Source organism: Gimesia algae (genome assembly GCF_007746795.1).
GTDB lineage: Bacteria > Planctomycetota > Planctomycetia > Planctomycetales > Planctomycetaceae > Gimesia > Gimesia algae.
In genome coordinates, this window is record NZ_CP036343.1 from 4,129,357 (window position 1) to 4,590,729 (window position 461,373).

Here is a 461,373-nt window from a genome sequence, read left to right on the forward strand (position 1 = left end):
CAAGAAATGCGAGTGGTGCGGCATGGCCTGAAATTTTAACAGCCATCCCAAGTACCGAAAAAATGCCACCACCAATCATTCCACCGATGCCCATCGCTAGTAGTTCGGGTAAGCCGAGCTTCTGAGTGTGGTTCCGGTTCGCAGTGTGCTGTACGTTATTTAAATGGTTGATCGTAATACATCCATTGGGTTAGCGTTGTTAATTGCAGTTACTCGATTATCACAGTTCGGTCTTAATGTTTGCTGAGTTCATAAACGTAGAGGGTCGGAATCACCAACAGGAAGAACCATCCTATGATGTCAAGCAGCACAGGAGGCGAGTCTCGCAGTATTCCGCGAGTCAACCCCGTTTTGGACAATACCTCTCTCTTCCAGATGATGACCAATCCTGGTATCGAAAACAAGATGGCAAACGCCGCTTCGAATAAACGATTGTCTGAAAAGTCTCCTACGACGGCACCTAGAATTCCATTCACTATCAGCACGACAACAGCTAATAATTTTTCTTTTGTCAGCGGCATATGTCGATCCTTTCAAATGTTTTCAAGTCGATAGTATTATGAACAATGCCTATCAGACAGGATAAGTTTCCATGTGGCATGTTAGGATTGGTCTTCATTGCCTTAACAGGATCCAATCAGTACTTATAACAAATCTCCCTCTTTCAAAGCCAACAAGTGTTGGATGAGATCGACGATTGTAATATCTGTGATGACTCGCTTATCTGAGTCGACAACCGGAATTTCTTTCACATTCGCTGCAAGCATTCGGCGTGTGACGACTCCGATTTCTTCTTCAGCGGTCGCACAGATTGGCTGCTTTCGCATGATGTCACCCGCGGTCTCTCGCGAAAGCAACCCGATCAAGGAACGCGCGTGAATCGTTGGTTCGTAATCTTGGTCGAAAACATGGCGGGTCAGCGCACTCAAAGAGACTGTACCTACGAGTTCCTTCCGATCATTTACGACGTTCAACATACGGCTGTGCCGGCAGTCCACGATGGCGGACATCACATCTTCGATTGACGCGTTCTCCGGGACCACTGTCAAATCGCGGGGGCCGAGCCCTTTAATGACTTCGCTAATACGAATCTTACTGGTCTTATTATCAAGTAAACTCATTGCTATTGACTTTCAAGATTGTGACTACTATCGGTGGCTTAGCCTACACGAAATTATTCTTCGCAAAATGTATTATTGAAACCACCCACGTCGGTAGAAATTCCATAACATTCCGACGGCAAGCAGTAACATCAGGCTCACTACCGCAGGGTAGGCATAGGGCCAACCTAGTTCAGGCATCTTCTGAAAATTCATGCCGTAAATACCGGTAATCAATGTCAATGGTAAAAAAATTGTTGAGGTCACAGTTAGCAGTCGTAACCGGTCGGTCGTCTTATCCTGCAGATTGAGTTGATATTGATGTTCGATCGCACTCAGGTGAGCGAGCTGCCGACCAATCACACGGGATGCATGTTCCAAATGCAAGAATGCATCGCGAAAGTATTCGTGCAATTCTGAAACGCTGAACGATTCGGAGTCGATCGTTTGCAACGAACTGACGCAGTACAGTTGATCTTCGAATGTAGCTGCTAGCCGTGTCAATTGGCGTTTCAACGGGAGAGTTTCTTCTGTCAACTTCTTGTCGAAATTGTCATCGAGTAACTGATCCAGCCGGTCGATGACATCACGCGTTTTTAACGTGAACATCATATCTTCGTCAATCACATGATCGAGAATCTGGTACAGAATTGCCGACGTGTTTTCGCCGTGAAAACGCATGCCGTCACTATAGCGTTCGATGATTTGCTGCAACGCGGGGATATCGGCCTCGTGTATTGTGATGATGATTCGAGGTAGGCAAATAATCCATAAAAATGTGCGTTCTTCAGTATCCCATGCCGTGTGGATTGGCAAGGCAATAAAGAGCGACTTTCCATATACGGCCAGTAAAGAAGCGGGAGTTGGATCCAAACACGCTTCAATTGCCAGCGGATGCACGCCGATCGATTCAAGCAACGATTGCAGTGACACTGTGTCACGATGGTTCTTGTTAATCCAACAAGGTGGCGCTGTCGCTTCTTGAGGATGTCGACTGTTGACATCAGTCAATTTGCACCGATTTAAGCAACGTTCCGGCGTGAGTTGAAATATCTGCTCGGTCTTCATGGATTCACCGCTAAAATAATCTAATTTCTATCGGTACCCACGTGTCATTGATGTCGGCTTCTTTGATGTCGAACCAGTCTTCACCTTGGCTTTTCAGACGTAGATTGGCCGACAGTTCATTAAGTTTGGAATATTCTTGTGGGTCCACTCCTTAGCTTTTATGGCAATATCTTAATTACCTGCTTTCGATAAGGTGATCACTGCTATGAGTTGATAAAAACAGGCATTCCGGTTGTTACAGGATTTGCCAGAATTTTGAATCTTGCGAAGGCAGGCAGGCAGGGAAGTTTAGTTTTTTTTCAGAACCCATTGGATCGCGTGACGGGCCAATGCAGTTGCGTTTTCCAGATTCAGTTTGTGTTTTATATTTTCCCGATAGGTTTCCACAGTCTTCGGACTCAAGTTCAGTTTTTGAGCGATTTGACGTGTGGTTTCGCCATCACCAATTTGTTCGAAGACCTCTAGTTCACGGTTAGAGAGACTATCAATCGGAGATTGGTCTGAGTAATTGTCTGAACCAATAGAACGACAGAGCATATGCTCTTCGACGGTGGAGCTGAGATATACTTTCCCTTCCAACACACGGTAAATGGCTTTAATCAATTGCTCTGAATTCGCTTTTTTGTTGACGTATCCCAGAGCGCCTGCACGAATTGATCGTTCGGCAAACAGAGTTTCGTCATGTCCTGAGACTGTCAGCATTTTGATCTGCTTGAATTGCGACTTAATATCCTTGATCAATTCCAGCCCACTACCATCTTTCAATGAGATGTCAATAATGATCAGATCAGGTGAATCATGCATGATTTGCTTGATGGCATTGGCCTTACAGTCTGCTTCAGCGCAAACTTGCAGATCCTGCTGTCTTTCAATCAGTCGTGAATATCCTTCTCTGGCGATGGGGTGACCATCCACAATCATGACTCGCATTTTATGCTGATTTGATTGATAGATCATTATTATTGCCCTTTCACATTTTTATTCATAAAGTGATCAAGTACCGGGTTTTGAAGAAGAGGTCGACTTTTGGCGATTCATAGCTTCATTTATAAATTCAGACTCTTTGCTAAACACAGAGATGTAGTCGGTGAAACCAGCTTTGCGTCGTCTGAAAAGAGGCAGCGACCTCCAGCAAAAAGAGGCCGCCGCACCAGGTAAGTCTCAGCATGATGCGATTGATTCGGATCTAGCCTTTGACCGTGATTTTCTTCATTTTGGATTCTTCGGATTTTGGCAGGCTAATTGTCAAAATTCCATCATGACACTCGGCAGTGACTTGATCCTCATTCACAGCACAAGGAAGCGCCACGGACCGGCTGAAGGAGCCTGTTCGGCGCTCAATGCGATGATAGGTCTTCCCTTTCTCTTCTTTTTCTTCTTTGTGTTCACCTTTAATGTGAAGTATGTCAGCTCTGACTTCGATGTCAATTTCTTCGGGCTTCACTCCGGGGGCTTCCATCTTGATCTCAATTTCACCATCGGTTTCAGCGAGATCAAGTGAAGGAACCCATGCTCCTGTCATCCAGCCGTCGCCATTTCCTTCTGACGAAAACCGGCCCAGCACATCATTCATTTCTTCACGTATCGTGGTGATTGGGTCACGTCCGAACCAGGAAGTTAACCCTTGTGAAGTTCGGGCAGGAAGTAATTTGGACATGTTCTTTCTCCTTTTGTTGATAGACATTAAAAAAATCATTATCTCACCAGCACATCGCTAGCGTTCGGTGAATTCCAATTCATATGCTTTACTTGGTCGCGGTTCCGATTCCTATGAGGTGGCTGTGATGTTCGACGATGAACGCAACATGGACAGTCGCTCGGTACTCCGTGATATTTCCGTTTTCCACAAGGGCGGTCTGATGGACCACATCGACCCCCGTGATTTCGTGTAATGACGAAGACGCTTCTTTGACTACCTGTTTCACAGCATCTTCCCAACCCTCATGAGAAGTCCCTACTAGTTCGATTACTTTTATTACGGCCATACAATTTTACTCCTCTGATTTTGCCTGTGAATATTCGGGAGCAGACCCACGATAATGCTTTCCGCTTACTTTTCTAAAACGGTCTTCGGAACCGAAGGCTCGTTGTGACTGTCCAATGTTTCCTGAATAGTCTCATCCTGCAAACGATGGATTTGGTCGTAAATTTCACTGCGATGAACCGGGATCTCTTTAGGGCAGTTAAAACCCAACCGCACCTTTTTACCTCCGATATCAAGCACAACCATTTCAATGTCATCGGCGATCCGAATTCTTTGCATAGTCTTTCTGGTCAGGATGAGCATTTTACTTATTCCTAAAACATGCGAGGATATCTGAAATAATATGAGCAAGCCCGCTACCGAAAATCACCTTCAAGTCGCATCTGATTCATTGATCAGTATCCTTGATTGCGACAGCAACGACGCGACAAATAGACTAACCGTTCAAGTGTTTTGCGATCGTAATATTCAAGGTGCTTTGAGATATCGTTGTAGAGCAATGGCATTTTTACAGCTCGAATCAAACGGATTAAATCCGCACATGTCATCCGGGAGATTTGAGTCGCTGACAGTTCAGCAATCAGGCTCTTATCGAATTCATACTCAGTAGAAAAATCTTTGGTAAACCTCTGGTGGTCCGTTACGTCTTGGATTTCCGGTCGGCTTGCATTTGTTCGCGTCAAGGTATTGCTCACGGGTATTCCTTTCTCATTGCAAAGTGAAATGACAATCCTGGGGTAGCGTTTCATACAGACAAATAATTGTCAGGGAATCACGGGATAATAGGTTGGCGTATACTCCTCCAATTCGTAATGAGCCTGTAGAAATGCCACCAAATTGATCAGCTGGTCTACTGTCATTGCTTCGTTGTAATTTTTCATTTTTGATTGACCATCGCTTTCAATCTCGGCAGACGGATAGCCTTTTGCCAACCGGTGCGACGGGTTGATAATTGAGGTCACCAGTTCACCGTATGTTTTGATTCGCGCGACTTTGCCTCCCAGCCCAATTGAGAGTTCTGATTCCACTTCCGGAAGTTTCACATCGGAAACCGTATGACATGCGTGACATTTCAATTCGACGAAAGTTTGTTCTCCTTGTGTGGCATCTCCCTCGGGCAGACTAAAGCCCTTCGCAGATTTCGGCCCCGTATCGCATCCGGAAATGAATATCAGTGACGAAATAATGATCAGTATGCTGGTATCAGAAAATTGCATTGTGTTCCTTTCATTGAGAATAAGGAAATTCTCAGTAACTGACGCATCATTGATCTGCTATGGATCTATCCAGGTAAAAAATCCATTGCAACAACTTCAACGTCATTGTGAAGTATTTCAGTACCCTGGTAATATATCGCTATGTTTTGTGCTGTTTGTGTTAGATAGTTCTGGGACACTGGCGTTGAGAGCGTCATCATCGATTCATGGACTCTCACTTTTATCCTGCGAATCTGAGAGAAACCACTGGTGGCTAATGCCCGATATATAATCTGAACCAAGCTGTTCCTTATTGACTCCTGCTTCAACACTGTTCTTGTCGTGACGACGAATGAACTCATCAATTGAAACCCTCCCGTTGGTACATAAAAAAAGCCCCTATCGCACGTCATCGTGCGGTAGGGGCTATCATTACCCAAGAATTAACCCTTCTTAGCGACACTGTCTCCAGAAAGGGATCAAATATCTTAGTCCACCTGTCATCAGTGAACTCGCTTCAACTATTAACGATAAGAATGTATCTACAAAACGTCAAGCTTCTAAATCATTAATTATCATAAAAAAGGATTTACCAGAGTCTGTCACTCTCGTGAATTTAAAGTTTGAATAAATCCTCAGCGTCAACAATCGTGTGGGCAATCTCCACTAACTTCTGGTTTTTTTGGCTCGAAAGGAGTTGCAGTCGGCGAAACGCGTCTTGCTCACTCAACTCAGCACGACTCATGATAATTCCTTTGGCTCGTTCGATGATTTTACGATCTTCGAGTGCCTGCTGGAGATCGATAGCCTGCTGCTCTAAAAGTTGAAATTCCTTGAATCGACGCATAGCCAAAGTAATCGAGGTCTTCAAACTCTGGTCGCTGAGAGGTTTGACCAGAAATGCCAGAACATTTTCTTTGAGTGCGCGTTCTACGAATTCTGAGTCATGGTAGGCAGACAGTATGATGATCGGGAGCGGACTCTCATCGCGAATCTGCTCTGCTGCCTCTAAACCATCCATTTCCGGCATCTTAATATCAGTGATGACCAAATCCGGTCGTGTTTCTCGGCAAAGCTGAACAAGCTCCCTGCCGTTGTTTGCCTTCGCTACGACCTGATGGCCAAACTCGTGCAGTGTTTCTTCGAGATCGACAAGCAGTTCATGTTCGTCTTCTGCAATCGCGATTCGTAATGATTTGCTCATGGTTGGCTCCTGGGTAAAGTGAGGACGATTTCAGCCCCATTATGATAATCGGAACCAAGTTTCACCTGGCCTCCATGTCGCTCAACTAGCCGTTTGGTGATCGATAAACCCAGACCGGTTCCATGCGTCTTGGTTGTGTAGAATGCGTCAAAGACTTTTTTCGCTTGGTCGGGTGTGAATCCCGGTCCATTATCTCGAATTGCAATCCGCAAAAATCGACGATTTGTATCCTGCACTTCGGAAAAATCAATGTCTATTTCCACAGGATCATCACAGGCAGCCAGCGAGTTTTCCAGAATGTTGCGAATCGCATTTCGTATATGAAATCTGTCGATCTCACATTCCAAATTGAGATCGGTATCAGGCTGTAGTAATCTTACATCCCGGCCCTTCCTGGTCAGAGTAAGCAGATCCCATGTTTCGTCGATGAGTTGTCCCACGTCGATCATCTGAAAGTGCAATTGAACTGGTGCCGCATACTGGCGAACTTCCTCAAACAGATGCCCCATGTCTTCCTGGGCTTTGAGGGCAGCCTCGATCAACTTCAATAGTTCCGGCTGATCTTATAGTCGCCGTGACACTCGTCGCAAATTTGCCTGGCTGCGGGCCAAGGCATTTCGGCTTTCATGAGTCAAGCCCGTCATGGCTTCGCCGATGGCAGAGAGCCTCCCGGCTTGAAGCAATTTTTCTTGAGTCAGATTTAATTCGGTGATGTCTGTTCCGACGGATATGATACCAATTACATTGTGGTCGTCATTTTTGAGGGTTGTTGACCTCCAATTTATTTTACGGTGATCTCCACTCTTGGTTACTATAGAATTCACATTCTCGCCAGTGGAGTTACCGTTGGAGGTGTCTTCGAATAGTTTGCGGATCCAGTCTCGTTGCTCAGCCGGGATAAAGGTCTCGCACCAGTCTCTGCCCTGAACTTCATTCTGGGTGTATTCCGTTAACTGTTCTAGAAATGAGTTGATCCGTAATATATGTCCGCCGGTATCCAGCACAACAATAATAGCTTGTGCCGTATCGATGATGCTTTCGCTAAGCGCGTGTGCACGCCGCAGCGATTCTTCTGCTGCTTTTCGATCGCTAATATTGTGAATGACACCTGTAAAGAGCCCCAGATGATCGACCGCAGCAACGGCCAGTTCCATGGGAAAGATTGTGCCATCCTTGCGGCGTCCGACCAACTCGCGGCCCACGCCAATAATCCTGGCCTCCCCGGTCTCCAGGTAGCGGGTGATGTAACCATCATGCTCGTCGCAATAGGGGGGCGGCATCAAGATACTGACATTAGTATTGATGAGTTCGTCTAGGGTGTAACCAAACAACAATTCAGCGGCTGAATTGGCCGCCACAATCAAGCCTTTTGAGTCAATGGTGACGATTGCATCGGCTGTACCATTCAAGATTGCACGAATCCGCTCCACACTCTCTTGCAGCAGACGTTCTTTTAGTTTCCTGTCGGTGGCATCGCGAAGGATGGTAACAAAATCCGTGTGGTTTCCCTCGGTATCAAACATCGGACTGATAAACAATTCAGCGTTGTACGGCGTACCATCTTTGCGGTGATTGACAATCTCACACAGGTGTGGACGTTTCTTCAACAAGTCATTCCGGAGCCGCTTAATGATAGCCTTGTTAGAATTTTCTCCTTGCAGGATGCGAGGGGGTTGGCCGATCAACTCCTCAGCCCTATAGCCCGTCATCTGGCACATCGCCTCATTGACATATTTGATCTGTGGTCCCGGCCAGTGCAAATTGCCACCGGTGATCATCACCCCTTCGGCCAGATTCGCCATTGCTTCGGCCAGTAATTTTACTTCGTGCGTTTGATCGGCAACGCGTTGCTCCAGCGTTTCGTTGAGCCTCTGAATTTTCCCTTCGGATTCTTTCTGTTCTGTAATGTCACGGATCAGTCCATCATACGATGCTAACTGGCCGACAGAGTCATACTGGGCAACCGACACATTCCACACCCAGCGAATTTGTCCGTCTTTGCGGCGGATACGGTGTTCAATCAATGGTGCCTCTTGTCGCGAAAGAATGATGGAGACTTGCTGGTTGACTATCGCACGATCATCCTCCGGTACCATGCTAATCCACAACATCGGATTGGTCGTGAATTCTTCTGCAGTATAACCTGTGACAGCGAAACAGTTCGATTCATGGATCGTTTCGGTTGCTTTACCGTTTTCCAAGCGGACGGTGAAGATGTAATCGGTGACCGCAGTGGTGAGCCGCCGAAAGCGCCGCTCGCTCTCTGAAAGTTTTAACTCTGCATGCTTTCGTTCGGTGATATCGTTGAGGGCCGTGCGGCAACGTTTAGCATGAGTGGTTGGGTCTTGAAATCTGATACTTTCCATTTGCACGAAGAGTTGTGTGCCGTCCAATTTATGCATGGCCAGTTCACAGGACTGTTTGGCCTCACTGGAGAAGACGGCCTGCTCATGCAGATAGAAGGTATCTTGAGAATCTTGGATGACAAAACGGGACAGCTTCACTCCAAGAAAATTCTGCCTCTCCACACCGAACAAGCTTGCGGCCGCCAGATTTGCTTCGAGAATTTCGCCGTCTTCGTCGAATGTCACGTAACCAACCGGGGCAAAGTCGTATAGATCAGCATAGCGGTCATGCGATTCCGCTAATTCATGCTGGCTCTGCCGAAGTTCCTCGTTCTGGATTTCCAGTTCCATTTGGTGAACCTGAAGCTCGTGGACCAGAGCCTGAATCTCTTCGGTTCCCATGTCGGCAACATCGTCTCGTGATTTTCTCAGCATCGCTTCCGCCCGCTCACGTAAAGTTTTGGGTGGATTTGATGCGTCATTCTGTTTCCTTGCCATGGCCCCAGGCCCCCTTTAAAGTCAATTCTCTGTGATGTCTTCCAACGCCAGTAGGATCATTTCAGGCAGGCCCATGGTGCGTCGGATTCGGCGGGCGTTTAAGAGAAAGACTTTGTGGCCGATCTTTCTAAACTCTGCGTTCACTTCATAATTATCGAATGTCGTGTTCTTCGGTAGAATATCTTCTAACAACTCGCGTAGGGAATCGATGTCCCACTCGGAGTTTCCAATCTCGTAGATTAACTCTCCTTCGACCTGCTTGGGCCGCAGACGAAATAATTGGTAAAAGGCGCAATTTGCCGATACCACGTGCAAACTGTCATCGAGAACCAAAAGTGGCGTATGTATGGTATTGACAATGCCTTCGAAATAATCGCGTGCCTCACGGCTTAACTGTTCAATCGCTTTCGTTCGATCAATATTCACAAATGTCAGTACCAGACCATCGATCACGTTATCAACAGTACGGTACGGAATGATCCGCATTAAATAAACTTCTCCATTCTTGTCGCGCACTTCGCATTCCTTGCTGACGAGCGTCTTGAGTACCTCGCTGCAATCTTTCTGAAGACCATCATACTCCAGATTTGAGGCTAACTCAGTGATGGGTCGGCCTACATCTGTCCGGCGGAGCCGGATCAAATCGGTAGACTGTTCTGTGAAACGCTTGATGTTCAATTCGCGATCGAGAAAAACCGTGGCGATGTCGGTACTGTTGAGCAGGTTCTGCATGTCGTCGTTGGCTTGCGAGAGGTCGTCTACTTTCGACTGCAACTCAGTATTGACTGTGGTCAGTTCTTCGTTGAGGGACTGCATTTCTTCTTTTGAGGTCTCCAGTTCTTCATTTGTGCTTTGTAATTCCTCGTTCGTGCTCTGCAATTCCTCGTTGCTGGACTTGAGTTCCTCATTCGAAGTTTCCAACTCTTCAAGCGTTCTCTGGTGAGATTCCCTTAAGAATTGAAATTCCCGTTCCCGTTTTTCAGCGTTGTCGTCGACCACTACTTTGTTTCGTTTTTTTGACGATATTGAGGGTGGCTTACTTTGTGCATGGGACATGGGTTGGAACGTCACGAGTAACAACCCTCTTACCGATTCGGGTGCGTTAATCTTCGTTACGCAAAGTGTAACGTGGACGAAGTCGCCGTTGGATTTGACACACACATTTTCACGAATGACATCATTATCGTGAGTGGTAGCCTGGCGCATGGCCGTTGCCAATTCAATTCGCAGGCCATCGCGAGCCATCTCCAACACATTGTGGCGTGGTTGGCCTTGAGAAGGTTCGAGGTATTCGCCGGTTCGTCCCTGGATATAAATAATTTCACCTCGGTCGTTTACCACGATGCTCGCCGGCACAAAACGATCTAATAACAACTGCTCAATAATCGTCGAGATACGAGTCTCTTTAGCGAGCGGGGCTGTCGGCACGGGAATGGCTTCATCTCCTTCGTGAGCAATCGATTGGATAGGAATCTCAGGCAGCACATGAATTGCCGATACACACTCCTTGCGGCGATAGATCTTCCAGCGTTTATCAATCGTTTCGAACAAATCAGTGTACGAACCGATGGTCTCGGAAGGACCTAAGAAGAGCAGACCACCAGGTTTTAGTGCGTAATGAAAGATCGGCAGCAGCCGCTTTTGCAAGTCGGCATTCATATAGATCAGCATGTTACGGCAGGAGATCAGGTCTAACTTCGTGAAAGGCGGATCTTTGATCACGTTTTGTGGTGCAAAGACTGACATCTCGCGGATCTCCCTGCGGACGCGATAGCTACTATCTTCACGCACGAAAAAACGTTCCAACCGATTCGGTGATACGTCCACTGCAATGCCATCCGGATACTGGCTGCTGCGCGCCAGCTCGATGGCTTCTACGTCGAGGTCGGTTCCAAAGAGATTCACTTCGCAACGCCGTTTCAGGTTATCCATGCATTCCCGTAACATGATCGCAATGCTGAAGACTTCTTCGCCACTGGAACAACCGGGGATCCATGCCCGAAAGTTGTAATTGTCTGGTCGTGTTTTGATCAATTCCTGGAGAGCCTCACCAAGTGCGACCCACGCTTCCGGGTCGCGAAAGAAACTGGTCACGCCGATTAACATTTCTTTAAACAGGTTGTCGATTTCGTGGGGATTTTCTTGCAAGTAACGGACGTATTGGTTGGGATCATCGAGTTGATGAACTTTCATCCTGCGTTCGATGCGTCGGCGGAGTGTACTGCTCTTATAAGATGAGAAATCGTGGCCGGTCCGATTGCGCAACAGAACGAAAATCTTCTGCATGGGCTCGGCGGAAACCGTTGGTGTTTCCGCGGCCACAGCTGCCCCCTTTAAATAAGACCCTTTGGCGTATGCAACAAGCTGTTGTGGCATGGCGGCTGGAGGCAGGACGTAATCGGCCAGATTGGTGGCAATTGCACTGGCGGGCATGCCCGCGTATTTGGCCGACTGCGGTTTTTCTACCATAGCCATCCCCGATGCGCCCTTGATCGCCTTCAGTCCGAGCGTGCCATCAGTACCCGTGCCCGATAAAACGATACAAATCGCCTTTTCCTGTTGGTCTTCGGCCAGCGACCGAAAGAAGTAATCAATGGGCAGCTTAGGCGATGCCGTTGCTCCGGTTTCCATTCGATGTAGCGTGGAATTCAAGATCGCCAAATACCCACCGGGCGGTCCGACGTAAACACGGTTCGGCTCGACCTTCAGACCATCGGTCGCCTCGATGACCGGCATTTCGGTTTCCTTACCCAGTAATTCGGGTAACAGACTGGTATGACTCGGATGTTGATGTGTTACAACTACAAAAGCCATACCGGTATTGCCGGGCATGTTGTCAAACAGTTCATTCATCGCTTCCAGCCCACCGGCTGATGCTCCGATTGCGACTACAGGAAAGGCATGAGCAGGTTGCACCGGTGAATCAGGTTGTTTCTTGGACGTGTGAGCTTTGCGAGCACCATTCTTTTTTATCAGCTTCTTTTTGGTTTGCTTTCCCTTACCCTGCGTTTTTCCGGCCTTCGCTGAACTGGTAGCTGAATTACGTTTGGTTTGCTTCTTCACAGTAGCACTCATCTCCGTCCATCGCGAATTCCCAAATCGAAACTTTTGTGTTTCTTGACCATAAGCCCAAAATCATCAAAATGATATTATCCTAATGGTTAATAAGTTACCAGCATCGATAATTTGGATTCTAACGACGAAAGCATAGTTAGCATTCAGATGATACTGCTGTATTCTACAATTAATAATTTACGCGCTTGACGGTCAGCATTAAATTTCGTAGTATATTTATCGAGCTGGTGGTTTACTGATGAAAGGTGAACTATCAGTCATAATACCTTTCTACAGACAGTGCCGCAAAGAAGGGTAATGTTTTGGGCGAAGATAGCCCCTATCGCACGTAATTGTGCGATAGGGGCTTTTTTTGTGTACCAACGATGAATTACCACGCCAACAAATAGACCACTGAATCCGAAATCAAAGGAGTTTACCAATGGTCGTCGTAAGAGAATTTCAGGAAAGTTCGCAGTTAAATAATTCGGCCCTCAATGATATGCGCCTGGAAGAACAGTTATGGGAAGCATTACACCGTATGGGTATTTTACCCAATGGAAGCATACAGATTACCGTTCAAGATTCTACTGTCACGTTGAGCGGTGAGGTCGCGAGTTATTATCTCAAGCAGCTTGCGCAAACTGTTGTCTTGCACAACAACAACGTCAATTTTCTCCGCAATGAAATTCGGGTCTCTAAATACATTGAAAGTTAGGAAGGAAAATCTCATGCCTTTACCAGATATATTTCGCGAACAGTTTTTAAAAACATCTAACGGACACCGAAATATTACCGATGCGATCAGCGAATTGAGAACATTTTGGATTGAAGTCACTGAAATTGGCTGTGGTCCTCAATTCGAAGAAATGGGAGCCCGCCTCTATCGTTTTCGCAATCAACTTGCTTCACATTTTGATGAAGAAGAGCAGGTGTTCTATGGTTTGGAGAAAGCAGCCGACACCACTTCACGTGAAAAGCTCCAGCAGCTACGTGACGAACATCACATCTTTTTGGATCGTTTAACAGACGCTGCTGAACATCTTAAATGTGATTGTGAGCATCTGACATTTGTTGACTGGGAAAAAATGGGGGATGAACTTGACGATATTATTGATCGCTTAGCCGATCACGAAGTCGCTGAGACAGAACTCATTAACAAAATGATGGTAAGCAAGGAGTTCTCCACCTGTTGAACAAGGACAGAGAAATGTCTGACTGACAGGTGATCTGGTTCTTCCGTACCAGACGCGATGTTAAGATATAGCATGAAGTATCCTGGAAACCGTTTCAAGCGCAGCCCAAATGAGAAATCCCGGGTAATGGGATGAAAAACTGATTGTCGCAGGTCGGGAGAACCACAGTGAATCCAACAAAGTCTGACTCAACAATGCAGCGTACGCAACCAGGAGGACTGGCAGGTTCTGAAAGCAATGTGATTCTTTCAGACACTCATTATCGTTTACCAGATCCGCAGCATACTCCAGGTAAAGCAACCGCTTTTGACAAATGGCTGATGCGGACTATGCTGCAGAAAGCGGGCAACCCGGAAATTGAAGTCGTTTTATGGGACAATTCCGTGATCTCGACTTCCGTGTCCTCTCCTCCCGTTCGTGTTTATATCAATCATCGTAACACGCTGTATAAGATGTTGATCGATCCCAGCTTGTATTTTGGCGACGGATATTCCCGAGGCACGATAGAAGTGGAAGGCGGTTTGATTGCCTTTAATGAAGCGATCAACCGGTGCACACATACCGTCGATACGAAGCACTTTTATCGAGATGGGATTCGCAAAGGCTTGAGCTGGTTACGGCGCAATACGATCGACGCGGCTCGGAGTAATGTCCACCACCATTATGATATCGGAAATGAGTTCTATAAGCTCTGGCTGGATCAGCAACTGGCTTATACGTGTGCCTATTTTTCTGATCCGGAAATGTCCCTGGAATCAGCCCAAATTGCAAAGATGGACCATGTCTGCCGTAAGATCGGGTTGAAACCGGGAGATACGGTCATCGAAGCGGGGTGTGGCTGGGGGGCTTTGGCTTTACATATGGCTAAAAATTACGGTGCCAAAGTGAAAGCCTTTAATATTTCGCACGAACAAATTGTCTATGCACGTGACCGTGCCAAGTCGGAAGGCTTGAGTGATCGTGTGGAATTTGTAGAAGATGACTGGCGGAACATGACTGGCAGCTACGACTCGTTCGTTTCTGTCGGGATGCTAGAACACATTGGCCTGAAAAATTATGAAAAACTGGGGGAAGTGATATCCCGTTGTCAAAGCCCCCGCGGTCGTGGATTAGTACATTCCATCGGCTGTAACTCGCCGCGCGTGTTAGACAGTTGGACGACAAAACAAATTTTTCCCGGTGCGCATGTTCCCAGTTTGAGCGAGATGATGCAGATTTTCGAACCTCCAAAATTTTCGATTCTTGATGTCGAAAATATACGCCTGCATTATGCTCTCACGTTGCAACACTGGTTGGAAAGGTATGAACAGCATATCGATCAGGTCAGAGAAATGTTCGATGAGAATTTCATCCGCACCTGGCGTCTCTATCTGTCGGCTTCGATTGCCGCATTTCGTGTCGGCTGCCTGCAATTGTTTCAGGTGGTCTTTACGAATGGCGGAAATAATGAAATTCCGTGGACACGGGCCGGTTTGTATCAGACTGAATCTTCTGGATCGATAAAAGAATAAAGCGGCTATGGAGGGTGATACGTGCGATATGCGACGTTCTGCATGTATCACGCAGCGGCTACTATTCCTGGCGTAGTCGGCTGTTCGTTGCTTGCTTCAAGTTGCGAGTATCCGGATTAGTCAGCCCCCTCATTGTGAATTTACGCGTCCGCATACCCCAGTCGGGCGCCAAGAAGTTGTAATGATGATGCATTTGTGACATATTTGGCGAAGGAATACTTTCACACCAGATTCTTCTTGCATGGGGAGTGAGTTCATGCTTTGGCTTCTAGGTTCAATTGCCGTATTTGTCGCCTTGTCCGGGTTGATGGCCGCTGTCGATGCAGCAGTCCTTAGCGTTTCTCAGCCGGAGGTCGATGAACTGATTCTACGCGGCAAATACGGTGCGCGACGGCTGCGGGAAGTGAAACAGGAACTGACTCATTCGCTGGCCGTCGTCGTGATTCTTACCAACCTGATCAATGTACTCGGGCCGATTCTCGTCAGCCAGCAGGCATTCGTACTTTACGGCCCAAGGGCCTTGGTTCCCATCACGATTGTGCTCATGCTCGGAACGATTGTCTTTTCGGAAGTGATTCCGAAGGCGCTGGGATCGCATTACGCGCCGCGATTGGCTCGCTGGTCAGCCCCAGTGATTCGCGTCTTGGGGTTCGCCATCTATCCGCTCAGCGTTGCGCTCGCCTGGCTTTCCGACACGTTGATGCGGGGACAAAGGAAAATCGGAACAGAAACGCAGATACGCGCGCTCGTCAGACTAGGTCGAAAGGGCGGCCACATCGAACCGGACGAGGGCCACATGATCTTCCGAACGTTTTGCCTCAACGATCGGATGGCTCAAGACATCATGACACCGCTGGAAAAGGTGGTCTCCATTCCTGCATCGGCCACGGTTAGAGAAGCAGCAGATATTATTCGCACTCAGGAGTTTTCACGCTACCCGATGTTCGGAAAATCTCCTGACGATGTTCGGGGTATGCTGATCGCCCGTGATGTATTGAGGATGCTTGCTGATGGTGAGAAAGAGACGTCAATCACCTCGATCCTGCACTCGCCATTTGTCGTCTGTGCCGATACTCGCGCCGACAAACTGTTGATGGAGTTCCGCACGCGTCACCAGCATCTGGCCGTCGTTCAGCAGATGGAACGAACAGTCGGCATTGTGACATTGGAAGACGTTCTGGAGGAAATCGTCGGCGAAATTGAGGATGAGAAGGACGTTGAGTCGAGATGGTGACGCTCATGTCTTCAATCGTTACCTCAATTGTTGCCGCCGCACGCGGCCAGCACGACATTGCGGTCAGCAGCAATCTGATGAAACAGATCCAAATATAAATTGCACGAGACATTCGTCGATTTTGTTCGCGAAACTCGTCATTTACGGTGCAGCAATCAAAAACGAACGATTGACTGCATCAGACGATACCTCTATTAAGATTTGTCTTGATTCATACACTACTTATAAGTAGCATTATTCTATACATGTACGAAATTCAACATTCCTTTTAAAGACTTAAGTTTAAGTCTCGGCACTCTGTTTTACAAAAAATCATTTACATGATTCTAGTGATAACACTAGTACCAGGAAGTATCTATGCAAATGCATCTCCTTGTATGTGTCTGCAGAGTGAGGATAGTTGTTTCTGTGAAACAGATCAATCAATTGTTGTAAAGCAAAAAAAGAGTTGTTGCGCAACTAAGACTGTCGAATCCAATCTTAAACAGCTAAATGTGCGAACAAAAAAAGGCGTTTGTTCTGATGCGCTTGATAGAAACAGGAACGCGCACTTCGTTTTCGTAACTTGAAACTGCCTTCCAAACGCTCCCACCATTCCTTTGGCATTGAATCGGAGCCAGCTTGTACCTGAACTAGTAAAAGAACTTCTTTCATTTAACACTTTCACACTCTCGACAGATACTGAGAGTGGGGAAAATCTCCATCTTCAGTCGGGTAGACACCTACTCGTCCAATCTCTACATAATTGTACTGCAGAAAATATGCAGTTTCTTCAATGCATCTGGTTGAGTCGATATGTCGGTAAATTCTGTCCTGAATTAAGCATACCTATAAGGAATCTACCTCATTCTACTCGTTATACTCATTGCAATCCAAGCTGTCAAATTTAGATTCAAGAGTGACCTGATACGAGAACCGCTATGTGTATCTCTTTCTCAAGAGATACTTCTATCTGGGATTGTGGACTTACCCTCTTCGAGAATTGTTATCAAATGACGCTCTACAGATTTTGCCAGAACCGGGATGTTGTAGCCTCCTTCGAGAGTGCTCACTAAACGGCCATCACAATATTGATTTGCGACATCCACAACTAAGGAGGTCAATGAAGCAAAGTCTTCAACTTCTAAACCAAGCGATCCAATAGGGTCTTCTCTATGTGCATCGAAGCCGGCGCTTAATAACACAAGATCCGGACGACAGCGATTCGCGGCTTGTTGTAGAATCTCTTGGAATTTCGTCAGAAGATCAGCCCGCGACACACCAAACGGGAGTGGTAAGTTAAAAATGGTTCCCAAACCTGGCCCTGCTCCTGTTTCATCGGACGCACCAGTCCATGGGAAAAATGGCGAACGGTGAATCGATACATAGAATACGTCGGCATCTCGATAAAATACTTCTTGTGTCCCATTCCCATGATGAACGTCCCAATCCACGATCAATATTCGTTTGGCACCACGCTTCCGAGCGTGAATCGCCGCAATAGCGACATTGTTGAAAAGGCAAAACCCCATGGCAGTTTCTGGAAGTGCGTGATGGCCCGGTGGTCGCACAAGGCATATTGCTTGGTGATGTGGACCTTCAAATACCCTATCGACGGCATCAATCACCGCCCCAACAGCGAGACTGGCGACTTCAAAAGATGCCTTGCTAACGACTGTATCCGGAGCAATCAGACCACCTCCGGAAGTTGTAAACTTCTCTACATGAGAAATGTATTCCGGATCATGGACTAAAAGAAGTTGCTGAAGGGGCGCTGGAGCAAACTTTGCTACTTGAAATTGATCGATGAGCTTTGTCGTTATCAAGTAGGTATATAAATAGTGGAGACGTTCGGGAGACTCAGGGTGAATCCCAGTTCGGTGTTCGAGAAAGCGTGGATCAACATATAACAGTGCCATGAAATGCCTTAATTCAATTTCTTAGAGGCATAGACAATGCCTAAATCCATGTCGTGACGAAGTTCAAAACCCTGCTTGCGAAACGTAGCCAACATCTGCTGGTTGTCTAAATCAGTTTCAGCAACCACCTTTTGGAGCCCCCATGATTTTGCGACTTCCATACAATACCGGGTTAATAGTGTTCCTAATCCTTTCCCCTGCCAGGGATTAACTACCAGGATGGCGTACTCAGCCGTCTCGTGGTTCGGCTCAGCAATTAATCTACCAACTCCGATAAGTTTCCGTTCTCCTTTCTCTTTGACTTCAGCTACAATTGCCATCTCTCGGTCATAGTCAATAAAACAATACCGTGTTGCCATCCCATGTGTGATGGATCTGAACAGAGAATGAAAGCGGGCATGGATGGATTCCGGGGTGCATGCAACGAGCAATGTGTGCCACATCGGTTCATCTTCCGGTCGGATAGGCCGCAACAACACGTCTTCTCCATTTTTTAACCGGTCCTGACGAACAAATCGTTCTGGATAGGGGCATATGGCAAGATGCGAATAAGGGCGAACAGCCCGATTCACAAGGGGCTTGTCAATAACCACTCGGGCATCAAGCGCTATGATGTCATTTGGGGTCACAAGTAACGGGTTGATATCAAATTCTTTAATTTCCGGAGAATCTGCCACAAGATAGGAAAATCTGATCAGCACCTCGATGAGTCGATCTAAATCGACTGCAGGCCGACCACGATATCCCTTGAGTAACGGCCAGGACTTCAAGGACTCAAGCATCCTTCGCGCCAATCGTTCGTTCAGAGGTGGAAGTTCCAGGATACGATCTTTGAAACACTCTGCCGTAATGCCACCCGTCCCGACAAGAATGATTGCACCAAATGTTGAATCTTTCTTGGCACCGACGATCAATTCCAAGCCCTGTTCCGACGCAATCATCTTCTGCACAGTCACACCCTCGATTTGGGCATCCGGTCGAACCTGCCGTATCTTCGCTGTGATTTGCTGGAATGCACTTCTTACATCTTCAGAGTGATTTAAGTGCAGCAACACTCCACCAACTTCTGTCTTGTGAGTAATCTGTGGTGAAAGTACCTTCAAAACTACGGGGTAACCGATTCGCTCAGCGACTTCAATGGCTTCATCGGCGGACCGAGCAGTGAATGTTCTCGTGATTGGAATCTCATAGGTTGCCAGCAATTCTTTAGAAACGTTCTCAGAAAGAATTTCCGGTCCCTCAAAGAGAACGCTTCCCAATTCTTTCTTTCTTCTCTGATTATCTAAAGTGAATTCCCAAGGAATATCTCGCGGCGTTTCATAGAGAATTTCACGGTTCCACCTATAGGATACAAGATACATGAATGCTCGAACGGCCTGTTCTGGTGTGGCATAAGTAGGAACATCGCATTTATTTAAGCAGTTGATTCCTTCTTCAACTGATCGCCCTCCCATCCAAGCGGTCAAAACTGGTTTGGAAGAGTGTTGCGCACTCTGACCGATTACTTTCGCGGAGGCCATCGAATCTGACATAGCCTGTGGTGTGAAAACAACAAGTACGGCATCAACGTCCGGATCTTTCAGGACAATTTGAGTGGCCTCCGCAAACCGTTTTGGAGACGCATCACCGAGAATGTCAACGGGATTTCCGTGTGACCAATAGGGCGGCAATGCATTATTGAGTTGTTGAATCGTTTCTTCAGAGAGCTGCGCCAGCGTTCCACCGCAAGCCATCAAGGCATCGGTGGCCATCACACCAGGGCCACCCGCATTGGTAACAACGGCCAGTCTCGCTCCTTTGGGAAGATCGTGACGCGAAAGCAATTCTGCACAGTTGAAGATTTCGTCAAAATCGTAGATCCGAACTATCCCCGCGCGTTGAAATGCTGCATCGTATACGGCATCTTCGCCAGCCATGGCCCCAGTATGAGAAGTAGCCGCTTTGGCTGATTCTGCGAAGCGTCCGGCTTTGTACGCGACGATTGGTTTGGTTTTCGTGAAGGCCCGAGCAGCCGACATGAACTGACGGGCTTCGGTGATCGACTCCACGTAGAGAATTATGGATTGGATTTTGCTTTGTTGGCCAAAATAATCAATCAGATCAGCATAGCTCACGTCAAGCATATTGCCTATCGACACAAAATGCGAAAATCCGATATCTTCTTGAACCGCCCAATCCAATACAGCTGTGCAAAGCGCCCCAGACTGGGAGACAAATGCCACATGTCCCGGCTTTGGAGTCATCGCTGCAAAGCTCGCATTGAGCTTCAGGCCGGGAACAATGATTCCCAGACAATTCGGGCCGATGATTCGCAGATCAGGGATTTTTCGCGATTCTTCTCTAATCTGTTCTTCCAGGGCTTGTCCTTCTTTTCCGGACTCGCGGAAACCTGCGGAGAGAATAACCATCCCCTTGATTCCTGCTTCACCACACTCCCGAACAATTCCAGGCACAGTATGAGCAGGAGTGCAAACAATGGCCAGATCGGTTTGCTTCGGAAGAGTTTTCACATTTTCATAGGCCGAAATCCCTTGTACTGCCTCATACTTCGGGTTGACCGGGTAGACAACACCACGGAATCCATTTCCGATGAGATTACTTAGAACATTAAACCCAACCTTGGTCGGATTGTTACTCGCACCGACTACTGCAATGCGTTGCGGCTTGAAAATTTTGTCAAGGTTTCGAACGCTCATCTAACTCACCGTGAATCGTTAGTTCTTACTGATAAACACATACCCTCTGGTCGAGAATCCTTGCATCTCACACAATGTAGTACTTTGACGTTTCATCGCAATAATTGATCTTCTTCAAACCACTGTAAATATCTTTATAGATGTCAAAAAATAGTGATACGTTATACTCACTTCAGTCAATTATATCCTGAATCACTGCTAGAATACTATGGCGTCCGGACTGGATAAAAGAAATCTTGTCTCTCGCAAGATTGCTAACTCTCAAAGGATTTTAAAGAACTTACTCTGTTTAATCTGATTCCCGACTTGACAACAAAGTTTGACCCACTCAAAGTTTTAATAGATTGGCAACAGTAGAAAGTAATTCAGGCCCTAATGGTAGAATCCTATGGAGACACTGACTTGGATACTCGGATCGGGACTCGTTATGAGTGCGATTGCACTTGTAGGTAGTCTGACGCTTGTGTTGCGTGAAAGTACTCTCAACAAAATCTTACTTCCACTCGTTGCCTTTGCCGCTGGATCGCTAATCGGTGGTGCTGTCTTTCATATGCTTCCCGCTTCGATAGAACATTTCGGAAATGAAATTTCCGTCTATGTCTGGCTCATGTCTGGCTTTGTTTTGTTCTTTTTTCTTGAGCAATTCATGCACTGGCACCATTCGCACCATCCAGCTGAACAACGCAAACAGCCATTAACATACTTGATCCTCATCGCAGATGGCTTGCATAATCTCATCGGTGGTCTCTCTGTTGGAGCTACCTTTATCATCGATATTCGATTGGGTATCGTAACGTGGCTGGCTGCAGCAGCACATGAAGTACCGCAAGAACTGGGAGATTTTGGGGTTTTAGTGCATGGAGGTTGGAAGAAATCCAACGCACTTATCTATAACTTCCTCTCCGCCTTGACTTTTCCCCTCGGCGGGTTAATCGCTTATACAGTCTCAGCGCAGATGGACGTTGCATTTCTTATTCCCTTCGCTGCAGGCAACTTCATTTACATCGGTGCCGCCGACCTCATTCCCGAGATCAAACAAGCTACAGACGTTCGCACAAACATTATTCACTTGCTCTCTTTTATATCAGGTTTGGTTCTACTATTCATCATTCGGCTCCTTATTCAAGATGCTATCTGAGATCTCCAACGACAGTGATCAGCCTCGTCCAAACCTGCCAGTGAAACTAAGAAGCTCACACCTTCCAAGATTTTAAACGTAAATACATCATTACTCACCCGTCTTCGCTGGTTGCGATTGCGAATAACATGGGTTAAGTGAAATCTGAACGAGCGTTTCCGGAGCAGGAGCCGATTGGGAACTTTGTAACAAGGAGTCTCTGTCGCGTGGAATCCGAACTGGCGCTGGCGATCCCGGATCGACGGAACGAATCACGACGAACAAGCTCGAACCGAGCATCAGTACGGCGGCGAACACCGGATGCAAATATCCACTCGCCGCCACGATCATGCCGATCGTGTTATAGACGAGTGCGAATCGCAAAGTGGTGCGCAGTCGATTGGTTGTCCGACGCGACATGTCGATCAACTGGGCAAAGACACGCAAGTCATTTCCGTACCAGACTGCATCTGCTGTTTCATGCAGCATGGTTGAACCATTGGAGACAGCGACCGCGATGTCGCTTTCTGCCATCGCCAGCGCATCGTTAATTCCATCCCCCACAAACAATACGTGCGCACCGTCTCGATTCAGCTTCCGGACATAGTCGGCTTTGTCCTCGGGAGTCATCGCTCCGACCGTCGTATCGGCAGGTAATTTGTGGACCCGGGACGAACTGTCGCCGGAAAGAACGAACGTTTGCACGCCAGTTTCTTTCAGTACTACCATTCCACTGGGCACGCTGTCAAACGCGGTCTCAGTGACTTGAAATCGTGCTGTGATCTCTCCATCAACTTGCATCATCAAAACGAAAACCACCGTTTCGTCGGCTGCGGCCAAGTTGCGAAACCACGAACTGTATTTACCATTGTCTTCGTCACTCTCGTTTTGCACTCGCCCTAGAAAGACATCATGCTGCGTTTCGTCACGCCTGACGACTGCCTGAACACCAACCGCTGGTACCAACATAAATGATTCGCAAGTGAATTGGTTCGTGCCATCACGGTGAAACGCGGCGGCGATCGGATGGCATGACCTCGATTCCACTGCGGCGGCGATCTCTAATATTTCCTCGCGAGACCATTCACAATCCATGCGAACATCGACGTATGAGAGTGTTGGTTGCACGACGGTCAGTGTGCCTGTTTTGTCGAAGGCAACCGTGTCGATCTCTGCCAACCGCTCAACGAGATCACCTCGTTGCGGTGCGATCGCTAGCTCAAACATTTTTGAGTTGGCTTGCCAGATGGCAATCGGTGTTGCAAAACCAAATGCACAGGGGCAAGCGACCAGTAACACCGCTAGTGCCGTGAACAAACCGGCTGAAACACTATCCAGAGTCATCCATACCACGAACGTGGTAAGGGCAACAGAGCAAACAAACGGCGTGAACCAACTGGCGATACGCTCGGCCAGCGATTGCCAACGACTTGGCGTCTGTTTGAGTTTTTCGATGACCCGTTGAATCGCGTCAATCTCGCGAACGTTGCCAGCACGACTTGCCTCCACCACCAGCGGTGCGTCCACGACGAGACTGGTTGCATAGAGGAAATCGCCTTTGATTTTGGGTTGAACATACGGCTCTCCCGTCATCCCGCTTTCCGAAACAAACGCTTCTCCTTGAACGATTATGCCATCGATGGGAACGATGTCTCCCGCAGCTAACCGAATACGATTCTTCGGTTGAACTTGTGTGATCGGTACGCGGAGACACTCTCCTGATTCCGTTTCAACAAGACAACTTGACAGACGGTCGAGTGGCGACTGGGTAGCGAGCGCGACGCGATACTGCGTTGTTTCTTTCACTAACGCACCAAAGCTGTAAATGACCAACAGAATATTCACGACCTCGAAATAGACCGATCCACTGCCAGTCAACACGGAGTTTAGCGAAATCCCTATTGCCCCCGCCATCCCCAGTAGAAACAATCCTTCGACGCCTAATCGACGACGTTGCCAAGCCGATTTCAGACCAGCAATGAACTGAGGAACAAGCAATGAAAAAACCAACACTACCGACAATAACAATCCAATCAAGAACCATTGACGTGTTGCTGGCTCCATGATAGACAGATTGAACGTCAGCGTAAACAGCATGCTATTTCCTGCAATAAACGCCGCAGAAACAAGACGCACCACACACCACATGAACTGCTTTTTCTCCGCATCTGCAGACAGTAAAGCCTGTGGTCTTTCGAGAGGTGGTTCCCTGGTGGAATGGCAACAACTCATTTCTCAACCTCACGGTCACGATCAGTTTTTCCAGAATCTTCTGTTGCTACGTCATTTTGGTCTACCATCACTCTTACAGGTAATTCAAGCGATTCTAACTCCTCAGCAGTCCATGCCCTGCGCGTTCCGATAGACGAACGAACCTCAGAGATAGTTGCTTCCGCAACAGGCGGAAACCGATTCTCCCATGACGCTCGCACATATGTGAGCACGGCAGCAATGTCGCGATCACTCAATTGCTTCCATCCCGGCATTTGCCCGTTGAATCTCTTGCCATTTACCTCAACCGGTCCAGAAAGACCGCTCAGCAGAATGCGGGCAAGAATACGATCATCACTGGCAACCCATTCTGATTGATTCAGTGGTGGATACTTTCCTGATAAGCCTTCACCGTTTGCTTGATGACAAGAAAGACAATTGTTATAAATCCTTTTTCCAAGCAGCATCGGGTCGATCACTTTCGGGGATTGCTTACCTGAACCCCCACTTCTCGACACAAACGCGTCTGGCCCATCATAATTGTGTGGATCAAGATTACCATCGTAGGCTGACAGATACCAACCTCCCAACATCGACATAGCGATGATCCCAAGCAACAGCAATAGCGGTGCACGTTTTTCCCTTTCCGAAGGCTCAAATTGCTCGCGAAGTACGGCGCGGTGAAGTTCGGGGACATCAGTGGATTCTCGATTCTCTTGTTCATAAGAGTCGAGCGAACGGGGTTCATGGCTATGCTCAGGCTCAATCATTTGACGTCTTCCAAATCATGTTTCTGGTGTAGCGTCAGCAAATATGCGACTAAATCCATCGCCTCTTTCTTGGGGATAATCCAAGTCGGCTGTCCTGCATATGCATTGGGTAGTTGAATAGCAAGGGTTCCCGGCGAAGTCGTTGGCTCGGATCCTAAATGTTTTTCAAAGAGAAACTTGAACGGTGGCATTGTGGAACCGATCGACGTGATTTGGGGATCATAGAGATGCAACAAATGCCATTGCTCCGTAGGTTGTCGCGCCCCAATATTGGCCAAGTCGGGACCTGTGCGCATCGTCCCGAGATACGGTGGGGACTGCAACACATAGTCACGCGGCACAGATCGCCTTTGGCCCCAGCCACGCTCGAAGTCCGCCCCAAACCCCTCAGGCCGCACTTGCTGCGAATGACAATAGATACATCCGAGGCTGCGATACATTTCCCGGCCGGGCGCTTCGCGCCATCTGTCCAAGGCAACCGGATAAACCGTCTGGCTTCCATCGGCTGAAACAATTTCAACTGGCTGCATCTCTTCAAACTGCCAGTTGGGAACGATAACAAGCCCTAATAAAGATGCGATTACAACTGCGAGTATTCCGAGAATGATGACGACAACACGGTTCATTGGTCCGCTCCCTGTAATCGCGACGCTGGTCGTGTATCTTCATTTTTCATTGATCGAAACAGTGTTGGCTCAACTAGCCAATCACCATCACGACGTAACATCTTGAACACGAGAATTGCAAAGGCAATGTGTCCAATCGTCAATAAAATACCGGCGATACTACGTGACCAAAGAAATGGTATGGTGTAGCGAACGATGTCGATAAACAGGATATTAGGATTATTCATCATCATGCCTTGAATCCAACCAGCCCACGTTAATCCGATCCAATACATGCTCATCCCGATCGCAGTACACCAAAAATGAGTCTTGATAAGGTGACTGCTGTACCATTCTCGCTCGATCAGTCGCGGCATGATGTAGTACATCGCACCGAATGCAACCATTGTATAAAACGCGTAGACACCAAGATGCGCATGTGCGATCGTGTAGTGCGTGAAGTGTCCTGTCTCGTTGACTGTCCGCAGTGCCGTCAGTGATCCTTGGATACTAACAATCGTGTAGGCCATTGCACCAAAAACCGTGAACCGCAATGTCGGGCTGGATTTCAGCTTCCTAAAGTGGCCAACCATTGTCATGTGATGATTCACGGCGACCGTAATTACGGGAACGAACATCATCAAGCTGCCAACTGTGCCGACTGTAATGACCCACGCTGGCAGCGGTCCACCGATTAAGTGGTGTGTGCCAGCCCAGTTGTAGAATAAGGCGAGTGTCCAGAAACCAAGGATCGAAAGCGAGTAACTGTAAATAGGACGTCCGATGACTTTGGGGATCATGTAGTAAGCAGACGCGAGCCCAATCGGCGTCAACCATAACCCCAAAACATTGTGAGCAAACCACCAGTTGGCTGTCCCTTTTGCAACACCAATGGCCGTGGGGGTGTGGATCAAGATTGTGGCCGCAATATAGAGAAACGGAAACCAGATCGTCGCGCCAAGTAGGTACCACTGGGATACGTAAAGATGTTTTTCCTGCCGCGTATTTAGCATCTTGACAGTCAACGCGATCACAAGAATAAAAACCGCTCCCAGTGCGATTGAAATCCACCAGGGAAACTCAAGCCATTCGATACTTGTACCGTTACCGGCAAGAATTTGCCAAACCCCAATCGCAACGACTATATTCCAATAGATGCCCGCAATGAGCAAAGCTTCTCTCCACGGAAGTCGAATTTTGCATAGTCGTGTCATGAGCCAGAGAAGCGTTCCCATGCCTGACATAGACGCCCAACCATAGGTCATCGAATTCAGATGAGCAGGTCTGACGCGTCCGAACGTCAGCCAGGCTGAATCGGCAAGAAATCCGGGTGTGTGCATCTTGATCGATGCAATCAGCGCCAAAAGTGAACCGAAGAGAAGCCAAAGAACAGCACTCGCATACCAAAAAACAACAACCTCACGGCAGGACCGATCCATTTCGTATCGCCGCTGCGCATCCGCTGTTTGGTTGCTGGTGGTCGACACATTACTGTCTGGGTTCATTCTTCATTTCCATCGTTTCTCAGATTTCTCTGAATGCTCTGATCCGATTGAAACATTGCCTCATCTCCCGGAAATGTGTCTGTCATCTCTCCTATCGGTTCGTCGTCATCAAAGATCGAGGTGGCTCCGGCTTGAAAGTCTCGCAATTGGTTTGTCGCGAACGCCCATACCAAAGCAGCAACTGCCGTCCCTCCCAGTAGTAACATGAATAACCAAATTGTTGCATGCGTGAGTGTCATCGTTTGTTTGATTCCTTCAATGTATTCCCAATCTCTTGTAGATTGGTTGGTATCTCAAGCACTTTTCCAGTCAACACAAGCTGCTGCAGTACTGTTAATCTGATAAAAAATTCAAGAGCCACCAAGGCTATGTTTGCATGATCCAGTCCATTCGACCGTCTTTACAGTTTTTAGGTAACAAACTGAATGATCACAATCAATTAGTCAACGAGTCTTCGTTCAATTTCTCTAAATTCATCTTTTGTCTTCCCGTTAAGTACTACTGATAAGCTATGTGTATCGGCCATGACATACATCTCAATTCTGGATGCGATTTCCAAACGACATTCTTGATCTCAAAACACTTTTCAATATAACCGTTGGTTATGAGTAAGTAAACACCGGAGAGATTTTTGAATAGCCAGTTGAGACCTAGGGGATTTCCCTATTGAAGATGGGGCTATTTTCCAGTTTTCGAAGGAGTACGGGTTCTGTAACGTGATGAATAACAAAGGGCGTATTGCAGAAGCGGTGACGTGAGTGTTTCTAGCACTGGATGGATGAGTTCTGCTTCATTGATTTTTAAAAACTATGATTTAATCATATTGTGGTCCAACAAATTTTGGGAGATTTTGAAATGAGTCGACTAGCACTTATACTTCTTTTCGGGCTTTTCGTTGCGATGATCGGTAGTCTCAAAAGTGCGATCGCCGGAGAGGCAAAAAACTCAGGCTTTGTTCAATATGGAAAGATACATGAGGTGATCGGCAAGCAAAAGCATCAAGGCCGTGTCAGGTTTACTGACCTGACCGCAAGGCTACATTTTTATGGAGTTGCAGCATTGGATTCTCTCGCTGGTGAAGCGACCGTTTTTGATGGAAAAGTCATTCTCACAAAGGTGAAGTCTGATGGTGCTCTCAGTTCAGAAACACTTTCCCAGAAAACGCAAGCCGCATTACTTGTTGGAGCTTATGTCGAGTCTTGGACTGAGCATTCCGTTACTAAGACCATTAAGTCTGACGATTTAGATTCACTGATTGAACAGACAGCGAAGAAAATAGGTCTCAATACTAATGAACCTTTTATGTTCGTCATTCAGGGTGATTTCCAAAATGTCCGTTTTCATGTGATCAACGGGGCTTGTCCGATACGAGCGCGAATGCGAAAAGAGGTTCTCCCTCAGGGAAAGCGACCTTACGAAGCGGATCTCATGAAAATCACAGGCAAGCTTGTTGGTGTCTTCGCCAAGGATTCTGTGGGTAATATTACACACCCCGCGACAACGACTCACGTACACCTACTCTATAAAGATGATCGGAGTGGTGAGATGCGGACTGGGCATGTTGAGCAAGTCACGTTACAATCGGGTACGACTCTGATGCTGCCCGAGGAAATAGCGAAATAGAAGGATTGATCGAAGCTCTGTAATGCCTAATCTGTTAGTACGCCGTGTTTGTAGACGTGAACTTTTAAAGGAAAGATGATAATGGCAAGCGAAGAACTCATTCAGGGGCTGAACCACGCACTCAACCGTGAGGTCTCCACATTCTTGCGGTATATGCTCCAAGGAGCGTCGATCAAAGGGGCCGAGTGGGAATCCGTACGGCAGATGTATCTGAGCGAAGTGACCGATGAAGTGGGCCACGCCCAGTATTTGGCTGGAAAGATCGTGATGCTCGGGGAGACGCCCAAGTTGACCCCGGATCTGACTCCTCCTCCCAGCGACGTGCGGACAATGCTCAAACAGGACATTGCCGAGGAACAAGTCGATGTAGCAGGTTACATGAAGCTGTCGAGTCTTGCGGAGCAGGAAGGCCTCGTTGACTTGAAGATGAAGATGGAAGAACAGGCGGTTGACGAAGCAGGTCACGCGGAAGAAATGAGGAGACTTCTCGGCTAAGGATTGATTAATCCTAACTCATCTGCTTTCCATATCGAACGACGACTCTCAATTGGATCAGCCCACATGATGAATGGAGTACTGGTTGCTGTGCTCATGGCCTTCGGCCGTGCATCTACTGAATCATACAGCAAACTAGTAGTACAACCCAATTGTAACGAAACAGTTCGTTCATGGAAATGGATTTGGAAAGTCAAGTACGACGTGATAATGAATACAAGCAGCGAACTGGGTATAATAGAATTGTGAATACCATGATGGGACGCAAGCAGCCGTAGAAATGATCAAGACTCTTACCCATCCAATCGTGTTTCTGAAAGGAGCCTGTAATGGCAAAGTTTCTGTTCATTCTCAATGATCCACCGTATGGCAGCGAGCACTCCTATAACGATCTGCGGCTTGCTGGTAGCCTTGCACGACACGAAGGTAACCAGGTTAAAGTCTTTCTAATCAGCGATGCTGCGGTGTGTGCAAAGCATGGCCAGAAAGTTCCCCAAGGCTATTACAACCTGGAGGTCATGCTACACCGGGTCCTGAGCCATCAAGGGGAAATCGGCGTTTGCGGTTCTTGTATGGAAGCACGAGGCATAGCCGATGACGAGCTCGTTGATGGGTGCCAGCGCAGCGACATGGATCAACTTACCGACTGGACTTTATGGTCCGATAAGGTGCTTGTCTTCTGAGTGATCAAGTTGAACTTCGTAACAATCTAACAGTCCCAGGTACGGATGCCTACTGTAAGTTTTTGGAAGGAGAATCTCAAATGCCATCCAAACAGGTCAAAGATATCTTAGACCACATTCGAGCCATACATTCCCAGCTTAACCAAGTGTGCAAACAACTCGGTGAACAAGAGCCCGATTCGCGTCTGCAACTACTCCTAAGATATCTAGGGCGACATGAGGAAAATTTTAGCAAGGCTCTGAATCGTTATGAAAAAGACGCGATAGGGAAAGGCGTGCTCGAAACTTGGCTTCAATTCTCCTCAGATGAAATCATAGACGAAGCGTTTCAAGAGGTGGATTTACACATGGGAATGACTCCAGAAGAGATTATTCGAAATGTATTGTTGCTGGACACAAAACTCGTGAAGTTGTACCGAGACCTTGCGATTTCCGCCCCAGTCCCGCGCGTACAGGAACTCTTCGCTGATTTGATACAGCTGGAAGAAGGTAAGGAACACCAATATGTTCGGATTCTGCAGGAATGGGAATAAAGGGCCTGGCCGGAACGAACGCTCATTGTGAATTGTTATCATCCTGTTTGATACGTTGTTCTACCATCAGGTTAACCCTTATGTTTTTTAAATCCTCTAAGGAAAAGTATTGAGGTCCCTCTTTCTGGTGAGACGATCTGAACTTTTAACGTCTCGTTTCTTTGCTCTTTTATATTTTAGAAGTGACAAAATTCAGTCTAACAGTATTATCAATGTGCAGGAAGATGATCGATGAAGATTGTGGCATTGTTTTTTCTGGTTGCACAAGGAAATGGCAAAGAATACTAAAAGGTCAACAAAACAATTCTGGAGGTATGCAGGATGACGGACGAAATAAAAAATTTGTCAGCTCCCTGGTTAATCGCTGCCTGGCCGGGAATGGGGAATGTCGGTTTGACAGCCGGTTATTACCTGATGGCAAAGTTGGGAATGGACCTGTTTGCAGAGTATTCTCCTCCGGAACTGTTTGATGTCGATTATGTAGAAGTTGAGCACGGCTTGATTCGAACGGGGATGCGACCACGCAGCCGTTTTTTTCTCTGGAGAGATCCTGAAGAACAACATGATCTCGTGGTCTTAATCGGAGAAGCACAACCTCAGCTTGGAAAGTATACATACTGTCAAAAGTTAATTGCTTATGCTCAAGATCTCGGAATTGAATGCGTTTATACATTTGCCGCGATGGCGACGGCCATGCATCCCGAGCATGAATCCCGCGTATTTGGAGCAGTGACCGATGAAACGAGTCTGAGAGAATTAAAGCAATTGGATTTGAACATTCTTGAAGAGGGGAACATCAGTGGTTTAAATGGGATTCTTCTAGGAGCGGCCGCTGAAAAGAATCTAAAAGGAACCTGTCTATTGGGAGAAATGCCTCATATCTTTTCTCAGTTACCGTTTCCCAAGGCATCTCTGGCGGTACTTGAAGCTTTCAAATCTATCTCCGGGATTGAGGTCGATACGACAAAACTCTCCGAACAGGGGAAAGAAATGGAGCAGAAGTTGGGAGAATTGTTGTCTCATGTGGAAAATTCAATGGGACGACAGCAGGAAACATACGAAGAAGCTTATCTGCCTGAGCCAATAGAAGAGCCAAAACTGACACCGGAAGAAGAACAAAACATTGAGGAATTATTTGAGCAAGCGATCCAGGATCGTTCAAAAGCATATGAGTTAAAACAGGAACTTGATCGCTTGAATTTGTTCAAAGAATATGAAGATCGATTTCTGGATTTGTTCAAAAATAACAAATGAAGCTCTGCTACAAAGCAGTCCACATATGTGTCCATAATTAAGAAGTGAGTGTTCTTATGCAAAACTTTCAGTTGGAACTTATGGGAAATGTGGCTACATCAGAGCGACGGACCGAATTTGTTGAACGAAAAGGAATTGGACATCCAGATACGATTTGTGACGGCATTGCGGAATCGGTTTCGATTGCCTTATGTGAGACCTATCTTGAGCGAGCCGGTCGTGTGCTGCATCATAATATTGATAAGGGACTACTTGTCGCCGGACAAACGACTCCCGCTCTCGGTGGAGGAGTTGTTCAAGTTCCCATGCGTCTTGTAATCGGTGACCGCGCTACAGCAGAATGGGACGGTTACCGAATTTCGACTGAAGATATTGCCATCAATAGTGCGCGGGAGTGGATTAAAGAGAATTTGCGTTTGATTGATCCCGACAGGCATCTAGTCTTTCAAAATGAGCTGAAGGCCGGTTCACCAGAGCTGACAGATATATTTTCTCGAAAAAAACTTACTGCCAATGACACCTCTGCAGCCGTCGGTTATGCGCCCCTTTCTGAAACGGAACAATTAATTCTAGCTACCGAGCGGCGGATCAATTCAGACGAATTCAAGAAGAAATTTTCGGAAGCGGGAGAAGATGTCAAAGTCATGGGAATTCGCCGTGATCGAAGTTTGCATTTGACAGTGGCAGTAGCAATGGTTGATCGCTATATCAAAGACGTCCAGCAATATTTCGACCGAAAGCAGGAAATGCGGCAGGAACTGATTCAATTTCTGGAACCTCAACTCAAGACTCTCGACAGAGTTCAGGTTGAGTTGAATACGCTCGATGATCCTGAACGGGGGTTGGGGGGCATGTATCTGACAGTCCTAGGAACCTCTGCGGAAGGTGCAGATGGAGGTCAGGTAGGACGCGGGAATCGAGTCAATGGGTTAATTACCTTGAATCGTCCGATGAGTACAGAAGCGGCGGCTGGCAAGAATCCGGTCAGTCACGTCGGAAAAATCTATAATGTTTTGAGTCACCATCTCGCGGATAAAATTCATGCATCTATTGAACCAGTGAAAGAAGTATGCGTCTGGTTATGTAGTCAGATCGGACGTGAGATCAACGATCCCTGGATGATGAGTATTGAAGTCGTTTTGAGTGATAATATCAGCCTTCAGGATGTAGAGACAGCTCTACATGCAATCGTCCAACAGGAACTGGCTGGAATTGATGATTTTGTCGTCCGATTGTCACGCGGAGAATTCAGCGTTTATTAGAGGTATCGTTACTAGAAGGCATCTCAAAACCTTTTTAATAGTGTAAATAAACATCCAAGAATTACAAAACTTTCGTAGAGGTAATCGTGGTATTCCCAGCGTGTGACAATCCGGCGGTAGTTATGCAGCCAGGCAATGCTGCGTTCTACGATCCAACGTCGTTTGAAACGTGGGAGCTTTCGACCGTCTTGCGTCTTCGGTTTGACTCTCGACTTTCGATGCGGGCAGATCAGATCGATCTTTTTTTCCATCAGCCGTTTGCGCAGTGGGTCCGAATCGGCGGCTTTGTCATAAACCAGTCGTTCGGGTTGTCGATTTTGCAATGTGTTTTTTGCAAGAAGTTGCTCGATCAGCTTGACTTCGCTGCGACTGGCCGATTCTGTGTCGATCGCCACAGGTGTCCCGTGACGATCGACGAAAATCATGACCTTTGTGCCTTTGCCACGACGAGTCGGGCCAACTCTTCTACCCCTTTTTTTGCCGAGGCAAACGTGCCATCTTTAAAGGTTTCTGAGAAATCAATCTGGCCGGCTTCATCCATTCGTTCCAGAATGATTTGCCAGGCAGACAAAAGTCGCCCTTCGATTGTCCATTGCTGGAACCGTCGATGGCAGGTGGCTTTAGAGGGATATTCTTTTGGTAAATCTTTCCATCGCGCTCCTGTCACCAGAATCCAGAGAATGCCTTCCAGGCAATCTCGTGGGTGGGCCTTGGGACGTCCTCCCTTTTTGGAGGGGGGAGTCCAGGGAAACAGTTTTGCAACTAAAGACCATTGGTTATCGGTCAAAATGACCGGGCGTTCCGTCCTGGACGCTGCTTTTGTGGAAACCCGTTTTCGTTTGGGCCACCAGACCAGCGTCATATACATGAGTAATTCTCCTTTCAGGAGAACTTCACATGCAAACGTCACGCCAAACAGTTCACTTTTTTTGACGTTATGAGACAGCTTCTAGTAATTCCGATCACACCCGGCACACTTTCTATCAGTTCTGTAGCGATATGTTTATGTTTACATGCCTTCACCGTACCAGTCAGCGTGATCCATCCGGACTTTGCTATAATATTGATGTCCGAAGATTCGACTTCGGGTGACCATATTAATACCGTATTCACATTTGAACGGAGCTCATTGTCAGGCACCAGTGTTGGATGAAATACCTGCAGCTCATTCTCTACTGCAACGACATCATCAATCATGCGTACGTCCGCCTCAGCAGAATAATAATCTGCATGAGTCGGAACCTCCCCGCTCAGATTGACGACACCATTATTAACCCGCATTTCCCAGATGACTTCCTACACTTTGGCACGTAATTTGCGCCACACCCCTACAAAACAAGGTTATTCTACCAATTCATGCCATGCTGACAGGGGTACTCGATGGGTGACAGCCAAAACCAGGATTTACGGGTCAGTTTTGACAGCCGATTGAAGCTGAAGTTCTGCGGCAGTCAGGTCACCACCGATGCGGGACTGTTGGCCTACCGGGAACTGGATGAAGCGCTCGGTCTGACGGAAATGGGCGGAGATGTGCTGAGCGATTCACGCCAGGGCCGCAACAAGCAGCACCAACTTGTGCCGCTGTTGCGTCAGTCGATCTACAGCCGACTGGCAGGCTACGAAGATGTCAATGACGCCGAGCGGTTGTGCGTGGACCCGGCACTATGTCACGTGGTTGGTGGAAGGGCGACATTGCCGGAGAAGCAAGCGGCTTCGAGCAGCGAGGTGGGCCGCTTCGAGACGCAGATGCTCAGCACGAAGCGCAATCTCACGGCGCTGATGAAGCTCTCCGGACGCTGGATCGATAACGTCCACCGGCGGCAACCGCTCAAAGAACTCATCCTGGATCTGGACAGCCCCGTCAGTGAGACCTACGGCCGGCAACAGGGCGCGGCCTACAACGGCCACTTTGCATGCTTCTGTTACCATCCGCTGTTTCTGTTCAACCAGTATGGTGATCTGGAGTACGCGATGCGGCGGCGTGGCAACAAGGCCAGCGCGAAATACTGGCGGAAGGTGCTGCTGCCGGTGATCGAACGGTATCGGCATTTGGACATTCCGAAGTTCTTCCGTGGCGATGCGGCGTTCGCCATTCCAGCGCTGTATCGTGTGCTGGAGAAAGCAGGCTATCGTTACGTCGTTCGCCTCAAAGCCAACGCCGTATTGGAGCGGGAAATCTCGCATTTGCTCACCCGTCCGGTCGGACGACCTTCCCACAAGCCCCAGGTCTTCTTCCATCGCTTCCAATATCAAGCAAAATCATGGCAGCGATCGCGTCGCGTGGTGGCCAAAGTTGAGTGGCACGCAGGCGAACTGTTCCCGCGCGTCGGCTTCATCGTGACCAACTTGAACCGACACTCGAAGAATGTCGTGAAGTTCTACAACGGTCGCGGTACGGCCGAGCAGTGGATTAAGGAAGGAAAGAACGCCGTCAGATGGACGAAGCTCTCCTGCCATACATTCAAAGACAATCAGGCGCGGCTGCAACTGTTCTCCTAAGCTTATAACCTCGGCAACTTCCTGCGGCAACTTCCTGCGGCGACTGGCGTTGTCCAAGCCTATACAGAACTGGTCGCTGACGATGCTGCGGGAGAACCCGATCAAGGTTGGGGCCAAGGTAACCCGGCATGCCAAGTACGTATTCTTTCAACTGGTCGAAGTGGCTGTGCCACGGAGATTGTTCGCCGCGATTCTTGATCGGATTGCACGACTGGCAATTCCGCCTCCGGTAACGCATGACGTGAAGCGGAAGTATATCAAATAGCGAAAAACGGGGTTCCTCACAGAGAATGTCTGCGCAGAAACCGTGTTGACTACTGAAAAATGATTCGCTCGGGCAGCAATTTCCGGATCTCAACAACAGAGGCACAACAAGAGTGGCGAAAAATCACTTTGTTTTAGACACGGGGGACCGCAGTGGTTACAATCAAAGAACGTCCATGCCTGGAGTGGTTTCAGGCTGATCTATATGGGAAATCTCGATTCGAGGAAGTCGAGGTGCTGTTTCTTCACATTACATCAGACCGCCTGGATCGACGTGCTCAGGCAGCAGTATGCCAGTCCTGACAAAGCCGCCGAAATGTATGGCCTGAGCGAATCGGCGGAAATTTCCGATTGGGATGAATTTGGCGAGGTGACCCGGTGGGGGCTTCCGAAGGACTCCCGCCAAGGGTTCGCAGACCAGTCGATAATGAACGCCGCCAGGATCGTCGAAGCCTATTTGAAGGCTCATTCGCGCCACAAAAAACAGCCCTACTACTAACCCTCGTTTCACTTTCGTAGACTACTGGGAAACAAAATTACTATCAGCAACGAGCCTGCCGCGTCTTGGGCGGCAGGCTACTGTTGTCGTCCACAACAACAAGCCTTCGGAGGCCCCGCATGATTCAACACTTTGCAACGTACTTTCCAACATGTTTCGTTCGGATCGGCGCGGTCGCACTCCTTGTTACGTTGGCCGCCAACACGACAAGGGCCCAGTCAACGCCGACGTCCGCTCTGAAGATCACACCGCCGAATCCGCCTAACACGGGCATGCTGTTTGTTAACCATTCCACAGCCAATCGCAGCGGACATCTGGGGCATGCGTTAGTGGAATACGACGACGGCAAACTTCTCGCCTTCTACCCCAACTGCTCCGGCGACAACGGCGGCCACTCGGCGGTCGGATGGATGGAGTTCAAACGATCGTTGGACGGTGGCCGGACGTGGAGCAAGCGGCTGCCGCTGCCGTTCTCGAAGCAACTCTTTAAGAAAGGCGAGGGCCGCACGGCGATGGCCGAAAAAGCGGTGCTGACAGATCAAGGCGACATCGTTTTGTTCTACCTGATCTGTGACATCTCGACGACCGCGCTGTGGCAACCTTACTGGACACCGCTGTCTTCCATTAGCTCGGACGGTGGGAAAACATGGAGCGAGCCCAAGCCGGTGTGCGAAACGCGCGGCCGAGTTTACGACGCCGTGTATCATGACGGAGAAATCCGCGCGCTGCATTTCGCCAACGACGCCACGGGAACGTGGTGGGGAACGACCGACGAGCACATCTTTGAACTCCACGTCAGCAGCGATGGCGGCAAGACCTTCACCCGACGAAGCGTGCTGCCCTTCAACACCAAAGACCGCGGCTATGGATCGCTGGGTCGTCTGGCGAACGGTGATCTGATCGCCTTTGTTTACAACCGCACCAACGAGCATGACCTCGACTACACAACCAGCGCCGACGGCGGCACGACGTGGTCCACCGTGAAAGCCTCGCACTTCCGCCGCAAGATCCGCAACCCTCAGTTCATCGGCTTCAACGGAACATTCTATATGCATGGCCGCAGCGGTGCGTATGGCGAAGGCAGCGGTCACATGATTCTGTACACTTCGTCCGACGGTACGAAGTGGGATGATGGCGTCTACCTGCGCATGCACGACACCGGAACCGGCGCGTATTCCAACAGCATCATCGTCGGTTCGAAAAACGACCAAACCCCGAATCGTCTGCTGATTCAGGCTTCACACGCCTACAAAGATAGTAAGACCAACGTGCTGCACTGGTGGCTGGACTGAACTGTGGCAGGCGTTGTTGTTTGCTCGACCCCCTTTCTCAAGACCGTCCCTGTAAATCAACGAATCCAAACAAAACGATGTCAGTCGAAGTCGCGCCGGCCCGACCGGTTTTCTGGAAGGCTACTCGGGATACCTGCATGCTGATGCGTTTACCGGCTACGACGCGATGTTTTCCGACATCGGATCGACCGTCATCGAAATTGCGTGCTGGGCACATACTCGAAGCCGGTTCTTCAAAGCCGTCGGCAGCTATCCACGTGAGTCGCACCAGGTGCTGGAATGGATCCGGCAACTGTATGACATTGAAGACCGTGCGCATGACAGCCCCGTCGACGCGCGTCGCGAGCTTCGTGTTCGTGAAGCGATCCCTGTGCTCGACAGGATTGAAACATACCTGGCCGAGCTGGCACCGCGTACGCTGCCAAAAAGCTCCCTGGGAAAAGCCGTTTTATATTCACCTTCTGACCTGATTCGATTCATGGAGTCTCCCTATGCCAGCTGGATGCAGCGTCTCCATGTGGAACATCCAGAATTAACAACCACTTTCACTTTAGATGCATCAACCCGTCCGTCCCAAAAAAGCTCATCAACAACCAGTCGTTTGATAATTTCGTCTGAAGTTGTATTGGTGGGTCTATCTTCGAAAGATGGTACTTGAACTAATTCACTCATCGGCACACCATTCACATAGATGATTATGTAACACAGAAATTCCGCTATTCCAACTTTCTTTTTAGCATTAGTTTAGAGACGCAATAGTACTTTTCAATCAGGTTATCAAACAGACTTCATATAGGATGATGTTCTCTCCCGTACCTGGGGGAATTCCCTATGCGCTGTGAATATTAAGATTTATTTTTAAAGGTGTTTACACAATTCTAGTCGATGACCGAGGTCATAAACGTACTGTCAATTGGATGCCCACTGCGAGTGAAAAAGCAGATATCGTTGCATACATGCTTTGCACATAGCCTCAATGATCGCAAAAAAAAGAGCCAACGCGTCTATTCGTCAATCCATTTGATAGCGGTTTCATTCTTTTGGCTCTTCACGAAACGCAGCTTCGTGTTGGAGCTTGTCGCGCTCGTCGTGCTCTGCGTCTGCAATAAACAGTGGAATGTAAGGAAATAGGATAACGACCGATAGGAGAAAGAGGACTGCTGCGACCATACCCATCATCGACCAATCTTCGACCATAGTTGCTGCCACGATGAAAGTCCCCAAAGCTAATAACAGCATCAAGGCCATGGCGGTATAAATGCCCGCGTATTGGACATCCATTTCAACTTCTTTTTGTGAAATGGTCGACTGATTTGTGCTGCGAAGCATTTTTGCTTTGGATTGCCGTTCCAGATAATTCACGAATACAAAACCAAGAAACAACACAGGGACTGGCAATGCAGCCAGATAGGCTGCCGGGCGAAAGAATACTAAGAGTACGCTCGTAGCAATCAGTGCGACGATCAGCAGGAAACGAAGTATAGTTTTTGCATGTCGCATCATCACGTGCGAGTCGGGCTCGCCAAGCTTGGGCTTTTCCATCATACCTGTCTCCTTTTGCTCGATCTCCGATAGCGGTCACTATTTGTGCTCAGCCATGGTGTTGATCCGAGAAGTATTAATAAATTCTCTAATACCGCCTTGGTTCCACAATCAGATGGGACACCAAAATGAAATAGAGGTTTCCGCTTCTAGTCTGACTTGTCGCCGACACTTCCGAGATGGCCTAAACTTGGAACTTTAATCCCGGTTTTCAATATTTTGGATCGAGGGTGACGTTCCACTAACGCTGGTGAGTCATGATGAATTGATCGCCAAATAGCACTATCAATCGGTTTTCCCGTATTAATTGTCTGACCAAAGACTTTCAACATTCGCCCCAGCAATTGTCGTCCCACAGGGACCCTGAGTGGATGTCCGTTGTTAGTGACTTTCGAACCATGTGACAGACCACGAGTCGAAGTCAACGCAATTCCACGGATTGTATGGTGATCTAACTGGGTGAGCACTTCAATGACAATTTCATGATGCTCTCCTGCATGTAGTTCGCTTTGTACGAGTGGCAATTGATGTGGAAAGCAGGCATCAATGACACTGCCCCGAACCGACAGAATGGTTCCCAAGTTGAGATCATTTGTCTGGATATTCTGCTGCATTTGCAATAGCACCCTTCCTGCAATAAACGCCCCGCTCTTGGCTCTTAACTTCATACTAGCAAATGGGAAACCGTCTGGCTACTTGCCTTCAACGGTGAAAATGATCGGATTTGTGACTGAACTCAAGCGATTGTAGATTCAAAAAAGACTCTTTTCCAGCATTTCACATACATACGGAAACAGACAACCCATCTGGCTAGTGGTTTCCCCCATGCCAGAACGGGGAATTACCTCTATTAAGATTCAGAGACTTCTTGGTGCTTAATACTTTGAAAAGTATAAGAATAGATCAAACGACAAAAATCTGTAGAACAAATCTGTAGAACAATTGTTTAAAGGTCTCGGTAATTTGGTATTGATGTGACTATCATTAAAAATAATAAAGACTGTGATATGTAGCTCATCATTTAGAAGGCAAGGAGTGAGACCATGATGACCAAGGAACCACTGATACTCTGGTTTGATCAGATTGATATCAGCGATGTACCTGCAGTAGGAGGTAAGAATGCGTCGCTCGGAGAAATGTTCTGTAACCTGAAGTCAAAGAATATTTCTGTCCCCAACGGCTTTGCGACGACAGCTGCCGCATATCGTCTTTTTCTGTCTGAAACGGGCCTCGATCAACAAATTCAAGAGATTCTCCACGATCTGGATACTTCGGATATTTCCAATCTTCAACAACATGGTCGTGAAGTCAGGCATGCGATTCTCTCTGCGGAGATCCCTCAATCCATCCAAGAGGAAATTAATGAGGCTTACGAAAAACTGAGTGACAATCTACTTGGGGGGATCGATGTCGCCGTCCGTAGTAGTGCCACAGCAGAAGATTTGCCCGATGCGAGTTTTGCTGGCCAGCAGGAATCCTATTTGAATGTTCGGGGGCAAACGACATTACTAGATACTTGTCGTCGCTGCTTTGCTTCTTTGTTTACAGACCGTGCGATTTCCTACCGGACAGAAAAGGGATTTGAACATTTTGAAATTGCCCTTTCCATCGGCATCCAGCGGATGGTGCGTTCGGATCTGTCATCTTCCGGTGTCATGTTTACGATCGATACCGAGACCGGGTTCAAGGATGCCGTATTGATTAATGCCGCCTATGGGTTGGGGGAAAACATTGTACAAGGGAGTGTGAACCCCGATGAATATTATGTCTTCAAGCCTACTCTCAAAACCGGACACCAACCCATTCTGAAAAAAGCATTAGGATCGAAGGAATTCAAACTGATTTACGATACCGGCGGGGAAAAAATGACCCGAAATGTTCCGGTTGACTCGGTAGATCGAAAGCAGTTTGCCATTAACGATGATGATATTCTTACATTAGCCCGTTGGGGATGTCTGATAGAAGATCATTATTCAAAAGCCCACGGACATCTCTGCCCAATGGATATTGAATGGGCAAAAGATGGCATTACACAGGAACTATTTATCGTACAGGCTCGACCGGAAACAGTTCACTCTCAGAAAAAGACTCAATTATTAAAGACCTATCATTTGAATCAGCGTGGAAGAGTTCTTGCTTCCGGGCACAGTGTGGGTGAACGAATCGGTCATGGGATCGCACGTGTCATTCAAAGTGCGGAAAACCTGGATGAAGTTCAACACGGTGATGTATTGATTACAGACAAGACCGATCCGGACTGGGAGCCCATTATGAAAAAAGCGGCTGCGATTGTGACCAATCGTGGAGGTCGCACTTGTCATGCAGCGATTGTGAGTCGTGAACTGGGATTGCCGGCGATCGTCGGAGCAGAAGAAGCAACCAATGCCATTCCTTCTGGATCAATGGTAACAGTCTCTTGTGTAGAAGGAGATATGGGCTATATATACGATGGCCAGCTTGATTATGAGGTTGAAGAGGTCGATCTAGCGCAAATTCCTCGTCCTAAAACGAGCGTGATGATGATCGTTGGAAATCCAAACGAAGCGTTTCGCCTTTCCATGTTACCCAGTGATGGAGTCGGTCTCGCGCGGATGGAGTTCATTATCAACTCATTCATACGCATTCATCCGATGGCACTTTTAGAGTATGACAATCTGAATGATTGGGCATTGAAAGCAAAAATAGATCATTTGACTCCAGCATACGATGATAAGCCATCGTTTTTCGTAGATACGTTGGCGCAAGGAGTGGCGATGATAGCCGCGGCCTTTTATCCACGTGAAGTCATTGTCCGGATGAGTGACTTCAAAACGAATGAATATGCCAACTTGATTGGCGGAAATCTCTATGAGCCTAAAGAAGAAAACCCCATGATCGGCTTCCGGGGTGCCTCCCGATATTATCACCCACACTATCGCGATGCTTTTGGTTTGGAATGCCAGGCAATGCGAAAAGTTCGTGAGACAATGGGGCTGAAGAATATGAAGCTGATGATTCCGTTTTGTCGTACGGTAGATGAAGGGAGAAAGGTTCTGGCGGAAATGGCGAAACATGGGCTGCGTCGTGGAGATGAAGGCCTTGAGATTTACATCATGTGCGAAATCCCCAGTAACGTTATTCAGGCAGAAGCATTTGCAGAAATCTTTGACGGTTTTTCGATTGGCTCGAATGACCTGACTCAGTTGACACTGGGAGTTGATCGAGATTCCGAAATTGTAGCTCACCTCTTTGATGAACGCGATCCTGCTGTCATGGATTCATTAGCGGCTGCCATCAGAAAGGTCAAAGCAACGGGAAGAAAAATCGGAATCTGTGGACAGGCTCCCAGTGATTATCCAGAAATAGCTGAGTTTCTTATAAAGCAAGGAATTGACAGTATCTCTCTGAATCCTGATTCCGTATTAAAAACGGTGACACGCATCGCAGAGGTCGAAGCAGAAATGGAATCCCATTTTTTCCATTTATGAAATGAAAAGTCGATTTGACCTTATGATCGATGATTTGAACTTGAACATAAAAGGAGTTGGTTATGAACCAAAAAACGAATTCTCATGAACATTTACAGTTTTTGCTGGATGAGCACGAAGAAATCTTTTCACACATGCAGGAACTGAAGGATTGGTGGGCACAACTTGATGAAAAAGGATTACCTAAATTTGGGGAGATGGGAACACGGGTGAAGGGCTTTCGTGATCTATTGGCGAAGCACTTTGACGATGAAGAACAGGAAGGATATTTTAAGCCAGTATTTGATGAGGCTCCTGGATTTTGTATCATGGTGCCGGACTTCAAAAAGACGCATGCAGAGATATTATTTCGTATTGATGATTTCATTACACGATTAAAAGAAACGGAGCCTCCTTTCCAGAACTGGAATAAAGCATTAAAGGAATTTGAGGAGATACTAGCCGATCTTCATGAGCACGAAGATCAGGAAGTCAAAATGGTTCAGGAAGCTTTTAACCAGTCAGCCTCAAAAAAGGCAGAAATCTAATATCAGCGTTTTTCTTTGAAACTGTAATGGCTGTTAACCGCTTTAAGTAGTTCCTTTCACGCGGTGGGTTGAAGATAGCCGATACCAAGTCAGCCATTTTGAACGGAATATATTGGTACGACTAGCATATTTAGCACGTTTTTGTTGTCAGAATCAGATATCACGCACAGTCAAATCACGGAAAGAATACCATGCTCGTTTTAACACGAAAAAATAAAGAACAGATTCGGATTGCTGATAATATCGCTAATAATATCATAGTGACTATCGTCAAGATTCGGGGAGGGAATGTGAAATTGGGAATCGAATGCCCCCGCAAAATACCGATTCATCGAAATGAGGTTCCAATAGAAACTTTAGATGAATCTGAAAGTTTCTTGACACTGCAATTTGGCAATCAGAAACATTTTATTCTTTAGGCAGGATCTTAAATTTATCGGGAGTTTCCTGAGGTTGACGGTAGGTTAATCCTGCACTGGTTCTTTCGGATTGTCTGATTGAAGCTCTGTTAGAAGCTAGTTACACTGCACCAAAACATAACGGAAATACTCAATAAATCTTATAAGAAATCGGACATGCGGACGGAAGCAATTGTTGTACGTTGTTTGAACAGCACGCGTACGATAACCTCGAAAGTTAATTCTATTTAAGGATGGGGATTACGATGGTCGTTACACCAACCGTTAGAGGGACAGTTACAAGACCAGATGAGTCATAAGCGAGGTCTGGTCTATTTGGAGGGGCGGGCGCCATTTTGGGTGCTTCGTAATGAGATGGATAATTAGCTGAGCCGTTTTTCTTGTGACGGGGGGCTAACACAAGCTTTTGACGTTGTACTCGATATGTCTGAAACTGACAATGAAATCGAAATACGAATGGATGTTCCTGGGATTCAATCTGAGGAAATTGAAGTCGAAGTCACCGGAAACACGTTGTTAATCACAGGAGAACGAAAAGATGAGAAAGAAGAAAAAGGGAGAACCTATCATCGTATTGAACGAACGAGTGGCAGTTTTTCCCGATCGATGACACTTTCCTGTGAAGTAGATAGCGATCAGGTTGAGGCGCAATGTGACAATGATGGTTTGATGGCTTTATTTCCAAATCCAATTTGAGTAAGGCACATAAAATTACTATAAAACACAAATTTTAAAAAACACCTGGAGATGATAATTATTAAGATGGTGTGCCATAGAGGTTCGTCTGACGCACACTTTTTTATCTCTGTTTTTGCACAAAAAATAAAAGACGAAGGAGAGAATGGTGGAACTGCAAAAAGAGACGAAAATCGTTTACCCCCCCCCCATCCAGAGAATCAACTCGTTGTACAGATCACGCGGGTTCTACGATCAACGGGGTATGCTGACTTGTCTCAAATTCGCGTTTCAGTAGAACAAGGAGACGTGCTCCTCGAAGGGCAGATTCCTACCTATTTCTTAAAGCAGGTTGCCCAGGCTCAGGTTCTGCCATTAGAAGAAGTCAAGTTCGTGAGTAACAATTTGGTTGTTGAGAACAGTTACAATCATCATTGATAGGGATCGCAATACTTGATTGTAGAAGCGTTTTCACCCGTAACATTGAGTGTGTGCCAGCATACTTTTAGTGAGCTGAACCCCAAAAAAAGATACAGGACCAGAGACATAAAATCGTTTATTCAATGAAAGAGAGAAACCCTTGTTCTTTCTCTGGTGAACTCGATTTGGAAGCACCATGTTTGATGGGGAGTTTTGCAGCGTACCAATCGATTTTGCCTGGCTCGTAATCGTAGACGCTGTGGTAACCCAGTTTCAGGAGCCACTGCATTGCTTGCTCTGAAATCTTACATTCAAAATTCAAACTGTAGACAATGATGGTTTGATTTTTATCGGGAATTTCTTTCCGGATTTGTTCTTCAAAACAATCACCCAGGGGAACATTGATGGCGCCCCGCAAATGAAACTCTCTATAAGAGGCTTCAGGTAGGAATGGCACTGCCTGTTGTGGTGAAAGAGTTTGCGTTCATATGATGGCCCTTCGTTGTTGATGGTAATGGTATCTCGGTTGCTTCAGCAAAGCCAGCGCTTTGGTTCGCCGTTTATTGGCTCTGGGTTCTGTTCTGCCGGTACGATGTCCCACACGTTCGCTGCTGGGGATCTGCTGTCCGAGTGTGGCTAATTCCTCAGTCGTCTTTGTAACCGCGCCCAGCAACCAATTCGCAGCCAGCATCTGTTGCGTGGTGGTAAACGAGAGTGAACGGGGATCACGACCTGTTGCCATGCCGCTCTGCAGCATCTTCAACCGAATCAGATTGTACGCCAGCAGGCATGACCAGAGTTCCGTGAGCACCATCCCCGGAGACTTCGCACGCAGAATATCCATGCCCAGAGAACACTTGATGCTGCGAATATCCAGTTCGACCAGCCAGCGGCTCTGATACAAGGCGGCGATCCAGCGCGCCGGGCATGCTTTCTGATCTGTGATGGTGGTGGCAATCGTAAATGTTTTGGCGCGATACCCCGGCTGACTGATCTGCACATCGACCAGCCGCAGAGTGAGTGTCAGCGGTTGTCGCCAGAATTCCTGACGGGTCATCCAGGCAGGACAGACAGAGGGACGTGACCACGTTACGAGTCGCTCCTGTTTGCTCAGTCGACGTGCGGTTTGTGGATGATTGTCACGCAGGTGATGGTTCTTCATCAGGATCTGAACGCCCCGGGCATGGCACGCACTCACCAGCCAGTACGTGCAGTAATACGAGTCAGCCACCAGAATATCACCCGGCCGGAGTGCATCGAGCATTTGCCAAAGCAGGGCCGTTTCGCCACTCCCTTTACCGCTGTAAGGCCCGCTCACCAGATCGACCAGCAGTCCGGTGGTCATCGAGATCAGAGAAACGCAGCGGAGAACGGGGAACCCGAGCCCCGGTTTCTGAGCCGGGTTCTGCGGATAGGCCCGCTGATTCTCAGGGGTATCGGCGGCCGTGATGGTGAAGCCGTCAACGAGCAGAATGCGACCGCCGGTACTCCGTGATTTCACATCGGCGACGCTGGAAGGACTGAGACGCGCCGCTGACTGCTCTCGGGACTGGACACAGTTCTGGTCACAGGCCGCTTCGGCATCCGCGGCAAGTTGCTGGACGAGATCGCGGATGACGGTAAAGGATAGTTTGAGTCGCGCGCGACAGTAAGCACCGGTATTCGTACTGCAGACCCGTCGCCCCAGTGCCGCCCATAAGCTGGCAACACGGATGACGGCTGCCTTACAGCTGCGTTGCTCGCCGGAAAAGAACACCTGAGAGATTAACGCCCAGAGAGTGATTGCCGGTGTGTAAATGACATCGGGATCACTGCCAAAGTCGATGTCGTGTTTGTTAAACACCTGCTGCCAGCGCTGATCGTTGATGACATCAGACAGCGGGAGCGAAGCATCTTGCAGCATTGATCGTTTAAAAAGAGAAAACGATGCTGCATTCACGCGGGAAGATGATATAAATGGCATAGGACCTTCCTTGGTCAAATGTCTTCACACACCATCCAAGAAAGGCCCTGCCAGAACGCAGCATAATGCCAGGAGACGTTTTGCCAAACACAATTTCCAGCGAACTGGCAAAAAATCAGAAAATTAAAAACGTGACAGCGTCACGCAGGCATCGTTGCGCAAACACAAATCAAAAAAACAGCGGCAGTGCCATTCGCTTCAGGTAGTACTTCGACGAGTTTTAGATTGGGGCACGACGTCAGGAGCCCTTGTAATTCGTTCCTACTGATAGTCACCATCGCCTCAACCTTGTGCAAAAATGGCAATCTGCTTTGGCTTCAATTCATTTTTTGTGCCGATTAAGGAATTACAGAATGCCGAGAAAACTGGTGCTATTTTAATTCAATCAACAAATAGAGCACTATCAGGTCAAAAGCTTAAAAGTTCTGGGGTAAAATTCTCAAGCTGCCATCGGGGAATATCCTAGTGGCAAAGAATTGTGATTAACGTTTGTCATCGTTGTGATTCTTAACTGCAATGCATTACTTGATCAGAAGGACTTTCGCCCCTTGTACCGGTGCTCGCTTGAGATCAGTCAAGGCTCGATTAGCCTCCTCCAGTTCATAAAGTTCAACTTTGGGTTTGATGGGGATCTCTGCTGCAATTGTAAGGAATTCCGCAATATCGTAATGCGTCACATTGGCTACGGTTTTAACTTCCCGCTCCATCCAGAGATGATCATGATAGCTTAGATTGAGTAGCGTTTCCTTGTCTGAGTCTTCTTTACGAATTGCATTGATCACCAATCGTCCTGCTGGACGGAGATTGTTTAAAGCCTCTAAAATCGGTTTCCAGGCAGGTGTGGTGTCAATTATCGCATCTAATTTATCTGGAGAGCGATCCGTGATATCACCGGCCCACGTTGCCCCCAGTTCCAATGCAAACTGCCGAGCCTCCTCGTCCCGGGCGAACACGTAAACGGCACTCTCCGGAAACAGATGACGAGCGAGTTGTATAACAATATGAGCTGAGCCTCCAAAACCCGTTAGCCCAAGCGATTGACCGTTCTTGAGATTGGTGAGTTTCAAAGCTCGATAACCGACAGCCCCCGCACATAAAAGCGGGGCGGCTTCTGCATCGCTGAATATTTCCGGTATGTGGTAGGCATAATCCTCTCCTACTGTCATGTATTCGGCATATCCGCCGTTGACGTCCCGACCTGTGGCCTTGAATTCAGGACTTATATTTTCATCAATTTCGCCCGTTGATGAGTGAATCCAACCGACACCGACTCGGTCACCAACTTTCATTTTACTGACATTCGCTCCACATTTCTCAACCCGTCCAATCACTTCATGGCCAGGGATTACTGGATATTTAGGGGGAACCGTTCGACCTTCGATTTCGTCTAATTCCGTATGACAGACTCCACAAACAGATACTTTTAACAAAACTTCCCCCTCTTTAGGCTGAGGGAGAGGAACATTGACGAACTCAAGTGGTTTATCAGTTTCACGTAAAGAGACAATCTTTGTCAGCAACATGGCCTTCATCGAACTAACTCCTTCGTGATTACGCATAATGATTCAGTGGTCCGTATAACAAACGATTGTAAGTGCGGATAAAACGAGCAGAATCATCAAAACCACATCTGGTTCAAGAATCCAAAAGCGTTTTTCGGCACGATACAACAACCCCTGGATAGAGACTGCTGTCACAATAATAACCATCGCGGCTGTGACCGCATAAGTAGGAGACACGGAAGCTAATAACGAACCGTCGTAAAATAAGTCGATTCCAACCAATAGCACCATATTAAATGCATTGCTGCCGAAAATATTACCGACCGCCAGATCCACGGACCCCATCCGCAATGCGCGTAAGGTCAATTTCTTTAGCCGCGTTTTAAGTTCATTGAGAATTTGGATACTGTTGGCGTGCCCGGTTTACGCCCGACTGCCGTTCCTCATTGGTCAAATAGAGGGGCTTTAGTTTCTTGTCTACCAGATTCCTGCCGAGGATCGTCCTATAACTCTTCCGGAAGATGTTTACGGATTTCATCCGGTTTCAGCTTGGTGTAATCCTTGTCAAGTTCCAGCGTGACCATCTGCGACAGAGACGACGTCAATGTCTTGCGCAGCGTCCCCAGAAACAGAGGGGCAGCAACCAGAACCAGCTGATCGAGTTGATTTTCTTGACGGGCTTTTTCCAAATAGCCGACCAGTTCTTTGGCGAAATGCTCTGCTGTCTGATGCTTGAAATCTTGTTCTGGATCACCGGAGTGTTGTGCAGATCTGGTCGTATCAAAGCGACCGGGACGATCCGTCTCGACGGCCTGTCGGGAAAGATGACTTTCAGGGTGAATAAAATCACCCTGTTCTGTAAGGGTTTTCGGTTCTTCCACGTCAGGTGCCAGATACCCGGCTCGCCCAGAAAAATCAACGTGTTGCCTGAGTGATTCTGCTCCGGCTTCTTCAGGGACCAAAATACGAGCCTGTGCACGATCAGCAACTAAAATCCAAGTTGTCATTAGAGTTCCCTTTTCAAAGGCTCAAGATATTTTTTCAGGATAATTGTCCTAATGGTACATTCAGTCTGTTTAAATAGACTTCTTGCCGCAGACAGAAGTTGATGGGAGTTAACTATTATGCAAATACAGCTTTGGCTGTACGGATCCTTCTGGCCCTCAATAAACTTAATGAGAGTACCAACAATCATATCTCTTATTGTAATCCTCTTCTAGCTAATGCACGACAAAACTCAGTTAATTACTTATTTGATTTTTTTCGCATTAGAAAAACGTATTGCGGCGAATATCAACTTAATCATTTTGATTGCCGATGAGCCGTTCTCCATTGCTTTACAGGACAGTCGGAGAAGAACAGCTTTATCTTAACAATTTGTAGTTTATTTAGTGGAATTCATTCCATATTGGAAATAAAATATGTTGAAGTTGAAAGATCAATTTTAATTGAAGACAGGCGTATTTAGAGGCGTGAAAGAACTCATTCACCTATAATGTTGTAATGTAAATTAAAATCATTAGATTGAATGCTGCAAAGGTGACTGTTATGCAGGAACTGGACTTCGGACGTCAGCGTGAAAAACTGGTTGAAAGCGAATTGCGAATACTAGGAATTCGTGATGAAGCAGTGCTTCATGCAATGCTCTCCGTGCCGCGTGAAGAGTTTGTCACCCCAGAGACGCGGGAATTTGCCTACCGAAACGTGCCATTGCCGATCGGTCTGGGGCAGACGATTTCTCAACCTCTTATTGTAGCGTTAATGGCGAATGCGCTGGAGTTGGAGCCGGACGAAAAAGTGCTCGAGATCGGAGCCGGATCAGGTTATGCGGCAGCGGTTCTTTCTCGGATTGCGAAGGAAGTCTACACCATCGAACGGCATAAAGAACTGGCGGAAGCGGCTCAGGATCGACTGCAAAATCTCGGTTTTAACAATGTGCATGTTCTCCATGCGGACGGAACGCGCGGTTGGCCTGAAAAAGCCCCCTTCGATGCGATCGTTGTGGCTGCGGGCAGCCCTGGAGTCCCCGCGCCTTTATTGGAGCAACTACGCATTGGCGGGCGTTTGGTGATTCCTGTTGGAGAAGAAAAAGACTCGCAGAACCTGATACGTGTCATTCGTCGAGACCATGACAACTTCGAATATGAGGAACTGGGTGATGTCCGGTTTGTACCGTTGATTGGTGAAGCGGGCTGGAGTGAGGAAGAGAAAATCGAATTTCCTAGTCTTCCTACCAAGGGTCCACCAAGAAAACCAGGGTTGCCTGAAATGATTCGGGACGTCGCAGAGCCGATATCCTCGTTCGACGACCTGAATATGGAACCGTTATTACAAAGGATCGGAGACGCTCGTCTAGTGCTGATCGGTGAGGCCTCGCATGGAACCTCAGAATTTTATCGCATGCGGGCCGAGATCACCAAATCCCTGATACAACAGAAGCAATTCGATTTTGTAGCGATCGAAGCCGATTGGCCAGATGCTTATCGAATACACGATTACGTCACTCATAAAGAACGTGATGAACCTCACGACTGGGAAGCGTTTTCTCGATTCCCGACGTGGATGTGGCGAAATCATGAAGTGCTCGATTTCATTCACTGGCTGCGTGAATACAATCTGAAAAAACAGTCACCTAAAGATCGTGTGGGTTTCTTCGGCCTGGATCTTTATAGCCTGTTCACCTCGATTGAGTGCGTGTTGAAATATCTTGATGCAAATGACCCAGAAGCAGCGGCTCTCGCAAGGAGTCGTTATGGCTGTCTTACCCCCTGGGAAGGAGATCCTGCTCTGTACGGTCAAGCGGCGATCACCGGAAAGTATCGTAGCTGTGAAGCCGATGTAACACGCATCCTCCAAGAAATGCTACAACGCCGTACTGAGGCCGCAGTCAAGGATGGTGAGGAACTCTTCAATGCCCAATTGAATGCTCAGCTCGTCGCAGATGCTGAGCATTACTACCGCATCATGTACTACGGCTCGGACGATTCTTGGAACCATCGAGACACGCATATGTTCAACACATTGCAACGACTCCTTGACCGCTCTGGACCGGACAGCAAAGCGATTGTATGGGAACACAATTCCCATTTGGGAAACGCGGCCGCCACTCAATTCGGGAAACATGGTCAGTTGAACGTCGGCCAACTTTGTCGCGAAACATATGGAGAGGCAGTCTACGCCATTGGGCAAGGAACCGATCATGGAACAGTTGCAGCAGCTTCGTCCTGGGAGGCTCCGATGGAGATCAAACAGGTCCGACCATCGCATCCGGATAGCTATGAACGGTTGATGCACCTCTCCGAAATAGACGCCTTCTTCCTGCCTCTGACAAAATCGAAGAACCCTCAGCTGACAACCGCTTTGGCCAACAGACGTTTGGAACGGGCGATTGGAGTGATTTATCGTCCTGAAACGGAACGTCACAGCCATTATTTTGATGCCTCTCTGCCGCATCAGTTTGACGAATGGATCTGGTTTGATGAGACCTCTGCGGTTCAGCCCTTGACGACTCAACAAAGCAAGGAACATGAACCACCGCACCCGTTTGCGATCATTGATCGCTGAGCATTCCGACTTGATTGGTCATTTTGATTATGTCGATCGCACTTACACAAGAATTGATGGATGAATTCGCGGTCGCAACCGGACTCACGGGAACCGCCTCGCCCCGACGTTATCTCTGGACTGATGCTTTTGCTCTCTGCAACTACTTCGGACTGTATCGCCGGACGAAGAATGAACACTATCTGAAGCTGGCTAGGGAACTCATCCAGCAGGTACACCACATTCTCGGTCGTCATCGTCCTGACAGTCCTCGTCAGGGCTGGATCAGTGGATTGAGGGATGAGGAGGGAGAGAAACATCCCACCCGGGGGGGATTGCGCATTGGTAAAAAACTGAATGAGCGCTCTCAACACGAGCCTTTGGATTCTCAGTTGGAATGGGATCGTGATGGTCAGTATTTTCATTACCTGACCAAGTGGATGCATGCTCTGAACCGCGCACATCAGGAAACTGGCGATAAACAATACCTAAACTGGGCCGTCGAACTGGCTGTCGTTGCTCATAAAACATTCAGTTACGAACGCACCCCCGGCAGTCCCAAACGGATGGTGTGGAAAATGAGCATTGATCTCAGTCGACCGCTTGTGGATTCGATGGGACATCACGATCCGTTGGATGGCCTCATCACCAGTCTCGAACTACAAGCAGAAGCGGGCTTGATTGGCGAACTGAGTGTGGCGCTGAATCAAACAATCCATGATTACGAAAAGATGTGTGCACAAGGAAATTGGGCCACAGAAGATCCTCTCGGAATCGGCGGATTACTTGATTCAGCAATTCGTCTCATGCACACAGGCGTTACGCACAAGCCAGAACTTCAAGAGTTACTGATTCAGTTGTTGAGAGAGACCCGTTTCAGCCTGCAAAGTTATAGCCGGTCAAATCAACTCGACCATTTGGCCGAAAACCGTCTGGCGTTTCGCGAACTCGGACTGTCTATCAGCCTGAGAGGCTTGGAGTTGCTGTCGTCCACTGAAACTCATGATTTAAACACATCTGGACTTATCGCGGACCTACTGGAATACCGGCCCCTTGTGGATCGTATTGAATCATTCTGGATAGAGCCGCTACACCGTCGTGCCAGTACGTGGATTGATCACGGAGATATCAACTGCGTAATGCTGGCGACGAGTCTTGCTCCTGAAAGCTATTACGGGATGTGATGGAGTGTTTTAGAAATACGCTTTCAGAACATACTGCTGGATCATACGTTGTGTGTTAAAAAAAGAACCATTTAGAGCAATCGCGTGGCGCATGATCTCGACGTAACAATCCTGATCGTTATAGAAGGTCGGAATGATGCTCTGTTCCAATTTGGCATAAAGAGAATCCGCATCGGTCTGGTGATTGTTCGATTGTCCGATTGATACACCATCCGAACCGATTGCCCAGCCAGTTATGTTCTCAATGCAACCTTCGATCCACCACCCGTCGAGAATGCTTAATGACGGAATCCCATTGAGTGCCGCTTTCATACCGCTAGTGCCGGATGCTTCTTGCGGAGGTTCCGGTGTGTTCAGCCACAAATCGACGCCAGCCGTTAATAATTGTGCGAGTTCCATGTCGTAATTTGGTAAAAATGCGACAGTCACATCAGGTGCCAATGACCGGCCAGTACGGATGATTTGCTGGATCATCTTTTTACCGTCGATATCTTTAGGATGTGCTTTCCCAGAAAAAATGATTTGAATTCGTCCAATATCTCGTGAAATGCGTCGTAACTGTTCAACATCGTTAAAGATCAGATCAGCTCGCTTATACATCGCAACTCGGCGAGCAAAACCGATTGTGAAAACGTTGGAGTCCAATCCCGCATTCATGTTCTGGTTGACTGACTTGAGAAGACGTCGTTTTGATTTTTGATGCGCATGAGCGACTTCATTTTTCGAAATACTTAAGGCGTACCTCAGACTAAAGTTGTCCTGCTTCCAGTCTGGGATGTAGCGGTCGAACAGCTCAGCGAATTCCTGAGAAACCCAAGTCGCGGCATGGACCCCATTCGTAATCGAGTCAATCTTGTAACGTGCGAACATGTGACGCGAGACTTCCCCATGACGCTTCGCAACTCCATTGATGTAATGGCTCATATTCATCGCGAGAAAGGTCATATTCAGTTTATCTTCGCAGCAGAATACCTCTTTCATCTCATAGACGTCACGTCTTCCCAAAACTCGATTGACGAGGTCCAGGGGAAATTGATCATGTCCCGCTGGTACTGGTGTATGAGTTGTAAACACGCACTTAGCATGCACCGCTTCGATGTCCTCAAGTGTTAGGGTTGGCCTGCCTGAACTTGTAGCCTGCTCATCGAGTAATTCAAGTGTTAAAAGTGCAGAGTGTCCTTCATTCATATGAAACTTATGGATTGCGTCATAGCCCAAGGCTCGCAACATTCGGATACCGCCAATTCCCAAGACAACTTCCTGGCAGAAGCGGTAATGTTCGTCGCCACCATACAGGCGGTTTGTCAGCTTGCGATCCCAATCGGAATTTTCCGGTAAATCGGTATCCAGTAGGAAGACCTGCACTACAAAGCCCCCCTCACCGACCACGTCATACTTCCAGGCGCGAAGCTTCACGGAACGGTTTTCAATGGATACATGAGTCCGCACACCAGTATCGGTGAGGAAATTTTTGCCGACCCAATGGACAGGTTCCTCTGTTTGCCAGTCGGTTGCATCCAGAGTCTGGTAGAAATATCCCTCACGATGGAGCAGTGTGATTGCTACCATGGGAACTTGCAGATCGGCTGCAGATCGAATCGTGTCGCCAGCCAGAATCCCCAGTCCACCGGCATAAGTGGGCATTTCTGGATGAATGGCAATTTCCATCGAGAAGTAGGACACTGATCTGTCTAAATTGTTTGAGTTCATACTGCCACTGGATCCTCTCACAAAATAATTTCACTTAGAATATCAATGGGCTCTCAAATCTGGCAACAGAATATAAACACCATGAGACAGAACGGGTCCCGAGAAATACCTTCTACGATGGGAAGTATAAGCATGCTATCAAACAAGTACATATTGCAAAATATGCATGGAATAGACTTTCAAAGCATCGATGAAATACTTACCTCTCAAGTGATTCATTTTAGAAACACACACTGTCATTTTTTATTATTAATAAAACTCGAGCTTTTTAGGAATATTCTTTATTCGTGCTTCTGCATCGATATGATAGAGATTATATCTATTACGCTCTGCATTAAAAAGAAGGACACGGATGATTGCTAATATTATTATGGGACGGAGTCTCTTTTCCGGTGATCGATGAATAGAGCAATGAAAGTCCGTCATCCGTAAAAATAACTACTGTCGGACTTTTTTCAACATATGAACAAGTTCGGCAACCACACAAGGCAACCACACAATTCGACGAATTGAAGAATTGAAGAATTGAAGAATTGAAGAATTGAAGAATTGAAGAATTGAAGAATTGAAGAATTGAAGAATTGAAGAATTGAAGAATTGAAAAGGAGCCGATAATCTCAACTCTCTTCTACATTGGTTCGGCTCCGGCAAAGAATTTCTTTTTCCGGTTTCTTACACTGTGTGCAGTTCTAGTCTGCGGCAGTCTGGTCCTCCAGGGTGCGCCACCTTCTCAAGATCTTCTGCCGAAAGTCGTGCAGATAAATCTGGAAAACCAGACAATCACCCCCGTGACGACTCGATACATCCAACGCGCCATCCGGCAGGCGGAAGAGGAACAGGCGCAATGCCTGCTCATCGTTCTGGACACGCCTGGCGGTCTAGTTGATTCGACCCGCAATATTGTACAAGCTATTCTTCAGAGTCGCGTTTGTGTCGTCGTGTACGTTGCCCCCAGCGGGGTTGCTCACGCCGCGTCAGCCGGTGGGTTTATCACCTTATCTGCGCATATCGCCGCCATGGCCCCCGGCACGCGCATCGGTGCCATGCACCCTGTGCAAATCGGTGGCTTGCCGATTTCTCCCGACCGTTCCCCTAAACTTCCGACGAATAATTATCCCAACAACGAAGAGAAGAAAGAAACTCAGAAAACGCCCTCAACTCCGATGACTGACAAAATGGTTAACGATACCGTGGCCTGGGCAAAGAGCTTGGCCGAGTTGCGTGGAAGAAACGCTGACTGGGCAGAGCGTGCCGTCAAAGAAAGCATCGTCGTCACCGAAAAAGAAGCCCTGAAGGAAGGAATCATTGACCTCGTAGCCGAAGACGTCCCCCAACTGCTTGAGAAGATTGATGGCCGGCAAGTGGTTCTTCCCCAGGGAACCATCACCCTGCATACCGCAGGAGTAACAGAAACTCAGACCATCGAAATGTGGTGGGGAGAGCGAGTGCTGGCCGCCATCTCCAATCCGAATGTGGCATTCATGCTGTTGATTTTTGGCTTTTACGGAATCATGTTCGAATTCTATTCGCCCGGTTGGGGGGTTGCTGGAACACTGGGAATCATCTGCCTGGTGATGGCATTCTTCGGTCTGGCAGTGCTGCCGATCAATTATGTGGGGCTGCTACTCATCGCTTTAGCCTTAGGACTGTTTACGGCAGAGGTCTTCGTGACCAGCTTTGGCGCTCTGGCATTAGGCGGGATTATCTGTTTGGTGTTGGGCGGCTTAATGCTGGTTGATTCTCCAGTCGGATTTACCAGGATTTCGTTCGTTGTGCTGATTCCCGTCGCGGCTGCAACAGGCGCGATCACCATCTTTTTAATTACACAAATCGTACAAGCTCACCGAAAAAAAACCTTCACCGGTTCGGAAGCCATGCTTGAAGCGATTGCCGTAGCGGCGGGTGACTTTTCCCAACAACAGGACCAGTATGCAGGAACGGTATGCATTCACGGTGAGTACTGGAACGCGATCAGCCGGAATCCAGTAAAAGACAATCAAAATGTCCGTATCCGTAACAGAGACGGTCTTACACTCAGCGTGGAACCCGAATCCGTCAATCATTCTACAGCTCCAGAGTCTTCTTGAAATACATTCTTCTCGAAAGGAACGATACCATGGTACCTCTTCAAATCCTCGGCATTTTCTTGGCAATCGTGGTTCTTTATTTCCTGAGCTGTATCCGGATTTTACTTGAATACCAACGCGGAGTGGTGTTTCGATTAGGACGTGTTCTGGAAACGCCTAAAGGTCCGGGATTTATCATGGTCTTCTGGCCCATCGATCGTATGATACGTGTCAGTCTCAGAACTCACGTACAGGATGTTCCCTCACAAGATGTGATTACTCGTGATAATGTTTCCGTCGAAGTGAATGCGGTCGTCTATTACCGGGTCATCGATCCGATGAAATCGATTCTGGATGTTGAAAACTATCAGTATGCCACCAGCCAGCTCTCTCAAACGACACTTCGAAGCATCGTCGGACAGGCGGAATTGGATGAACTGTTAGCTGAGCGGGAAAAAGTAAATAAGCAACTCCAGGAAGCGATCGACCAACAGTCAGACCCTTGGGGTATCAAAGTTTCTCTGGTGGAACTTAAGCATGTCGACCTGCCCGAGCACATGAAACGCGCCATGGCCAAGCAGGCTGAAAGTGAACGGGAACGCCGCGCTAAAATCATCCATGCCGAAGGCGAATTCCAGGCTTCCGCCCGCCTCCGCGACGCTGCAGATGTCATTCAGGAGCATCCCATGGCCATGCAGATGCGGTTTCTGCAGACACTCGTAGAGATCGGCGTGGAAAACAATACCACCGTCGTCTTTCCCATGCCCATTGATCTTGTCAGTTCGTTTATGAAAAACAAGGAATAATCGAAAGCGATCACCCCTCTGTGAAATAATGCTTTTCATAACATATTCCGTCAATTGTATTAATTTACATTAACCTTAAGCCACTGTCAGCTCAAATGATTTCATTAAGCTTGTGACGTACAAAACACTCTTCGTAACGACTCGTACGCGACTCGATTGCAGAAGTCGTGAATCAAAAGGAACTTACAAAAGTTTGAGTCACCGTAGAGGACTCGGAGGTAACTAACAGCTTTCGAACTTTTCTGAAATTGGTTAACAGCAGGCGCGACACTATTATATATCTATCTACGGCCCTGCAGTCGGCGAAGGTTCCACAGAGCACTGAAAGAGGTCGTCAATCGAATGTGAACTGTGGATCAGCGGGGTACAAATAAAGTGACATCTCCTTATTTTACATTATGTTACCACCGAAACTGATTTTACCACGATGATCAAACTTTTTCATCCCTTGCTGACACTGATTGCTACTGCTTCCGACAGCCTGTTAGCCAAATACGTCCTCTACTTGAAAAAAGAGAATCGGATTCTGCGGGACCGTACACTAGGAGAGATTCACACAAAACCTCACGAACGTGCGCAGCTCTTGAAATACGGCAAGCCACTCGGAAGAGCGATCAACGAACTGATCACGATCGTCACTCCCGGGACTTTTCATTGCTGGGTACGGGAAGAGAAACGAGGCCGGAAGAGAGAACCTGTCGGTCGACCAGGAAAGAGTGCCGTACTGCGAGAACTGATTCTCAAAATCGCCCGTGAAACGGGGTTCGGCTACACTCGCATCCTTGGTGAACTCCGAAAACTCGGCATCTCCCGTCTCTGCCGTCAGACTGTGAAAAACATCGTCAACGAAGCAGGGATCAAGCCGAGTCCGAAACGAAGTACCGGCACCTGGGACCAGTTTCTCAAAACTCATTAGGAAACACTCTGGGCCTGCGATTTCTTTACAAAACGAGCTGTGACACCGCGGGGGCTCGTCGATTTGTATGTGTTGGTTTTCATGCATCTTGAAACGCGTGAAGTCTTAACCACACCCTCAACTCGAAATCCGGATTCTGTATGGGTCACGAAACAGGCTAAAGCGTTCGTAAACCACTTTGCCGACCGGGATGAGAAGCCGACCTACCTGATTCATGATCAAGACACAAAGTTCTCTGCCGAGTTCAAGCAGTTTTTGAAGAACGAAGGCATCAAGACGAAGGTGCTGCCGATCCGATCTCCAAATCTGAATGCCCGGGTCGAAAGGTTTGTGCAAACGATTAAATACGAAGCCTTGAACCATTTCATCGCTTTCGGCAAGATGCATCTCGATTATCTTGTTTCGGAATTCGTTGATTATTACAACAAACATCGAGCGCACAGCTCACGAGAACATCTGCCGCCCTGCTCTGTCGAGCCGCCGCCGGAATTCGAGACGATCAAGCTCGATGAAATCCACTGCGAGGAACATCTCGGAGGGTTGATCAGGTCGTACGAGCGGATTGCGGCGTAGATCATATCGAAACACAAGTCATTTCTTCACGCTCACCGTACGCGCGTTCGCTCCTAAAATGTCACAACCAACAGTCCTTCACGGCATACGTGCCACGGCCCACGTCAGTTCTTTCGACAGATTTTGTTTTCAAAGATCAATTGGCTACGGGACTTAACGGGCGACGGTCTTTTTGTACCCGACGGAAGAACTTAGCGTTGTTAGAACTTGAGCGTGAGGTGAGGCGTAGAGGAAGTGGTTCGGACGGTTGGTCGTACGCAATTCACGATCTCCACCGACGATTTCACCCTGTGATCGCTGCCTCACCCTGTAAGAGCCATGTCGGGTGGCAATGATCTCTGTGTTTCATTGCCGAAAGGACTGGACTTTTCCCAAGTGCGAGAACTCGCGCAAAAATGTCGGGAATGTCGTGACAAACTGCACGGCTTTCAATTCCGGCTCGACAGCCTGTAACAGTGCAGGATGAAAAACTCCTGATGTTTCGCTGAAATGTTTGGCGGCATCCACAAAGGAAGTATCACGAATTTCATGCCCGCCAATCACAAGTTGATCCCAGTCTGCCAGATTCAACTTCTCAAAATAAGGATTTTCCGAAACGAGCCCACTGGTACCCGAGAGCCCTTTCTGAAGCGCTGTTAAACCGACGGCGACTGTCGTTGAGACACCGCCCCATGCTCCAATGATCCAAATTCCGATACGTTGTTTCGTCATGATGCTGTCTGAAAACTGATAAAACTAAAGTCAATTGTAATCGCTGATGATAGTGAGGTAGGTAGGAGCAGACAAAAATAAGACTGCTCGACTCGTGGCTGGGCAGATTCAATTACTGCTTTCATTCATATCGTCTGTTCTGTGAGGAAATGTGACGAATCCCATTGTCACAGAATTAAGTTAACCACGTTCATTATTGTAAGTATTGTAGGTTCATGCCGACTCTGCACAATCTAAAGATTCCTGATTGAGCCGATTTTTTATCCTGAATCGTTCCTGGTGAAAAAATTAACTGGTTTTCAGAGTTTGATCAATCCAGTCCATTAAAGACTCTTTAAAGCATTTAATGATTGACTGAGCCTCGCTTTTAGTTTTTGCGAGTTGAGCAGAATCCGTCACCACTGTCTGTGCAAAATAATAGAATTTAATCTTGGGCTCTGTACCTGAGGGACGCACACCAAGTTGTACAGTCAGAGGAGAACCTTCCCCCTCCGCTTCAAACATCAGCACATTTCCCTGAGGTTTAGAAAAGGTCTCGGAGGGGGTATTTTCCGGCAATGCCCGAAGTTCAAGGTTTTGATAGTCTCGCACCAAGGTAAAAGTAAGATTTCCCAGTTTTTGCGGGGGAGTGTTCCGGAGTGCTTTCATCAATTGTTTGATTTGTTCATTCCCCTGTGACCCTTTACAGGTTTTCGAAACTTGTCCTTCCAGATGATATCCATGTTCGAGATAGAGCTCATCGAGGCGGTTCAGTAACGTTTTTCCCTCACTTTTCAATTCCGCCGCCAGTTCACAGGCCCAAAGTGCCGCAATTGCTGCATCTTTGTCCCGGCAATATGTACCAGTCAGATATCCCAGGGACTCTTCAGTGCCAAAGACAAATTCATCCGGACCTTCTTCATCCATCGTTTCTGCAATGTATTTAAAACCGACCAGCAGGTTATTGATAATGCGAACGTTCGCTTTTCGTGATATCTCAGCGATGAGCGGGGTCGTCACAATCGTCTCAACGACATAATGCTTTGGTGTCAGCGTTCCGTTTTCCTGGCGTTTGCGGAGTACGTAATCGGCCAGCAAAGCGCCGACTTGATTGCCCGTAAGATGAATAAATTCACCAGCGTTGTTTTTGGCACAAACGCCCATCCGGTCGGCGTCAGGGTCACTGGCCAGAATAATTTCTGCACCTGACTTTTTGGCCAATTCGATGGCTGGTTGATAGACTTCCGTCCGTTCCGGATTGGGCAAGTGATCGGGAACGTTGGGAAAATTACCATCTTGTTCGCACTGGGGCTCAAAACGATTGACTTGCTTAAACCCCACCTGTTGTAACACATGATAAACAGAAGTCTCTCCCACACCGTGTAGAGGTGTAAATAACCCGTTCAGATCTCTACAGGTTGAATGGCTATGTGCTGCGACGGAACTGCGATATTCGCTGGCAACGTCTTCGTCGATGAATTTGATTAAGCCTTGTTCGACAGCTTGATCGAAATCAACGGTGGGGATTTCAGTAGCCTGATAGACTTCATCAATAATACCCTGATCATGTGGCGGCAGGACCTGGCCTCCGGTAGACCAATATGCTTTAAAGCCGTTGTCAGAAGGAGGATTATGCGAAGCCGTGATCATTGCCCCTACATCACAGCCAAGGTGCCTGACAGCAAAAGAAAGCTCCGGCGTGGATCGGGGTGTTTTGTAAAAGTAAACGGTCAACCCGTGGGCTGCCATCACGGTCGCAGCAATGCGGGCAAATCGTTCAGAGTTGATACGCGAATCACGGGCAATAGCTGCCTTGCCGGTCTGAGCACCAGCGGCTTTCTTAAAATAGACGGCCAGCCCATGCGCGGACTCGGCAATGGTTCTTTCATTAATTGTGGCTGACCCGAAATCGCTCATTAACCCACGGCGGCCTCCGGTCCCGAAGGGGATCACTTCCCAAAAATACGTGTCCAACGTTCCAAATTCTTTATCTTCAATCAGCTTGAGCATCGCTGGCTGGTAAGAGGCATACTGAGGTTCAGTAAGCCATTTCTGCAAATTGGTGAAGGCGGATTCAGAAAGCTGTTTTTCCGTAACAGCAGTGCGGGCGATTTCAATTGCCTGCTGGAAATCTGATGAAGGAGACTGTTGGTTCATCCTATGAGCTTTTCCGGGTTTGAGATCGGGTGGCTTGTTTTTCACATTGTTTTACACGCAATATGTCATTTTCCAAGTCCCCAGAAGCCCAACAGGGTAAGTATTTCCCTGTGTTTCGCATCGCCTCTGTAAGTGGGCGACCCTGAAATGAAACTCTGACAGTGAGCTAGATTGTAGAGTAAAATTACCTGAGAGCCAACCCTGACGCGAATTCCAGTTCTCCCAACCGCACAGCAGTGAAACAGAGAGAGCAACAATCCTGAATTTGAGTTGTTTAGTAATGTGTATTTTGAGGCTGAATCGTATATACCGGGATTTCCCATATGGGTTCCGTCTCTATACAGATACTCTTTTTCCACAGGCTGAGGCCCAAACTGGCAGTTGTACATCCCGCAGTACAATTTATGCAGCGAGTATCGCCGCCAGCCTAATGCTGCATCTATTCACCCGTTGGCTTCGGGACATTCCTGTTGATTTGGATACCACGTTTAATCTTCTGGCAGGAGAATACACAGTCTACTGACGATTAAACCAAACAGACATATTTCAAAAGTGCAAACTGAAATGACAATCGATAGCGGGCCACCAGAAGGGGTGGCCCGCTATCCCAATTTTTAGCTATCAGAGAATCGATTGAATAGTTTTCTAATTCAATGAATAGTTTCTGAAGCTATTTGTAGCAGCGTCTGTTCGACGAATGTCTGCAAAATCTTTTCTTGCTCAAGTCGAGCATTATTTTGCAGACAGTATTCAAAAGCTATTACTTCGCTCTCTGTCAAGTTGCAGGCATGGGATGCATTGTTCCATTCCTACTGACGATCTCAGTTTCATGGCTGAGCAGAGTCTTTTGATCCATCATGATGTTCTGTACCTGTGGGAAGAAATTCCGCAATTGAGACAAAACTAGAAACCCGTCCACGTCTATGCCCCCAAGCTATTCGCTGCGCGCTAAGGAGAGCCAAGTCCGCCTGAAGCCATTGATTCCCCCCTCAGCGACTCACCAATCGCCCCCACTTCGGTCACAATTCACACTCGCTAACTCAACAGCAACCGCCGTGCCGAATACTATTGACTGCGTCCTCTTTTGTTGTCCCCTGAGTTATTCGACTGCATGGATAGCCACTTCGGAACCTGACCTGTTTATATGGCTTTGCTCAACTCTTTTATCAGGCGGTTGATCTCAGCCATGGATTTTCGGTGATGTTCAGCCAGATGCTTGTGAGCTTCACGCGTTTTCTGGTGCAGGACATCAAATTCCTGATGCTCGGTGATTAGTGTCTTATGCTCAGAGTTTTCGCCGGTCGCCTCGTGTCGTGCGATCTCGTGCTCGTGATGTTGGACGTGCATCTCATGCCGATTGATTTCCAGGTAGTGATCTTCCAGGACGACATCGTGCTGAAGGATGTAAGCCTGCGCTTGCACAAGTACTGCGAGGGCCTTTTTATGCTCCGCTCTCCAAACGCCGATGTCGTCCAGCCAACTGGCATGTTCGCTCTGCGCCTGACGATGGTCCTGATGCATGGCGAGATGTTCTTGTTCGGTACTCATTACTTTTCTCCCTGGGATTGAAAGTATCGTTCACGGTACATAACACAAACCAGCCGTCACACTGTACGACGGCGTGTAACATTGAGAGTGATTGTGTTGCAGTTTCGTTAACCCTTGTTTTCTATCACTACGATAAGATCACCTCACGACAGAAACGAGTCGATTCCAGTGCGAATCACGCTGACACTGTTCTGCAATGTGGTCTGTTCTTGCTCGCTCAATTGTAACAGCAGCGCCGTGAAAATGCCATCACCGCCCAGCAGGTGCGGCAGCGACAGAGTGACGCCACCGAGGTGAGCATGTTCTGGACTCTGCGTACTTAACGGTCAGTATCACCCGATGGTCATTGACAATGGCTTTCACAATCCGTGCCAGTGCACAACCGATGTCGTAATAGGCGGTACCTTTGCCAGCGACCAGTCCGCTACCAACAATTCCGACCTTCATCACTCAACTCCCCGTTTCACATCCTGACCTCGATCAAAAGTCGGAGGTCGTACGTAGGCTTGGCGCCCTGCGTACCGGGCTGCATCACCCAAGTGCTCCTCGATCCGTAACAACTGGTTGTATTTCTCCACTCGTTCACCGCGAGCCGGCGCGCCGGACTTGAGGTGGCCAGCATCCATCGCAACCGTCAGGTCCGCGATGAAGCTGTCCACTGTTTCGCCGCTACGATGAGAAACGAAAGTCCCCCAGCCCTGATTCTGAGCCATTCGCACAGCGGTGATCGTCTCAGTCACGGTGCCGATTTGATTGAGCTTGATGAGCACTGCGTTGGCAATGTTCTCGTCAATGCCGCGCGCGATCAGCGTTGGATTGGTGCAGAAAATGTCATCTCCAACCAATTCGATTCGATCGCCCAATGCGGCATTGAGTTGTTTCCATCCTGGCCAATCGTCCTGCCCCATGCCGTCTTCCAGCAAGACGAGTGGGTAGGTTGTGGACAGTTTTTCGTAATAAGTCACCATCTCTTCCGGCTCCAGATGGCGTTGTTCGCGACGCGAGTGATGAGTCTCCTCGGAAGATAACAGGGGCACAATTGAACTCCTTCCCACTTTTATCCCTGAAAGCGGGCAGGTTCGTTTTTGTTGCCGTCAAGAAACCTATAAACAGCCTCCGGACCGAATACTTCGACCAGCCCCAAAGTTGACTCGCCGGGAATACTAGAATACCCAAGCTTTCAGAGCAAACAATTAAATTCATCCAATCAAGCCTGAATTCGAAAAAACGTATGAGTTCACGGATCGTGTACTCATACGTTTTATGGTTCGAAATACGGGACATCGCAAAGCTTACGTCTTCAGTCAGCGGATTCCTTAGGAAATAATTCGAGAAACTCATAACGTAATTCAAAAGACCGTAAAGTCGTGCGGGAAGCAGTTACTCGGTTAGCTCCTTTCGACTCAAATCCCTCCTACGGTTTCGAAGACCGGTGCTCTATTCAGTTAAGCTAACTCTGAAGCAGAACCTTGCATCCCTTCTCTGATAGCTAAAAATAGGGTTAGCGGGCCACCACTGCAGTGGTGGCCCGCTAGTCATTGTTATTTCTGTTTGCACTTCTTAAATATCTCTGTTAGTTTTATCTTCATTTTACGTAGGTTTCACCAGCAAGAAGATTGAGGGTCGTATCAAAGTCAACAGGAATATCTCGCAGCCAACGGGTAAATTGATGGATCATGATTCCGGCAGCGATACTCGCGGCATAGATTGTGCTTCGGGACGTACAGCTGCCAGTTTGGGCCTCAGCCTGTGGGAACAAAGTCTCTGAATACCGATAGAAGTCAGTTGAAGACGAAACCGCCAGGACACGAATAATCTCTCCCAACATTCTTCCGTCCAACCAGAATTCACATTTATTGCTGACCGACCGCCAGATTGCGGACCGCGTGGAAATGGAATCAACACAACAGAAGACAGCCTCTCCAACTGGTAAAGTTGCACGATAACGATCCGAAACCCTAGTCACCTGGATCGAATCATCAAGTCGATGAATGGCATTCGCTGTCGCTTCTACTTTAGACTGCCCTAGATCCTGTGCCCAATACCCTTGAGTCGTGATATTGGTCAATTCCACCGTGTCAAAGTCGATCAACTGAATCTGCGGTGTCCCAATGGCCGCCAGTTGCAGGGCGACCTGACGACCAATGGCTCCCACTCCGATAACAGTCGCAGTCATCTGTGAAAGCCGTTCTGCCGAGATCAGATCACTCTGTCTCTGGAAACGATCCATAGTCATATTTAATGTATTCAAATCTTTCCTCCTTTCAATTCGTTCTCAGCAAACAGCCAATCCTCTTCCCAGTCAAAATCTGCGGTCTGATCAAAAGCAGACTGGCGCAGGCGACGATTATGTTGCGGATGTACATGACTTAAATATTCATTCTCCCAACGCTCTGGATCACATCCGGCAAACGTTTGAGAGTAATCCCGTTTCACTGGGATCTCGAACTCAGCCTTGGGTCCCGCATTAAACCTTAGACGCGCATATGTTTGACCTGTCCGGGCCAGAATAAACATCACAGCCCAGTCGGATCGACCAAAGACACGATCAAACGTTTCTTCATCAGTTTGACTCGGCAAGGGGCAATCTCCCGGATGCGTATGAATCCAGATCCGACCAAACTGTTCAGGACGGAGACCTACATCCACCTGATCGTCAAAGAAATTCGCGACTGCCTCATCGTCGAAAGCCACATGAGCCAACGAGCAGGTCTGTTCCACAAGCTGCAGGTCCTGTACCAACAGCAGGTCGTCCTCTGAAGTAATCCCGAATCCACCGACTTCGGTTTCACCATAATCACGCAGGTACAACAGTTTCGCCCAGGCAGTCGGGCTGAACCGTAGTCGCGGTAACCGGGTTTGCTGCTGAGGCATGGGTTTCCGGTAATTCTTTCTCTGTTTCTTCGAGTTCTTCTGCATCACAATCAGAGCACCTTTCATTTTCAAGTAAACAACGTTGACAGCAGTCGGCATTACACTGCATGCATTGTTTCAGACAGGACGAACAGCAGTTGCTGTGACAGCTGTCACAGTGCGACAAACACTCATGGCAAAACGGACAATCGCAGTCCGAACAATCCCGGGCACACTCCGTGCAGAGTGCGATTTCACAGTTTTCACAGCGTGTCTGTTCGTTGGCTGCAATCACATCAGCGCACTCGGTACATTCGACACTATGCCAGTCAGATAATTCCACGTAAGGGCTGCCGGGGTTATAAGTTCGCAACAAGCTGACCACCATCGTGAAAAAATCAAACAGACGTCCCTGTTCCAGCGACCGGCGTATTGCCAGACGTCCGTCCCCTTCGCAGACGACTTCTGATTGAACGTGCGGATGCGTGACACAGTCATTGACGAACGCCGGATTTGGGTCCGTGGCGATCACCCGATAAGGGGATGAAACATCCATTTTTAGATTTCCATATTTGAGACAAATCTCAAATGGCCCTAGATAGACGGCCTCCAGTTCAATCGGCTCTGTGACAACAGAAATGGTCTGCGCACGTAGATCCAGCTTCAGTTCACCGAATTCTTCTTCTAAAGCCAGCAATTCTGCATAGAGTTCCCTGACGGAAGAAATCTGCTGCTGTGATGAATCAGACATCAATTCCGCATGTAGTGCTGTCAGTTGTTGAATTAACTGGGCAAGACCAGTTTTCAGATCTCGTTCCAGCTTTGATGCAGCCAAATCCCAATCCCTGTGTTGTGCCCGCTGACGTTTCCGAATCAAGCGATCACAGTGCCACCAGTCTTCGAAAGGCAGTTTTAATTGTGTCGCAGAGTCTTCTGATACCAGACGCTGATAAATTTGACTGGCAGTCCGCCAGAGTCGTTTTCGTGGAAGTTGCATTGTCTCCTCTTTCAAAAAATGGATTCCAGAACAGGCTGCCGGGTATTAAACCCCGACAGCCTGTGGAAATATAAAAGCCAGGGTCACGCCCCCTCGATTTTCGTGGGCGTTATGGAAATCCGGTCCCCATCCTGTAACCGCTGGTTTGGGGGACATGGCTGGCGATTCACGCGAATCAAGTAATCGCGTGCTTCTGCATCCCCCATCTTCTGTTCGAATAGTTGTGCCACCGTGGTTTCTGCGGAGACCTCGATATAATCAGCGAAACCACCGCCATCATTATTGATCAATAAAAGCTTCATAGAAGTCCTTCCAGTTTCTGTTTAAATTTCGTTAAAAACACACATTGTTTGTTTATGTGAGAGGCTGCCGTTTGCGACGTCGTTTCCTGCGGCGTGTATTACCTTTCACACCCCGTCGTCCCTTGATGCGACCAGCGTGCAACGTTTGCCGCAGGACTGACTGCGCATTCGATCGTGCACTGAGGTCCTCTGAGACAGTTCGACAGCATTCGCACGGTTGAAGATCAGGCCACCACCGGTTCATGGTGCGCCCCTTGTCGCTGGGAATTCAGTCGATTGGTTTCCAGTTCATCCCAATCGATCACATAGGGCCCCGATTCTTCTGCTACCGGATCAATGAGCTCATCGGGCTCCGCCAGTAAAAATCCCAGACGTTTCACTGTTGACATGCTTTCGCCGGTTGCCAGGGCAACGGCCCGATTTAAGTCTGCCTGTTTCATCAGTTGTCTCCTTCGATATGAAAATGTTTAAACAAAAAAAGCCCCGGCCCTGCAGAGACGATTCTGCAAGACCGGGGCGTACTGTTGTGAAATTCAATTATCAGGGGCTGTGGGAGAGCCAATGCTGCTCCAGCCAGTCCGTTTCTGATTTCAGGGCAGCACTCCGCTGTGTGAAAGGTCCCAGTTGCGGCCCATCCACGGGGGACAGATCCACGAGCCACTGACCTGCTACATTCGGTTCGACATAAGAGCCACGTGAAATGGTCAGTCGACCGATGGTTGCCAGATCAATGGCTTCCGAGTAAACGCAGTGCACTGTCCCCTGTGGCGAGATCAAAATTTTCATCTGGCATCCTTATTTTGGAGTTCGGATAATTTGTCGCCGCGGCCGGTCGATCAACAGACCATCCAGGGCTGCCTGGACCCCCGATAACTCAGATGCGACCTGCTGACGGAGTTCACCGCGCTTGCGCAATTCCTGGGGCTGGATGCCCTGCACGATCCCCTGACACTGCGCTACCAGAGTATCCAGCTGTTCGTTGGAACGCACATTCAGGGAGCGGAACCGTTCAAAGAACTCGTGCAGGTTACCGATGGCGGAATCACGGAAAACTTTGGGCCGGCCATCGGCCTGACCACTCAAACGGTCCGTCAGATGCGATACCAACTGTGACAGCTCTCCCAGAAAGGCGTCTTCGGCCAGCCTGACCGCTTCCTCAAACCGCGACTGCACGCGCTGGCATTCCTGCTCATACAGTTCCGGATTGAGCTGTCTTAAATAATCCGGCGGTTCGACGCTGGGAAAATCCCAGGAAACCTCGAACAGACCAGTCAGCGTCATGGGATAATCATCGTCGTTGAAGAGACTCCCCAGGCGCTCCCGGGCTGCTGACTTCAGGGACAAGTATTGTTCATCCAGTTGTGAAACCGCTTCGTTAAGCTCAACCGTAAACTGGTTCATCTGCTCCTGAAAAGCAGTCAAGGCATCCTGCCGCAATAACCGTATCCCGGGTTCTGGAAACGGCAGGCTGATTGAAGTCCAGTATGATCGCACCCGCTGCCGGACCGCATTTACGGCCCGGAACCGGGGATGCCCCGTATCCAGCAGTTTTTTTCCGGCACTCAGGAACGTCCCTTCCGCCCCAAACGATTCGGCAGCCTGAGTCTTCTGGTCGCGTGTCAAGGATTTGCGTGTGCCAAACCATTCAAAACTGATGCGTGTGGCGCACATCGTTGATCGTAGCCGATCGATGGGATCGGTGCGGGTATTTACTTCATCAATAGCAGTCATGGTCATATTAGCTCCTTAAATAGAGTGTGGTTTAGTTTCTGTGAGGATCGCGTGAGAGATTCCGGCGTGAACGGGAACCGGTACGCTCGTCATTGCTAAATACTCCTGGCTGTTCTGCTGACAGACAGCGTTTACTGGCCCAGCGTCGTAAACGGGCCACCGATTCGGCGGCGGTAATGGCCACGGGAACCACGTTTTCTGCAGCCTTGATTAAAGGAACGTCGAGCAGCGCTGCCAGTCGACAGCAAGCCCGGATTTCTGATCCGGTCCAGTGCCGGTCGTCCGGCAAGCGTTGATCTGGTGAAAGCCCAAACAGATCACGATACAAACTCCAGATGGCCTGCTTCTGGTCATCGCCCGGTAAATCCAGAAAGAACAAAGCGTCAAAGCGTTCGGCCCGTACAAACTCCGGCGGCAGTTTGGAAATGTCGTTCGCGGTACAGACTACGAACACATCAGAAGCATGATCGTTCAGCCAGCTGAGTAACGTTCCCAGCATGCGTGTGGAAACGCCGCTATCAGACTGACCGGAAGAAGCTGCACCACCCAAGCCTTTTTCGACTTCATCAATGAACAGGACGGCGGGCTGCATCGCATCGACGATGCGGAGTGCTCGTCGAGTTCGCTCTTCGGTTTGACCGACCAGCGCGCCCATTAAAGCTCCGACGTCGAGTGTCAGGGTGGGACGCCCGGTCTCCCTGCCAAGTGCTTTGGCAAACGCACTTTTCCCGGTTCCGGGAACTCCCAGCAGCAAGACGCCTCTGGGACGAACTGGTGTCTCATCCTGGGGGCGGAATCGAAGAGCTTGCAGGCAAAAAGCTTTGAGTGCTTCCAAGCCTCCCAGGCCAGCGAATGACTCCGATCCCTCGTGCAGCGATAGCAGACCGCTTTTCAGCAGTGTCTGGGATTTCAGTTCCAGTACGACCGAAGCTTCGATGCGCTGGTGTCGCACTAGCGACAGACTGAAGGCGCCTTCTGCTTCATAACGTGTCAGGCCCGAGGCAGCGTCCAGAACACGTTCGAGTTCTGGTTCCTCCGGCAATTCTCCCGTTTCCGTAGCGATACTGCGGGCAATCTCTAACAGTTGACTTCGATCGGGAAGATCATGTTCCAAACAGACAAACAGTTTTTCTAACTCCGTGGGGATCTGGACCAGGCTGGAAAGAATAACAATAAACGTCCGTGCCTGTTTCCCCAGATTAATCTGTTGTGTCAGAGCCTGAACGATTTCAGGGGAATTGATGAACCGATGGAAATTTTTGAGGACCAGCAGCGTGGGGCGGTCCGGATCGTCCTGACTACTCAGACTGTGGATGGCCGCCAGGGGATCGGGGGGTGAAGTGTCGTTGCCCTCAGCGAATTCCGTCCCCTGCATACCCCGGTCAATATCCCAGGAGAATAACCGCCAGTCTTCCGTGTGGCAGAGACGGGCCATCTCCAGCAACGCCTCATCGTGTTCATGACTCTGAATCCAGATCCCGGTAAAGCAGGCGCGTACGTTCTCCGCAAGACGTTCGGATAGTAACATAGATGTTTCCTTGATGGTTTGAAGAAATAGAAGGTGTGAAGTGTGCTTAAGTGGTTTTTGCCAGTTGGCCGATCGACTCCAGCCAGGAAATGATTTCCCCGTCCGGATCGCGTTCCTGCAGCAGAGGGACCGACATCTGTTCAACGGCGCTGGTATTGAGCCAGTGCTTGGCCCGAATAGCAAGCCGGATGCGTGGTCGACGATCGAGCAGTTCCCAACGATAGTCGTCATTTCCGACTGTCAAAGACCCGCTGTGCCACTTCCGACGCCACGCAATCATGGTCCCCGAAATCGGGACTAATATTGGCAAAGGCCTGAATGGCACGGGGATGCAAGTAGTTCTCCAGGCTCCGTTTCTGTGTTAGCACAGCACGGCATCGAATTCGTTGATTGATCTGAGCAACCATCTCTTCCCGCTGTTCCGACTCAGGCGACGTTTCCCCGTCATAGATATGAAATTCTGGCAATTGAAGCGGGGCCAGCCGCCTGACCCAGGCCCGGGGATGGCCGCCGATGGGCAGAAAGACGAGTTCCCCTTTGCGTTCCATCGCGGCCAGGTCAGGGAGTGCGGGCTGATCGGCATGGAGCAGCGTGGAAATGCGTCTCAGGAATTCGATGTCGTGTGTTCCTTCAACGACTACCAGCACACGCACTGGCTGGGGATCTTCGGGAATTGGGTCCGGTAAGACCTGAATATGTTGATTTGCGAAAACTAATTCTCCTGTGTCAGATGATTGGGTTGGTGTTGGACGGTTTGATGATATTCAGCCGTCAGTTGTTCGGATGCGGTCGCGCCCAGCGCAGTTTCCAAAAACCGGCTGGCGTGCTTGCACCGGGAGCCGGTAAAGCCGCGGGTTTCGATGCGGGACTGACCGTCGGCTGAAAAAATAATGTCTATTGTTTTCAATGGTCTGCTCCGATCTGAATGGTGAGTTTGATGGAACCGTCACTGAGCTGGTTTTCCAGGACGGAATGTCCCTTCCGGCGTGCTTCCATTCGGCATTTTTCCACGCCATAAAATTGTAGTAGTCGATTGAGCTGTGCCGGTTCACCCCAACGACCTTGAAAGTTGTCGTATCTGACCTGGCCCTGGTCGACATCGAAAACGACGGGGTATCGCCAGTCCGGTAGCCGAACACAGTAGCCAGTGGCTTCACCGCTAAACAGGGGGACGGTTTCGTGAACAGGCTCTCCCAGTTCGAGTCGGTGACAGGCCAGGCGCAGCGCCTCGGCATCGCGGACTTCCGTTGTTATTGTGACAATATGTGACATTTCAGTTTTCCCTTTCTGTAGATGGGTTGGCAGGAGATTGTGGTAAATCCGTCAATCGGCGTTTGTCTGGTTTTGGTGTGACAGGTGGCATCAGGCGTGGTTCCGATGAGACCAGATCATCCAGCAGTAATTCTGCGATCTCATTCTCGTCCACAGGTTCTACCTTCTGTTGCAGCAACAGCCAGCAGATCAGCAGGGGAAGCAGGCTGACGACCACCATGGTCACCCTGGTGATCGCAGCTACAACGATCGGATCTCGGTTTCGGCCGTCGGCAATTTCGCGACGTTCTGCTTCCAGCTGATCGCGCTGGTGTCCGATCTCGCTCCGTTCGGTCTGAATCGCACGCTGCAAGGCGACCATCTCCCGTCTGGCTTGGGCATCCGCCTCCACTAGTTCCCGTGAACCCGAGGCGACTTCCTGCTGGAGATCCGACATCCGGCGATTCTGGTCCGCCTGGCGTTCCAGTTGTTGCGTGGCCAGATCAGCCACGCGACTGTTTTCGTCTGAATTACAACTGGCTCCGGTCAGCAGGATCAGAATTAGTGTGATTCGAAGCGTCTGTTTTTCCATGTGCCCTCCAGCGATGAATCAGGTGTCTGAGAATGCCCTGTAGCGCCAGTCGCAGCCGTCGTTCTTTGACAAAAGCGATGACTGCCAGCAACAGCGCGACAGAGACAAACGTTAAAACAATAATTTCCAAGCAATGCTCCTTTCTGATGAGAGGTTAAGTGAAAAGCAAAACGCCCCGCATTCCTAAAAAATGCAAGGCGTTTTTAAATGACGACGGTCTTGAATCGGGGATTGATTTTGATACAGAATAGATAATCCGTGCCCTTATTTATTATGACACGTTTCGGGCTAAAATTCAGGTAATGGGACACGCTCGATGGTGATTGAAGAATCACAGCGAATGCCTGATACTTAATTTTCCAGCTTGTGATATTCCCTGGCTTCTATTCCTTCATGTATCATGACACGTTTTTCGCCAATATTTAGGTTTTACCGTAATCTCGTTTCGTGTCGTCTGGTTCGTACTTTTTGACTATTGATTTGGCAATCAGTTGCAGCAGTCGATGAATGGAGCTTCCCGGTAGGACTGGTCCAGGTTGATTAGCTTGACTCTTTTTTGATTTAGATTGTCTGGTCTTCAAAGCAGCTCCTTTCAGATGGCGCATTAAAAAAACCCGGCATATGCCGGGGTCAGAGATTGGGTTAGAGTGACATTTCATTTTCAGAGCGGAGGCCGCTGATAACCGGCCTTCACCTGGAACGAATACTTCTTATTCTTGTGCCTGCGAAGTTTTTTATAGTCGTCAGGCGGTTCTTTCAGAAACACATACGGACTCGAAAGCCCCTCTTCCTGCATCTGCCGATGCAGCTTCAGGGCGTAATAGACCGCTGTCTGGGTGGGTTTACATTCCAGCTGACGAGCGATTTCCCGTTGTTCCATACCGACAGTAGCCAGTCTGATGGCTTCTGGACGAATCAACTCGCGTTGAGGAGGTTCAAAGAGATCCAGGGTCAATTCCCGGGTCAGTAACTGCTGTAACTCTGGAGACGCCGCCGCATCGGGAATGCTCCCGGCTAGATTGAGGCGGATCTTAGCACGAGGCAGCAGATGACCGCCATCAATGAGGCGTACCTGGTAGACATAGATTTCAGGGACTAGCTCCCTGATTAAATCACCGAACTCATGCGAGTGAATATCAACATCTTCGAGGTGATGTTGCAATATTCCCTTGAGCTCTAATGTGGATTTCGGAAGATTAAGTTGCCGGGATCTCGCGTGCTCCAATGCCCTCCGATCAAGTAATAACTGTTTTTCTCGATTCTTTAAATCAGAGAGCATCTCAGAGAAAAAATCACTATTAAAGTCATCCGTCTCTCTGATCAATTTTTTGAGTTTATCACGTTCATGTGCAATTTCTTCCTCTTCCCGATTCAATTGATTTTCACGGGCAAGGAGCTTTTCAGGACCACCAGCTTGCGCTTGCTGCACAATTTCTCGAAACTGAGGATCAATTTCATCCAGAGTCGTAAGGCTGTCCAGAATCACCTCCAATAGTTTCTGTGCAGCTTTAGGCCCATTAAACCCAATGGAGTTCCAGCAGTGCCACTCGCGGGAATTGGAGCACATCAGGTTATCCGTCATGCCGTTGCCTCCCCACACGTAATGACAACCGCAATAGAAGCATGTCGCATGCTGACCAAAGGCCCGGGTTCGTTTCTTGGGAACTCGAGATCTTGAATCAACGCCGTTCTGGTTCTGCTTACGTTTAAAATGAGCATTTTTTTCAGCTATCGCTTCGAGAACGGGATCAATATCATCAGGAGAGAAGAAGGCCAGGTGAGGTTCTTCCCGATAACAGGGGCCATTCGGATTGGGGACCGAGATTCTCCTTCCAGTTTCATGATGTTTGATGGAATGCGTTTTTCCACGTTGGGGGAACCCCTTAAGGATCGGGTTACGGTAGAAACGTAATACCATTCGTCCGTCCCATTTATCCTTTTTGCAATTGGGGCCTGGTGAAAATCCATTTTCATTGAAGTATTCTGCAACGGCTGCGCCATTGAGTGTCCGTTTGAGGATTTGCAGACCTTCGTGTATGAATACAGCTGCATCTTCATCCTTGACCCAGTCTGAATATGACTTGGCGTTGTCAGGTTTGATATATCCAGCGGTAAGACCAGGAGTGGCACCTCCATACTTTTTAAACCGGTTCATCAGTTTATATTTCAATCGACGTGATGTATGCGTATTGTGTTTCAGATGTTCTTTACATGCATCAAGTACATCGTCTTCCCAATTTTCATTGTTAGTGTCAATAAAATCGTTGGGTGAAATCACTCTGGTTCCATGGTCGACTGCAATGCCACAAAGCCGGTGAGCTGCTGGACCACGTACCAGGCGACCAAGATCTTCGACGATTAATAAATCCAACTCATCTGATTTGAGCCAGTTTTTAATCTCAAGAAGTTCTGGACGGTCAAGTCGTTCTCCTTTTCCCTTGGTTGTGATCTTCCTGAACTCAATCTCTCCATCAAACATTTCACGGGCAACCTGTTTGCCATGGTCTACTTGATCGTCCAGGCTGATTTCTTTCTGGTTTGCACAACCGGAAATACGCCCAGGAATTCCAACGATCAAGGTATGACCGTTCCGCGGTACAAGTTCAATTTCTTCTCTATAACTCATTATTTATCACTCCGTTTTAAATGAATGTTTTTTGTTTTTAAATGTGTTTAAAGCAAGTCAGTATGTTTAGAGTCACACTTTGTTAGCACTGGCCCATTGCCTCGCAAAAGCAAGAGACTGGGGCCAAAGACGCAGTGCGCGTTCTATCTCACGTTTTTGTGTTGTGGCACGGGTGTGCGTATAAACGCCCGTCATGCCCAGGCTGCCGCCACGGGCGTCCTCGCTCGGTTTATGCCCCAGTGTGATCTGCCGTATGAGCGGATCAACGTTGGCATCCTGAAGTAGAGTGGCAAAAGAATGCCGCCAGCTTTTGGGGCAAGATGACTGTTTCAGGCCTGCTGCCTTGGCGGTACGGATAAATGAAGTCCGCACACGCTCAGATCGTACCACGCCTGCTTCACGCCAGACCGATCTGGCGAGTTTCTCATCCATAGTTTGAGATAGAGTGAGCACACTTCCTGAATCAGTATCCGAGATGCGTTGCTGAAGCAGTTCCTGGAGTGCCATTTGATCCAAGTTCCCCAAAGGGGAGCTGAAGGCGTCAAACTGGTGCCGGATAAAGACAGGACCTGATGTTCGGTTGCCAATCACCCTGCGTAAGACGGCGACTGCTTCCTTTACTAAGGGCACAGAACGTTCGCGCCTGGTTTTGACTTTCCAGTGCAACTCAGTCTTATTACGGACGCGAAGCCATCCGTTTTCCAGATCGACATCTTCTATCAACAGATGAATTAGTTCGCCTGACCTTAATCCTGCCTTGGCAAGAATAAAGTGGATGGGAAACGCCCAGTCGTCTGCATTCTGAAAGAAACGCAATTCATCCTCAACATCGAAGACAAAGATGGGCTTAGCGTCTTCAATTTTCATCCGTTCCAGATTGAGTTTAGAGAACGGGTTTTCAAAAGTGGGAGGAAGGAAGCGTTGTTGGGCGGCGTAGATATAGACCGACCGACAAACTTCCAGAATGAAACGTAGTCCTTTATCACGAAGTGTCCGCCTGGCCGTATTGGGATGGCCGTTGGGGGAAATCTTCTGCTTCCTCAACCAGGCCACAAAATGGTCTGACCGAATGGAATGGGCCAGATCAGATGGACGACATTCGTTGAAATAATTTTCAAGATGCTGAGTCGCTGATCGATAGCGCCTGATCGTGGCCGGAGAAGAGTTCACTACAGTTTCATGGTGATTGAGAAAGGCTTGCCGCAGTTTTGAGAAACTGACAGACCTGAATGAAAACAGGGTGGGACTGGATGAAGCCAGCTGCGCATTTACTTGTGCTGCAATCTGTGCGGCTTCCTCTTCAGTTTCAGCCACCTTGGGGCGTCGTTGTACCTTTACTCCACTTTGGTATTCAAGGTAATAAAGATACCAGGCACCGTGATGAAGATAGTACGAAACGCGCCCTACGCGCTTTCGCTGTGAAGACTTCTTGCGTCGTCTCATCAAAACCTCCCGTGCACAATGTGTGCACCAACTGTGCACCAGGAGGTTTATTATGTCGCGCAAAAAATAACGCTAAGTTATTGAATTCAATAACTTAGCGCGTTTGGTCAGTTTGATAAGCGGAGAGGGGGGGATTCGAACCCCCGGTACCTTTCAGCACGCCGGTTTTCAAGACCGGTGCAATCGGCCACTCTGCCACCTCTCCTGCAGCCCGAAATTCCTTGAAGGACTGGGCTTCGGTCGAAAGTATATAGACTCTCGGCAAGGTTGTAAAGTCTCATATTTGTTCTGTTTCTGCAGCATTCCAGCTGAAAACCCGCGGGTTTCCAGTTAAACCGAATTTACGGCATCTGATTGCATAATCCAGCCCGGAAAAGATCATTTCTCACTTCTCTGATACGTTTCTTATACTAAAACGGACTAAGATACAGTCTTAAACCTTTTATCATCTCACTGTCGGTCCACTGGTGTCACACCATGCGATCACAGCCTGTCAGAGGAAACAGCCGTGGCGGAACGTGGAACAGTTCATCTCAATATGATCGTCACCAAAACCGGGGACCAGGGTCAGACCTACCTCAATGATGGCTCGCGGATCGCGAAATCCAGCAATCGGATCAAAGCTTTGGCCTTTATCGAACAGGTGGCTGTCAAACTGGGCTACTTCATTCACGCCTGCGAAAACGAGATCCTGCAGATTCAACTGCCGGAAGAATGCAGTTGTCAGATCAACCTGACTCAGTTGGCCATTTCATTTCAACAGGAAATGTATGACATCGGCTCTGATATCAGCACGCCAATCGCCGACGGCGAAGCCCAGAAACGTTTTCCCCAGGAATCGGTAGAGGAACTGACCGAACTGATTGCCCGTCTCACGCCGGCGCTGGAACCCCTGGATTCCTTCATTCTCCCTCAGGGGAGTCTGCGTGTGCTCCTCTCTCATGATATCCGCACGCTGGTACGGCAGGCAGAGATTCATGTCTGGGACATTGAAGAAGCGGTTAATCCCGCGGTACCTCAGTTTCTCAATCGTCTATCTGATTTCTGGTTCGTACTCGGAAGAATTCTATTCGCAGAGGAGAATCAAACGGGAGGAGCTGAAAATCAAAAGTGGGAACCCCGGCAGAAACAGGACCGGGGCTTCCGGATCAATCCAGCATGATCCCTTCCTACCCGCTGATGATCAGTCCATGAGTACGGGACGCAACCAGCGTTCCATCTCTTCCAGGCTCATTTTTTTCCGTTCTGCCAGAGATTCCAGCTGATCCCGATCAATTTTTCCAGTGTGAAAATAACGTGATTCGGGGGCAGAAAAATACCAGCCGGAGACCGCGGCAGTCGGGTACATGGCGAAATGTTCTGTGAGATTCACTCCGATTTCTGCTTCCGCATTCAGCATCTTGAACAGCGTTGCCTTCTCCGTATGATCAGGACAGGCTGGATAGCCGGGAGCGGGACGAATCCCCTGATACTCTTCTTTGATCAAGGCATCATTGCTCAAAGTTTCATCTGCGTCATATCCCCAAAATTCTTTGCGGACGCGTGCATGCAGGTGTTCGGCAAAGGCTTCCGCCAGTCGATCCGCCAGTCCTTTGACCATAATACTGCTATAGTCGTCAAGTTCAGTTTCGAATGATTTAGCCAGTTCCTCCGCACCGATGCCAGCGGTGACAACGAAACCGCCAATGTAATCCTGTTGTCCGCTCTCCTTAGGCGCAATGAAATCCGCCAGCGACATCAGAGGCTTCTCCTCCTGTCCCCGTTTACGCACCTGCTGACGAATATGGTGCAGATCTGCGATAACTTCGCCCCGACTTTCATCTGCATATACCTCAATATCATCTCCCTGTACACGATTTGCAGGCCAGAAGCCAATCACAGCACGCGCCTTGAGCAACTTTTCGTCGATGATCTTCTTCAGCATCGCCTGCCCGCTTTCGAACAGATCACGGGCAGCTTCACCCACCAGTTCATCTTCCAGGATTCTTGGATATTTTCCGACCAGATTCCAACTGATGAAGAATGGAGTCCAGTCGATGTAGTCGACCAGTTTTTCCAGAGGATAATCATCAAGTACTTGAGTGCCGGTAAAGGAAGGCTTCGGTGGTGTATATTTCTCCCAGTCGATCTGCAATCCCTGTGTCACTGCTTCCGCATAAGGAACCGGAGTTCCCTGCGGCTTGCGATTAGCCACTCGTTCCCGAACATTCACATATTCCGCTTTGATTTTGGTGACATAGTCATCATGCTGTTCCTCTGAGATCAAAGCCGCCGCGACTCCCACGGCTCGCGATGCATCGGGAACATACACGACCTGATTTCGCGTGTATTGAGGCTCGATTTTGACCGCGGTATGCGCTTTGGAAGTCGTCGCTCCACCGATCATCAAAGGTAAATCCATCCTCTGGCGTTCCATTTCAGCGGCCACCGTGACCATCTCATCCAACGAAGGCGTGATCAGACCGGAAAGGCCAATCACATCGCATTGTTTTTCACGTGCAGTCTTTAAGATCGTCTCACAGGGAACCATCACTCCCAGATCGATGACTTCAAAATTATTACACTGCAGCACAACACCCACAATATTTTTGCCGATATCGTGTACGTCCCCTTTGACGGTCGCCATCAAAATACGGCCGTTGGGTTTACTTTCTTCCTGTTTTTCCATTTCGATATAAGGCTGCAGATGAGCCACTGCCAGTTTCATCACACGTGCGGACTTCACCACCTGTGGCAGAAACATTTTTCCGGCACTGAATAAATCACCGACCACGTTCATACCGTCCATCAGAGGACCTTCGATCACATCCAGCGGTCGATCCATTTCCAGTCGTGCCAGTTCGGCATCCTCAACGATGTACGTTGAAACGCCTTTCACCAATGCGTGTTCGATTCTCTTTGAGACCGGCAATTCCCGCCATGACAGGTCTTCCAACTTGCTGGAGCCGGCTTTGCCATCACCACGGTACTCCTCGGCAATCGACAGTAATGCCTCAGTGCCTTCCGGCGTGCGATTCAGAATGACATCTTCGACCCGATCCTTAAGTTTTGCAGGCAGATCATCATAAACCGCCAGCTGAGTGGCATTCACAATCCCCATATTCATGCCAGCCTGGATCGCGTAGTACAGGAAGACTGAGTGGATGGCTTCACGGACCGGGTTATTTCCGCGGAATGAAAAAGAGACATTCGAAACCCCGCCGGATACACTCGCATACGGTAGATTCTGACGAATCCAGCGTGTCGCTTCGATGAAATCAACGGCATAGTTGTTATGTTCGTCAATACCTGTTGCCACCGCGAAGATGTTAGGGTCAAAGATGATATCCTGTGGTGCAAAGTCTAACTGCTCGACCAGCAGCTTGTAAGATCGCGCGCAGATTTCTGTTTTCCGTTTGTGGGTATCCGCCTGCCCTTCTTCATCAAATGCCATGACGACCACAGCGGCTCCATACATCTGACAGAGCCGGGCTCGTTCCAGGAATTCTGCTTCCCCTTCCTTGAGACTGATCGAGTTGACAATCGGTTTGCCCTGAATACATTTCAAGCCCGCCACGATGACTTCCCACTTGGATGAGTCCACCATGACTGGCACACGGGCTATTTCCGGCTCGGTCGCGACCAGATTTAGAAACAAGGTCATGGCTTTGAGAGAATCCAACATGCCTTCATCCATGTTGACATCCATCACATGGGCACCGTTTTGAACCTGCTCTAATGCAACTTCCAGGGCCGTATCAAAATCATCTTCCTTAATCAGGCGCTTAAAACGAGCTGATCCGGTGACGTTACAACGCTCGCCGACATTCACAAACAGACTGTCTTTCGTAACATTAAACGGTTCAAGTCCTGAAAGACGCAACGCAGGTTCAATTTCCGGGATCTCGCGCGGATAATGTTTTTCCATTGCCTCCGCGATCGCCTTTATATGCGCCGGTGTCGTACCGCAGCAGCCCCCCAGAATATTCAGGAAACCACTACTGGCGAATTCATCGACGATCTCTGCCATCTCTGCTGCAGACTGGTCGTATTCACCAAATTCATTCGGCAAACCGGCATTGGGATGTGCCGAAACGTATGTGTCGGCGACTCGTGAGAGTTCTTTCACATACTGGCGCAGTTCCTGGGCTCCGAGCGCGCAGTTTAAACCAATTGAAAAAGGCTTCGCATGCGCGAGCGAATTCCAGAAGGCTTCCGTGGTCTGCCCTGACAGAGTACGCCCAGAGGCGTCTGTAATCGTCCCCGAAATCATGATCGGAAGTTCTACGTTTTCCCGTTGGAAATAGGTTTTTACTGCGAAAACGGCTGCCTTCGCATTCAGCGTATCGAAAATTGTCTCAATCAGAATCAGGTCGGCCCCTCCCTTGACCAGACCATCAATCGATTCCAGATAATTTTCGACCAGTTCATCGTAAGTTACATTACGGGCACCCGGGTCATTCACATCGGGAGATATCGAACAAGTCCGACTGGTGGGTCCCAGAATGCCGGCGACCCAACGTGGCTTGTCCGGATTTTCTGCGGTAATCTCATCGGCAACCTCCCGCGCCAGCCGGGCCGATTCCTGATTGAGCTCGTGAACCAGTGATTCCATCTGGTAATCACTTTGAGACAAGCGTGTTCCATTAAACGTGTTGGTCTCGATGATATCCGCGCCCGCTTCCAGGTATTCGCGATGGATATCCCGAATGATGTCCGGTTGTGTCAGGCTCAGCAGGTCGTTGTTCCCCGCGATGTCCATGTGATAGTCGGCAAAACGTGCGCCCCGATAATCAGCTTCTTTCAGCTTGTGATTCTGAATCATGGTTCCCATGGCTCCATCCAGAATCAGAATTCGTTTTTGAATGGCAGCGTAGAGAGCTTCAATGCGAGCAGCGCGATCGGACATACCTGGGGAACCTGTACTAACTGTCTAAAAGGGGACGGACTCGGGATGAATTATGACTTCACCACGTCGCTGGCTACCATAATGCTCGCGCCTGGTACAAATGGACAGATGCGGCGCGCAGTCAGACACAGATAAGACACCTGTTCCGACCACCAGGATACGGTGACAGCAGGTATTTTAGCAGATCATCTGAAAAGCGAAACCGCTCGTGCACTGCTTTATTCAGTAGACAGATTCAAATCTGCTCGTGGCTGCGCACCAATCATGCCTGACAGTTCTTCCAGGTATGCTGGGGAGGAAACATGAGCCAGTTGTTTCTCGACCCACTCACGCCGTTCTGGAATATGAAGTCGGGTCACTTCCCGATCATATCCCGGATGGACAGTGAAGGCATCCAGATACTCCAGATGACGACTCAACAAAGCGACCTCACGTTCCTGACGTGCCTGCAGACGTTTATGATACCACTCACTCTTCAGCAGTGACTCCCGGGTAAACAGGGACCGGACTTCCGGATCGTGAATCGAATGCCCCTGCCAGTTTCCATGTGCCATAATCGAGAGAATGGCCTGGAGTGGAGGACAGGCCTCTTCATAGGACCCATCTTCAAAGTACTGCAGAGCCACACGTTGTTGTGCTTCCGCAATATATTGAATACCGTCCACAAACGATTCCAGATCCTGTTTTTCCGGCTTGAGAATTGTTTCATCAAAGACCGAAGCGGGGTTATCGAACACGCGTCCAAAGAACCTCAGCAGGAATTTGTAGGTGATGCGATATCCCAGACGACTCGCGGGAATCTGTTGACCCCCATGATCGAAGTCTTCAATCGGTTCCAGCAGTCCCTCTTTGATCAGGAATTCAGGATCGCGTTCCTCAGGTGACATGCGGCACCAGATTTCAGGAATCAGCAGGCTGATATCATGGTCCACACGGACATTCGGTCCAATATGACCGGCGGCTGTTGAAAAACCGGCATAACCGGTCAGAATAAATCCGACCAGTGCACTGTTCAGATCTGCTGCCGGTCGTAATGCGTTGAACGGACCTTTGGTCAATGCGCCTTCACTACCTGCGCCGGTTGTAGAGGGGCTTTTACCGGTCAGAGAACAGATAAAGTCCATGAACAGCTCGGGCAGTTCCTGATAATGAATCGGAGAATAGACGGCCAGACTGCGGATTCCCTTTTCCTTATCGGGGGGATTGTTGCGGCGTCCCAGCATGACAGCGTTGACCGGATTATGGACCGGCTGATCCGCAGGGATCGCCCGGAATAAACGGGTGGCCGTCTTGGCGACGTAAGTATTGAATGGTTTCACCAGATCAGGGCGAATCTGCAGATAGCGTGGATTCTTGGTTGGTTTGCCATCGATCTGGCGTGGATTCGCTGAACAGACGACGTAGCTGCTATTCGATTCTTCCGCGGCTTTTAACATTTCCTGCATAGGGGCACTGAAGGCATCAAAGTCGACCACGTACTTGCTCATCTCACGTACCTGCTGATTTGTCAACGGTTCAAAGTTCGAGATGAAATTACCCGGACGAGACAGGTCCGCTTCGGTTTGCTTATCCAGACCGCGGACGATCGCATCATCGGGCCGTTGAAACAGACGATACTCGCTGTTGATCACAAACTTGCAACTTTCAAACTTTTCGCCCTCTGCCAGGTGGTTTAAGGCCCGCGCGGGAACAACGACAGAAGCACTGATATCATCCTCTGTCTGAATCTTCATCGAAGCGATGAAATCCTGACGTACTTTGAACGTACGCCAGCCAGACAGCGAAAACAGACCGACTCGCAGATACGTTCCCACCAGCTTGCGTTCGCGGTACTTCAATTCATGACCATAGGTGCCATTCACAATATCCACGCCGAAGTGGCTGTCCCAGTCCTGTCCCCAGTCTGACCAGTAAATCCGCTTGATAATGAAGACCAGAGCCCGGATATGATCAGGGATTGCATTCAGCCAGTCGTTGAATTCAGCGGTATAAGCCGCAGAAGGAGTCAACAGTTTGATCACACTTCCCAGCGAACGATTCTGATCGAGCACCTTGCGACTGGGGCGCAGATGAGGATGCCCTTCCGGCAGTGGCTCCAGCCAGCGGTCGGAATAATCCTTCTCAATAATCTCGCGGACATATTCCATGTCCTGTTCATAGTTGGAAACAAACACGGGACCATACAACATGTAGTCCATCAGTGACTTACTGATTTCACTCTTACCACCTCCGGACACAGTACACGGCTTGTGGCAGAAAATCCCCTCCCCCGTCGTACCGACAATTCTCCACGAGGGAGCAGCCGGATGCTTTTCCATCCGCAGGTGGTATCCGGAAGGTGCCATGTAGACATTTCCGGGGAGCAGAGGAATCGAATGCTGCTTGTCGTCACGAGTCCAACGGATACACTGCTCAGGCAGACTCGCATATGCGTCTTCCGGGATATAGATCAGTTCCGGATAATTCTGATCGATTCCGTATCCCTCTGCTTTGGCGTCAATGTGATCACCATAATCATTGATGACATCTTTTAACGTACGCCCGTTATAGCGGACGCTGTTCATCTGAAAACCTTCGCCCAGATTGTAACTGGGATAGGCCATCGTACCCCCGGCGTGCTCTTCTTCCGCATTTCCAAACAGGTTTGCAGAGTAACTGATCTGGGTTTTGACTTCTTTTTTGCAGTAGCCAAAATAGTTATCTGCAATCAATGTGACAATCACACCGGCATCGGTGCGACAGGTCATTTTGAATGCCATTCCGTCGTTGTAGAGTTCGTCTTCCGTTTTCCAGCACATGCTGTCCCGCTGCTGACGTCCTGTTGCATCATCCCAGTGAGGCAGCCCGACTTCTTTTTTCGTGAGTGTCGTCAGATGCGGGGCCAGGATCACGGCGCCGGTATGCCCGGTCCAGTGCATAATATCCAGACCCGAATCGTTGATTGGCACATAAGGATCGCCCGCATTTCCAAAAATGGATTCCACGAAATCCAGGTTACTCACCAGTGTTCCCGGAGCAAAGAAACGGACTTCCATCCGTTTTTCCGGAGTTACGCCTTTCACTTCAGGACAGACAATCGGACGCAATAGCAGGGAAGCCCAACCTGAAGCTGGTTCTTCCTGTCGAGAAGTAAACGGAAATAGTTTCAGATCTTCAGGTGGTGCCATTGCGCTCTGAAACATTTTAACAAATGTAGCCCGAGGAACCGCACGTTTATCACTAGCGATTGGCAAGCCGCCCTCCGTGACATGGAACGTTCCGATTGTCGTCCTTCGGTCATGCTTCGGGTTATGTAACACGCCGTTCTTGACCCGGTACGACTGTACCAGATCACTGAAAAACTCATCATGCTCAATGGGCAGTGACAATTCGCGTGCCAAACCAAACCGATCCAGGACCAGTGTACGACCAGGTAAGTTCAGATCACTACCGCCGGGTACATCACTGAAATGAGACTGTAAAAAATGTTCAATCCGCTGGTCCGCAGGACAGCGATGGTTCACCAGCAGACGGTTTTTCTGACGGTGATTTTCCAACAGACCTTTAGCGACTTCCGCGAAGGTGCGGTCTGCATCAGTTAATGCAGCCGGGTATCCGTTGGCAATCAACTGCAGATTCAGGTATCGCAGAATCTCATCACGATCTTCATTACAAGTCGAATTCCCGTTCGCATCCAGACCTAGTGCCCGGCGAAATGGTTCATTTGTTTTATCGGTGCCGATTTTCAGAGACCGCGGGGGAGAAATTCGTGGACCGTCGCTGTTTAACATAGTGGAAGACTTCTGGAAAAATGAAGAGCGGTTAAGATTTTGAGCGTTTAGACTGTGTCCAGTTTTACTGTAGCGTCTCCAGGGCCATTTGGACCGAGTATAATAGATTGTCAGACGCTATGGTTAAATGTGATGCGATTTCGAGCGCACTGAGGGCGGGTATCTGAATGAGATCCGGGCGCAAGATCACAACCTCAGTTTAGCCTGCAGTATATTCGATAATATTGTAGCGTCAACGGTTCACATTCACAGTTCCTGCCCCCGGATTGAAAAGCCGCAAAACGCTAACCAACTATTTTAAAGAGACTTAGAAATCGGATTTCGTCTCAGGACTGCCAGAGGAGAATCGATGTGTGAACGTTAAGAAGACCACAGAGAAGGCCCATTAGTATAGTTCACGAATCGGCTGTTTATCATCGTCAATCAGAAAGCGGGGACGACCGGAGAGATCGGTAATTTGAGCTGTGGCAATATCGATTCCCAGATTTTGATACAGTGAAGCGAAGATTTCCTGAACATGTACAGGCCGATCCAGAGGAACTCCGCCGACACGGTCGGTCTGCCCCACTATGCGACCGCCCTGTATTCCGCCACCGGCCACCAGTACGGACTGTGTTCCCGGCCAATGATCACGGCCCCCTTTGGCATTAATTCGTGGAGTTCTCCCAAACTCTCCCCAGACAATAACGGTCGTCTGCTCCAGGAGTCCCCGTTCCTCCAGATCTTGTAGAAAAACGGCAAGCGCGTGATCAAACACAGGTAAATATTTTCGCGACAGGTATTCAATCGAGCCCTCACGATTAGCATGCCAGTCCCAGGCACCAAACGCGACACTCACACAACGCACCCCTGACTCAACCAGTCGCCGCGCCAGTAATAAATGCTGCGGGCTTTGCGGGGCGCCTCCAAAACTGGGATCCGTCTTCTGCAGTTTACCGTAGCGATCGCGTATGGACTGGGGTTCCTGTTCCAGATCCATGGCGGCAGCGAAACGCCCTGAAGACAGCATCTGAAAAGCCTGTTCCTGAAAATTATCAATCCCGTCGGCAGTAAAACTCAACTGATTCTGTTTAACTGTATCCAGTAAAGCACGACGCTCATTGAAACGATTCAGGTCAATGCCATTCAAAATCAGATCTGATTTAACTTCTCCTTCCAGCGCAAAGGGAACATGCTTGTAGCCCGTAAAGCCAGGCCAGGATGGATTCCCCTGCAGATGGCTTCCATTATTATTGTAAGGGCTGTAACTCATTTTGGGGGCGGCATCGACGTAGGGAATCATGCCCTCTCTTCCGGGGCCCAGCAGTTGTGAAACGATTGATCCAAACGAAGGCCAGCCACCAGCGGGCTCGCCATCTTCGGTCCGTCCTCCGGCGCGTCCCGTATAACACTGAAATGATTCATGACGATTTTCCATCCCGACCAGAGTCCGCACGATCGAGAATTTATCCGCAATTGTCGACAACTCGGGTAGCAGTTCACAAAATTGAACTCCGGGCACACGCGACGGTATCGCTGCAAAAGAACCGCGAATCTCACCAGGAGCAGCCGGTTTGGGATCAAAGGTCTCAAACTGTGTTGGCCCCCCCGGCAGATAGATCATAACAACCGATTGCTGTTTCGAAACCTGCGGTATCCCTGCGGCAACTTCAGGTATCCTTCCCAGCGAAATTCCACCTGCGACTCCCAGAGAGCTAAGTTGCAAAAATTGACGCCGCGATAGCTCTGCTGTAGACAAGAAACATCTCATAAATGATCTCCTATATGTACCATAAACTACCAGACCAGTTACGACTTCTCAACCCCAGCTTTTGTATCGATCGTTTCAATTTGTTTACCGTTCCTGACTGGAATGGAAAATATCAATAAAGCCGGAAACAAATGACAGATAAACAGTTGTGAGATTTTAAATCTTTCTTAAAAAGAAAAGCATCGTATTGATTGCTGTTTTCATTTCAGAACTTGATTCATAAAATCACCGATACACCCAGAGTCACCCAGATCGCTCATATTGAATCTCAGGATAGATTTATAATGTTTCATGAAGAATATGTGGAACGTCTAGTTAACCTGCTGGACGCCGATGCTAACCTGATCTTTAACATGACGTATGAAGAAGCTACTGAACTTGTTGGCAGTGGTTCTGCAGAACAGGTACGTCAAATTGACGGACAGTTTGCGCTGGTACATAAGAACGGTACTTGTGTTCGTATGGCCCGCTCGATTGGCAGACCGATGCGGTTCTTTCTGGCGAAACGGGCGGAAGGCCCATGTCTGATCATTGCCGAACGGATTGATGAAATTTATGAGTTTCTCAAAAGCGAAGGGCTGGACGATCAGTTCCATCCTTCCTATACCCGGATGGTTCCGGCACACTACATTCTGGAACTGCAATTGATTGGCTGCCCCGATCCAAATCCGAAAACAACCCGCTTCTTTACACCCGCACGCAATCGGCTTCCTAATCGACTGGATGAGATTGGAAAACAGTATATCACTGCGGTTTCGCAGGAAATCCATAAGTGGCTCGACACGATTCCACCACAGCAGCCGATCGGTGTATTGTTCTCAGGGGGAGTCGACAGCGGTGCGATCTTTCTGCTCGTCTATCATGCCCTGCTGATGCGGAAGGAATCTCCGTCCCGCTTGAAAGCGTTCTCGTTGTCGATCGATGGCGAAGGGAGTGACTGCAGGCAGGCAAAACAGTTTCTGGAGCAAATGAATCTCAGCCTGTTCCTGGAAATAGTGGATGTCCCCCAGGAAAGTCTCAACTACCTGGAAACGATTCGAATTCTGGAGGACTACAAGCAGTTAGACGTTCAGGCTGCAACCATGACTTATGGCTTATGCAAAAAAATTCGAGAGCTCTATCCACGCTGGAAATATCTGATCGACGGCGATGGTGGTGATGAAAACCTCAAAGACTATCCGATTGAATCAAATCAGGAACTAACCATTCGCAGTGTCTTGAATAACCTGATGCTTTATCAGGAAGGCTGGGGAGTCGAAGCGGTTAAACATTCACTCACTTACTCAGGCGGCCAAAGTCGCGGACATGTCAGAACCTATGCCCCGGCGCGCAGCCTGGGATTTTGTGGATTCAGCCCTTATTCACTCCCGAATGTCATTGAAGTCGCTGAAGGGATTCCCTATATCGAGCTCACTGAATGGAATCATCAGAAACTGTATGCACTCAAAGGCGATATCGTTTCGCGCGGTGTAAAACAAATAACAGGACTTTCCATGCCCGTCTATCCCAAACGGCGTTTTCAGGAAGGGACCGTGAATGATGATTCTTTTAATTCGCTGTTTTCCGATTCAGAAAAAGTCTACCGCCAGTCTCTGCACGCGCTCTATGAATAATGATCACTGGCAACATTCATGAAAATGCGTTATCCCACTTTCAGTGACGAACAGATTCTTTCAGCCCGTCCTCCCAAACACCAAGTCACCCCGCAACGTCCGTATGCGTTCCTCAATGACACCGAGTATAGGGCAGCGGGACAGACGGCCCAAATCTCAACCATCTTTCTGACGAATCGAGAGTGCCCATTTCGCTGCCTGATGTGTGATCTCTGGAAAAACACGTTAGACGAGTCCCTGGAATCAGGGCAAATTATCGAACAGATCCGTTATGCGCTCAAGAACCTGCCCACCGCCAGTCAGATCAAATTGTATAACAGTGGAAACTTCTTCGATGCCAAAGCCATTCCCCCGGAAGATCTGCCTGGCATTGCTAGGCTTGTAAAAAACTACGACCGGGTGATTGTGGAAAATCATCCCCTGCTCTGCAATCAGTCCTGCCTTGATTTCCAGCAGCAAATCAGAGGACAACTGGAAATTGCGCTGGGGCTGGAAACTATCCACCCGGAGATTCTAAAGAGATTGAATAAAAGAATGACACTGGGTGATTTCACCCGCGCCAACGAATTTTTATTAAAGCATCAGATTCAAACCCGCGCATTTATTTTATTAAAACCTCCGTTTATGGCAGAACAGGAAGGAATAGACTGGGCAATTCGCTCAGTAGAATATGCCTTTTCACAAGGTGTCACCTGCTGTTCCCTGATCCCGACGCGTGCAGGGAACGGCATGCTGGAACTATTGGAGCAAAGTGGTCAGTACAGCCTGCCTGCTTTCACTTCGATTGAAACGACACTGAAATCCTGTCTGCAGCTCAACCAGGGACGGGTCTTCATGGACCTCTGGAACCTGGATCAACTCTATCAGAGTGAACCCGACCTGCAGCAGCGTCTGATGAGATTAGAGCAGATGAATCTCACTCAGACCATTGACTCTGACGCCTGATATGACACTGCTTATTCTGACTCACCCAGCAGTTCCAGAAATTCGGTTTCTGTTAAGATGGTTACGTTCAACTCTTCCGCTTTTGTGAGTTTACTGCCCGCCTTCTCACCTGCAACCAGATAGTCCGTTTTGGAAGAAACACTTCCGGAAGCTTTGCCGCCATGTTTGCGGATCAGTTCTTTTGCTTCATCCCGTGTGAATTGCGTCAAAGTGCCCGTCACAACCAGAGTTTTTCCATCAAGGATTCCTGAAGTCTCCGCCGTTTTTTCGACGGGACTCCCCATATTCAGTCCTTCCGACTTCAGGTCATTGATCAGCTTCGTACCGAAATCCGAGTGGAAAAAAGTATAAACCGATTCGGCTATCACGGGGCCGATTTCATCGACGGCCGCCAGTTCTTCAACGCTCTGTTGAGCAATTTCATCGATTGTGCCGAACTGTTTCTCCAGAATCCGGGCATTGCTCGAACCCACATGTCTGATATTCAGACCTGTCAGCAGTCGCCAGAGAGGTTGCGTTTTTGAATTTTCAATTCCCGCCAGCAGATTTTCGATGGACTTTTCACCTTGGCGTTCCAGCGACACCAGGTCGCCATAATGATCATGTAAACGATAGATGTCTGCCAGGCCATTCAGCAGCCTCTGCTCGATCAGTTGTTCCACCATCTTGATGCCCATACCTTCAATGTCCATTGCCTGACGGGAGGCATAATATCGCAGGGTTTCCCGCAGCATGGCAGGACAGTTGGGATTGGGACAGCGGATATACACGCCTCCTTCATCTTGGATCAGCAAGGTATCACATTCCGGACAATGCGTCGGAAACTCCAGTTCCTGCTGACTTCCATCGCGGCGATGTTCTTCCACCCGGACGACATGTGGGATAATTTTACCCGCTTTCTCTACAACCACCCAGTCGCCGATCTGAATTCCCAAGCGTTCCATTTCATCCCGATTATGCAGACTCGCCCGGGATACCGTGGTCCCCGCAATGGTCACCGGTTCCAGGTTAGCGACAGGAGTTACCGTTCCTGTTTTCCCCACCTGAAACACAATCGATTCGGCTCTGGTGACCGCTTCGTAGCGTTCCCATTTATAGGCCACCACCCAGCGCGGACTTTTGGAAGTATTTCCCAATTCTTCCCGCTGATCAAATCGATTGACCTTCAGAACAATGCCATCGACTTCAAAATCCAGTGTATGCAGGTCATCCATCATCGTCTGGACCTGTTCCAGCGTCGCATTCAGATTGGGAAACGCTTTCACATCCGGTGTCGCAGGAATTCCCATCTCCTGAATGGCAGCCAGGTAATTGACGTGTGTCTGATAGTTAACGCCAGCCATCGCCCCGATGCCGTGGGCAAAAAAACGAATCTTACGTTTGGCACACAACTTGGGATCCAGGAGCTTCAATCCCCCGGCGGTTGTATTCCGCGGGTTCGCGAACGGTTCCTTCCCTTGTGCCTGCATTTCAACATTCAACGCCTGAAAATCAGAATTGCTGATATATGCTTCTCCCCTGACCTCCAGCAGTTCCGGGGGATTCTCTGTCTCAAGCCGTAGCGGCACCCCCCAGATGGTCCGCACGTTGTGCGTGATGTCATCCCCCTGCTGGCCATCTCCTCGCGTCAGTCCTTGAAGCAGCCGCCCCTCTTCATAAATCAGAGAAACGGCAACTCCATCTATTTTGTACTCGGCGGTGAGTTCAACCTGTTCTTCCCCCAGCAGTTTGCAGATTCGGGTTTCAAATTCAGTCAGGCCTTCGAGCTCAAAAATATTATCGATGGACAACATCGGTAAGCGGTGGGCGACTGTCTGAAAGCCCTCAATTGGAGCGCCCCCTACTTTTTTGCTGGGACTCTCTGGAGAATCAAACTCGGGATGTTCTGTTTCGAGTTGTTCCAGCCGCTTCATTAACCGGTCGTATTCACGGTCGGTGATCTCCGGTTTCGCATCGAGATAATACAGCCGATTATGATGCTCGAGTTGCTTACGAAGATCTTCAATCTCGGTTCGAACTGACATGGTACTGATCCGTGCGGGAAGAGAAATAGATTGAATCGATTCAGTCGGTAGATTCGTTCAGAATTTTTTCCTGCCGAGTCCGTTTCAGATCAGCCTCGACCATCATTCGGGCCAGTTCCTCGAAAGAGACTTTCGGTTCCCAATTCAGTTTTTCACGTGCTTTAGTCGGATCGGCACACAGCAGTTCCACTTCCGCAGGACGGTAAAACTGTGGATCGATCTCCACATACTTCTTCCAGTCCAGTTCCACTGCTCCGAACGCTGCTTCCAGAAATTCCCGCACGGAATGCGTCTCTCCCGTTCCAATCACGAAATCATCCGGTTTTTCCTGCTGCAGGATCAGCCACATTGCTTCGACATAGTCGCCGGCAAAACCCCAGTCACGTTTGGCATCGATATTCCCCAGATACAGTTTGTCTTGTAAGCCCAGCTTAATTCGGGCCACTGCCTGAGTGATTTTTCTCGTCACAAATGCTTCACCCCGACGGGGAGATTCGTGGTTGAACAGAATCCCGTTGCAGGCAAACATCCCGTAGGATTCACGGTAGTTAATCGTCTGCCAGTAGGAAAAGACTTTGGCACATGCATACGGACTGCGCGGATGGAAGGGCGTCGTTTCACTTTGGGGTGTTTCAACCACTTTACCAAACATCTCGCTGGAAGAAGCCTGGTAGAAATGGACTTGTTTATCATTCTGCTGTTCAAAATAACGGATGGCATCCAGCAGCCGTAGTGTGCCCACACCAGTGACTTCAGCTGTGTAAACAGGTAGGTCGAACGAAAGTCTCACATGGCTTTGCGCTGCCAGATGATAAACTTCATCCGGTTTCACCTTGTCCATGATTTCGTTCAAATTCGAACCGTCTGCAAAATCACAGTAATAACAGTTCTCGGGAGGTTCACCGATACCGGGTTTGCTGCAGGAAGTAATCCCATGAACTTCATAGTCTTTGCCCTTCAGAAACCTGGATAAATAATATCCGTCCTGGCCATTAATTCCGGTAATTAATGCAACTCGTTTCACTGTAATCTATCCTCGAATTGAATTTGGTTCGATTTCTGAAAGCAGGTAAGCACCGGCATACCTGCAGTGTAGTCGGTTTTATCGAAATCGCAATACATGGTCTGCGTGCTGCGTGTCTTCCAGATCGCATTACATTTTACTCCCGGGCACATCACATTTTACTATAGCGCCCCGACCCACAATACTCGATCCAAACGGCCCTGGAGCCCCTACAGTAAAACTGGACACCGTCTAAATGGATCACTTCACTTCATTGCTTTGAGCAGATCGGTGACCTTTGATGTAATATTTTAATATCTCCCAGCGTCGAATCACCCCCAGCATCCGATGAGGCTGCTCGCGGGAGACAACCGGCAAACAGTCAAAAGAATCTTCACGGAATTTGCTCCAGACGCGTGCCAGGGAGTCATCAGGATAGACCACCGTTTCCAGATTATTCGCCAGGTCGGCCGCACGTACCAGTGACCCTATCTTCGGGTCAAACAGGGTATTACTCAAATCCTGATAGCGAATCACTCCCACTACTTCCTCCTGAGGACCTAAAACAGGAAATGTGTTATCGTGACTGTGTTCAATAAAAGAGATCACTTCATTAAATGTTGCTGTCTGCGAGATGCCTTTTACATTTTTGCGGTAAAGCTGTTCCACTAAAATCTGATCCGGGGGTTGATCTATTTCCGAAAGCAATCCAAAAGATACCAGAAAGCGCCGAATCATCGACTGGAATTCACTGATCGGATCACCGGCCGTATGATGGATGGCGTTAATCAACGGAACCTCACCCGCCCGCAGCACAGACTGGCGGATCATAATCGGACCGACAATCTCAAAGAACACAACGGAGCCTAAAATGATCGTCTGTAGATGCCCTCCCAGCACCGGGTCGCGACTGACGGCTATGCCTGAAAGAGCAATCGCGGCTCCCGCCTGGGCAAACAGAGTGGTTCCCAGCCACAGGGAGACTTCCGGTTCTTCCTTACGCATTCGGGCGGGTACAAATATTCCGATATATTTACCCAGTAGACGGAACACAATATAACTGGTCCCGATCAGCCCCGCATCGATGAACTGACTCGGTTTTAATTCTGCACCATGAATAATAAAAAACAGGACGCACAAAAACCCGGTCAGAGGATATAATTCGGCCTCGACTTTGGGAACCTCTTCCTCTGTCAATGAGTTGGCGACCGTGAATCCCATCGCCAGAAACGTCAGCATATAAGGCATCCCGGTCGTACGGCATAATCCCAATGCGATCGCAATCAATGCGATGAACATAATCATTCGGCGGCTACCTTTAATGATTGAACTGCCGTAGCTGATCATCAGACCGCCGAACACACCAATAAAGATCGAACCAAAAATGTCCAGCCCCAGATGTCCCAGTTGAGTAAATACCGAACTGCTCTGACTGTCTCCCTGAAAGAAATAGACGGCGACAAAGATAATCTCGAAAGCGACAATGGAGACTAAATTATTCAGCGCGACCAGGATGCCTGTATATTCTGAAATCGAACCTTCCGACTGCATTTCTTTCAGCACCAGAATCGTGGTGGCAGGCGCAGTGGCAATCGCCATTGCCCCCAATAGAATCGCAGCGCTCCCGGACTCACCTACCAGCAGTAAGCCGATAAAGACAATAAAAAATGTTGCCAGGATTTCACCTACCGAGAGTGGCAGAACGCGCCGAAACAATCGCCTCAGGCGCGAGAGTGTAAAATGGTTCCCCAGACCAAATAAGACCAGCGCCATCGCCAGATCAGTCAGTGGTCTCAATTCCTCAAGATGCTTATGGGGAATCAGGTCCAGCAGCGCAGGCCCTAGAATCACACCCATTAATAAATAGGCGGTCACCTTGGGAAGACGAAACAGCTCTCCCAGTGTTCCTGAGAGCAGACCGGCAGACAGAAATATTCCCAGTGTAAAGATAATGTGCCAAGAGCCCATTCGAACGTCCTGTTCTTAAGTAATCGATGACCAGATACGGGCCGATTATAGCAGATCACCAGTTTCGGTCGATCCTCAGACTCTAATCCGCGCCAGAAATATTTGATTCTAAACTACTATGTGACAGTAAGTTCGAACACTAGCATGAACGGCATTCCATACAAGAGATGACTTCCGGACCTGATAATTCAGTCCAGGTTCATCGTCACGGTTTTCAGCTCTGTGTAACTGGCCAGACCCGCAGCACCGAGTTCGCGTCCGATTCCGCTGCGTTTAAATCCACCAAAGGGAGCGGCTGCGTCAAACACATCATAACAGTTCACCCAGACAGTCCCCGCTTTGATCCGATCAGCCATCAGATGCGCCTTTTTCACATCACTGGTCCAGACAGCAGCAGCCAGACCAAAATGAGTGTTATTCGCACGAGCAACAACTTCTTCCATATTCTTGAAAGGCAGGATACTCAATACCGGACCGAAGATCTCATCGGTGGCAATCGACATTTCGTCGGTCACATGATCAAAAATCGTCGGTTCCACGAAATAACCTTTGGAGCCAAATCGAGATCCCCCTGTGACACACTTTGCCCCAGCATCGGTTCCCTTCTGAATATAGCTCAGAATTTTTTCCATCTGGGCCTGATCCACCTGGGGTCCTTGTGTCGTTTCCGGATTCAGCGGATTACCCAGTTTTCGGGCCGCTGCTTTCGCGGCAATTTTTGCAACGAATTCTTCATGCACCGATTCTTCCACAAACAGTCGGCTCCCGGCACAGCAGCATTGCCCCTGATTGAAGAACAGGCCGAATTCCGCGCCGGCAACAGCTGCATCCAGATCGCAGTCCGCAAACACGACATTAGGGCTCTTTCCGCCCAGTTCAAATGTCAATCGCTTCAAGGTTGCCGCGGCATCTGCCATGATGATTTTGGCGGTCGCGTCTTCGCCCGTAAACGCGATTTTATCGACATCCGGATGTTTCACCAGTGCAGCGCCTGCTGTAGGTCCGTAACCGGGAACAACATTAATGACGCCCGGAGGGATTCCCGCTTCCAGCGCGAGTTCCGCAAGTCGCAGACAGGATAACGGTGTCTGTTCTGCGGGTTTCATTACAATCGTACAACCCGCCGTCAAAGCAGGCGCCCATTTCCACGCGACCATTAACAGCGGAAAATTCCAGGGAATGATCTGGCCAGCGACACCCAGTGGTTCGCGCCGGGTGTAACAGAAATGGTTTCCACGAATAGGAATCGTGGTTCCTTCAATCTTGTCAGCCCAACCGGCGTAATAACGCAGACAGTCAATCACCAGTGGCAAGTCAGCAGCACGGCTGTCGCGGATCGGCTTCCCGTTATCCAGCGATTCCAGAGCCGCCAGCTCTTCGATGTTTTCCTCGATCAAATCCGCCAGACGATAGATCAGTCGACCACGATCTCGTGCATCCATTTTAGACCAGGGACCTGATTCAAAAGCTTTGCGGGCGGCTTTCACTGCCAGATCAATATCGGCAGCATCCCCTTCAGCGACTTCGGCGATGACCTCTTCCGTCGCGGGATTAATCGTTGCGAATGTTTTTCCGCTGATCGCATCCACCCATTTTCCATCAATCAGCAGTTGCGTCTGTCGGACCTGGGGGGTGTCGGCTACGGTATCAAGAATCTCTGTCGCCATGACTGAATCTCCTGAGAATATGTTGAGCGTTTAAATTCATCAGGACGGGATTAGTTGTCCTGCGAAGGTTGGATACTGCCTTCTAGATCGCATCACATTTAACCATAGCGTCTCCCGTACTATTATACTCGATCCATCTGGTTTTGGAGACGCTACAGTAAAACTGGACACAGTCTTGAACGTTCATTCTGATTAAATTGAATCAGGTTCTCAAGAGGGATAGGCTTATGCGCGTAAAAAAGCCTGAGAACAGATAGAAGAGATGCCACTGAAATCCAATGCAGCTTACACCTGAAAGATTGAAGAGTGTGGTCCAGGCATACTAACAGAACACCCGGGCTTTCAGGGCTGAGTAAACAGAACGAGAGACGCTATGGTTAAATGTGATGCGCTCTAGATGGCCCGCAGGATAGCAGCAGCAGTTTGACCAAACGAGGTGCGACTGACTGTCATGGCTGTCCGTTTTGACATGGGACGAACGTCGCCATGAATGACATCCAGATTACATAAAGGATCTGGAGTTTCATAATTCAAAGTCGCCGGTGTAGCACCATGGCGGAGTGAAAGAATGCTTGCAGCCAGTTCGACAGCACCTGAGCCAGCATCAAAATGACCAAAGTAGCTCTTGAGAGCGGTGATCGGAATCTTAATCGCATCATCGCCAAACAGACGATGGTAAGCTCTGGCTTCAACCTGGTCATCAATTTTCGTGCTCTTGCCGTGTGCATTAATGTGCCCCAATTGGTGAGGCATTAAATTAGCCTGACGCATCGCAGATTCAACGGCACGGATCAGACCAGTGTCACTTTCCTGATCACTGTTTGTGTCAGATCGCCCATCACAGCCAGCGCCCAGCCCAATGACTTCCGCATAAATTTCGGCACCGCGACGAACTGCGTGGTCATAATTTTCGACCACAAAAGCAGCAGCCCCTTCACCGAGAATCGTACCAGTGCGAAAACGGTCGAATGGACGACAGGCACGCTTGGGATCTTCATCCCGCGATAACAGATCGATCAGATTTTTGCGAGACAGGTCGACCGGATTAATATTGGATGTACAGGCTCCGACGACCATACAGTCGACAGCACCACGTCTGATCCAACGCATCGCTTCTGCTAATGCGAGCAGTGCCGATGAATCCTGGCTGGTAATGGTATTATTGGGTCCCTGTGCATTATGTTCGATCGAGATATGGCAGGCGGGCATATTGGGTAACTGCCGCAACATCCACAGGGGGGTAATCTGTCCCATGGTATCTTCACCCCAGCGGGTGACTTCGAAGGAGTTATCTTCGGCACAAAGTTTGACAGCTGCGACGAGTTCATCAGGAGTGGTAGGAATATGTCCTGCACCAAAGGATACGCCAAACCGTTCCGGATCAACCACCCCACGCTTGATGCCTGCATTTTTGACAGCATCAGAAGCAGCGGCTACACCCAGTTGAATATCTCGAGACATTACTTTCAGGAATTTTTTGTTGTAGAGATGCACCTCGGGATTGAAGTCTTTTACTTCTCCCGCGAGTTTTGAAGGCAAATTCTCAGTCGGAATCGACTCAAGTCGACTAATCCCCGTTTTGCCTGAGCATATGTTCTGCCAGAAAGTATCGATACCGATACCGATTGGAGAAACAATTCCAATTCCAGAAATAACTACGCGTGTCTGATTTGACCCAGCCATCTTAGCTTGACCCTCAATCTCCTATAGCGAAACAGTACAAATCCATTAACGGTACTATTTAAAACCATAGTTATAAGATCTTTGAAACTCTCAGCTTAACACAAGTGTGCTCAGTACTCTGGGAGTAACTTTTGCAGCTTCTATGAGTTCCTTCTCTTTATATATATCGGAAAAAGATAACCTCAAAGCTGAGAGCGATCTCAAACCCTTTGATTAATATCCATAAGCTCTAACAATTAAACAAGTTATTCAACAATAACCGTTTACAGGCCCAGTCGTTACCGGGGACAGAAGTCGCTCCGGATTGAGCCCGCAGAGCTTAAGGAAGGTGCTTTAAAAAGCAAGGGTATGTGAGAGCAAAACTCCCGTTTTCAGGTTGGAAATCCTTTTCGCAGGTTCGAGTGAAATCAGTTCAGATCTACTAATACAATTGAGGTCCCCTTCAACTATATCTAGTATCTGATTGATACCATTCGATGTGTATTACACACTTTGCCGATTAGTTTGTCAAGCGATTTTCCAGAAAAGCTGATTTCTCTGATACTTCCAGCTCAAAGTCGCTAAACTCCCTGATCGGCAGTCTCCCGATGGTTTCAGGCATCTTTGATCTCAAAAACCGCCTCAATCTCAACGGCAACACCTGTCGGCAATGCGGCGAAACCCAAGGCACTACGGGCATGATAGCCGTCGCCGGTTTTGCCATATAGATCATGAAACAGGTCCGAGGCACCGTTAATTACCAGATGCTGGTCTGTGAAATCGGGTGTCGAGTTCACGCAGCCCAGCAGCTTGACGACCTTCAAACCGTCCAGAGAGCCATGCTCATCACGTACTGAGCGCAGAATCTTGATCGCACAGTCGCGGGCAGCTGCCTGACCTTCTTCCACTGATACATTTTCCCCCAGTCGGCCTTTCTGATCGCTGACATGCCCCGATGTCATCAGCAGATTACCGCTACGGATGCAGAGATTTAGATATCCGGGTTCAATCGGTTCAAAAACCAGACCTAACTCAGCCGCTTTTTGCTCAACAGACATACTCGACTCCTTCAGATGCAAACAGTTTCTCAAACAACCAGTCAGTGACCGCATTCACCGTGTCAACAACGCCTGGATGCAGCCACTCAAGATCACAAACTCTTGACTGAAAGCGCATCTGCCAGCGTGGACAGAGCCAATGTAGAAGGATCGTCAGAAGATTACAATCCTGTGGGATTACGTAAAAAACTGAAACTCGCCAGAAGGAGCGAACGCGTTCTTAAAATGCCGTATTTCCGGTTGCGACTGGTCGGAACTCCACAAAATCGAGATAACATCAAACCGTGCCGGCTGCGACAACAACTGCTGCTTTTTTAGAAAAACACCTGCCAGACGGGTCAGTTGTTTCTGTTTCTGCAGGGTGACCGCCTCAAAGGGCTGGCCTTTCGCATCGCTCTTGCGGGTTTTGACTTCGATAAAAACGACCGTTTCGCCATCGAGTGCGATCACATCGATTTCACCATGATCCGTCCTGTATTGCCTCGCAATGATCGAATACCCCAACTGCTTCAAAAAGCGAACTGCTGCGCGTTCGCCTTTATCTCCCAGTAATCGACTGAGCCATTTTCCAGCCATGTTCGAATACCGTCAACAGGGGTGAAGTCGCCCCATCTCTAAAGCGCATCGGGCAACTGATTCAGGAGCACCGGAACAGGCCCAGTGCTCCTGCTGCATTTTCGATGTTACTCGGCGTCTTTGACTTTGGCACGACGTTCGGTCAGGCGAGTTGCTTTACCAACGCGGTCACGCAGGTAGTACAACTTGGCGCGACGGACACGACCATGTCGTTTGATTTCCAGCTTGGCGATTTTAGGTGAATTCACGGGAAAAATCCGCTCGACCCCTTCACCGGCAACGATGCGACGCACTGTGAAGTTTTCACGTGTTCCACCACCGCGGCTGGCGATAATCACGCCACTGAAAATCTGGATGCGCTCTTTGTCACCTTCCTGGATTCGTGTGTGCACATCAACGGTATCGCCGATTTCAAACTGAAGTGGCTCTTCGCGAAGGCTGGACGCTTCTACTTTTTTCAATAATTCCTGCATGACTCAAAGTCCTCTTGGTACATTCTCCGGAGCCCTGACAAGGACACCTCTAATGCACTGTTTACAATATCTGGTTTAAGTTGAATTTGATTCCGATTCAGTTAACAGATCACTGCGTCGTTCACGAGTTCGCAACAGGCTCTGCTCATGACGCCAGCGGGCTATCTCCTGATGGTTTCCACTTAACAACACTTCCGGAACTTCCATTCCACGAAAGTTTTGAGGCCGCGTGTACTGCGGATATTCCAGCAGCCCCGATTCGGAAAAGGAATCGTATTTGGCACTGCTTTCATCACCCAGTACTCCCGGTATTAACCGGATCACAGTCTCAATAATTAACATGGCCGGGACTTCCCCTCCATTGGTAATGAAGTCACCCGCCGATATTTCCATTGGCTCAAGACCAATGCGGATTCGTTCGTCGAACCCTTCGTATCTTCCACAAAGCAAAGTCAGTTGTCGTTCTTTCGATAATTCCTGTGCCAGGCTTTGATTTAATGTCCGCCCCTGGGGGGTTAACATGATCAGTTTACCCGGCTCAGGAATGACTTTCTGAACGTGTTCTACACATTGAAACACCGTGTCACAGCCAATCAGCATTCCCGGCCCGCCACCATAAGGGCGATCATCTACCGAGGCGTGTTTGTCTGTGGCCCAGTCTCGAAAATTCCAACGTTGAATCTCAACCAGTTGATTCTGGATGGCCCGCTTGAGCAGGCCCTGTTCCAGATAGCTGTCAAACAGTTCGGGAAACAAAGTCAGAATATCAAATCGCATAAAGCTCTCTCAGAGCGAAACTGTTTCAAAACGACTCAGAAAATTACTCTTCTGAGGGGGTTTCTTCTGCAGCAGCTTCTTCTGTTGCTTCTTCAGCTTCTGGTTCCGGCTCGGGAGCAGGCTCTTTAGGAGCAGTCAGAGGTGCCGGAGCAGCCGCTGTACCAAATTTATTTTTCTTGACCTTCTTGATGAGTGTAGCCACGTTTTCCGAAGGCTTTGCACCTACAGACATCCAGTAGTCTACGCGTTCCATGTTGATTTCGACGCGTTTTGACTTATCGGCTACTGAAGTATCATAAGTACCGATTTCTTCAATTGCTGCACCATCACGTTGTTTGCGTGAATCCATTACACAAATACGATAGAAGGGGCGATGCTTACGTCCCATTCTTTTCATACGAATACGAACTGCCACTAAATTCTCCTTTAGGTAACTAACTCTAATCTTATGGAAGATACAAAATGTTGTAAGAGACTCTGACTCGAACACAGCGCTTACCGTCAGTCCGACTAACGGTTTTTCTTTCGCTGCTTCTTCTTGTTTTTACGATCTTTTTTCTTTTTCTCTCGCAGCTTCATTGGGTCGCCACCCCGTTTGCTGCGTTCTTTTTTATTGCTCATGCCTCCCATCGGATCCATCATGGCTCCCGATGACAGTTCCCGCATGGCTTTCATCTTGTCACGCATACCCATGCCGGCCATTTTTTGCATCATGCCCGCCATGTTATTGAAATCTTTGATCAGTCGACTGATATCCGAAGGATCAGATCCACTTCCCAACGCAATGCGACGACGGCGGCTGTGATCGATCAGGCCGGGTTCTTCCCGTTCTGCCGGCGTCATCGAACTGATGATCGCGTCGATCCGCTTCATTTCTGAACCAGGATCCACATCCGGATTCGTATCCATCAGACCGCCCATGCCGGGAATCATTTTCATGATTTCCCGCATCGGTCCCATCTTACGAATGGTCGCCATTTGCTTCTGGAAGTCATTCAGGCTGAATTTTCCTGAAGCCATCCGGTTCTGCAGATCAGCGGCTTCTTCTTCATTAAACTGTTCTTGTGCCTTCTCCACCAGGGAGACAACATCGCCCATCCCCAGGATACGTCCCGCCATCCGGTCAGGGTGGAACGGCTCCAGACGGTCCAAAGCTTCGCCGACACCAATAAACTTGATTGGTACGCCGGTAACTTCTTTGACACTTAACGCAGCCCCGCCACGCGTGTCTCCGTCCAGCTTGGTCAGGATGACGCCATCCAGTTCCAGCGCCTCATTGAATGCTTTCGCACTGTTGACAGCGTCTTGCCCTGTCATCGCATCACAGGCGAAGATCACCTGATCAGGCTGAAGCTTGCGTTCAATCTGCTCCAGCTCTTTCATCAGGTCTTCGTCAATGTGGAGACGACCGGCGGTGTCCAGAATGACGGTGTCAATATTGCCCAGCTTTTTCGCCTGGGTCAACCCGTTCTGACAGACTTTGACCGCGTTATTGCCTTGCGGCGCTTCCGCATGTACGGGAACGTCGACCTGGCCGGCAATCACTTTCAACTGCTCAATCGCCGCAGGACGCTGCAGGTCGGCTGCGACCAGCATTGGCTTGCGCCCCTGTTCCTTCAGCAGGCGTGCCAGCTTTCCACAGGTGGTCGTTTTACCGCTCCCCTGCAGGCCGCACATCATGATAACTGTGATACCAGTCGGCCTGTATGTAAAACCAGGCTCGACGGGCCCCATCAGATTGATCAGTTCCTGATGAACAATACCGACGATCTGCTCATCGGGTCGAATGGACTTGAGAACTTTTTCACCAACCGACTGCTCGGTGACCCGTTCAATAAAGCTGGTGGCAATTTCGTAATTAACGTCTGCTTCCAGTAAAGCCTGTCGTACTTCGCGCAACCCGTCCCTGATATTGCCTTCGGTGAGTTTTCCACCACGGGCAAGACCGCTGAGTGCAGTTTTCAGATTGGACGTTAAACCTTCAAACACGTTAAAAAACCAGACCGTTAAGAACTAAATCGAATTTATTTTTCTACTGGGGATGCCAGACATATCTGCTTCACCACAGCTCATTCACAATGGAACCTGAGCGCAAAACCGGAACCTAAGCCGAACAACGACAGCAGGTTAAGGCATGTCGCCTGCTTCCCCGTCGTTGTCAGTGTTCTCAAAGTTATGATGAGGCAATAACTTGCATCAAGTCGTGGAGTTTAAAAGCTGACTGAACAATACACAACGGTTCCAGCACTCCTTTTTAAAATTCTTGTCCCATTTACTCAGCAAAATTCCTACAATGTAGTGGAGAAAGCAGACAATCTTGCAATAATGTCATCACTCAACCCCGGCAGAAGCACAGGATTCTTCGGTTTAACTGTGATTTCCACCACTCTGGCTGGAGTTTTTTGGATTTGCCACGCTCGGAAACCTTATATTTACTGTCTATTTTGTGTAAGGTTTCTGATCACGTTTTCTGACCTGTAAAACCATGTGACCATGAGTTCAGAAGACCCATGCACTTGCCAGCGTGTCATCTGGGACACGCCGGTTTCCGTCTGCTTACAAAGCCTGTTATCCCTCTGTCACTGCATATTTGAGTTGAACGAAACAAAGAAAAAGATGAGTAACACAAAAAATCTGTTTGATAAAGTCTGGGACTTACACTGCGTCAAAACTCTTGAATCCGGGCAGGATCAGTTGCTGATCGGCTTACACCTGATTCATGAAGTCACCAGCCCGCAGGCGTTTGAAATGCTGCGTGATCGAGGACTGAAAGTGCTGTTCCCCGAACGCACGATTGCTACGGTGGACCATATCGTACCGACTCAAAATCAGGCACGTCCCTTTGCCGATCTGCTGGCGGAAGAAATGATGTCCGCCATCGAAAAAAATTGCCGTGAGTTTGGCGTCACACTGCTGGATGTTGATGATATCCGTCAGGGAATCGTACACGTCGTCGGCCCTGAGCAGGGACTCACACAGCCCGGTATGACCATTGTCTGCGGTGACAGCCACACTAGTACACACGGTGCCTTCGGCTCGATTGCCTTGGGAATTGGAACCAGCCAGGTCGCACACGTGCTGGCTACTCAGACCATGGCTTTGGGACGCCCTAAAGTCCGTCAGGTTGTCGTTAATGGCGAACTGGGTCCTGGCGTGACTGCCAAAGACGTGACACTGCACATCATCCGCAAACTGGGTGTCCAGGGAGGCGTGGGTTACGCCTATGAATATGCAGGCGAAGTTTTCGATCGCATGTCGATGGAAGAACGCATGACAGTCTGCAACATGAGTATCGAAGGGGGGGCTCGCTGCGGATATATCAATCCCGACCAGACGACAGTCGATTATCTGAAAGGCCGTCCCAATTCCCCACAGGGAGCCGCCTTTGACAAAGCCGCCGAATGGTGGCTCGGCCTGGCTTCCGGGCCCGACGCCAAATTCGACGATGTCGTGGAATTTGATGCCGCTGACATCGAACCCACAGTCACCTGGGGCATCACTCCCGCTCAATCTGTCGGCGTCTCTGAAAACCTGGCCCCCATTTCCAGCTATCCCGCTGATGAGCAGACGCTGATCAAAGAAGCGTTCCGCTACATGGAACTGGAAGAAAACCAGCCCATCAAGGGGCAAAAGATCGATGTCGCCTTTATCGGTTCCTGTACCAATTCCCGAATTTCCGACCTGCGTGAAGCAGCGAAAGTCGTTGAAGGGCGCCATGTCGCCGAACATGTGCGGGCACTGGTTGTCCCCGGATCACAACTGGTACGCAAGCAGGCGATCGAAGAAGGTCTGGACAAAATCTTTTCCGATGCCGGCTTTGAATGGCGTGAAGCAGGCTGTTCAATGTGCCTGGCTATGAATCCGGACAAACTCGTTGGAAACGAACTGTGTGCCTCCTCCAGTAACCGTAACTTCAAAGGTCGCCAGGGAAGTCCCACCGGCCGTACCCTGTTAATGAGCCCGACCATGGTCGCTGCAGCAGCCATCAATGGCTGTGTCACCGACGTACGGGAACTCCTCAGCCCCGCAGCGGTCTAACTCGTTACATAATCTAACTGACAAAATAAATTCGATTGCATAGATCAAAAGAACAGACCCATGAATAAAGTAGAAAACATTACCGGAACGGGAATTCCGCTTTTACTGGACGATATCGACACCGACCGGATCATCCCGGCCCGCTTTTTACGTTGTGTCACATTCGAAGGTCTCGGCGAGCATGCGTTCGAAGACGACCGCATTCAGGATCCGGAGCATCCCTTCGACAAACCAGAATATCAGGATGCCTCCATCCTGGTTGGCGGCCGTAATTTTGGTTGTGGTTCCTCTCGCGAACACGCACCACAGTCGCTGATCCGCTGGGGCATTAAGGCGATTATTGCAGAATCCTACGCGGAAATCTTTTTTGGTAACTGTACTTCTCTCGGAGTACCCGCCGTCTGTGCCAGTCGCCAGGCCCTCGAAGCATTAGACAAAGCCATCAAGCAGAATCCAAAGCAGGAAATCACAGTTGATCTGCTGACTATGAAAATCAGCTGTGGCGATCAGCAGTTTGACTGCACCCTGCCTGACAATGCACGTTCGGCCTTGATCTCAGGTACATATGACTTTTTAGCGCAACTGCTGAAAAGCACCTCCGAAATCAAAGAACGGGCGGCTGACGTTCCTTACTTCACTTCATTTGCCTGAGCACCGGACACAGATGCTCCCCTGCTGTTAACAGAGGGGAGCGAGAACTGCTCGAATCAGGCAAACGTTGACTGTAAATTTAAATGTGCTCCCATGCCTGAGAACAAAACGAACAGCAATCGTCGCGATTTCCTGACAGGACGCATCCTGAAACAGGCGATTGAGAATACCGGCGATAATCTGGCCGATTATCTCAATCAGTCAACTGAAGAGTTCGCGGCCCCAACAGGTGGTTCCACCATCCGCTTGAGTACCCGGGCGATGGCAACGGAATTCGCGATGGTCATGAATCCGGGGCCCAGCCAGCAGGTCATGCGTGCCTCAGACGCGCTGGATCTGATTCATGAATACGAACAACTCATGACGGTCTACCGTAAAAGCAGCGAGATATCGCGCGTCAATGCCACAGCCGCAGAGGGACCTGTCACCATGGACCTTCGCCTGTTCGAGATTCTTGATCGCGCGCGTCAGATCTGCCTGGATACAGAGGGGGGGTTTGACCCTTCCTCGGGGCCCTTAATCGCATTGTGGCGTGATTGTCGCCTGGAGGGACGCCTTCCCACACAACCGGAAATTGACGCCTGCCTGCAGCATACCGGCATCGATCAGTTTCTGTTCGATCACGACGCGGGAACCATCCAATACAAATCACCAGAGAATGAACTGAATCTGGGAGGCATCGGCAAAGGTTATGCGCTGGATCTCGCCGGTCAGTTTCTGAAGTCAGAAGAGCAGGAACACTGGCTGTTTTATGGTGGATTCAGCAGTATTCTCGCCACAGGAATTCACAACGGGCTACCGGGCTGGCCTGTGGGGATCAAGAACCCGCTTTTCACCAGCCAGCGACTGGGCACCATCCTGCTGCAGGATTGTGCCATGTCAACCAGCGGTTCTTCGGTACAGCATTTTCGACATCAGGGGAAGCGTTATGGACATATCCTCGACCCGCGCACGGGCTGGCCGGTCTCGGAATTACTGTCTGTAACGGTTATTGCCCCTGATGCAGCCCTCGCGGACGCCCTTTCCACCGCTTTTTACGTAATCGGCATCGAAAAGGCACTGGAGTATTGCGAGAAGCATACCCAGGTGGGTACGATTTTAATTCCCCCCCCTGCCCAAGGCAGAAAACTGAGTCCGGTAATTCGTGGAATTCCGAATGAGTTTCTGTTCCTGGATCGCGACCAATTGTTGTCACAATGATTTGTCGTTATAAAGGATTCTCTGAAGAACAGGTTCGTAGATCGCACGTTTTCTGGTCACGATTGCTCGTTTCCGAGAGCGGTAAGACGGCTGGTTCTGGGTCATCTGACTCAGAATTCATGTTCTTTCAGGAGGCATAGACGCCAGGGTACGAACCATAGCCGTTCATTCTTTATTGGAATGAAACACGCCAGAATCGTCATATTGAATCAGATTACTGAAATATTGAATCAGATTACTGAATTAGAAATCCCCTGAAAAAAAGAGGGTTTACGAGTGCAAGATTTAAAGAGAATTACAGGTATTGCTATCCTGTTCATCGTCATTTTACGCCTCTGTATCGGCTGGCAACTGCTCTACGAAGGCCTCTGGAAAATTGATACGCTCAGTTCCAATCGCCCCTGGACTGCCGCTGGTTACCTTAATAATGCCAAAGGGCCATTTCGGGACCATTTCCGAAACATGACCGGCGACCCTAATGACTTGAACTGGCTTGACGCAGACAAGGTCAAAGCGAAATGGCTGGACTGGGAACAGCGTTTCCTGAACCACTACCCAAACCTGACTGACGCCCAGAAATCGCGGTTAGACCAGATGGTCAAAGGCAGCGATTCGTTTGCTGCAGTACTGAGCGCCTTACCCCCCAAGGTCGAATTCAATGGCAGCCTGGGAAAAGTCATTGAGTATGACCCCAAACGCAAACGATTAATTGTGAATGGTGAAACACATCTCACCCCTGCTGAAAAACAGCGTCTGCAGAAGATGGTGCCTGTCAAAAAAGGCCCGGATGGCAAATTAACCGGGGGCACTCCACTCGATCGCGAGTATTACGAAGCAGTTGAAAAAGTCTACGCCCGCTCTGCCCGACTCAGTTACATCGAAAAGATGCAGGCTTCACTGCGAGGCAATCCGGAATTGGCAGGACAGATCGACGTCGAACAGGAAGGTACAATCGACGGGAAACGCGTCGGAAAAATCGAGCAATACAAAATCGCCTTGGATCGCTATGAACAGCGACTTGCCAATGCTGACCAAGATTACAAAGTGGATCACCTCAATAAAATCTGGTCGGAAATTCAGAGCATGAAAGCCAGCCTGGTGAACCCCATTCGGGCCATGGAAGATGAAATGGAATCGGAAGCCAGCAAATTGCTCACTCCCGAACAACTGGCAGCAGGCCCGGTTCCTCTCGAAAACACGCAGATCCATCGCGTGAACATGATGACCATCTACAGTCTGACAATATTGGGGGTTCTACTCCTGATTGGCTTCGGTACCCGGATCGCAGCACTTGCTTCAGCAGGAATGCTACTCTCCTTCTATCTGGTCATGCCTCCCTGGCCGGGAGTACCTCCAGTCCCGGGACCTGAACATAGTTTTATCGTCAACAAGAACCTGATTGAAGTGTTGGCACTGCTGGCCATCGCCGCGTTGCCTACGGGAACCTGGTTCGGCATTGATGGACTGGTTTACCGTTTTTTCCATCGTCAAAAAAACAAGACAAACAAAACCAACTGATTCAGTACAATTGACGTAAGAAATAAAGGTACATCTAACAAAGACCTTGTTTCCCGCCTATAATTAACCCAATTATCACTCTCTACGGATCACAGCTACGCATTGCGTACCAGGAGAATAAGAAATGAATTTGACTCCCGAACAGGAACAGATCGGCAAAGATAACTTTAACGAAGCCGTTTCTTTTACGCGTCGTGATTTCCTCACGACAGCAGCAGCAGCGGGTACCGGATTAGGTGCTGCCTATTTTGGATACGAAGAACTCAAAGGGAAACCAGTCAAAGTTGGTTTCATCGGCACAGGAGATGAAGGCAGTGTTCTGATCACTCAGCATCCGCCTGAATACATGGAAATTGTCGCGATTGCCGACCTGCGTCCGTCGAACCGTAAGAAAGCGTTTCACGGTCACGGCAATGAACACCGCGTTGGCCTGATCAACAAATTAGGTCAGGAAAAAGCGTCGAAAATCAAACAGTTCGATGATCATAATAAACTGATCGCCGCAAAAAATGAGCTGGGTCTGGAAGCAGTTGTGATTGCAGTCCCTCTCAGCCAGCATGCTCCCATCGCCATGGCAGCGCTCGACGCCGGGCTGCATGTGCTCTCTGAAAAACTGATGGCTCACAACATCACTGAATGTAAACAGCTCATCAAGAAAGCAAAAGAGAAAAACCTGCTGCTCGCTGTAGGGCATCAACGCCACTACAGCGTGCTATATGACAATGCAAATCAACTTGTAAAAACCGGTTTGCTGGGCGACATCCGACACATTCGTGCTCAGTGGCACCGTAATAACAGCTTCCCCGGCAGAGACAGCTGGCGTAAAGATGTTCCCAAAGAAGACAAAGCGGCGCTCGCCCAGACAGTCAAAGAGTATGGCTACGACAACATGGATGAACTTATCAACTGGCGTCTGTATAATAAAACAGGCGGTGGTTTGATGGCCGAGCTGGGAAGTCACCAGTTGGATGCCTGCAGCATCTTCCTGGGCAAAGTTCACCCATTGGCAGTACAGGGATATGGCGGCAAAAACTTCTACGGAGTCAAAGGCATCGGTTCCAAGGATAAACAGGAAGACGATCGCGAGATCGACGACCATGTGTATGTCACCTTTGAATTCCCGGGGCCTCACTACGATCCAGAAACCAATCCCCGCGATATCTGCATTGTGACTTACTCCTCAATCAACACCAACCGCTGGGAACCTTACGGCGAAACAGTGCTCGGCAGTCGTGGGACCCTGATTATGAAGACAGAAAAAGAAGCGCTGCTCTTCAAGGAATCCAGCCCCTCTACCGGTGGGGGCGGGCCCGATCAGCGTCTGTGGGTCATCAAATCCAGCGATGGCAGTGGACCGGTTCTGGATGCCTATGAAACGACAGCTCCTTCTGCTGCTGCTTCAGACACAACCAAAGCCATGGGAGATGAAATCAGCCGAGGATACACCGAAGAAATGGAACATTTCTGCCACTGTATCCGAACGGACAACCACAGCGAGCCTAAAGATGGCGGCCTGAAATGTAATGGAACCGTCGCGATGGCCGATGCCATCATGGCATTGACATCCAACCTGGCCATGAAACATAAGGTTCGCATTGAATTCAAGCCCGAATGGTTTGATCCCGATAATCCGGCCACACCCGAAGCAGATTTTGCTGACAAACTGGCCTGATCGCAGTCTATTGAATTCAGACTCAATTTCGATCATGATTCCACAATGCCGAGGAATAAACTCCTCGGCATTGTTTCTTTATAAATAGTCATCGCAATAATATAGTCATCGCATCCACTGCAAAGGGGAACCACGTGTCGGAAGGACGCAAGGCAGGCCTGTTTCTCATCTTCGTAACGGTCTTCATCGATCTGCTCGGTTTTGGAATCGTATTACCGTTACTCCCTCGCTACGGCGAGCACTTTGAAGCAGGTGGTACCACACTCGGACTGTTGATGGCCTCTTTTTCTGCCATGCAGTTTCTGTTTGCTCCCGTCTGGGGTCGGGTTTCTGACCGCGTAGGACGCCGCCCGATTCTGATCCTGGGTTTGCTCGGATCAACATTTTTTTATGGTATGTTCGGATTCGCGACTTCTCTGGGCAAAACCGGTATGTTCCTGGGGATTGATGCCCTCTCCTGGTTATTCATCACGAGGATCGGTGCCGGAATCGCCGGCGCTACGATCCCCACCGCGCAGGCTTATATCGCAGACATCACCGGCCCGAAAGAGCGTGGAAAAGGGATGGCCTTGATTGGAGCCGCCTTTGGTATCGGCTTTACATTCGGCCCTCTGATTGGTGCCGCTTTCGTTTCGGCAGAAACAGGCGCCGCACCCAGCGCTGCACCTGGCTATGTCGCATGTGTACTGTCTGGAATGGCTGCTCTGCTCTCGATTTTCATTCTGCCTGAATCCCTGACAAAAAAATCGACCGATTCCCTTGCCAAACGTCATCACTGGTTCGATATCGCCAGTTTTCGTCATGCCTTGGCACAACCGCGTATCGGGCTGATCCTGCTGGCAATCTTTCTGACCACCTTCGCGTTTGCTCAATTTGAATCCACCCTTTCTCTGCTGACTCAAGAACTTGGATTCGCTGCCCGCAGCAACTTTTTCATTTTTGCTTACATCGGTTTCATCTTAACTCTCAGCCAGGGAATTCTGGTCAGACGACTGATTCCCAGACTGGGTGAATATCGCATGGGACTCATTGGAATCGTCCTGATGGTCGCTGGCTTGATGCTGATCGGCGTAGCTGGAACTTCCGGTTCCTACACAATGCTGTATGCCGTACTCCCCATTTCAGTGATTGGTTTTTCTGCCACCACACCTTCACTGCAGTCACTGCTCTCTCTGAATACTTCAGATGAAGAACAGGGGGGAATTCTCGGCGTCGGCCAGAGCATTTCTGCCTTGGCCCGGATTCTTGGGCCACTCGCGGGAATCATTCTGTTTAAGGGAACCAAGGGAGGGCTGATCACAGGCAGCATTACTGCACCCTATTGGGTGGGTGCCGGGATCATGTTACTCGGACTGATCCTGATGTCCGTCTTAAAATCAGGTTCGACTGACAATGAAACAGGGTCCGAAATCTCAACACCAGTTGAAACATAGCTTGTGCCCTGGTCTATTACAGCACGCTCGATCACCTGTGATAACCCGGTCTTGCTCTGTTTTTTTGTTTGTGTTAATGATATGCGATGTTTAAGTTGAAACCATATAATGCACACACAAACGGGCACAGATGCGATGCGCGCTAATATTTTCAAATCAAACTGGTCCCGCAGTATTCTGTTGGCTTTGGCTGTTACCCCCTTTATTACTGCCAGTTTCGCGCACTGGTCTGGCTCACGCGTGCAGCAATCACTGGCAGCAGAAGCAAAACCGGCGTTGGCGTTTGAAACTTACCTGGTTGATGCCCGTATGGTCAAAGAAACAGCCCGGGTTGTCGGGGCTCGTTTCCGGTTTAAAAACCTGAGTGAACATACCGTGACTGTCACAGAACTTGTCCCCAGTTGTGGTTGCCTCAAACCACGCTTGGAGAAAAAAGTCTACGCACCGAATGAATCCGGCGAATTTCAACTGAAAATGGAAACAGCCAGTGAATCACCGGGCCCTAAAGAATACTTCGTTGACTTCAAATATGAAGACACGCAGGAACGTTCCACTCGCCTGACATTTAAACTGGAATTGCCTGTTCGCAGGCTGGTCGTCAAACCGAAAGCACTGGTGATCTACCAGTTCACACCAGGTCGCACCATTCATCCACTGACCGTTTCCGACTATCGAGGTGGTAAGGATTTTGAAATCACCAGCGTCGAAAGTACTTCCAAATACGCCACAGTAAAACTGGCAGAACGGGAGCTCGATAAAGGGGTCACCTCCCAGAAACTGGAAGTCATTGTGGAGAACCTGGTGCCTCCGGGAAAACATAACGGGATGATCGTCATCAAAACCAATGACCCCGATTTCCCGGAACTCTATGTCCCGGTTATCATTCAGGGCCCTGATCAGAAAACAGCCCTGCAGAATCTGCCTGTTTCACCTAACGCCAATTAGGGTAACCGCTTCCAGCTCCGCGATGACTTGTGAATCAAAATTCTCTCTTTTTAGGATTTTTGACTCATTTTTTGTACGGGAAGTACCCTTCAGCCCCACTATTTAAGGGTAGAGAAACCGTACTTTGCGGATCTCCCCACAATCCTCTTTCCTACAATGGTGCTGTATGCGTTTAACACTGCGAACCCTGATTGCCTATCTCGATGATGTCCTCGAACCTTCTCAAATCAAAGAGATCGGCCAGAAACTGGAAGAAAGCAGCTATGCTTCCTCGCTGGTCGAACGTATCAAGGACGTATTACGCAGGCGTCGTCTGACGGCTCCTGAAGTTGAAGGTCCCGGTTCAAATCCTGATCCGAATACCGTAGCAGAATATCTGGACAATACACTCACGCCGGAAAGCGTCGCCGACGTAGAAAAAATCTGTCTGAATTCGGATGTCAATCTTGTAGAAGTGGCTGCCTCACATCAGATTTTAACACTGGTTTTAGGCGAGCCCGCCACTATCAACCCGGACACCAGAGATCGTATTTACGCTTTGGGACCGGCTCCTGCAGGCGCTCAGATAGAGGCTGACACAGCTGGTGCAACACCCTTGCCTCACGCATCCGCTCCTACCTCAGAGACGACAGTACAGCATCCTTCTGCAGCCCCTTTGCGGAACCCGACACCTGTCAAACAACAGCCGATGCCGGCAGAAGAACCCGAACCCTTCTCTTCGCGCATACCAGATTATCTCAAAACCAAACCGCTCTGGAAACGGGTGACACCCTACTTTCTGGTCCTACTGGCCGCCGTGGTTTGGGCAGGCCTGTTCTTCAGCGACAGTACCTACTTTCCGCCTATTTTTTCCGGCGGTGACAAATCAGACCAGATGGCCAACAATTCCGTAGAGAACCTGGAAGTAGATCTGGGACCGTCCCAAACAATCCATAAGCAGGAAATGACTCCCGAATCGAGTTCTCCCGCTGTTCCCACACCAAAAAAAGAGCCAGGTGAGAAGCCACCCGTTTCATCTCCGGAGAAAAATGAACCGGCAGGTGAAGCGGTAGCAATGAATACCAAACCTCCGGCATTTGATCCCCCACCACCGGCAGACGCTGCAACAGCAGCATCCACAACCGGGCCGGTTCCAGCAACGCCTCCGGTAACGGAACCTCTGCCGATTCCTGCCACTAACGAACCACAGCCACAATCGGCACAGGCAGAACCATCTGAACCCCTTACGACTGATGGTAAAACCGTTGCCATGAAAGCCAGCAACAGTAAGGCACCAGCGCCCGCTCCACCGAAAATCGAAATGGCTGATGTCGCGGAACAGGCACCAGCAGCGCAGATTGAGTCGGAGGACGGCTACTTTCTGGAACAGGTTGATAAAAAACATGAGCTGGCTGATAAAAACGACTGGGTAATACTATCCAAGGTCAGCCCGATTCAGGTTGGGACAACCATTGCCTCGCCCGAACCGTTTACAGCTAGAATTAATATCCCCGAAGCACTTTGCAAAGTCGTACTTCTTCCTGGAACGGCAGTCACGTATACTGGCAAAAATAAAGCCGCAGACATGGGTTTCCAGATCCAGGAAGGCCGCATCCGTATTGAAGCATCCCGTGGCTTGAATGATGCCAGAGACGCAGCCGGCCCGGTGCTGTCAATCAAAGTAAACAACGAACTCTGGCGCATCGACCTGGTCACCAGAGACAGTGTGTGTGGCATTGAAATTGTTCCAGTTCAACCCAATACACCAGGACAGATTCCCGACGCTGATAATTATTCAGGGATCCTGTATGTCTACTCGGGCATGATTCGCTTTTCTGACGGGAAAGGAAAAGTCCAGACGATCGACGCCGGACACTGGATGTCTCTGTCAGCCAGAGATCGAGCCAAGGGCCTGATCAATCCCTCTGGCTGGTCTAAACCACTGCGTGTGCCACACTGGGTAGAACCCGATTACAAAGACAACTCATATCTCTCACGCCGTCTAATCGCCGCTTTCGCCAAAGAACTGAAAGATGGCCAGCTCATTTCACTCACCATGCCGGCAATTTCCAAGGACCTGAAACCCAATGTGTCTGATCTGGCCACCAAATCACTGGCATTGACAAACCGTTATCAGGAACTGGTGAAAGTACTTAATGAAGTCGATCACCATGAATCACGTATTGCTGCCATCAATGGCATCCGCAACTGGCTGCTCCGTGACCCGGAAAATGGAAAACTGCTGACAGAATCCCTGCAAAGCCAGTTCTCCCCTCAGATGGCAGAAATAATTGAACGCCTGCTCTGGGGATTCCAGCAGGAAGATGCACAAGACCGGTTTATCTCAGGCCGACTAGTAGAATGGCTTGAGAGTAATAATGTCGCAGTTCGCGAACTGGCTTTCAATCATATCAATCAGTTAACAGGACGCTCAGTCGATTACTCAGCAATCGCGACACCAACTCAAAGACGGGCTACTGCACGGCGCTGGTCCACCCACATTGAAAAGCATGGCTCATTACTTGATCCTCAAGAAGTTTCCCCGGCTTCGCCAGATAAACCAGCCCTCCCGTAATGGTAACGAGAGATCCAGTGGTTATACAGCAGATTTTCCCTGTTGGGGATGTTCTATCTTCATCTTCAACAGGGACTTGTGTCTTGAGACATTTCTCAGTCTTCGCAGAATTTTTGAAGGGATATCGAAAAACTCCTCTTGCTGCAAATCTCACAGACTGCTATCTTCCTCGCACTTCTCTCCCAGTCATTTCCTGATCGACTTTTCAATACCATAAATCTACTTCCCCTATCCAAACTATTTTTCCGACAGCATGAAATTCAGAATAGGACTCTGAACCATGCTTACAAACGATGGAGCTGTGCACGATGCACTTGACCCGGATCAAATATTCATTTATCGGCAATCTGACCATTCTACTTTCACTGGGAATTGTCACACTTTCCGGCTGTAATTCGATGCATGGCGTTGCCAGTAATGAAATGGGAAATGGATATTATCAACGCGGTGAATATGCCAAAGCCCGCGAGTCATTCACGCGTGCAGTCGCCGACAATCCCAGCAACCCGGATTATGTCCATAATCTGGCAGTAGCCATGGAGAAAGAAGGAAATCTGGCAGGGGCCGAACAGACATATCAGAACGCGCTGCGAATAGACCCGACCCATCAGCCCTCACACCATGGCCTGGCTGAGTTGATGATCAGCCAGGGACGCCAGCAGGATGCTGTTCAGCATATTACTGCCTGGCGAGATACCCAACCTTACATCGCCGAATCACACCTGGAAATGGCCTGGCTGCTAGAACAGTCGGGAGACATCAATGGTGCAGAACAGTCACTCAAAGCAGCAGCAAATGTAGACCCGAACCATCCCAAAGTTTTAGCTCACCTGGGACAGGTCTATCAGCAGACGGGTCGCTCGGAAGAAGCGATTGCCATGTATGAGAAATCACTCTACTCAGAATGGTATCAGCCTCAGGTACAATCCCGTATTGCTTCCATAAAAAAACCATATGACACTGGCAACTCTCAGGATCGCATCGTAGCAAAAGGCTGGGAACACGGCCCGATGGGGAATGGAAGCCTGTTGCGATATCGAACTCGTACGGCACAGGCAAGTTATACACACCCGCTGCCGACATATACGACAGGCGGAACAACAAGTACTGTCGCCATGATGAATGCGGGGCAGATCAGTCAGGCAGGTGGCTACAGTAACCAGGTTGTTACCTCTCAGCCAATGCTGGTAGCTCCGGGAATGACGGGACAACCAATTCAAATGGGAACTCCGTACATGACCGCTTCTCCAGAACCGATCAATGTCGATCCAGCCCACTTCCCGACCGAACCAGCCACAGCAGGCACCCCGATCGTTCAACCATACTAGTGGAGTGTCATTTTTAAAATTTGGGTTGATAGATATCACGAGAGTGCGACAACGGAGCACGTAAACAATACCCCCAACCCTCAATTTGTAGCTTGACAAAGCACTAGAGCGATTCACATTTAACCATAGCGTCTCTCAATCGATTATGCTCGGTCTAAATGGCTCTGGAGACGCTACAGTAAAACTGGACACAGTCTAATGCACCATGGTTGAAAGACTGCGGGAATACTATGCTGTTCAAAATCTCTACTCACAGACATCCCGGATGCGTTGACCCATCCTGGACTCATGATAGAATAAACGTCCCGCGGGATGTGGCTCAGCCTGGTAGAGCGCTGCGTTCGGGACGCAGAGGTCGCAAGTTCAAATCTTGTCATCCCGACTTTTAAGTTTTTTTGTATTAACGACTTGCAAAAACGATTTTTGGTCCGTTATCCACCAGGTCACCCTGGTCCGTTAAGTGGTCCGTTATTCTGTAATTTTTCATGCAAAATTACAATGTGCTGAGCCGGCCAGAATGGCTGCTCCCGTGCCACTCCAACAAACGAGCAGAACAGCCATGAAAACAACAGAACACTGAGTCGTGTGACTGGTGTCATTCGTGGGGACACGTCACTGGTAGTCGAGACTGATAACCATTCTGACGACGTTCCACTTCCACCAACAGTCTTGAAGCTGGTTCCGGTTGACGGAAAATCCGCCCGACTCACTCTCCAGGCACCGCGGCTCGGCCTTGCTTATAAAGTTCTGGTGGATGAATACCAGCTGGGTCGTCACAACATCCCATGTTTCATCCCGGCAGAAGGCAATCAATTACTCTGCACGATCTTCCAGAGAGTCTTAAAAATTCGGGGCCTCATACAGTGGAAGTGATTAGCGTCAACCGCACGGGCCAGCAGTCGCAACCTGCCCAGGTAAAGGATGAACTCTTCAGAGTCGCACCAATCAGTATCTCGAAATTGCGTCCGCTGCCCGCTGCCACGCTACCCATTTCTGGTGTGGAGCGATTCCCGTTACTGACAAGTATGACCGGGAGGGTCGCGCCGTGAGCAACTTGCCCCCCAGATTATCGGACACATAATTCCCTGTACGATGGACAGCGTATTCACTTGAAGGCCTCCGCTGGTGAAGTGATCTGCTTTCAGGTGCTTCTGCGTGGTGACAATGAAGTTTCAGTCAATTGCTACCTCAATTCTCTTGACTGGCGTGTGGACTTGATCCAGCCAATTACCGGGCAGACGGGGAGCGTAATTCCTTCTCAGCGGAGTCGCGGAAAGAATTGTGCGAAAAACTTAAGTGGTCTTTCATTGTGGACAAAAGGTCATTCTTGAGGCAGCTGGCCTTGAAGCCTGAGCGATGCGCCATTGCGTCCCTCAGCATCTCATTTTTAGTATGTGTCCAGTGCTATAAAGACGTTTTACTGAATTATTCTCAATATTATTAAAGAATTTTCAAATTACACCGGGAAGACCAGCCGGGTTTATGCAGATAAGCTGGTAGGTTATTTATTAAATAAAATATGTTTATAAAAAACGTTAATCTTCGACCATGAAACAGATATTTACACATTTTTCAGCACCTGGTAACAGATTGGAAGACACACCGGAACAGCGGTCCGAGCGAGAACTCAATTATGAGTTCATTAAATATCTGACTCGAGATTATCAAAGGCTGTTTTCCTACATCGTCACATTCAGTCCGAATCGTCAAGATGCGGAAGATTTGATGCAGGAGACGGTGATTCAGATGTGGGGAAAATTTAGCACCTTTGATCAGGACCAGGAATTCTGTCGATGGGGCATCGGGTTTGCGCGTAATGTGGTGCGGCAGTACCACCGAAACCGCAAGCCCACTCATCTTGCAATGGATGATGAGTTGCTTTCCAAACTTTCATTTGAACGGCTGGCTGCGGAGGATTTGCTGGAGCTGCGTCGCGAAGCAATGCAGGAATGCATTGCAGGGCTTCCTCAGTCTCAAAAACACCTACTCAATTCCTGTTACGTGGAACACTCCTCTGTTTCTGGAGCTGCAAAGTCGCTGGGGCGAACAGTCACGGCGCTTTATAAAGCGCTGCATCGCATCCGTGCCAAGCTGATCAGTTGCATTGACATGCGGTTGAAACGCAGGACTCAGGATGGGGGCTGCTGATATGATTGCCGCTGATTTTGTTTCGCCGTCAGATTTTATACCGTTAATTGACAGGTTCATAGATGGAACCTCTACTCCGGAAGAGGCAGAGCAGCTTAAGGAACTGTTGCTAGCGCGGTCTGATGTGAGGGTTGAGTATTTCATTCGACTTGATCTGCATGCAACCATTCTTGCCAATCAGTCTCCCGTTTCAAGCGAGCATGATTTATTAGAATTCAGACAGTTTCCATCAGCGGTCCAGAGTGGATATTCCCATCGACGACCGGTCATGGCTGCTGCAGTGGTCGCAATGATACTTTTTTGCGGCATGCTCGTATATTGGTTTAATTTACCCCCCAAAGTGGCAGTGATCACTCAGATTGATGAGGATGTGCAATTTGTCGGTGAGTCGTTTGCCGTAAATCGTGAGCTGAAAGCAGGTCAGGAGGTAAAACTCGAGCGTGGGAATCTGGCTGTTCGATCCACTTCAGGGGCAGAAGTCATTATACAGGGACCCAGTGTTTTCAGATTGCTGACAGACAATTCTCTCTCTATCGATTACGGTCAATTGAATGCCTATGTCGGGACAGATAAAGCGTTCGGGTTTACAGTCGAAACGCCCGCAGCATTGCTCAAAGACTATGGAACGCGGTTTGTGCTTAACGTCAATCGAGATGGAAAAACACAGGCTGACATCAGCTCTGGCGAAGTCACACTGGCCTCCCGAGCAAAAAAAGGCTGGTTTGTCCCCCAGCGATTAGTCGCGAATCAGTCCATGATTGCGGAACGTGGTCAAGAGCTGCGTAAAATTCCCTACCAGATACCAAAGTCTCACTTTCCCACACATTGGACTGCTCATCAGAAGCAGAGTGCCCTGGAAATGTTAGATCAAGCCATTGTGAGTGATCAGGCCTATGTTTACTGGCGCGCCAATATGGATGATCAGAATAGTTTTTACAGTTTGACGGGTGACCAAATCAGATTACGGGTCAAAGAATTATCAGAACGTTACCCAAAGATCAATGATGCCCCTGGCTCACTGGATACTGATACCAGAAAAAAACTGCTCTCTTCCAGTTCACGAACCTATCTTCAATCGGGCCAGAAACTGGATTCACTACTGGAGGGTGATTTTACTATCGAACTGCTGGCATCGACCCCCACCACGAATCAGCAACAATCGATTATACATATGCATGCACTGAATGGAAATCTGAATACCAACATCGGTCTTGAATTCACGGATTGGGAATACAATCCTCCCAGACTAACCAGTAATTTTGCACTCAGGTGGTATTTGCGAATTCCCGCTGCAGACAATGGCGGGATTGAACTTCGTCCAAATATTCCCATCAAAGCGAATCAGATTTATCCCATTACGATCGTACAGCGAAATGGATTCTCATACATCTACATCAACGGCAAGCTGGTTGATCAAAGTGAAAACCGGGTATTACCAGATTCTGCCAATTCTAATTTTGTTCTGGGAATGCACGTACTTGGCGAACGTAACCCAGTGCGGGAGTTTATGGGTAATCTTTATTACCTGGCATTATATAAAAATGCACTAAGTGAAGAAGCTGTCCGCTCTCATGCTCAACTCGCGCTGTCGGCATTTCAAGAATAGGCGCGGTCATTATTTTTTGTGATTTAATTTGGAGGTGACTTATGAAAACAAAAGACATTCGACGACAAGGATTTACTCTGATTGAACTGCTGGTTGTAATTGCTATCATTGCCATCCTCATTGCCTTGCTATTGCCAGCAGTACAGCAGGCGCGTGAAGCAGCACGACGAAGTTCGTGTAAAAACAATATGAAACAGATCGGCCTGGCGCTGCACAACTATCATGATGCCTTCAGTACGTTTCCCATTGGCGCACGGGGGTTGAATGGACCAAACTGGCGAGCCGCTTTACTGCCGTATATTGATCAGGCACCTGCTTACAATCTGATCGATTTTGAAACAGGCAATTTCAAAGGGAATGATTATTCGAATCTCGATGTTCTCAGAACACTCAGAGTTGCTAATTATCGCTGTCCTTCAAGCACACACGAAATGGCGTCTTCGGGCACCGTCTCAGATGCTAATGACAACACGCTCCAGGGGATGAGAATCGATTACGCAGGTATTGCTGGTGCCCATCCGGCTCCCGGCGGCGCAACCGCCTGTGGCTCTTCCACCACCTATGGCTTGAATTATTATTGTGATAACGGATTGCTCGCACCACACAGTGTGTTTCGCATTCGAGATGTGACTGATGGATCGTCGAATACCATCATTACTGCCGAACAGTCAGGGCTGGTCAACAACACAGATATGCGAGCCAATTATCATGGCGGCTGGTACGGAATGGCCAGTAACCACACCAAGCCTTCCAAGGTGACAGGTTCGGATGGAAAATTTTATGGGGCGGGTACAACTTCGGTTAGATACCCTATTAACAGCAGCTGGAAATCGGGAGCTCCTTCAGGAGCGGACAACTCCTATGACGGTAATACGATTATCAATTCTTTTCACACCGGTGGTGTTCACGTCGCTCTCGCCGATGGCGCTGTCCGATTTATATCAGAGAATATCGACTTTACAACACTGACACAATTATGTGCCCGCAATGATGGTGAAGTCATTGGTGAGTTCTAAGAAAGTCTCCATAAATCATAATTCCATTCAAATATCTCTAAACAGAAGAAAAAGCGGAAAGAAATATTCTCGTGAATAAATTGATTCCAGGCGCGTTGATGATGAGTCTGATACTTGTCGGCTGTGGTGGAAAAACACCCGGCACTGACAAAAAAATGGGCTCTGTTAAATTCAGCGTTACCTATAGCGGCGATCCGGTTACTCAAGGCACGATTCAAATTCTCGCAGACGGGGGAAAGGCGGCGGGAGGAGAGTTAAACGATGCGGGTGAAGTTTATCTCTCGGATGTTGAAACAGGCAATTATACGGTCTGTCTCGCGCCACCGACTGCCAGACCCAACCCCGAAGGCGGACCGCCAATCATGCCGAAAAAAGCTGAAAATGTTCCCGATAAATATTATTCACCTGAAACCAGTCATCTGAAAGCGGAAGTGAAAGAAGGCGACAACGAATTTACCTTTGAATTGAAAGAGTAAATTCAGGTAGCGTCGCTGGAGTAATCTGCAATGCGAACCAACATGAGCCACAACAAGGGAGAAACTTTGAAAAACAACATTTATTTTTTGATCATAATCTCATTTTCACTGACACCATTAATGGCACTGGCCGATGAGCCTGTTTACAACTGGAAAAAAGTCACTTCCGATGCCGGCTGGCGACCACGAGATTCACAAGGCGAAGTTGTCTTCGATGACAAACTCTGGATCTTTGGTGGGTGGTTCAACTCGTTGTCTGCGCCTCCCCGTGATGTGTGGAACTCGGCAGACGGTAAGACTTGGACGCTGGTTGAGAAAAGTGCTCCCTGGATTCATAGCGATTTGCCCATGTCAATCACATTTAAGAACAAAATGTGGATGATGGGGGGCTGGTATAACGGTCGTCTGGACGGCCACTCTGCCAGCAATCAGGTCTGGAATTCGACCGATGGTGTCAAATGGGATCAAATCACCAAACAGGCGGGTTGGTCTCCTCGTGCCGCTGCAGCGATTGTCGAGTTCAAGGGCAAAATGTGGATTCTGGGGGGCACCGAAAACTATTACTTCGGTGATGATTCGAGCCTGAAAAATGACGTCTGGTACTCTGAAGATGGAAACACCTGGACTCAGGCAACAGCCGATGCGGGCTGGGCGCCGCGTGCCTATCATCAGGCAGCTGTACTGAATGGCAAAATGTATGTCTTTGGCGGCGGAAATTATGTGCCCCAATACAAAGATTTCAACGATGTCTGGAGTTCGGAAGATGGCGTCCACTGGAAACAGGAGACCGCTAACGCGCCCTGGCATGCGCGACTCTGGTTCTCATCGGTCGTTTATCGTGATCGGATGTGGGTCATCGGCGGCTGGTCGAACAATCCCTGGACTAACTGGAATGATGTGTGGTATTCGAAAGATGGAAAAGACTGGAAACAGCTGAAATCCGATATCGTCTGGAAAGAGCGCCATGAACACTCTGTGTTTCTCTTTAAAGACAAACTCTGGCTAACCGCAGGGCACGCCGCACCTTTAAGTAACGAAGTTTGGACTTTGGAACTCCCGAAAGACTGGCCTGGCGAATAAGTCATACATTCGCGGATCGTATCAAACTCCCTTACCGGTGCTGAATGATTCCAGCTGCGTTATCATATCCGCCGGTGAGGTCTCCCATTGAAGCATGTTCAAAGGGAGAAGGTACGGAGTCTGCTTTACCTGAAATTCCCGGGAAGCGAAATACTTACCCTGGATTGATATTACATTTATCGTACGTAGAGAAAGCCCACAATCATGGTTTCCATTTCAAATAGAAAAGCCCTATACCTGGCTGTCTTCTGTTTATCTTTCACGGTGTATTCTGGCAGTCAATTCCTGACGACCGTGATTGCGCAGAAACCGCTGGCGAATGAAGGAGATTTGTCCAAACGGATGAAACGGGTTCCCCCGACTGAGTCACAGGATACCGCGCAGAATTTTGAGGTGGAGCATGGCTTTCAGATGGAACTGGTTGCTGCAGAGCCGGCTGTAATGGATCCTGTTGACGCCTGCTTCGACGAAAACGGCCAGATGTATGTCGCCGAAATGCGGGGATACCCCTATCTCCCGGAACAGCGTCCCAAGTATCTGCCAGGTCCGGTACGGAAGAATGCCGGTGTAATTCGGTTACTGAAAGACACCAACGGCGACGGGAAAATGAATAAAAGCTATGTCTTTGCAGACAATATTACCTGGCCGACTTCCGTTTGCTGTTTTAAAGGTGGGGTTTATGTGATTGCACCGCCTTATATCTACTATTTCAAAGATACAGATGGAGACGACAAAGCGGATGTCAGGGAAATCGTGTTTTCCGGGCTTCCAACAAATAACGTACAGGGACTGGCCAATAATATGAAATGGAGTCTGGATAATCATATCTATTTTGCCGGCGGTTCTAATGGAGGATCCATTTTAAAAGATGGTAAAGAAGTCATCCCCAAGGGACGTCGTGATTTAAAGCTCAATCCCGAAACACGTGAACTGGAAGCACTTTCAGGAGGTTCCCAGTTCGGGCATTCGTTGGATGATTGGGGAAACCGCTTTGTCTGCAATAACAGTAACCACATTCAGCACGTCGTATTTCCCAGTCGTTATTTAAAACGCAACCCTTATTTGGCTGTCCCGAGTGTGCTGAGGACGGCTGCGCGCAGAGGGGCCGTTGCTCGTGTATTTCGGCGTAGTCCTGCAGAACCGTATCGCGTCGTGCGGACCGCCCGTCGCGTTGCTGATCCGGAATTCAGTAAACGGCTTTCAATCACAGAGAAATTTGCCACAGGTTATTTTACATCTGCGACTGGAGTCACCATTTATCGTGGTGGAGCGTATCCTGAACCATTTCAGGGTAATGCCTTTATTGGAGATGTTGGAGGGAATCTGATTCATCGCAAAACGATGGAATCGAAAGGGGCTACACACATCGCTTCACGAGCTGATAAACAGACCGAATTTGTCACGTCCACCGACAACTGGTTTCGTCCAGTAAATTTTGTCAATGCCCCGGATGGGACGCTCTGGGTGCTGGATATGTACCGCGAAACGATCGAGCATCCATTTTCGATCCCTGAAGATCTGAAACGTTATCTCGATCTGGAGAGTGGTCATGACCGCGGTCGAATTTACCGACTGTCTCACCCCGATGCAAAACAATTCAAGGTAGAGAAACTGGGAGACATGTCTATTGGCCAACTGGTCAGTCAATTGGAGTCACCAAACAGTTGGAACCGAGAGACAGCTCAACGTTTGATCTGGGAGCGTCAGGATAAGTCTGCTGTTGAACCTCTGCAAAATCTGTTTCACAGTTCAAAACTGCCACTGGCACGCCTGCATTCGTTGTGGGCGCTGGATGGCTTAAATGCATTGAATGCAGAGATCCTGAATTCCGCTTTGAAGGACTCTGTCCCTGGAATCAGAGAGCATGCAATTCGGCTGGCTGAATCACATGCTCGAATGCATCCTGAACTTGCTGAAAAGCTATTAGAACTGACTGACGATCCGGATTATCGAGTGCAACTGCAACTGGCTTTTTCTTTCGGAGAGCTCAACAGTGATGTTGCCGTTTCCGGTCTTACAAAACTGATAAATTCAGAAAATTTCGACAGTGATATGCAGGTGGCCGTGCTGACCTCTGCTGCCGGTATAGCGGGACCGCTGGCCGTCAATTTTCTTCGAGAAACATCCGCAGAACTACCAGACTCGAAACGATCGCTTGTAATGGAATTGCTGAAAATTGCCGGTGCCAACAAAAACGTGGGTGAGTCGCTAACAGTTTTGAAGACAATTTCGAGCGACCCCAGACCACTGGTACAGAAGCAGCTGATCCTGGCTGCGCTGGGAGAAGGACTGTCCAGAAGAGACACGTCTCTCAGTGCGCTGTTCAGTGACGAGCGCTTGGATGCTGAAGTGAAGCATCGTTTAGATAAAATGATTGACGAAGTGATTCAGATCACGGGTGATGAAGATCGATCTATTGCCGAAAGAATCGCGGCGATCAGACTGGCAGGGTATTTCGAATTCCGTGTCACGGGAGAAGTTTTAACCGATGTTTTAAATCCACGCTCTGCCCCCGAGATCCAACTGGCTACCATCGAAGCGTTAGCACGTATGGGGTCGGAGAACGTCAGTCAATCCCTGTTACAGAACTGGTCAGGATTCAGCCCAACTATACGAACTGAAGTGATAGATGCTCTGCTGGGATCATCGGGGCGCATTCAATATTTATTGGCTGCAATCAAAAATCAGCAAGTGAAACTGAATGAAATAACTCGTGATAAAAAAGAGCTATTAACAAATCATCCCCATCCGCCGATCAGAGACCAAGCTCGTAGTGTATTCGGAAACGAAGTCAATCCTGATCGGGCCAGAGTTGTACAGGCTTACGAATCAGCACTCAAATACCAGGGGGATGTGGAACGCGGTAAACTAGTCTATCGTAAAAACTGTGCTGCATGCCATAAAGTGGGGGATCAGGGATTTCAGGTAGGCCCTGACTTGACTTCCACAAAGAATAAGTCTGACAGAGACCTGTTGATTGCCATTCTTGATCCGAGCAGAGAAGCACAGGCAAATTTTAATACTTATACAATTGTCACAACTCAGGGTAAATTAATTACGGGAATGATCGCTGCAGAGACCGCGACGAGTTATACCATACGCAGAGCGGAAGGTAAGCAGGATATCATATTGCGTAACAACATCGATACTCTGCTTTCTAATGGTGTTTCATTGATGCCGAATGGACTCGAAAAAGAGATAAACCACCAACAGATGGCAGATGTCATAGCATATATCAAGTCCTTGAAAACCTCCGCAGATTAATGTATTTCGACGGATCTGAATGTAGAATGAAAATAGCATACGAGATATTTACTCACCAGAAAGTACAAAGGAGTATCATTCAGGTCCCCTGATATTTCCGCCATCTTCAAATGGCACTCCATGAATTTCAGAAGCTTTCTTGAGGAGTCGTCTTATTTTTCCACGACTATAATCTAAGATCGAAGCAATCTCTTTGTTCAGTTTTTCCTGCTGGTGGAGTTTCCAGGCTTGCCAGTTGAAGAGTCATTCAGTGATGAAATAATAAAATTGCCTGCTACATTAATTCATTGCTTTACAAAATATTTCACACCCAATGACCGGTGATACCGTTGTGTATCAATTCGGGTACAAGAGGGATCACGCTATCAGCACAACCATTAAACTCAAAGACATTACATCATAACTCTGCATGTTCGGGACGCAGAGGTCGCAAGTTCAAATCTTGTCATCCCGACTTGCACTAAGAGTCTATCTTTAAAATGCTTACGCGTTTTAAAAAACTATTGACAGGCTGCTTATCCATCACGGTAGGCAGCCTGTTTTCGTTACCCCTTCTCAGTTTTCACACACCGCCTTCCCTGCCTGTGTTTTAGAGCACATCACATGTATTCATAGCGTCTCTCAAACTATTATACTCGGCCCAAATAGCCCTGGAGACGCTACAGTAAACCTGGATACAGTCTATTCCTGAAAACTATGATTCACCCACTGAAGATATTCGACTTGACTCCCCCCGGCACTCAACCAGAATATGCGTCTGACTGAGTCGCGCGCGTGACCAGTTTACAGTGCACTGAAACACACGCCACTTGTTCCAGGTCTTCACTATAAAACAGTCAGTTTTTTCCAGATTTGCACTGCCTGAAACCACACTTGTGCGTGATGTATGCCTGCGGGTCGCCGCACTTCGCAGTCCTTCGTCCCGATACCGCCACTGCTCACTCCAGTATCGTGCCCGGATCAACATACATCGCCACATCATTCTGAAATCCCCCCTTGATCTCCTCATGCCCTTCCCGAAAATAATCCAACATGCAACAGAACCACTGACACCAGTCAACAGATTGAACAGCAGATTGAATCCCACAACCACAAACATCACTCCTTATCCTCTCACACCATGGGTCCCATCTGTCGGCTTGCCCGACAGTGCTGGTGTTAACGACCCTTACACGTTTCACAAAGTAGTATAAAAGAAACGCTCTGCCCCCCGCAGATGAACATCCCGAACCACAGGAAGCTTAAAATGCAGGAACAAAACGTGTCAGCGGTATGCCCCCAGGAACATCCCAGCTTAGCCCCGGGTTTACCATTCTGTTATTCCTGTGATTTCGAGTCGTCACCCGAAAACGCCTCAAGATATCCTAGCAACACCGAATAGTTGGGCTGCCGCATCTTCCATTGCGGCGTCTTTGAGGGCGATTGAGTGGTTGTTCTCAGCACACTTCGGTCATCAGGTACCACGACACCGAAGAAGTTAGAATGGAGCGTGGCTAATCCATTGTCGGCGTGACATTGTGAACATTGCTGCAACCCCCTTGGAAAATGTTGTTCGCCGAAGAATGGTTCGCCGAACTCTAATCTTCTTAATGATGCTGCCGCATCCGTATCGAGAAGATGCTGAACGGACATTTCGAATACTGCACTTCGAAGACGATGTTGCATACGAGTACGTTCGCTGATCGTGGGGGTCAAGTCATTAAATGCGATCGACAGGATGATGGGAGTCGTTTTAGGGATGCCGCTGGTCGAAATCACAAGCATGCGTTCCACAAGAATCGCGCGAAGCCCCTGCGGGAAACTCGGTAGCGGAGGAAGCGGCGTGTGCCGGGGTACAAACCGATAGAGAAACTCGCGTCGCCGTTCCGCTTCCACTGCCGCATGCTTATTGAATTCTGCGAGATAAGCCTTCGCTTGCTCCTGGCCCTTCGGGAATCGAACAAACAGGAGAAACTCTGACCTGCCGCCATGCGAAGATTCGTGCGTGAGTGCCACGCGATTGATCCCTTTGTGTGTGAGCTGAACCCATTCGCCGTCCGGTTCGAACAGGTCTGCGGGAAGCTCAAGATCATTGAGGGAATCACGGGGTAATTCATTTCCCAGCGGGCGAGTCGAGTAGTTTCCCTTAAGTTCGCCGATTTCCCGCTCTGTGAGTGCAGTCAGTGAAATGAGTTTCGCGAGTCGGTATCGCAGGGTGCGGTGGGCGGGTGCGGTGAATTTACCTTGCGCTACCAGCAGATCGAACGTACGCCACGCCTCGCGTTGCATCACAGCCCGCTGAATCGGTTGTCGAGCATTCGACTCAACCGGCGCGTTGAGCAAAGTGTCTATCGTGTCCGACGCTTTTCGCAGGAAGTCATCATCGTCCAACTCAGTAGGTCCGGTGTTGCTAAGCACCTGATAGCAAACGTTCCACGGATGTTTAGAGTCGCTATCGAAGAGCGTTACGTTCTGTGCCCAACAGGGGCCGCACACCATTCCGAGCGCCAACAGTGTGAGAATACAGAGTCGTGACATGCATGAACTTTCAGGAATACCGATTCATAGACATCAGAGACAGAATATGTTGCCGCCGACACTCATTAAGACATGTTCATATTTAAGCCTATCAAGTCTTCTGCCTATTGTCAATTTTCCACTAGTGGGCCGGTGTTCTCAATTAGAGCCATGCAGGGAAGACCGACATGACAGCGGATGTTGACCCTCTCCTCTCTATCAGGAACATGCAGCAATGTATTTAGCGTTAAAAGCACCAGGACCAGTGAATGAAGGAAATGAGTTTGAAAAACCGGGAACCGTGCCAACTCCGGTGGAACGATTTGTTGTTAAGTGCCAATGCCAGCAGGCCGTGAAATGAAGTGTTACAGATTGCGAAAGAGATCATCAAAAAGAATATTATCAATTGACGTCGCCGCGGTCACCGCGTCAGCTTTGTTGGGCAGTACCGTTTCGAGTTCGGAGCGGGTGGTGCGGAAGAATATATTGCGCGACTTCGTGTCCCCGTCGATTCTAATATGAAACGAGATGACAATTTGATTAATATCTACTTGTGAATCTGCTAACAATTGAAACAGGCGCATCGCATATTGACACACTTGGTCACGGACTTCCACAATTGTTGGATTCGTGGCTGTGACATTCGCATTGAACCATGCTTCCGCACCTTCGCGATCCGCTAGAATGTCAAGAGCAAGTTCACCGTCAAGGAAAGGTATTGGCGACTGTGCATCCAGTTCTCGGACACCGTGGTCCAAGAGGAACTGTCTCAAAGCCATCTTTTCGACAGAATAATCGATTGACGTGTCGTCGTCTGGTTTCGCGGCTGATGGTTCTTGTGCATAGTCATGCTCTTGGTTAGACAACTTGAAAAACTCTGGAATGAAGCTCGTAATGCGCAAGGCAACGTGGCACAGTACGAGTATCGAAGAGTAGAAAAATCCTTTCTGTGTGATAGTCCAGGAGCCACCGTCCGCAACCGAAATGATTACGGGATATCCTAGGAGTACAAGGAGAACGGATGACAGGCCGAATACTGGGGCGACCCCAAGATTTGAAATATACCGAAAATATCTGCGTACGCTCCCGAAGGATGGGGGTACGAATGCCGTGGACATCAGGGTATGGATATAGCCGAGTTGGCGAAAGTGGTCGAGGACTGCTTTCGCATACAGAATCACGAAAAGGTAATACAGAAACGTGAAGAAACGCGAGTAGAAGGGGAAGTGAATCATGGCAAACGGAAGCACCGTCAAATAGGCCAGCGAAATAAGCAGGCTGCGGCCAAAGTGTACGTAGACCTCCAGAAACATGCGTCGGCTAAACTTGAACGAGGCAAATCCACTCTGGATAACGAACAGTAGTGCGGCGAACGCGAGGCCGAACAGCACGCCTGCGGTGCTGAGTAGGTCACCATAATACGCACTGTAGTCGGTTGGTGCCGGCGGGTGAATAGCAGCCTTGATGAAGTCCACGAAACTCATGACTAGTTGCCCATAACGTCTGAGTTGACCAAGTGCCGTGATTCAACTCTGCTTCAATTTGCACGGAGCAACGGCACTTTGGTCCAACGATTTGTTGGACATTTCATCCAAATAATTAATTAATCGACAAGCCTTGCTCATGTATGTGACGAAACACCTGAGCACCATAATGCTGTCTTCTTTAGTCAAAGTGCTGCCAGTTGGATGACCAGCATCGTTTCGATTTACTCTTATGACATCAAACATCGAATCTAGCCAGATCGACATGTTATCTGCAAGATTGCCCGGAATTCTTTTCTTGGCCTTATCTAGTTCAGGACGCATTTTACTGAACAGTTCTCGAATCCCGATCCGTGGGTTGTCAACCGCTCTTGAGATTGTCTCATGACCTTCAATTAGGTCGCTCTTTGCCATAGCTTGGGCCATTCGAACAATTACAGACTCTGAAGACACCCCGATCATTACGTGGCAGGCCACATACATTTCATTGACAAACGCTTTAATTGCCTCTTGGGCGTATTGTTTCTCAATTTCGCTTATTCCGACTGCTTTCTTAAGTAAGCTGGCATACCAAAAGTTGTCATTGTATGGGTTTTCATCTTCCTCCTCAATGTACCGCTTGCCCTTTTCAGTGATCCGGAGATCCCAGTTCGATGGGGCCGGCTGACTGATATCGAAGTATGCCAACCCTCGAGAGATCCAATCCCATGCCATAGGCATTAGACTATCCCGAGTTACCCGATAATCTGATTGTTTTCCGTTGAATTCACGGGCAATAAAGTACAGACGTCGGTCACTCATTTTTTGGATAAATCGTAATAATTCAATCTCAAGTCCAGGTTTCATGTCGCATGTCCAACTATGTTGATAGACAGAATATGATTCTGTATACATTTATCAGGATTTCTGCCGATTATCAATTGACACTATAAATGGGATATGAGTTCACAGCGGAAGTTGATTCTCTGCACTCTATCAGGATCACGCAGCATGACTACTGCCGTTTATCGATTATCCAACTCCTTGACCAGATGCGAAATAAGTTGCGAGTGATGCACTATGCCTGCAAGACCGAGCAGGCTTACGTGATGTGGATCGAGAGATTCTTGCGTTTTCCTCGTGACCCCAATCGGTGGCGGTGCGGACGGTGTTTCGTTCGACGGAACACATCCAGCCGGCAATAAAAACAATACAGGTTATCTGCAAGGCAACCCGGGCACTGCGGTTGCCGCATTTCGCCTCTTTGCCGTCTTCGCTCATTTCACTTTCACCCGCGCGCAAAAAATATCTGGAGGTATTCGGGGTGGCCGTAATGACCACCAGGAACACCGCCAGATTTTCTGATTCAGAGAATCCTGATTATTTCCCAGGAAATAATCGCGTGCGGTTCAGTGTGTAAATCAGTTTAGTTTTTCGCGCTCATTCGTCAAGCGTGATTTTTAAAAGGAGCACTTTCTTTTATTTGATTACGATCAGTGTTTGTGAAGGCTGCTATAATATTTTGAATTGACTCAGAATTTCCATATCCAATGGTAGTAACGAGAGCGATCTGATGAGATTTAAGATTAGTCAATTCATTCTGGTAGTACTTGATATCTGCTGAATCAGACCTGCACGATTTCATAAAAAAACCGGCAAAAAAAACTGCAACTGAAACCAGTGTAAGTCGTGGAAGACTCTGAATGAGTAGAATGTTCAGATCTGTAACATAATTGGTAGCCGATGCAACAGAGATTGTGATCACTAATAACACAAACGAGATTATTCCTATCAATATTCTCATATTGAAACGGTGTCTTCTAGTTGATTCTTCACTCGCTGATTGGTATTGCTTCTGCTGATACTCAAAGATACCCAAAAGCGTGGAGTAATTCAGACTTTCCGACTTCTCAGTCGCTATGGTCTCAACTGATGGTTTGATGTAATCTGTGACTAATGGACGCGCCCCTTTTTCAGTTATGTCATCGACCACGACCACCTGCTGTTGTTCTGAACTCTGGGGAACACATACATCAGTCTCAGCAATTGCATAGAAACAGCTTGTCTGGAATGGTACACCCTGATACGTGGCCACATGAGAACCCAGTGTTTCGGAGATATTTACCATCTCCGACCTAACACCAGAACTCCACCCCGATGCATCCAGACTGCCATCGATAATCAGTTTATCGCCAGATTCTTCGACAGCGATGTCAGTGTAGTTTAATTCACAAATACTTCTTGGCTTCATCTGTTCAACACCTTCCGTGAAACATGGGAAAAGAAATGGCCTTCAAATTATCTCTCCCCGATGAAGGCCGAAAAAATAAAACGCACATCAGATTAGAAATCCTGTGCGTGCAGCTTCTATTGTATTTTTTGACCAACATATACCCGCTTAGCGGGGCTGATTGTGATATGTGAATTAAGGGACATTGATCTCAAGACATCGTCCAGCTCTTTATGCGGGAAGTCTTCGATAAAAACGTCAAGGGGGAGTGGTGGTAGGCTCATTGAGATTCATCCTGAATACATGTGGGTGAGCTAAGAACATCTGTTCTATTCCGCGGCTTAGCATACAAGATACTGTATATAGCCACCCGATCATATTACCATATTTTGTGCTTTTTGCAATGAAATTAATTCTTAGTGCTATACGTACAGTTCGCAAATCGTTTTCATAAAACGGCTTGTGGAATTAATCTTTTCCTAGGATTTCCATTTTCCAGGCTGAACAAGGCGGCATGGTTACCGCGTTTTTCGTTTACGGTAACCGCTGGGCCATCGTCCACAGATTTGATAAACCGGTGCATTCGTGGAACGTCCATATCGCCCCGCTCTCGGGCTTTTGGGTATAAGGCGGGGCCAGTCGGCTTTCACCGGCGGCCGGAATTTCAGCAGTGCTTTCAGCAGTTCCCGTGCGATGCGTTCCACCTGTTCGACGGTCTTTCTGAACTCGTCAAACTGAGCCACCACATCCGCGTGACTCGACTCGAAACTATCACAGATAATAATCGTGGTCACTGGGCTTGCTCCTAAAACAGTGATTTCTTAGCCAGGTGGTTTACAGCCTGTTCACACCACTGTTTCTCAATCTCAATCCCAATAAACAGCCGGCCATGATCTCTGCAGGCCTGGGCCAGCATCATTGAACCGCTGAAACAGTCCAGGACGGTGTCCCCCTCGCGGGTGCTGGTTAAAATGATATGTTCCAGCATTTTCAGCGGCTTCTGACAGGGGTGTTTGTGCTTGGATGGTTTGACGGTTGCAAAATCCCAGACATCGGTAAAAGGTCGACGTGGGGTAGCGTTGAAGGGGCGGCGTAACTGTTCGTATTCGGCCTTCCGTTTTTCATACTCTGATTTTAATTCCGAGTAGTGCCGTTCAAAGCAATGGGGGAATACCTCTTGCAGACGCTCGTAAAAAATGATCGTCGGAACGTTGAAACCCTTCTCCCAGTTGGAACAGGCCCCGCCGTGGTTCACCTTGCCATAGGCTCCCACCGCGGCGGTGAGATCTATCTTGGTCAGGCCGTGTTGTTCTCTCACCTGGGTGATGTATTTCCCGAACACCTCCCGCGCGGCTTCATCGCATTTTTGACGGTAGCCAGCCGGGGCGCTCGCGTCGGCCCGATCGTTGATTTGCTCGGCAAAGATGATGCATTCCGTTTGTGGAAAATAACCCCTCAGCGCGGCCTTGTCGGCCCCGTTATGTTTACCGGCAGCTTTCCGCCAGGTAATCCGATTGAGAACGTTAAATCGCTTTCTGATTTCCCCCTCGACTCCCCAGGACATCTGCGGCGTTCTTCGAATTGATCGGACACGAACTTGAGAAACGACGTGTTTGTATTCGGAAGACTCCACACTGTCCCGCAGCCGATTTGCGGAATCACAGAGGGACTCCTCAAACCCTTTCTCACTCTTTTGGGGGGCTGCTTTTTTCTTCGCTATAAAGGTTCCCTGGTGTTGGTTATTAATGGTGTTTGCAGATGTCTGTCGAGTGTTGTTTTCTGACTGTTGGTCAAGCCAACAGTGCCACCCGACGAACAGGATTGGGGCAAGACAACAGTACCACCCGGACTTTGAGATCACGGAAGGTTCGAATTTTGACTCCCGCGAAAGGCACACAAACATACGCGTTGCCGGGCGATCTGGCAGACGATATCTGCATGTTCATCAAGAATTCACATACTAACACCGTGATATCGTTTAACCTGTTGATTTCAGTCGTTAGACTGTGTCCCATTATACAATAGCGTCACCATGAGAGTTCGACCCGAGTAGCGTTGATTGCGAGGCGCTATGTTTCAATGTGATGCGATCTCGGGTAGAGTTGATAATCAGACCTGCCGGGGACCCACTGCCGGGAAATACGAAAACCGCTTTTTGTCCTGCCAACTTTAAAATCATAATCCCACCACCAAAGGAGTCCAGCAAATGGACCTGCGTCATATCAGAACACTGATTCTGCTCACAGTCTGTGGAATTGCAAATCTCACCAGTCCCCTGGAAGCCTCTCTGAAACCGATCTTGATCGATGCTGAGTCACATGAGATTAAAGGAAAAGTTACGTATAGTAAAACGTTTTCTGCCACTGTCAATCCGACCGAGTATGCCCTGCTCTTCGATCAGGATCTGCAAAAACAAAGTTCCGGCGGATACTGGAACGTGCACATCAATGGCAAACTGCTGGGACGACTGGAAGCACATACGCCCCAGCTCGGTGCAGACAAAAAACATGATGGGTTTCACCGTATCGGTTTAGCGGTGCCGGCAAAGATTCTCAAAGAGGGCGAAAACAGTCTGACGATCACAGGCCGGGGACAGCCTGCGGTCTTACGCAATTTTGTCCTGGAGCCCCACCCGCTGAAACAGGCACTCCAACTGGAGGCTGTGACCGTGCAGGTGAATACACCAGAGGGACAGCCCGTTCCTGCCCGCATCACCGTGGTGAACCAGCGTGGGCAACTCGCCAAACTTTACCATGCCCGTCAGCCGACCACCGCCGTCCGACCGGGAATCCTCTATACTCTGGGAACCGGTGATACATTCGAGTTGCCTCCGGGAAAGTATACCCTGTATGCAACACGCGGCATGGAATGGGGCGTAGCCAGGCAGCCGATCGTCGTCGAGAACAACCAGCCCCAGAATCAGACGCTGGTCATTGCACACGAAGTTGACACAACCGGCTTTCTCGCTTGCGACAGTCATATTCATACTTTACCTGGCAGCGGTCACGGAAATGCCACGTTCGAGGAACGTATGATTACGATCGCCGGCGAAGGCATTGAAGTCGCGGTTGCCACCGATCACAATCACATTTCTGATTACACGCCCTATCAAAAGGCTGCGGGGACTCAAACGCATTTCCATTCGATTTCCGGTGATGAAGTCACAACCCACAATGGTCATTTTACTGCATTCCCATTTGATCCTGCGCAGGCAGTTCCCGGCGGTGTGAAGGGGAGGAATCCACTGTTTCTGAAAAATGACAACTGGGACGAGTTGATCGCCGACATGCGGAAAAAAGGGGCAGAAGTAATCATCTTGAACCATCCCTATTGGCCTTCCATTCTGAAAGGCCCCTTCGGACGATTTCACTTCAATCGCAGCACCGGGAAGCGGAGCGAGGGACCTGCGTTTAATTTCAACGGCTATGAAGTGGTACAGCCGGCAAATGAAACCCCTGATTTTTTCTATGCTCTCGAAGACTGGATGTCACTGCTCAATCGCGGATTAAAACTCACCGCCGTTGGGGCCACTGATTCTCACACAGTCAACGATCCCGTCGGCCAGGCGCGCACCTATCTTCAGAGTCATACCGACGACGTCTCTCAAATCGATCGCAAAGACGTCTATCGTGCATTTACAGAAGGCCGGGCAACAGCGGCTGCAGGTATTTTTGCCAACCTGAAACTAAACGGACAATTTGGCATGGGAGACCTGGTTCCTGCGGAAGGACTCACGGACAAGAGTAAAAACCAACGCTCAAAGTTGACTGCCACCTTACGCGTCGCTGCGCCAGCATGGGTTCGTCCGCGCGAAGCGATGATCTATGTCAATGGAAGGCAGGTCGCACAGAAAACCATTCATTCCACGCTTAATCAGCCCACTGATCAGACGCTTGATTTTTTGATTGAATTACCTCCACATGATGCTTACATTGTTGCATTTGTACTAGGGGATGGTATTACACTGCCAGGTTGGACCACCTACGGGAAGGCTACTCAGGCAATCACAAACCCGATCTTCATGGATGTAGATGGCGATACCAAATATGATGCACCCCGTGCTACCGCAAAAAGGCTGATCGCCGATTATAGAAACAAGCATGAGAAGCTCACACCGGCTCTGCAAAAAACGCTGCTCGAATCCGAAACGATAAAAGCAGACCCAGCCGTCCTGCTGCATGTCAAAGATCTGCTCAAAGTACAGGCCGATCCACAACCATAATGACATTAGATTCAGTCTTATGAATGTCATCAACTGTGGGGGTACGTCAAGCCTGCCTACTGGAAAGACCAGTCCTTTACAACACTCCGCAACACAGCAGAAAGACAGATCAGAAACACATCGAAACTGTTTTACATGCTGATCGCTTCGGTTTACTCTTGAATGAATTCTGGAATCTGATCCTCAGCCAATGCAGCTCTATAATCGGCTTGTTCTCTGAAATATAACAGCTTTGCGTCCACTGCTTTTTCAGCAGATTCCACAGCATACTGTTCGCGTAATGTCACTTTTAACAGGTCTGACAAACCTTCTTCGAAGTTACGACGTTCCCTGCGTGCCAGATCTTCCGCATAGCCGACAGCCTGTTCAGCCTGCTGCGCCTGTTTATATGCACCGATCAGACCTGCATATGCGAATTCGACTTCGGCGACAATTTTTTCTTCTGTCAGTTTTCTCTTAGCGCTGAGCTGCGAGATTTTCCCGCTCACTTTCTGTATTTTTCCGCGTGCCTTGCGGCGTTCTAATGGAACTTCCATCAAAAGCAATGCATCCAGTTCAAAAGGCCCTTTATCGTTCTTAGGACTGGTACGGTACCCAACATCCTGAGAGGCCGCCATGACTAAATCGACTGACGGGAGACAGTCATTTTGTGCCTCAGAATGGTCAATGTCCAATTGACGCTGCAGGAGATTGATCGCATAAATCTCCGGTCGCTGCTCCAATGCAAGTTGTGCATCTAAGGCAACCCGTTCCGCGTCGATGGATTCCAACTCCGGGAATGGTGGTAGAAGTTCGGGCCCTGGAATCACCGGCGCGCCGTTGGCATCCCGAAAATACAGGGAAAGCTTCACTGCTGTCTGCTGCAGCTTTCGCTCCGCGAAAGCCCGTTTGCCGGAACGTTCTGCAACCAGTCGCAGGTTATCAGTCAACTCAGGTGGATCCAGAAAACCATTCTCAACCTGACTGCGAATCCGATCAGTACGATCTTCAGCCAGTTTGAGTATGCGATCTGCAATAACCAGCTTTGCTCCTGCTGCCACCCAATCCCAGTAGGCGTATGCGCCTTCCTGTACGAAGCTGATCAGCTGAGCCTGGATATCCGGCTCGACGGCCTGCACTCCAAAAGTGGAACGCCACAAAGCAGCCCGTCGCGCATCGATATCACGATTTCGTGAAAGGGGAACTGAAAACCCTGCTTTAAATTCCCCCCCTTCATTCGTCTGACGTTCCAGATACCAGGGTTGAAAACTCCCCCGTCCGACACGATAACCGGCAAAGACTTCTCCCCCTTGATATAGAGGCTGAATCACACCGATATGCTGACGATAGGTTTTGTAATAGCCCATCGGTCCATTCTCTGTACCGGCCTTCAATTTTCGGTCGAATTCACCCAGAGTCTCCAATCGTTCTCCGGACGCCACTTCACGTGAGTAGAGGGCTGCCTCCAACAGAGGATAACTCTGATAAACCGAATTGATCACATCTTCCAGTTCAATCCCCTGTTCATTGGGAGTGAAGTTCTCATCCGGCAAAGGTGGAATTTGTGGGATTGCAAATGTCTCAGCATTAATTGAATCCGTAGAAACCTGTTCTACCACAGATAGCGGGGCAGTGTTTTCCAGGACTCCGGGATTCCTCAATTCTTCCGACTCATGATAGGCTGTCGCAAGGAGCTGGGATTTTTCAGGTTCAACTACTGAGGAATCGGAGAGAGAAATTCGAGCAGTAGCATTCATCGGTTCCGGCGCATGTTGAGACAGGCTCTGCCTGTAATTGGCACAACCTACCAGGCTGAAAGCGATGATCACGATCAAAACTCGAAACATTATTTCACAACTCAATGGGCGGGTTATATATTGTCCGAATCAATGATGCTGCCACTACAATCGATACGACGGTTATTATTTACAAATTCGTCATAACACAAACAACTAATTGACCAGAAGTTGGGGCGCAGTCATTTTCTCTGAAGATCATCTCGAGTCTTTCGCAAGACACAACGAAGGCCGCAAACTCACCGCAGTCTCCCCCACCTCACTTTGGTAGTTTGGGAGGTTTGTTTTTGTTGTATTTCTGGCCTGGCTCCTGTACCGAAACCGCGGGTGGGAAACCATTCAGTTTTCGCCAAACCTCGTACCAGAGTGGAACCTGATTCAACAGTACCCAGGCATTCGCGCGTACACCCTGGCGTAGAAATCGATCCTGAGGCCAGGGTTTGTCTTTGGGGTCAGGTCGGATCAGGATTCGAAATTTTCCGAGCCCATTATCAATGGAATCCACAGAGACAACCTGTCCACCAAATGTTCCCACCGCGACGGAAGGCCAGCCTGAAAACTGCACAGCTGGCCAGCCCTCAAACTGCAAACGCACGTGTCGCCCCGGTTGAACCAGTGGAGCGTCATTTCCATCAAGCCAGATTTGCACAGAACGGTCTTTCGTAAATGGGACGATCGTACAAATCGGGTCTCCCTGCTTCAGGATGGCAGTACCCAGATTGGGAGTAATCTGCACGATGTAACCATTGAAGGGAGCCTTAATCACCTGACTTTCCTGACGTGAAACTTTGACCTGCATATCCAGCAGTTCCTTCTCGACTTTATTCAGCTCCTGTTGTGATTTGGCAATATCACTCTCTGCTTTGGAAACATCACCATTTGCTTTTCGTAACATGGCTTTGGTCTTGTCGATCTCAGCCTGTGCTTTCTCCACTTTGGCAGTTCGCTCACTTTGTTTGCCTGACAACTCATCTTTTGCCGCGCCATAATAGAACTCTGCGCCCCTGGCTTTGCTGGTTGCTTCTTTCAATTTTCGATTGACTTCCTGCAGCTTCTGCAATGAAATATTATTTTCTGCCTGCAGAGTTTTCATACGCTCATACTCCGCCTGCAGCTGCGGTAATGCTGCATTGTATTCTGCCAGCTTCTGCTGTTCTGCTTGAACTTTCTTGGCGGCCATTTCAATATAAGCATTCTGCGCACTAACCGTTTCACGCTTGACCGTTTCAAAAGCCTGAACCTGTGCCTGATAAGATTCCACAATCGTTTTTGCTGCTTCTAGTGCCCGCTGATTTGCTTCCAGATGTTGTTTGGCAGCAGACAACGCCTGTTGGGTATTCATGACCTGTAGATCCAGGCGTGCAGAGTAGGATTCATCGAGATCACGGATCTCGGCAATGACCTGTCCTTTTTTAACCAGGGCATTCTCAAAGATCTGATCCCCCCAGCGTGCAATGCGGCCTTTGATTGTCGCCTGGATGACCTGTTGTCTCTGGTCTGGAGAATAGGCTAAGACATTGCCCGTGCCCTTCACCGACTGCTGCCACGGTGCAAAAACCATGACAGTAATCGTTAAAGCAAGGATTGCGAACAATACTTTGGCAATCTTACGTGCCAGACGTGATGAGCGCGCCAGCCTTAAAGCAGGCATACTCGATTCACTGTATGCCACAGGGCTCAGTAACGACCACCGATTGTTTTTTGAATGCGATGCCGTGGAATCAAGTGCTTTCTTACCTGGCATGAGAACTCCCCTCTTGTGACACCAGCTGCATATCATCCAATTTATAGATCATGGATCCTGCTTCCGCCAGAGCTTGTCGCCCTGTGACCATAATCATCGTCCAGAGTCGCTCAGAATCAGACAACATAGCCATCATCTGTTCTGCTTCCCCATCAGGAAAACAATCAATTACACCATCCACCAGCAGCAAACGAGGGCGTCCGACAATTGCCCTCGCCAGCATCAGTTTACGAGCCTGATTTTTAGTCAGTGGGTATCCACTTTCTACAAGATGTGTATTCAGCCCCTGAGGCAGTCTGATGATTTCATCAATTAACCCGACCCATTCCAGAGCCTCGCGAACATCACTGGTCGAAACATAAGACCGTTCCAGATGAACATTTTCTTCCAGTGTTCCCGAGAAGATTTCGATATCGCGCACGAGCGCCACATGTTTTCTGAGCACATCCGGTCGCAAATCTCTGGGGTCGATGCCATTGATTGAAACATGACCTTCTTCGGGTTTTGATAATCCGAACAAAAGATCCAGGACCTCACTTTTTCCACTTCCGCTGGGTCCCATCAACATCACACTCTCACCGGATTTAATCTTCAGGTTGAGCGGTTCCGAATGATTCCCACTATGCCCCCTGGATTTAAGCACACTGTTGATCACGACTTCGGCAGGTTTATCATGCGGTAATACCAGCAATCCATCCTGGCGTTCCATCGGCAGATCAAATAAAACCCCAAGCTTATCTACTGATGTCAGCAGATCATAATAACTCTGCAAGTGCTTTCCCATTTTTGCAAATGAACCAACAATTACTGTCACAATCAGCTCCGCTGCTACGAGTTGCCCCAGGGTTAACTGCCCGGCGATAACCAGCCAACCTCCCAGTCCCAATAATACGGTACTGGCAATCGCCTGCAGCCCTAAGGCGAAGATGATCTGCCGCATCACGATGCGAAAATGTTTTTTGCGTGCGCTGAGATATTCATACGTTAAATGATCGGCCTGATCGAGAGCAAATTCAGCCGCCCCTCGATAGCGAAACGCAGTCGGACAGCCTATCAGATCTTCAAGCCAGGCTGCGACTTTGTACTTTGCTTTTGATTCCTTGATGCTGCTGTTGACGGCACCACGTCCGAGCACAAAGATGATAAACACGATCAGCCCCAGCAACACCACATCAAACCCCAGCAGCCAGGGATGATAAAATGCCAGAACGGTCATACCAATCAACGTACTCAATACCAGAGAAATCCCATCAAGCAAAAGTGTTGACGAGGCCTTTTGAACCGTAATGACATCGAAAAAACGGTTCACCAGTTCTCGGCCTGATTGTCCTTCAATGGTTGCCGGTACTATTCGCGGCAGCCGATAGGATAGATCTGCCGCAACTCGTGCGAATAATCGACGCTGAATAATTTCCACTACATAGGTCTGTAGCCCTAGTAGAGCAGCTGAAAATGAGAGAAAAGCCAGGAGCATTAAAGCCAGAACAATCAATGGTTGCAGCAGACGGCCAAAGGCAACGGTATTTACCAGCGTCTCGACAGCGAGTGGCGTTGCCAGAGCCAGCAATCCAGTCACTAATGCAAAAACGGTAATCGTCCAGATATCTGAGGATTCCGGTTTCATCAGAGCCAACACCCGGTCCAGCGGGAGTTGAGCATGCATCTCATGCCCGGGATCTGTGGAAGTCGTCAGTTCGGGTTTAATGATCAGGCAGCGAATCACTTCATCCCGATTTTTAATTTGCAGTAATCTGCGCATCCTGCGACTACTCATCCAGACCCGGTGCTGTTCCCGCCCCGGCTGCAATACCTGAAAACGTCGCCTTTTAGTTGCTACCAGAGCCACCCATTCTGGAGGACTTCCCACACGCGTGATGATCCGTCCTCCTTCTCTGGCGACATCAGTCAGCTCACGAAATGTGCAATCCATTACTTTATATTTCAGGCCCAGACTACGACTGGCCTCCACCAGCCAGTCCCACCATTCGACATCCGATTCTGATGAGTTTATTGAAATCGCTTCAATTAATGCGCGTCGAATCCGGGTTCGATCCGCTGAACGACCAGAATCGACGGCCAGTTGTTCAAATAACCAGGCCGCTGATTTGATATCAGACGGAATCATATTTGAATCTGGATCTGTAGAGGCATCCTGATTGCGTGGCGGGTCATTAGACATAAAACACTCGAAATACTTAAATAAAGTAACATAACAGCGCGGGAGAAGTTGCAGAAGCACGTGCTATGAAAATGATTTAGTGGAAATAGCGTTCATTTTCAATAGAATTAGTCAGTAATTCAGACATCGGAAAATCAACGTAATAATGTTCACAAATATCAGATTTCTTTGTTTCCGGTTAATACCATACTACAAACGAGCTGTCTTTGCCCACTTCAAACCACTGATCCACTGGAACGCACCACTATCATCAGGCTGTGATCTAAAGACAGGACTGGCAGCTTACATTACAGGCTTGTTCACACGATTCTCTACTTAAGTTTCGAGAACAACACTACAACTCGACTTGAATCAGATGCACAGCTTAGCCGACCATAAGCACGTGCTCTGGCTTATGAAACTGACCGGAAAGCTTTGACCTGAATTGGGTGAGACAATTTGAAAAATTGTTACCGCATAGTCTAAAAGAAATTTGACCAGTCTCATGCTTGATCATGAAGTGAAATCGTGAAAAGGACTCATGTACCTGTCGCTCACATAACTGTTTTTAGTTTTGATTTAACTCCTGACTTTGGTCTCTTATTACAGTAGTGTTTGTTTTGATTCCTTACTTCGTTCTAGTCAATATATCTGTTTTGACTATAGAAATTAAATCGCTCACGAAAGCTCTACTGAAACGCAGAATCCGGAAGTTGTGTACCGATACACGCTAGTGCTTTGTCAAGCTACAAATTGAGGGTTGGGGGTGTTGTTTACGTGCTCCGTTGTTGCACTCTCGTGATATCTATCAACCCAAATTTTTAAAAAAGACACTCCACTAGACTGTGTCCAGTTCTACTGTAGTGTCTCCAGAGCCATATGGACCGAGTATAATAGATTGATATACGCTATGCTCAAATGTGATGCGATCTAGTATTCTCTACCGTAATCAGATGCATCCATTCAGAAGTTTTGAGATCATAGAATATTTTGCAATGACTCGCTTGATTGAAGCTCGTTTGGCTGCCAGCACTACCTGTAACCGTTGTGATTTGTGCTTAAACTCCTCGCCAAAATGGAGATTCAAATGAGCAAATCATCAAAACCGATCGATAGAAAATACCAGCGAAATTCGCAATCCATTCCTCCCGCAGAAGAATGGGACGGACTCCAGCCCTGATTTAACAGCAGATTCGGGCAATCGCTGGACGTCCCCACGAGAAATGCACATGGGTATACATCATTCTGGTGTGAACCATCAATCGTTGTGCCACGAAGTCTTGTTAATGACTGGAATTACGGAACGAGCAGTTCAACGGATTATCCAATGTCTGGAAGAAGAACATTTTATTCATCATGAAAATATTGACCGACAAAACTGACCTTGCCCCCTTAACAGCATCCAGAACTTGATATACAAATCATGGTTCTGGATCTATTTACAACAACGGACATAGTAGCCACCCATTCTCGTGATAGACATCCAAAACCGCCATGCAACCATAGAGCGGCTGGACCTGGTTAACGAGGGAAGTTAGTTTTTCGTGAGTTAATCCTCGACACAGCCCATCGCTCAACTGTATCTTGAAAATGGGTTTTTAAGCGTTTCAAACACGTAAAAACTGGTTTTACATAGACAGTTCTGGAGTGTTGATATCCCTCGGGCCACCATTTCGAGGATCAAGTTTCAACCATCACTTCCGATTGTAGCTCTCGTTACCACCTATGAAGAGAATTGCTGGAGAAAACTCATGATAGAGCGGGATATTTGTGTGTCTGCTGCGTTAATGGCATTGTTGAGACGTGAGGAGACAGTACGTGGTATTGCAGCACGCTTTGGAGTTACCGAAGCGCAAGTATTGGAATGGCAGGATGTATTTATCGCTGCAGGAGTGCTGGCGGTCACCAATTATCGGAACGGTCGACGATTTGGTGCAAGCTCTTCCGCGTCGGCTGAGGAACTCGGAGAGTCTCTGGCAGGTGCAAGTTTCTTCGAACCGTTCTTGACTACAACCCCGATTACTCCAACAACTCCAATGCCACATTAGAGCACATCACATTTAACCATAGCGTCTCTTAATCTATGACACTCAATCCAAAAGACCCTGGAGACGCGACAGTAAAACTGGACACAGTCAAAGCATACCACAAAGAGATAAACCAAGTGAGTCGTTTACTCGGTTCTCAATATGTCGAGTGTCACATGAATCGGATGGAGAACAGGAATGGCATTACCGTCGCGGTTGCCTCTTCACATGGGCAGCCTGCTCACTTTCTTCGTGGCCACTGTTCTTTGTGAGGTCGTAAAGTAACGGGAACAAGCTGCAGTTACCGGTCCGAATACTCTCCAGGGTGAACTAAGTTGAGCAAACCACTTCTCACAATTGGCATGGCGACACTTGACGATTTCGACGGAGTTTATTTCACCGTAACGTCACTGATGCTGCACCATGCCAAAATCATGCGGGATTGCGAAATCGTTGTCGTGGACAACAACCCCTACTCGAAGCATGGAAAGCTTGTCAAAGACTGGATTCTCAAGCGTGTCCCGAACGGATCTTATTTTCCCTATGATGCTTCGACTGGTACAGCTCAGTCTCGAAACGAAGTCTTCCGCCATGCACGCGGAGAATCGGTTCTCTGCATTGACTGCCACGTCTTGCTGGTACCGGGAGCGATTCAAAAGTTAATTGACTATTTCCAAAAAAATCCGGAATGTCGCGACCTTTTATCTGGTCCGCTTCTCTCGGATTGCGGAGTTCTTGCGGCGACTCATCAGCGTCCCCAGTGGAGTAATGGAGCCTGGGGCGTCTGGTCTGTTGATGAGCGCGGCAGGGACCCGGAAGGGGAGCCGTTTGAGATCTGGCAACAGGGAATGGGACTATTTTCCTGTCGTAAGGATGCGTGGGTAGGCTTTCACCCGGAATTTCGGGGATTTGGTGGATGCGAGACCTATATTATGGAAAAATTCCGGAAAAACGGAAGCCGGGTTCTCTGCTGCCCATGGCTTCGTTGGACGCACCGTTTCCAGCGTCCCGAAGGAGTACCCTACCGTGTGAAATATGAGGACCGGATCCGCAATTACATCGTCGGGTTTCAGGATCTGGGACTCGATGCTGAGCCTGTTCTCAAACATTTCAAAGTACCACAAGACCGGTCGGTTGGGCTGACTTCTTCGAAACCAGCCTCAGAAAAAACAGAGAATTTCGCTGTCGTTGGCGATAGCGCTTTTGGCGGGGTTGAAATGCGTGGACGCGTGCTGTCGAATTATCTTTCGTGCAAACTAGTCACTCCGAAGCAGATTCAACGGATGGCAAGACGAAAAACAATCATCACGATTAAGGATGGTTTCTGCCCAACCACAATCCGCGAGAAATGCGACCGTTTGATTTATGACCCGCTTGACGTCTTCTGTTCCACAAGTACCGACGTCGCACCGGTTGATTACTGGCAGTCGCAATTTCAGAAGATTAAATTTGATGAATTGATAGCGACAAGCCCCGCCTGTCATGAAGTGATGCGAGAAGCGGTTCCTGATCATGTGTGCGTGCACCTTGTGCCACACCAGTGTGATTCCAGGATCGAGAAGAACTGGCATAATCCAGATGGTCCAATCGTGTACTCCGGCTTGAAATGTTTTATTGAGTCCGGATTGGATCGGATTCAAAATGCCTGTCGAATAATTGGTAAAAAATTCTTGATCGGAGATAGTTGTGACGTTCTGAAAGGTGCATCGTTAGCTCTGGCATTACGGCTTCCACCTTTCAACACAGCGTTAAACCGATACTGCAAGCCCCAAATCAAGCTCGCAAATGCAGCCGCGGCTGGTCTACCGGTGGTCTCTACAGAGTGTCCGGCGGCAACTTCTCTATATCCAGAATTACCTACCGTCCCAGTTAACTTTACAGTATCAGGACTTGCAGACGTTATGCAACGGGCGCTTGAGGGGCCAGGTTTAACAAATCCATATGGCAACGGTCACTATATAAAGGCGATGGACCGGATCATCCATCGGGAAACGGTAGTCGTCTACACTGCAATCTTCGGAGGATACGACTCTCTGAAAGAACCGCGGGATCAGATGCCTGGAGTAAAATTTGTTTGTTTTACTGACAATCCCAGGCTGAAGTCGAAAGTATGGAATATACACTATTGTCGCCCTACGGGAGATCCGTTGATGCAGGCAAAGTCGTTCAAGATCCTTGCCCACGAAGTACTTGACTGTGACATTTCACTTTGGATTGATGGCCGGGTTGAACTGCATAATCTGAATGGAGCAATCAATCAGCTCAGCACTGATCTCGCACTTCATCGCCATGAACAACGAAACTGCATTTATCAAGAAGCGAGTCACTGCATAACGGTGAAACGCGGAGATCCGCGGCAAATCGAAGATGCGATTGCCCGGTATAAGTCTGAGGGACATCCCCCACACTATGGATTATGGCGTGGGGGCGTAATATTGCGACGCCATTCCCCCTGCACAACCGCGTTTAATCGGGAGTGGTGGCGTGAAGTCAGCGTGGGCACCACCCGCGACCAGATCGTTCTCCCTGTCGTGCTTCGACGCCTGGGCATCCCTTTCGAGACTTTCACAAAGGATGTCCCACTACACCGAATTGGTAACCACCTGAAATGAGAATTAAAAATCTGCTCGTCATCTCAGCCTGCGATTCCAGAATGGGTTCATGGGGAAAGCTTTGGATTGACCAGATCCAGAAGTTCGATGTAGACTGGAAAATCTACGATCTGGGTGGATTCGGCCGTGGCGAACCATTCGAATTCAATGCCCATGAGTTAACGAATAAAGATGCAACCAGTCAATTCTCAACTTTCAAGCCGCATCTGATTCTGCAGGCGATTCGACGCTTCAAGCGGCCTGTTCTATGGCTTGATGCCGATGCATTTATCGTCCATCATCTGCACGATCTTCTTGCACGTGTCGATATTGCAGTCACCGTAAATCGGCCCGAGGAATGGAAACAACACGAGTGGAGCGGGCATAATAATCAGGGAGTTGTAGATGCAGGCGTTTTTTTCGTAAACCCCACGCCGGCGAGCGATCAGTTTATCGCGAGGTGGGCGGCACTCTCGCACGAAAGGAACGCACAGGCTGCACTCAATCATCTTTTCAAAGATTTAACTAACAGAAATACCGTTGGCAATTTTTCCGGTGCCAGTGTTCGACTCTTGAGTACAGAGATTTACAACAGCCATTATTTCACTGAGAAATCAGTGATGCAGAAATCTAAGATTATCCACTTCAAGGGAAATAAATCCAAAGTCCTTGACCCTGCAGTGTATGGCATCGGCAAGGGGGCAATTGCATCGGACGATGCATCAGACTGCAAATTGCGAGTTGGTCAGAGAGGCAAAGGGAAAAATGGTTGGCTACATCTTGACAGTCACCCGTCTGCGGATATCGTCGCGGAGATCCCACCACTTCCAGATTCCGTCACAAATCGAAAGTGGCAGACCATTGAAGGTATTCATGTTTGGGAGCATTTCCACAAATGGGAGGCGGAGAAACTGGCCAGGAGCTTCAACGATGTCCTCGCAACAAATGGCAAACTTATTCTCGAGTGTCCAAACCTGGAAATTGCATGTCGCTCGTTTCTTGGAGGATATAAGGATTCCGATCGATACCACATGCACGTAATTTATGGCGATCCACAACATGAGGATGCAGCATACGTTCACCGCTGGGGTTATACACCGGAATCCTTGAAACAACAGCTGATCGAATACGGAGGATTTCATGCTAACGATGTCAGTATAGAATCAGCGCAATTTCACGTTCGCGATCGTGATTTTCGCGTTGTTGCTAAAAAACGATGATTGCGTTTGGATTCGCTGTTGTATTGAAGAAAGGTAATGAAAATGACGGGTTATAATGCATTATACACCTCGATCAACGAGGCCCATGAGACACTCATGCATGGACCATCTCAATATAAGTGGTTCGCCTCGGCTAAAAGGTTCGTCCAACAAAGTCGCGAGTGTATAGGCTTAGCCGGTACTCGACATGGTGAAGTCGTGTACGACATTGGATGTGGTCCCGGGTATCTGCTCTGGATTTGCAGAGAAAGATTAGGGTGCAGCGTACAGGGATGTGACCCTTTACGCGGAGCCCCAATCTATAAAGAATTATATCAATCATTGGATCTCAGCCAGTGCATCAGCTCTCATATTTCGTCCATACAAAACCCCTTGCCACATTCTGAATTAAAATATGACGTCATTTTTGCCACCTGGATTACGTGGATTGGGTTTGGAAACTGGTCAGCGGATGAATTCTCTACTTACATACTCCAGTGCAAGAAGCATCTTTCGCACCGAGGCCGGATTCTGCTCAGATTTGAAGAATCGAGATTTGAAGAAAAACTCTATGAGTCTTGCCTGCAGCAACTCGGTTCTAAGGTCGCACCGCTATGCTACCTGATACGAGCGTAAACTCATTTTTGCAGCATCATGTTACATCTGATGGAAATGGTCAGAACCGACTCATCAGGGCATCGATCTGGCCAGGCGAAAGCCAATTGTGTAACTGCGATATGTCGGGAAGTTTGAGGCACGCGCGTCTGAACCGGTATAATTCGACTCATAGTCAAACGCTCCTCCTCGCAGCACGCGTTTTTCCGCTTTGGTAGCTCCTCGTGGATTGTTGACACTCCGCTCGCTTCCATATCTTTCAAACCAATCCTGGCACCATTCGTAAACATTACCATGTGAATCAAACACTCCCCAGCCATTCGGCAGTTTACTGCCGCATCTTGCTGTTGCGTTTACCTCGAAGGCGGCATAACGGGTCAGGAGCAGGTCATTGTCCCCCGATGCGAATCTGGTTTCCGTTCCCGCTCGACATGCATATTCCCATTCGGCCTCAAAAGGCAGGCGATAACCATTGGAGTCCGGGTCCAATTCTCCGCTCACCATGTAGGCAGGTTTTAAGCCTTCCTTCCGACTCAGCCAGTTACAGAACAGAATCGAGTCATTCCAGCTGACACCTTGAACGGGATTATCTGGAGTTGGACTGCGGGCAGGACTAGCGCCATTCCAATCCTGCGGCTTATTTGCGTCTGAATAATCGGGATCGTCCATGAAATTCTGGAATTGTTTTCGTGATACTTCACAGTCGCTGATCCAGAAAGGTTGTGTCAGATTGACTGTCTGAACCTGTTCAATTTTTGGCTGAGAAGCGTTGACAGTGTCAGTCTCGCTGACCTTGCGTTTGAAACTCCCGGGAGGAAGCTTCAATATCGTCAGGCCAATACTGTTTATATACCAGTTGCGACCCTCGACTGGTTTGTTAACCTTCAAAATCTCAGGGAGTGTCTGGTTCCATTGCTGCAAAGACCATTTCGCCGAACTGTGGGTGGAAGAATCAGGCTTCGTTGTGTACCAGTTCGAAAGAATCTGGCTCATTTCTCTTAGTTCATCCGATGCCAGTGCAACTGTCGGGATGCCACCTGTCCCCAGGCAGATCCCGGATCGAAAGTGAGCGTCTGACTCGGCCCGTTGCGAATTAATAAATTGAACGACATCATCATGCCATGTCGATATTGTATCGATCAAGATAGTCCGCTGAATGGGGTCAGGCCGAAGTTGGAACATGTCTTGCGCGATGGTTCCGTCTCCGAGATGGAGTGCGACAATCGCCAGGCGGGCCTTGTGCCGCCAGTCCTGCTTCAACTCTGCCGCCGACGCACGCTCTCGCAGTGATTCTATCGCAGATTTCCCATTTTTTTGGAGAGCATCTACGATATTCCCACATTCTTCCGGCTCAGATTCAGCAATACTGGTGACCAGAAAACTTTCATCCACCTGTCCGAATTCCGCGAGTGCCACGGCAGCGTGCAAGCGTTGTGTCCGTGCAGTTGCCGCGTTCCCAAATTGGTCCCGCAGAATCGGTAAGGCATGTTCGCGTACAGGTTCGAGGTTTTGTATAGCATAAGGCACTGCTTTGGCGGGTGCTGCTAATACTGCGTCGACAAGCAACTTGGCCTGCTTGCGAATGTTTTCTTTCTTGTGGGTATCCAGGATGGCATTTTGTGTGGAATTGTACGAAGAAGCCAGAATGCCTGCGGCGATGACGACAATAATTGTCATCACCCAGCGAAGACTGTGGACCTGTGCAGCGTTTGCCATCATCCGTCGTTCTGGTTCGGTCCAATATTTCCTGGCAGTAAAACAACGGATATTGATGTATTCCCAACCAGACGGCAGATACCGGTTCTCGGGGCGCGCATTCCAAAGAGCAACACGCTCCGACAATCTAATTTCGGCGCGTCCGCGAAAGGTTTCCTTTTGTTTGCGAGTCAGCCAGTTCCGCAGTGAATGGACCAGGTAGTCGTGTGTGAGTTGGTAGTACCTCTTGTCCACTTCGACATGTGAAATTGCATCGTCATCGGCTTTCACTCCTTCAGGTTCGGTCGGTGTGATCAGTCGGATCTCATCATCGAGAATTTTTATGAGGCCGTTGAAGTCTTTTGGATGGTTGGCATAACCGGAATCACTAAGTAACTCGCCGTATGATTTCATCTGTCCTTTAATGTCAGTGCCGGATTCAGGCAGCAGGGATTTGAGGACGACACGAGCAGATTTCTGATGATAACGGTGTTCTGGCGGTGCCGTGGATGAGCTGAACGTTTCTTCCAGGAACGTCACTCCCACTCCCGTCGTCCCACCGACTTGTTTCAGCGTGCCTGGTGTCCAGGTCTTCCCCTTCATCATCTGAGCAAACAATGCCAGGCGAACACAGACGACTTTGTTGTTTTCGGATAGACCTGCAACGGATTGTTTGAGGAAGTTCCTTTGTTCCTTCGAGATCTTACTGGCGTCATTGGGTAACACTCCAAAGGCTCGACCAAATGCCGCCAGCACTTTCTCGGCATGACTGCTGGGAAACAGATCGACCGCAACCGAGTTCTGTCCTTCAAGAAGCCATATTTCCAATTCGCGCATGAAGCGTGTCGCCGCCATCCAGAAATCATCCCGCACAATCACGATGCACTGGACCCTCCCACCATCGCACTGACGCAGCGCTTGCACCAGGTCGGCACCGGCTTTGTCACGCTTCGCGTGTAGCCACTGTTCGAACTGATCAAGCACGATCAGAACCTTCTGGCCGGTAGATATGCCTGTTCCTCGCCGCAATGTAGCCAGCGTCTCCTTCAAATCCATACTCTTATCCAAGGCAGGACACTGTTTATGCAGACGATTTAACAACCGGACTTCAGTCTCGTCTTGCGTCGCATCGAGATGAAGGGAGATAATATCATCTGAAAGCAGAGGCAGTAGTCCGGCTTTGACCAGTGACGATTTACCACAACCGGACGGCCCATAGATCAGCCCCACCGAGAAGGTTTTGTCAGAGTCGGTTTCCTCAATACGAGTTTTCCAGAAACGAACATTGTCAGGGATTCCTTCCCGATCTTTAGGGCCTGGAAGCAATTTCAGGAAAAAATCGGCATCATGTTCGTCAAACGAACGCAACCCTTTCGGAACGATTTGAACTGGTCGGATGCTGGAATCGACTGTGCCTGAGTCGGCAGACAACAGCTTGGAATCGGAGCCTGAATGTGAATCAGTAGCGAATTTTGAGTTCCCACTAAGATTGGAGGACAATGCGGCCAGGAATATCTTCAGATCTTCAGCCATGTCTAGAGCGGTCGTGTACCGTTCACTGGCACGCTTCGAGAGCGCTTTCAGACAGATCCGCTCAAGTTCTTTGGGGATCATGTCGTCAACCTGCCGTGGAGGCCTGGGTTCCTGTGTGATAATCTTTTTCAGGATATCAGTATCCTTCTCCCACGAAATTGTCTGCCTGCCCGTCAACAATTTGTAAAATACCGCTCCCAGGCTGTAGATGTCACTACGACCATCCACTCGATGGCCTTCGCCACGCGCCTGCTCAGGACTCATGTAGGCCGGGGTCCCAGCGTACTTTGCCCCCTTGCCGATATTCTTTTCACTTAGCGCCAGACCGAAATCTACGATGTAAGGCTTACCGTCCGTACCCACAAGAATGTTTCCGGGCTTGACGTCCCGGTGAACAAAGCCCTGTTTGTGAGCGTAGTGCAGCGCTTCAGCTATCGTCACAATCAGTTCGGCTGACTCGGAGAAAGTGAGACAGCGCTGCTTAATTTTAACGGAGAGTTCAGTTCCTTCAATATATTTTGAAACGATGTAACAGGGAAGTTCGACCGTACTGCCGACATCGTGAACTGGAACGATGTGAGGGTGATCTAAGTTGGCAACAGTGCGAGCCTCGGAAAGATACAGCTCTACGTTTTCGGGTTTGGCAATTAGCCTGGCGTGCGGCACTTTGATTGCAACGGGCCGATCCAGTTGTTCGTCGTACGCCAGGTAGACGAGACCGAATCCTCCTTTCCCCAAGATTTTTTCGATCCTGTAGCGGCCAATGCGTTCGGGGTGAAATAAAGAATCATCATTTGAATCATCATTTGAAAAATCATATGAGAAATCAGCATCCGAATCGTTCTGATCACCGGAATAGTTCTGAGTGGCTCCGTTCGGATCTTTGTCGGACATTGCTCGGTGTAACCCCTCCCCGCTGATTATGTTTGTTATACCAAGATAACGCGGTAAGCGTTGAAACAGGATCGAGCGTCCCTTACTTAAGACGGAATCGCCGACCCGAAGTAATGAACTCGCGAAAGTGACTCTGTCCGATAGGATTCCCTATAATAGCATATCTATCGGAGTAATGAATTTCAAAGACAATTTATTAAATGATACGGAGAAGGGACGCATAATACTATTCGCGTACCAGTTGCCGAATGGACATCGACATCTGTAGCCCGCTCCCCGTTGACCTTGTCTCCATTTTTGATCCAATGGGGGGCAAAGGTAGCCTGTTAGGTCCCCGGAAAACCGGCATGGATTCGGTTGTTGGAAGAGTTTACTAATAATTTTCGTGTGCCAATAGCCGATCGCAGTCGGCTTGACTGTTTGGCTCCTCTTTCCAGAAATTGACTAAGGAGTGTAGCCAGTACAGAATAAAATTAACGCGGAGATTCATGCAAGTAACTGTGTTATTCATCAAATTGATTGCTACTCAATACTCAACTTCAATGGCTATTTCCCAGATCGGTATTTCTGGGGAACTTCAGACATAGTTTAGCGATCACTCCATTCGCCCGGTGATATTTTTTTAATTTTGGAGTGGACCGTTTCTCATTCTGTATCCATAATAAACTATCGATTTGCTTCTATAGTCAGGATTATGGAGCTCAATACAGGATGAGGAGGGATTCAGTGTCTGATAAGGCTTTTAACACGCAGTTGTGGCTTGTTTGTCAGATAATCATGCTGACATTTTGCGTGCCTCAACTCTTCGCCCAGGACTCCTCAGAACCAGCAGGACCTCAGTGTGCAGTCCTCGAACTCTTTATTCGCAATGACTGCGCGGATTGTCCTGAAGTCCAGCAGCGACTCGAAGCCTATGCCAAAAAACGGGGACGCATCAGTCTGCATGTCCATAATCTGGACGAACCGGGAAAGCATGTGGATCGCTACCAGCAGATTCTGAAATACTTCCAACTTCAGGATGCCGAACTTCCCGTCGCCTATGGCTGTAATTCGCTCCTGCGAAAGCTTAAGCCTGATACTTCCACGGACGAACGCATCGACAAACTGTTGACGGTCGATATCTACGTCCGTTCGGGCTGCTCGCGCTGTGCCGCCGCCAAAGTCTTCCTCAAAGGCCTCAAGCAGCGGTACCCGGTGTTTGAATACACTCTGCACGACGTCGTTTCAGACAGCGCCGCCGGAACCAGGGTCCATGAACTCGCCGATCGCTACGGCAAACAGGCAGTCAGCGTCCCGGTATTTCACTTCTGTAACCAGCTTGTGGTTGGCTGGATCAGCGACCAGTACACGGGCTCGAAGATTGAAGAAGTCCTCAAATTCTGGACAACAACCTGCCCCAAACCAGAAAAATCCGATAACAAACAGAGCATCCTGCAGCAACCCGATCATTCTCAACTGCAGTTTGTTTCGTTCCAGAGTGAACCGGATTTAGACAGTCCGATTCCAAAAACGAATGACGATCCGGTTCCCCTTTCTCCTGTGCCTAAGAACAATTCGTCACTGGGACCGCCACCTGTCGGTGACAATGATTCACTCCCGCCGATACCGGGCGGCGATGCCAGTCTCCCCCCACCACCGGGAGACGTGCCACCTCCACTTGAAGGAGAGCCTTTGGCTCCTGTTCCTTCACAGGCGATGGATACAATAGAAGTTCCCTTTCTGGGAGAGTTGAGCAAAAGCCGGTTAGGAATGCCGGCTTTTACTTTTTTAATCGGCCTGGTAGACGGTTTTAATCCCTGCGCCATGTGGGTTCTGCTGTTTCTGCTTTCGTTGCTCGTCAACTTAAAAAACCGTGCCAAAGTACTGGCCGTCGCCGGGACGTTCGTGCTCATCAGTGGTATGGCTTATTATGCTTTCATGGCAGCCTGGCTCAACGTTTTTAAGCTCATCGGCTATCTGCCTATGGTTCAGTTTCTGCTGGGTCTGTTTGCAGTCCTCATTGGTCTGATCCATATCAAGGATTTCTTCGCCTTTAAAAAAGGTATCTCCCTGTCGATTCCTGACTGGGCCAAGCCCGGTCTCTATGCCCGCGCCCGTAAAATTGTCAATGCCGAAAACCTGGCGGGAGCCATCCTCGGTGCCTCCATTCTGGCCGTGCTGGTCAATTTTATCGAGCTGCTCTGCACCGCAGGCCTCCCGGCGCTCTATACCGAAGTATTAACCATGCAGAACTACCCTGACTGGAAAACTTACGCCTACCTGGGACTGTATATCCTCGCTTACATGCTTGATGATTCGATCATGGTGACCATCGTTGTCATCACTATGGGCCGCCACAAACTTCAGGAAAACCAGGGACGCTGGCTCAAACTCTTCAGCGGTGTCGTCATCCTCCTGCTCGGACTGGTCCTGATCTTTAAACCATCACTGCTCCATTAAACATCTCAGTGAAGAAACCCGTCTTGACAGCTACGCCACTTCATAAAGTAAGTTCTCCGTGTGAGAGATCTGCATATTGAATGCGGTAAACCATTCGAGGCTCTCATGACAGGTCCAAACCAATTTAAAACCAGAGGTTTTTCATAACCCCGTATTCTATCACAAACACAATTCTCCATTGAGCCCAAAGTGCCTCAGCAGGACTGAACCGTTCAGCGGGGAACGTGCGTTTCAAAATAAAACCTGTGCACGAAATTGAAAATCCCAGGCTGTAGCGCAACTCGCCTTGAAATCAGAGAGATCACAACGGTACCATTAATATCAGGCACACTTCAATTTTTTTGATTGACTGTATGCAGAGTAAAGGTTAGATAGAATGAGAATCAAACCGAAGAAAGTCATGCAGCTGTTACTGCTATTTTTAGTGCAGTTCTTCTACAGCAACAGAGACGCGTATTCGCAGGGTGAACCAGAAGAAGCGTTTCCCTCAATGAGTGTTACTGCCTTTTTCAATCTCCAGGCCGACCACCAACGGCAACGGCTTTATTCTGCAGTCATGCACCGCTTGCAGTTGTTCGACAATATCGCTTACTCGACGAACAATGTGGTCTTCAATCCCCATCAAAACTTAAGCATGTTTCCTGAAAAGGGTCCCTTTACAGTACCAGTTGCTACAGAGCCCCCGAAGCACATGAATAAGTATTATTCGGTAAAACGCCTCAATGATTCTTACCACAAACAGATCAGGCAGGTCTGGCCTTACATTCCGAAACTAGGTTCGAATCTGGTCGAACAGTCAGAATTCTCCTATGATGCACCGCAAGACATATATCAGAGAATGAAGCTGGTGCAGGAAGATAAACAGGCTTTGATTACGCCTTTTGCTGTGATTGCGCCTTATGAAGACTGGGTCAACCAGGAAGATCGCCTGGCATACTGGGGAAGCGGCACTACGAAAACCCGTGGTGTGTACTTCATCAGCGACTCAGCCCAAGCGCTGGAACGGCTGATCAGTTACTCAGAAAACAGTCAGACTCCTAACGAATTGATCAACCCGGGTAAGATCAATGATGTGGAAACGATCGCATTGACTTTCAGGTCAGAACTCCCTCGACAGACAGGCCGCAGAGGGACCTTGACCGTCCATTTTGACCCGCAGCGCCAGTTTTTGCCGGTTGCCTATCGTCTTGAACGCACGGAAAACAGAGCAGGAGTATTTGAAGTTCGCTGGTTTGAAGCGATGCTGTTACTGGATGCCGTTAAACAACAGGGACACTGGTTTCCATCCCGATTTCAGTGGCTGCAAAGTGGTGGAGTCCCGACTTCTGACAGACTTGTAACAGCCTACGATGTGAATGTAGAATCCATCGCATTTGACTCCGTTTCACAAGACGAGCTGGCTTTCAAATTCCCCGCTGGAATTGATGTAACAGACAATATCCGAGGCGTTTCTTTTACCGCAGACGGCAAAGGGGGCGCTCAGGGTGACATCCAGGGGATTCCGTATTGGAACCTGACCTATCTTCGTGTCTGCCTCCGACGCTATTTTCCGAAACTCGTCATCCCGGTCTCTATTGCAGGTCTGCTCTTCATCGGCTGGTGCATGAGACGCCATCGGCCTCTAACAGACATCGAGCACGCAGCATAATCTGCCCAGGCAGAGCGTAACCAGGCTGACACGCCCTGCCCGGCAGTGCGAAAAAACATCATCGCCCTGCAGAGCCAATTCCGAATCTGGACAGTCAACCAGCGTTTATAGTTGATTCTAACTGGTAAATGCGGGATAACTGTATGAGAAAAGAACTGTTCCCGTTACACAGAGACTTGTTCAACCAACTCACACCGATTATTGATTCATAAAGGAAGCGTACCTGTGATTCGAAAGCCCAGAGCTCTAATACTGTTTCTCATCCCCGCCTGCCTGTCACTGCTACTGACTAACACAGCGGTGACTTATGCCGACTCTGATAATTCCAATAATAAACTATCCAAAGCCGAAAAAAAGAGTGGCTGGAAACTGCTGTTTGATGGCAAGACCACTGATGGCTGGCGCAACTATCAAAAAGAGGGAATCAGTGACGGCTGGACAATCAAAGACGGCGTCCTCTCCCGCTCCGAGAAAGGGGCCGGTGATATCATCACCGACGACCAGTTCGGCTTCTTCGAACTCTCATTGGAATATCGCATTTCTCCTGAAGGGAACAGTGGTTTGATGTTTCATGTCACCGAAGAAGAAAAGACCCCCTGGATGACCGGACCGGAAGTACAGATTCAGGATAATGTCGATGGGCACGATCCTCAGAAAGCAGGCTGGCTCTACCAGCTCTACAAGCCGGCCACTCCCAAGTGGATGATTGAAGCCGAAAAGGCAGGTAAGAAAGTGACCCCGGCAGTCGTCGATGCCACGCGGCCCGCCGGCGAATGGAACCATCTGTTTCTCCGCGTAGGCCCTGATCGATCCCAGGTCATTATGAATGGCGTCAAATACTTTCAGTTTGATAAAGGCAGTGCCGACTGGAACAAACGCGTCGCCGATAGCAAATTTTCCAAGTATCCTAAATTCGGAAAACCAACCAAAGGACACATCTGCCTGCAGGACCATAACGACCTGGTTTCTTTCCGTAACATCAAGATCCGCGAAATCCCCGCTGATGGCTCTGTGCAGGATCCCAGCGACGGCGAGTTAGCCCTGAAAGGGGTACCCGCTTTTCCCGATCTGCAATGGGAAGGCTGGGAAGCCGTCAATGAAGAAACAGGTAAAGTCGTTCCACTGCGACCCATGGCTATCACACACGCCAACGATGGCAGCGGACGTATCTTCGTCACCACGCAGCGCGGCATGATTCAGATCATCGATAAAAAATCACCTGAGAAAACGAAATTGTTTCTCGACCTTCGCGACAAAGTCGCTCCCTGGAAAAAGAATAACGAAGAAGGTTTATTAGGGTTGGCTTTCCACCCCGATTTCAAACAGAATGGTCAGTTCTTCGTCTACTATTCCGCGGAAGGAACACCGCGAAAATCAAAGGTTTCCCGCTTTACTGTTTCGAAAGATGATCCCAGCAAAGCCGATCCCAACAGCGAAACCACCATCATGGAGATTGACCAGCCCTACGGTAATCATAACGGTGGCTGTATTGTATTCGGCCCGGACGGCTATCTCTATATCGGTCTCGGTGATGGCGGTTCCGGTAACGATCCCCTGGGTAACGGGCAGAACCTGGAAACCTTACTCGGTTCTATTTTACGGATTGATGTCGATAAAAAAGCAGAGGGAAAGAACTACGCGATCCCTGCAGACAACCCGTTTGTAGATCGTGCCAATGCAAAACCGGAAATCTTTGCTTACGGCGTGCGGAACATCTGGCGGTTGAGCTTCGATCCCAAAACCAAAACATTATATGCTGGCGATGTCGGTCAGGATCTCTGGGAAGAAGTCAACATCATCAAAAAGGGAGGCAATTACGGTTGGAGTGTTCGTGAAGGCACACACAACTTCGGCAATCGTGTTCAGACCGCGAAAGAAAAACCGATCGATCCCATCTGGGAATACGATCACGGCGTCGGTCGATCCATTACCGGCGGCATCGTCTACCGGGGTCAGCGACTGCCCGAACTCGATGGCCTGTATGTCTATGCCGACTACGTCTCCGGTAAAATCTGGGCACTCGAATATGATGAAGCGTCTGGTGAAGTGAAAAAGAATCTCCGCCTGGCTGCCAGCACTGTTCCCGTCATGTCATTCGGCACAGACGAAGATGGCGAACTGTACTACACCGTTCAGACCGTCAAAGGGGGCGAAGGCATCTTCCGCTTCGAGAAGAAGTAAACGTTTAAGAAAAGGGAATGATTGAAATGAGCCAGATCTCTTCAACACAAGAGATCTGGCTCTTTCTTTTTTAAACAATCTTGAGGCATCCCATGGAAACGAAAGAATTATTTTATCAACTGGGTGCCACATTCGCTCTCTTAGCAGTCTAAATCTTAAACATCAGCGTTTTCACTATGTAACATGGAAGGCTCTGGAAGTCTGTGAAAACGTTTGGTCTCGATGTTCCCAATTGGAGTACACAAAAAAGTTTGCGCACATTCTGGAGTAACCCGCCCCTGATCGATCCCAAATTAAAACATCGCCTCTACTTCCAGTGGAAACTGGGGATCATGTTGATTGTGCTGGGCTTTGTATCGTTCCTGATAAGTGAATTCAGTCAATAAGAAATCGCTTCGTAATAATGTATTTCAGGCTACCGATCCGTTCTCTCACATGCACTTCCTGCACTGGTAATACTACTCCCCCCCACCCGTCTTGATATTTCTCTGAATTTTCTGGAACTGATGAATTGTCGGCGATATGATAAATCTCAGGTAGACAGTCGAGCACTTATCTCACTCTACCAGTTTTCTCTCACAAACTTTCGCAAGCATTTCTATCGGAGTATGCGCGATGTCGGACAAAGATCAGGAATCAAACCCTACAGTTAATTCTTCAATCACTGATTCCCAGACCAGTAGGAAAAAACGATCACCCGTCGAACGTGCCGTTGTCTGGAGTCTGATCACTGTTGCGTTGATAATAGTCATCCTCGAGGCGAATGCCCGATATGGCTACAGTAAAACTCTGGAAAAAATGCAAAACCGCATCACTCTGGCTGAAAAAGAGAAAGGCAAAGAGTTCTTACTCATTGACGCCAGAGAAATGGTCAAAGGCTTTCCGTATGGTGACGAACGACTGACGGAAAACGGTAAGCAGATTCAATATCGCTGGTTCAGTCTGTTTCGCACGTTCGCGATTGAACTCTCGACGGGAATGGACGATGTCGTCCTCTCACTGGAAACCGATGTCGATGCCTTTGGCGAAGATAAACCTCCTGGCAAAAATACCGTAACGGCCCTTCCGCAACTTAAACTTCCAGAGAAGGGACTTACCTCGGAATATAAAAATCTGCCCGTCCTGGCAGCCAGTCAGTTCGACTCGAAGCCTGCTGATCTAAAGGGACTTCTCAGCAGGGAAATTGTGCGTCAGGCAGTTTTAATTAGTGCCAGAGAGGGTTTAGGGTTGCCGACACGCGACAACTCTATACGCGGTGAAGTCACTTTGATTGAGAACCCGCAAACCTATCCTCTACAACTCTACACCCGCATTGATGGCACGGGAAAAGTTGATTTCGAAATAGAGCGGCCTTTCAGAGACAAACCTGCCGCTTACTGGGAATCAGATACAATTGAACTGGCGCGTGACTCATTACTGGAATCACTTATTGAACAGAGTGAAGTGCTGTCTCGTACAGGCTTCGTCGAGGCGTTGAAAACAGCAGGGTACAACGGGAAGGCGCCAGAGTGGAAGACCGAGTCCAGTATCCCTGAAAAAACATTGCGACAATTGAACGAGTGGAATTTCATTTCTCAGTACACGGTGATTCAGGACGTGCATGCCGCCATCCGAACAGAGGGTGAATCACCTGAACGACTGGCGGTGCTGACGCGTGCCTATGCCAATCTGGGCCATTTGACAGAAATCCACTGGAGCCCGGCTCATAAAGTCTTTAAGGCTCGCTCACTGCTATACGCACAACGCCTGAAAGCCCGCACCGATAATTCAGCCTGGGCTCTGGCGCATCGTGCGTATGCCCGAACCTTTACAGGTCTGCACCTCGGTGCACTCGCTGATATTGAGACGATTAAATCAGCTCAAAAAACAAATGCTGAAAATCAACGTCCCCTGCCCCATTGGATTGATTTGATCGATGCCTACTGTTCGTACAAACCGAAAGTGTTAGAACAGGCTGTTGAACAGGAAGACCTGAAATCGCTGGCTGTCTATTTACGTTCATTGCAAATCGATCCTATTTCCAATGAAAAAGAAATGGTTTCACGCACGGAAGAACTGCTGAAATTGGAGCCGGCCTGCTGTCGTGCGTTAGATCAACTCTGTGAGACACAGTCTCTCGGCACTCTCAGAAATGTCACTGAAATTCGTCAGAATCAGATCTGGGAGCCAATGTATGAAAGATTACAGGCAGGCAATCTTCCTGCATCCGTCAAAGAGCCACTCAACCAACACATGGAGTGGTTATTCAAATTAAAAACCGGTCTACAGTTTCGAACTCAAATCATTGATTTACTGAAAAACGCCGGGGTAACACAACACGAACCTTCAGTGAATGGCCTGGGTCAGTTGATTCAGGAAGTGTACTTCACTCAGACGTGTCGCAAACTGGAATTCCAGACAGACTATCTCAGTGTCAGTGTAGATCACGTCGTCTCCGAGGCGCGACCTCTGCTCAAAGATCATCCCTATGAGGCCTTTATTGAAAGTTATTCCTCAGTTTCAAAAGATGCGACTGACGCATATCAAAGACTACTCTCCACTTTTAATCCACACGAACTGGAGCTGATTTCAGAACCACTAATTACAAATAGTTACTACAAACTGAATCGAGATGACTATTCCAGGTTTTTTCTGGCAGCTGAGTCTAACATGGACCCGGTTTTCCAGGATCATCTCAATTATCAGCGTTTTGTTGTCAAACAGAGAAATTACAGCAGAAATCTGATCGGGGAGATTGCTGAAAAACTTCTGAAAATCAGTCCCTATGTACCACAAACGGTGGCCATGAACCTCGACGCGAACAACAACTACGTCGAAAACCACCACGCAGAAGTTATGAAACGATATGGAGACGATCCAGAAATTTTGTCAGCTTTGGGAAAACGTTTTCTTAAGAACAATAACGATGAGAAAGCTGAAGAGATATTCAAACGCCGGTTAGATATTGCCCCCGACCATACGACTTACATCTCCCTGGCGGAACTTTATCAAAGACGTGGTGATACAGACAAATGGAAGGAGACACTACAAAAAGCATTGAGAGTTCCCACATCAGGACTGCAGAATTATCAGATCCATAACAAGCTGGCACACTACCACATGCAACGGGGTGACTTTGAACTGGCAAAGCCGCATGCGGTGAAAGCAGCCGAAAGTTATTCTGCCTGGGGTCTGGAATGTGGAGCGCAGTGTAGTGAAGGACTCGGTGACATGGACCAGGCAGAAGCCCTGATGAAAGCCCGCTCGATGCGGTATGCTGGCAACGCCGCCGACTGGTACTTCTGGTGTGTACGCACAGGATTTGGTGATCTCGAAATAGCTCGACAACTGGCTGAACGGACGATCCTGGAAAATCTGGATCCGAATCACTATACCCGTGCCATGGAAGCAGCCATAATCCATCTGATTCAGGGTTCAAAACCCGAGGCCTTCAACTTATTTTTGAACACATTCCAGAAACACCACGATGCCTACAGCGGCCTGCATGCGGCCGTCCTCGCCGATGAACTGGGATTCACGCGCCAGCGTGATGAACTGCTTAACGAAACTGCTGAACTATGGACTAAAGATTATGCAACGGCTGAAATTGCAAATTATTTTCAGCGGATGCTCCTGAATCAGGATTCTGTTGATTGGAATTCAAAATGGTTTGAGTCCCTGATCGTCCAGTTGCCAGACGGCAGCCCCACGAATTTTGATTATTTTGTCGGAAAATTTTTAGAAAAAAGAGGCCAGGATAAACTGGGGACAGAATATCTACAACTGGCAGCCACCTCCCCCAATACAAATAAATACAATTGCATCCTGGCTTCACAGGATTTGCGGTCCCATGACAAGGTAGTCAATTCCCGCCGGGTCAGAGAACTCGAAGATGGTTATGATGAAGTGAAAGTACTCGCGAATCAGGCAAGTCATCTGCTTCAGACTAAAAAACAGAAAGAAGCCATCATCAAATTCGGAAAGATATTAAAATTAAAACCGGAGCTGGTCAGCATATTGATCAACCGGGCGCAGGCATATGAAGCAATGCATAACTACACTGCAGCCATAGCAGATTACAAACAGGCAATCGAACTCGATCCGCAATACTGGTTACCTTATAACAATCTAGCCTTTCTGTACGCAGCCAGCGAGCAGGAAGAATTTCGTGATGGCAATAAGTCACTCCAAAATGCGCAACTGGCGTCTGAACGACTGCCGACACAATACTGGGTGAATTATGCTGCTTTCGCTGTTGCCTATGCTGAACTAAAGCAGTTCGACAAAGCCATCGAGATGCAGACCATCGCACTCGAACTTGCACCCAATGAAGCAAAAAAGATAGCGCAACGCAGATTAAGGTTATTCAATGAAGGAGAACCCTATCGACGAACAACAGAAAAAGAGTAGACTGAGTCCAGTTTTACTGTAGCGTCTCCAAGGCCATTTGGACCGAGTATACTAGATTGAGAGACGCTATGGTTGAATGTGATGCGATCTAGTTAACACACGCCATACAAGTTTTTATGCAGATGTATTATCGGTGTCCTCTTCCGCTGGATCATCGCGAGGATCAAGCGGTCCACCGTACCAGATATTGAGCCCCCATACCTGCCCCGGTAAACAGCAGCAACGCATAGCCGAAATTTTGAGCCGGGAACCCGTCGATCAGCCAGCCTGGAAAGCCGGCGATAATTAACGAGACCGAGACAGCAAACGCTAAGAACAGTGAAAACCTTCGATATCGAATGCGTTTGCGTCTGTTTTCTCCGTCTCCCGTTCATTCGCTTCTTCGACAGCCATTGTGAATTCAGACTTCGGTTGATACCAGAGCAGTGCCAGCACAACCGGGTAACCCACAATACAGAATAACAGTAACTGCCCCGTGTCCTCAGGTCCTTCTCCGGCAATGAGCGCATTTGACAACAGTACAAGCGCACTACCAAACAGCAGATGCACCTGGATTGCAGGCAGAGAGCGCAGAAATCGTCCCAACGATTGAGGGTCCATTTCGTCCATGTCTACTTAACCCGAACATGAAATGATAAATGCGAATTACCCTGGCAGATTACTTCAGACAGTACAATCAATTTGTCTCGCTTTATTCAATGTCCTCGATTTCCACATCCGAAATCACGGTTCCCTCGGGAAGATCTTTCACCTGCTCATGGATCTGGCCAAGAATGCTGATGTAGACACTGACTTCCGAAGTCTCATAATTTTCCAGTTCGTCGCTTCCGCCCAGCACGAGGGGTTGCTGATGACTGTAAACCTGGTTGGCTTCCAGTTCGATTCCCGCATCTCGCAGTTCCACTACCCGCGCCGGAAATAAATGGTCAGTCACAAATTCCGTATCAGAAAGCAGCTCTTCAAAAGTGGAACCATCCTCGGCAACGGGTCTGATGTCGCCTTCAATGACATCAATGAAATAGACGGCCCCCGATTCACCTTGCGCAAACAAATCACCCAGCGCGGTCAGCAGCACGGGACGCATCGGTTCCGGCATCGCCCAGGCCCAGTCGTTAAGTAGCTCATCAATATCAATTCCCTCAGGATTGATTGTCAGATCGTTCAGAGTTATTTCCATGGTAATCCTCACATCTCAAATCGTAGTAAACAAAGAGTGCCTGCAGGCAGAGAGTTGAATGATGCGGTCACGTTAACACGTAAAAACTCAGAGTGCAAATTACTTTGAGCGATCCATGCCATAGAATTTCGTCATTAGTTTCAAAATTGAATTAAAATAATTGATGTCATGTCAGAAAGAACCGCTCAGCCGTTTGAGTGGCACTTTCAGAAAATGAACTCCGTTCCGGTTCATGAAGACTGTGCCCACAGTTTCCTCATCTACCTGGATAGTACGAGCCGAGTAATAACGGGCCGCTACAGGCGTGTCAGGCAGCAGTACAACAGTTCGACGCGCGTCCCACGTCTGACCGTCATCGGTCGACAGATTGTAACTCAGCCCTAGATTCTTCTGTCCCCTGCCCCACGTTACCAGCACGCGTCCGTCTGAGAGTGTCGTCAGAAAACGGCCTTCCGCATTGTCTCGCTGATCCGGAATCGCTGGAAAACCTTTGACCGGTAACCAATGCTGTCCGGCATCAGTCGAACGCAGCAAGACCGGCCCCATTGCCAGTAGAGATCCGCCAGCAGTCTTCACAATCTGCTGGAACTCATGCTGCACTCCGCCTGGTCCCACCAGCGGATATTCTTCGAGCACGTCGGTCTCTGGATCATACAAACGCGGTACTCCCACACGCAGCGGTAACAGCCAGCGTCCCCCCATCCAGGGCAGCACATTATGCCGCACAGCACCCAGATGCTTGCCGTCGACCGGACCAATCAGTCGCTGTTCACTCCAGCTGCGTCCCTGATCGTCACTGAGGGAATAGAGCAATGCCCGTTCGTAATAGCCGTCTTTGGCTTTATCGTCGGCAATATAATTCCAGGTAACCAGAATGCGTTCGTCCGGTAGAATGTCGACAGTCCCGGGGTAAACTTCATACTTTTTTACTTCGCGAATGACAGCCGGACGTTTTGCCGAGGTTGCGATTGCTGTCGGTTTGGACCAGGTCTCTCCTTGGTCGTCCGACCGCGAACACACCAGGACATTCGCCCCTTTATAAACAACAATCAGCGTGCCATTCTGACCCCGACAGATTGAAGGATGAATGTGCCCCTGAATACGTTCCGCCAGAATCGGCACCGGCTTGTCCTCTGCAAATGCATGGGAACTAACCAGAAACATCATCAGGATTATGTATCGACTGAGAAACATTCCACCCCCTTTTTTAGAGCTCAATCCGTTTTGTTTTTGGTCGCTGCTTCCCGTAACAGTTTCAGAGCCGCTTCTACCAGCATTTCCCCACTACCCGGCTGCAGATTCGAATTCGTCACTTCGTAACTGCCACCTGCATAAGCGGCCCGGTGGGGAATGTAAATCGTTTCGACCGTATTGGATAATTCGATAATCATTGTGGTTTTAAAAGGAGACGCCTGTTTGATCGCCAGTCCCAGTTCGACGAATACTTCGCCGGGCAGACAGACGATGGCAACCTCGTCCCCAATCGTCATCACCGTTACATCCACGGGCAGTCTCTCACCCGCGCCAGCCAGTGAACGGCTCAACCCCCAGGTAATGTGCTCAAGCGTATTGGCGTGCGGTTTTTTGTGCCTGATCTGATCCAGAATCATTTTTTTATAAGCTGTCACATGCTCAAAGAAATCGACCTTGCCCCCCTTGTGGGCAATCTCCAGTATCTTGATCGAACGTGCAACCTCTTCGGGAGAGGCATCCTGCAGAGGCAGCTTCACAAGCTGGGATTCGACCGTTAAAGTCGTATTTTGAAGCGGTGTCAATTTCTCCAGTTGATCCGTGATGGAAGTTCCCAGCGATGTTCCAATATAATCGACATTATTCCGGACAGGCGACGCTGGATTCGCATGATTGATATCGCCACAGCAGCCGGTACCGAAAATCGAAACGACATCCGGTCCGAGTGCATCCCGCAAACTGCGTTCAATGAAAAACGGATAGTCCGCACTCCACTTCATTCCGCCAACCGTATCCAGATGCAATGCGAAATTACTGAGCACTCCCCGTTTTCTTCCACTCTCAGGATCAGTCATTGACAATAAAGCGATTTCAGTATCAATGGGTCCTGCAGCGCGAATCACTTCCGGGTTTTTCAACGACTGCCAGGTTTTCACGCTGCCATCACGCATTACAAAGCGACGGTTGAAGGCGACTGGCGTCTTTTGTGTCGCACTCCCCGTTGCCAGTACAGTCGGTTTCGCGTTCTCAAAAGCCTGTTCAATCGCCGCCACCGGACCGTTGATCAGTTTTTCAATATACTGTTTTCGCAGTTGCTCCTGCGATTCCTTACCCAGATACAGATACAGCTCTTTCATGTAATCGGGCGCGGTATGCGAATGTGTGGCAGCGATCACGATGTTCTGAGCGGGAATCCCCGTTTTCTCAGCAGCAATCCGTCGTACTTCTTTGGATAAATCCGTGGCGATGCCAATTAAATCGCAAACCACAAGGGCAGCCACTGTCTCCCCCTCGCGGAATACAACCGCTTTCGCTTTGAGTGGATCAATGGTCCCCTCCGCCAGTCGCTCGTGGTAATAACCCGCCATCGGAAAGCCGACCGGCGGCGTGATATCGATCTCCGCGACTCCCACCTGAATACCGGAACGCGCTGCTGTGGATTCAAGATGGTTTCGAACAGCCGTCAGCCACATCGCTGCGGCCCGTTTTTGCCCGATACTGGAAAAGTGGCGACGAGATTTTATGTCTCCCCGATTTTCACCTTGCAGGGTGTCGGTATCAGGTCCCGCAGAAAAACCACGTTTGGGGATCAGTTGCTCAATGGCCGTTCGAATCTGTAATTCCCCCGCAGGGTCATTGTATACGGTTGGATGGTGTGTCGATTTCGCCAGCAGCCATTCTGGATTGAAGCCCCATAAACGTTCTGCTGACTCCCGAATCATCTGGATATTCTTGATGTATTGATCTATCGGAGTTTTCGCGATGACATCCGATTCCCCCTGCTGCCAGAGCACTGCACGAAAACGTCCCACCTTTGTACCTGAAGCGATCAGTTGTGCATGCAGTTTCCCGCCTGGCAGCCATTGAGTGGATGAGGTCGCACCGACCGCCGCATTGACGAACGCGACCGGAACTCGGAATTCTTTCACCAGCGCATCACCCAGAGGCGGCCAGATTGACCCGCCATTACTGTTATCGTACACAGGCTGGGGATCATGCGCAGTTACCCACTCCTGCTTTTTCGGATCAAAGGCCACAACCCGTTGCTGGGAATCTGCTACTTTCAGTCTTTCATCATTGCAATTTGTCGCATAAGACTGACCGGCCACTACAAAGACTTCACCAACGCCTATCGGACTTACAGTCCCCACAGCTTCAGTTTTATCCTGCACTCGACATCGCACTTCCAGTCGATACCAGCCACCCGCTGCAATTCGTGCCGAATAAGAGAATCGTTTTTCGGTTATTTTTGGTGTAAAATTGATCCATAAATCAGATGATGGTGTTTGCACGGGCAACTGGACCAATCGATACTCCCAGGCCGTCTTAAGGGTTCCTTCTGGTATCATTCCAGAGATGAGTACATCAGCATATCCAGCCCCTGGTGCGACACCGGTTCGCTGAATCACCTGATGCGACTCCGGCGTCGTCAGTTGCAATGTGTCAGCTGCTTGCGTATCAAGGCTGATCAGCGCGAAAGTCAATAGAACGAGTACTCGAAAACAGTGCATCATCTGCTGTTGACCTTTAATAAATGTAAGGCAGGAAATCATAATACTGAGGGTTCTGCAGCGGCACTAATCGTCACGTAACGCTTTGAACTCCTGATAGCTCTTCCAGGCAATTCGCTGTAGATCAGCTCGATCTTTGGCAGAGAACATCGTGGTAATCGGATTTCCATCCCGGTCTTTGGTGCGATCTTTATTATCGAAATACCGAATATCAGTAATCGAATCCACGGGTAAGCCTTCCGGACTGCGATCAAACAAAGCTGCATACAGACAGCAGGCCGTCAGATACGCCATCGTCTGATTGAGATGAGCATCGTTGATGAACCGCAGCGTCAGATCAGGGCGTTCCGTCTGGCAATGGAAGCCTGCCAGCGACATCGGAGCGGCACTCGCATCGACCTGTTTTGCCAGCGTGGCAATTGCCCTCGCTTTCTCCATGACAGCAGCAGCAGCAACAGGGGGATTTTTTAAAGCCTTTGCGTTCTGAGTATTCGGCGTTGTTTCATACAGGATCACGCGCGCCCCCTGTTTTTTCGCCAGTTCCGCAAATTTAGGAGCATACTGAGCATACAGCGAGTCGGCCCCCTTCAGGTCATCACGGTATGACTGCAGAATGACGACATCCCACTTGGGATGTTCCTGATCCAATTCTTTCAGTAATTGACGATGCCGTTTCAAAGCCGCAGCAGCGTAACGATTCTTGGGGTCTTTCGCATCTTTCTCCAGACCGGCAATTGTCTGTTTCTCTTCCTCAGGCGTCAGTTGATGCAGTTTGACAAAATTTTGCGAACCCAGATTCCAGTGATCGACCAGTCGTCGGCCGCCATAAATCACTGTGGTCGGATTGAAAGTCAGATTCGGATTACCTGCTTCTACCATCTTCTTGACGACCTGTGCCAGATTGTGTCGAGCCGTATAACTGTTTCCAATGAAAAGCACATTCAGTGTCTCTTTTTTATCCCCTTCAGCCGCAACAGCGTCTGAATTTACGTGTACGGATATGAAACTGAGACACAGAAAGAAAGTCAGAATTCGCAGTTTGTTTTTCATGATTTGATCTCATACAGGCGCGGCAGGATAAGAAGGTAAACGTCCTATTCATTATGAGCAGACATCCGTACCGAGTCAAAGGACTTATAAAGATCACCCCATCGCTCACTTTTTCGCAGCAGGTCGCCACGCCGGATCGCCAGCATCCGCTGGTAGATCCCGGTTCCAGTCAAAAACAGCCTGTTTCAGTCGCGCGACGATCTCAGGATGATCGTCAGCCCGGTTTTGCGTCTCAGAAACATCCACATCCAGATCATACAGTTGAACTCCATTTCCATCATAATTCACATAGAATTTCCATTTCCCGGCGCGGACGGACAGATCCGGATTCGGCTGCTCTTTCGTACCCGGACGATCAGGTGGACGTCGCCAGAAAATGGGAGCGTGACGCCCCGACTCACTTTTCCCCAGTAACGTCTCCGCCAGATCTTCACCATCCAGCGTCACACCGGATGGCAGGTTCGTTCCGGTCAACGTATAAAGCGAACGATTTATATCGAGCGCAGAGAGAATCGATTTCGTATTCGTAGCACCTGCTGCGGCGGGATTCACCAGCCCTGGTCCCCAGACAATCAGAGGCGAACGGACGCCCCCTTCATACAACCAGGTCTTCGCTCCGCGTAACGGGTCGGCCAATCCTGCCCCTTCTTCCGGTCCATTATCTGATGCAATCAGAATCAGCGTATTGTTCTTCAGACGTTCATCATTGCGTACCCGGTCAAACAGCAGTCCCAACTGCTGATCCATGGCTTCAAGTACGGCATAATACAAGGCTCGTTTACTCTCATCGCTGGCATCTCGCAGCACTTCGGGCGGAAAGAATGGGGAATGCACATCGTCGGGCCAGAGATTCAGGAAGAATGGCTGACCGGTTGCCTCCGCGTGATCAATAAATTTCAACGCATCTTTCACAAAGGCAGCCGTCACGACAGAACGGTCTTCCCAGTATATCGGCCCTTTACCAAGATCAGCAGAACCCAGGTCATGTTTCTTGGGCGGCTTGCCATCATAGGCATTTTTTAAAGGAAGCACCCGCGGACCGAGCCCCTCAAAATTCGTCAGGCTGCGATCAAAACCATACTTCGTAATCAAGGGCGCATTCCCGACATCCCGCTGACCGCCCATATGCCATTTACCAAAGTGCCCCGTGGCATAACCGGCCTGATTCAATTGTCGCGCCAGCACCGGAGCTGCAGGATCGAGCCACTGTGCCAGTCCACGTTCCCGGTTGGCTTTGCGACGTGCCAGATAAGAAGTAATCTTCCAGCGCTGGGGATACTGCCCTGTTGTCAAAGCCACCCGCGACGGAGAACAGATGGGAGAGTTCACATAGAAATTCGTAAAACGGAGCCCTTCACTCGCCAGCGTGTCAATATTTTTCGTTTGTATCACCTTCCCTCCATAACAGGAGAGATCACTCCAGCCCATGTCATCAATGAACACGGTAATAATATTGGGTTTTGACGATTCAGCATGACCGAGCGCCGTCAGCAGTTGCAGAAACAGAAGCACTCGGAAAATATTTCGCATGGATTCGCTCCCAGGGGTTTCCAATCAGTCATACCAGATCATCAAGATTTCAGCGGTCGTTCATGTTAGCTCGCATCACATTGAACCGTAGCGTCCTCAATCTAAGATACTCGGTCAATGGCCTTGGAGACGCTACAGTGATGCTGGACACAGTCTAGATTTGCAAATGATGTGTCTAAGGGTTTATTCTAACAATTCACCCGCTGAGTTTATATCATCGGAATCAATTCTCACCCCCTCCGAGATTTAACTTCAATTACGAATTCAATGCATAACTCTGTTTTCTACAACTGTTTTCGATTCGATTGTAGTTTCCACCGAATCGCTCTGGTAGAATGTATTCCCGTCAGAACGTTCATCTCAATTAACACCAATGCGCGATTTCTATTCAGAGGGATATAATGCAACGATTCCTGATAATTTTACTTTGTATTACAACACTCAGTTCTGCTGAAACTTCAGCAGCCGACAGAGCCCCTAATGTCGTCTTGTTCCTTGTCGATGACATGGGCTGGATGGATAGTGAACCGTATGGTTCCCGCTATTACGAAACGCCCAACATGTCGAAACTCGCAAAGCAGTCGATGCGTTTCACCAATGCTTATGCGACGCCGCTCTGCTCTCCCACCCGTGCTTCGATCCTGACAGGTCAGTACACATCCCGGCATGGCATTACCAGCGCAACCGGACATCGTCCCCCGCAAGCTGAAGATTTCGAATACCTTCCCAAAATGGCGCCCCCGAACCAGAGGTTGCGCATGCCCGTCAGCAAAAACTATCTCGATCCCGATCAATACACCATTGCCGAAGCATTACACGACGCCGGCTATCGCACGGGCCACTTCGGTAAATGGCACCTGGGCCTGACGGCTCCGCATCGTCCTGACAAACAGGGATTCGAAACCGTCTGGCATTGTGCCCCCGATCCTGGTCCGCCGAGCTACTTTTCTCCGTATGGCGTTACTCCCACAGGCAAACCGACGGCGCAACACCGGGTAGGAAACATCACCGACGGACCAGATGGCGAACACATTACCGATCGACTAACGAGTGAAGCCATCGATTTTATGGAAACACATCGCAGCGAACCTTTCTTTCTGAATCTCTGGCATTACTCGGTACATGGTCCCTGGCAACATAAAGAAGAATACACGTCTGAATTTGCCAAAAAGCAGGACCCGCGTAAGGAGCAGCGTAATCCCGTGATGGCCTCCATGCTGCGTAATGTCGATGAAAGCCTGGGACGCATTCTCGATAAACTGGATGAACTGAAACTGGCTGACAATACCCTTTTCATTTTTTATTCCGACAATGGAGGCAATGCCCACAGTTGGAGTAGCGATGATCCGAAACTAAAGAAGATCACCGGCAAACATCCTCTGTACAAAACCATTCAGAGCTATCGCAAATGGGCAGGCGGAGAACCACCTACCAATAACGCCCCCCTGAAGGAAGGCAAAGGCCGGATCTATGAAGGAGGACAGCGTGTTCCACTCATCGTACGCTGGCCCGGTCACATCCAGCCAGGCACTACTTCTGATGCGATTGTGGGTCCCATTGATCTCTATCCGACAATCCTCGAAGTATTGAAACTAAATCGGCCGGCAAATCAAATCATTGATGGCGGATCGTTTTTACCAGTTCTGGAACAGACGGGACAACTCGAACGAACCGCTTACTTCACCTGGTTCCCACATCTGATCCCCGCTGTCTCAGTGCGACAGGGAGACTGGAAACTGATCCGTCGCTTCGAACCGCATCGCCTCTATCCCGAGATACGAGAACTTTATAATCTGAAAGCGGATATCTCTGAAACCAATAACCTGGCCAGTCAACGGCCAGACAAAGTCCGCGAACTCGATGCGCTAATCGACGAATTCGTTAAGAAGACCGGCGCGCTGTATCCACAACCCAACCCCGCCTATAAACCACGGCAAGCAAACACAGCCAACAAAGGGGGAGATCCAGAGCGGGGTCTGGTTCCTAAATTCTCTAAAATCACGTTGGTCGATGGTGCACTGCGAATGGAAGCCGATGGCCGGAAGCCATTCCTTGGTACGGCTCAGGTGAAACAGACAGGGCCGCTCACACTGACGATGCGATTACGTAGTACGAAAGGGGGTGCGGGAAACATAACCTGGAAAACAGCTGAGCAGACCGAATTCCCTAGACAGGGACAGACGGTGAAATTTGATCTCCCCGCGAAAGCCGACTGGCAGGAGATCAAACTCAATTTGCCCGTCACCGGTAAGACTGGCATAGTCAGACTGTATCTTCCAGTAGAGTCAGAACCACTCGACATTCAATCCATTCAATTTCAGACAGCCAAGACAAAGAAAAATATTCGTATCTGGGATTTCAGGGGGGCAAAACCATGATTCGATCCCGATTGATCTCATCCGCGCTGATGCTGTTACTCTCTCTGATGCTTTATCTGCCTCACAACTCTGTGTTGGCTGCGGAGACAAAACTGGTGGAAACGTTTCAGACGCCACTTTCCAAAGAGTGGTTCTGGGGACTGGGAACCTGGACCGCTCAAGGTGGCGTGCTGCGGGGTTATGAATCCGGTCCCCGTCGTCATGGCCCGGTCAAATTGCGTCGCTTTGAATTCGGTGATGGCGTAGTCGAATTTGATTTTCGTCTTGAACGCAGTGCTGACGCTGCAGGGATCATCTTCAATGGTTCGCAGGAACGGGGGCACCTTGTTCATGTGTTGTTGACACGAAAAGAAATCCGCATTTTGGCTCATGCTAAAAAAGGGGAATCGACCGATTTGCTAAGAGAGCAGATCACGCTTCCTGAACAGGACTGGCACCCGGTAAAGATTGTGTTTCAAGGGCCAAAGGTCAAAGTAAACTTTAACGGGAATACCTGGACCGTTAAACATCCCACCATCAGCGAATTGAAACAGAACTTTGGTTTCGGTGGCAACTCCGGAGGCCCTAAGGGGGAAAAAGCGGGCGCCATTGAGTTTAGAAACTTGAAAATTCAAACACTGATCATGAACCCAGAACCAGAATAAGTTCTTTAAAAATCATATCCGAAGTACCATACAGGCAAATACTATTTTTGTTCGCAGCATACCGCTTCCTTCGCCGATTCTTCTGGCATTTTCACAATATTCTGCTACAATAAATAAAGTATCTTTTTGAATTACCAGATAACGATTTATAGAGGGTACTTTTTCCTGCCTTAAATCTCGCCGGATACGTGGGTTAAACACTCGCGATATCACAAATTGACAAGCCTGATTCCACCACCAGCGTTCATTTATTTTGCGATCGCGCAGAACTTAATTGGTTTACTATGAACGGATTTCACAGATACATTTTAATCTGCCTGCTGCTGCTTGGCACTCTGATTCCAACCCCCGCCTGGTCTAATCCAGCCAATCGTCAAGCCTTCGTCCGTTACTTCGGCGAATACCTGCCCGCGAATCTGAATTCCTGCAGTGTCTGTCATGTCGGTGCGCATGCGGAAGGCGCGGAATCTCTTGAAGACTTTCCTCACAATCCCTTTGGGAACCAGTTACGACTGGAAGCCGACAAACTGCTCAAAGCAGAGCGCGATCCTGAAATTGATTTGCGACTCAAATTACTGTCCGAAGCAGACGCCGACAATGACGGGTTTTCCAATCTGCAGGAAATTCTGTTTGGTACTGCGCCCGGCGACAAAACCAAATTCCCGGATGCCAAGGCAGCAGAAAAACTAAAGCAGTTGACCGCTGATTTTACGGAATACAAAAACCGCTATGCCTGGAAACCGTTCAAACCAGTGACACGACCAGAAGTCCCGCTGATCAAAGACGCCGACTGGGCCCGTAATCCCATCGATCATTTCATCGCCGCCGGTCATGAACAGGAAGGTTTACAACGCGCGAAAGAAGCCAGTCCGGAAATCCTGCTGCGACGCGTCTATCTCGACCTTATCGGACTCAACCCGACACCTGCAGAAATTCAGGACTTCCTCAAAGAACAGAAAACAAATCCACAGGCTTACGAAGAAATTGTCACACGTCTGCTGAATCATCCCGCTTACGGCGAACGCTGGGGACGGCACTGGATGGACGTCTGGCGGTACAGTGACTGGGCCGGATACAAACAAGCCCTCAGAGAGAGCCAGCGTCATATCTGGCACTGGCGGGACTGGATCATCGAATCGCTCAATGCCGACAAAGGCTACGATCAGATGTTGGTCGAAATGCTGGCCGCCGATGAACTAAAACCAGACGATTGGGATACTCTCCGCGCCACCGGTTATCTGGCGCGGAATTACCACTCGAAACGGGATCAATGGATGGACGATGTCGTCAAGCATACATCGCAGGCATTCCTGGGAATCACCGTGGGGTGTGCGAAGTGTCACGATCACATGTATGACGAGATTGAGCAACGCGAATACTATGAAATGCGAGCCATTTTTGAAACGTACCATGTACGCACCGACCGTGTCGAAGGTGTGCTCGATACAGCCAAAAATGGCATCCCCCGTGCATATGATAAATCATTAACCGCCAAAACCTGGCTGTTCGAAAAAGGGGACGAACGCCGTCCCGTCAAAGAGGAAATCATTCCTCCCGGAGTTCCTACCTTCCTGGGAGGCGAATTTAAAGTCACCCCCGTTTCGTTACCCATGGTCGCCAGCCAGCCGGCACGTCGAGAATCGGTCAAAGAAGACCTGCTGACTCATGCCAGAAAAATGATGGAGCAGGCAAAAGCGAAAGAACAGCGTCTGGCTGCGGAAAGTGAACTGGCAGTGCTGGAGGCTCAGTTTGACATTGAGGAAATGGAAGCGAGCGGCGACAAAAAATCAGATGCATGGAAAGCAGCAGCGCTGAAGCTAGTCAAGCTGCAGAGACAGTCGGCTCTCGAAAATGCCAAATGGAAGCTGATGGCCGCCGAACAGGAGCAACAAGAAGCACAACAGGCTGTGGTAACAGCGGAGGCCAAAAAGAAAAAGTCCGTCATTACCAAAGCAAAACAACGGTTGAAAAAAGCAGAGCAGCAGCACAAAGCCGCACAGACCGCTCTTAAAAAAGCGGAAACGGATTCCAAAGCGAAACTGACCACCAAATACACTCCCCGCAAACAGCCCGTCTATCCTAAATCCAGTTCAGGCCGCCGACTCGCCTTTGCCCGCTGGCTGACAGACGGCAATAATCCTTTGACAGCGCGCGTCGCCATGAACCACATCTGGCTGCGTCACTTCGGACAACCAATTGTCCCCACAGTCAACGAATTTGGTGGGAATGGTCGCGGTCCGACACATCCTGCTCTCATCGACTGGCTGGCAGCAGAACTGGTCAAACAGGACTGGAGTATGAAAGAAATGCACCGTCTGATTGTCACCAGTTCCACTTATCGTATGGCGGGGACAGGGTCTGAGGAAAACAGCAAAATCGATCCCGACAATAAGTATCTCTGGAAAAAATCGTCCATGCGAATGGAAGGGGAAATCGTTCGCGATAACCTGTTATTCATTCCGGGTCGTCTCGATCCACAACTGGGTGGTCCGGATATCGACAATACCAAAGCCCAGGATTCCGTCCGAAAAAGTATTTATCTCAGACACGCTCATGAAAAGCTGGTTGAATTCGTACAGATCTTCGATGGGCCCAGTGTCTCGGAATGTTATATGCGCGACATGAGCGTGCAGCCTCATCAGGCACTCGCCATGGCAAACAGCAAACTGACCTTCCAGGCGACACAAGCATTGACTGAAAAACTGCTCAAGCAGACATCCGGTAATATCGACGACTTCATCCAGCAGGCTTTCCTCAGCATTTTATCCCGTTCACCAGATGCATCCGAACAGAAAATGTGCCATGAATTTCTGACTCATACGTCTGAATCCAGCAAGATAAAACCCTCTGAAGACCAGTTTCAGCTACTGGTCACCGTACTGTTCAACCATAATGATTTCGTTACGATCCGCTAACGATCGACGTTGACTGATAACAGAAAGACATTGAAATGTCACAACTGCCAAACACGAATCGCCGCCGATTTTTGACTGACACAGGTATGGGGATGACCGGCATGGCCATGACCTCGCTCCTGTTTCAGCAAGGCGAACTGCAGGCTGCCGCTCCCGGAGAAGGACGCCACCTGGCTCCGCGCGCTAAATCAGTCATCTGGATTTTTCTGATTGGCGGACTCAGCCACCTGGAAAGCTTTGATCCTAAGCCCGCCCTCAACAAGTACGCCGGTAAATCGATTGAAGAAACACCGTTTGCGGATACCGTGCTGAATAAAGACAAAATCAACAAAGTGCTGCTTGATCCTTCCAAACAGAAACGGAAGATTTACAAATCGCTGATGCCGCTGCAGACCGGCTTTAAACATTACGGCGAAAGTGGCCTGGAAATCAGTGACTGGTTCCCGCACATGGGTTCCTGTGCAGACGACCTCACACTGGTTCGCTCCATGTGGACCATCGATAACAACCACGGTGCCCAGCTCACCTATCACACAGGGCGTAAAATCACAGAAGGCGCTTTCCCGACCGTCGGCTCCTGGATCAGCTACGGCCTGGGAACAGCCAATCAGAACCTGCCCCATTATGTCGTATTGGGAAATCCCAGCGCCGACTGCTGCGGTGCTGCCTGGACTCACGGTTCTTCTTATCTTGGACCAGAACACGCGGGCGTTCGTCTGAAAGTCGATCCCAAAGCACCGCTTTCGTTTGTGCGTTCTGCAGATCAATCACTGACACCTTCCGAGCAACAGAAGATGTTTGGACTGCTCGGAAAACTCAATCGCCAGACAGGCATCCACTACCCCGATGATAAAAACCTGCAGGCCCGTATCAAGTCCTATGAACTGGCCTTCCAGATGCAGTCGGCTGTTCCTGAAGTCATGGATTTTCAGAAAGAAACCAAACATGTACAAGACCTGTATGGCCTTGGTGATTCCTCCACAAAAGCTTTTGGTGAAAAGTGCCTGGCAGCCCGTCGCTTGAGTGAACAGGGAGTTCGGTTCATTCAACTGTTCCACGGCTATCGTGGCAACGCCGGTGCCTGGGACTCGCATCGTGATATCAAACGCCTGCATTCAAAACTCGCAAAAGAAGTCGATCAGCCGATCGCCGGTCTCATTAAAGACCTGAAACTGCGTGGCCTGTTGGATGAAACCATGGTTGTCATTGGTTCCGAATTTGGACGTACTCCGGGTGCCGAGTACCGCGAAAGTAACAAGACCGTTGCTGGTTCAGGCCGCGATCACCATCCGCATGGTTTCAGCATCGCCATGGCGGGAGGCGGCATTAAAGGCGGTCATGTTCACGGTTCCACAGACGAACTCGGTTTTCATGCTGTAGAAAATCGACATTACGTGACCGACCTGCATGCGACGGTACTGCATCAGATGGGACTGGATACGACCCGCCTGAATTATCCCGGTCGACAACGACTCGAACGTGATTACGGGGAAGTCATCCACGAAATTATCAGCTGAGTGAGGATTGGGCATAACCAGAAGGAAGTTGCTTAAGCCTGCTTCTGTTTATTTTCTTCCGTCATGCGGTAGATCCGCACGGCGCTATCAGAATGTGCTACGATCAGATGCCGCGCATCGCTTAAGAGGTCCAGACCGCGGGCAGCAGTCGGCAGTTTCATCGTATGGAAAAACTCGTCTTCCCCCGGCTTTCTGAACCAGAGTTCTCCTTTACCACTCCGATTGGCGCCGGCGCCAATCAGAAAGCCTTCAGGATGATACCGCACGCCCCAGGCAATTCCCTCAAAGGTCTTGTCTGGTTTTAACCGTGTGTTCTCTTTACCGGTTTTCCAGTTAAACAGCATGATTATTGGATCCTGAACCCCCGCGAAAGAATTCACCACATTGGTAATCCCGGCTGTCGCCAGCTCACTCCCGTCAGGACTGAACTGTAGATCTCTCGCGCCTCCCATATCAGCAGCAAACTTTTTGTCGTAACCAGTCATCACGCTCGCATCGAGACTGCGTGCCTGCTTTCCGGTTTCCAGATCCCAGATATGGATTACGCCCATCAGATCCTGTGAGACCAGTTGTTTTCCAGACGGATGAAAATCGACTGCATACACGTGTCGTTCATGACCGGCGAAACTCTGCAGCAACTTACCGGTTTTCCGTTCCCAGACTTTCACCAGCAGGTCGTTTCCGCAGGTCGCGAGTTTTGTTTGATCAGGTGAGATTCGAACCCAGCGTGCCGACCCTTTGTGGGCGGGAATCGTCATTTTGCTTTTCGGTTCGGCCTCCCGTAAATCCCAGACATTAATATCCCCTCCCCAGCAGGCAGAATACAGCGTATTGCCATCAGCCGAGAAATCAAATGATCTGACCCAGCTTGTATGCCCGGTCAAGGTACGTTTTGCTTTTGTTTTATAGTCCCATATATGGACGTCCAGATCTTGTGCACCAGCGACAATAAAGCGGCTGGTCGGATCGACCCTGCAGGAAGTCAGCGGGACTGTATGCTTGAGTTCGGCAACTATGTGAGTTTTCACAGGATCGATGGCATCGTAATCGATGGCTGGTTTGCGCGCTTCGATCGCATCATCCAGAATCGGTTTTTTGGCTGCAATAGCCTGACTGTTGTTGAGAATCATGCTAACAACTCCTTGATGGACTGGGCGGCGGGATCACCTATGGGCACTGAGCGCCCCGCGATTTCGTGATCTTCCGTGGAGTCAATCCCCAGCGCCTGCAGGTAGGTGTGGAACAGATGCCCCGCATCGACTTCGCGATCTTCAACCGCCGTTCCCTTGTCATTGGTTTTTCCAATGATCGCACCGGATTGGATTCCACACCCTCCCAATGCCATGGACCAGGCGCTGCCCCAGTGATCGCGCCCATAACGCACATTGATTTTGGGCGTGCGTCCAAACTCCGAATAGACCATGACCAGCGTACTTTCCAGCATGCCTCGTTCGTGCAGATCATCCAGCAGCATGGAGAATGTTTTATCGAACTCGCCTAATTGTTCCAGATGGAAATTAAAGTTCTCCGCATGCGAATCGTATCCGTGATGAGTGACTTTCACACAGGTCGCGTTATTCTCCAGCAGTGTTCGGGCTAAAAGACAGTTTCGACCAAAATCATGCTTTCCATAACGTTCCAGGTCTTTGTCCGCAGGCGCTTTCTCAAAGAAAGTCTTACGTGCCATCAGTTTTTCTGCCTGCTGAAACGAAGCATCGAAGGTTTCCGTCATTGCTTTGGGACGCCCGGTTTCAAACTGCTTATTGAACTGCTGCCGCAGTTCCATTCGCCGTGTCGCCGCCGTTTGAGCCAGCCCTTTTGGTAGCGAGAGATTTTTCGGAGGATTGACTCCTATAAATTTTAGCTGAGCATGTCGGGCCCCCAGAAATGCTGATGTACTGTCAGACAATCCCCGCGTTGAAATATGAATATACCCAGGCAACTCCGCTTTCGCAGGTGCAAGGTATTTCGAAGCGATGGAACCCACGTAGGGATATTCGCCGGCCCGTCTCCCTTTTTCCATAAACAGGCGGCCTTGTTTATGATCGTTGGTTTTCAGATTGATGCTGCGAACAATGGAAAGGTGATGCATCCGCTGCGCTGTGTAAGGTAGCAGTTCTGAGATGTGCATGCCTGGTACGGAAGTCGGAATCGCTCGGAAGGGACCTCCATATTCCGTCCCCGGTTTGGGATCCCACGATTCCAGTTGGCTGACGCCCCCCTGCAAATAGACCTGCAGAATCCTTTTATGCTGCCCGTGGACCTGTTCTGCAACCACTGGTGATCCCGATAAACTGAAGGCCAGCGCGCCACCCGCAGCCCCCGCCAGAAACTGACGTCGCGCGACCTGGTGATCAAGCTGCTGACAGCCTTGATTTCGTTGCATCGTTGGTCTTTCTGTTTATCAAAGTAGACAAGGGATGTGCTGATCAATGATTGAACCGAAATTCATCAGACGCCAGCGCCGCCCAGACCAGTTCGGGAATCCCCTGATGAGTTTCCAGTTGACTCGCTTTTAAAAATTCGACGACCTGATTGGTTTCTGATTCCTCAGGGAAACGGGAAAAGACGGCAAGATACAATTCTTTGGCGACCTCTGTGTCAGACTCAAGTTTCTTAAGCCGCGCTGTCAGATTGTTTCCTCCCGGAACCAGCCAGGATTGAATTAACGGTCCGTTCAACAGAAATAACGCCTGATTGGCAGATGCATCAAACCGGGACGATTGCGCCCCGACAGAGCCAAACGTGACCGTAAAGGAATCGACGTTTCTCCACAAAGCATCGTGCACTGCTTCTTCCTGCCATAGGGGCTCTGCCGTGATTTTGGAGCCGTTCTTGGGATCGTCTTTCATTTTCTTTGATATCAGGCCGGCAAGTGTTCTCTCTCTCACGCCCGTCGCCTGCATCATCGACCAGGCCAGTTGCTCGGGGGATAATGCTTTCAACAGACCGACACGATAATCTGGTTCGTCAGTCGATTTCGGACCTTCTTTTCTGTGACTGCTGCGCTGATAAGTTTGCGTCAGCGCCAGTTCACGAATCAGGTACCGCAGATCGTAGTCCTGTTCCTGTAACCCGGCTGTGAGCAGTTTGAGGATTTCCGGGTGAGTCGGTGGATTATCAGAATGCCACATATCGAGTGGCTCTACCAGACCGCGGCCCATCATCTGCGCCCACAGACGATTGACGATATTATTCTGAAAGGCCTGGTTTTCGGTACTGGTTATCGCATCGGCTAACTGCAAGCGACGACTATATACCGGTATCGAACGCACATTCTTGGCCGGCTTGATCTTGTAAGGTTCTTCAGGAATCTCGGGATCGTGAATCTCAGGCAGATCCAGCACGCGCGGTGCCGTCTTGACTTCTTCTTTCGTGAAGACAGAGGTAAATGCTACCTGCCCTTCGGCTTTTTCACCGATCGAAGTTTTTTTCGTTTTTGGATCTCTGAACAAATAGCTGCGACTTAAAAACGCATTCAGTCCATGGTAGTGGCGTTGCAGATAATCATTCACATTAGGATGGTCATGACATTGGGCACACTGTAAATCACGTCCCAGAAACAGCCGCCCCAGGTCGCGTGTGACCTGTTCGGCTTTTAATTCCCGATCCAGTAGAAACTTGGCAGCTGGTCGTGTTTTCTCATCCGTGCCATCGACAGTCAGCATTTCCTGAACCAGATCGTCCCAATGCCGGTTGTCCCTAAACGAGTGTCGCAGATAATTCCGCCAGTCTTTCGCGGGTACATGTTTATCGGGATGACGTTCCATCAGCATCGTGTCAAACACATACTGCATCCTCCGGGCATATTCCGGCGATGCCAGCAGGCGATCAATTTCCTGAACGCGTTTGTCAGTGGATGAATCAGCAACGAACGCTCGCACTTTCTCCGCTGCAGGAATGGAACCGGTCAGGTCGAGTGTAATACGCCGCAAAAAAGTTGCATCATCGGCTGGAGCAGCCGCTTGTTTTTCGAACTGCGGGTCGTCGGAACTCAGAGCAGAATCAATCCGCTCATGCAATGGAGTTTCCGCAGACACCGGTGCCGCAAAAACAGCGATCAAGATCGCAGAAAACGCGAGCAACTTCAGGTTGGAACGTAAGCTCATAAGATCACGCGATTCAGGCAGGAAGTAATATGCAGGGACCGGTCGACACCATGCATCAACCAGCACTCATATGTTACCTCCGCCTTGTTGGGAAATCAATTATTTTCTGTACAACCTGACATTTTTCACGAAGTTCCACCACAGCGGAACTTTCTATTGACATCAGTACTTTGCTGAAAAACAGCCAAATTATCTGCCTTATCAACGCTTGCCATATACGGGAGGTTTCCAGCCCTTGGGGAGCCGTCCCTGTGGTCTCACGCCATAAGCGTCTGCTGGGATGGGATGATCTTCTGCAGTCTGTAGTGGCAGATCATCGGGCAGATGCTTGATTTTGAAATCTTTGTACTGAATTTTCATCTGTGGCCCCACATGAACCTGCACCGCGAGCACACCTTCCAGAGCACGGCCTTTCTCATCCAGGTCAATCAGATCTGCTGTCTTGTGTCCGTCAATCCAGTGTTGATGATGATTACCTTCTACCAGCACACGGAAATCATGCCATTCGTCGGGAGCAAACGTTTTGACTGGAATTTTACCCACTACCCAGGGTTGCCCTTCAGGATCAATGATGACTTTTTCCCCGGTGTGGGAGAGAATCCGGCGCCCTTTCTCTTCATAGAGCATGCCGTTGTAGTTTGGATTATTGGCAACCACATCACACTGATAACCGGTCACAATATCCAGGCCCAGATCAGGTCGCGAGGTACCCCGATATTGCAGTCCACTGTTCCCCCCTGCAGTCACTTTCACTTTGACCCGCAGGTCAACATTGCGAACCGTGGAATCTTTCCAGGTAATAAACCGGTTCATTTTCAGTGTGCCATCAGTCTTACCCGTTAAAGCACCTTCTTCTACCGACCAGTACTGGGGATCACCGCTCCAGTGACGCAGTGTCTTGCCATCAAAGACAGAGACAAATCCGTCGGCATCCGTTTTAGCTCCCACCGCTGCTGAGGCAACGGGATGGGGAACCGTGGAATCAGTAAACTTCCCTTTCAATGGATCGAGTGGACCGCCCAGTTCTTTCACACGCGCTGTGGTCCGTTCACGCATCTCTTTTAATGTGTCTGCATACTTTGGATGACCGGCCAGATTCACCAGCTCGTCCGGGTCCTGCTGCAGGTCATGCAGAAACTCGTGGTTGTCATGATCAAAATACCGCACGTATTTGTACCGCTCATTCCTCAGACCTTCAAAGGCAGGAATACGACTGCGGACCGCAAAGTGTTCGTGAAATGCTTCCTTCCTCCAGTTCTCGGGTTGTTTTCCGGCCACGATCGGCTGCAGGCTCTTCCCCTGATAACGTTTGGGAATCTTTACTCCCGCCCAGTCAAGAAATGTAGCAGGCAGATCCAGATTCAATGCAGCTGCCGTCGTCACCTGTCCCCGCTGCTCAGCAGGAACGCGAGGATCGGCAATAATCAACGGAACATTTAATGCGTCTTCATAGTGCGACCACTTCCCGGCAAAACCACGATTCCCCATATAGTAACCGTTGTCCGCTGAATAGACGATAATGGTATTCTTATCCAATCCTGCCTCTTTCAAAGCTGTCAGAAAGCGACCGATGGCACCGTCGATGCCGCTCACCATCCGGTAGTAGGCCCGCATATTGGTCTGATATTTTTCATCCGTATTCCACCGCCAGAAATAACGTTCCCGATTGATCGTTGTTTTGAGAAAATCGGGTTGGCCATCAAATATTTCCGGCGCATTTAAACGGGGCGGCGCAATCGTGACATCTTCATACATCCCATCCACGGCACGCGGCCAGGGAAAATGTCCTATCCCTGGTCGTCGGTCACTGTCTTCCGCATGACAGGCATTGAACCACAGGTTCAACGCAAACGGCTTCCCCTTCGGTTGTGTCTTCAAAAACTCAATACCCCGATCGACAATCAGTTCGGTCTCATGACGCAGGCTACCATCGGGCTGTTTTTTATAATACGGATTGCGACTGATGGCTTCGAATTCATCGAAGTGTTTCTCTCTCTGAAATCCTTTTGGCATCTTCGCATGCCATTTTCCAAAGTAGCCGACACGATATCCGTCTTCCCGCAACAGATCTGAATAGAGAGTCTCCACGGCATCAGGCCGCGCCATCTCGGCATTAGCAGGCGTTCCGTAACTGCGTCCCGTCAAGCCGGTCAGAATCGTCGTGCGGCTCACCCAGCAGATCGCCTGACTGACACAGGCATTCTCAAACCGGGTGCCCCGCGCTGCCAGCTCATCAATGTTAGGTGTCTTTATTTTCTGGTTGCCATAACAGCCCAGTGTGCTGGTGGTCTGATCGTCGGCAAAGAAAAAGACGATGTTTGGTTTATCGTCCGCATACAATGAACCGAAAGAAACAAAGAACAGTACAGTCAGATGCAGGATTGATTTCATGGCTGTAGTTTCACTGAATTGAGTTTTAAAAAGTCCGGCTCTACCGTTCATTCCGGCACACGGATACAAACCGCTTCTTCCTGATGCGGATGCATACTTTACACTGTAACTGACCAGAAAGGCAAAGGCGACTCTACTCGCTGAAAATTCAGACCTCTCCGAATCAAAGGCTTGTAACCGGGGGGAACAGACCAGTAGAATAGTAAATCTACTTTATTAAACCTGCCACTACTTCCGCGCAGGTTCATGTACCGTTTGAACCAGTATGTGTTGAGACGGTCATGAAGTGCAAACGGAACAACCACTGTGCTCCCAGATTGAAAGCTTGCCTGCAATATGACTGATCAGGGATATCGCACCTTTTTGACGACCATTCTGCTAACTCTGCTATTGGTATCTTCGCGCGCTTCTGCCGCTGATAAAATAATTGATTTCCAGCGCGACATCGCTCCGATTTTGCAAAGCCGCTGCCTGGGCTGTCATCAAGATCGTGTTCGTCAGGGTGGCCTCGCACTGCACTCGGCTATGGAAATGCAGAAAGGAGGAGAGAGCGGGCAGATCATTGATCCCGGCGATCCTGACGCCAGTTACCTCATGGATCTGATCACTCCGCATGAGGGAACCGCAGAGATGCCTCAAGAGGCGGCTCCACTGACACAATCCGAAGTGCAGGCGTTTCGACTCTGGATCAAACAGGGAGCCCCCTGGCCGGAAAATGTAGTATTAGAGCCCCCCGTATTATGGTCATTGAAAAAACTCCAGCGCCCGCCGGTTCCTCCTGTTTCTCAAACATCCTCTGAGTTCCTGATTCGCAATCCAATCGATGCGTTCATCGCTGCCCGACATCAGTCAGCCAAAGTTCAACCCGCACCACAAGCATCGAAACGAACACTCATTCGCCGTCTTTATCTGGATCTCACCGGTTTATTACCGTCACCAGAAGAAGTCGCTGTATTTATTGCAGACGAGGATCCCGCCGCCTACGAAAAGCTGGTCGACAAGCTGCTGGCTTCCCCGCATTTTGGAGAGCGTTGGGGTCGTTTCTGGCTCGATCTGGCTCGATATGCAGACAGTGACGGCTATCTCGGTGACAGCATACGCCCCCATGCCTGGGTCTATCGTGAGTGGGTGATCCAGGCCATCAACGAGGATGTACCCTTCGATCAGTTCTCCATCGAACAGCTGGCGGGAGATCTGCTGGAAAAATCAACCGATTCTCAGCTCATCGCGACCGGCTTTCATCGAAACACATTGAGCAACACCGAAGCTGGCGTGGATCTGGAATTATATCGCACAAAAGAACTGGTAGACCGTGTGAATACCACGGGTATGATCTGGCTCGGATTGACACTGGGTTGTGCCGAATGCCATGACCATAAGCATGATCCGATCTCTCAGAAAGAGTTCTACCAGTTTTATTCCTTCTTCAATAACGCCGACGATTCCACCGTGAAAGTCAGCCGTGACTGGGATAAAGCGGAATACCAGTCAAAACAGAAACAGTGGCAGCCAGCATTTGATCAAGTACTGGCTTCACTGCAAAAGTTTGAGAAAACAGAACTCACCGCAGAACAGAAAGTAGAAATCACCACAGTACTGGATAAATACAGGAAATCATCCGACCTCAAGAAGATTAACTCATACTATCAAACAAAACAGCAAGGCTGGGACAGACTCTATTCTCAGCTGGAAAAACTTTTGAAAACCCGCCCCTCACCGCCGGCAATCAGGGCGCCAACTTTTAAAGAACGCACGAAAGACCGCCGCGACACCTTCGTACATGTCCGGGGAATCTACAATCAGCACGGCGAACAAGTAAATCCAGGTACACCCGCCGTCCTCCCTGGTTTCAATTCGGGAGATTCCCTGACGAACCGTCTGGACCTGGCCCACTGGCTGTTTCAAGAGAATAATCCGCTCACCCCCCGCGTCGCCGTCAATCGTATCTGGCAGCATTTGTTCGCGCGCGGTCTGGTCGCGACTCCCAATGACTTCGGAACTAAAGGAGAACCGCCAACTCATCCGCTCCTGCTGGACTGGCTGGCTGCAGAATACAAATCACAAAACTGGAGTCGCAAAGCGATGATCCGCCTGATCGTCATGTCTTCGACGTACCGGATGTCGTCCGCTGCGAATGCCCGACAGATGGCGCATGATGTCAATAATCAGTTACTCTGGCGACAGAACAGTTATCGCGTCGAAGCCGAAATCGTACGAGACATTCACCTCACCGCCAGTGGACTGCTGGATCGCACGATAGGCAGACGTGGGATACGACCTCCTCTGCCGGCTTTCGTCACCGATGTCGGCCGCAGTGTGAAATGGCCCGCGACGGAAGGCAGCGAACGTTATCGCAGAGGCATGTACATCGTCTTTAAACGCACCGTCCCCTACCCGATGTTGATGACCTTTGATGCGCCTGACGCCACCGTTTCCTGCAGTCGTCGCGAACGCTCGAACACACCACTCCAGGCACTCACCCTGCTGAACGGTCCTATGTTTTTTGAAAGCGCTCAGGCACTTGGGACACTCATGTGGGATCAGCATCAGGATAATTTGCCTGCTGCGACAGAAGAGATGTTCCTCCGCTGCTTTTCTCGCCCCCCTGTACAGCGCGAGCAGGAATACCTCAATGCAGCATATGCCGATTTACTCTATCTGGCTGAAAACAATCAACAGAAAACAAATCCAACAGAGCCTGTGCAACTGACCGCCCTGATTCAACTGGCAAGAATTGTCATGAATCTGGATGAATTTATCACGCGAGACTGACCATGCAATTTCCACAACACAACAATCTAAATGCACTAAACCGGCGACGTTTTTTCGCCACCGGTGCCAGTGGTCTGGGTACACTCGCCCTGGCATCGCTGATGAAACAGGATGGATTGCTGGGGGCCGAACAGCAACTGGCCCATTTTGCTCCCCGGGCGAAACGCTGCATCTACCTGTTCATGGAAGGCGGCCCGAGTCAGATGGACCTGTTCGATCCCAAACCACGTCTGAATGAACTCGATGGGCAGCCGATGCCCGAGTCCCTGTTAAAAGACATCAAGTTCGCGTTCATCCAGAAAGAAGCAGCGCGGATTATGGGCAGCCCGCGCACATTTAAACGCTATGGCGAATGTGGCATGGAACTCTCCGATTTGCTGCCTCACTTGAGTACCTGCGTTGACGATATCGCTTTGATTCGTTCCATGCACTGCGAACAGTTCAATCATCTGCCCGGACAACTGATGATGCTTTCCGGTTCCGATCTACAGGGTCGCCCGACATTGGGCTCGTGGTTGAATTACGGTCTGGGAAGCGAATCAGAAAATCTGCCAGGCTACGTCGTACTGGCAACTTTGGGGCGCGGCTTACCAGGCGGGGCCTCCAGCTGGTCCAGTGGTTTTTTACCGTCTCAGTATGCGGGCACGCTCTTTCGCAACCAGGGCAGCCCGGTCCTCAATCTGGCAAACCCGCCAGAAATCTGCGCAGCAGCCCAGATGCGCAGCCTGCAGACCATTAATGAATTAAACGGTCTGCGCTATGAACAGATTGGGAATCCTGAGATTTCCAGCCGCATCAAAGCATATGAACTGGCCTTTCGCATGCAGCAGACAGCGCCGGAATTGCTGGATCTTTCTGGCGAAACCAAAACCACGTTAGAGCAATACGGCGTCACACGCGAAGAAGCCTCTAAAAGCAGTACCACCGGTTTCATGGGGTCGTATGCCCGCAACTGTCTGCTGGCCCGCCGCATGGTGGAACGGGGCGTGCGGTTTGTCTCCCTGTTTCTGTCAACCTGGGATCATCACAGTTCTCTCGACAGTGGACTGGAACGCTACACAAAGATTTCCGACCAGCCTATCGCCGCATTGCTGAAAGACCTGAAACAGCGCGGCCTGCTGGATGAAACACTGGTCGTCTGGGGCGGCGAATTCGGTCGCACACCACTGGGCGAGAATCGCGTTAATTTCAAAAAAGTCACTGGACGTGATCACCACCCCTACTCTTTCAGCATGTGGCTGGCCGGTGGAGGAATCAAAGGAGGACAGGTGATCGGCGAAACCGATGAAATTGGCTGGGGTGTCACCAAAGATCCTGTCCACGTTCACGATTTACACGCCACGATTCTCAAACTATTCGGCCTGGACCACGAAAAACTCACCTACCGTTTCCAGGGACGCGACTTCCGCCTGACGGATGTCTCAGGGAATATCGTCGAACAACTCCTGGCATAGTACCTGACAGCACAGAAAACGGCGTTCATGCGAGCATTGCTCTTAATCTTGATTCTCTTTACTAACTGTGTCTGCAGATTACAGGCCCAGTCTGAATACCGAATCCTGCCGCGCGATTTCAACGCCGATAAAACCCAACAGATGATGCGGGCTTTTCTGCGTCAACAGGTCCATACCGCCATGGATGCCCGGCGAAATGAACTCGAAACGGCGTTGAAATCTGATAAAGCACTCGCCGCCTATCAACAGAAACGACGCAAAGCATTGCTACAGTCACTGGGAAAACTACCCGAACGCACACCTCTTAATCCGAAAACGACGGGCACGATCCAGCAACCCGGTTTTACCATCGAAAAGATCTTATATGAAAGTCAGCCCGGATTTCATGTGACTGCCAACCTCTATCGCCCTGAGGGAACAGGTCCATTTCCCGCCATCCTGCATCCGGTCGGCCACAGTGAAAACGGTAAAGCCTACGAATCGTATCAACGGGTCAATCGCCTGCTGGCACAACACGGGTTTATCGTACTCTGCTTTGATCCTATTGGTCAGGGAGAACGTAAACAGATCCTCGATGAAACAGGAACGCCCCGTCACCGGGGAAGTCATGAACATCAGGAACTGGGCGTGGCCCCGATCCTGCTGGGCCGCAGCCTGGGAACCTATATGCTGTGGGATGGTGTTCGCGGGATCGATTATCTTTGTAGTCGCCCTGACGTGGATCCTTCGCGAATCGGCTGTACCGGAAATTCGGGGGGCGGCAACCTGACCAGTTACCTGATGGCGTTTGACGATCGCATCGTAGCGGCGGCCCCCGGCTGTTTTATGACGACACATCGCTTTAAAAACGAAAGTCCCGGTCCCGGCGACGCAGAACAGAACCTGTATGGGCAAATCGGAGCTGGCTTCGATCATCCCGATTACATTCTGACGCGTGCTCCCAGACCAACGCTGATCCTCGCTGCGACCAAAGACTTCGTCCCCATCGAGGGCACATGGGATGCGTATCGTCAAGCCAAACGCGTTTATACACAGCTCGGTTATCCGGAACGCGTTGATCTGATCGAAGCCAATGACAAGCATGGATTCAGCCAGCGTCTGCGTGAAGGTGCCGTCCGCTTCTTTGCCCGCTGGCTTCAGGGACGACAACTGGAAGTTTTCGAAACGGATGACACTCCCATGCTGACCGATCAGGAACTGCAGGTCACTCCGCAGGGGCAGGTGCTCAGTCTGAAGAACGAACGCAGTCTGTTTGACCTTTTCACCAACTACGAACAACAGCTGGCTGAGAATCGCCCCCCTCTCACACGCAAACTCATACGCCAGGTCACAGGTATTCGTCACCTCAAAGTTCTGCCAGACCCCGGTATCAGACTTCTGGATAGCAAAGAAGCGTCGATCTCTCCCCAGTGTCTCATCATCACTCCGGAACCTGGTATTTCACTTCCGGCCCTCTATTGGCCTGACGGAAAAGCGACGCCTGTTCTGATTGCTTCCTCTTCTGGAATGAATTCCAGCGTCAAATCAGCACAACAACTTAATGCCCAGGGGCATCCCGTACTGGTTGTCGAAGTACGCGATACGGGAGAAACGAAAACCAGAATCTGGCGTTTTCCTGGCGCAGATTATTACATTGCCCACATGCTGGGACGTTGCTGGCTGGCTATGCAGGCGGAAGATTTACTGATTTCCGCACGCTGGCTGCAGTCACAAAACAAAGACAAATCAGTGGAACTCCAGACGGAGGGAGAACTCGGCCCCGCTGCGCTGCATGCTGCGACACTCGAACCGGCGCTGATCTCTGAACTGAAATTGAAAGAATCTCTGAATTCGTGGCACGAGCTGATGACATCGCGTAACGCATTTCATCACCTGCACATGGCCGTTCAGAATGGACTGACTTATTATGATTTAACTGACCTTGATACTTTAAGATCCAAGAAATAATTTTCTAAGAGGATACATCCATGAATTTCATTGACGCTGCCCGCTGCTTTGTAACCGGCATTGCATTGTTCATACCTGCCTGTCTGTTCGCGACTGAGAGTAAACCGAACATACTGCTGATTCTGGCGGATGATGTCGGCAGCGATGCCATCGGCTGTTATGGAGGTCGCAGCTATCCTACTCCTCACATTGACGCCCTGGCGAAGGGAGGTATGAAATTCAATCACGCTTACGCCATGCCAGTCTGCCACCCGACACGCGTCTGTCTGATGACGGGTCGTTATCCGTTTCGCTTTGGGAAAGCAGGTTCGAAGTGGGGAGATTTCCCCCGCGACGCCGAAGGGATTACCATCGGCAACCGTATGCAACAGGCGGGTTATGCCACTGCAGTCGCTGGAAAATGGCAGCTCTGCATGATGAAAAATGATAAACAGCATCCCAGACGCGTCGGCTTTGATGAATGGTGTCTGTTTGGCTGGCACGAAGGAGGCCGCTATCATCATCCCCTCATTTATCAGAACGGTTCACTTCGCGACGATGCCTCCAGTCTGTACGGCCCCGAAGTCTATGCTGACTTCCTGATCGATTTCATGAAACGTAGCCACGCAGCCGGCAAGCCGTTCTTTGCCTATTACCCGATGGCACTCTGCCACGACGTGACTGATGATCTGAAAGATGAACATGTCGCCTACTACAAATACGGACGCTGGATGACCTACGGCGAAATGATTGCCTCCATGGATGACATGGTTGGCAAAGTTGTCGCCTCCCTGAATGAGATGGGCGTGCGTGACAATACCTTGATCATATTCACAACAGACAACGGCACTCCCGCTGCCAGTTATCTGACCGTCAGCAAAAATGGGAAAATGGTGCGTCCCAAAGTCGTCTCGGTACAGAATGGAAAGATTGTGCCGGGTGGAAAAGGAAAACTGGATGATACTGGTACCCGCGTCCCCTTAATTGTGAACTGGCCCGGTCACATCAAAGGCGGTACCGACGTCGACGATATGGTGGACATGAGCGATTACCTGCCCACGGTCGCCGAAATCGCAGGATTGAAAGCAGCGGATGTTCCCCGCGATGGTATCAGTTTTGCGCCCGTCCTGTTCGGTCAACCTGATCAGCGAAAAACACGGGAATGGATTTATATCGGACTGAAGAACAAGAGCTGTGTCCGTTCACCAGACTGGAAGCTGTATCGAGACGGTCGCTTTTACAATGTGGAGCAGGATCCCGGTGAAAAGTCGCTACTGAAAGCTGACCAGCTGACAGGTAATGCAAAACAAAACCATGCCGAGTTGACAAAAGTTCTGAGTGAACTGCAAGGTCCACTCAAACCATAGTCCAATTTTGATACAGCCAGCAGGTGCTCGTGATTGCCAACATTTCGTTGAGTTTTCTTTAGGATTCCCACGCGGACCTGTTATAATTTCGACTTGTTCCCGCCAGAAATACATGTGTCATTGTGGATGATATGACTGCATTTCATTGAACAAATCAGAATTTGGACATGGCCGACAGGATCCCTTGTATGAGTATGCGCTTAAGATTGTTTCTTTTCGTTCCACGATTACTTGCGATCTTCTTTCTACTGACAGGCATCTCCGAAGTATTCAGTGCGGCGGCTCCTCGTGTTTCCCGTGATTTACAGGTCTTCTACACATTCGATCAGACACAGGGAACCAGCATCAAAGATCGTTCGGGTATCGGACAACCGCTTGATCTAAAAATCGATCACCCCTCTGCTGTCGAATGGAAAAACGATGGTTTACTGGTTCGCAATCCGGCAAAGATTATCAGCTCCACTCCCGCAACGAAATTTATATCTGCGATTCAACGTTCCAACAGTCTCACAGTAGAAGCCTGGATCACGCCCGCGAACCTTCGTCAACAGGGACCTGCGCGGATCATTTCGCTTTCGAAAAACTCCAGCCTGCGCAATTTCACACTCGGTCAGGATCAGCAGAAGTATGAAATGCGGTTGCGCAGTACATCGACCAGTTCCAACGGAATCCCGTCGACTTCCACTGCCGACCATACCGTCAAGACAACATTGACTCATGTCGTTTTCACACGTAATGCGGACGGAATTTCTTTATTCTACGTGAATGGCAAACAGCAAGCTCAGCAGCAGGTCAAGGGCAAACTCAGCAACTGGGATAAGGACTATCGACTGATACTGGCTAATGAAGTTACAGGTGATCGTCCCTGGCTCGGCAAATTTCATTTGCTGGCTCTGTTCAGCCGCGCACTCACACCAAGCGAGGTGCAACAGAATTATCAGGCTGGATTACATACTTCCAGCAGTCCGAAACTCACAAAATTGGAAATCGCAGCTACTGAAAACAAACAGCTGTTTGAAACACATATTGCCCCCTTATTTGCAAAACACTGTCTGGACTGCCACGACTCGGCTGCCCGAAAAGGCCAGCTCGATTTATCGCGAAAATCAGCCGCACTGCAGGGGGGAGAAAGTGGGGTCGTACTCGTTCCGGGAAAGACAGCCGCCAGCCTGCTCTGGGAACAGGTCCATTCGGGAGAAATGCCCCCGGCGGGTGATTCTCTGACCAGTCACCAGAAAACGATGATAAAACAGTGGATTGACGGTGGTGCGCACTGGTCGATCGAAATGCTGGACCCTGCCGTTTACCTCCACGACAGCCGCGCCGGGAGTCACTGGCTGCAACGACTGACTGTTCCCGAATATATTGAAACCGTGCGCAGTTCTGTGAACATCGATATTGAAAAAGAGGCCCGTAAACTGCTCCCGCGCGATCTCCGCGCGGATGGATTCAGCAATACTGCATACAACCTGAATGTGGACCTCAAGCATGTGGAAATCTACGCGCGCCTGGCCGGGATCATCGTGGACCGCATGGATGTACTGCAATTTGCTGCCCGCTTTTCCAAAAGCCAAAAGCTCTCAACAGATGCGACCATGCGAAAGTTCGTCGCTGATATGGGAAAATGGTTGCTCCGGGGCCCACTGAACGACCGGGAAATCTCAACTTACAGCGGTATTGCCACCACGGTTGCCAGTGCCGGAGGGAATTATAAAGAAGCCGTCAGTCTGATTATTGAAGCCATGCTGCAGTCACCTCGCTTCATTTATCGGATCGAAAATCAGCGTGGCGATGGTCGAGCCTGGCCTGTGGGAGAATACGAACTTGCCTCACGCATGAGCTACATCATCTGGGGTGCACCTCCAGATCGTGAGCTAATGAGAATGGCTGACTCAGGTCGATTGCATCATCCTGAAATCGCGGCACAGCAGGTACAGCGTATGCTGTTGGACCCTCGTGCCCGAATCCGCTCACAACAGTTTGCTTCCGAATGGCTACACCTCGACCGACTCGATCATCTCAAACCAGCTTCCCGGAAATATCCAAACTGGAATCAGGCACTCGCTTCCGACATGCGTCAGGAAACGCTGGCATACTTTAATGAGCTCATCTGGGAACAAAATCGTCCCGTTGCCGATCTTTTCAATGCACAATTCACTTATCTCACACCTCGCCTGGCAGAGCACTACGGAATCAAGCCACAGGGTACCGGACTGAGAAAATACGATCTCACGGCGGTAGCCGCGCGGGGTGGCATACTTTCGCAGGGAAGCATATTAACCATTGGAGGAGATGACGCCTCAATGGTTACCCGTGGTCTGTTTATTCTGGAAGACGTCTTACGGGGAACCATCAAAGCGCCGCCCGCGGGTCTCGATATCACCCCCATCCCTTCCAGGCCGGGAATGTCGCATCGGGGAATCGCAGAACAGAGAATTGCAAACGCGGAGTGCAGTGGATGTCACTCCCGATTCGAACCGCTGGCTTTTGGCCTGGAAAAGTTTGACGGTCTGGGTGCATTTCATGAGCGGGATCAATATAAAAACCAGTTACGCGAGGACGGCGTGATTCTTTTCCCGGGTGAAGCAAATCCGGTTGCCTATGATTCCAGCGCAGCGCTGATGAATCTGCTCGCAGCCAGCCCGCGCGTGCAACAGACAATGACGTGGAAAATCACTCAATTTTCGCTGGGACGACCATTAACTGCCACCGACGCAAACGATCTCGAACTGATTCACAAATCAGCACAAAAAGAAGGCGGAACGTATGCGAACCTCATCAAAGCAATTATTTTGAGTGATCTGGTACAAAAGACAAGAACAGAAAGCCAACATACGGAGACGGGAGAATGACATTTAAGCGGCTCAATCGAAGAACAATGCTGCGAAGTATCGGGGCAGCAACCATCGGACTTCCTCTCCTCGAAGAAATGCTGGCGACACAGGCATCTGCCGCGACTGCAGAACAGGTTCCTGTCAGGTCATTTAATGTATTTTTCGGTCTGGGGATCCCTGCCCCACTGCAGACTGAAGGTTTTGAAGGTGTTCTCGAACCACTCAAACCCTTGAGTAAAAAACTGCTGATTATGCGCAATGTCGATCAGATTCGCTGTGATGAAAAAGGGATCAACGCTCATTACGATGGTGCCTCAGGAGCTTTTACAGCGGAACCTCCCGACGGAGAAGCCAAATCAGGCGGACCTTCCATTGATCAGGTGATTCGCAAAGCCCACTATCCAGAGGGCCTTCCGCGGGGAATGGTCCCCACTCTGGTAGGGGGCACTTTTTTCCGTCGCAGTCGTGTAGGCCGATACGTGCACAGCTACAATCAGGATTGCACTGTCGCCGCCACGATGCAGGAAAAACCACGTGATCTGTTTGAACGCGTATTCGGCTCGATCTCATTATCCGAAGACGGCACTGATCTCAGAAAACGCAGGCTCAAACGCAGTGTGCTGGACTCAGTTGTCGCAGACTACCGCTTCTACACAGGTTCCAATTCTCCCTTGGGCGCTGTTTCGAAAGCACGCGTTGCCGATCATCTTGATCGGATTCGTGAATTTGAACAGCGTGCTTATGCGCTAAAAGAGAAAACTCCAAACGCCCCCACACTGCCACCCCGTTCGCAGATTCTACATGGTGGTCAGGCTGATCCCGGTGGCATGGGAATTGACATCACTCTTGAAGAGCTGACAACCGAATGGCGTTTGATGGCTGACTTATATGCCCTGGCCATTCAACTGGACCGGACTCGCTTTGGCGCACTCACGTTTCTGGCAGCGGGAGAACGGATTCGTCTGACCGGCGATTACGAATTTAACGGAAAAAAACTCTGGCAGTTTGACGATGCCCGACAGCAGAAGGCTTCAGGCGACAAAGGCTGTAGCCACGAATGGTGGCACAAGTTTAATGAGAAAAAGAAAAATGAAGCCCTGCGGGCTCATGCTCATATGAAGATGCGCGAGATTGCCTACTTCCTTAATAAGCTGGATAACTCTGATGCGGTCGAAGCCAATGGCCAGACCATCCTGGAAAACTCTCTCATTACAATTTCCACTGAATCAGGAGATGGACGTCATAATGATGTCAAGCGGGAGCTTTCGGGCGTTTTCCACGCGATCACCGGTGCCAATGGACGTTTTAAAACCGGAGAAATCATGGACGTCAATGCCGAGGGTATGGATGTCTATAATACCATGCTTGCTGGTATGGATGTGAAAGACCGCCTGGGCCCCACAAGACGAGATGCCACCTCAATCGACGTGATTCGTCGCTGACAACCAACTTCCTTGACTCATAAAGAATCCGTTTCACTTGCGTCCAGCGAAACAATAATGTGCGCCACCGTTCCTTTCCCGACTGTCGACTCCAGATGAAATTTCCCCTTAATCAGCGATAGTCGAAACTCGATATTACTCAACCCCATCCCCCCTGCTTTCGACAACTGTGTTTCCAGGCGTTGCGGATCAAAACCAACCCCTTCATCTGAGACAGTAATTTCCACTTCCTGATCCGAAAGGGCCTGCATGCGGACATCGGCGCGTGACGTCTGAGAGTGTTTAACGACATTAAACAGAATCTCACGGATACACTCATAGAGTACAATTTTCGTCAGTTCGGCCTGCGGACTGACAGTTTCATCCAGATTCAGCGCCACAGTCAGATTGTACCGTTCCAGCATATTATGCGCTAACCATTCCAGCGCCATTGCCAGCCCCTCTTCATGCAGAACCACCGGATTCAGTTCTGCTGTCAAGGAACGCGTCACTTCGATACTCTGGTTCAGCAGTTCATCTGCCCGAGTCAATGTCTGCTCTTCTGCTTCAGAATGCGTTCCCTTCCTGGCAATCTCCAGGTGAATCCGAACTCCGACCAGCAACTGCTGGAGATGGTCATGTAGAATATTGGCGAGTTGGCGACGCTCCTGTTGTGCAGCGACCGCAACTGCCCGTGTCAGTTCGACCTGCTTTTGTTCGGCCTGCTTTCGTTCGCTGATATCAGTGACGATACCGGCAAAGATTTCAAACTGAGGTAAATCGGTAACCGACAGTTCAATCGGAATCAAACTACCATCCCGATGGCAGGCTTGCAGTTCACGTCGAGCTCCGACAATATTTGAGATTCCTGTTTCCAGATAATGGGAAATAAATTGATCGTGATGTTCTCTGACCGACAGCGGCGTGAGCAGACTGATATTCTGACCGATGATTTCTCGAGTCGAATACCCGAACATTTTTTCTGCGGCGGGATTAAATGACTGAATCATCCCCCGACGATTTATCGTTATCACCGCTTCTATAGCCGCTTCGACAATCGCATTTAACTGAGCCTGTGTTTGACGTAGCTTGCTGGAAATGTCCCGCTCTGCCCGAATTCGCAGCAGCGAATTCTTAAATAGATCATGGTCGATTGGTTTAATAAAATAATCAGCAATCTCGTTTCGGAAGGCGAGAACCATTTTCTGTACTTCTGACCGGGAAGTAATAATGACTAACTCGGCATGCTTCGCCTGCTGCTGTATTTGGGAGAGTAAATCGTCCGTTTTGCCATCGGGTAGCTCATGCTCCAGAATGATCAGAAAATAATCTAACCAGTTATCCCGATTCATCAACTGATCTATGGTTTCCGCGGTATCAACCTGAAATCCTTCGGTCGACAGTATCTGCATGATCTGTAAACGTGATTCCGGATCAGGTTCGACCAGTAGTACTGAAAATCTCTGTTTGTCTGACATGTTTCTGTCTCTTAGAGCAAATAGGGTGAAACTACTAGAGCGCATCACATTTAACCATAGCGTCTCTCAATCTAATATACTCGGTCCAAATGGCCCTGGAGACGCTACAGTAAAACTGGACACAGTCTAAGTCAGCTACTGCAAAACCAATCATTAGCGGAACGTTTTAAATGAGTAATTCCTGCCGGGTACAAGGGTCCCCTCTGGGGAATTCCCCTATGAAACAACTGCTGATTTTCCGATTTCAGCAATGACACGGGTCTTATAAGCTATTTCCACTGGCATCCGGAGTCAAACAAAAGGAATTATAGAATGTTTGTTGGTGTTATCTGAGTATCCTCAGCGATTTCTTGTGACATTATCGCACGTTACTTTGCTTTTCATACAGACGAAACAGGAACTTAATGAATGTTGCGATAATAAGAGTGTTGAAGCGATCTCCCAGCCCCCTGACCTCCCAATGCTATGATAGCTTATTTTCTTTGTCGGAATCACAATAATAAATAAGGAGACCACTGTGAAACTGCAGAATAAAACACGAATCCAGTTCAATTCCAGTCCGGATCGGCAGCTCAAATTACGGATCAGGAGGATATTGCATTCTGCAGGATATGCGGCTTTGAACGCTATTCGAATTGAAGTCCACCACGGAGAAGTTTACCTGGAGGGAATTGTTACTTCTTATTTCATGAAGCAGATGGCTCAAGTTCGAATCCTGTCATTAAATGAAGTCAGAAAAATTCATAACTTTTTAATCGTGGAAACAGCAGGACCCCAATCCGAAATTAAATTGATCACCGATCAAGCGAAAGCGATTCAGCACCACTCGCAGCCTGTCCCGCGTATTGACAGATCTAATCGACCGGAGAGTGTCGATGTTTGCTCTGAGAATATTTAAGACCGGAGATCGTCGTTAACAGACTCGAAGGTGTCTGGTTGAGAATAGTAATCCAATATCGACGGTCCATATTCAATCGGGAGCTTTGCAGCACGCCAGTCAATTTTTCCTGGCTCATAGTCGTAAACGGTCTGATACCCCAATTCCAGCAGACACTGGGTTGCCAGTTCTGACTGGATACATTCAAAATTCAGACTATAGACCACAATTGTCTGGCTGCGATCGGGAAACACACGTATGACACGCTCATTAAAGCAGTCACTCAGCGGAACATTGACGGCACCCGGAAGATGATATTCCAGATAGGACACCTCAGGTAATACTTCTACCAGCTTGAGGTCCAGGCATGTCTCCAGTAGCTCCCGTAAATCATTTCTGCTGATCGTCACCATTTGTTCCATATCCTGTCATCAGTGGTCATACACCTGAAGATACTCTCTCCGTTTTAATGCTGAATCGAGTGTAACAACCAGCAGTAGAAGAAATCTACCGGGTAATATTCGAATGCCCCTATCGGGAATTACCCTACTGATACGATACCGTCCCAGATTGACAAAGAACAAAAGACTTTGTGAAATACAGACTTCAGTTCTTTTCCAGAACCCATTGAATCGCATGTCGGGTCAGCGCAGTCGCATTCTCCAGATTCAACTTGTGCTTGATATTTTCCCGATAAGTTTCCACGGTTTTAGAGCTTAAATTCAGTTTCTGAGCAATCGAACGTGTGGTTTCTCCTTCTCCAATCTGTTCGAATACTTCCAGTTCTCGATCGGAAAGACGTTCGATCGGAGACTGGTCTGAATAATTATCAGAACCTATAGAGCGACAAATCATGCGTTCGGTCATCGCAGGGCTTAAAAATACTTTTCCTTTTGAAACCTGGTAGATCGCTTTGACCAACTGCTCCGGGGCCTGTTGCTTGTTTATAAATCCCAGTGCACCGGCACGTAGAGAGCGCTCTGCGAATAACGATTCATCATGCATTGACACGGTCAACATTTTGATCTGACTGAACTGGGCTTTGATATCTTTGATCAACTCCAGACCACTGCCATCTTTCAGTGAAATATCGACAATGATCAGGTCCGGTGGATTCTCCATGATTTTTCGAATCGCATCGACTTTACTGTCGGCTTCTCCACAGACCTCTAAATCTTCCTGATGTTCAATCAGGCGCGAATATCCTTCCCGGACAATTGGATGGTCGTCAACGATCATAACCTTCGTCTTCTGCTGTTTTATCTGGCTCATATATTGATTTCTCAAACCATTTCCTGAACTGAAACATGAAGACACGAAGTCATTTTTAACCAGAACCTTGCATCGAGACACACTACATCCAATCGCGTCTTACGACTTATTATGAGTATAACTGTCGGCTCATCGCGCCGGGAAGTTCAGAACCTGAAGTTCTTTGATTTCCCAAAGTAAATGTCCAGGAATGAAATACTGAGCTCTCATTCATAGAATCAAATTCCATGACTGGAAACGATTTTCAATCATTTGGGAGAGAAGATTCCTCAAAAGCTTCGCGAACACGTTCTATTTCACGATTTTCATTGATGCGTAATTCAGCGAGCAGTCTCTGCAGTTCCAGTAAGGCTTCATTCCAGTTATGAAATGGAGGCTCTGGCTGTTTGAGACGGTTGCTAAAATCATCGAGCCGGGTGAGAAATTCTTTGTGCTGTTTCTGAAAGTCAGGCACCATGATGCAGAACCCCGGTTCCTCGTCCATGAGTGGTTTAAAATACCCCTCCTGTTCTTCATCGTTGAAGTGCTTGGAAAGGAGATCCCGCAAGCCTTCCATCCGGGTTCCCATTTCCCCATATTTCGGCATACCATGTTCGTCCAGTTCGGCCCACCATTGATTTAAATCCTTAATATGAGACAGAATTTGTTCATGCTCATCAAGCAGATATTGTAAATGCTCGTGTGATTTTTTCACTGATTCCTCTGGACGCTTCATTTTATATTGATATTTCATACCCATGTTTCCCTTTCTCTATCTGAAACAGATTCCCACCTTTGCAGATTCGATTCCCGTTCTGAAATTCAAGTCAGCATATTGACAATGGCATCCGGCTTCAGAGAAATGCGATTGATTTTCTAATCAACAGTCTCTGCTCACTCAACAACGGCCTGATATACCAGTTATCAGCAACTAAAAGTCCCCTCGTGTCCTACTGGCATCAGAGCCGTTCGTCTGCGGAGGATCAGATAATTTCACACAACTCAATTCACTGGTGAGTGATATTATGCAGCAGGAGCAATACGTTTTGTTTCTGTCAGCAACTGCTGAGCGAATATTATCAGACGGCGAGCGTGTTGAATTTTGAGAATCCCCAGAAGCTGCTGCATATCCATTACAGTCCTGCAATGGGAATTAAAAATATAAGTTCACCATTCCACTTACTCAATGGTATTCTAAGTCTCAGACAAGGTCCATCACTTATTTCATCAGAAGGATCTGTTCATGCGCCTTAAACATTGGCAATATCTCACTTCGATATCTAGCCCCATCCGAAGCAGTTAGATTGCCCTGAACCGTGACCGCTTCAGAGTCTGATGAATCCTGTGCCTGACCACCATGACCAGTCTGAATCCTGAACTAATAAACTCGACTACAAAATACTTCGTGTTTTTCGTCACCTGCACGTAACAAAGAGAACATCGCAGGAAATGACTGGCTGAATGGCGAAAACAGGTGTGCCACAAATTTTTGACAAGTGGCACACCTTGATTTACAGTTTTGAAATCGACTCCGGAAGAATTATTTTGCGACAGGTTTCACATTGATTTTGTGTGGTTTCACCGACTCGCACTTGGGTAGTGTGATTTTCAGCACACCATTTTCACAGCTCGCTTCAACCTGATCTTCTTCTACTTCGCAAGGCAATGTGACCGAACGGGAAAAGCTGCCTGTACTTCGTTCCATACGATGAAACATTTTTCCCTTTTCCTCGTGTTCTTCTTTGCGTTCTCCCGTGATTCGCAGCAGATTCCCAGAGACTTCCACATCAATTTCTTCTGGTTGAATACCAGGAACATCCATACATACTTCAATGTGGTTATTCGTTTCTGATACATCCAGAGTCGCGGCATACCCCTTTGTCAGCCAACCGTTTCCGAAATCATCGGAAAAACGATTCAGCAGATTATCCATCTCATTCCGAAACGATAGAAAGGGAGTCCGTCCCATAAAAGTACTTAGATCCTGTGTAAAACGTGACAGCGGCCTGGTCTGCACTTTATTCTCAAGGGCTTGACCTGTTTTTTTCTTTTCTGTTGACAGTGTTGTTGCCATAACTCATTTTCTCCTTAAAAAAGAATAGATACAGAAAACAGAACTGATTTCTCAGCATTACTGCAGGAACTGCACATCGCTCATAGCACAACTTGTAGATCTTTGTCTCTCTAGTCCTGATGTAACTTCCGTTAGTATCTGACTTACCAAACCCCAGTTCACCATACTGCTCAGAAGCAGCCGTTTTGGATATGCTGTGCCAGAATTTCCTTGATCCGAGAGATATTCGCTTCTTCCTGAGTCTTAATATCTTTCCAGAAGCGTCTCAGGTCTGCATGGCCTTCCGCATTGGCAATATATTGATCACAGCGCCATAAAGCATCCAGCCTTTTGCTCAACTCATGAATCATGTCGTGATCGTGGTCGGCACACCCTTTTGTTTCGCCAATATGTTCCATTTGGTGTTCGGCTACCATTGTCATCATGCACTCCTTTTTAAGACTGATTTTGAATTAATAAAAACAATCATCACTCTGCACTGAAAATATAATTTCTCAGTCACTAAAAGAATCAGGGGGAATTGTGATTCATGGATAGGGATTTCCCCTATAAAAATAATCGGTTCAATCACCATTGAGAGAGGATTTACAGACAGGGGTCGTGAATGTAAGTTAGAAGTCAGGGTAAAGATCTGTTTCTAGACGCTGCTTTGCAGGTTTAAGTTGTACAATCATGTACCAGATTTGGAGAGAAAACATGACAGTAGGACGAATTTGCTCAAGAGAAGTTGATTTAATTGACGCCGATGAATCAGTTCAAGTGGCTGCAGGTCGGATGAATTCCCGTAATGTGGGGACTCTGATTGTGCTGGATAAGGAATCCCATCCCATTGGCATGATAACTGATCGGGATCTCGCTCTGCGTATTGTCGGAAAGGCACGGGATTCGATTCAAACACTGGTTTCCGAAGTGATGACCAGATTTCCTGACAATGTCAGCGAAGAAACAACCATTGAGCTGGCACTTTCAAAAATGAGGGCGGGCGGATTTCGCAGGCTCCCCGTAATTGATGATGAGGGAAAACTGGTCGGCATGCTGACACTGGATGATATTCTGGAACTGCTCAGTACCGAATTCACAGAAATCGGTAAGTTAATAAAAAAGGAGAGCCCGACCAGTCTGGCGAAACAATAAACTGCAACTGGTTCAGTAACTCGGTTGTTGAGATTATTCCCTGATCTGACTCAGAGAGTCGATGACTATTCTTGAATTAATTCAGCTATCGCAGCTTCCGCCGTCTGGCGATGGCCAGTTGCCACAGCGGGCTCTTTCAGCAGATCACGATAGACTTTGACCGCCTGATCAACCTGATCTGCCGCAGTCAGTACACTCGCCTGTGACAGCATCATCTCGTGACGCCAGAACCCTTTCAGGTTTCCAATCTTCACGAGTTTCAATACGTTCAAAGCGGCATCATATTTTTGCTGCCGTAACAGAATACGTACTGCTCCCTGAACAGAACGAAACTGATTTGCAGCCCCGATGCGTCCCGTAGAAAGGTAATTCTGCTGATACGCATCCAGCGCTGACTTGTCGTCCTGCAGATTCATTTCCCTGTTGTTGCCCATCATGACCAGAATGCTGGACTTGAGCCGGGAATCCGCAGCGAACGCCAGCGCCTGTTGAAAATCTGCTTCCGCCTTCTTGCCATTTTTCAAACCATGATAAGCGCGAGCACGGGCATAAGCCCCCGCGCCTGACTGCCAGAAGGGCCACTGAGCCAGGTCTTCATTTCCATATTCATCAACGACGGACTGGAAGTCTCGCTGGCTTAACAGATTCTCCATCCGGGCAGTTTTTGCAATTGAGTCTACGGGAATCCGATCAGCCAGTTGACCAGCACGCTCATAATCCTGTAACGCGCGTGCACACTCTGCTGCTTTCTCCAGCGCAGTCGACTTCTGGAGTTGAGTAATGTTTTTGGTTTCACTTAACGCCACATACGCCGCCTCAGCAACCTGGTACTTTCGTTTTCTTAGCAGTTGACTCGCGGCCTTTTCGGTGATCAGATAATCGTTCACACTTTCATCTGCCGGAAACTGATGTGACAGTCCGCGGTAAAAATGAGCGAATTTCATTGGCTCATGGAAACCAGCTGTCCCCGTGGGGGCAAATGCAGAATACTCAGAACCATTTTCACGAATCCGCTGGCGACAGACATTGATATACCACGGCAGACTCTGGGTTGGCCTGTGGCCTATGACCTGATGCAGAGGGTCGTTTTCATCTGACACGACAGGAATTCTGATCTCGGCAGTCCAGTAACCATCGGCAATCTGTGTTGCAACTTCTGCCTGAGAATCCCAGCGAAACCAGTTGTTTCTGTCCGCGCCTCGATCCAGGTCAATCAATGCTCCTGCCGGATTGACTACGATCTGATAATAACTGTGAGATTCTGTATTTAACAATATTTCTACCGCATCGCCGTACCAGATAGCCTGATCTCCGTTTTTCGCAGTCGTGCTATTGGGTTTTTGTCCCGGGGCTTCTTCACAACGAATCGCAAAATACAGGTCTCTACCAATCCAGCAACTCTTGAGAGAGGTCCCGTAGACAGGTTGCCTTCCTGTTTGCAGTTCGCGCAACTGTCCTGTGGAAGCAGTGGGTATGTTCTTCCAGAGTTTATCATCGAGTTTACCGTCGATCTGAATCTCTCCGCGTGGATCTCCCACCAGTCTCAATGTTGGCACGGGCCCTCGTTTCTGCGCCAGTTGCTTACTTTTATTTCGCAATCCATTCAGATAGAGATCGACTAAACGAATTCGCTGTCCAAAAACGGAGGTTTCCTTCACTTTTGATTTCGCTGCCGCAAACAGTTCCAGAGCATGTTCTGCCTGTTCGCCATCGTTTTCCATTTCACGCCAGTGGTTTTCACAGTATGAAAAGAATTCGCGCATCGCGGGAGCGGCCGGACCATAAAACAGTCGGCAATATTCATCAAACATTTCCATAGCGTTCTGATCCTTACCACCCCAGTACATTCTCGCAGTGAAGTAAATCAGGAAATGGTTATAGCCAATCGCAGTATCACTAAAATCCATGGTCAGCCAGATATCTTCCCCCTGCGATATCCCTTTCGTGGCATTGATACTGTCCCCTAATACTTGCGGAATATAAGCCGGCAGATAGAAACCGCGTCCGGTAAAGGGATAATTTTCAAAGATAATCACCGGACGATCCGTCTTTTTTGCCCAGTCCTGACGGAGTTGCGTAAGTTCTTCGCGTGATTCGTTCGTTGGTCTGCGTCCACCTACGATAATCACCTGCAGGTTCGGTTCCAGTTTGTCAATATTGAGAGGGGGTCGCGTATAAGTCCCATACGCGCAATTGGAGATTTTTTTATCGGGATGGGTTTTGCCAACTTCCTTCGCCACACGATTTACAAATTCCCAGACATAGTCTGACAGAGCGCCGCGGTAACCCCGCTCCGGTGTATCTTTTCCTTTGCATAGTTCACACTGACAAATCGCCGTATACCCATCCGGCGGCATGACCGAGACTTCATCCATTTTGAAATGATCAAACTGGGCACGCACATAACGCACTGTTTCCTGAAAAAGTTCCTCATTCGAGTAACATAACTGATTCAGACGTTTTCCCGGCTGAGTGTCCCGTTTATCTCCGTATAACGCAAACCATTCCGGATGGTTTTTCAGTGTGTGCTCATTATGTGTCATATGATCGAGCCCATGCGCTGCCTGCCTGCCATAGGGTTGTCGAACACCCAACCGCATCCCCCACATCGCCGCATCCCGACCGTAGACAGCGAAGCGGAAATTCAGAATTCGTAAGGGGAAATCAGGTTTGACGACCTGATCAATCTGTGGCAGTGCGACGGTCTTGAGTTTCATTACAATTTCGCCTGATTCTCCAGGCAGATACCACCGCACTCCCAGACTTCTCAGATACCCGCAGACCGCATTAAAAGAGCCGCGTTCGTCGAATCCCCAGACATTCACGTTCCCATTCTGATCGACCTTCTGTTCTCGCGGAGTTCCGAACAGACTGGCGGCCCCCATGTAATGCTTGCGCATTTGAGAATGCGGATACCCCCAATGCTCACCCGTAATTTCATCCCAGGCAGCCTGCATTTTGCCACTGACGATATCATTATTACTGCGCGGCCAGGGTTCAATGGGAACAAATTCCGTGTCATCTCCGATCAGTGTCAGCCAGTTCTTACCGGAAACAATGCGATAAGCTCCATACTTCAAACCATCAATAGTGATCCCCAGTTTTTCAGTATGCTGGCTGCTGCCTACATAAATTTTAACTGGAAATTCCGAAGTCGGCTCATCAACGATCTTTAATTTTGCACCCGAAATTTTTTCCAGGTAAGCCTGTATCTCCTGTGCTGCCAGACGTGTGGTGCGAGAAGGATTTGTTGCAATTACAATTTCTGCTTGAGGCTGACCGTTCTGGATCAAAAAGGTATCCGCAGCCAGGAGCGGAGCCGGGAGGAACAGCAGGAAACAGAGAACAGAAAACAGACTGTTTTTGAGCATGGTTCATCCTATCTGCTTTGCAGGAAGGGTTCGTTTATTGCTTCTCATTTTGCAGTTCTGTCAAATAAAACACAAGTACTTTATTTCAACTGGCAGATTCCCTGTTCTCACTGACTCCACACAGGTTTGGATCTGGCAAGCTGATTCTCAGTTGTTTACAATGAACCTCAGAACTGGAGCATCACCCCGTTGCCATGCTCCTGCCTGATTAAAACATACCCGTCTGGTACGGTTCAACGTATGATACAAGCATCCAGCCTTCCTACTCGAATCATCTAACCTGCACCGGACTGAAATCTTCTCTTCAGTATTACCAGTTTCCATGAAAGACACACCATGATTAAAGATAGTTTTAAACGAAACTCAGTCCTTGTTTTGTTATTTCTGATCTGCCTGGTAGCTTCGCCCCCCTGTCTTGCTACCGAAAAGCAAACTGTTTTCAAAGCCGGTGCAGCCACCAGTAATATCACTCCTCCGCTGGGCCAGCTGATCGTCGGCGGCTGGAAACCAATCCCGGCGACACAAGTCCATGACGAGTTGCATGCACGGAGTATTGTACTCGATGATGGCAAGACCCAGGTGGCCATTGTATTATGTGATAATGTAGGTATTCCGGAGTCCGTTTTTGATCTGGCGAAGGAACAGGCACATAAGGCAACTGGCATACCCAAGTCCCACATGTTGCTGGCGTCAACGCACACGCATTCTGCCACCACTGCTCGTGGGCCGTCCAAGGTCATTCGTGAGACTGAGTTCACCGAATACCAGAAGTTTCTGGCAAGCCGGATTTCCGATAGTATCCAGCGTGCACTATATCAGTTAGAGCCGGCTCGGATTGGGTGGGGCAAGGTGGATGAACCATCAGAACTTCACAATCGCCGCTGGTTTGTGAATGACACCAGCCTCCTGACCAATCCATTTGGTGGAATCGACCGGGTACGTATGAATCCGCCGCGGGCTCACAAAGCGCTGGACCGTCCGGCAGGTCCTACTGATCCGGAAATCAGCTTTATCTCAATTCAGAGTCTGGATCAGCGCCCCATCGCTTTGCTTGCCAATTATTCACTGCATTATGTAGGGGGAGTTCGTTCCGGTGAAATTTCAGCGGACTATTTTGGTTACTTTGCGCGGATCATCACCAAAAAGTTGAATGGGGAAAATCAACACCCTCCTTTTGTCGGTATTCTGTCCAATGGGACCAGTGGCGATGTCAATAACATCAACTTTACTCAGAAGAACGGTCGTCGCTATAAACAATATGAAAAAATGCAGGAAGTCGCTGAGAAGGTAGCCAGCCGGGTTCAAGAAGCACACCAGCAGATCAAATTTCATGACTGGGTTCCGCTCGGCGCAATGACTGCCAACCTGCCTTTGAAACTCAGAAAACCGACCCCTGAAATGCTGGAACATTTTGAAAAAGTGACATCTGCTCCTAAAAATAAGTCACGCACTCGTCATTCACGAGAAGAAATCTATGCGGAACGAATTGCTGGTCTGAAAGACGCCCCTGATGAAATTAAGATCCCACTTCAGACCATTCGCATTGGCGATCTCGGCATCGCTGCGATTCCGTTTGAAACGTTTACGGAAACCGGATTGGAACTGAAAGACCGCAGTCCCTTTGCTGAAACATTTACGATCGAACTGGCAAATGGCTCCTTCGGGTATTTACCGACGCCGGAACAACATCGCTGGGGTGGTTATGAAACCTGGTTGGGAACCAATTATGTTGAGAAAGATGCGACCACAAAAATCGTTTCAACATTGCTGAAACTGTTTCATTCGCTCAAAGACAAACAGTCTTCAACACAAAAAAATTAACCGACGCACTAAAAAACGGATGATCTGAAACAGTTCAGATCATCCGTATCTATTATTTGCCGCCGCTGATTAAACTCAATCAATTGGTTTTATCACCGTCCCCCTCGGGTTCCGGCAGACGCACGAGCATCCAGGTCTGCGTCTTTTCCGCATTAAAATGCACCAGCACATCGGTCTGATCTTTCGTCAGATTATAGATCCCTGTCTCCATCACCAGATCGGGATTGGAGCCATCTGAGAAACGCCAGGATGCCCGTTGATTCTCCTTCTCCACCATTCCCTCGACAGGGTGAGATACTTGCGTGATATCATTGTAGAAAGTGCCGGCAATCACCCCTGCCTTACTGACGGCCAACTGTAAAACCATATTAGTCTCTTCTGAATCCGCATTGGTAATCGCATACACTCCGAGTGGCATCCAGTCTGTCTGATCATCTGCAGCATCTGATGTATCTTTCGGAACCGAGTCTGCCAAAGTCACCGCCTGCTGATAATATTCATCTGCTGTCGCGACGGGCTGATCTCCATAATAGACCGAGTTATCCTGGTAGTAAATATTTTCACCGTAATCATAATAGGATGGGGTATTCCACCAGCCGGTGAACCAGCCGGTCAAAGCAACCGCAGTCACAGGTCGCCACCAGTAGCCCGCAGGGTAACGCCCCCAGCCATGCTGATAACGCCAGGCAGGGCTGTTCCAACCAGGACGATTCGTCCACCACGAACGGTTAAATGCATTCACGTGACGACCATTCCAGTTATTCCGGACGTTATTTCCGACACGAACATTGTTCTTATTGATCTGATTGATCGAAATATTATTCTTACCAGGTCCTCGGTTATTTCTGACATTGATGTTATTTCGATCGCCACTACCGGGACGATTGACGATATCAGGTCGATTTCCGTTACCGGGACGGTTCCCATCCCCGGGGCGATTTCCAGGTCGGTTACCAATCACCGGCGGTTTCCCACTGCCGGGTCGGTTCACAATATTAGAACCATTTCCGATCTCGGGACGATTGCCGCTTCCTGGGCGATTTCCTGAGCTGCCATTACCAGGTAAATTCAAAAAGTCCTGTAGCTGCCCCTGGCTGGGACGACTCCCAAAATCAGGGCGATTTCCACTACCAGGTCGGTTACTCAGATTCGGACGCTTTCCGCCACCGGAATTATTTCCCAAATTGGGTCGATTATTGCCACCGGGACGATTATTGAAATTCGGACGGTTTCCAGTAGAAGGTCGGTTATTGAGATTTGGTCGATTTCCCCCACTGGGTCTACTGGTGGGACGCGATGCAGACGGTCGTTGTTGCGGCCGGCTCATCGAAGGACTCCTGCCACCGCCTCCTCCACTAAAGCTGCGGCCTCCACCGCCACGGGCTCCTCCGCCCCCGCGGGCTCCTCCTCCACCTCCGCGGCCGCCACGGGCATAAATATCTTCGGAGATCAGAGAGAGGGAAAGAATTCCCACAAGTATTGCAATACAGGGAGTTTTCATAATTGTCTCACCTTTAAATAACATAAAATATTGATCGCGATGACAGATGTTGTCATAGTCTTTATGGCTGACGCACCACTGTAATTTCATCAATTCCAGGAAGCAGGATACCATCTACTTCACGCCCGAGAGAACGAAACGTAAACTTGTTCTCATCCACTTTTGTCATGATATTAATCCCGGATGCTTTTTCACCATTTGCCAGAACCTGCAGGGTGCGAATCGTCCACTGGTTCTCTTTCTGTGTCCACATGCCTACTCCAAAACCACCTTCTGAATCGAATAACCAGGAACGAATGGTCTGTTTGTCCGGATCCCAGCCAATGACCTGTGTTCCTTCCATCTCAACACGATCTTCAATATGCACTTTGAATGAACGGGTGATGAAATTTTTGTTTTTTGTCCAGCGACAGATAGTTTCTACTGTCGATTCATCGCTGGCATCAACCCAGGTACCAATCATCCATTCCAGAGGTTTGAGCTGTTCATAATGTGAATGAGGAACAACAACTTCTGTTTCTTTGACACTATCCAGCTTCCAGCCTGCAGGTGTTTTCACGTGGACTGCCGAATATTCAGTCACTTCCGGTTCCTGTCCAGGAATCAGCACCCGCGCCACCCCTTCTTCAACAGCAACACCGGGTGAAATGAACTGAATCCCAACACTATCCAGTTCCATTTTCACGTCAGGTGTTGTTTTGAAATATTCGGTAAAGCTTTTTTCCAGAGCATCATGTCCGGTCAATGTTTCACCTGCCGGTGTCACAAATTCCCCCGTTGGAGTCCAATGCGCAGCGACGCCTTTGGCATCTCCTTTGTCAAATGCGGTCTTATAAGAATTTATCGCGGCGCGAATAGCCGTTTCATCTGCAGAGGGAGCTGGCGTATCTGAATCAGTTTCCGCAGCAGAAACTGACACTCCTCCCCAGAACAGAAACAGCAACAGAAATTTCATTTGACGCATTCTTGTATCTCCATATTTTACAGTTTTCTTATTGAAATCCGAGGAAGATCCCCGGAATTCATTACCGAACAAAATTAGATCGCATCGCTCTTAATCAACGAATCTGTCGTACTATTATTCTCGGGCTTTATGCCCCTGGAGGACGCTACCGTAAACTTGGACTCATACTAAATACCCTGAAAAGACGACAGCTATCCCAGTTGCAGGTTAATTGGAGCATCCCGATACTCATTGCCAGCAGCCTGGCTGCAGATGCACTAGTCATCCTGCAAAGATGTTAAATGGCTGTCACTGAACACATCCAGAAAAAGGTGAGAGAATTTATGCATTGAGAGTAGAAGTTGGGTTTGCCCCCGATTGCTTCAGTTTCGCATAATTGGAACAGTTTCGCCAGAATTCATTTCCTGCAAAGCTCGGGATTTATCAAAATATCAAAATCAGAATTCAGAAAACATACATCATTAGTTATTCATATGTGATGTTGTGCGAAGTCCAGCTCACCTGCTATCTGAGCGTTCTTAACGGTAACCAGAAATCTAAAGCAATTTCAGCCAGCCATTCCAGATTTATTCTTCTAGACAGTGTCCAGTCTGGTGAAATCGAGCGATTGGGATATCGCGTTCCGATTTCATTAGAAGTGGGGAACTGTTTTGATCTGCTCGATTTTAGAGAGACTATCCTGAATCTCCTGATCATCGGGAAACTGTTGTTTCAAAATCAGATAGTTCTCTTCTGCATGCGAAAGCATGTTATAGAACAACTGCAATTTTGCCAGTTGCTTTCGGACTTCTGAATCATCCGGATCATACTCGTGTGCACGTCCCAGAAGCCTGAGTGCTTTCCCGGGAACTCCCTCCGACTGATAAATTGCTGCCAGTTTTAATAGGGAATCTCGTGTTTCTGAATCCCACCGCTGATTTTGAAATTCGGGTGACCTGCTCTGCCCTTCAAAGAGTTTATTAAAGAACTGTTCCTGTTGAATCATAGTCACCAGGGTCGACGCATCCTCGTGCTCAGTATCACTGATTTTCTTTAGCCCGGACAGAGCCTGATCAGGATGGCCATTAACCAAATACAGCCTCGCCTGTAAAATACGAGCACTATCCTTGTCTTGTTCTGTTGCCACTTCAGATTCCAGAATTTTCTGTACATACTTCATCGCATGCTCATATCGCGCCAGTTTCCAGTAATTCCCGGCGATTACAAGATCTTTATCGGGCTCAGCGTCCTTCTGCCCCTGGTCAGAATCTTTTTTCTGCTCCAACATCTTTTGGGCATATTCATAACCTCGCTGAATATTACCTCGATGCAGTTTGGAATTTGGCATTAAAGAAGCTTTCCGAAATTCATCCAATGCAATTTCATACTGCTTAATCCCGACATACGCCCACCCCTGCAAGCAAACGATGCGAACATCATTGATCTGTTTTTTCTGTAGTTCCTGAATCAGTTCAATAGCTTCTTGATATTTCTGTGCTGCCTGCAATTGTTCAAGATACCCTATCTGACAGGAGAACTGGTCGGGGTTTTTCTCATAAGCCCGTCGGGCAATTTCCATGGACTCCTCTTCACGCCAGTACTGATGGCGCACTGTTCCTTCATAGTTTGGCTGGACTTCAATCACCATCACCCCTTTCTCTGCATATACGGGGGTCAGCCGATAAACCGGATCAGAATCGAGTAAATACCATTTAAACGCTCCGACATAATTACGATCATAACACACCAGATACTTCGCTGAGAAAGACTGAATCTGTTGATGAAGTTCTTCAGCATTAAACAACTCCAGGTGGGCTAATTGCTGAAATCGATGTGCGCTGATCGCCGTATCAGTCCGCCTGGTCAAAACCCGAGCTGCGGGATCCGAATGTTTCTGAATCCAGTTTCCGGCTGCAACGAAATTACAGAAATTATGCCCGGGAAATTCGGTCTCGTAGAACGAGTCTCCCATTGAAATCATTTTCTGATTTGCATCAACCAGCCTCAGATCGGTACTGATCTGTGTGATTCCCAATATGAAACATCCGAGAATCAGAGCCCCGGCCAGAACCCGTTTCCCCCAAACAACGAACGGCGTTGCTCTGGCTCCCAGTGCAGATATTCCAGATGGCAAGTATGCCAGGAGAACAGGAATGAGCGGCAGTGTGAACCGTAATTGTAACCACGGCCAGACCGAAAGTATGAAAAAGGTAAGCAGCAGGTAATAAAAACTGACAGCCCCCCCTCTGCTCCATTTTTTCAGCATTCCATACACCGCTACAGAAATGATAATCAGACTTACCAGTAGATAAATTAACTGGGACCCCGGCAGTACAAAGTTGTCATTCAATACCACACGTTCGTATTCAGGAAGTTCGCCCGGCATCCCCGGAAAGATTTTCTGACATAATCCCTCGAAGTGAGTTAACACTCGATTGACCATACTCACCATCATTCCGAGGACCCCAACCTTTTTGAATTCATCCATCAGCACAGATGAATAACTCACCGATTGACGCGCGCTGTTACGCAACATCCAGGCTCCAGTCACAGCCAGCGAACAGAATACGCTGATCAGATAAGGCCAGCGTTTTCGACTGGTGATTGACCACAGCCCTATAGCCAGGACCAGACTGATTCCAATTGTTCTCAGTAACGGCAGAAATATCAGCAGGCATGTCATGAGAAACAGCTGTTGCTTCGATATCGTTTCTGAATCACGGGCAATCAGATACAACACCGCCAGAGTGCAGGCAATGAATGGAACTTCAGTCATCATCAGCGTGGAATACAGCAATATATACGGATTAGAGGCGATGAGGAGTGTCAGCAGAAGCTGAGGCCAATGGAATCGCTTCCCTTGCTTGAGATCAGAATCTGAAATCGAGTCTTCTAATCGACACATCAGACCATAAAACAAAACCAGCATGAAGACAGCGGTAATCACGACCGTTATTTTTGCCATAATGACATCGTAAGGCGCAATCAGAGCTGCGGGTATGAGCAGCAGAGACATCCCCGGAGGACGTAATGTAAAGAATGGCTCTTCAGGAGAATATATTTGCCGGTATTCAAGATCATTGATCAGACCCCGAGCCATGATAACGTAGTCTGCACTATCGGGATTATACATCAAGATTTCACTCAGCCGGGCGCTGCAAAGAACTGTAAATAGAATCAGAATGATCACTATCAGGTAGTGGGATATATTCTGTTTGAGATGAAGAGATGGCTGCATCACGATACCGTTTGCCTGTTTGATATTGAATTAATTGTGATTGACATTTTTCAAATATCTATGAACTGGGAATACTCTCACTGGCCAGAAGAGAAAGCCATATTATTGAATTTCATATGCATGGAGACTACATCTGCACTACCAGCAGGTAACCTCCATACCTGAGCACCAATGGGGCACATTTATCTAATATTTTTTAAAAGAACCCCGATCATTATATTCGAATAGATTAAATACTCGGCAGGTCCCATCGCGTATCCGTATCCTGATACGACCAGCGACATCGAAGGATCGTCGTTTAGATCGTGTGTCGGAGTAACGAATCGTAGCATTAAGACAACAAAAAATGCGATATACATCAATGCAGGTAATTTATAACCTCGCCCAGAGGGGATTTCCATGTTCTGATTAGCCGCAGGATGTGACATACCGGGTCTGATAATAATCCTTAATTATTTCATATGAGCTAATTTTCTGTATTAAGTGATTAGCATCTATGCAAAATATGTACCTCTGAAGGAAAATATCGAATAGTCATAGAAATCAGATCAACGTGGAGACTTCTTACCATATTGTAAAACAACCAATACTAAAGATTCAGATTCTGGTCTTCGATACATGATGATTTAATGTTTTCTATTCAAGGGAGAATTTCCGATAGAATCACTGGATGGGGTTGAGACAGAAAGAGATTTTGGTAGACGGAACAAGAATTGCTAATCGAACCTGACTGGACTTAATTTCGATATCCCTGCAGCCGCTGTCAAACTCAGCAGTTGTTAAGAACACATTCAGGAACCAGGTCAGTATCGTGCAAGAATCTCTGAGCACAACCACAGTCTACCCAGCTAGAAATGAACTTGAAGTTTCTACAAATCTCAATCTCCGTTGCGGGTTGATTCTGTCACTGATCATCGTTTTTCTTCTCGTCCTCTTTCAACCTGCAATAATTTACTCTGGGGATGCGATCAGCGTTCGCTATTCAACCACAGAGCTGATCAATTCGGGTCACCTTGATGTTGATCAATCGATTGCTCAGAACTTTGGTGAACGAGGACAATACTTTTTTGAAAATGAAGCGCAAGGAGAGTGGTATCCCAAATATGGAATCCTTAATACGTTTTTATATATACCTCCACTGCTGTTAGAACGCAGTCTGGAAGGACCACTCGTCGAGGTCCAGAAAATGACTGTGCACGAGCGAAAAAGCAGAGTTTTCTATTTGAATCTTTATAACATTCTGATCTCACTGTTGATCGCCGCTTACTTGTATTTAATTGCATTGAATTTTAACCACTCAGCAAAAGTAGCGGCAATCTATGTCCTTGCCTGTCTTTTCGGAACCTTCGTCTGGAATTATCTCAGAGCACAAACTTTTGAGATTTTCCAGCTTTGCTTCTTTCTGGGATTGTATTACAGCCTGCTCAGATTCAAACATTGGAAACTGACGGGGAATCTCAAAAGTTCACGTACTCATTTTGTATTGATCCTGGTTTTCTGCAGTCTTCTTGTACTGGAAAAACTGGTCTTTATACTGCTTGTTCCCGTTACTTTATTATGGATTCTCTGGGCGGATATCTTATCTCAACCAGATCAGCAACAAAGTTTTCGAGTACGTTTTTTCTATGCTTTTAAACATTACCTGGCTGCGTTCGCCATTTTTCTGACATGTCTCCTTACCCTGGTCTGCCTGGCTAACTGGTACCGTTTTGGCGCACCGTTCACGACTGGTTATGCGCAATGGGAACAGGAAAAACATTTTCTCTCAGGTAATCCATTCAATGGGATGTATGGATATCTGTTTAACAGTCAAAAAAGCATCTTTCTGTATTTCCCATTATTGTTTTTTTCCCTGTTTAAATTCAGAAGTTTTCTGAAACAATACACTTTTGAGTTTTCATTTGTATTAATCGTCTTTCTTGTCTTTTACATCACTAATTCCTGTTTCATCAACTGGAGAGGCGATTGGTGCTACGGACCACGCTATCTGCTGTTTATTCTGCCTCTGCTGAGCCTCCCCGTACTCTGTCTTCTAGACCATCCCTCTACGCAATTCAATTTGATATTGAAAGGCTTTCTCTATCTGACACTACTGGTCAGCACCTGCTGCCAGATGAGTGTCAATATGCTGACTTTCAGTGCTCCGTTCAACGCCATCGAGTACTTCAAGGGAGCACATAATGAAAACGTCAATACTTATTTCAAATCACCGTTCTGGACGATCAATTTTGACCTTTTGAAACACAAACTGGGAAAAAGTATCTTTCCTCCCCTCAAGGAGATCAGGCCAGCGTTGACAGATAATTCGTTTCAAAAACATATTTCGGGAGTGAATTCGCTTTGTGAATTAAATTTATACTTCCTGGATCAAAATCAAATAAATCATCGTCAATAGGCTCCCCCCCGTTAAAACTACAAATCTCTCTGCGAGAATCGAAACGAGATCTGGCATCATTCTTGCTAATTCAGAGTGGTAATGAAATTTCTCAATACACCCCGGTATATCGACCCGTTCAGGTTCGTAACGAGATTTTTATAGATGTTAACAAACGGATACACTTTGTATGAACTCGTTAATCCCTTCAAGAGATCGTTTATTGCAGGAAAGAACTCCATTATATTGCCCAGTTTGCAAAAGCCTAAAGCAATATCTCCGGTGATGGGGAATTAGTCTGATGAATTTCTCATACCCTCATTGATTACAGGGTATAAAAAGTTCCCTGAAAAATGGCTCGCACCCTCCATTAGAAGTTTTATTCCCGTTTACTGTGAAGAGAGGCTTATTGAGAACCAGCTGGCATGAATATCCATTTCCCACTGATTATCATAGTTTGTTCAATTCTGATTGCAGTATTTTGTAAGCGATTGACTACAAGATTTGTAAAAACTTTCTGGTTCTTATTGCGCAAATTATCTCATAGTGTGGTAGGAGGAGTTTTGCTTTTTGCAGGCCTCACTTTTCTAATGGAATTATTTTTGGGGTTATATATTCATTCTCCTTACCCGATTATTCACGATGAATATGCTTATTTACTTTCGGCTGATACATTTGCTTCAGGCAGACTAACTAATCCGACACATCCTTTATGGGAACACTTTGAAAGTTTTCATATTATCCAGCAGCCCTCATATCAATCGAAATATCCTCCTGCGCAGGGAGCCTTTCTTGCTGTCGGGCAAGTTCTATTTGACTTACCAATTGTCGGTTCCTGGATAGCATTGGCTGCGGCCAACGGGGCTATCTTTTGGATGCTTTGTGGTTGGGTGCCTAGAAGATGGGCCGTGTATGGTGGATTTTTAGCGACTCTGAATTCTTCTTTTTTGATTACGTGGGGGCAATGTTATTGGGGAGGACAAGTTGCCTTATTAGGAGGTGCGCTCTTGTTTGGAGCGTACCCGCGCTTAAAGAAAAAACCACGAGTTAATACATCAGTCATTTTGGCTCTCGGATTAGCGATACTCGCTAATAGTCGACCATATGAAGGGCTTTTAGCCGCTTTGCCAATTGCTATTGCGCTTTTGTGTTGGCTGTTCGGTAAACAGAAACCAGGCTGGTCAGTTGCTGTTTCTAGAATAATAGCCCCCATGTTTGTGATCTTATTTTTCACTTTTTTATGGATGGGGTATTACAATTATCGCGTGACAGGAAATCCATTGACATTTCCTTATAAGGTATGGGTTGATCAATACTATTCTAAAACATTCGACAGTCTCATATTTTCGGTTAATAAAGAAACTTCCGGACAACAACCCGTTCGAACAATTTATAGTTATGATTTGGATGATAACCAACCAGAACCCAAATTTGCGCTTCAATCTAAACCATTTCAAGTTAAGTTATGGGTCAAATTATGGAGATTTATTTTATATTATTCAGGATCTTATGCGGTCGTATTGATATGTTTCTTCGGTATCTGTGCTTTTTTTAGGAATCGTGAGAATTTATTTGTTCTTCTAATCTCGCTTCTGGTCATTACGGCTACCGTTTCTCAAGGTACAAGAGGGCATCCACATTACATTGCCCCAATTGGATGTTTATTGATTTTGTTGCAAATCGAATGCTTAAGATATGTCTATCAATGGAAAAGAAATTTGCGTCTTGTTGGACAATTGTTGCCAATTACCGTACTGATTTTATCAACCCTGACAACAATCATGTCATTTGCCGACTATAGGAAACCTGCCTCAGGATCGTCCAGGTATAGTTGGGCTTTGGTTAGACAACAGATTTCGAAAAAACTCGACAGCGTTGAAGGAAAACACCTGATACTGGTGAAATATAATCGAGATCACATCCATCATGACGAATGGGTCTATAACGAAGCAGATATAGACAATTCGAAAGTCGTTTGGGCACGAATTTTAGAGCCGAAAAAAAATACAGATTTGATTAGTTATTTTAAAGATCGTTCGATTTGGCTTATTGAGGCTGATAATCCAAAAATCAGATTGATACCATTTCGTCGAAAACAAAAATGAAGAATCTAGATTTGCAATCAGGATATTTAGTACCTTAGTTTTAGAAGTCACAATGTCATGGATATGATTTCCTTAGATGAAAAATCAGAAATAAAAGATCAACTCAGTTCGGTCTCAGATCCATTTACTGTGATTGTGCCTTGTTATAACGAACTGCAGGCACTGCCTGATGCCATTGTGGAATTGGAAAGAATTCTAGTTGTTTTTGGGCCACATGAACTGATTGTGATTGATGATGGTTCAACTGATGGTACGAGTGCCGCACTACAGTCCCTGCAGGAACATCATCCGGAAATCACTATTTTGAAGCACGAGACCAATCAGGGGTATGGCGCGTCTCTAAAAACCGGCGTGCGACATGCTAATTATGATTACATCGTCATTACTGATGCCGATGGAACTTACCCCAATGATCGCATTGGGGATTTATTAGCGTTCATGAAAGATTACGACATGGTCGTGGGGTCAAGGACAGGTGAAAATGTAGAGTATTCTACGCTTCGTAAAATCCCAAAGTATTTTTTAAAGCATTATGCATCGTGGATTGCTGGTCGAAACATTCCCGATTTGAATTCCGGTTTGCGCGTCTTTAAACGCAGCTTAGCTGAGAAGTTTCTGAGTGTCTTGCCCGATGGATTCAGTTTTACAACGACAATCACAATGGCACATCTGACAAATAAATACAGCGTGTATTATGAACCAATCAATTACTCTCGCAGAATAGGTAAATCAAAAATTCAACCTATTCGAGACACGCTTCGTTTTTTGCAATTGATTATTCGCTTGGGGGTTTACTTTGCGCCTCTTAAAGTTTTTGGCCCTTTTGCAGCAGTTCAAGTGATCGCTTTCATGATCTCGGTTACTTACGACGTCTTCATTTTGCAGAATATCACTGATAAAACCATCATGCTGTTAATGTTTAGTATGAACACCACTTTTTTTGCACTTTTGGCAGATATGATTGATAAGAGAAGTCAAAACTAAACCACATCTTAATAAGCTAATAAAGGTGATAGAATAAGCGAGGAAATAGACCTGTATGTCGACTGATTCTAATACTGATAATTCAGATCAAGTGACCAGAAAGCTTCCTCTGGAGGCGGAGCATCTTGCAGCACTCTCGCGTATGCAATCACTTACCCCGTACTATCAATGGTCAATCGAATTGGTGGCTCCCTGGCTGGGAAAAAGAATATTAGATGCGGGGTGTGGAATTGGGAATGCAACGGAACAACTCAGTGCGTATGCAGAATATGTACTTGCGGTTGACTTAAGCCCTGAAAATATGAAGGTTCTTCAACATCGTTTCGCGGACGATCCTCATATAGAATGTGCGCAGCTTGATCTTGATGATAATATGGAAGAAATCGCGTGCAGGAACATTGATTCCATTGTCTGTTTTGACGTTTTAGAACACGTTGAAGACGATCAGGCCCTCTTAAATCAATTTCTCAAAATGGTACAACCGGGCGGGTATTTATTGATAAAAGTACCAGCCGGCCGCTGGCTTTATGGCAGCGTTGATATCGCATCAGCTCATTTTAGACGCTATGTAAAGTCAGAGTTAAAACAAAAGGCGATTCAATCTGGATGGCAGATCATAAATATTCATTACATGAATATTTTTGGTGTTATTCCTTATTTTATCAAAAGCAGAATTTTGAAAAACAAGCTAATTTTTCTCGCACCATGTCAACACGTCAACTAGCAAGAATTAAACGAATGATCCCCATCCTTAAAAAAATTGATCGATTCGTGGGGCCTCCGATAGGACTATCATTAATCATGGTTGCACAAAAGCCTTCCGCATAGGTTCAATCTGTTTTTAACTTCTGTAAGTCGAAGTAGATTCAAGTGCAAATTACCAGTTTAATTTATAACAAGAGTGTAAGATATGTGATGCTGATTATCGTGAGCCTGGTCACGAATCTCGGGCTTGCATTTGGGCTATTTTATCTAGGAGTTTCTGAGTCGGCCTCATTTGCAGTCGCGTTGACAGTGACTTATTTTCTTAATTTTTCTGGATGTCGCTGGTTTGTTTTTTCATCAACCGATGTACCTGTGACAACTCAATTTATTCAATTCGCAATTACAAATGGTTCGTTTCGGCTTCTTGAATATTCGAGTTTATTAGTACTTAGCACCCTTGAATTTTCTAATTATTACATGCGAGTATTATTAGTACTTGGAACTTCTTTTGTGATTAAATTTTTTGTTTATGGTAAATTCGTATTCCGTAATGTCGGGAAATCTTGATGATATTTTTGAGATGCCCCTTGGTAAGAAGCTTCTACTGAAAATGTTGTGTAGTTGATTTTTGTAATTTTACAGTTTTGCTCTTATGCTCTCATCTTCATCTAACGAAGAGTTCTAAAATGGAAGAACAAAGATTCTCGCAACCAGAGGACAGTCAGTTCGCGAACACAGATCATGCAACTCGCGATCGTGCGTTATTTGACCAAATAGCGGAAAAGTATTGCCGCAAAGATTTATTGCCTGCAACTCAACATGCTCGCAGGCATCGGCTTTTCCAGACGTTGAAATCAGTCCAGATGCCTCCCCATGCTGATGTCTTAGAAGTGGGTTGTGGAGCAGGATTTGCGGCAAAATACCTGGAAGGACGCATTGGCAGTTATTGTGGCGTAGATTACTCAGAAAATCTAATTCACTACGCACGTGCCCATAACTCAGGTCCAGAGATCGAATTCGTAGCAGCCAATATAAAAGACTTCCAGCCGGGAAAATCGTTTGATTTGATATTCGCTATCGGGCTTTTGCACCATTTCGATGATCTTGACTCGATGCTAGAGAGTACCGTTCAACTACTTAATCCCGGAGGATGGTTCATTGCTAATGAACCACAACCAGGTAATCCACTTATATCTCTTGCTAGACGGGTTCGTAAACGGATTGATTCGCATTATTCATCAGAACAGAAGGAATTGACAGCGAAATCACTTCGGAGTGCCTGCGAACGAGCAAAATTGAGTTCAGTGCAGATTGTTCCACAGGGTCTGTTCTCTACTCCATTTGCTGAGGTGCCTCTCCATCCGCAATGGCTGTTTACTCCCGTTTCAATTCTCGCATGTTTTACTGATAAAATTGTGGAACGATTACCTGAGAAAGCATTTCATAGTTTAAGCTGGAATCTCGTCGTCGCTGGTCAAAGACAGGAGCATTAAGCTTAATACTATTGCTTTGTTTTTCAAACCTGCCCCAGTTGTCATGAAGATTCTTAGTGTCTTTTTGACAAGGAGAACTTTTGATGAACAAGCGAAGATAACGTCACAGCACCGAACAGATCATCCGCAAGGTGAGTGATGTGAATGCGATGCTGAATGCCGCAAAGATCTGGCTTCCGTCCTGCAAAATCTCGAGGTCAGCAGACGATTTATCCACGTTGGCGAGATCAGTCTGGTAGGATGATGTTGGAAGAGGTAACATGTATTAAGCAGGTCAGTTCCATTTCAAGGCTGCTCTGAAAGGTAGCTCACTTACTCTTCAACTCAAAGTTGATCGTATTGGGACCGTCTTTAGTCACAGTCGCTTTGAGGGTCGTAGTCTCATTGTACTTTTCAGGCAACATCTCAGGACCGGCTACTTCCGCGCCCCCTTCTGTCTTGCTGATACGAACTATGTGATCGCCGAGAATCGCGCCTGCCGTGTCATTGTTGTACATCAGCGAGTACTTCCCTTCTTCATCAGTGGCAGCAGTGGAAGCGCGAGACTGTTTTTTTTGCTGGGCTCCCTGAGGATAAAAATCGATGATCGCATCCGGCACAGGCTTTCCATCTAAAGTGACCTGCCCTGTCACTTCTGCCAGATCGGGTAAATCGTCACTTTTTCCGGAACAACCCGTCAGTATTAATGACAACATCAGCAGGCAAATTAATCGATAAACAACAGGGAACTGAAATTGAATCGAGAACATGGATTGAACTTTCGGCGCTGAATTTAAATGACGAACGCACCAAAGCTTCGACGTGGTGCGTTCGACGGAAACAGTCAGATTGTAAAACGGCTAACGGGCTTAAAACTCCGGTAAGATTTCTCCACCTTTGATGGAGACTAAAGCCTGAACGACAGCGATGCGGTCCACGTTTTCACTCAGGAAACGAACTCCACCGTCGGCCAATAGCATTTGACAGCCTCCTTCGTGGTGACTACCGACTCCCCAGGCATAAGGTTTATCGTAGCCCGGATGGTTTTTATTGATCCCATAGGAGACAGGCAGTAATACATTCGTATGTCGGTAGGAATTCCAGAACGGACCATACGAAGCACTTGTCAGCAACATCGAGGCTTCCATGATCATCATCGTATTACTGGTTCCATCTTTGATGTCAGCAATTCTTGCAGATCCATTGAACCCCAAAGTCCCCTTCAGAGAACTGGTATTATTGCCATATGATGCGACCAGACTGTACTCAGTTGTGTATCCCACATGCCCATAACTGGATTTCTGGTAATCACCATATTTCGTGGGATTAGGATCAGAGGGACACAGAAAGACCGGAAAGTTATTCTTGGCAACTGTCAGTTGTCCCGAACCGGCAAACGTGGGGCCGACGGAACCACAATAACTTCCATCTGAGCGTGCGACATGATTTGAAGAGGACTTCGTGAAATCATATTGATTATAGAGATTTGCCAGGTCCATGTACGGCAGCAATAACTGGTAAAACGAATGATTCATCAATAACGGGGAAGTCCCGGCTGGCAAGTCCAGCACTCGTTCGCAATAACAACTTCCTGGTGCAATCGCAGCAGGAGGAAATACCCGATGGGAATCATGATAATTGTGTAATGCGAGTCCAATCTGCTTCAGATTATTCTTACAGGAACTACGACGGGCGGCCTCTCTCGCCTGTTGAACGGCTGGTAATAACAGAGCAATTAAGATCGCAATGATCGCGATCACCACCAAAAGTTCAATGAGTGTAAAACCTCGTTTCTGTTTTTCTCGATAACGCATAAAGACCATACTCCAGTTAATAGTAGATAAATAATATGAAAAAACAGTGAAGAGAAAGCGGCTTTTCTATTCGTCCCTGCCTGAGTCGAATAAATAAAGAAATGACTCCATTGGGAATTTGAAGTGTTAAAATACAACCTCCTCCACACCCTTATTGGCAAATCGTGCACCAATGCAGAAAATTTTTTATCCTTCCCTGAACGGATAGATTTTGGGCTTTCAAAAAACCTTTTATCTAAGGCGAAACGGCCATGCCAGATGCATTGCTGCTCATACCAGATTCCAGGCTCCACTCTGCGAATGCGCATGCAACAGGTAAATCTGCATGAAAATGAGGCAGCGACTGCTGAAGAACAAGTCGTTGCTGAATCCATCATGCGATCAGAATTACTTGTTCACGTGAGATTTTGAGGAGACGAAATGACTGAGATTTCTTGTCACACAGAAAGAAGAGCCTTAGTACTGAGACAACCACTGGCTTAAGGGATATCCGCTGGCTTTGCCTGAATGAGATGCAAATACGGCTGCGCTTCAGGCCAGGACCTGACTTCCGCCAGTTTTGAGGCGGGAACCTGAATGGATGTGAAGAAATCGATCGAAATCTGATCATCAAACTTCCCTTCCAGATAGCCAAAGGGAATATTCTCAGCTTCCGACTCAGCGGTTCCGTTTTTCACTCGGGGTGGTATGAACAGATTCCAGAACTTTTGTGGATCTTCTTCTGTCAGCAACGCGGTAAACCGCTGTCTTACTTTCTCGCTGGCTGGTGAGTCATCCAGATTTCGATAAACCAGAATCGCCTGGTAGGCCAGCATCTGATTCCAGTATCTTTCGGTGACAACATAGTGAGAAAAATGCAATCGGTCATTAAACCCCAGATAGAGCGGATTATAGGGTGAGTCTGGTAGTGACTTGCCGGCTGCCAGCAGGTCCTGCATTTTTCGAGCATCTTTATGCTGAATGGCATACACGAAATGCATGCCACTGAAAGGAGTGGCCCAACCATGCTCCCGTACGGTATCTTTCAGATGAATGACCACATCTCCATAGCGGGGAGAACCATTCGGCGGTCCAACACTCGCAAAAACCGCATCGAATGCGCCATACAGCAGATTCTCCACCGCGGGAGTCGTATGCGACAGGTCATCTTTTTTAATTTCATCTTCCACCCGTAGTGAGACCAGCGCTTTTTGTTTGAGAACGTCCCGCAGATTCTTCAGATACAGTCGATTTACAATCGGTGCCGGTTTGTTTTCAATTGCTTTCAGTAGTTTTTGTTCTTCTACAGTCAAAGGAGACAGAAACAGCTCGAATTCTGCCATCGTACAGCGGGAACTGATCTCCAGCCATTTACTGAGCTTGGCGGCATCCAGTGTTCGATGAAAAGGTAGAACATTAATAGCCGCCCGACGGGTCGTCGCCAGGGGATGCCCCGCCTGCTGGGCTGGTTTGACCTCAGGTGCTTCAGTCACAGTTTGTGCAACGCTCACTGCACAAAATAAGGATAGCGTACTGATTACGATGAAAACTCGAAATAACATATTACTGGCTCAACTTGATTAGAAAAATGTCGTTACTGCCCTGGCTCTTCAGCACATGCCCCTGATATTGAGTGGTCGGTGAGAACGCCCCGGATACAAAGCAGTTTTGATTTTTATCAACGGCGATGGCATAACTCAAATCGCTCTTATCACCGCCCAGTATTTCCAGCCAGTCAGGCTTTCCGTCTGGAGCAAAACGGGCGATAAACAAATCTCGGCCTCCCAGTTTAGTATGATGTTTTCCCAGGAAATGAACGTCGTTGGAAAATTCTCCTGTGACATAACAGTTACCTGCCTGATCTGCTGCAATCCCCAGTCCGTAGTCAGTTTTTTCTCCCCCCCCGGTATAGGCCCAGGCGGGAGAACCATCTGCATTAATCCGTGCTACGAAGATATCATGGCCGCCCTTACTAGTCAGAGTCGTTTTGCCAAAGGTCGCTTTATTTTTAAACATTCCCGTCAGATAACAGTTGCCCTGATGATCGACGGCAACTCCTGTACTCAAGCCGTTTGCCTGTCCGCCTGAATTCGCAGTCCAGACCAGTTTTCCCGCAGGCGACAGTTTGGCCAGAAAAATATCCTGCACTGTGGTGTCTGTCCCCACCTGTTGTCCGTCGAACTCCAGCAGTCCTGTAATATAACCGCAAACGTAACAGTTTCCGTTGGTATCGACGGCAATCTGATGTCCACTCTGACTGCGACCATTGCCAGCCAATTGACTCCAGATCAACATTCCGTCCGCATCGTAACGGGCCACAAACAGCGAACGTCCTTTTTTGTTTCCCGTTTGCGATGTGCCCAACGTGACATCCCCGGCAAAGGATCCCGCCACATAGCAGTCTCCCTCAGGTGTCACAGCGATCCCATGTCCGTAGTCATAGCCCTTTCCTCCGGCGCTCTCGGCCCAGAGCAATTTTCCCTGTGGATCATACTTGGCGATGAAATAGTCGTAGTCTCCCTGGTTCTTCAGAGTCTTGTCACCGATCTGAAACGTCGGACTCTGAAAATGACCTGTGACGTAAGAGTTCCCCGCCTGATCAACGGCAACTCCATACCCCCGGTCAATGTCTTTCCCTCCCGCGGTCTGAACCCAGAGCAGTTTGCCCGCAGGATCATATTTGGCGAGGACGAAATCCATATTTCCCTGGCTGGTTACAGTCTGATCAGCAAACTGGGCAGTCTCAGTGAATTCACCCGTCACATAACAGTTCCCCTCCTGGTCGACGGCCATACCACGAATCTTGTCGTGCTTCTTTCCCCCCGCCTGCTGTACCCAGAGGATTTCACGCTTAACAGATACCCCCTGCTTTTCTCCAGCGAACGCGTGATTTGATAAGGTGACAGACCCTGTCATACTCAGCAGAAAAAGAAGCAAAAGCAGGTGAGACCGGGAAGATAACGACTTCATAACAGACTTTCTTTGAAACAGTACATCCAGACAATACAGCAACGGTAAACACAGCGACGGTAAACTTATCATGACAATAATGTCCCTCCAGATACAGAAACAGACTGGAAAAATTATTTTCTTAGCATATTTAACAATCTAGTATAAATCACCTTGTGACAACAGAAAAGAAAACTTACCCTATACATAAGTAAATTCTAATATGAAATCAGCTGATTTAGAGTTGATACAGAACAGGGAGTTGATATATGCGATACTCAGTGACGGCTATCTCACTGATCCTGCTGACAATCTTCCAGAATCCTCTTAATGCGGAATCAGCCCCAGTTGTCATCGATTACCAGACACAGATCAAACCACTCCTGAAATCAAACTGTTTTGCCTGTCATGGCAGTTTAAAACAGGAATCCGCATTAAGACTTGATGCCGGCAAGTTGATTCTCAAAGGTGGAGAAATTGGTCCTGCCATCGTCTCTGGAAAACCAGAGGAAAGCCTGCTGTATCAGGTACTCACCCCGGAGGCAGATTTCCAGATGCCCCCCGAGGGACTGGGACGGCGACTCAAACCAGACGAAGTCCAATTGATTAAAAACTGGATCGCGCAAGGTGCCAAGTATCCCACCGGAGACCAGCCGGAAGCCGATCCTGCAGAGCATTGGGCCTTTCAACCCGTCATTCGTCCTGATCTCCCTGCAGTCAAAACGAAATCTCTAAACCCGATTGATGCTTTTATCGCCTCGCGACTTGAACAGTCGAAAGTGATCCCGCAGCCACAAGCGGACAAGATAACTCTATTGCGGAGAGTCTACCTTGACTTGATTGGGCTTCCCCCGACTCCCGCTGAGTTGGATGCCTATCTCAGTGACGCGCGACCAGATGCCTGGAACCGGGTAATTGAAGATCTGCTCGCTCGACCACAATATGGCGAACGCTGGGGACGCCACTGGATGGATGTCTGGCGTTACAGTGACTGGTACGGGCGTCGCGGCGCCAAAGACATGACCAACAGTTATTCGCTGACCTGGCGCTGGCGCGACTGGATTATCCGGTCAATCAACGAGGACAAAGGCTATGACCGCATGATTCTCGAAATGCTGGCGGCGGATGAAATTGCTCCCAATGATCGTGAGAATCTGGTTGCCACCGGTTTTATTGTACGCAATTTCTACCGCTGGAATTATCACACCTGGTTGAAAGACAACGTCGAACATACAGGCAAGGCATTTCTCGGCCTGACGATGAACTGCTGCGAGTGCCATGACCATAAGTATGATCCAATCACACAAAATGAATACTTTGCCTTTCGTTCTTTTTTTGAACCAGTTGATCTCCGCCATGATCGTGTTCCGGGTGAAGCTGATCCCGGAATTTTCCCAGATTACAAACTCAGTGTCCGCAATGGCCCGATTCGCACTGGTATGGTTCGCATCTATGACAGACACCTGGATGCGAAAGCGAAGTTTTACACTGGTGGTCTGGAACAGAATGTAGTCAAAGATAAGCCGCCAGTAGAAGCATCTGCCATCGCCTTTCTGGGAGGAGACAAGCTTGATTTCAAGCCGGTCCAACTCCCTCCCACTGCCTGGTACCCCGGCTTGAAACCTTTCGTCATTCAAGAAGAGACACAGAAACGAGAGACTGCATATCAGAGCGCACTCAAAAACTGGGAACAGCAGAAGACACAGCTGAAACAGGAGATCAAACAGCACGAATCTGCGCTGGCAAATGTACTGTCAGCCAGACCAGAGAATACTGCAACCGCGGAAAATGATCCGACTCGCCTATCTTCATCCGTGAATAACCAGCAGGCGCTGCAGCTCAATGCCGAACAGGGACGCCGGACGCTCTCTTATGAAATCACAGACTGGAAAGCCTTTGATTCCGAAATTCAGATTCGTTTTCAACTCCGAATTCTGAAAGATGCCCATGTCAATTTTCAATTGTCCAACGATTTAACCGGCGGCAGAACCAATCTCTACGTAGCCTTTGAAGCGGGTAAAATCATTGCCTATGTCCCGGGCACAACGAATCCTACAACTGTCGGTGCTTATAAAAATGATTCCAGTGATCTTGAATTCAATATTACCCTCCATCTCAAACCGGATCAGGACCTTGCCCAGTTATCGATCCATGGAGCTGAGACGAATGATCCAATTCTCAAAGAGACAACGATAGCTTTGAATGGCTGGAATCCGGCGCTTCAGGCGAATCGGGGACTCTTCCTCGATGCCCATCAGGGGAGTATTGCGGAATTTGATCAGATTTTATTTTTGAACCAGAATAAGCAGGAACTGCTTCACTGTGATTTTGAGTTCCCGGCTTATCAGTCAGGCGAAGATCTCCCCGGAATCGCCAACTGGCAGCTCACACGATTCAGTACCGGCCCTGCCACATCACAGGTCATCCTCAAATCCACATTGACAGAAGCAGATCATAAATGGCAACAGCAGGTCAAAGCAAATCAGCTGAAACGTGATATAACCAAGGCAACACAGATCGAATTACAACTTAAACTACAGGCAGCTGAAGCCGAGAAAACTGAGTATTCCGCACGCGTCCGCGCCGCGACCGCACGATACATCGAAAAAGCCAAGAATGCAGGATCCCTCGAACAGGTTGCCTCACAGGCAGAATGGCAGGCAAAGCTGATCCGGGCGCAATCAAATCTGAAATCAGCCGATCTCGCATTACTGCAGGTTAAAACACTGCCTGATTCAGACCAGGAACGTGCGAAGAAACTTTCAGCCGCGCAAACACAGGTCACTCAGAGCCGAGCGCAACTGAAGACTGCACAAAAACCCGTCGAATCAACTTCAACCAAGTACACGGCTCTCAGTCGGATCTTTCCCGAAGAGAGTACCGGAAAACGAACTGCACTCGCCCGTTGGATTACCAGTCGCGCTAATCCGTTAACCGCGCGGGTTGCCGTGAATCACATCTGGATGAGACACTTTGGAAAGCCGCTGGTCAATTCGGTATATAACTTTGGTCGCAGCGGGGCAGAACCAACTCATCCTGAATTGATCAACTGGCTGGCCACGGAGTTCATGGATCATAACTGGAGCATCAAGCACCTGCATCGTGTGATTCTCACCAGTGAAACCTATCAACGCAGTTCGAAAGGCGTACCCGCAGAACATTCGAATCTCACCCATGACCAGGATAATATTCTGCTCTGGAAATTTCCGACCAACCGCATGGAAGCAGAAGTCGTGCGAGACAGCATCTTTTATCTTGCCGGTGATCTTGACCCGACCATGTATGGCCAGGAACTCGAACAGGATCAGGGACTGATCACCAACCGCCGCAGCCTGTATTATTCGCATCATGGCGAGGCTAAAATGGAATTTCTGGAACTGTTTGACGGCGCCAGTGCAACAGACTGTTATCAACGGACTACAACCGTGATGCCACAACAGGCACTGGCGTTAACTAACAGCAAGCTTGCCGTGCAAAAGGGTCGGATGATCGCCGAGCAACTCTGGTCTCAATCAGCTTCCGATCAGTCTACGGATCAAAAGCGGGACACATTCATCAACAGCGCGTTCAGACTTGTATTATCCCGCCCGGCCAGTGAGAAGGAACTGACTACAGCTGTTACATTTCTGTCACGCCAGCAAGCACTCTATCCACCTGAAAAGACAAAATCTGAGTCCACTGATACAAAACGTGATTATTCGCAACCAGCAGTCTCCCCTGCAGCTCGTGCACGAGAAAGCCTGGTGCACGCGTTATTAAGTCATAATGATTTTGTCACGATCCGCTAATTTCCAGAACGATCAGAAACAGCAGATAACAGGAATAGTTTCATGCAACATTTCATCACACCGCAATGCAAACAGATTCATCGTCGTTCTTTCCTGTCCGATCTGGGTTTTGGTGCAACGGGTATGGCATTAAGCAGTCTGCTCGGACAGGAATCACAGGCTGCAAATAAATCTGCTCCGACTGCGGGACCTCACTTCACTCCTAAAGCAAAATCGGTAATCTGGGTTTTCCTCTCAGGTGGTTACAGCCAGATGGAAACATTCGACCCGAAACCTGAGTTAAATAAATACGCCGGCAAAACCTTTTCAGACACGATTTACCCCGACCCCTTCAAAGACCCACTCTATCAGAAACGCGCCCGCTCGGTCGTACAGGTGAAACGTGAGCATTCCCAGATCATGCCCATGCAAGTTGGATATCGCAAACAGGGGGATTCTGGAATAGAGATCACTGACTGGTGGCCGCACCTGGCGACCTGCGTCGATGATATCTCTTTTGTACGTTCCATGTACACAACCGACAACGACCACGCGGCTGAGTTTCAGATCCACCATGGTCGGCACAAACTGGATCAGAAAGAGCCAGTCGTCGGTTCCTGGCTTACCTATGGACTGGGCAGTCTCAACAAGAATCTGCCCGAATATGTTTTTCTCGGTTCCTACACCGATACGCGCGTGAAAGAAAACTTCAATCCCGATTATCTCGGGCCCCAATATATGGGCGTGGAACTCTCACTCGATCCGAAAAACCCTCTTCCTTTTGGCACGCGCCCGGAATCAATCCTGAAACAGGAGCAGGCTAACCAGTACCAGTTCATTAATGAACTCAATCATCTGGCTGCGGTAGAATATCCGACTGATGAAAAACTACGCGCCCGCATCAATTCCTACGAACTTGCATTCCGCATGCAGAACTCAGTTCCCGAAGCACTGGAACTGACAGAGGAAACGCAGGAGACACAACAACTGTATGGCATCGATGAAAAAGAAACCTCTGTTTATGGACGTCGCTTATTGGCTGCCCGGCGCCTGGCGGAACGGGGGGTCCGTTTTACACAGGTTTATTTAAGCGGGTACGGAGAATGGGATTCCCACCAGAACCTCAAGGAAAACCATACGCGTTCCTGTAAACGTGTTGATAAACCGATTGCCGGACTCTTGAAAGACCTTAAACGCCGTGGCATGTGGGAAGACACGGTCGTCGTTTTCTGCACCGAATTTGGACGAACACCGGCTGTGGAAGCGCGCGGTAACACAAAAATGCCCAGTGGACGTGATCATCACCCGCACGGCTTTACCGTCTGGTTTGCCGGGGCAGGTATCAAACAGGGCTACGTACACGGTGCCACCGATGAGCTCGGCTTTCATGCAGTAGAATCACCCCACTATGTGACTGACATTCATGCAACTTTGTACCACTTGCTGGGACTCGATCCGCAGCGGCTGGATATCCCTGGTCGCAAGCGTCTGGAAATTGATCACGGTCAGCCGATTCTGGATATTGTCACGTGAGCTGTCACGCCACTCAGCTGGTAAATCGATCAATCACATTACGGGAGATTTTCGAAATATCCTTGTCCACCAGCATCGAAGTGATCCAGCAGATCGATCCGACCGAAAAGACCTCTCCCCCAGATGGCGTTTGATAGTGCACCATATCCGCGCCTCCCTCATCAGGATTGATGCCTTGTGCCAACAGTTGCACATTCGCTGGGGAACTGGGCGAAATCTTGTCGGTCTCATGCCCTGAAGCACCGCCAGGGATCCGCATGTGCTGACTCTCTGTCCCAAACAGATCATCATTTTTCAACTTCGTTCCCTCAAAACACCAGTGCTGCTCATCCACGACGCGATAGGGTGCCCCTGTCATGATTCCGGCGAAGGAAAAGACGACCCCCAGCAAATTCGCTTCGGATTCCTGCCGTGCATGATAGCGGCTTTCGTACTTTGACTCCTTTTCTGGAATAGGGGGATCCATGGCGACACCACACCAGCTGGTGCAGTCGGTGTTGTGATAGACAACCCGTTCTTCATCCAGAAATTCCACTTCACAATTTAAACCGTTTCCTCCCAGATAAATCAACCGTCCTCCCGATTCAAATACCCAGGATTTCAATCGTTCGTACATCTGCTTAGACCAGTATTCCGGATGCGAGCTGAGAATCAATACTTCATATTCATTCAATGGAAGCTGATCAAAATGAAACTGTGTTTCGCTGTAATAGTCGTACTCCAGTCCCTGCTCTTCCATCCATCCCAGCAGCCTCCACTCAGAATGCAGCATACCACATCCCATCCTACTGTAAATAGGATCGCGGAGCTGTTCTTCCAGATCAATGTGCAGATAAGGTTGAGGGCGTTCGAGTGATAAGGGAGGATAATCCTCAACATAATATGCTCCAAAAGAAGGTTTCAGATACCGACGTAATTCCTGTCGGCTGTTGACGACAGGCGTGGGGGGGAGTCCTTCTGGATTCAAGTAGTTACTGCGTCCGCCAAAATTATTATAAGCGTTCCAGGTCAAATCACTGGCGAGGATCGCGATTTTTGACTGTGGGGTGCGGGGAGACACAACCCAGGGAAATGTAAACTGCTGGCCGGACTGATTGCTGAGATGAAACATATACAAGCCAGACCTGTCAGGCGCTGTCACAGATTGCCTTTGTGTGACGGTACGATAACCGACATTATTCCAGTCCACGCCATTCTGAGTGTAATCGCCATCCGGTGTGATCTGTAAATTCGCCAGGGGGGCATGGTCATCAAACGTACCGATCCGCCGAATGTACTCTTTTTCTTTGCCATAACGCCAGAGTTCGAGTTGATACTCCGATGTAGAATGCACCCGGAATTCAGAATCATCCCCACTCTGAATACAGCGAGGCCAGACAAACCCGAACAGCTTTTTTGAGAGCAGCCGGAAATGATGAACCCGTCCCTGTTCTACATTGAGTTGCACCCGTTTCGCACAATAGTCTCGATGCTGCAGAATGACTTCGTAGTCGCCCGGTGGTAAATCTGCGATAACCGCGCCGGAGGCTGTTGAACGAGTACTGCTGAACTGCCCTTCAGATTGAAACTCCACAACCACATCATATAATGCGCGATAATCTTCGTCGCTGACATATCCAATTAACATCCCTTGTTCCTGCAAAATAAAGCGTTGTGAGAGGTGTCCTGTTTCGAATCGGAAGTATTTTCACGTGTCGTCAAGAAGGGTGGGCCACATACTCTTTGGCGATTTTGACCGCTAACCCGCCGCCCTCATAGTAGCCCATCGAAATCTCAGCGACATGCGTTAGCAGATCATAGGCGCGCCAGCGGTTCCAGCCATAGTCCGCTTCCATCCATAAGATCAGTTGCGCAAATGCGTCTGCTGTCGCCCGCTCCATCGGTGTGCCACTGGAGACGGTGATGAGTTCATCCGATGATTCAATGCGGGGCCCGGAGATCATTTTCTGCTTGATCAATTCAATCGTCAGTGTCGTTTGCGCCGCCATCTCCAGACCGGTCGCAGACAGTTCTCCCTGTCCCATCGCCGCGTGCGCATCTCCCAGGTACAGCAGAGCTCCCGATACAAATCCCGGCAGATACAGAGTATTCCCCTCAGTCACCTCCCGGACATCCATATTGCCACCATGCGGTCCCGCGGGCATCGTACTGGGCATTCCATAAGCGGGTGTCGTGCCGATGCACCCCAGCATGGGCTGATAAGGAATTTTGATCTCATCACTCCAGTAGACGAAACCATCACGTATCGGACAGACATGAGCACCACTCGGAACATCAGTTCCCAACCACTGGCAAAGCTGTTTCGGGTTACCGGTATAAGTCGCACATTGCCCGTCCCGGGACTCAATCGTTTCGATTTTGATCGACAGTGTATCACCCGGTTCCGCCTGCTTGATGAAAATCGGACCTGTCAGTGGATTACTGAATGGGACTGTTGATTTATCACGCAGATCGTCCGCTTTGCGAATCTGACCGGATAACGCATCCTCTGATTCCACCCGGATTGTTTCGCCGGATGAGATTCTGACACAAGGTTCCTGAAAGCGATTGAATTCATAGTTCAATGAACCCAGGGAGATCTGTTGCATTTGAGAATTCCTGTGTACGCCCCGAGAGATATTTAAAAATGCTTCAATCGAGTTGGGATTGCAGCCATTTGATGACAATTTCTTCCAGAGAGGTGGTTTTCCCGTCTGTTCTTTCAACGAGAGTCAGGTCCTGTCCCCGCACCAGTTTTCGTGTCAATGAATCAGTTTCCGGATCGGAATGACTGGCGTCGAAAACATCAGGATGAAATACGACACAGTCCCAGCCCCCTGCTCCAAAATTCAGAGAATAGTTCATCGTCCACATCAGGCTGTGAATCAACTCTTCCTGACTGTTGGCTTTTGCAGTCGGCGGAATGGCCAGTAGCACCAGATCCGGTTTATTGGGACGCACGAGTGCTTTGGCATCGGTTTCAATCTGCCGACGTGACTTGCCTGCCGTCTGCCAGGTCGTTACTTCCAGCTTCACATCAGGGGCGACTTTTTCAAACGCAGTTTGAATCAGATGGTCCAGCGGAGGCATGGCGATCACTTTGACAGATTTTTTTGCTTTGACGAGTGACTGTGTACGGGGCAATGCCTGTGTTAACGGAGCAACATCGGCCAACGAAACCGTTTCCCCGGAAATGGATTCCGCCATCAGTTCCGCTAATTTTTTGTGGCCTGCCATATTCGGATGAATTTCATCACTCATCATTAATCGCCAGGTTAATGCACCCTGATCCCTCACTGCGTTCAACTTCTGATAGTTGTCACACAGTGGGACCTGCAAGACATCACATACCTCGCGAACGACATCGCAGTACTGCACCAGTTTGTCAACTGGGCGTCCCGACGTGGAGACGATAGAGTTAGGCGTACACAATAATACTTCGGCTCCGGCAGCACGACATTGCTTCACGATCGACTTGAGATTTTCCCGGTATTGATCCAGGGGAACACGTGTCATGTCATTCAAACCAAACATGACCGTTACCAGATCCGGCTGATGTTTTAAGACGCCCCGCTCGATCCGCGCTAACGCATTGACTGTTGTATGACCACTGATCCCTGCATTGATCATTTTGGGATTTGCTTCGGGAAATGTTTTTTCTAATGCAATCCCCAGCATATCGGTATAGGCACGACGACTGCCCGTGTGATAGTACACTCCTGTGACACTGTCACCAAAACAGACAATTTTTGCTGGCTTTCCCGTTTTGAGTTTAGCAACCGTCTTGGGAAACACTGACTGTGTCGCAACAGATTTTTCAGTTTTCTGGAACCAGTCGGGCGGCACATCCAGTGTCCAGACTTCGCTGTTCAATGGCTGTGCGTGCCCTCCCGCCAGCCAGATTTTATCCTGAAATACAAACGCCGAATGTTCGTGGCGTGCTTTCCAGACATGATCCGACTTTAACTGCTGCCAGTGTTTGCCATCTTGAGAATACCAGGCATCGTTTTTATTGGCTGCGGGATTGTTTGACCAGCCTCCAATCACCCAGATTCGATCACGATAGACAACCGTAGAAAACCAGAGACGTTCATGCCAGGGCGCTTGAGCTGTTTCCTGCTTCCAGTGCACCCCGTCTTCTGAACTCCAGACATCGTTCGTCGCATGGTATTCCGGAGTATAATTTCCGCCACCAAACACATACATTTTACCGTTTAAAACAGCCGCCTGATGATACGCGCGGGGAGACCAGCCAGCATCGGCAGTTTCCCGCTTCCAGGTTTTCCCATCCGCCGAACTCCAGACATCATTTTTAAGACTCTTCTGATCACCAAAATAATAGTTTTCCGTCCCCCCCAGTAACCACAGTCGATCCTTAAAAACGACCAGTCCGGCAGCCAGGCGAGGCGTCCACTCCGCATGCGAAGTTACCTGATCCCACTGCTTGCCATCGACAGAAGACCAGACCTGATTTCCTGCTGAATGTCCTTTCAGACGGCCATTGTACCAGCCCCCCATCAGCCACATTCTGTCTTTGAAGACGACCGTCATTGGCAGATCACTGTGAATCCACGGAGCTTCTTTAGTAACCAGATTCCAGGTTTTTCCGTCAGCAGAATTCCAGACATCACGAGGCGGTGCTTCATACGAATTCAACCAGCCACCAAAAATCCAGAGCTGATCTTTAAAAACCAGTTCTCCCTGAGAATCACGCGGTTGCCAACCCGCTTTTTCTGTGACCTGTACCCAGTCCAGTTTCGGTTCGTCCGCAAAACTGAAATTTGTAAACAGAAGTAATAAAAACAGGAACAGGCAATTTGGACGAATCATAATGGCTCCAGGTTCTGGCTTTTCGGGTGGGAGAGTGAGCGGTCAGAGGAATCATAAGTGCCACAGAAGTAATCTGTTACATCTACGATACCCGTTCGCTTTGCCAGTATGCAAGTGCGAGCTGTCTGTCTTTATGCAGTTCAGGAATTTATTTATGAAGCGTAACGCGATCCGACCAGCGTGCTGTCCGGAAGAGTCAGAAGCTGTTGAGCGAAGTATCGCTTAAAACTGATGCCCCGGTTGGGGACCGTTCTGTGTCAGCGTCAAAATTTCCGGCCCCTCTTCGGTCATCAGAATCGTATGCTCGAACTGGGCGGAAAGCTTGCCGTCTTTCGTGCGAACAGTCCAGCCATCATTGCGATCTTCGACTGTTTTCCAGTTGCCGGCATTTAACATCGGCTCGATGGTAAAACACATCCCCGGCAGTAACAAATCGCGTTCGGATCCCGAGACAGGATAATGGGGTATTCCCGGATCAGTATGGAACTCACGTCCGATGCCATGCCCCTGGTATTGACGGACGACTCCAAACCCCAATTCCGTTGCATAATTGTAGATGACTTCACCAATTTCGATCACGCTGGATTCAGGATGAAGCGTATTAATGGCAAGAAACAGAGAATCAAAAGTAACCTGCACCAGTTTGCGGGCTTCTTCAGAAACTTTCCCTACCAGAAAGGTTTCAGATTGATCGCCGTACCAGCCATCGACGATGCTGGTAATGTCAACATTGACAATATCACCTTCTTTAAGAACAGTATCATCGGGAATTCCGTGACAGACTACTTCATTAATGCTGATACAGCAACTCTTCGGGAAGCCCATATATCCCAATGTAGCCGGTGTGTGTCCATGAGATACAGTGTACTCATGGACGATCGTATTGATCTCATCTGTGGTAATACCAGGTTTGACGTATGAACGCAGATGATCCATCAGGCTGGCGTTAAACCGGGATGCGATTCTTAATCGTTCCCATTCGTATGATTTATAGATGATTTGATTTCCGGACAAAATAACCGCCTCTATGTCAGATGTCAGTAAGAAACTGTCGATAATATAAGCCGAGTTCAGCGAGAGTTTTTCATACATTCATTTGAAATGTAAGGTCCACCGTCATTTTAATAACCTCGATTGAATACTAAATTGACTCTATCGGTAGTGCGCGCTGTTATGATCAGGTTCACGGTGATTCATAGAATAAACAAATTGAAAAAGAATTCCTATGGTTGGAAAGCCTACTAAGTTAAAGAAAAACAAGCCACTGCTGGGAAACCATCAGAAGTGCTGGATCTGGGGTAGAAACGCCGTCAGGGAAACCTTAATGACCGGTTTCTGGCAGATGTATGAATTACACTTGTCTGATCGTTTAACAACAGAAGATATCGAGCAGTTGGAACAACAGGCTGCACGATCAATCGTTCCTGTTTTCATTTCAACTGATAAAGAACTCACTCAAAAATGCCGTGCCAGTGATCACCAGGGAATGATCGCTAAAATGGCGCCGTTTCCTTATACATCGATTGAATTATTCAATCAACAGGAAATCACTTCCCCCCTCTTTCTGATCCTGGATCGGATTCAGGATCCGTTTAATTTTGGAGCAATCATCCGGTCTGCGGAGATCATGGGCGCAGACGGCATTTTCGTAGGATCCCATGAACAATGTGAGGTCACCAGCCTGGTCTGTCGCACATCAGCGGGTGCCGTGAATCATATCCCGCTCGTACAGACAGCCGATCTGATTTCGCTCTGTCGTGACTGGAAAAAGAACGGGATCAAAGTTGTGGGCACCGCCATGCAGGCGGCAGAGAAACTGACAGACTATAATTTCCAGCAATCGACGGCAATGATCGTAGGTAATGAAGGAACTGGAATCAGCCAGGATCTACTTGCGGAATGTACCAACCTGGTTCGCATCCCTCAACAGGGACGGACCGAATCCCTGAACGTCGCTATTTCTGCCAGTATTTTACTGTACGAAGCAAGTCGTCAACGACATTTCAGTTAAATACACTCTGAAGCTTAACCCGCTGGCGGTACTTCCGCAGTTCCTTCTTCGGCAGGAGTGGTTTGCGGCCCCATGAACCATTCGCTCATTTTCTGAATGATCACATACATGACGGGAACCATAAACACTCCAAACAATGTGGCTGCAGTCAGACCTGCCACCACTGCGGTTCCCAATGCCTGTCGACTGGCGGCACCGGCGCCCGAAGCAATCGCCAGTGGAATCGCTCCCAAAATCGCACTGAAAGCGGTCATCAGAATCGGACGGAAGCGCAGGTGGCAGGCTTCAATCGCTGCATCAGCAATGGATTTCCCTGACTCGCGCTGTAGCTTGGCAAATTCCACAATCAGAATGGCATTTTTACTCGCCAGCGCAATCAGTAAGACAAAACCCACCTGGGTGTAGATATTATTATCCAGACCGCGCAACATGGTGGCAAAGATAGCGCCAAAAATTCCAAGTGGAACAGACAGAATTACCGAAAGCGGGATGGTCCAGCTTTCATACTGAGCACATAAAAACAGATACACAAATACGATCGCCATCGCGAAGATGAACGGTGCCATGTTACCGGCTTCTATCTGCTGATAGGCAATACCCGTCCATTCATATCCAAATCCCTCGGGTAGAATTTCATCACATAATTGCTCCATCCGGGTGATGGCCTGACCAGAACTGTATCCAGACGCAGGGTTACCGGTGATAGAGGCAGTCGGATACAGATTGTAGTGGTCGACCTCCTGTGGCCCTGCAGAATCATTTACTTTGACCAGTGTATTCAAGGGCACCATCGTGCCTCTTTTATCTCTGACTTTCAACTGACCAATGTCTGAGACTTTACTGCGGTAATCTTCATCGGCCTGAACCATCACCTTGAAGACACGATTGAAGATGTTGAAATCGTTTACATAAGTAGAACCCAGATCGGCCTGCAGCGTATCAAAGACAGCGTCGAGCGGCACACCCATTTTGATGGCTTTTTCTCGATCTATATCCAGGTAAATCTGTGGCACTGTGGCACTGAAATTGGTATTCAGACCTGTCACAACCGGATCCGCGTTGCCACGATCCATTAAATCGGTGACTGTCATCTGCAGAACATCCATTCCAGCGGAATTCTTATCCTGAATCTGAATCTGAAACCCTCCGGCATTCCCCAGACCCTGGATAGCAGGCGGAATAAACGGGAAGGAAATGGATTCCTGTATCTGGGCCAGTTCTACATGCAACCTTTTCACCAGAGCAAACACGGAAAGATCGGGAGCCTGACGTTTACTCCAGTCCTCCAGTGCAATGATTGTCGTTGAGTAATTGGATGCATTCGAATTATTCAGGATCGAAAACCCACCCATCGTGATCACATGAGTCGCCGATGGCAGATCAGCGGAAATCTTATTGATTCGATTTTGCACTTCGCGAGTTCGATTCAGAGAAGCCCCATCCGGCAACTGGGTGTTGATGAAAATATATCCCTGGTCTTCATTAGGCAGGAATCCCCCCGGCACAGATACAAATCCCACTCCGGTAGCAGCAAAGATTGCTACCAATGGAATGATCATGATAAATGCGTGCCGTACGAAGGATCTGACAAATCTCATGTAAAAATTCTGTGAACGATCAAAGCACCAGTTAAATCCGCGGAAGAAAAGACCTCGACGTTCTTGAGTCTCTCGTAACATGAATCCACACATTGCCGGGCTCAAGGTTAATGCACAGACCGAGGAAAACAGGGTGGCAATCGAAATCGTTAGAGCGAACTGCCGATACAGGCGACCGGTAATTCCCGGCAGCACCATGGTCGGCACGAACACCGCCAGCAGCACCAGTGTCGTCGCGATCACCGGCCCGGTAATTTCCATCATCGCGATTTCTGTGGCTTTTTTAGGTGAACATTTTTCGGTATCCAGAATACGCGTCACGTTTTCGACAACCACGATCGCATCATCCACCACGATACCGATCACCAGCACGATACCAAACAGCGAAAGTGTATTAATCGTATATCCCATCGCCAGCATCACCGCCATTGTCCCCAGTAATGACACTGGAATCGTAACTGCGGGAATCAATGTGGCTCTGAAGTCCTGCAGAAAGACAAAGATCACGATAAACACCAGCACCAGCGCTACAACGAGTGTTTTTACCACTTCATCAATCGACGCTGTCACAAATTCAGTCGAGTCGTAGGGAACCGAATATTCCAGTCCTTTGGGAAAATCTTTGGAAAGGCGTTCGAGTACTTTCCTGGACTGCTCCGCGACATCCAGCGCATTGGCACCGGGTAACTGGTAAATAGCAATCAGAGCTGCAGGTTTACTATCCAACTGAGAATATCCGGAATAACTCTGGGCACCGAGTTCCACACGACCGATATCTTTGATGCGCGTGATCTGTCCTTCCTGGCCAGTCTTGACAATGATATCTTCAAATTCATCTGCGCTGGACAATCGCCCTAATGTCGTCACAGTCAGCTGAAAGTCCTGATCTTTGGGACTGGGCTCCTGCCCGATTTGGCCAGCGGCCACCTGAACGTTCTGTTGGCGCAAAGCGTCGACCACGTCGGTTGTTGTGATATTCCGCGTATCCATCTGGTTCGGATCCATCCAGATTCGCATCCCGAAATCGAGTGCATTCACGACGTTCACGTCACTGACGCCGCTGATACGTGATAATTCATCATTAATATTAATGGTAGCGTAGTTGCTCAAATAGAGTCCATCGAAGGTCTCATCTGGCGAATTCAGTGCAACCACCAGTGTCATATTCGTCGATTTTTTCTGAGTGGTGACTCCCTCACGTTTGACATCTTCAGGGAGAGAAGGATTGGCAATCGCTACCCGGTTCTGAACCAGGACGTTGGCCATATCCAGATCCGTTCCCACATCGAACGTCACCGTTAAGGTCATATTCCCGTCGCTGGTACTGCTGGATGACATGTACAACATGTTTTCCACCCCATTGACCTGCTCTTCAATGGGTGTGGCAACAGTATCAGAGACCACTTCCGCATCAGCACCACGATAGGTGGCCGTCACTGCGACAGTTGGGGGAGTAATGTCTGGAAATAATTCCACCGGCAGAAGAGGCAATGCGAGGGCTCCGACGATCGCGATAACAATCGAAACCACACTGGCAAAAATCGGATGGTAGATAAAAAACCGGGAAAACATCGTCGTCCGTTTCGTTATTTTTAGAGATCAGAATCACAACCCAGAGTTAAAGAAGTGTCACGAACCGCGAATTCTTTAGTTTGAGCCGGGTTTCGAGTCAGGCTGTGTTTTGACGGCTTTCCCATCGGTCGGGGCTGCGGGGCTTTGTTTCACTGATTTCGAAGCCGTAGTTTTGTTGGAAATCGTAACGGGACGACCAGGGCGTGCGCGTTGCAGCCCTTCATATATATATTTTTCACCCGGCTTGATTCCTTTCAGAATCACCCGCATGTTGTCTTCCACCTGGCCTATTTCAACGGGCCGTTTCTCGACCATGTTTTTCTCACCAACAACCAGCAGATATTTACCTGCCAGATCGGTACCGATGGCTACGTCATGTACCAGAACTGCTCCCGGGATGGGATTTCCAGGAACACGCACACGAACGTAGACACCGGGATAAAGTAATCTGCGAAGATTTTCGTCTTTGCTCTTTTCTGTATCACTCCCTGGGACAGTCGCCTTATTCTGCTGCCCGGCAGGTTTCTTTTGATTAGAATCCTGTGCAACAGGTCCTGGGACCTCAGGATTCGGGATCTTTGCCCGTAATTGAATCGTCCCTGTTCCGGGATCGACCTTGTTGTCCCAGAAATCAACGATTCCTTCATGCGGGTAACCTTCTTCATTGGACAAACCAACGTAAACCTTAATGGGATTCGGCCCGCCGGGGTCTCTGCCGTTTTTTAAAGCATTCAGCAGAATTCGTTCGCTCACATCGAAATACACATAAATCGGATCCATGGTTACGATCGTAGTGAGTAGTGTATTCTCTCCGGATCCTACCAGGTTACCGGCATCGACCAGGTTGCGACTGACGGAACCACTGATCGGTGCGCTGATGCTGGTATATCCCAGGTTGATTTTTGCCTGTTCGATATCTGCTTTGGCACCATCCACTGCCGCCTGCGCCCGTTCCTTGTCCGCTCTCGCATCATCGACATCCTGGGGAGTAACAGCCTGTTTTTTTAACAATATCAAATTACGTTCCAGAGTTGCCGTCGCGTCGATTAATTGAGCATTGGCTGCTTCCAGCGCTGCCTGGGCTTTATCCAGTGTTGCCTGATATTGATTGCGTTGAATTTCAAACAGTAACTGACCTTCCTTCACTTCCTCGGAAGGAGTGAACAGGACTTTTTCCAGAATCCCATCGGCGCGAGCCCGAATATCAACTGATGCGATGGACGCCAGCGTTCCCGTGAAGTCCTGATTAAAAATTACAGTCTTCTGCACAGGTTCCGCCACCGTTACTGCCGGGGGCTTCATCTGGGGAGGTGGAGGTGTAGAATTACATCCAAACAAAAGAATTATGGGAAACAAACAACAGGGAATTCTCAGATCAAACAAGCGAGTGGGCAATAGGTTCACAGTTCTCCCTTTAAATCTCGAACAAGACCTGCATGTCTTGAAGAATCGACGAATCTTAGCAGCTACCAATTCACAAGGATTGGATTAACAGGCATACTACTAATAAAAACACCTGAATTGCAATTGTCATTTCCCTGAAAAAGAGACTGGATCATAAAGATGCATGAATCTTCACTATTGCCTTCCACCTGGAATGTACCAGGAGAATTCAGAGACCGCATGGGCAAACAGGTTGGTCGCCAACGTACCATGATTGCAGAAGGGCATGCACTCATCATTTTACATGCCCCTCCCCATCCGGACGACATGAATCGGAAAGGACGATTTTTCTGGCGCGAACCGGAAGGTACCTGGCATGCATCCGAATTCAAAGGTGGCCCAGATGCACTCAACCAGCATCTGGAGGAATATCAGCAGTTGCTGGAAGACTTTGACGATAAGGTAGATGAGGCAGTCAATTCTCTGGAATACCTGGAAGTGTTGAATCATCTGGGACCGGTCTATCGTGCGTTGTGCCATATGACTCAGTCTCTGCAGATTGCGCGGGAGGCCATCCCAAAAGACAAACTGTTCATTGATTATCGTGACAGTTCATACCGTCTGGAACGTACTGCGGAACTGCTGATCGAAGATGCGAAAAATGCGCTGGACTATGTAGTCGCCAAACAGGCAGAAGAACAGGCCAAAGTTTCTGCCCGCATCGAAATGTCATCCCATCGCCTGAATCTGTTGATTGCGTATTTCTTCCCTATTGCCACACTGAGTGCAATTTTTGGATCGAATTTCCAGCATGGATATGAAAAACACATGATTCCCTACCCATTCTGGATTATGGTCGCCACCGGCCTGGCCTTGGGATTCGTCATTCATATTTTTCTCAAACGCGGTCCACGTTGATACGTTCGACTGGTATCTGGTCTAATGCATTTCAATCCTGCTGCTGGTCCAGCCGCTTTTGAAGCCACATAATGTTTTCAGCATCTGCTCTCTCAGAATGGGTGTCTGACACATTAGAGGCAGAAACAGATCCCGTCCCCAGCCCTTCAGCCAGCCATCCGATTGAAAAAACGGGGTCAACCAGCGAGTGACTTTCTGATAGTATAGAATCTTACTCCTTCGTAGAAGTTCGAACTGACGACACGCGATCGTAAAATCAGTCGTGTTCTTCAGGCATTCTGTAAACTCCCAGACATCTTCCAGAGCCAGATTCGCTCCCTGACCCAGGTGCGGACTGGTGGGATGGGCTGCATCTCCGAGAAAGACAATCCGATCGGCCCAACAGGATTCCATGGAAACATCGCGATACGTGGTAAAAGTCAATTCTTCAAAGCGCTCAATCTGTGCCAGTATTTCTTCAGCCTGAGGACAGAGTTGTCTGACATCCTTTTTCCAGACCTCTATTCCCTGGCGTTTGTACTGTGTGAACTGATCAGCCGTTAACCCCCAAAAGAAACTGCACTGGTTCTTCCCTATCGGAAGCAGACCTACCAGTTTTTTTGTCCCTTCCACCAGTTGTAACAACCGGTCCGTCACTGTGATACAGGAACCTGTTTTCCAGAGTGCACCATACTTGTAATCCACACACCGATGACGAATGCCTGAGGCATTACGCAATATCGAGCGGGCACCATCTGTCGCCACAATGCAGTCAAAGGGTTCACTTTGTTCTTCTTCATCCATTTCCAGGACCACCCCATCAACTGTCTGCCTGTAACCGGAGATTCGCGAGTTCTCTCTTATCTGAGCACCAGCCTTTCTGCTCAGATCCAGCAGCATGCTGAACAGCAATCCGCGATGGACTCCCAGACCGAAAAGCTGAGTTCGCAGGCGTTGATACTCCAGGAAAACCAGTCGCCCGCCTGTATGTTTGACTGCCTCAATATAATCCAGGCGGGCAGACTGCTGTTCAATCAGATCATATATTTTCAGCTGCTTTAGTACCGTCTGACCAATGGGCTGAATCAGAATCCCTGCCCCCACGGGTCTGCATTTTTCAGCCTGCTCATAAATCGTGACAGCGTGTCCCTGTTGCGCGAGAAGAAATCCAGCAGTTGTTCCTGCAATACCGCATCCAGTAATCGCTATTTTCATTATTGACTCTCTACAAGGAACCGCCTGCTCACGTCATAAACTGCCATTACACAATGCTCTTATTAGCGAATCATAGTCTTTCTGAGAAGCCGAATTTAAACAGGCAGGTTTCGCTTTCTATTCTACTGCCGATAATTTATCTTAACTGAAGCTGTGCTCATCCATGATCTGAAATCCCAGGAGTTGCAACCATGAGAATTGCCACCGGCGGTGTGCTGCATGAAACCAGTACTTACTCTTCCCTTCCCACCACACTTGATGATTTCATCAATGACCGGGGATTATTTCGTGGTAAAGAAATCATGGAAACTTTCCCGGGAGCAAATGTCTGTATCGGCGGATTCATTGATGGTGCCGAAAAACATGGATTTGAATTAATCCCACTGCTGTGGACCTTCGCATTTCCCAGCGGATTAATCGAGCGAAAAACGTATGATGATCTACTTACAGAATTTCTGGAGCGCCTGAAAGCAGAGGAAGACGAAAACGGTCCTGTGGATGGTGTGCTGCTCGATCTGCATGGTGCAATGGTCATAGATGGGATCGAGGATGGCGACGGACACTTCATCTCTCAAGTCAGGGAATACATCGGCCCGGAACGACCGATCCTGGTCACACCCGATATGCACGGCAATCATTCCCAACTCCGCGTCGAGCAGGCAACAGCAATTTTAGGTTACGACACATACCCGCACATCGACATGAATGAACGCGGACAGGAAGCAGCCGACCTCATCGTAAAAATTATCAATGGTGAAGTGAAACCGGTCATGACGCTTCGCCAGATCCCTTTGTTCTGGAGTACCGCATGCCAGGTAACAGCACACATGCCCATGAAAGAAGTCATGGACTATGCACACGAAATCGAAACGCGTTCCGGCATCTTAGGTGTAACGGTCTCGACAGGTTTTCCATGGGCTGATGTCCCCGATGTGGGACCTTCCCTGATTATCGTCGCAGACAATGATCAGGAACTCGCTGACAAAACTGCAGAAGAATTTGGCAACTGGATCTGGGAACGCCGTCGTCGCTGGTACAAACTGCCGTTCACAGTCAAAGAGGCCATCAAACAGGGAGAGGAGATCGGCAAATATCCGATCATCCTCGCCGATCATGCAGACAATACAGGTGGTGGCACAGCCGGCGACTCTACTGAAATTCTGCAGACTTTCCTGGATCAAAAACTTGATCAAGCGTTAATCCTGAATATTGTCGATCCCGACGTAGTCGCACTGGCCCAAAAAGCAGGAGTGGGAGGTGAGATTGAAACTGAAGTCGGTGGTAAATCAGACCCGATCCAGGGGCCTCCGGTAAAAATGAAAGCAGAAGTCAAAGCGCTTTCAGAAGGAAAATTCAAATACGATGGCCCCATGTATGCAGGCTTGACCGGAAACATGGGACCTTCGGCCTGGATTCAACAGGACGGCGTTTCCGTGGTGGTTGTGACAGCTCGTGAGCAACCCTTTGGGCCTGCTTTCTCGAAAACACTGGGAATCGATTGTGAATCGATGAAGTATATTTCCGTGAAATCGTCAGCGCATTTCCGGGCCAGCTTTGAACCGTTTGCCGGTTCCATTTTCAACGTGGAAGCGAAAGCCATCCACACACACGATTTCGCGAAACTCAACCACCAGCGGAGAAACAGGGACTTTTATCCGGTAGAAATCCCCTACGAGAGCGCACCAGAAGTTTAGACTGTGTCCATTTTACTGTAGCGTCTCCCGGTCCATTTGGACCGGGCATACCAGATTGAGAGACGCTATGGTGAAATGTGATACACTCTAGACTCAGCCTTTGACCTTAAATCCCATTTGCTGCAGTGCTTCCCGTACACGGTCCAACTGGTCGCCTTGAATTTCGAGTTCATCCTCTTTCAGGGCGCCGCCGGCACCACACCGGTCTTTCAGTTGTTTCAGCAGTTCAGGCAGGTCATTTCCCTCAATAGGCAAACCTCGAACTACGGTAACGCGTTTGCCCTTTTTACGTTTTTCCACAGACAGCTTTGCAGTCTGCTGTTCGGGAGGAATGCGAAACGCTGGTTCGGGAGGGCAGATACACTCTTCTTCCAGTTGCTCACATTTCTCACAACGGAGAGGTCGGTCAAACGGAGTCCCTTCAAATAAGCGCATGAATACCCTTTCAAACGGAATTCGATTAAGAAACCCGCGATTCCAGTTCTTCCCAGCGTTCGAGTAAAGATTCCAGTTCCTGCTGAATCGCTGCCACGCGTGTCGTCGCCTCAGCGATCACTTCAGTCGACTGTTTGAAAAAATCGGGAGAACCCATCGTGCTCTGCAACGCGACCTGTTCCTGTTCCAGTTTTTCAATCCGCTGCGGCATCTGCTCCAGTTCCCGTTCTTCTTTAAAACTCAGTTTGGCTGCTTTCGACTTTTCAACTTTTGGTTCCGGTTTGGTCTCTACAGCATTTTTCTGATCATCCGATTCCTGACTGGCTTCTGACTGATAGATATAATCATCGTAGCCGCCCGCGTATTCCTTGACCTGCCCTCCTTCTTCAAATACCAGCGTCGCCGTCACCACATTATTGAGAAAGGCACGATCATGGCTCACCAGCAAAAGCGTTCCGGGGTGATTACTAATCAGCTCTTCCAGGAGTTCGAGAGTCTCTGCATCCAGATCGTTGGTCGGTTCGTCCAGCACCATCAGATTGGTCGGCCTGGTAAACAGCTTCGCCAGCAACAGGCGATTTCGTTCTCCCCCCGAAAGATAGCGGGCCGGTCGACGTGCCCGTTCCGGTGTAAACAGAAAGTCCTGCAGATATCCATAAATATTTCTAGGCTGGCCATTAATCGTGAGTGTCTGCTGCCCTTCGCCGACATTTTCAATCACTGTTTTTTCTTCTTCAATCTGTTCGCGTAACTGATCAAAGTAGAGAATTTCCAGATTGGTCCCCTGGCGAATGGTCCCCGAATCCGGCTTCAGTTCCCCAAGCAACAGCTTCAACAGTGTCGTTTTGCCGGCTCCATTGCGACCGATAATTCCAATCTTGTCTCCACGTGAGATCAGGGTTGTCAGGTTTTGAATCACCGGTTCATCGTCATACGAGAATGTGACATCCTTCGCCTCGATCACCAGCTGGCCAGAGCGATCTGCAGTCGCAACCTGCATATTGACATTGCCCACCCGATTTCTTCGCTCGCTGCGTTCTTCACGCATTTTTTTCAATGCTCGTACGCGACCTTCATTGCGCGTGCGACGTGCTTTAATCCCCTGCCGGATCCAGACTTCTTCCTCTGCCAGCTTTTTGTCAAACAGCGCATTCTGTTTTTCCTCGGCTTCCAGAAAAGCTTCTTTGCGTTTGAGGAACGTGTCATAATCGCAGGTCCAGTCATAGATCTTCCCGCGATCAATTTCGATGATACGCGTTGCCAGTGCCTGCAAAAACACCCGGTCGTGGGTCACGAACAGCAGGGTTCCTTCGTACGACTGTAGAAACTGTTCCAGCCACTTGATCGCCGGAATATCCAGGTGGTTAGTCGGTTCATCCAACAGAAGAATATCGGGGGATTGCACAATCGAAGCTGCCAGGAGCACGCGTCGCTTCATACCTGAAGACAACGATTCGAAATTATCATCGCCGTTAAGGTCCATTCGGGAGAGAATCCGCTCGACAGCGTGTTCGGTCTCCCAGTCATGTTCAAAGAACGGCGCAGCTGCCTCGGCCACATAATCGTGAATTCTTCCTGTGTCGCCTCCTGGCACTTCCTGGATCAACCGGGCAATCCGCACATCTTTATCCCGTTTGATTTGTCCATCATCGGGGTCTAACTCACCGGCGATCATCTTCATGAGCGTCGATTTCCCCGCACCATTTCGCCCCAGCAGACCAATGCGTTCGCCCGCATAAATTTCCAGGCTGATTTCATCCAGCAGCGGAGGTCCACTCCACGTAAAGGAGACTTGATTAATACTCAACAGAGACATACCGCGATACTTCCGATCACACTGCTATAAAAAAACCCGACTCTGAAAGTCGGGTATCCTGGAGACACCGGCATAGTATGTTCAACTCAGTTGATTTCTGCAATACCTGCGACAGGAGTCTCTCGTGCGAAGATCAGGATCAAACAGTATTACAGGCGGCGTCTGCCTGAGAGCAGTCCCAGAACCGCACAAAACAGCGCTGCACCAATGATCGACCAGACGATGGGATAATTTCTGCCCCCCAGATTTAAAGAGAAGATTTCTGGCAGCCCCAGCAGCATGGCTAATTTACTGCCTAGAAGCGCACCGATAAATCCCAACGCGATGGAAACCAGACAGCCGCCGCGCGTACTACCCGCCAATCCTCTGGCAATACTGCCACAGAGCCCAGCCACGACCAGTAAAATGATAAATTCGGTCAGGTCCATTGAGTTCCTCAACTGCTTCTGATTGATTATATAGTTATGAGATCAGATTCATGGGAAAATAGCTTTTCAGCTGCCAATACTCTAGATCGCATCACATTTAACGAAAGCGTCTCTCGATCTATTATACTCGGTCCAAATGGCCTTGAAGACGCTACAGTAAAACTGGACACAGTCTAGGTCAGAAATGACTGTCTGTCCAGACACAGTTTAAGGCATCGAAGCCGGTCCTCTTTCGGAACAGGCAAATCATTTCATATTTCTGTTTGTTGATCTGAAATACTCGCTCCCGGTATGGCATTTTGTTAGCATGATATCAGACAATAGAGACCAGCAAACCTAATATTCCTGATTATACCTGCAACAGAGAGGCCCCACCGTGTGCTCATTGCTTCGACCTGTTTCTTTTCTGCTCACACTTCTGCTCTTCACTTCATTCAACCAGGCTGGGGAAAAATCGGACCAGAATGATCCGGCACTCGTTCCCCCTCCCATCAATACAAATCCTGGCAAAGAATATGCAGATGACACACGCATGTTCCAGGGGATCCCCGGTCTGTCACGCGCTGCCAACGGACGCCTGTGGGCACTCTGGTATGCCGGTGGAACGGGTGAAGGTGAACTGAACTATGTGGTTCTCGTCACCAGTGGTGATGATGGTAAAACATGGTCGGGTCCCAAACTGGTGATTGATCCTCCCGGTCCCGTCCGTGCGTATGACCCGGCAATCTGGCATGATCCCAGTGGTCGCATGTGGGTCTTCTGGGCTCAATCCTATCGCTGGTGGGATGGCCGCAGTGGTGTCTGGGCGATTACTTCTGATGATTCCGATCAGGAAAACCCGAAATGGACAGAACCCCGCCGCCTGTGTAACGGCATCATGATGAATAAGCCTACCGTTCTTTCAAACGGAGACTGGTTGTTGCCGGTTGCGATCTGGAAACAGCCCGCTAAAGAATCCATTGAACACCGTTTTGATCTGCCCAAAGAACGTGGCGGAAATATTTTCATTTCAAAAGACCAGGGAAAATCATTTCAGCTGCTCGGACAAACGGATGTACCCGAACGAACATTTGACGAACACATGGTTGTGGAACGCAAAGACAACAGTCTCTGGACACTGGTCAGAACCCGCTATGGAATTGGTGAATCCAGTTCCACTGACGGGGGAAAGACCTGGTCGGAGGGAAAAGCTTCTGACATACCGCATGTGAATGCCCGGTTTTTCATTCGGCGTCTGAAATCGGGGAATCTGCTAATGGTCCGACATAACCCCGCAGACAAAAAATCCCGCCGTGATTTGACTGCGTTTCTCTCAAAAGATGATGGAAAAACATGGCAGGGAGGCTTACTTCTGGATGAACGGCCAGGTGTCTCTTATCCGGATGGAGTTCAAAGCGATGATGGTACGATTTACATCATCTATGATTTTGCACGGACGCGAGATAAGAAAATCCTGATGGCGACCTTTACAGAAGAAGATGTACTGGCGGGTAAGCCAGTCTCTGGCCAAGCGCGTCTGCGTATTCTCGTCAATCAGGCAACGGGAACAGAAAAATAAGAATACCAGATTTTCAAGCCAGCTGATTTAACCAGAGGAACTGAAGTATGCGGCATTTTCTATGTTTTCTTTCTCTCGTTTTCAGCCTGTCTCTGACAACAGCACCACTCGATGCGGCAGAGCAGCGTAATGTACTGATTCTATTTTCTGACAATCAGAACTGGAACGATTGTGGCTGCTATGGAAATTCCGTCGTCAAAACTCCACACATCGATCAGTTGGCTCGAGAAGGAACCCGTTATCAAAATGCATTCGCAACCACTGCTTCCTGCGGGCCCTCGCGCGGCGTCTTCTACACGGGCCTGCATGTGCATGCTAACGGGCAATATGGGCATCCTCATGGAGACCATAATTTTCGACTGAAACCGAAAGTCGAAACAGTTTTTGCCTTGCTGGATAAAAACCAGTATCGCACGGCGATGATCGGGAAATACCATCTCTTCCCGGAAGACACCACTATCGATTTCCAACCCAAAGTCAGCGGCTACCGTGTCAAAGAGATGGCAGATCTGGCAACGGAATTTTTGAATCAGAAGAGCGAGAAACCCTTTTTTCTGGTGATGGGATATCACGATCCACACCCCACTTCACGCACACAACCGGAATGGGGCGTTAAGGTCAAAGAATCCGGGATGTCGCTTACGAACTATGACCCGCAAAAGATTTCAGTCCCCTCGTATCTGCCAGACCGTCCCGAAGTTCGCGAAGGATTAGCCGGCTATTACCAGCAGATCAGTTATCTCGATGAAGGCATCGGTTGTGTCTTGAAAGCGCTGGAAGCAGCGGGTCAGGCAGACAACACACTCGTCATTTTCACCAGCGACCATGGCTCCTCTGAACCGGGGGCAATGGCTAATCACTATGACCCCGGAGTGCGTATTCCCTTCATTATCCGTGATCCAATACTACCCGAGGCAGAACGGGGAGTCGTCTCCGATGCGATGGTTTCGCTGCTGGATATCACTCCCACTGTACTGGACTGGACGGATACAAAGGGACCGAAATACAAGCTGCACGGACGCAGTATCCTGCCAACTGTCGGAAAAGAACATACCCCCGACTGGGATGAGGTCTGCCTGAGTCATGTGTTTCATGAGGTCACCATGTATTATCCCATGCGGACGCTGCGGACCCGCGATTACAAACTGATCTGGAACCTGGAATGGCGTTCAAAGTATCCGTTACCCATCGACACTCTTTCAAGGGCAACCTGGAATGAAACCTTGAAGCTGCAAGAACCAGTTCTCGGCCAGCGCAGTGTGCATAAATTCCTGTTCCGAGATGAAGTTGAGCTGTATGATCTCAAACAGGATCCAGATGAAGTTGTCAATCTGGCCTGCCAGCCGGAATACCAGGCTCTGAGAAAAGAACTCTCGGAGAAATTGCTGGAGCACTTAAAGCAAACCGATGACCTGTGGCTCAAACAGTACACCCTGCCGATCTCCTGTGCATCAGAAGTTGAAGAACAAGAAGCTGCATATAAGCCTCTGTTCAATGGGCGCGATTTAACAGGTTGGACGCTCAAGCGTGCCAATCGCAAAGGCTACCACGTCAAAGAGGGGAAACTGGTCTGCCCTGCTGACGGGGGAGGTTTTCTGTTTACCGAAAAAGAATACGCAGACTTCAGCCTGAAATTTGATTTCAAACTGACGAAAGCTGCCAACAACGGGATTGCAGTTCGCTGTCCGCTGGTAGACCAAAAGCCCGCTTATGAAGGTATGGAAATCCAGGTCCTCGACAATAAAGGCTATCCCAAAAAACTGAAACCAGCCCAATATCACGGCTCGGTTTACGATGTGATTCCAGCAAAACGCGGCGCTCTGAAACCGGTTGGTGAATGGAATCACGAAGAAATCATCTGCCGCGGATCAAAAATCACGGTGATCGTGAATGAGATACCTGTACTACAAACCAATCTGGCTGATATCAAAGACGAGCAGGTGCGCGCCCGGCACCCGGGACTCAAGAATCAACGTGGGCATATTGGACTGCTGGGACATGGCAGTCATGTAGAGTATAAAAATATTCGCATCAAAGAATTTTAAGCCTCGTAATTAATTTCTCTCAGGGGAAAATCATGACTGAGAAACCAGAAAGTCGTCGTACATTTCTCAAACAGTCAGCGGCAGTGAGCGTCGCCGCCAGCCAGTTGACGTCCCTCGCGCCCGCGAAAGCATACCAGTCAAATGAACGGCTCCGCATCGGAATTATTGGTCCAGGGCGACGGGGATTCGGTTCTCACGTGAAAACACTGGTGAAACTTCGCAATGAAAAAGGGGCGAATCTCGATATTACCGGCATCAATGATGTCTATGCGGTGCACCGCGATCAGGCAGTGGACTATATCAAAAAAGAGACGGGACAAACTCCTAAAACCTTCGAAGACTACCGTGACTTACTGAATGATAAAGAGATCGACGCCGTCTGCATCGCAACTCCTGATCACTGGCATGCAAAACAGGTTCTGGATGCTCTAAAAGCAGGCAAACACGTCTATTGTGAAAAACCGATGACGCATCATATCTCGGAAGCCATGGAGGTCGTTGACGCCTGGAAAAAATCGGGACTGGTCGTCCAGGTTGGTGTGCAGTCCACCAGCATGCCGATCTGGAATGAAGTGCGCGCGCTCGTCGATGAGGGCAAACTCGGAAAAATCGTCCAGTTTCAGGCAGAATCGTTTCGAAATTCTCTGGGAGGCATGTCCCGTCATAATGTCATCACCAAAGAAATGACTCCCCGGACTGTCGACTGGAAACGCTGGCTGGGTGTCGAAGAGGGTCTTGCTCCTGATTTGCCATTCGACCGCGCAACTTATGGACAATGGCGCTGCTACTGGCCTTTCGGCTACGGAATGTATTCCGACCTGTTCGTGCATCGTGTCACAGCCATGCTGAAAGCCACCGGGTTGATGTATCCTGGGCGCGTGGTTGGCGGTGGGGGAATTTTCTTGGAGTATGATGACCGGGAAGTCACCGATGTAGCTTCGATTATTGCCGATTTCCATGAAGGTGTCCAGGGGCTGGTTTCCAGCACGATGATCTCCAGCGAAGTCCCCATCCGACATCTGATTCGTGGTCACCATGGGACGGTTGTCTTTGACAAAAATGTGTTCGGGCAGCGGCAGGCTTATGAATTTATCCCCGAACGTCCACAGGTGACACTCGACAGCACATTAAAGCGGGAGGAAGTCGTCTCCGAGCGCGTTCCCGACCAGACACAACTGCACTTCGAAAACTTCCTGGCTGCTGTGAAAGCCGAAAATCCCTCGCTGGTTAACAATTCGCCGGAATTGGGGGCAGCGGCGATTATGGTCGTTAATCTTGCAGTTCGCAGTTATCGTGAAGGGAAAGTATTCCAGGTCGAACGTGAATCTCTCAAAATCAACAATGGTAACTCCAGCTGGGCTGACGACTGGGAAACCATGTCGAAAGCACATAGTAAGCCCCGGCACGTTGCAGGCTGGCACGCAGGTGACAGGGGGAGTATTCTCATTCCCCCTAAATATCAGAAACTGGCTGGTCCCTGGATTGATGGCAAGCCGCCTGAAAATACCTGAGATCGCATTCGCTTACTGTTCCAGAAATTCATAAAGTTCCATCCAGCGGACTTCCAGTTCTCCGATCTCTTCGACCAGCGGCTGCATTTCATCATGGAGTTCCTGTGCCTGTTCAGGGCTCGTCGCTTTCAGGAATTTCTTGTTGATCTCGTTCCGCTGCTCATCGAGTTGGGCTATTTTGCGTTCGATAGCAGAAAGTTCTTTCCGGGCGTTTTTGATTTTACCGCCCAGACCTTTTTCGCGAGGTGCCACATTTTTTTCTTCCTGTTTGGCAATCGAAGCCTGATTCTGCTCGCGGTGTCCCTCAGCCACTTCTTTCTTCACACGATAAAGATAGGCGTCGTAATCGCCTTCATAGCTTTTCACCGTACCGTTTACCACTTCAATGACATCGGTGGCCACTTTACTCATAAAGTGGCGATCGTGGCTGGTGAATATCACCGTCCCCTGAAATTTCACCAACGCATTTCCTAAGGCTTCCACTGTTTCGACATCGAGATGGTTACCTGGTTCGTCCAGAATCAATATGGAGTAGTTGCCCAGCAGAATTCCCGCCAGACACAAACGCGCCCGCTCACCCCCACTGAGAACTTTAATGGGTTTATCCAAAGCCTGTTCCTTGAACAGGAAGCTGCCTGCGACCGCCAGAATCTGCTGATTCGTCGTCCCGGGAGCCGACTCTAATTCCAGGTAGTCACGAATCGTCTGCTCCGGGGGCAATGACGTATAGACATGCTGTGCGTAACAGGCGACATTACAGTGATAGCCCCATTTAAGACTGCCGTCTAATGGTTTGAGCGAACCGGTAATGGAGCGCAGGAAGGTCGTTTTTCCCTGTCCGTTATCGCCTACAATCGCCGCCCGTGAACCATGCTCAATCTCCAGATTAATATTGTCGGCAACACGGTTCTTGGGATAACCGATTGCCAGATCATCGCAGATTAATGCAATTCCCTGTCGCTTCTCTGTTTGAGGAATGATGATGTTGACTGTCGATTCTGCTCCCTCGATCTCGGTCAGAGTCAGTCGCGCCAGCTGTTTTTCTTTACTGCGTGCCTGTGAAGCAGTATTGGCGCCTGCCTTGTTTTTTGCAATGAAAGTTTCCAATTGACGACGTTTTGCCAGTACCGTCGCATTGGTTCGTTCATCACGCTCTTTGAGGATTTCCTGATTCTCCAGATACTGATCCACATGCCCATTATACAGGGTCAGTTTCCCCCGTTTGAGTTCCAGCGTCTGATTACAGATTGCCTTGAGGAAGGTCCGATCGTGAGAAACGACGAGCACTGCGCCCCGGTAATCTTTCAAAAAATCTTCCAACAGCAGCTGTGTGCGCAGGTCAAGAAAGTTGGTGGGTTCGTCCAGCATCAGAAAATTCGGGTCATGCAGCAATAAAGCCGCCAGTTTAACCCGGGTCTGCCAACCACCGGAAAGTTCTTTGACGGGACCATTCAGAAAGCGGCCTTTCAATTCGAATTCACCAGCAACCGCACCACAACGCCAGTCGGGTTGACCACTGTCGCGCATTAGAAAATCCAGTGCACTTTCGCCAGCGTGAAACGGATCATGCTGCCTGAGATAGCCTACCCGGAGATCAGGATGACGGACGATTTGTCCACTGTCGACCGATTCTTCTTCCAACAGGATCCTCAACAAAGTGGATTTCCCGGCACCGTTTCGGCCAATGAAGCCAATTTTCTGCTCATCCGCGAGCGCAATCGATGCCTCTTTCAGAAGTTCCTGAGCACCATAACTCTTTGTCACATTTGATATTTCAATCAGCGTCGCCATCACTCATCTCTATACTTGAACGGAAAACCTCAATGTTAAGCGTATACACGAGGACAGAGAAGATAACGGGAAGACGCAATCAATTCAATTGATCATGTGTGATGGCTTCTAAACTCAAATCGACTCGCCTCATTTCCCTGTGATGCATCATGCCGGTTATGACAATATTTCTGGTCGAGAATGGACGAGAAACACTTATTTCCCACCACGCGCATCCGGTTCCTGAACTATCGTTTTAAAAATGCATCAATCTGCATTCTGAGATTATTGAAGGGTTAAATCCGGAAATGGCCCACATTTCAGACTTCAAGTGTTTCTGCTTTATCGATTATTTATGACAAATGAAACTTATTCTGATCCTGCAGCTGTTCAACAAACTGTTATAGCACCTGTAACAGCCATGGAACAACCTGCGCGCTCCAGAAACGGTTCGCAGAGGAGGCGGCAACCTGTTCCGCTTTCGATTATGGGCGGTTCTTCGGCCCCCAAAAACGCTTATATCCTGTTTCTGCTGGTGAATGTTACCTTATTCCTGAGACCGGCAGAGCTGATTCCCGCTCTAGCCAATCTGCCCATCTATGAAGTCTTGATCCTGTTATCATTTTTCTTATCCCTTGATCAAATCAAGCGAACAGTCAAACTACCGATGTTAAAACGGCAACCGATTACTCTGTGTGTCATCGGAGTCCTGGTCGCCGTTGCCATGTCACATGCTTCACACATGTATTTCTATGGCATCCACACATCAACCGTCATGTTCCTGAAAACGTTGATGTATTATCTGTTGTTGATTTGTATCATCGACTCCCCTCAGCGATTAAAAGGCCTTTTGAAAACGATTGCCATTTCATCGTCTGTCATGATCCTGCTGTGTGTGATTGATTATGTGGGAATTTTCGATTTTGAATTTATCAAACACGTCAGTGACCGCGATGGAGTTTCTGATGCAGGAGAAGTAATTCGTGTGTTCCGCATGCGAGGTACCGGGATCTTTCAGGATCCGAACGACCTGTCCGTATTGATCGTGACGACAGGCATCCTCTGCTGGTACTTTTTTAATGATCCTGCAGCAAACCCGCTGCGTTTTTTGTGGATCGTCAGCATGATCATTCTGGGAATCGGCTTGATCTATACCCGTTCCCGCGGAGGACTGTTGACACTCGGAATTGCCGGCATGGTTTTTGTTTTACCCAAGTATGGTAAAAAAGCAGCGATTGCCTGCGCTGTGGTTGGCATGGCCGGGGTAACCATTCTGGCTGGTCGACAGGGAAACATTGACCTGAATTCCGGTACCGGACATGACCGAATTCTATTGTGGCGGGAAGGCCTTTCGGCTCTCAAATCTCCGGACCTGCTGTTTGGTATCGGCGAAGGGCAGTATTCCGATCTGGCAGGATTGGCAGCCCATAACTCGTTCGTGCACGCTTTTACCGAACTGGGTCTGTTTGGAGGTACATTTTTCATCGGCTGCTTTTTCTTTGCTGCCCTGGGTTTGTATCGCCTGGCACAATTTCAAAGTAAGAGTCTCGGTAGACCCATTTTCCGTAGTCGGGAACTGGAACGGCTCTTACCCTATGTTTCGGCGATCCTGGCAGCCTGGTGTGGCGGGATGATGTCGTTATCGCGCTGCTATGTTGTTCCCACATACATGGTGGTCGGAGTTTGCGCAGCGTATCTCAATCTGGCAGGAGCCAGCCTGGCCAGGCCGACTCCACTGGTCTACTGGAATAAACAACATGTGATTTATCTGATCGGAGTGAGCATGGGAATGCTCATTGCGTTCCTTATTTTTGTACGTATTTTTGCCCATTAATATTTCATGCAGTGGTAGTACACTGAAAGTAAAACGATGAATCAACGTCGATCAGTCAAAACAAATTTATGTGCGACATGGCTCAGTCATGGAGTGAGTCTGGTAATCGGCGTATTCCTGATGCCTTACGTCCTGCATATCCTCGGGGATGCACAGTACGGTAGCTGGATCTTTATCAATGCCATTGCCGGATATTCTGGTCTCCTCTACCTGGGGTTTGGTCAGACGATCAGCCGCTACGTTGCACACTATCATGCCAGGCAGGACTGGGATCGTCTGAATCATGTATCCAATGTAATTTTTGTCATCTACCTGGGAATGGGCAGTCTGGCCTTATTAACGGCAGGAATCATCGCCTGGCTGGCACCCCACTTAAGCGACTGGGGCACAATCTCCTTATACGAAATCAGGATGGTCATTCTGATTCTGGGACTGAATGTTTTTGTCGGCATGGCAGGCAGTGTGTTTGGTGGTATCCTGATGGGCATCCAACGGTTTGACATTGAGCGCGGCGTTAATCTGACCGGTGCTCTGCTGCGACTGGCGCTGACATTGATGTTCCTGAAAGCGGAATGGGGGCTGCTGACCATTGCCCTGATTTTCTTCACAGTCACTATCGTTGAAAATATCGGTCAGTGTTATTTTGCATTCCGCCAGGTCAAGACGTTTCGCATTGGTCGTAAGTACCTGGACTGGAGCATCCTCAAAGAGTGTGGCTCATTCAGCGGCTTCGCATTTATCGATGCCATTGCCTGGACACTGATTGAAGCAACCGATTCGATTCTGATCGGAATCTTTTTCAGTCCAGCCATGATCGTCCCCTACTACATCGCGCTGCGACTCACTCAATTTATCAACATGCCAATTGCACAAATCGGAAAAGTCTTTATGCCTCGCGCAGGAGAACTACACGCCCATGGAGATCTTCGTGCATTGCAGAAACTGGTCCTGAATGGTGTTTCACTCTCCTTTCTGCTCGTCACCGGATTTTTTATCGGCGTCTGCTTCTATGGTACCACCCTGATCAATACCTGGATCGGAACGGGATACCCGGAAAGCCATGTCATTCTGATGATTTTACTGGGAGCCCGCATCGTTGCCTTACCGGTTACAACGTTCCGTTCGGTTCTGTACGGAATGGGACATGTCAAAGTTCCTTCTCTGATTTATATCAGTGAAGCTGTAGCCAATCTGATCTTGTCGTTGATTCTGATCCAGTCACTGGGTCTCATCGGCGTCGCATTGGGAACGGCAATCCCGATTATTGTTGCAGAGCTGGGAATCACCCTGCCTTATGCGATGAAGAAACTGAATATCACTACCGGTCAACTGCTGCGAACAGCGATTGCTCCCAGCCTGGCACCACTGCTGGTGCTGTTGGGCTATTCCTACTTCTTACCACACTTTTTTGAAATTCGTAATTCCTGGACCATTCTGGTGGGCGTTGCCGCCGGAGGGGGTGCCTTTCTGCTGGGCACCTGGCTGATCATTGAAAAAGGGACTTTGCTGCTACACCGCTCTGTTCCTGAATCGATTAATTCTTAGTCCTTTAGATATTTAAAATACGATGAGCATTAACATGACCACTATCAATTGCCCTGATCAAGAAATCAACCAGAATACTGAAGCTCGAACATCCGGCTCCGATACGCTGACTCTGCATATACGTGACAAAGACCAGACACAGGACTGCCTGCAAATCTGGCAAACCCTGGAAGCACAATTTGACGCCGTTCCACTGATGTGTTCCTCAGTCTGGACAGAAACCTGGATCGAACAGTATGGCGATCTGCAACCCTATTCTTTTGTGATTGCCTCTCGGAATAACACTCCCTGTGGTATCTGCCTCTTAACTGAGGGTGTCGAACAGTTTGATGGTCCGCTTCCCATTCAGACCCTGCACCTGGGAACTGCTGGAGAACCAGCAGCAGACAGTGTCTGTGTGGAATACAACTCGCTATTAATTCAACCCGCCGACCAGTCAGCATTCATGAATGCACTGGTTGAACTGCTTTCCGATAACCAGACATGGGATTCCCTGTACTTTGATGGCTTCGCCAGTGCCGAGCTCGAAGAATGGGACCTCTCAATTCCGGAAACATCAGTCCGAAAAATTGAAAGTCGCTATTTCGATCTGGAATTGATTCGTGAAGAAAAACGGGATGTAATTTCCGGTTTTGGCTATTCCACCCGGAAAAACTTACGCAAGAACATGAAGACATACGGAAACCTGACAACGGAATGGGCAGAAACCATTGAACAGGCAGAATCCATTTTCGCAGACCTGGTCTGTTTGCATCAGACCCGCTGGCAGAAAGAAGGTCAACCCGGCTCCTATGCCAGTGAACGATTTACCCGCTTTCATCAAGCGCTGATCCAGAAAATGATTCCCACCGGTCAGATGGGACTGTTTCGCGTCAAGATTGAAGACGAAGTCATTGGTTGTGTCCAGGTCCTGATCGATCGGAATCGTGTGCTCTGTTACCAGGGTGGTTCTGCTGAATATCGCGGTAAACTCAGTCCGGGAGTAATCACAGATTACCTGTGTATCGAAGAATGCTTCCAGCGCGGATTTGATGCCTATGATTTTCTCGCAGGCAACAGTCACCACAAACAGAAAATGAGTACGCACCACAGTTACCTGACCTGGGCTCACATCCAGCGTCCCCGCTGGAAGTTTACTGCACTCAATGCATTAAGAAAAATCAAACATACCATGAACCTGATTCGCAAATCAGATCAGGAATAATTTGACTCAATGGATAGAACATGATGAGTACAATCGAAGCCATTAATACAGTCGACATTGCAAACCGGGATGTGCCTTCAGGTAAACGGTTGCGCGTCTGCCACTTAAGCCTGACGCTGTGCACGGGAGGTCTGGAACGCCTGCTGGTCGATTTTGCCCGCTATCATAATCGAGACCAGTTTGAACTGGAGTTTATTGCGCTGGGAGAAACAGGAACCCCGGCGGAAGAAATTCAACAGATGGGATGTCCGGTCATACAGTTTCCTCTGACAGCGCGAGGTAAACTCGATAAGATCAGGCAGTTATCTGACTTCCTGAACCAGAGGGACTACGATCTGTTGCATACACACAATGCCTACCCCCACTTTTATGGCAGCCTGGCCGCTTATCGTTCCCGGATTCCCGTAACGATTCAAACTCGCCACGGCAGACGTTTTGGAGAGACTTTCAGTGAACGGATGCAATTTGCCATTGCCAGTCGATTTGCTGACCGCGTTGTCTCCGTCTCAGACGACACCAGTTTGCGCTGTAAGAAAATCGGCTGGCTGAATGACAAAAAAGTGACTCGCATCTGGAATGGCATTGATGTCGACCGGTTTGTCTTTACCGGCCCTGCTGAAAAACTGACCGCGATTACCGTTTCTCGACTCTCACCCGAGAAAGATCTCGCGACCATGCTACACGCAGTTCACCAGGTAGTACAGGAGATTCCCGAATTTCGACTCCTCATCGTAGGAGACGGCCCCGAACGAGCCAGACTCCAAAGGATCACCGCTGATTTGAAACTGGAATCACAGGTTCAATTTCTGGGAGAGCGCAGCGATGTTCCTCAATTGCTCAGCCAGGCAGGATTTTATGTTTCCTCGTCTCTGACGGAAGGTATTTCTCTCACTCTATTGGAAGCCATGTCAGTTGGCTTGCCAATCGTTGCTACTCATGTTGGTGGAAATCCTGAAATAGTACAACAACCGACAACGGGATTACTGGTTCCGTCTGCAGATCCTGTATCTCTGGCATCGGCTATGATTCAGATGTGCCAGAACCAAAGTCAGTGGACAGAAACCGGCCAACAGGCACGCAAACGAGTTGAACAGCATTTCAATATCCGCACCATGATCAAGGATTACGAAAGCCTGTATCTCGATATTTTAAACACTTCTGTAAAAGGTCAATCGCCATGCAGACAAATCTGATACAGAAACAACATGAAGCATGCTGGACCATCAAAGAAGATCAGGACGACACTGGTTTTCAATCCCTGCAGGTTGACTTCTACACCTTGGATCCCGGTCATTTCCACTCACTATCTGTACTGTATCAGAGTTGGGTGGAACTGTTTCAAAAAGATCCTCATTCCGAACTCAATCAGCATCCCGATCATGTGCTCCGTATCTCTCCCCTGCTGCAGAATGAGCATACATCTAAGAGCGGTCACTTCATGCTATGTCGTAAAGGTAATCAATCTGTTGCAGCAGCGGTCCTGCTTCCCAAATCTTTAAGTACAAAAATACTGCGTGGAATCGGTCCCCCCCGACAGATAGGCGGATACATCCTGTCCGGCCAGAGATTTCTGATGTCAGAAGACTATCAGCATGACCAGGCATTCCATAAATTCCTGCTGGAAGCAACGATCTCTTTCTGTAGCGAAAACGCAGTCAGATTTTTATTACTGGAAGATATTCTGATCGATGATCCTCTAAATCAATCACTGAAACATCTTTCTGATCATTGTTTAGCCTATTCCCATACCGGTTTTCAGCCGCGAAGTCTGATTCAGTTTCCAGAGAATCCGATTGAGTATTGGAACAAGTTTCGTTCCAAATCGCGCCGAAAACATCGCAAATTATTACGCGATAATTCTGAGCTGCAACTGGTCCGCGTGACGCGTCCTGATCAGGTCGCGGAGTTTCTCGAATCAGCACACCAGATCTCTCTGAATACCTGGCAAACACAACGTCTGGGATTGCGAATTAAAAACGACGACAAAGAGCTGGAAGAAATGATGTTCCTGGCTTTGAATGGCTCATTACGTTCGTATCTCATCCTGGATAAAAACAAACCGATTGCGTTCAAGATAGGCAGCCAGCATCGAGGTGTTTACCACGATTTGGAATTTGGTTTCGATCTGGATTATGCCAGCATTTCCCCCGGAGAAACCTTGCTGTTACTGATCCTGGAAGACCTGATTGAATCCGACACACCCCGTACTTTTGATTTTGGAACTGGTGATGCGGAGTACAAACAACGCTACAGTTCCGAAATGACGCAAAGTCGATCGGTACTCCTGTTTCCTTCTTCGTTGAGGAATAAATGCTTACTCCGTTATCTGAAATCATCCTGCTGGATTGACCAGTTTTCCAGAAAGGTCCTTAAATCTTCCGGCGTCTATACCGCATTGCGTCAGTTATCACGGTATCGGAAGCTGGGCAGTCGCTAACGAATGATCAAAACAACACGAGTAACATCTACTGAAGTCAGGCCTGCCATGAAAATTTTATTCCTTTCTAATGTGTTTCCTAACCCGTTACATCCCGGGAAAGGTACGTTCAACCGCTCCATGATTGAATCGCTCTCCCAATTACATCGCGTACATGTCATCACACCGGTCTCCTGGATTGATGAAGCTTCGCATGTCATCAAAAACAGAAAGCGGATGGATCGAAAGTGGATGCCCTTTGAAAATACTGGCCAACTCAGTATGGAGTATCCGCGGTTCTACTATCCGCCGAAGATACTGCACCAGCATTATGGACAGTTTTTGTCATGGTCTCTGCACCAGAGTCTGCAGCGAACCATCTCGAGTTTTCAACCTGACATTATCTTGTCTTACTGGTTACACCCTGATGGTGAAGTTGCTGTCAAAGCAGCACGTGAGCATGGTATTCCCGTCGTTGTCATGACCGGAGGCAGTGACGTGCTGCTGCTCACACAAAATCGGAACAGAAAACGTGCCATTCAAAACGTGCTTCAGCAGGCAGATGGTGTGATCACCGTCAGCAAAGACATCGTGAATGCGGTCTTAAATCTACAGGTTCATCCGGAGAAAATCCATACAGTCTACCGTGGCGTTGATTGGGAACTGTTCAGTCCCGGCGATCAACGGACCGCTCGTGAGCGTCTGGGACTCCCCCTGGACCGAAAAATCATTGTCAGTGTCGGACGCCTGGAACCGGTTAAAGGACACTCGGTACTTCTGAATGCCTGTGAGAAAATAAGTAAAGTGGGCACTCAATTTACGTGCTATGTTTTAGGTAATGGTTCTCTGGAATCAGCATTATTACAAAAAATAGAACAAAAGGGATTAAGGAAGTTCTTCCAGTTAAAGGGATCACAACAGCAACACCGACTGGTGGACTGGTACCGTGCAGCCGATATCATCGCCTTACCCAGTCTCTCAGAAGGGATTCCCAACGTACTCCTGGAATCGATTTCCTGCGGTAAACCGTTTGTAGCCAGCCGTGTGGGTGGAATTCCCGAGATCGCAGACCCTGACTGTGATCGACTGGTGACTGCTGATAATTCGAGTGAACTGGCTGTGGTGCTTTCGGAAATGATGGAATCTACGGCTCTGCCTGAAAGTCGGGATTTTAAACCTGTGTCATGGCATGAATCGTCATTACAGATCAGCCAGATTTTGTCTGACTGCAGTACACGTTACACAGCTGGCCTGACCGGACTGCAGAAAACACGATCGTCTTATCAGCGTAAAGACAAAAAAACAAAACAACAGATCTGAAAAAGCCGCCATGAATGTTATTCGTCAGTTCGTCAAGAATACAATACCTGCAGTGATCCCGCGGAAACTGTATATAGTTCACGGCGATGTCAATCAATGTGATTCGGCCCCTGACGCCAACTGCGGCAATACACACAGTAAACCACTCATCAATATTGCCTTCACTTTCGATGATGGTCCTCACCTGGAAATCACCCCTCAACTGCTGGACGTCCTGCAAAAACATGAGCAACAAGCCACGTTTTTTGTCATCGGGGAGAAGGCTCGGAAATATCCTCAACTGATTGAACGGATCGTCTCAGAAGGACATGAGCTCGGCAATCATACGTTAACTCATTCTGAGCCGGCACAGACATCCACACGAGACTTTCTTGATGAAATTCAGCAGACTGATCAGATCCTGGAGCAGATCACCGGCAGGAAAGCGAATCTGGTTCGTCCGCCGAAAGGCAAACTGAATCTCGGCAAACTACTGGGACTCTGGCGTCAACGACGTACGGTGGTCCTCTGGGATACCGACCCCCGTGATTATTTAATGAGCGACAACTCTGAAATCATTAGCTGGTGTCAGAACTACCAGCCCGTTTCTGGAAATTTCTGCCTGATGCATGACAACCACCCTTACGCAATTGAAGCGGTCCGGCAGCTCTCAGAATGCCAGCACACCCGTATTCAGTCGCTGGCAGTCAGCCACTGGCTTGAAAAAAAAACACAGCACTCAACGCGAACAAAGCAGGCTTGCGCCTGAGATAGAATATTGAAAGAACAACAACACCATGTCCACAATTATCACTCGGCCGACCGACACTTCTGATTCCCGGGATAATACATTTCCGGAAGGATCACGAAAACGGCTGCTGCTCGTCAGCTATCATTTTCCACCGGTCGGTGGAGCCGGCGTACAACGTCCGGTAAAATTCGTTAAATATCTGCGCAAATTCGGCTGGGATGTGAGTGTGCTGATGGCAGCCAATCCCTCTGTCCCCGTATTTGACAACAGCCTGCTGGTCGATATTCCGGAAGAGACGAATCTGGTCAAAGCCCGGACCTGGGAACCGGATTATTCTCTTAAAAAGAATATGGCCAATAAAAATCAGAATACTCAATCAACCAGTCTACTGTCTCCTGTGAAGTCGGCCTGCCGCAAGATTGCCCGGTCAGGTGCCGGGCTGTTACTCCAGCCCGATTCTCAAATCCTGTGGTATCCCAATGCACTCAAAGCGGGAAAAATACTGCTGAAAGAAATGCATCACGATGCCATTCTCGCAACTGCCCCCCCCTACTCTAATCTGATTCTTGCCAGCAAACTGAAACGAATCACAGGGCTGCCGTTAGCCGTAGATTTCAGGGACGAATGGGACCTGAGCAGCAAGTACCTGGAAAATCATCAGCAGGACCGCATTTCGCATCTGATCCAGACCCCTTTACAGAAATCGGTCATGAAACACGCTGATGCCATCGTCGCCACGACCAAAGCCAGCACCCAAAGACTTCTCGACCGCGCACACCATTTTGGTACAGACGCCATTGGCAAATGCATCTACAACGGCTTCGATATGGATGACTTTGATCACCTGGATGAACCTCTGCGAAAACCGCATTCCCGTACTGCACAGAAGCGATTTCGAATCGTCTATACGGGTACACTTTGGAATCTGACAACAGTCGAACCACTGATTCATGCAATTGAAGCCGTCCATCAAGTACAGCCTGAGATCCTTGAAAATCTGGAACTGCAGTTCATAGGCAGAAAAACGCCAGAACAACAGGCTCTATTGGAGCGAATCAAACAGACAGCCTGCACCTTAATTACGGAAGATTACTGTGCGCATCACGAAGCGTTGAAAAAAATGGCAAATGCAGACGCCCTCTGTTTGCTGCTGAGCGATGTCGAAGGAGCCCACCGTGTCGTTCCAGCTAAACTGTTTGAGTATCTGGCGATAAAACGGGAAATCCTGTCGATTACCCCTTCTGGTGAGACAGCAGATATCCTTGGCAGTTTCTGGCCCGCATCCAATTTTCGTGCAGACAATATTCCCGGGATGGCAACCTGGTTAACAGAACGACTCACAGAAACACATGATGCCTGTATCTCCCAGCCGGAACAGGTCGTTCAGTTCAAGCGGGAATATCAGGCAGGACAACTGGCAGATCTGTTGAACCAACTGGTGAACAGCACAGTCTGATCGATTAGGTATCGTATCTCAATACAATAAATACGAAGTGAGCAGAATATGAAGTTCTGGGAAGACCTGAAAGCAAAATCAGAATGGTGCTACGGGAGCATCACCTATCGCAGCCTGTTGAAGACCTGCCTGACGGATGGCACGATGGCAATGCTGTGGTATCGACTGATGCAATGGTCTGATTCATGGAAACTGTTTCCGCTTTCCATGATTTCCAATAAATGCAATGCCATCTTCTGCCAGTGCATCATTGGTCGAGGCGCCAGTTTTGGAAGACGGTTTGTGATCATCCACAGTCAGGGAATCGTGATCAACGGCTCAGTCAAAGCGGGTGACGACATCAAGCTCGAACACCAGGTCACCATCGGTGCAGAACGCAATACTTCACCTGAACTCGGCTCCGATATTTTCATTGGCGCAGGAGCCAAGATCATCGGTGGTATCCAACTGGGATCGCATTCCAAAGTCGGTGCAAATGCTGTCGTTGTAAAAGATGTTGCCCCACACACAACCGTTGGGGGCATTCCCGCGCAGGTAATCAAAGTTCACAACGACAATCAGCCGATAAAACAGATCGAAGTGAATCAGGCTGAATTACCTTACAAGCAGCTCCAGAAAGGATCATCCGCATGAACCCACTTCTGATCGCCAGCCTGTTCTGGACCTCCCTGTTTCTGATCGGTTTTTCCTATATAGGTTACCCTCTGGTGATCTGGTTTCTGGCACGTAAATCATCCAGACAACAAGTCAAAGCAGAACGGAAACCACTCGATACAAATGCTCTGCCGAAGGTTTCGATTATCATCGCCGCATATCGCGAAGAAGCCGTGATTCTCGAACGACTCAATAACCTTGCCAGGCTTGATTATCCCACATCCAAACTGGAAATCCTGATTGGCTGTGATGGAAATGAAGACCTGACGGGAGAGCTTGTCAACTCCTACGGCGATGATCAGATTCGTTTGATCCAGTTTGAACAACGTCGCGGTAAAGCTTCGGTTCTGAATGATTGTGTTCCCCTGGCTTCGGGAGAGATTCTGGTTTTTTCAGATGCGAACACCAACATGGATCCACAGTGTATCAAGCAGCTCGTGCGACATTTCCCAGATGAATCAACAGGCTGCGTCTGCGGGCAACTCATACTGGAAGATGCAGAAACCGGTAAAAACGTAGATGGCCTGTACTGGAAATACGAAAATTTTCTCAAGCATTGTGAGACCCGTCTCGGCGCAGTACTGGGCGTCAATGGTGCTCTCTATGCATTGAGAAAATCGCTCTACCAGCCCATTCCCCCAGATACCATTATCGATGATTTTCTGATTGGCATGCGGGTTCATCTGGCAGGACGACGTCTGATCTACGACGCGACAGCATTCGCAGTCGAGGAGACAGCTACTTCCGTTCAGGCCGAATTTAAACGACGCATTCGTATCGGCACCGGAGCGTTCCAGAGTCTGAAACATTTGAAAGGACTTTTGAATCCCCGTTATGGCTCGATCGCCTTCGCCTTCTGGTCACACAAACTGTTGCGCTGGTTCTGCCCCGTCTTCATGGCTCTGGCATTTCTGAGCAATCTGATTTTATTAAATCAACCGCTATATCAGGCAACACTCGCGGTACAGTTACTGTTTTATACTTCTGCAATAGTTGGTATGAAACTGAAAGGTGGTAACCGCCTGGTGAAACTCTGCCGCGTTCCCGGTATGTTCGTTCAGATGAATCTGGCTCTCGGGATCGGTCTGTTTCGCTGGATCTTTACCAGACAAAGTGGAATCTGGGAACGGACCGAACGCAGCCTGCCTGCTTCAGTACCAGTCAACGATCAGGAGATCCCGGAAACGGATCCCGTCGTCAGCGACTCTGAAACGCTGACTGCTGATACACTCCCCTTTATAAAAAGCTGAACCATTATGTCCCCGTTACTATTTACCTGTATCACAATCTGCTTCACCTTACTGCTCGGTCTGGCTGTCGGAGTCTGTCTGGCCATCCGGGCTCGGAACATGCAGTACTGGCTTCCCGCTTACTTTTTTTCCAAACAACAGAAACAGAAGATCTCCTTCAGCCCGGCTCAACCCCGACATATTTTCATTGCGGTCTGTGACCACTTTGAGCCGGAATGGGGTAACCCCACAAAATCGGAAGCGATTGCCCGCGTCGATCGCTGGTGTGAAGAATACCCGGCTCGATTCTCTCGATTTAGCGATTCACGGGGACAGGTGCCACAACATACATTCTTCTACCCGCAGGACCAGTATGCGCCCGAGTATCTGGATCGTCTGGCTTCCCTGTGTAAACACGGCTACGGGGATGTGGAAATCCATTTACATCATGATCACGACACAGCGGATGGTTTGCGGCTGAAAATGAACGAATTTCGTCAGACCCTCTTTGACCGACATGGCCTGCTGAGAAAAGATCCACAGACAGGCGAGATTCTCTACAGCTTCATTCATGGAAACTGGGCACTCTGCAATTCGCGCCCCGATGGTCGTTGGTGTGGTGTTGACAATGAGATTGAAATTCTGCTGGAAACCGGCTGTTACGCTGACCTGACGATGCCCTCTGCACCCAGTAATACTCAGACTGAGATCATCAACAGCATTTACTATGCAAAAAACCGCCCTGGAGAACGAAAATCACAGAATCAGGGGGTTCATGCCCAGGTCGGCCAGACACCTGCGCCAGACAGCCTGCTGATGATTCAGGGACCATTAAGACTCGACTGGAGTCAACGAAAATGGGGACTGCTGCCTCGTATTGAAAATTCCGATCTACACGCGGGACGTCCCGCGACAGTCAATCGATTACATCACTGGCTGGCCGCAGATGTGCACGTTACCGGGCGTCCCGACTGGAGTTTCATCAAACTACATACCCATGGGGCCAAACCGGGCAATATAGAGACCCTGTTGGGACCGGAAACAGAAGCTTTTCATACAGAACTCCGCGCAGAAGCGGAACGGCATCCAGAGTGGAAATATTATTATGTCACGGCCTGGGAAATGGCCGCCCTGATCCATCAGGCGGAACAGGGAGCGATCGTTCCTGATTTTGAAGCCATTCCCGCAGCCATCTGCCCCACTGGTCAATATGGAGACTCCTGTGTGCTGCGATAGAAAATAAAGAATGTTATCATTCTATTTTTCATACGATTTCAGCGGATGCCTCTTTCTGAACAAATTCGCATTGACCAGAATATTAAGATTTGTCAAGATCATCGGCGAAGGTGATATGGTCGATTAATCTTCCTTCAGACTTCCTATCTTATCATTCGATACCGAAACACCGGCAAGCGCACTGCTGGTCTGATCGCGACAGAAATCCATACTGACTCCTCAACGTTTCAAGGAGGAAACAAAATGAGTGTCACATTAGTGCATACCGGCGTATCACATACTCGTATCGAGTACTGTATTTGGGAAGCACTGAATCAGATCTGGCCTCGTTCCGCTACGATTGCCCGTTTTGGTACTGGGTTTTCTCCTGCGCGGGATATCAACTCAATTGACTCTGATTTGATTATCAGTACCAGCCTGGATGCAGCTGCCTCGATCAAATGTAAAGAGCATCAGTTACACATGTGTTACCTGGAACCCCGTTCCAGCAATCAACTCCCCCTCAATCAACAGCTCATTAACAGTATGACTGAAGTGGAATTTGTTGTTCCCACTAAAACGCTCCTGAATCAGAATCGGGATCGATTCACGTCGTTTGTCAAGCCCCCCGTTGATACCGATTTCTTCTGCTCCGGATTTGAACAGAGAAGTGAATTTTATCTGCTGGTTGTCGATGGCCAGTGGACAGAATCCGATCAACTTGTCGTGAATGTCTGCCAGGAACTGGAACAAAGCCTCTCTATAGGAGGAATCTCTGCTGAGGAACTTCCCCAGGATCTGCAGGATCATCCACTCATTGAACTCCTGGGCCCACTGGAAGACCAGCAACTGCGGGATCAGTACCGCCTCTGTTCAGCTGTGATCTGTCCTCGCGATGTCGATTTCGATCTTTCATCCATCGAGGCACAAAGCTGTGGCACTCCTGTCGTAATTTACTCTGATTGCGAAGCTGCCCGGTCTGTCATCTGTTTCGAACAGAATGGCCTGGGGAGTGGAATTTATTTTGAAGAACAAACCGTATCTTCTCTCGCCAGTGCGATCCGCGAACTGGAACTCAGACCACAACGCTGTCAGCCAGTGATCGGCTGGTGTTGTGCCGCCCAGTTCTCCTTTCATCAGTTTCAGGTATCATTCAACCAGGCCATCGCCAAAGAAATTGCTTACCGCATTCAGACCGCCGCGAGGAAAAAGCAAATCCAGGATCAGCAGGATGATCAGGGCCCAGCAGAAGAACGGATCGCTGCTTAGTCCGTGTATATTTGTCGATCATGATTCTAGCGTTTACAGGAACGCCAGCAGTTTACGCTGTCTCTGATAGTTCAGCTGATCGATCCTGAATTTTCAATCGCCTCGACTCAACCATTTTCGGCGACATCTTATTCACCTTTGTGGCAACCTGGGTTCTTTTCACAAAGTGTTCCACATGGATCTGTTAGCATGTTGCTATGCAGAAGTTGTCTGACAAAACCTGTTTCCCGGCTGGAAGCATTGGCAGAAACACGATCGAAACTCACATCGAATGAAGTAGATCTTTTGAATTGAGTTGCATGGTATTTCGTCTCGATCCTACTCCACTTTAATGACTTACAGCCTATTAAAGAACGCCGATAATTACTTGAACTAAAAGTTCTATTCAGAAATGGAACTGTGATCGTTCAGGCTGCAGCAATCGCAGGTTTTCCCGCATCAGGCCCCATCTCTCCCAGTTGCACAATGCTATCTATTTTCAGTAACAGGATCCTGCTGACTATTTCTCCAAACGCATTGAACGCGTCTCTCGGGACTATCTGAAGTCCTGTATCCAAGACGCCGATATCTTAACTATCAGTAAATATTCCAGAATCAGCGGTGAGACGCTGTTTCTATAAGTCACAAAATCGCCAGGCAAGGATGCAAGCGGTTCATGTCAAATCAAACCATCGAATCACTGGAACAGCGGGTTAAAGATCTGGAATCCCAAATCGAAGACTACCAGAAACAGCTAATTCATGCACAGAAAATGAGTTCTGTAGGCGCATTGGCTTCTTCAATTACCCACGAGTTCAATAACATCCTGACCACAGTCATCAACTACGCCAAACTGGGTTTGCGACACAAAGAAGAAGAACGCCGCGAGAAAGCATTTAACAAAATTCTTTCAGCGGGCCAGCGTGCTGCAAAAATCACAACCGGGATGCTCTCCTATGCCCGTGGCAGTGAAAGCCGTCAGGAACCGGTCGATCTGGTCGTGCTGGTAAAAAGCGTCATTGCTCTGGTCGAAAAAGACCTCTCCATGAACCGTGTCAATCTGCACACTCATTTCGAGGCCCAACCAGAAGTTGTGCTCAATCCGAACCAGATTCAACAGGTGCTTGTCAATCTGATTGTCAATGCCCGTCAGGCAATGCCTGCAGGCGGTCGACTCGATCTCGCGGTTCGGCTGAACGCAGAAGCCAATGTGGCAGAAGTCATCGTGCGCGACAGTGGTGCCGGTATTCCCTCAGAGCGGCTGCATCATATTTTTGATCAGTTCTTTACCACTAAAGAAGCCGACGAAAACGGTCAGGGTGGAACCGGCTTAGGACTTTCACTGGCGAAAGAAGTCATGGAAGCGCATAACGGCCGCATTCGTGTGGAAAGCGCCGTGGGAAAAGGAACGGCGTTCACGCTCAAGTTCCCGCTGTCTACCGCCGCCATCGAAGCTGCCTGAAACAGCACGCAGGCGGTTTAAAATCGGCATTCATTCACTGACCATGCAGGGAATGCGATATTTTCGTGCATTTCCATTGAATTCCTTAAAGCGTTAGACTATATAATCTTAATCTCAGGCCGGAGTGGCGGAATCGGCAGACGCGCTGGATTCAAAATCCAGTGGGGGTAAACCCCGTGTGGGTTCGAGTCCCACCTCCGGTACTACGATTAAAGGGGTTTTCATCAATCTGGTGAGAACCTCTTTTTTTATCAAATAAAAAACTGGCGCAAATCCGGCGCACCATTGGTCTTGTATTGGTTTTGCGCCGATTGTCTTCAACTCACGCTGTGTCAATAATTCTCGTGTGGACAAAACTCCAAATACGGGATTACAAAATGGCACATTTGCGTCGAGACTCTAAATCAGGAAATTACTTCATCCGTTTTCGTTATGCCGGTCGCTCGTTCAACCGCTCCTTGAAAACTCCGCACGAGTATGAAGCCGAGGCGTTCCGAGGTCGAATCGAGGAGACGATTCTCCTGATCGAAAGAGGTCGGATCGAAATGCCCAACGATGTCGATCCCGCATATTTCATTCTTTCGGATGGTAAACAACTTGGAAGGCCAATTAAACCAAAGGTCAGTTCTCTAAACGAACTTATTAGAATCTACAACGATGAAATGCCTCTGGGAGCCAAGGAGAAGGACACTCTCAAAGGCGAAAAACGACATCAAGCCCTATTTTTGAAACACCTTCGAGGTTCGATTCCAATACAGTCCTTTACGACAGCTACGATGCAAAGTTACGTTGCATCGAGATCAAAAGACAAGTGGAATGGAGTTTTGATAAGTCCAGAAACTATCACAAAAGAATTGACCACTTTCAAGCTTATATGGAATTGGGCTGCACAACGAGGATACGTCGTCGGGACGAATCCGACCAAAGGCGTCAATCTCCCGAAACGCTCCGAAAAACTACCCTTTATGACAAAAGGTGAGATTGATAGGAAGATCAGCAGAAATGGATTGACCGAGGAACAGGTCAAGCGGCTGTGGGAATCCTTGTTTCTAAAGAAAGAAGAAATCTGCAAGATCCTTGATGGTATTCGTAGCTTAAACACATTCTCATTCATTTACCCGATGTTCGTGTTCGTAGCTCATACCGGTGCTCGCCGTAGCGAAATTCTCCGATCAAGAATCGAGGATTTCGATTTCGATACGAAGATTGTCAAGATTCGTGAAAAGAAGAAAGTTAAAAACCGAAATATCACCTTCCGTCATGTAGATATGACACCACTCCTTTATGACATAATGAAGTGCTGGTTCGAGAACCATCCCGGAGGACAATTCACAATATGTGACGATCCTGAAGAAATTTCTGCTGGCTTAGATGAAGACGAACTCGGGATGTCAAAACACAAAGCACAGTACCACTTCAAAGAGACACTCGCTCGAATTGATTGGTCGAAGATTCGAGGCTTCCATGTTTTTCGCCATTCCTTTGCATCGAATCTTGCATCAGCAGGTGTCGATCAACGGGTCATTGATGAATGGATGGGACATCAGACCGAGGAAATGCGTCGTCGCTATCGGCATCTTTTCCCACAACAACGTCGATCTGCTATAGAATTAGTATTTGGTGGATCGGGGCAATAATCCATGATTGGTTATCCGATCAACTTCTTCTCGTGAAATCTCCCACTCTTTTGCATCCCCACGTCCTGTAGGACGTTTGCGAGCATTTACCCGACCAAGGCGACACCACTCTTGCACAGTAAACGGAACTTTTCCTAAAAGTTCAGCGACCTCTTTCGGTGAATACCATTCCTTGACTGTTTTGTGTTGGCCTAATTCACCTTGTACATCTTCAACCTTGTTAGTCACATTGGTAAATTGTTCAAGAAGCTCTCTGTGTCCCAAAGTTACCGCCTCGACAAGTTCTTCCGTTCGTCCAGATGCAATGTGCCCCTCCACGAGTTTCTTGATGATACACAGTTGAGTTCGGTCCTCATCGGTAAAACCTTCGTCACGGGTTTGCTCCACGGACAACCACGGAGCCAATTCTTCAACCGGTATCCGAAATAATCGTGCTATTGATTCCGGGTCAAGACACTGTGGCGGCATTGTTGGTTCAAGCGATGGCTCAATCGCCCTTAAAATTTCGTAGTTTTGCTGAAACCACGTGATGAACCCTTCCAGCTTCCAAGCTCCGTTTAACTTTACTGTATGCGAGAAACCCTTCCACTTATGCAAGACCAGATCCAGTTGCGAACCCGGTTCCACATTTTCAAAAGCCTGCCTGTATTGCTTGGCGGTCACTTGTTGCATTTTTATCTCCTATTGTTTGTTGTTGAAATAAAAACCCACGAAAATCATGCCTGCGCCGCAGACATCTGCGCCGAAGACTCTAATTCGCCGTGGGTGTGGTTGTTTTATGACACGGCTCCCGTGCCATCCTTATTCTACGCACGAAAAAAATGATCGTAAAGTAGAAGTTTAGTAAATCCCAATACCGTCTCTTACAACGTAGGTGTACCAATCGCTCACATAATTTATTTTGTGATAATATTTTGGATTTACTTTACGTTCCAAAAAACCGTGCGTAGAATAGAGTGCAATCAGTGAAACAATTTACGACACTAGCTGAAAAGGAGGCACAAATCCAAGAATTCAAACTGGTGATGGGTGACATCAGTAGCGGACTACCCCGCTGAAAACAAAATGCCAAATAACCACAACGGAGACAAGACAATTTGTAGAGATCGGAGAACCACAGTGGTTCCACGGTCTTATTTTTTTGGAACCGAAGTGGAGGATATAGATGAAAAATAAACATGAATACGACAAACTGATGAGTCAGATCAAGGTCGTTAAAGACCGGGTACGAGGAGTCGTGAATGGAACCTATAACGGTATGTACCTCCATGGTCGTGCCGGAACATCGAAAACACATACCGTCTGCTCTACGCTTGACACTCTCGCCGTAAACTACGCTTACAGCAATGGGCATCTAACGCCAATTGGCCTTTTCGATTTGATCAGCGAGAATCGAGATCGAGTAATCGTTCTTGACGATGTGTCAGCTATTTTTAATCAGCCCATCGCCCTTCAACTGTTGATGGCTGCTCTCGGAAGTCGCCACGATGAATCAGGGGGTCGGTATGTTCGCTATAAAACTGCGAAGGGTGATGTTGTCGTCGATTTCACCGGTGGCATCATCTGTATCTCTAATTTACCGTTGAAGGGACACCACAATGAGATTTTGAGTGCTTTGAATGACCGAGTTTTTGTTATCAATTTCGAGCCGAAAGATGAGCAGATCATCGCATTGCTTGAAATGTTGGCCTCGAAAGGTGTGGGAGGAGTTGCGGCGAAGAATTGCCAGACTGTTTGCCGGTTTCTCGTCAATGAGTGTAAGTTGAGGGACATTCGACCGACAGTCAGGCTTTTCGTTGACAAAGCGATTAAGGACTTTCAGCTTTATGAGATGGGAGGGTCCGAGACGCATTGGAAAGACCTCATCGTCAGCAACCTCGAACAGCAACTCGTAGAACTTCAGCATCCGACAATTGATCTAAGCCGTGAGGAGCAAGTCGAGGCGGAACGGCGAATTGCTTTGGATATTTACCTGAACTTCGAGGAGCCATCTGAACGAATTAATAATTGGAAGGAGCGGATTGGAAAAAGTCAAGCGGCATTCTATCGTCGAGTCTCCGAATTGAAAAAGGAGGGTCGTTTACCATGAAATCAAATGACCCATTCAGAATTTTCCCAAGAGCGACACTGACCGAACGTCAAGATTTGCGTGCATCAATTGAAGCGGTCGGCTTGAAGAATTCGATTGTGCTGGACGCCGATCACCACGTCATTGATGGTCATGAGCGACGAGACATCTGTGAAGAACTCGGTATTGATTGGTATAAAGGTGCGGATGTTCGTGATGGTCTTTCGGAGATTGAAAAGAAAGCACTTGCCATCGAGTTGAACATGTGGCGTCGGCCACTCCATCTCACACGACCGCAGCGAAATACGCTGATCGAAATTTATCTCATCGCTCATCCTGAATTCTGCGATGAGAAGATTTCTGAATTGTTTGGCGTGGACCGCTCCACCGTGAATCGTCGCCGAAAGAAACTTGTGCAAACGCACAAGTTACCAAAAGTCGAAGCAACTATTGGCACGGATGGCGTCAAGCGAAAGGTTGGCAAGCGGACTGGCTCTCGTCTGATCGTTAAGAGCAGAAAAGAATACGATAGCGTGATCCCAGACATCAAGGAATCCGGTGATGCTGTGAGTGGACTCATTCGGCGACCAAAACGGTTTTCTGCGGTTGCTCGGAGGAAACGTGCTCTCGCCAGTGTGAAGCAGGTACGTAAACTTCCTACAAGTCACAGCATAACCTGCTGTGATTTTCGAAATCTGGAGATCGAACCAGAATCAGTTGATCTAATTCTGACTGACGTTGTTTGGACAATGGCATCACGCCAAGACTGGTTTGACCTTGGGAAGTTGGCAAAGACATGGCTCAAACCAGATGGACTCTTTGTTAGCTATATCGGAACGTCCACCTTACCGTACTTCTGTAACGAATTGATGAATCATCTGAAGTACGTTTGGACGATTAGTCTGTTCTTTGAAGAAACACAGTTGAGCTTCACACAGAAAGTCGTTGAGCAGTGGAGACCCATCGTTGTCTTCGGAAAACGCTCTGGAATAACGCTGCCGATTCGAGACACTCTCAACAACACTAAAGAAAAAGATTATCATGACTGGCAGCAATCCCTTCCTGCGGCACTTGAATTAGTAGAGAAGCTGTCGAATCCGGGAGATGTGATCTGCGATCCTCAAATGGGGAGTGGAACCAATGCTGTTGCCGCTGCGATTATCAGGAATCGGAAATTCATAGGATGCGACATCGATGCCAAGGCGATTAAGATCGCACGTCATCGAGTAGTGACCGAGGGAAAAGGGGTAGTGGCATGATAATGAATTCGATCTAGCGTTTCTGAACAGACTAAAATAATAACGAACCTACATTCTCACTTTCTCACTTTACTAAAGGTGAGAAAGTGAGAATTGCCTATTAAGCTCATTACTATTGTCTCGATGAAGCTTATTACCGAACGCAGAGTGGGCACAATAGATCAATTTCCGCAGCCATAAAAGAAGCAGGCAGGAAACGAGGTACACAAGTTAAATACCGTGTTTTTGAGTTCGAAACGCAGGTGCGCAACAGTGGCGCATCACTATTTGAACGACTGTGGGCAGGTCTCATTTCTTGTGCGGGGAGTCATTCCAAATCGACACTTGCGGAGAACATCTTGGTCACATCTTATCAATCGAAGGAACACACCAATCATTATGTGCCCTCGACTGAATTCCGTCAGATTCAACACTGATTATGTTCCATTATTTTTCCGACGAGTTTCACGGCCTTGTCCTGCCAGCCATGCGGCCATTCAGAGTGTCGATACACAGTATAGTAGACTCGATCTTTGTCCTTGTCCGAAATCGGCCATCTCTTGAGCCAGTCGATGAATTCTTGATTGGCTTTCTCGCTTTGCTCCAAAACTTGGCTCGCCGGGGCAAACTCATCCACAAATTCATCAGGGTCAGGTGATGCCACACCAGAATGCACTACTTTGTCGGAGAAACACTTAAGTTGACTTTCTCGCAATTTGTACAGTTTGAATCGCATTCCATCCAATACCGAGAAGAACCCAAGTTTTTCCAGCCGATCAAGTGACTTGCTCACCGTTTCGGGACTCGTTCGTGTGACTAATGCCAAATACTCCTTGCTCCATCCGTGCAGCGGTTTCCAATTCTTGACAGCGGAATTGAGGATGACGCTGTACACGAGCACGTCCGATACTCGGAGTGGGTTGTCGAAACCGGGGCGTCTGACGAAGCACCGCCAGTTGCGGAACCATAGTGAAAAGTGATCGTCTCCGAATTTTTCCAGCAACGCATCGCATTGCTGAAACCAATCCAGATTAGGACAGGGTGAGATGACGGCAGCATCCGCCGCCAGTAGATTAACTTTCTGAAGTCTTGCTGTCGCCGCAGAAACAGTTTCTTCTTTTACGCCAGTCGCTTTGGCAATGCGGCGATATGTAGGTATCACGTTGAACCGGTCCTGATAGCATCGGTAGCAATAGGACAGATAGTCTGTGTATGACAGTGGGCAGATTTTGGTTGTAAAGAACATTTGAATGTATTTTTTGTTTGCGAATTGTTCGCTCATAATCGTCTCCTTTGAGGATCGGGGGTTTCAGTATCTATCCCCCTCGCTTCCCGTTTTGAAACAGAATCATCCTCTTTTTACAAAGTTTTTTCAGAAAAGGCGTCACAATAAAGTTTCTTTACCAACAGTGTAAACGAACAAACCTCTTACCTAAGTTTGAACGAACGCAGGAAAGGTCGCTCGCTGAGGCTGCTGATGTAGGGGGCGGCACGCCCCCTACGACCCCCGCACCGCAGTCCTGCGTTTCTCTGCAATACTTCCGTCTCCTCTTGGTGAGAGTCCATCTGCAAGCGAGTAGGGTGTCTGCCGTCTCTTATGATCTGCCCAAGACCAAGCGTCAGTCCTTCGTATTGATGCGTTGATTCTGTGATCTATGTTTTTGATCCAGCCTCATCTGTGTTACGCCCTCGATGCCGCCCAGTCTGTTATAGAATGAGCGATGGTCCTGTGCAGACCTCGCAGAGTAGGTCTGGAAAATATAGGACTCCATCTGCAAACTACAATGAGCAATGCGGTGCTCTGCCTTACGAAGCAATACCAGTACATGGACGATTATTAACGTGAGCAACAGTCCTACAAGGGCTGCGCATTCCGCCCGTTTCCGAACAGATTACAAATCGGAAGCCTCCTTTATTAACAGCACCAGTCACAATCTATGACATCAACAAAAAAACGTCCGTCCAAGCATAAATAATTGTGTGTATCATAATTATCTTTTGAATTCGAGACGATGGCAACAACTACGCTGGTTCGTGTTCGAGCGTGATGGTGGAAGGTGCGTGGTTTGTGGAAATCCCGGCACCGACACTCATCACTGGTCCTACAGTTGGGGCTTCTACAATTCTGCTGCTGTCTCACTTGTTTGCCGTCCATGTCATTGCGTTTGGCAGGGAGAGCTTCCCGACCATCTTGGCGACGATCATGACCTAAAGCCGAAGCTCGTCAGGATTTCGGAAATTTCTCGGGCTCTCGGAAATAATTGTCACGAATTTGAAAAAATGTGCTCTGGCTGATGAAAAAAATGACGCAACGAGACTCTTTTAATGTAGGTAAAACAAGAAAGGATGTGGCCCATGACTCAAACAGAAGAACAAGACATATGTGAATTCGATGGGGAGAATGTCACCATTAAGTTACCAAGTACAATTTTATCCCTTACTCGGGAAGAAGCGGACACGCTCTTTTGCAACTTGGAAGTCGATCTCCTCCATGGTCAATTTAATGAAATGTACGGTAAAGAGGTAAGCGAAACGGTTATCGTTGTTGATGTTTCCATCGCACGAGAAGAGGCATGGGGGTTATATAGAAGTCTTGAGAACATCGTTGACCCTGACGATGAACCAATTGTGGATGATATAGATTGGATCGAGGCAGAAGACTCTTTCTGCCAACGGGTGCATTGGCTTGAGGAAGGATTTTGATCTGGGTACATTACGGTAAACTGGATCGACTTTTATAGAAAATAAGTGAAATAAAATGAAATTGTCAGTAGATGTGATTTCAGATGTCATCTGCCCGTGGTGCTACATTGGCAAACGGCGACTTGAGAAAGCCATTGATGCTGCCGATTTGCAAGTCAGTGTGCAATGGCATCCGTTCCAACTGAACCCCACGATGCCAAAGGAAGGGATCAGTCGAAAGGAATATCGCACCAGAAAATTTGGAAGCTGGGAACGGTCAATGGAACTGGATGCCAAAGTTATTGCCGTTGGAGAAGCTGAAGGAATTCATTTCGCCTTCGACAAGATTGATCAAACACCCAATACTATCGATGCCCACAGGCTCATCTGGCTTGCTGATCAAAGTGGCTGTCAGGATGCCGTCGTTGAGGCACTGTTCAGGGCTTATTTTACGGAAGGTCAGGATATTGGTAATCGCCAGACACTTATTAACGTGGTGGCTGAAGTAGGTTTGGACAGACAGGCTGCGGAAGCCATGCTGGACTCTGATGAAGGAATGGATGTAATTGCAAACGCCACAGAAATGTCTAAAAGGTATGAGGTCGATGGAGTTCCTTTCTTCATCATCGACCAGAAATTGACATTGGCTGGGGCACAGAATTCAGAGACGTTCGTTGATGCGTTCAAGCAGGTTCAAATATGAATCAGTTCAAAACGACCTCAAAATATGTGCTGGCAATCTTTATGATCTTTGCCGAGACGATGCACTTTTTGGCATACATGGTCACGAGTCTGACGGCAGTGAGATTTCTGCTTTGGACGATTGGCGAATTGCAGGGGGTTACAGGCAATAACTGGTGTATCAAACTCAAGAACTTTTGAACTCTTTGTATCAAATGACAGCCCGCCAGCTTTGTAAGGCTGGTGGGCTGTCATACTTCGTCGTTCATGGCTGTCGGTAAACCGCAGTCGAATTCCATGCGGGATGTCGACGATGGTACGAGCGTGTTAGTCGAACTGCCAGCAGTGCTGAGCGTGTTGTCCTTCCGAGGGCAACTGCAAGCTGACCAAAAGTACCACTCCATCCAGCGTCCAAAAGCTGTTTAGCGATATGATATTCTTTTGAAAGCTGGCGATTAGATCGTAATGCCATTCTGTTATCTCCTTTTTCATATACCCCTCAACGCCGATCCGAAGATTGGATCGAACTAACGTAAGGATCAAAAGAATTTTATCTTCATCGCTCTAGTTTACAATAACTATTTGTCTCTCCCTTCATCGAGATATTTTTTAATTTGACGTAACTTGTACTTGGTTTGAAGCACTTTAGGAAGGTAGAAAGGATGTGTTGGCTAGGGACGCCAATACGTTCTGTGCCAAAATGAAATAAAATTATTGCTTGACTAAGTTACGTGACGAATAAATTTCTAATTTTTTTCTTCAACCCGGAGATTATTTCGATCAAACTTGGGTTGCCGGTAGAATCACGATAAAATCTTGGTCAATCCTTCTCCCGCTCGTTCATACCATTCATCGGGTAGATCCCCAAGTTCTCCTCGCAACGGATGATTGTTCTGCCAGTCGTCAAGAAGACTGATCGAGGCACCATTCTGGAAAGTCGTCTTTGTGACGAACAAATACTTGAAAGGCACACCAGCGTAGGCAATTCCGGGTTCTTGCCATGTGTTGTCTAGGGCTCGCCCTTGGCCATCAGTAACCCACGAATGGAGAGTCGGTAATAGACTATCCTTGGAGAGAGCAAAGCCCTCACAGTAAATGAGTTCGTTGTGTTTCGCAGAAAGCATATATGCGTTCTTGTGACATTGCTGTGCCTTACCACTTTCAAAGCCATCCGGCAACGGTGAAGGATCGTACCACCAACCGTAATCGATAACGAACTGCTCCATGGTCCGTGTGAATCTGCTCGTGGCCGATGATATCGGTTCGCCGTTCAATAGCTGTTCGTAAAGTTGTCGCTGAAATTCGTTCATTTCTAATGTGACTCTTTTAGAATCAACTTGGCGTAACCAGCAGTATGTAGCTCACAATGAAATTCATGTATTTAGGTCAATTTGGAGATTGCTGTCTTCACATGATCAGCCAGCTTGTCAATATGCTGTTCCATGCCTTGTCGAGTCGTAGCTGGTGTCGTACCTGCAATTTCGTGTCCGACCTCATTTCGTAGGCGAGTATAAATTGTTTCTTGTCGATTGAGAAGTGAATTATGAACCATTTCTACGGTCGATTCTTCAGCTTGTATAAATGAATCCACCGGTCCTTGATTGTGTCTTGGCCCACCTTCTAGCGAAAGCAAAATCTTGTACATGTGCATGAATCGAGCAACTGGGTCTTCCTGCCGCATGATCCATCGAAACTGCGAGATGTATGGGTCTCGGTTTGGCGGAGCGGATTCAAGTGTTGATTGGAGTTGAGGAACTTCTGAAGCCTCGACTGAGCGAGTATCATGTCCTGCCATTGCGAACGACAAGTGGTTCATTATTACCGCATGCGCAATCCCATCCGAATCACGTTCTTCAAATGCATCATCCCCTTTAATTGGATCATCAGCAGATAACTTGTACTCAAACGAAAGGCGGTCAGCTACCTGTGAGGCGATAACGCTTCCTATGCTATTAGCTTCTTCAATTGAGCCAATTTGCTTGAATAAAACCTTCACGGAGATTTTCCATTTATCCGTAGATGAAATTTCAACACGATCCACCGCTGGATAATCGGAAGCTGCGATGGAAAATTCCGGCAGCAAGAGCGAGTGGTATTGTTTTATCTGGATCGTATAAGAGAGGTAGCCGGAAAGCATTTTTATATCCTTATGAGAACTGTGTAGAAAAAACCATCTGCACAACTGGCTGTGAAGCCACCGATAAATATTTTTCAGTAGAATCCAAATATAATTATCGCTGTGCGTTGTCTCAATAACCAGAAGCTCCGTAACTCATTGTAAAGTTGTCCCAAACTCAATGATTTTGAATAGAAGAGTTACAGGTGGTATTGTATGAATCATTATTCTTTATCTTTTTGATCAGGCCAGCATCTAACTCGAAATTCTCCATTTTTTACATGAATGCCTGCGCCATTACATGCTGATTGAATTAAGTTACATTTTTCTTTTAATTCGGAAATACTGTATTCAGAATCAAATACAAGTTGGCAACCGTAGGTGTTTTGCGATGCTCCGCTAACGCTACCCCAACCAAACCATGCGATCCGAAAATCATTATTTTTGCAAAAAGTATTGAACTTGATTTCGTCCTCTTTCTCGTTCTGCTCCCATGACCATGAGGCATTCGACAATCCTTTAATCATAACTGAAGTGAGCGGTGTCCAACATAAAAATGGACTCCTCATATTTTTGCAGCTTGCCAAAATTGATTGAATCTCCTCTCGTTCCTTGCCAAGTCTATGTGGGTCAATAAATACAAAACTTGGAACGGTGTCCCCTTGCTGATCCATGAGTTTCTCAAAGTAATCATAACAACTCGCTGCAATAATCAATTGTCGGTTCGAATCTAATGCTTTCCAGATCGAGGATAGCTGCTTGGCGATTTCTGGCTGATAACCATCTGGTCTTAAAACTAAAGGGTGAATGAACTTACTCTTATAATATTCAAACAGGGAATCGCAAACGTTTGCGTCGATGTCAAACAGCGTCATCTGAAAGTCTTGCTTGCTTGCCAACTTGCTGAACCGCCGAGAAACGAGTGCAGAAGAGCCTAAATAGAGACGTGCTCCCATTCCTGTAAACGCAGTTTTACTCAGTCGAGGTAAATCTTCTTCATAAAAACAGAACGAAAGATACTCTGCAAGTAGTTCTGGAGCCGTGTCTGCTGTTTTGTGCAGCTTGCCAATACCATGAGTCCATTTGCCCTGTGGGTGTAGTCGATGGTATGGTCTAGCGGAATGAGAGTCTATGTACCAAAACGGCTCAGCAACATCCTTGGACTCTCTAATCAAATCGTCTATTCGATTGAGCAAAAACACATGTTTGATGACATCGCCTTCATTTCCTGCTTTTTTGCTGTGGTCGTAATCGCTGTTGTACATTCATGCTCACTCTCTATGGATTTTGCCGGAACTTAATCCGCCTGTTTTTGCAAGCCCATTCGTTATCAGGAACCCCGTAGTCTCGAAGGATGAATTTGTATCTAGGTTTCCAATTATCTGTGGGACAGCGAAAATATATAATCCAACATCGAGTCGATGGCTAGATATCAATGATGGGGGTATCGCCCTCTCGCCATCCAACATGCGATGACTCATTTCCTTGATCTGGGCGAGTACGGGGCCGTCCATCATCAAAGCACTGATGAACTTCCAAATTCTGCTTTACATTCTCATTTAGTCGTAGAAGATTGGGTAAAGATGTGTATGGAATCATAGACTCATCAATCTGATCTAACCACTGAGGCAGCTTGTATTCACTCCTTTCTCCCCACGACTTGCATTTCCGACATGCTTCAAGGGTCATCTGGATAGAAAAAATTAAATCGGCTCGTTTCTGCTTTGTATCAGGAGGAAGTGTGGGCCAGAAACAGGTAGTAAACTGATCTGCTTCAGCCTGCATAATCAGGCGTTGCAGTTCTTGCCAAGCCTCCGTACCACCTTCAATATCGAACCAATCGTCGCCATATGCTTCATCAAAACGTTTCTGGGTAGTGATAATCTCAGCGGAATTGACTTCGGGGAGATGTTCGTATCCCTTCTCATACTCATGAAGACAATCATCACTGATAGCCTTTCTACTCAGCAATTCATCCCTCGTAATGACGATAGGTGATCTAAAATACTGAATGGTTACAAGAGGGCTGAAGGCATTATAATTGACGCCTCTAAAAAGTCGTATCTCATTCAGCAAGTGCGTAACTCGTTGCCTAAAGTCCTTCTTGTCCTTTTTTATCATGGCTGAGCATATCAAGATATAGTAGTGGTCGAGACCGTGTGATAGAGCTTCGGCAAACTGACGCTTGACCTTGGATGCAAAGTCATCCTCTGTGACATCAAAATGGCTCTTTACTTGGAAGCCCACTTTGCAGTCTTTTGTGGTCAAAATGACATCGACGCCCTTGTCGTTCAGAGCTTGTCCTACCTCAATATGACAATGTCCCAGAAAGTGGCGGTGAGTATTGAGGTAGTTGACTAGCTTAGTCACTAGAGCATCGTGCTTCATGTTTGCAAACTCCAGTGTATCTTCCTCGGCTCCAGTCCCTAGATTGAGTAAGCAATCTAAAACAGATATGATGCTTTCTCGTTGTGTTATCATTGTTCGATATTCCATGAATTCATTTTGGGAATAATGCAATCTGTTGCATGGAAGTTCTTTGTCGCTTACTCCACTCCCAACGCCTTGAACGCTACGTCACATGGGTCTGAGTAAAAGCTTGTTTGAAATTTGGCGAACAGTTCGTTGGGAATGATCGGAATGTCTCCCACGCTCGCCATCGGGAGTAAGAGACGTTTCGCTCCTGTATCGTGGGCGACTTGGAGGGACTCGGAGAGGTTCATACTGCCCAAAACAACCATCTGCTCCTGCTGTGATGTCGGCTTTGTATCGCACTTCGTCCATGCCCATCATTCTCTGAAATCTTTCAAATTCGAGTCGAACAGTTGAAACTCCTCCGCTTCGCCGCTCTCATCGAACTTCAGAAACAGGCCGAACCTGTATTTTATGAACTGGTTCACCGGGTACTCTCCGGTAAATGCTTTCAGCTTTCTGATATCTTGCTCATCAGGCACTTGGCTCCATACTGTTTTCGCTTCGATAACGAGGAGATTATCGCTTGTCGCATTCTGGCCTCGATGGTGAATCACGATGTCGGGATAGACTCGACTCCCATTCATGTCGAAGTGAGTTACATTCTCCGCCGATGGCAATAGAAGCCGTTTATAGTTGCTTGAATCTTCTCCGATTCGGCTATATTCGCAGTCCACATTCCAGCCAACGAAATGCTTCTCAAGGCAGACAGCTAGCCGGTGAGTGATCGACCGCTCATTCGCATGTATGCGAAACAGTATTTCATCACCCTTCAATTCGGAGATCGCAACCCGGATGAGAGCCTCAACATCGGACCATTTTGAATCAAATGGAATCATGTCTTCACCTTAGACTTCGTATGGTCTGCCAAATCCGGCAACTTCGAGAATGATGCAATCGAATTGTTTGTGAGATGGTAGATGTGAGTTGTTGTGTAACATTTTATCGTTCATGTTTAATCTCAATTTTTCATCACCACTATCATTAAGTCGAGGACTTTAGCGAAAAAACATTGCCCCATCTTGTATTACAGTCTGGGACTGTCATCTTCAAATGGAGATTGTTCTGATTTCTCAAACTTTATGGAACACCCGATTTTGCTGTATTGACCCCGTAAGATTCCATTTGTACAAAAACACACAGTAATCGACAAGTACAGTAATGATATGGAGATTGGCGTGCAAAGCGGACCCACTTTGGGGGAGTTATTGGCGCGTAAAATGGACCCATCGTAGCAAGTTCCTGATACTGGAGGCTTTTGACCTTCAGTTTCGGGGTGAAGGATGCTTACGGTGGACGATTACGGACGTATACGGCGTGCTCATCGCGACGGGATGAGCATCCGGGAAATCGCTCGGACATTTCATCATTCACGGCGAAAGATCCGCGAAGTATTACACGGTGCAGGGCAACCGCAACAATATTCGCAGCGCCAGACTCAGGCGGCTCCCCGACTGGGCCCCTTCCATGAGACCATCCGACAGATTCTCGCCGATGATGAATCGCAACCACCCAAACAGCGGCACACAGCACAACGAATCTTTGAGCGACTGCGGGACGAGCACGGCTATCTCGGCGGTTACGATGCAGTTTGTCGATTCGTGCGGAAGCACCGAACCAATAAACGTGAAACATTCATCCCGCTTGATCACCAACCGGGCCAACGGCTGGAAGCCGACTTCGGCAAGATTTATGTCGATTTTCCCGACGGACGACGACGGGTTTCAGTGTTGATTCTGGTCTGGTCGTATTCCAACGCCCCCTTTGTGATCGCTCTACCGACGGAACGGACCGAAGCGATTCTGGAAGGCATGGTGCAGGCGTTCGAGTATTTTGATCGCGTTCCCAAAGAAGTCTGGTGGGACAACCCGAAAACGGTAGCCGACGCGGTGCTCAGCGGGCGGAGTCGCAAAATCAACCAACGTTATGCAGCCCTGGCAAGTCATTATGTCTTTGAACCACTGTTCTGCCTGCCGGCCAGCGGGAACGAAAAACCGGTCGTTGAGAATCGCGTGAAGACGTTGCAGCGGAAATGGTCGACTCCGGTTCCCAAGATGGAAGATTTCGAGGAACTCAACAACTATCTTCGGCAATGCTGCCTCCAGGAACAGCAGCGTCTCAGTAGTGGTAAGACAGAAACCATCGGCACACGATTGGAACAGGACAAACAAAACGCCGCCGGGTTGCCCAGGCACCGCTTTGATCCGTGCATCCGCCGGGAAGTAAAGGTCAACAAGTATCAGTTCGCCCGGTTTGAGAACGTGGATTACAGCGTGCCGCGACAGTGTGCGTTTCAGACGGTGAGCGTCAAAGGTTACGTTGACCGTGTGGAAATGGTCTTTAAGGGAACTGTGGTGGCAACCCATCAAAGAAGCTATGAGAAAGGGTGTCAGATTCTTAACCCGTTGCATTACCTCGCAGCTTTGGGGCGGCGACCGGCTGCGTTAGATCATTCCAACGTCTACCGTCAGTGGAAGCTACCGCCGGTGTTTGACGAACTTCGCGAACGGCTGGAAAACCGGCATGGCTTATGTGCGGGAGCAAAACAATATGTACGAGTGCTACAGCTATTGTCCGCACATCCAGTCCAGCGCGTCCAGAAAACCATCGAACAGTTGCGTGGCCCCGAAGGAGCGGATGCCGACCGGATCATTCGCCGGGTCAAACGCAGTACCGCGCATGCCCGCAATCAGCCTGATTTCTCTCCGGCAACTCTGAGCAAAGAAGAATTGAGTCGTCCGGAGGTCTTGTCGGTACAGGTTCCCTGTCCGAGCCTGAACCATTTTGATTTGTTTCTTTCTACGTCAACACAAGGAGATCATCGTGCCCCCACAAACAATACAGAAGAAAAACGATCCGAATCTACTGCTGCAGAGCAATCTCAAGCAGTTAAGGTTACCGGCCATGAATGCGGAGTTCGAGAAGTTGGCCCACGAAGCGGCCAACTCAAATCAGACGTTCGAGCAATATCTGCTGCAGTTGACTGAACTGGAAGTGGCGGCACGGTCCACGAATGCGCTGACCAGCCGGATCAAACAGGCTCAGTTCCCAGTGGAAAAAGGGCTGGAAGATTACGACTTCGCGGCCATGAAATCAGTCAACAAACAGAAGGTGTTGGAGCTGGCCCGTGGTGAATGGGTCCGGCAACATACCAATCTCTGTCTGCTTGGTCAGCCGGGAACGGGCAAAACCCATCTGGCGATTGCACTGGGCCTGGCCGCCTGTCGTGAAGGAATCCGAACGAAATTCTTCACCGCTGCGGCACTCGTCAATCAACTGGAAACCGCGCAACAGCAATACAGTCTGGAGCGTCTCCTGAACAGGCTCGACAAGCTCGATCTGCTGATTGTCGACGAGCTGGGTTATCTGTCTTTCAGCCGTGCTGGTGCGGAACTACTGTTCCAGGTGTTTGCTGATCGTTATGAAAGACGAAGTCTGCTGATCACCAGCAACCTCGCCTTCAGCGACTGGGGCCAGATCTTTCAGGGCGAACGGATGACGGCAGCACTTTTGGATCGATTAACGCACCATTGTGAAATATTTGAGATGAATGGTGAAAGCTATCGGTTCAAAGAGTCGATGAAACAAAAGAAGCCACCTCGCAAAAAAGCCTGAGTCGCTTCCACACTTTGGCATACTGACCACCACGTTACCCCACGTGGTTAACCCAACCCCAGGTGGGTCCCATTTCCGCGCCAAAGTGGGTCCGCTTTACACGCCAATCTCCAATGATAATTTTGGTGAGAGCAATCTAAAGAGCATTGTACTATGGCGGGAATGGTCAAGACCTTAATGAATAGAAGGGGGCTGCTGTAATCGTATTGAGTGGAGACCATGATAGTCGGATAATCTGAATAGAATGAAGGCAGATTCAATTCAATATATTCGTGTAACCACAAAACGATATCGGAAGATTGTAAGTGAGGATAAATAAGTTCTGGAAACGCAAACCATTTATCAATTCGATTTCATCTGATACTGTAACCTGCAACTCTGTTAACCGTCGCCGCTCCTCAGCGGTCTTGCTCTTCAGGTCCCCTACTTCGCATCTTTAGGTAGAGATTCCAGCAACTGTCCCGAATGCCAATCGCTTCGCCAATCCTTCCCTCTCTCTTCGAGCAACTGCCGTATTCGACGACACAAGTTCTTCAATCTCCGTCAGATTGACTGGTCGCAAACAAACTTGCCCAAGATGCTTGCCGTAAACGGGATCACTCACATCGATCCGTGCTTCCTTGGCTATCGGATTTGTTGTAGGGTAAAGAATGCTGCTCTGTAGTTGCTGTCGATGGCTAATTGCATAGACAATAAGCTGGTAAAGCATCTCTCGTGGGAGCGACTTCTCCCAGAGGTCTCGGTACTTGGCATCCAAGAGCGACACAAGATTTCCTTGTCGCAATATGGCATAGTCTGGCCTCGGTGTAGGCGATTGTCTTCGCTTTGGATTGTGCTTCGGATTGTACCGCATCATCCCCTTGAGACCGTGTTCATCCCGAACGGAGTAATCCACCAAGTTCTCCTTTAGAAATCGAGACAGAAGAGATTGAAAGAATCTGTTCATGTCAAACAGGAACCCCGGTAGTGTCGTTGTCAGGGCTCGACCTTCCAAGACAATCCCTTGCGATTCAACCAAGAGCCGAATGATTGATAATGCCGGGACGTAAGCAGTCGAAAGGCGAGTAAGGCTTCTGGCAGCTTGATCGAGTATCGTGGCGTCGAGATTGATTCGTGATATTTTCTCTTCCATCTGTGATGCCAAGCGTCTCGATTCACGGCGAAGGTCGAGGATGCTTGCCATCGATCCTGCAAGTCGTAAACCGGCGAGTAAGGTACGATTTAGCAGTGTGTCTTCAAGACGGGGGAAATGCTGACATGGTAGCGTGGCCGTTGCTGTTCCACCGTCCAAGGCCAGACGGTCGATGTTGATGCGTCCTCGGGGTGAAGCCAGTCGTTCATCTTTTCGAACGTATGCTCGTTGCAATCCTCGGGAAATGAGTTCCTGAGCTTCAGCGTTTAGCTGGCTGATGAGGAGGTCTTCAAAACCACAATGGTCAACTAGGTGTGTGGAGTCGGAGATCAGTTCCAGACGCCGAAATCCGTAGGCGTAGCGCAGTAATCTGAGTAAAGATGCCGCCTTCAATTTTGGAACGATCGTGATGTTCAAGTTGCCAATGCGAACTCGTCCAACGTGAGAGAAGGACGATACATCCAGTCCGTTTTTCAACTCAGTGACTCGTAGCATACGGCTTGTATTGAGAGCGTCAGCTACTCGCTGACTACTGGGTGAACTTTCCAGAAACAAACCGGAAAGTTCATCACATGTTGCAGGTGAACGTGTTTCCCATTCAGAAAGCGTGATTGATACAATATCCTCACTCATCGCCTGTTTCCTCTTCCTCGTCTTCATCTGCTTCTGAATCATCTGGGTCCAAAGTCGATTCTTCCGAAGACACTGCTTCGGAAGAGGCAGAGATTTCAGGGCAAGGTGACAGCAGTGCTTGGATGAGGTCGCTCTCTTGGCCATCATCAAATAACTCATGGCAGATTCGCTGTTCAGTAGTATCTACAAACTGGTCCCCAAGAATCGTGGCGAGTGTTGTGTAGTCCTCGTAGCAGTATTCTTCTAAAAGAGGAATGATGTCGTCTCGGAATGCACGCTTAAGGGAAGCAAAGTCCTTCAGTGGACTTCCTCCTTGCATCAAATAGGAGTGTCCAATCTGGAGGTTTCTAGCGTCACGCCCAACATGCTCCCGAATCCGGGTATTCAACGCATCGAACCAAGCTCTCAACGGAATTCCTGAAACAGCAGAGTCTTTGAGAACTTTCCCGTCAGGCATCATCTCAACGAAACCAAACCGGCGACGAAGGGCTGCATCAAGCAATGAAATCGACCGATCTGCTGTATTCATCGTACCTATCAGGAATACATTTCGAGGTACGGAAAATACTTCTTGGCTTACAGGCAAAACAATCCGCTTACTACGTTTGTCTTTTTCCAGTGTCGTGAGTAGCTCACCAAAAATCCGTGGAATGTCACCTCGATTGATCTCATCTATGATCATGTAGAAATTGTGTTCGGGAGAGTCAGTGGCATCTCGGCACATGCCCTTAAATACCCCATCTCTAAGCTTGAAGGAAACCTGACCATCAATGGTCTCGGGTCGGTATCCCTCAAGAAAATCTTCGTACCCATAGGCGGGATGGAAGCAGCAGAGACGTACCAGCCCAGATTTCTGTCCGTCACCTAACACGGTCTTCCTCTCTATCTCACTAAGAGATTCGAACAGCTTTCCAAACGAAGAGATGGCTGCAAGGTCATTCGCCGTCTTTTCAGCCCAATAGGTTTTGCCGGTGCCGGGAGGCCCGTAGAGAATCACTTGCCCTTTGCGATCCAATACTGAATGAATGCGACCGGGAATTCCTGAAAGGCGAATTGGCTTCTTCGTTTGAGAGTCTTCGCTGTTGTCAAATTCAGGTGGTTCAAGTGATTGAATCCGTTGTTCAATAGCCAGCAGATTGTCATTATATCTCCTAAGTTCTCGAACAGTCGATCGAAGGCCCTCACTAGATTCAGGCATTTGCCAATTACCAATGGACAGCCACTCTACCTGCCTTTGGTGGGGAAATTCAAACTCAGCATTGAATTCATATCCCCCAACAACACGACCGATACCAAGGATGGTCATTCCATCTGCCGCAAGAACAATGTCACCCTCGGCAATCTCAGCAGTAAACTGAACGAGTTTGGAGCATATACCTCCAATGGTCGTAGGGGGTTTTGGGTAAATATTCTTTAAGAGTTCCTTTAGCTTCTTGCGTGACTCCTTTTTAGCTTCGACCCACGAAAGGTCCCCCACCTTTGACCATCCCACGGCCACGCAACTGCGGTCACGCATCATCTGCCAGTAACTCTTGCCATTCTTTCCTGACGAGGTGCCGATCCGCCAGTAGCGATGCAATCCACCATGAACAGAATTCAGGGTAGATGTGAAGTGATTCATGCTGAGACCAACTTCGTTGGCAGCAGCGACGAAGTATCCAGCACAGATGTACCTTCCTGTGCCTTCTGGGGGCAATTGAAGTAGTTTCAAGAGGTGAAAGCGTTGATAGTCTGGACTATGGTAATCGTCGAGCTTTTCTGGGAATAACAGACTGAAGTATTTGTGTCCCCATGCCAAACGGCTCACGTCTGGGGCAAACTCGTCCATCTGGTCTTGGAGTTCTGCATAATCATCGTCCGTTGCATTTGAAGGCAACGCTTCGAGCAGTTCACAACCCGTGATTAACTGGTCACGATGGTCACGAGCATAAGCGATTGCTTCTTCAACTGAGATGTCTTCAGGGCGATTTCCCTGTTTGCTACCTGCTTGCCAATTCCCGGTCTCCTTGCGGCGGAAGATTCGATATTTTAGTGCGCTCCCACCTGCAATACTACCGAAATTTCGAGTCTCAAATTCGTCGTCGTTCTTGAATTCGAGCCAGTAAACGAGGCTATCTTTATTACTGTGGTCGTGTATCAAGGTCAAAAGTGATTCACCATCAAGCCCTTTCAAGACCGATGGGCCGAATTGTTCTCTAAACAGAACAAATTCTTTTTCGAGTTGCTGTTTGGTTCTGAGTTTTCCCTCATCCTCAAGCTGCTGATGACGTTCAATGATTTGGTTACGGTTCGCTTCATTAAGTAGTGGGGACTCTTCGTTCCTTGTAACTCTCTTGACCTTGCTCAGAGATTGCCCATCAGCCCGCTTCCATTCTTTCCAACCATTTGCAGATCGACCTAAGACAGCGGCAGCAGCACCACTTGGCGAATCGAACAAATGATCTTTGACAAATCGAAGATGATCGCCCTGTTCCTCCAGCACACCTTCAGAAATGAGCCGCTGGTGAACTGATGGGACAGTGGACTGTGCAGAGGGAACGATTTCTCGTCGTGCAAGCGAATCTGCCTTCACAGTAAATCCTTTGTCCGTGAAGACCCCTTTACCCTCGGCATCTTTGCCTTTTATTTCATATTCGTCTTTAGTCGATGTCATAAGACAAGTTCCTCGGTATGACTAATTACTCCACCACACAAGAATTCAACCGCTCTCTCCGCTTTTCCCATTCCGGCATGAGCTTCTTCAATAAGTGGTAGAACTTTGGGCTATGATTATATTCCTGAAGGTGACAGAGTTCGTGGACGATCACATACTCGATGCACATCTTCGGAGCGATGATGAGGTCGGGATTTAGCAGGATTCGACCCTCATTTGTACAACTGCCCCAACGGTTCTTCATCCGACGAATTTCGAAGTTGTCCACAGAGATGCCGTGACGCTCGGCTTTTGTAGCCATCGCATCGAATAACTCTCGAAACACAACTTCTGCACGCTGGCGAAACCATCCTACAACAAGCGTCTTGATGCGCCCCTTCTTGGATAAGTCAGTCAGGTAGACATTGATCTGCCCTCGTGCCATTTTGACTGATTCCTTGTCGCCCTTGTGAACCCGCAGCCGATACTGCCGTCCCAAGTATCGGTGCGACTCACCACTGACGTATCGGCGGGGTGGAATAGATGGAAGATAGTTCTCAAAGAACCTTTGCTGCTGCACGATCCAAGACGCCCGTTTGTGCATCTTTTCCTCGACAGCGGAATCGTCTGTATCTTTGGGAGCCATTACGATGACAGACAAATCAGGATGTACGTCAATTGCCAACGTCTTGCGAGATGAATACGAAAGATCATAGTTAATTTTCTTCCGACCGTACTGTATCGCCAGTTGTCGAGAAGGAGTTTTCGTAACTGTGGTGCCGTTCCGTCTGGTCACTGCTGCGTCTCCCTTCGCTTGGCGACACGCATGATTCCTTCGAGAATCTCGTCAATGTCATCTCCGGTCAAAGCCAACTCGTAGCGTCCTTTTGCAGCAAACATTAGGTCGTCGAGGTCGTTAATCATGGCGTTCTCAACGTCCCGGTTGTCTGTCCAGTCTCGAATCTTCCTCTCATCGATGATCTTTTTAGCTTTCAACGCCGTCTCCGCAGCGATCCCGGCAATGTCGTCTCTGTCTTCGGTTGCAACCTTTTCGAATCCTTCCTGAAATAGTCGAAAGTATGCCTTGGCTTCGGGATCGCTTCGCAACTCTGCTGGAACTTTTGAAGAACCTTGATCCTTCGCCTCGTTCCACGCATCGAACATCTTCTGAAAATAAGCTTCTTCACTCATCCGCTTTTCGAGGTATTCCTGAATTGCTTCGTCGATAACTTCCGAGAGCTTTTGATAAAGAACCGGGTCTTCCTCCATTTTTTCAATACAGGTCTTCTTGACTCGTGATGCGATGTAGTCGGCTTTCGCAGCCGTGCCTTCAATCCCTTCGAGTTCCTCGTCCACATTGTCCACTTCAAAGATATTGACCGGCTCGACAATCCGTTTCACTTCGTCGGCACCGATATACTTATCGACCATGTTCCGAATCTGGTCTTCGTATTCTTTGTAATCAATAGACTCGTTATACCGCTGTTTGACCGCTGCCCGCAGGTTACGAAAATACTTCATGTCATTGAGGTAACTCTGGACAGTTTCTTTCGGAGTATCATCGTGAAACTTAGCCGACGACATCGCCAGTTGCAGCGTCTTGGAAAATTCGTTCAAGGCATCGTAAAAGTCCTGCCGCACATCTTCGGGGCGAAGATGCTGTTGCATGGCTTCCAAGTCCTGCTTGTTTTGCACTCCATTGAAAACCGACCAGACGTTCGTGTGCCGCTCTTTGAGTTTGGCAATCTCTTCCTCGACGTTCGTGAAAGTACCTTCCAGATCGTCTTCGTCAAAATCACTCAAAGCATCGTACGTCTTCACCGCTTCATCGAGTTCCGGGAAGATGCCTCGGTAATCGACAACCAATCCAAAGTCTTTACCGTCAAATAGACGATTCACACGAGCGATGGCTTGCAGAATACTATGATCCCGCAGTCGCTTATCGATATACAGCACTGTATTACAGGGAGCATCGAATCCCGTCAGCAACTTGTCCACGCAGATAATAATTTCCGGGTGCGGTTTCTTTTCGAAGTCCTCAATGGTTTGTTCGAGATATTTTTTCTCCGAGCCGAACTCATCCATCATCTCCTTCCAGAACTGTTGGATTTCCGGCACGTCCTCTTCTTCAATCGTTTCGTTGTCTTCCCGTGTGTCGGGGGGTGAGATTATGACACGAGAAGAAATCTTGCGTTCTGGATATTCCTTACCGATTTCCTCGAACAACTGGTGGTATTTCAAAGCCATCGCTTTGCTACTGACAGCGAACTGACCCTTGAAAGGCGTCCCCTTAAAGTTCTCGCAAAAGTGCGTGACCAGATCGAAAGCAATCTCGTACAGCCGTTCAGAAGTTTTGGTTAATTCCTCTTCCCGACGAAACTTCTTCTTGAGATCGACCTTCTGCTCGTCCGACAAGTCCTTTGTGATGCGGTCGAACCACTTGTCGATGGCTTTCTGATCGCCGTGCAGTTCCGACATCCGCCCTTCATAGAGAATAGGAGTGACGGCCTTGTCTTCAACTGCCTGTCGCATGGGGTAGCTGTGAATGAAACCACCGAACTTTGTAGCAGTGCTCTTTTCTTTCTTTAGCAGCGGCGTGCCGGTGAAACCGATATAGCAGGCATTCGGAAAAACCTGCTTCATCTTGGCGTGAGCCAGTCCGTACTGGCTGCGATGGCTTTCATCGACCAGCACGAAGACATTGTTCCCTTCATCTTTCAGTTCGTGTGAGGAAGCTGCCGACTCGAATTTGTCGATGATCGTCGTGATAATGTCGGCTTTCCCTTGTGACACCAGCCCGACCAGATGTTTGCCGCTATTGGCTCGCTCCACTGACTTTCGACAGGCGAGAAATGTCTTCCAGATTTGCCGGTCGAGAGCCACTCGATCTGTAACAATTATTACTTTTGGGTTCTTGATTGATGGTTCGAGTGACAATGCCTTTGCCAGCATCACCATCGTAAGACTCTTACCACTACCTGTAGTATGCCAGATCACGCCGCCCGGTCTCTGTTCATCTCCTTTTGACTTGGTAACTCTTGCCAGCGTTTCACCAATGGCAAAATACTGCTGATATCGGGCAATCTTCTTCTGGTTCTTGTCAAAGACGATGTACCGATACGCCATCTCCAGTAGACGCTCAGGTCGGAACAGGCAGTACAGTAGCCGGTCTTGAGGAGAAGGTAATCGTTCACCTGCTTCCAAAAGCTCCTTCATCTTGTTAACAATCCACGACTTCCGGCTCTCGAATAGTCGATCAAGTTGCTTCTGTGAAAGTGGTTTGTTGATGAGCTTCGCCAGCTTTAGGTCGAGATCGTCAGCATGGTCCTCCTTCCATGTGGACCAGAACTTCTTGGGAGTTCCGGCAGTAGCGTACTTACCAGCATTCTGGCAAATCGAACCGAGAAGTTGAGAATAGACGAACAGACCGGGAATTTCAGCCTGTCGCTGATTACGAAGATGCTGACTGATACCAACTTCAACAGCGTCATGTTCATCGGGTCGTTTGCACTCGATGACAGCCATCGGAATGCCGTTCACAAACAATACGATGTCTGGTCGTCTTAATTCGTGGGAGGCCGTTCGCTCAACTTCGAACTCGTCGGCAATATGATAGACGTTGTTTTCAGGATGATCCCAATCGATGTACTGGAGCGTGTAACTCCGCTTGTTCCCGTCGATGGTCTGTTCTTGAGCCTTGCCCAAAGTCAGCAGATCGTATGCTTGTTCGTTGGTCTTAACCAAACCGTCGAAGGGAATGTTTGTTAGAGCATCGACGGCATTCTTAAGGTTGGTTTCTGTAAAATCGTGAGTTTGTCCTTTGAAGTTGATCTGGTTCAGCTTGCGGAGTTGATCGAGTAGAATCGAATCCAGCACGACCCGACTGCGTTTGCCGCCACGAAGATCGAGAGCCTCTGTCGGCGTGAGGTACTGGTAGCCGACCTGTTGGAACAGTTGTAACGCAGGCAGGTGCGAGACCAAATCTTCGAGGAACTCCGAGACCGCCATGCGTTACCCCTTTACCGTCTCAGAGTCCACATTGACCCGGACTTTGCCGATGAGAAGCTGCTGCATGAGTCCTTTTTTCTGTTCCTTTATCAGAGCAATCTTCTTGGAGAGCATCTTCAATTCGTTATCCTGCAAATCGATGATAGACGCAATTCGTGTCTGCTCATCCAACGATGGCATCGAGATCGAGATTTTGACAAATTCAGAGAAGTGAACTCGTCTCTTTTCGATGAGAGACCCTGTAGCGACGGTCTCGTAAATGTGGAATAGTAGAGGGCTTTTCAAAACGTGTTCGAGAAAGCTACTGTCACATTTTGAATTAACGACACTAAACACGTCATAATAGGCTGACACAGAAACGGTGTTTTGTACCCGTGATCGACCAATGGCACCAAACCGAAGGTTCATCGGGTTTACAACGAAATCTTCAAACCGGACGATGGCGTACTTGTTATTTGCACCATCCTTCAGCAGAAAAGAGCGTTCGTATCGATCCGTTTTTGGCGTGACACCAGCTTCGATGGTGAAACTGTACAAAGGAAATGACTCTAGGTCGCTGCTCGTTTGAGTTCTTTTCTCAATCAGATTGCCTAGTTTCGCTTCATCCCAGCCTGACTTCGGATTGCTGTGTCGCACGGCCAGTAGCGGCTCCGTAATCAGCTTGTGAATGAGGGCTTGTTTGCGTTTCTGCTTAGCGGCGATCAGCTTCTCAGTCAATTCAATTGCCTGATCCCACGTCGAAAGAATGGCGGCAATCTTCTGCTGTTCGGGAAGAGGCGGAAGAGGGACCTCAATCTGTCCTATTGTCGTGAGTGTCAGTCTTGTTATTGCTTGCCCTGCCATCTCACTCGTAAACGCATACTGCCCACGAGGACTCAAGATAAACTGAAGTAAGAACTCATTGAGCAAATGGTCCGATTCGCCTCTGAGAACAGCAACGCTTGAAAGTAAACTGAATGGTTCTTCAAGTGTGTTTAAGGTAGCGTTCCCCGTGTTTGCACCGTCTTTGGTTAATAACACGTCACCTTGGCGAACTGGACAGGCTCCGAATATACGCTCATGATCTTCGGTAGAGATGTTCGAACAATTGGACAGGTCCAGTTTTCCGAATCGAATATTCTTAGATGTGATATAGCGAAACGGACCTTCATTGGATTGAGGCGAGAAATGCGTACCGTCTTTCAAAAATGACGTTGCATTGGCAAGCTTGTCGTTCCGCCATGAACTTGGAATGAGTCCATGCCTTGTCCGCTTAAAACCGTTATGCGAGTTGTTCATTACCAGCCCAACTCCTTCAGATACCCTTGCATCTGCTCTTGGACTTGGGCTAACTCAGTATCGAGGTCGTCGATTTCTTCCTGCACCGCCCGAATGTCGATCTCTTCCTCTTCCTCGAACGTATCCACGTAGCGGGGAATGTTCAGATTGAAGTCGTTCTCCTCGATCTCATCGAAATCAGCGACGTAGGCGTATTTGTCAGCGTTCTCCCGTGCCTTGTACGTGGCGACGATCTTTTCGATATGCTCGTCGGCTAATCGGTTTTGGGTCTTGGCGTCGTCGTATTCCCTGCTCGCATCAATAAACAACACTGACTTATCGGACTTCTGTTTACGGAAGACCAGAATGGCAGCGGGAATGCCGGTGCCATAGAAAAGGTTCGCAGGGAGACCAACAACCGCATCGAGTAAGTTCTCTTCAATGAGTTGTTTTCGAATCTTGCCTTCGCTTGATCCTCGGAATAACACACCATGCGGCACGACCACCCCGACCCGTCCACTGGTCTCAGTGATCGTTTCAATCATGTGCGAGATAAAGGCGTAGTCGCCCTTACTCTTGGGCGGCACGCCTCGGTGAAAGCGGTTGTAATGATCAGCACCCGCTTCGTCCTGCCCCCACTTATCGAGCGAGAAAGGTGGATTAGCGACGACCACTTCGAACTTCATGAGCTTGTCGTCGGACAGCAACTTCGGATTGCGGATCGTGTCGCCCCATTCGATGCGGGCGTTGTCCATTCCATGCAGGAACATGTTCATCTTGGAGAGTGCCCACGTCGCTCCGATGTTCTCCTGACCCCACAACGAAAAATCCTTCGTTCCAACCTGCTGACCGCACTTGATGAGTAGTGATCCCGACCCACACGCTGGATCGCAGATGCGTTCTCCCGGTTGTGGATCGACAAGCCGAGCGAGCAATTGTGAAACTTCGGGAGGTGTGTAGAACTCTCCCGCCTTCTTTCCGGCATTGGCAGCGAACCTGCCGATAAGGTACTCGTAAGCGTTGCCGATGACATCCATCGTTCCAACCCGGCTAGGGCGCAAATCGAGCCGGGGGTCAGTGAAATCTTCCAGCAACGATTTGAGCCGGACGTTTCGTTCTTTCGTCTGACCAAGGCTGGCTTCCGAATTGAAATCGATGTTGCGGAAGACCCCTTCGAGCTTCTCTTTGTTGGAGTCTTCGATTTCGTCCAGAACGGTGTTGATGACCTCGCCAATATTGGCGGCGTTCCGCTGCTCATACAAAGTCTCGAACGTGCAGTGAGCAGGCAACACAAACCGCTCCCGCTTCAACTTTCTATGGATACGTTCCTTTGCAGTCTTGCTCTTAGGATCGCCAAACTCTTCGACCAACTTGGCGTAATGGTCCTGCCAGACATCGGAGATGTACTTCACGAACAACATCACAAGGATGTAGTTCTTATACTCCGAAGGATCGACCGCCCCACGAAACGTATCACACGCCTTCCAGAGAATGCCATTGATCTCGGATTGTGAGACCGAATCTGATTGTTTACCGTTTCCGTTTGCCATGTTTATGATAGTTCCCCTGTTAATCTCTCAATCATTCAGCATTTCGTTCAATTTGAAGTGGTCGATTTGTTCGTACTCATCCAATTCAAGGCCACAATACTCACAAATCATACTTCCTGCGTATACGCCGGTGCAATATCCTTCGCCGCCTGAACCCTCTGACTCCCAATCGACTTCAAAGCGGACAGCAGCGTCATTTTCGCAAGCTGGGCAGGACGTAAGTTGATGGAAATAGTTATTCTGTTGCTCGTCTTTGAGAGTTGCCTCAGTAAGCCGCCGTGCCTTGCCTACGAACTCCGCATTGTCCTTCCGTGATTCCCAATTTTCCCGACGTTCTTCGATTAGTTCCTCCATCTTTTCTGAGAACTGATCTTCCTTTTTAATTTCTTCTGCAAATTCTCTGAAATCACCTTCCCTGTTAAGAAAGAATTCTTCTGCCTTCAGTTTGTGTTCCACAACAAAGGCACTGATGATCGGGTAAAAATACTTGACAGTGAATCGTCTTGCAGCGGCATAATCGAGGGACGAAAGACGTCGATGTGCAAGAATTCCACGATAGTCGGACAGCTTCGAAAGGACGCCCATGCGGTCGTGTGTCACCTGCGAGAAATTCTTCGCCTTCAACATCGCATCTTTGAACGTGATGGTGTTGTGGTTTGGCTTTTCCCCTTTTAGGGATTTGTCGATAATTGATTCGATTGACGGAATCAGCTTTTCACGATGTAACATGGCAAAACAGTTTTCATCTTTGCTATTCTCAAAAATCAGCCTCGGATCAATGTCCCATAATACGCCCTTGAAAAGCCGTTCCACACAGAAAGCAAAATACAACACACAATCAACGGTATCGTCTTCTTGCATCTCAGGGCTCAGACGAGGGGTACAACGGGCTGAAAAATAGGCAGCATCCTTATAGAATTCATTCATACTTCTTACCAGTACATTTGCCGCAAACCCATTGTTGACCAAATAGTACCATTACTGTACAGTAATAGTGATCTCATGACAATCGAGGCACAAGGTGAAACAATGCAGTTTGGTATACGAGTTCGGGAACTCCGAAAACAGCGAAGGATGACACAACAAAAACTGTCTGAACTGCTGGGCGTGAGCCTCTCATACATATCGAAAGTCGAGAACAAACGGCTCAACGGCGGTGACTATCCAAGTGAAAAAGTTCGTCCACAAACTGGCTGAAGCTCTCGAAACTGATGAAGACGAACTGTTGCTTCTGACCAACCGAGTACCGGAAGGGATTCGGGAGAGGCCGGAGGCATTTCGGGTTGTCGCCGGAATGAACGATAAAGAAATGGATCAGCTTCTCAAGCAGTTTGGCAAGAATAGATAGGACGATCTATGCAAGAGCTAGTGACGTTGAATCTTCAAAACCTAGCAGAAGGGCTTCCCGCACTCACCGGTGCGATGGGAAGCGTGCTCGCCGAGGCAGCGGCAGTTTGCCTTGAAGATCGAGGTCACACAGATTCGGTACAACTTCATGTCAGGAGGATTGAAACCCCACAATTCTTATTGTCATATCCTACTGTGACTGAGGCTATGCGGCGAACTCACAACGATTTGGAACGAGCAACGGAACATGGGGCTTGTGGTGTTGCAATTCTATTGATCGGGCGGATGACAGGTCTGACTGTGATCAAGCAGTCCAAGAAAGGAACCGGTTTCGACTACTGGCTTGGATCAGATGACGGAGAGGAATCGTTGCCATTTCAGAGTTCAGCACGACTTGAAGTGTCAGGCATCCTTAACGGCACGGATTCCCAATTTGCCACACGGATAAAACAGAAGCTCAAGCAAACACAAGCTTCGGATAGCACTAAACTCACAGCATACGCCGTCGTGGTTGAATTTGGTCAGCCGCAGGCGGAAGTGGGGGAGCGATGAGCAAAGTCGCAACCATCAACAACCTTCACAATAATGCGATGGACGCTGCGAACAAAGCGTATGTGGCAGATTTACACGGCGACTTCAATCTGGCTGAATCACTTTTTCGTGAGGCATTCGAAAAGGAACGGGAAGCGGCAATACTTCTCAAGAATGATCTCGATACAGAGCCGACTCGATCAGTTCTGTTTCGTAGTGCAGCCACGTTAGGAATCGACTGCCGAGAGTTTCGAGAGGCAGAGAGACTCATCGCCATTGGGCTTTCTGGGAATCCTCCAGACCAACTGTGCGACGAATTGCGAGACGTACTGGAAACAGTCTATTTCAGCCGTCACCTGAGTCTACGAGGCGTCGGCCTTGATCCCGGCGAAGTCCAGATGTCACTGACAGGATCGGCGGTTGGATTTGGCCTAATTGAGAGTAAACAGTTTGTTTATCGTGCGGAGGTCGTAGAGAAGTTATTGGTTCGTGGTGCCGAACGGTTGAAAGACGTTCCTTTTCGAGAATCTGGCAGTCCAAATACTGAAGCACTCCAAGGCTTCGAGGTCTTTTATTCGGTCCCACGTGCTGCGAGCTTTGCGATCTCGATTCGCCTCGGTCGCCCGCAGCGACAAATGACCCTACCGGGCTTTGTTGGTGTTCAAGATGTCGTCGATGATTTTTTGGCGTGCATATCTGACTTTAACGCTGGTGAAGGTGATTCGCTCAAGGATCGCATCGAGTCGGATGCCTATTTCAACAACTTTCGGGCCTTAGCGAAGAAGCTTGCCCCTGACGGGACAAAAATCAACAACGTGGGATTCACATCGATCAGGGGCGAGGAATCCAAGGAAGCTTCGCTTTCGCATCCCTCAAACGCCTTAACCAATCAGGAATCTGATAATTCACGCACGGAACGACTTGTTGGGGAAATTCATAAGGCGGACGAAACAAAGCGTGGCTTGCCCACCTTCGGCGTACAGGACGACAGTGGGAAGGTCCACAACATCAGCGTCCCAGCAGGATTGTTAAACGATATCGTCAAGCCGTATTGGGGTGAGCGAGTTCAAGTTATCGCCTTGCGAAAGTCTAAGAAAAAGCTTGAACTGGTTGATATTGACCCGGTGATTGAGACCGCTCAAGGGGATGATGAAACACATTGAAAATCCTATTTCTCCACGGTTGGAATTCTGTAGTTGGCGGCAAAAAACCGACCCTCCTCAAAGAACACGGCCACACCATCATCAACCCCACTCTTCCCGATGACGACTTTGAAGAAGCCGTTCGCATAGCCCAATCCGAATTCGATCAGCACCAGCCCGATGTCATCGTTGGCTTTGCCGGTTCCAGAACAACAAGTTCGTCATCATCACAGTTGATGAGTTCTCAAAACAACACTAAAGGGGACTTGCATTCGGCGATGATTCAATAATTTCAGTGCGTAGTGATCCATCAATAAAGTCGAGCAGTTGCGGTCGAAGTCTTTCAGGCACATTTGAAAGGCAGTCACTTTGATCTGCAAAGATCACAAAGCACGCCTGACCGTTTCTCGAACTTCGGTACTTGATGCCGTGGATCGGCTGCTCGTCTTGCATCGTCATTCTGAATCGCACGTATTCCGTGAATACCTGAGTTGGCACGTACTCAATATGCTGTCTTCCGTCTTGCTGAATCGGGCGTGAAAGTTCCCTGTTGAACGCCGTCAGGAACTCGACTGCATTTCGGCCACGTCGATCAAGTTCTACAAAGAAACTTCTACGCCCATAAAAATTGGAAAGATCGAGTACGTTCAAGGCAACAAGCGTTTGAAAACGAGCGCCTGTTGCCTCTTGACCACCCATAGTACTTGGATCGACTGTTTCTGCGACCGCTGTATCGAAATCGTTGGCTCCATAAAACATCGAAATGCCAGCGGGACTCATTCGGTTTGGTTGGTTAGCATGATCAGTCGGCGGCGACGTATAGCGAGCAGGATTTGTTGACGACATCCCACGTTCAAACACCTGTACTCGCCAAAACTCTTCTCCGACTGGCAAATCAAGAATTGGAGACACATGTTCGATATTGTGTCCAATTTCAGGCAACATTTCGCTGGCTGAAACATTCCTCGCTGGATCACCATGTTCTCCATCCTCTTGGGACTCCCAGAAGGTGTATCTTCTTTGATGTTGTACCACACGCTTGAAACGCTCCCAAGCGTCTTCAAAAAATTCTTCGGAACTTGGACCAAACACATCCCGATAACACAAGACCTCGCCATTGAATTCGTCCATGAGATCATCAAGAAGCTGTGCATTTTCGACACAAAAGTTCATTTGTTCGAAGAGGTCATAGCTGTCATCAATGATTGATCCCTGATACCCCCCCTCTCGACCGTCATATGGCAACTCTGACGCAGGGTCCGTAAAGACCTCGTTAACGGCGTATCGCATTCGCTGGATTACGGAATCAATCCCACTTGCCATCAAAGCATCGTTTGCGGTTTGGCAATAGTCACACTTGTTTGAAATAAGGTTTGCACGAACTACAGCCTGTAGTTCTTCGTCCTCGATGCAGGATTCGCACACGTAGAGTCGCCGCCGTTGCCTTGCCATTACATCACGTCCTCCGCATTCATGCCTGTAACATTCTTAACTTCCGCCAGCAGACTCCCGAACTTGCCATAGTTGACCGGGTAGAGAATCTGTCAGATCATCCCAAGGTGGACGGGGCTAGAGTCTAGCTTGGCTTCTCAAGCGAATTGTACCAGTCAAGCCAGTTTAGCTTCATCTACACTTTCAGATATCACCTACATTGGCCGAGAATATGAAAACCGAGTGTCTAGTTACTCTGCAAATCGCAATTGCTGCGACACGCTCTCAGCCACTTGTTTCGCCAGAGCTTCATTTCCCTTTGCATTAAAGTGAACTCCATCCGTGGATTGCCAGTCGGCATGGTCTTTTACCAGTTCAAATAGATCGTCGGTTGGAACTTGGCGTTTCGTCATTATCTCAGCGGCAAGCTTGTTCCGCACTTTGACTCGATCTGTTCGTTCAGCGAAGGTTTTCAAGTCGCTCCTCTCTCGCACAGGCGTCGTGGTTGCCCAGATTAACTTAGTATCACCAGCATATTTCTTCACGGCGACAATAGTTTTGGAAAGACCATCTCGGTATTGCTCTTCCGTGTAGCCCCATCCGTGAAGACCATTGTTGATGTGGATCACGGAGAACTTGTACTGCTTGAGCAACAGCAGAAGATCGTCATTGAACGTCGGATCGGACACACATTTTGATGTGGTCAGTCTCGCACAGGATGCTTTCCCGGCGAGTTGTTTTTCCACAGCACCGTAGTACCCTCTAGTGATCGAATCTCCAGCCAGCAGGACTCGGGGAAGATCGTCTTTGTTAGCATCCGTGACCCAAATATCAATCCACTCGATTCGTTCACGAATCGGTTCAGCAGCAGTCAAGGAATGGCACAGTGCCATTAGCGACAACAGAACATAGAAATGCTTCACGGGTGAATTCCTTAAAAGTAAAGCTACTGAATACAGCCAGTCAAAACTTATTTCACTATAACACATTAAACGGTGTCGAAAACTCGACTTTTCCCTATACGCCCTTCTGTCAGTCGTCGGTTGAAGAATCAGCATTCCTTAAGACTTAGTAATGGCTTCTAAGAAAGTGTCGGCGATTCTGATTGCATCTTCTTGGTCCCAACCCAGACTTCCACTGTGTGAAATCACAATGGGGAATTCACCATCAATCATCTCTTTTCTCATATCGAAGAGGTAGAACCCCCCACCTCCGTCGAAAGCGAACGGTACCGCACCCGGCATGTACTCTGGTATCTGGTACGCAAGCAAGTATTCCCTGATCGACTTTGTTCCGAACATGCCGAACTCACGCTCGCCCCTGACAAAATCTCCACCGTTTGACCACTTGAGAAATGCAACAAACGCATCTGGAAATGGTCGCATAGGGATATCCCACTTCGACGGATCGAATGGCTGGTACTCTTCGTACAAAGGGTTGGTCTCCAGAAACGGATTCTGCTGCTCTGAATTGATCTCAGTAATCTCGCTCTTCACCAACGGAGCAAGCACGGACTTTTGGAGGTAAGTAATATCGTCATCGGTCGCCGGTATTTCTTTGGCAACGTGCTGAAAAACGTGATTCCAATCCATGCCGCTTCTCCCCAGTGTTCAGTAAGCGTAACTACCTTTTAACCTAGCTGATTTCTTTCGGTATCTCTATAGCAAGTACCTTGCTGTATTAGTTCCATTCTAAAAATGTATTAGCGATTTTTGAAGAGCCAGAATCAAACCAAAGATTCGAGGGCAACCCTTGGTGATTTAGGATGAAACTGAAATTACCCACCCCAGTATGAGCCACTCCAATCTAACGTGAAAAATGAGACTTGCCTTGCCGCCTTCACCTGCGTCATGCCGTAAGACACTGCAAATACAGACATTTCCTCTCGGGACTTCATCCGCCTAAAGCCCCATTTCCGTCGCAGATCGGCTCGGATTCTCAATCGACGTTCTGCGACAACCTGCCCTTTCTCAATATCATGCGAAAACCAATCTGCGCACAACATTTGTAATAGGACACCGGCAAGCGCAAGTTCGGCTGATGATTCGCCGCAAAATAAGACCACTTCCTCGGCAGAAAGGACACCGGCAACAGCGTCGTTACCAACCAACCAAATCACAAAGGAACGAAGCCATGCCAACCCCAAAAGAAATTCGCCAAAACATCTGCCAACAAATCGTAGACGCCTTAAAGTCGGGCAACACGCTCCCATGGCGACAACCGTGGAGCAATGATTCAAATGTGGGACTTCCTACAAACGCTATGAGTACAAACCGCTACTCGGGTGTGAATCCGATCCTGCTGGAAATCAGCCGGATGCGGCAGGGATTTCAATCAAAGTGGTGGGGCACTTACAAACAGATCCAACAACTGGGTGCTAATGTTAAGCGTGGCGAAAAAGGAACAGCAATCACGTTCTACAAAAATATTCCAGTCAAGAATAAAAAGACGGCTGATGAAGAAAGTGAAAAAACTATCCCACTTTTGCGAACCTACCACGTTTTCAATGTCGAACAAACAGATGGTCTGGATCAACTTCGAGTTGGTCAGGGTGATAGCACTACCGACATCGGTGATTATCACCAAGAAGCCGATGCACTCATTGACGCTACTGAAGCTGACATTCGGTATGGCGGAAACCGAGCATTCTACTCACCTAACACAGATTATATTCAATTACCGATGCGAAGTCAGTTCCCCAACGTGAATGACTTCTACAGCACGGCTACTCACGAACTCGTGCATTGGAGCGGAGCCGCTCATCGGTTGAACCGCTCTGATATGACTTACGCTTTTGAAGAACTCGTTGCAGAAATCGGTTCTTGCTACACATGTACTGAAATTGGAATTCCTGCCAGTGATAATCTCTCGGGCGTGACCAGTTACGTGCAAAGCTGGCTCCGTGCGATGAAGGACGATCCGAGTTTTATTTTTAAGGCATCATCTCACGCATCCAAAGCCGCAGACTACTTACTGTCCTTTCACTCTTCGCCGGTTGAAGAACCAGTAATGGTCGTCTGATCGAATCAGAACAGGACACCGGCAAGAGAAGTAACAAGACACAATCAACTTCGAAACGGAGAATTTGAAATGAACATGCCGAACGATAATAACGACCAGCTTCCATTTTTCCAGAATTCTAATTTTGAAAAACCTGTAACCGCTCTTGAAGAGCGACAGCAACTTCTTGCTCATCACGTGCGGCTGGTGGCTCGCAAACACAATCACGCACTCTTCGTTTTTGGAGCCCAAGGCGGACTTGGTAAAAGCCGGACGATTCTCCAGACATTAGATGAAGAAGGCATCGAGCCGATCCTTATCAATTCGCACATTACACCACTTGCACTCTACATGACCCTGTTCCGATATCGTGGCGAGGAGACACTCTTTTTCGATGATTGCGACTCTATGTATTCGTCGATGCCACATCTGGGATTGTTGCGAAGTTGCTTGTGGGGCTCACCCCGAACAGTCACGTATGGAAGCTCACAACTTCCTGATGGCTTGCCATCTGAATTTGATACAACCGCACGATTCATCTTTGCGGCAAATGTCATGCCTCGTCGCAACGACGCTTTCAAAGCTGTTCTTAGCCGATGTGACCTATTTGAACTATCTGCCACCAATGCTGAAGTAATTGATCTGATGCGATCCGTTTCGAAAAAAGGATTCCATCAACTGACACCCGAAGATTGTGCCAAGGTAATTGATTACATCGCAGAGAACGCCGATGACCGGCAGTTGTCGATGCGGTTGCTTGGACCTTCATTGCGGAAGCTTCACTACGCACGTGGCGAAGGCATCGACTGGCGACCAATGATAAAGAGCCAGTTGCGGACACTAGGCAGAAAGAACGAGTCCACGAAGCGTCTCGATAGCAAGACTAAGGATTTGCGAATTCTGCAAATAGCGATTCAGAAATATCCCGACAGCGTTCAAGAGCAGGAGAAGGCATGGCGTGAAGCTACGGGGAAATCGAGAGCAAGTTTCTATCGTTGTCTCCAGCGTCTCCGTTCCGAGCACGGCAGTTAGGACACGACCAAGAACGCAAATGCCATTTTGAAATCCGTCTCTGTAAACCCCATAACTCACATTTTGGATTGGAGAATATAGGAATGCGAAACGAACCTCCTCGGAAAACTGAAACGAAACGATGGCATCGGTCAGGACATCACCGTCGAACCCGAAGACATCGAAAAACACAATATCGTCGAAAACTTCATCCTACAACTCAATTGAGTGGGTAATAGGACACCGGGAACCAAGTCGTTAAACAACAAATCACTCAATCACAGGAGTAACACGATGGACGACTTACTTAATCAATTCATGGAAGATCATTTGAACGGATACTACGGCGATATCTTTGATGAACTGGCGGCAATTGAATTTGCTGATGAGTTCCCAGAGCTTCCAGAACTCGACGAGCCTTGGGACGAAATGTTGATGCAGCAGGAACTCGAAGACTACGAGCAGTGCGATGAGTATCTCGGGGAGGACTGGTAAGGACACCGGGAAAGAACCCAGACAAATCACCACTCAACCAGAAAAGGTAAAACATGCTCAATCAAAATAGCAAAACGACCAGTCCACAATTTAAGTTAGGACAAATAGTCGCCACGCCGGGGGCGTTAGAAGCTCTCGAAGCGAGCAGCCAGTCACCGAATGAGTTTCTCAAACGCCATTTGCAGCTTGATCAGGGCGATCTCTGCGATGAAGACCATGAACTCAACCGAGAAGCGTTGAACGACGGGAGCCGAATTCTGTCATCTTTCAAGACTTCGAAAGGCGTCAAAATTTGGATCATCACTGAAGCCCAAGACGGCAACGGTCATCGGTCCGCAACCACGTTGCTTCTGCCCGAGGAATACTGAGTGCCCCAATTTGGACACCGGAAAGCCAGTTGTAAATCAACAACATTCTTCACAGGAGAAACAAATGGGATGGCTCTTCACATGCGGCAGCACACGTCGAGGACTGATCGAGGAACGCACCAAGGGTTGGGAACGGACCAACGATGACGGTCTCGTTATCACAAGCACTTGCCTTGCTCACTGCTATCGAGGTGGCAGCTTTTCGGGTGTTCTCTGGAGCGTTTGGGAACGCACTTTCACGAAAGAAGGTACTGAATCCAGTCCCAAACAGCGTTGGATTCAGTGCGACTTATTGCGACATCAAAACGGCGATGGTTGGGGGTACAAGGACATGGAAGAGTCTTGTGGTCCTTACTTCTTCAGTTGCCCGCTCAAATATTTGGCAATGGTGCCACTTGAAGAATTCGGCGGCAATGCAGAGTGGCGTGAGCAAGTCGTCCTGCATCATCAGCGGCAGAGAAACGTCGGCAGCGGCGTGCAGCGAAGTGCCAGTGATCGGTAAGTAGGACACCGGCAAGCAAGTTGTAACAACAACTCACTCAATCAAAGGAACGAAAATGTCTGATCCAACTGAAACAACTCGCCGTGAAATGGTTGCCCAACTGAATGCCGTTGAAGGAAGTCGGGAATATTTGGAATCGAAGCATGGAGAAGTGTGGGACACGACCGAGCTTCAGGAGCAATTCGAGGTCTTGGGTTTCATGTCCCCATTTGTGGGAGTTCGTCGTCGCAGCGATAATTTGAAGGGCAGTGTGCTTTTCCAAGCAAGCCCTCGTTATTACTTCGGCTTCCAGCCTGAGTAGCCTGTGGGTGGTGGAGTTCTCAAGGATGGGAGCCTCACCTATAGGACACCGGCAATTTCGCATAACAGACAGATCACGAAATAGAAACGGCCTTTTGACTACCTCGGGAGCACAATTATGCCCAGAAAACCCGCCAACGGCGCATCACAAAACGGAAAGGCGAAAATCTGCTGATCTCTTATCACGACACCAAATCACTCCAGAATGGAATGCAGCGGTGAACGGAATGGTATTGCTCTGGCGTGAAGTCAGCGTATCGTTGGCCACCGTACCATCCCTCTTCATGTTCGCCAAATTCCTGCTCAATGTAATCCCACAAGTCTTGGCCGTAGTAGATAATGTCGGTTTGGTGAACTGAAAAGACTGGATTCCCTGCAATGTTCGGCTCTGCCGGAATGTACCGATGCGCATAGAGAGGGATGAGCTTCGGGGCGGCTTCGACGTGATCCCGTGCAATCTTGATGGCTTCAGCAAGATCAATTGGCTTGGCTCCCCACTCATCCAACCAAAACACATTATTCTCGATGTCGAATGCCATTCCATCGAACGGCCAATTGAGTCGTTCCAATAGTGTATTGAAATCACATGACCGCCAGTCAGGGAATGTGCCACCTTGTCTATTCGGATCGACTCCAACCGGAACGGCAGATTGCAATAGGGAACGTAAATCGGGGGGAAATTGAAAATCGAATCTCGTTTCTAAAACTTCAAATTCTGAATCCGAAAGTCCTCTGTCGAGTTGGATGCCTCTCTTGTGAAGTAACGTCAGCGCATCCTGCAACTTATCAGCCTCTGTCTTGTCGCCAGACATTTGAAATCCTCTCGTCACAGATCAGTCGTCGTTCACTCGCAAATGTGTGCATTATTTGACTATCGCTGTGAGTGTAAACTGTAAGTCTTCTCAAAATCTATCCTCTAAGCCGTCTGTATCGACAGCGTTTCTTGCCCATCACAACTGTAACGTGTCACGTGAAAGGATAGCTTACACTATTGAGCCTCTTTTGTCTTTCTATGAGGACACCGGCAAGAATTTAGGAAGGACACATTCATCAAAAAACCAGTGGTAAGAAGCCATGACCGTTCGTTGAAGGCTCTTTACCACCCCGTGATATTGGGAGAAATCCATTGAAACTCGTGCCTTACTACCGTGTGTCCACTTCAAAGCAAGCCAAGTCTGGACTTGGGCTCGAAGGGCAAGAAGCCACCGTCAGTCAGTTCGCTAACGCTCACGGGGCACAAGTCCTCAAGTCGTACATCGAGGTCGAGACCGGCAAGTGGTCAGAACGACCAGAGTTGGCGAAGGCAGTTTCTCATGCCCGACGATCCAAAGCCACACTCGTCATTGCCAAGCTCGACAGACTGGCCCGTAACGTCCACTTCCTGAGTGGTCTCATGGAGGCAGGCGTCAAGTTCCTTGCCTGCGATCAGCCAAGTGCCAACGATCTAACTATTCACATCTTGGCGGCGGTTGCACAGGATGAAGCCCATCGGATCAGCGAGCGTACCAAGGCTGCGCTCAAAGCTTACAAGGCTCGTGGTGGTAAACTTGGAGCGTCCAGACCAGAGTGTCGTAACCTGACTATGGATGCGAGTAGAAGAGGCGCAACAGCGGCAGGTAAAGCCGCACGAAGAGAGGCCGACACTGCTTATACTGATCTGTATCCAATCATGAGGGAACTTCGGGATAAAGGTGTTTCACTGCGAGCCATTGCCAGACACCTTAACGACGATGGATACGAGACTCGCCGTGGCCGACCATGGAATCACGTGCAGGTGCGGTCTGTCTTGAGGCGGTACGAAGTTGGTTAATCGGCAGGATCAGCTTCGGTCTTCGATCCGACGTTGCAAAAAAAGAAATCGAGTTTCTCGAATTCGAAATTCTGGTAAGAAAGGGGGTGGGGAAGGCTGGCTACACACTGTGTACCCCCCTATCTTTTATTACAATCGAAGAATTCAAGATTCACCTGCGCCAAGCTGAAAAACTGATGCAGATTGAAGATCGAAAAAATCGCCGCCGCAAAAATATGTAGAATGTGATTGCGTCGATTGAAATCACGAGTATTCTCTTATCTTCAAACCAGCTTTCGCTGACCAACGACGGATGACACTTTGCCCCTTCACAGTTGATTTTTCCTCGAATCTGACAGATTAGCCGTGAGCCACCTCGAACTCGATTGTGAGTACCTTTTCATCGCAATTGATTCAGGCAGTGTTCATAGCATATCATCAAAACATATCCTGCTATCACCTGTGGTGAGTGGTTTTAACTTTGAGTTCTCCGGTTCTGGCACACATTACCATTTGTTGCACAGTGATCTGCATTTTCACATTGCTGTCATCAAGAATTTCGAAACATTCATCTGGGCAGGTAGGTAACTTCGAACTCAAGCATCGTGATGCAGCGTCAAACCGGCCACATGCCGTTTCATAGATGTCACCGGTGGCGTCACCGCCGTTGCAGTCGAGTGCTCGATAGTCGTTTGTGACTACAAGGAAATCTTCTTCAGTTGTTCGAATTGCAGAACGAGTTGGTGTTCTTTCGATGACAGCCATCTCACCTCGACGAGTTCCAGTTACCAGCAGGAGACAGTCGGAAGTAATCGGGCGAGTGCTCAAAATGTTTACGGCTTCTTCATAATTGTTGGCAATTTGACAGACTTCTCGAATCAGTAGAGCAGACGAGGTTGCAGCCTGAATGGGTTCGTCAGACAACACGGCATTGAGTGTCACAGTAAAGCGACCGGGTGCCATCCCCGAAAGTACACTCACACTCCCCGGCCAACCAACTGATTGAAACCGGAGTTTGCCATCGGACTCTACGAAGTTCACAATAGTTGTGAATTCCGACAGAGAATTATTGTGAGAGAACCAGTCCATGTTTCGTGCGTGGATTGGTCCGCTATCAGTATTCACAGCGAATGCAGTGCAACCAAGCAATAGCTTTACAAAGTCATAATACAGGTTGGCGGCGAGGGCCTGAATGAAGTCTGTACCCGACTGCGCAGCCAATCCCTCAATCTCAGCAATATATTCGTCTTTAACGAAGTGAGAGGAATATGTCGTGAGAAGTTCTTTGTACGGCGCAATGTCACCAACCTCATCCACTGTTCGGCGAATGAGTTCGCCCGCCCAATCCACTTGTTGCTCAGACAGTCTCCACCGATTGCGTGGCAGATCAAAGAGTGAAACCGTAATTTCTGGAACCATGAATCTATTCCGATATCTTGAATTTTGAGGTGAGCCAACCGGCAATCATCCTTGCCTTATGAGTGTAGAAATTTCGCCAGAACACTATGGACAAAGGAGATACATTGAGGTTCACTGACGATGGAAGAAATATATCAATATCATAACTAATGATATGACCCTAGTTGTCACCGGAAGATGACTGGGAGATTTGGTTTTCCAATACTTTTATAAGTGAACCTTCCCTAACAATCGGTGTCCGTTGAGAAACTACAAACCCGAAAGGAAGGTGCGCCATGCAAAATCAAGACTTTAACGAACAGCCGTTTTTTCGAGACGATGAGTAAACGTCGTCGAGGGTTCCCATCTGAAACGCAAGTGAAGCGGGGTGTCCGCATCGTTCACGGCGACAAGTTGTTGGAAGAAAAACTCGGTCGTAATGACCTGTGCCCATGTGGTTCTGGCAAGCGATTCAAAAAGTGCTGCCTCAAGTCAGGCCGCTTTTGACGGCGTGACCCGAGACCACTTCTTTTAGAGACTGAATTTCCAAACCCACTCCGTGTATTCCATGCTGAGTGGGTTTGTTGTAAATTGAACAAATGATTCGCACAGAGAACATAGGTAAATAGCAATGAGTCAATCGCACAATGAATTCGTCAAATATCCGAGGACACCGCATTTGTTCGGTTCGACGGGGACGGACGATGATAAACATCTTGGTGAAAACGAGTCGAATCAATTCATTGCTAATGAGTCTCTCATTATAGAAGAGAAGATCGACGGGACTAACGTGGGCATTCATTTCACGGATGATGAATTGGTTCTGCAATGTCGAGGGCACCTAATTACCGAAGGAATGCACCCCCAGTACGACTTGTTCAAACAATGGGTGGTTGTGAAACGAAAAGTTCTCGAAGAGATGCTGGGGAGTAGGTATATCTTGTTTGGAGAATGGGTGTATGCAAAACATTCCATTCATTATCGTCAACTCCCTCATTATTTTTTCGAGTTTGATATTTATGACAAACAAAATCAGGCATTCCTCAGCTTAGAACGCCGCCTTAATTTGCTTGAAGGTACTGGGGTGCAAACTGTTCCCGTCATTCATACAGGGAAAGTAAAGAAAAGCCAGTTGGATAAAATGATTGGCCCATCAGCGTTTGACAGTGAGTTTGACAACCCAATGACGAACCAAACCGATATTCTCATGGAAGGACTTTATTTTAGAACGGAAATGGATGGGACTGTCAGCAGTCGGGCCAAATTTGTTCGACCGGAATTTGTGGAAAAAATTAAACAGAGCACTCACTGGCAACATCAGCAGATGGTGCCAAATCTACTAGCAGCAGAGGCAGATGTCTGGGCATGAATTGGAATGAGCTATCGCAGGCTTCTCTTAATGGCATCATGGATTGGGCAAGCAGCCAGCCATGGTCCCAAGAGATGGCTAATTGTAACCAAGACGCTGAGTGGCATTCCGAGGGGGATGTATGGACTCATACGAAGATGGTCTGCTCTCAATTACCTCTGCTTGATGAGTGGAGTTCTTTGACTTCACATGAGCAACTCGTGTTAATTTTTACCGCTCTCCTCCACGATTCAGGCAAACCTCTCACTTCACAGATCGATCCCGAAACCAATCGAATCAGGTCGCCCAAACATGCAGTCAAAGGGGAGCATCTTGCTCGTTCAATTCTCCGTGATGTCGGCTGTGATCTGCAAACTCGTGAAGAGATTTCTCGACTCGTTCGATTTCATGGTCGCCCGGCGTTTCTTCTTGAAAAGTCTGATCCAAATCATGAGGTCGTTTTTCTCTCATGGCTCGTCAATAACAAGTTGTTATATCTATTCGCACTCGCTGATACTCGTGGTCGAGCGACTAAGGAAATGGGACGGCCAGAAGAAAATCTCCATTTGTGGAAACTCGCATCGGAGGAGAATGGTTGTTTCGAGGAACCTTACGATTTTGCAAACGATCAAGCCCGATTTGAATTTTATCGGCAACGTGAGCCCAGTTTGCACTATGTCCCACACGAGGAATATTCTTGCACCGTTATCTTGTTATCAGGATTACCGGGCAGTGGAAAAGATACTTGGCTGTCGAATGCTCGGAATGAAATCCCTGTCGTTTCGCTGGATGAAATTCGATCTGAACTACAAATTGATCCCACTGATAATCAAGGGGAAGTTGTCCAAGAGGCACGAGAACGCTGTCGAGAATTACTACGAAAGAAAGTGTCCTTCGCTTTCAATGCCACAAATCTTATGAGGCAAACTCGGCAACGATGGGTTGACCTGTTTGCCGATTACGGTGCTCGGATCGAAGTCATATATGTCGAACCACCCTTTGAACTTATTCTTCAGCAAAACAAGCAAAGAGAACAGTCGGTTCCAGAAAAAGTGATTCACGAACTTGCAAGAAAATGTGAGCCGCCTACTTGGACGGAATCTCATTCGCTTGTATTAGCAGATAGTTAGCAATTAAGACCAATGAATAAATGTGTCCATCACAATCCAAACCTCATCTTCTCGGACGGCACTCAAGTTGTGTCGCTTCGGGATGTCATTGGTCAGAATGGTCGGAGGTTGCATCCTCGGGGGTTTAGATGAATAAAATGATTAAAGACTTGTGTTTAATTGAAGAATTGGAATCGTCTCACAAGTTGATTGTTGCAGGATTAGGTGATCTTCAAGATATAGATATGGAGAACGACTTCTACCATTTGCCTCATCAATTGCTTGCCAGTGGTTTAGAGCGTTTAATGAAGTGTTTTATTTGCTTAGTGTGTGAGGCTCGAAATGGTAGTTATCCAACTTTCAAATACCTAAAAAAACTCGGTCACGATCTATCATCTCTGAATTACAAGATTTATACAGAATTCTACAACACTCAGAATATCCAACTACTAGAGGAAGATTTGGCATACTTAAAGGAAGATTCCAGCTTACATCAAATAATTCATATACTATCTGAATTTGGAAAATATGCACGCTACTACAATCTTGATGTCATCACCGGAAATCAAAATATTCCCATCAACCCTACGGACGAATGGGAAGAATTAGAAGCGAGCATAGAGGATAAGACACCGTACCTTCATGAAGACGACATGCAATTACTTTACCGAGATTATTACCCTCGTGTTCATAGCAAAATCATCAGCAAGCTGGAGCGGTTCCTTCGAGCAATTGCAATGCAATTCACACTTGGAAATCACGGTGTAAAATTGCAGCGATACTCTATGACTTACTCATCTTTCAGAAACCTGAAAGATGAAGACTTTGGCAACACGGACTACAGACGGTCTGTCAAAATATTAAAACAAGATCAAAAGAATTGGACTCGACGTTCATCTGAAGAAATAAAAGCCAGCAATTGGCCGAAGAAACGAATATTGAAATCCGATTATCCGGGAGAATGGCCGTTTCGATCCGAAGAAGTGACCCTTGAATGTCGTAATTCTCTGATTTGTATCATTAACATTGCGGGTTTCGATTTTGCATTAAACGGAATGGCAGCGGGGCATCTAAACCTGCCTTTCCCGCATGATGCAGGAATAGCAATTTTTGGAAAATCAGTAGGGCCATTTATCGATATGGCTCTTGAGCTTGGAAAGTAAGAATGTCCGACAACAAGACTATCAACTTTTACAGCGTTAGCGATGAGTACGGCGAGTTTTCGAACTTTGCCCCGTTTCCAGTACGGATAGACGGCAAGAAATGGCCTACGTCCGAGCATTACTTTCACGCTCAAAAGTTTGTTGGTGATGAACACCTCGAAGCAATACGCAAGGCGAAATCACCCATGATTGCCGCTCGTATGGGCCGTAGTCGTAAACGGCCTTTGAGAAAAGACTGGGAGTCGGTCAAAGTTTCGATTATGCGGAAAGCGGTGCTTGCAAAATTTAGTCAACACGAAGACTTGTGTACAATGCTCATTTCGACTGGCAATGCGAAAATCGTAGAACATACCTCAAACGACTCCTACTGGGGTGATGGTGGCAACGGAAGCGGCAAGAACATGCTTGGGCAAATCCTGATGCAAGTTCGAGAACAGCTTCAGGACGAGCGTGGATAAATTTGTGGCACGGAAGAGTAGATATTATCATGATCAACAACATCCTTGAACTCCTTCGCACGTTCGCCCTTCGGACTGATCCCGACCGGGTATTCGATGCCGAGCAAGCACTTCAGCAACTCGGTGAAGCAGCAATCCACGCTTTGATAGAATCTCTCAACGACTCTGACGAAGACCTGCGTATTCTTGCACTACAAATACTCGAACACATCGACCAAAATACCGAACCAGCACTCCCAGCCATGATCAATGCTCTGAAAGATCCCGACCGCAATGTAAGAATTGCTGCCCTCACACCAATAGCTTCGTTTGGGGCAAAGGCGATTGATGCCGTTCCAATTCTGGAGAAATGGATCGGTAGCGATGACGAGTTCAGTCATGTTAGCGCAGTCGGCCACATCTTGATGATTGATTCCACAAGATCCAAAGAACTCATGCCGGTTCTGATCAAGTCATTGAAGAGCGACGACTTCGGCATTCGATGTCAGACAGTATGGCTCCTTGGGCAACTCGGCGAGTTGGCCAAAGAAGCCATGCCTGAATTAAAGCGGCTGCTAAACGATGATGGCTCATCTGTGCAGGGTGTTGCAGCAGAAGCGATTCGGGATATTACGGACAACGATCCAAGTCATGTGGCAATTCGGAACTGAACGAGCTTCAGCGAATTATCTTGCAATTTGGAAGTGCCCGTTTCAGCTTTTGGACGCCAGCCCCCGTAATGGACGTGTTATTGATCTGGAGTACGGTCAGTTTCTTCATGCCCGTCAAGTGTTCCACACCACTGTCCCCGATGCCTTTGTTTCCATTGATGCGAAGCCCCTTGAGATTCTTCAGCCCCTTCAGATGGCGCAGGCCATCGCTTGTAATTCTTGTCTTTCCAAGAGATAGATATTTCAGTTTCGTCAGCTTCCCGATGATTTCGAGGTTCTCGTTAGTCACGTTGGTCTGCCGAAGCGCCAATGATCCCAAAGAACGGAGTGTTCCGATTGCAGCGAGATGTGATTCGGTAAGTGAAGCCCCCGTCAGGTCCAGATCGAATATTTCCCCCTTGGTATTTACCTTCTCTGAGTTTGCAAGTTTTCGAAGGGATGTAAGGTCCACAGGTGTTGTGCGAGGGGTTGGCTGTGTTGATGTTGTGTCGCTGTCTTTGCCCAAATTGATCGTAATGGTCCGCTTTGCCAAATGGTGGGGCTGGTTCGGTGCTTTGGTTCCCCATCGTGGTGTGTAAGCGTATAACAGCCAGCCAGATACCCGATTGACAGTCGCTCGGGTGATCAGCAGATGGGGATGCCCCACATATTTTCTTCCCTGATAAGGCACAGGATGGCCCGTCACCAATGATTTTGGTTCTGACCAGTTGATTCCATCATCCGAGAAGCAGAAGTAAATTCCCCCTTTTTCGGCTCGCTGTTTCTCGTGGTCCGAATAGACCATGACGTTGCAGACCATCATATACTTCTTCAATTCCCGGATGTAAGTAACGTGTGGAGCGTAGACATCACAAGGAAATGAGGCAGGGGGGAATACCACCGGACTTTCCATGCCACCACGTCCCTTTTCAGTAAATCCGCCGTTGTGGAATTTGTACCAGCTTCCGGGCTTGCCACCGTCCACAATCCGGCTCCTAGCCATGCCAATTTTTGCAGGTTTGCTGCCCTGTTTTCGAGTCAAATCGGTGAAATAGGCGTATAAATATGTATTGGTTGAGTCGGTTATTACGCAAACATCCCCGATTCCTTGATGATCATGGGTAACATCAGATTTTCTAACACTTGGGGTGAGTATCTGGCCTGATTTTGTAAATACGTTGCTGTCGGCGTTCAACACTGCCATTCCGATAGACCAATACGCTCCCTGTATATCTTTGTTGTATGACACCTTGGGCATTCCGACGTGGTCTTCGGCGTGGTAGAAGGCAAGAAGTTGTTTTCTTTTATTGTTATACACTGTGGAAGTAATTCCGGCATAACCGTTATCAAATTCTGTTTTTGCGCCGGGAACGAGAACCTTCTTGATTGGAACAGCATTGTCTAAGGTACGACCTTGCATCAAATATGTTGAATCGCCAGCAGTCATAAGATACTGAAACGGATTTTTCTTGATCACGCTAATTGGCTCATCGGGAAAGTAGTTCAGTCCTCGATAACCGGCTGGGAAGACAACCCTATGCTGCCCAAGCGTCACAGTAATTTTAGGATCTGCGGCCTCTGTATTGAATAGAGGAAGGAAAAGTAGAATCAGCCATATGGTCTGCTTGTAAAATGTCATTATTCAACATCCTTTGTTTTAATTGTTGAGGCGAAATTAAACCTTAGCGCTCACTATCTTTCGTGTAAAACTATTCTTGTGTAATAGCGATCTCACAATTTCGCCTTCGAGAACACTTTTCCGTTCGTGTAATTTACAGTAATCACCCCGTCAGGCACGAAGTAGTTGACAATAACCATCGAGACGCTTCCGGCTTCGGTATTCGAAACTTCCGTACCGGAACCAAGAATTGCTTCAACCTCTGCCTGTGACATCCCAGAATGGATACTGTCGTAATCTGCGAGCGATGCCGTCTTTTGTGGCACCACACCGCCTGTATCCGATCCCGACGAATCAATGAAATTACTCATCATCTTATCCATCAGACTCACTCTCATGATTTCATTCTGAACGATTCCGTTAAATTCAAGAGCGGTAAATTCAAAGCGATCATCAACGACAAGAAATTGGAGCAATGCTTTCACAGGATTTTCCTGATACGTCATTCCGCCAGAGATATTGACGAAGTGATTGCCGTCTTCACTTTCGATAACCGACCATTCGGGATCAGATAGAAACTCATCGATGGCATTCCCAATGCCGATGCCCGGATAAGCGTCGAGTTTTCCATACCGGACTGTGAGAATTTCTGCCGGTGTACCAAGCAGCGTAGGAAGCACGGTATACGCAAGCAGAAAGCATAAACACGCCGACACAATGCCAATTGGTTTACCCCAAGAACGTCTTTGATAGTCATTTTCAAAACGCTTTTTGATATAATTTATTTGAGGCTGTGCCGAAAATATTGACCAAACCGCAAGAATTCCAAGTCCTACAAAACGAAATATTTTCAGCGTGAAATCATCATCAGGAGTAATCAGCCCAAGAAAGATGAATCCAAATATTGAATAAAACCATATCATCGATTTCTTTGCTTTTTCATGCTCCCCCAATGACTTCCAATTCTGAGCCATCAAAAATCCACCAAAGCCCCACGTAAAAAGCAAACTCCATAATCGAATAGCAGTTGGATTCCAAAGAGCAGGTGCCGTATCCATTTTGGCTGTATTCATTGAACCGGGGACCGGTGGTGGCGTTGATGAATCTGGCTTTGTAGGGAACAATCCCTTGATGCCGCTCGCTGGTTTCCACTCATCATTTCCTTCAGTCCAAACGAGATCAGTCGGCTGAAGTTCGCCGGAAGTAGCGAGTTTCTTCAACTGCTGGGACGTGACAGGGCCGTGTCTTTCGCCGTCTTTTGCATAATGCCATTCTTTCGCCATTGTGTTCTCCCAAATTTTGTGCGTTGGACGGTTTTCGTCGTCTTGTCGGTGTCCTGTACCACGATCAGCAGCGCACAAAAAAAGGAGCGCCGAACCACGACCGCTCCCACTACCCCGACCAAGGGGCGCACAAGAACAGCGCATGGCCGACGCCCCCGTTTCGGGAGCGTCCACCAAGCACTGCTTCTTGTGCATCAAGAGCCTTTCGGCTCAGGTTGGTCGGTTAGTGGGAAGCAAAACTTGACGTTCGCACGTCATTCAAATTGTCAGATTGGCCATAACAGGCCGTTAAATAAATCTCCTATATGTTTTAATTGTGATAGCTACGACGAATTGCCGAAGCATTCGTGTATCAATAGTACAGTTCCGATCCAGCGTCATCCACAGCTATTGACTGAAATTTTGGGATGGTGTTGGTTTTTGAGACAGGCTTGTCAACGAAAAGACAATTTCATTTAATACCCAGTCTACTCTGGAAAGTTTTCAGAACTTATCAACTCCCCCATCGCTCGAAGTATTCCCTCTCGTCACCGGGACAACTTCCGTAGGAACAATTCCAACACACACCAAAAGAGTGCTCGACTCGAACGAGACACCTTGGGCACTGATATTGCCAGTGAGCAGGCGGCACAAAGTCTGTGTATTCTGGCTCTTCAAATCCACCATTTTTGATCAATTCGCTATCGTGATTGAAAGACGAACCGTCCCAAATTGGACTCCACCCTGCTTTACGAATCGTTTCATAATTATGATCCACATACGGATACACAAGATGATGAGCGATAGAATGAGCGACCCATTGCCAGAATAAAGCTATCCATACCATAGAATGCGCCATCATGTACCACATGAACCAGCCCATTCCTAAAAGTTTAAGCGGGAAGAATACACAACAGAATGTCAGTCCCATATTTCTGATAATTACGGATACAGAAGATCGTGGTGCTCGATTAGAATCCTTCCATGCCAAGATCGCATAAAACACGACCGACATAAATATCATTGTGCTGAAACTCATCCGTTCGTGCATCGGACCGTCATATGTCTCGTGAAAATTATACGCCACCCAAAATGGACTGATGACGAATAGTCTGGCAATGAGGTCTTTCATTTAGTTCTCCTTTTAGAGAGGGGATGAAATTTGCTCGAATTGCCGGTGTCCTGTTAGCCAATTAGCATTGGATGACGTAGGGATACAAACGGGTATTTCTTATCAACTTCCGTTATGATGTGTTGAATTTATGCCGCTGGATTTTTATTAAAGTGAGTACAGTTTTCACAAGTCTTGACCTTATTACGACTTACTGATATCCAGCAAACAAACCGGCGCAGATCCAACGCATTTCCGGCGCATTTCCGGCGCAAGGTAGATCAATTTCTGAAAATGCTTGGTGTGGAAACCTAGTGAGGAAAATCCGGCGCAATTCCGGCGCAATTCCGGCGCAAAATTGGCAATATTTGACTAATGTTGGTCCAACTCAAAATCAACGGAGAGATCATCACAAACCATACCCAAACAGTTACTTCCAACCCAAGTGTCCTGTAAAGTCAATACAAGATAAATACGGGATTTCCAGATTCAAAATCCAGTGAGGGTAAACCTCGTGGGGGTTCAAGTCCCCCCTCCGGTACTATAAAAAACCCGACGGGAAATGGTGTGAAAACCGTTCCTGTCGGGTTTTTGTATTTGAGACTGGTCATTGCAGAGACCCAATCTATCGCTCTATCAGCTATTGCTTTTTAGCCAGATCCAGAAAGACGATATGAGAAGGGTTGCCCACTGCGGCATACTGATCGGTGAACGTCAATTTCCCGGAGTTTCTGTCTACCTTAAAAATGGCGATGTTGTCCGCTCGCTGATTACCGCAGTACAGGAATTCTCCTGTGGGATCGAAACTGAAACTGCGGGGGTAATTGCCGCGGGTCCATTCGTCGGCAACCCAGGTCAATTCCCCCTGTGGGCCGACCGCGAAGATGCCAATACTGTCATGCAGTCGGTTGCCTGCATACACAAACTTTCCATCAGGCGAAACCAGAATTTCTGAGCAGAAGTTGCTGCCTTTAAAACCGGCTGGGAGAGTCGAAATGGTCTGTCGGGAAGTCAGTGTCCCCGCTTTCGAATCGTAATCAAACAGCACCAGGGTTGAGCCCTCTTCCTGAATGGAATAGAACCAGCGCCCATTGGGATGAAAATGGAAATGCCGGGGGCCATCACCGGGAGGCAGCGAGACGGTTGGGGGATCATTTGGGGTCAGTTTTCCTGTGTTCTCATCGAACTTCCAGATATAGATTTTATCCAGCCCCAGATCAACGTGCAGTACAAACCGCCCGCTCGGGTCGGCCTGAATCATATGTGCGTGCGTGTGATCATGTCCGCTGAAAGCGAAGCTGCCTTCTGGTGCATTTTCAGCCGTGGTGGGACCAATTTCGCCTGAATCATTTTTCACATCAGTCGCCTCGCCCAGTCGTCCGTCTTCCAGAATGGGAAGCACGGAAACCGAGCCACCAAAATAATTGGCGATCAGCAGATATTTACCTGAAGGATGAATGCTCACGTAAGTGGGTCCGTCTCCCCCAGAGCTGACCTTGTTGAGAGGTGTCAGTGATCCGTCCTGTTGATTAATCGCAAACGCGGAGACAGAACCATGCTTCTCTTTTCCCACGCGATCAGTTTCATTCGTCGAATAGAGTCGCGTGCCAACTGCGTTGACGGCCAGACAACTGGGGCTAGTTCCCATACGCTGGATGCCGGCGGGTGCCATGGCTCCAGTCTGGCGATCAATTTGAAACAAGTGAATGCCACGTCCATTGCCGGGCGGCAGATCAACCTGAGTATCTAATACATCTTGAAGCGGAGAACTGAAAGTGCCCACATACGCCATCAGTGGTTTGCCCGCCGACTTTGATTCTGCCTGAGCCAGACCAGCGACAAGCGGAATTGCTCCTGACATCGCCAGAGAAGATTTCAGAAAAGAACGACGAGACTGCTCGGTAAAATTCATCGGTGGGTTTCTATATTTGTCAGTGGGTGAGATATTTGAAGAAGATTAGAGCACCATACTATAGTGATTGCTGACACATTGCATTTGTTATCAGCAAGAAATCAGTACACAAATCCAAGTCTGAGATTAATTTTCCTCACTGCTTTATTTCTCATCCTCTCTGCAAAGACACTTCGAATTGCTTCTCTGGTACATTCTTTACCTGTCATTAACTTGCTTCAAGTATCACGAGCGGATAGACTTAAGTCACTTCATTCTGATAATGCCAAAGTGCAGAATCTTAACGAAGGCAGGCACAAAACTTCATTTTTTTTACAGATCCGTTGCGTACCGGATCTCAACATTAAACGCGAAATCTGGAAGTTCACACGATGCCTGCCATTCGAAATACCGTAATAACGCTGGGTACAATCCTGCTCATTGCTTTCTCTTCTGGCTGCCAGAAGAATCAATCAACCGATCCCAAAACTGAGCAGACATCTGCGACTGAAGAAAAAAAGGCTACTGCTGCCTCTGAAGAAAAACCCATTGATCCCAAGATGGTGACTAAGCCAGGCGAGCCGATGACTGCAGAGCGTTATCAGGCGGTCAAAGCACGTCTCAAGCAGATTGGATTAGCAATGCATAACTTTGCTGATCAGAATCGTACCTTCCTTCCCTCTGTAGAGGAACATCCTGAATACTATGATGAGAATGGTCGTCTGAAAGTCAGCTGGCGCGTGCATCTCCTGCCTTTCCTTGAACAGAAAAAACTGTACGGGCAATTCAAACTGGACGAAGCCTGGGACAGTCCTCACAATGCGCTACTGGCGAAAAACATGCCTGATGCCTTCCGTTCCCCTGATACTCCGGCAGGTTCAGACAAAACCCGCTTCCGGGTATTTGAAGGAACACGGGAAGAAAACCAACAAAAAGAAAAAGCCCCCACTACAATGTTTCCACTGGGGACTCCCCTTGGGTTTCGCGATATTCTGGACGGAACATCCAATACGGTGATGGCCGTCGAAGTCGGGCCTGATAAAGCGGTCGAATGGACGAAACCTGGCGGTCTGAACATTGCGCATCCCAGAGCAGAGTTCGGAGATGCCGCCAGAGGGATTCCCGTCCTGATTGGTGACGGATCAATCATATGTTTCAAGCGGGACATTGATGACGTAATATGGAAAGCGTTGATCGGCCCGGATGACGAAACCAGGATTGACTGGAGAGACATTGAAATTAAGCATTCGACCCTGTCAGCCAAACAGTCTCAGCTATTAAATCAGTTAAAGCAGATCGTTGTTGCTTTTTTTAACTACCATGAAACATTCCAGCGATTTCCACCCGCTGAGAAAGATTTAGTTGATGGAAAACCCAATTTAAGCTGGCGCGTGCACCTGCTGCCTTTTCTTGATCAGAAAAAACTGTACGACCAGTTTAAACTGGATGAGGCTTGGGACAGTCCCCACAATAAAACACTGCTCGATCAAATGCCCGATCTTTTTCAGTTTAATCCACAAGTTAAGCCAGGCGCTACGCAGGTGATGACTTTTTCCGGCGAGAACACCCCCTTTCCAGGAGGACTGGGTCCCAGAATCAGAGACATTACTGACGGCACTTCGAATACCATTTTCTTTGTGATTGCAGGCCCAGATAAAGCAGTCCCCTGGACAAAACCGGAAGATCTAGCCTTTGATCCGGCCGACCCAGCCCAAGCGCTGGGTAAGCTATCTTCTCCTGCCTATGTTGCAGTCATGATGGATGGTTCGATTCGATCTGTCCCTGTGAATCTACCAGCCAAAACACTGGTCAAGCTGATTCAACCCGCTGACGGTATGATAGTCGATGTTGAACTCAAACCTTACCGTCCCCAATAATACTGCACTGCCTGATTCGGGCTACTTGCTCAATCCCTGAAACGAAACAATCAGTTTTCGATGAAAGTCTTATCAATGAAAATTTCACGCAGCATCCCACTTCTGTTTCTGACCATCCTCTTCAGTACCAACAATGGTGGCTGCCAGAAGAATGCCCCCCCAAGCCCGGAAACGGATGCGGAACAGGTCGCCGCCGAGAGTCCTGCAGAAAATACTGCTGAGGAAAAAACTTCTTCAACGACGACTCCGGAAGAAAAGCCCATTGATCCAAAGCTGGTGGTCAAGCCAGGTGAGCCGATGACAGCAGAGCGATTTAATGCCGTGAAAGAAAATCTCAAGCAGTTGGGGCTGTCGCTGCACAACTTCCATGACGAATACAGCATGTTCTTACCCTCTCCGGAAGACCATCCGGAATACTATGATGAAAACGGCCTTTTGAAGGTGAGCTGGCGGGTGCACCTTCTGCCTTTCCTCGATCAGAAGGATCTGTACAAGCAATTCAAACTGGATGAAGCCTGGGACAGTCCCCACAATGCTCCCCTGGCAAAAAACATGCCTGAGACCTTCCGCTCTCCAGATACTCCAACTGGTGCAACTAAGACGCGCTTCCGCATTTTTCAAGGCAAGCGTGAAAAGGACAGCGAAGGTAAAATGAGAATGACCTCCCTGTTCCCCCTGGGAACACCTGCCCGTATGAGAGATACCCTTGATGGGACTTCCAACACGATTATGGTGGTCGAAGTGGGTCCCGATAAAGCCGTCGAATGGACCAAGCCTGGCGGACTGAGCCTGACACAACCCAAAGAGGAGCTGGGGGCTACCGCCTCTACAGTTGCCGTTCTGAAAGGTGACGGTTTGGTCTCCCTGATCAAACAGGATCTGGACGAGATTCAATGGAAAGAACTTGTGGGCCCACAAGACATGACCCGGATTGACTGGGATGTCATTGAAGTTCAACCGTAGAAAGCATCCCCTGAGGCATGTCTCTCGTTTCTCTCAGATCAGACGAGGAGTGAATCGTCTGTTGTGGTTCACTCCTGTCGGCTGTGATTTGACGGCAACGATATTGAATTACCAAAACAAAAATGAACATCCCTGCGATGTAATCCAGATCGCCCCCCAACTCCTTCATTTATTCTCAAAGACACCCAGACGATCATGACTATCAGTTTTAAATGTAAAAAGTGTGGTAAGAACTACAAAGTCAGTGACGACAAAGCGGGTAAAAAATTCAAATGTCGCCAGTGTGAAGCGCCTGTCAGAATTCCGGAACTTGAAACTGATGACTTTTCAGAGGACTGGGAAGAACCAGAGCCGGAGTATGAAGCCCCTGCCCGACGTCGCAAAAGCAGCGCACCAAAAAATAAGTCGAAATCCAAAGGTCGAAAAAAAACATCTCCAGGCTCAAACCAGAATAAGTTGATTGCGGGAGGCGCAATAGCGCTCGTCCTGATTGGCGGCGGACTGTTATTTTTGTTCTCTTCCAGTAAACCTGGTGGAGGACTCATGAAGTCAATCACGGACAAAGTTGATGTGGTCATCAATTCGCAATTAAATAAGTCTGGTGGGAATTCGGGAAATGGATCTGCTGCCTCTGACATTGATAACATGAAGAAAATCGGTCAGGCGTTTCATGACTTCCATGATTCCTTTACCCGTTTCCCTCCCGCAGATGCGCATCTGGTCGATGGAAAACCTCTGCTCAGTTGGCGCGTACACATGCTTCCATTTCTTGGACAGAAAGAGCTTTATCAACGTTTTAATCTGCAGGAAGCCTGGGACAGTCCTCACAATTCTGCTCTACTGAAAGAAATGCCTGATATCTACCAGACCGAAGGAGTCAATCAAGCTGGCTATACTTCGATCATGACCTTCAGTGGCGAGGGAACCCCCTTCACCGGAGACAAAGGGCCACAAATGCGCAAGTTTACTGACGGTACGGGAAATGTCATCCTCTGCGTTCAGGCAGGCTCGGACAAAGCAGTCCCCTGGACAAAACCTGTGGACCTGCCCTTCAATCAGGCCAATCCGGTCAGCGTACTGGGACAGACCTCACGGGGCGCATTTCTCTGTATCATGGCTGACGGATCGATCAGAAAAATCCCAGCTGGCATTGCATCTCAGACACTTAAGAACGCGATCCAGCACAACGACGGAAATGTCACTCCTCTTTTTTAAGCGAAACAATTGAGTGCAACATATTTTTTCGCCTCTCCATTCGCACCATACATAAAACATCTCATTTTACAGATTAATGAAGATAAATAATCTGGCATTGAGCTGACACGTTTTGTATGCTGATGAACATAGACACAAGACACTTAAGATACTTTTGTATACATGTTTTATCCCGTGGCGTGAAATACTTCCTCACTGTCTCGCATTACCATCATGCTCTATGGTTTCAGCAGCTTTATTTCCGAGATACCTGAATTCTAAATACATTAGAAAGATCCAGACGCTCATGCTGTTGACCTACTGGCTAAGGTCGATTTCACTCTGCCTCCGACCTCTCCGCCGTCCCCAATCTAAACGCCGTGCTCGTTCCCGGTGTGGCAACCATGCGATTCAGAACAATCGTATACGACCTGTCACTGTCGAAGAACTTGAGGACCGCACGCTATTGACGTCAATCATCAGCGTTGCGGATCGTGGCAGTGTGGAAGGAGACACTGGTTTACAAACTCTTGTATTTACAGTCACGAGAACCGGAGTCAATGCGGGTGACCTGAATGAAAGTGTGACGATTGACTTCACCACTCAGGATGGATCAGCTACCAGTGCTGATAATGATTACCTGGCTGCAAGCGGATCGTTTGAATTCGCAGCTTCCAGCACCGCGACAAGGCAAGAAAAAACGTTTCAAGTAAAAGTCCAGGGTGATTACAGGAAAGAAGGTGATGAAAGTTTTCAGATCCTGCTTTCGACTCAAATGTCCGGCGTCACTATTGAAAATGAATCTGTGACTCTCACCATTTACGACGATGAGTATCGTCGTTTTGAAGAAACACAATTACTCTCCCCGCCAGCTCCTGTAAGCGATGGAGATCACTTCGGGCAAATTATCGAAGTCGATGGTGACTATATGGTAGTGGGAGCACCGGACAGTGACCTGGTTGCCAGTGATGCAGGAGCGGTCTTTCTCTATGAACGTAACCGCCAGGGGACTGCTGATGAAACCGATGACACATGGTCTTACTATTCCACCTTAACTGCTTTTGACGGTGCTGCAGACGACCATTTTGGCAGCAGTATCGCCATATCAGGTGAGACCATCGTGATTGGCGCTTACGGTGCTGACCTGAATCAGTCTGATGAGGGTGCTGCGTATGTTTTCCGTCTGGCTGGTGGAACGTGGCAACTGGAAACAAAACTCATCGCCTCCAACGCGGAGGCAGATGATTCTTTTGGTACAGATGTGGCCATCGAGAATGACCTCATCGTAATCGGGGCTCCTTTGCATAACGTGCCTTCTTATAACAATTCGGGTGCTGCCTACATTTTTACCCGCTCAGGCAGTACCTGGTCTGAAGATCAAATCCTGACAGAAACCGAATTTTACAGCTATGAGAACAGGCTCGGCACATCCGTTGCCATTGAAAATGGAGAAGTATTTGTTGCTGCCAGGAGAGCCAAAGTTGATGATGCTGGCGCTGGTGTGGGAAGCGTCTTTACATATCACACCAACGCGGGAACCTGGGAAACACAGCAACAACTCACATTGACCTTTACCTATAGTTATGACTATGCCGGCTCGGATCTAACTGTCTCGGGGAACCATCTGGCTGTCATCGCAGCAGATAACAGTTATGTCTATCTGTTTGAACTTACCGAAGGAAACTGGGAATATCAGCATAGAGTCAATCCTGCTTCATCAATCTCTTCGATTCGGATCAACTCAATTGATTTGAGTGATAACACACTGGTCGTTGGTTCTATCAAAACAAACGGCACTACCAACTCCTCAGGGATCGTGACTGAATATCAATGGATTAGAGACCAATGGATCCGTACAGAGGACTATTACGGTGAAAGCAGCACTAACACGACAGGCTTTGGCACGGGAGTCGCGTTGGCAGACTCACAGATCATCGTCGGAGAGCCTGATGTTGATGCAAGTGCTCTCGAATCCGGGCTGATTCACGTATTGGGACCATTCATCCCCAGATATGAAATCTATGATGTCACCGAATACGAAGGGGACAGCGGTCAGACTCTGTTCGAATTTACCATCGAACGCAAAGCCAGCGAAGCGGGTGATCTGAACTTCGCTTCGACTATCAGTTTCGCCACAATTGACGGTACAGCGACTGTTGCGAACAATGATTATGCAGCGCAGTCGGGAACATTGACCTTTGAAGCTGACCCTGATGTGATTTCTCAATTTCAGACAGTCGCGATTGTAGTTAACGGCGATGGCACCTACGAAGGGGATGAAAATTTTTATCTTCAACTCTTCAATCCCACGAATGGTACTCAACTATTCGACTCACAGGGCGAAGCCAATATCTTAGCAGATGATAGGGCGATCGTGGAATTAGTCGAAGCCGAAATCTCGGTAGACGAAGGAGATGGCAAGGTCTGGCTGACTCTGGAATTGGATGAAGTCTTCGTAGAGGATGTTACTGTTTATATGAAATTCGAAGGAGGTTCCGCCTACCCATTCTCTGATTTTGACGCGACTCTTCTGTATGTGACGATCCCTGCCGGTCAGTTAACACAGACCTTTTCTGTCGACATTGTCGAAGATACGAAGCTGGAAGACAGCGAAGATTTCTGGGTACTACTGGCAGCACCACACGACGATAACTACAAAATAGGTCGGAACCGCAAATCCGTTGTTACAATTGTCAACGACGACATCATAGACATCTGGATCGATGACATTGTCGTATATGAAAATCAGCAATATGCCACTTTATATCTTCACGCTTCGGAACCGGTGAATATTGCATTACTGGTTGATTATACAACTCAACAGGATACCGCAACAGAAGAGGTCGACTACTCATCGTTTACAAGCTATGTCCGCTTCGCTGGTTCTCAAACCAGTGGTCCAATTATTATTCCCATCATTAATGATGGAGAGTGGGAGTCAGATGAATCCTTTTTTGTGAACCTGACCGGATTCAGCGTATATAATTATGACATTCCACCCGCCAACTTTTTAGACAATCAGGCTCAAGTGACGATTATTGATGTTGATCAACCTGACATCTCGATAGACGATGCGACAATTAATGAAGATGCAGGTTCGGTAACTCTCACAGTCTCTCTCAGCAATTCGGCTTCAACCCCGATTCAGATTGATTACTCCACTGCTGAGGACACCGCAGTTCAAACCGAAGATTATTCTCTCATTTCCGGAACACTTACTTTTGCTCCGGGCGAAGTCACAAAAACAATCATTGTCCCGATCACCGATGACTATCAAGCGGAAGAACAGGAACAATTTTTCGTCAACCTGAGTAACCTGCAAACGAGTATTCCTGACAGCTCAATCCAAAAAAGCAAAAGCGTCATCACCATCCTTGACAATGATCAATATTACCTCACGATTGATGACCAGACCGTAAACGAAGCGGATGGAACAGCGACACTGACCGTGACTCTAGATCGCGCCCTCCCGGCACTTTTAACCGTTGAATATTCCACCCTCAACCAGTCAGCGACAGCCGACAATGATTATCAGGAGACATCGGGCACGCTGACGATTGCCTCTGGCGCGCTGACGGGCACCATAACAGTACCAATCAACGATGACCAAACTGCTGAAGACCTGGAAACGTTTCTGATCAACCTGAGCAACCCTCAGTCAACCGGGGGCGACGTCTCATTGACAAAAAGTCAGGGACAGATTTCCATCACCGATAATGACCAGGCCGGCATCTCAATACATGATGTTGTTATTAATGAAGGGGTTAGTTACGTCCTGGTCACAATCACTTTGGATCAGCCTGCAGAAACTGAAATCAATATTGGCTACTCTACTTCCGGTCAGACTGCAACCTCGTCTGTTGATTTTCGTTCGACGTCAGATACGCTCACGTTTGCTCCAGGCGAAACCTCCAAACAAATCACAGTCAGCCTCATTAATGATAACCTGGTCGAAGCAGATGAAACCTTCCTGGTCACTCTTGACCTGAACAATCAGCAAAATAGTGCCGACGTCCAACTGGCAGACAGTCAGGGTGTCGTCACAATCAAAGAGACTGACCAGGCTCACATGTACATTCAAGATGTTTCAGTTGATGAATCGACTTCGACCGCTGTCGTGATTGTCTACCTTGACTACTACATGGACACGGTTTTCAGTGTCGACTATACCACAGCTGATTTGACCGCAGTCAGCCCTGATAATTACCAGGCGACATCGGGCACTCTCAATTTCAATCTTAATCAGAAACAGCAGGCGGTTTATGTACCCATTATCGATAATTCATTAATTGATGACGACAAATCGTTTCTGATCAACTTGAGTAACCTGGTTGTTTCCGGAAACCGTAATGTAACTCTGTCGGATAACCAGTCGGAGGTAACGATCCTCAATGATGACTATAACGGCAGGTTCTCCATAGCCGACCTCAGTGTCGATGAATCCGTGGGTATGGCAAATATAACTGTCTCATTAAGCCAATCTGCCGAAACCACGGTCAGCGTTGACTTCACCACAGAAGGTACCACGTGGGCGATTGCTCCAGACGACTATCTAAACCAGTCTGGTACTCTGACCTTTAACCCTGGTGACCAGTATAAAACGATTTCAATCCCAATTGTTGATGATAATCTGGTAGAGAGAAATGTTGAAATCATTCGTGTCGACTTATCCAATATCCAGGCAAGCACCGGCAGATATATTTTCGATAATGATCAGGCCGAAATCTACCTAAACGATAATGATCACGCGACCCTGACAGTCGACCATGTCACGGTCAATGAAGGCGATGGTGTCGCAACTCTTGTGTTTTCACTGGACAACCCGGTAGATGTATCCCTTTCCGTTAACTTCCAGACAGAGTCAAGGAGTGCCCAGGTTTCTTCTGATTTCCATGGTCGAAGTGGAAACATCTTATTCCATTCAGGAGAACAAACCGTTACGCTTGATGTACCCATCGTGGACTCCGATTCAATCGAAACCGATGAATATTTTTTCTTCAAGGTGAGTAACTTTCGCACATCTTTTTTCTTCGACAGACGCAGTATCAGCCTTGATGGTTTCGGGGCAAGTGTCACAATACTCGATGACGACCAGGCTCATATTTCCATCAGCGATCTCACTGTCAATGAAGCTGCAGGAACAGCTGAAGTCACCGTATCTCTTGATCAACCACTCGACGCTCCCATCAGCCTGAGTTATACCACTGCCGACCAGTCTGCTGTTTCAACGGAAGATTACTTGTTCCAGTCAGGGACTTTGACTTTTGATACGGGGGAACAGTCAAAAACTATCAGTATCAGCCTGGTCGATTCTGATCTTATTGAAGCTGACGAAAAGTTTCTGATCAATCTGCTGAACGTACAGAGCAAAGCCTTCAATGTAGTTCTCACAGATACTCAGTCTGAAGTCACCATCATCGATGATGACCAGGCACGGGTGACTATTAACGATATTACAGTCGACGAAACAGCAGGTACTGCGACTCTGACAGTTTCACTAGACCATCCGGTTGCGGAATCAGTCAGTCTCGATTTTCAAACGGCAGATGCCTCCGCTACCAGTCCGGATGATTATACCAGCCAGTCAGGAACCCTGACATTTGCACCATTTGAAGTTGAAAAGACAGTTACGATCTCGATTGTCGATTCTGATCTCGTGGAAACAGATGAAAGTTTTCTGGTCAATCTGTCGAATCTTCAGGCCGGTACTGCAGATGTCAGTTTTGCAGATATCCACGGCGTCATCACGATTCTTGATGATGATCAGTCCAATCTGCGAATCAGTGATCTCACAGTCCAGGAAGATACCGGCACTGCGTATGTGACTGTCTCCCTGGACAAGCCGCTGCAGACTCCGGTTTCCATCAATTTCAGCACCATCGGTCAATCAGCCACATCGTCTGTTGATTTCGAACAACTGTCAGGTACTTTGACATTTGCCCCTGGTGAACTCACCAAGTCCATCCCCATCGTCATCAATGACGATGAATACACGGAAATGACAGAGACTCTGCTGATCAATCTCTCCAATTTACAAACGGCCAGTCCCGACGTAATCCTAGCGGACGGACAATCTGTTGTTATGATCGAGAATGATGATCAGGCGAAGGTTTCAGCCGATAGCCTGACAGTGAATGAGGATGCAGGGTCAGTTCTCATTCAGGTAACCCTGGATCATCCGGTGTCGTCCACTGTTACACTCGACTATACCACTGCCGATGATTCTGCTTCGAACGCGTCAGACTATTTCGAAATTTATGGCACCCTGACCTTCTTTGCTGGACAACAGACTAAATTCATTTCTATTCCCATTCTCAACGACAAGCTCGTAGAAGGCAACGAATCATTTTTATTCAATCTGACTAAACTCCAGGCCAATGGTTATGACGTTGATTTCCTCACCGCACAGGCACACATCACGATTCAGGATAATGACTCGGCCAGTATGTCGATCGGCGATATTGCGGTGGATGAAGACGCAGGAACGGCATTCATCACAGTGACACTGGACAAGGCTGTCGAAACTGAAATCTCTGTTGACTATTCAATTCAACAGCCGAACTATCTGCACTTGGCACGCTCGACTTTATCTCGGCTTCAGGAACTCTGACATTTGATTCCGGAGAGCAGAGCAAAACGATTGCCGTCTCACTGGTGAATACCGAACTTGTTGAATTAGACGAAACGTTTCTGATCAATCTGTATAACATTCAAGCCAACCAGGCTGACATTCTTCTGGCAGATGATCAGGCGGTCGTTACGATCAGGGATGAAGATCAGGCCCAGATCTCTGTGGAAGACATTTCCGTAAATGAAAATGCGGGAACTGCAGTTATCACTGTATCATTGAACGCCCCAGTCGATGCCCCCATCAGTGTAGATTATTCTACGTCTGATCAGACCGCAAATAACCCCGCCGACTACCACTCCGCTTCGGGTACTCTGATTTTCAATCCCGGTATCCTGTCGCAGACGATCACAGTTTCAATCGTTGATTCTGATTATTTTGAAGTCAATGAAACATTTCAGGTCGATTTATCTAATGTTCAGGACCTGGATCGCAATGTCACTCTTTCAGACGATCAGGCAGTTGTCACAATTCAAGACAAGGAAATCGGAGCTGCGGACATTCACTTCAGAGTAGTGAACCAACCGACCAGCACCAGTTTGACCGGTGAAGCAGACTCAATTCCTGTCAATCAAAGTATCATCAGTGAATGGTCTATGTATTGGGTTGAAATCTGGGTCGAGCTCACCAGCCGTATCGAGCAGGGCATATTTTCTGCTCAGGTCGATTTAAGTTACAACTCTGAATTTACCTCCGCTGCAGAAATTGAACTTGGAGCTGGTTTTACACAGAACCAGGCTGGCATCATCAATGACCCGAACGGAACTGTCACAGGAATCACAGCAGAAAGCACGTCTGCTGATCTGGGAACAGACAGACCGCTGTTGTTCGCGCGCATTCGTTTCGCACCTGGATCTGAAGATCAGGTTTTTCTCGATACTGAGTCGCAAATAATTGGCCCCTATGATCTGAACTTTGAACTCTCAAACGCTCAAGTCAGCTTAACTGGTAATACTCCAGTGACAGTCAATGCAGGATTATCCCCAGGAGCTTCTATCTACGCCAATCCCTTCGATCTGAATGACGATGATGTAATCAATTATCGCGATCTGATCCGCTTTGTTGGTTTGTTCAACACGGTACCCAGCCAGTCTGATTCCGATGAAGCCTGGTTCGCTGATTTCAACCAGGATGATCGTATCAACTACCGGGACTTAATCGCACTCATTGGGAATTACGGCAAAAGTAAACCAGCCCCGTCTCCGGTCAACTATTCACAAAACTATCCGGATGCATGGAATCATTTACTGCTCGCCAACACTTTAATTACAGCACCAGTGACTGCAGATTCAGTTTCGCAGCCCAACGTCGTTTCCACATTTGACAGTGCCGTCTCACTGACAAGCCCCGCACTCTCCAGTGAACAGCAGGAAACTCTGAAACACATCGATATTCAGGTCCTCGATCTGGGTGGTGATATACTGGGTCGTGCAGCTGGCAGTACCATTTATATTGACGTTAACGCCGCCGGTTATGGCTGGTTTGTCGATTCGACACCTGCCGACTACAGCGAATATTACTGGTCCAGTGAACTGACTCTGATCGCCCTGCCTGACAGCGACGCTGCTGATGGCATCGATCTCTGGACCGTCATTCAGCATGAACTCGGTCACCTGCTGGATTACGAACATTCAGAAACCGGACTGATGCAGGAAACCCTCGCCCCTGGAATTCGTAAACTCCCAGAGTGGGAATTGAATTATGAATATGAAGATGCGATTGACCCTGAAACCATCGACCCCTACTTTTCTACCATACAGGATGGAAACAACCTGCTTCCGTTTTGAGCTTTAATCAGAGAATCTTATCAGCTGAATGAAGAGCTTATTACATCGAAGTCATGGCTTCCATCAAATCCACTTCATACCTTGGCGGAATGGTTATTATGATGGTATTTGAACCATCATCTTCAAACTTGATGGAATTGAGAGGCATATTAACGTCCCCCCGATTACAGAGGATCACATTCTTGTTTCGGACCTGAAAATAATGTTCTCTTAATCCCCCTTCTTCCTGAATAGTAACGAACACCAGTACGCCATCTTTCAACTCGACTGCCTGTACTTTTTTAAAGAGTTTTGAACTGGAAAAAGGTTTTTCATTCTGTGGGCTGTTCACTTTTAAGTCAGATATCTGTCCCGAGATGTTTTGACCCGCATCCGGTTCTTCAGACGCTAGAAAACTACAGAAGCAGCACGCAATAATAATCAGAGAAGATATGGTGGTGATCATTTCTCTCATATTACTTTCTCCATGTGCAGAATGAATTCATGCTGGTTCAGTAAATGCATTTTCGTATACTCACCCTGGTCATTTAGAAACGGGCCTGATTTTTTCGATTTATTTCGGTAAGAATTGGCTCATTTAATCGCCAGGTACCCTCTGATTTCCCGGGAACAATCAATGTATCCCAGGTTGGATACTGAACTGTGCTGAATATTTCTTTTAGTGAGGCGTACGGTACGAGTTCAAAATGGAAATTCGCTGTCTTGAGCAATTCCGACTCTGCCACATCCGGTTTTCCAGCAGCAAACGCAGCCAGTAACTGTTGCACGACCTTCGCCTGAGACGTGGAGAGGGTATAAGGCAAATGTATCCCCATCCCCATCCCTGTCTCTTTCCTGGGCCCAGGCCAGCGGAACCTAAAACTATCTCCCTTGGACCAGTCGGGATGCTGCTCCGCGAGTTTCCGGAAATCATGACGAATCGTTTTCCTGACAATTTCACCAGACTTCACCGTGACCTGCGAATCAACATATTGAACTGGTTGTCCTTCGATTACCCAACCAGCAGTATTACTGACGACTTTCAGCATGTAGTTGCCGGGAGTCATTTCGAAAATAGATTTGCCCGCCATAGACTTTTTCATCATCCAGGGTTTCTCTACCGGATTCTGTGGAGCATCCACTAGATTGACCTCTACCTGCAAGCCAGTCTCTTTCGATAGAATGAGTGCCCCCCCTGCTGCTCTCTTTTTTGCAGGCTGATTACTGACATTTCCAAACGGATTCCCTGTCGATGGCCTATTAATTTGAGGCTCCGCCAGTCGCCAGGCACCTGTTTCTTTCCCAGGGACGATCAGTAGATCCCAGGCGGGATGCTGTCCGTCATTAAACACGTCTTTCAGTGATTGCAAAGACTCTGCCTCCTCGCCTGCCGGGACCACTGGCAGGAGGACCTTCTCAGAGACTTCCGGTTGATTGGTGGCATAGGCCTTGAGCAGTTCCTGCACGACCTTTGCCTGAGGCGCGGTAAGTGTAAATATCTGAGCCCCCCCCATTTTCCAGTCAGGCCAGCGAAACTTGAACAGCCCTCCTGTGGACCAGTCCGGGGGATTCTCAGCCAGTTTTGCATAGTCCCGTTTAAGCGTGACGGGAACCACGATCGCCCCCGGCTTCACTTCGACCTCAGCCAGATCATATTTTGGATTTCCTCCCTCAACTTCCCAACCGGCGTTTTTACTGGAAACGCGGATGAGATACTTCCCAGCGGGTAGTTCCACCAGCTGTGGCTCCAGAGTAAAGAATCGATCGGCAAAACCGAAGACACCATCTTCCGGGCCCACCTGCATCGGATCAACCGGGAAAACGCCGGCCCGCAGACCGGGCTCTTGCCCACTGAGTAAGATCGCCCCAAGCTGATCCTTACCTGTTGCAGATTCCTGTTTATTCAGCTTATTCTTCTGAACTAAAATACGCGGAGAATAAACCTCCCTCTTCTCACCGGTTTCTGGTGAAATGAGCGTCACTGGTTCCTGGTCATCAATTTCAAAAACCTTTTGCTCTCTATTGACATACTCTGCTGGACCAATTTGCCCCATCAACCACGTGAGTGCAAACATGGCCGCCAGCAACGCGGTCACCCAGCCCATGATATTCCAGGGATTATTTTTCGCAACAGAAGCTGCATTCCGTTTAATGAAATACGCGGCGACAAACATTCCGCTGAATACAGCCAGCCTCAATCCCCAGGTACTGATCCAGATTTTCTCAAATTCTTGCAGATGAATCCAGATATGTACGTAAATCATCGAAACCAACAGCATGGAGAGGACAAACATGCCCCCCAGGATGACCCGCTTATTGGAGCGACGATGCTCGCGAACAAACGGGGCATCGCCGGAGGTGACAGGTGGTTGCTCAAGGTTACCTGCCACCGGAGTATCACGTCGTTTTAAGTAATGCGCAATGTACAATAAAATGCCAATCGGCCCCAAACATAAACAAGCCAGCAAAAACAGGCCATCCAGAATCTTCTGTGATTTTGATCCCGGTTTCACAATTTTCTGCGCCCCATATAGCAGTACCAACATTCCTACCGGGCCAAAGATCAGCAGAGAAAGTAATGCCGTTTCCATGATTTTGGACTGCATATGCATTCCGGCTGACATTCCAGAGATCCAGATGAACAACGGCAGGAGCATCATAATGCCCCCTACCCAGACAGCGGCCCAGTGATTCCAGCTTCCCCGGGGTGCTTCCGTGGGAACCGATTTCGTCACAGAATAGGCGGACGTCCCCTGCAATTGATCATTGCGCGATGCAGTTCCCAATGCCCGACTGCGTTCCATCAGATACCCTGCTGTCACAAACACTCCCCCCACCAGGGAGAAAATCAAGACCGGCACAAAATACCTTTCTCCCTGAACCAGGAACGCAGGCTGGTAGACTCCTGTCGTAAACATCCAGTAAAACAAAACCATCATCACCCAGATCACAATTCCGGTCCCCGTCAGAGTACGAGCATCTTTCTGTTTCACTGCCGCGACATATTCAGCTCCCTGTTTTGAAATATGCTGCCACTGTCCCCAGATAGCGAACCCGGCAACAGCCAGCACGCCCAACACCGAAGCCGCCAGGATCGATGCATGCACCGATTGAAATTCTGATCCGGGGGGGGCAGAACGGATGACTGCGGTAGTGATAAATGACAACGCCAACGTCATAAACATCGCCAGTATTGACAGAAACCATGTTAAGAAAGGGAGCGGTTTTTTATCTGCTCGATTCCAATAGACTATTGAGGCTATAGACAAAATAACTATGAGCATGACCGTGAATTTCATAATTTTATTCATGGTCTCAAAAGTCATACTCGATTCGGGAGTGCTGGGACTGATCATCTTCAATCCGATGATCGTTCCTAATACCAGGCCCATCACAATGGCAATGATGTAATTTGCCGGTGTTTGCCCTCTTTCCAACACCACAGAGGTCGCAGTCCTGACCGACTCTGTTTGTTTATCCTGCACTTCGACAGGCTCTACTGATTGTTGCTGTGACTGCCCCCACTGAGGATAACGTTTACGCAATCCCCCCACAAAATAAATTGTGAACCCAATCGCAAACAGAATATAGAGCAGAACTCTCGGAAAATCGGGAATCATCCCCAGATAAAACAGCATCTGCATCACCCACGTTCCGCCAGCTGCTGCAGCGGGCATGAAAAGGGCATCAGACATACGCAATGACAAAAAAGGTTCAGCCTGACGGTGTTCTGCTTCATAAACAATCAAAGCAATCAAAATCCCCAGGAAGATACTACTTGCTGCAGTCATCAGAAATGAATATGCAGCATGCGCTTCCGAAAACAAAATCATCCCCGCCAGAAATAATATGGCGTATCCGACTGGCATAAATACCCGCGGATCAGTCTCCATTGTGAATGGATTTTCTCCCTGTGGATGATCCACAGAAACGGTTCCTGTGTCGGGTGCCATTGTTTCCTGTGGCTGTGGTTGCGGCGGTTTTCTCTCAATCCGTGGTACTGCACCTGGCTGCTGCACAAGAGCCAGATGTGCCCCCAGCAATTCGGCAACTTCACTCGCAGTCTGTAAACGATCTTCGGGGCGTTTTTCGAGCAGACAGTTGATAATTTCGCTCAACCAGGGCGGAATATCTTCGTTGACATCTGCAATCGGGCGCGGAGTATCATCACACACACGACGAACCACCGCAGCCAGGTTACTGGCACGAAATGGCGAACGTCCCGTACACATTGCATACAGCACAGCCCCCAGGCTGAATAAATCACTCCGCTGGTCAATCCGATCCCCTGTCGCCTGCTCGGGAGACATATATTGGGGAGTGCCTGAGACTTCTCCGGTCTTCGTGATTGTGACATCATCGACGGCCCGGGCCAGTCCGAAATCGGTAATTTTGACCCGCTCGACACCGTTTTCCAGAAGAATATTGGCTGGTTTGATATCGCGATGAATCAACCCCTGTTTGTGAGCAGCCGCCAGCCCCTCTGCGATCTGACTGCCAATCCGCAGGATCTCTGTTACTTTGAGCGACCCCACCTTATCGAGCTTCTCCTGCAGTGACTGGCCGACGACATACTCCATTACGAGGTAAGGCAGTTTGTCTTCATCAACGGCATGAATCGTCACAATATGGGGATGGCTCACCGCAGCGGCTGCTTGTGCTTCCCTGATAAACCGTTTCTTCGCATTTGGATTCACCGCCAGTAAAGGTGACATGACTTTAATAGCCACAATGCGATTCAATTTGGGATCCAGGGCACGAAAGACAATTCCCATGCCCCCCTGTCCGATAATATTGTAGATCTGGTATTCACCGAGTGTCCCCAGCAGATTCGGGTCAGCTGAGGGCGTCAGAAATTCCAGACTAAAAGGTTGCACTTCTCCTGAATCGACGGGCGACTTTTCCAGGAAACTACCGGCATCATCATAAGCCAGCAGCAGCGCTTCGACGCGACGACGTTGTTCCCGATTGTCGCCGCACATCTCTTCCAGAAAAGCGGCCCGCTCTGCTGGTGTCTTTTTTTCTAACGCGACCAGAAATAAACCTTCGACTGATTGTGGATTTACATTCTCACGCGTCGGTTCAAATTCCGGATTTTCGGATGCAGGATCGGACATGATTTCATTTTTCGTCAGGATGGAGGACCCCATCAGGCTCAGAATTGATTACGGAACATTCCTTGTTCCCCCTCTATTGAATCATGCGATTTTCAGATCTGGCGCGCCTCACTAAATCAGAAATAAAAAGTGTTTCTATCAGAAATGATTTATTGGCGGGCAGGTAGAATTCGCCGTAAACACATACTATCAAATCGTTTGATCAGTGTCAGACTTTATTTGAGAAAACAGCCACGCACGCGAATAAGCCCAGTATCGCGCTGCAGTCGCGCGTGAAATCCCCAGTACCTCGGCCGCTTCCTGCTCACTTAAGCCAGCAAAGTAGCGCAGCTTCACCAGTTCTGCTTTTTCCGGACTCTCTTTCGCAAACTGAGTCAACGCCTCATCCAGCGCCAGCAGGTCGTCAGGACGTTCCAGCGCCGGTGCTGCAATCTCGGGCAGATCGACCCGCGCATGCTCGCCGCCATGTTTCAACCGTTTTTTTCTGCGGGCGTTTTCAATCAGGATCCGCCTCATAGATTCCGCAGCAGCTGAGAAAAAATGTCCCCGATGATCCCATCGCTGTTCGCTTACATCCCCAACCAGTCTCAAATAAGCTTCATGAACCAGTGCCGTCGCCGTCAGTGTCTGTCCCGGCGGTTCGTTTGAAAGCTTATGCCGCGCCAGTCGCTGCAGTTCCGCATACACGATTGGCAGCAGCTGATCCGTCGCCGCGACATCGCCTGCTTCCAGAGCCTGTAAGATTTGGGTTACATCCTGCATGCGTTGAACTCGAGTAATTTAAAAGTTAGAGACGGGTAAAACAAAATGTTACTGGCCAGTGTAACCTGTGGGACAGCCCATGCAAATCAGAATTACATTTCCCACCAGGCCTGTGATCAGTTAACATGAGAGCTGATGCGTTGGATGACTGTCTTCGGTCATCTTCTGAATTTTGATTTTCAAACTCAATAGCGACCTTCAATCAGAGAAAGTTCAGAACCTTGTACCGTCCTCAACAGTGTTTTGCCTGGTGCCTGCTGATCAGTGGGCTGGTCATGTTTGGGGGGCAGTCCGTGGCAGCAGCCGAGTGGGGGACATTGTCGGGAAAGTTCGTCTATACAGGCACTCCTGTCAAACAAACGGATCCCAGAATCCCTGAGGACCAGTCATTGATCATCGGACCACAGGGGGGCATCAAGAATATCTTTGTGTTTATCAAGGACCGAAGATTCAAACAGGAACTGATTCATCCGGACTATCAGAAGCTGCCGGATCAGGTTGTGATTCAACATCAGGGAGACCACATCGAACCGCATGCTGCCGGTCTCTGGCAGCCGCACCAGAAACTGGTGGTCCTGAATAAAACCCCGCATCTGCATCTGACACACTTATTTCCCCTTAAAAATCACCTGCCTGATTCGCTTCATGAAATCCCGAATCGTAAGAAACTCATCCAGTTTGAACATGCAGAACTCCTTCCCATGCAAATCAAATGCGATATCCACCCCTGGGAAAGCAGTTACCTGCTCGTTCAGAATCATCCTTATTTTTCCATCACGGATGAAACCGGCACGTTCCAGATTAAAAACCTGCCTGTCGGGGAATGGGAGTTTCGTGTCTGGCATGAAAGTGCAGGACATCTGGCGGCCCGGGAAGAATGGCAGCGAGGACGAATCAAAATACAGATCAAACCCGGTAAAAATGATCTGGGCTTGGTTAAAGTTTCTCCCGAATTATTTGAGAAAAAGACTGTCGGCAAATAAGAATCAGTGACATCTTCATGTTTCTGTGAATCCTCTTTTATGTAAAGTTAGCTGATGCGATCATTCCTCTCCCTGCTCTGCCTGACTCTGATCACGCCGGTCGCTCCCGCTGCAGAAAAACCGGCCACAATCAAAAAATCATTTGAATCCGGCATTGTTTTGACATTCGACGACCGGTATGTCGACCAGTGGGTCCAGCAGATCCCTCTCTTCAAAAAGTATGACGCGCATGTCACATTCTTTGTCGATCACTTTTACACACTGAAACCCGCGCAGATTGCCGGATTGAAAAAGCTGCAGAACGCCGGCCATGCCATAGGCAGTCATAGCGTCAATCATATTAAAGCCGTCGACTATGTCGGTACGAAAGGCATGAAAGCGTATCTGCAGAATGAAATCGATCCTTCCGTCAAACGGCTGACAGAAGCTGGCTTTAAGCCAACAGCCTTCGCCTATCCCAGCAGTTCCCACAGTGAGGAAATTGATGTAGCGCTACTCAAAACGTTCCGTCACTTAAGGGGAGGAACAGGCCTCACTCCTGGCCAGCGGATGCGCGATCTGAAAACCATCTTTACTCCCGTCGACCAAATCGCCAGTCGAGGCTGTCTGATCGGAACCGGCATTGATTACGCCGGGACGGATAAACGACCTGACTGTCTCACTGAAATTAAAGATGCGATGGACCACGCCAAACAGCGCGGCGAAATCGTGGTGTTTTATGCGCACAACATCAGCGACAAGGGACCAGGACATCATCTACAGCCGCGGGCACTCGAAGAAATCCTGGCACACGCGCAACAGATCGGACTGCCGACACTGACTTATGATGACCTGCCATAAGCGACTTATTTCTGCTTGACCTTCGTACCCAGCTCCACTTTCTCCGCCCAGGCAAACCAGTCTTTCGACATCTGCTGCACCCGTTCCGGCTGCTGCTTTGCCAGATTTTTCGTTTCACACCGGTCGGCACTGATATCGTACAGCTCCCACTCCCCGACTCCTTTGTCCCATACCAGTTTCCATGGCCCCTGCCTTAACGCCCGATTCCCAGACCAGTACCAGGCCAGCGAATCGTGCAAGGTTTTTTCTTCCCCTTGTAAGAGAGGAAGTATGCTGGTTCCTTCCACAGGTAGAATCTCATGCCCCTGGTATGTTTTTGGATATTCTGCTCCTGCCATCTCCAGAAAACTGGGCATCAAGTCAATGATATGAGCCGGGCTACGGTTGATGGATCCCGCTGGTACTTTGCCCGGCCACCAGGCAATCAGGGGTGTGGAGATGCCTCCCTCATGCACCCACGATTTGTACCTGCGGAACGGGGAATTCTGAGCCCAGCCCCAGGCAGGGCCGACGGCGACGTAATCATCTTTCGGCCCGGGAGTTCTCTCCTGGGGATTGCGACCTCCAGGTTCTTCACTGCAGCCCCCATTATCGGAAAGAAACAGTACCAGCGTATTGTCGAGCTGCCCCGTCTCTTTGAGCGTCGTCATGATGCGGCCGATATTCTGATCCATACTGTCAATCATCGCTGCATAGACGGCCATCCGCTGATCTTCAAATTCCTGATTCGCCGTCTCCCAGTCATAGGCACGACTGTCACCTTCCGAAAGAGACCAGTTCTCTCCGGCAATTCCCATTTCCTGTAGACGTTTCCAGCGATCCTTTCGCATCTGATCCCAGCCCATTTTGAACTTACCCACATACTTCTTTATGTCAGCCGGTTTCGCATGTAGCGGATAATGAGGTGCTGTATAACACAGATGGATAAAGAAAGGCTGCTCGTTGTCGCTGTATTCTTTGATCATACCCAGCGTATGATCGGTAAACGCATCGGTCGTATAATAGCCTTCTTTAAATTCGGTAACCGCCTTGTCATCGTGACCGAAGCTGCGAATACCCGCCCGCTTGTAGGGAGGATCGGAAATCGTCGGGTCGAAGAAATTACAGCAACCGTCCAGCACACCATAATACGAGTCAAAACCACGAAAGAACGGATGTGTGGTCTTGTCGTAACGATTCAACCAGCCCCCCGGCTTTTCGCTCTTGGCATAGCCCTGCGTCTTCATCAAATGCCATTTACCACTCAGGCCAGTATGATATCCAGCCGTTTTCATCGCTTCCCCCAGTGTTACCATGTTCTGACGCATGTGCCCCCCTTTACCGAAGCGGGGATACAGGCCGGTCAAAATCGACGCCCGGGTCGTCGTGCATTTTGCATTGTTATAAAACTGCGTGAACCGCATCCCTTCCTCTGCCAGTCGGTTCAGATGCGGCGTTTGTACTTCACCGCCATAACAGCCGATATCGGAAAAGCCCATGTCATCACACATGATGAGAATGATATTCGGCTTCTCCGCAGCGGACAGCGAAACGGGTGAAATAAATAGAAGAAAGTAAATCAGACAAATTGACATGGCAGGGAGCGAGCGTCGGTAAAGCATAAGGTCTCTTCAAATCCAGAGGATGATTGAAAACAACAGGGAATGACCTTCCATTATAAGTCCACTTCAAACACCTTACAACAATCGAATCTCGGAACCGTTCCCGCATCTCCGGAAATGCAGGAACCTGCGAGTTCCGAATTGATTCCGGTACTCACTCAGGTTACAGTTTACTGATACGGGCTCTGATTCTGTATATCCGTTTTCATACGTCAGTCAGCCTCTCCGGGAGCAAAGAGATGAGTTTTTCCAGACACACACAGTCACGTCGGGATTTTCTGAAAACCACAGCCGCTGGCACCACAGCGGCTCTGTTCGGGGCGCCGGCCATCCACGCTGATTCCAAAACCGATTCCCGCGTCATTCTCGGCTCAGGAGATCACAAATATGAGGTCACACACGACTGGGCCCAACTGCCTTCCGAATTCACCTGGCAGACAACACACAATGTTGCCGTCGATAAAGACGGATTCGTCTATGTAATACATGAAGGTCGCGCCGAGCAGACTGATCATCCTTCGATCTTCGTATTTGATCCCAAGGGAAAATATGTTCGTTCGTTCGGAAAACAGTTCCAGGGAGGCGGGCATGGACTGGAAGTGCGCCAGGAGGGGACTGACCAGTTCCTGTATGTGACCGCCTATCAGCATCTGAAAACGTTTGCCAAGCTGGATCTCAAAGGGGAAACCGTCTGGCAGAAATATGCCCCCATGATTTCAAAATGTTATGCCGAAGGGGAAGCGACCAATCCGGAGAAAGTCTGGGGCCGCGATCGTTTCCTGCCGACCAACTTTGCTTTCCATCCCGATGGTGGTTTTTATCTGGCCGACGGCTATGGCGCGTATCAGATCCACCGCTACGACAAAAACGGACTCTGGCTGTCTGCCTTCGGAGGAGAAGGAAAAGAAGATGGTAAATTCAAACTGCCCCACGGTCTGTGGATTGATGACCGAACAGGACGCGAACCGTCAGTCGTCGTCGCCGACCGCGCAAACGCCCGCCTGCAGTGGTTCACGCTGGATGGCAAGCATCTGCAGACCATGACCGGCTTCATTCTCCCCGCCAACCTTGATACCTACCAGGACCTGCTGCTCGTCCCTGACCTGGCTTCCCGCATCACACTGCTTGATAAAGACAATCAAGTGATTGCGCAGCTGGGCCAGGACAAGGAATGGGAAAAAACCATGAAATCTGCCAAGCCTCGCATGCGGGAAACCCCGGATCAATGGCAGGTTGGACGCTTCGTACATCCCCATGACGCCTGTTTCGATCAGAATGGAGATATTTTCGTCGCCGAGTGGGTTGCCACCGGACGCGTCAGTAAACTGAAACGACTCAGCTGACAACGGCCTGCTGAATCGTCATTCGCCTCACCTGAATCATTGAATGCCACTAGACTCTCACTTAACAATAGAAGCCACAACATGAAACAGATCTCACTGGTACTGACACTCTTGCTGTTTTACTGTATCCCCTCACTGGCAAACGTTGATTCACCGACCCCCAAAATTAAATTGAGTCCGGAAACGGAAAAACGCTGCCTGGAAGTTCTACGGGAAGCTATAAACAGCGATGAGTTCTGGCCATCAATGCATGCCGCAGAAGCGTTGACCCTGGCTGGCAAAGGGGATGAAGTCCGTCAGATTATTGAACCCAAACTCAAAACCGAAAAGGACGACCAGCACCGCTGTGGCCTGGCTCGCGAACTGGTCCGTGCCGGCGACCGCTCCAAGGCCGCCATCATGTTTCAGATTCTCGCCGGTAAAGATTCCCATGGCCACGTACATGCCTGCGAATCGCTCTACAAAGTCAACGAACTGGGCGATGGGATTCTGATTCGTGAAGCGATGAAATCTGACAATCCTAAAAAGGCAATGATGGCTGCCGCCCTGCTCTGTCGCTGGGGCAATCCGGAGGCCTTTAAAGTCGTTCGTAAATTCCTGCAAGACGATGATGTCAGCATTGCCGCGACGGCTGCCTGGATCATCGCTCGCATAGGCGATAAACAGGACATTCCCGCTCTCAAAGCCAATCTGAAACGGACCAACGATCCCTTCACCCGCGCGTATTTTGAGACGGCACTCGCCATGCACGGTGATCCGGAGGGCTTAGCAGCCGTCAAAGCTAATCTCTCCAGCGATAATGCAGCCGTCAAAACGTATTCTGCCATCTTTGCCGGCGAAGCGGGAGCGACCAACCTTAAAGAAAAACTGATCAAACAGCTCAGCGATAAAAACCGGGATGCCCGTATTCGCGCCGCCCAGGCTTTGATCGTCTTAGCCAAAAGTGAACCTCCCCAAGACGAAATTGTTGTCAATGATGTCTATGAAGCATCCAAAGAATATCCCCGCTACAGCGAAGGCTCCATCCTCCCCTTAAACGATGGTTCGCTACTGTATGCCACAACTCAGTTTATCGGCAGTGGCTCAGACTTTGCGACCGCACGCATCATCGCGAAAAAATCTACGGACGGCGGTCGTACCTGGGGAAAACAGCGTGTCCTGCAGGAAAATACGGGTAAGAAAAACGTGATGTCGGCGACACTGCGATACCTGGCTGGACCGATGCAGGAAAAACGCCCCATCGGACTGTTTTATCTCAAGAAAAATACGCTGTCCGACCTCAAAGCCTATCTCAAAGTTTCAGAAGATAACGGCAAAACCTTCGGACCACCCATCGAAATTACAACGCCCCCCGGTTATCACGTGATGAACAACGACCGAATTACGATTCTCTCAAATGGTCGCTGGCTGGCCCCGGTGGCTTCGACCCCCGATGTCCACAAGAACAATCACTTTGTCTGCACTTGTTTCATTTCAGATGATCAGGGAAAAACCTGGAAGCAGTCCAAAGACAACGTCGACTATGCCAAACGGGGTGCGATGGAACCGGAAGTCTTTGAATTGAAAGACGGCAATGTGCTGATGATTTTCCGTACGCAGTCTGGTCATATCGGTTCCAGTCTCTCGAGTGACAAAGGTGATACCTGGAGCAAACCCGTTTCCTGGGGTGTGCGGGCTCCTGAAGCCCCAGCCACACTGCGCCGCATTCCTTCCACTGGCGATCTACTACTAATCTGGAATGATAACTTTGAACCCGGCGCTGGACACAGCGGAAAACGAACACCGCTGACTGCTGCCATCAGCGATGATGAAGGCAAAACCTGGAAGCTCAAAAAGAATCTGGAGACGGATGCAGACCACACCTATTCTTACATCAGTCTCACATTTTACCACGGGCGCGCCGTCATGAGCTACTATGTGGGAGACGAAAACCGCATGATCTCATCCCGCTTTCGTTCAATGCCACTCGCCTGGTTCTATCAACCAGAGGCGGACTGATTTCGAATCATGCTCCCCGTTTCATTTCGGATGCGGGGAGCATGTTCGTTTTAGCGAGTCGAGCTACTTCCTGCCGATGCAGTACAGCATTTCCTGTCGCTTGCCGTCCCCTTCCTGAGATACCCGCATATAAATCCGGCTGTCACAGAACGTGGGAGTCGCAAAAACTTCGGTTCCCAGTTTGTTTTCCCCCAGCAGTTCAAATTCTTTGGGACTTGCTTTGAAGATATAGGTTTCGCCTGCTTCGTTGGTCACATAAATTCGATCATCCACCAGAACCGGAGACGAACTGAACGTGCCCCCCAGACGCCCTTTCCAGATCTCTTTACCGGTTTTCACATCCCAGCAGACCGCGACCCCGTTGTCAGTCACCGAATAAATTTTGTTATCCTGAATCAACATGGAAGGCACATACATGCGGTTGCTGTTCTCCCAGACGACCTCACCTGAACCATCGGCTTTGACAGCAGCGATGTGATTCTTGGGATAACCGCCACTGGTCAGAATCAACTCTCCGTTCGTCACCGTCGATGTCACACATTCAGTCGTAGCTCCTTCAATTTCCCAGAGTTTCTTCCCGGTCAGCGGCGCGATCCCGGTCACCAGATTACAGCCGGTCATCAGTACCTGTTCTTTGCCCGCCACTTCCAGAATAATGGGCGAGGGATAATTAGCGGTAGCGGGACGATCTATTTTCCAGACCACCATTCCGGTCGCGCGGTTCAGTGCAGCAACCGCACCGCCCCCTTTGTTGTCCGCTGATACAATGACCAGATCCTGATAAATGGCGGGCGAAGAGCCATAGCCCTGGTGAATGATGTAGTCTGTGATCTTCGTCTGCCAGATCAATCGACCCTCCAGCGACAGTGCGCTCGTATACGCGGCTCCGTTGTTGATGAAGTTGATATAGACTTTCGTCCCATCACAGGCGACCGTTGATGAGGCGTGCGTTGATTTCTTATTCCCCTTTTTGCTTAAACCACCGGTGAAGACTACGGTTTTCCAGAGTTGTTTTCCGGTCTCCCGGTCATAACACAATACAAACTGGGTCTCGTTTTCCGTATCAGCCGAAGCCAGAAAGATCCGGTTTCCCACAACCGTCGGTGAGCTATAACCTCGACCTTGAATCGGCGATTTCCAGAGAATGTTCTCCGTCGCGCTCCATTGGAGCGGTGGATTCTGACTTGAATCAGCAATGCCGTTTCGTGCGGGGCCCCGCCACCAGGGCCAGTCAGACGCTTCCACCTGGATCGGTTTCGGCTTCAAAGGTTCCTGTTCTTCAGCAGGGCAACTGATTGAAACTGAGAGAATCGACAGGCAGAAAATCAGGGCTCGAAACATGGGTGTGCTTTCTTCAGGAAGGTACGACTGCGAAGTTGTCCAGATTGTGGCAAGAATGGACTTTATTGTAAGCGGTCTGTACTCAATCGCAAGCATTTTGACCATTCAACAAACAATCAGACCATGATTGCTCAGAGGAAAGCAAGGGGTTAAGATGAATCTCTGATCATCACGCTACTACATGACTCTTACGACATTGACCAGGGAGCTGAATCATGCCATTGAATGCTGTTGTCTATATCATATTCACACTCATCCTGTTTTGTGCTCCCCACAGCAATCTATTCGCTCAGAAAAAAGCGGATTTGAAACGGGAGTCTCTCGACTTTCGTATTCAGCTCACTACTGCCACCAAGGGTTATGACGGCAAGACCTGCTGGGTGCATGCCCGAGCCGGTGCGATTCCCGTGGGCGCGCCCGGCAATGATCTCGACAATCCGATTGTCGTAATGACAATGCAGAAATTGCTGCTCTCAGGTAGCGATATCTTCTATGCCTTGAATTCCATGCGGACCAATGACCTGGGAATTACCTGGCAAGGTCCTGTCGAACAGAAAAACCTCAGTCGTCACAATCTTCCCGATGGAGGCGAAGTGGTTGTCTCCGACTTCTGGCCACAATGGCACGCCAAATCAAAAACCCTACTCGGTATCGGGCATACTGTCCGTTATTACAATAACCGTATTGACAAGAAAAAGAACATCCGCGTTTCCTCCTATGCGATATATGATCCTGATAAGAACCTCTGGTCCCCCTGGAAATCTCTTAAGCTTCCAGATGGTCCGGAATTCATCAGCAGCGGTGCCGGCTCGGTGCAACGTTATGATCTGCCGAACGGTGACATCCTGCTCCCTGTCTATTATCAACGCCCTGAAAGAAAATACTCTGACGTGATGGTACTCCGCTGTCGCTTTGATGGTCACACACTGAAATACATTGAGCATGGTAACGAACTCTCCATCGACGATGGCAGAGGTTTTGCGGAACCTTCCATTGCGAAATTTGGGGACTGGTTCTATCTCACGCTGCGGAACGACAATGCCGCATATGTCACTCGCAGTAAAGATGGACTGCATTTTCCAGCGCCACAAAAGTGGACGTTCGAAGACGGCAAGGATTTAGGCAGTTACAACACTCAGGCCCATTGGGTTACTCACACGGACGGACTGTATCTGGTCTACACCCGCCGCGGTGCAAACAACGATCATATCATCCGTCACCGCGCCCCGCTGATTCTGGGCCGTGTTAATCCCGAAAAGATGGCCATCATTCGCGACTCTGAACGTATTCTGGTTCCGGAACGTGGCGCCCGCCTGGGCAACTTCGGCGTCGTCGATGTCAACGAGAACGAAACCTGGGTCATCGTCAGCGAATGGATGCAGCGCTTCGGCCCGGATTATGTGATGCCCGTCGACAATAAGTACGGTTCGGATAATAGTGTATACGTCTCCAAAATTCTCTGGAAACGTCCCAACAAGTTTATGAAATAAATATCAATCGAACTGATTTTCTGACACATCAGAGCGAAAACAAAGCCTAACATAAACGGCACTTGATATATCATTCGTACGCATGGTAGGATAACAGCCATCCAAAGAGACGAAGTATCTACAGTCAGCACGCCCCTGAAGGAGAATCGTTATGAGTCGCTTGAACCGTCGTGAGTTTCTGGGAACCGTTCCTGTAGTCTGGGCCGGGATGTCTTCTCTCAGTCAGGCTGCTTACACTGCGAATGACAAAGTAAATGTTGCACTCGTTGGCTGCGGTGGACGAGGACGGGGGCTGGGCAGTTGGTTTTCGAAACTTCCCGACAGTCAGCTGGTTGCGGTCTGCGATCCCGACCAGAGCCGTTCAGGACAGATGGCCGATCAGATTGAAAAATCAGGAGCGAAGCGTCCCAGACAGGTTGAAGATTTCCGCACGCTGCTCGACGGGAATGAAATTGATGCGATCGCCATCGCCACCCCCGATCACTGGCACACACCGGCTGCCATCGTGGCCTGCCAGGCCGGTAAGGATGTGTACGTTGAAAAGCCCTGTTCACATAATATTCATGAAGGTCGGCAGCTGGTGAATGCGGCTCGTAAATACAAACGCGTCGTGCAGCATGGCACGAATCTCCGCGCGACTCCCGTATATCAGAAAGCCTGGAAACAGATTCAGGATGGCGCCATCGGCAAAGTAATGATGGTGAAAGCCATCAACAATCAGCGCCGAGCCTTGTATCCTGTCCGCCCCGATGAACCAGTCCCCAGTGGAGTGAACTATGATCTCTGGCTGGGTCCTGGAAAAAAACAACCATTCAACCGCAATCGATTCCATACGGCCTGGCATTGGACCTGGGAATTCGGAACCGGTGATATCGGCAATGATGGAGTACACCAGATCGACATCGGTCGCTGGGGCATGAATCTGAAAGCACCGAACGCGGTCTCCTGCAGTGGCGCCAAGCTGGGTTCCAAAGGGGATGCGCAACAGACACCGGACACAATGGTCGTTACCTGGGAATACGATGACCTGCTCTACGTCTATGAACAGCGCGATTTCACTCCTTATCGTCTGCAGGCCCATCGACACGATAATGACAACATATTCTATGGCGATAAGGGTTTCATGATGGTCGATCGTTCGGGTTACCGTATCTTCTACAAACACGAGCGCGGCCCTGCATTTGAAGAGAAATGGCAGGACACGCCGACTCATTACCAGAACTTCATCGATTGTGTGAAGAGCCGTAAATCAGCCGATCTGCTGGCAGAAATTGAAGAGGGGCACTATTCCGCCATGCTCAGTCACCTCGGCAATATTTCGTATCGTACCGGCAGGCGACTGGTCTTCGATCCCAAAACCGAAACTTTCCCCGAAGACAAAGAGGCCAATCAATATTTGTCCCGCCAGTATCGAGACGGGTATGAACTGCCTCAAGTTTAAATTCCGAATGATCTTCAACAAAGATACAGATAAAGAGAAAGCAGATTCATGGCAGACAAAGCAAAGGTTGCACTTATCATCAGTGAAACGTCTGCGCATCTCGGCGCGTATTTCCCGGCACTCGCCTCTTGTGAAGACATCAGCGAAGTCATCCTCAGCGATGAAGGTCAGAAGCATGTCGAGGAAGCCCGCAAAAAGCTGGGTGATAAACTCACGCGGGTCTATAACAGCCCTGCAGAACTTTTTCAGAAAGAGAAGCCGGATCTGGCGCTGATTACGCTCGAAGCCGGTAAAGCCCCCGCAGCGATTGACATCGCGCTGGATCACGACTGCCCTGTCTTTGCAGAAAAACCTGCCTGTACGAATATCGATGCCTTTGAAGCTCTGGTGCAGAAAGCGGACAGCAAACATCTCAATCTGATGCTGGCGCTGGCCAATCGGAACAATCCCGAAGTCAAAGCTGCCCGCCGCATGATTCGCAAAGGGACGCTCGGAAAGATTTACGGCATCGAACTCAATTTCATTGCCGACCAGACCCGCTTGACCAGCAAGAGCTATCAGTCCGGCTGGTTTGCACAGAAAGCACGCGCAGGGGGCGGACACCTGATCTGGCTGGGCATTCACTGGCTTGACCTGGGCATGTATATTACCGATTCCAAAATTACCGATGTCAGCGGTTTCATCACCAATATCGGTGGTCAGCCTCTCGATGTGGAAGATTCAGCCGCTCTCAGCCTCAAGTTCGACAAAGGCTTCCTGGGGACGATGACCTCCGGATATTATACCAATCGAGGTAAACAGTCGCTGATTAAAATCTGGGGCTCCAAAGGCTGGCTGGAAATGGATTACTCCACCGGCAAGCACCTGCAATGGTCTCTCAATTCAGATAAACCAGGCACGGTCCATAAATTCGAAGAATCCATTCAACCTCGTGGCTACTCCCCCTGTGTGCATGCCGCCGTGCGATCGGTTCTGGATAAGGAACCTCCCACGCTCGACAGCCACGACAGTCTGCAGGTGTTAAGAACCATCTATGCAGCTTACAAGGCTGCTGAGATCGGAGAGACGCAACACATCCGTATCGACTGAAGGGTTCTTCGCAACTACTTAACGCTGTGAATAGGTGTGTCCCAGATCATTCGTGCGAATGTCTTTTAATTTCTCGGCGAGTTTCTCTTTAAACACCTTCACTGTCAACTGGTTTTCCGGTCGTTCAGCCAGATTGGTAAACTGCCGTGGATCATTCTGCATGTCATACAATTCGATTCCACCGGAAGCATCTTCCTTGTATTGGATATAGGCCCAGCGTTCATCTCGCAGTAGAAAGCCACGGTTCCCCTTGTTTCGCGGGTCCACGCTGAATGCGGTATCACGCACGCGCCTGGTGGGATCATCCAGGAGTGGTGACAGATCTTTGCCCTGAATACCAGCCGGAATCTTTAAACTACATAGGCTGCTGATGGTGGGATATAAGTCCAGCAACTCAACCAGCGAATTACAAACCGCGGGCTGCTTGCCGGGTACACTGATGATCAAAGGAACTGCCGCCGACTCTTCATGCAGACTCACCTTGGCCCAAAAGTCATGTTCGCCTAGATGATAGCCGTGATCGCTGGTGAAGATCACGATCGTCCGATCCTCAATGCCCGCCTGTTTGACGGCATCTAGAACTTTTCCCACCTGTGCATCCATGTAGGCCACCGATGCCAGGTATCCACCCACCGCTTTTTTCTGACGTCTGACATCCATTTTCATATTCAAACTGGTTTTGTAATTAATCCCCAGCTTGGGAATGTCAGCCCAGTCTCCATCCACTTTTTCAGGCAGCACATGTTTGGAATAGGGCAGAAAAGGAGGAAAGTAGGTCTGCGGCGCGACAAATGGTACATGCGGTCTCACAAAACCAACGCCCAGAAAGAAAGGTTCGTCTTTATGTTTCGCGATCAGTTCGACTGCTTTCCGCGCAGTCTTACCGTCAGAGTGCACCAGATCATCGCCGTCTGCTTCAACTACTACGAACGTATTTCCTCCGACCGCGGGTTTCTTTCCATCCGGGTTGTTTTCCAGTGTTTCCCCATTCCCGGGAGCAGTCCATTCAGGGCCCTGGCTGTTGAATCGCTCGGTCCATGAAGCAGGATCATCAGTGCCATCGTTTCCTTTTTCAATATCACCGGGAACACCCATGTGATAAATTTTACTGACGCGGGCTGAGTAATAGCCGTGATTTTTGAAATGTTGCGCCCAGGTAGGACGGTCACCAATATACGCCCGCGGGCTTACATAACCGTACGCTTTAGAGGCATGGGGATAATACCCCGACATAAAAGAAGCTCGGGAAGGACCGCAATACGTCGCCTGACAGTAAGCATGCGTGAAACGCGTCCCCCGGGCTGCGATGCTATCGATGTGGGGAGTCTGACATACCTGATTCCCATAACAGGAGAGCGCGGTTGCCGTCAGATCGTCTGAGATAATAAACAGCACGTTATATGGTTTTTCGGCCGCATGAATCTGGTTCGAGCAGAACAGCAGGCAGCAGGCAATAAACTGAAAAGCAGACAATTTCATCGTTCACCCTGGCGATCAGAAGAAAAGAATACCGATGCAACATTTTTCGTCACAGCAAACATTCATTCTATGATCCGCAGGAACAGGTCACAACTCTCTCAGTCATAATCGCCAGCTGGAATGACATCTACGAATGAGACCCCCACGCGCAGTTCATCGAAGTCCGTGGAATAATTACTGACGATCTTAACCCGTTCGATACGCAGGTCAGGTGCCATCAGTCGGAGATCCACATCTTCCAGATCAGGATTCTGATTCAGGGGGGGATTCAACCAGAGATCCACTTCCTCCGCGCCCGGGCGAAACAGAATCCGCACAATAATTAATGCAGCCTGTCCGGAGAGGACCTCACTCGAGGCGGTATTGATTTCGGTACCATTCACCTGGCCCGCCGCCGCCCAGTTACCGCGGTCCGCAGACGCCAGTTTGCCAATTCGCAAGCTGGATTCTTCATTTCCGAAATCGAGATAAGCATAACGACCACCGCCAGCGTTGTCATAGGACTGCGCCATGAAGCTCAGCCACAGAATTTCTCCGTCGGCTCCAAATCCTTTGGAGTCTGACAGTGCATTAGGCACCTGTTGCAAATCGATATGACGAACGGCGATGGTTTCAGAACCTGCCCCCGAACGATACTGTCCTCCTTTGGTTAACAGCATGTTGCCATACTGATCGGAAAACCCGAGCTGTCCAAACAGCCGCATATCGTTTTTCCCAAGATTCGCTTTCTTGGTATCGTGCACAATCGCAGATCGATTTCGTCCTTCATCATCCCAGGAACCAGCCCAGCCGACTCCACCTGTCAGATCGTTAATTCCCTCTGATTGTTTTTCACCCAGGAGATTCTCAGAATAATTGAAGCCTTCATAGATAAATGGCTGAGCTGCTTTCCGCGCCATGAGAAATGTTTTTTTGACATAGTTCGACTCGAAGTTGATCGGTTCGAATGCCTTGTCTTCATCATAAGGCAACTGAAAGTCTTTGATGAACATCACCGAGAGATTAATGGTCGACACAATGCCAATCCCGATTAACAGAAACCAGCGCCAGGTCAGGATTCGCTGTCCTGGCGCTGGTTTCTGTTTTGTTTTAGGTTCAGGCTTTGGTGGCACGGAATTAATCTCAATTTCCGTTTCCGCCGGCAGAATCAATGGCTCTTTGAGTTGTTTTTCCCGCTCACGTGCCTGTGCTTCACCAATCGAGCGAACCTGGAAACGCTCTCGCAGGTAGGAATGCAAAAACACGCGACGAAAGGCCTGGTCAGCATTTTCGCTGTCCGTCTTGATCCACTGCTCGAGCTGTCGCGCCTTTTCTTCGGAGAGCTCTTCCCCATCAAGATAGGCATCAATATCTTCGAGTGCAGTGCTTTCTGTGAGTTCCGTTTTAGTTTCCGACATTCGCTTCACCGGCAGCCCGCTTTTGAACACAATCCATCAATGTGGTCCGAATTCGGGATAATGTTACTCGCACTGATCCCATCGAGGTTCCCAATTCGTCGGCAATCTGCTTTGGTTTTAAATCATCTGAATAGCGTAAACCAAGTAAACGCCGCGAACGCTCTGTTAACTGATCCAGGCAATACTCCAGTAAATCACGTTCTTCTGTCATTAACTGCTGAACCCGGGAGCAGGCATCTGCTAAAGCATCCATCGCTTCTCCCATGAACAATACCCGGTCACGACGCTTGCCACGATAAAAATCAGCGATTTTAATCTTTGCGATCCACAGGGCCCAAGGCAGGAACGGACGAGAGTTGTCATATTCGTCATAGCGGATTGCAATTTCCGCAGCAACATCCTGGAGCAGATCCTCTGCATCACTGAATTGAGGCGTGGAAGCCACTACAAATGCCATCAGAGAGGGTTGAACTTTCACCCAGTTTCGTGCGAGTTCAGCGCGGCTTCGCGCAGACTCTGTTTGCAGCGTTCTTGTTTGTGTCGCATCCATCGGGCACGTACATCTTTTCTTTAACAGTTAGTTTATTTTTTAAAGTAATGCCACCAGATGAAACAGAGCGATAGCGAAATTCTGGTCTGAGAGAAAAACTGTAATCTGGGCATTCACCAATAGCAATATTTTATATTGTAGTAGAATGTATTAAGATTAAATGAAGATACCGGAAGAACTTTAAATCATTCAGGTAAAATTCCGAGGTTAGCACAATTCTCACTTTTTTAGAAATTTGTTGTTAACGTTTTGGGCTCTTTTGCGATATACAATAGAAGGCAGAATACCCCCTGCTGCAAAATCAGTTAATTCTGATAAAAATACACCTCATTCCCGCAGGATAAAGCTCTCAACAATTCGATTGCAGGCTGACTTTTCCTGACTCTCCTCACCGCGTTCAGTGCAATAAACACGTAAACGGACTATATTTTCAGGCTCTCAGTTTTGGGGAGACTGGACAACTCCTTACTACACCCATCGATTTACAGAGACTCTCTGAGATAACGTCATACCCCCCCCCCCGGAGGCGGAATCGCGCTTGAGTTAAACCCACACATTCTGGTATAAACATACGCTGATCCATAAGTCTGCCAGAAGCTTCATATTCAAAGAGCCAACCGCTGGCCCATTTGAATATGAACTCGCGAAAATAAACAGGGGGAATCGATGCTGTCATTCTATAATGTACAGAATCAGCACTACTCCAGCACACGACGAAAGTTCCTGCAGATGGGAACACTCGGCTTTGCCGGACTGACTCTGACCGATCTTTTACGCGCGGAAGCACAATCAGGTATTGTCAATTCAAACAAATCCATCATCAATGTGCATCTGGATGGTGGCCCTCCACATATGGATATGATTGACCTGAAACCGGAAGCTCCCCCTGAAATCCGCGGAGAGTTTCTGCCGATCTCCACAAATGTCTCTGGTGTGCAATTATGCGAACTTCTGCCTCGCATGGCGGCCCAGGCAAACCAGTTTGCCTTTATCAGATCGCTGGTCGGTTCTGCTGGCGCCCACGACGCATTCCAATGCCAGTCTGGGTTCAGCAAAAAAGATCTGGGCTCAACGGGCGGACGCCCTGCCCTGGGATCCGTCGTTTCGAAATTGAAAGGTACGCCAGAAGACCGTACCCCTTTATTCGTCGACCTGATGCAGGGTCGTGGACTGGTTCGAAACAGTGCCCGCCCTGGATTCCTCGGACCATCTTTCCAGCCATTCCGGCCCGATCTCTCGGACCTGTTTGAACGCCAGTTGGAAAAAGGGATGCAAAGTGAACTGAAGCGACTCGGCAATGATCACCAAGTCAGCCTGAAACTGAACCCCACTCTCAGCCTGCAACGACTGGAAAACCGCACGACACTGCTTTCCGAGTTGGATACGATCCGTAGCAGAGTGGACGCCAGCGGTATGATGGACGCCATGGACCGTTTTTCGCAACAAGCGGTCAGCATTCTCACATCGGGCCGCCTGGCGGATGCGCTGGACCTGTCGCAGGAAGATCCCGCTACCCTGGCGCGCTACACCCCGGCAAATCAAATAGAAAAACCTCGCTTTTATACCAGTGAAGGTCCTCAGGCTGTGAAAAAGTTTCTGCTGGCGCGACGTCTTGTAGAAGCGGGTGTCCGCTGTGTCAGTCTTTCCATCAGCGATTTTGATACGCACTCCAGCAACTTCGATCGCCTCCGCCAGTTACTCCCGATTGTCGATCATGGATTGACTGCCCTCGTTACCGATCTGGAAGAACGAGGTATGCTGGACGATGTGACCATCATCGCCTGGGGTGAGTTTGGACGTACTCCCCGCGTCAACTCCAAAAAAGGAGGTCGTGACCACTGGCCTCGCGTGGGGCCCGCCATTCTTGCCGGCGGCGGAATGCGCACCGGACAGGTCATCGGTGCGACGGATCGAACAGCCAGCGCCGTAAAAGAACGCCCCGTGCATTACAAAGATATCTTCGCCACGCTCTATCGTAATCTGGGTATCGATCCGCACGCTGTCACGATCGAGGATCCCCACGGTCGCCCGCAATATCTGCTCGACGCCGGCAGACATATCGCGGAACTCTCCTGAACCGTCTTCGGCATGAATGCGGCTACTACTTGTTTCGCTCGATTGCGACCGGTATGATCAAATTTACTTTGAGGGAACCCTCGCATGGTAGCCGCATCACTGAAACAACCGCTTTCGAACAGGAAAGATTCGACGATGAAACAAAGACTCACAATCGGAATGGTTCTAATTGTTCTCAGCAGTTCTATCGCAGTACAAGCCGCTGACCTGCCGCAATATAAACCACTCTTCAACGGCAAAGATCTCACCGGCTGGGTGAATGTCAACACCGACAAAGATACCTGGTATGTTAAAGATGGCATGCTGGTTTGCACGGGACATCCCATCGGCGTGATGCGCAGCGACAAGCAGTATGAAAATTTTCTATTGCATATCGAATGGCGTCACATGGAAGCGGGTGGCAACTCGGGTGTTTTCGCCTGGAGCGAAGGAACCGTTCCGGAGGGCAGACGACTTCCTAAAGGGATGGAGATCCAGATGCTCGAACTCGACTGGGTCAATCAGCATAAACACAAAGATGGTAGCCTGCCTCCGATTGCGTATGTGCACGGTGAACTCTTCGGCGCCAACGGCCTCATTACTACACCTGATAACCCACGGGGTACACGCAGCAAATCGATTGAAAACCGTTGCAAAGGGAAAGGACAATGGAACGTGTATGATGTCGTCTGTGTGGATGGGGTGGTCAAACTTTCCGTCAACGGAAAATTTGTCAACGGTGTACGCAACGCGTCGATCAAAAAAGGCTATCTCTGCCTGGAATCAGAAGGAGCGGAAATCCAGTTCCGCAATATCCAGATTATGGAACTCCCCCCCGGGATCACAACTCAGGAACAAACCGCACCTCGGCTGAAATAACGTAGACCTGCTGATAACATAAACACAGCCAGTTCCTAAACTAACCTCAGTAATTCAAAGGAGTTGTGGCTGGTCCAGATTCTTGACGATCGGTTTGGGACAGTATATAATAGGGACATACAGGTCCGCTGCCCAGCGGGCCTGTCTGCGTAACCTCTATATAAGGGCTTACGCAAACGCATTCCCTCCTTATTTTTCCTGCCTGAGACTGTGATGCGATTTATGATTCCCAACCCGCAATCGAAGCCTCTCCGAATTTGGACTACTGCTGTTTCCCTGCTCGGATCAGTCGGCTGTCTCCTGATGAACGCACAGACTGCATCTGCTGGTTCTGAATCCAAACCTCAAACAGGCGCGGCCATCTATCGTAAACTCTGCATTACATGTCACGCGACAAATGGGAAGGGTGTGACTGACAAAGCCAATCCCTTCCACGGCCGAAAAACACTCGACGAGCTGACCATGCTCATCGAAAAAACCATGCCCGAAGAAGATCCCGAACTCTGCGAAGGGGAAGACGCCCGGCAGGTGGCAGCATATGTCCTGCAGCATTTTTTCACATCCCCTGCCGAGCAGGACAATCAGAGCGCACGGGTTCAATTATCTCACATGACGGTACGACAGTACCTGTATACTACGGCGGACCTGATATCATCGTTTCTGGGAACCGCAAAAACCACCACCAGCGAACGGGGATTACGCGCGGAATATTTCTCAACGCGTAATTTCCGCGGTGACAAACGGGTTGAAAAACGTATTGATCCCGTCGTGAACTTTCAGTTTGGTGATAAGACGCCTGTCGACAAAATCACGAACGCTGAAGAATTTTCCATGAAATGGGAAGGCTCAGTGCTGGCTGAGGAAACGGGCGACTACGACTTCATTCTCAAAACAGAAAACGGGGCGCGACTGTGGGTGAACGAGCAGGAACCAATCATTGATGAATGGGTCAGTTCTCAGGGACGCGCTAAAGAACACAAAGCGACGATCCGTCTGCTGGCAGGCAAACCCTATACTTTGAAATTACATGTATTCAAATACAAAGAGAAATCTTCGTCCGTCGTACTTGAGTGGAAACCACCTCATAAGGCTCAGGAAGTCATCCCGGCCAGGAACCTGACTCCACAACAGGTGCCCGGCACCTTTATCTGTTCGACTATTTTCCCTCCTGATGACAGTGTCTCCGGTTACGAACGCGGTATTGCAGTATCCAAATCATGGGACGAAGCGACTACCTCCGCGGCGCTCGAAGTCATGGCAATCGTAATCAAACATCTGGATCGGATGGCGGGTACAAAACAGGATGATAAGAACAGAGCCGAAAAAATCAGACAGTTCTGCCAGCGCTTTGCAGAACAGGCATTTCGTCGTCCTCTGACAGACGAGCAGAAAGCCTTTTTCGTCGATCAACATTTCCAACAGAAGTTACCCCTGGAGTTTGCTACCAAGCGGTCCATTCTGCTGATCTTAAAGTCTCCCCGTTTCCTCTATACCGACCGCGAGTTTACTGCGCCAGACGGTTTTGACATCGCTTCACGTCTCTCTTATGGCTTATGGGATTCCATGCCTGATCGGCAACTGTATGATGCTGCCAAAGCAGGACGGCTGAAAACTCCAGAGCAGATCAGACAGCAGTCCCAGCGGATGCTTAAAGATCCACGCGCCCAGGCGAAGCTGCGTTATTTCTTCCATCACTGGCTGCAACTCGATGAAAAAGAAGAACTCGCGAAAGACAAAGAACTCTTTCCCGATTTTGATGGGCAGGTCGTTTCCGACCTGAGAACTTCACTCGACCTGTTTATTGATGATGTGGTCTGGAGTGGTGGTTCCGATTACCGTCAGTTACTGCTGGCAGATTATGTTTATCTCAACCCGCGTCTGGCGAAAGTTTATGGCGTGGAGCCGCCTGAGGATCAGGAATTCCAGAAAGTATCCCTCGACCAGGACAAACGGGCTGGCGTAATTACGCACCCCTACCTGATGGCCAACTTCGCATATCACAACTTGAGTTCGCCTATCCACCGTGGTGTGTTTGTGACCCGTCGGCTATTGGGGCGATCCCTCAAGCCGCCACCTCAGGCTACCGAATTTAAAGACGGTGATTTCAAACCAGGTATGACCACCCGCGAAAAAGTGGCGCTCATTACAAAACCATCTGCCTGTATGTCCTGCCACAGTATCATTAATCCACTTGGTTTTAGCTTGGAGCACTTTGACGCGATTGGCCGATACAGAGAAAAAGAAGCAGAACGAACCATTAACGCCTCATCCGAGCTGCCGGCTCTCTCGGGTGTCCCCGCCAGATTTAATGGCGCACGTGATCTGGCAGAGTTTATTGCCAGCGATCACCAGGCGCATGCTGCCTTTGTTGATCAGTTGTTCCACCAGGCGGTTAAACAACCGATTAACGCCTATGGACAGAATATCCGTGAAGAATTAACCACAAATTTTGAAAAATCCGGTTATAATATACAACAGCTTTTGATCGAAATCATGCAGGTTGCTGCCTTACATCAACCTCAATCCTGAGAAAGAGACAGACCATGGCTTTTCAATCCCGCCGCGCATTTTTAAAAGAACTGGGACTCTCCACTGCCGTCCTTCCGCTGGTGATGCATTTACCCAGTCTTGGCTTTGCCGCCGATGCCCGTATCCGTAAACAGCGCCTCATCGTGATGTTCAGTCCCAACGGTATCGTACCCAAAGCCTACTGGCCCGATGAAACAGGCGATAAATTCGAACTCAAAGAAATTATGGAGCCTCTGAAACCATATCAGGATCAGATGCTGGTCATCAAAGGGATCGCCGACCGCGTTCGCGGAGATGGCGACAGCCACATGCGGGGTATGAGCTGCCTGCTGACCGGAATCGAATTACTGCCCGGAAATATCCAGGGTGGCTCCCATACGCCCGCCGGCTGGGCCAGTGGAAATTCGATCGACCAGGAAATCAAACGATTCCTGCAAAGTCAGAAGGAAACCCACACGCGATTCGGGTCGCTGGAATTTGGCGTGAACGTTCCGCATCGCGCCGATCCCTGGACACGGATGGTCTACGCGGGTTCCAATAAACCGATCGCGCCCATCGATGACCCCTACCAGATGTTTGAAAAAATCTACGGATCAATGAAAGACCGCAAGAGCCTCGCCAGCATTCTGGACGACGTCCGCGAAGACCTGAAGAAGGTACGCACGAAACTCAGCAAAGCGGACCGCCAGTTACTGGAAGAACATGAGAGCTATGTCAGACAGATGGAACAGGAATTGAAAGCCAGCCAGGATCAGAAACTGGCCGTCGAAGTTCCCATTCAGGAAGTCGGCATCAAAAATGACAATGACCATATGCCGGTCACCAGCAAGATGCAGATTGATCTGATGGTCAACAGCCTTGCCAACGATATGGCACGAGTCGCGACGCTGCAGTACACCAACTCCGTCGGTCAGGCACGCATGAAGTGGCTGGGCATCGATGACGGTCACCATTCGCTTTCACATAAACCAGACAGCGATGAAGACTCACAGCAGAAACTCACAAAAATCAATAAATGGTTCTGTGAGCAACTCGCTTACCTTGTGAAAAAACTCGATACCACTCCGGAATCCAACGGCGAAGGCACACTGCTTGATAACACGACCATCGTCTGGACCAACGAACTGGGTAAAGGGAATTCACACACGCTGAATGATGTGCCCCTGGTTCTGATCGGAAAAGGACTGGACTTTAAAATGGGACGTTCCCTGCAGTTCAAAAACCTGGCACACAACCGCCTGCTGATGTCTTTCGCTCACGCCATGGGGCATCGGGTCAAAACCTTCGGGAATCCGGATTTCTGCGGTGATGGCATCATTTCTGAACTGACCTGAATTCATTCTCTCCACCATAAACGACAGTCACTCAACTGCGTGTTCCTTCGTTCTAAGAGGGACACGCAGTTTTTTCATACCTTTGACGATCTCGTATCGCGCTGTCATAATCTGAATTCAAAATGATATCAAAACGAGGACCAAACAGATTTACTGACGAGACGAAAGGAAGCTGCAGTATGGATCACATTACCCGCCCGAATGAGCAAGACGAATACTTCTTCGAAGAAGGATGCTTTATTCTGGAAATGTCACAGGCTGATATCGACCCGGAAGTGTCCATTGCCCGCGCCCGTGTGGAGCCCGGCAGAACCACGCGGTTCCATCGTTTGAAAGGCACGTTTGAACGTTACATCATGCTCTCGGGAACAGGACTGGTCGAAGTCGGCAACTACGAGCCGACGAAAGTCTATCCCGGAGATGTAGTGCGCATCCCTCCAATGACCGATCAGCGGATCACCAATATCGGAGACGAGGACCTGGTTTTCCTCGTAATCTGTAACCCGCATTTCCTCAAATCATGCTATATCGATACAGAAACTGGACAATAACATATACAACCCAAAGCCTTGTCACTATACACTTTAACCATTGTTAAGATAATATACTATTATTTAACAATTTTGTTGCCAAATCCCCCTTCTTTCCGTTAGAAATTTAGTACGATATTCATCTTATCTTTAAGAATTCTTTTCATTTCACCAGTTCTAAAACGCGTCACATTTAACCCTAGCGCCTCTCAATCTATCGTACTCGGTCGCATTGACCCTGGAGGCACTACAGTCAAACTGGACACACTCTAAATTATCCATCCACATATCAGCTTCAACACTTTTTTAATCCTGTAAATTTTAAGGGGGAGTTATTTGATGTCGAGGAACGTACAGAGTAAGAAGGGATTCACCCTGATTGAGCTACTCGTGGTGATTGCTATCATCGCCATATTGATTGCATTACTGTTACCAGCGGTGCAGCAGGCACGCGAAGCGGCACGTCGCAGCACATGCAAAAACAATATGAAACAAATCGGGCTGGCATTACACAACTACCACGAAACACACCGCATCTTCCCCTATGGCTATAATACCGTTCCCGGAGGTGGCTGTGCCGACGGAACCGGAGACATCCGCACTGGCTGGGGCTTCTTTATTCTGCCCTTCATTGATCAGGCTCCACTCTACCAGTACTGTAATTCGAAAGGAGCCTCAGACTGTCCAATCTGGCATACCACAACTGCTTTGATTGACACCGGTGGCACAGGAGCCAGGGCTTCCATTCCTGTCTACAACTGCCCTTCCGATCCTATGGGTGGCATCAATACAGATATCTCTACCAAAGTTTTTGGTAAATCCAACTACAAGGGTGTCACCAACGAAGCCACCAGCCAGGCTTATACTTTTGGTACTAGCGCGGTCACTTCTCGTATGCGTGACTTCACCGACGGGACCAGTAATACCATCCAGGTGGGCGAAGCTGCAACCATGGGTAATTATGTAGGGGCCGTCTGGATGGGCGTGATTGATGACGTCCATGATAACATGGCCAACGCGACCAATACTGCTACCTGGGCCATCAATGGAACCGATTCTGACGCGTTCAACAGTACTCACACTGGTGGATGCCACTTCCTGCTGGGAGACGGAAAAGTCCGCTTTATCTCCGAGAACATCAATCGCGATCTCTACGTAGATCTGGCAACAAAGAATGGTGGAGAAGTCATCGGCGAATATTAGTCGTTCTCCAGCCTCGCGACCTGTGGGTTGCTAAGCTGAAACCAATTCGATCTTCTGAGAGCCATAGACCTGTCTGTGGCTCTTTTTATTGGGTATTCCAAATATTAACATTACTTATTTATTATTATTGCGTTAAATATCATTCCATCTTAAAATGACTGATATAAACAATTTGTGATTGTTTTCCCACCTGATATTTTTCCTACCTGATGATTTTAAAAAGGCTTCCCATGATTGCGTTCTCTCCGCGCCCGGCGCGTCGTTTTGGATTCACATTGATCGAGTTGCTGGTCGTCATCGCGATTATTGCGATTCTGATTGCCCTGCTCTTACCAGCCGTACAACAGGCCCGCGAAGCAGCCCGTCGCAGTCAGTGTAAAAATAACATGAAGCAGATCGGGCTGGCTCTGCACAATTACCATGATGTATATATCACATTCCCAATCGGATCACGGACCCCTAACGACCAGCCCAACAACTGGCGTTTTGCTTTATTGCCTTATATGGATCAGGCCAATATTTATGAGAAAGCCAAAACCGGCCCGGGTTCTGATGTCGATTTCTGGGAAGGGGGCGGCGGCACCTACAATGGAGACACGCTGCTCTTCAAAGACAAAGTCATTACACCAATCTATATGTGCCCCTCCAGTGCAGACCCCGCGATCAGCTATGCCAACGGAGAGTTGGGGCAGGGTTCACAGTCACACATGTATGTCGGCATCATGGGTGCTTACCCTGACCCCGCCGGCAACTCTAATGTCTCCTACGAAACACAGTACAACAGTTTCGCCACAAACAATGGAACCCTGTTAATCAACGAATGTCGTGGTTTGCGAGATATCACCGACGGCAGTTCAAATACAATTGTCATCGGAGAACAATCACGTATTTCCAACAGCAGTCCAGTTCTCAAACGCTCTGATTATACCTCAGGCTGGGCAGGCACAAGTGTCGCAGGCACCGTTGCCCAATGGATCGCCGGTTCACCAATGCAACATAAGTTCGGAACCGGAGTCACTTCAGTCTTCCACAGTCCGAACCCCAGTTCCACGGGCAGCGAAGCCAATGCGCAGTGGGACTGGAACACACCGCTCACATCCTATCACACCGGCGGCGTCCACGTACTGTTGGGAGATGGCGCAGTCCGCTTCCTGGGCGACAATACGGACCTTGTTCTGATCCAGAAACTATGTGTCCGCAATGATGGCCAGACGATCGGGGAATGGTAAGTAGTACGCTTTGACTTTCTGTCTGAAATTCCTCTGGCATTCCGTGATTCGATCAGAATTCACTTTGATCGAATCACCTGTTTTTTAACCGGATACTAATTATGCATTTTTTTAAGATCGACCAATTGAAATATATCGCCTGCCTGCTCTTCTCGACTGTCTTTCTATCAGGCTGTGGTAGTGATCTCGACTCCCGACCTACAGTAGAAATTATGGGGACCGTAACAATGGACGGTTCTCCCTTGCAAGAAGCCAGCATCCAGTTCACGTCTCCCAAAACCGGGGAAAGCGCCTACGCGAACCTGGATAAAAATGGCAAGTACTCGATCACGTTCCCTAAAGCTGACATTGGTTCTGCTTACGAAATTACCATCACCCCGCCGGTCGTCGAGGAAGAAAACGCGATGGCACTTGCAGAACAGTCCCAGAATAAATCAACCACGAAGATCCCGGCAAAATACTCTGATCGCACTACCAGCGGTCTTTCCGCCCGCGTTGAACAGGCGGGAACAAACGAAGCCAATTTTGATTTGAAAAGTAAATAAGTCTCTCACACAATTTCGGCAGATATTCTGTTTATTCCATAGAAATGTAATTAGCAGGCGTTGTTGGTTCAGGCCCCTTCCAGTCCGGAAATGGATATGGGGGACGCACTTTCAAGGGGGGCAGGTTCTGATCATTTAAAAACTTGAGGTTCAGTTTCAGATCTGTTTTTTTGTCTTGATTACGTTTCCAATACCAGGTTTCAGGGTCGGCCCGTAAAAACAGTCCATTTTGATAAAACCAGTTGTACCATTCTTGAAAACGTGGTTTCAGTTCTTCCGGTTTCACATCTTTCAATAAATCATCACGGCCTGTGGCATGAACCATCAGCACAAACTGGAAGGCGTGCCACCAGTAGTCATCATCCGGATTTTCTTTTTGAAACTGCCGGTAGATCGTTCCATGATAAACCGAGTAATTAATAGGCTTAAACAAATTATCAAACCAGATAACCGCCTGATAATAACGTCTTAAAGCAGCAGGGGATTTTAGAAATTTTCGGACCATCAGTTCCGCAAATATTAATTGTACTTTTCGTTCCTGCAGCGTTTTTTCTTCACGATGAGGGTGAAGTGATTTATCTGGATTAAGATTCCAGGTTCGGACAGCTAATAACCAGCGCATATCAGAGTGTGCATCATCTTTGCCGAATTGATCGACATAATATTTCAGTCCCTGTCTGGGATTAGATGAATCGATGATTTTCTTGAGTTCATCAAAACCAACTTTCGTGACTTCCAGCCAGTATCCCTCTGACCCTGCTGGCAACCGCCTTATCCCCGGAAATCCAACTGTCTTGATGTTATGCCAGACAAGATGGATTTCTTCAGTCGATAATGACTTTGCTGAGTCGTCTTTCTTTTCTACTGTTTGCTGCTTCGCGAGAGATGCATTCTGCTGCAGATTCGTCAGCACTGTCCCCGTAGTAAGTAATACACACAGCACTCTGACGGTGAAGTACCAACTGATCCTGCGAGGTAATTCCACACTCATCTTTTCCAATTTCCCCAAGAAGTAGTTTCCCACCAGTTCAAAACGTCATCTCTGAGCATAACGCATTGCATCAGGAATGAAATTCTAAACGAGAAACAATGAATGCTTTCCGAGTTATCCGAGACAACTTACCTGAGCTAAAAGCATACTCCAGAAGAGTCTGAGCTCAGTATGAAAATCGCATAAATATTACCTGTGAATTTTACTTAAGAAGTCTAATTATCTCGGTTTCCCTGTGTGATTCCGGAAGTTATACTCGAATGATCGGTGATGATTTATCAAAACCAACCTCTATTGGCTGACCATCAAAAAGGATCCTCTTATGAAATCGCCACTCGCCCCGCTCCTGCTTGCCGCCCTGGCATTATTGATACCCACGCAGGTCTTCGCTGAATTACAGGCTGGTGCCACCATCGTGGATGTCACCCCCACCAAATTTCCCGTACTCGTCAATGGCAGTATGACCAGCCGCAGCGTGAGCACGGTCAAAACCAAAGTCAACGCGCGGGCCATCGTGGTCGCTGATGGAGAGGAACGTCTGGCGATTGTCGTCGTAGACAGTTGCATGCTGCCGCGTCCCCTGCTGGATGAAGTCAAAACGTTAACGGCACAACGTACTAAAATCCCTGCCGATCATATTCTGATTTCTGCCACGCATGCTCACTCGGCTCCCTCCAGCCTGGCCTGTTTGGGAACCGACGCCGATCCTGAATATGTACCCTTCCTCAGAGGAAAACTGGTGGATGCGATCGCCGCCGCAGAAGCGAATCTGGAACCCGCTCAGGTCGGCTGGGGATCGGAAAACGCCGCCGACTACACTGCGCTCAGACGCTGGATCCTACGATCCGATCGACTCAGAGATGATCCCTTCGGCAACCCCACCGTTCGTGCCACCATGCACGCCGGTACCAAATGGGATAACGCCGTCGGTGAATCGGGTCCGGAAGATCCTGAATTATCGCTGATTTCATTCCGTGCAAAAAATGGTCGCCCCATCGCTCTGCTGGCGAATTTCTCCATGCATTACTTCGGCGATGGTGCGCTCTCCGCCGATTACTTCGGATTGTACTGTAACGGTCTACAGGAACAGCTAAGCAAAAAAGATGTGAAGGATGCACCTTCGTTTGTCGCGATCATGTCGCATGGCTGCAGTGGTGACATCTACCGTCGTGACTATACGAAACCCAAAGATCAATGGGCGATTACCGATGACATTAACGAATATGCTAAAGGTCTGATCAAAATCACCATGCAGGCCTATAAGAATATTAAGTACCTCGAAGACGCCGACATCGAAATGGCAGAAAACCGCCTGCAGATGAATTACCGCGTCCCCAATAAACAGCTGCTGGAGTGGTCACAACGCATTGTGAAAGAATTAGGCGACCGTCTACCGAAGACCGCCGAAGAAATTTACGCACGTGAGCAGGTAATTCTGCACGAACGCCAGTCTACGGAAATCGTCACACAGGCACTTCGTATCGGCGATATCGCGATTACTACGACTCCCAATGAAACCTATGCCTTGACCGGCCTGAAACTGAAACGACAAAGCCCACTTAAACAGACAATGGTCATCGAACTGGCCAATGGCGGCGACGGCTACATTCCCCCTCCCGAACAGCATCTGCTGGGTGGCTACAACACCTGGGCAGCCCGTTCGGCTGGTCTCGAAGTTTTAGCGGAACCGCGCATTGTAGAGTCCGATCTGGAACTACTGGAAAAAGTCACCAGTCAGCGTCGCAAATTCTATCAGCAGAGTCGAGGACCGGCGGCAGAAGCGATTCTCTCGCTCAAACCAGCCGCGTACTGGCGTCTCGATGAATTTAATGGCCCCCGTGCCCGCGATCTTTCCGGCAATCAACGCGATGCCTTTTATGAACCGGCAATCGCTTACTTTCTGGAAGGCCCCAAATCGAAATCATTCTGTAAAGACGGGGAAACCAACCGCGCAGTCCACTTCGCCGGGGATCGTCTGCAGTCTCGCATCAACGATCTCAGCGATCAGTTTACGATCTCACTCTGGCTCTGGAATGGCATGCCTCTGGATGCACGTGACATCAGTGGCTGGATGATTTCACAAGGCCCCGACCATGGGCTGGCCGCTTACGGAGATCATCTGGGTGTCGGCGGTAAAGAGTTTCCCGGCAAACTGGTCTTCATGAATGGAGCCGACCGTAAGCTACACGCAGGCAAAACAGCCATCGAACGCTGGACCTGGAACCAGGTCACGCTGGTTCGCGACGGGAAATCGCTCAAAGTCTTCTTGAACGGTAAACTCGAAATCGATCTGGAAACCGCATCCGCCAAAGCGGGTCCCCTGCTCGACCAGCTCTTCTTTGGGGGACGCACTGACAATCAATCCAACTGGGAAGGTCGCCTGGATGAAATCGCCGTCTTCAATCGTGCCCTTAGCGACGCTGAAGTAAAAAAACTGGCAAAATAGTCTGCGGCTTTTAAAATAGTTTTGAGTGTTACAGCCCGATCACCTTTGCGATCGGGCTGTTTTTTTTATTCGTTCTTGAATTAGTTTTTTATCGATCACGAGCAGGAATCCAGCATATTCATACGCCTCCATCGACTCTATAATAGAAGAATACACCATCTCTTAATCAATAGGGTTTCTCATTTTCCACTCTGATTCCAGCGTCCCATGATTGAACACGATTACTCCACGATCGACCAGAGACTGCGCCGCAGTTTGCTCTTCGTGATCACAGTCAGTTTTGCACTGACACCGATCGCAGCGCCGGATTTCTGGTGGCAGTTGAGCCGGGGACGTGTGGCCTTCTCCGAATTGGCCCCCCCGGGCCCTCTGCTGACTACAGACACAAGCTTCGCTGAGGCAGACTGGCTGGGTGGACTCCCCTTTTTCCTGACCATACAGTTTGCCGGCGTTTCGGGACTGATGCTGATAAAGTTTATAGCTGCAGGCCTGCTGGCTTACTGGATCCTGCGACATTTTGAAGCACGCCTGAACTGGACCGTATTTACTATCGTCGTGTTAGCATTCGTGACCGCAAACTCCGCCTGGCAACCCACGCCAAGACTTTTCGACTGTTGGTTTCTCCTGTTGACCTGGCTCTTTACGGAACGCTGGGCTAACACTCTCGAAACAAAAAAAATGCTACCAGTGTTGCTGTCGCTGCTGGCATGGGCCAATCTGGCTCCTTTGAGTCTGTTAGGAATGGGGGTCGTCGTCTGTGTTCCGTGGTTGCCGGGAATCCGGACTGAAACTGCTGTGCTACGAAAACAAGCTGGTCTGCTCGTCCTGTCTGCTCTGTTCGCGATCATGCTCACGCCGCGAGGCTGGTTGACTCCCTATGATTCGTTTATCCAGCTGTTCCCCGGCTTGTTTTATGAACAGAGTCTGCTTGCGCTGACCGTCTGGAAACCCACATTTCTATACGGTGCCACAATCGAAGTGGTCGGGCTGAGCATTTTGACCGTGGGCATGGTGGTCTACCTGCTGGTTGCCTCTCGCGGGTGGATCGAGAGCATCGCTTTTATCCTGTTTGCGATTCCTGCCTGGACAAATCACGACTGCCTGGGCCCCTGTGTGACCGGTATCTGCCTGCTCGCCAGCCAATGCCTGTCTACATACCCGGTTTCGTTCCACAGGCTGAAATTAACCCGGTACGTCTCTCCCTTAATGGGAAGAACATTACTGGCGATCGGGATTCTCGTTCTATGTTTTAAATCCGCCTCGGGAACTTTACCGGGTCAGCCACAGCGTCTCGGCTGGGGAATCACTCCCGAACTGGACATCACACTGCTGGCACAAACCATCGGCCCCATCGACTATATAGGCACCGCGCACGGGATGAACATCGCTGCCACCGGCATGCTGACCTGGATCAAAGCTGACCGTAAAATCCGCCCCGTCAGAACTCTCCGGCAGGCATTACTGCAGGGCAAACTGTATGAAGAGCTTTCACTGAATGCAGAACTTTCCCATGGATGGGAGTTTCAACATCCCCGTGCCGATAACAGCTGGGGCGGCTGGTGGATTCGCCTGAAAAATAGAAACTGCCAACTCCTACTCGTTCCCAATGGAGATGCGCAAACGATCCGCGCGCTGGTCGACAGTCGCTGGCAGCCTATGTCTATCGATGCATCCGTTATCCCGTTTGGCTGGGCGGGAGAACTGTTGAGCAGTCCCCCAATTGTGGCACTGTTACCTGTCAAAGATTTCCTGAACCGGAAACAGTATACCTACTCTCTCCCCAAACCGTCTGGTACACCTGAGTGTTCCGACTGGTGGGGTATTCTGACCGGCTCCCCTTATCTGCCGCCAGCGATATTGCAGGCGAGAACACTTCGCGCCATGAAGCTGTATACCGCCGCGCTGCGGGTGCTGCATCCACTGCTGCAGTATTATCCTTCGCCAGCGGTTCGCCGGGAATTCCACCTCTGTCAAAAAGAGTTGGCCTACCAGGAGAAACTGGATATCGGGCTGCGAGATCCCAGCTACTTAAGGTCCAATGCCAGTTATGATTCAGCGAGCGCAGCTGATGACGGTCTGATCTATGCTGGTCCTGTTATACAGGAACTGGTGGAGCCTCGTCCTGAACCTGATTCACTCAAGCGTGCCATCGGGTACTACATCCGCGGTGACTGGGAAGCGGCACTCAATGAATTAACCGCCAATGACAGCGAATCATTATATGCGAAAGCCCAGATTCAGCTGGAATCAGGAAACCCTGATGGCGCTAAAGAAACATTTCGTCAACTGGTTCAACTTTACCCCGACGATCAATTGGCTAATCCCAGCCAGAACATGCTGGATTCACTGCAATGATCCGAAAATATCCTGTCATACCACCACTGCTGATCCTCTTGCTGGCCGGTCTTTCAGGAACAGCCTGGTATCTAAACGGCTCTCACCATTCCGATCTGTTTATTCCCAAAGTGCGCGCCACCGAACAACCGGTCAAAATGAAGCAATGTTGTGAGTGTCACGATAAAGTCTGCCAGCAGTACGCAGGCGCGCCCCACTTGAGGACACTCCGCAAAGCCACTGATCCGTCTGTGATGGAAAAGTTTGCTGGTAGAGAAATCACACTCAAAGAAAATGGACACACATATCAATTCTACAAAGACCAGGACGAACTATGGGTGAAGTGCGACAGCTACCCCAACCCGGTTCGCATCGAATGGTTCTTTGGCTCCGGCCTGCACGCCATTACTCCGGTTTCCCTGTTCCCGAATGAAGCGGGCAAGTCGGAACTGCTGCAGCATATTGTCTCCTGGTATCCGTCAGACAAGTTAGGCATCACACTCGGATTGCAGGAACTGGTCCATGATCAGACCGGTATTCAGGCATTAGGGGAAGTCAGCTCTCATGCCAGCACGTTGAACTGCTTTGGCTGTCACACTTCTTACCTGGGAGACGTACAGGGAGAAATTAACACAAAAGAAATGATTGCCGGCGTTTCCTGTATTCGCTGTCACCTGGAGGGAGAGGAACATATCCAGGCCGCTGAACGGGGGGATAAGAACCTACACATTCTCAACTGGAATCAACTTTCGCCTCTCGATTCGATCAATCGTTGTGGTGAATGCCATCGCCGATCCGATCAGTTGGAACCGGACGAAATCCATCCCGATAATGAACTATTAATTCGTTTCGCCCCTGTCGGTCTGTCACAGAGTCCCTGCTTCCTGAAGCAGAGAGATGTCAAACTGGCCGATGGAAAGACGGCACGCATGGACTGCACCACCTGTCACAATCCCCATCAGCAGGCCAGCCGAGATCCCGAATATTATCGTCAGATCTGTCTGAACTGTCACAGCGAATTAAAAAACCATGCTTCTGTCTGTTCCAAAGAATCCATGCAAAGTCAGTGTCTACAATGCCATATGCCTTCGGTTCAGGTTCACGATAACCTGCCGTTCACGGATCACTGGATTCGCATCCGTGAACGCGACAAGGAACGCTTCCCTGAATTTCTATTGAACAATTCAAACTGATGTTGTCAGACGTCACATTGGCGACTAAGATATGGTAGTAACTTAACTTTAAGGTATTTTGTGACGGCAAAAGTTTTATCCATCCTGTTATCGCTGCTAATTCTGGTTTGCCCTTTTAACTGCATGCCAGTGAGCGAGGCTGGTATGGACACTACTACTCAGAGCTGCTGTAGTCATTGTCAGTCAGAATCGGAGCAGGCTCCGCTGACTCCCTCTTCAGACGCTGACTGCTGTCAATGTCTTTGCTCGGGTGCCATTCAGGAACAGGAGCCGCAGCTTGACGACGTTTCCGCTCCTGCCTGTTGGATCTCGTTACCGCTCATCAGCCTCTCCAGTCAGACGTTCATTGACGAACAGGCCTTTTCCACAATTCCTTCGGAACCTGTTCCGCTCTACGGTCGTGCGCTCCGCTGTCAGCAGATGTCCTTTCAGTGCTGATCTCATTCTGAATCTTCGATTCGCTCCTGTTAATCGATCTTAGCTTCGATTCTGCTGCGCGCTTCTACAAGCATCAGCGGAAGCTTTCAGAATGTTTTTCAATGATCTGGTTCACACTCATTCCCTGGGAATATGGCGTCCGTAATCTCTTCAGGAGACCAGTGCGCACCCTGCTGACACTCTCCGGATTAACCACGGTGATCGTACTGGTCTTTATTGTCATCGGGTTTATTCGCGGGCTGGAACACTCCCTTACCGCCAGTGGTGATCCTCAAGTCGCGTTGCTTTTTTCACTGGGCATGGGAGAAAACCTGGAATATTCATCCATCCCCATGCGTAGCAGCGAACTGGTGGCTGCCAGTGTCTCAGGAATCAAAGTATTCAATGATCGTAAATATGTCTCGCCGGAACTCTACCTGGGAACACAGATTGAACTGCCTGATCAGAGTCAGTCTTCCATGGGACTGGTTCGGGGAGTCACACAATCTGCTCTGCTGGTCCGCAGGCAGGTGGAACTGGAATCGGGTACGTGGCCTGCCCCGGGAGAAGTGTTGATCGGCACACTCGTCGCCACCAAATTGGGTCTGACTGACCAGCAGCTGGCTGTCGGACAAAATGTCATTCTGGAGGGTCGTACGTGGCGAATCAGTGGCACTTTTTCTGCAGCTGATTCCGCATTTGAATCAGAAATCTGGTGCCGCCTGGATGAACTGCAGCAGGCCATGAAGCGTCAGGACCTGAGTCTGGTCGCAGTCACGATGAATTCGCCAGCCGACTTCCCGGACCTGAATTTATTCTGCAAGGAACGTCTTGACCTCGAACTGCAGGCGCTGCGTGAAACCGATTATTACCAGGGTCTGAAAAAAGATTATGGACCGATCCGTATGCTGGCCTGGCTGGTTGTCTTCCTGGTCTCAGGTGCGGGAGTATTTGCCGGATTGAATACACTCTACGGTGCTGTCGTCGGCCGCACCCGAGAGTTATCCACACTGCAGACACTCGGTTTTTTACGTCGCGCCATTGTGATCAGTCTGATTCAGGAAGGCGTGCTGCTGTCGACTGCTGCCAGCCTGATTGCCGCTCTGATTGCCGTGTTCCTGATTAATGGAGTCGCGGTTCGTTTTACCATGGGAGCCTTTTCGCTCCAGATCGATAGTATCTCTTTGTTAATCGGCTGCGGTGTCGGTGTACTGCTGGGCTTGCTGGGAGCGATTCCCCCTGCGCTGCGGGCACTCCGCTTACCTGTCGTCGATGGATTAAAATCAGTTTAACCAATACTCGAACGCTGTGTTCGAACAACTATTTTCAAAAGGATTGAAACGAATGAAATTTTTAGTAAACCCCATTGTATTTTCTGCCGCCATGATCAGCCTGGTCTCCGGATGCGGACAGGCGACACCCGATCAGACGACTTCCACAGAACCTGCTGCTGCCGAATCGGTAACGACTTCTGAAGTCCTGCTCACCAGTGAACCCGCGGGCGCTGAGGAAGTCATCGCAGCTCGTAAATCTGCTGCAGATGACGCTGAAATCGTCGTTGTCGGCCGCATTGGTGGCAGTGAAAATCCCTGGGTCGATGGACGTGCGGTCTTCTCGATCGTCGATAACTCTCTGAAGGCCTGCTCTGATATTGAAGGCGATGGCTGTGAAAAACCCTGGGATTACTGCTGTGAAACGGACAAGCTCCCGACCGCGACGGCGCTGGTCAAGGTTGTAGATCAGGACGGCACGCTCATCGATGAAGATGCACGCAAGCTGTTAAACCTGAAAGAACTGCAGACCGTTGTCGTCAAAGGTAAAGCCAAACGGGATGACACCGGTAACCTGACTGTGTTTGCTAATGGAATTTTTGTACGGAAGTAAAACATGTCACAAGTCGACCTTTCACAATTAGCCATTGATCGCAGTGCGCCCTCACAGGTACGAGGGCACACGCGATTGCGGCTTGTTACGCGATTCCTGCTACCCGGTGGACTTATCCTCGGTTTCCTGGCACTGATCTCCTGGGCCGCTCGTGATATGATCTTCCCTCCCCGGCAGGTTACGGTGATGCCGGTGATTGTCACACAATCATCGATTCGTAATGCAGGCACACCTTTGTTCCAGGCAGCAGGCTGGGTTGAACCGCGACCCACGCCCATCCGCGTGGCTGCGTTATCGCCCGGAGTCATCAAGGAACTGCTGGTTGTCGAAGATCAGAAAGTGATTCAAGGCGATCCCATCGCGGTACTGGTCAAAGAGGATGCCGCACTGTCATTGCGCGCTGCAGCCGCGAATCTTAATCTGCGTGAAGCGGAACTCAAGCAGGCCAAAGCGACCTTAGCGGCTGCAGAAGTACGTCTGGCACAACCCGTACACCGCGAAGCAACTTTAAGAACTGCTGAGGCAGCACTGGCGAAGATTGAGACGGAACTTAAGAACCTTCCCTTCATGAGCCGACGCGCACAAGCAGAATTAATTTTTGCCGAGAATGACTACAAACGCAGGCTGTCCGCGAAAGCCGCTGTCACACAACGATCCGTAGACGAAGCACTGACACAACTGGAATCTGCACGTGCTGACTCTGAAGAACTGGAAGGTCGCAAAACTTCTCTGATCGCAGAACGCAAAGCACTCAAAGCACGCTGCGTTGCACTGAGTAAGGAACTGGAACTGCTGACCGAAGAAACTCAAGCCCGGGACGAAACCATCGCAATCATCCAGGCAGCCACCGCACGGCTGGATCAAGCACGCGTGGCTGTTGATCAGGCAAAACTGACATTAGACCGCATGACAATTCGTGCCCCGGTCACCGGACGTATTTATCGACTCATCGGTCATCCGGGTTCCAGTATCGGCAACATGCTCACACAAATGTCAAGTCATGACGGCAGCACCGTCGTCACGATGTATCAGCCGGAAATGCTGCAGATTCGCGTCGATGTCCGTTTTGAAGATATCCCCAAAGTCAGCCTGAACCAGCCCGTGCAAATCAATAATCCAGCACTCAGCCAGCCAGTCACAGGCAAAGTTCTCTTCATCAGTTCCGAAGCCGACATTCAGAAAAATACGCTGCAGGTTAAAGTCGACATTGATGCTGCAAACCCGGTGTTAAAACCGGAGATGCTGGTCGATGTCACCTTTCTGGCTCCGGAACTCACAAATGATACAGAAGCAGAAAAAGAAGAAACCCGTATCTATATACCACGCAATATGATCGTACAGAATGCAGCGGGACAGAACATTGTCTGGATTGCCGATCAATCGACTCGTACGGCACGGCCACAAATCATTCAAACTGGAACCAGTCCCGGCGGTCCACTGGTCGAAGTGACAGACGGCTTAAACCTGACCAGCCACCTGATTTCGTCATCCACTGCCGATCTTGAACCTGGTGACCGCATCATGATCACAGGCGAAACCGATCAAAAAGGAAACTGAATATGCCACTTGTTGTCATCAACAATCTGACGAAACAATATCACAAGGGGGGTGAAACGATCACTCCCCTGGATCAGGTCAGCCTGGATATTGAGCAGGGAGAATTCCTGTCACTCATGGGGGCCAGCGGAACGGGCAAATCAACGCTACTCAATCTGATTGCCAGCATTGATCATCCGGACTCCGGCTCGATCTGTGTCGATGGAGTCGAGATCACGAATCTTTCCCGTTCGAAGCTGGCGCGGTGGCGTGCGGCAAATATGGGTTACATTTTCCAAACACATAATCTGGTCCCCGTTTTGACAGCGTACGAAAACGTGGAACTCCCACTGCTGCTGTTACCCATGTCACGCGTTGAACGCAGGAAACGGGTGGAAGTCGCTCTACAGGCGGTCGACCTGCTGGATCGCGCGGACCACTATCCCCGCCAGATGTCCGGTGGACAGGAACAGCGGGTGGGCATCGCCCGCGCGATTGTCAAACACCCCAAGATCGTGGTGGCCGATGAACCAACGGGAGATCTGGATCCGGAAACCTCTGATCAAATTCTGGCTCTGCTCAAGCGGCTCAACCGGGAACTGGATATCACCATGTTGATGGTTACTCATGATGCCGAAGCTGCCGGAATCGCAGATCGACAATTTTGCCTTGATCACGGCAAACTGGTCCAGAGATTCTCTTCAGCCAAGCCTGTTTTGACTGCGACAACCGCCACTCAGGGAGAGGCTTTATGAAACTGATCGCGTACATTCTGAAAACACTGTGGGGACACCGTTCCCGTACGATGTTGACGGTAGCGGGTTCTGCGGTCGCGTTGTTTGTTTTCTGTTTTATCCAATCGATCCAGGAAGGGATGAACGATCTCAAACAGCGACAGGAGGCCCGTGGATCATTAATCGTTTTTCAAGCCAACAAATTCTGCCCGGCAACCAGCCATCTCCCCCAGGACTACGATCAGCAGATTGCAGATCTGGCAGGCGTTAAAGACGTCATTCCCATTCAGGTTTTCACCAACAACTGTCGTGCCAGCCTGGATGTGGTAGTCTTTTACGGTGTTCCACCTGAAAAACTGCGTTCTGCACGCGACTTCGAATTTGTCGCAGGCAACTGGAGTGAATTCGAAACACATCAGGATGCCGCCATTGTAGGTCAGGCCGTCGCTAATCGCAGGAAGATCAAAGTCGGGGATAAATTTTCCATTGGTGATCTGTCAGTGATTGTCGCCGGCATCTATCGTTCGGACAATCCCGCGGAAGAAAACTATATCTACAGCCACCTGGAATTTCTACAGCGGCGTCAGGGGGCAAATCTGGTCGGCACGGTGACACAACTGGAAGTGATTCTTGCATCGGGTACAGATCCCACGCAAATCAGTTCCGCCATTGATGAGCGTTATCGCAGAGGTCCAGTGGAAACCAATACGCGTGCCAAGGGCGTCTTTCAGGCCAAGAGTCTGGGAGATCTTTCTCAACTGATCGAAATGGCTCATTATCTGGGACTGGCTTGCGTCGGACTGGTACTGGCTCTGGTGGCAACGACAACACTGATGTCAGTCGAAGACCGTATCCAGGAACACGCAGTGTTACGCACTCTTGGTTTTTCCGGATTCAAAGTCTTTGCGCTGGTACTCACAGAAAGTACGCTACTCAGTATCGCAGGAGGTATTCTGGGAGTCGGGGCTGCCCTGATCACTCTGAAACTGAGCAGCCTTTCCGTTGGTGCCGAAGCGGTGACTGTCGCGTTTATCCCTTCTCTGCATCTGGCCTGGGTCGGCATGCTGCTGGCCTGTGTGACTGGAATCTGCGCAGGTATCATTCCTGCCAGTTATGCATCGCGTGCGGAGATCGTTCCGGCATTACGAAACGCCTGACAATCTTCCTCGTCGCGCATCAAGTGAGTCCAGCGATTGGCTCACCTTCATAAATGAAGTGCGGACGGTCGACATCATCGTGCCAATAGGCCGTTTGTGGAAGTCCTAACGCACGATAAATGGTTGCAGCAAAATTTTCCGGTTTCTGTGGTTGATCGATGGGAAAGCCGCCAATTTTATCCGTCGTTCCAATCACACGCCCCCCTTTCACACCGCCGCCGGCAAAGAAGACCGACTGAGTCGCCCCCCAGTGATCGCGGCCTGGTCGGGCATAAACTTTCGCGAGTTGAGAAATCTTGGGAGTCCGTCCGAATTCGCTGCACATTACCACCAGCGTATCTTTAAGCCGGCCGCTGGCCTCCAGATCATCCAGTAAAGCGGAGACGGCCCGGTCGGTCGGTGGCAACAGTTTATCTTTAAGATGTGGGAAAATATTGCCATGTGTATCCCACGATTCATTATTCCCCATGTTGACCTGCACCAGATTGACGCCCGTTTCCACCAGACGTCGCGCCATCAACAGAGACCAGCCAAATGAATTCTTGCCGTAACGTTCCTGAACTTTATCATCTGCATGGGTCACATCCATCGCATTATGGACTTTATCATCATTGAGTAATGAAATGGCAGCGCTGCGATAACGGTCAAAGCTTTCAACCTGTCCGGCGATATCGAGGACTTCACGCTGCTTTCCCAACTCCTTGAGTAAACCAAGCCGGTTACCCATGCGTTTCTGGGTCATGCCTTGAGAGAGTTTCAAATGGGGGGTCTGGAATACCCGGTTATCGCTGCCCCCCCGTTGCTGATGGTCGAAGGCATATTCCGGAAACGCACCGTAAGACTGCACATGAAATGGCGACGCTTCGATGAACCAGGGATCACGGTTGGAACCCATTCTGCCAGCAAACTGTCCCGGGACGACACGCCCCGTGCGGTGTATGATCTTATCTGGCAGTACGATCGCCGGCGGCAGGTTCGTACGCGGACGGATGACATCACCGGCGATTGCTGCAATCGAAGGATGATCGGTATTCATCGGACGGCTGGGATTAAAACCAACAGGCACATCAGAGCGACCGGTGAGCATGATATGATGGCCCATCGAATGCTCATTCGTACCATGCGAAAGAGTGCGACAGACCGACCAGAGATGACTCCGTTTCGCCAGCATCGGCAGATGTTCTGAAATCTGCAGGCCGGGAGTTTTTGTTGAGATCGGATTGAACTCTCCGCGGACCTCGGCACTCGCCTCCGGTTTCAAATCGAAACTTTCGTGTTGCGAGAGGCCACCCGAGAGAAAAATGAAGATACACGACTTCGCGGTTCGAAGTTTGGTAGGGGCTGCCGCTTCTGCGCGGAACGCGTCCAGATGGTTCATTCCAAAACCAAGCAGGCTGATCGAACCCACTTCCAATGCCGTTCGGCGGGACATGGCAGGATGGTGGGCAGGAATATTCGCAGGCATCATGACTCTCCTGAATTCAAGAGACGAAACGTTAAGCGTAAGCAGTTATCTTAATGTACCTTACATATTCACATCAATATAATCTAATGTGATAGTGAGTAAAAGTCCAATTGAAATAAAGTATCGGTGGAGGATGAGTTTTTTGACCGCAGACATACCGGCAGCTGATGGCATATTTGAATTTTTTCAGGCCTTGAATAACTGTGATTTCAGCAGAATGAGATCAAATCAGGAAAACACACTTCAAATTCTGATTGACGATCGACGATACCGTATATATGCTTTTTGCTAACTGATTCCCTCCCCATTCACTAGGTGGTGGCCGCGTGTGGCTCGCTGAAGGAAGTCACGTTGAAAATTTAATTTGCTGTTTTCTTCTTAAGACCTGTATTGGAATCCGGGTCTGATTCTCAAGGATGATTGTGGGCTCTGTTTGCGCCCCCAACGCGCACCGTGATGCGCACAGGAGAAACCAATGAACCAGTATCTGACCGATCGACAACAGAAAATTCTGGACTATATTACCCGCGAAATTGATCGCTCGGGTAACGCTCCCAACACAGAACAGATTGCCTCGGAATTTGAAATCCCCTCGCTCAACCGGGTCACTCAATACCTGCACGCCCTGGAAGGCAAAGGCTGGATTACCTGCAACGCCTCTCCGCAAGGTGGAATTACCCTGGTGGAAAACAGCAATCAATACCGACTTGCCGTTTGTGGCGACGTCGTAGACCGCCGGGTCGCCTTCAAAAAAAGATCCTGAAATCTCCGTGTAACAGGGAAATTCTGGTCTCCCGTAGTCGATGCCTGTTTCCTCCATGAGGAGTACAGACAGGGTCTAAGTTCATGACGACAGGAATAATGAAGCTGGCTCCCGATAATTTCTTAATTTTCCTTTCATTTTAGCCGATTCTTCTATTCAAACCTGTCTCATGCAGGTACGCTTATATAATAGACAAGCCCTTTTTAAGCCTCGAGTTAAAAACTGTTTCATCTTATCGGAAGGCTCTTAATAGATGCTCAGGATTGAAGATCAATCGATTCGATTATGCGACCGGATGCCGCGACGTTCTTTCATGCAGATTGGCGGTCTCGCCATGGGCGGGCTCTCTCTGCCTCAGATTTTGAAAGCGCAGGAAGAAAGCGGAAAACGATCTTCCCATAAAGCAGTTATTATGATTTTCCTGGCAGGCGGTCCTCCCCATCAGGATATGTTCGATTTAAAACCGGACGCCCCCGATGAAATTCGTGGTGAATTTAAACCGATCAACACCAACGTGCCCGGGATTCAAATCAGCGAATTGATGCCGCGCGTCGCCGGTATGATGGATAAGTTTTCGATCATTCGCTCACTGGTCGGTGCGGAAGGTCGCCACGATTCGTTCGAGTGCTGTACCGGTCATCATTTCCGCAGCGCACAACCACAGGGGGGCTGGCCTTCCGTCGGATCGGCAATCTCTAAAGTCAAAGGTCCGGTCAATCCCACGGTTCCCTCTTACATCGACCTGTCCCACACGATGGCGCACAACCCCTGGAACATTAAAGGTTCTGGTTTCCTGGGACTGGAACATGCACCGTTTCGTCCAGACGGCGATGTGATGGAGAACATGACGCTCAACTCCATTTCCAATACGCGTCTCACTGAGCGCGCCAGTCTGTTAAATAACCTGGATCGCTTCCGCCGCGTTTCAGAGACAAAACTGACTGATGGTACATACGATGGCTACACGAAGCAGGCACTGGAAGTTCTTTCCTCATCCCGACTGGTCGAGGCGTTGAACCTCGAAAAAGAAGACCCCAAAGTCCGGGCCCGTTATGGGAAAGACGACCCCAAAGTTTTGAAGTACCCGCTGGAAATGGGATACCAGGCGATTATGTCCCGTTTTCTGCTGGCACGCCGGGCGGTAGAAGCGGGGGCACGCTGCGTGACCTGTAGCTTCGCCCATTTCGACTGGCACGGCAATAATTTTGGCTATGCCCGCAGTGTGATCCCCCTGCTCGATCAGGGAGTCGCTGCTTTAGTGGAAGACCTGCATGAGCGAGGCATGGATAAAGATGTCACCGTTCTGGTCTGGGGTGAATTTGGACGCACGCCTAAAATTAATAAGAAGGCGGGACGCGATCATTGGCCGCGCGTGCATGCTGCCCTCATGGCAGGTGGCGGTATGAAAACCGGACAGGTCATCGGTTCAACGAACCGCCTGGGCGAAGAAGCCGTCGACCGTCCCGTACATATGCAGGAAGTCTTTGCGACCCTGTACCACAATCTGGGTATCGATGTCGCCTCGACAACCATCGAAGACAACAATGGTCGTCCCCAGTACCTGATTGATGAACAGACCCCGATCCACGAACTGGTATAGATTACCCAAACTCGGAATATCAGGCCGATCTCAGTCAACGGTCAGGGGACAAATTTTGTTGTTTCACCTCCGTCAGCCGTTCCCAGTTCCAGGTAGACTCGGGAACTCATGTTTTCACTGAGAAAGTGGACGGAACCATCAGCGAAACCGAAGTGAGCGCCCCCGGTGTGATCACTGCCGGCAGACTGATAGAAGTTGTTATTGAATCCGCCAGCGGTACCGCCTGATATTCCAGTGTCAAACATGTTTCCCACGCCACCAGCGGCCCAACTATCCTGACTTGTTTTGGGTGCGGTTGAGCCGTGCAATTTCTGTACTTCCCCGCTCATGATCGTGTTTGAAGCTCCATCATCGATATCACGCAACGCGGTGTCACTGTTGACAGAAAAAACTCCCAGAAAAGCACCGGTGCCTCCACCAAAAGTGCCAATCAACGCATCCGTACGGTGTGTGAGATGAATCAGGTCTCCATCGGCCCAGCCGTTCCCACCTCCCATACAGACCCCGTAATCAGAGCCTCCTTTTGTAAAACGATTGGAGGGTGGCGTACTGGTTCCCGGATTTTCTCCGATCGTAATTTTCTCATCTACTTTGCGGACTTTACTCCGCCGCGTCGGACAGTAAAACACAGGGATATTATTTTCTGCAGCAGACCGGTTCCCAATCACATTCGTATTAAAATCCCATTGATTATAGATGTTGGCCTGATCCACCAGGGGGAGGATCTGCAGCATCCAGCTCGTACCATGCAGACCGGCTCCAGTGGTATTCCCAGCATCACCCCAGACATTGTATGCGGTCGATGTTGCCGTTGTCGCAATGGCTCCCGGGGGAAATACGCCATGAATTTCATGGTAATTGTGTAGCGCCAGGCTGACCTGTTTCAGATTATTTTTGCAGGTACTGCGGCGGGCCGCTTCCCGTGCCTGTTGTACTGCAGGCAGCAGAAGTGCAATCAGTATGGCGATAATGGCAATCACCACCAGTAACTCGATCAAAGTAAAACCCTGTATTCTGTTCCGATAGCGCATCAGAGGGCCCTTTATCAGATAATAGAAATGAAGATAGTATGAAATGAATTATCCAGAGCGCATTACTTTTCAGCGCGTCTCTCCTGCGATTCTATGTGGCTTCAATACCTCTGAAGACGCGACAGTAAACCTGAGTGCAGGCTGAAGCAAGCCACGACACTGTGGTTGTTTCAACCACAGTGCGCGAATAATGACTCGAATTCAGTCTTGCAGTCTCCTGGCTAATTTTCTGTCAAATCAAAATTGATTTCATTTGGCCCGGCTTTGACAACTGCCGTCAATTCCGTTTCGTCGCTGTAATTTGGCGGTATCGTTTCTTTTTCATCAACGAGTTTGCTGATCACCACTTTATGGTTCCCGATAGCCGCCCCCTTTTCATCACGTATATAAGTTAATTCATAATTTCCATCACTGTCTGTTGTGCCGGAAGAACCACGTATTGTCTCTGGCATAAATGTCACGTTGGCATCAGCCAATGGTGCCCCATCCAATGTCACCTTGCCTTTCACCTGCCCTAACGGTGGTGCATCGCTGCCACCGCAGGCTGACAGACTAACCAGTAATCCCAGACAGAGGACAACAGAACCGACGACTCGCATATGTTGCATGCTGATAATATCCTTAAGATCATATTGAAGACATGTTTGCAGGAAGAAGGCAGACAGGAAGCCAGTTCCTCCTGTCTGCCTTTGTGTGATAGCGATCCCTGATTTAAAATTCACCAGGAATCTTATCGCCGTCAGCGGTACCAATCCGGTTGAAAGTCCGGTTATCAATATTTTCGCTGATGAACCGTACGGACCCGTCGGCTAAACCGAAATGAGCGCCCCCTTCATGGTCGCTCCCAGGGGCTTCGTACTGACCACCATTGATGCCCTGGTTATTACCACTGCCATTTTCGGAACTGCTACCGGCAGTGTCGGTGTCGAAAATGTTGGCGACCCCACCGGCGGACCAGCTGTCGAGGCTCAGACTGGCATCGTTCCCGCGTAAGCGCTGCATTTCCCCTGTCATCAGGGTATTGGTGGTTCCATCTTTGATGTCACGCATTTGCGTATCACCGTTCGGATAGAAGATACCCAGATGGCCTCCTGAGAGTGTTCCCATCCATTCACCGCTGGCACCCACACCTAAAGATTCATGCCCGGTGCCGGAAAAACCATCACCGAATCCGTTACCGGCGCCTTTACATCCGCCGTAATCAGTGCCCCCCTTTTCAAATGCATTATTGATTGTCGTGGAGCCGGGGGATTCATCCAGTTGAAGTTTTGCATCAACCTTACGAACCTTGCTACGACGTGAGGGACAATAGAAGATGGGGATATCCACTTCCGCAACAGCCCGGTTTCCCATCACATTGGTATTGAAATTCCATTTATTATATGTATTTGCCTGATCAACAAAGGGTAAGATCTGGAGCATCCAGCTGGTTCCATGCGTTCCTACTCCGCTGGTATTCCCTGCTTCCATCCACTCACGCCAGCGCACTGTGTTACCACTGCCACCATTGGTCAGTGTGACAATTGAGCCGGGGGGGAAAGCACCATGTGTTTCATGATAGTTGTGGAGTCCCAGTCCGAGTTGTTTCAGATTGTTCTTGCAGGTACTCCGCCGCGCCGCTTCGCGTGCCGATTGCACAGCCGGTAACAGCAAGGCAATCAGGATCGCGATAATCGCAATCACGACCAGCAACTCAATCAGCGTAAATCCCGCTTTCTGTCGATGACCTGTATTGTTTTTCATAATACTCTCCAGCACGTTTAAAAAAGAATTGAATAAAAAAAGAAACACATAGTTTGCCTCATAAACATCCAGCCCATGAGGAAATTGAAACGAACCCCGTTCCTGAAGTGCTCATAAAAGATCGATGAGAAAAGACTGCGATGATAGATGTGATTCAAACAGTCAGACAAAATGACCGACCAGACAGAGACACTGGTAGAAATGCACTATTTTTCTACAAACCCTGTTCACTTATTTAATCAATCAGTTTTGATTTGTCAAAATAATTCGCCCTGCACGACTTAACTTACTCAATATTCAGCACTTAATAAAACTTAATAAGTACTGATCCGTCCAAGGTCAACCCAGAACTCAACCTGTACAAGATGGCTACTCATTTCAGCGTAAAGCGATAGCAGATAGATAGTTTTGTGAATTCCCTATTAACACCGTCTGGCCATCATGTAGTATTTGACCACCTTCCCAGTGTCCCGATAGCAAAGTTTCTGATTTTCCGTATCTCAAGTGATGATTCCTGAAATCATCACTCACCGCGGTTTTCTAAATGTCCAGATCCATAACGGAGCAGTTCCCAGCAGAATCACAGACTCTTTTCCCAATCTTTATACGTCCGCACTCAGCTCAAGATATAATCGGGATGTTGATTATTCATCAATCAACATTTAAAGTGACTGTAGACTCCTGACTGAATCACTTCACAGGAGTATTGAACTTCAATTGCCGCCGCCCGGAAAAGGAACGTCAAACCATGCTGACGCGTATTCTCGCTGTTGTAACTGCAATGCTGCTCATTGGATCGTCAACCGGTTTTGCAGAAGACTGGCCTCAATGGCTGGGCCCGGATCGTTCGAGTCAATGGAAGGCGTCTGAGATTGTCGATGTCTTTCCTGAATCGGGTCTACAGGTGGAATGGCGAGCCCCCGTTGGATTAGGGTACAGTGGCCCCGCGGTGGTTGACGACAAAGTCTATGTCATGGACTATCTGAAAAAGTCCGGGAAAGTCGAGAATAATCCAGGGGGGGCTTCCCGTCTGCAGGGCGAAGAACGCATCCTCTGCCTGTCCGCAGATACAGGGAAAGTCATCTGGGAATACAAGTATGACCGCCCTTACGATATTTCCTATGCAGCGGGTCCGCGCTGTACTCCCACAGTCGCAGCTGGCAAAGTCTATGCATTGGGAGCCGAGGGAAACCTGACCTGTCTGGATGCTGAAACAGGCAAGCTGATCTGGAAAAAAGATTTTCAGAAAGACTACCAGGCCAAATCACCTTTCTGGGGCCACGCCGCCAGCCCTCTGGTCGATGGCGATACGTTGTACTGCCTGGGCGGCGGCAAAGATTCCATCGCCGTCGCTTTTAATAAAGATACCGGCGAAGAACTCTGGCACTCACTGGATCATACAGAAACTGGATACTGCCCTCCGACCCTGATTACCCATAATGGCACAAAACAACTGCTTATCTGGCATCCAGGTTCATTGAACTCCTTGAATCCTGCGACAGGTAAAGTCTTCTGGTCGCTCCCCCTCAAACCCGGTTATGGGATGTCGGTCACTGTCCCCCGGCAACAGGGAGACTACTTGTATGTCTCCGCCATCGGCGACGAAGCCGCCTGGATCAAACTTTCGGGAGACACAAAACCTGCTGCAGAAGTTGTCTGGAAAGGGAAACCGAGATCCGCCCTGTTCTGTTGCAACAGCACTCCCTACATTGAAGGCGATACTGTTTACGGCAGTGATATTCAGTCGGGAGACTTTGTCGCTGTCAATCTGAAAGACGGCAGTCGCCGCTGGTCTACGAAAGAAGTCACAAATGCAGGCCGCCGTGATCGCCACGCGACCGCTTTTATTGTGAAACATGATGAGCATTTTTTCCTGTTCACGGAAAAAGGGGATTTGATCCTCGCCGACCTCACACCGAAAGGTTACAAAGAAATCAGCCGTTTTCATGTCCTGGAACCAACGAATGAAGCCTTCGGCCGTTCCGTCGTCTGGAGCCACCCGGCGTTTGCCAACCAGTCGCTGTTCGCCCGCAATGACAAGGAACTGGTTCGCGTCAATCTTAAGAAATAAACCGGATGCCGTGTACCTCCCTCTGGTCAGGCAGGCACCATGACCAGAGGGTTTTCGCGATCGGGTTTCAGTTAAAATCTTAGTCTGCCAGAATTTTGATGTCTGGTTTTACAGCTTCAGTCGTGACGGTAGATTCCGATGCGGGATAGAGTTCGGTATCGGGATAAAAAGCATACCAGGCAAACCACAGGGCATACATCCAGTTGAGCCCTGACTCTGCTTTTACCACGCGCAATGATTTTGCTTCGGGATGATAGGCCAGTGTGAATTTTTTGCCTTCAAGTTCCTCTTCCCACTCGGTCGCCTCCGTCAGATGTTGATAAGCGGTTACCGGATATGCCCGCTTCTGATCTCCCACCCAGATCCCAAGCAGAGGTGTTTTTTTCGGAAGTCGGAGATCCTGTCTGTTGACCTCAAACATCAGGCTGTCATTGCTCAGGTATTCTTTGTAAGCCGTCGACTGATACTCAAATGGAAACCCGGTCTCCGGAGAAAGAACCTTTGTATCGGGGTAGCGCTGTTTCCAGTCTTGCCAGTCTGTCAATTCGACAGGCAGATGCATCAGCGTTTCCTGTACCCGCGGACCACAGATAGCCTGAGACATCATTTGTGACCAGAGCCCATCCGTCTCCCCCGATCCGGTACGGTCATACAACAACTGATTACTGTTGAAAAGATAACCAGAGATCCCGAACTCAATCTTTCCGCCTGTTCCCTGGCCGTTATATACCGCCAGCGAATCACTCAAAGGGCAATAGGTCACGATAAACGGAGTCTCTCCAATCTGGTCGTTCACCACTTCATGCCAATCCAGGATCTTCAGTGGGTAGGCCCGGGCTTCGCCTTCCAGACAGACTCCCGCCACGCGATCATGTGATTTCATAAATGTGGCATCTTTGTTCTGGATAAAGTCAGGGGTTGTTAAAGCGGGAATACCATCTTTGGGAATCCGTGCATTGACAATTTCGTGGTTCGGCAACATCAGGCCCTGCACATTGAACTCCGGTTTATTCGTCAACGCCGCCACCGGGCGATTATGCCAGAACGACAGAAAATAAACCTGATTGACCCACGCGTACCAGCCGGCAAATAACAGACCTGAAACAGCAATCAGCAGTAATGCTGGCTGTGATGGTTTATCACTGGCAGGAGCTGCCGGGAAAGAAGTATTTGACGGATCCTGAACCGTCACTTCCTCACTCAGATGAGAGGAATCCATAACAGGCGCTTTCTTATGTAGATCGACTGCATATCTCGAGGCCCGACATACAATCAAATAAGCTCATTCAGAGTGAAAGTAGAAAAACGCAGCGAAGAACTTCGCAATAGAAACTTACTGAAGCCTAAACCATACAGAAATGCCATGAGTTTGGATAAGGTTTTTTATTTTTTTTGTGAAGAGTTCGTTTGGAAAGTTAACTTACCAGACTCAGAACAGCGGCCCATGAGTTGGTCAGACAGAAGCTCTGAACCGATAACAAAAGAATTGCTTGCGCTGGCAGACTAAAACCGCCAAACCCGCTCGCCAGCTTAATTCGATTCAGGGTCAGGCGCGTTCCAGACAGTCACACCGAGATGATATCCTGTATGCTGTGGTGAATCGCTGGAATACCAGGCTGTCACGATCTCGCCATTTTCCTTCTGAACACTGGATGGGTAACCGCAATCCCCGCCATCGGCTGTGTGTGAAATCCGAATCGGTTCGCTCCAGGTCTGCCCCTCATCGCTGCTGAGCTTCGCACACACGCCCCGCCGTCCGTTGACGCGAATGCCATAACTGAGCAGTAACCGGCCATCTTTCAAACGCGCCAGATGGCCGTTGATCTCATTGCGTCCCGTCACAGGTTGCGGCGGCTGCCAGGTCACTCCGTTATCGTTGCTGCGAATCAGTTCCATTTTATCGATGCGGGCTGCCGCCAGCCAGCGTTTATCTCCCAGGTAAAACAGATCGGTTTCATTGTGAGCAGGACCAATGACAGAGACCACACTCCAGGTCTGGCCATCATCGTCACTTGTTAAATGCGATGATTTCCAGCCTTTGGTTTTGGTGGACTGGCTGGGATCTTTAAACTGGCCCTGGTAGCAGGAGACATGGAGCGCGCCATCAGCGCCCACCCAGATGTCACCGAAAGGAATCAATTCAGACCAGCCTGCTTCTGCTGCCGGGAAGTCTTCCGATTTCGTCCAGCTGCGCCCCCCATCGCTCGACCGCAGCACCCAGCTGCGCAGAATCGCATCCCGAAAGGCTGCCTGCTTGGGACGCTCCGGCTGTTTGAGATTGCTCCAGCCGGAACAGAGTACAATCAGATCGCCATTCTTCGCCAGTCCCGTCGCATGATTCATCCGCACGGTGTTCGGTATATGCTGCGTGACTGTGCTGCGTTTCTTCCATTTGATTCCATCCGGGCTGGCCCAGCAGTCGATGTCCCCTTCCCGCTGTCCGTGACTGGGTTGATTGTGAAACACTGCGATAATCGTTCCGTCCGGGAGCAGCGTCAGATTCGGCCAGGCACAGACGTTTTCCACAGCGACCACCTGTTTGAGAACGGGGGATTTCTGAGCTGGCAACTCGTCGACAAGGAAATAGGTGAGTGCAACAGACAGAAAGATCAAGAAGGCAGTTCTCATCTTTACCCCGATCAAGCATCAACGGCTATTTGAAATGTAAAATCAGTTCCCCGGTTTCGATATATTTTGAAGAGGAACCACGAAAGAGTGCAGGTATCGTGGATTTCAATTTTACTGTTTTCTGCTGCCCCACGACAACCACAGCTCCCAAATATAATTGGTTCTGGTGCTGAACAATTGGAGTTCCACTCATTTCCACAGCAGTGATAAAATCGGGCAAGGGACGTTTTTTTGCTTCCTCGAGAACAGCTTGATGTTCGGCAGACATTGTCGACAATGCTTGTCGAACAGGCAGTGGTCCATAATTAGATGTTTTGCTGCTCGCAGCTAAAGTGATTCGAAAGCCCTTCGTAGAACTGCGTTGCCCAGGTGCGATCACAGCCGCTTTCGCGCCCGCCAGCACTGCTTCCCCGCCAGGATTTCGTTTGACCTCCAATGGATGTCCCTGTTCGTCGCAGGCCAGAAATGATTTACAGAGATAAGGCGGCAGCCTGTTCGGAAGCGTTGCTTCCATCTTTTGCTGACTGCAGTTCCGGAAGTGATAATGGACCCAGATACGGTCACCGGTCTGATAACGTTCTTTGACCGGAGTCACTGAAATTCCAGCCTGAATATTGCAACCGACCTGAAGTTTTCCCCAGACAATCAGTTCCCTGGCAGAGTTTGGTTCTTCAGAATAACAAGCTTGAGCAGGACTCATAATCACGAGACTGAACAATGTCAAACCAATTCTTGTCAGCAACATCTTCATTCCGGCTCCCTTCAAAAGTGTCCCTCGTATACTGCGCTGGAGCAGCAATATAACAGACCGTAAGTTTACCGGGGAGATCAACTTTCTTGGAATCGCTGTCAAATTGATACTGAGACCGACTTACCGCAGGGCCGGCAGACTGTCTTTGAGCCTGGAGATCAGCGTGGATTCGTCTTTCCGGGAGACCGGTTCGTCAGCAACGGCACGGAGCGGACACTGACGGCACATCACCAGAATGTAAGCCGAGGGAATATAATAGAGCGCCAACAGCGTCGCGCCTCCTACACCCCCGGCAATCGTGATCGCCAATGGAGGCCAGAACCCGCCTCCGGCTATCACCAGCGGTGCAAAGCCAGCCACCGTTGTCAGAGAAGTCGCGACCACATGCCGCGTCGATCGCAAAACGACATCGCGAACGACAACACGATTCCCCTTGCGTGCTTCGGGGTTGGCACGCAGTTCTGCCAGCACGACGATGGCATCGTTAATCGCGACCCCCGCCAGACCCATCGATCCGACAATCGCCATGAAACCAAAGGGAAAATCAAACAGCCACAGCATCCCCAGCCCCAGTCCAATCGAAAGCATACCGACAGTCCCCACCAGCGCCGCCACGCGAAACGAAGCGAAAGACAATACCAGCGTCGCCACCATCAGGACCATCAACACGCCGACATTCGCCAGCAGATTGCCGACCGCATCATTTCGCTTGGATGCTTCTCCGCCCCATTCCAGTCGATAACCGGGCGGAAGTTCAAAGCCCGCCTGCTTCAATTTTGACTGAAATTCCGCCAGTGCTTCCGCGGGCAGGACCCCTGCTTTGAGATAAGCCTGCACTTCATTCATCCGCTCCCCATTGAAATGAGAAATGGCTGCCACTTCCGATGACATTTTGACTTCGGCAATCGCCGTCAAGGGGACAAACTGCGGCTGTCCGTCAGCGGTCTTGATACTGGAGATCAACTGCAACGAAGCAATTTCATTGATCGAACCTCGCCGCGCCTGAGGCACGCGAATCCGTACAGGCAGTTCTTCTGTCTCTTCGAGGATACTTCCCCCCAGGGAACCTTCCAGTGCTGCGTTTAACTGATTGGAGATTTCCGCATGATCCAGTCCCGCCAGTCGTGCCTGTTCTTCGTCGATCTTCAATGTCAGTTTCGGAAGGGGATCTGCGAGTTCCGCTTTGTGATGCAGTACATTCGACGTACGACTCAATATCGTCCGCAGTTCATCTCCACTCTGGCTGAGCTGATGCAGGTCAGGTCCGAACAGGCGCACTTCAATCGGTGCGTCGAAAGGTGGCCCCTGTTCCAGCTGTCGCACCAGCACACGCGAATGGGGTACTTTCTGGTCCAGTTCCCGTTGCAGAGCATGAATCAGAGCCTGGCCTCCTTCCGCGGAGTTCAGCTGTACGAGCGCCTGGGCATAATTTGAAGCATTTTCTCGCTTGGCAACGATATTGTAGTAAAACTGTGGTGCGCTTTCCCCCAGAAACCATTCGATCCCCTTGACCTGGGGATGTTCCAGTACCACCTGGCGGATCGTTTCGATGGTCTGCCGGGTCTCAGCAAGTGACGCGTGTGCATTCAACTCCAGTTCAATATTGACCTGATCGCGGTCTGCAGGTGGAAAGAACTGCTCCGGCAGCGAACCAGCGACAATAAAGCCGCTGATCGGCAGCAGACATCCCAGCGCCACCCCCAGCAACGGACGTGCGAATAGAAAATCCAGCGATTTCTGATACATGTCACGCAGACCAGCATGACTGAAGCCTGCTTGCCACCAGTGTGCATGTGCCGGATCTTCATTCTTATCAGCAAACAGAGCCGCAATGGCAGGGATGACCGTCATCGCCAGGAAGAAGGAACTGCAAATCGCCAGAATCACGCTGATGGCGATGGAACCGACGAACTCACCCGCGGGCCCGGGCATTAATGCGATCGGTGCAAAAGCAAGCACCGTCGTTAGAGTTGATCCCAGTAAAGGAACTGCCAGATGTTTCACGGTGGAAATCACGGCGTCATCGGGAGCCATCCCCGTATGTAATTTGGACCGGACTTCATCCACCACCACAATTGCATTATCAATCAACAAACCCAGCGCGATAATCAACCCGGTGACTGACATCTGATGAATGGGGATATCCAGGAAACGCAATCCTGCGAGTACCATGAACGCGGATAACGGCAATGCGGTTCCCACCACCAGCGCATTTCGCCAGCCCATCATGAACACGATCACCGCGATCACCGCGATTCCCCCCAGCACGAGGTTCCAGACGAGCCCGCTGAGACGCGCCTCAACATAGCGGTTCTGATCGAACAGAGTCTGCACGCTCACATCGTCTGCCAGCGACTGTTTGAACTCGGCCAACGCCGCTTTTGCTGCGTGGCTCCAGTGATCAATCCGCACATTGTCCCGCACAAACATCCCCAGCGTGACCGCAGGCTTGCCATCCGCGATCACCAGACTGCTCAACGGCAAAGCGACACCTTTACGAATCGTCGCGATATCACCCAACTGCACAGAATGGCCTTCCGAACCGAACTGCACCGGTGTATTGGCAATCCGTGAAAGGGAATCCAGTTCGGTATCGACGTCAATCAGCAAATCACTTTTCGCACCGCGCAACTGGCCAGCAGTTAACTTGGCATCCGATGATTCCACCTGCTTCGCGATATCTTTCACACTTAATCCCAGCGAAGCAATTTTATCAGGCTGGACTTCCACAACGATCTCTTCATCCGGATCGCCGAATGTATCAATGTCTTCTGTCCCGGAAATCGCCCGCAGACGATCTTCCAGTTGTTTGGCAGAGCGACGCAGCACGGCATAGTTCACATCGTTCGGATTATTCCACACCAGCGCCACAATCAATGCGTAGGCTTTGACTTCCAGCTCTTCAAAATCGGGTTCTTCTGCCCCTGCAGGAAATTCGACCCGGGCATCATCAATTTTATCCCGGATTCGCGACCAGACTTCATCGACTTTATAAATATCGTCACGAAGCTCAATTGTCATAGAGGACATACCAGTCCGGGAGATGGTCCGCAGCTCCTTGATCTCATCAATCTCTCGCAGTTCTTCTTCCAGCTTTTCGGAAACCAGAGATTCTACCCGCGTCGCATCGGCTCCCGGGAAGCGGGTATTGACCCGCGCGACCCGCTGCGTCAATACGGGGTCTTCCATGCGAGGCAGCACGTAAAAACTGGAGAGACCGGCGACGGTGATCAGCGCGATCAGCAAGATAAGTAACCGCCGATTTCGATAAAATAATCCTTCCAGCATGATTAAATTCCCCTGCCCCATCAACGTGACGCGATTGATACTTGTATCACTGTCATCTCAACTCAACGACGGTCTTGAATGACCACCCGCTGATGGCCCGTCAATTTATGAATTCCATCTACCACAATCTGATCACCGGTTTTCAATGTACCACGTACCAGCACCCGGTTGTCTTCTGTATGTAATACTTCCACCTGGCGTTTCTCCAGAACATTTTCTCCTACCTCTTTTCCTGCAATCACGGCATACGCAGACCAGAGTCCCCGCTCGCCCCGTGCCAGGGAACTGAGGGGCAGCCAGAATCCCTGCATTTCGACTGGTTCGGAGATTTCAATCCGAATGACCTGTCCGGGCACCAATTGTTTCGCTGCCTTCTCGCTGAGTGAGAGTACCACTTCCTGTGTTCGCGTGACCGGATCCAGCTCAGGCAGTATCGCTTTCAGTGTTGACTGATAATTTTTTCCGTTCAGGCCGACCTCCTGCTGGCTGCCCCGCTTGAGATTCACTGCCATATCCACGGGCACCCCTATGTGAGCTTCCAGCCGTTGATCTTCCACCAGGCGAAACAGCGGCACATTGGGGAAAATGACAGTCCCTTCATCGGCATAGCGTTTTGAAATGTGCCCACTGAAGGGGGCTTTGAGCACGGTATCATCCAGATCAACCCGGTTATCTTCCAGTGATGCATCCAGGTTAGCGACGACTGCTTTCTGGGCTGCGATCTCCTCTTTACGGGTCCCTTCCTGCAACTCCGAGAGTCGACTGCGCGCGGCATCAAGTTGAGCCTGCTGCTGTTCCACGTCATATTGAGACGCTTCATAATCGGAACTGGTAATCGCATTACGTTTCAGTAATTTTTGATTCCGGTCGTGATCTGCCTGCAGATTTTTGAGTCGGGCGTTCAGCCGTCTGACTTCTGCTTCCGCGACTGCAACCGTTTGAACGCGGGGCCCTGCTTCCAGTTCGTCCAGCTTTGCCTGTGCAGCGGCACGCTCGGCTTGTAGTTTTAACCGCATTACCTGGAGATGCCGCGTATTCAACTGGGCCAGTACCATCCCCTCCTGTACCTGATCCCCTTCATCAACGACAATTTCAAACAGCTTACCGCTTCGCTCGAATGCCAGTTCACTCACACGAGCCGCCGTAACCTTACCGGTGTAGGTTCGTTTTCGGGAAAACGAATGGACGGGCTTCAGTTCGATCACATCCACTGGTATTCCAGCCTGCGTTTTCTCATTCACGGTTACTTCCGTAGAAAAAACGCGGTGCGGTTTCACCCAGAACAACCCCACGAAGACTGCCAGCAGCAACGCTGCAACAGACCACACGAACCGCTTACCGTAGGATGCGATTTTTTGACGAAACGTCAATTTGTTTCCAAAAAAAAACGACTCAGACAGTGCTCTGCTGAAGTTCATTTCCAAACACCTCCCGACTGACACGATCATAAACCGCATCATAGTCCACTTCGGAACTGAGTGGCTGCCACTGAATTCCGTCAAGAAAACGATTAAAATTACGGCGTAGCATTTCATAGGGTGCTGAAATGCCCAGTTCACTGAGCGAGTTACTGGTTGTGATGATTGAATAACCGCCGACAGAAAGCGACCAGAGACCGAACACAATCTCTTCAGGGGTGGCCGAATCTCCCAGGTGGACATCGCCGCGAGAGACACCATCACGCACAATACCACCGACGATTCCGATGCAGCGATGTTCGTAATTCGACATCAGCTTGCGACGTTCTTCCGAAGTTTTATCCCAGATAGAGTCGAGTCGAATCGTCTGCTCGACACAAAAATGATCGGGATAGGTTTTTACAAACAGCTCGGCAGCAGCGCCGATAGCGGCAATCCGTTCACGCGAAGTTCCCTGAAACAGAGACGCCTTCTGAAACATTGCCAACCGTTTTTCCAGTGTTTGAATCGCCAGAGTAATGATAATCTCCTCTTTACAGGAGAAATGGTTATAAATTGTTCCTTTTGAGTATTCCAGCAGACTCGTGAGCCGGTCCATATTCAAACCGTTATACCCGCCTTCGATAAACATCGGGCGCGCACATTCCAGGATCTTCGCCTCGCGTTCCTGCTTTTCTTGTTGTTTGCGTTCTCGGGTACTCATAACACCACCATTTTGACGGATCGTCATTAATTGTCAAGAGATTAATCGAAATTATTCATATCGTTGGAAACCAGGGGTTCGGCTTCAGATGTGCCAGTCGGCCTGAGATAATGACGCCCCTATCTCCTTTCATAAGTTACATTTAACATGCAACACATGTAAGAAAATGCCAGCGGAATTTAAAAGGGCAGCATCGGTTCGCAAAAGCGTGTCTGTCAGAAGCAGTCGTACGCTGCGCCATATTCCAACCTCAGGAAACGACAAACGTGCCGAAGACAGACTAAGTCTGTTCTTCCCGCTGCTTCTGATACTCCTTAAGCTTTCGATACAGGGTTCGTTCTCCGATGCCCAGCATCTTGGCAGCTTCTTCCCGTTTGCCATCTGCCAGGTCAAGGGCGCGTTCGATGTAGTAACGCTCGACCTCCGAGAAAGGGCGTCCGATCAGGAAATCAGCGCCTGAACGATCTGAAGTATAACTGCTGTCCCCCTCGGGTCCTGATACTGGCACAATTTCTTCAGGCAGGTCATCCAGGTCCAGAATTCCATCAGTATCCAGCACGAGCATTCGCTCGGCCGCATTTTTGAGCTGGCGAATATTACCGGGCCAGTCATAGGACATCAGGGCACGCCGTGCGGCACGCGAAACACCATCGTAAGGTTTATTATATTGCGACGACAGCTCTTTCAAAAAATGGTCTGTGAGCAGTGGTATGTCTCCACGTCGTTCGCGCAAAGGGGGCAACTCGATTTTGACGACGGAGAGTCTATAGTACAGATCCTGGCGAAACGTGCCTTTTTTTACCATCTCCAGCAGATCCGCATTGGTCGCTGCCACCAGTCGAACATTCAGGCTAATCTCTTCGTTCATTCCCAGACGGGCTATTTTTCGATCCTCAAGGACGCGTAACAGTTTGATCTGCGTCTGCATCGGCATCTCACCGACCTCATCCAGAAACAGCGTGCCTCCGTTCGCATGTTCGAACTTTCCAATTCGTTTGCCTACCGCTCCGGTAAAAGCCCCCTGCTCATGACCAAACAGTTCGCTTTCCAGAATACTGTCTGGCAACGCGGATATATTGAGGGGCACGAACGGCTTACTTTTGCGTTCGCTGTTCTGATGAATCGCGCGAGCCACCAGTTCTTTCCCCGTGCCACTCTCCCCTTCAATCAGCACGGTACTGTTGGTCGAAGCGACGTTTTTCAGCTTATCGACAATCTTATGCAACTGCGGCGTATTACCGATCACACCTTCAAAGCCAAATTTTTCATCCAACCGTCGGTGTAGTTCTGCATTTCGTCGCATCAGTCGCACTCGTGTGGATGCTTTCTCCACCGCGTTGCGTAGCTCGTTGATATCCAGGGGCTTAGTCAGATAGGTATATGCGCCCAGCTGCATCGCGGTGACTGCTGAGTTGATGGATCCATGGCCGGTCAACACGATGACTTCTGCATCCGGCAGTTCGTCTTTCGCAGTCCGCAGGATCGCCAACCCATCTACGCCATCCATGCGCAAGTCCGTAATCACGATATCAGCCGTTTCGCTTTCGATCAGTTTGGCGCCCTGTTCACCGGAAGTGGCAATTTTGCAATCGCAGCCAACCCGTTCCAGACTTTCTGCAACAGCCTGCGCATGGGCTTCATCGTCATCAATAATTAATACGCGAATGACGATCGATTCCAGATCGGTTTCCGTGGCGTCTTTCGAGCTCATTGAGCGGACTCTCTACCTTTCTAAATTGGTTGGGAAAACGCTTTCCCGCGAAGAACACTGGTTGAATATTACGAACGTGGTTTGAACAGATCTCTGCCGGACCAGCCAGTCCCCATCATATTCAAGTCAGAAATACAAATAAATTCCCGGGAGTTGTCAAAATTCAGCAAACGGGAAATGAAATCGTGAAACGGGTTCCTCTTCCCTGTTCACTTTCACATTCAATTGTCCCGTGATGTGCATCGATAATCTTTTTGACCGTCGGCAGTCCCAGGCCATTGCCCCCCGGCTTTGTGGAAAAGAAAGTATCAAAAATACGTGATTTGACTTTTTCATCGATGCCTTTTCCATTATCGATGATGTCGAGATAGACCATGCCATCTTTATGCGATGTCTGCAGTTCAATCAGACCGCCAGCGGGCATTGCCTGAATCACATTTAATGCCAGATTCATCAGCACCTGCCGAAACAATGCCTGATCTATCTGAACCTGCGGCAGGTCGGCGTCGAAATGCGGGCTGATTTCGATCGACGCATCGCGGGCCTGGGGTCTGAAAAAATCGATAAAGTCACTCACCAGGTCATTCAGGTTGGCAGAACTCAAGGCCAGTTTGCCCACCCGGGCAAACTGCAGGAAGGCATCCAGAATATCCTGCAAGTGTTTACATTCCTTCTGGACGTTCTCCACCTTCTTCAGCATCCGATGTTTCGCAGGGACGTCCAGTGTTTCCAGATCTTCAGTGAGTAGTTCCAGGTTCAGACTCATCGTCGAAAGTGGATTTTTGATTTCGTGAGCCAGCCCCCCTGCCAGCGTCGCGATTTCGGAATACTGCGCCTCGAACTTTTCACGTTCTTCAACGCTCAACGGACTTTCGTTTATTGCAGATGATCTTGTCATAGAATTTTCCAGATCGTCCAGGAAAAGAGGCCTCCGGCAAACTACTGCCAGAGCCATATCTATAAAAATAAAACGATGAAGTCATCTCACGGCGAGCTCCTTCATCGTTTTTTATTTTCTCAGATTAAAGAGAATCTTCTCTTACTCTTCTTCTGCTTCTGTATCAACATCGCCGTTGCTCTCACCAGCCTGTTCGGCCAGTACCGCTTTCCGGGATAATTTAACACGATTCTGATCATCAACAGCAATCACCTTCACCTGCAGACGGTCACCCATTTTGCAGATATCGCTGACCGACTTGACGAATCCATCAGACAGTTCGCTGATATGACACAGTCCATCTTTACCGGGAGCGATTTCGATGAAAGCACCAAACTCTTTGATAGAGCTGACCACACCATCATAGATTCGGCCGACGCGAATTTCTTCTGTCAAAGCTTCAATATGAGCCATGGCTTTTTCGACTATCGAAACGTTTCCACCAGAAACAGTCACAGTACCATCATCCTGAATATCGATGGAGGCACCGGTTTCTTCCTGAATCGCACGAATCGTTTTTCCACCAGGACCAATCAACAGACCGATTTTTTCGGGATTGATCTTGGTCTGATGCAGACGGGGTGCATAGGCAGAAATCTCTGCACGCGGGCGACGAATCGCAGTCAGCATGGTTCGCAACAGTTCCAGACGGGCCTTTTTAGCCTGTTCCAGAGTTGCTCGAATGATTTCTTCGTTGATTCCATCATTCTTGAGGTCCAGCTGAATCCCGGTGATCCCTTTCTGAGTACCGGCCACTTTGAAGTCCATATCACAGAAATGGTCTTCGTCACCAATGATGTCAGTCAGAATCTTATATTCTTTTCCTTTGGTCACCAGACCGATGGAAATACCGGCCACAGGCTGACGTAGCGGCACACCGGCATCCATCAGAGCCAGAGTCGCTGAGCAGACAGAAGCCATGGAACTACTGCCGTTTGATTCCAGAATGTCTGAAATCACGCGGATCGTATATGGAAAATCTTCTTCGTTCGGCAGCACTGGTAAAACAGAACGTTCTGCCAGACAACCGTGACCGATTTCGCGACGTCCTGGTCCTCTGATCGGTCGGCATTCGCCCACTGAGAAAGAGGGGAAGTAGTAATGCAACATGAACTGCTGCAGCTCTTCTTCAAACAGACCATCGACCCGTTGTTTATCGCGTGAGGTTCCCAGTGTGACGGTTGCCATGGACTGAGTTTCACCACGGGTGAAGACGGCTGAACCGTGCACTCGCGGCAGCGTTCCTGTTTCGCAGAAAACATCTCGCAGAACGTCAGGAGCCCGCCCATCCAGTCGACGACCGGTAATCGCCATTTCGCGGACTGCTTTGGCTTCCAGATCATGGAATGCTTCTTTGAAATCGCCAATAGTAGCGCCGTCTTCAGTCGTGTCGGCACCTTCCGGGAAGAACTTGGTAATCAGTTCTTCCTGAATGGCTTTAGCACCATCACGTCGTTCTGCTTTCACTGTGCTCTGCATGGCAGAACTCAGTTTCTGGAAAACGGCATCATCCAGTTTGGCCACAAACGGATTTTCCGGAGGCGCTTCGTATTCGAAGGGCTTGATGCCTGCTTTTTCCCGCAGTTCCAGCTGTAATTTGCAGATTTTCGCCAGTTCTTTATGGGCGAGCATAATGGCTTCTGCCATTTCGTCTTCCGGAATCTGGTTTCCGAAACCTTCGATCATCAGCACCGATTCGACGGTTCCAGCCACAATCAGATCCAGATCACCTTCAGCAATCTGTTCGTGATTCGGGAAGACAATTAACTCACCATCAATACGACCGATGCGAACGGCACCGATAGGTCCCTGGAAGGGAACGGGTGAGAGACAGAGTGCCGCTGAGGCACCATTGATTGACAGTACGTCCGGCTCATTGACGCCATCACAGGACATCACGTTGGACTGAATCTGCAGTTCGTCGTGAAATCCCTTGGGGAACAGCGGACGAATGGGACGGTCTGTTAAACGAGCCGTCAAAATTTCTTTGGTCGTAGGACGACCTTCACGTTTTAAAAATCCACCAGGGAATTTACCGGCGGCCGCAGCACGTTCCCGATAATCAACCGTCAGTGGAAAAAAATCAATTCCGGGTCTTCCCGGCCCTGTTGCTGCTGCAACAAATACTACTGTTTCACCATACTGAACCAGGACAGAACCCGCTGCCTGTTTCGCTAACTGACCAGTTGTAAGACTAAGTTTCTGTCCGCCAACCTCACATTCAACAACTACTTTCACAATATGTTCCTAATTCTTTTCCGACAAACCGACACAGAGGAGCAAACATCGAACCTATTTTCGGATGTTTAACTTCTCCAGAATTTCCCTATAGCTTTCTGCACTTTTCTTATGCAAGTAATCCAGCAGACTACGGCGACGACTGACCATCTGCAGCAAACCTCTTCGGCTGGCGTGATCTTTCGAATTTGACCGTAAATGCTCTGTTAAATTAACAATCCGTTCTGTAAGTACAGCAATCTGCACTTCAGCAGATCCGGTATCCCCTGTTTTGGACTGATATTCTTGAATCAATTCTGCTCTTCGTTCCTGCGTGACTGACATTCTTCTAACCTAAACCTTTAAAACAAACCACTTGACAAACAGAGAAGATCGGGGAAAACCCAATGCAAAGACAGCCACTACGTCCGTGTCTTGACTTCATCTGAGACTGGTAATGGCGAGAGAAAACAAAGCTATTACGCTAGCTTTCAGGGTATTTAAGGTACTTAATGTAGCAATTTGAATAGATTATTCAATGGATACGACACCTCGATTATAAAAACCTGTCTGAATAGAATCAGACAGGGTTCTTTTTTTCATAATCTGTTCCCGTTTAAACATGGAACACTGGACCACACCAATCGCTCAACTCATTTAAACTCTTTGGCATCAAACAGTTACCTCACGGACAACCACTTCATTCCCCTGGATATGTGCGATCTCAACCCGGGCACCAGACGGGATAAACGGCCCCTCACTGATGACATCCACCCAGACACCATCAATTTCAACCCGTCCTGCAGGACGTAAAACTGAGCAGGCCACCCCCTGCATACCGACTTCCAGATGCAGGCCTTTAACTTTTAAACTTGCTTTGCCGGGAAGCAGTTCGGGATCCAGCTGGATCTCATGAGTCGCGGGTTTCTGATAGTCGCCCGGCGGTGCCAATACAATGGAACTCATCAGCTTTGAATCGGGTAAAAACCGATTCAATACGATCGCCAGCACAATCACCGTCACCAGTGAGGCACTCATCGTTCCCACCGTACCAGACATGGTTGCAAAATCAGAACCGGGACGCAGTGTGTTAAAGTCCCCAAACGTCTGGCTGGCCAGGATGATCGAAGTGACCACCAGAAGCCCTCCCGAGATACCAAAAATACCAAAACCAGGAATCACAAAGATTTCCAGCAGGATACAGATCAGACCGATGCTGAAGATCATCACTTCCAGGTAACCGGCAGTTCCCCCTAGAAAGCGGCTCCAGAAAAACAGCCCAAAACAAAGCGCTGACATAATCCCGAACAAACCAGTCAGAGTGTAGAGCTCCAGATACACAAAGATCGCGCCCAGAATGAACAGGAAAAACGTCACAATCTGGGAATTCAAAATATAGACCAGAGTATCAACCCAGGTCCGTCCAACCGCTTTCAATTTGAGATCAGCAGGAATTCCCAGTCGCTGCTTGAGTTCATCCAGATCCCGGACAGGCGGTTCTGCAATTTTTAATTCATGCGCCCGCCCCCCGTTCACCGTCAGCAGATTTGCCTTCCGTGATTCGGGCACGGCTGGCCCTTGAATCCACTCGCCATTTGACTGGTGAATTTCATCTTCGCTCATGTACCAGAGTTGTCCGGTTTTACTGTTTGTGACTTCATAGACAATCAGATCTTTATCGGACATCGCCTCACAGACGGCAGCAGGTCGCCCTTTTTTTTCTGCCAACTCCTTCAACGTGACGCGTAGTGAACTCAGGATTTTTACAGGAACATGCTCAAACTGACCACCTTCTTTCATTTCAATGGGACCGGCGTCTCCCATTTGAGCCCCTGGTTGGAGGAAGATTTCATCACAGCCCAACGCGATGATCGCGGCACTACTCATGGCATGTTTAGGGACATAAGCCACCGTTCTGACCTGACGCGAGTCCAGATTGGCGATCATGTTCGCCAGATTGGTGCCGGACATCAGGTAGCCTCCCCCTGAATCAATCTCAAACACCAGCATATTGGCACCGGAATTGATCGCTCGATTGATCTGCCGTTCGAGGAATGCCTCAAGCAGTGGCTCAATCATCCCATCCACTTTAATCAGCATAACCTTGGGCGCGTCTCCCAGGGTGGGGTCATCGCGTAATTTTTCGCGGGGAATCCCATAGAGTTCAGCCAGCCCCCCGCGTGTGTCAGCCAGTTGCTGGACCAAGACATCCAGAGCACGGGCCTTGCTTCCGGAAAATACTCCCAGTGAGCCGACTTCCTTAATGGTTTCGACATCAGTAATGACGGCCATATTATCCTGCAGTCGTTTTAATTCATCGGGAGTCACAATGCGGGAGATGATTTGCTTGTTTTCGCCCTCTCCCTGTTGAATTTTCACTTTCAGGACGGCTTGCTGCGGGTCCATCATCCCCAGCGCCAAGGCGCGGCTCAGTTTGGCATTGTGGCGTTTCTCAACAATGGACAGCACGAATTCGCGTTCATCCCGATCCAGAGCTTTGCCATATCCGATGTCACCCAGTTCCGCATCCGGATGCATTACTATTTCATTACATGCCAGCGCCAGAACCACATTATTCCCAATCACCGTTTCCGGAATCCAGGCAATGGTTTTTAAATCGGATAATTGCGCGGAAGCCAGAAATTTAGCCAGTCCCTGCACCTGATGAAACGGGCTGGAACCGGGAGAGATTTTGAGAATCAGATACCCTTTTTGCCCTGTTTTGGCTGCTTCATTCTGTAATGACAAAGCGGCATTGGTCACTCTACCGTAGGTTACTTCACCCACTGGACTCTCAATCGTCATAAACAAAGCAGGCTTTGAAGGGGGGGGATCCGCATCTGCCTTTTTCTGCTGTTCTGCAGACTGTTTCTGCGGTTTGTCTGACTCAGCCGGGTCGGCCCGCAGGGTTGAACTTCCATTGAGCACTAAAAGTCCCAGAATAAAAGCCAGTATCATCTGGTTGACATGTTTCATTGTGTGACTTTCACCGTTTTCAGTATGAGATATGCAATGCCTGTGATCCAAGTGCGTTTAAGCCGGAGTTGAACCCGGAACGGTTTCAATATCTATTATTATTGTATCATAGCCAGATACTGATCATCTGGTGTACTCTTTTTAACGAGTTTTTACACCAGTTAGATCAATTCATTTCCACAATTATAGTCGATTTGCTGTGGTGAATTAAGCTGCTGTTTCTATGGAACGCCTCAAGATGAAGAAACTTCACAATTTTCCATTTTTGGAATAGACACTCAAACAAAAATCTTCGTTCGGGCAGAAACAATTTGAAGAACTGACATGGCATTTCGTGCTCTGCTCGCTCAGAAATTCGAAACCGGAAGATTTTCAGAGAAAACAGGTTAAATTCTCAGAATCAACCTCTTACAATACAACAGCTACTCTCAATCGACACTCCAAAGGGCAGTCATGTCATTTTACGGCTATCACCCCATTATCGAAAAATGGTTCCGGAAACGTTTTCAGGGTCCGACTGAACCGCAGCAACAAGGCTGGCCTTGTATCAATCGGGGTGAGCACACATTAATCTCGGCTCCGACGGGAAGTGGTAAGACGCTAACCGCCTTCCTCTCCGTCATAGACCGCCTGGTGAAACGTTCGCTGGCTGGCGACCTGGATGATGAAACCAGCGTCATCTATGTCTCGCCACTGCGTGCTCTATCCAACGATATGCACCGTAATCTGACTCAGCCGCTCGAAGAGATTTCCGAACTGATGGAAGAAGCGGGCCTGCTGTTCACGCCGATCCGGATCGGCCTGCGTACCGGAGATACGCCTTCATCAAAGCGCGCCGCGCTCGTCAAACGGCCGCCTCATATATTAGTGACGACCCCCGAATCGCTGTATTTAATGTTAACCGGTTCCAAAGCCCGGGAAACACTCAAAACAGTAGAGACTGTGATCGTCGATGAAATCCATGCTTTATTAAGAGACAAACGTGGTTCGCACTGGTCGATCACCCTCGAACGGCTGGAAGCCCTCGTCGAACATCCCCTGCAACGCATCGGTCTGTCCGCGACACAGAAACCACTGGATCGCGTGGCGCAGTACCTGGTCGGTAATCGACCTGAAATTGAAATCACCGCAGATCCCCCCTCTGAAACTCACAGTGATTACCCCGAGCAAACCTGTCGGATCGTTAATATCGGGCACTCGCGTACGCTGGATGTCGCCATTCAGGTCCCGCCGTCTGAATTAAGCGCGATTTGCACTCACGAACAATGGGCAGAAGTGCTGGAACAGATTATTGAGTTAATCAACTCGCATCACAGCACGTTGATCTTTGTGAATACCCGCCGCCTCGCAGAACGCATCACTCACCAGCTTACCGAACGGCTGGGAGAGGAAGTGGTCGGCAGCCATCACGGTTCCTTATCTGCAAAAATTCGACATCGTACTGAACAGAAACTGAAAAGCGGCGAGCTGAAAGCGGTCATCGCAACCGCCTCTCTGGAACTGGGCATCGACGTCGGCTATATCGATCTGGTTGTGCAGATTGGTTCACCGCGGGGTATCGCCACATTTTTGCAACGTATCGGCCGCTCCGGGCATTCACTGGGTCTGGTTCCCAAAGGTCGGATCTTTGCGCTTTCGCGTGACGAACTCGTGGAAAGCATGGCTTTGGTTCGCTCGATCAAACAGGGGATCCTGGATACCGTTCGTATGCCTGAAGCGCCCATTGATATCCTGGCGCAGCAGATCACCGCCGAAGTCGCCTGCCAGGAATGGAATACGGATGAGCTGTTTGCCACCCTGACCCGCGCCTATTCGTACCGTAATCTCAAACGGAACGACTTTGACAGCACGATCCAGTTCCTCAGCGAAGGGATCAGCAGCACCTCTGGCCGCAGCCGTGTTTACCTGCATCATGACCAGGTTCAGAACCGCGTTCGCAGCCGCAAAAATGCCCGTCTCGTCTCCACCATGAACGGCGGCGCGATCCCCGAAATTGCCTCGTACCGCGTGGTCACCGAAGACGATCAGACCGTGGTCGGCTCCGTCGATGAAGATTTCGCTGTTGAAAGTATGGCTGGCGATATCTTTCTGCTGGGTAATACATCCTGGCAGATTCGCTATGTACGTGGCGGGGATGTCACCGTGGTCGACGCGCATGGGGCACCCCCTTCGATCCCGTTCTGGTTCGGCGAAGCGCCCGGGCGTTCGCTGGAACTGTCAACGGAAATCTCCCACTTAAGAGAAGAACTCGAACGCCGCATCGAAGATGCCGAGCAGGCGATTCTCTGGCTCTCACAGGAAACCAATACCGACGAATGGGGCAGTAAACAGATCGTAGAATACTTCCAGGCACAGAAAGCCGCCCTGGGAGTCGTGCCCACGCAAAAACGGGTTGTGTTTGAACGGTTCTTTGACGAATCGGGGGGCATGCAACTGGTGATCCACGCGCCCTTTGGAGGTGACATCAACCGCGCCTGGGGCTATACGATGCGGAAACGTTTCTGCCGTTCTTATAACTTCGAACTGCAGGCGACCGCCGACGATAACGGCATTATTCTTTCACTGGGTCCGCAGCACAGCTTCCCGCTGGAGAGCCTGTTCAGCATGCTCAACACCCGAAATGTGCAACAGCTGTCCGAACAGGCGATTCTGGATCACCCCATGTTCCACGTGCGCTGGCGCTGGAATGTGACACGGGCTTTACTGGTCTCCCGCATGCAGAACGGCAAAAAAGTTCCGCCACCACTGCAGCGTTTTCGTGCGGAAGATTTACTCACAGCGGTTTTCCCGCGGCTGACGGGCTGCCCCGAAAATGAAATCGGCGAGATCGTCCGCCCCGATCATATTCTCGTCGATCAGACACTCACCGACTGCCTGAATGAACAACTTGATATTGGGGGCTTGAAAAACGTCCTGCTCGAAATTGAACAGGGCACGTTGAAGCTGATCCCCCGTGACACTCGGGAACCGTCTCCCTTCTGCTATGAACTGCTTAACTCCAGTCCTTACACCTTTCTGGATGGAGGCGAAGCGCAGGAACGCCGGGCGCGGGCAGTCGCGACGCGCCATACGCTTTCTGTGGAAAGTGTGGAAGATCTGGGAAGGCTCTCTCCGGAAGCGATCGCCCAGGTGTGTCAGGAAGCGCAACCTGTCGTCCGTAATGCCGATGAATTCCATGACGTGCTACTGGGGCGCATTCATCTTCCCATTCATGAACGACCTGAGTGGGCTGACTGGTATCAGGAACTGGAAGCGACCGGACGTGCCACTACACTGTCCCGAACAGAACAACCTTCCGAACAGGTTTCTGCACACAGCTGGGTTGCCACGGAACGACTGCCGGCGGCATTGGCTGCCTTTCCGGACAGCCAGCATGCTCCACCTGTCAAAGTGCCCGCTGGCGTGCAGCAGGAATGGGAATCGACGGAAGCCCGCACCTCGATCATCCGCGGTCTGCTGGATAACTGTGGGCCCCTCACGGTTGCCGAAATGGCACATCAGGCGGGCATGACAGATGCACAAACCGAAGCCGCTTTAATGGCGCTGGAAGGCGAAGGCATCGCCATGCAGGGCTATTTTCGCGTCAAAGATCCCAACTGGGACCAGAGCCTGGAAGAATCGGAAGCAGCAGAAACAAAACAGGATACTTCTCCTGTTCCACCGAAAGAATGGTGCCACCGGCGTCTGTTGTCCCGCATCCATCGGCTGACTCTGCAAGGCTTACGGGCCCAAGTACAACCGGTGGATGTGAGCGTGTTGATTCAATATCTGACCAGATTACATGGTTTGACGGGCGACGAAAAACGGTCCGGAACCAATGGTCTATTTGAAGTCCTCTCGATGCTGCAGGGCATCGATATCCCGGCGATCAGTTGGGAACGAGATATTCTGCCTGCCCGCCTGTCGAATTACCAGAGCAGTCAACTGGACGAACTCTGCTTTACCGGCGAAGTAGGTTGGGGCCGCCTGTATCCTCCCCGCCGCACCGCTGAACAGGGAAAATCGATGACCGGCATCACCCGCAATGCCCCTGTCTCATTCTTCCTGAGAGAAGACATCCCCTGGCTGGCCTGTTTCAATCAAGTCTCTTCAAAGCCGGAAGACAGCGAAGCAGAACACCACCTGAGCAGTCCCGCGCAGGAAGTACAGGAACTGTTAACACAACGCGGCGCCCTGTTTGCCTCTGATCTGATGGCGGCGACACAGTCACTGCCTTCGCAGATCGCTGATTCACTGGGGGAACTCATCTCCCGCGGTCTGCTTACCTCAGACAGTTTCTCGGGTATGCGGCAGTTTACGGAAGATCGTTCTACGAAACAGAGACGTGCTTCCCGCAAATCGAGAATCGGGCTGGTTCGTAAAAGATCGACTCCGAACAATACCGGACGCTGGTCGATCTGGAGACGGGAAGCCAGCGGGGAAGTGGAAGAACGGAGCCTGCAGTATTTTGAATATGTCGAACAATGGGCCTGGCAGTTGATCAGACGCTGGGGCGTGGTGTTTCGCGATTTGCTCAGTAAGGAATCCGGCGCACCGCGGTGGTTTGAACTGCTGCAGATCTATCGCCGACTGGAAGCTCGTGGCGAAATTCGAGGGGGGCGGTTTGTGACCGGTGTGGCGGGCGAGCAGTTCGCCATGTCGGGTACGATTCAGGAACTGCGTAAATTGCGCGATGACCCGACCTGCGATGAGTTGACGATTCTTTCTGCCACAGACCCGTTGAATCTGACAGGAATTCTCACCAAAGATGCGCGCGTGCCGGCGACTCCCGCCAATCGAATCGCCTGGTGGAATGGGAATCTGATCGCCTGGGCAAAGAATGAAGAACTGTTTCTGCTGACGAAAGTTTCAGAGAAATTGAAACGGGAGCTGATCCTGGGATTCGGGCTTCCCATCCAGGAATTCAACAGACAGCAACTGTTGGATGAGAATTCCACAAATGAGCTGGAAGAGGCTTCGCAATCCGTGTCTAATGTAGATGACCAGCTTATCCCCACCGGTAATGGTACAAGTCCCCCTGATAAAAAATCGCCGCGTCCTTCGTTTCTCTGAAACGAGCGCCTGTGGTGTTTCCCTAAATATTACTTCGGAACGAAGAATGTCAGACACTCCTCTCAGCATGTGCAGAATCCCGTTTTTTGCGTGGATGCTTTTATTCTGGGTCACTGTGCATCCTGGTCTGCTGCAGGCTGCCTCTGAAAAACCGGATACTGCGGACGTCAAAGACTTATTGAAAACAGCATACGAACATCAACAGCATGGCCGCTATGAAGAGTCGCGTGAAGTCTATGACCAGGCAGCAAAGCAACTGGAGCAGCTCACTCCGCAGAATGCAGAACAGTCTCTGAAATTGCAGCGGAGCCTGATTGAACTGGACCGGTTGACGGGCAAATCTGGTGAAGCCATCACGCGGCTGGAAGTCTCGCTCAAGCAATCTCCCGATCTGCCAATCCTGTACGCAGTGGGCGCCCAACTTTATTATGAAACGGGCGATTACGACAAAGCGAATGAGTATGTGACCCGCGCACTGGCTCTGAATTCGGATCAGCCGCTGGCACACCTGGTCCAGGCGCATCTACTGACCGATGCGGGCAAAATTGATGAAGCCAACGAAGGATATCGCTGGTTTGTGCGTTACTACAACCGGGCTCAACCCGAAGATGCAGAAACACTGCTGCTGATCGGGAAAGGTGCCACTCAGTACGCGCGGTGGAACAGTGTCTCGCAAATCTTTACCTTTGTCATCAACACGGTCTGCCCGGATGTCATCAAAGCCGATCCCCTGGCCTGGCAGGCTTCTTACCTCAGTGGTTCGATCTTGCAGGAGAAATACAATCGTCCCCAGGCTGCGGACGAATTTACCGCCGCGCTGAAAATCAATCCCCAGGCAGCAGACGTGTACGTCGCCCTCGCTTTTTCGTCCATCGAAGGACATGAATTCGATCAGGCTGCCAAAATGATTGAACGGGCGCTGGAAATTAATCCCCAATCGCTGGACGCGCTGCTCACCCGTTGTGACCTGGAACTGATAAACGGCCAATATCAACAGGCTTTGAAAACGGCACAGTCTGCAGCAGCCCTCAATGCCCGCAGCCAGTTTGTTCTGGCCCGACTCGCGGCCTGCTTTCTGCTGCTGGATGGCGTTCCCGATCGCGAAAGTCTGGCTGAACTGTTCACCGTTTCTGATGACTCTGAACCGCAACCGACTTCATCCCGCTTCACCAAACTGACGACTGCGCTTCTGAAACAAAACCCCAAACCGGGCTACTTTCTGTATGAACTGGCCCAGTTAATGGAAATGAAACGCCGTTTTATGTTCGCCGAATTTGCTTACCTGAAAACAATCAGTCTCATGCCTCAACTTTCCGGCCCCAAGTCTTCACTGGGGATGCTCTACATGCAGATGGGAAAAACCGAACTGGCCCAGCAGACATTAGACGAAGCATTCAAATCGGACCCCTATCATGTACGCGTCAGTAATATGCGGAAAGTGCTGGGCGTGCTGGAGTCATACGGTGCCATCATCACGGATCATTTTGTGATTCGATACGATTCCAAAGCAGACGCCATTCTGGGGCAGTACATGGCTGATTACCTGGAAGAGATTTATCCGGAACTCGCCACACAGTTCAGCTACGAACCGCCGGGTAAAACACAGTTTGAAATCTATCACGATGCCAAAGGGCTGGGCGCCCATCAGTGGTTCAGCGCCCGCATGATTGGCTTGCCCTGGATCCAGACCATTGGTGCCTCAACCGGAGCCGTCGTCGCCTTGACTTCACCGACCGCAATGAAAGAGCCTTTCAACTGGGCCAGTGTACTCAAACATGAGCTGGTACATGTTTTTACCCTGCAACAGACGAAATACAAAATCCCCCACTGGTTTACTGAAGCATTGGCCGTCCGCAGCGAAGGCAGCGCCCGCCCGCAGAGATTCAATCAATTACTGGTCGAACGGGTTCCGAAGGGAGAAATTTATTCTCTGGATGAACTGGACGGCGTTTTTGTCAGACCCAAGTCATCGGATAACTGGAGCTTCGCTTATTGCCAGAGCCTGATGTGTGCTGACTTCATGGTAGAAGAATTTGGTAAAGACGCGTTAAAAAAACTGCTGACGTCGTACCAGAACCAGCGTTCCACAGATGAGGCGATTACAGAATGTTTTCAGATTACACCCGAAGACTTTGAGCAGCGTTATCATACCTACCTCAAAAAAATCACTGCTTCTCTGAAAGGTTACCAGCCTGAATCCACACGCAGTTTCAAGGAACTGCAACAGGAATATGAAGCGGATAAACAAAACCTGACTCTGGCCGGTGAATATGCAGTGAACCTGCTGCAGCGTCGAAAAAAACAGGAAGCGCGGGAACTCGCACAGTCCGTATTGAGCAAAGATCCAGCACAACCACAGGCCGCTCTGACAATTGCACGACTGGAACTGCTCTCTGAAGATCTGCCTGCTGCGTTAGCGATACTGCAACCTGCACTGAAAACCAAAACAGATAATGCAGAAGTCCTTGAACTCGCTGGTAAAATCCTGCTGAAACAGAAACAATACCCCGAAGCATTAGCGATTTTTGAATCTGCTCACAAAAAATATCCTTATCAGACAGAATGGCTGCAAGGGCTCGCAGTCATCTATCGCCACCTGAAAGAGGATCAAAATCAGAAAGAGACACTGTTAAAGCTGGTCCACCTGGACCCCAGTGATGTAGACAGCATGCAGGAGTTAATGTATCTGTATCAGAATGAGGGTGACCTGAAAGAAACGCTCCACTGGGGACAGGCTGCGTTACAGATTGACGTACTTGACCCGGAGACTCATGAATGTCTGGCAGAGACGGCATTGAAGCTGAAGCAACCTGAACTGGCGATTCGCGAATACCGTGTGCTACTGCAACTCGACGAGAAGAATACGGAAGCCCGCTACCAACTGGCGAACGCCTTATTCGAAAGTGGAAAAAAACAGGAAGCGGAAACCGAAGTCGAGCGACTGTTAAAACAGAATCCCGATCATGCTGCTGGCAGAGTTTTAAAAGAAAAACTGTAACACTGATATTATCAATCTACTTGACTAAAGGAGCTCTCGTGAGCGACCCGATTCACCCCTCTTCAGCCTCCACCAATGAGGATTCTCAACATCAGATCGGTTTATCGCTGTCTGAATTTCAGGCGGTGATTCATAAGATGTTCTATGAAAAAGATCAATCGCGGGGCATTGAAGGGACCTTTATGTGGTTCATGGAGGAAGTGGGAGAATTATCCTCATCTCTACGGGAAAACAGCGATCGAGATAATCTGGAGGAAGAATTCGCAGATGTGCTTGCCTGGCTGGCGACCATGGCAAATGTCGCGGGAATTGATCTGGAACAGGCGGTAACCCGCAAGTATGTACAAGGGTGTCCACGCTGTAATCAGGCTGTTTGTACCTGTGACCTGTCCTGGAAGCCCTGAAACGTAAATGCGATTCCCATAAAGATTTGAGTCATAAAGATTGACACTGCTTCACTCTGGAATTTAGACTGGAGTCATGCTTGGAAAGTAGTGACTTCCGATTCCTGTCAGCAATTATCTCTCATCTCAGATTGCTATCGCATCACTATGATAAACGATTGCGCAGATAAAACTCGAATTTGGGTAAGCCATCACACGGTTCTCCTGTTGAAGATGTGGATGCCTGCTCTGATTGTATGCAGCCTGATTCCAGCAAGCGTACAGGCCCAACCCCCTAAGCCGGAAATTGATGCCGCCATAAAACGGGGCGTGTCTTTTCTGAAAACGAATCCTGATTACGGCCGTGGTGGTATGAATGCCTTTGTTGGCTACACACTTCTGAAAGCAGGCGAGCCACCTGATTCTCCCTTTATTCAGAAATGCGTCAAGAATATTCTGATCGACCATAATCAGAAAAATGACTCAGGGGAATTAATCTATCGCCCAGGGGGAGACTACAATTATTGCGCGGGCGCCCAGCTGATGCTTCTCGAAGCTCTCGACCCGGAAAAATACCACTTCGAAATTCAATCGACTGTGGATTTTCTGATTGGGACGCAACATTCAACCGGCAGTTGGTACTATCCTGGTGACTCTCCGCATAATGGAGATACCAGTATTACACAATATGCCATTCTGGGACTCTGGGCCGCACAACGCGCCGGAGTACAGATTCCCACAGCCGTCTGGGATAAAGCCGCCCGCTGGCATTTATCAACCCAGCTCCGTGATGGCGGTTTTGGTTACCATCCTGCTGTCCCCGCTGAAGCAACAGCCAAACATACCATGGGAGTCGCGGGCACGGGCAGCCTGTACGTTATATCCATGATGCTTTACCCTCATGGTAAAGCCCCCACACCGAAGCAGAACCAATCCGAAGGCGTCAAGAAGAAACGTTTTGGCTTTCTCGAAAAAGTAAATCTTACGGATGATTCAGGCGAGGATGAAAAAGACCTGTTCTCCAAACCGACCGTCCCCTTTGATGCGATCGAAAATGGTAAATCAAAAGGTGAAGGCTGGGTCATTAAAAACTACAACATCCGCAAACCCTCAGGTTGGCCGATTTATTATCTGTATGGACTGGAACGAATCGCTGCGCTGGCAAACACGAAAACACTGGGACCACACGACTGGTATGCGGATGGCGCTCGCGAACTGCTCACAACCCAGCGCGATGATGGCAGCTGGTTCGGGGCGGGAAACAGCCCTGCTTCCACCTGTCTGGCAATTATTTTTCTGTCTAAAGCAACCGTAAAAACTCTCAAGCGGAAGTATACGCCAGAGCCAGTCGGGGCCGGACTGCTGGCTGGCGGCAGAGGGCTGCCCAAAAATCTGGCTGAAGTTCAGATGCGAAACGGCAAAGTGCAAAATAAATCTTTGACCGGTGATCTCAGCGAATTGCTGTCACAACTGGAAGATCCCGCCAACGCAGATCTGGAAGCCACCCAGGAATCACTGATCGAAACCATCACGCTGGGTGATCGGGAGAAACTGATCCAGCAGAAAGAACGCGTTCTGAAACTGATTGAGGCCCGCTCTCCCGATATCCGCAGAACCGCCATCTGGGCGCTTGCACGTACGAATGATTTTCGTGTCGCACCGCTACTCATTAACGCACTTAAAGATCCGGATTTAGGCGTACGCATTGAAGCCCGCAATGGCTTATGTACCCTCAGCCGAAAAATCAGAGGGCTGGGGATGCCTGAAGACCCGCTGGCAGATGCTCCAGAAAACCTGGATGAAAAAGCACGTATTCAAATTGTAAATCAATGGTCAGATGAAACAACAAAACGCTGGCAGAAATGGTATCTCAATATCAAACCCTTTGAAGAAAAGTTCAACCTCTACGAAGTACTCAACCAACTCCCCATGTCTAAATAATCCCAATTAATTCGTTTACGTACAGGTTAGTTTCATACGATGGCACAGGCTCCACCTCAAGAAGATCATCGCAAGTCGCCAGTCATGCGGGTTACCCAGTATGACCAGGTGAGTTCGTCACTGATCGCGATTGTGCTGGCCTTAGTGATTGCAGTCTTCTGGCTTTCGATTGTCTGGATCACCAATCGCCTGCCCCAGACAGAAAACGAGGTTGCTCTGGAGTTGATTGATCTGTCAGGGGGGGCAGAAGATGGTTCGCCCGATGAAAGCCTGCTGGTCGAATCGCCTGAAGATCCGGTTGATGACCCTTCTCAGGTTGATACTCCCACCGAGGAAAATCAGGTGGAAGAAATGCTGGACAGTGTGGTGGAATTGTCAGATCAAGCCACTCAACAGGTTCAGCAGCAAATGCAGACCGACCTGACCAACTCGGGAAAAGTCGGCAGTGCTGCTGGCACGGGTAAACGGGCGCTGGGCTTCGGAACGGGTGAAAAGGGACTGCCGCGTGAGCAGCGGTGGTTTATTAAATTCTCAGACCGTGGCTCACTGATTGATTATGCCAAGCAGCTGGACTATTTCAAAATTGAGCTGGGTGCCCTGCTCCGCAGCGGGAAAATGGTCTATCTCTCCAATCTGTCATCAGACAAACCTGCGACTCGCACTGCCTCATCTGGTGTCGACGAAAAACGACTCTATATGACCTGGCAGGGTGGCGAACGCAAAACCAGCGATATCAGTCTCTTCAAAAAAGCCGGACACGATGTCACAGGGGCCATCCTGTTTCATTTCTACTCCAAGGAGACGGAAAACCAGTTACTGACGCAGGAAAAAAAGTATCGCAATAAGAATTTTGATGAGATCCGCAGGACCTATTTTACGGTTCGAGGAAATCGCTCTGGATATACCTTTGATGTGACTAGACAAACTTATTTCCGTTAAATGAGATAATCAGTAGGCACCTATGAATTACTCCCTTGCACCGATATTAAATGTTGCCGGAATTGCCATATATGTATCACTGGCTTTAACCGCACTCTATGGCGTTTTCTGTGTGATTCTGCTGGTCAGACAAATCTCACAAAAACGTTTTATGACTCAAAATGCGGCGAATGAGTTTCTCGACCAGATTCACGACGATATCGAAAACAAAAATTATGAATCTGTCATTAATCTCTGTGACTCCCCCCCTTACTGGAGCAAAGCTGTCCCTCAACTGATTCTGGTTGCCATGGCGAACCTGGAACGTCCTGCAAAAAAACTCAGACTGTTACTCGCTGAAAAATTTGAACGGGATATTCTGGCCGACCTTGAATACCGTATGTCCTGGATCAGCACCATCGTCAAAAGCGCCCCGATGCTTGGACTGCTGGGAACCGTCATCGGGATGATCAATGCGTTTGACAAAATCGGCAACATGCAGGAATCAGGTGGTGACCCCAGCCAACTGGCAGGGGAAATCAGTTTTGCTTTATTCACCACTGCCGCCGGACTGGCAGTGGCCATTCCACTTGTGATGGCTGGTGCCTTAATCCATGTAAGAATCGGCAAATTGCAGGATTCCGTTCAGGAACACACGGGCGAATTTCTTGAGATTCTCGAAGACTCCCGTAAGTCATGATTCCATAAGGCACAAAGAACATGGCGCGCAAGAAAACATTATTTAACGGCGATACCGATGGCTGGAAAAAGCGTCCGGCTGCCGGTGCGGGTGACGACCTCGATATTACGCCGATGATCGATGTCACATTCCTGCTGCTGATCTTTTTCATGGTCACTTCAACGATGCAGGCCACTCAGGATTCCGATGTTCCCGTTGCCCGGCATGGAGTCGGCGTCGATACGCGTGGTTCCACCATTGTCCTTGTACACAATGATGGCAACGGACTCAACGGTCAAAGTGTCGTCGAAATGAAAGAAGCAGGTGGCACGACTGAAGTCTCACTGGAAGAACTGACGGCCCGGGTTCGCGAACGTGTCCAGAGCGGGGTCATGGATGTCATCATCAAAGCGGACCGGGGCGTTCCGCATGGATTTGTACAGGAGGTCACACGTGCTGTGACCGAAGTGGATGGCGTGAAATTCTATATTGGAATTGAAGAGAAGAAAAACAACTGAATTTCCAACACGAAACGACGTAAAACAGATGAGATCTAAATTACAGTTACTCAAACACTGAATTCCCAATGCCAATCAAGTTCTATTGTAAAAAGTGTGGTCAAAGGCTGAGCATTACCAGCAAAAAAGCGGGTAAGGCTGTCGCCTGTCCTGCGTGCAAGAGTCGGATAACCATACCTTTTGAGAGTGAAGAAAAGCACACTGAGCCACCCGCAGCGCCTCCTGCGGTAGCGGAACCGTCTGTCCCTCCTCGCAACGAACCACCCGCGCCGGTCCCCACACCAGTTGCAGACACACCACTGGATCAGGAACAGGATCAGCTTTTACACGATCTGGATGATTTAGGCCCGATCGGCGAAAGCTGGGACGAACTGCTCGCAGGTGACTGGGAACAGGAAACCGAACCGGAATCGTTCTCGGAACCCGCGCCCACAGTCACTCATGATCGGTCAGAATCAGATTCCCCTGTGGAACAGGAGCCGCCTCAGCTTGAATCGGCCTCCGAAGCGATGTATGAAGAAGACGAGGATGATTTCACTGAGGAACCGGAGTCGGAACCAGTCGCAGAAACGGAATCAGCGGCTGCTCTTCAGCCTCTCAACTCTGTGGAAACAGATCCAGAACCCGTCTCCAGTGAAATCGCATCCGCCCCCGCAGAGATCTCTGACCTCCCCGTTACATCACCCCAGACAGAGACTGCTGCAAATAAATATTTCCCGCCTGAGGAAGACGAAGATGATGATGACGAGGACGATGGTTTCTCCATTCGATCTGCGGATTCCGAATTTGAAGAGATGGATCTGACACCGATGGTCGATGTCACGTTCCTGCTATTAATCTTTTTTATGATCACCGCTTCTTTCAGTCTGCAGAAAAGTATTCAGGTGCCCCCGCCCAATCCGGACGAAGATGGCGTCTCGCAATCCCTGCAGACATTGGATGATTTCCGCGAAGAATCCATCATCGTTGAAATCGACAATAATAACGGTATTTATGTTGATGACACAAAACTCTCCAGTCCTTCTGAAATCGTTCAGGCGATATTGGACCGCCGTGACGCTGATGGAAAACCAAAATCAGAACTGGTACTGAGTGCTCACAAAGCAGCACGACATGAAACGGTTGTAGCGGTTGTGGATGCAGCTAATGAAGTCGGGATGCAAAAGATCCGACTCGCCTCTTACAAAGGACCAGAAGACTGACTCTAACCAGGCAGATTACTCCTGCAATGTATGCCTCCGACCTTCTGTAAAGATAAGTATTTGAAATGGCAAGTTTAGAAATCTCATTCCTGTCTGGAAAACATCAGATCATCGAGCTGTCAAAACAACAGCCCGTCTCGATCGGCAGTCATGCATCCAATGATTTACAGATTGACGGTGAGAATGTTGCTTCGATGCAGTGTCGGATCAGCTGGAACAAAAAAAACTTTGAAGTTCTCGCCGCGACCAGTGATGGCATCGAAATCAATGGAACCATGTCCGGTCGATCGCTGTTAAAGGATGGCGATCTGATCCGGATTGGAGAGGCGGACATTCTGTTTGTCGATGAAGTCGATCTGCTTGATCTCAGCGCACCACTGCCTGATGTTTCAGATGAAGATAATATCGAAAGCTCCATGTACGATCTGAAACCGGTCAGCCAGGATGAACTGGAACTGGTCTTACAGAATCCGCTCCAACCCAAAGAAGAAGTTGTAGCATCTCAGAAAAAGCAGCCCCCGAAAGAGAAGAAACCCAAAAAAAAGAAAGCTTCAAAATCAACAAAGTCTTCCAAACAGGCTGAGCCCCCTGAGGACGAGAATGAAGAAATCTTGGATGTTGACGATCTGGACCTGGCTTCCGCTGCGGAGTTACTGGTTGATGACGAACCTGATTCCGCTGGCCAACCTGCCGCAACGTTTCTCTCTCGTTCCAGCGAACACGCCACAGATGAAGAATCAGAATCGGGGAGTGATCGCTCGAAACAACAGAGCCCGCTTTCACTGAAAGACCGGGTCCGTCGACGTACCTCCCGGAATGCAGTTCGACCGGGGGAACGCCAGGTTGTCAAATCCCCGTTTGTCCTCTCACTGGCAGGTGGTAGTCTTCTACTGGTGTTAGTCGCATTAACCTTCTGGTTCATCATCGGACGAGATACCGCGAAACGTCATTTCGATGCAGCGGTCCAGGAGATGGAGGCAGGCAAATATTCTCAGGCGATTCAGCTGTTTGAACACTTTCTGGAAAATTATAGCAAGAGTGATTACGCCGACGAAGCACGGATTATGCTCAGTGAGTCGTTGGTGGAAAAAGAAATCTCCGGCTCGACACCGGCCTGGAATGCGGGTCTGGAAGCCACCAATCAGTTCATTAAAAAACACCGTGATGATTCTGATTTTAAAGCGCTGTATCCGACACTGGTTGATTATGGAAAGCGAATCGCATTAGGGGCCGTCAAAACTGCCAGTCGCACAAAAGAGCGCGATTTGTTAACGGTATCCGGTAATGCGGAAAAGATCCTGACGCGTTACAGTCCCCCCGATACTCCCCCCACAGAAACCTTAGCCAAAATCAAAGCGGGATATGAAAAAGCGGAAGCGGAAATCCTGCGCAAAGAAGTCTTTGATGTCGCCGTCAATCAGATTGAAGAATCCATAAAACAGAAAAACACTCTCGAAGCTCTGAAACAGAGACGACACCTGCTGGATCGTTATACCTATTATAAAGACGATCGCAAGATGATGACAGTATTGAAGCAAATACTGGAACTGGAAAAATCTCTCGTACAGTCCAGTAATGAAGCGGTACCAGCTGTGACAGAAGACTATCCGGAACCGTTTCCTCAGGCAGTCACGCTCTCACTGCATACGCGATCCCGATCCAATGAGGTTTCCGATGGTCGCAATGTGTTTGCCTTAGCCAATGGCAGCTGCTTCGGCATCGATTCCATCACAGGAGATCCCATCTGGCGTCGGCCGACAGGTCTGGATGCCCCGTTTGCTCCCTTAACGGTTGCAGGCAGTGAACCTTCCCTGCTGTTGTACGATTCGCGTCAGAATGAACTGTTGTGTGTCACTCAGAAAATCGGAAAACTGGTCTGGCGACAGCCTATGCCTTCCCGCCCGACAGGGAAACCCCTGGTGCACCAGGGGCAGATTGTGATTTCCTGCAGTGGAGGTGAGTTGCTCAATCTGGATCTACTGAAGGGAGACATCATTTCTCAACTCAAGTTTGCTCAGCCTCTCGTTGGCGCTCCGGGACTGGTCTCTGGCGAGCAGGCTGTGGCCGTTGCCGGTTTTGAAGCAGTGATCTATCTGGTGAGTCTGCGTCCCTTTGAATGTCAGAAAGTGGCCTCCCTCGGCCATCGACCGGGTACCATTCAAATCCCCATACTTTCGATGGGTAAACTGCTGCTGGTTTGTGAGAACGATCGCGCCGACTCTGCCATACTGCATGTCCTGGATGGAAACGGACAAAACGCAACCCTGAATGAACTGGAAAATGTCCGCATCAAAGGACAGGTCCACAGCGTCCCTGTCCTGCGTGGCAAACAGATGTTCTTTCCCACAGTTCCGGAACGCATTACTGCTTTTACTGTCACAGACGAAGAAGGGAAACGCAAGTTGACAGAAATTGCTTCATCTCAATTACAGGATCCACTATCCTGCCAGATCTATCTTTCTGCAGGCTCGGGTGGTCAACTCTGGATGTGCAGCTCTGCCTTGCGTAAATTCACGCTCCAGAACACGGGCATTAAACTGGACAAGAAAAAAATCGCCGAGGGTTTAGGTTCTCAGCCAATGCAGCTCATCGGCAACAACCTTTATCTGGCCCGCCGCCTGCTCTCATCCAATTCCGTTATCTTTACCATTGCCAACCGGGATGAAATGTCGAGCTCCTGGAAATCCATTCTGGGAACCGACATCGTCGCGACTTACCCCTACGGCGCAGGTGATCAACAGGGACTGGTCTGTATCACTTCCGACGGTGACATCTTCCGGCTGCGCGAGAATGACTTTGATGCTGCCGAATCGCCATTCAAAGAAAAATCCAGTACACAACTCAAGCTTCCGGACTCACTGGCTGCACCTCTCCAGTCCAGCCAGCTGACGGATGGAAAGATCGCTGTGTACTGTGGTGCTCCCGAGCCGACACTCTGGATACTGAATCAGTTTGGACAGTTGGAGCAGACGATCGATTTAAAGTTACCCCTCGATGCGCCCCCTGTGCTGATCGGGGATGGGATTGCACTGCCTTTTCGAAAGAAAATCTCTGTCTTTCGCAAAGGACGCGGACTGGATTCCGTACTGGAACACGTCCTCCCCGATGACGTTGATGCCAGCGTAAGCTGGAAACAGCTGATCCCGTCGGCCAAAGATCAATGCATTGCCATCACGTCGGCAGGCCAGATCTTCACACTGCAATATCGCACGAGTCCTGTACGACACCTGGCAGTACTCTCTGTCACGGATAAAAAACAACCCATCGATTTCAAGGCAGGCGTCGGAAAAGACTTACTGGCGGTGACGGATGCTTCAGGCTTACTGCAGTTGCTGGACCTGAAAACGGGCCACCCCAAAGCCAGGCTGCAGCTCGATATGCCTGCTACCAGCGATCTCTGGTTAATCGATCAATTTCTGTTTGTACAATCCAAACAGAATCTAATCTGCTATAACATCAAGCAGGGACTTGAGAAGATATGGAACCTGGAATTACCGAACACTTCACTGGCTGGTCCTCCTGTGATCATTAAAAACCAACTCCTGCTTTCCCTGCAGAATGGAAAGGTACAGTCTGTCGACTTACAGACAGGAAAAGTCTCAACCGAACTGATGGCACCTCTCCCGGCGATCGGCTCGGTCGTTAATCTTGAGAATTTCCTGCTTATACCGACCGTGGATGGCAGCCTGTATCGTATTGATCAGGCACTGCAGCAGAAAGGTCAGGCGTCACTATGAGAACACTTCGCGATTTACTTCTTATCCTGTCAGTATTAATCGGTTTTTGTCTCACCGTGGATTTAAATTTTGTCGTCGCTCAAAACGACGCCAAGAAGAATTCCAAACCGGACGCCGCAAAAAATGAATCGAAAGACTCAGCCAGTGAGGAAGTGGAAATCCTGCCTAAACTGGAAGAGATGCAGATCCCGACCGTTGAACAACTGCTTAAGAAACCTCCCGTTGACTGGATTGTGCTGGAAAATGATACAGTGCTGATAGTCGAACCAATCTATCCCCGCCCTGATACCCTGGGACAGCTCGACCTTGCCCTCAAAGAAAGCTACAACTGGCCGAAGCCTAAAAGCAAAGAGGAAATCGAAGAACAGAAAAAAATGCGGGCGGAGATGAATTTTGTTCGGATCACCCTGATCAATGATAAAGAAAACCCGGAATATCGAATTCAGCGAAAAAGTATCAAGCAGGTCATCCACCATGAAGACCAGATCATCAACAGGATTGACCTGTTACTCAAAGAGAAAGACCTGAAAACCGCGTTCGAGCTCCTGCTGATTCTCGACCGGAAACATCGAGACTGGCCGGGCTTTGAGCAAAGGCAGAACCAGCTGTTGCTGCTGGAAGCGAAGGACAAGCAAAATTCTCAGCAGTATCTCAATGCCCTGGCTTACGTCCAGGATCTTCACAGCCGCGATCCTGAATTTCCCGGGTTAAGCAATCTCGCTGGTGAAATCATCGATGTGATGATCTCACAATCGGTTCAGGAAAAAGCATACCGCAAGGCTCACTACTATTTGAAACGTCTCGAATCGATGTTTCCCCGCCAGGAAACAGTGAGTAAATGGAAAACCGCTTTTCTGAATGAGTCAAATTCCCTTCTGAAAGCTGCGGAACAGGCCGCCAGCCAGAAACATTACCAGGAGGCAATTCAGGTAGTTTCTACCGCAGTTGTCGTCTGGCCGGCCAATCCGAAACTTCGTGAATCACTGCTGAAATACCAGAAACGTTTTCCGATGATCAACGTAGGCGTACTGGAAACAGCCTTGGAAGAAACGCCATATTTTCTCGGATGTGAAGCAACCCGCCGCCATCAAGCCTTAACGCAGATCCCGTTATTTGAAGTGACGAAAGTCGATCAGACCCCCTATTATCACAGCCGCTTCTTAGAACAATGGGAACCCACCGATCTGGGACGCCGTGCTGACTTTATCTTAAGACAGTCTTATTCCTCCTGGGAATCGCATCCCACCATGATCGCGGCAGATATTACGAAGTACCTGAGAGGTAAACTTACACCGGGCACCGCGGAATACAATGAACGATTTGACAGCTATGTCCGTTCCGTCTCATCGACGGGCCCATTTACATTCAGTATCTATTTTGATCGTGTCCCTCTGCAGATCGAATGGTTGCTTTCAGATCCGGTGAATTCCCCCCCACTCTGGCAGAATATCTCTACGATATCAGAGTCGGCTCAATCACCAACCGGGAATGCAGTCCTCGTCTCCAGCCGCTTTGTTGTCGATCACCAGCAGGACGGTATTGTCAGTTATAGCCGGGCAGTTCCCCAACCATCCGATGTACGAGATTTTAGTGTCGCCCAGATCAATGAGATTCCCTATCCCAGTTTCGAGAAATCATTTCAGGGATTACTGCTGGGAGAAGTCACAGTACTGCCTTTCCTACCGGCTAAGCTGGTCTCGTTCTTCAAGGATAGCAAAGATTTCAATGTTGTCCAAAGCGCAATCCCTCTTACTCACGTACTGCAGTTCAATCCTGAAAGCAAACCGATGCAGGTCGTCGAGCTCAGACGTGCTCTGGCATACGCAATCGATCGACAAAAGATTTTATCCGAGACCCTGTTACACGAATCCAGACTGCTGAACGGCCGCCTGATTACCGCCCCGTACTACACAGGCCTGCAAGTTTATAATCAGCAAGTTCCTCAACGTGAATACAGCTTCCCGCTCGCGGTCGCTCTGGCTGTGGCTTCACAAAAAAAACTGGGGGGTCAGTTTCCCACGCTGCGAATGCTGTGTGACTCCAATCCGGAAGCACAGGCAGCAGCACAGGAAATGATAAAAGCCTGGTCACAAATCGGTCTGAAAGTCGTGCTGATCCCCAATACTGCTGAAGAAGCAAAAAAAGAGAATCTGCAATGGGATATCGTCTACCGCACGGTCGCGATGACCGAACCAGTGATGGAACTCTGGCCGTTCCTGACGGTGGGCAAAGGCGCACAAATCGAATCTCTGGAAATTCTCCCGGACTGGATGCGACTGTCGTTAATTGAACTCGATGAAGCCACAGACTGGGAATCGGCAACAGCCCTCATCAAAAAACTGCAACAACAGCTCTACTCGATGGCACATATCATCCCACTATGGGAGATCGATCAGTTTCATGTCTTTCGCAAAAACATTAAAGGTTATGCGGATCGTCCTTTAAATTTCTATGACAACGTAGAGCAATGGATACCAGAACCCTACTACCCTGATGTGGAAGCGTTTACTCAAAAATAGATTGAGTTTTTATTGAGATCATCAGTTTCAAGTTCGGAAGAGTAATGTCTCAGTTCACAGGTTTGAAATTTTACTGCTGTATACTCATTCTCGGGATAATCTCTGCTCCCGCGACGAGACCGCTTTATGCGCAAGCAGTTGCTGAGACCAACGTGGATTTGGACCTGCACATCAGCCTGAAGCCGTACCGTACCCGCATCGAAATCGCCTGCGATCCGGAAACCAGGCTCGACGATTTTGAACGCCAGCGACTGCAGCGTCAGCTACATCAGATCATTGATCGTTCGGTCGGGGAAAAATGGCTACTGAATGAACCAGATGGTCTCCAGGCGGAAACGAGCACGGGCATCTTCGAAAATCGCTGGTTACCACTATGTACTTCCACTGGTTTATTACGCTTACAGCCGGAACAGATCCTCGAACGATACCCGGCTCAACCATTTGAAAAGCTGTTTCTGATTGTCATTGAACCTGCGGGCATTGGATATCGCATTTCAGGCAGAGAGTTTGATTATTATTCACAGCGACTCAGCCCACTCGCTGAAAAAGTCACTTATGAAACACGGTTTCTTGCGGAAACCGTGTTTCATTTACTGAGCGATCTGTTTTCCTCTATCGTAAGCATAGAAACGGTTGACGGAGAACAGGTGACTGTCAGTGAACAGGCCGGCCAGTTTCCCACTCCCGATCCGGACGTTGCCACTGTGGAAATCAACAGCTTCTTTCTACCATTTTTCCGCTATCTGAATCGTGACAGAGAAGTCAAAAATATCCAGATGATCCCCTGGACCTATCTCGAGATAGAAAAAATGGATCGCAAGCATGCGACCTGCTCTGTCACATCCGGTTTGAGAGGTATTCTAAGCGGCAGCCGGCGGCGGGTCGAAACGCTCGCCCTGCATGTTCAGCCCCGTTACCAGGCAACAGAATTATCGTTGGTTCCCCGAGGCACTTCGACGCAAACTTATGCTGGCATGAAAGTTCAGCTTTCGCCTCTCAACCCGCAAGAAGTCCGTCAATTACAGATTGCCGCGAAAAAAGAGAGCGAAGAAACCAAAAAACCACCCAAAGAACCAGATTATCTGACGGGTGAGTTTCTGACAAATCGCAGTGGAACGATTGAGATCGACGCAGATCCACAACAACCCCTGATCTGGCTGTATATCCGCAGCGGGAAAGCTCTGGTTGCAAATGTCCCTTATCTTCCCGGCATTGATTCACGGATCTCCATCCAGATTCCCGATGATCGAATTCGACTTGGTGTCGAAGGCGAACTGGCAGTACTCAATGGGGAGCTTATCGAATCCGTTGCCGAACTCTCAATGAAAATGTCACGCATCCGCAAGTGGGCCAAAAGCAACGAATGGGACAAAGTCGACGCAGGCATCCGCGGACTGGAAAGTGAACTTTCTCCCAGACGGATTTTCCTGGATAAACTGAATGTCATTCGCGTATCGGCTGTTGAAGCAGCCCAGGCACAAAATAACAGAGCCGCTCAGGCCAGAATTGCCAGCCTCTGCCGCGAAACCGGTAACCGCATCGACCGTTTTCTGAGCCCCACAGGGATCATTGATCTGAAAGCCGAGATCCAGGATTTAAAACAATTGTCAGGCAAAAACAGTAAACGTTGAACGCTTAGTTTGGAACACGATCACCATGTGGACGCTCTCTTCTATCGCCGTGTATCCCGTGAAATCTCTTGATCCGGTCTACGTCGATCAGGCCGATCTTCTTCCCTGCGGTGCACTGGCAGGAGATCGTCAGTTTGCCCTGTTCGATGAATCGGAAAAGCTGATCAACGGAAAACAGTACCCGGCGATTCATCAGATCCGCGCAGAATTCGATCTCGGAGAGCAGGCGGTCACACTGTCAGTCCCCCAGCAATCGACCAAATCGGTCCGTTTCCCGCTGGCTGTTGACCAGCCCGAACTCGAAGACTGGTTGAGCGACCATTTGCAGACCCGGGTCCGAATTCACGAGAATCGTGAGACCGGCTTTCCGGATGACCCGGTCGCGTCGGGACCAACGATCATCAGTACTCAGACCTATGAGGAGCTGTCGCGCTGGTTCCCGAATATTTCGGTCGATGAAATGCGGCTGCGTTTTCGAGCCAACCTGGAATTTGCCGGCGACCTTCCCTTCTGTGAAGACCGTCTCTATTCGGCTGAAGATCCACCAGTGCAATTTCAGATCGGCTCCGTCACATTCGACGGATCTAACCCCTGTAAACGCTGCGTGGTCCCCTCCCGTTCTCCCTGGTCGGGGGACGGCGACACCCAATTTATGAAAACATTCATTCAAAAACGACAGGAAACTTTTCCGACCTGGGGAGATCGTAGCCTGTTTCAAAACATGTATCGGCTGGCTGTGAATACAAGGCTCGCGACCTCTGCAGAGGATGTTTCCTTACGGCTACACGTGGGAGATTCGCTGAAACTCTTCAAGTGAGCCTTGGGGTACAATCCGAATAGACTCCCAAAAGTGAGAAACTATAAACCGCACAATTCCTACAACTGATTCCTGAGGTGGATCGGTTACCGGAATACTCTGCATTTTTCTAAGATCGCGGCAGACACCCCGAAAACAGTACGCTAAGTTTCAAGTGTCGCTTTTTCTGAACATGAATCTATTTTCAAACTCAGAGGAAGCCTTTAACGAAGATGTTCTCCCCACTTATTCGCAGGGAATCGCGATGCTTGTCCTCAGCCGAAAAAAAGATGAAAAGATCATTATTGGAGATTCCATCACTTTAATGGTGATTGAAATCAAAAACGATAAAGTGCGACTTGGTATTGAAGCACCAAAAGATGTGACCGTGCACCGGGAAGAAGTCTACGCCGCGATTAAAGCACAGAGCGAGCACGACAGCACCAACTGCGAAACACCGTAAGCAGTCGTTCCCCTTTCACAACATCAGGCTTTCGTAAGCTGTACTCAGCTATCCTGTGCCTGAGCCCACATTTTATCGAAGACTTTTCGTTGCTCAGCTAATGCAGCCACTGTGTCTGTTTCGGGCTGCTTACCTTCTTCGAGCATCAGCCAACCAGTATAGTTCGCGCCCGCCATCAACTCGAAAAACGCTTTGTGCGGGTAAGGGTTATGGATCAGATCGTGGATATGTGTCGTGGCACCTAAACGATCTTTGACCATCGCAAAATTCGCAGCGAGCCCTGCCCCTTCCAGATCCTGCTTGTTACAGTTCCAGCAGATTGCCACATTCGGATGAACGGCAACGTCCAGGATTTTTCGAATCGTGGGCAGATGAGCACATTTGCCGTGTACTTCCAGTCGAATCTGCTGACCAAAGCCGGCACCGAATTCCCCAAGTTCATTCAGCGATTTTCCGATTTGTTCGATCGTCACATTTTCCGGTACGCCAACATGGAAGGAATCGGGTTTCACCTTAACGCCCGTTCCTCCGACATCATGGCTGAGCTTGATAAAGTCCTTCGTATCCGCAATCGCCTTCTTCAATACTATCGGATCGGGGCTGTCATAGCGTTCATTGCTGCCAATTCCCACTAACGTCACCGGGCTGTCCGCAAAGCGCTTCGCGACTTCCTTCCGCTGATCTGCTGTCAATGTGCGCTCCACCCCATGGGCATGGGTGGTTCTTACTTCGACGCCCAGGACATTCGCCGTTTCACAGTTTTTCAGCAGAGTCGGCAGATCCCAGTCCTTGGCCCATTGATATGTCACCAGGCCGTACTGGGCTTGTTTTTCAGATTTTTTTTCTGCAAACACGGAACCCGACAAACCACTGCCTAACGCCAAAGTGCTTCCGGCGGCAGCAGTTTTCAAAAAGTCGCGACGTGAGTAATAGTCCATGAATGCAGTCTCCAGAGTATATTGATTCGGTTTTTCTTGATCCCTGAAAATAATCAGGTCTCTACCCGGTTCATTGATCTTACCTATTATTACTGATTCACCAGACAGAATACAAACAACTTTCTGCTGATTTCTGAATCAACAACACAAGCAGAAGGAGCCGGCTACTTTACAATAAAACTCATTCCTTTTATAAAACAGGTCAGGATCAGTACTGTCAGCGGGAAAACCAATTCTTTCCCGTATTTAAATAAAACGACTGTTGACTTTTTATGATTTGATTCCGAGTAAGACCATGAACGAGAAAACCGCACCCGAAAAATTTGCCTTTCAGGCTGAAATCAAAAAACTTCTGGATTTGCTCTCACACTCGCTGTACCAGAACCGGGAAATCGCGATCCGGGAGCTCATTTCAAACGCCTCTGATGCGTTGGACAAATTCCGCTTCATCTCATTGACCGATGAATCTGCCAAAAACGATCAACCGCTGGAAATCCGCCTGGAACCCGATTCCGAAAACCGGATCCTCGCCATCACCGACAATGGCGTCGGTATGACCCACGATGAATTAATCGAAAACATCGGCACCATCGCCCACAGTGGTTCTCTCGATTTTCTAAGCAAAGCCGCCGGTGATCAGAAAGAAGAAGTCTCCCTGATCGGCAAGTTCGGCGTTGGCTTCTACTCCGCGTTCATGCTGGCCGATAAAGTCGAAGTACTCACCCGCAGCTATAAAGACGAGACCGGCTATAAATGGGAATCTGATGGAACCGGGTCCTTCACCATCGAACCTCAGGCCGACCTGCAGCGCGGAACATCTATTCGCCTGCTATTGCGAAAGGATCTGGATGAATATACCGATGAAACGCGTTTGAAATTCATCTTGAAAAAATATTCGACCTTCGTCCCCTACCCGATTAAAATCGGCGACGAACTGGTCAACGATCAGAAACCGATCTGGATCGAACCCAAAACACAACTCTCCCAGGAACAGTATGACGGGTTCTATCAGTACCTCGCCCACAACGGCGAAGATTCCGCCCGCTGGCATCTGCACCTCAGTAGCGATTCACCGTTCCAGTTCCACTGTATCCTGTATTGCCCGCAGAACAACATGGAATTGATGGGCTTCGGACGCACCGAACATGGCATCAGCCTGTGTGCCAAACGTATCCTCGTTCAAAATGATAACCGCGACCTGCTCCCCGAATACCTGCGATTCCTGTATGGGCTTGTCGATTCCGCGGATCTGCCGTTAAATATCTCGCGTGAATCACTGCAGGACAACACTGTCTTCCGCAAAATCAAAAAAGTGCTCACCAAACGTGTGCTCTCACACCTGGCATCCATCGCCAAAGACGACGAGGAAAAATACCTCGAGTTCTATCGCCAGTTCGGCAGTGCACTGCGGGAAGGCATTGGCACCGATTTTGAAAATCGCGATGCCCTCGCTAAATTGCTGCGATTCCCGTCCTCCAAAGGGTCTTCTGAGAACGAACTGTTTTCGCTGGAAGCCTACCTGGAACGGGCCGGCGAAGATCAGAAACAGATTTACTATCTGGGCGGAAACGATTTCAATACAATCGCCCGCAATCCCAACCTGGAAATCTTCCGCAAGAAAGGCATTGAAGTCTTCTACCTGGAAGACCCGATGGACGAAATCGTTCTGTCCAATCTGGCGAAATTCTCTGATCATGACATCGTTTCCATCGATTCCTCCGACGTCAAACTGCCCGGCGAAGAAAAGACCGACGACGAATCCGAAGAAACCGCAGAGAAAAAAGAAGAGTCTAAAGAACCGAATACTCCCGAGTTCGAAAAAGTCCTCTCCCTGTTCCAGGAAGAGCTCAAAGACGATGTCGAATCGGTCACCAAATCAGATCGCCTGACCGACAGCCCCTGCTGTCTGGTCATGCCGGAGGGCGCGATCAGTTCTCAACTGCAGAAAGTGTTGAGCATGGGCAATAAGGATTTCCCGACGACCAAACGCATTCTGGAAATCAACCCGGACGCCGAACTCATCAAACGTCTCTGTACGCTTTCCTCCAACAACGATCAGCACGCCTTCATCAAACAATGCGGGCGACAGCTGTTCTGGAACGCCTCCCTGATGACGGGCATCGCCACCAGCCCCGAGCAGATCACGGAGAACATCCAGAGCATGATGGAAGAACTCGCACAGAAACGATCTCCCATTATTACGTAAGTCAGATCTCACCTTTGCTCACCGCGGTTCCAACTCCGGAGCCGCGGTGTAGTAATACATGTTGGGTACTTCAGGCTGAAATAAACCCACCCGGTTCCAGGGTGCCAGCATCTGCTCCGCCTGTTTTACAGCCTGACTTATTTCATCCTGCGGAACTGGGAACTGTTGCTCCAATTGTGAAACCAGTTCCAGCCACTGCCCCACCGTCTGAGTGAACTCACTGTCATCGGCACATAACAACAACGGCTGCCTTTGCTCCTGACTGCGTTGATACTCAAAGCTGGTCGCTGCTGCAAAATAAAACAGCGTGCTCGCCGTAAACAGATTGAAATCAAACCGGCTGCGATAACAACAGGCCACCAGACGATCAATCAACGCCCGTTCTCTCTGCAGCGACTCTGAATAGTCCGCTAACTGCTCCCGCCGCGAGTCTTTTTTCCAATGCTGCTCCAGCACAGAGACCAGTCGCTCAATACCGCATAATGTCTGCGCTATCCCGGTGCTGTGCAGCGGATCAATAAATCCCGCCGTGTGAGGCAATAGCGCCCAGTCGGGTCCCGCGCACTCTGTCCAGCCCCGCTGCAGACGCCCCGTGGTAACCAGCCCCGCTTCCGGCGCGACGACAGCCGCTTCAGCAAACTGTGCCTGGATCGCTGGATAACGTGCCAGCATCTGCCGCCAGTCCAAAGCAGTTTGTCTCTCGTCCAATACAAATCCCGCGCTGGTAATGCCGTTATTAAACCGCAACTGCCACATCCAACCTTCCTGCAGCACATGATGCAGCGCCGCTAAATCACAGGCAAACGGATAATCACTGCGATCCACCTGGCTCTGTTCCAGCACCTCATCCCACAGCTTGACGTCTCTGAAATGTCCATAAATCGCGCGAGATCGGGTGGCGAACTCCGTCTGCGGTCTGATTCCCAAAGCACGGGGCACCAGACCGGCGGCTCCACTCGCATCGATCAGAAAGGTTGCCCGCAGAAAAACTTCCTCCCCGTCTCTGCTGCCTGAAATCTCCCAGCCGTCCGACCGCTGCAACTCTACTTGGGTCTGGTCCAGAGAGACCACATTCGACTTCTTTACTTCCTGCGCGAAGAATTCATCAACGTCCGCCCGGTACCAGTGCGTATCTGCCAGCGTTTCACTCAAATTCGCTGTCACCAGCAGTTCGCTGCTATGCGCTGTATCGATTTGAAACGGCTGGCCCGGCTGATGCGCGAAGTAACTGAAGCCCCGCTTGACGCCACAGGCGATGTCGGGATACGTCTGCTGCCACGATCCATACTTGCAAAATGGCTGAAATTGTGGAAGATCGTACTTCTGGGACAGTGACTGCAGCAGATAGCCGGCCGCGGGTGTCGACGATTCTCCAATCGAAAAACGAGGATGTGTTCCGCGGTCGATCACAGCGACCGATAGACCGATGCGGTCCAGTAGCAGCGCCGTCAGGCTGCCACCAAAGCCGGCTCCCAGAATCACGACGTCAAATTGCTGCATGAGAGTGGATTGATTCTACTTGATTCAGAGTTTGAATAATAAATCGCAGCAGACATATTAACCGATTGCTGACTCAAAGGCAGGTTCAGAAGGATAGATCATGCAGATACAACCGGTTCTCATCAACGGACAATGGATTACTTCCACAGGCACCACCAGCTTCCAGGCAGTCAATCCGGCCACAGCGGAAAAGCTCGAGCCTGAATTCCCTGTCAGCGCCTGGGACGAAATCGAATCGGCAGTCGAAGCGGCTGCCGACGCTGCGAAAGCTATGCGGGGCTGGCCGGGTGAACGCTTTGCCGCCTTCCTGGAAGCGTACGCCGACGAAATCGAAAAACGAGCCGACGACCTGGTCGCGACCGCGCATGCAGAGACCGGCTATCCCGAATCCCCCCGCTTAAGAGACGGCGAACTTCCCCGCACGACCAATCAACTCCGTCAGGCAGCCACGCATGCCCGCGAAGGTTCCTGGGCACAACCGACGATCGATACGGCCGCTGGCATCGGTTCGATGTTTGGTCCCATTGGCCCGGTGGCGGTCTTCGGCCCGAACAATTTTCCCTTCGCCTTCAACAGCATCGCCGGCGGTGACTTCGCCGCTGCCGTCGCCGCGGGCAATCCGGTGATCGCGAAAGGTCACTCATCGCATCCCAAAACCACACAGATCTTCGCGGAAGCCGCCGACGCTGCTGCCAAAGCGACCGACATGCCCGCCGGTTTCGTCCAGCTCATTTATCGCACGAGTCACGCCGATGGCTGTCGACTGGTCTCGCATCCCCTGATGGGTGCCATCGGCTATACCGGCGGACGCAGTGCGGGCCTCACAATCAAAGAAGCGGCAGACAAAGCCGGCAAACCGGTCTACCTGGAACTCTCCAGCATCAACCCGGTCTTCATTCTGCCCGGCGCATTAACCGAACGGGGCGCCGACCTCGCCGAAGAATTCAAAGGCAGCTGCCTGATGGGTACCGGCCAGTTCTGCACCAATCCCGGTCTGGTCGTCCTCAAAGCCGGTCAAACCGCCGACGCCTTCATTGATGCGGTCAAACAGAAATTCGAAGCGGCCCCCGCGGGCATACTGCTGGGCGAAGGAGTACAGCGCGGCTTCCAATCCGGCATCACCGCCATCCAGTCTGCTGGCGCCACACTGGTGACCGGTGGCCTGCAGACCGATGGCCCCGGCTACTCCTGTGCGAATACCCTGCTCAAAGTCAGTGGCAGCCAGTTCCTGGAAAATCCGGAAGCCCTGCAGGCAGAAGCCTTCGGAAACAGCTCGTTGATCGTTGTTGCCGATTCGGACGAACAGCTGGTAAAGATCGCCGAATGCCTGGAAGGCAACCTCACCGGCTGCATTTACAGTCATACCGGCGACGAAGATGAAGGTCTCTACGAGCAGCTGGCCCCCGCGTTGCGTCAGAAAGTAGGACGCCTGCTGAACGACAAGATGCCCACCGGCGTGGCCGTCAGCCCGGCAATGAACCATGGCGGCCCCTTCCCGTCCACGGGGCACCCGGTCTTCACCTCGGTCGGCATTCCGGCGGCCATCCACCGCTTTTCGATGTTGCAGTGCTTTGACAATGTCCGCCCGCAGCGTCTTCCCGAGGCGTTACAACCGAAAAACCCGAATGGCAGTCTGTGGCGGTATATTGATGGAATGTACACACAGGCCGACTACGAGGCATAATCGCAGGCCAGTTCGCAACAGTAAAGGCAGCAGGAAATGCGGTTCGGAAACGTTCAGAGAGCCGATTCGGCGAACCAGCTGCGGTGAAGTGCCCTCTATAGAACTAAGCACTGAGAAAATATGAATTTACAATGATTTTTTTTGCCCGTAACATTGTGAAGTGATTGTGGTTGTTGCTATTATCCTGACTCAGTCAACAAACGGCCTGTCGAGCAGCGGACACCAACCACGCCGCAAAAGTGCTCCGGCCGATCAAATACAGTAAGAACAAATGAGGGCGTAGCTCAGTTGGTAGAGCAACGGACTTTTAATCCGTAGGTCCAGGGTTCAAGTCCCTGCGCCCTCATTCTTAAGAGCCTTAAGCATCAATTGCTTAAGGCTCTTTTATTTTACTGATTTTGTACCTGAATGATTGATTTTTAAAGTGTACCTAATTTGCTCGTTTTCAACTCCATGTAAACAGCGGGTTATCCATGTAAACAGCGGGTTAGAAGTCGTAACGCTGACTGTGCTGATGATGCTCTATTCCTTTGCCTGGATCACGTTTCAGATCCTAAATGTCATGCCGACGGCTTTCACTGGGGGGGATTCGCGCGGGTTTTAATACACCATGCTCTCACGGATGGGAGAAGATCACGGGCATATCTCGGCGATTAGGTGTTGAGAACTCGAGTCTGGGAGTAATCAAATCCTTTTTGACAACGAAGTGCTGGTCACCATCGCCGTCCAAAATAACTCTGCCAGGGTGGGACATCGGTATCGGGGTTAAGTTGCCGTGGGGGATAACGAGCAGCATACGGCCAACCGGTCAAATCACCCCGCCCTGATTCACCTTGCACGCTCAACTGCTGACCTTGGAAGCTCTCCACGCAGCCGATTCGTTCGGGACGCAAAGGTTGCAAGTTCAAATCTTGTCATCCCGACTTTTAAGCTGTTTTATGGTAACGTCTTACGAAAACGATTTCTGGTCCCTTATTCACCAGATCACACTGGTCCGTTAAGTGGTCCCTTATTCTGTAATTTTCTGTGTTAAAATACAATCCTCTGGGCTGCGCAGAAGCAACGTTCGCCGCTGATAAACGATTCGACAGGGACCGATTCGCGGTCTCCAGCAGCGGGCAGAAGAAAAAATGGAGAAAAATCACCACTCGTTAGACACGGGGTGGGCGCGATGTTAAGTTGAGGTGCGATTCAGTGCATGGTAAAGCCTTCCCGCTTCGACAGCACGAGGTCGTTTTGGAATCCACGCAGACTGGTAGACGATCACCCCTCGCAACAAAAGCCTGCCCCTTTTTCTTCCGGGCGAAGTACGGATAATAATGGCTATGAATTTCTTCGATATCGCCGGCATCCTCGTGGCCCTTGCAGCGGCCTTCGCGTTCATCAACCACAAACTGCTCAAGCTGCCGACGACGGTGGGACTGATGCTGCTGGCCATGCTGAACGCGGTCGCACTGCTGCTGATTGATTGGATCGTACCGGGGGCAAGCGCGCTCACCTCGGCTGAGACGCTCATCGGCTCGATCGACTTCGACCAGACGCTGATGCAGGGCATGCTTGGCTACTTGCTCTTTGCCGGGGCGTTACATGTCAACCTCAACGACCTCAAGCAACAAACCGCGGTCATCGCGCTGCTCGCGACCATCGGAGTCCTCGCCACGACGTTCATTGTCGGTGGGCTGACCTACGTCATCACCGGCTGGCTCGACATCAAGGTCCGCTTCATCTACTGCCTGATCTTCGGCTCGATTGTCGCCCCAACCGACCCGATCGCGGTACTGGGGATCTTCAAGAGCCTCGGCGCCCCCAAGTCGCTGGAGACCAAGATCGCTGGCGAGTCGCTGTTTAATGATGGCGTGGGCGTGGTCGTGTTTATCGCGCTCCTGGGCATCGCTGGGTTGGGTGGGCATGGCGAGTCGGCTGCAGACGTAAATCAGCCGGATAAGTCGAACCAGGTCGTTCAGCAGAGCGAACAAGAACATCCACACGAGGTTCAAGCAGACAGTGAGGTCCCAGAGACGAACGCAAGCGACGTCGCCAAGCTGTTCGCCCTCGAAGCCGGCGGAGGGATTGCGCTGGGCTTTGTGCTGGGGCTGCTCGCATTCTTTCTGTTGCGATCCATTGATCACTACGCGACGGAAATTTTGCTTTCGCTGGCGGTGGTGACGAGCGGGTATGCACTGGCGATGAAGCTGCATCTGTCAGGGCCGCTGGCGATGGTGGTCGCAGGGCTGATCCTGGGTAATCATGGCCGAACGCTGGCGATGTCTGACAAAACACGCGCGCACCTGGACACGTTCTGGGAGCTGGTGGACGAACTTCTGAATGCGGTGCTGTTTGTGTTGATCGGCCTGGAGGTCCTGGTGTTGTCGTTCCAGGAGAAATATCTGCTGGCCGGGGCGCTGGCAATCCCCGCGGTGCTGCTGGCGCGGTTCCTCTCCGTGGGCACGGTGCTAACCGCCCTGAAGAAGGCGACCGGCCGAGAATTCACACCCCATGCAATCAAGGTCATGACCTGGGGCGGCCTGCGCGGCGGGATCAGTGTTGCACTCGCGCTCTCGCTCAAGGAAGAAATCCACGCCCGGCAATCGCAGTACGACAACGTCGGCGAACTCGTCCTGACCATGACCTACGTCGTCGTCGCCTTCTCGATCCTCGTCGGCGGGCTGACTATCGGCCCCCTGCTGAGCCGGCTGGGGCTCGCAGGGCAGGGAAAAACAGACACCCCATAACTACTGATAGCCGCATCACCTAATTCAAGAGGCTGAATTAAGCTACTCCAGAAAAGTTCGAAAACGGTGCGTTATCTCTAAAACCCGTTGAGGACTTGAAACTTTATAAGTTGCTTTGGCTTTACAACCTCTGTAATCAACCCGCGTACGAGTCTTTACGAAGAAGGTTTTGCACGTGACGCACATTTACACATGGAAGTCCGGGTTATCAGCTGCTGTTCCCATTAGACTGTGTCCCGTTTTACTGTAGCGTCTCCAGGACCATTTGGAGCGAGTATAATAGATTGAGAGACGCTATGGTTAAATGTGACGCGCTCTAGATCCCGTCTGAATCAGTCGGAATCTCGCGTAATATGGTGGTTGAATGACGATCGAGACGTGAACGCCGACTTGCCATCTAATTCTGTTGCTTCTCTGTTTCTTTTTCTTTCGGACTCTGATCCGCGTCTGGAGCCGGAGCTTCCGACTTGAGGTAGCGGAAGTAATCGGAGTCGCTGCTGAGTATGGCGGTGACGCTTTCGCCGAGGGATTCCGAATAGCTTTCCAGTGTGCGTAGAAAACTGTAGAACTCCGGGTCACTGCCGAAGGCTTCACTGTAGATGCGGGTTACTTCCGCGTCGGCTTCCCCACGAATGATCTCCGCTTCCTTTTGGGCTTCGCTTTCAATCTCGGCGAGCATGCGTTCGGTTTCCCCTCCAATTTCCGAGGCGCGGCCCTGGCCTTCACTCCGGAATTGTTCGGCGATCCGTTGTCGTTCGGCAATCATTCGCTCGAAGACCTGCTGTTGGACCGACTCGACGTAGTCGAGCCGTTTGATCTGGATGTCGACCAATTCGATCCCATACTGAGGCATCTGCTGCTGAGCGGTTTTGAGAATATCTCGGACCATTTCGCCCCGTCCCGTTTCCACTTTCTGAAGCAGAATCTCTTCTTCCCGTTCACCGGTCATGGTCCGTTGCAGGTCCTCTTCCGTGACCTCCCAATCTTTAGAGCGGACAATATTGACTAGCGGACTGGATGCGATTTTGTCGCGAACGACCGAATCGAGGATATCATTGAGCCGGTTCCGGCCTCCCGCTTCGTCCTGTACGCTTTGCAGGAATTTGAGGGGATCGACAATCTTCCAGCGAGCGGTGGTATCGATTGAAATGAACTGTTCTTCAACAGTGGGAACCTGATTCGGATCACCATCCCAGGAAAGCAGGCGTTTGTCGAACTTGCGAACTTCCTGAATGAAGGGAATGCGGAAGTGGAGACCGGGTTCGGTGACGGGATCGCCGACGGGGGCGCCGAATTGCACGACAATCGCCTGAGTCGCTTCATCGATGGTAAATACTGAAGCGCGCGCGACAACAGTAATGACGATAATCAGAACAAATATCAACGGAATGAGGTACTGTCGAAATCCGCCGGAGCGCCGAAATGAAATTGACATGGGAAGCCTCTAATAGGAATGTTAAATCAATAAGAATAAATCGCGCTAGCGATTCTGGACAGGATTGTTCTTGTCCAGATTGAGCAGTGGAACAGGCGATTGTCCTCCCGGTTCAATTACATAAATTTTGCCGAGCGAGGGGAGCACCTTATCGAGTGTTTCCAGATACATCCGTCGCCGTGTCACTTCGGGAGCAATCTTGTATTCTTTCAGGATCGCTTTGAAGCGGGATGTCTCCCCCAGAGCCCCGTTGACGCGTTCCGCTCGATAACCTTCCGCCGTTGCGACGACCTGCTTCGCCTTGCCCCGCGCGGCCGGGATTTGCTGATTCTGTTTTTTCTCGGCTTCGTTGATCAGTTGCTCCTTCTCCTGTTCGGCCTGGTTGACTTCGTTGAATGCCGGTTTGACCGAATCCGGTGGGTTCACATCCTGCAATTCTACGGTCCCGATCCTGACTCCCATATCGAAGGAATCGAGCAGTCGCTGGATTTCTTGCTTTGCGTTCAGGGCGATTTCGACACGCTTGATCGTCAAAACGTCACTGCCCAGGTTATTGCCGACAATTCTCCGCATCACCGCTTCGGAAATATCCCGAATCGTCTTGTCGACCTGTTCAACCCGGTGCAGATACTTGTTCGGGTCGTCCACGCGGTATTGCACAACCCACTCCACGTCGACAACCTTCAAATCACCGGTCAGCATCAACGATTCATCGCGATATTCTTCGGATTTACGATAAACGGTGGAGGCTCCTTCCTGGGCGGCGGTCCGAAAACCGAATTCCTGTTTAAGCACGCGAGCCGTCGGCACGAATTCCTGCTCGTCGATTCCGAAGGGAAGTTTGAAGTGCAGGCCTGGATCTTTGATCGCGATCACTTTTCCAAACCGCTTGACAACGGATTGACCTTCCGGCTGGACGGTATAGTAGGACGTAAAAATGCCCCAGAGGATGATCAGCCCCAGGATGACAAACAGGATGAACCACATGACGCGCGATCCGTCGATATCGGCCAACCATTCATCGAACGGACTTCGCTCTCCGGAATGTCTCATGGCAGAGATACTTTCTTTAAAACAGTCTGATCCGGTCGGAACCGAACGAAATGATCATAACGATAATCAGCGTAGGAAGCTCATTCAGGTAACAAATACTCACGACACTCCTCTACTCTATCTCACAGAAGCGGGATTGCAAACCGCATCAGAACCGCGGTGTAGACCGATATTTCCCATTTGAGTTGAGCCTGGAGCCGCCTCTGACCCGCAATCCTCTCCATTATAGCAGCGCATGCGTGCCCCGTCACCTTGGCTCCGATCTTTACCAGCTTCTCCCGCAGCGTCGTCAGCGACCAGTTCTGTATCGGCTTGGGAAACACCAGTCGCCGCAGGAAGTTGCCGTGCTGTTTGTCACGACTTTCCAGGCATGATCGCGCGAGTTCTCGCGTCTGGTGTCATTTTTGGGGGAGGCAATCCGCGCGAATTGATCACGAATCAGATCTGAAGCGGAGTTTAAAAAAGCACTTACGTTTTATAGGATTAAAGTAAACAGTTGAAATATGGCTCCTATTCGATCCATGCCGGAAGCCTGGGCTTCTAATCCGTAGGTCCAGTGTTCAATTCCCTGCGCCCTCATTCTTAAGAGCCTTAAGTTTCAATAGTTTAAGGCTCTTTTATTTTACTGGTTGTGCACCTGAATGAATGAATGATTTTTAATGTGTACCTAATTTGCTCGTTTTCAAAGGCATGTAAATAATGGTTAAAAAACGTATCGCTGCATGTGCTTCAGCTACTCTCCTTGCAGGAAGGAAATCAGGAGGCCCGTTTCTCCTAAAGGATCAGTCAGGCTGCCAGCAGAAGCGAAGTGATATACTCACCCAGCAGAGCACAATCCAGTGAGAACTTAAAAAACGCGACGTGGAATATTCCCAGGGAACACTTTCATTTCTAATCGCGTTCAGTTTTCATGTTCCGTTTGACAATCGGTCGTCAGTAGAGTGGTCTTGAGGGGCCGCGTCAGTCGAAACACACCTGCAGGTCCCCCCGGTGCACCGGAATAAAAGAAGACATGCTGCACACCGGTTTGCAAATCGACGACAGAACCTCCGGTATGAAAGCCGTCGGCTGTCGCATAAAATATTCCTTTGCGATCCAGCAATCGGCATTCCAGCTTCCAGTCCGCCGTCTTCCATTTCTCCGGTGAGATGCTGAAGAGATTGATCGACATGCTGCTGCGATCCGACTGCACCGCTTCGAAGTTTCCGGTCACGGGATTGAAAATCAGGTCGGAAGTATCTACCGAGCGTTTACTGATCATGTTCGTCTCTTTGGCCTCGAACGATGCGCCGGGTTTGCCGCGCAGTTGGATCAGATGCCGCGTCGTCTGATTCCGGGCCAGACCATAGAACTCTCCCTGGTGAAAGATAAAGTTGGGCTCGGCCTGATGACACCAGTCGGGTAGCGGCATGCTGATATTGTTCCAGCTTTCTCCCCCGTCTTGCGACTGATACAGGGCCAGTTCCCTGACGATCGTGCCGGGGCGATGATTCTTATACTTCGTATGGTGGCCGAACAGCAGCAAACCCAGTTTCGGATCATCGATAATCCGGGGGCCGACGTAAACAATGGGGCCGGAATGATGGTCTTCCCGAAAAGCGGTTTTCAGATGGCGCCAGGTTTTCCCCTCATCATCCGAACGAAAGACACCGTGATTACTGACCAGAATGACCGCCCCGTTCCGCATCGTTCCAATGGCATTCAGATGCACTTTGTATCCGAGCGGACTTAAGTTTTTGGGTCCGAATTTGTAACGATGAGACAGGGGAATCATTCCGCCACGATTACGGTCTGCTGCCTGCATGCAGTCCCGTATATCGTAAGGTGAAGACCAGGTTTTGCCTCCATCTGTTGAACGCACAATCACCGAATAGGTCGTATCGGCATCGGCTTTGCCCGAGAGTTTCACATTATGTCCCGGCATGGCGCGATGCACGACAATCAGGGAGTCCCCCGACTTGGTAGCGACGGGCCAGCCATAATGGTCATTGTCCCCCTGGGGATCGTGAGGGAGATTGACAGGGGCAATTTCGAACTGGGCTGCATTCTCGCAACAGGCCTGCGCATTTGGTTCGGCGTTCAACAGCCGCGTTGCCAGAGCGTCGGACCGGGGAGAAGCGACCCCGGTTGACGCCAGTTTTAAATACGCTTGCACGAGTTGCGTTCCCAGATCGATCTGCCCGCGAGAACTGTAATGTGCCAGCAACTTTGTCGGCTTGCCGTTCACGGTGATTTCTTCCGGTTTCCGTTCCAGTGCATCCGTGTCGATCATGACCACGTTCGCCAGTTCATCGGCGACCTGCTGCTGTATCTGGCGGATCTGGTCTGTATATTCCCGTTCCGGAATAATTCTGCTGATACGACCGAAGACGACCGGTAACTCAGGCTGGTCTGACTTCTGTCGTACCGCCTGAATCAGGTTCTGGAATTTTTTTGCATACGCCGGTTCATGGAAGCGGGCATCCCGTTCCCCCTGCATCCAGAACAGAGCAGCGACTTCTCCCCCGCCGGCTTTCTGGGCGTTGTCCAGTTTCTGAAACAAGTCTCTGACCAGCGGCATGCGCGGCTGCCAGAGCCGAATGGCCGTGCCTCCTTTGGCATGTTTGATCAGACCAATATTCTCGTCCGGAAATGCCCGCGACAGTTCATGGGCAATCGCCAGCTCGGGACCGAATTCCTTACCGGGCTTTACGTAAGCAACTTTATTATGATAAGGAACCCATGTTCCGTTTGACCAGAAATAGACGTTCTTCGGTGGTTGCTGTAATTGTTCCGGGAGTTCTGCCAGGGTGCCCTGTGAAACCATGTTCGACTGACCAGCCAGGAGGAATAATTTGTCGATCGCCGGTTCTTTCGCAGAGACCCTGGTCAGGTTGAACCATACCGCCAGCAATAAACACAGAATGAGGAATCGTCGAGAATGAAAAATAATGTCACTGCTCCCGTACTGAATCGATGAAAAGTCTGTCCTGTTTTCCTACGTGAATCACCAGTACTCTGACTGAAAAGATCTGGTGACTGGAATGAAAACCGCATTCTCATGATGGTCGCTATGGCAACTCACGTCTATTCAACATAGCGAATAACCTGTTCACTTTTGCGACTTTCGATTTTTACGGCAGAATCGGTTTGCTATTCCCGGAGACAGACTCTACAAACAGAACTGACAAAAAATACTATCAACAGCTTTTGGAATATTACTGATTTAAAACAGCAAGGCTCATCATTGTGGATCGTTTGCGAGTAGCGCTGCTTGTGGAAACGTCGAGAGGCTACGGTCGTGGAATTCTGCACGGCGTCTGGCAATACATTCAGGAACACGAAACCTGGTCGATTCTGTATCGGCCCTGCGGTTTTGGACAAGTGGCACCTTCCTGGATCTCTTCCTGGGACGGTGACGGGATTATCGCTTTTATCGACACCGCCAAAACGGCACGGCTGTTAAAGCAATCCGGTGTACCAACGGTTGATTTACTTGGAGAACTGATTCCCAAGCCGCAGGTTCCCTTTGTCGCGCCTGACAATCAGCAGGTCGCAGAACTGGCGGTTCAATATTTTCTGGACCGGGGTTATCAGTCGTTTGCCGCCTGTGGATTTCGGACCGGTCTGCGTCCCATGCTGGATCAACGCTGTCTTAAATTTCAGCAGCAGATTCAGGAAACCGGTGTCGAATGCGCGCTGTTTACGCCACGGGGAGGCGGCAAAGAGGGGCCTTCCTGGGAACGCGAACAGGAACAGATCGCCCGCTGGTTACAAGGTCTGCCCAAACCGCTGGCGCTCTTTACCTGTAATGATACACGAGGGCGGGAAGTCTTGAACGCCTGTCAGACACACAATATTTCCGTTCCGGAAGAGGTCGCGGTACTGGGAGTCGGTAATGATGATATTCTCTGTCAGCTCAGCGACGAGCGTCTCAGCAGCATCGACGTGGATCCCCAACGCGTGGGATACCAGGCGGCTGCCGTCTTGGATTCCTTAATGCATCAGAAACCGGTTTCCGATCTGACCTTGATCCCTCCCCGCCGGGTCGTCTCGCGGCACTCGACGGATTCACTGGCTGTCACCGATCCGGAACTGGCAACCGCGATTCAGTATATCAGACGCTACGCCTGTCGGCAGATTCAGGTGGAGGACGTCGTCAAACAGGTCAATCTGGAACGCCGCGTACTGGAACGACGGTTTCGAAAACTGCTGGGCCGTTCTCCCAAGGCTGAGATCATCCGTCTACAACTGGTGCGTGCCCGCGAATTACTGGCTGAAACAACGCTCTCCAATACAGAAATCGCCTACCGCTGCGGGTTCAACAGCGCCGCCTATTTTATGGACCTGTTTCGCCGTAAAGTCGGTCAGACCCCAGGTGAATTTCGCCAGACCTCTCAAAGTTCGGAACAGATTGTTTAAGCGATAGAAGTAAGTACACTGCAACACGAAAATGACGCGTATCAGAATATCTGATTCGCAATTGTGAATAGACGATGGTCAGGAAAATGTTACCTTGGTAATCAGACCGTTCCGCAATCATGTGAGACTGCGATGGGTCCTTCATTTCAGACAAAAATCGGTTGTATCACAGTGACGGGACACACGGCTGATTAAAAATATCAAACATCAAAAGCAGTTAGAACAACCATGGATCAATTTGAAATTGCCGCTCGCCTCAAACAGGATGGGTACTGTGTTGTCGAAAATGTGATTCCTCCCGGTAAGATCGATTCCATCCGTGAAGAAGTCGTCGCCGCTCAGTTGGCGCATCACGAAGAAGCGGAACGCGAGCTGGAAAAAACGCGTGCCCGCGGGCATCGGATCGGGGTGATTGGTGTGGGACTGTTGAAGCAGGTCATCAATGCCACGCAATGCTTTACTCCTTACCTGGCCGATCCCCGTGTACTGGGAGTTGCGGAAGAGATCTTTGGCGATTTTGTCCGTATCTCCTGTACTGACTGTGTGGTGACGCATCCCGGAAATGATCGGGGCTACTGGCACGCCGACTGGCCTTACAATGCCACGAACACCACGCACGTCAAGTCTCCCTATCCCGATGCGATAATGCATCTGGCTTCGATCTGGATGCTGACCCCTTTTACAAAAGAGAACGGCGCGACCTTTATTCTTCCCGGCAGCCATAAATATGATAATAACCCTGCCGCCGGCGGAATGAGCGACATCGATCAGGATGCGAATCATCCGGATGAAGTTCAGGCCACGGGTTCTGCAGGCAGTGTCCTTCTTTACGATAGTCGGCTCTGGCATGCCGTCGCACCGAACTGCAGTGATGAATCGCGGGCTGCATTGATCATCCGCTATGCTCCCTGGTGGCTCAACCTGACCCCCACCATTCGCGGCACACCCGATCATGAACGGATGGTGCTGGAAACGGGAGGCAAAAATTATGACGCAGTCCCGGTTCGCAGAGATCAATTTGAAAGACTTCCCGACAATATCAAGGATCTGTATCGGCATTGGGTGTCTGAATGACTTCTACAGCAGGTTTGACTCCTGGTAGCACAGGAGGAAGCTTTCTGCTGTATGTCTTACGGTATTTCCTCCTCATCTGCCTGTGTCTGATGTCTCTCGGCGGGAGTGTCCGCGCTGCCGAGCCTCAAACCGCTGCGCTGGACTGGCAGGAACTTAGCATGCCGGCACCTGAGACCGTCGGCAAGTATGCCGTCCTGCAAAATCAACTGCTGTTCGTCTCTGAAGATAATCGCATCTTCACACTCACCGGCTCAGAAGCAACCTGGCAGCAGGTCGACCTTGCCCCTGATAAAGAATGGTCGACGCTGTTTCACCAACTCAAGCAGGGAGCCAGTCTGCAATCCACCACAGCCGGCGTTATCTGCAGCGGGGGAACATCAGCAGAAGTGCGTCTGATCCGGGACAGTAACGGACGACTGCAACTTTCCACTCTGCCACGATTACCGGATTCGATTCAACAGACCGCCTGTGCTGTTCTGAACGATGTGCTGTATCTATTGGGCCGGCTTGAGAACAGCGCCAACAGTAAAGGCTGGTCGATAGATGTTTCAGCCGACGCAGACCAGCAACCCAACTGGCAGGAATGGCATCTGCCTGTCAAGCAGCTCCAGCAACCTGTACTGCGGGTTCAGAACGGGAGTTTGTATCTGCTGCAGCAACAATCTTCCGAAGTCTATCTCTACAAGAAACAGGGAGGCTGGCAACCCGTCAGTTCGGCGCCGCGCAGTACTTTCAGTCAGCCGGCCCTTAACCTGGGACCCTCTCATTTCCTGCTGCCGGCTGATTCCGCGCAGGACCACGATCTGCTCTATCACACTATCACCGACACCTGGCGCATCGCCCCTTTTATCTTAAAGCCAACCGCTGACCAGACACGAGACGCACTTCAGTCCGCCTGCAACTGGCAGGGAGGGGTGCTGTTGGTCTATCCGGAAACACTGTTCTGGGGACATCCACAGCGTATTGCTCAAGGCTTTCAAACAGCCGACCTGATTGTGCTCGGGTTGTATTCGGTCATGCTGATCGCGATGAGCGTTTATTTTGCCCGGCGGAACCAGAACTGCGAGGAATACTTTCTGGCAGGCCAGCGCATTCCCTGGTGGGCTGCCGGCCTGAGTCTGCTCGGCAGTTCGTTGAGTGCCATTACCTTCATGGCATTCCCGGCCATGTCCTTTCGCACCAACTGGGTCTACCTGCTGGGGAACTTCATGATACTGGCGGTCGCACCACTGGTGATCTGGTTTTATCTCCCCTTCTATCGCCGCCTGAAAGTGACGACAGCCTATGAATATCTCGAACACCGTTTCGGACTGCCCACACGGCTGGTCGGCAGCAGTGCGTTTCTGCTGTTCCAACTGGGGCGCATGGGAGTCGTGGTTTATCTGCCGGCCCTCGCCTTGTCGACCGTCAGCAGTTGGGATGTCTATACCTGTATTCTGGTCATCGGCTGCGTGGCGACATTGTATACGACGCTGGGAGGTATCGAAGCGGTCATCTGGACTGATGTCATACAGGTTCTCGTGTTGATTGGGGGCGCCCTCGTCAGTCTGATTGTCATACTGTCGAAAATCCCGGGCGGAATGGAGACAGCCATTTCAGCAAGTCTCTCAGCCGGTAAACTGCATGCAGTGAATTATTCCTGGGATGTGGCATCCACGGGAATCGGCGTTGTGATTGTCGGGAATCTGTTCAAATTTCTCATTCCTTACAGCAGCGATCAGGGGGTGATTCAACGCTATCTGACCACCAGCAACGAACGTCAGGCGGCGCGGGGAATCTGGCTCAACGCCGCCGCATCGATTCCGGTCTGGACGCTGTTTTTTGCGCTGGGAACCGGCTTATGGGTCTTCTATCGGGCCAGCCCGGAACGACTCGACCCGCTCGGTCGTACCGATGAAATTTTTGCCTGGTTCATTGTGCATGAGCTTCCCGCCGGTATCTCGGGATTAGTGATTGCCGGCCTGTTTGCTGCTTCCATGTCGAGCCTGGATACCAGTCTGAACTCCATGGCGACGGCGATCACTGCCGACTTTTATCAGAGTTTACGCCCGCAGGCTACCGACCGCAGTGCCTTGCGGCTGGCGCGCTGGCTGACAGTGTTACTGGGGATCTTCGGAACGCTGACTGCGATCTACCTGGCCCGCGCGAACACGCAATCCATCTGGGACCAGTTTCTGAAAATCATGGGACTGTTTGGCGGAGGCCTGGCGGGTATGTTTATTGCGGGAATTTTTACACGCCGCACGACCCAGGCTGGAGTTCTGGCCGGATTTTCGCTGAGTGCATTCGTGCTCTACCAGGTACAGCTTCGGGGCACCGTTCATTTTTTTCTGTACGGTGCTATTGGAATTCTGACCTGTGCCCTCAGCGGCTGGCTGTTCAGTCTGCTGCTGCCTCAGAGCAAAAAACAGATCGAAGGCCTGACGATTTACACATTAAAACCGCCTGGTTCGGGGGAAGCTGACCTTAAGCAATCAGAGTCAGTTGATTAAACAGCGTCTCTTTCAGCTTGACTATTTCTTCAGGTTGAATTCGTGTTTATGCGGTTCCTGTCCCGCTTCAATTTGAATTTCCAGTGTAGAAGCGGAGTTCCACTCATCGGGAAGGTACTGTTCTGTGGACGGACCATCGTCCATCGGGCTGTCTTCCACCTTCTTATCGACGGGGCGATATGCTTCTACCTGCACACGATGCTTCCCTAATGGAACGCCCCCCTTATGATCAATGATGAACGTACCATTTTTAATATACGCAGAAGAAGCCGGCCCCCCTTGTTCCCCAAGGGGGGTAAACCGGATGAGACCATCCGTGATCGGTGCTTCCTCATAAATCACGGTTCCCTGAACTACCCGACGCGATGGTTCGTCACCGAGTTGTGTTCCACAACCAGACAGAACCAGACTTAATAATCCGATAAACAGCCCGCTTCGAATCATTACAGTGTACCTTTATTGCTAAACAGAGGAAGAAACCGTAACTGGTTCACATTTTTCCTGATACTGAATTTTATAGAAAAGTTAAACTTAGAATTCGCCAACAACTTCTCCACCGGCACGCGTGGTCAGGTCTGCCAGAACTCCCGCATCGATGTTCTCGGAAATGAAGTGCACACTGCCGTCAGCCATCAGCATATGGCAACCACCGGTATGTCGACTGGACAGCGCCCCATCCAGCCGATAGTTCCCCGGCGGTGTTCCCAGACGCGTGTTAAAACCGTTGATGCCATCGGACGTGTCAACCAGGTTACTGTAGTTCCAATAAAACCCGTCATGAGAACCAGGGCCTCCGCCGAGTACTTCTCCTACGATAAAGGTGTTACTAGTACCATCGATGACGTCCCGGACTTTTGTATTCGAGAGCGCAAAGAAGATGCCATTTTTATTCACCCCCATACGATTGGCCGTCGCAGAGCAGCGACGCTGCGCACTGTCTGCCACGCCCGCCATATTGGTGATACCAAAATCCTGCTTATCACAGGCATCGCCGGCAGAACCAACTGAGCAATCACCATTAGTCCGATTACTGCAGCAGGACACCAGTTCGAACCCCTGATCATCACTGGGACAGAGATAGACGGGGATCTGCGTCGCGCCTAATGACCAGTCGGCAACGCTCGTGTTGTAATAGTTATCGGAAAACGTGTACTGATTGTACAAGTTGGCAAAGTCCAGATACGGCAGGATGTAAACGCTCCAGGCCCAGCCTCGGATCTGCACGGAAAATCCGCAGGTACTGTCTGCAATCAGTGAGCCGGGGGGGAATGCGGAATGGGTATCGTGATAGTTATGTAAAGCCAGGCCTACCTGTTTAAAGTTATTTTTGCAGGCAGAACGGCGGGCAGCTTCCCTAGCCTGTTGAACAGCCGGCAGGAGTAACGCGATCAGAATGGCAATGATGGCAATCACGACCAGCAACTCAATCAATGTAAAAGCTCGTCGGCGCATGATGAATCCTCGATTCAAGTAAGAAGGTATAAATAAATTCACTCAATCAGTGATGGAGTGTTTGTAGAAAAAAACTGGAATCTTAACCGAGAATAAAGCACAACTTAACCTATGCCAATTCGTAATAGCGACATCTCAGTTCGTCTTTGCGTCAAACCAGATACACATACCCTGCCCCTTCATAATCGCATCCAGACACTGCGAGACAACTCGAGTTCCTGGAACTAATGAGGAAACTGCGTTAATCTTCGTTTTCGCGAAAGTCTACTAAATTACTCAGAACTCTTCGTAATCTGCCCAAGCTGAATTCGTTATTGTTGTGTTTGAAATCAAAATCACTTTTTCCCGTCAGTGGTGACAAAAACCGGAGCAGCTTTGAACGGAGCTACAGCACCGCCACGAGAGTGCCTGTGCATCGATGTGGCAAGCATGTTGAGCATTCAAAGTTTTCCGTAAAACCTGAGTGAGCTATTTGTGTACCGGGGGAGTCCCTGGGAAAACGGCTACATCGTATCATTCAACAGAAAACTGCGAGATGAATTGCTCAACGGTGAAATCTTCGATACGTTATGGTAAGCCAAAGTGCTGGAACGGTCAAAAGAGACCAAACCCCGATACCCGTATCCAGCGAAAGCATGTGCTATCTTAGCGATGCGTATTTCCTGCGCACTCCACGCAGGCCGAATTGTATTCGGGCTCACACTTGATTTGCGAGCTTGCTCTGATCCCCTGCTTCCCTAGATCATCTTTAATTTATTTCCTTATGCGAACAGGTCTGGCATGTCGTGACAGATTGCAGGGCAATTACTGCGGCTTTCAGGAATCAGCGGGCTATTGGTGAGCCATCCGAAAGGTGGATTAGACTGTGTCCAGATTTACAATAGCGTCTCCAAGGCCATTGGGACCGAGTATCATAGATTAAGAGACGCTATAGTCAAATGTGATGCGCTCTAGCTCAACGCAACCGGGGGGGAGCAGTGTTCATCGAGAAGAGTTACTGCTGCAGATTGCGGTAAAACTTGTCGCGGATGGTTTGCATTGACTGCCAGATATTGGCTTTCAAGTCCTGCGGCGAAACGCAGACGAACAGATAGCCGTCTTTGGTTGTTTTGCCTGTCCAGGCCTGGATGATCAGATTCAGCGTTTGCGGTTTCTGTGTGACAAATGGTTCCGTCCAATTGACCGTGGCCGCATATTCTGTGAGCCCCTGGGGGTAAATCTTCTGTGGATCGACGGGCATGACTTTTGTCAGTTTGCAGGTAAACTCGCTGGTATCAATTTTCTTTTTTCGGCTGTTAAAGATGGCACTCGACAGCCCCTGATAATATGTGAGTAATTCGCGTTCGATGTTTTTTTGTGTCAGCTCACTGCCGGGATTGATTTTAAATACGAAGAAGTAGGAGAAAAACGTGTCCGATTTTTCCTGAAACATGCCCGGCGAAAACCGGGCTTCTTCGATCCCTTTGAACTGCATTTCTTTAGCAAATGAAGGGGGCAGCGAAATCTGCTCCCCCTTCCAACCGGCGGGAACGGTGATGTGCTGTGCTAACTCCATATCGGCGGCCAGCACGGTGTTCGTTCCAACCAGAATTGCCAGTAAAACTGCAAAACGGCGAATTTCAAAAGACTGCATACAAGACGTTTTCTATCTTAAGGAATGCGGGATTCTAGAGTGAAGCGATTTCGAAACCGGTGCGGTAGTCCCGCGTCAGGTATTTGTTGGCCTCCGAGTTGTTCGTGATCTTGAGTGCTTTACCATCGAATTCGAGGGTTTCGCCGGGGAAGAACGCGGCGACATTTCCTAACTGCACGGCCTCGGTCAGATGGCCCCCGTATTCAAACCCGTCGCTGGGCTGTTTTCCGGACAGGCAACCATCGACCCAGCCGTGATAATGGTCTAGGCTTTCCACCGGTTCTATATTCACGCCTTCGATGTTGACGAACGGCTGGCTGTAATGAGGCAGAATCATGTTGCCTTTTTCACCAACGAAAATTGAGCCTCCGCTCGGCAGAGACTGGCCGGGTAAAAGTTTGGCGATTCTGCTATCTGGCCGCCGTCCGCCATCGTACCAGGTAATCGGCAGGCTGCGACCGGCCGTATACTGCGTACCGGGAATAACGTATTTGATGGTTTCCTGGGCGGGCCAGACTTCATCATTTATGCCGGTGTGTGACGAGTGCACACTAATAGGGTCGCCCGTGATTTTGAGAGCCGTGTACACGGGGTCGAGTAAATGGCAACCGAAATCGCCGATGGCTCCGGAGCCGAAGTCCTGCCAGTCTCTCCATGTAAAGGGATGGTAGACCCGGTTTCCGCCGTAAGGACGCATGGGGGCCACGCTGATCCAGAGATTCCAATCGAGTGTTTTTGGTACCGCTTCATTATTCGCAGGCTTGTTGAGCAAACCGCTACGTCCATGGCCGGTGGTGCCAACCCAGGAATGGATGGCTGTCACCTTCCCGATAACGCCATCTTGAATCGCTTTCGCTGCGGTGCGATAAGCTGAATGCGAATGGATCTGGTTTCCCATCCGTGTAATGACGCCTGATTTTTTTGCCTGCAATCGCATCTGGCGGGCTTCCCACACAGTGCGCGTCAACGGTTTCTGGCAGTAAACGTGCTTTCCTCGCTGCATTGCGTCCATGCTGATGATGGCGTGAGTATGGTCGGGAGTGGATACCGAGACGGCATCGATTTTATCGCCCAGTTCATCCAGCATTTTTTTGTAGTCCTGGTAGACAGGAGCCTCGGGGGCCAAAGGCTTGACCTTTGCGGTCCGCGACAAATCAACATCGCAAAAAGCAACGCATTTCACTTTGTCGTGGCTGGCGATGAGCTTAATATCGGAATACCCTTTGCCGTCGGTGCCGATACCCGCAAACTGTAATTGTGAGTTCAAATTCTGTCCGCGGACAAAAGCAGGTGCGGCGAACGCGGACGCGGCAGCAACGGATGTTTTCAAAAATTCGCGGCGGGTGGTATCTGAGTTGGATGTCATGATTGCGGGATTCCTGCTAAGTATTTTAGTGGGAAGTATTATGGGTCAGAGCCGGTTAATCGTTTTGGATCGAATCACGATTATAACATAAACGGTCCGCGATACGTCAATTGAGTCAGCGTGATGAAGTGTAAACAAATTCGTGATTCGTTCTGCATTGAGAAATGATGGTAATCCATGAATTTTGATTCGTGATTCTTCTGAGCTTGTCTGTTAACATATCAATCAGCAGATTATCCAGGATTCAGAAATCGAATGTGATTCTGGCAGGAGCAGTTTGTTTGTAACAATCGGTGAACCGGAAAACCATTACCATTTGACTGAAAGAAGATACTATGTTTTGGCGAACAATATTCTTCACGCTGCTCGTCTGGTGTGCCACGAAACCTGCCAGCGAGGTAATGGCCGAGTCGGGGCAACTGAAAGCAGGGGCCTCCGCAGTCGATGTTTCACCAAAGCAGTTTCCCGTCAGCCTGCGAAGTGGAAAAGCAATGGATCAAAACGCTGTCCATGACCCGCTGCATGCCCGTACGATCGTCCTGAATGATGGCAGGACCATTGTTGCGATTGCCGTACTCGATGCACTCGGCGCTCCCCCCGAAATGTTGAACGAAGCAAAACTGATCGCTTCTAAGAAAACGGGTATACCCGTTGAGCGAATCCTGATTTCATCGACGCATTCGCACTCAACGCCGCCTTCCAACCGGACGGAAGGTTCCCCGGGGGATGTCGCTTATCGGGACGTTCTGATCAATGGACTTGCCCAATCCATCATCCAGGCATTCGATCAACAGCAAACCGCTTCCCTGGGCATGGCGTCTCATGCTCTCCCTGAAGAAGTCTTCAATCGACGCTGGTTTCTGCAGCCCGGTAAAATGCCCGCGAATCCCTTTGGGAAAATGGACATCGTAAAAATGAATCCGGGAACCAGCGCGGCCGTGCTGGAGCGGCCCGCTGGCCCTGTTGATCCTGAGTTGATGGTCCTTTCCATACAGAATCAGAAGCGAAAACCGCTGGCCATATTGGCCAATTATGCGCTGCATTATGTGGGAGGCATTCCCCAGAGGCATGCTTCAGCAGACTACTTTGGCGAGTTCGCCCGCCTGATGCCCAGTCGGCTGCGTGCGGGCCAGGACTTCGTAGCCATGATGTCGAATGGCGCCTCAGGAGACATCAACAATATCCCCTTTCTCGTGAATCGCCCCCCGCGAGAGCCGTTCGAGCAGGTCCGGATTGTGGCGAGTAAAGCCGCCGATACCGCTTATTTCGCTTATAAGAAAATTGATACATACGAACGTGATCTCACCATCGACATGCTGGAACGAAGGGTCGACTTAAAATACCGACGCCCCACTGCAGAAGATGTGACTGCAGCACAAAAAGTACTCGCATTAAAAGACAAGAACGAAATCGCCAGGCTGCCTAAAAAAGCCGTCAACTACGCACGCAAAGTGGTCCAGGCTCACGAACGGGAAGAAGATTCGCTCACCGTCACAATCCAGGCCATTCGCATTGGTGAATATGCCATTGTGGGCATCCCTTTTGAAACACTGGTTGAGATCGGACTGGAAATCAAGGATCGCAGCCCGTTCGCGCGCACGATGGTGATCGGACTGGCCAACGGACGACACGGCTATTTACCCACTCCCGAACAGCATCGCCTCGGTGGTTATGAAACATGGCTGGGCACAAACGTCGTCCAGAAAGATGCGTCAGTAATCCTGACTGACAATCTGCTGGAGATGCTGGCAGAACTTCATATGCGTAAATAACGCTCAGATGGATTTTTTATCTTCAAATTAGAAAAGAGACAATGATGCGGAATCGACATGTTTTGTTAGCAGCAATGGGAGCCGTTTTTAGCCTGGTCGCGACAGGAGTCTCATTTGCGACCAATGCGGAAAGTTCTGGTAAACCCAATATCATTCTGGTGATGGCGGATGACCAGGGCTGGGGAGACACTGGTTATAATGGTCACCCGTTTGTCAAGACGCCGGAACTCGATGCCATGGCACAGGACGCATTCGTCTTTGACCGCTTCTATGCCGGTGCGCCGGTCTGTTCGCCGACCCGGGCCAGCGTGATGACCGGGCGGAATCCGAATCGGACCAAAGTCACCAACCATGGACGCTACATGCGTCCGCATGAGCAGACGATCGCGGAAACATTGAAAGCCGCCGGTTACATCACCGGCATCTTCGGCAAAGTGCACCTGGGTTCGGGTCAACCCGACTCGCCCTGCAACCCCAGCGGCATGGGCTTCGATGAATGGGTGATCGGCCTCAACTTTTTCGACAACGATCCCTACTTGAGCCGCATGGGAAAGATCGAGCATCGTCAGGGCAAAGGCTCGGTGATCCTGATGGATGATACGCTCGACTTTCTCAGGAAACACAAGGACGGCGATCGTCCCATCTTTACGGTTGTCTGGTTCCCCTCTCCGCATGCCCCACACGCGGAATTGCCTGAAGGCCCGAGCCTTTACGAGGGCAAACGGCACGCGGGGTACTACCGCGAGATTACGTTACTGGATCAGCAGGTCGGGCGTCTGCGACGCGCACTCAGGGACATGGGCATGGCGGAGAATACCATCGTCTGGTACTGCAGCGATAACGGCGGGCTGGTCAAGGAAACGTCTGGTGGTCGTGAGAAAAAGGGGAGCATCTACGAAGGGGGCCTGCGCGTACCGGGAATCATCGAATGGCCCGCGCGTCAGCTCAAGGGGCGCACCTCGGTCCCTGTGGCGACCTTTGATATCTATCCAACTCTCCTGGCTATGGCCGGCGTGGATTTGTATGCGCCCCACCCGCTTGACGGAATGGATGTGAGCGGCATCATTTCGGGAACGGTTGCCGAACGGAGTAAGCCGATGGGTTTCTGGCATAAATTACAGGGCGGACAAGGTACCCGGAGCGATCAGATTCAGAAAGCGATCATGGAAAAGCAACAGGCGGGTGCCCCCTTACCGCATGATCCTGTCAGAATGCGCAAAGACGTCGACGAATTCCCTCAGTTTCCCAAAGAGACCACAACCGGACATGCCGCGTGGAACGACTGGCCCTGGAAACTGCATCGCATAAACGGCTCAAAATACGAGCTCTATAATCTAAGTGATGACCCAATGGAGAAGACTGATCTTTCCCAAGATCCAGAACAGGCCCAGCGAGTGAAACAGATGAAGCAGGGGCTGGATGCCTGGATGCGGTCTGTGATTCACAGTATTAATGGAAAAGACTATCAGGGTCTGAAGTAAAAGGGGGGAGTCCCGGTATTAGAGCGCATCACATTTAACCATAGCTTCTCACAATCTATTCTACTCGGTCCAAATGGCCCTGGAGACGCTACAGTAAAACTGGACATAGTCCAGGATCGGTGTGGTTTGCTTTCCCTGTCTGTTTGCTGCTCGCCTGACGGGCGGACACATGGGTCCGCACCCTACGTTTCTGTTGCGATTTATTTCCTGTATGCGCAGGTCTTGTCTCATCCTTCGTCGCGGGTGTCCTGACCTTCAATACCTGGAATCGAGCAGCATGTAGTATTTCAGGTCGAAATAACCGGCGTCGGGTTGGCGGTTCTGGAAGTTCCAGTCGGTCAGCCAGTCGAGGAGAGTCCAGAACGCGGCTGTATTGCGGAGTGTGCCGTACTTGTTTTTCCAGGCTGTCCATTCCTCCGTCGTGGAGACGGCGTTCAGCTCGGTGAGAAACGCCGAAGCCTGCTCCAGTTTCAGATCAATGATGAGATTGGGAAAGTCTCCCACAAGACCTTGGTAGACGCTCAGTGTATCCAGGTCGGGTTGTCGGGCGCCGTTTTCGTCGAAGACGACATTATTGAAGGCATACGAGCGGTTGGCGACCAGCGAGTAAACGCGGCTTTCTTCTCGTTTGGTCAGACGGATGAACGTGTTGCTGGGTAAAAACTGTGTGAACTTCAGCTGGGTCCGCATGGTGAGAGTGGAAACAGCCGCCTCCCAGCCGGCAAAGTCATTCACGGGGTCCGTCAGTTTGACGTCCGGTTTCCTGCCTGGATTGAGCAGGTCGTGCGGGCCACTGACGGCTTCGGTGAAGCGGCGTTGAATCTTGCTGAGCACGCCTGAAATAGGGTCCAGCCCTTGCATGTCGATCCCCTGTCCGGCTTCTTCGCCGGGAAACGGCATCCTGAAGAGCAGTTCCTGTCCAATGCCGCGCGTCCAGAGGTCGCGATATTTCTGACGATCGTCGACAGGCAGCAAGCGGAGAAAATTGTCTTCGAACTCCTGCCGCAGCCGACTCATGAATTCCCAGGTGGCGAGCTTTTGTTCGACGCTGCCATAATATTCGTAGTTGACGACCAGGGAGTAGTAGAGGCGTTCGAAGCCACTGTAGTCGATCATCCAGAATGTGGGTGGAATGCCGCCCTGTCGCCCGCGTAAGACGGTGGCGTTGGTTTCATTGCGGAGGATGGTCAGCCAGGCATTTGAATTTTCCTGATTCCCATCCCAGACATCGTCGATCTGGTAGCCGGTCGGCTTGTATTTATCGAGCATCCGATTATAGGCTTCATTGTAGACGGCGTTACCCTTGATGCCGTAATCCATGAAATCATTCCACGACTGGAGTCCGAGTTCCGGCTTGAGGACGGAGGGATCGTGAGCGGGGTCGACGAAGAAGACCCAGAAATTATCTTTAATGGCGTAGGTCGCCAGGTTACCAACGCAGACCGGGCCGCGAATCATGCCGCTGACGATCAAGTGCGAATTTTCCACAAGAAACAGGGCACGCGACCGGGCAGGGATCGCCTGGAAGACTTCGAAGGGGTTGTGACTCGAATAGCCGGGCGTCAAACTCTTACCGGATACCGGATCGACTTGAAAAAAGAGTTCCTTAAGGCGTTTCAGTCTGGCGTCGCTCAGTTGCCACACAAACATTGACTTCTGGGCCCGCGCTTCGGTGACTTTTTTCAATCGATAGTAAATCTGGTCGACGCCGCTGAGATAGGGTGTGTCATAAGGTCGGGCCGTCTTGATTTCGTGAACCGGACTCGGCACGACGAATTGTTTTCCGTCTTCGTCGTTTTTGACCTGGATCGGCGGGGTAGTGGAACGCACGAGGCGGAAGTATTCACCCTGCGATTCTTCAAAATGCAGCGTCGCGAGGAAAGCGTGTTCGAAAATAAAGCGGCTGACCAGCGGCGAGAGTGGGGCCTGCTGATTCAGAAAGGCTTCCCAGCGGGCGATGACTTCCGGCTGCGCTAATTTTTCGACCTCGGCCATCACATCGGCCGTGGGTCCTGGTGAGCCGGCGGAGATCCATTCGGAAAACCGCTGATTCTCTTCTGGTGACAAGGCAGGCAGGCCGAAGGGCATGCCCGCGGTCGGTCGCTGTTTCAGATAAGCGTCGATACCCTGTTCGCACGGGCAAATGTGTTCGTTGACGGACTTGTAGACCGATTCGAGCGGCTGCACATCAAAGGGGGGCTGGTTTTGTTCGGTGCCGGCGACCAGCATGCGGAACAGAATGCTCTTCGCGGGGCGTTCTTCAGGCGGGCCCTGTTGTTCAACGACGCTGCAGAAGCCTTGCTCGCGCCAGGCCGCCAGAGAGGGCTGGTCATGCAAGCGTACCGGTTTTTCCGCAAACAGGTGTGTGGCGTCGGGATTGACTTTGCGGGCTCCGCGGAGCAGCCCTTCGTAACAGGTGAGTTTAAGCAGACAGGGCGAATCGAGACAGCCATGACAGACAATACAACGCCGGTTGAAAATCGGTTGAATTTTGTCGAGATAGAAGTGGCCGTCGAGATTTGAACCAGTGGTCTCCGGATATGCGGTTGGCGTCAGTACGAATGGTTGCCAGTCTGACTGCTGTTCCACCCGGTTCCAGAGCATGCTGCCCACGATTACGCCGACAGCAACAAGGGTGAGCAGTATAACAGCCGTATAGCGAACCTTGTTTTTCAATGCCTTGATCCCCACAGCATCACGAGAAAGTTTTCCGGGGCAAGATTTACGTTCACCTGACCCGAATTTCAAGATAGGCGTGTGTAAAATTGCTGTCAACCCACGCCTGTGAATTGGTGCGGGTAGGTGGGCGACTGCACCTGATTTTTACAGCAGTGGGGACAATCTTCCTCTTGTGTTTGATTGCTCTGGGACCTCCTGCTCGCTGTGCTCGGCCCTAATTTTATTTGGCCCCATCCATTAATGGTGGGAGAACTTGAATTGATGCGCACTGTCGGGCGAGCCGCCAGATGGCACCGGTCGACTGTTCTCATAAATCGCAGATTGGCAGGTGAAACAAATCAATGGGTTGCCATTTCTGCATTCATTGTATGCGCTGTGGGACGCGTGTACGATGGGGTCTGGACACGTTTCAAGTCAAACTAAAATGAGAATCACCATGCGCTTCATCTTCTGTTTATTATTTGTGATTGCCTGTTCGACCAACGCAGCCGCTCAGGAGAAATCCGCGCCGCGGATCAAGCTGACGATGGGAGAACCGCATGTCATCGTGCGGGGGATTCGGCCGGAGGAGCAGCTCTGGGGGCCGTACCAGTTTCCGCGTCCTTATCGGCTGAAAGACCGGTTCGTTGTTTCCGTGCATGTGAAAAACGACGACATCAGCAATTACGGTGCGACAGCTCTCTGGTTTGAAAGTCGCGATCAGGGTGTGACGTGGAAAGAGATCGATGATTCGGTCGCGCAGGAGTGCGGCTTGCTGCTAACGAATGGTGACCGGGTCTACCTTCCGCCGGAATCAGGTGTCGACGTGAGCGAGTACCAGCAGATTCCCTGGAACAAATACACGCCTGGTTATGTTTTCTCAAAGCAGGCGGAGGAAGGAACGCTGCCGATTCCCGATGGCATGACCTTCTGGATGGGAGGCACAACCATCAATGCATTTAACGCCGATCGCCTGCCGCCAAGTCTGTCCCAAAAGGAATGGACCCTGTATCGAATTCCCGCAGGACAGACGAAGCCGGTGCTGGAACATGCTCAGGTGGACTGGCCGTTTCTAACGCGGGTGGTGCACGTCAGTCGCAATGGGAAGAAGGTGCTGAAGTCGATCTTTCCGCGGGGCAATCCCAAACTGGGTCCCGACGGGGCGATCTGGGTGAGTGTATTTTCGGGTGAGGGACATCTCAATCCGGAGAACGGGCAGTACAGCCCTTACTACTCTGCGGAAATCTTCCGTTCCGAGGACAACGGTAAAACGTTCCAGCGGCAGTCGCATCTGGAGTACGAAGCGAACGGCCACGCGTTCCCTTACAAGAGTGGTGGATTCAGCGACAGCGATTTTGAGTTTATGCCGGACGGCTCGATTGTCTGGTTCCTGCGGTCGACCTGGTATGCTTCGACCGGCAAGGAATGGGACCCGATGTATATGACGCGTTCGACCGACGACGGACGAACCTGGTCGAAGCCGGTGAAGTTTGACAAGGTCGGGATTCTGCCACGATTATGCCGACTCGAGAATGGGGTGACGCTGCTGTGCTATGCCCGTCCGGGAACATTCGTGCGGGCTGCGCTCAACGACAGCGGAACAGAGTGGACTGAACCGCTGGTCGTGATGACGCCCGGTGATCGCAGCGGCCTGGCCAACAAACCGGTGGCTGATCCGACGTTCCATGACTGGGATGGCTCCTGCAATAACCCGGAGATCGTGCCTCTGGACGAGAACAGTGCCCTGCTCTTCTACAGTGATTTTTACTATCCGGATGAGAGTGGCGTGAAACGGAAAACGATTCTGTGTCGGAAGATTACGGCGGAGCGGGAGGCGGAATGAAACGGGGGGAAACTTCTCCGTTTTTTCTACCACGAAAAACACGAAAGGGCACGAAAACAGGGCTGGTATCTGCCGCGCTGTTTCAGGGCAGAGTAAAAGGGGCCAGCGGTGCCTGCTTATTGTTTCCATTTGCTGCTACGTTTAGTCTGGTATCGTTTAAAACTGCGTTAGATAGATTTCTAATGCATGGATGTCGTTCCTGTGTCTGGTCACAAACTCTCTCGAACTGTTGCCCTGGATTGGTTAGCTTTGTTAAGATAATACTGCTCCTGCTCTGGTCAACGTCAAACCGCGAAACGATCAGACCGCCCAAGATTTAATCACTTCAGTAAGGAAATAAGAACATGCCAGCCTGGCCAGATAAGATGTATATTGATGGAAAATGGGTCGACGGT

The 461,373-nt window shown here is 49.2% G+C and carries 341 protein-coding genes, 4 tRNA genes and 5 pseudogenes (1 of these 350 only partly in view); 179 read left to right on the plus strand and 171 right to left on the minus strand.

Translation table 11 applies throughout. The annotated features are described in order from the left end of the window. Nucleotides 1-233: 233 nt before the first annotated feature. From Pan161_RS15265 to Pan161_RS15320, 12 genes are all read right to left on the minus strand, one after another. The gene (locus Pan161_RS15265; protein WP_145228451.1) at nt 234-521 is read right to left on the minus strand and encodes a hypothetical protein; all 288 of its coding nucleotides are present in this window, start codon (nt 519-521) and stop codon (nt 234-236) included. 123 nt (nt 522-644) lie between these two features. Further along, the gene (locus Pan161_RS15270; protein WP_145228453.1) at nt 645-1,121 is read right to left on the minus strand and encodes a CBS domain-containing protein; all 477 of its coding nucleotides are present in this window, start codon (nt 1,119-1,121) and stop codon (nt 645-647) included. A 72-nt stretch (nt 1,122-1,193) separates the two neighbouring features. Further along, complete coding sequence (locus Pan161_RS15275) at nt 1,194-2,168, minus strand: magnesium transporter CorA family protein (RefSeq protein ID WP_145228455.1); 975 nt, start codon at nt 2,166-2,168, stop codon at nt 1,194-1,196. 288 nt (nt 2,169-2,456) lie between these two features. Next, entirely contained in the window at nt 2,457-3,125 is a 669-nt protein-coding gene (locus Pan161_RS15280; RefSeq protein WP_232103247.1) for a response regulator, read from the minus strand. Between the two features lie 229 nt (nt 3,126-3,354). Beyond that, complete coding sequence (locus tag Pan161_RS15285; protein ID WP_145228457.1) at nt 3,355-3,825, minus strand: Hsp20/alpha crystallin family protein; 471 nt, start codon at nt 3,823-3,825, stop codon at nt 3,355-3,357. Between the two features lie 88 nt (nt 3,826-3,913). Beyond that, a complete protein-coding gene (locus Pan161_RS15290; protein ID WP_145228459.1) occupies nt 3,914-4,153 on the minus strand; it encodes a dodecin family protein in 240 nt (79 codons plus the stop codon). 65 nt (nt 4,154-4,218) lie between these two features. Further along, nucleotides 4,219-4,455: a carbon storage regulator CsrA gene (csrA, locus tag Pan161_RS15295; protein WP_145228461.1), complete on the minus strand. Its 237-nt coding sequence runs from the start codon at nt 4,453-4,455 to the stop codon at nt 4,219-4,221. 461 nt (nt 4,456-4,916) lie between these two features. Next, entirely contained in the window at nt 4,917-5,369 is a 453-nt protein-coding gene (locus Pan161_RS15300; protein WP_145228463.1) for a cytochrome C, read from the minus strand. 595 nt (nt 5,370-5,964) lie between these two features. Then, nucleotides 5,965-6,552: an ANTAR domain-containing response regulator gene (locus Pan161_RS15305; protein WP_145228465.1), complete on the minus strand. Its 588-nt coding sequence runs from the start codon at nt 6,550-6,552 to the stop codon at nt 5,965-5,967. Further along, nucleotides 6,549-7,094 carry a sensor histidine kinase gene (locus Pan161_RS15310; RefSeq protein WP_145228467.1) on the minus strand — a complete coding sequence of 182 codons (546 nt, stop codon included), beginning with the start codon at nt 7,092-7,094 and terminating at the stop codon, nt 6,549-6,551. The genes Pan161_RS15305 and Pan161_RS15310 overlap by 4 nt, the downstream gene beginning before the upstream one ends. Before the next feature lie 21 nt (nt 7,095-7,115). Next, nucleotides 7,116-9,395 carry a PAS domain-containing protein gene (locus Pan161_RS15315; RefSeq protein ID WP_145228468.1) on the minus strand — a complete coding sequence of 760 codons (2,280 nt, stop codon included), beginning with the start codon at nt 9,393-9,395 and terminating at the stop codon, nt 7,116-7,118. A 21-nt stretch (nt 9,396-9,416) separates the two neighbouring features. Beyond that, nucleotides 9,417-12,470 (minus strand): chemotaxis protein CheB, encoded by a 3,054-nt coding sequence (locus Pan161_RS15320; RefSeq protein ID WP_145228470.1) that lies wholly within the window; start codon nt 12,468-12,470, stop codon nt 9,417-9,419. A gap of 421 nt (nt 12,471-12,891) precedes the next feature. Between Pan161_RS15320 and Pan161_RS15325 the strand changes: the two genes are divergently transcribed. From Pan161_RS15325 to Pan161_RS15340, 4 genes are all read left to right on the plus strand, one after another. Continuing rightward, nucleotides 12,892-13,167, plus strand: coding sequence for a BON domain-containing protein (locus tag Pan161_RS15325; RefSeq protein ID WP_145228472.1), 276 nt, complete (start codon nt 12,892-12,894; stop codon nt 13,165-13,167). A 13-nt stretch (nt 13,168-13,180) separates the two neighbouring features. Then, entirely contained in the window at nt 13,181-13,645 is a 465-nt protein-coding gene (locus Pan161_RS15330) for a hemerythrin domain-containing protein (RefSeq protein WP_197995314.1), read from the plus strand. Nucleotides 13,646-13,812: 167 nt separating this feature from the next. Next, nucleotides 13,813-15,156 carry an SAM-dependent methyltransferase gene (locus tag Pan161_RS15335; protein ID WP_232103249.1) on the plus strand — a complete coding sequence of 448 codons (1,344 nt, stop codon included), beginning with the start codon at nt 13,813-13,815 and terminating at the stop codon, nt 15,154-15,156. Between the two features lie 256 nt (nt 15,157-15,412). Further along, the gene (locus tag Pan161_RS15340; RefSeq protein ID WP_197995315.1) at nt 15,413-16,390 is read left to right on the plus strand and encodes a hemolysin family protein; all 978 of its coding nucleotides are present in this window, start codon (nt 15,413-15,415) and stop codon (nt 16,388-16,390) included. A 935-nt stretch (nt 16,391-17,325) separates the two neighbouring features. On the opposite strand, the gene Pan161_RS15345 is transcribed toward Pan161_RS15340, so the two are convergent. Next, nucleotides 17,326-18,288 (minus strand): histone deacetylase family protein, encoded by a 963-nt coding sequence (locus Pan161_RS15345; protein WP_145228478.1) that lies wholly within the window; start codon nt 18,286-18,288, stop codon nt 17,326-17,328. 8 nt (nt 18,289-18,296) lie between these two features. Continuing rightward, nucleotides 18,297-20,984 carry a bifunctional acetate--CoA ligase family protein/GNAT family N-acetyltransferase gene (locus Pan161_RS15350; RefSeq protein WP_145228480.1) on the minus strand — a complete coding sequence of 896 codons (2,688 nt, stop codon included), beginning with the start codon at nt 20,982-20,984 and terminating at the stop codon, nt 18,297-18,299. Between the two features lie 388 nt (nt 20,985-21,372). Between Pan161_RS15350 and Pan161_RS15355 the strand changes: the two genes are divergently transcribed. Then, a complete protein-coding gene (locus Pan161_RS15355) occupies nt 21,373-22,122 on the plus strand; it encodes a ZIP family metal transporter (protein WP_145228482.1) in 750 nt (249 codons plus the stop codon). Between the two features lie 90 nt (nt 22,123-22,212). Here the strand turns inward: Pan161_RS15355 and Pan161_RS15360 are convergent, their stop codons facing one another. Genes Pan161_RS15360 through Pan161_RS15380 form a run of 5 tightly spaced genes read right to left on the minus strand, consistent with a single transcriptional unit; the run spans nt 22,213 to nt 27,431 of the window. Continuing rightward, the gene (locus Pan161_RS15360) at nt 22,213-24,333 is read right to left on the minus strand and encodes a heavy metal translocating P-type ATPase (RefSeq protein WP_145228484.1); all 2,121 of its coding nucleotides are present in this window, start codon (nt 24,331-24,333) and stop codon (nt 22,213-22,215) included. Then, nucleotides 24,330-25,082, minus strand: coding sequence for a c-type cytochrome (locus Pan161_RS15365; protein WP_145228486.1), 753 nt, complete (start codon nt 25,080-25,082; stop codon nt 24,330-24,332). Before Pan161_RS15365 ends, Pan161_RS15360 begins: the two co-directional genes overlap by 4 nt. Then, nucleotides 25,079-25,708 carry a cbb3-type cytochrome c oxidase subunit II gene (locus tag Pan161_RS15370; protein WP_145228488.1) on the minus strand — a complete coding sequence of 210 codons (630 nt, stop codon included), beginning with the start codon at nt 25,706-25,708 and terminating at the stop codon, nt 25,079-25,081. The genes Pan161_RS15365 and Pan161_RS15370 overlap by 4 nt, the downstream gene beginning before the upstream one ends. Beyond that, complete coding sequence (locus Pan161_RS15375) at nt 25,705-27,192, minus strand: cbb3-type cytochrome c oxidase subunit I (RefSeq protein ID WP_145228490.1); 1,488 nt, start codon at nt 27,190-27,192, stop codon at nt 25,705-25,707. Before Pan161_RS15375 ends, Pan161_RS15370 begins: the two co-directional genes overlap by 4 nt. Then, nucleotides 27,189-27,431, minus strand: a complete 243-nt coding sequence (locus Pan161_RS15380) for a cbb3-type cytochrome oxidase assembly protein (RefSeq protein WP_145228492.1) — start codon at nt 27,429-27,431, stop codon at nt 27,189-27,191. Before Pan161_RS15380 ends, Pan161_RS15375 begins: the two co-directional genes overlap by 4 nt. 616 nt (nt 27,432-28,047) lie before the next feature. Between Pan161_RS15380 and Pan161_RS15385 the strand changes: the two genes are divergently transcribed. From Pan161_RS15385 to Pan161_RS15410, 6 genes are all read left to right on the plus strand, one after another. Next, nucleotides 28,048-28,815, plus strand: a complete 768-nt coding sequence (locus Pan161_RS15385) for an acetolactate decarboxylase (protein ID WP_145228494.1) — start codon at nt 28,048-28,050, stop codon at nt 28,813-28,815. Nucleotides 28,816-28,896: 81 nt separating this feature from the next. Next, nucleotides 28,897-29,310 (plus strand): ferritin-like domain-containing protein, encoded by a 414-nt coding sequence (locus Pan161_RS15390; protein ID WP_197995317.1) that lies wholly within the window; start codon nt 28,897-28,899, stop codon nt 29,308-29,310. A 329-nt stretch (nt 29,311-29,639) separates the two neighbouring features. Next, nucleotides 29,640-29,993: a DsrE/DsrF/TusD sulfur relay family protein gene (locus tag Pan161_RS15395; RefSeq protein ID WP_145228496.1), complete on the plus strand. Its 354-nt coding sequence runs from the start codon at nt 29,640-29,642 to the stop codon at nt 29,991-29,993. Between the two features lie 80 nt (nt 29,994-30,073). Beyond that, on the plus strand, nt 30,074-30,526 hold the full coding sequence (locus Pan161_RS15400; RefSeq protein ID WP_145228497.1) for a ferritin family protein: 453 nt from the start codon (nt 30,074-30,076) through the stop codon (nt 30,524-30,526). A 321-nt stretch (nt 30,527-30,847) separates the two neighbouring features. After that, a complete protein-coding gene (locus tag Pan161_RS15405) occupies nt 30,848-31,780 on the plus strand; it encodes a PAC2 family protein (RefSeq protein ID WP_145228498.1) in 933 nt (310 codons plus the stop codon). 56 nt (nt 31,781-31,836) lie between these two features. Continuing rightward, nucleotides 31,837-33,042, plus strand: a complete 1,206-nt coding sequence (locus Pan161_RS15410; protein ID WP_145228499.1) for a methionine adenosyltransferase — start codon at nt 31,837-31,839, stop codon at nt 33,040-33,042. A gap of 23 nt (nt 33,043-33,065) precedes the next feature. Here the strand turns inward: Pan161_RS15410 and Pan161_RS15415 are convergent, their stop codons facing one another. The 3 genes from Pan161_RS15415 to Pan161_RS15425 are packed head-to-tail and all read right to left on the minus strand — an operon-like array spanning nt 33,066 to nt 34,323. Further along, nucleotides 33,066-33,467: a transposase gene (locus Pan161_RS15415; RefSeq protein ID WP_145228500.1), complete on the minus strand. Its 402-nt coding sequence runs from the start codon at nt 33,465-33,467 to the stop codon at nt 33,066-33,068. Next, complete coding sequence (locus tag Pan161_RS15420; protein ID WP_145228501.1) at nt 33,464-33,910, minus strand: transposase; 447 nt, start codon at nt 33,908-33,910, stop codon at nt 33,464-33,466. The genes Pan161_RS15415 and Pan161_RS15420 overlap by 4 nt, the downstream gene beginning before the upstream one ends. 38 nt (nt 33,911-33,948) lie before the next feature. Beyond that, entirely contained in the window at nt 33,949-34,323 is a 375-nt protein-coding gene (locus Pan161_RS15425) for a BON domain-containing protein (RefSeq protein WP_145228502.1), read from the minus strand. Between the two features lie 99 nt (nt 34,324-34,422). Between Pan161_RS15425 and Pan161_RS15430 the strand changes: the two are divergent. From Pan161_RS15430 to Pan161_RS15445, 4 genes and pseudogenes are all read left to right on the plus strand, one after another. Continuing rightward, nucleotides 34,423-35,806: pseudogene (locus tag Pan161_RS15430) on the plus strand (IS1380 family transposase). A 204-nt stretch (nt 35,807-36,010) separates the two neighbouring features. Continuing rightward, the gene (locus Pan161_RS15435; protein ID WP_145228503.1) at nt 36,011-36,304 is read left to right on the plus strand and encodes a hypothetical protein; all 294 of its coding nucleotides are present in this window, start codon (nt 36,011-36,013) and stop codon (nt 36,302-36,304) included. A 119-nt stretch (nt 36,305-36,423) separates the two neighbouring features. Further along, complete coding sequence (locus Pan161_RS15440) at nt 36,424-37,596, plus strand: sialidase family protein (protein WP_145228504.1); 1,173 nt, start codon at nt 36,424-36,426, stop codon at nt 37,594-37,596. A 55-nt stretch (nt 37,597-37,651) separates the two neighbouring features. Further along, nucleotides 37,652-38,254 carry an IS66 family transposase gene (locus Pan161_RS15445; RefSeq protein WP_197995909.1) on the plus strand — a complete coding sequence of 201 codons (603 nt, stop codon included), beginning with the start codon at nt 37,652-37,654 and terminating at the stop codon, nt 38,252-38,254. Between the two features lie 374 nt (nt 38,255-38,628). On the opposite strand, the gene Pan161_RS15455 is transcribed toward Pan161_RS15445, so the two are convergent. Together Pan161_RS15455 and Pan161_RS15460 are read right to left on the minus strand one after the other, a co-directional pair. Then, the gene (locus tag Pan161_RS15455) at nt 38,629-39,141 is read right to left on the minus strand and encodes a hypothetical protein (RefSeq protein WP_145228506.1); all 513 of its coding nucleotides are present in this window, start codon (nt 39,139-39,141) and stop codon (nt 38,629-38,631) included. Nucleotides 39,142-39,287: 146 nt separating this feature from the next. After that, a complete protein-coding gene (locus tag Pan161_RS15460; protein ID WP_232103252.1) occupies nt 39,288-39,752 on the minus strand; it encodes a hypothetical protein in 465 nt (154 codons plus the stop codon). Between the two features lie 429 nt (nt 39,753-40,181). Here Pan161_RS15460 and ppsA point away from each other — a divergent pair, with 429 nt between their 5' ends. From ppsA to Pan161_RS15485, 5 genes are all read left to right on the plus strand, one after another. Further along, the gene (ppsA, locus tag Pan161_RS15465) at nt 40,182-42,605 is read left to right on the plus strand and encodes a phosphoenolpyruvate synthase (RefSeq protein ID WP_145228508.1); all 2,424 of its coding nucleotides are present in this window, start codon (nt 40,182-40,184) and stop codon (nt 42,603-42,605) included. Between the two features lie 62 nt (nt 42,606-42,667). Further along, nucleotides 42,668-43,132 (plus strand): hemerythrin domain-containing protein, encoded by a 465-nt coding sequence (locus Pan161_RS15470; RefSeq protein ID WP_145228509.1) that lies wholly within the window; start codon nt 42,668-42,670, stop codon nt 43,130-43,132. Nucleotides 43,133-43,323: 191 nt separating this feature from the next. Further along, on the plus strand, nt 43,324-43,551 hold the full coding sequence (locus tag Pan161_RS15475; RefSeq protein WP_145228510.1) for a carbon storage regulator: 228 nt from the start codon (nt 43,324-43,326) through the stop codon (nt 43,549-43,551). A 423-nt stretch (nt 43,552-43,974) separates the two neighbouring features. Continuing rightward, nucleotides 43,975-44,247, plus strand: a complete 273-nt coding sequence (locus Pan161_RS15480) for an Hsp20/alpha crystallin family protein (RefSeq protein WP_145228511.1) — start codon at nt 43,975-43,977, stop codon at nt 44,245-44,247. A gap of 51 nt (nt 44,248-44,298) precedes the next feature. Beyond that, nucleotides 44,299-44,664, plus strand: a complete 366-nt coding sequence (locus Pan161_RS15485; protein WP_145228512.1) for a BON domain-containing protein — start codon at nt 44,299-44,301, stop codon at nt 44,662-44,664. A gap of 118 nt (nt 44,665-44,782) precedes the next feature. On the opposite strand, the gene Pan161_RS15490 is transcribed toward Pan161_RS15485, so the two are convergent. From Pan161_RS15490 to Pan161_RS15510, 5 genes are all read right to left on the minus strand, one after another. Beyond that, on the minus strand, nt 44,783-45,103 hold the full coding sequence (locus tag Pan161_RS15490) for a rhodanese-like domain-containing protein (RefSeq protein ID WP_145228513.1): 321 nt from the start codon (nt 45,101-45,103) through the stop codon (nt 44,783-44,785). A gap of 27 nt (nt 45,104-45,130) precedes the next feature. After that, nucleotides 45,131-46,609 carry an IS4 family transposase gene (locus tag Pan161_RS15495; RefSeq protein WP_232103254.1) on the minus strand — a complete coding sequence of 493 codons (1,479 nt, stop codon included), beginning with the start codon at nt 46,607-46,609 and terminating at the stop codon, nt 45,131-45,133. A gap of 521 nt (nt 46,610-47,130) precedes the next feature. Next, a complete protein-coding gene (locus tag Pan161_RS15500; RefSeq protein WP_145228514.1) occupies nt 47,131-48,141 on the minus strand; it encodes a zinc-dependent alcohol dehydrogenase family protein in 1,011 nt (336 codons plus the stop codon). 33 nt (nt 48,142-48,174) lie between these two features. Continuing rightward, a complete protein-coding gene (locus Pan161_RS15505) occupies nt 48,175-48,477 on the minus strand; it encodes a hypothetical protein (protein ID WP_315851548.1) in 303 nt (100 codons plus the stop codon). Between the two features lie 137 nt (nt 48,478-48,614). Beyond that, entirely contained in the window at nt 48,615-49,118 is a 504-nt protein-coding gene (locus Pan161_RS15510; RefSeq protein WP_145228516.1) for a host attachment protein, read from the minus strand. Nucleotides 49,119-49,659: 541 nt separating this feature from the next. Between Pan161_RS15510 and Pan161_RS15515 the strand changes: the two genes are divergently transcribed. Together Pan161_RS15515 and Pan161_RS15520 are read left to right on the plus strand one after the other, a co-directional pair. Further along, nucleotides 49,660-51,675 carry a protein-L-isoaspartate(D-aspartate) O-methyltransferase gene (locus tag Pan161_RS15515; RefSeq protein ID WP_145228517.1) on the plus strand — a complete coding sequence of 672 codons (2,016 nt, stop codon included), beginning with the start codon at nt 49,660-49,662 and terminating at the stop codon, nt 51,673-51,675. 29 nt (nt 51,676-51,704) lie between these two features. Beyond that, on the plus strand, nt 51,705-52,838 hold the full coding sequence (locus tag Pan161_RS15520; protein WP_145228518.1) for a hypothetical protein: 1,134 nt from the start codon (nt 51,705-51,707) through the stop codon (nt 52,836-52,838). Between the two features lie 9 nt (nt 52,839-52,847). On the opposite strand, the gene glgP is transcribed toward Pan161_RS15520, so the two are convergent. Then, on the minus strand, nt 52,848-54,548 hold the full coding sequence (gene glgP, locus Pan161_RS15525; protein ID WP_145228519.1) for an alpha-glucan family phosphorylase: 1,701 nt from the start codon (nt 54,546-54,548) through the stop codon (nt 52,848-52,850). Nucleotides 54,549-55,288: 740 nt separating this feature from the next. Between glgP and Pan161_RS15530 the strand changes: the two genes are divergently transcribed. The 4 genes from Pan161_RS15530 to Pan161_RS15545 all read left to right on the plus strand — a co-directional run bounded on the left by Pan161_RS15530 (nt 55,289) and on the right by Pan161_RS15545 (nt 58,909). Continuing rightward, nucleotides 55,289-56,635: an NfeD family protein gene (locus tag Pan161_RS15530; protein WP_449267339.1), complete on the plus strand. Its 1,347-nt coding sequence runs from the start codon at nt 55,289-55,291 to the stop codon at nt 56,633-56,635. A 29-nt stretch (nt 56,636-56,664) separates the two neighbouring features. Then, nucleotides 56,665-57,420, plus strand: coding sequence for a slipin family protein (locus Pan161_RS15535; protein ID WP_145228521.1), 756 nt, complete (start codon nt 56,665-56,667; stop codon nt 57,418-57,420). A 427-nt stretch (nt 57,421-57,847) separates the two neighbouring features. Further along, nucleotides 57,848-58,336: a hypothetical protein gene (locus Pan161_RS15540; RefSeq protein ID WP_145228522.1), complete on the plus strand. Its 489-nt coding sequence runs from the start codon at nt 57,848-57,850 to the stop codon at nt 58,334-58,336. Nucleotides 58,337-58,417: 81 nt separating this feature from the next. Further along, a complete protein-coding gene (locus tag Pan161_RS15545) occupies nt 58,418-58,909 on the plus strand; it encodes a transposase (protein WP_232103256.1) in 492 nt (163 codons plus the stop codon). 345 nt (nt 58,910-59,254) lie between these two features. Here Pan161_RS15545 and Pan161_RS15550 read toward each other — a convergent pair whose 3' ends face one another. The 23 genes and pseudogenes from Pan161_RS15550 to Pan161_RS15660 all read right to left on the minus strand — a co-directional run bounded on the left by Pan161_RS15550 (nt 59,255) and on the right by Pan161_RS15660 (nt 76,832). After that, a complete protein-coding gene (locus Pan161_RS15550; RefSeq protein WP_197995320.1) occupies nt 59,255-59,620 on the minus strand; it encodes an inositol-3-phosphate synthase in 366 nt (121 codons plus the stop codon). Nucleotides 59,621-59,908: 288 nt separating this feature from the next. Beyond that, nucleotides 59,909-61,756, minus strand: coding sequence for a phospho-sugar mutase (locus Pan161_RS15555; RefSeq protein WP_145228524.1), 1,848 nt, complete (start codon nt 61,754-61,756; stop codon nt 59,909-59,911). A gap of 775 nt (nt 61,757-62,531) precedes the next feature. After that, the gene (locus tag Pan161_RS31390; RefSeq protein WP_197995524.1) at nt 62,532-62,675 is read right to left on the minus strand and encodes a Wadjet anti-phage system protein JetD domain-containing protein; all 144 of its coding nucleotides are present in this window, start codon (nt 62,673-62,675) and stop codon (nt 62,532-62,534) included. A gap of 221 nt (nt 62,676-62,896) precedes the next feature. Then, the gene (locus Pan161_RS15570) at nt 62,897-63,304 is read right to left on the minus strand and encodes a hypothetical protein (RefSeq protein ID WP_145228525.1); all 408 of its coding nucleotides are present in this window, start codon (nt 63,302-63,304) and stop codon (nt 62,897-62,899) included. 249 nt (nt 63,305-63,553) lie between these two features. Continuing rightward, nucleotides 63,554-63,751, minus strand: a complete 198-nt coding sequence (locus tag Pan161_RS15575) for a hypothetical protein (protein ID WP_145228526.1) — start codon at nt 63,749-63,751, stop codon at nt 63,554-63,556. After that, nucleotides 63,751-64,305, minus strand: a pseudogene (locus Pan161_RS15580) (phosphopyruvate hydratase); the annotation flags it as partial. The gene Pan161_RS15575 and the pseudogene Pan161_RS15580, both read right to left, overlap by 1 nt. Nucleotides 64,306-64,889: 584 nt before the next feature. Further along, on the minus strand, nt 64,890-65,555 hold the full coding sequence (locus Pan161_RS15585) for a HesA/MoeB/ThiF family protein (protein WP_315851549.1): 666 nt from the start codon (nt 65,553-65,555) through the stop codon (nt 64,890-64,892). Next, entirely contained in the window at nt 65,552-66,178 is a 627-nt protein-coding gene (locus tag Pan161_RS15590; protein ID WP_232103258.1) for a hypothetical protein, read from the minus strand. The genes Pan161_RS15585 and Pan161_RS15590 overlap by 4 nt, the downstream gene beginning before the upstream one ends. Continuing rightward, nucleotides 66,102-67,154 carry a hypothetical protein gene (locus Pan161_RS15595; RefSeq protein WP_145228528.1) on the minus strand — a complete coding sequence of 351 codons (1,053 nt, stop codon included), beginning with the start codon at nt 67,152-67,154 and terminating at the stop codon, nt 66,102-66,104. The genes Pan161_RS15590 and Pan161_RS15595 overlap by 77 nt, the downstream gene beginning before the upstream one ends. An 83-nt stretch (nt 67,155-67,237) precedes the next feature. Further along, nucleotides 67,238-67,456 carry a MoaD/ThiS family protein gene (locus tag Pan161_RS15600; RefSeq protein ID WP_145228529.1) on the minus strand — a complete coding sequence of 73 codons (219 nt, stop codon included), beginning with the start codon at nt 67,454-67,456 and terminating at the stop codon, nt 67,238-67,240. Between the two features lie 224 nt (nt 67,457-67,680). Beyond that, on the minus strand, nt 67,681-67,896 hold the full coding sequence (locus Pan161_RS15605) for a hypothetical protein (RefSeq protein ID WP_145228530.1): 216 nt from the start codon (nt 67,894-67,896) through the stop codon (nt 67,681-67,683). A gap of 100 nt (nt 67,897-67,996) precedes the next feature. Then, complete coding sequence (locus tag Pan161_RS15610) at nt 67,997-68,242, minus strand: hypothetical protein (RefSeq protein ID WP_145228531.1); 246 nt, start codon at nt 68,240-68,242, stop codon at nt 67,997-67,999. A 9-nt stretch (nt 68,243-68,251) separates the two neighbouring features. Next, nucleotides 68,252-69,193 (minus strand): hypothetical protein, encoded by a 942-nt coding sequence (locus Pan161_RS15615; RefSeq protein ID WP_145228532.1) that lies wholly within the window; start codon nt 69,191-69,193, stop codon nt 68,252-68,254. Between the two features lie 25 nt (nt 69,194-69,218). Then, nucleotides 69,219-70,715 (minus strand): AAA family ATPase, encoded by a 1,497-nt coding sequence (locus Pan161_RS15620; protein ID WP_145228533.1) that lies wholly within the window; start codon nt 70,713-70,715, stop codon nt 69,219-69,221. Between the two features lie 46 nt (nt 70,716-70,761). Beyond that, nucleotides 70,762-70,959 (minus strand): hypothetical protein, encoded by a 198-nt coding sequence (locus Pan161_RS30580; RefSeq protein WP_197995323.1) that lies wholly within the window; start codon nt 70,957-70,959, stop codon nt 70,762-70,764. Beyond that, nucleotides 70,943-71,368 (minus strand): hypothetical protein, encoded by a 426-nt coding sequence (locus tag Pan161_RS30585; RefSeq protein WP_197995324.1) that lies wholly within the window; start codon nt 71,366-71,368, stop codon nt 70,943-70,945. The genes Pan161_RS30580 and Pan161_RS30585 overlap by 17 nt, the downstream gene beginning before the upstream one ends. A gap of 59 nt (nt 71,369-71,427) precedes the next feature. Continuing rightward, entirely contained in the window at nt 71,428-71,622 is a 195-nt protein-coding gene (locus Pan161_RS15630; protein ID WP_145228534.1) for a DUF2997 domain-containing protein, read from the minus strand. Further along, entirely contained in the window at nt 71,619-71,987 is a 369-nt protein-coding gene (locus tag Pan161_RS15635; RefSeq protein WP_145228535.1) for a DUF1257 domain-containing protein, read from the minus strand. Before Pan161_RS15635 ends, Pan161_RS15630 begins: the two co-directional genes overlap by 4 nt. 1 nt (nt 71,988) lies before the next feature. Next, entirely contained in the window at nt 71,989-72,558 is a 570-nt protein-coding gene (locus tag Pan161_RS15640) for a hypothetical protein (RefSeq protein WP_197995325.1), read from the minus strand. Further along, entirely contained in the window at nt 72,497-72,688 is a 192-nt protein-coding gene (locus Pan161_RS15645; RefSeq protein WP_145228537.1) for a hypothetical protein, read from the minus strand. Before Pan161_RS15645 ends, Pan161_RS15640 begins: the two co-directional genes overlap by 62 nt. A 531-nt stretch (nt 72,689-73,219) precedes the next feature. After that, nucleotides 73,220-75,184 carry a serine integrase family protein gene (locus tag Pan161_RS15650; protein ID WP_145228538.1) on the minus strand — a complete coding sequence of 655 codons (1,965 nt, stop codon included), beginning with the start codon at nt 75,182-75,184 and terminating at the stop codon, nt 73,220-73,222. Nucleotides 75,185-75,256: 72 nt separating this feature from the next. Further along, nucleotides 75,257-76,627, minus strand: a complete 1,371-nt coding sequence (locus Pan161_RS15655; RefSeq protein WP_145228539.1) for a tyrosine-type recombinase/integrase — start codon at nt 76,625-76,627, stop codon at nt 75,257-75,259. 120 nt (nt 76,628-76,747) lie between these two features. Continuing rightward, nucleotides 76,748-76,832, minus strand: a tRNA-Ser gene (locus tag Pan161_RS15660). 303 nt (nt 76,833-77,135) lie between these two features. Here Pan161_RS15660 and Pan161_RS15665 point away from each other — a divergent pair. Further along, a complete protein-coding gene (locus Pan161_RS15665; RefSeq protein WP_145228540.1) occupies nt 77,136-77,789 on the plus strand; it encodes an ATP:cob(I)alamin adenosyltransferase in 654 nt (217 codons plus the stop codon). A gap of 21 nt (nt 77,790-77,810) precedes the next feature. Here the strand turns inward: Pan161_RS15665 and metH are convergent, their stop codons facing one another. From metH to Pan161_RS15680, 3 genes are all read right to left on the minus strand, one after another. Next, nucleotides 77,811-81,515: a methionine synthase gene (gene metH / locus Pan161_RS15670; protein WP_145228541.1), complete on the minus strand. Its 3,705-nt coding sequence runs from the start codon at nt 81,513-81,515 to the stop codon at nt 77,811-77,813. Between the two features lie 218 nt (nt 81,516-81,733). Then, on the minus strand, nt 81,734-85,285 hold the full coding sequence (locus tag Pan161_RS15675; protein WP_145228542.1) for a hypothetical protein: 3,552 nt from the start codon (nt 85,283-85,285) through the stop codon (nt 81,734-81,736). Nucleotides 85,286-85,670: 385 nt separating this feature from the next. Next, a complete protein-coding gene (locus tag Pan161_RS15680; protein WP_145228543.1) occupies nt 85,671-87,035 on the minus strand; it encodes a DUF1501 domain-containing protein in 1,365 nt (454 codons plus the stop codon). Nucleotides 87,036-87,319: 284 nt separating this feature from the next. Between Pan161_RS15680 and Pan161_RS15685 the strand changes: the two genes are divergently transcribed. Both Pan161_RS15685 and Pan161_RS15690 read left to right on the plus strand, forming a co-directional pair. Then, nucleotides 87,320-88,648: an asparagine synthase-related protein gene (locus tag Pan161_RS15685; protein WP_145228544.1), complete on the plus strand. Its 1,329-nt coding sequence runs from the start codon at nt 87,320-87,322 to the stop codon at nt 88,646-88,648. 18 nt (nt 88,649-88,666) lie between these two features. Continuing rightward, nucleotides 88,667-89,593: a radical SAM protein gene (locus Pan161_RS15690; protein ID WP_232103261.1), complete on the plus strand. Its 927-nt coding sequence runs from the start codon at nt 88,667-88,669 to the stop codon at nt 89,591-89,593. A gap of 11 nt (nt 89,594-89,604) precedes the next feature. On the opposite strand, the gene ligA is transcribed toward Pan161_RS15690, so the two are convergent. The 11 genes from ligA to ffh all read right to left on the minus strand — a co-directional run bounded on the left by ligA (nt 89,605) and on the right by ffh (nt 102,790). Next, nucleotides 89,605-91,617 carry an NAD-dependent DNA ligase LigA gene (gene ligA / locus Pan161_RS15695; RefSeq protein WP_145228545.1) on the minus strand — a complete coding sequence of 671 codons (2,013 nt, stop codon included), beginning with the start codon at nt 91,615-91,617 and terminating at the stop codon, nt 89,605-89,607. A gap of 40 nt (nt 91,618-91,657) precedes the next feature. Then, entirely contained in the window at nt 91,658-92,641 is a 984-nt protein-coding gene (gene gmd / locus Pan161_RS15700) for a GDP-mannose 4,6-dehydratase (protein ID WP_145228546.1), read from the minus strand. Nucleotides 92,642-92,881: 240 nt separating this feature from the next. Next, nucleotides 92,882-94,588: a cation:proton antiporter domain-containing protein gene (locus tag Pan161_RS15705; RefSeq protein WP_145228547.1), complete on the minus strand. Its 1,707-nt coding sequence runs from the start codon at nt 94,586-94,588 to the stop codon at nt 92,882-92,884. 188 nt (nt 94,589-94,776) lie between these two features. Further along, nucleotides 94,777-96,255 (minus strand): aldehyde dehydrogenase family protein, encoded by a 1,479-nt coding sequence (locus Pan161_RS15710; RefSeq protein ID WP_145228548.1) that lies wholly within the window; start codon nt 96,253-96,255, stop codon nt 94,777-94,779. 393 nt (nt 96,256-96,648) lie between these two features. Next, complete coding sequence (locus tag Pan161_RS15715; protein ID WP_145228549.1) at nt 96,649-97,938, minus strand: beta-ketoacyl-[acyl-carrier-protein] synthase family protein; 1,290 nt, start codon at nt 97,936-97,938, stop codon at nt 96,649-96,651. Between the two features lie 593 nt (nt 97,939-98,531). Next, complete coding sequence (locus tag Pan161_RS15720) at nt 98,532-98,975, minus strand: RidA family protein (protein WP_145228550.1); 444 nt, start codon at nt 98,973-98,975, stop codon at nt 98,532-98,534. Between the two features lie 177 nt (nt 98,976-99,152). Next, a complete protein-coding gene (locus tag Pan161_RS15725) occupies nt 99,153-99,551 on the minus strand; it encodes a YraN family protein (protein WP_145228551.1) in 399 nt (132 codons plus the stop codon). Between the two features lie 107 nt (nt 99,552-99,658). After that, nucleotides 99,659-100,024, minus strand: coding sequence for a 50S ribosomal protein L19 (rplS, locus tag Pan161_RS15730; RefSeq protein ID WP_145228552.1), 366 nt, complete (start codon nt 100,022-100,024; stop codon nt 99,659-99,661). 75 nt (nt 100,025-100,099) lie between these two features. Further along, complete coding sequence (gene trmD, locus Pan161_RS15735) at nt 100,100-100,801, minus strand: tRNA (guanosine(37)-N1)-methyltransferase TrmD (RefSeq protein ID WP_145228553.1); 702 nt, start codon at nt 100,799-100,801, stop codon at nt 100,100-100,102. Between the two features lie 43 nt (nt 100,802-100,844). Then, nucleotides 100,845-101,216, minus strand: coding sequence for a 30S ribosomal protein S16 (gene rpsP / locus Pan161_RS15740; RefSeq protein WP_197995326.1), 372 nt, complete (start codon nt 101,214-101,216; stop codon nt 100,845-100,847). A gap of 95 nt (nt 101,217-101,311) precedes the next feature. Continuing rightward, entirely contained in the window at nt 101,312-102,790 is a 1,479-nt protein-coding gene (ffh, locus tag Pan161_RS15745) for a signal recognition particle protein (RefSeq protein ID WP_145228554.1), read from the minus strand. Nucleotides 102,791-103,417: 627 nt separating this feature from the next. Between ffh and leuC the strand changes: the two genes are divergently transcribed. From leuC to Pan161_RS15825, 16 genes are all read left to right on the plus strand, one after another. After that, nucleotides 103,418-104,839, plus strand: a complete 1,422-nt coding sequence (leuC, locus tag Pan161_RS15750) for a 3-isopropylmalate dehydratase large subunit (protein WP_145228555.1) — start codon at nt 103,418-103,420, stop codon at nt 104,837-104,839. Between the two features lie 60 nt (nt 104,840-104,899). Beyond that, entirely contained in the window at nt 104,900-105,490 is a 591-nt protein-coding gene (leuD, locus tag Pan161_RS15755) for a 3-isopropylmalate dehydratase small subunit (protein ID WP_145228556.1), read from the plus strand. 93 nt (nt 105,491-105,583) lie between these two features. After that, nucleotides 105,584-106,690, plus strand: a complete 1,107-nt coding sequence (locus Pan161_RS15760; RefSeq protein ID WP_145228557.1) for an FAD:protein FMN transferase — start codon at nt 105,584-105,586, stop codon at nt 106,688-106,690. A gap of 276 nt (nt 106,691-106,966) precedes the next feature. Further along, entirely contained in the window at nt 106,967-108,208 is a 1,242-nt protein-coding gene (locus tag Pan161_RS15765) for a DoxX family protein (RefSeq protein ID WP_145228558.1), read from the plus strand. A gap of 124 nt (nt 108,209-108,332) precedes the next feature. Further along, nucleotides 108,333-109,880 (plus strand): Gfo/Idh/MocA family protein, encoded by a 1,548-nt coding sequence (locus Pan161_RS15770; protein ID WP_145228559.1) that lies wholly within the window; start codon nt 108,333-108,335, stop codon nt 109,878-109,880. A 134-nt stretch (nt 109,881-110,014) separates the two neighbouring features. Continuing rightward, entirely contained in the window at nt 110,015-111,313 is a 1,299-nt protein-coding gene (locus Pan161_RS15775; protein ID WP_145228560.1) for an MFS transporter, read from the plus strand. A gap of 108 nt (nt 111,314-111,421) precedes the next feature. Next, complete coding sequence (locus Pan161_RS15780) at nt 111,422-112,258, plus strand: DUF1573 domain-containing protein (protein ID WP_145228561.1); 837 nt, start codon at nt 111,422-111,424, stop codon at nt 112,256-112,258. 166 nt (nt 112,259-112,424) lie between these two features. Continuing rightward, the gene (locus tag Pan161_RS15785) at nt 112,425-114,812 is read left to right on the plus strand and encodes a hypothetical protein (protein WP_145228562.1); all 2,388 of its coding nucleotides are present in this window, start codon (nt 112,425-112,427) and stop codon (nt 114,810-114,812) included. 308 nt (nt 114,813-115,120) lie between these two features. Then, complete coding sequence (locus Pan161_RS15790) at nt 115,121-116,140, plus strand: tetratricopeptide repeat protein (protein WP_197995327.1); 1,020 nt, start codon at nt 115,121-115,123, stop codon at nt 116,138-116,140. Nucleotides 116,141-116,448: 308 nt separating this feature from the next. Continuing rightward, nucleotides 116,449-116,522, plus strand: a tRNA-Pro gene (locus Pan161_RS15795). 1,208 nt (nt 116,523-117,730) lie between these two features. Then, on the plus strand, nt 117,731-118,288 hold the full coding sequence (locus tag Pan161_RS15800) for a sigma-70 family RNA polymerase sigma factor (protein ID WP_197995328.1): 558 nt from the start codon (nt 117,731-117,733) through the stop codon (nt 118,286-118,288). Beyond that, complete coding sequence (locus Pan161_RS15805) at nt 118,275-119,894, plus strand: LamG-like jellyroll fold domain-containing protein (protein WP_145228565.1); 1,620 nt, start codon at nt 118,275-118,277, stop codon at nt 119,892-119,894. Before Pan161_RS15800 ends, Pan161_RS15805 begins: the two co-directional genes overlap by 14 nt. A 41-nt stretch (nt 119,895-119,935) precedes the next feature. Then, nucleotides 119,936-120,910 carry a DUF1559 domain-containing protein gene (locus Pan161_RS15810; RefSeq protein ID WP_145228566.1) on the plus strand — a complete coding sequence of 325 codons (975 nt, stop codon included), beginning with the start codon at nt 119,936-119,938 and terminating at the stop codon, nt 120,908-120,910. A 71-nt stretch (nt 120,911-120,981) separates the two neighbouring features. Next, nucleotides 120,982-121,386 (plus strand): hypothetical protein, encoded by a 405-nt coding sequence (locus tag Pan161_RS15815; RefSeq protein ID WP_145228567.1) that lies wholly within the window; start codon nt 120,982-120,984, stop codon nt 121,384-121,386. A 30-nt stretch (nt 121,387-121,416) separates the two neighbouring features. Next, nucleotides 121,417-122,466, plus strand: coding sequence for a Kelch repeat-containing protein (locus Pan161_RS15820; protein WP_232103262.1), 1,050 nt, complete (start codon nt 121,417-121,419; stop codon nt 122,464-122,466). Nucleotides 122,467-122,670: 204 nt separating this feature from the next. Then, the gene (locus Pan161_RS15825) at nt 122,671-125,730 is read left to right on the plus strand and encodes a PVC-type heme-binding CxxCH protein (RefSeq protein ID WP_145228568.1); all 3,060 of its coding nucleotides are present in this window, start codon (nt 122,671-122,673) and stop codon (nt 125,728-125,730) included. Nucleotides 125,731-127,047: 1,317 nt separating this feature from the next. Here Pan161_RS15825 and Pan161_RS15830 read toward each other — a convergent pair. Then, a complete protein-coding gene (locus tag Pan161_RS15830; protein WP_145228569.1) occupies nt 127,048-128,247 on the minus strand; it encodes a hypothetical protein in 1,200 nt (399 codons plus the stop codon). A gap of 214 nt (nt 128,248-128,461) precedes the next feature. Here Pan161_RS15830 and Pan161_RS31235 point away from each other — a divergent pair, with 214 nt between their 5' ends. Continuing rightward, entirely contained in the window at nt 128,462-128,587 is a 126-nt protein-coding gene (locus Pan161_RS31235; protein WP_261342921.1) for a hypothetical protein, read from the plus strand. A gap of 4 nt (nt 128,588-128,591) precedes the next feature. Here Pan161_RS31235 and Pan161_RS15835 read toward each other — a convergent pair whose 3' ends face one another. Both Pan161_RS15835 and Pan161_RS15840 read right to left on the minus strand, forming a co-directional pair. After that, nucleotides 128,592-129,710: a hypothetical protein gene (locus Pan161_RS15835; protein ID WP_145228570.1), complete on the minus strand. Its 1,119-nt coding sequence runs from the start codon at nt 129,708-129,710 to the stop codon at nt 128,592-128,594. Nucleotides 129,711-129,752: 42 nt separating this feature from the next. After that, nucleotides 129,753-130,556: a hypothetical protein gene (locus tag Pan161_RS15840; protein ID WP_145228571.1), complete on the minus strand. Its 804-nt coding sequence runs from the start codon at nt 130,554-130,556 to the stop codon at nt 129,753-129,755. Nucleotides 130,557-130,741: 185 nt separating this feature from the next. On the opposite strand from Pan161_RS15840, the gene Pan161_RS31395 reads away from it, so the two are divergent. Both Pan161_RS31395 and Pan161_RS30590 read left to right on the plus strand, forming a co-directional pair. Next, the gene (locus Pan161_RS31395; protein ID WP_390620750.1) at nt 130,742-130,894 is read left to right on the plus strand and encodes a hypothetical protein; all 153 of its coding nucleotides are present in this window, start codon (nt 130,742-130,744) and stop codon (nt 130,892-130,894) included. Next, nucleotides 130,830-131,054 (plus strand): hypothetical protein, encoded by a 225-nt coding sequence (locus Pan161_RS30590; RefSeq protein ID WP_197995932.1) that lies wholly within the window; start codon nt 130,830-130,832, stop codon nt 131,052-131,054. Before Pan161_RS31395 ends, Pan161_RS30590 begins: the two co-directional genes overlap by 65 nt. A gap of 82 nt (nt 131,055-131,136) precedes the next feature. Here the strand turns inward: Pan161_RS30590 and Pan161_RS15850 are convergent, their stop codons facing one another. From Pan161_RS15850 to Pan161_RS15860, 3 genes are all read right to left on the minus strand, one after another. After that, nucleotides 131,137-131,940: a hypothetical protein gene (locus tag Pan161_RS15850; protein WP_145228573.1), complete on the minus strand. Its 804-nt coding sequence runs from the start codon at nt 131,938-131,940 to the stop codon at nt 131,137-131,139. A 497-nt stretch (nt 131,941-132,437) separates the two neighbouring features. Continuing rightward, nucleotides 132,438-132,713 carry a hypothetical protein gene (locus Pan161_RS15855; RefSeq protein WP_145228574.1) on the minus strand — a complete coding sequence of 92 codons (276 nt, stop codon included), beginning with the start codon at nt 132,711-132,713 and terminating at the stop codon, nt 132,438-132,440. 11 nt (nt 132,714-132,724) lie between these two features. Then, nucleotides 132,725-133,483: a site-specific DNA-methyltransferase gene (locus tag Pan161_RS15860; protein ID WP_197995329.1), complete on the minus strand. Its 759-nt coding sequence runs from the start codon at nt 133,481-133,483 to the stop codon at nt 132,725-132,727. Between the two features lie 642 nt (nt 133,484-134,125). Between Pan161_RS15860 and Pan161_RS15865 the strand changes: the two genes are divergently transcribed. After that, nucleotides 134,126-136,141 (plus strand): CehA/McbA family metallohydrolase, encoded by a 2,016-nt coding sequence (locus tag Pan161_RS15865; protein WP_145228576.1) that lies wholly within the window; start codon nt 134,126-134,128, stop codon nt 136,139-136,141. A 152-nt stretch (nt 136,142-136,293) separates the two neighbouring features. Here Pan161_RS15865 and Pan161_RS15870 read toward each other — a convergent pair whose 3' ends face one another. The 3 genes from Pan161_RS15870 to Pan161_RS15880 form a co-directional block, all read right to left on the minus strand. Further along, nucleotides 136,294-137,967 carry a TolC family protein gene (locus Pan161_RS15870; protein WP_145228577.1) on the minus strand — a complete coding sequence of 558 codons (1,674 nt, stop codon included), beginning with the start codon at nt 137,965-137,967 and terminating at the stop codon, nt 136,294-136,296. Between the two features lie 208 nt (nt 137,968-138,175). Next, entirely contained in the window at nt 138,176-139,660 is a 1,485-nt protein-coding gene (locus tag Pan161_RS15875) for an HlyD family secretion protein (RefSeq protein WP_145228578.1), read from the minus strand. After that, complete coding sequence (locus Pan161_RS15880; protein WP_145228579.1) at nt 139,650-141,839, minus strand: peptidase domain-containing ABC transporter; 2,190 nt, start codon at nt 141,837-141,839, stop codon at nt 139,650-139,652. The genes Pan161_RS15875 and Pan161_RS15880 overlap by 11 nt, the downstream gene beginning before the upstream one ends. Before the next feature lie 1,730 nt (nt 141,840-143,569). Between Pan161_RS15880 and Pan161_RS15885 the strand changes: the two genes are divergently transcribed. From Pan161_RS15885 to Pan161_RS15895, 3 genes are all read left to right on the plus strand, one after another. Next, nucleotides 143,570-143,866, plus strand: a complete 297-nt coding sequence (locus Pan161_RS15885) for an aldo-keto reductase family protein (RefSeq protein WP_145228580.1) — start codon at nt 143,570-143,572, stop codon at nt 143,864-143,866. Nucleotides 143,867-144,180: 314 nt separating this feature from the next. Beyond that, complete coding sequence (locus Pan161_RS15890) at nt 144,181-146,457, plus strand: glycosyltransferase domain-containing protein (RefSeq protein ID WP_145228581.1); 2,277 nt, start codon at nt 144,181-144,183, stop codon at nt 146,455-146,457. Then, nucleotides 146,454-147,656, plus strand: coding sequence for a putative nucleotide-diphospho-sugar transferase (locus tag Pan161_RS15895; protein ID WP_145228582.1), 1,203 nt, complete (start codon nt 146,454-146,456; stop codon nt 147,654-147,656). Before Pan161_RS15890 ends, Pan161_RS15895 begins: the two co-directional genes overlap by 4 nt. Nucleotides 147,657-148,325: 669 nt before the next feature. Here Pan161_RS15895 and Pan161_RS15900 read toward each other — a convergent pair. Then, entirely contained in the window at nt 148,326-152,372 is a 4,047-nt protein-coding gene (locus Pan161_RS15900) for a bifunctional serine/threonine-protein kinase/formylglycine-generating enzyme family protein (protein WP_145228583.1), read from the minus strand. A 726-nt stretch (nt 152,373-153,098) separates the two neighbouring features. Here Pan161_RS15900 and Pan161_RS15905 point away from each other — a divergent pair. From Pan161_RS15905 to Pan161_RS15920, 4 genes are all read left to right on the plus strand, one after another. Next, nucleotides 153,099-154,811, plus strand: coding sequence for a glutaredoxin family protein (locus Pan161_RS15905; protein ID WP_145228584.1), 1,713 nt, complete (start codon nt 153,099-153,101; stop codon nt 154,809-154,811). Nucleotides 154,812-155,187: 376 nt separating this feature from the next. Further along, the gene (locus Pan161_RS15910; RefSeq protein WP_145228585.1) at nt 155,188-156,459 is read left to right on the plus strand and encodes a hypothetical protein; all 1,272 of its coding nucleotides are present in this window, start codon (nt 155,188-155,190) and stop codon (nt 156,457-156,459) included. A 225-nt stretch (nt 156,460-156,684) separates the two neighbouring features. Further along, nucleotides 156,685-158,640 (plus strand): PQQ-dependent sugar dehydrogenase, encoded by a 1,956-nt coding sequence (locus tag Pan161_RS15915; RefSeq protein ID WP_232103268.1) that lies wholly within the window; start codon nt 156,685-156,687, stop codon nt 158,638-158,640. A 615-nt stretch (nt 158,641-159,255) separates the two neighbouring features. Next, complete coding sequence (locus tag Pan161_RS15920) at nt 159,256-163,029, plus strand: tetratricopeptide repeat protein (RefSeq protein ID WP_145228587.1); 3,774 nt, start codon at nt 159,256-159,258, stop codon at nt 163,027-163,029. A 309-nt stretch (nt 163,030-163,338) separates the two neighbouring features. Here the strand turns inward: Pan161_RS15920 and Pan161_RS15925 are convergent, their stop codons facing one another. The 6 genes from Pan161_RS15925 to Pan161_RS15950 form a co-directional block, all read right to left on the minus strand. Then, complete coding sequence (locus Pan161_RS15925; RefSeq protein ID WP_145228588.1) at nt 163,339-163,638, minus strand: hypothetical protein; 300 nt, start codon at nt 163,636-163,638, stop codon at nt 163,339-163,341. An 82-nt stretch (nt 163,639-163,720) separates the two neighbouring features. After that, nucleotides 163,721-164,206, minus strand: coding sequence for a T6SS immunity protein Tdi1 domain-containing protein (locus Pan161_RS15930; protein WP_145228589.1), 486 nt, complete (start codon nt 164,204-164,206; stop codon nt 163,721-163,723). A 171-nt stretch (nt 164,207-164,377) separates the two neighbouring features. Further along, nucleotides 164,378-165,400 carry a sialidase family protein gene (locus tag Pan161_RS15935; RefSeq protein ID WP_145228590.1) on the minus strand — a complete coding sequence of 341 codons (1,023 nt, stop codon included), beginning with the start codon at nt 165,398-165,400 and terminating at the stop codon, nt 164,378-164,380. A gap of 20 nt (nt 165,401-165,420) precedes the next feature. Further along, a complete protein-coding gene (locus tag Pan161_RS15940) occupies nt 165,421-167,910 on the minus strand; it encodes a neutral/alkaline non-lysosomal ceramidase N-terminal domain-containing protein (RefSeq protein WP_197995330.1) in 2,490 nt (829 codons plus the stop codon). A gap of 63 nt (nt 167,911-167,973) precedes the next feature. Continuing rightward, nucleotides 167,974-168,957 carry an SGNH/GDSL hydrolase family protein gene (locus tag Pan161_RS15945; protein WP_145228592.1) on the minus strand — a complete coding sequence of 328 codons (984 nt, stop codon included), beginning with the start codon at nt 168,955-168,957 and terminating at the stop codon, nt 167,974-167,976. Nucleotides 168,958-169,062: 105 nt separating this feature from the next. Then, on the minus strand, nt 169,063-170,487 hold the full coding sequence (locus tag Pan161_RS15950; protein WP_145228593.1) for a sulfatase-like hydrolase/transferase: 1,425 nt from the start codon (nt 170,485-170,487) through the stop codon (nt 169,063-169,065). 401 nt (nt 170,488-170,888) lie between these two features. Between Pan161_RS15950 and Pan161_RS15955 the strand changes: the two genes are divergently transcribed. The 4 genes from Pan161_RS15955 to Pan161_RS15970 all read left to right on the plus strand — a co-directional run bounded on the left by Pan161_RS15955 (nt 170,889) and on the right by Pan161_RS15970 (nt 177,941). Further along, the gene (locus tag Pan161_RS15955; RefSeq protein WP_145228594.1) at nt 170,889-172,865 is read left to right on the plus strand and encodes a sulfatase; all 1,977 of its coding nucleotides are present in this window, start codon (nt 170,889-170,891) and stop codon (nt 172,863-172,865) included. Then, nucleotides 172,862-173,509: a family 16 glycoside hydrolase gene (locus Pan161_RS15960; protein ID WP_145228595.1), complete on the plus strand. Its 648-nt coding sequence runs from the start codon at nt 172,862-172,864 to the stop codon at nt 173,507-173,509. The genes Pan161_RS15955 and Pan161_RS15960 overlap by 4 nt, the downstream gene beginning before the upstream one ends. A 284-nt stretch (nt 173,510-173,793) precedes the next feature. Continuing rightward, entirely contained in the window at nt 173,794-176,424 is a 2,631-nt protein-coding gene (locus tag Pan161_RS15965) for a DUF1549 and DUF1553 domain-containing protein (protein ID WP_145228596.1), read from the plus strand. A gap of 35 nt (nt 176,425-176,459) precedes the next feature. Beyond that, the gene (locus Pan161_RS15970) at nt 176,460-177,941 is read left to right on the plus strand and encodes a DUF1501 domain-containing protein (RefSeq protein WP_145228597.1); all 1,482 of its coding nucleotides are present in this window, start codon (nt 176,460-176,462) and stop codon (nt 177,939-177,941) included. 32 nt (nt 177,942-177,973) lie between these two features. Here Pan161_RS15970 and Pan161_RS15975 read toward each other — a convergent pair whose 3' ends face one another. From Pan161_RS15975 to Pan161_RS15990, 4 genes are all read right to left on the minus strand, one after another. Then, nucleotides 177,974-179,071: a WD40 repeat domain-containing protein gene (locus tag Pan161_RS15975; protein ID WP_145228598.1), complete on the minus strand. Its 1,098-nt coding sequence runs from the start codon at nt 179,069-179,071 to the stop codon at nt 177,974-177,976. After that, complete coding sequence (locus Pan161_RS15980) at nt 179,068-180,327, minus strand: DUF1501 domain-containing protein (RefSeq protein WP_145228599.1); 1,260 nt, start codon at nt 180,325-180,327, stop codon at nt 179,068-179,070. Before Pan161_RS15980 ends, Pan161_RS15975 begins: the two co-directional genes overlap by 4 nt. Nucleotides 180,328-180,370: 43 nt before the next feature. Beyond that, the gene (locus Pan161_RS15985; RefSeq protein WP_145228600.1) at nt 180,371-182,050 is read right to left on the minus strand and encodes a DUF1549 domain-containing protein; all 1,680 of its coding nucleotides are present in this window, start codon (nt 182,048-182,050) and stop codon (nt 180,371-180,373) included. Nucleotides 182,051-182,251: 201 nt separating this feature from the next. Further along, a complete protein-coding gene (locus tag Pan161_RS15990) occupies nt 182,252-184,441 on the minus strand; it encodes a sulfatase-like hydrolase/transferase (RefSeq protein WP_232103270.1) in 2,190 nt (729 codons plus the stop codon). Nucleotides 184,442-184,777: 336 nt separating this feature from the next. On the opposite strand from Pan161_RS15990, the gene Pan161_RS15995 reads away from it, so the two are divergent. The 6 genes from Pan161_RS15995 (at nt 184,778) to Pan161_RS16020 (ending at nt 196,236) form a co-directional block, all read left to right on the plus strand. Further along, the gene (locus tag Pan161_RS15995) at nt 184,778-187,213 is read left to right on the plus strand and encodes a PSD1 and planctomycete cytochrome C domain-containing protein (RefSeq protein ID WP_145228601.1); all 2,436 of its coding nucleotides are present in this window, start codon (nt 184,778-184,780) and stop codon (nt 187,211-187,213) included. Nucleotides 187,214-187,215: 2 nt separating this feature from the next. Further along, a complete protein-coding gene (locus tag Pan161_RS16000; RefSeq protein WP_145228602.1) occupies nt 187,216-188,667 on the plus strand; it encodes a DUF1501 domain-containing protein in 1,452 nt (483 codons plus the stop codon). A 27-nt stretch (nt 188,668-188,694) separates the two neighbouring features. Continuing rightward, nucleotides 188,695-190,614 (plus strand): alpha/beta hydrolase family protein, encoded by a 1,920-nt coding sequence (locus tag Pan161_RS16005; RefSeq protein WP_145228603.1) that lies wholly within the window; start codon nt 188,695-188,697, stop codon nt 190,612-190,614. Between the two features lie 20 nt (nt 190,615-190,634). After that, nucleotides 190,635-191,960 (plus strand): sulfatase-like hydrolase/transferase, encoded by a 1,326-nt coding sequence (locus Pan161_RS16010; RefSeq protein WP_145228604.1) that lies wholly within the window; start codon nt 190,635-190,637, stop codon nt 191,958-191,960. A 188-nt stretch (nt 191,961-192,148) separates the two neighbouring features. Then, complete coding sequence (locus tag Pan161_RS16015) at nt 192,149-194,812, plus strand: DUF1592 domain-containing protein (RefSeq protein ID WP_197995331.1); 2,664 nt, start codon at nt 192,149-192,151, stop codon at nt 194,810-194,812. Next, complete coding sequence (locus Pan161_RS16020; RefSeq protein ID WP_145228605.1) at nt 194,809-196,236, plus strand: DUF1552 domain-containing protein; 1,428 nt, start codon at nt 194,809-194,811, stop codon at nt 196,234-196,236. Before Pan161_RS16015 ends, Pan161_RS16020 begins: the two co-directional genes overlap by 4 nt. A gap of 17 nt (nt 196,237-196,253) precedes the next feature. Here Pan161_RS16020 and Pan161_RS16025 read toward each other — a convergent pair whose 3' ends face one another. Then, the gene (locus tag Pan161_RS16025) at nt 196,254-197,693 is read right to left on the minus strand and encodes a PAS domain S-box protein (protein ID WP_197995332.1); all 1,440 of its coding nucleotides are present in this window, start codon (nt 197,691-197,693) and stop codon (nt 196,254-196,256) included. A 517-nt stretch (nt 197,694-198,210) separates the two neighbouring features. Between Pan161_RS16025 and Pan161_RS31400 the strand changes: the two genes are divergently transcribed. Beyond that, nucleotides 198,211-198,591 carry a BON domain-containing protein gene (locus tag Pan161_RS31400; protein ID WP_197995333.1) on the plus strand — a complete coding sequence of 127 codons (381 nt, stop codon included), beginning with the start codon at nt 198,211-198,213 and terminating at the stop codon, nt 198,589-198,591. Here the strand turns inward: Pan161_RS31400 and Pan161_RS16035 are convergent. The 5 genes from Pan161_RS16035 to Pan161_RS16055 all read right to left on the minus strand — a co-directional run bounded on the left by Pan161_RS16035 (nt 198,588) and on the right by Pan161_RS16055 (nt 202,320). Next, nucleotides 198,588-198,983, minus strand: coding sequence for a rhodanese-like domain-containing protein (locus Pan161_RS16035; protein ID WP_197995334.1), 396 nt, complete (start codon nt 198,981-198,983; stop codon nt 198,588-198,590). The genes Pan161_RS31400 and Pan161_RS16035 overlap by 4 nt on opposite strands. Before the next feature lie 193 nt (nt 198,984-199,176). Beyond that, nucleotides 199,177-199,842: a response regulator transcription factor gene (locus Pan161_RS16040; RefSeq protein WP_145228608.1), complete on the minus strand. Its 666-nt coding sequence runs from the start codon at nt 199,840-199,842 to the stop codon at nt 199,177-199,179. 244 nt (nt 199,843-200,086) lie between these two features. Continuing rightward, on the minus strand, nt 200,087-200,575 hold the full coding sequence (locus Pan161_RS16045) for a hemerythrin domain-containing protein (protein ID WP_145228609.1): 489 nt from the start codon (nt 200,573-200,575) through the stop codon (nt 200,087-200,089). Between the two features lie 786 nt (nt 200,576-201,361). Further along, nucleotides 201,362-201,895 (minus strand): Hsp20/alpha crystallin family protein, encoded by a 534-nt coding sequence (locus Pan161_RS16050; protein ID WP_197995335.1) that lies wholly within the window; start codon nt 201,893-201,895, stop codon nt 201,362-201,364. A 170-nt stretch (nt 201,896-202,065) separates the two neighbouring features. Further along, nucleotides 202,066-202,320, minus strand: coding sequence for a hypothetical protein (locus Pan161_RS16055; RefSeq protein ID WP_197995336.1), 255 nt, complete (start codon nt 202,318-202,320; stop codon nt 202,066-202,068). 271 nt (nt 202,321-202,591) lie between these two features. Between Pan161_RS16055 and Pan161_RS16060 the strand changes: the two genes are divergently transcribed. Then, nucleotides 202,592-203,029: a CBS domain-containing protein gene (locus Pan161_RS16060; RefSeq protein WP_197995337.1), complete on the plus strand. Its 438-nt coding sequence runs from the start codon at nt 202,592-202,594 to the stop codon at nt 203,027-203,029. Between the two features lie 65 nt (nt 203,030-203,094). On the opposite strand, the gene Pan161_RS16065 is transcribed toward Pan161_RS16060, so the two are convergent. Further along, nucleotides 203,095-206,400 carry a DUF4838 domain-containing protein gene (locus Pan161_RS16065; RefSeq protein WP_145228611.1) on the minus strand — a complete coding sequence of 1,102 codons (3,306 nt, stop codon included), beginning with the start codon at nt 206,398-206,400 and terminating at the stop codon, nt 203,095-203,097. A gap of 336 nt (nt 206,401-206,736) precedes the next feature. On the opposite strand from Pan161_RS16065, the gene Pan161_RS16070 reads away from it, so the two are divergent. After that, complete coding sequence (locus Pan161_RS16070) at nt 206,737-208,221, plus strand: neutral/alkaline non-lysosomal ceramidase N-terminal domain-containing protein (RefSeq protein WP_145228612.1); 1,485 nt, start codon at nt 206,737-206,739, stop codon at nt 208,219-208,221. 79 nt (nt 208,222-208,300) lie between these two features. Here Pan161_RS16070 and Pan161_RS16075 read toward each other — a convergent pair whose 3' ends face one another. From Pan161_RS16075 to Pan161_RS16090, 3 genes are all read right to left on the minus strand, one after another. After that, nucleotides 208,301-209,722 carry a hypothetical protein gene (locus tag Pan161_RS16075; RefSeq protein ID WP_197995338.1) on the minus strand — a complete coding sequence of 474 codons (1,422 nt, stop codon included), beginning with the start codon at nt 209,720-209,722 and terminating at the stop codon, nt 208,301-208,303. Nucleotides 209,723-209,783: 61 nt separating this feature from the next. Beyond that, the gene (locus Pan161_RS16085) at nt 209,784-210,686 is read right to left on the minus strand and encodes a YybH family protein (protein ID WP_145228615.1); all 903 of its coding nucleotides are present in this window, start codon (nt 210,684-210,686) and stop codon (nt 209,784-209,786) included. Nucleotides 210,687-211,317: 631 nt separating this feature from the next. Continuing rightward, nucleotides 211,318-213,798 (minus strand): hypothetical protein, encoded by a 2,481-nt coding sequence (locus Pan161_RS16090; RefSeq protein ID WP_145228616.1) that lies wholly within the window; start codon nt 213,796-213,798, stop codon nt 211,318-211,320. A 916-nt stretch (nt 213,799-214,714) separates the two neighbouring features. On the opposite strand from Pan161_RS16090, the gene Pan161_RS16095 reads away from it, so the two are divergent. The 5 genes from Pan161_RS16095 to Pan161_RS16120 all read left to right on the plus strand — a co-directional run bounded on the left by Pan161_RS16095 (nt 214,715) and on the right by Pan161_RS16120 (nt 221,564). After that, nucleotides 214,715-216,298, plus strand: coding sequence for a hypothetical protein (locus Pan161_RS16095; protein WP_145228617.1), 1,584 nt, complete (start codon nt 214,715-214,717; stop codon nt 216,296-216,298). Between the two features lie 404 nt (nt 216,299-216,702). Continuing rightward, complete coding sequence (locus Pan161_RS16100; RefSeq protein WP_145228618.1) at nt 216,703-218,382, plus strand: hypothetical protein; 1,680 nt, start codon at nt 216,703-216,705, stop codon at nt 218,380-218,382. A gap of 57 nt (nt 218,383-218,439) precedes the next feature. Next, nucleotides 218,440-219,366, plus strand: coding sequence for a glycosyltransferase family 2 protein (locus Pan161_RS16105; RefSeq protein WP_197995339.1), 927 nt, complete (start codon nt 218,440-218,442; stop codon nt 219,364-219,366). A gap of 55 nt (nt 219,367-219,421) precedes the next feature. Next, nucleotides 219,422-220,090 (plus strand): class I SAM-dependent methyltransferase, encoded by a 669-nt coding sequence (locus tag Pan161_RS16110; RefSeq protein WP_145228619.1) that lies wholly within the window; start codon nt 219,422-219,424, stop codon nt 220,088-220,090. Nucleotides 220,091-220,757: 667 nt separating this feature from the next. Next, entirely contained in the window at nt 220,758-221,564 is an 807-nt protein-coding gene (locus Pan161_RS16120; RefSeq protein WP_145228621.1) for a class I SAM-dependent methyltransferase, read from the plus strand. A gap of 308 nt (nt 221,565-221,872) precedes the next feature. Here Pan161_RS16120 and Pan161_RS16125 read toward each other — a convergent pair whose 3' ends face one another. From Pan161_RS16125 to Pan161_RS16140, 4 genes are all read right to left on the minus strand, one after another. Then, complete coding sequence (locus tag Pan161_RS16125) at nt 221,873-222,313, minus strand: hypothetical protein (protein WP_197995340.1); 441 nt, start codon at nt 222,311-222,313, stop codon at nt 221,873-221,875. Nucleotides 222,314-222,412: 99 nt separating this feature from the next. Further along, nucleotides 222,413-223,357 carry a DUF1559 domain-containing protein gene (locus tag Pan161_RS16130; RefSeq protein WP_145228622.1) on the minus strand — a complete coding sequence of 315 codons (945 nt, stop codon included), beginning with the start codon at nt 223,355-223,357 and terminating at the stop codon, nt 222,413-222,415. Nucleotides 223,358-223,836: 479 nt separating this feature from the next. Continuing rightward, complete coding sequence (locus tag Pan161_RS16135) at nt 223,837-224,829, minus strand: hypothetical protein (protein ID WP_145228623.1); 993 nt, start codon at nt 224,827-224,829, stop codon at nt 223,837-223,839. Nucleotides 224,830-224,899: 70 nt separating this feature from the next. Then, nucleotides 224,900-226,306 carry an SBBP repeat-containing protein gene (locus Pan161_RS16140; RefSeq protein WP_197995341.1) on the minus strand — a complete coding sequence of 469 codons (1,407 nt, stop codon included), beginning with the start codon at nt 226,304-226,306 and terminating at the stop codon, nt 224,900-224,902. A gap of 248 nt (nt 226,307-226,554) precedes the next feature. On the opposite strand from Pan161_RS16140, the gene Pan161_RS16145 reads away from it, so the two are divergent. Together Pan161_RS16145 and Pan161_RS16150 are read left to right on the plus strand one after the other, a co-directional pair. Continuing rightward, the gene (locus Pan161_RS16145) at nt 226,555-230,073 is read left to right on the plus strand and encodes a PSD1 and planctomycete cytochrome C domain-containing protein (RefSeq protein WP_145228625.1); all 3,519 of its coding nucleotides are present in this window, start codon (nt 226,555-226,557) and stop codon (nt 230,071-230,073) included. Nucleotides 230,074-230,115: 42 nt separating this feature from the next. Beyond that, entirely contained in the window at nt 230,116-231,585 is a 1,470-nt protein-coding gene (locus Pan161_RS16150; protein ID WP_145228626.1) for a DUF1501 domain-containing protein, read from the plus strand. Between the two features lie 13 nt (nt 231,586-231,598). Here Pan161_RS16150 and Pan161_RS16155 read toward each other — a convergent pair whose 3' ends face one another. The 4 genes from Pan161_RS16155 to map all read right to left on the minus strand — a co-directional run bounded on the left by Pan161_RS16155 (nt 231,599) and on the right by map (nt 237,408). Beyond that, the gene (locus tag Pan161_RS16155; protein ID WP_145228627.1) at nt 231,599-233,212 is read right to left on the minus strand and encodes a carboxypeptidase-like regulatory domain-containing protein; all 1,614 of its coding nucleotides are present in this window, start codon (nt 233,210-233,212) and stop codon (nt 231,599-231,601) included. Between the two features lie 70 nt (nt 233,213-233,282). Beyond that, nucleotides 233,283-234,173, minus strand: coding sequence for an acetamidase/formamidase family protein (locus Pan161_RS16160; RefSeq protein ID WP_145228628.1), 891 nt, complete (start codon nt 234,171-234,173; stop codon nt 233,283-233,285). Nucleotides 234,174-234,216: 43 nt separating this feature from the next. Beyond that, entirely contained in the window at nt 234,217-236,394 is a 2,178-nt protein-coding gene (locus tag Pan161_RS16165) for a GDSL-type esterase/lipase family protein (protein ID WP_145228629.1), read from the minus strand. A gap of 222 nt (nt 236,395-236,616) precedes the next feature. After that, nucleotides 236,617-237,408, minus strand: a complete 792-nt coding sequence (map, locus tag Pan161_RS16170; protein WP_145228630.1) for a type I methionyl aminopeptidase — start codon at nt 237,406-237,408, stop codon at nt 236,617-236,619. Nucleotides 237,409-237,619: 211 nt separating this feature from the next. On the opposite strand from map, the gene rlmB reads away from it, so the two are divergent. Next, the gene (gene rlmB, locus Pan161_RS16175) at nt 237,620-238,405 is read left to right on the plus strand and encodes a 23S rRNA (guanosine(2251)-2'-O)-methyltransferase RlmB (protein ID WP_145228631.1); all 786 of its coding nucleotides are present in this window, start codon (nt 237,620-237,622) and stop codon (nt 238,403-238,405) included. Nucleotides 238,406-238,419: 14 nt separating this feature from the next. On the opposite strand, the gene Pan161_RS16180 is transcribed toward rlmB, so the two are convergent. Beyond that, nucleotides 238,420-241,575, minus strand: a complete 3,156-nt coding sequence (locus tag Pan161_RS16180) for an efflux RND transporter permease subunit (protein ID WP_145228632.1) — start codon at nt 241,573-241,575, stop codon at nt 238,420-238,422. 75 nt (nt 241,576-241,650) lie between these two features. Continuing rightward, nucleotides 241,651-242,877 (minus strand): efflux RND transporter periplasmic adaptor subunit, encoded by a 1,227-nt coding sequence (locus Pan161_RS16185; protein ID WP_261342983.1) that lies wholly within the window; start codon nt 242,875-242,877, stop codon nt 241,651-241,653. A 261-nt stretch (nt 242,878-243,138) separates the two neighbouring features. On the opposite strand from Pan161_RS16185, the gene Pan161_RS16190 reads away from it, so the two are divergent. Then, nucleotides 243,139-243,876, plus strand: coding sequence for a CorA family divalent cation transporter (locus tag Pan161_RS16190; RefSeq protein WP_145228634.1), 738 nt, complete (start codon nt 243,139-243,141; stop codon nt 243,874-243,876). A 21-nt stretch (nt 243,877-243,897) separates the two neighbouring features. On the opposite strand, the gene Pan161_RS16195 is transcribed toward Pan161_RS16190, so the two are convergent. Further along, nucleotides 243,898-245,070, minus strand: coding sequence for an FAD-dependent oxidoreductase (locus Pan161_RS16195; protein ID WP_145228635.1), 1,173 nt, complete (start codon nt 245,068-245,070; stop codon nt 243,898-243,900). 191 nt (nt 245,071-245,261) lie between these two features. Here Pan161_RS16195 and Pan161_RS16200 point away from each other — a divergent pair, with 191 nt between their 5' ends. Continuing rightward, nucleotides 245,262-246,764 (plus strand): M81 family metallopeptidase, encoded by a 1,503-nt coding sequence (locus Pan161_RS16200; RefSeq protein WP_145228636.1) that lies wholly within the window; start codon nt 245,262-245,264, stop codon nt 246,762-246,764. A gap of 93 nt (nt 246,765-246,857) precedes the next feature. Here Pan161_RS16200 and Pan161_RS16205 read toward each other — a convergent pair whose 3' ends face one another. The 3 genes from Pan161_RS16205 to Pan161_RS16215 form a co-directional block, all read right to left on the minus strand. After that, nucleotides 246,858-247,199, minus strand: a complete 342-nt coding sequence (locus Pan161_RS16205) for a translation initiation factor (RefSeq protein WP_145228637.1) — start codon at nt 247,197-247,199, stop codon at nt 246,858-246,860. A 25-nt stretch (nt 247,200-247,224) separates the two neighbouring features. After that, on the minus strand, nt 247,225-249,015 hold the full coding sequence (locus tag Pan161_RS16210) for an ATP-binding cassette domain-containing protein (RefSeq protein ID WP_145228638.1): 1,791 nt from the start codon (nt 249,013-249,015) through the stop codon (nt 247,225-247,227). Between the two features lie 149 nt (nt 249,016-249,164). Continuing rightward, the gene (locus Pan161_RS16215) at nt 249,165-249,443 is read right to left on the minus strand and encodes a GlsB/YeaQ/YmgE family stress response membrane protein (RefSeq protein WP_145228639.1); all 279 of its coding nucleotides are present in this window, start codon (nt 249,441-249,443) and stop codon (nt 249,165-249,167) included. A 376-nt stretch (nt 249,444-249,819) separates the two neighbouring features. Here Pan161_RS16215 and Pan161_RS16220 point away from each other — a divergent pair, with 376 nt between their 5' ends. From Pan161_RS16220 to Pan161_RS16230, 3 genes are read left to right on the plus strand one after another with little or no spacing between them, the layout of a single operon-like run. Continuing rightward, the gene (locus Pan161_RS16220) at nt 249,820-251,001 is read left to right on the plus strand and encodes a sialidase family protein (RefSeq protein WP_197995343.1); all 1,182 of its coding nucleotides are present in this window, start codon (nt 249,820-249,822) and stop codon (nt 250,999-251,001) included. A 47-nt stretch (nt 251,002-251,048) separates the two neighbouring features. Next, the gene (locus Pan161_RS16225; protein WP_145228640.1) at nt 251,049-253,046 is read left to right on the plus strand and encodes a sulfatase-like hydrolase/transferase; all 1,998 of its coding nucleotides are present in this window, start codon (nt 251,049-251,051) and stop codon (nt 253,044-253,046) included. A gap of 32 nt (nt 253,047-253,078) precedes the next feature. Next, nucleotides 253,079-254,557 (plus strand): Gfo/Idh/MocA family protein, encoded by a 1,479-nt coding sequence (locus tag Pan161_RS16230; protein ID WP_145228641.1) that lies wholly within the window; start codon nt 253,079-253,081, stop codon nt 254,555-254,557. Nucleotides 254,558-254,569: 12 nt separating this feature from the next. Here Pan161_RS16230 and Pan161_RS16235 read toward each other — a convergent pair whose 3' ends face one another. Then, the gene (locus Pan161_RS16235) at nt 254,570-256,348 is read right to left on the minus strand and encodes an ABC transporter ATP-binding protein (protein ID WP_145228642.1); all 1,779 of its coding nucleotides are present in this window, start codon (nt 256,346-256,348) and stop codon (nt 254,570-254,572) included. Between the two features lie 400 nt (nt 256,349-256,748). Here Pan161_RS16235 and Pan161_RS16240 point away from each other — a divergent pair, with 400 nt between their 5' ends. From Pan161_RS16240 to Pan161_RS16310, 15 genes are all read left to right on the plus strand, one after another. Further along, nucleotides 256,749-258,161 carry an O-antigen ligase family protein gene (locus tag Pan161_RS16240; RefSeq protein ID WP_232103273.1) on the plus strand — a complete coding sequence of 471 codons (1,413 nt, stop codon included), beginning with the start codon at nt 256,749-256,751 and terminating at the stop codon, nt 258,159-258,161. A gap of 36 nt (nt 258,162-258,197) precedes the next feature. Beyond that, entirely contained in the window at nt 258,198-259,706 is a 1,509-nt protein-coding gene (locus Pan161_RS16245) for an oligosaccharide flippase family protein (RefSeq protein ID WP_145228644.1), read from the plus strand. A gap of 34 nt (nt 259,707-259,740) precedes the next feature. Continuing rightward, nucleotides 259,741-260,910, plus strand: a complete 1,170-nt coding sequence (locus tag Pan161_RS16250) for a GNAT family N-acetyltransferase (protein WP_197995344.1) — start codon at nt 259,741-259,743, stop codon at nt 260,908-260,910. 20 nt (nt 260,911-260,930) lie between these two features. After that, nucleotides 260,931-262,103: a glycosyltransferase gene (locus Pan161_RS16255; RefSeq protein WP_232103276.1), complete on the plus strand. Its 1,173-nt coding sequence runs from the start codon at nt 260,931-260,933 to the stop codon at nt 262,101-262,103. After that, nucleotides 262,088-263,347, plus strand: coding sequence for a GNAT family N-acetyltransferase (locus tag Pan161_RS16260; protein ID WP_145228646.1), 1,260 nt, complete (start codon nt 262,088-262,090; stop codon nt 263,345-263,347). Before Pan161_RS16255 ends, Pan161_RS16260 begins: the two co-directional genes overlap by 16 nt. A 48-nt stretch (nt 263,348-263,395) precedes the next feature. Further along, nucleotides 263,396-264,646, plus strand: coding sequence for a glycosyltransferase (locus tag Pan161_RS16265; RefSeq protein WP_197995345.1), 1,251 nt, complete (start codon nt 263,396-263,398; stop codon nt 264,644-264,646). Nucleotides 264,647-264,656: 10 nt separating this feature from the next. Continuing rightward, nucleotides 264,657-265,394: a polysaccharide deacetylase family protein gene (locus tag Pan161_RS16270; protein ID WP_145228648.1), complete on the plus strand. Its 738-nt coding sequence runs from the start codon at nt 264,657-264,659 to the stop codon at nt 265,392-265,394. A 28-nt stretch (nt 265,395-265,422) separates the two neighbouring features. Then, on the plus strand, nt 265,423-266,832 hold the full coding sequence (locus Pan161_RS16275; protein WP_145228649.1) for a glycosyltransferase family protein: 1,410 nt from the start codon (nt 265,423-265,425) through the stop codon (nt 266,830-266,832). A gap of 48 nt (nt 266,833-266,880) precedes the next feature. Next, nucleotides 266,881-267,465, plus strand: a complete 585-nt coding sequence (locus tag Pan161_RS16280) for a serine O-acetyltransferase (RefSeq protein ID WP_145228650.1) — start codon at nt 266,881-266,883, stop codon at nt 267,463-267,465. Further along, nucleotides 267,462-268,736: a glycosyltransferase family 2 protein gene (locus tag Pan161_RS16285; RefSeq protein ID WP_145228651.1), complete on the plus strand. Its 1,275-nt coding sequence runs from the start codon at nt 267,462-267,464 to the stop codon at nt 268,734-268,736. The genes Pan161_RS16280 and Pan161_RS16285 overlap by 4 nt, the downstream gene beginning before the upstream one ends. Nucleotides 268,737-268,742: 6 nt before the next feature. Then, a complete protein-coding gene (locus tag Pan161_RS16290; protein ID WP_197995346.1) occupies nt 268,743-269,951 on the plus strand; it encodes a hypothetical protein in 1,209 nt (402 codons plus the stop codon). Nucleotides 269,952-270,194: 243 nt separating this feature from the next. After that, a complete protein-coding gene (locus Pan161_RS16295; protein WP_145228652.1) occupies nt 270,195-271,199 on the plus strand; it encodes a glycosyltransferase in 1,005 nt (334 codons plus the stop codon). A gap of 655 nt (nt 271,200-271,854) precedes the next feature. Then, nucleotides 271,855-272,640 carry a sensor histidine kinase gene (locus tag Pan161_RS16300; RefSeq protein ID WP_145228653.1) on the plus strand — a complete coding sequence of 262 codons (786 nt, stop codon included), beginning with the start codon at nt 271,855-271,857 and terminating at the stop codon, nt 272,638-272,640. Between the two features lie 118 nt (nt 272,641-272,758). Next, nucleotides 272,759-272,843, plus strand: a tRNA-Leu gene (locus Pan161_RS16305). A gap of 174 nt (nt 272,844-273,017) precedes the next feature. Beyond that, a complete protein-coding gene (locus Pan161_RS16310) occupies nt 273,018-274,277 on the plus strand; it encodes a tyrosine-type recombinase/integrase (RefSeq protein ID WP_145228654.1) in 1,260 nt (419 codons plus the stop codon). On the opposite strand, the gene Pan161_RS30595 is transcribed toward Pan161_RS16310, so the two are convergent. Beyond that, entirely contained in the window at nt 274,251-274,949 is a 699-nt protein-coding gene (locus tag Pan161_RS30595; RefSeq protein WP_197995347.1) for a MerR family transcriptional regulator, read from the minus strand. The two genes, Pan161_RS16310 and Pan161_RS30595, sit on opposite strands and share 27 nt — an antisense overlap. 493 nt (nt 274,950-275,442) lie before the next feature. Here Pan161_RS30595 and Pan161_RS16320 point away from each other — a divergent pair, with 493 nt between their 5' ends. Beyond that, nucleotides 275,443-276,366 carry a hypothetical protein gene (locus Pan161_RS16320; RefSeq protein WP_145228655.1) on the plus strand — a complete coding sequence of 308 codons (924 nt, stop codon included), beginning with the start codon at nt 275,443-275,445 and terminating at the stop codon, nt 276,364-276,366. Then, nucleotides 276,363-277,604 (plus strand): ParB/RepB/Spo0J family partition protein, encoded by a 1,242-nt coding sequence (locus Pan161_RS16325; protein WP_145228656.1) that lies wholly within the window; start codon nt 276,363-276,365, stop codon nt 277,602-277,604. The genes Pan161_RS16320 and Pan161_RS16325 overlap by 4 nt, the downstream gene beginning before the upstream one ends. Nucleotides 277,605-278,010: 406 nt before the next feature. Here the strand turns inward: Pan161_RS16325 and Pan161_RS16330 are convergent, their stop codons facing one another. After that, nucleotides 278,011-278,865 (minus strand): hypothetical protein, encoded by an 855-nt coding sequence (locus Pan161_RS16330; protein ID WP_145228657.1) that lies wholly within the window; start codon nt 278,863-278,865, stop codon nt 278,011-278,013. Nucleotides 278,866-279,938: 1,073 nt separating this feature from the next. Here Pan161_RS16330 and Pan161_RS16335 point away from each other — a divergent pair. From Pan161_RS16335 to Pan161_RS16345, 3 genes are read left to right on the plus strand one after another with little or no spacing between them, the layout of a single operon-like run. Then, nucleotides 279,939-280,286, plus strand: a complete 348-nt coding sequence (locus Pan161_RS16335) for a hypothetical protein (protein WP_145228658.1) — start codon at nt 279,939-279,941, stop codon at nt 280,284-280,286. A 55-nt stretch (nt 280,287-280,341) separates the two neighbouring features. Continuing rightward, a complete protein-coding gene (locus Pan161_RS16340) occupies nt 280,342-280,968 on the plus strand; it encodes a DsbA family oxidoreductase (RefSeq protein ID WP_145228659.1) in 627 nt (208 codons plus the stop codon). Further along, a complete protein-coding gene (locus tag Pan161_RS16345) occupies nt 280,965-281,147 on the plus strand; it encodes a hypothetical protein (RefSeq protein WP_145228660.1) in 183 nt (60 codons plus the stop codon). The genes Pan161_RS16340 and Pan161_RS16345 overlap by 4 nt, the downstream gene beginning before the upstream one ends. A gap of 602 nt (nt 281,148-281,749) precedes the next feature. On the opposite strand, the gene Pan161_RS16350 is transcribed toward Pan161_RS16345, so the two are convergent. From Pan161_RS16350 to Pan161_RS16375, 6 genes and pseudogenes are all read right to left on the minus strand, one after another. Continuing rightward, on the minus strand, nt 281,750-282,256 hold the full coding sequence (locus Pan161_RS16350) for a hypothetical protein (RefSeq protein ID WP_145228661.1): 507 nt from the start codon (nt 282,254-282,256) through the stop codon (nt 281,750-281,752). Nucleotides 282,257-282,327: 71 nt separating this feature from the next. Continuing rightward, the gene (locus tag Pan161_RS16355; RefSeq protein WP_145228662.1) at nt 282,328-283,083 is read right to left on the minus strand and encodes a hypothetical protein; all 756 of its coding nucleotides are present in this window, start codon (nt 283,081-283,083) and stop codon (nt 282,328-282,330) included. A gap of 203 nt (nt 283,084-283,286) precedes the next feature. Then, nucleotides 283,287-284,327, minus strand: a complete 1,041-nt coding sequence (locus tag Pan161_RS16360; protein WP_145228663.1) for a 23S rRNA (adenine(2030)-N(6))-methyltransferase RlmJ — start codon at nt 284,325-284,327, stop codon at nt 283,287-283,289. A gap of 160 nt (nt 284,328-284,487) precedes the next feature. After that, the gene (locus Pan161_RS16365; RefSeq protein ID WP_145228664.1) at nt 284,488-285,543 is read right to left on the minus strand and encodes a hypothetical protein; all 1,056 of its coding nucleotides are present in this window, start codon (nt 285,541-285,543) and stop codon (nt 284,488-284,490) included. Between the two features lie 65 nt (nt 285,544-285,608). Further along, a pseudogene (locus tag Pan161_RS31405) lies at nt 285,609-285,812 on the minus strand (hypothetical protein); the annotation flags it as partial. Nucleotides 285,813-285,851: 39 nt separating this feature from the next. Continuing rightward, nucleotides 285,852-286,373: a hypothetical protein gene (locus Pan161_RS16375; protein WP_145228666.1), complete on the minus strand. Its 522-nt coding sequence runs from the start codon at nt 286,371-286,373 to the stop codon at nt 285,852-285,854. Between the two features lie 444 nt (nt 286,374-286,817). Between Pan161_RS16375 and istA the strand changes: the two genes are divergently transcribed. Continuing rightward, the gene (istA, locus tag Pan161_RS16380; protein ID WP_145223926.1) at nt 286,818-288,521 is read left to right on the plus strand and encodes an IS21 family transposase; all 1,704 of its coding nucleotides are present in this window, start codon (nt 286,818-286,820) and stop codon (nt 288,519-288,521) included. Beyond that, complete coding sequence (gene istB, locus Pan161_RS16385; protein WP_145223927.1) at nt 288,439-289,149, plus strand: IS21-like element helper ATPase IstB; 711 nt, start codon at nt 288,439-288,441, stop codon at nt 289,147-289,149. Before istA ends, istB begins: the two co-directional genes overlap by 83 nt. Before the next feature lie 436 nt (nt 289,150-289,585). Here istB and Pan161_RS16390 read toward each other — a convergent pair whose 3' ends face one another. From Pan161_RS16390 to Pan161_RS16420, 7 genes are read right to left on the minus strand one after another with little or no spacing between them, the layout of a single operon-like run. Next, nucleotides 289,586-290,914: an McrC family protein gene (locus Pan161_RS16390; RefSeq protein ID WP_197995349.1), complete on the minus strand. Its 1,329-nt coding sequence runs from the start codon at nt 290,912-290,914 to the stop codon at nt 289,586-289,588. Further along, nucleotides 290,907-293,567, minus strand: coding sequence for a DUF4357 domain-containing protein (locus tag Pan161_RS16395; protein ID WP_197995350.1), 2,661 nt, complete (start codon nt 293,565-293,567; stop codon nt 290,907-290,909). Before Pan161_RS16395 ends, Pan161_RS16390 begins: the two co-directional genes overlap by 8 nt. A gap of 25 nt (nt 293,568-293,592) precedes the next feature. Next, entirely contained in the window at nt 293,593-294,342 is a 750-nt protein-coding gene (locus Pan161_RS16400; RefSeq protein ID WP_145228668.1) for a M48 family metallopeptidase, read from the minus strand. Next, the gene (locus Pan161_RS16405; protein ID WP_145228669.1) at nt 294,339-297,554 is read right to left on the minus strand and encodes a type I restriction endonuclease subunit R; all 3,216 of its coding nucleotides are present in this window, start codon (nt 297,552-297,554) and stop codon (nt 294,339-294,341) included. The genes Pan161_RS16400 and Pan161_RS16405 overlap by 4 nt, the downstream gene beginning before the upstream one ends. A gap of 3 nt (nt 297,555-297,557) precedes the next feature. Then, nucleotides 297,558-298,832: a restriction endonuclease subunit S gene (locus Pan161_RS16410; protein WP_145228670.1), complete on the minus strand. Its 1,275-nt coding sequence runs from the start codon at nt 298,830-298,832 to the stop codon at nt 297,558-297,560. Beyond that, entirely contained in the window at nt 298,832-300,361 is a 1,530-nt protein-coding gene (locus Pan161_RS16415; RefSeq protein WP_145228671.1) for a type I restriction-modification system subunit M, read from the minus strand. Before Pan161_RS16415 ends, Pan161_RS16410 begins: the two co-directional genes overlap by 1 nt. 27 nt (nt 300,362-300,388) lie before the next feature. After that, nucleotides 300,389-301,288 (minus strand): hypothetical protein, encoded by a 900-nt coding sequence (locus tag Pan161_RS16420; RefSeq protein ID WP_145228847.1) that lies wholly within the window; start codon nt 301,286-301,288, stop codon nt 300,389-300,391. 147 nt (nt 301,289-301,435) lie between these two features. Between Pan161_RS16420 and Pan161_RS31410 the strand changes: the two genes are divergently transcribed. Genes Pan161_RS31410 through Pan161_RS30615 form a run of 5 tightly spaced genes read left to right on the plus strand, consistent with a single transcriptional unit; the run spans nt 301,436 to nt 303,671 of the window. Beyond that, nucleotides 301,436-301,558, plus strand: a complete 123-nt coding sequence (locus Pan161_RS31410; RefSeq protein WP_390620704.1) for a helix-turn-helix domain-containing protein — start codon at nt 301,436-301,438, stop codon at nt 301,556-301,558. Next, nucleotides 301,530-301,709, plus strand: a complete 180-nt coding sequence (locus tag Pan161_RS30605; RefSeq protein ID WP_197995933.1) for a hypothetical protein — start codon at nt 301,530-301,532, stop codon at nt 301,707-301,709. Before Pan161_RS31410 ends, Pan161_RS30605 begins: the two co-directional genes overlap by 29 nt. Nucleotides 301,710-301,717: 8 nt before the next feature. Continuing rightward, nucleotides 301,718-302,260: a hypothetical protein gene (locus tag Pan161_RS16430; protein ID WP_145228849.1), complete on the plus strand. Its 543-nt coding sequence runs from the start codon at nt 301,718-301,720 to the stop codon at nt 302,258-302,260. Continuing rightward, complete coding sequence (locus Pan161_RS30610; RefSeq protein WP_197995352.1) at nt 302,257-303,402, plus strand: hypothetical protein; 1,146 nt, start codon at nt 302,257-302,259, stop codon at nt 303,400-303,402. The genes Pan161_RS16430 and Pan161_RS30610 overlap by 4 nt, the downstream gene beginning before the upstream one ends. Next, nucleotides 303,399-303,671, plus strand: a complete 273-nt coding sequence (locus Pan161_RS30615; protein ID WP_197995353.1) for a hypothetical protein — start codon at nt 303,399-303,401, stop codon at nt 303,669-303,671. The genes Pan161_RS30610 and Pan161_RS30615 overlap by 4 nt, the downstream gene beginning before the upstream one ends. Here the strand turns inward: Pan161_RS30615 and Pan161_RS16445 are convergent. From Pan161_RS16445 to Pan161_RS16455, 3 genes are all read right to left on the minus strand, one after another. Further along, nucleotides 303,637-304,833, minus strand: coding sequence for a HEPN-associated N-terminal domain-containing protein (locus Pan161_RS16445; RefSeq protein ID WP_145228851.1), 1,197 nt, complete (start codon nt 304,831-304,833; stop codon nt 303,637-303,639). The two genes, Pan161_RS30615 and Pan161_RS16445, sit on opposite strands and share 35 nt — an antisense overlap. 230 nt (nt 304,834-305,063) lie before the next feature. Further along, a complete protein-coding gene (locus Pan161_RS16450; protein WP_197995354.1) occupies nt 305,064-305,735 on the minus strand; it encodes an SGNH/GDSL hydrolase family protein in 672 nt (223 codons plus the stop codon). 138 nt (nt 305,736-305,873) lie between these two features. Continuing rightward, complete coding sequence (locus tag Pan161_RS16455; protein WP_145228854.1) at nt 305,874-306,404, minus strand: SMI1/KNR4 family protein; 531 nt, start codon at nt 306,402-306,404, stop codon at nt 305,874-305,876. Nucleotides 306,405-306,945: 541 nt separating this feature from the next. Between Pan161_RS16455 and Pan161_RS16460 the strand changes: the two genes are divergently transcribed. The 6 genes from Pan161_RS16460 (at nt 306,946) to Pan161_RS16485 (ending at nt 310,489) form a co-directional block, all read left to right on the plus strand. Continuing rightward, complete coding sequence (locus Pan161_RS16460) at nt 306,946-307,833, plus strand: ArdC family protein (protein WP_197995355.1); 888 nt, start codon at nt 306,946-306,948, stop codon at nt 307,831-307,833. A gap of 69 nt (nt 307,834-307,902) precedes the next feature. Beyond that, a complete protein-coding gene (locus Pan161_RS16465) occupies nt 307,903-308,844 on the plus strand; it encodes a hypothetical protein (protein ID WP_145228857.1) in 942 nt (313 codons plus the stop codon). Nucleotides 308,845-309,117: 273 nt separating this feature from the next. Beyond that, nucleotides 309,118-309,318, plus strand: a complete 201-nt coding sequence (locus tag Pan161_RS16470; protein WP_145228859.1) for a hypothetical protein — start codon at nt 309,118-309,120, stop codon at nt 309,316-309,318. A gap of 53 nt (nt 309,319-309,371) precedes the next feature. Continuing rightward, the gene (locus Pan161_RS16475; protein WP_145228862.1) at nt 309,372-309,686 is read left to right on the plus strand and encodes a hypothetical protein; all 315 of its coding nucleotides are present in this window, start codon (nt 309,372-309,374) and stop codon (nt 309,684-309,686) included. A gap of 64 nt (nt 309,687-309,750) precedes the next feature. After that, nucleotides 309,751-310,188 carry a hypothetical protein gene (locus tag Pan161_RS16480; RefSeq protein WP_145228864.1) on the plus strand — a complete coding sequence of 146 codons (438 nt, stop codon included), beginning with the start codon at nt 309,751-309,753 and terminating at the stop codon, nt 310,186-310,188. A 55-nt stretch (nt 310,189-310,243) separates the two neighbouring features. Next, on the plus strand, nt 310,244-310,489 hold the full coding sequence (locus Pan161_RS16485; protein WP_145228866.1) for a hypothetical protein: 246 nt from the start codon (nt 310,244-310,246) through the stop codon (nt 310,487-310,489). 181 nt (nt 310,490-310,670) lie between these two features. On the opposite strand, the gene Pan161_RS16490 is transcribed toward Pan161_RS16485, so the two are convergent. Then, complete coding sequence (locus tag Pan161_RS16490) at nt 310,671-311,300, minus strand: SMI1/KNR4 family protein (protein ID WP_145228868.1); 630 nt, start codon at nt 311,298-311,300, stop codon at nt 310,671-310,673. A 338-nt stretch (nt 311,301-311,638) separates the two neighbouring features. Between Pan161_RS16490 and Pan161_RS31415 the strand changes: the two genes are divergently transcribed. Both Pan161_RS31415 and Pan161_RS30620 read left to right on the plus strand, forming a co-directional pair. Continuing rightward, complete coding sequence (locus tag Pan161_RS31415) at nt 311,639-312,298, plus strand: recombinase family protein (RefSeq protein WP_390620751.1); 660 nt, start codon at nt 311,639-311,641, stop codon at nt 312,296-312,298. Further along, nucleotides 312,247-312,519 (plus strand): hypothetical protein, encoded by a 273-nt coding sequence (locus tag Pan161_RS30620; protein WP_197995934.1) that lies wholly within the window; start codon nt 312,247-312,249, stop codon nt 312,517-312,519. The genes Pan161_RS31415 and Pan161_RS30620 overlap by 52 nt, the downstream gene beginning before the upstream one ends. 214 nt (nt 312,520-312,733) lie before the next feature. Here the strand turns inward: Pan161_RS30620 and Pan161_RS16500 are convergent, their stop codons facing one another. Continuing rightward, nucleotides 312,734-313,696, minus strand: coding sequence for a C45 family autoproteolytic acyltransferase/hydolase (locus Pan161_RS16500; RefSeq protein ID WP_145228872.1), 963 nt, complete (start codon nt 313,694-313,696; stop codon nt 312,734-312,736). A 318-nt stretch (nt 313,697-314,014) separates the two neighbouring features. On the opposite strand from Pan161_RS16500, the gene Pan161_RS16505 reads away from it, so the two are divergent. The 6 genes from Pan161_RS16505 (at nt 314,015) to Pan161_RS16535 (ending at nt 318,403) form a co-directional block, all read left to right on the plus strand. Further along, nucleotides 314,015-314,182, plus strand: coding sequence for an SEC-C metal-binding domain-containing protein (locus Pan161_RS16505; RefSeq protein WP_145232719.1), 168 nt, complete (start codon nt 314,015-314,017; stop codon nt 314,180-314,182). A 124-nt stretch (nt 314,183-314,306) separates the two neighbouring features. Then, entirely contained in the window at nt 314,307-315,044 is a 738-nt protein-coding gene (locus Pan161_RS16510; protein ID WP_145228874.1) for an RNA ligase family protein, read from the plus strand. Further along, nucleotides 315,041-316,153 (plus strand): ATP-binding protein, encoded by a 1,113-nt coding sequence (locus Pan161_RS16515; protein ID WP_145228876.1) that lies wholly within the window; start codon nt 315,041-315,043, stop codon nt 316,151-316,153. Before Pan161_RS16510 ends, Pan161_RS16515 begins: the two co-directional genes overlap by 4 nt. Before the next feature lie 128 nt (nt 316,154-316,281). Beyond that, entirely contained in the window at nt 316,282-317,295 is a 1,014-nt protein-coding gene (locus tag Pan161_RS16525; protein ID WP_145228878.1) for a hypothetical protein, read from the plus strand. Nucleotides 317,296-317,297: 2 nt separating this feature from the next. Continuing rightward, the gene (locus tag Pan161_RS16530; RefSeq protein WP_145228880.1) at nt 317,298-317,753 is read left to right on the plus strand and encodes an NADAR family protein; all 456 of its coding nucleotides are present in this window, start codon (nt 317,298-317,300) and stop codon (nt 317,751-317,753) included. A gap of 29 nt (nt 317,754-317,782) precedes the next feature. Further along, a complete protein-coding gene (locus Pan161_RS16535) occupies nt 317,783-318,403 on the plus strand; it encodes a HEAT repeat domain-containing protein (protein ID WP_145228882.1) in 621 nt (206 codons plus the stop codon). 7 nt (nt 318,404-318,410) lie between these two features. Here the strand turns inward: Pan161_RS16535 and Pan161_RS16540 are convergent, their stop codons facing one another. The 4 genes from Pan161_RS16540 to Pan161_RS16555 form a co-directional block, all read right to left on the minus strand. Further along, nucleotides 318,411-320,021 (minus strand): hypothetical protein, encoded by a 1,611-nt coding sequence (locus Pan161_RS16540; protein WP_145228884.1) that lies wholly within the window; start codon nt 320,019-320,021, stop codon nt 318,411-318,413. Between the two features lie 92 nt (nt 320,022-320,113). Next, nucleotides 320,114-321,283: a DUF4339 domain-containing protein gene (locus tag Pan161_RS16545; protein WP_197995356.1), complete on the minus strand. Its 1,170-nt coding sequence runs from the start codon at nt 321,281-321,283 to the stop codon at nt 320,114-320,116. A 493-nt stretch (nt 321,284-321,776) separates the two neighbouring features. After that, nucleotides 321,777-322,394, minus strand: coding sequence for a hypothetical protein (locus Pan161_RS16550; protein ID WP_145228888.1), 618 nt, complete (start codon nt 322,392-322,394; stop codon nt 321,777-321,779). A gap of 619 nt (nt 322,395-323,013) precedes the next feature. Next, nucleotides 323,014-324,285 (minus strand): lactonase family protein, encoded by a 1,272-nt coding sequence (locus tag Pan161_RS16555; protein ID WP_145228890.1) that lies wholly within the window; start codon nt 324,283-324,285, stop codon nt 323,014-323,016. Between the two features lie 371 nt (nt 324,286-324,656). Here Pan161_RS16555 and Pan161_RS16560 point away from each other — a divergent pair, with 371 nt between their 5' ends. The 5 genes from Pan161_RS16560 to Pan161_RS16580 all read left to right on the plus strand — a co-directional run bounded on the left by Pan161_RS16560 (nt 324,657) and on the right by Pan161_RS16580 (nt 336,713). After that, nucleotides 324,657-326,141, plus strand: a complete 1,485-nt coding sequence (locus Pan161_RS16560; RefSeq protein ID WP_145228892.1) for a DUF1559 family PulG-like putative transporter — start codon at nt 324,657-324,659, stop codon at nt 326,139-326,141. Nucleotides 326,142-326,216: 75 nt separating this feature from the next. Next, nucleotides 326,217-327,104 carry a DUF1559 family PulG-like putative transporter gene (locus Pan161_RS16565; protein WP_197995357.1) on the plus strand — a complete coding sequence of 296 codons (888 nt, stop codon included), beginning with the start codon at nt 326,217-326,219 and terminating at the stop codon, nt 327,102-327,104. A 195-nt stretch (nt 327,105-327,299) separates the two neighbouring features. Further along, entirely contained in the window at nt 327,300-328,319 is a 1,020-nt protein-coding gene (locus Pan161_RS16570) for a DUF1559 family PulG-like putative transporter (protein ID WP_145228896.1), read from the plus strand. A gap of 286 nt (nt 328,320-328,605) precedes the next feature. Then, nucleotides 328,606-334,908: a Calx-beta domain-containing protein gene (locus Pan161_RS16575; RefSeq protein WP_197995358.1), complete on the plus strand. Its 6,303-nt coding sequence runs from the start codon at nt 328,606-328,608 to the stop codon at nt 334,906-334,908. Then, nucleotides 334,905-336,713: a Calx-beta domain-containing protein gene (locus tag Pan161_RS16580; RefSeq protein ID WP_390620752.1), complete on the plus strand. Its 1,809-nt coding sequence runs from the start codon at nt 334,905-334,907 to the stop codon at nt 336,711-336,713. The genes Pan161_RS16575 and Pan161_RS16580 overlap by 4 nt, the downstream gene beginning before the upstream one ends. Nucleotides 336,714-336,753: 40 nt before the next feature. On the opposite strand, the gene Pan161_RS16585 is transcribed toward Pan161_RS16580, so the two are convergent. The 3 genes from Pan161_RS16585 to Pan161_RS16595 all read right to left on the minus strand — a co-directional run bounded on the left by Pan161_RS16585 (nt 336,754) and on the right by Pan161_RS16595 (nt 342,571). Next, complete coding sequence (locus Pan161_RS16585) at nt 336,754-337,167, minus strand: hypothetical protein (RefSeq protein ID WP_145228902.1); 414 nt, start codon at nt 337,165-337,167, stop codon at nt 336,754-336,756. 73 nt (nt 337,168-337,240) lie between these two features. Beyond that, the gene (locus Pan161_RS16590) at nt 337,241-341,809 is read right to left on the minus strand and encodes a serine/threonine-protein kinase (RefSeq protein ID WP_197995359.1); all 4,569 of its coding nucleotides are present in this window, start codon (nt 341,807-341,809) and stop codon (nt 337,241-337,243) included. Between the two features lie 189 nt (nt 341,810-341,998). Further along, nucleotides 341,999-342,571, minus strand: a complete 573-nt coding sequence (locus Pan161_RS16595; protein ID WP_145228906.1) for an ECF-type sigma factor — start codon at nt 342,569-342,571, stop codon at nt 341,999-342,001. A gap of 221 nt (nt 342,572-342,792) precedes the next feature. Here Pan161_RS16595 and Pan161_RS16600 point away from each other — a divergent pair, with 221 nt between their 5' ends. Together Pan161_RS16600 and Pan161_RS16605 are read left to right on the plus strand one after the other, a co-directional pair. After that, on the plus strand, nt 342,793-343,554 hold the full coding sequence (locus Pan161_RS16600; RefSeq protein ID WP_145228908.1) for a hypothetical protein: 762 nt from the start codon (nt 342,793-342,795) through the stop codon (nt 343,552-343,554). Nucleotides 343,555-343,608: 54 nt separating this feature from the next. Beyond that, the gene (locus Pan161_RS16605; RefSeq protein WP_145228910.1) at nt 343,609-344,394 is read left to right on the plus strand and encodes a polysaccharide deacetylase family protein; all 786 of its coding nucleotides are present in this window, start codon (nt 343,609-343,611) and stop codon (nt 344,392-344,394) included. 5 nt (nt 344,395-344,399) lie between these two features. Here the strand turns inward: Pan161_RS16605 and Pan161_RS16610 are convergent, their stop codons facing one another. Continuing rightward, nucleotides 344,400-345,995, minus strand: a complete 1,596-nt coding sequence (locus Pan161_RS16610) for an arylsulfatase (RefSeq protein WP_145228912.1) — start codon at nt 345,993-345,995, stop codon at nt 344,400-344,402. A gap of 239 nt (nt 345,996-346,234) precedes the next feature. Here Pan161_RS16610 and Pan161_RS16615 point away from each other — a divergent pair, with 239 nt between their 5' ends. Beyond that, nucleotides 346,235-347,338 (plus strand): twin-arginine translocation signal domain-containing protein, encoded by a 1,104-nt coding sequence (locus tag Pan161_RS16615; protein WP_145228915.1) that lies wholly within the window; start codon nt 346,235-346,237, stop codon nt 347,336-347,338. A gap of 81 nt (nt 347,339-347,419) precedes the next feature. Next, entirely contained in the window at nt 347,420-349,336 is a 1,917-nt protein-coding gene (locus tag Pan161_RS16620) for an exo-alpha-sialidase (RefSeq protein ID WP_145228917.1), read from the plus strand. A 63-nt stretch (nt 349,337-349,399) separates the two neighbouring features. On the opposite strand, the gene Pan161_RS16625 is transcribed toward Pan161_RS16620, so the two are convergent. Continuing rightward, complete coding sequence (locus Pan161_RS16625; protein ID WP_145228919.1) at nt 349,400-350,677, minus strand: outer membrane protein assembly factor BamB family protein; 1,278 nt, start codon at nt 350,675-350,677, stop codon at nt 349,400-349,402. Between the two features lie 215 nt (nt 350,678-350,892). Between Pan161_RS16625 and Pan161_RS16630 the strand changes: the two genes are divergently transcribed. The 3 genes from Pan161_RS16630 to Pan161_RS16640 all read left to right on the plus strand — a co-directional run bounded on the left by Pan161_RS16630 (nt 350,893) and on the right by Pan161_RS16640 (nt 354,697). Further along, entirely contained in the window at nt 350,893-352,167 is a 1,275-nt protein-coding gene (locus Pan161_RS16630; protein WP_145228921.1) for a sialidase family protein, read from the plus strand. 151 nt (nt 352,168-352,318) lie between these two features. Then, nucleotides 352,319-353,608, plus strand: coding sequence for a Gfo/Idh/MocA family protein (locus Pan161_RS16635; RefSeq protein ID WP_145228923.1), 1,290 nt, complete (start codon nt 352,319-352,321; stop codon nt 353,606-353,608). A gap of 48 nt (nt 353,609-353,656) precedes the next feature. Beyond that, entirely contained in the window at nt 353,657-354,697 is a 1,041-nt protein-coding gene (locus tag Pan161_RS16640; RefSeq protein WP_145228925.1) for a Gfo/Idh/MocA family protein, read from the plus strand. An 18-nt stretch (nt 354,698-354,715) separates the two neighbouring features. Here Pan161_RS16640 and Pan161_RS16645 read toward each other — a convergent pair whose 3' ends face one another. From Pan161_RS16645 to Pan161_RS16655, 3 genes are all read right to left on the minus strand, one after another. Continuing rightward, nucleotides 354,716-356,176: a sulfatase gene (locus tag Pan161_RS16645; RefSeq protein ID WP_197995360.1), complete on the minus strand. Its 1,461-nt coding sequence runs from the start codon at nt 356,174-356,176 to the stop codon at nt 354,716-354,718. Between the two features lie 98 nt (nt 356,177-356,274). Continuing rightward, nucleotides 356,275-357,573 (minus strand): anti-sigma factor family protein, encoded by a 1,299-nt coding sequence (locus Pan161_RS16650; protein ID WP_145228927.1) that lies wholly within the window; start codon nt 357,571-357,573, stop codon nt 356,275-356,277. Further along, on the minus strand, nt 357,560-358,123 hold the full coding sequence (locus tag Pan161_RS16655; protein WP_145228929.1) for a sigma-70 family RNA polymerase sigma factor: 564 nt from the start codon (nt 358,121-358,123) through the stop codon (nt 357,560-357,562). The genes Pan161_RS16650 and Pan161_RS16655 overlap by 14 nt, the downstream gene beginning before the upstream one ends. Before the next feature lie 666 nt (nt 358,124-358,789). Between Pan161_RS16655 and Pan161_RS16660 the strand changes: the two genes are divergently transcribed. The 8 genes from Pan161_RS16660 to Pan161_RS16695 all read left to right on the plus strand — a co-directional run bounded on the left by Pan161_RS16660 (nt 358,790) and on the right by Pan161_RS16695 (nt 368,427). Next, nucleotides 358,790-360,199, plus strand: coding sequence for a DUF1501 domain-containing protein (locus tag Pan161_RS16660; RefSeq protein WP_145228931.1), 1,410 nt, complete (start codon nt 358,790-358,792; stop codon nt 360,197-360,199). A 135-nt stretch (nt 360,200-360,334) separates the two neighbouring features. Continuing rightward, nucleotides 360,335-361,057 carry a 3-keto-disaccharide hydrolase gene (locus tag Pan161_RS16665; RefSeq protein WP_145232723.1) on the plus strand — a complete coding sequence of 241 codons (723 nt, stop codon included), beginning with the start codon at nt 360,335-360,337 and terminating at the stop codon, nt 361,055-361,057. Nucleotides 361,058-361,360: 303 nt separating this feature from the next. Beyond that, nucleotides 361,361-363,586, plus strand: coding sequence for a DUF1592 domain-containing protein (locus tag Pan161_RS16670; RefSeq protein WP_232103279.1), 2,226 nt, complete (start codon nt 361,361-361,363; stop codon nt 363,584-363,586). Between the two features lie 14 nt (nt 363,587-363,600). Continuing rightward, the gene (locus Pan161_RS16675; protein WP_145228935.1) at nt 363,601-364,920 is read left to right on the plus strand and encodes a DUF1552 domain-containing protein; all 1,320 of its coding nucleotides are present in this window, start codon (nt 363,601-363,603) and stop codon (nt 364,918-364,920) included. A 179-nt stretch (nt 364,921-365,099) separates the two neighbouring features. After that, nucleotides 365,100-365,471, plus strand: a complete 372-nt coding sequence (locus tag Pan161_RS16680; protein WP_145228937.1) for a cupin domain-containing protein — start codon at nt 365,100-365,102, stop codon at nt 365,469-365,471. Between the two features lie 318 nt (nt 365,472-365,789). Further along, the gene (locus tag Pan161_RS16685; RefSeq protein ID WP_145228939.1) at nt 365,790-366,653 is read left to right on the plus strand and encodes a DUF1559 domain-containing protein; all 864 of its coding nucleotides are present in this window, start codon (nt 365,790-365,792) and stop codon (nt 366,651-366,653) included. A gap of 230 nt (nt 366,654-366,883) precedes the next feature. Further along, nucleotides 366,884-367,882, plus strand: coding sequence for a DUF1559 domain-containing protein (locus Pan161_RS16690; RefSeq protein WP_145228941.1), 999 nt, complete (start codon nt 366,884-366,886; stop codon nt 367,880-367,882). 101 nt (nt 367,883-367,983) lie between these two features. Continuing rightward, a complete protein-coding gene (locus Pan161_RS16695; RefSeq protein ID WP_145228943.1) occupies nt 367,984-368,427 on the plus strand; it encodes a carboxypeptidase-like regulatory domain-containing protein in 444 nt (147 codons plus the stop codon). A gap of 31 nt (nt 368,428-368,458) precedes the next feature. On the opposite strand, the gene Pan161_RS16700 is transcribed toward Pan161_RS16695, so the two are convergent. Continuing rightward, the gene (locus Pan161_RS16700; RefSeq protein WP_145228945.1) at nt 368,459-369,418 is read right to left on the minus strand and encodes a hypothetical protein; all 960 of its coding nucleotides are present in this window, start codon (nt 369,416-369,418) and stop codon (nt 368,459-368,461) included. Nucleotides 369,419-369,740: 322 nt separating this feature from the next. On the opposite strand from Pan161_RS16700, the gene Pan161_RS16705 reads away from it, so the two are divergent. The 8 genes from Pan161_RS16705 (at nt 369,741) to Pan161_RS16740 (ending at nt 381,119) form a co-directional block, all read left to right on the plus strand. Next, a complete protein-coding gene (locus Pan161_RS16705; RefSeq protein ID WP_145228947.1) occupies nt 369,741-371,864 on the plus strand; it encodes a neutral/alkaline non-lysosomal ceramidase N-terminal domain-containing protein in 2,124 nt (707 codons plus the stop codon). Nucleotides 371,865-372,071: 207 nt separating this feature from the next. Continuing rightward, nucleotides 372,072-374,219, plus strand: coding sequence for a tetratricopeptide repeat protein (locus Pan161_RS16710; RefSeq protein WP_145228949.1), 2,148 nt, complete (start codon nt 372,072-372,074; stop codon nt 374,217-374,219). Beyond that, nucleotides 374,216-375,391 carry a multiheme c-type cytochrome gene (locus Pan161_RS16715; protein ID WP_145228951.1) on the plus strand — a complete coding sequence of 392 codons (1,176 nt, stop codon included), beginning with the start codon at nt 374,216-374,218 and terminating at the stop codon, nt 375,389-375,391. Before Pan161_RS16710 ends, Pan161_RS16715 begins: the two co-directional genes overlap by 4 nt. A gap of 539 nt (nt 375,392-375,930) precedes the next feature. Then, on the plus strand, nt 375,931-377,100 hold the full coding sequence (locus Pan161_RS16720) for an ABC transporter permease (RefSeq protein ID WP_145228953.1): 1,170 nt from the start codon (nt 375,931-375,933) through the stop codon (nt 377,098-377,100). Between the two features lie 52 nt (nt 377,101-377,152). After that, complete coding sequence (locus Pan161_RS16725) at nt 377,153-377,692, plus strand: hypothetical protein (protein ID WP_145228955.1); 540 nt, start codon at nt 377,153-377,155, stop codon at nt 377,690-377,692. A 3-nt stretch (nt 377,693-377,695) separates the two neighbouring features. Next, the gene (locus tag Pan161_RS16730) at nt 377,696-379,249 is read left to right on the plus strand and encodes an HlyD family secretion protein (RefSeq protein ID WP_145228957.1); all 1,554 of its coding nucleotides are present in this window, start codon (nt 377,696-377,698) and stop codon (nt 379,247-379,249) included. A gap of 2 nt (nt 379,250-379,251) precedes the next feature. Next, complete coding sequence (locus tag Pan161_RS16735; RefSeq protein WP_145228959.1) at nt 379,252-379,983, plus strand: ABC transporter ATP-binding protein; 732 nt, start codon at nt 379,252-379,254, stop codon at nt 379,981-379,983. Next, the gene (locus Pan161_RS16740) at nt 379,980-381,119 is read left to right on the plus strand and encodes an ABC transporter permease (protein WP_145228961.1); all 1,140 of its coding nucleotides are present in this window, start codon (nt 379,980-379,982) and stop codon (nt 381,117-381,119) included. Before Pan161_RS16735 ends, Pan161_RS16740 begins: the two co-directional genes overlap by 4 nt. Before the next feature lie 19 nt (nt 381,120-381,138). Here the strand turns inward: Pan161_RS16740 and Pan161_RS16745 are convergent, their stop codons facing one another. Continuing rightward, nucleotides 381,139-382,587 (minus strand): DUF1501 domain-containing protein, encoded by a 1,449-nt coding sequence (locus Pan161_RS16745; RefSeq protein WP_232103281.1) that lies wholly within the window; start codon nt 382,585-382,587, stop codon nt 381,139-381,141. A 472-nt stretch (nt 382,588-383,059) separates the two neighbouring features. Between Pan161_RS16745 and Pan161_RS16750 the strand changes: the two genes are divergently transcribed. Continuing rightward, nucleotides 383,060-383,347, plus strand: coding sequence for a LexA family protein (locus Pan161_RS16750; protein ID WP_145228963.1), 288 nt, complete (start codon nt 383,060-383,062; stop codon nt 383,345-383,347). Nucleotides 383,348-383,600: 253 nt separating this feature from the next. Further along, the gene (locus Pan161_RS16755; RefSeq protein ID WP_197995362.1) at nt 383,601-384,947 is read left to right on the plus strand and encodes a DUF1501 domain-containing protein; all 1,347 of its coding nucleotides are present in this window, start codon (nt 383,601-383,603) and stop codon (nt 384,945-384,947) included. Nucleotides 384,948-384,988: 41 nt separating this feature from the next. On the opposite strand, the gene Pan161_RS16760 is transcribed toward Pan161_RS16755, so the two are convergent. The 3 genes from Pan161_RS16760 to Pan161_RS16770 all read right to left on the minus strand — a co-directional run bounded on the left by Pan161_RS16760 (nt 384,989) and on the right by Pan161_RS16770 (nt 387,721). Further along, entirely contained in the window at nt 384,989-385,978 is a 990-nt protein-coding gene (locus Pan161_RS16760) for a DUF1559 domain-containing protein (RefSeq protein ID WP_145228965.1), read from the minus strand. A gap of 221 nt (nt 385,979-386,199) precedes the next feature. Further along, the gene (locus Pan161_RS16765) at nt 386,200-386,586 is read right to left on the minus strand and encodes a carboxypeptidase-like regulatory domain-containing protein (protein WP_145228967.1); all 387 of its coding nucleotides are present in this window, start codon (nt 386,584-386,586) and stop codon (nt 386,200-386,202) included. A gap of 103 nt (nt 386,587-386,689) precedes the next feature. Then, nucleotides 386,690-387,721, minus strand: coding sequence for a DUF1559 domain-containing protein (locus Pan161_RS16770; RefSeq protein ID WP_145228969.1), 1,032 nt, complete (start codon nt 387,719-387,721; stop codon nt 386,690-386,692). A 748-nt stretch (nt 387,722-388,469) separates the two neighbouring features. Here Pan161_RS16770 and Pan161_RS16775 point away from each other — a divergent pair. Continuing rightward, the gene (locus Pan161_RS16775; RefSeq protein WP_145228971.1) at nt 388,470-389,792 is read left to right on the plus strand and encodes a PQQ-binding-like beta-propeller repeat protein; all 1,323 of its coding nucleotides are present in this window, start codon (nt 388,470-388,472) and stop codon (nt 389,790-389,792) included. Nucleotides 389,793-389,871: 79 nt separating this feature from the next. Here the strand turns inward: Pan161_RS16775 and Pan161_RS16780 are convergent, their stop codons facing one another. The 11 genes from Pan161_RS16780 to Pan161_RS16830 all read right to left on the minus strand — a co-directional run bounded on the left by Pan161_RS16780 (nt 389,872) and on the right by Pan161_RS16830 (nt 406,421). Continuing rightward, on the minus strand, nt 389,872-391,011 hold the full coding sequence (locus Pan161_RS16780) for a DUF3179 domain-containing protein (RefSeq protein ID WP_145228973.1): 1,140 nt from the start codon (nt 391,009-391,011) through the stop codon (nt 389,872-389,874). 311 nt (nt 391,012-391,322) lie between these two features. Continuing rightward, nucleotides 391,323-392,420: a sialidase family protein gene (locus Pan161_RS16785; protein ID WP_145228975.1), complete on the minus strand. Its 1,098-nt coding sequence runs from the start codon at nt 392,418-392,420 to the stop codon at nt 391,323-391,325. A gap of 25 nt (nt 392,421-392,445) precedes the next feature. Next, nucleotides 392,446-393,165, minus strand: a complete 720-nt coding sequence (locus tag Pan161_RS16790; RefSeq protein WP_145228977.1) for a hypothetical protein — start codon at nt 393,163-393,165, stop codon at nt 392,446-392,448. A 126-nt stretch (nt 393,166-393,291) separates the two neighbouring features. Continuing rightward, nucleotides 393,292-396,459 (minus strand): efflux RND transporter permease subunit, encoded by a 3,168-nt coding sequence (locus Pan161_RS16795; protein WP_145228979.1) that lies wholly within the window; start codon nt 396,457-396,459, stop codon nt 393,292-393,294. Between the two features lie 62 nt (nt 396,460-396,521). Then, complete coding sequence (locus tag Pan161_RS16800; protein ID WP_197995363.1) at nt 396,522-397,877, minus strand: efflux RND transporter periplasmic adaptor subunit; 1,356 nt, start codon at nt 397,875-397,877, stop codon at nt 396,522-396,524. Continuing rightward, nucleotides 397,852-398,580, minus strand: coding sequence for a TetR/AcrR family transcriptional regulator (locus tag Pan161_RS16805; protein WP_197995364.1), 729 nt, complete (start codon nt 398,578-398,580; stop codon nt 397,852-397,854). Before Pan161_RS16805 ends, Pan161_RS16800 begins: the two co-directional genes overlap by 26 nt. Before the next feature lie 280 nt (nt 398,581-398,860). Then, on the minus strand, nt 398,861-400,291 hold the full coding sequence (locus tag Pan161_RS16810; RefSeq protein WP_145228987.1) for a sigma-54-dependent transcriptional regulator: 1,431 nt from the start codon (nt 400,289-400,291) through the stop codon (nt 398,861-398,863). Nucleotides 400,292-400,454: 163 nt separating this feature from the next. Next, nucleotides 400,455-401,189, minus strand: coding sequence for a sensor histidine kinase (locus tag Pan161_RS16815; protein ID WP_145228989.1), 735 nt, complete (start codon nt 401,187-401,189; stop codon nt 400,455-400,457). 141 nt (nt 401,190-401,330) lie between these two features. Continuing rightward, nucleotides 401,331-403,466 (minus strand): polyribonucleotide nucleotidyltransferase, encoded by a 2,136-nt coding sequence (locus Pan161_RS16820; protein ID WP_145228991.1) that lies wholly within the window; start codon nt 403,464-403,466, stop codon nt 401,331-401,333. A gap of 54 nt (nt 403,467-403,520) precedes the next feature. After that, a complete protein-coding gene (gene rpsO, locus Pan161_RS16825) occupies nt 403,521-403,790 on the minus strand; it encodes a 30S ribosomal protein S15 (RefSeq protein ID WP_145228993.1) in 270 nt (89 codons plus the stop codon). Between the two features lie 327 nt (nt 403,791-404,117). After that, nucleotides 404,118-406,421 (minus strand): NfeD family protein, encoded by a 2,304-nt coding sequence (locus Pan161_RS16830; RefSeq protein ID WP_145228995.1) that lies wholly within the window; start codon nt 406,419-406,421, stop codon nt 404,118-404,120. Between the two features lie 453 nt (nt 406,422-406,874). Here Pan161_RS16830 and Pan161_RS16835 point away from each other — a divergent pair, with 453 nt between their 5' ends. The 13 genes from Pan161_RS16835 (at nt 406,875) to csrA (Pan161_RS16895) (ending at nt 429,258) form a co-directional block, all read left to right on the plus strand. Then, nucleotides 406,875-411,473, plus strand: a complete 4,599-nt coding sequence (locus tag Pan161_RS16835; protein WP_145228997.1) for a DEAD/DEAH box helicase — start codon at nt 406,875-406,877, stop codon at nt 411,471-411,473. Nucleotides 411,474-411,519: 46 nt separating this feature from the next. Continuing rightward, nucleotides 411,520-414,471, plus strand: coding sequence for a tetratricopeptide repeat protein (locus Pan161_RS16840; protein WP_197995365.1), 2,952 nt, complete (start codon nt 411,520-411,522; stop codon nt 414,469-414,471). A 137-nt stretch (nt 414,472-414,608) separates the two neighbouring features. Beyond that, nucleotides 414,609-414,875, plus strand: coding sequence for a MazG nucleotide pyrophosphohydrolase domain-containing protein (locus Pan161_RS16845; RefSeq protein WP_145232728.1), 267 nt, complete (start codon nt 414,609-414,611; stop codon nt 414,873-414,875). 219 nt (nt 414,876-415,094) lie between these two features. Beyond that, on the plus strand, nt 415,095-416,795 hold the full coding sequence (locus Pan161_RS16850) for a HEAT repeat domain-containing protein (RefSeq protein ID WP_145229001.1): 1,701 nt from the start codon (nt 415,095-415,097) through the stop codon (nt 416,793-416,795). Between the two features lie 39 nt (nt 416,796-416,834). Further along, a complete protein-coding gene (locus Pan161_RS16855; RefSeq protein ID WP_145229003.1) occupies nt 416,835-417,734 on the plus strand; it encodes a hypothetical protein in 900 nt (299 codons plus the stop codon). Between the two features lie 22 nt (nt 417,735-417,756). Next, nucleotides 417,757-418,413, plus strand: a complete 657-nt coding sequence (locus tag Pan161_RS16860) for a MotA/TolQ/ExbB proton channel family protein (RefSeq protein ID WP_145229005.1) — start codon at nt 417,757-417,759, stop codon at nt 418,411-418,413. A 20-nt stretch (nt 418,414-418,433) separates the two neighbouring features. Further along, a complete protein-coding gene (locus tag Pan161_RS16865) occupies nt 418,434-418,910 on the plus strand; it encodes an ExbD/TolR family protein (protein WP_145229007.1) in 477 nt (158 codons plus the stop codon). Between the two features lie 68 nt (nt 418,911-418,978). Continuing rightward, complete coding sequence (locus Pan161_RS16870; protein WP_145229009.1) at nt 418,979-420,112, plus strand: ExbD/TolR family protein; 1,134 nt, start codon at nt 418,979-418,981, stop codon at nt 420,110-420,112. A gap of 65 nt (nt 420,113-420,177) precedes the next feature. Beyond that, the gene (locus Pan161_RS16875) at nt 420,178-423,849 is read left to right on the plus strand and encodes an outer membrane protein assembly factor BamB family protein (protein ID WP_145229011.1); all 3,672 of its coding nucleotides are present in this window, start codon (nt 420,178-420,180) and stop codon (nt 423,847-423,849) included. Then, nucleotides 423,846-426,368 (plus strand): ABC transporter substrate-binding protein, encoded by a 2,523-nt coding sequence (locus tag Pan161_RS16880; RefSeq protein WP_145229013.1) that lies wholly within the window; start codon nt 423,846-423,848, stop codon nt 426,366-426,368. Before Pan161_RS16875 ends, Pan161_RS16880 begins: the two co-directional genes overlap by 4 nt. Nucleotides 426,369-426,520: 152 nt before the next feature. After that, on the plus strand, nt 426,521-427,999 hold the full coding sequence (locus tag Pan161_RS16885; protein ID WP_145229015.1) for a hypothetical protein: 1,479 nt from the start codon (nt 426,521-426,523) through the stop codon (nt 427,997-427,999). Nucleotides 428,000-428,024: 25 nt separating this feature from the next. Further along, the gene (locus tag Pan161_RS16890) at nt 428,025-428,816 is read left to right on the plus strand and encodes an MOSC domain-containing protein (RefSeq protein ID WP_145229016.1); all 792 of its coding nucleotides are present in this window, start codon (nt 428,025-428,027) and stop codon (nt 428,814-428,816) included. A 244-nt stretch (nt 428,817-429,060) separates the two neighbouring features. Further along, the gene (gene csrA / locus Pan161_RS16895) at nt 429,061-429,258 is read left to right on the plus strand and encodes a carbon storage regulator CsrA (protein ID WP_145229018.1); all 198 of its coding nucleotides are present in this window, start codon (nt 429,061-429,063) and stop codon (nt 429,256-429,258) included. 44 nt (nt 429,259-429,302) lie between these two features. On the opposite strand, the gene Pan161_RS16900 is transcribed toward csrA (Pan161_RS16895), so the two are convergent. Further along, nucleotides 429,303-430,196, minus strand: a complete 894-nt coding sequence (locus tag Pan161_RS16900) for a TIM barrel protein (RefSeq protein WP_145229020.1) — start codon at nt 430,194-430,196, stop codon at nt 429,303-429,305. A 295-nt stretch (nt 430,197-430,491) separates the two neighbouring features. On the opposite strand from Pan161_RS16900, the gene htpG reads away from it, so the two are divergent. Further along, nucleotides 430,492-432,402 (plus strand): molecular chaperone HtpG, encoded by a 1,911-nt coding sequence (htpG, locus tag Pan161_RS16905; RefSeq protein ID WP_145229022.1) that lies wholly within the window; start codon nt 430,492-430,494, stop codon nt 432,400-432,402. Between the two features lie 18 nt (nt 432,403-432,420). Here the strand turns inward: htpG and Pan161_RS16910 are convergent, their stop codons facing one another. After that, a complete protein-coding gene (locus tag Pan161_RS16910) occupies nt 432,421-433,902 on the minus strand; it encodes an NAD(P)/FAD-dependent oxidoreductase (RefSeq protein WP_145229024.1) in 1,482 nt (493 codons plus the stop codon). A 100-nt stretch (nt 433,903-434,002) separates the two neighbouring features. Here Pan161_RS16910 and Pan161_RS16915 point away from each other — a divergent pair, with 100 nt between their 5' ends. From Pan161_RS16915 to Pan161_RS16925, 3 genes are all read left to right on the plus strand, one after another. Then, on the plus strand, nt 434,003-435,586 hold the full coding sequence (locus tag Pan161_RS16915; protein WP_145229026.1) for an aldehyde dehydrogenase (NADP(+)): 1,584 nt from the start codon (nt 434,003-434,005) through the stop codon (nt 435,584-435,586). 273 nt (nt 435,587-435,859) lie between these two features. Next, nucleotides 435,860-435,932, plus strand: a tRNA-Lys gene (locus tag Pan161_RS16920). Nucleotides 435,933-436,911: 979 nt separating this feature from the next. Continuing rightward, nucleotides 436,912-438,318, plus strand: a complete 1,407-nt coding sequence (locus Pan161_RS16925; protein WP_145229028.1) for a cation:proton antiporter — start codon at nt 436,912-436,914, stop codon at nt 438,316-438,318. 397 nt (nt 438,319-438,715) lie between these two features. On the opposite strand, the gene hflC is transcribed toward Pan161_RS16925, so the two are convergent. From hflC to Pan161_RS16940, 4 genes and pseudogenes are all read right to left on the minus strand, one after another. Beyond that, nucleotides 438,716-439,753 carry a protease modulator HflC gene (hflC, locus tag Pan161_RS16930; protein WP_145229030.1) on the minus strand — a complete coding sequence of 346 codons (1,038 nt, stop codon included), beginning with the start codon at nt 439,751-439,753 and terminating at the stop codon, nt 438,716-438,718. 45 nt (nt 439,754-439,798) lie between these two features. Next, nucleotides 439,799-440,806 (minus strand): FtsH protease activity modulator HflK, encoded by a 1,008-nt coding sequence (gene hflK / locus Pan161_RS16935; protein ID WP_145229032.1) that lies wholly within the window; start codon nt 440,804-440,806, stop codon nt 439,799-439,801. A gap of 122 nt (nt 440,807-440,928) precedes the next feature. Beyond that, nucleotides 440,929-441,150: pseudogene (locus tag Pan161_RS31420) on the minus strand (hypothetical protein); the annotation flags it as partial. 557 nt (nt 441,151-441,707) lie between these two features. Next, nucleotides 441,708-443,699, minus strand: coding sequence for a sialate O-acetylesterase (locus Pan161_RS16940; protein WP_261342923.1), 1,992 nt, complete (start codon nt 443,697-443,699; stop codon nt 441,708-441,710). A gap of 335 nt (nt 443,700-444,034) precedes the next feature. Here Pan161_RS16940 and Pan161_RS16945 point away from each other — a divergent pair, with 335 nt between their 5' ends. From Pan161_RS16945 to Pan161_RS16955, 3 genes are all read left to right on the plus strand, one after another. Continuing rightward, nucleotides 444,035-445,207 (plus strand): AraC family transcriptional regulator, encoded by a 1,173-nt coding sequence (locus Pan161_RS16945; RefSeq protein WP_145229036.1) that lies wholly within the window; start codon nt 444,035-444,037, stop codon nt 445,205-445,207. A gap of 228 nt (nt 445,208-445,435) precedes the next feature. Continuing rightward, nucleotides 445,436-446,281 (plus strand): phytanoyl-CoA dioxygenase family protein, encoded by an 846-nt coding sequence (locus Pan161_RS16950; RefSeq protein WP_145229038.1) that lies wholly within the window; start codon nt 445,436-445,438, stop codon nt 446,279-446,281. After that, nucleotides 446,278-448,773, plus strand: a complete 2,496-nt coding sequence (locus tag Pan161_RS16955; RefSeq protein WP_145229040.1) for a sodium:solute symporter — start codon at nt 446,278-446,280, stop codon at nt 448,771-448,773. Before Pan161_RS16950 ends, Pan161_RS16955 begins: the two co-directional genes overlap by 4 nt. 21 nt (nt 448,774-448,794) lie before the next feature. On the opposite strand, the gene Pan161_RS16960 is transcribed toward Pan161_RS16955, so the two are convergent. Both Pan161_RS16960 and Pan161_RS16965 read right to left on the minus strand, forming a co-directional pair. Beyond that, nucleotides 448,795-449,217, minus strand: a complete 423-nt coding sequence (locus tag Pan161_RS16960; RefSeq protein ID WP_145229042.1) for a hypothetical protein — start codon at nt 449,215-449,217, stop codon at nt 448,795-448,797. A gap of 87 nt (nt 449,218-449,304) precedes the next feature. Continuing rightward, nucleotides 449,305-450,225 (minus strand): DUF1559 domain-containing protein, encoded by a 921-nt coding sequence (locus Pan161_RS16965; RefSeq protein ID WP_145229044.1) that lies wholly within the window; start codon nt 450,223-450,225, stop codon nt 449,305-449,307. A gap of 471 nt (nt 450,226-450,696) precedes the next feature. On the opposite strand from Pan161_RS16965, the pseudogene Pan161_RS16970 reads away from it, so the two are divergent. Continuing rightward, nucleotides 450,697-450,795: pseudogene (locus Pan161_RS16970) on the plus strand (integrase core domain-containing protein); the annotation flags it as partial. A gap of 424 nt (nt 450,796-451,219) precedes the next feature. On the opposite strand, the gene Pan161_RS16975 reads toward Pan161_RS16970, so the two are convergent. Continuing rightward, on the minus strand, nt 451,220-451,858 hold the full coding sequence (locus tag Pan161_RS16975) for a hypothetical protein (RefSeq protein ID WP_145229046.1): 639 nt from the start codon (nt 451,856-451,858) through the stop codon (nt 451,220-451,222). A 34-nt stretch (nt 451,859-451,892) separates the two neighbouring features. After that, nucleotides 451,893-453,224 carry a Gfo/Idh/MocA family protein gene (locus Pan161_RS16980; protein ID WP_145229048.1) on the minus strand — a complete coding sequence of 444 codons (1,332 nt, stop codon included), beginning with the start codon at nt 453,222-453,224 and terminating at the stop codon, nt 451,893-451,895. Nucleotides 453,225-453,559: 335 nt separating this feature from the next. Here Pan161_RS16980 and Pan161_RS16985 point away from each other — a divergent pair, with 335 nt between their 5' ends. Together Pan161_RS16985 and Pan161_RS16990 are read left to right on the plus strand one after the other, a co-directional pair. Beyond that, on the plus strand, nt 453,560-454,996 hold the full coding sequence (locus tag Pan161_RS16985) for a hypothetical protein (protein ID WP_197995367.1): 1,437 nt from the start codon (nt 453,560-453,562) through the stop codon (nt 454,994-454,996). Nucleotides 454,997-455,037: 41 nt separating this feature from the next. Further along, entirely contained in the window at nt 455,038-456,477 is a 1,440-nt protein-coding gene (locus Pan161_RS16990; protein ID WP_232103283.1) for a sulfatase family protein, read from the plus strand. Nucleotides 456,478-456,732: 255 nt separating this feature from the next. Here the strand turns inward: Pan161_RS16990 and Pan161_RS16995 are convergent, their stop codons facing one another. Further along, a complete protein-coding gene (locus Pan161_RS16995; RefSeq protein WP_145229050.1) occupies nt 456,733-459,153 on the minus strand; it encodes a fatty acid cis/trans isomerase in 2,421 nt (806 codons plus the stop codon). A 439-nt stretch (nt 459,154-459,592) separates the two neighbouring features. Here Pan161_RS16995 and Pan161_RS17000 point away from each other — a divergent pair, with 439 nt between their 5' ends. Both Pan161_RS17000 and Pan161_RS17005 read left to right on the plus strand, forming a co-directional pair. Continuing rightward, entirely contained in the window at nt 459,593-460,978 is a 1,386-nt protein-coding gene (locus Pan161_RS17000) for a sialidase family protein (RefSeq protein ID WP_145229052.1), read from the plus strand. A 344-nt stretch (nt 460,979-461,322) separates the two neighbouring features. After that, a protein-coding gene (locus Pan161_RS17005) for an aldehyde dehydrogenase family protein (protein WP_145229054.1) crosses the window boundary here: on the plus strand, nt 461,323-461,373 show its start. It continues 1,422 nt past the right edge of the window; only the first 51 of its 1,473 coding nucleotides appear in the window; the start codon lies at nt 461,323-461,325; its stop codon lies beyond the right edge, outside the window.

Coding starts and splice junctions, on each gene's coding strand:
- Pan161_RS16120 (WP_145228621.1), top strand. CDS start 220,758: ATGGAAGAACAAAGATTCTCGCAACCAGAGGACAGTCAGTTCGCGAAC.
- Pan161_RS16655 (WP_145228929.1), bottom strand. CDS start 358,123: ATGGATGCGACACAAACAAGAACGCTGCAAACAGAGTCTGCGCGAAGC.
- Pan161_RS16695 (WP_145228943.1), top strand. CDS start 367,984: ATGCATTTTTTTAAGATCGACCAATTGAAATATATCGCCTGCCTGCTC.
- Pan161_RS16525 (WP_145228878.1), top strand. CDS start 316,282: ATGAATAAAATGATTAAAGACTTGTGTTTAATTGAAGAATTGGAATCG.
- istB (WP_145223927.1), top strand. CDS start 288,439: ATGAATGCGGAGTTCGAGAAGTTGGCCCACGAAGCGGCCAACTCAAAT.
- Pan161_RS15785 (WP_145228562.1), top strand. CDS start 112,425: ATGCGTTTAACACTGCGAACCCTGATTGCCTATCTCGATGATGTCCTC.
- Pan161_RS16035 (WP_197995334.1), bottom strand. CDS start 198,983: ATGGTGACGATCAGCAGAAATGATTTACGGGAGCTACTGGAGACATGC.
- Pan161_RS16560 (WP_145228892.1), top strand. CDS start 324,657: ATGCCTGCCATTCGAAATACCGTAATAACGCTGGGTACAATCCTGCTC.
- Pan161_RS15725 (WP_145228551.1), bottom strand. CDS start 99,551: ATGGCTGGAAAATGGCTCAGTCGATTACTGGGAGATAAAGGCGAACGC.
- Pan161_RS15460 (WP_232103252.1), bottom strand. CDS start 39,752: ATGCAGCAGAATATCCAGACAAATGATCTCAACTTGGGAACCATTCTG.
- Pan161_RS15390 (WP_197995317.1), top strand. CDS start 28,897: ATGGCAAGCGAAGAACTCATTCAGGGGCTGAACCACGCACTCAACCGT.
- Pan161_RS16770 (WP_145228969.1), bottom strand. CDS start 387,721: ATGAAAAACAATACAGGTCATCGACAGAAAGCGGGATTTACGCTGATT.
- Pan161_RS15545 (WP_232103256.1), top strand. CDS start 58,418: ATGCATCTTGAAACGCGTGAAGTCTTAACCACACCCTCAACTCGAAAT.
- Pan161_RS15910 (WP_145228585.1), top strand. CDS start 155,188: ATGAGAATCAAACCGAAGAAAGTCATGCAGCTGTTACTGCTATTTTTA.
- Pan161_RS15810 (WP_145228566.1), top strand. CDS start 119,936: ATGAAAACAAAAGACATTCGACGACAAGGATTTACTCTGATTGAACTG.
- Pan161_RS15615 (WP_145228532.1), bottom strand. CDS start 69,193: ATGACCATGACTGCTATTGATGAAGTAAATACCCGCACCGATCCCATC.
- Pan161_RS15300 (WP_145228463.1), bottom strand. CDS start 5,369: ATGCAATTTTCTGATACCAGCATACTGATCATTATTTCGTCACTGATA.
- Pan161_RS16105 (WP_197995339.1), top strand. CDS start 218,440: ATGGATATGATTTCCTTAGATGAAAAATCAGAAATAAAAGATCAACTC.
- Pan161_RS16300 (WP_145228653.1), top strand. CDS start 271,855: ATGTCAAATCAAACCATCGAATCACTGGAACAGCGGGTTAAAGATCTG.
- Pan161_RS16690 (WP_145228941.1), top strand. CDS start 366,884: ATGATTGCGTTCTCTCCGCGCCCGGCGCGTCGTTTTGGATTCACATTG.
- Pan161_RS16870 (WP_145229009.1), top strand. CDS start 418,979: ATGCCAATCAAGTTCTATTGTAAAAAGTGTGGTCAAAGGCTGAGCATT.
- Pan161_RS15325 (WP_145228472.1), top strand. CDS start 12,892: ATGGTCGTCGTAAGAGAATTTCAGGAAAGTTCGCAGTTAAATAATTCG.
- Pan161_RS16290 (WP_197995346.1), top strand. CDS start 268,743: ATGTCCCCGTTACTATTTACCTGTATCACAATCTGCTTCACCTTACTG.
- Pan161_RS15945 (WP_145228592.1), bottom strand. CDS start 168,957: ATGAAAAACAAACTGCGAATTCTGACTTTCTTTCTGTGTCTCAGTTTC.
- Pan161_RS16360 (WP_145228663.1), bottom strand. CDS start 284,327: ATGTACAACAGCGATTACGACCACAGCAAAAAAGCAGGAAATGAAGGC.
- Pan161_RS15485 (WP_145228512.1), top strand. CDS start 44,299: ATGATAATTATTAAGATGGTGTGCCATAGAGGTTCGTCTGACGCACAC.
- Pan161_RS16045 (WP_145228609.1), bottom strand. CDS start 200,575: ATGAAATATCAATATAAAATGAAGCGTCCAGAGGAATCAGTGAAAAAA.
- Pan161_RS30595 (WP_197995347.1), bottom strand. CDS start 274,949: ATGCAACAAGTGACCGCCAAGCAATACAGGCAGGCTTTTGAAAATGTG.
- Pan161_RS15400 (WP_145228497.1), top strand. CDS start 30,074: ATGCCATCCAAACAGGTCAAAGATATCTTAGACCACATTCGAGCCATA.
- Pan161_RS16720 (WP_145228953.1), top strand. CDS start 375,931: ATGATCTGGTTCACACTCATTCCCTGGGAATATGGCGTCCGTAATCTC.
- Pan161_RS15515 (WP_145228517.1), top strand. CDS start 49,660: ATGCAGGAACTGGACTTCGGACGTCAGCGTGAAAAACTGGTTGAAAGC.
- Pan161_RS16265 (WP_197995345.1), top strand. CDS start 263,396: ATGAAAATTTTATTCCTTTCTAATGTGTTTCCTAACCCGTTACATCCC.
- Pan161_RS15825 (WP_145228568.1), top strand. CDS start 122,671: ATGGTTTCCATTTCAAATAGAAAAGCCCTATACCTGGCTGTCTTCTGT.
- Pan161_RS15895 (WP_145228582.1), top strand. CDS start 146,454: ATGAGAATTAAAAATCTGCTCGTCATCTCAGCCTGCGATTCCAGAATG.
- Pan161_RS16430 (WP_145228849.1), top strand. CDS start 301,718: ATGCAAGAGCTAGTGACGTTGAATCTTCAAAACCTAGCAGAAGGGCTT.
- Pan161_RS15480 (WP_145228511.1), top strand. CDS start 43,975: ATGTCTGAAACTGACAATGAAATCGAAATACGAATGGATGTTCCTGGG.
- Pan161_RS15885 (WP_145228580.1), top strand. CDS start 143,570: ATGATAGAGCGGGATATTTGTGTGTCTGCTGCGTTAATGGCATTGTTG.
- Pan161_RS15685 (WP_145228544.1), top strand. CDS start 87,320: ATGTTTCATGAAGAATATGTGGAACGTCTAGTTAACCTGCTGGACGCC.
- Pan161_RS16615 (WP_145228915.1), top strand. CDS start 346,235: ATGAGTTTTTCCAGACACACACAGTCACGTCGGGATTTTCTGAAAACC.
- Pan161_RS16185 (WP_261342983.1), bottom strand. CDS start 242,877: ATGAAGCCCCCGGCAGTAACGGTGGCGGAACCTGTGCAGAAGACTGTA.
- Pan161_RS16280 (WP_145228650.1), top strand. CDS start 266,881: ATGAAGTTCTGGGAAGACCTGAAAGCAAAATCAGAATGGTGCTACGGG.
- Pan161_RS16365 (WP_145228664.1), bottom strand. CDS start 285,543: ATGATAACACAACGAGAAAGCATCATATCTGTTTTAGATTGCTTACTC.
- Pan161_RS15620 (WP_145228533.1), bottom strand. CDS start 70,715: ATGTTACTATCCGAACGTCTTGCGGAGAACGTACGCGCCTGCTTTACC.
- Pan161_RS30620 (WP_197995934.1), top strand. CDS start 312,247: ATGGAATCACGTGCAGGTGCGGTCTGTCTTGAGGCGGTACGAAGTTGG.
- Pan161_RS15415 (WP_145228500.1), bottom strand. CDS start 33,467: ATGATTTTCGTCGATCGTCACGGGACACCTGTGGCGATCGACACAGAA.
- Pan161_RS16730 (WP_145228957.1), top strand. CDS start 377,696: ATGTCACAAGTCGACCTTTCACAATTAGCCATTGATCGCAGTGCGCCC.
- Pan161_RS16950 (WP_145229038.1), top strand. CDS start 445,436: ATGGATCAATTTGAAATTGCCGCTCGCCTCAAACAGGATGGGTACTGT.
- Pan161_RS15955 (WP_145228594.1), top strand. CDS start 170,889: ATGCAACGATTCCTGATAATTTTACTTTGTATTACAACACTCAGTTCT.
- htpG (WP_145229022.1), top strand. CDS start 430,492: ATGAACGAGAAAACCGCACCCGAAAAATTTGCCTTTCAGGCTGAAATC.
- Pan161_RS15875 (WP_145228578.1), bottom strand. CDS start 139,660: ATGCCAGGTAAGAAAGCACTTGATTCCACGGCATCGCATTCAAAAAAC.
- Pan161_RS16980 (WP_145229048.1), bottom strand. CDS start 453,224: ATGACATCCAACTCAGATACCACCCGCCGCGAATTTTTGAAAACATCC.
- Pan161_RS16570 (WP_145228896.1), top strand. CDS start 327,300: ATGACTATCAGTTTTAAATGTAAAAAGTGTGGTAAGAACTACAAAGTC.
- Pan161_RS16455 (WP_145228854.1), bottom strand. CDS start 306,404: ATGGATTGGAATCACGTTTTTCAGCACGTTGCCAAAGAAATACCGGCG.
- Pan161_RS16340 (WP_145228659.1), top strand. CDS start 280,342: ATGAAATTGTCAGTAGATGTGATTTCAGATGTCATCTGCCCGTGGTGC.
- Pan161_RS16815 (WP_145228989.1), bottom strand. CDS start 401,189: ATGACAAGATCATCTGCAATAAACGAAAGTCCGTTGAGCGTTGAAGAA.
- Pan161_RS16545 (WP_197995356.1), bottom strand. CDS start 321,283: ATGGCGAAAGAATGGCATTATGCAAAAGACGGCGAAAGACACGGCCCT.
- Pan161_RS15600 (WP_145228529.1), bottom strand. CDS start 67,456: ATGAAGCTTTTATTGATCAATAATGATGGCGGTGGTTTCGCTGATTAT.
- Pan161_RS15550 (WP_197995320.1), bottom strand. CDS start 59,620: ATGACGAAACAACGTATCGGAATTTGGATCATTGGAGCATGGGGCGGT.
- Pan161_RS16420 (WP_145228847.1), bottom strand. CDS start 301,288: ATGAATGAATTCTATAAGGATGCTGCCTATTTTTCAGCCCGTTGTACC.
- csrA (WP_145228461.1), bottom strand. CDS start 4,455: ATGCTCATCCTGACCAGAAAGACTATGCAAAGAATTCGGATCGCCGAT.
- Pan161_RS16180 (WP_145228632.1), bottom strand. CDS start 241,575: ATGTTTTCCCGGTTTTTTATCTACCATCCGATTTTTGCCAGTGTGGTT.
- Pan161_RS16775 (WP_145228971.1), top strand. CDS start 388,470: ATGCTGACGCGTATTCTCGCTGTTGTAACTGCAATGCTGCTCATTGGA.
- Pan161_RS15405 (WP_145228498.1), top strand. CDS start 30,848: ATGACGGACGAAATAAAAAATTTGTCAGCTCCCTGGTTAATCGCTGCC.
- Pan161_RS15960 (WP_145228595.1), top strand. CDS start 172,862: ATGATTCGATCCCGATTGATCTCATCCGCGCTGATGCTGTTACTCTCT.
- Pan161_RS16405 (WP_145228669.1), bottom strand. CDS start 297,554: ATGGCGGTCTCGGAGTTCCTCGAAGATTTGGTCTCGCACCTGCCTGCG.
- Pan161_RS16510 (WP_145228874.1), top strand. CDS start 314,307: ATGAGTCAATCGCACAATGAATTCGTCAAATATCCGAGGACACCGCAT.
- leuC (WP_145228555.1), top strand. CDS start 103,418: ATGAGTAACACAAAAAATCTGTTTGATAAAGTCTGGGACTTACACTGC.
- Pan161_RS17000 (WP_145229052.1), top strand. CDS start 459,593: ATGCGCTTCATCTTCTGTTTATTATTTGTGATTGCCTGTTCGACCAAC.
- Pan161_RS16210 (WP_145228638.1), bottom strand. CDS start 249,015: ATGTCTCTGTTGAGTATTAATCAAGTCTCCTTTACGTGGAGTGGACCT.
- Pan161_RS16705 (WP_145228947.1), top strand. CDS start 369,741: ATGAAATCGCCACTCGCCCCGCTCCTGCTTGCCGCCCTGGCATTATTG.
- Pan161_RS15360 (WP_145228484.1), bottom strand. CDS start 24,333: ATGAGTTGTTGCCATTCCACCAGGGAACCACCTCTCGAAAGACCACAG.
- Pan161_RS15375 (WP_145228490.1), bottom strand. CDS start 27,192: ATGAACCCAGACAGTAATGTGTCGACCACCAGCAACCAAACAGCGGAT.
- Pan161_RS16835 (WP_145228997.1), top strand. CDS start 406,875: ATGTCATTTTACGGCTATCACCCCATTATCGAAAAATGGTTCCGGAAA.
- Pan161_RS15605 (WP_145228530.1), bottom strand. CDS start 67,896: ATGAAACAGGCAGACTTAAATCGGGCCGTTGCCCTGGCAACCGGCGAA.
- Pan161_RS16875 (WP_145229011.1), top strand. CDS start 420,178: ATGGCAAGTTTAGAAATCTCATTCCTGTCTGGAAAACATCAGATCATC.
- Pan161_RS15610 (WP_145228531.1), bottom strand. CDS start 68,242: ATGAAAATTTTGATCTCGCCACAGGGGACAGTGCACTGCGTTTACTCG.
- Pan161_RS15710 (WP_145228548.1), bottom strand. CDS start 96,255: ATGGCGACAGAGATTCTTGATACCGTAGCCGACACCCCCCAGGTCCGA.
- Pan161_RS15345 (WP_145228478.1), bottom strand. CDS start 18,288: ATGGCACTGTTATATGTTGATCCACGCTTTCTCGAACACCGAACTGGG.
- Pan161_RS16275 (WP_145228649.1), top strand. CDS start 265,423: ATGTCCACAATTATCACTCGGCCGACCGACACTTCTGATTCCCGGGAT.
- Pan161_RS31235 (WP_261342921.1), top strand. CDS start 128,462: ATGTATTTAGCGTTAAAAGCACCAGGACCAGTGAATGAAGGAAATGAG.
- Pan161_RS16685 (WP_145228939.1), top strand. CDS start 365,790: ATGTCGAGGAACGTACAGAGTAAGAAGGGATTCACCCTGATTGAGCTA.
- Pan161_RS16925 (WP_145229028.1), top strand. CDS start 436,912: ATGAATTTCTTCGATATCGCCGGCATCCTCGTGGCCCTTGCAGCGGCC.
- Pan161_RS15350 (WP_145228480.1), bottom strand. CDS start 20,984: ATGAGCGTTCGAAACCTTGACAAAATTTTCAAGCCGCAACGCATTGCA.
- Pan161_RS16245 (WP_145228644.1), top strand. CDS start 258,198: ATGAATCAACGTCGATCAGTCAAAACAAATTTATGTGCGACATGGCTC.
- Pan161_RS16645 (WP_197995360.1), bottom strand. CDS start 356,176: ATGAAATTGTCTGCTTTTCAGTTTATTGCCTGCTGCCTGCTGTTCTGC.
- Pan161_RS15280 (WP_232103247.1), bottom strand. CDS start 3,125: ATGATCTATCAATCAAATCAGCATAAAATGCGAGTCATGATTGTGGAT.
- Pan161_RS16715 (WP_145228951.1), top strand. CDS start 374,216: ATGATCCGAAAATATCCTGTCATACCACCACTGCTGATCCTCTTGCTG.
- Pan161_RS16155 (WP_145228627.1), bottom strand. CDS start 233,212: ATGTTAATTGGATATGTCAGCGACGAAGATTATCGCGCATTATATGAT.
- Pan161_RS15925 (WP_145228588.1), bottom strand. CDS start 163,638: ATGGACGAAATGGACCCTCAATCGTTGGGACGATTTCTGCGCTCTCTG.
- Pan161_RS16090 (WP_145228616.1), bottom strand. CDS start 213,798: ATGTATAATCCCGATAGTGCAGACTACGTTATCATGGCTCGGGGTCTG.
- Pan161_RS16790 (WP_145228977.1), bottom strand. CDS start 393,165: ATGTTGCTGACAAGAATTGGTTTGACATTGTTCAGTCTCGTGATTATG.
- Pan161_RS16965 (WP_145229044.1), bottom strand. CDS start 450,225: ATGCGCCGACGAGCTTTTACATTGATTGAGTTGCTGGTCGTGATTGCC.
- Pan161_RS16530 (WP_145228880.1), top strand. CDS start 317,298: ATGTCCGACAACAAGACTATCAACTTTTACAGCGTTAGCGATGAGTAC.
- Pan161_RS16005 (WP_145228603.1), top strand. CDS start 188,695: ATGCGAGCATTGCTCTTAATCTTGATTCTCTTTACTAACTGTGTCTGC.
- Pan161_RS16780 (WP_145228973.1), bottom strand. CDS start 391,011: ATGGATTCCTCTCATCTGAGTGAGGAAGTGACGGTTCAGGATCCGTCA.
- Pan161_RS16270 (WP_145228648.1), top strand. CDS start 264,657: ATGAATGTTATTCGTCAGTTCGTCAAGAATACAATACCTGCAGTGATC.
- Pan161_RS16110 (WP_145228619.1), top strand. CDS start 219,422: ATGTCGACTGATTCTAATACTGATAATTCAGATCAAGTGACCAGAAAG.
- Pan161_RS16465 (WP_145228857.1), top strand. CDS start 307,903: ATGAACATGCCGAACGATAATAACGACCAGCTTCCATTTTTCCAGAAT.
- Pan161_RS16250 (WP_197995344.1), top strand. CDS start 259,741: ATGACCACTATCAATTGCCCTGATCAAGAAATCAACCAGAATACTGAA.
- Pan161_RS15640 (WP_197995325.1), bottom strand. CDS start 72,558: ATGGAAAAACAGACGCTTCGAATCACACTAATTCTGATCCTGCTGACC.
- Pan161_RS16890 (WP_145229016.1), top strand. CDS start 428,025: ATGTGGACGCTCTCTTCTATCGCCGTGTATCCCGTGAAATCTCTTGAT.
- Pan161_RS15270 (WP_145228453.1), bottom strand. CDS start 1,121: ATGAGTTTACTTGATAATAAGACCAGTAAGATTCGTATTAGCGAAGTC.
- Pan161_RS16125 (WP_197995340.1), bottom strand. CDS start 222,313: ATGTTCTCGATTCAATTTCAGTTCCCTGTTGTTTATCGATTAATTTGC.
- hflK (WP_145229032.1), bottom strand. CDS start 440,806: ATGAGACATTCCGGAGAGCGAAGTCCGTTCGATGAATGGTTGGCCGAT.
- Pan161_RS16020 (WP_145228605.1), top strand. CDS start 194,809: ATGACATTTAAGCGGCTCAATCGAAGAACAATGCTGCGAAGTATCGGG.
- Pan161_RS15470 (WP_145228509.1), top strand. CDS start 42,668: ATGAACCAAAAAACGAATTCTCATGAACATTTACAGTTTTTGCTGGAT.
- Pan161_RS15510 (WP_145228516.1), bottom strand. CDS start 49,118: ATGACAACTTGGATTTTAGTTGCTGATCGTGCACAGGCTCGTATTTTG.
- Pan161_RS15385 (WP_145228494.1), top strand. CDS start 28,048: ATGAGTCGACTAGCACTTATACTTCTTTTCGGGCTTTTCGTTGCGATG.
- Pan161_RS16335 (WP_145228658.1), top strand. CDS start 279,939: ATGACTCAAACAGAAGAACAAGACATATGTGAATTCGATGGGGAGAAT.
- Pan161_RS15520 (WP_145228518.1), top strand. CDS start 51,705: ATGTCGATCGCACTTACACAAGAATTGATGGATGAATTCGCGGTCGCA.
- Pan161_RS16500 (WP_145228872.1), bottom strand. CDS start 313,696: ATGGTTCCAGAAATTACGGTTTCACTCTTTGATCTGCCACGCAATCGG.
- Pan161_RS16915 (WP_145229026.1), top strand. CDS start 434,003: ATGCAGATACAACCGGTTCTCATCAACGGACAATGGATTACTTCCACA.
- Pan161_RS15900 (WP_145228583.1), bottom strand. CDS start 152,372: ATGTCCGACAAAGATCCGAACGGAGCCACTCAGAACTATTCCGGTGAT.
- Pan161_RS16610 (WP_145228912.1), bottom strand. CDS start 345,995: ATGCTTTACCGACGCTCGCTCCCTGCCATGTCAATTTGTCTGATTTAC.
- Pan161_RS16285 (WP_145228651.1), top strand. CDS start 267,462: ATGAACCCACTTCTGATCGCCAGCCTGTTCTGGACCTCCCTGTTTCTG.
- Pan161_RS15970 (WP_145228597.1), top strand. CDS start 176,460: ATGTCACAACTGCCAAACACGAATCGCCGCCGATTTTTGACTGACACA.
- Pan161_RS15570 (WP_145228525.1), bottom strand. CDS start 63,304: ATGAGTACCGAACAAGAACATCTCGCCATGCATCAGGACCATCGTCAG.
- Pan161_RS16910 (WP_145229024.1), bottom strand. CDS start 433,902: ATGCAGCAATTTGACGTCGTGATTCTGGGAGCCGGCTTTGGTGGCAGC.
- Pan161_RS15780 (WP_145228561.1), top strand. CDS start 111,422: ATGCACACACAAACGGGCACAGATGCGATGCGCGCTAATATTTTCAAA.
- Pan161_RS15340 (WP_197995315.1), top strand. CDS start 15,413: ATGCTTTGGCTTCTAGGTTCAATTGCCGTATTTGTCGCCTTGTCCGGG.
- Pan161_RS16640 (WP_145228925.1), top strand. CDS start 353,657: ATGGCAGACAAAGCAAAGGTTGCACTTATCATCAGTGAAACGTCTGCG.
- Pan161_RS15860 (WP_197995329.1), bottom strand. CDS start 133,483: ATGTCCTGGGGAGTCGAGGGGGAAATCAGAAAGCGATTTAACGTTCTC.
- Pan161_RS16470 (WP_145228859.1), top strand. CDS start 309,118: ATGGACGACTTACTTAATCAATTCATGGAAGATCATTTGAACGGATAC.
- Pan161_RS15540 (WP_145228522.1), top strand. CDS start 57,848: ATGATCAAACTTTTTCATCCCTTGCTGACACTGATTGCTACTGCTTCC.
- Pan161_RS16065 (WP_145228611.1), bottom strand. CDS start 206,400: ATGCTCAAAAACAGTCTGTTTTCTGTTCTCTGTTTCCTGCTGTTCCTC.
- Pan161_RS15355 (WP_145228482.1), top strand. CDS start 21,373: ATGGAGACACTGACTTGGATACTCGGATCGGGACTCGTTATGAGTGCG.
- Pan161_RS16575 (WP_197995358.1), top strand. CDS start 328,606: ATGCTGTTGACCTACTGGCTAAGGTCGATTTCACTCTGCCTCCGACCT.
- Pan161_RS15365 (WP_145228486.1), bottom strand. CDS start 25,082: ATGATTGAGCCTGAGCATAGCCATGAACCCCGTTCGCTCGACTCTTAT.
- Pan161_RS15425 (WP_145228502.1), bottom strand. CDS start 34,323: ATGCGGGTTAATAATGGTGTCGTCAATCTGAGCGGGGAGGTTCCGACT.
- Pan161_RS16010 (WP_145228604.1), top strand. CDS start 190,635: ATGAATTTCATTGACGCTGCCCGCTGCTTTGTAACCGGCATTGCATTG.
- Pan161_RS15395 (WP_145228496.1), top strand. CDS start 29,640: ATGGCAAAGTTTCTGTTCATTCTCAATGATCCACCGTATGGCAGCGAG.
- Pan161_RS16985 (WP_197995367.1), top strand. CDS start 453,560: ATGTTTTGGCGAACAATATTCTTCACGCTGCTCGTCTGGTGTGCCACG.
- Pan161_RS16355 (WP_145228662.1), bottom strand. CDS start 283,083: ATGCTTTCCGGCTACCTCTCTTATACGATCCAGATAAAACAATACCAC.
- ligA (WP_145228545.1), bottom strand. CDS start 91,617: ATGTCAGTTCGAACCGAGATTGAAGATCTTCGTAAGCAACTCGAGCAT.
- rplS (WP_145228552.1), bottom strand. CDS start 100,024: ATGCAGGAATTATTGAAAAAAGTAGAAGCGTCCAGCCTTCGCGAAGAG.
- Pan161_RS16415 (WP_145228671.1), bottom strand. CDS start 300,361: ATGGCAAACGGAAACGGTAAACAATCAGATTCGGTCTCACAATCCGAG.
- Pan161_RS16145 (WP_145228625.1), top strand. CDS start 226,555: ATGCGATACTCAGTGACGGCTATCTCACTGATCCTGCTGACAATCTTC.
- Pan161_RS16395 (WP_197995350.1), bottom strand. CDS start 293,567: ATGACATCGACTAAAGACGAATATGAAATAAAAGGCAAAGATGCCGAG.
- Pan161_RS16100 (WP_145228618.1), top strand. CDS start 216,703: ATGAATATCCATTTCCCACTGATTATCATAGTTTGTTCAATTCTGATT.
- Pan161_RS15590 (WP_232103258.1), bottom strand. CDS start 66,178: ATGCCTCAGCAGCAAACCCGGTTACCGCGACTACGGTTCAGCCCGACT.
- Pan161_RS16260 (WP_145228646.1), top strand. CDS start 262,088: ATGCAGACAAATCTGATACAGAAACAACATGAAGCATGCTGGACCATC.
- Pan161_RS16750 (WP_145228963.1), top strand. CDS start 383,060: ATGAACCAGTATCTGACCGATCGACAACAGAAAATTCTGGACTATATT.
- Pan161_RS16075 (WP_197995338.1), bottom strand. CDS start 209,722: ATGAAAACTCCCTGTATTGCAATACTTGTGGGAATTCTTTCCCTCTCT.
- Pan161_RS16505 (WP_145232719.1), top strand. CDS start 314,015: ATGAGTAAACGTCGTCGAGGGTTCCCATCTGAAACGCAAGTGAAGCGG.
- Pan161_RS15275 (WP_145228455.1), bottom strand. CDS start 2,168: ATGAAGACCGAGCAGATATTTCAACTCACGCCGGAACGTTGCTTAAAT.
- Pan161_RS16000 (WP_145228602.1), top strand. CDS start 187,216: ATGCAATTTCCACAACACAACAATCTAAATGCACTAAACCGGCGACGT.
- Pan161_RS16055 (WP_197995336.1), bottom strand. CDS start 202,320: ATGATGACAATGGTAGCCGAACACCAAATGGAACATATTGGCGAAACA.
- Pan161_RS15305 (WP_145228465.1), bottom strand. CDS start 6,552: ATGAGCAAATCATTACGAATCGCGATTGCAGAAGACGAACATGAACTG.
- Pan161_RS16670 (WP_232103279.1), top strand. CDS start 361,361: ATGAACGCACAGACTGCATCTGCTGGTTCTGAATCCAAACCTCAAACA.
- trmD (WP_145228553.1), bottom strand. CDS start 100,801: ATGCGATTTGATATTCTGACTTTGTTTCCCGAACTGTTTGACAGCTAT.
- Pan161_RS16320 (WP_145228655.1), top strand. CDS start 275,443: ATGAAAAATAAACATGAATACGACAAACTGATGAGTCAGATCAAGGTC.
- Pan161_RS16480 (WP_145228864.1), top strand. CDS start 309,751: ATGGGATGGCTCTTCACATGCGGCAGCACACGTCGAGGACTGATCGAG.
- Pan161_RS15880 (WP_145228579.1), bottom strand. CDS start 141,839: ATGTCTAATGACCCGCCACGCAATCAGGATGCCTCTACAGATCCAGAT.
- Pan161_RS16200 (WP_145228636.1), top strand. CDS start 245,262: ATGAGAATTGCCACCGGCGGTGTGCTGCATGAAACCAGTACTTACTCT.
- Pan161_RS16830 (WP_145228995.1), bottom strand. CDS start 406,421: ATGAAACATGTCAACCAGATGATACTGGCTTTTATTCTGGGACTTTTA.
- Pan161_RS16515 (WP_145228876.1), top strand. CDS start 315,041: ATGAATTGGAATGAGCTATCGCAGGCTTCTCTTAATGGCATCATGGAT.
- Pan161_RS16555 (WP_145228890.1), bottom strand. CDS start 324,285: ATGAATTTTACCGAGCAGTCTCGTCGTTCTTTTCTGAAATCTTCTCTG.
- Pan161_RS15675 (WP_145228542.1), bottom strand. CDS start 85,285: ATGTTAAACAGCGACGGTCCACGAATTTCTCCCCCGCGGTCTCTGAAA.
- metH (WP_145228541.1), bottom strand. CDS start 81,515: ATGTCCGATCGCGCTGCTCGCATTGAAGCTCTCTACGCTGCCATTCAA.
- Pan161_RS15865 (WP_145228576.1), top strand. CDS start 134,126: ATGGACCTGCGTCATATCAGAACACTGATTCTGCTCACAGTCTGTGGA.
- Pan161_RS15635 (WP_145228535.1), bottom strand. CDS start 71,987: ATGTCACATATTGTCACAATAACAACGGAAGTCCGCGATGCCGAGGCG.
- Pan161_RS15440 (WP_145228504.1), top strand. CDS start 36,424: ATGATTCAACACTTTGCAACGTACTTTCCAACATGTTTCGTTCGGATC.
- leuD (WP_145228556.1), top strand. CDS start 104,900: ATGAATAAAGTAGAAAACATTACCGGAACGGGAATTCCGCTTTTACTG.
- Pan161_RS16235 (WP_145228642.1), bottom strand. CDS start 256,348: ATGGCGACGCTGATTGAAATATCAAATGTGACAAAGAGTTATGGTGCT.
- Pan161_RS16955 (WP_145229040.1), top strand. CDS start 446,278: ATGACTTCTACAGCAGGTTTGACTCCTGGTAGCACAGGAGGAAGCTTT.
- Pan161_RS15935 (WP_145228590.1), bottom strand. CDS start 165,400: ATGTTTCTCAGTCGATACATAATCCTGATGATGTTTCTGGTTAGTTCC.
- Pan161_RS16015 (WP_197995331.1), top strand. CDS start 192,149: ATGAGTATGCGCTTAAGATTGTTTCTTTTCGTTCCACGATTACTTGCG.
- Pan161_RS15285 (WP_145228457.1), bottom strand. CDS start 3,825: ATGTCCAAATTACTTCCTGCCCGAACTTCACAAGGGTTAACTTCCTGG.
- Pan161_RS15760 (WP_145228557.1), top strand. CDS start 105,584: ATGCCTGAGAACAAAACGAACAGCAATCGTCGCGATTTCCTGACAGGA.
- Pan161_RS16800 (WP_197995363.1), bottom strand. CDS start 397,877: ATGAACTTCAGCAGAGCACTGTCTGAGTCGTTTTTTTTTGGAAACAAA.
- Pan161_RS16605 (WP_145228910.1), top strand. CDS start 343,609: ATGCGATCATTCCTCTCCCTGCTCTGCCTGACTCTGATCACGCCGGTC.
- Pan161_RS15990 (WP_232103270.1), bottom strand. CDS start 184,441: ATGAAATCAATCCTGCATCTGACTGTACTGTTCTTTGTTTCTTTCGGT.
- Pan161_RS16625 (WP_145228919.1), bottom strand. CDS start 350,677: ATGTTTCGAGCCCTGATTTTCTGCCTGTCGATTCTCTCAGTTTCAATC.
- Pan161_RS15950 (WP_145228593.1), bottom strand. CDS start 170,487: ATGCGAAATATTTTCCGAGTGCTTCTGTTTCTGCAACTGCTGACGGCG.
- Pan161_RS16740 (WP_145228961.1), top strand. CDS start 379,980: ATGAAACTGATCGCGTACATTCTGAAAACACTGTGGGGACACCGTTCC.
- rlmB (WP_145228631.1), top strand. CDS start 237,620: ATGGTTGGAAAGCCTACTAAGTTAAAGAAAAACAAGCCACTGCTGGGA.
- Pan161_RS15770 (WP_145228559.1), top strand. CDS start 108,333: ATGAATTTGACTCCCGAACAGGAACAGATCGGCAAAGATAACTTTAAC.
- Pan161_RS15940 (WP_197995330.1), bottom strand. CDS start 167,910: ATGATGCACTGTTTTCGAGTACTCGTTCTATTGACTTTCGCGCTGATC.
- Pan161_RS16410 (WP_145228670.1), bottom strand. CDS start 298,832: ATGAACAACTCGCATAACGGTTTTAAGCGGACAAGGCATGGACTCATT.
- Pan161_RS15315 (WP_145228468.1), bottom strand. CDS start 9,395: ATGGCAAGGAAACAGAATGACGCATCAAATCCACCCAAAACTTTACGT.
- Pan161_RS15805 (WP_145228565.1), top strand. CDS start 118,275: ATGGGGGCTGCTGATATGATTGCCGCTGATTTTGTTTCGCCGTCAGAT.
- Pan161_RS15290 (WP_145228459.1), bottom strand. CDS start 4,153: ATGGCCGTAATAAAAGTAATCGAACTAGTAGGGACTTCTCATGAGGGT.
- Pan161_RS16620 (WP_145228917.1), top strand. CDS start 347,420: ATGAAACAGATCTCACTGGTACTGACACTCTTGCTGTTTTACTGTATC.
- hflC (WP_145229030.1), bottom strand. CDS start 439,753: ATGTCAATTTCATTTCGGCGCTCCGGCGGATTTCGACAGTACCTCATT.
- rpsO (WP_145228993.1), bottom strand. CDS start 403,790: ATGTCAGTCACGCAGGAACGAAGAGCAGAATTGATTCAAGAATATCAG.
- Pan161_RS16700 (WP_145228945.1), bottom strand. CDS start 369,418: ATGAGTGTGGAATTACCTCGCAGGATCAGTTGGTACTTCACCGTCAGA.
- Pan161_RS16855 (WP_145229003.1), top strand. CDS start 416,835: ATGGCACAGGCTCCACCTCAAGAAGATCATCGCAAGTCGCCAGTCATG.
- Pan161_RS16060 (WP_197995337.1), top strand. CDS start 202,592: ATGACAGTAGGACGAATTTGCTCAAGAGAAGTTGATTTAATTGACGCC.
- Pan161_RS16635 (WP_145228923.1), top strand. CDS start 352,319: ATGAGTCGCTTGAACCGTCGTGAGTTTCTGGGAACCGTTCCTGTAGTC.
- Pan161_RS16665 (WP_145232723.1), top strand. CDS start 360,335: ATGAAACAAAGACTCACAATCGGAATGGTTCTAATTGTTCTCAGCAGT.
- Pan161_RS15715 (WP_145228549.1), bottom strand. CDS start 97,938: ATGGCTGGGTCAAATCAGACACGCGTAGTTATTTCTGGAATTGGAATT.
- Pan161_RS15975 (WP_145228598.1), bottom strand. CDS start 179,071: ATGATTCTCAACAACAGTCAGGCTATTGCAGCCAAAAAACCGATTCTG.
- Pan161_RS15985 (WP_145228600.1), bottom strand. CDS start 182,050: ATGAGCTTACGTTCCAACCTGAAGTTGCTCGCGTTTTCTGCGATCTTG.
- Pan161_RS16310 (WP_145228654.1), top strand. CDS start 273,018: ATGGCACATTTGCGTCGAGACTCTAAATCAGGAAATTACTTCATCCGT.
- Pan161_RS15370 (WP_145228488.1), bottom strand. CDS start 25,708: ATGAACCGTGTTGTCGTCATCATTCTCGGAATACTCGCAGTTGTAATC.
- Pan161_RS16975 (WP_145229046.1), bottom strand. CDS start 451,858: ATGCAGTCTTTTGAAATTCGCCGTTTTGCAGTTTTACTGGCAATTCTG.
- Pan161_RS16710 (WP_145228949.1), top strand. CDS start 372,072: ATGATTGAACACGATTACTCCACGATCGACCAGAGACTGCGCCGCAGT.
- Pan161_RS15455 (WP_145228506.1), bottom strand. CDS start 39,141: ATGATGGAAAAGCCCAAGCTTGGCGAGCCCGACTCGCACGTGATGATG.
- Pan161_RS31410 (WP_390620704.1), top strand. CDS start 301,436: ATGACACAACAAAAACTGTCTGAACTGCTGGGCGTGAGCCTCTCATAC.
- Pan161_RS16785 (WP_145228975.1), bottom strand. CDS start 392,420: ATGAGAACTGCCTTCTTGATCTTTCTGTCTGTTGCACTCACCTATTTC.
- Pan161_RS15870 (WP_145228577.1), bottom strand. CDS start 137,967: ATGTTTCGAGTTTTGATCGTGATCATCGCTTTCAGCCTGGTAGGTTGT.
- Pan161_RS16070 (WP_145228612.1), top strand. CDS start 206,737: ATGATTAAAGATAGTTTTAAACGAAACTCAGTCCTTGTTTTGTTATTT.
- Pan161_RS16240 (WP_232103273.1), top strand. CDS start 256,749: ATGGAACAACCTGCGCGCTCCAGAAACGGTTCGCAGAGGAGGCGGCAA.
- Pan161_RS16590 (WP_197995359.1), bottom strand. CDS start 341,809: ATGTCCGATCCTGCATCCGAAAATCCGGAATTTGAACCGACGCGTGAG.
- Pan161_RS16535 (WP_145228882.1), top strand. CDS start 317,783: ATGATCAACAACATCCTTGAACTCCTTCGCACGTTCGCCCTTCGGACT.
- Pan161_RS15575 (WP_145228526.1), bottom strand. CDS start 63,751: ATGAAGGTCGGAATTGTTGGTAGCGGACTGGTCGCTGGCAAAGGTACC.
- Pan161_RS16680 (WP_145228937.1), top strand. CDS start 365,100: ATGGATCACATTACCCGCCCGAATGAGCAAGACGAATACTTCTTCGAA.
- Pan161_RS16325 (WP_145228656.1), top strand. CDS start 276,363: ATGAAATCAAATGACCCATTCAGAATTTTCCCAAGAGCGACACTGACC.
- Pan161_RS16040 (WP_145228608.1), bottom strand. CDS start 199,842: ATGAGCCAGATAAAACAGCAGAAGACGAAGGTTATGATCGTTGACGAC.
- Pan161_RS15420 (WP_145228501.1), bottom strand. CDS start 33,910: ATGTATATGACGCTGGTCTGGTGGCCCAAACGAAAACGGGTTTCCACA.
- Pan161_RS16565 (WP_197995357.1), top strand. CDS start 326,217: ATGAAAATTTCACGCAGCATCCCACTTCTGTTTCTGACCATCCTCTTC.
- glgP (WP_145228519.1), bottom strand. CDS start 54,548: ATGAACTCAAACAATTTAGACAGATCAGTGTCCTACTTCTCGATGGAA.
- Pan161_RS15835 (WP_145228570.1), bottom strand. CDS start 129,710: ATGAGTTTCGTGGACTTCATCAAGGCTGCTATTCACCCGCCGGCACCA.
- Pan161_RS16810 (WP_145228987.1), bottom strand. CDS start 400,291: ATGAGCTCGAAAGACGCCACGGAAACCGATCTGGAATCGATCGTCATT.
- Pan161_RS15265 (WP_145228451.1), bottom strand. CDS start 521: ATGCCGCTGACAAAAGAAAAATTATTAGCTGTTGTCGTGCTGATAGTG.
- Pan161_RS16195 (WP_145228635.1), bottom strand. CDS start 245,070: ATGAAAATAGCGATTACTGGATGCGGTATTGCAGGAACAACTGCTGGA.
- Pan161_RS16215 (WP_145228639.1), bottom strand. CDS start 249,443: ATGGACCTGACCGAATTTATCATTTTACTGGTCGTGGCTGGGCTCTGT.
- Pan161_RS16130 (WP_145228622.1), bottom strand. CDS start 223,357: ATGCGTTATCGAGAAAAACAGAAACGAGGTTTTACACTCATTGAACTT.
- Pan161_RS15330 (WP_197995314.1), top strand. CDS start 13,181: ATGCCTTTACCAGATATATTTCGCGAACAGTTTTTAAAAACATCTAAC.
- Pan161_RS16840 (WP_197995365.1), top strand. CDS start 411,520: ATGTCAGACACTCCTCTCAGCATGTGCAGAATCCCGTTTTTTGCGTGG.
- Pan161_RS16490 (WP_145228868.1), bottom strand. CDS start 311,300: ATGTCTGGCGACAAGACAGAGGCTGATAAGTTGCAGGATGCGCTGACG.
- Pan161_RS31395 (WP_390620750.1), top strand. CDS start 130,742: ATGCGAAATAAGTTGCGAGTGATGCACTATGCCTGCAAGACCGAGCAG.
- Pan161_RS16650 (WP_145228927.1), bottom strand. CDS start 357,573: ATGTCGGAAACTAAAACGGAACTCACAGAAAGCACTGCACTCGAAGAT.
- Pan161_RS16900 (WP_145229020.1), bottom strand. CDS start 430,196: ATGGACTATTACTCACGTCGCGACTTTTTGAAAACTGCTGCCGCCGGA.
- Pan161_RS16990 (WP_232103283.1), top strand. CDS start 455,038: ATGATGCGGAATCGACATGTTTTGTTAGCAGCAATGGGAGCCGTTTTT.
- Pan161_RS16150 (WP_145228626.1), top strand. CDS start 230,116: ATGCAACATTTCATCACACCGCAATGCAAACAGATTCATCGTCGTTCT.
- Pan161_RS16330 (WP_145228657.1), bottom strand. CDS start 278,865: ATGAGCGAACAATTCGCAAACAAAAAATACATTCAAATGTTCTTTACA.
- Pan161_RS16795 (WP_145228979.1), bottom strand. CDS start 396,459: ATGCTGGAAGGATTATTTTATCGAAATCGGCGGTTACTTATCTTGCTG.
- Pan161_RS16350 (WP_145228661.1), bottom strand. CDS start 282,256: ATGAACGAATTTCAGCGACAACTTTACGAACAGCTATTGAACGGCGAA.
- Pan161_RS16475 (WP_145228862.1), top strand. CDS start 309,372: ATGCTCAATCAAAATAGCAAAACGACCAGTCCACAATTTAAGTTAGGA.
- Pan161_RS15980 (WP_145228599.1), bottom strand. CDS start 180,327: ATGCAACGAAATCAAGGCTGTCAGCAGCTTGATCACCAGGTCGCGCGA.
- Pan161_RS15380 (WP_145228492.1), bottom strand. CDS start 27,431: ATGACACTCACGCATGCAACAATTTGGTTATTCATGTTACTACTGGGA.
- Pan161_RS16540 (WP_145228884.1), bottom strand. CDS start 320,021: ATGACATTTTACAAGCAGACCATATGGCTGATTCTACTTTTCCTTCCT.
- ppsA (WP_145228508.1), top strand. CDS start 40,182: ATGATGACCAAGGAACCACTGATACTCTGGTTTGATCAGATTGATATC.
- Pan161_RS15655 (WP_145228539.1), bottom strand. CDS start 76,627: ATGAGACGACGCAAGAAGTCTTCACAGCGAAAGCGCGTAGGGCGCGTT.
- Pan161_RS15320 (WP_145228470.1), bottom strand. CDS start 12,470: ATGAGTGCTACTGTGAAGAAGCAAACCAAACGTAATTCAGCTACCAGT.
- Pan161_RS16745 (WP_232103281.1), bottom strand. CDS start 382,587: ATGATGCCTGCGAATATTCCTGCCCACCATCCTGCCATGTCCCGCCGA.
- Pan161_RS16755 (WP_197995362.1), top strand. CDS start 383,601: ATGCTCAGGATTGAAGATCAATCGATTCGATTATGCGACCGGATGCCG.
- Pan161_RS15930 (WP_145228589.1), bottom strand. CDS start 164,206: ATGGAAATAACTCTGAACGATCTGACAATCAATCCTGAGGGAATTGAT.
- Pan161_RS16230 (WP_145228641.1), top strand. CDS start 253,079: ATGACTGAGAAACCAGAAAGTCGTCGTACATTTCTCAAACAGTCAGCG.
- Pan161_RS16390 (WP_197995349.1), bottom strand. CDS start 290,914: ATGAGTGAGGATATTGTATCAATCACGCTTTCTGAATGGGAAACACGT.
- Pan161_RS15495 (WP_232103254.1), bottom strand. CDS start 46,609: ATGCCATTTATATCATCTTCCCGCGTGAATGCAGCATCGTTTTCTCTT.
- Pan161_RS16025 (WP_197995332.1), bottom strand. CDS start 197,693: ATGTCAGACAAACAGAGATTTTCAGTACTACTGGTCGAACCTGATCCG.
- Pan161_RS16550 (WP_145228888.1), bottom strand. CDS start 322,394: ATGAAAGACCTCATTGCCAGACTATTCGTCATCAGTCCATTTTGGGTG.
- Pan161_RS16595 (WP_145228906.1), bottom strand. CDS start 342,571: ATGCAGGATGTAACCCAAATCTTACAGGCTCTGGAAGCAGGCGATGTC.
- Pan161_RS15820 (WP_232103262.1), top strand. CDS start 121,417: ATGCGAACCAACATGAGCCACAACAAGGGAGAAACTTTGAAAAACAAC.
- Pan161_RS16880 (WP_145229013.1), top strand. CDS start 423,846: ATGAGAACACTTCGCGATTTACTTCTTATCCTGTCAGTATTAATCGGT.
- Pan161_RS15435 (WP_145228503.1), top strand. CDS start 36,011: ATGGGAAATCTCGATTCGAGGAAGTCGAGGTGCTGTTTCTTCACATTA.
- Pan161_RS16675 (WP_145228935.1), top strand. CDS start 363,601: ATGGCTTTTCAATCCCGCCGCGCATTTTTAAAAGAACTGGGACTCTCC.
- istA (WP_145223926.1), top strand. CDS start 286,818: ATGCTTACGGTGGACGATTACGGACGTATACGGCGTGCTCATCGCGAC.
- Pan161_RS15555 (WP_145228524.1), bottom strand. CDS start 61,756: ATGAACCAACAGTCTCCTTCATCAGATTTCCAGCAGGCAATTGAAATC.
- Pan161_RS15410 (WP_145228499.1), top strand. CDS start 31,837: ATGCAAAACTTTCAGTTGGAACTTATGGGAAATGTGGCTACATCAGAG.
- Pan161_RS16725 (WP_145228955.1), top strand. CDS start 377,153: ATGAAATTTTTAGTAAACCCCATTGTATTTTCTGCCGCCATGATCAGC.
- Pan161_RS15535 (WP_145228521.1), top strand. CDS start 56,665: ATGGTACCTCTTCAAATCCTCGGCATTTTCTTGGCAATCGTGGTTCTT.
- Pan161_RS16760 (WP_145228965.1), bottom strand. CDS start 385,978: ATGCGCTATCGGAACAGAATACAGGGTTTTACTTTGATCGAGTTACTG.
- Pan161_RS16960 (WP_145229042.1), bottom strand. CDS start 449,217: ATGATTCGAAGCGGGCTGTTTATCGGATTATTAAGTCTGGTTCTGTCT.
- Pan161_RS16850 (WP_145229001.1), top strand. CDS start 415,095: ATGCCTGCTCTGATTGTATGCAGCCTGATTCCAGCAAGCGTACAGGCC.
- Pan161_RS15690 (WP_232103261.1), top strand. CDS start 88,667: ATGAAAATGCGTTATCCCACTTTCAGTGACGAACAGATTCTTTCAGCC.
- Pan161_RS15680 (WP_145228543.1), bottom strand. CDS start 87,035: ATGAGATGTTTCTTGTCTACAGCAGAGCTATCGCGGCGTCAATTTTTG.
- Pan161_RS15475 (WP_145228510.1), top strand. CDS start 43,324: ATGCTCGTTTTAACACGAAAAAATAAAGAACAGATTCGGATTGCTGAT.
- Pan161_RS15995 (WP_145228601.1), top strand. CDS start 184,778: ATGACTGATCAGGGATATCGCACCTTTTTGACGACCATTCTGCTAACT.
- Pan161_RS15850 (WP_145228573.1), bottom strand. CDS start 131,940: ATGAAGCCAAGAAGTATTTGTGAATTAAACTACACTGACATCGCTGTC.
- csrA (WP_145229018.1), top strand. CDS start 429,061: ATGCTTGTCCTCAGCCGAAAAAAAGATGAAAAGATCATTATTGGAGAT.
- Pan161_RS16375 (WP_145228666.1), bottom strand. CDS start 286,373: ATGATTCCATTTGATTCAAAATGGTCCGATGTTGAGGCTCTCATCCGG.
- Pan161_RS16630 (WP_145228921.1), top strand. CDS start 350,893: ATGCCATTGAATGCTGTTGTCTATATCATATTCACACTCATCCTGTTT.
- Pan161_RS15920 (WP_145228587.1), top strand. CDS start 159,256: ATGTCGGACAAAGATCAGGAATCAAACCCTACAGTTAATTCTTCAATC.
- Pan161_RS16190 (WP_145228634.1), top strand. CDS start 243,139: ATGCATGAATCTTCACTATTGCCTTCCACCTGGAATGTACCAGGAGAA.
- Pan161_RS16860 (WP_145229005.1), top strand. CDS start 417,757: ATGAATTACTCCCTTGCACCGATATTAAATGTTGCCGGAATTGCCATA.
- Pan161_RS15500 (WP_145228514.1), bottom strand. CDS start 48,141: ATGAAGGCCATGTTGCTGACAAAGATTGTCTCTTTACGTGAAACTGAT.
- Pan161_RS30610 (WP_197995352.1), top strand. CDS start 302,257: ATGAGCAAAGTCGCAACCATCAACAACCTTCACAATAATGCGATGGAC.
- Pan161_RS15965 (WP_145228596.1), top strand. CDS start 173,794: ATGAACGGATTTCACAGATACATTTTAATCTGCCTGCTGCTGCTTGGC.
- Pan161_RS16445 (WP_145228851.1), bottom strand. CDS start 304,833: ATGGCAAGGCAACGGCGGCGACTCTACGTGTGCGAATCCTGCATCGAG.
- Pan161_RS16165 (WP_145228629.1), bottom strand. CDS start 236,394: ATGATTCGTCCAAATTGCCTGTTCCTGTTTTTATTACTTCTGTTTACA.
- Pan161_RS15840 (WP_145228571.1), bottom strand. CDS start 130,556: ATGAAACCTGGACTTGAGATTGAATTATTACGATTTATCCAAAAAATG.
- Pan161_RS16485 (WP_145228866.1), top strand. CDS start 310,244: ATGTCTGATCCAACTGAAACAACTCGCCGTGAAATGGTTGCCCAACTG.
- Pan161_RS16865 (WP_145229007.1), top strand. CDS start 418,434: ATGGCGCGCAAGAAAACATTATTTAACGGCGATACCGATGGCTGGAAA.
- Pan161_RS15595 (WP_145228528.1), bottom strand. CDS start 67,154: ATGCAACTTCCACGAAAACGACTCTGGCGGACTGCCAGTCAAATTTAT.
- Pan161_RS16295 (WP_145228652.1), top strand. CDS start 270,195: ATGAGTGTCACATTAGTGCATACCGGCGTATCACATACTCGTATCGAG.
- Pan161_RS16660 (WP_145228931.1), top strand. CDS start 358,790: ATGCTGTCATTCTATAATGTACAGAATCAGCACTACTCCAGCACACGA.
- Pan161_RS15705 (WP_145228547.1), bottom strand. CDS start 94,588: ATGGGCTCTTGGCACATTATCTTTACACTGGGAATATTTCTGTCTGCC.
- Pan161_RS16225 (WP_145228640.1), top strand. CDS start 251,049: ATGCGGCATTTTCTATGTTTTCTTTCTCTCGTTTTCAGCCTGTCTCTG.
- Pan161_RS16255 (WP_232103276.1), top strand. CDS start 260,931: ATGATGAGTACAATCGAAGCCATTAATACAGTCGACATTGCAAACCGG.
- Pan161_RS16845 (WP_145232728.1), top strand. CDS start 414,609: ATGTTCTATGAAAAAGATCAATCGCGGGGCATTGAAGGGACCTTTATG.
- Pan161_RS16585 (WP_145228902.1), bottom strand. CDS start 337,167: ATGAGAGAAATGATCACCACCATATCTTCTCTGATTATTATTGCGTGC.
- Pan161_RS16735 (WP_145228959.1), top strand. CDS start 379,252: ATGCCACTTGTTGTCATCAACAATCTGACGAAACAATATCACAAGGGG.
- Pan161_RS16205 (WP_145228637.1), bottom strand. CDS start 247,199: ATGCGCTTATTTGAAGGGACTCCGTTTGACCGACCTCTCCGTTGTGAG.
- Pan161_RS16085 (WP_145228615.1), bottom strand. CDS start 210,686: ATGCGTCAAATGAAATTTCTGTTGCTGTTTCTGTTCTGGGGAGGAGTG.
- Pan161_RS16765 (WP_145228967.1), bottom strand. CDS start 386,586: ATGCAACATATGCGAGTCGTCGGTTCTGTTGTCCTCTGTCTGGGATTA.
- Pan161_RS16050 (WP_197995335.1), bottom strand. CDS start 201,895: ATGGCAACAACACTGTCAACAGAAAAGAAAAAAACAGGTCAAGCCCTT.
- Pan161_RS15650 (WP_145228538.1), bottom strand. CDS start 75,184: ATGAGTTATAGAGAAGAAATTGAACTTGTACCGCGGAACGGTCATACC.
- Pan161_RS15830 (WP_145228569.1), bottom strand. CDS start 128,247: ATGTCACGACTCTGTATTCTCACACTGTTGGCGCTCGGAATGGTGTGC.
- Pan161_RS16160 (WP_145228628.1), bottom strand. CDS start 234,173: ATGCAACAGATCTCCCTGGGTTCATTGAACTATGAATTCAATCGCTTT.
- Pan161_RS15790 (WP_197995327.1), top strand. CDS start 115,121: ATGCACTTGACCCGGATCAAATATTCATTTATCGGCAATCTGACCATT.
- Pan161_RS15720 (WP_145228550.1), bottom strand. CDS start 98,975: ATGTCTGTTGAGCAAAAAGCGGCTGAGTTAGGTCTGGTTTTTGAACCG.
- Pan161_RS16140 (WP_197995341.1), bottom strand. CDS start 226,306: ATGAAGTCGTTATCTTCCCGGTCTCACCTGCTTTTGCTTCTTTTTCTG.
- Pan161_RS16805 (WP_197995364.1), bottom strand. CDS start 398,580: ATGAGTACCCGAGAACGCAAACAACAAGAAAAGCAGGAACGCGAGGCG.
- Pan161_RS16345 (WP_145228660.1), top strand. CDS start 280,965: ATGAATCAGTTCAAAACGACCTCAAAATATGTGCTGGCAATCTTTATG.
- Pan161_RS16460 (WP_197995355.1), top strand. CDS start 306,946: ATGCCAACCCCAAAAGAAATTCGCCAAAACATCTGCCAACAAATCGTA.